Raw genomic sequence first — 461,373 nt, 5'->3', positions numbered from 1 at the left:
CAGAAGACGGCCAGTGCCAGCGTCGCCACCATCAGGGGAAGGCCGCGTACCCGCAGCGCCGGCAGGCCGACGATGACGCCGATGACCATCGCCGCACACGCGGCGAGCAGGGGTGCGATCGGGAACGGCACGTTCAGGTCCTCGGTCAGCCTGCTGAGCGCATATGCCCCGACACCGGCGAGTGTGAGCTGCGCGAGCGAAACCTGCCCGGCGTAGCCGGTGACGACGACCTGGGACAGCGCGACGATCGCGTAGATCATCGTGGCGATCACCGCCAGTTGCATGCTGCCCGAGGTGGTCAGGAGTGCGAGGACGGCGACGACGACGCCGACGATTCCGGGGACCAGTAGTCGGGTGGGTCGTGGTGAACGTCCGAGGTCGTTGCGGATCACCGCGCCGCGGCCGGGAAGCGGACGACCCCGGATGAGGAGGAAACCCACGATGAGGATGAGCGGAACAGCCTCGGCGACACCGGCGTCGGGCATCCAGTCCCAGGTGGTCTGAAGTTTGGTGGCTTCGGACTGCAGCATGCCGATCACGAGTCCGGCGCCGACGGTGACGGAGATGGCGGTGAAGTTGCCGACCAGCGCGGCGGCCAACGCCGGGACGATGAACATCGTGTAGGCGACCGGGTTGAGCGGCACGATGGGAGCGATTAGCACGCCACCGAGTCCGGCGGTGGCCGAGGACACCGCCCAGTTGGTGACGGCGATGCGGTCCGGGGAGAGGCCGGTGACGAGTGCGCCCTTCTCTGATTCGGCCGCGGCTTCGGTCGCGATACCGAATCGGGTGTAGCGCAACACGAGTCCGGCGCAGATGGCGAGTCCGACGATCACGGCGGCGAGCAGGAGGCGATCGGTCGGGACGGCACTCGAACCGATCCTGAACGTGTCGACCTTGAAGATGGGGCCGACGCTCGGGGTGTCCTGCCCGACCCGCAGTCCGATGAGGGCCTGGATGACGAGCATGAGGCCGATGGCGGCCACCGCTTTGGCCAGGGCCGGCGCGGCGCGCATCGGACGGAACACGAGCAGGTAGAGGATGACACCGAGGATTGCCGCTACGACGACGGAGATGATCAGTGCGGCAACGACTCCGACGTCGCCGCCGAGCGAGATCGTCGTCGGGAAGCCGGGTATCGGGTTGAGGAGTTCCCCGTCACGCAGGAATGCGTAGGTGTAGGCGGCATACAGTGCGACCGCGCCGGTGGCGAAGTTGACGACACCGGAGCTCTTGAAGGTCATCACCAGGGCGAGGCCGAGGGCGGCGAACACGGCTCCGTTGCCGAGGCCGAGAACCAGGAAAGCGAGATGGTCGGTCATGGAACTCCCACTCATGGAAGTGCGGGATCGGGGGCCGCGCGGACGCGGCCCCCGATCGGTCCGGAACTACTTGTTGGTGACGACGGTGTTCTCGAGCTTGGCATCCGAGGTCACATCGCTGACCAGGATCGCCTTGCTGCACAGCGAGGTCAGCGGCGGGAACGCCTGACCGTTGCAGGTGAAGGTGATACCCGGTGCGGCAGGCAGCGGGACGTCCTTGGCCTGCGACAGTGCCGTGGTGAACGTCTGGGCGTCGACGGGACCTTCGAGACCGTTCAGCTCACCGAGCGCGGCGATGACCTGGTAGCCGATGTAGGCCAGTCCGGCCGGATCGGTGTCGGGTGCGTACTGAGCCATCACGCTGCGGTACTGGGTGACGCTCGGGTCGTCGGAGCTGAGGTTGACCGTGGTGAAAGCCTTGGCGCCGGAGACGCCTTCGTTGCCGACGGCATCGAGGACGGGCTTGTCGAGGCAGCTGGCGATCAGGTACTTCGTGGCGTCGGGTGCCACGGTCTGCAGGGTCTTGAGGACCGAGATGCACTGACGGGTGTCGCCGAGGATGCTGACGGCATCCGGGTTGTCGGCCAGGCCCGCGGTGATCTGCGGGGTCAGGTCGGCGGCGCCCACCGGGATGGTGACGACGTTGAGTGCCACGCCCGCACGCTGGAACATCGGTTCGCCGAGGGCCTTCACCGATGCGGCTGCGTCGCCGGAGTCGCCGATGATGAGCGAGACCTTCTTGAGTCCGTCCTTGGCGGCGGTCGCGGCCTGCCCGGCGAGAACGGCGACGATGCCGCCGGACAGCATGAACGATCCGGGAGTGGCCATCTCGGCCTGTGACACCGGCGCCTGCGCGACGAACGGGATCTTGGCGCCGGCGATGATCGGCAGCATGACCGCCCCTTGTGCGCCCAGCGGCGACACCACGGCCGAAACCTTTTGCTCCACCATCTGATTGGCGCACTTGGTGGCCGAGGCGGGTTCTTCCTGCTGCTTGCAGACGACAAGGTCGATCTTGTGACCGCCGATGCCGCCACCGTTGTTGTTGAGGTATTCGACGGCGGCCTCGCTGCCCTCGCGCACCATCGGCGTCGTCACCGCGCCGCCCTCGGGGACGATCAGACCCAGCTTGATCGGGTCACCGGTCGCCGCATTGCTGGGGAGCGCGCTGGTGGCACCGGCGTCGGAGCTCTCCGAACTGTCATCGGCACAGGCGGTCAGCGCCCCGAGTGCAAGCACTCCGGAACAGCCGATCACCGTTGCGGTCCGAAGCACACGCTTGAGTGCACTTGGTGAATTCATGTGATCCCCTTCGATCATGAAACGGCACAAACGTCTCCCCCAGACAGGGGGCGTTGGACGAAATGCCGGGTTTTGATGACTCGCTGGCGACTGTATCCGTGCGACGGCCGCCGCTGGTCGGAATTCGAAATAAACTGTCCCGCAGTTGCTTTTGGTGTTGCGGCCAGACAAGAGATTGGCGCAGAGCGGGTGTGCTGCGCGCAGCGGTCAACCTCACACCCCGCCAACCCCCTACCTCCTCACAGAGATACCTGTCCCCTACCCCACAGCGCGGTACTCACGGCGCCATGTCGACCCACCCCACGAATCCCGACGGGTCGTAACGCCCGAGTGCGGCGTGCTCGAACAGTCCCCACCCCTCCTGCCCGTTGCACGTCGCCCGCGCGACGTGATCGAGGGTGCCGTACGGCAGCATCGTCAGGTAGTCCTGCGACTGCAGGTCGTACTCCTCCGACGACGACCAGTTGCGCCCCTTCCACATTCCGTGACCCCAATCCGGGTCTCCCACATAGCCACATCCACGGTTGAGGTTGATGTGCGTCTTGGGTTCGACGTCGATGACGAGTGGCTCGCCCTTCGGCGTCGTGAGGTGAACGCGGCAATGGACGGGCATGCGCGTCCCGGACTTGTAGTCGATCTCGAAACGCGGCCAGCCCAGCTGCTCGACGCGCCCGTCCGGGAAGACGCGCGACGCGGTGTTCAGCGTGCGATAACCGTCCGGATCCTCCTGCGCGATGATGATGACCATGAAGTCGTCGAAGCGGAGGGGGACGTAGGTCCACCAATGTCCCTCGCGGGGTTCGTCGGCCGTGCGGCCGGCCGGATCGGCGTCGCCGCTGGGCCGGATGCCCCACGACCGGTCTCGTGAGCCGAGCCAGATCGACGGGTCGACGGTCATGTCCTCACCGAACACCGACAGGGTGCCCGCCCAGGTCCCCACCTGGGCGAACCGGGTGGCCTCGAGGATGGGTCGTGGCCCGCCCATGTTGATGTGGAGTTCTTCGAGCACCGCGTCGAAGCTGCCGTCCCACGTGATGTCGAACGACATGTCATCGTGCTCGCAGATCACCCGGACCTTGGAGAGCGGTTCGATGACCTCGATGCGGTACCCGCCGACGACGCTGTCGGTGCTGCGCTCGTCCAGGGCGTCGGAGAATCGTACGGCCAGTTGGCGATCGTTCTTGCGCACGGTGGCGAAGGCGTCGACCACGCCGAGATTGGGGTATACCCCGAAGCCGGTGACCAGGAAGGTGCCGCCGTCGCGGTTCTGTGCGTTGAAGTAGTTGCGGTCGTAGAAGTTCCGGTCGGTGGTCATCGTCCGCCCCATCGAGAGGGGACCCTGATGGACCGGATACTCGTCGAGTCTGTGGGGTTTTCTCATGCGGTCTCCCATTCGTAGGTGCCGTCGACGAGTCGCTTGAGCATCGCTGAGTGCATGACGTAGTCATCTGGGTCGTCGTGCGCCTCGACTTCGCCGAAATGGATGCGGCGACGTTCGATCTGCGACATCACGATTCCGTGTCGCAGGGCGGCGTAGGTGAGGTAGAAGTCGAGGTCGCGGACCTTGACACCGGTGATGCGCTCATAGGTCTCGACGACGTCGGAGCGGCGGAACAGGTGTGGCAGCCCGGGCATGTCGAAGAACTCCGCGATGTCCTGGAACTGCTTGTGGAAGAAGATGAACCAGCCGAGATCGAGTTCGCGTGGTGCGGCGACGGCTGATTCCCAGTCGAGGATGGCAGTCGGCGTCGTGTCGCGGAACATGATGTTGCCGAGGCGGGCATCGCCCCAGCACAGGACATCTGCGGAGGGCTCCGCCGGCCAGTGGTCCTCGAGCCAGGTGAAGGTGTTCTCCAGCACGGGGATTCGCATGCCATCGTGTCGCCGGGTCCATTCGTAGTAGGACCGTTCGTTCTCGAAGTGGCGTCGCAGGCTGTGCTCGCCGGCACCGGCGAGGGCGCTGACGGTGCGCACCGGATCCGTCACCGCGTGAACCTGCGCGAGAACGCCGACGGCGGCGTCTTGGACCTCCCGCTGACGCTCGGCGTCCAGGTCGTAAAACCATCCGCCGAAAACATACGGCGGATTGTCGACCGGGACCACGCCGTCGACGCGGTCCATGACCAGGAATGGTGTGCCCAGGACGTCGGGAGAGTTCTCCACCCAGCGGACGCGGGGCGTGGGCAGATCGGTCTGGGCACCCACCAGGTCCATGACCGCGCGCTGGAGGTCGAGGTCGTAGCCGGGGAACACCGGGAACGCCGATGCCTCGGGAGCCAGCCGTGCGACCAGTCCCGCTGTCTTGTCCTCCCCGCCTTCGGACCAGACGACGTCGAAGAGTACCGAGATACTCGACATGCCCGAGTGCTCTGGCTTGCGGACATTGCTGACGACCGGACGCTGCGAGGTGTGCAGTCGCTGGGCGAGCCAATCGGCGAGCTTGGCGCCCACCTCGTCGAGGTCGGTCTCGGTGGTTCGGATGGAGGCTTCGACGCCCACGGGCATCTCCACATCGGCACTCATGTCACTCCTGACTGCGAGTCACCACTCGGGCTACGCACCGGTGATGTGAGTCACACTGGACTCGCAGTCAAAAGTTAGATGAGCATCCAAACTTTGGAGGCCGAATGCAAGAATCGGTGCCTGAGGGATCTCTCGCCCCGACGGAAGGCATCACATCCCATGACCGAAGCTGCCCCCGTCGGCCGGCGGGAACGCAACAAGCAGCAGACCCGAGACCGGTTGCTGACCGCTGCGCGGGAACTGCTGGCCATCGATCCCGCCGCCGCGACCGTAGAGTCGATCGCCGAGCGCGCCGAGGTGTCACGGGCGACCTTCTTCAACTACTTCCCCAGCAAGGACGATCTGCTCACTGCGCTGTACGCGGATCTGATGGGGTCGTTCTCGCATGTCGTCGACGCGTTGCTCGCCAAGCCGTTGAGCACCTATGAGCGGGTGCTCGGCATGTTCGTCGATTTCGGACAGTCGTCGGCGGCCGACCCGGAGTACATGCGCGTGGTGACCGGTGAGATCGAGCGGATCTCGTCGATGTCCGGGACGTTGGGCGAACGCAGTCACCTCTTCACCTCGCAGGTGCTGCGGCTGATCGAGCGCGGCCTGCAGCAGAACGATGTGCGGACCGATCATCCGCCGGCCTTCCTGGCGCAGATGGTCGCGGCGATCTACGTGTCGAGCATGCGGTACTGGCAGATCGACCCCGACTTCGAGGTCGGTGAGAGTTTCGAGCGCGCCGGTCGATACGCGGCGGAGTCATTGCTTCCGCGGTAGCCGGGTACCTAGTCTCCTTCGCGGGATCATTGCTTCCGGCGCAGCTCGAGAAATCGCCGGTGACCTCGGTCGACGTTCACTTCCAACGTGAGGTCGGTCATCCCGAGGGCTCCTTCTCAGGGTCTGTTCAGGTCTCGGGCGGTAACCTCGTCGTGTCCTTGCTGATACCGAACCGTTACCCAATCTGAGATGGACAAAGCTGTGCCTCGACACCGACTGAACACCCACAACTCGACGCTGCACTCCTCCCGCGTAGTGCTCGACGCGACACCGCGTACCCGACGGCCCGGCCGTCATCGCGCGACGCCGTGCACCAACACCCGGACGGCCGTGCGAGCGGGTGCGCTCGTAGCCTTCGTCGGCGCCGTCGGCCTGACCGGCGGCAACGCGGCGCAAGCATCGGCGCAGCCTGCGCCCCAGCTGCCGATCCCCTCGAACGTTGCGCTGCCGGAGAACCTGAAGCTGCCCGCAGACCTGGTCCTGCCGCCGGAGATCGACGGCCTTGTTCGCGACGTGCTGCCGCCGGAGATCGACGGCCTCGTGCGCGACGTGCTGCCGCCGTCGGTGTTCACTCCCGGCAACCCGGGCATCCGGAAGGCGGTCAAACCCGTCAGCGGCACCGTGACCTCGGGCTACGGCCCACGCTGGGGCACCAATCACAACGGCGTCGACATCGCCAATGAGATCGGTACCCCCATCTACGCCGTGACCGACGGAGTGGTCCTCGAGTCCGGCCCGGCCTCCGGCTTCGGACAGTGGGTCCGAGTCCAGCAGGACGACGGCACCATCGGCGTCTTCGGGCATGTCGACCAGAGCTTCGTTCGTGCCGGCCAGAAGGTGCGCGCCGGGGAGCAGATCGCGACCGTCGGCAACCGCGGCCAGTCCACCGGACCCCACCTGCACTACGAGGTCTGGGATGCGAACGGCAACAAGATCAACCCGCAGGTGTGGCTGAACAAGCGCGGCGTCCACCCCTGACGATCGCCTGCCTGTCCTGAGCAACGATCCCACCGACTCGTCGGTGGGATCGTTTGTCTCTCATGGCGTTTTGTTTCCTAATCGCGGCGATGCGGCCCGGCCCTGATTTGGCGACCGACCCGATCGCGGTCGGGTCGGAGGGGTCTCGGGTCGCGTCTGTTTGCCCAATGGCGTGTGGGCTCGGTCAGGAGTCGAAGGTTCCGGTCCGGACGGTGGCGTCGTCGCCGAGCGGTCGACGTAGCGACCAGCGTTCGGTGAGTCGGCTCGCCGCGATCTTCCACTCCACGTCTTCGACTACATACTCGTCGTCGTACTCCCCTGCCATGAGAGTTTCGGTGCGGTCGATGAGGTTGACCTGGCGGAATTTGAGGGTCCACCGTCCGATTGCCGTGGTCGTCGACGTGAGGGTGATGTCGGGATGGAACCCGTGGTGCATGTCGAGAATGGCGTAGTTCCCGTCGACCCGATGCAGTGCCACCTGCTCGAAGATCTTCGCCATCGGTTCGGCATCGTCGAACGTGCCGAGGGGTCCGTAGTCGAGACGGGCGCCGGACGCGACGAAGCAACTTCGAAACTGGCTCGGGTTCTTCCCGTCACACGCACGCCAGTACCGATACTTCAGCTGTTTGATCGACTCGATGCGGGCGAGGTCGTCGAGGCGAGTGTCCGGGTCGGTTGTGGGCATTGGTTCACGGTAGGTGGTGCGTGCTGCGCGTCAGCCTGGTTCGTGGTTCTCCGGTCGTATGGCGAGCTGGACCCAGGACCGGGGACTCGCAACGATTTGCTGGTGACACGTCAGTGACACACAACCAGGGTGGCCACTCACAGGGCGCAGGAAGCGCTGGCGAATCTCACCAGTCGCGCTAGGCTGTTCGGCGGGAGAGGCGCCGGACCGAGCGTCGGGAGTCAGGGGGACCAGTGACAACACCATTCTCGGACGACTCGTTGCTACCGAAGGCTGCTCCCCCGATGCCGGTCAGCCCGCACGGCGAGGCGACGGTGCTCCGTTCGGAACATGCGCTGTGGCAGCGACGGGCGGGCGTTGCGGCGGAAGTCGCGGCGGAACTGGCACGCGCTACCAGGCTGCTTGAAGGTAGTGCGCGAAACAACAGGTTCGGTGATTGCATCGAAGGGCAACAGTTCACCAGTTCGCTTCGAGGGGCCCTGAGTTCTCTGTCCGAACAGTGGAGGACACTCGCGATCAACACCGACGTCCTTAGCGACCAGTGTCTCGTAGCGTCGTCTGAGATCGAACATGCTGATTCTCAAGGTGCCGCCGACATTGAAGCGTAATAACGCTATCCGCAGCACAGCTGCCATGGCGCTTGCTTCAGTAGTTGGCATCGCGGTGTCGGGGTGTTCCGTCTCTGGTACACCGGCGTCGGAGTCGTCGCGAGCGCACCATTCCTCTTCGACTCCTCTCATACGGCAAACCGACGACGCAGGCCGACAGCTGCCATTCAGAACTACTTTTCCGAATCGTTGGAGCATTAATAACGACGGAACCTCCTACGAGCCGTGTACCCAAGTATCTGAGTCAGTTGTTCGCCAGTTCGGCCTCGATGTCGAGTCCGTAAGTGACGTAGCAGGTTCTGACTTCCAAACAGCGCGAGGGTGCCAGTGGACTTTTGCCAACAACCGACTATCCTTTCTTTCCCAGTCAGTTGGAAACATGCTTAGCCCCGATGGTGGACTCTCTGCACACAAAGAGGAGTATTCGCCGGGGGTCACGTGGTTGCCAGACATCGAGATTGTGGGTCGGCATGTCTTGCTCGGGTCCATGGCAGCGTCCGACTGTGGAGCGTACGTTACCTCAGGCACTGCAGTCGTCGTCACTTCGATTGTCAGGATTGAGTCGAATCCGCCACGGACTGAAGACATCTGCGCGACTGCGGCAGATTTTCTGCGCGCGACGATGAAAGAGATTCCCAAATAGGTGAACGCGCTCCGCTCGGTTCCGCCAGTAGTCGCTCGTGCCAGTAGTCGCTCGTGGCGCGGTGGGGCACCGCCGTACCGGCGCACCTAAGCCGGCCGGTTGTGGTCTGTCCGCAACTCACCCACCTCGCCAGCGCTTTGGTCCGGTCGGCGAGAGAATCCACGTTCTCTGGGAGAAGGCTGCCAGAGTGCTGCGACCATTGAGGCGTAACCATCTACGCACCTTGGCCATCTCGATCGTTGCGAGCTCGGGCCTTGGCTCACTTGTCGGCGGTTGTGCGAACGAGGGATCACCAGTCGCAGTTGACGGCTTCGTAACGTCTTCGATTACGACCCCTCATCAGATAGGAATTAGGAAGACGGACGATGAGGGCAGGGCTCTTCCATTCACGACGAAGTTTCCCAATCGCTGGAGTATTAACAACGACGGAACATCATACGAACCCTGTACGCAGGTTCCTAACGATGTCCTCTTTAGTTTCCGCCTCCGTCTTGACTCGGTCAAGGACGCCGCTGCTTCGGACTTTCAGACCGCCCGAGGATGCGAGTGGATCTCGGCGGATGACAGGCGATCTTCCATATCGCAGGTTGTTGGGAACATCATCAACCCAGGTGATGGACTGTCCGGACATCAGGAGCTCAACCGTGCAGGAAGTCAGTGGTATCCAGATATCGAAATCGCTGGTCGGCGCGTACTCGTCGGAGCTTCACCAGCGCTGACTGTGCAGTCTACGTTCAGTCGGGAGACGCTGTCGTGGTGACGTCATCCTTACAATTGGGACCTGAGCGCCCGCCGACTGGTGAGTTGTGTAAGACGGCGGAGGATTTCCTTCGGGCAACTATCGCCAACATTCCATCGTGAGTACATCCCGATCGGCTCACTGATCCTCGTCGGTTAAATCTGTATGAGCCAGTCGAGAATAGGGCGTGTCATTGACGGAATCGAGACCGAAGTCCATTCTTTGCCACACCAATCCCAGTGCGCCTCTCGCGGAACGAATACCCTAAACTTCTGTCACTCTTCGACGTCCACCCCGTGCCGAACAGCAAACTCCGCGAGACCGTCGTCATAGCCCTGACCGAGAGCACGTAACCGCCAGTTGCCGTCTCTCCGGTAGAGCTCGACGATGATCATGGAACGTTCGGTGGTTGCGGCATCGAGCACGGCGGTGGCGAGGGTGAAATCCGCGGTGTCGACCGTCACAGACAACGCGCCGACATCGCCGAAGGTCTCACCGTCGATGGCGGCACCGATCGTGATCTTCTGAATCTCGTCATCGACTGCCGATAGGTTGACACTGATGCCCTGCTCGCGGTCGCCGTTGGAGAGCCGAACCGCACCATCGGGACTCGCGGGCTGGTTGTAGAACACGAATTCGTCGTCCGACGGAACCTTCTCGTCGAGACCTAGCTCGAACCCAACGACGTCGACTTCGTGAATACTGCCTGAGCCGCCGGCGCTCCACGCGACGTTGACAGTGAACGTGGTTACGTCGGACGGGACGTCCATGACCGCGCCAGGCGACAACATGGTCGCTGCGCCGGGCAACTCAGCGGCGTTTCGCCCGTGCCCCGCCTCAACCTCAGCTGGGTCGGGGGTGTCAGATTTGGACACCCCGTCGACGTGGCGAGCTTCTAGGATCGGCAGCCCACGCCGACCTGCTTTCGCGAGACGCGGATCCTTCTCTCCCCCATCGAGTAACAGCACGTGCGTCACCCCAGCAGTGAGATTGATGGCCGGTGCCGTTCCCAGTTGCACGAACCGAGAGCGCATAGTGGTGGATTCGGCGTGAGTTCCACCAAGGACAAGGATTCGGCGTCCACTCCAGGGCAGCGTTTGTGGACTTGTGGAGTGCCTGTTCGTCCCAGGCGCAGAGATGATCTCCACAACGGAAACCGCCTTCAGAGCTCCCGGCACCACACGGGAGGCGAGCGATAAGACGGTCGCCTCGTCTATTGCCGGAATACCCAGTTCCCGCGCCCGTTGCAGTTTGCGGCTGGTCGGCGCCCCACTGTTCGCGATTAGTAGTCCCGTTCTGCCGCTCAGCCCGTTCATGACGTCGAGCCCCGCGTCAGAGAGACGTCGCGCCAACTCGAGTCGCGGCGTCGAAGTCGGGCCGGTGATCACGACCTTCGTTCCCTGTACGAGTCCGCTCACCGCGTTGTAGCGCCCAGGATCAGTCCACGGACACGGAACTCTCGTGACTTTGTCCGGGTACGCACGCGCCGTCGAGCCGCAGGCCACCACTGGAAGTTGCAGCCCCAGAGCATCGGCGAGATCGACGCTGCGCCGGAACACTTCCAAGAGCGTTCGAACGTCGTCAGCGGCGTCATGGGCTGCGTACTTGGGCACATTCCAGTGACGGGCCAGGGTCCCGAGCTTGACGTTGGCGACGTTGAGCTGCAGCCGTCGTGCGAGTGTCACGGTGCACAGGCGGTGCGTGATGGGCAGATCGACGTCGGCCCGTCGCGCCTCTTCGACGAGGAACCCGTGGTCGAAACCTGCGTTGTGCGCCACGAGGGTTCGCCCTTGAAGCAGCTCATGGAGGCGGGGGACGGCTTTATCGAACGTGGGCGCGCCGTGCAGTCGCTCGGGGGTCAGCCGGTGGATGTGCACTGGTCCTGGGTCGCACCCAGGGTTGAACAAGGAGGAGTACTTCCCTTCGATACCACCGTTTGCATCCACGGCGATCGCAGACAAACTCAGGATGCGGTGCTGTCGCGAACTCAGCCCCGAAGTCTCCACGTCGACCAGCATCCAACCTCGATCTGACGGCAACACAGGATGTCCTCGCATTCTAGAACCCGCGAGACCGGTGCTGCGAACTACGCGGCCACGAAACTGGTCATACGGCAATTCGGCAACTCTAGGCGGCAACCCCATTGCAGCAACGCCGAGATGGTTCGGGCGTCCCACATTTGCGCGTGAAGTCGGCGCAGGACGCTTTTTCGGTTCTGCGCCACACTCGGTGCTAACGACTGACTGGTTCTCGTCCTGTCACCCGTTCGGATGAACTGTCAGGGATGTCATTGTCGTCAGCTACATTCGGTTGATTCGCAACGTAACTGGAGGCCGTATGTCCGACGAGCTCGTCGAGGTTCCCGTGTGGACGGTCGTCACCGACGCCGCCGACCTTCCTGCTGTCTTCGGGGACAAAGCGCTGACGGCCAACCGACTGGCCGGTCTGCGGAATGCGCTGGCTGAGCTGAGTGAAACCCCGCTCACGACGCTGGAGGCCCACCCGCTGACGGAGTCTGTCGACCGGTCGAAAGGCATTCATCTACACGGTGTCAGTCCTCTCGCGCAGCAGTTGTCGCAGCTTGTCGCCAAGACACCAAAGGTCGTTGCCGACGGCGGCGAGACGCTGTATCGAATGGTGGTGCCGGCGAAGGTCGCCGCGCAGGTGACGGGCGGCCTGGTCAAGCCGATGGCGTCGTCAAGCGTTACGGGCGGAATACACAGCGCACTAACGGGTGGTTCCAAGATCGCTGCCCAAGCGTCATTCGTTCCTGTAAGTGCCGGGAAGGTCGCGGCAACGGGTGCCGCTACAGGCTCGGCGACGACGGCCGGTGTAGCCGCCGCGGGCGCTGGGGCGCTCACCATCGCTGCGCCGCTGGTGTTGATGGCGGTGGCTGTCGGTGTGAGTGCCCACGCCGACCGGCAGCGACAGAAGACGCTCGAGCGCATCACCGAACTACTCGAGAAGCTCGTCGCCGAGAATCTCGAGACAGAGAAGCACAGCCTCGAAGCATGCCGGGGCGCGATAGCCAAGGCGACGTCCATCGTCCTCGACGAGGGTCGAATCGGCATCACGCTCGGATTGGACTCCGCTGTCTATGCAATCGAGACAGCCATGTCCAGAGCAACTTCCAGAATCGCGAAGTGGGAGAAGGAACTACAAGCTTTCGACCACGACAAGGTGGAGCTGAACCACCTCGCGAAGGCCATCCCGGGGATAGAGACGCCGGGCAGTGAGTTCTACGTCCACGTCGAGCTTGCGCAGTTGGCGATCGCGATGAAGAGACGAGTTCTCGTGCTCCAGGCCGTCGAGCACGCCCAGCTCTCCGAGGGCAACCCGTTCGAACGGTTCGCTGCGATCCTGCACGCCGAGCAGCGCGACGTTGAGGCCACAGCACGGCGACTTGACGCGGTCTTGCTGCGTCTCTCCGCGCTGGAGCTCGACCGTTCTCACGGCATTCGTGACGTGATGTTCTCCTCCGGTGACGTGGACAAGCTCTTGAACACTACGAGACGTCTGCGCGAGCTCGGTCGAACAGCTCAGCTTCCGGCCCGCCAACCGGACGTGACGATCGACATCGTCCAAGAGAAGGACGGTTCGGTGATCGTCTTCCCGGCAATAGCGTCCTAGGGTTGCGGTCAGTCGGGAGGAAGCATGAGCAACGGTCGAAATGCGGATTCGAACTTTCTCGCAGCCAAGCTCGCCCGGATTCGTGAACCGCACGTGGCGCCGCTGAACGCGCTGGCTGATCGGGTCGCCGATGCTGAAGGACTCCCCCACGGTGAGGTTCCCTACGTTGACCCAGACGCCGGAGGCGTCGCCGCCCGCATGCTGGTATTGCTGGACAACCCATCCACAAAAGCCGAGTCCAACACCGGTTCAGGACTTTTGAGCCTGGACAACAACGACCGAACGGCTCGCAATTGTCGAGAGGCGTACATGCGCCACGGCGTCGACTGGGCCGACGTTGTGCACTGGAACGTCGTACCATTCCCGGTTTCCGGAGAGAAGAACGGCGGCTCCACGCCTGCCGAGCGTGCTCGTGGTGTTCGTTGGACACGCGAAATGGTGAACCTCCTGCCCGATCTTGAGATCGTCCTACTTCTCGGAGCAGCCGCCCGCGATGGTTGGCGTCGCGCGGCGATTGCCCGCCCGGACATCTACGTGCCTGCCGGCAAGATTCCCCACTGTTCGATGCGCGGCTTGAACACCGACGGAGGACGAGAGCGTTTCGAATCCGCGATTGCGGATGTGTCGCAACGACTTAGAAGATCCTGAGCGGCAATCCAGACAAAAGTGTCCTCGTCGTCGCCAGACGGAACGATCGCACAACGACCCTACTGCCGGTACGCGTTCTGACGTACCGATGACTATCCCCTGTGGACAACCATCTCGATCTCCCCTCCAGGCTGGGTAACGTCCCGCCTCGTCGAAGGGGGACTCAAATGGAGCTGGAAGCCGATCTGGAACGACTACGGGCCGTAGCGCAGGACGTCGCGGAAACCCATGGCGACATCACCGACCACTGGTCCCGAATTACCAAACGAGCCGAGAGTCTCTTCGGCGGCACCTGGTCTGGGACCGCCGCAGACTCCTACTCCGAGCCGTGGGGTCACTGTTGTGAAGGCGTCGCAAGCGTCGTGGCCGGCTTGGAGACCATGGGAGGTCTACTCGCCTCGGCCGCACAGACATATGCCCACAGCGACACCTCGAGCGCGCGGCACATCGAGGATTCAGCACCGTACACCGCGCTGAGGCTCCCGTGATCTCCGAAGGTGCCTACCGCATCGAATTCGATGAGGTGGCGGGCTTCGTCGACGATCTCACTCGGTTCGCGAGGAACGTCGACGACCTCACGCGAGCCCTCGAGCTACGAATCACTGATCTGCACGTCGCATGGACCGGCGAGGGAGCAACCGCACACCGGAGTGCCCACGGCCAGTGGCGCGAGGGTGCCACCGAGATCCGCGACGCGATCATCGACATTCGACGAGCGGCTGACCACTCCCACAACGCCTTCCGGGACCTGCAGGAACACCAACGAACAATGTGGCCGTGACGCCGGGTGCCGTTGCGGTCCGTCCTGCGTCATTCACCCAGGCGGCCGACGCGTTTGTCGACGTTCATGCCGATATCAGCAGGACGCTGGACACACTGTTTGTCGCGTTGAGCTCGTCCGGTCAGATGGCAGGCAGCGACAGCTCTGGGAGGACCTTCGCGCAGAGCTACGACAAGACCGTGAACGGTCCGCAAAGCCTCCTGGCGGGTATTGCCCTCTTGGGCAACGCATGCGGCAAGATGGCCGAGCTACTCGACGCATCCGCTGTCAATCATGCGAACGTCAACGATTCGATCGGCCTGTGCACCCCGGCGAACCCGAGCGGCAATCTGAAGAAGCTCGACACGATACCCACGTTGTCGGTGGGCAGTTCGTTCGGTGGTCCGGGTGAACCCAGCAACTGGGAGAAGCTGAAGGAGTTCATCGAGGGAGAAGTCTTCCCTGACGGAGACCCAGACAAACTCACGAAGGCAGGTGACGCGTGGACCCGCGCCGCGACGTCACTTCGTCAACACCAGAGTCCGGTGCGTTCGGCAATCGAACCGATCGCCTCGGAACGGTCTGTAGAGGTCGAACCAGCGCAGGACCAGGCAGCGCTGATCGACCGGCACCTGGGTGGCGTCGCCGACTCTTGCGACGCTGTCGCCAAGTTGTGCAACGGGTTTGCCACCCAGGTACGTGAGACGCGCGAGCAGATCGGTGAGTTGGTCGAGGACCTGGCGTGTGAACTGCTGGTTGCAGCGGCCATCGGTATTGCACTGGTCCTTGTCACCTCCGGTCTCAGTAGCGTGCTGGCTACCGCGGCGGGCTTCGCCAAGGCAACACACACCGGCGCCCGGATTGCCGGTGTCATCCGAGTTCTCGCGACCGCGGCCGGGCAGGTAGCACGCCCAGTCGCATATGTCCTGGACCCCGTGGCTGCCGCTGCCGGTGATCTTGGGGCTCTGATGGGCGCCCGCGCGGCAATGTTCTCCATGCGGATGTCGACGGGGTCGGTGCGCGCAGCCGAACTCGCGGCCGCACTTGAGAAGATCCCGTCATGGGCGCATGACGAGCTAAAACGTGCCGCCGACCCGGACCTCCTCCGTAGGTCCCTCGAAGCCGGAGGCGTGCCCAAGAACATGATCGACGACGCGATCGCCAACAATCCCTACCGCAACCTGACACCACAGCAGATCCTCAATCGGTACTGGGACGACGGTCGGGGCAGTTGGGCGTACCCACCGAACCACGGGTTCGCAGGTGATTATCACGTATCCGACCACATCCCGGCAGGTACGCGCCTAGACCGAATAGGCGACGGCGGCGGTGGCTTCATGGGCCGCGAGGGGGATTCGTATGGCGCGAGGGCATTGCAGCCAGGGAAGGCTGGACCTTACGCCGAGTATGTTGGGACGGGACAACCACTACCGAAGGACTGGGAATTGCGCCACGGCGAAGTCGCGGAAGCGTTCGGTCAGCCAGGCGGCGGAAAGCAGTGGGTGGTTGTGGACAGATTGACGGAAAAGGAAGTTTCAGTGGATAGACTCGTCGACGCTGAAGTTGTTAAGCCGGTATCTTAGTTCAGAATATTAGAAGGGACTCTCATGGACCGGTGGCATGGACTTGCTAATCTATACTGTTCTTTGAAGTACTGGTCTGAGATACAGATATCACTGGCAGGACAGGGCAACTTCCGGGTGGCCGCACCACTTTATGGAATGCCATTCTTGAGTGGCAGTCGCTTGGTCATCCCTCGTGGTCCGGGCACCGCCGAAGACTCCGACGGATACACAGACTACTCGATCGTTGATGAGGAACATTACTTCAGTATTCAGACTTCCGGACGGACTAGAGGGGACACTTTCAGCGAAACAGCAGAGGGGTGGTTCGGGACATTCAACGACGCCGCGAAGTTCTTTCTAGGACGCCAGGTTGCGTCCACCACTCGCTTACGGGTTCGTAGCGGTGGCCTGGAAGTGGTCAACTGGCGGTGGTCAGGACGAGGGCTTGCGCCTCTGTGGTCCGAAGTTTCTGCACCTAATCCGAATGGGTTCATTGATTCGAAAAGATACTTCCGGAGCGACGACCCAGGAAGATTCTACGTCACGCTCAACCCAGACACCGCCACGTCGTTCCTACTCGAACTCAGTTGGCGCGAGCTCAACGCGACGTTCACCGAAGGCATTCCGGGTATCGAGCACGTACGCATGCCAGAGTTTTCCGACGACTAAAGACGACTCAGAAAAGAGGCAGGGAGTGCCCTCGCAGCGACTACTTCACTGCCAGACAGGCTGCGTCACCGACACGTCGGCGATTGCGAACCGAGGGTCTTGAGATTGTCAACCGTCGGTGGTTGGATCGCGGGCTGGCCCGGAAACTGGGCGGAGGCGCTGGAACCCGACCCATCAAGGTTAATGGGGTCCAAACGATACTCCGAGATACACAACCCGGATCGTTTCTACATCGCGATCAATCCCGACACCGCGACGTCGTTTCTTCTCACTTTGACTTGGCGTGAACAGATCCTGACGTTCCGGGACGGTATTCCAGGCGTCGAGACTATCGAGGTGCCGAGGTTTTCGGACGAGGGGGATTAAATGGACCGTTGGTATGGACTTGCGAACCTTTATTCATCGATGGAGTATTGGTCCGCCCTACAGGAGCACCTCGTACAGGACGGAACAATCAGAGGATCGGCACCCCTATACGAAGCGCCCTACTTCGATGGCGATCGTCTTCTTATACCGCGGGGACCTGGGAACCCTGAAGACTCGGATGGCTATACCGACTATTCAATATTTGATGAGGGCGAGTATTTCAGCATTCGAACAACCAGTAAGAGCATTGCGGGCCAGTTCGATGATTTGCAGAAGTCGTGGTTTGGCAGGTTCGACGATGCTGCAAAGTACTTCCTCGCGGGAGAAATGGCATTTCCCACTCGCCTTAGAATGAGAAACGCGAAATTGGAAGTCCCCTATAGTCGGTGGTTCGATTGTGATCTTGCCCCTTTGTGGTCCGATGTTGAACAACCTGACCCGAGGGGGTGGGTGAAGTCAAGAAAGTACTTTAGGAGCGACAATCCGTCCCGGTTCTATATAACGCTCAATCCCGATATCCCAACTTCGTACCTGCTCGATCTGACTTGGCGCCAGCTCAACTCGACCTTCACCGAGGGCATCCCCGGCATTGACCAGGTCCGGGTGCCGAGGTTCTCGGACGACTCGTAGTCGTTCTATTCACGCGCGAGCGATTTTCGTAACCAACGCCGCGAGCCACGGATCCGCGGCTCAGCACCTTCGACCGACGCGTTTCACCTGTCCTGAGTGGCCCCTCCGCACCAAATCGCCGCGGGGTCACGCACTAGACCGCAGAATCACGCCCGTCGCGGCCCGGCGACAAGGCATCACCCTCGACCAACCGATCCACGCACACGAGCTTGACCAACTCCGCCCGGTTCCGCACCCGAGTAGCAGTGAACACGCGGCTGACGTACTTCTTCACCGTGTCGAGTCCCAGGTTCAGGATCGCGGCGATCTCCTCGTTGGTATGGCCGTCGGCAACCAACTCGACCAGTTCCATCTGTCGCGGTGACAGCCTGTCCCTCCACGACGGCACCGGTTGTCCCGGTAGCAGTTTCGCGTAGTTCGACAACTGGCGCGACAGCAGTCCCATCGCATGTAGCCGATTGCGGTCCGGTCCCCTGCCCTCCGAGTCGAACAACCCGACGAGACCATGGCAGTCGTAGGCGAGGTCGAGGTGCATCACCGATGCGCTGTGCAGTCGGTTGCGATGCAACTCCTCAAGGTAGGTCACCGAGGCATCCGGTAAGCCCCGAAGGTGCTCCGCCGAGATCGCCGGATACCTCGACAGTGCGACCCGAGCCTGTACCGAAGCGAAGACATCCTTCGGATACCACCGCGCCTGATAGTCGCCGATCATCGGCGCGATCCGACCGGTGACCACCGGATCGGGATCCGAGAACGCCGTGACGAACGTCGGACCAGCGAAGAACGTCGTGTTCAGACAGTCGTAGTACTCGTGGAGTGCGTCCATCAGCACGGTCTTGAACGAGGAAAGGGTTTTCGCCTGCGTACAGGCGTCGAGCACCGCGAACACGCGCTCGTACTCGGCAGCGGGTAACGCGACCGTCTGACCGGCCAAGGGCCTACCCCTTCCCAACGAGCCCGACCCACGCAGCCTACGACACCAAATGTGGCGTAGGCCACACTACTGCGGTTCATGTCTTGAGTTGCCCGTGCGCCAGCAAACGAAACTGTCCACTTTGGTGCACTGTGGCACCGGTCACACAGTGCCTACGGTTGGGGCTATGGCCGACAGACCGCCGGCCGGCAGATCGACAGGAGACATCCCGTGAGCAGGCTTCGTTTCGGTTACTTCATGGCGCCCTTCCACGCACCCGGCCGCAACCCCACCGCAGCGCTGGAACGGGACCTCGACCTGGTCGAACACCTCGATCACCTCGGCTACGACGAAGCCTGGTTCGGCGAGCACCACTCCGCGGGCAGCGAGATCATCGCCTCGCCGGAGATCATGATCGCCGCCGCCTCCCAGCGGGCCAAGCGCATCCGATTCGGCACCGGCGTCACCTCGCTCTCCTACCACAACCCCCTGTGGGCGGCCGACCGCATCATGCAGCTCGACCACATGACGCGCGGGCGCACCATCTTCGGCGTCGGGCCGGGTTCGCTGCCCACCGACTCCGCGATGATCGGCCTCAACCCCACCGAGACCCGCGAACTCCTGCAAGAAAACCTCGACATCGTCGTGCGCCTGCTGCGCGGTGAGACCGTCTCCGCGAAGACCGGCACGCACGAGCTGTTCGACGCCAAGCTCCAGCTGGCGCCCTACTCGGCCGACGGCATCGACGTCGTGGTCGCCGCCGTCGCCTCACCGACCGGACCGCGGCTCGCCGGTACGCACGGACTCGGCTTGCTGTCGATCGGTGCGACGCTGTCCGCCGACGGCTTCGACGCCCTCGGCCACCACTGGAACGTCATGGAAGAACGCGCCGCGGCCAACAACGTCACCGTCGACCGCAGCAAGTGGACCCTCGCCGGCCCGTTCCACATCGCCGAGACCGAAGCCGAGGCATACCGGCAGGTCGAGTACGGCATCGAGCAGTGGTTCGACTACTTCCAGCACGTCGCGGCGTTCCCGCAGATGGCGGTGTCCGGGAGCAAGCTGACCGAGATGATCGACTTCATCAACCAGGCCGGCATCGGTGTCATCGGCACCCCCGAACAGGCCCGGGCCCAAGTCCAGCGACTGTGGGATCAGTCCCAAGGTTTCGGGTGCCTCCTGCAGATGGGCCACGACTGGGCCAACCCGCAGGACACTATGCGTTCCGCGGAGCTCTTCGCGCAGGAGGTGTTCCCGCACTTCCAAGGTCAGGCGCAGGCGACGCTCGACGCCGCCGAGCACGCGCGCGCCGTGCGGGAGGCTCACGCCGCCAAACAGCTCGAGGCCGTCGACCACATGACCCGCAAGTACGAGCAGGAACTGGCATCGAAGGCCTGAAACCCGATGTCCGCCACCACATCAGCCGCCGACTCGCTACAGGCGTCATTCCGCGACGCGATGGCTCACGTGTGCTCCCCGGTCGCCGTCGTCACGGCCTTCGACGGCGACCGGCCGCACGGCACCCTCCCGTCAGCGCGTTCATGTCATTGTCGATGGAACCGCCGATGGTGACCATCGCGCTCGACCAGAACTCGGAACTCCTCGGCGTGATCCGCGAGCAGGGTAACTTCGCGATCAGCGTGCTCGGCTCACACCAGTCCGACGTCGCACTCGCCTTCGCGAGGAAGGGCCACGAGAAGTTCGACGGCGTCGGCTGGGCGACCAGCGAGACACTCCCCGCCCTCGACGGCGCAGCAGTCTGGATGAGTTGCGTTGCTGAGAATTTCGTTCCCGGCGGAGATCACAGAATCATCGTCGGCGCCGTGCGGCACGTCGTTCGTGAGGAGGCGCCACCGCTGACCTATCACGGTCGCATCTTCGGCACCCACTCCCCGATTCTCGACGCCACCTGACACACCTGGAGGTCCTTCGTCGTGTACATATCCGTCCAGCCCGGCCGGGTCGAGGTGCTCGAGGCCACGGACGACCGCCGGTTTCAGGTCGAGGCCGACGCATGCCTCACCACCGCCGACGTCGGGAAGCAACTCGCAGACTCCGGCCTCGGTGACATCGAGGGCGACCATGCGTGGATCGACATCGGCACCCTCACCGAACGGTTGGCTGCGACCGAGGGATTCGACGGCCGGCAGTTCGAGGCGATGGTCGCGTATGCGCGTGAACGTGGATGGGTGTCGAACGACGGAGGATCGTTGCGGGCACATCTCGTGCGTGAGGGTGCCGCATAGCGCCTCACCGGCCGGGCAGGCTCCCGCCCGTAATCCACCCACATTCCTCGGCGAATGCGGCTGCGGCACTGACACAGTCACGCACTTCCGGTGAATCCGAGTGCGCGTCCATCCAATTGAGGAACCACGATGCGGTCACGGTGGGCGCCAGCGGGAGCCACCTGAAGTTGTCGCTGACGTCTGCGGCCACCGACTCCAGGCACACGAACAGACTCTCACCGTCGGTGACCATGTCGCTGCTGGCGACGATGCCGAACACCGCCGACGTCGTCCATCTGGGGGGTCGGCCCTGACTCGTTGCCCACTGCGCGATCCATCGGTTCCACTGGCTGAGCTGATCGTCGATGGACACCACCGGATAACGCTCCAGATCGTCGCCGGTCACCGAGACCTGCGGCGCCAACGGATGTCTCACGTCCATCAGCGCGCCGACGCGTTCGGCACGCAGCGGCGTGCTTCGCGCACCCGCCACCTGGATCGGTGCCCCGATGGTCAACGACAGTTGCGCTCCCCTGGCGTCGTCGCCGGTCAGCGACCGGGGCAGCGTCGTCAGGTGCATGGACAACGCGGGGTCGGCGGAGCGTAGCGCAGCCATCAGTCTGCGTGGCGTTTCGAGCGCGGGCTCGCTGATGTGCACGGTGACGGCACGACGCGGTGTGGCCGTTGTTCGCACGATGGCCGCACCGACGCGGTCGATAATGTCGAGAGCGTCGACCGCGAGGTTGTGTCCGGCCACCGTCGGTTCGACCCGGCGACTCGTCCTGTCGAACAGACGCACTCCGAGGCGTCGTTCCAGCCGGAGGATGGCCTGACTCAGCGCCGGCTGCGCCATGTGCAGCTGCTGTGCCGCGCGCGTGAAGTTGCGTTCGCGATGCACGGCGACGACGTACTCGAGCTCACGCAGCGACACATCTAGCATCCTGTGATGCTAGATCGATAAGCAATGGGTGTTGGTCGTTTTCGCGCGCGGCGTCGACGATGAGTTCATGCCTCAACACGTCGTCGACGCCCATCTCCACCTGTGGGACCTGAACCATCCCTGGTATCCGGGTCTGCAAGCCTTCGCCGAGGATGTCGGCAAGCCCGAGCTCTACTCCGACTTCGGTCTCGACGACTACGCGGCGGCGGCCGGCGGGTTCCGCGTCGAGCAGTACGTGCACGTCTCGGCGGTAACCGCGCCGCGCGCGTACCTCGACGAGTTGCGGTGGGTGTCGAAGGTGGCCGCCGACCACGGAGTGGACATGCGGTTCGTCGGGTCAGTCGACCCGACGCTGAGCGCGCACGACATCTGCGCCGACCTCGACGCCCAGGCCGCGATCACACCGCATTTCCGAGGAGCACGAGTGCTCTACCGCTTCGAACCGGACTCGCGGGCGGCGCGCACTGTGCTGCGCTGGCTCGACGACCACGACCTGGTCTTCGACCTCACCGCCCACCCGGAGACCATGGACGGCTGGTTGCGGACGCTCGCGGACTTCCCCGATCTCACCGTCGTCCTCGAGCACACCGGGTGGCCCACCGCGACCGACGTCGACGCCCGGGCCGCGTGGCGTCGCGCCCTCACCGCATGCGCCGACACGACCTCCGCCTCGTGCAAGATCTCCGGGCTCGGCATGTCCACCGGCGACCTGTCCGCGAAGACTCTGCGCCCGTGGGTGGAACCGGCGATCGACACCTTCGGCTGGGACCGGGTGATCTTCGGCAGCAATATCCCGATCGAGCACATCGGCGGCCGCTATGCCGATCTCGTCGAGTCCCTCGACACGATCATCGGTGACGAGCCCGCGGACGAGCAGGACCGGTTCTATCGCCGCAACGCACTCGGCGTGTACGGCTTCGAGGAGGAACGATGACCGACCTGACCGGGCAGGTCGCCTGGATCACCGGCGCCGCACGCGGTCAGGGACGAGCCCACGCTCGCGCGCTGGCCGCAGCGGGAGCCCACGTCATCGTCAGCGACATCGCCCGGCAGGTGCCGACGATCCCCTACCCGCTGGCCACCGAAGAAGAACTGGCTGCGACGGTCGCCGAGATCGCCGCCGACGGCGGCCGGGCCACCGCGGCGCAGTTGGACGTGCGCGACGCGGCAGCAGTCACCGAACTCGTCGACGCGATCATGGCCGAGCACGGACGGCTCGACATCCTCGTCGCCAACGCCGGCGTCTGCGCATTCACACCGGTCGAGGAAATCGGCGACGACCAGTGGGCCGACATCGTCGACACCAACCTGACCGGGACGTTCCACTGTGTGCGCGCGGCGGTCGGAGCGATGAAGGCGAATGGTCGCGGGCGGATCGTCGGAGTGTCGTCGGGGGCGGGTCGCGGTGGCATGCGGGATCTTTCGCACTACGCCGCCACCAAGTGGGGCATCATCGGCTTCATCAAATCGGTCGCCCTGGAGGTCGGTGCGTACGGCATCACCGCCAACGTCGTGTGCCCGACGTCGGTGAATACCCCGATGGTCATGAATCCGACCACCTTGCGGCGGTTCCGACCCGACCTCGACGACCCAACCCCCGACGATGCGCGGTCGGTGTTCGCCGGTCTCGGCCCGCTGGGTGTCCCCTGGCTCGAACCCGAGGATGTGACCCGCGCGGTCATGTACTTCGTCGACGATCCGGGCCTGACCACAGGGACCGTGCTGGAGGTCAATCTGGGGACGACGGCTACGCGCGCGTGACCGGCCGGAGCGGCGCACGTACGTGGGTGCGCCGCGGCCTCTGGGACAATGGGCGGCATGGTCGAACAGAGCATCTGGATGCAACAGGTCGCAGCGAATCCCGATCACTCCACCTGGTACGTCGAGCGCTTTCGTGCCATGGCGGCGAAGGGCGACGACCTGGTCGGTGAGGCTCGACTGATCGACGCCATGGCAGCGCGCGGATCCCGCATCCTCGACGCAGGGTGCGGCCCGGGACGTGTCGGTGGATATCTCGCCGAGGTCGGTCACGACGTGGTCGGCGTCGACGTCGACCCGGTGCTCATCCAGGCTGCCGAGGAGGATCATCCCGGTCCGCGCTGGCTGGTCAGTGATCTCGCGGAACTGGATCTGCCGACACGCGGCATCGAGGAGCCGTTCGACATCATCGTCTCGGCGGGCAACGTGATGGCGTTTCTCGCGCCGAGTACGCGGGTGACGGTGCTCGAGCGGTTGCGTGCTCATCTTCGGGAGGATGGTCGTGCGGTTCTCGGGTTTGGTGCCGGTCGGGACTATGCGTTCGATGAGTTCCTCGAGGATGCAGCGTCGGCTGGGTTTGCACCTGACCTGCTGTTGTCGTCGTGGGATGTGCGGCCGTTCACGGCTGACTCTGAATTCTTGGTGGGCATACTGCGACATGCCTGATGTGGTTCGCTCGGCTATTTCGGAAAGTTAATTAGCCGATCAGTTCGGACTCCGCCACACCTCACCCACTGTCTTGACAGTGAGGTGACGGCTGACCAGGCACGAGGTGCGTGGACTGGGATCACGCCGCAGCGACAACTCCTTCGTTCGGACGACGCATGACCTTCACCTTCTGCCAGCCGCGCTCGGATAATCACTGGGTGCCCACAGTCCGCTCTGAGCGACGAAATCCTTCCGCTGGGGCCAAAGTCGCCGAGACCACCGCCGAGTTCACCCGTGGAGGTGAGGAGGGACTGCTGCACAGACAGGTGACAGTTTGGGGTGTTATGCCGCGGCAGCGGCGGTGTTGATCATTGCTTCGAACTCGAACGGGCGTCAACCAGCCCAGGCGGGCTTGTACGCCGCGGTCAGCTCGGCAATGGTGACCCGGGGCCATCCATCCGTAGTACGGCTGACGGGAGAGCTTGAGGACCCGGCACGACACCGCCATGGGAACCCGTCGGCGGCGGGCTCCTTCACGAGCGGGTAGAGCCTTTTCCGGCAAACTCGCGCGACAGATAGGGAGAACGTCAATCTGACAGTCGCCTCCCTAGCCCTGCGGAGGCAATGGGCCTAAGCCGACGTGGCGACCGCAAGACCCTCGGTTTCGTCCATCCCCTCTATGAGCAAGCGTCCAATCGCTTCGCCGAGTGGAATCGGAACTGCATTGCCAATTTGACGCGCGATTTCCTCACGCTTACCCACCCATCGATAGTCCTTACGGAAACCTTGGATGAGCGCTGCCTCGTAGTGCGTGATGACTCGATCCTCGTCCGGGTGGATATAGCGGCCCTTCTCCGGCTTGAAGAACTCTGTGCGGATCGTCACAGACGGCTTTTCCCAGGTCAGCCGACCCATGACATCGCCAGTTCCCTTGCTGTGCTTTAGCCAGCAAGGAGCTTTAAGGTGGTCTGGTAGCTCCGATCGGCTGCCGCCATTAAGTGAGATCGCCTTGAACCGGTCGAGCGAGAGCTGTGTATAGGAACGTCCGAAGTGGAGGTCGCGGGTGGAGAAGACCCCAGGGAACTCGTCCTCCCGGAACCGAACCGTGCCAGCCGGGATGCCGATCCGGTCGACCGCGCGAGGTACATCAAGTAGCGCTTCGGCGAGGTGACGGTGGCCAGCGGCATGGGTTGGCTCGGGTAGGCCGAGCGCTGGTAGGTCCCTATGGTGGCCGACAACGATCACTCGCTTTCGCGCCTGGACCGCTCCATAATCGGCGGCGTTCAGGACTCCGAAGTTGATCTCGTAGTCCCTGAGGATTCCTCTCCTGAGCGCCTCCAGGAACACAAGCCACTGCTCGGACTTCAGGAAAGCGGGAACGTTCTCCAGCACAAAATAGCTCGGCTTGGCTTTCTCTACGGTCTGCGCGTAAAGGTTCCAGAGCTCGTTCCGGTCAGCTCCAACGCCGTTTCGGTTTAGGGTCGAAAACCCTTGACACGGAGGCCCGCCGACCACGACGTCAACCTGCGGAACGTCATCCTCCGCGAGCCAGTCTTCGATAGCTCCCGCGTACACGGGTCCACCTTCGACGGCGCCGTCGCGCAGGCGTCCACCGTGGTTGAGGGTATACGTGGCTGCAGCAGCGAGTTCCCACTCCACGGCCCGGACGGCCTTGAACCTCTTGCCGGGAGCTGTGTTCAACCCCTCCGACAACCCGCCAGCGCCAGCGAAAAGATCCAACGTCGTGATCTTCGCATTACGCCGCGGCGGGGTCGCCAGCATCGGCTCGGAGTCAGATAATCGCTTGAAGGTCGACACGGTACGTCAGGTTAGCCGGCATAGGGAGGTCAAACCATGACCGACTCCGCGAGTCCAGCGAGGTCTGTCGACATCACGACCTCTCGGCGCATGTCCCGACAAAGAACTCGTGACACGGAACCCGAGATGCTCCTTCGGCGCGAGCTCCATCGACGAGGTCTGAGGTACCGAGTCGACGCTCCGCTCCCAGGGCTGCCCCGTCGGCGTGCGGATATTCTGTTCACTCGCGCGAAGCTCGCTGTGTTCGTCGATGGGTGCTTTTGGCACGGGTGTCCCGAGCACAAGACTGCGCCCACGAACAACGGTGCGTGGTGGGCGGCCAAACTTGCCCGCAACATCGAGCGGGATCGTGTGACGGACACTCATCTACGCTCCCACGGTTGGACTGTGCTCCGAGTCTGGGAGCATGAGGACATGAAACAGGAAGCCACCGACATAGAGGAGATTGTCCGCCACGGGAAGTCCGCCCGACGGATACCGACGCCGTAAGTTCGCAATAACGCCGCTAATCTCACTGCACTGGGCGCGACTACTGGAGGTGGCAGTCATCGACGCCTCGGCCAGGGTGCGTCCCCGACTTCCACTATCTGCTCCCGAGCGGCTGCCTCCTTCGGCCGCTAGCATCGGAGCAGCCGAGCCACCTGGAGTTCTCACGCATGACGACGACGCCTGACGCCCCGATTCGGAAGAAGCTGATCGAGGTATCGATCCCGTTGGACGACATCAACGCCGCGTCAGTGCGCGAGAAGTCTATCCGTCACGGCCACCCATCAACGCTCCACCTCTGGTGGTCGCGGAAACCACTGGCTGCAGCTCGTGCCGTACTCTTCGCACAGCTCGTTGACGACCCCTCCTCAGATCCGGACTTGTCCGATGAACAGCAGAAGGCCGAGCGTGAGCGGCTTCACGGGATCATCAGACGTCTCGTCAAGTGGGAGAACTTCAACAACGAGGCGCTCCTTCGCGAGGCGCACGAGGAGATCCTCAAGTCCACCGGCGGCAACCCGCCCGCGATCCTCGACCCGTTTGCCGGTGGTGGCACAATCCCCCTCGAAGCGCAGCGCCTCGGTCTAAATGCGCATGCCTCGGACCTCAACCCCGTGGCCGTGCTAATCAACAAGGCACTCATCGAGTTCCCGCCGAGATTCGCCGGCAGGCCGCCAGTCTTCCCGGGCGCCGCCGACGCAGAGCTCGGCGACTGGCCGCGTGCCACCGGCCTCGCGGTGGACGTACGCCGCTACGGCGCCTGGATGCGCGAGCAGGCTAAGGAGCATATCGGACACCTCTACCCTGACGCCATCATCGTCGACGACAAGACAAAGGCGATAGCCAAGATTATGACGATCGCGTGGATCTGGGCCCGCACCGTGACCTGTTCTAACCCGGCCTGCGCAATCGAGATGCCGCTTGTCAACTCGTGGTGGCTGGGGAAGAAAAAGGGCAAAGAGTCGTATGTAGTCCCTATTGTCGTCAACGACACCGATACCCCCAGCGGCCGACGCGTAAAGTTCCTTATCGGTCACGACTCGGCGAAGGCCCCAACCCCCGCAGATGACGGGACATCAGCAGGCGGGAACGGACGATGCATCGCTTGCGGAAGTGTCTCACCTGGCTCATATATCCGATCGGAGGGCAAGGCCGGTCGCATTGGCGATCAGCTGATGGCGATAGTCGCGCAGGGAGGACGAAGCCGCGTCTACCTCGCTCCGACATCCGAGCACGTGCGTGCAGCGAATGCCGCATCGCCAGCTTCGAGGCCAACTGGATCATTGCCCAAGGCTGCCCTCGGTTTCCGAGTCCAGGGCTATGGGTACACCGAGTGGTCTCAGCTCTTCACGAACCGCCAACTGACCGCGCTCACGGTCCTCAGCGATTTGGTCAGCGCTACCCGCGAGCGCGTTCTTGCGGACGCGGTCGCGGGGGGGCTTCAAGTAGGCCTTCCTCTTGCACAAGGAGGGACCGGAGCCGCAGCCTACGCGGATGCCGTCGCAACCTACCTCGGGCTTGGCATCTCCCGCTTTGTCGACCGGCATTCTCGAATGACCACTTGGGATAGCGGACCGAAGAAGGAGTATGAGCGCAGCGCCTTTGCAGGACCTAAGCTCCAAATGTCCCCGGGCTATGTTGAGTCCAACCCTTTCGGCAACGCCGGCGCCGATATATCGGCGAGCTTCGCGTGGGTTGAGCGAGCACTCGGCGCCGTGCCGGACAGCACGGCCGGGCACGTCTCGCAGGCGGACGCGGCTGACCGCTCATACGCTCATTTCGCTATTTCGACCGATCCCCCCTACTACAATAATGTTGGATACGCCGCCTTGAGCGATTTGTTCTACATCTGGCTCCGACGGTCACTGCGACACATTCATCCCACACTGTTCCCAACGATGCTCGTACCGAAAGAAGAGGAGCTGGTTGCCGAGCCCGCGCGACATGGTGGCGCAAGTGGCGCTGAGCAGTTCTTCGAGAATGGGTTTCGAAAGGTCTTCGAAAACGCGCGTCAGTCGGTTTCGGGAAGTTATCCTATGACCGTCTATTACGCATTTAAGCAACAAGAGCTCAGCAAAGAAGGGACCACCTCGACTGGGTGGGCAACGGTGCTCGACGGGATGATCCGTTCTGGCTGGGTAATCACAGCGACTTGGCCGATCCGGTCCGAGATGCCGAATCGGCTTCGAAGCATTGGCTCTAACGCTTTAGCGTCGTCGATTGTCCTTGTCTTGCGCCCGCGCGTCGAGACCGCCGGGCACACTACTCGCAGAGGGTTTGTCGCCGCTCTAAAGCGCACGTTGCCAGATGCACTGGAGAGAATGCGGGAAGGTGCAATAGCACCAGTAGACCTCGCGCAGGCGACACTCGGCCCCGGTATGGCTGTGTTCTCGAACTATCGTAGAGTTTTTGAGAATGACGGCACCGAGATGTCGGTGAAAACGGCCCTATCTCTAATCAACCAGTCGCTTGACGAGGTATTAACCGCCCAAGAAGGCGACCTCGATGCGGACACGCGTTTCTGCGTGAAGTGGTACGAACAATATGGTTGGGAAAAGGGACCTTTCGGTGACGCAGACCTACTGGCCCGCTCCTACAACACGTCTGTTAGTGGTGTTGCGAATATGGGCGTGCTGACACAGGGAGATGGGGTCGTCCAACTATCCGCTCCAGACGAGCTCTCGGCAAACTGGAACCCGATCACGGACGATCGAATCTCAGTCTGGTCGTTGATGTGTCACCTCTGCCGGGTAATGACCGCCGAAGACGGGGGACTGGACGCTGCGGGCGGACTCCTGACCGCCGCGGCAACGCGGTCCGAGGTAGACATCGAGGCCGTACAGAGACTGGCATACCGACTGTACGAAATGACCAAGACGTCACGCACCGATGATGCACGGCTGTTCAACCTGGTCGGCGGCTCGTGGACGGACCTTGCCGAAGCAGCAGGCCGAGTACGAAACCCTGACGCAATGCAGACAGAGTTCGACTTCGAGGATGAGGACTGATGGCCAAGAGCAACATTGATGTGGTGCGTGTGGCGCTCCAGTCCCTGTCCGACGTTCTCGATCCGTACATCGAGCAGGTCACCATCAAGTACGTGCCCTCAGGCAACGACTGGACCGTGCTTCTCGCGGCAAAGGACGCCGAGAGAGGCATCCACGGCAAAGAGTACTCCCGTACGGACCCTCAGGATCAGTTCCGAGTCATCACCGAACCGATGTCTTCGCTTGGGTACATCTTCAACGACCACCTGTCACGGGGAGAGCAGGGATTTGTAAGTGAGCTGCGGAGCGTGCGCAATAACGTCGCCCACTTCAAGCCCTTCTCCCCCGATGACGCAATCCGAGCGCTAGACACGATCGAGCGGGTAATGCGCGCCATCGGTGCGGTCCGGGAAGCCGATGCGGTGCGCACGTCACGGTTGGACATCCTGCGCGGCAGTTTCGAACAGCAGACGCGTAAGGCAGTTCGCGAGGCAATGGCGCTACCGGGCACGCCGGATGCCGAGCTGCCGCCCTGGCGCGCGGTACTAAAGCCGCACCCGGACGTGGCTTCGGGTCGATACAACAACGCCGAGTTCGCCGCTGACCTGTACTCGGTGGCGGTACAGCAGAATGCGGCCAAAGAATACCAGGATCCGGTCGAGTTCTTCCGCCGCACATACCTGACCGACGGCCTCAAGGAGCTGCTCCGTCGAGCGATAGACCGCATCTCCGGATCGCCGTCGGCCAACCCCGTGATCAATCTGCAGACCACGTTCGGCGGAGGCAAGACCCACTCGATGTTGGCCGTGTGGCACATGTTCTCGGGTCGGGCTCTGCACGAGTTCCCGCAGACCGTTCAGGATCTATTGTGCGGGCACGACACGGACGTCCTCAGCAGGGCAGTGCACAAGGCTGCTCTGGTGGGCAACGAAATTCCGCCCTCGACCCCGTCTCGCAAATCCGATGGCACTGTGGTGCACACCCTTTGGGGTGAACTTGCGTGGCAACTTGGCGGCGCGGAAGGCTACGCTATCGTCGCCGATGCCGACAGAACCGGTACAAACCCAGGTAACCTGCTGCGCGAGTTGTTCCACGAGTTCGGACCAGCGGTCATCCTGATTGACGAATGGGTCGCCTACGCCCGACAGCTCCCGGACAGCTATGACAAGACTGACCCACACGTTCAAAGAGTGGCGGCCGGCCTGTTCGAGACACAGTTCACCTTCGCCCAGGCGTTGACGCTCGCGGCAGAGAACGTGCCCGGCACCCTTCTACTCGTGTCGGTACCGGCAAGTGAGGGCCGACCAGCCAAGTCCGGCGAGAGTAGCCCGGACCGACACGAGGCCAAGGCGAACAATCTCGAGGTTGGTGGACAGCGCGGACGCGACGCTCTGCACCGACTGGACTATGTCATTCGCCGTGTGGCCTACCAATGGAGCCCGGCCACCAGGGACGAATCCTACGAAATCGTTCGAAGGCGGCTGTTCGTCGAAGCGGATGCGAAGGCGATTGCGACCATCGCCACTGCGGCACGCCGGTTCACAGACTACTACCGCAACCACCCCAAGGAATTTCCGACCGGTGTCGGTGACTCATCATACGAAGCGCGAATTAGAGCCGCGTACCCTATTCACCCTGAACTTCTCGACCGCCTCTACTCTGACTGGTCGACATTGGAGAAGTTCCAGCGCACGCGTGGGGTGCTGCGCCTCATGAGCCACGTAGTTCACCAACTCTACGAACTCAAGGACCCATCACCACTCGTCATGACCGGATCGGTCCCACTCGACGCGCAGCCCGTCCGGTCGGAGATCACCCAGTACGTTGATAATGCGTGGGACGCGATCATCCAATCCGAGATCGACGGACAGAATGCCGTCGCCCGAATCGTCGACGCCGAGCGTCCCGTGTTGAAAGATCGCTCCCTCGCACTGCGCACGGCGCGAACGATCTTTCTGGAAGCCACGCCTACCCTCGATTCCGCGCTCAAGGGCAAGGATCGCAAGAGCATCACGCTCGGTATCGCGATGCCTGGCGACGTGCTCGGCAACATCGGGTCAGCGCTGGACGGGCTCCAGGAAAAGTCATCGCACTACTACTCCGAGGGTGGCCGATACTGGTATGACAGTCAGCCGTCGCTCAACCGCCTAGCTGCTGAACGCGCCGCTCAACTGTCGATAGACGCTGTCCACGCCGAGGTTGCAGCGCGGCTCAAGGTAATGTTCAAGGGCTCCAACGACATTATCGCCGAGGTCGTGCATCCTGAGTCGTCTTCCGACGTCGAGGAGGCCGATTACCTCCGCCTGGTCGTCGTTCCACCCCAGTACAATCACAACGGCAAGGACAAGGCATCCAGTGCCTCAAAGTGGGTGCACGACTTATTGCGCCAGCGAGGCAACGCTCCTCGCTCGAACGTCAACACCCTTGTTGCGGTCGCGGCTGACGAAAAGCAGTGGGGCACGCTAGAGTCGGCAGTACGCTCGTACCAGGCGTGGAACTCGATCTTCAACGAGACGACCCGGCTCGACCTGACGCAGTCGGCGGCCGCGCAGGCGCAGTCAATGTTGGAGACTGCCAACCGTACGGTCGACGACCGCCTAGCCCACACGTGGATCTGGGGAATGCATGCTGTGCAAGACGACCCCCAGGCGCCATTCGCTGTGGGGCAAGTGCGCGCAGACGGGCAGGAGAAGAATCTCACCAAACGTATTGGCGTCAAGCTCGCATCGGTCGACGCAGCCCACTCCTACGTCGCCAACAGAGTTATTCGGATCGATATTGAGGAGTTTCTGCGCGCGCGGTGGACCCGCGGGTTCCTCAACTTCACAGAGCTGTGGGCCTACTATTGTCGCTACCCCTATCTCCATAGGCTGCGGGACAAGTCAGTGCTCGTCAGGGCCTTAGAGGAGTCTCTCCTCGACGCCGCGTTCATTGACACTGGGTTCGCGCTTGCGACCGGGTTCGACTCGACGACAGGCGACTTCCTCGGACTGGCGGTTCCGCTGGCGGACACCGAGTTCGGGCCGTTCGACGCAACCACATTGGTGGTGCGACCGGATCTCGCGGTCGAGCAAAGAAGACGCGAACAAGAGAATGAGCGTGAGCCTGCGCCAGAGCCGACACCGACGACGGACACGAGAACCACAACACCTCGCCGGCCTAATCCGCCGGCCCCCGAGCCCCGGACGACAGTTTCCAACGCAACATTCTCGCTCCGTCACGTCGTCGACCCCAATGCCAATATGCCCGGCGAGCTGCAGTTGATCGCCCAGGAGATCCTCGAGGTGTTGCGTAACGCTGGCCCTGACGTCCTCGACGTCACGTTGACGGTGGACGCACAGAAAGCCGACGGATTCGACGCCAACACAGTTCGTGCGGTGAAGCAGAACGCCAAGGATGTTGGTGTGGTGGACAGCGCTTTCCGGGACCTGTAGTGGGGACGACTTCCGCACCGCAGCCGATCGGTTCGAGGGTCGTCCCTCCCGATCCGTCCATCACGTCGGCCATCGGGCGCCACCACACACTGGCCTCGGCCGTTGCCGACCTCGTGGATAACAGCATCGACTTCGGTGCCACGCATGTCCTGGTCAGATTGTTGATGCGCGGAGCACGACCAGTCGGCCTGCAGGTGATCGATAACGCGTCGGGTATGGACTCGGCCGCCATCGACGACGCGATGACGTATGCCAAGAAGCGCGAGTATCAGGGTCACGATCTGGGGCACTTCGGAATTGGGCTCAAGGCCGCGTCGCTTAGTCAAGCGAACACATTGATTGTCTGGTCGAAGCGCTACGGGTCGCCGCCGGTAGGCCGGCGTCTGCGTAGGGAGACGATAGACACTGGCCCGGTGGTCGAAGAATTTTCTGCCACTGATGCCGCCGAGCGCATGGCCAGCCCGAAGGTTGACTTCGTGATGGACACCGGCACCATTGTCGAATGGCAGGACGTTCAGACTTTTCTCACTTCATCCAGCGAAGACGAGCAGCGGGCATGGACTAATCGAACCACACAGGAATTGACAAACCACCTCGGTTTAGTGCTGCACCGAATCCTCGAACGCGGGGATCTGGAGCTCACGATCGACACCTTCGATGTAAACCTGGCTTCCCCCGGACCTCCACGAGTGGTGAGAGCCATCGATCCGTTCCACTATCGAGGTGTGGGGCAGACAGGCTACCCGAAGCAGCTCCCAGTGGTCGTCGGAAACGCCACTGGGACAGCGCAACTACACATCTGGCCACACCACGACAAAGGCCCAGGGTTCGTACTGGGAGGGCGCTCAGAGACCGAATCTCAGGGCCTCTACATTTATCGCAACGACAGGCTTCTCCAGGCAGGCGGCTGGAACGGTCTGGCGACCCCAAGGCCCGATCTGGCCTTTGCCCGCGTAGCGCTCGACCTCTCAGATGAGATGGAAAACCATGTCGCTATCAACCCCGAGAAGATCGGCACTACGTTCGACGACGAATTGCGCGGCGCGTTGATGCGGGCACGCGCGGCGGACGGAACGACGCTCGCGTCATTTCGGGAGGACTCGACGCATGCGGCGAAGCTGGCCAAGCAGCGGACGGCCTCGCCCATCGAAGCACCGATGCCTGGCAGCGGCCTCCCGGTCCCGGTCAAGGACGCGTTTGCCATCCATACTGAACCCAATGATGCGTTTCCGATCGACATCCGATGGAGCCTTCTCCCCGAGGACCAGGTTTACGATGTAGACCTTCGAAGCCACCGCCTTGTCCTCAATGCGAGGTACAGGTCGGCAGTTGTCGGGCACAAGAGCCTCGACATGGACGACGCGCCTCTCATCAAGAGCCTGCTGCTCCTCTTATTGGAGGATCACTTCGTCGGCACGGGTAGTGGTGCCAAAAAGAAGAGGGAGGAATCGGCTTGGCAGGCCATCCTCCTCTCTGCAATCGGAGCACAAATCGCGGAAGGTAAGTGACCGTCCAAATGAGCGAACAGTCGTCAGAGCTAGATCCGGACACATTGGAAAAGTACTTCCGCAGCGGGACGGTAACTTCCCATTCCTTCTCCTGCGCTCCTGAGATTATCCTCAGAATTGACGGCCCCGGACAGAAAATCTCGCTACTGACACCCCACAGTGGGATGGTGCAGGACGTGGCTTCACTGAAGCGGGTCAGCACAGGTGTCGAGGTACGAGCCGACCGCGAGTGGGCGTGCTTTACAGTCGATGCACGCAACATGTACACAGAGGCTTACGGGCTGATGCTGTCCATCGTCCAGGCAATGCGCGGCGGAGCGACCTTTGCGGCTGCGACGGCGGCCGCGATAACGAACATGAAGACGATGCTCGCAGCCAAACCTCGGATCTCCGAAGAAAAACAGATCGGGCTGATTGGCGAGCTACTGTTGTTCCGAGCTCTAATCGACGGCTTCGATGAGTGCTCAGCGATTGAATGGTGGTTGGGCCCGCTCGCTGAGGAGCGCGACTACGCCTTCCCAACCTTTGATGCTGAGGTCAAGACCACACTAGGCGAGTCAAGGACTCATGTGATCCATGGGGCGGGTCAGCTCGAGCCGAACCCCAGCCGGCCACTCTGGCTCGTGTCCGTTCAAATCACCCGGGCCGGTGGCGATCCGAACGGCATCACTCTCCCAGGGCTGGTCCAGGAGATCCGCAAACAGCTGACTTCGACTCGGGACAGGTTCGTGACATACCTTGCATCAGAAGCCTGGGAGGACGACGACGCCGCAATGTATCCGACGGCGTACATCCTCCGCACGACACCAACGGCATATTTGGTGGATGATGACTTCCCAGCGGTCACACGTAGTCGTCTGGAGGCGGTCGTTCCTCACAGCAATCTTGTCAGTGCCGTGTCCTATCGTGTCGACGTCTCCTCGCGCACTGCAGGAGACCCGGGCGAGCCGCTCACCGGCTTCATCAGTCCAGTATTCACGCAGGAGGGATGAACGTTGACCGACCGATATACTGATGCGATCGTAAGTGTCGTGCGCAGCATGAGCAAGAGTGATCCCAAGCCCATGCTTAAGCGCGTGTGCTTTGAGCTCGACGACGCAGGGATCAACGCGGTCTTCTCGGAGAATGACTTGGTTGACGCGATCGCCGCCTCCGACGTGAACGCACCCGCTCGTTACGAGTTCCACATTCAGCTCTCCAAGTGGGACGCTCTACCGGACCCGCGGTGGGCGTCGAGCATGCCGCCCTATTCGCAGGGACGGAGGGACGCAATCCTTGTAGCTCTTGGCTTCTCCGACGAGGCGCAGACCAGGATCAACGATGCCTTCCACTTGAACTTGTCTGGCGCTGTCGTGATCTCAGGAAAGCCCGCCGACTGGGATCCCTGGTACGAAGCCGACGCGAAACGGTCCTTCTATTGGGACGGATACCGTGGCGTCCTCGAATCCAAGGACATGGATGCAGACGCAATCGGGGAATTGAACCGCGCTACCGACGAGGTGGTCAGACGCTTGGCTAATCCCGCGCAGGAACACCCCTACCAATCGAAAGGCCTGGTGGTCGGCCACGTACAGTCCGGGAAGACCGCCAACTTCACAGGTGTGATCGCTAAAGCGATCGATGCAGGATACAAGCTCGTTATCGTCCTTACTGGCACCATTGAACTACTGCGCGGACAGACTCAGCGCCGGCTTGATATGGAACTCGTCGGAGAGGAGAACATTCTCGGCGGGGTACCTCGCGACGATAAGGAACTCACGTCCTCGGTCGACTACATCGGCGACGGCGACCTCGACTGGTACGAGGGCAAATTTGTTTCCTATGGTAAGGACCCAAAGGAACTCGGGGTCCCCGGAATCCGTCGGCTGACGGGTGCGCGCGACGACTACAAGCTCCTCAAGGCCGGACTTGGATACCTAGATTTCCGCCAGACTGATCACCTCGTCGACCCTGCGCGCCCGCTCTACGACCCTCAGAACCTCCATCGTCCGGACATCCGTATTGCCGTGGTCAAGAAGAACTCCAAGGTACTTGAGCATTTCGTACATGACCTGCAATCCACCAAGACTGACCTTGGCGAGATACCCACACTGATTATCGACGACGAGGCGGACCAAGCGTCAATCAACACGACGAGGCCGAAAAAGAAGAAGGACAAGGAATCCCAGGAAGCCAAAGAACGCACGGCGATTAACCGCCGAATCGCACAGCTTCTAGGCGAACTGAAGCGTGCCCAGTACGTCGGCTATACCGCCACGCCGTTCGCGAACGTATTTGTCGATCCTGAGGACTCCGAAGACATCTTCCCTAAGGATTTCATCATCAGTCTGAAGCCGCCAGCAGATTACATGGGTGGCAATGCCTTCCACGATCTCGGGCGGGACGACCCGGACGACGGCGCTGAAGCAGACGTTCCGCGCACCGTCGCTAACTCGAACGAGAAGGCCTACGTCCGGCCACTCCTCGCCGCGCCGGACGACCTGAAGGCCCGTGACAACGAAATGCTTGGTGCCCTGGACGCATACGTACTCGCCGGGGCCATCAAGCTTCAGCGTGCCTCCAAACTCGGCAAGCCCAGGCTATTTCGCCACCACACAATGCTGGTCCACGAGTCGGTTAGCACCGCTGAGCACGCCGCCCTCGCCAACGACATTCGTCGGGTCTGGACTTCGGCGGGCTACGACTTGCCGATGGGACTTAAACGACTTCAGGACCTGTGGACTAACGACTTCCGGAGAGTAACCGCTGCTCGTGCACCGACAGAGCCGGGAATCGCGGGATTCGCCGAACTGATCCCCCACATTGGGCACGCAGTCGGTAAAATCCAGATGGGCGTCAACCCTGTCGTTATCGTAAACGGCGTCGCAGAGAAAGACTATCTTCAGGATGACATAGACTTTCAGTCTGGCGACGTCTGGAAGGTCCTCGTCGGCGGCACCAAGCTATCTCGTGGGTTCACAGTGGAGGGCCTGACGGTCTCGTACTACACACGGAGGACAACTGCCGCCGATACGCTCATGCAGATGGGTCGATGGTTTGGCTACCGCCGCCACTACCGAGATCTAGTTCGGTTGTATATCGGCCGAAACGTCCCCGGACCGAGAAAGACTGTCGTCGATCTGTATAGGACGTTTGAAGCAGTAGTCCGCGACGAAGAAGACTTCCGGGAGGAACTTCGTCGGTTCCAGGGATTTGATGACGACGGTCGGCCGCGCGTCCGACCTATGGACGTGCCGCCGTTGGTGTATCAAACGTTGCCGTACCTCAAACCAACCAACAGTGCCAAAATGTATAACGCCGAGCTCACCGAACAGGGCGAGGGTGGCAAGGTGGTCGACTTCAACCAGCTGGGTGAACACAATGACAGGGTGAACGAAAGTCACTTCGAGGCGGTGCAGTCGCTGCTCGACGCGGCGAGCACCGAAGGCGAGTTCTTCTATATCAGCGAAGCCGGGGCACCCCGGCCCTGGAAAGCTCACTACGGAATCTTCGACGCGGAGGCTCTTATCGACGTTGCGAGCAGGTTCCAATGGGCAAAGAACTTCAAGTTCGAGCCTTACCTCGCCTTTATGCGTAAGGCGGTCGACGGGGGCACGCTCGAAGACTGGGCGATCATCGTGCCCGAGATCAATTCTCTGCCGACAAAGACTGTCGGCGAACGTCGTCTGAAGATCATGCGCCGGTACCGCCGCTCAGACAGACCCTGGCAGTTCTCAGGATCGTCGACCCGTCAGCGCGATGCGCTATTGGCCGTTTCTAGCGGGATGGATGCGGACACGGTCGACGTGAGTGGCCATATTTCGGCGGCGCTCGATTTGCCCGAGTACTCGCATGTGAAGGAACTCAAAGTTCCGACTCGTGGCGCATTCCTGCTGACCTTCGCCGGAGACAGCACCTCGGCACGATTCCACGACACCAAGGGCATAACGGATCCCAAGAAGTTGCCCGATCCGGTCGACCCGAAACACATTGCGACGATGTTCTCGTACGCGTTGCCGCTCGCATCCGCTCCCGCGGGTCGAATCGCCTTCACAGTGCGCCGAAAAGACCGCCCCGACGACGCGATAGTTGACGCGTAGAGTCATTCAGACAGGAGGACCCCTGGTATCAGCACCCGTTCGTATTTGTCGCCCTGATTCTGGTCGACAGTCGAGATCACCGACCCCCTAAGTATAGAAATGTTATGGCAGGACACAAATTAACGATGCGATACGCCACTCCAGAAATTTCGGCGTGGGGAGTTCGGCCTTGAAACGGAGTGAACGGTGAGCACCACAGAACTAGGTTGCAGATCGTTATTCAGGATTGAAAATGATCCTGAGTTAGCCACTAAGATTCATCAGCAGATCTATGCGTGGTGTACCGACGACCGCAAGAAATGGGACATCGACAAGCTAACTCGTCCGGGCGTCGCCGACATTGCGCCGGGTGTCACTGCGTCCCTTGTCCGCGAGGAGCGCCGGGATGGAAGTAGTGTTGAACGTTGGCGTTTCCATCAGGACGAAGGCCGTGGTCTGTGGATTACACAACTGACCACGTTCGTCGACCGAGCCAGCAACGGCTGGGTGCTGACAGACGTATTGAAGCCACCGCAATCCGAGGCTAGTGTCCCCAGGCTCGTAAGCAATATCTTGGAAGTCGCGGCTGGCCTTGACGGACGTCACAGCCTCACCGCGGAACCCTTTCGGGCGCGTGTAGATGACGTTGATTACATCTATGAAGCGCTTATCGATTCTGACCGACGCGGATTCCTCTTTCTCGCCGCTGCTGACGACAGCGTTGCCATTCCGCTTCCGGACTGGGCTGGATTCGTGTCGGAGCTACTCTCCCGCACGAGAGGCATTGCGAGCGCGTATGTCCTTGACACAGAGTCGACGCTCGCGCTGAACGCGCGCCTGCCAGAATCCCATCGTGTCGCGCCCTGGTCTTTGCGAACCTATCTGCCCAGGCCTGACTTCGATGACCCAGGCGACTCGCTCCGCCACCGGATCTTGACCACTGGTCGAATAGTCGGAGACTCGCAATATCGGATCCGCGACTTTCTGGGACGTTCTGCTTGTCGCCACTCGACGACTTTCGCCTTGCCCTCAGATCTGATTCGTATTGATCGCCGCCTGCGAGAACTATTGGACGAGACCATAGTGGGCAGCGCGCACTCCTTCCCGAGCACCATTGCAGAGTCGACCACCGACTTACTGGCACGACCTACCCCTGCTACGCCGGATAGTGTTAGCGAATCCACGAATTCGGCCATTTCTCGACCAAGCGATGGGCAGCAGACAGAGGTGATGCGGACCTTGCGGGCGGTGGTTCGGTCCGTGATAGGGACATTGGAGGTAACCGCAGACTCGGTGCGTCGTCTCGGGTCTCTAGCCTCTGAAGCGTTAAAGCAAGAGGAGAACCTGAAGAGAGTTCGTAGTCGAATACACACGATTCAATCTGAGCGGAACGCTCTCGAGGACGAGAACGTGGAACTCACGGTGATGGTCGAAGATCAATTTCTGGATTTGGCGCAGACTGCGTTGGAGCTCGACGAGGCGCAGCGTGAGCTTAGGCATCTAAGAGGAGAACTCGCGCGGAGTGACTTCGGCGATGTTATTTGGGAGAGACACGAGTCTCCGCTCGATACTCCCCCCGGGACTTTTCAAGAGCTTCTTGATCGCTTCGACGAATTGCCGAATCTAGTGTTCACGGGTCAGGAAAAGGCCGCGCTCGAGCTCGATGAGAAGAACCCTCTTGATTCGTGGGCTCGAAAGACCTGGACCGCGCTTCGCGCATTGGACGACTACTGTCGATTGCGGTCATCCGGTGATTTCAGTGGTAGCGTCGACGACTTCCTAAGGGACCCGCCTCCAGGCTGTGTGTCATTTTCGCAGACTAACCATGCGCGCGATGAGACAACCGCGACGGAACAGCACCCGCAGTACGGACGGGCGCGTATCTTCGCTGTTCCGAAAACAGTTGATGGTGCAGGCAAAGTGTTTATGGGTGCGCACATAAAGATTGCAAAGGCCGGTAGCATCAGTCCGCGTCTGCACTACTATAACGACGCGGTAGGCACAGGTCGAATCTACATCGGCTATATTGGCCCGCACCTGCCAAACTTCCGCACGAACTAACCGTCTCGGCGAACTCGGAGTCGTCGGACGTACGCAAAACACACGGGCACTCAGTGGAGAATGACCCTTCGCAGACAGAGAGCCCCGCGTTGCTGAGATCGCAGAAGAGGTCCGGGACCCAGTGTTTCCAGCAGCACGAGCTCTCCCAAGGCGCTGCTAGATTACTTCGGACGGCGACAGGCATACCCACCCTCACGGGGACTACGTGCCGGACCTCGATCTGCTGGCACGGTGCGCCGACGATCAGCTTCGGGACAACCACCTGAACAGCAGGGGCTTCGTCAAAATATCAAGCGCCACAGCGACGAGAATTATCGAAAGTGCTCAGTTTTGGCCGAGTTTCGCGCGACGTGTCTCGCTAGACGGGAAGCTGACTCCCCGATCGCCGCAACTCCGAAAACGCCTTGATCCCCGTCGAGGTAGCCGTCGCAACCGGGCGCAACTCAGGCCCGACCTCAGTCTTCGACACCATCACGACGTTGTCCACGTACGGCTGAATCGTGCTGGTGTTCTGGACCGTCGCCACGATGATCAGCTGGAACCCGAACTTGCGGAACGCCGACAGCGCCTGCTGCGCGAACTGCGGGTCGGACTTGGAGAACGCCTCGTCGAGCATCAGCTGGGCGAAAATCGGCCGGTTGTCGTTGCCGTGCGGGCTGGCCAGGTTGAAGCTCAGTGCGCCCGCGAGGCAGAAGGCCATCAGCTTTTCCTGCTCGCCACCGGAGTTGTCGCCGGCGTTGGAGTAGGTGCGGATGGTCTCGCCGGACTCGGCGTCGTGTTCCTCGCAGTAGAAGTCGAAGCGGTTACGCACATCGAGGGCGTCGCGCGTCCACTGCCGGTCCTCCGGGGTGTTGCCGGCGAGGCGTTCGCGCAGCAGCAGGATGTCGGAGTACTGCTCGAGGATGGCCTGCTCATCGCCGAAGCTGACCGCGGTGGCGCGGTTGGAGATCTGCCGGGCCTTCTCGGTCAGCTCCTCCACCGCCGCGAGCTTCTTGCGTCCGGGGCGCAGGCGCAGGCGGGTACCTCGGTTGAACGCCACCGCCCCGAGGCCGGTGTTGACGCGCTCGATCTGCTCGACGATGCGTCGTTCCTCGGCATCGGCGGCCATGTGCAGGCCCAGGATTGCTCCCGGTGCCTGCTCGGTGATGAGGCGGCGCATCCGCTCGTAGGCGGCGGGTAGTTCGCGCTCGTCGATGCGGCGGCAGACGGCGACGTAGTCGTGGAGACGTTCGTCGAAGTCGTCGCTGTCATTCGGGATGGCGTCGGGGAATTCCTCGTCGTAGGTGTCGAGGATGCGGGCCAGCTCGTCGCGGGAGCGTCGTGCGTCGGAACGCATGCGGTCGCGCTCGCGGCCGGCGGCCTTGACGATCTCCTGGCGGTACGGCTCCGGGTTCAGCACGTCGAGGGTCGCCGAGAGGTCCTCGCGGAAGCCGTCGAGGGTCTTCTCCGCCCGTGCGGGAACATCTTCGGGTTTGAGCCGGTCGATGAGGTCGAGCAGCTGCGTGCGACGGTCGTCGTGGCGGGCGATCTTGTCCTTCACCAGGGCGGCCTGCGAAATCGCGTTGCGCACCTGCTCCCACAGGTCCTCGGCCTTGCGCTGCAGGGCTTCGACGTCGGGATTCTCCTCGATCAGCAGGTCGTACTGGTCGGTGAGCTGGTCGACGCGGTCATCGACGGAGTCGACGTCGATCTCGTTCCACTGCGTGAACTGCTCGCACACACGGCGATACGCATCGCGGCGTCGTTCCTTGGCGCTGCGCTCACGGTCGAGCTCGGCACAGTCCTGGCGCGCATCCTCGAAGGCCCGCTCCTCATACTCGAGTTCGTCGCGCAGCGCGGTGATCTTGGACGCGACATCGCCGACGAAGATGTACTGCGACCGGCGCAGCTGCTGACGGTCGTCCTTGACCGCGAGCTTCGCCGAATCCTTGCGCAGGCCCTGGTCGGTGACGGCCTTGGCGTACTGCGAGAACTCCCCTGGGTTGTCGACGCACATGTGGTTGCCCAGGCGCGCAAGGATGGTCATCGCCTCGGCGGCACACGGGTGACCCGAATCGACGGGCCGCAGCTTGGATGCCAAGGTGCCTGGTTCCACCACCGGCATCGGCCGGTTCTCGGCCTGGTGCAGCTGGATTCGGCCGCGCATGTCGTGGGAGTTCACGAAGCGCAACGCGGAACGGAAGTGCTCGTCCGGCACCAACAACCGCAGTCCCGCGTTGCGCAGGACCTTCTCGACGGCCAGGCGCCAGCGTTCCTCGTCGGGGTCGAGTTCGACGAGCTCGGCGACGTACTTCAGCTCGGACTCGTCGATCTGCAGCGCGTGGGCGATGACGCGGCGCATCTCGTGTTCGGTGCGAGGTAGCGCGGAACCGGCATTCTCGACGCGGCCGAGTTCCTCCTGGGCGGCGTCGCGGCGGGTGCGCGCGGCGACCTCGCTGGCCAGCGCCTCGGCGTAATGCGCGCGACCGGCGTCGAGCTGTCCGTCGATCTTGGTGGCCTCCTCGAGGAGTTCCTCGCGGAGCAGCCAGAAGCCCTCGGCCCGGGTGGGCGGGGTGAAACCGAGCGCGGAGACCTTGTCCTCGTAGGAGTTCCGCCGCGCGGTGACCTCGGTGCTGAGTTTCTGTGCGCCACCGAGCTGTTCCCGCAGTGGGGCGAGGTCGCCGGTGGAGGTGGCGATGCGGGACAGCAGCAGGCTGTGGTCCTGGCGGAGCTGGTCGTGCTGGGTGGTCAGCGCGGCGAGATCGCCGTCGAGGCGGGTGATCTGGTCGTCGAGGTCGGCGACCTCTGGTTCCGCGTTGCGGATCCGCAGGTTGTTGACGTAGCTGCGGATGGTGGTGCTGTCGATGGTGTCGAGGACGGAGAAGGTGGCCGCCTCCCCCGCGTACCGCTCGTGCACCTCCTCGATGTTGCCGAGGATGGTGCGCTTGCGGCGTGCGACGTCGAGCAGCTCACGGGCTTCGACGAGCGGATCGATCTGATCGAGGGCGTCGGAGATGCCGACGATGCTGGTCGGGGCGTCGAGCATGAACTCCCGCACGAACTGCGCGAGACCGCCGACGCTCTTGAGCGACTTGGCTTTTCCGAGGAGCTGCTGGGCGGCGTCGGAGCCGCGGATCCCGATGAGCGAGTACAGCGTAGAGAGATACTTGCCCTCGCCGGGTCCGCCGCGCCAGCCGCGGTCGCGGAACTTGGCCGAGTTGTAGTTGGCCGCGGCCCACTCGTTGCAGGCCTCGACGATGTCGGCGTCGCCGTCGTAGATGAAGTACGAGCTGTGCGCGTCGGTCATCTTGCCCGCGGCCAGCCACTTGAGGACCAGACCGGTGATGGCCTCGCCGGAGGTGGAGGTGTAGGTGACCGAGATGGCCGCCCACGCCGGGCCGGTGCCGCGCAGGTACATGATCTCGCGGTGCGCGTTGGTGCCATCGCGCCGCTCACCCCAGGCGCCGCGCACGTACTTGCCGACCGTGCGCTTACCGCTCGACGAGCCGGCCGCCGTCGCATCGCCCGAGGCGTTGAAGTTGCGTCGATGATCCGGGAGGAAGGCCAGCGAGATGGCGTCGAGCAACGACGACTTACCGCTACCCGACGACCCGGTGATCAGAGAACCGTTGGGGCTGAACGGGATCGAGTGATACCCGTCGAACACACCCCAGTTGATCAGCTGCAACCGGGACAGGTGGTACTGGTCGACCTGCCCGCTCACCAGTCGTCTCCTTCATCGTCGCCGTAACCGTCTTCGGCCTCGTCATCGGGTTCGGCGGGTTCGTCGACCGCAGCGCCGGGCGGCACCTCCCCGGTGTCGCCGGCGCCGATGAACTGCTCGAACTGTCGCTGCAGGTCGGTGATCACCGATGCCGTCATCACCGCGGAGATGACCGGGCTGACGGTGAAGGTGTCGGCGTCGTCGCGCTGCTTACGCAGGAACTCGAGTTCTTCCATCTTGTCGATGGCCCGCTCGATGCGCTTGTCGAAGAGCGCGAGGTCGCGGTCGATGGTGTTGGTGACCCCGGCGAACAGTTCGTGGATCTCCTCACGGGTGATGAGCACCGGCTCGTCGCGGGCGGCGCGCACGTACTTGGCCAGGTGCAGCGACAGGATGGCGTCGTAGGTGTGGATGGTCTCGCGCTTGAGAATCCTTCGGCCCCAGCGGGAGTCGTAACCGGCCTGCTCGACGAAGGCGACCTGCAACTCGTCGACGATGCGCAGGCGGAGGTCGAGCTCGGACAGCCGGCCGCGGAGCACGTCGGAGTACTCGGCCACCCACGACCACAGCTGCGGCTGGCGGTCGCCGCTGATGTAGCGGCGGGTCAGCAGATTCTGCAGGGCCCAACAGGCACGGTCGGGCAGCTCACTGACGTCGCCGTCGAAGCGAGGTGCGCTCGGCGCGTGCGAGGCCGCACCCTTCGCGACGGTGGGCAGGTCGTCGAAGCCGGCGAACTCGTCGGTGGTGTTACCAGTCGGGTTGGCAGTCTCGTCGGTGGTGGTCATTCGGCGTCGACCTCCGCAGTCGGAATCGGTTCGGTGAAGGTCAGGTCGGGAACTTCGATGGCGTGGTCCTCACCGACCAGGGAGCGGAACCGCACGGTGGTCATCGGCACCTTCTCCCCTGCAGCCTGCTGTTTGGACGCCCAGGACCACAACACGATGACGTGCGCGAGGTACGGCTCGTCGAGCCCCTCGATGACATCGGCCAGGGCGACGGGTCCGGCGGCGACGGCGCTGTTGACGGTGTCGGTGAGTTCGACGGTGTCGACCTGGCCGGTGAGCGAGGCGAACGCCGAGAAATCCGCGTCGACGCCCGCAGGTAGAGCCGGTGCGGGCGGCACGTGTTCGCGGATCTCGAAGGCGAGACGGCCGATCGAGTTGACCGTCGGCGCGGCCAGCGGCAGCTCGTAACCGATGCGACGGTCGGCGAGGGAGGTCTTGAGCAGCTCGTTGGCGGTGGTGAGGGCGTCGTTGAGCTGACGCGCGAGGCCACGGCTCTGCTCGAGGGTGCCCGAGGCCACGAAGCGCCGGATCCGGCGGGCGCAGCGCTGCCGGGTGCGACCGACCTCGGCCATCTGCTGGGTGACCAGGCCGAAGAAGTTGTCCATCACCGACCGCAGGCCGGCGTCCATGCCGGGGAAGTTCTCGATGATCGTCTCGATGTCGACCTTGAGGCGTGCCCGGCGTTCCGGATCCTGGATCATCTGCGAAAACGCCTGATACGACGCCGACTGCGGCGAGTCGAGAAGCGCTTCGTAGTCGTCGAACAGCTGTCGCTGACGGTCGCGGTAGGCGAGGTCGGAGTCGTTGGGGTCGTCGAGCAGTGCGGTGGTGATCCGGTCGAGCATCGTGCCGTACTGGCCGATGTCGGAGATGATCTGCTCCATCTGGTAGCCGATGGTGCGGGCGGCGTCCTCGGCGACGCGGAAATCGACCGGGGGCCGGCGGCCGGCGTCGAGGTCGGCGAGCTCGGTGTCCAGCTCCGACATCTGGGCCTCGATCTCCGAGCGGATCTGCTCGGGATCATTGCTGACCTGCCCGGCGACGCGTCGGAGTTCGGCGGCGATGCCGGTGATGGACCCGCCGGTGGCAATGGAATCCTCGCGTCGCTGACGGCGCATGTAGTCCAGCACCGAGCGGGCCTCGCTGGTCAGGTGACACAGGTTGGGGGCGTTGAGGTCGCTGGTGTCGGTGACACGGTGCAGCCAGCCCTGCCGCGCCCACAGCTTCACCAGCTCCAGGCCGGTGGCCTGGTCGGTGAGGTCGAGGTCGGTGAGGTCGCGGTCCAGGCGCACCGACAGCTCGATCTCCGACAGTTTGGTGCCGTAATCGAGGTGGCGCTCCATCAACGTGACGTAGAGAGCCGAGTTGGTGGCCGCGAACAGGCGTCCCGCCGCCGACTTCTGGATCGACCGGTTGGCCGCCCACGCGTCGGCGAGGCTGAGCTGGGCAGACTCGGTCCGGGTGGACGTGTCGTTCGCCTCGACGGGAGCCGGGAAGGCAGTAATCTCCATCGCCGCCTCACGGGGATCTCGGGGACAAGAGGACCCGAGGTAGTCTGCCACGCCGGTCCGACGGCACCCCAGCCGGTGGGTCGGGTGTCCAGCCGCGGACGCCGGTCGTCGCTACCCTGAACAGCATGGTGATGGCTGATCGTCCCGAGGTCCAGACCGCGTCAGGGCCGGTGGCCACGCTGGCCGTGGTCGGACTCGCGCAGAACCTGCTCACCGGACTGGCGCGGGTACCGTTCCGCAAGCCGTTCTCCGGGCCGGCGGGACTGCTCGACAACCTCGGGCAGTCGGTCACCCGGCAGGTGATCCGCTCGTTCATGGGCTACTCGATGGGGCTGCCGATCGAGGAGTTCCGGTCGATGGAGAAGATCCTCGACGACATCTGCCGCGTCGTGATGCCGCCCTTCGTCGAACTGACCGACGGCGTCGAACTGACCAACGACACGATCGGCGGCGTCCCCGGCCTGTGGTGCCGCGCGAAGGCCAGCACCGACGCCTACGTCGACGACGCCGACGACAAGGAGGAGATCGCGGCGACGATCCTCTACCTGCACGGCGGCGGGTACATCGGCACCTCGCCGATCATGTACTCGGCCTTCGCGTCATCGGTGGTGGCGATCACCGGCTTCGAGGTGTTCATCGCCGACTACCGCATGGCCCCCGAATTCCCCTTCCCCGCGGGCGTCGTCGACGCCGCCGACGTCTATCAGGCCCTCCTGGGGCGGGGCGTCGACCCCGAACACATCATCGTCGCCGGCGACTCGGGCGGTGGTGGCCTGGCCACATCGCTGGTGGCCCATCTCCATGCGCAGGGGTTGCCGAAACCCGGTGCGCTGGCGTTGTTCTCACCAGAGATCGACCTGGACCTCGACCATCCGTCGATCACCGAGAACGCCCAGTACGACGTGCTGCCGTGGAACATCCCGGTCACCCCGTACCTCCACGGCGTGCAACCCAACGACGCGCGGGTCTCGATCGTCAACGCCGAACCCGAGCCGGAGTGGTTTCCCCCGACGTTCGTCTGCTGGGGCAGCGACGAGATGTTCCGCGACGGCATCCGGGACTTCGTGTCACGGCTCGAGGCCGCCGAGGTGCCGACCTACGCGATGGAGGAGCAGGGCATGTTCCACGTCTTCCCCATCCTGATGCCCTGGGCCGAATCGTCCCGACGCGTCTACCGGGCACTACGAGAGCTCGCGGCGACACACGTGGCCGCCGATCCGGACGCCACACAGACGCACTGATCGGCCGGGCCGTCGTCCCCCACAAGGCAGTGGCATCAGAGAACACCTGATGTCGGATTCCGTGGTCAACAAGTCTCAGAATTGCGGATAACTCGCTCGACCACGCCCTGCACGGGCGATATGCTTGGTCTCGTCCGACGAACCGGTCAGACCCCCGACCCGACCGGTTCGTCGGATTTTTGCGTGAAGGACATCCGTTCGGCCGCTCCCGGGCGCTGGACTCGTCCAAGGCACGACTCCGCCACCGAGACTTCGTGTTACGCCGACCGGCCGTTCATTTATTCCGCCGGTAACCAATCGGTAATCACCGCCGGGTGAACTGTGTGTCGTAGCAAGCAGTTGCGCTACTCGATGAGGCCGGCCATCCGGTCACACCACTCGGATTCACCCTCCAGGGCAATGATGCCCGACCCTTCTCTTCCACGCCGCGCCGACAGGCGCCGTCGTCTCGCCCTCTCCAGGAGTACTCGTGCCCTCTTTCGACGAAACCATCACCGAGAACATCGCCGCGTCGCTGGCGGAGATTCCCCACCCCTCCCTGCCCAAGGGCTCCAACATCTACGGCGGCACCAAGATCTTCCCGGACTACCAGGCAGAGGACGGCGAGTCCTACTTCACCCTGGTACACGGCATCGCACACGAGTCGTCGGTGTCCTTCGTCGCCGTGCTGCAGGCAACTCGCGCGCTGCGCAAGGGTTTTGACTCGGCCATGTACTTCTACGGCCCCGGCGCCATCAATTGCCTTGCCACGCGCGGCTTTCCGACGACAGGTGACTCGGGATTCCCGGGTGAGCAGAACATCAACAACGCACTCGAGACGTTCATCGGCGAGGGCGGCACCGTGTTCTGCTGCCGCTTCGGGCTCGCCCTGCACGGCGGACGTGAGGAAGACCTGATCGAAGGCGTCATCCCCGCGCATCCGCTCGACGTCCAGGACGCCCTCATCCACTACGCCCGCAAGGGCGCCATCATCAACTCGACCTACATGGTCTGAGTTACCGAACCTGCTGGGCGCGAGTGGTTTCGACACGCTCGTCGCTAGCGCTCCTCACCGGCTCAACCAGCGGGGAGGCCCGGCACAGCCGGCGGAGCCCTTGACCAGCAGGTATCCATCTTCCGACATCACCGACCCTGGGAAAGATCATGACGACCATCGGAACCGTCGCGGCGAACTTCACCCGCGATCTCGAGCAGAACTACGCGACGATCGAACAGTATGTCGCCGAAGCGCGGTCGCGCGGCGTCGACTTCCTGGTCTTCCCCGAGGCCGCGATCGGCGGATACCTGTCATCGCTGGGCAACCACGGCGACACACGCAAGAACAGTTCCGGGTCGCTGCCACCGGCGATCTCCCTCGACGGCCCCGAGATCGCGCGGGTGCAGTCCATCGTCGGAGATCTGGTGGTGGCGATCGGGTTCTGCGAACTCGGCGAGGACGGACAGACGCGGTACAACGCCGCGGCCGTCCTCGACCGTGACCGCATCTACGGCAGCTACCGCAAGGTGCATCAGCCCCTCGGCGAGAACATGTCGTACTCGTCGGGAACCGGATACGACGTCTTCGACACCCCGGTCGGCCGGGTGGGCCTCCAGATCTGTTACGACAAGGCCTTTCCCGAAGCCGGACGCATCATGGCACTCAAAGGCGCAGAGATCATCGCCAGCCTCTCCGCCTGGCCTGCGGCCCGCACGGCGACCGCCGAGAACCTGCAGGAAGACCGCTGGACCTACCGGTTCAACCTCTTCGACACGGCCCGCGCACTGGAGAACCAGGTGTTCTGGGTGGCGTCGAACCAGAGCGGGACCTTCGGGTCGCTGCGCTATGTGGGTAACGCGAAGATCGTCGACCCCGGTGGAAACATCCTCGACACAACACTTCTCGACGGTGGGATGGCGGTCGCGGAGGTCGACATCGCGGAGAGTTTCACCGCCATGCGCGCCGGGATGTTCCACCTGCGGGACCGTCGACCCGAGGTCTACGGCCTCCTCGTCGACGCCGACTCGGCCGACGAACTCGCCTGGCGGGACCTCGCCCATGCCTGAGATGACCATCGAGGTGCGCTGGCCCGACGGCGTCGCCCGCCAGTACTACTCCCCCAGTCTGGTCCTGCACGACCACCTCTCGCCGGGTGTGTACCGCGTCGACGACTTCCGGACACGGGCCACCACCGCCCTCGACGAGGCCAGCGCCCGCGTCCGCGCCAAGTTCGGGTTCGCGTGCACATCGGCTGCCGCGTCCGCCGAGGCCATCGCCGACGACGCCGCGCGACATGCGGGAACCGCTGAGGTCGAGGTGGTGTCGATGTACCCGCCGTTGCCGGGTGCGGAGGTGGTTTCGACACGGGTCGTCGCTTCGCTCCTCCCCTGCTCAACCAGCGGAGGGGGCCCCGGCTCAACCAGCGGTGGGGACCCCGGCTCAACCAGCGGTGGGGAGGGCGTCGCTTCGCGTCGTCCCGGCTCAACCAGCGGTGGTAGTGCAACCAGCGGTGGCGATCTGAACTCCCAGGAGGAGTCATGAACACACATGTTCCGGTCGTCGTCATCGGCGGCGGCCAGGCCGGGCTGTCGGTCAGCTGGTACCTCGGCCGCGCCGGCGTCGAACACCTCGTCGTGGAGGCCGACACCGCGGTACACGCCTGGGCCGACAAGCGTTGGGACAACTTCACACTCGTCACGCCCAACTGGCATTGCCGCCTGCCCGGTTACTCCTACGACGGTCCCGACCCCGACGGGTTCATGACCCGCGACGAGGTGGTCGAGTGGCTGCACGGCTGGCTGGACACCTTCGAGCCTCCCCTCGTCGAACACACCACGGTGACCAAGCTGCAGCGTCTCGACGGCGATCGGTTCGAGCTGACACTCGACGGTCCGGACGGCACCACCACTATCACCTGCGACCAGACGGTGATCGCGACCGGCGGTTATCCGCTGCCGGTCGTCCCGCCGTTCGCCGCGTCGCTGGATCCGGCTGTGCATCAGGTCCACTCGGAGGAGTACTTCACTCCCGAGCAGCTTCCCGACGGTGCGGTGCTCGTCGTCGGATCCGGACAGTCGGGCACCCAGATCGCCGAGGACCTGCATCTCGCCGGACGTCGAGTCCACCTGGCGATCGGCAACGCACCTCGTGTCGCACGCTTCTATCGCGGCCGCGACTGCATGACCTGGTTGTCGGACATGGGCCTCTACGACACGCCGACCCAGGAATACCCGGGCGGCCGCGCGGCTCAGGAGAAGACCAACCACTACGTCACCGGCCGCGACGGCGGCCGCGACATCGATCTGCGTCGCTTCGCCACCGAAGGGATGTCGCTGTACGGAACGCTGACCGACGGCAAGGATTCGACACTGCGGTTCGCGCCGACGCTCACCGCTGCCCTCGACCGGGCCGACGCCGTCTACAACTCGATCTGCGGCGACATCGACCGGCACATCGAGGCCCACGGCATCGACGCACCGGAACCCACACGCTACGAACCGGTCTGGCGACCGGACGGTGAGCCCACCGAACTCGACCTCACGGCCGCCGGGGTCACCTCGATCATCTGGGCCATCGGTTACCGCCCCGACTACCGGTGGATCGAGGCCAGCGCCTTCGACGGCGGTGGCCGGCCGATGCAGACCCGCGGGATCACCGAGGTCCCGGGGCTGAGCTTCGTCGGACTGCCGTGGATGCACACGTGGGGATCGGGACGGTTCCTCGGCATCGACCGCGACGCGCGGTACGTCGCCGAGCACATCGTCGAGGATGTGCGAGCCGCAGTGCCGCGGCTCGCCGCAGCGCAGTAGACCCAACACGTGAATGCCGGGCTCCTCAGGGAGCAGAAAGAGGAGTACCCATGACGGTATCCACACGAGTTGACCTGGCACTGCTCGGGATTCGCGGCGAACCTCCCCTGCAGCGCACGGGCGGAGCAGGACCCAGCGACGACGGTCACCTGATGGTCGACGGCCTGCACGCGGCGATCCCACGGAACCCGCAGAGCCCGTTCGTCTTCGACGGTGAGCGCGTCCTCTACGACGGCGTCGACGTGGGCGTGGAGGTGTCGGCGATCGGGCGTCCGCGCTTCTACGACCTGCAGACCGCCGACGGCATCAGCTACGAGAAGATCGCGCGCCTCCACGGCCGAAACGTCCTCGCGACGACCGTCGTGCAGACCTGCATCCGCTACGGCGAGGACCAGCGGTGCCGGTTCTGCTCGATCGAGGAGTCCATCCGCAACGGATCGACGATCACCGTGAAGAAGCCGGAACAACTCGCCGAAGTGGCCCGCGCCGCAGTCGAACTCGACGGCGTGACCCAGATGGTGATGACCACCGGCACGACGGCCGGACGCGACCGCGGCGCCCGTCACCTCGCGCGATGCGTGCGGGCCATCAAGGCTGCGGTACCGGGGCTCCCCATCCAGGTGCAGTGCGAACCCCCGGCCGACCTGTCGGTCCTGACCGAACTCCGGGAGGCCGGTGCCGATGCGATCGGCATCCACGTCGAATCCCTCGACGACGACGTGCGACGCCGGTGGATGCCAGGCAAGTCGTCGGTACCGATGTCGGAGTACCGCGCCGCATGGCTCGAGGCCGTACGCGTGTTCGGGCGCAACCAGGTCTCGACCTACCTCCTCGTCGGGCTCGGTGAGGACACCGACGAGATGATCGCCGGCGCCAAAGAACTCGCCGACCTCGGGGTCTACCCGTTCATCGTCCCGTTCCGGCGTCACGCCGGAACCCTGGCCGTCGACGTCGACGACGCACCCGCACCCGACCCGGCGATCGTGGAGAAGATCAGCCGCGAGGTCGCCGCACATCTCACCCTGATCGGGATGTCCGGTGCCGATCAGCGCGCCGGCTGTGCCGCATGTGGTGCGTGCAGCATCCTGCCAACGGTGGGTGGCTGAGGTGGAGAGATCCTTTCGATACGCCCCTCCGCAAGCTCCGGGGCTACTCAAGGAACAGAGGTCGGGTGAGTTGTCGATCCTCTCCGGGCGACGGCGCGTGGTCACTCGCTCGGAGTTCCTGATCACCGTCGCCGAGAGCCCCGCCGAACACGCCGCGTACCGGGCACTGCGTCACCGCGAGTTCGTCGACCGGCAAGAACTGTTCCCGCGCACCGACCTCGACGACACCGACGACGACCCGCACACCGCCGTGCTCATCGCGACGACCTCCGACGGCACGATCGTGGGCGGGGTCCGCGTCGCACCGCGGCGATGGGAAGGCTCGACCTACGACGACATCGGCTGGTGGTTCGGCAGCCGGCTCGTGGTCGCCGATTCCGGTTCCGCGGCGGGGATCGGGCCCGCACTGGTCCGGGCGGCCTGCGCGCACGTCGAACAGCTGGGTGCGGTGCGCTTCGACGCCAGCGTGCAGGACCGGTACGCGCCGATGTTCGCGCGCCTCGGCTGGGACGACTGCGGGGCCGGGGAGACACTTGCCGGGCGTGCTCACCGCGAGATGCGGTGGCCGGTCCATCGCATCCAACGCACGGTCGACGGCACCAAAGCGGTGCTCGCCGAGGCGCTCGCACCGTTCGCCGACCAGCCGGGCGGGCTCGGCGCGGCCGGGTTCCGCGGCGATGACGGAGTTCCCCTGCCCGGTACCGATGTGATCGCCGCCTGCGATGCGATCATCCCGTCGATGATCGAACGCGACCCGGAATGGGCGGGCTGGTGCTCGGTGCTGGTCAACATCAACGACCTGTCCGCGATGGGCGCCGCGCCGATCGGGCTTCTCGACGCGGTCGGCGCACCCACGACGTCACATCTGACCCGCATCATCCGCGGGATCTCGGCGGCCGCACAGGTCTGGCGCACACCGGTTCTCGGCGGTCACACCCAGGTGGGCGTGCCGTCGGCGCTGTCGGTGACCGCACTCGGCACCACCGCGCATCCGCTGCGGGCCGGCGGTGGCACCGCCGGGGACACCGTCTCCCTGCACGTCGACCTGGGCGGTTCGTGGCGACCCGGTTATGCCGACCGGCAATGGGATTCGACGAGCACACGACGCAGCGACGAACTGTGCGCGATGGCGGGCCACCTGGCCGCGGTCTCCCCCGCCGCCGCCAAAGACGTCAGCATGGCCGGCATCGCCGGCACCCTGGGAATGCTCGCCGAGGCGTCGGGTACCGGCGCCGAACTCGACGTCACCGCGGTACCCCGGCCGCGCGGGGCGTCCATGGGCGCCTGGCTGACCTGCTTCCCCGGCTACGCGATGATCACCGCCGACCGGCCAGGCGAGTCACGATCCGCCGTGCCCGCGCCGGGTCCGGTGTCCATCGCCGACTGCGGCCGGCTCACCGAGCAGCCCGGTGTGCGGCTGCGCTGGCCCGACGGCGTGGTGACCGTCGCGGTGTCGTCGACGGTCACCGGCCTGGGGGCCGCGTGACCCGCGTCCATCCGACCGATCACGGCGTCGTGGTCGGTACAGTTCCCGCATGACGACCGTCACACTGGGCGCTCTCGCCGCGCACTTCGGGCGCGACGTCGAACGCGGGGTCACCAAGGCGGTCGGCATCGTCGAATCCGCCGCTCGTGACGGCGTCGACCTGCTGGTGTTTCCCGACGCCACCCTCGGCGGATACCTCGGCGACCTCCGCCATCCCGACCCCGAACAGCTGCCGCCCGCGCTCGACCCCGACGGTCCCGAGCTCGCCGCGATCATCTCCGCAGCCGGCCCCACGACGGTGTGCATCGGCTACACCGAGGCCGTCGCCGATCGCCGCTACAACACCGCGGTCTGCGTGTCCGGAGACGGCATCCTCGGCACGCATCGCAAGGTCCACCAGCCCGCGGGCGAATCGCTCGCCTACCAGGCGGGCGCCGAGTTCCGGGCCTTCGACACCCCGATCGGACGCATGGGCATGCTCATCGACTACGACAAGACGTTCCCCGAATCGGCGCGGACCCTCGCCCTCGACGGCGCCCGCATCGTGGCCGCGTTGTCGGCGTGGCCGGCCAGCGTCACCGACCGGGCCGCCCGGCTCCCCGCCGACCGGCAGTCCCGGTTGTTCGATCTCTACGACTGCGCTCGCGCCGCGGAGAACCAGGTGTTCGTCGTGTCGTCGAATCAGACCGGGGTGATGGGGTCGCTGCGATTCCTCGGGCAGGCCAAGGTCGTCGGCCCCGGCGGCGACATCCTCTCCACCACCCGGTCCAAGGGCGGTCTGGCCACCGCAACCGTCGACGTCGACGCCGAGGTCGACCGCGCCCGCCGGGTGCTGAGTCACCTCGCCGAACTCCGGCCGGACACCTACCGCTCGACCACCGGAATCGAGCTGTCATGAGTGACAACGGTTTCCCTGCGATGCGCGTCGCGCTGCTCACCTATTCGACGAAACCGCGTGGCGGTGTGGTGCATACGCTCAACCTCGCCGAGGCCATGGCGCGCCTCGGCGTCGACGTGACGGTCTGGTCATTGGCCCGGGGCGGCGACGACGGCTTCTTCCGCACCGTGGATCCCGCGGTGCGCGTGAGTCTGGTGCCGTTCGCGGACACGCCGGGTGAGACGATCACCGAACGCATCGTCCGGTCCATCGACGCGCTGCGGACGGCGTTCGATCCGACCGACTACGACATCGTCCACGCTCAGGACTGCATCAGCGCCAACGCTGTCGGCCGGTGTATCCGTACGATCCACCATCTCGACCAGTTCACCACCCCGATCCTCGTCGACTGTCACGAGAAGGCGGTGGTGACGCCGTATGCGCGGATCTGTGTGTCGCGGGCGGTGGCCGGCGAGGTCGAGCAGGGCTGGGGACTGACGCCCACGGTGATACCCAATGGTGTTGCCTACCATCGGTTTGCCGACGCCGCGTCGGACGCCCCGGGCGCCGTCGAGGCTCGACGACGCTGGTCGGACCGGCTCGGTGGCTACGTGCTCGCGGTCGGCGGGATCGAACCCCGCAAGGGCAGCATCGACCTGCTGAACGCGTATGCGCGGCTGCGCGAACGTCACCCGGAGCTGAAGCTCGTCTTCGCCGGCGGCGAGACGCTGTTCGACTACCGGGACTATCGCGCCGACTTCGAGAGGCGGCGTGCCGAACTCGACGTGGAACCGATCGTGCTGGGCGCGGTCGCCGACGACGACCTCCCGGCCCTCGTCGCGGCGTGCCGGGTCTTCGCGTTCCCGTCGGTCAAGGAGGGATTCGGTCTGGCCGCCATGGAGGCGCTCGCCGCGGGCCGGCCGGTGGTCACGCGCGATCTGCCGATCCTGCGGGAAGTGTTCGGCGACACCGTCACCTATGCGTCGACCGTGCCCGAACTCGCCGGCGCTCTCGACGCGGCGCTGACACCCGACGCCGAGCGAGTCGCCAGAGGCAAAGCGCTGGCGTCCTCGCTCACCTGGGAGGACGCCGCCCGCAGGCATCTCGAGTTCTACGCCCGCAACCCGCAGCCCGCACGACGCGCAGCCGCGCACAGGTGACCGACCGTCCACGTGCCGCCGAACTCGCCGGGGTGATCGCCGAACCGATCACCGGAACCGGCTGGGCGGGATCGGACTGCTGGGCGCGGCGTTGCTCGTACTCCTGGCCCCCGTCGCACGGCATCGATTAGCGTCGAGCGGGAAACCATCGACAGGGAGGTCGACGCATGAAGCAGTTCCGAGAGGCCGTCGAGGCACGCGACGAACAGGCGATGAGAGACCTGCTCGCCGACGACGTGGTCTTCATCAGCCCGGTCGCGTTCAAGCCGTACCCGGGCAAAGCGATCACGTCGGCCATCCTCCGCGGTGTGCTGCGGGTGTTCGAGGACTTCCTGTACACCCGGGAGATCAACGACGCCGACGGGCGTGACTCGGCACTCGTCTTCGAGGCCACGGTGCGCGGCAAACGCGTCACCGGCTGCGACTTCATCCACGTCGATTCGCACGGCAAGATCGACAACCTCATGGTGATGGTCCGGCCGCTGTCGGGTGCGCAGGCCGTCGCCGAGGCCATGGGCGAGCAGTTCGACCAGATCGCCGCCGAGGCGGCCGCCGAAACCGAAGGCGGGGTCGCCCGGTGAAACTCGGTCTGCAACTCGGATACTGGGGTGCGCAGCCGCCCACCCATCACGCCGAGCTCGTCGCCGCGGCCGAAGCCGCCGGTTTCGACAGCATCTTCACCGCCGAGGCCTGGGGCTCGGACGCCTACACCCCGCTGGCGTGGCTGGGGTCGTCCACCGAACGGGTCCGCCTCGGGACGTCGGTGCTGCAGCTGTCGGCGCGCACACCGACGGCGTGCGCCATGGCGGCCCTGACCCTCGACCACCTGTCCGGCGGACGGCACATCGTCGGTCTCGGTGTCTCGGGGCCGCAGGTCGTCGAGGGCTGGTACGGGCAGAAGTTCGCCAAACCGCTTGCGCGCACCCGCGAGTACATCGACATCATGCGTCAGGTCTGGGCGCGCGAAGCGCCGGTCACCAGCGCCGGACCGCACTATCCCCTGCCGTTCTCGGGAGAAGGCGCGTCGGGGCTCGGTAAGCCGCTGAAGCCGATCACCCATCCCCTCCGCGCCGACGTCCCGATCATGCTCGGCGCCGAAGGACCCAAGAACGTCGCGCTGGCCGCGGAGATCGCCGACGGATGGCTGCCGCTGTTCTACACCCCGCGCATGGCCGAGACCTACAACTCCTGGCTCGACGAGGGGTTCGCGCGGGCGGGCGCCCGGCGGAGCCGCGAGGACTTCGAGATCTGCGCCACCGCCCAGATCGTCATCACCGACGACCGCGAAGCCACCTTCGCCGCGATCAAACCGTTCCTCGCGCTGTACATGGGCGGAATGGGCAGCGAGGACACCAACTTCCACGCCGAGGTGTACCGACGGATGGGGTACGCCGACGTCGTCGACGAGGTGACCGAGCTGTTCCGCAGTGACCGCAAAGACGAAGCGGCACAGATCATCCCGAATGCCGTCGTCGAGGACTCGGCGATCGTCGGCGACGCCGACCACGTGCGCGAGCAGATCAAGATCTGGGAGTCGTGCGGCGTCACGACGATGCTGGTCTCACCCGGCAGCGTCGCCGAGGTCGAGCAGCTCGCCGCACTCATCGGCTGATGTTCTCCCCCGCCCGTGTCCCCGTACTCGACACCGTCGTCGGGTTCACCACCCCGATCGAGGTCACGTTCGACTACCTCGCCGACCCGACGAACCGGCCGCAGTGGCAGTCGAGTCTGCGCAGGATCGACGACCTGCGCGGCGTCGGGGAACGGGCGGGTGACGTCGGCACCAGCTGGACCGACGTCACCGTGGTCCCCGGGGTGACACCGCGGATGGAGGTCACCGAGTGCCGGCCGCACCGGGTGTGGCAGGAGATCGGACGGTGGCGGTCGGTGGACGCCGTGTTGACACTGACCTTCGAGGAACGATCCGACGGTGGCACCGACGTGCACGCCGAGGCGGTCCTGACCGTCCCGGCTGCCGGCGGCCTGGTCCTGAACGCGGCCAGGTGGCCGGCGGCTCGCGCGGTGCGCGCCGACATCACGCGTGCGGCGGCGATTCTTGCCGAGCAACGGAGCTCGCGCTAGTGGATTCGATCAGGGCGGAACCTGTCGACGAGTCCAGTTCAGCACTCGCCGAACCAGTCTGACGCCCGGTGCGCAGGTTCCCGTGTACGATTCGTCGACTCGACAAGTACGCACGCTTGGGACCATGAAAACTCGGCGGCCGGGTGTATTGCCATCGCAGTAGCCAGATTGCGTGGTTGCGGGTCAACAGACGGCGAGCCCACTGGCTCGGTGTGCGACAGCCTCGTACAGCCCTAACCATCACCGGGAGAGACCATGACACGCAAGCACGCAGCCGGCCTCACCGCTGTCGCCATACTCGCCTTGGTGACCGTCACCGGGTGCTCGTCGGACACAGTGGGAATCCCCGGGAATGGTGACCCCCAGAACCCCGCTCATTGCGTACCCAGCAAAGCGCCGGAGCGGAACTACCACGGAGGCGGAAACACTGACCGATTGATCGACATCTTCTGTGATGGCGAGCAAGGCACCGACATCACCGACGAGGACTTTTCCGACATCGGTCACGGACTTCCGATAGGGAAAGCGATAGACGGGGACCCATTACTCCTCCACGCGGGGTCCAACAACGGGGTGTACCGCACCCATCAGTACCCCGAGGAGCCTCCTTCAGGCTTGCCGGAAAGCGCTTCGTTCAAGGATGGACAGGCCGCGCTCGTCACCTACGGTGGCGGCACCGGACTGGTCGAAGTGAACATGATCGACAATGGGATCGAAGTCCGCATCGTCGGCAAGGACGGCAAGTTCTATTACAGTTCCCACAATATCCGCGCCTATCGGAACGGTAAGCGTCTATCGCCGCGCCCCGACTCGTCGCGAGACGGGAATGCCCGCTCGGATGCCGGCAGCCTGGTGGCCGGTCAGCAAGCCAAGTGGACGTTGGAGCACCGCGATGACGACGGGTACCAGACTGACGTCGAACAGGTCACCTACAGACCCGATCTCGTTGTGCTGACCGACTACTCCGACAACCTGCTTGCGCAGTGGTCGTCGGACGAAGTGAACGCTCCGGTCAGCGGCGCCGCCGATCGCTGCCCGACAGCCTCCGCCAAGGATGACGCCACGCCGCAGTGGACCGAGCGGGGCGCGACCGGCGGACTGCAGATGGTGGCCGCCACCGCCACCACGGCCCCGAAGATCACCATCGACACCCCGTTCAGCGTCACCGAGACCCAGGTCAAGACGCTCGTCGAGGGCGACGGGGAGATCGTGCCCGAGACCGCGTCGGTGTCGGTCTGCTACGTCGGCGTCAACGGACGCACCGGCGAGGAATTCGACAACGCCTACGCGAGCGGCACCCCAGTCGACTTCCCGCTCAACGGCGTCATCCCCGGCTTCAGCAAGGCGATCGCCGGACAGAAGGTCGGCTCCAAGGTGGGCGTCGCGATGACGTCGGCCGACGGTTACGCCAGCGGCAACCCGAGCGCGGGCATCGAGGTCGGCGACACGCTCGTCTTCGAGATCAGTATCCTCGCGGCGTCGTAGCTGCGTGGGGTGCTGGCTTCGACACGGCTCGTCGCCGGCGCTCCTCACCGGCTCAACCAGCAGACGGGGTCGTCAGTGCGGGGGCACTGGCTTCGACACGGTTCGTCGCTGGCGCTCCTCACCAGCTCAACCAGCAGAGCGTTCCGCCCGGCGACCCAAGAGTCGCCGGGCGGAACTGTCGGTCGGGGTGACTAGATCTTGCGATGTCGCAGGTTGATCGGCAGACCGTCGGCGGGGGTGGGTCCGGTGCCGTAGGTCAGGGTGGGCTTGTAGCCGGCCGGGACGTCCCATTCGAAGCGCTGCAGCATCTGGTGGAGGATCGACTTGACCTCCATCCCACCGAAATACAGGCCGATGCACTTGTGTGCGCCACCGCCGAACGGGGCCCACGCGAAACGGTGCACCTTGTCCTCGCGACGTTCGGGCGAGAAGCGTTCCGGATCGAAACGGGTGGGGTTGGGCCACCATTCCTTGCGCAGCATCGTCGCCCACGGGTGGATGGCGAGGAGCGTGCCCTTGGGGATGTAATGCCCGCAGATCTCGGTGTCCTCGATCGCCATCCGGAACAGCATGCCGACCGGCGCGTTCAGGCGCAGCGTCTCCTTGAACGCCAGTTCCATGCTCGGGAGCTTGTCCACGTCGTCGTAGTCGATGGTGGGTTTGTTCAGTGCGAGCGACTCCTCGCGCAGACGCTCCTGCCACTCGGGGTGCCGGCCGAGGAAGTAGGTGAGCATCGACAGCGCGATGGTGCTCGTGTCGTGAGCGGCCATCATCACGAAGATCATGTGGTTGACGATGTCCTCGTCGGTGAACGACTCACCCTCGTCGCTCTCGGAGTTGCAGAGCACGGTGAACAGGTCGTCGCCGTCGGTGCCGCGACGTAGCGGGATCTCGGAGCGGAAGTACTCCTGCAGCACCTCACGTCCGCGCAGACCCTGCGCCCACGTCCAGTTGCCGACGTCCTTGCGGATCATGGCCTGGCCACCGCGGACCGCTGCCTCGAAGGCGAGCTCGAGACGGTGGGCCTCGGACTCGCTCACATGGGCACCCATGAAGACCTCGGTGGCCAGCGACAGGGTGAGGTCCTTGGTCCGCGAGTACATGTGGAAGCCGTTGCCGACCTGCCAGTTGGCCAGCGTCTTCTCGATGTGCGGGGTCATGATGTCGAGGTAGCCGTTGAGGCGGGGACGACTGAACGCCTGCTGCATGATGCGCCGGTGCTGCATGTGCTCGTCGAAGTCCATCAGCATCACGCCTCGACGGAAGAACGGACCGATCATGGGCTCCCAGCCCAGTTCGCTGGAGAACGCCTTCTGGCGGTTCATCCACACGGCCTCGATGGCGTCGGGGCCGACGAGCGTGACCATGTTCATGCCCAGGGCACCCGACCAGGACACCTGGCCGTACTTCTCGAAGCGGTCCATCGCCGACTTCAGCGGATCCACCAGCGCCTCGAGGGTGTTGCCCAGGTACGGCATTCCCGGGTCGCCCATGACCGGCTTGAGGTCCGACCCGGGCGGCGGCACGGCCAGCGGACGCTCCGAACTCGGGTAGAGACTGCTTGCCTTTGCCAGGACGCCCTGGATTTGCTTCTTCCGACTAGCCATCACTTACCACTCCCGGTTGTTCCGATGTGCCTTACGTCACTATGCACCATTGGAACGGATTCTAGCGGTTGTTTCAAGGGGTGTGTTTCGGGAGGGCTCTCAGCGCGGGTGTACGACGGTGCCGGTCGGGCGTCGCGTCGGTGTGAGACGAGGGGCGAGCAGGCCGAACGCAATGAGGACGGCCAGGCCCCAGAGCAGGTACGACGACCCGACGAGGTGGTGCCACCACGTCCACGCCAGCTCCGCGTCGTAGCGCTGCGGGATGTGTTGATGGGGGGCCACCGCGAAGATGACCGCCCCGGTTCCGGCGAGCCACCACCAGAGTGTCGACGCCCCATCCCGGGTGGCCAGATGGACCAGTGTGATCAGCAGCGGCACGACCCACACCCAGCTGTGATCCCACGAGACCGGGGAACAGAACAATGCCGCGAACGCGACCGTGGTCAGGGCCGGAACCACCGCGTCGACGGCGAGCAACCGCCATGCCACCCACGCGATGAAGAGCCCGATGGCCAGCGACACGAGGAACCAGGCGACGTCGGAGTCGATGCCGAGGCGGCCGAGCTCGCCCTTGATCGACTGGTTGTTGGCAAAGTGCGGACTCCCGATGCGGTCGGTGTCGAACAGTGTGTCGGTCCAGTACCTGACCGACGCAGTGGGCGCGATCAGGTAACCGAGGCCTGCGTAACCCACCGCCGAGACCGCCGCGACGCCGAGGGTTCGCCAGTCCCGTCGGAGGAAGAAGAACAGCAGGAACACCGCGGGGGTCAGTTTGATCGAGATGGCCAGGCCGACAAGCGGACCGGCCCACCACCGGCCCCGCCCCACCAGGACGTCGACGACGACGAGTGTCATCAGCACGATGTTGATCTGGCCGAAATTGAGGCTGTCGCGGACGGGTTCGAGCCACAGGCCGACAGTCGTCGCGGCGGTGGCGAGCCACCACAACTCGGCCGCCGGCCGAGCGGTGAGGTGAGACAGCACGATCCGGCACACCAGCAGCAGACAGGCGATGGACGCCGCGGTGAACAGCATCTGCCCGAGCCACAGCGGGATCGGGGTGAACACGGAGAACAACGCCGCAGCCAGCGGCGGATAGGTGAACGGTAGATACGCGCCCTGGGCGAGCTGCGGCAGGATGCCGTAGAGGTCACCGCCGTCGACGAGGACCTGCCCGCCCATGCGATAGACGTCGAAATCGATCCGGTACGGCGTCGGCGGCTGATTCGGGAGGATGAACACGGCCACCGCCGCGCTGATCCCGAAAGCGACGAGCACGGCCCACCGGGCCCGGGCGGAACGCAGGTAGCGATCCACCCCGCCGCGGACATTCACTGCAGTTGTCACGAGCCCTCTCTTCCGAGCGGGATCGTATCGCGCGGGAGGAGGGGTGATCGCGGGGGCGGCGTCGACCCCGCGGTCCGGTGGGACTCAGACCGGCGCGGACTCAGGCGGCGCCGGTCTCCCGTTCCTCGGTCTCCCGGTCCTCGGTGGCCCGGTCCTCGGTGGCCCGGTCGTCGGTGGGGACGACATCGGCCGCGAGCCCGTCGGTGGCGATCTCATCCGGATAGCCGTCGAGCATGATGGTGGCCACCGCGCCCAGAGCCTCTCCCCACGCGTCGGTCATCGACGGTGTCCACGAGTCGCCGCCGATCTCACTCATCGCGGCGATCATGCACTCGGCGACGGCGGTGTACATCGGCCGGGTCACACCCAGGTCGGCATGACGACGACCCAGTGCGTGGAGGTTGGTGGTGAGCCACTCGGCGTCGTCGAGGTGATCGAGCACCGAGACCACCGCGGTACGCAGCATCTCGGCCTGCACTCGGGTGTCGCGCTGGAACATCGGCTGGACCGCCGGATAGCGGTCGAACAGGATCTCGTAGAAGCGGACGGTGAGGCCGGAATCAGGGAGATCGACGAGTACGAGGCTTTCTTCCAGAAGTTGTTTGTTCATGACGGAACTCTGTCGGAATACCGTTGCGGCGAGGCTGTCGTGTCGCAAGGCCGACGTAACAGTGAACTCACACCGGGTCGTCGGGTGTGTGAGGTGTTGTGCGGGGTTCACAACCCGGCGTATCCCGCAGTACCCTCTGCTCGGGTGCATCGGAACCCGTTGCCTTCGCGCTACGGATCGTCGAACTTCCGATGACTACGATGAATCATGTTTCTCGCGCAGATCTGTTGCGCGTTCCCATTGGCATTGACGCATTCGAATTCGGCTGTTGCCGAAGGCCTCCCCGCGTGGGCGAGACGTTGACCGGGCGATTGTCGGCGTATCCCGCACCGGACGGGCAGGACGTAGTCACCCGGTGGGATCGCGACCGTGACGTCGTAGTCGCGGGTGGCATCTCCGCTCGATGGGACCCGGCGCACGGCGATCCACTCGGCCAACCGATCGCGCTCACGCTGTCGTGGCACGACGACTCCCCGGCAGGTGTCGAGGCGACCGGGGAGGTCTCCTCGGTACATCAGCTCTTCTATGAGCCCGTTCCCGACCCAGAGCGACCACGCCACGTCAAGCTCCGGCAGCCCGTGACTGCGGTCGAGAAGTTCCCCGCTGATCTGGTTCAGGACGACGGGACCGTGCTGGTTCCCGGCGGAGTAGAGGTGGTTCTCGACGAGCTGGTGCTGGCCGAGCCGACCGCAGAGGACGCGGCCCGAGCCCGAGCCGCTGCGGATCAAGGACGCCGGACGCTCACGATCATGGGTCCCGCAACGTTCCTGGGAAAGGCTGTCCCGTACGAGGGGGAACGAATCCGGATCGATCTCGGCGATGACCGCCTCACCGTTTCGGGGTCGACTTGCGCACCGACCGGGACGGTCACCGGAATCGTGAGACAGCTCGGCCGGCTCGAGCCGGCCGGACCTTTCCCGATGGTCGTGCCGGGGGCGGTTCCAGCGGGCACCCCGACCGAGGGCGTGGTCGGCGATCTCTATGTGGTCTTTGTCGTCGATCCGGCGGACGACGGCCAGGCCACCGGTTGACCGTGATGTCAAAAGAAGTCGGGGACCCACCACTTATCTTCCGATTTCTGTGACACCTGTGACTTCTGTTCACTGGAGGCGCGAAAGTTCTTAGTAAAGGTGAAAAATGTTGACTCACGACAGTTTTCATGATTGAGCGGGCTGTGGAATAACCTGGTGCTCGAACAAATGTTCGCGTACATGGGAGTCATGGCAGAGCTCGATTCCCTTATCGACACGCTGATCGAGATCGTCCCTCCGGCTGACGATGCCTCCGGGGCAAAGACTTTCGCAGAACTCAACACGCTACGACTGATGCGTAACGTCATCGACCACAAGATCGTCAGGCACTCGGCGCAACTCGACCATGCGCGTGTAGCGGAGAGATCCGGGTCCACCACCAAGAGGCTGCTGATCGAGATGGGATTCCCACCATCTACTGCTTCTCGGGTGATGCGTGCGCTGACGGGGTTGGACGCACTCGGCAAGGTGAACGCTCACGCCGCGGAGGGCCGATTGGCGGCCGAGGTCGTCGACGCCACTATCAGGGGAATCGCGCACATCGAGAAGCGTTCTCCTGCCGGCATATCCGACGACGACCGCGTGACCTACGAATCGCACCTCGTCACTCGAGTACTGTCGGGAGCGACGCCGGCCGAGGTCCAGGAGTGCGCTCGGCGCATCGGCAACACCCTGGCCGACTCGGAGGACGCCGGCATTCCCGCGGCCGACGATCGGTCGTTGAACACGCTTCATCACAGCGTCACGGATGACTCGAAGACAGAGATTCGCGCCAACGTCACGCAGGTGATCGGAGAGGGGCCGACGACGGAAACACCGACCTCGACAACGGCTGCCTTCTGTGTCAGAGGTGCCACACGCAGGTCCATCACCACGGATGGGATGTCGTCATGGGGTTCGATCGACACCCATGGCTCATCCCGCCCGTCGAGATCGACCCACAGCGTCGACCCCACCCCGCCTACAACCGCCGCACCATGCGACTCGACGACGCCGCATGACATCAGCTTTCGCGTAGCACCTTCTCGCACCCGACGTACAAGCACCGAGCCGGGACCGCATTCGATCTTTGACAAGTCCACAGTGTGAACACAGCCGGCCGAGGGTTCCGTCCTGCTCAGCAGAGGTGCTGAGCAGGACGGAACACCGGGCACGATCAGGCGCCGACGTACTCGGCCAGATGCTGTCCGGTCAGGGTCGACCGGTCGGCGACGATGTCCGCCGGGGTGCCCTCGAAGACGATCTGGCCGCCGTCGTGACCGGCGCCCGGCCCGAGGTCGATGATCCAGTCGGCGTGGGCCATGACCGCCTGATGATGTTCGATGACGATCACGGATTTGCCCGCGTCGACGAGCCGGTCCAACAGTCCGAGGAGTTGCTCGACGTCGGCCAGGTGGAGTCCGGTGGTCGGCTCGTCGAGCACGAAGACATCGCCCTTCTCCCCCATGTGGCTCGCGAGCTTCAGCCGCTGGCGCTCGCCGCCGGAGAGTGTCGTCAGAGGCTGTCCGACCTTGATGTAACCGAGCCCAACATCGACCATCCGGTTCAGGATCTTGTGCGCCGCCGGGAGTTTCGCGTCGCCGTCGGCGAAGAACGCCTCGGCCTGCGCCACCGACATCTCCAAGACCTCGCTGATGTTGCGACCACCCAGGGTGAACTCGAGGACCTCGGCCTGGAAGCGTTTGCCCTCGCACACCTCGCACGGCGCGGCGACGCCCGCCATCATCGCGAGATCGGAGTACACCACGCCCGCCCCGTTGCAGTTGGGGCACGCACCTTCCGAATTCGCGCTGAACAGAGCAGGTTTGACGCCGTTGGCCTTCGCGAACGCCTTGCGGATCGGTTCGAGCAGACCGGTGTAGGTCGCCGGGTTGGATCGACGGGATCCCTTGATGGCGCTCTGGTCGATGGACACCACCCCCTCGGTCTTGGCGACAGAGGAGTCGATCAACGAGCTCTTACCCGAACCCGCGACACCGGTCAGGACCACCAGGACCCCGAGCGGGATGTCGACGTCGACGTCGCGCAGGTTGTGGGTGTCGGCGCCGCGCACCTCGAGGTGTCCACTGGGCGTGCGTACGTCGGGCTTCACCCTCGCGCGGTCGTGGAGGTGGCGTCCGGTGAGGGTGTCGGCAGAGCCCAGTTCGTCCAGGGTGCCCTCGAAGACGATCTCGCCGCCGTCGGTGCCGGCGCCGGGCCCGAGGTCGACGATCCGGTCGGCGATGGCGATCACCTCGGGCTTGTGCTCGACGACGAGCACCGTGTTGCCCTTGTCCCGCAGCGCCCGCAGCAGGTCGTTCATCCGGGCGATGTCGTGGGGGTGGAGTCCGATGGACGGTTCGTCGAAGACGTAGGTGACGTCGGTCAGCGAGGAACCCAGATGCCGGATCAGCTTGGTGCGCTGGGCTTCTCCGCCGGACAGTGTGCCGGCCGGGCGGTCGAGGGACAGATAGCCCAGACCGATGTCGACGAATGCGTCGAGGTGCTCGCGCAGCGCCTCGATCAGCGGGGCGGCCGACGGGTCGTCGAGCTGTGCGACCCACCCGGCGAGGTCGCTGATCTGCATCGCACAGGCGTCGGCGATGCTGATGCCGTTGATCTTCGACGAGCGGGCCTCCGCGGTGAGACGGGTGCCCTCGCAGTCGGGGCAGGTCGCGAAGGTGATGGCGCGGTCGACGAATGCGCGGATGTGCGGCTGCATCGCCTCGCGATCCTTGGTGAGCATCGACTTCTGGATCTTCGGGATCAGTCCCTCGAAGGTGATGTTGATGCCCTCGACCTTGATCTTCGTAGGTTCCTTGTACAGCAGGTCGTTGAGCTGTTTCTTGGTGTACTTCGCGATGGGTTTGTCGGGGTCGAAGAACCCGCACTCGCGGTAGATCCGGCCGTACCAGCCGTCCATCGAGTAACCGGGAATGGTGAGTGCGCCCTCGTTGAGCGACTTCGACGCGTCGTAGAGCGCGGTGAGATCGAAATCGGAGACGTTGCCGCGTCCCTCGCAGCGGGCACACATGCCGCCGGTGACGGAGAAACTCCGCCGCTCCTTGACCTTCTGACCGGCTTTCTCGATCGTCACCGCCCCCGCCCCGCTGATCGAGGCGACATTGAACGAGAACGCCTGCGGCGAACCGATGTGCGGAGTTCCCAACCGGCTGAACAGGATTCGCAACATGGCGTTGGCGTCGGTGGCCGTGCCGACCGTCGACCGGACGTTGGCCCCCATACGCTCCTGGTCGACGATGATCGCCGTGGTGAGGCCTTCGAGAATGTCCACGTCGGGGCGCGCCATCGACGGCATGAACCCCTGGACGAAGGCACTGTAGGTCTCGTTGATGAGGCGTTGGGACTCGGCCGCGATCGTGCTGAAGACCAGTGAACTCTTCCCCGACCCCGACACCCCGGTGAACACGGTCAGGCGCCGCTTGGGCAGCACGACGTCGACGTTCTTCAGGTTGTTCTCCCGGGCCCCGTGTACGCGGATGGTGTCGTGCGCGTCGGCGGGGTGGACATCGGCGGGATGAACGTCTGTCAGATGGACATCGGCGGCCCGGTCGTTCACCGGGCGGGCTGTGGGTGTGGTGCGTGTGGCGGGGCTCATCGGGTCTCCATCGGGGCGGCGGCTCGCCGGGCGTGTGAACGATCGGAATCGAGGTGTGGGCGCGGACTCCCGGTCGATCTAACCAGCACCTGGCGCGATTCCGCCGGAACGTGCGCAAGATTAGAGGCGGCACAGTCGGGTTCGGAACGGTGGAGGTCGACACGGTGGAGGTCGGTGAATGCCGACGACGGCGGGCGTCGACCGGGTCCGCACACGTCTCAGCTCACCTGGTCGATCCGGATGAGGTTGCCCGCGGGGTCGCGCACCGCGGCATCGCGGACGCCGTACGGCTGGTCCATCGGTTCCTGCACGATGTCGACACCGTTCGCCTGCAGCTTGCCGAACAAACCCTCGAGGTCATCGGTGGCGAGGGTGACCGCGCCATAACTGCCCTTGGCGATGAGTTCGAGGATCGTCTGGCGTTCCGCCTCGGTGATTCCGGGGTCGGCGGCCGGCGGATGGAGAACGATCGATGTGCCGGGCTGATCCGGCGGCCCCACGGTGAGCCACCGCATGCCCTCGTAGCCGACGTCCTTGCGGAGCTCGAAGCCGAGCAGGTCGCGGTAGAAGCCGAGTGCGGCGTCGCCGTCGGTGTGCGGGAGGAAGGTGTACTGGATGCTGATGTTCATACCGATCAGGCTAGGCAGGCTCAGGTCCGCGGCGCTTCTCGATTCCTGATCGGTCTGGTGATGTTCTTGGCCAGGCAGGCGGGAATCCCGTCGGTGGCGTCGGCGGACTGTTCGCGATAGACCGTCGGAGGCACCCCGACGAGTTCGGTGAACCGGGTGCTGAACGTCCCCAACGACGAACACCCGACTTCGAAGCAGACCTCGGTCACGCTGAGATCCCCACGCCGCAGCAGGGTCATCGCGCGTTCGATACGACGGGTCATCAGATACGAGTACGGGGATTCGCCGTAGGTCTGCCGGAACCGCCTGCTGAGGTGGCCGGCCGACATGTTCACCCCGCGGGCGAGCGACTCGACGTCGAGGGGCTCAGCGTACTCACGATCGATGCGGTCCCGGACCTGCCGCAGCAGCCGGAGATCCCGGAGTCGCTGCTCGGGATCGGATCGCGTCACAGTCGACGATCATACGGCGGGAACGGGGCGGATCCGGGCCGAACTCAGACGTGCAGCAACCCGGACAGCTCGGCGGTGATCGCGGCGAGGCGTTCGGCGGCCTTGTCGTGCGGAACCGTGCGTTCGGGGTCGGGAACATCGAGGATCACCTCGAGGTAGCACTTCAGTTTCGGTTCGGTGCCCGACGGCCGGACGATCACCCGGTCATCGGCCGCTGTCCGGATCACGAGGGCATCCGTCGGCGGCAACGCGTCGGATCCGTGCGCGAGATCGGCGACCTCGACGACGGGTGAGCCGCCGAGTGTCTCGATCGTCGTCTCGCGGAGCCGTTGCATGATTTGGCCGATCTCGGCGGTGTCGTCGACGCGGATCGTCAGCGGTGTCGTCGCGTGCAACCCGTACCGGCGGGCCAGGTCGTCGAGCGCGTCGATGAGCGTGCGCCCCTCCCTGGCGAGTTCCTCGACGAGGGTGACCACCCGGACCATGGCGCTGATCCCGTCCTTGTCACGCACCGCCTCCGGATCGGTGCAGTAACCGATCGCCTCCTCGTAGCCGTAGCGGAGTCCGGGTGCGCGTGCGATCCATTTGAAGCCGGTCAGCGTCGCGGCGAACCGCAGCCCGTGGTCGGCGGCGATCTTGCCGAGCAGCCGGCTGGAGACGATCGAACAGGCCAGGGTGTCTCCCGCCCTGCTGTGGTCGCGTGCCGCCTGGTCGCCGAGCAGCCAGCCGATCTCGTCGCCGGTGAGCTGCCGCCAACGCCCGGAGCGGTCCGGGATCGCCACCGAACAGCGGTCGGCGTCCGGATCGACGGCGATGACGACGTGCGCGGCCACCTCGCGCGCGTGGACGAATGCGCGGTCGAGGGCCCCGGGCTCCTCCGGGTTCGGAAAGGCGAGGGTCGGGAAATCCGGATCCGGATCGAATTGTGCTGCGACGGTGTGCACATCGTCGATGCCTGCGGCGCTCAGCACCGACAGTGCGGTGGCGCCGCCGACGCCGTGCATCGGTGTCAGCACGACGCGGACGCGGCTCCGCTCGGTCTCCGATCGCAACGACGCGGTACGGGTGACGTATGCGTCGACGACCTCATGGTCGAGCCGGATCACGCGGCCGGGGTCACGTGGGATCTCGTCGGCCGGAGCCGCTTTCGCGATCCGGGCGGCGATCTCGGCGTCAGCGGGCGGCACGATCTGGACACCGCGCCCGGGTTCATCGGTTGCACGCCCGCCGAGGTACACCTTGTACCCGTTGTCCGCCGGCGGGTTGTGGGAGGCGGTGATCATCACGCCGGCGTCGCAGTCGAGCGCCCGGGTGGCGTAGGCGGTGACCGGTGTGGGCAATCGATCCGGCAGGGTCATCACGGTGAGACCCTGTGCGGCAAGGACTTCGGCGGTTGCTGCGACGAAGCGTGCCGAACCGTGCCGGGCGTCGCCGCCCACCACGATCCGTGCATCCGGGCCGATGGTGTCGAGCAGGTACGCGGCCAGACCCGCGGTGGCCCGGGTGACCACCGCGACGTTCATCCGGGTCTCCCCCGCTCCGACCTCGCCGCGCAGGCCCGCGGTACCGAAGGTGAGGGGGCCGCGGAAGCGGGACCCGAGATCGGCACGGGCCCCGGGGTCGCCGGCCTCCGCGGAGTCTACGAGGGCGGTCAGCGCGGCGCGTGTCGCCGGGTCGGGGTCGTGGTCTCGCCAGGCACGCGCGCGTTCGATCACGCGGGCGACGCTATCAGTCAACGGATCCGGCGGCCGCATTCGACGCGATCGCCGAGCGCGACCTTCGCACCCTTGAGGATCTGGGTGTCGCTGCCGAGGAGGGTGATCTTGTCGGTGGGCACCGGACGGGTCCGCGGATGCCCGCCGATCGTCGCCCGCGCACCCACGCGCACACGTTCGTCGAGGACCGACCACGTCACCGACGCGCCTTCGCCGACGACGGTGTCGGCGAAGATCACCGAATCGACCACCGTGGCACCCTTGTCGACGACCACACCCGGCCCGAGGACGCTGCGCCGTACCGTGCCGAGCACGTGAGCACCGCTGCTGACGAGGCTGTCCTCGACGACGGCACCGGACTCGATCCGGGCGGCGGGGCGCTGCGGTTGCCGGGTGAGGATCGGACGATCCGGGCGGAAGACGTCGAGAGCGCCCGCGATGAGGTCCTGATGGGCCTGCAGGTAGGTTTCCGGCCGCCCGGCGTCGATCCAGTAACCGGGCATCGCGTGCATCACGGTCTTGCCCCGGTCGACGAACCACGGCACCAGATGTTCGCCGAAGTCGCCGAGTCCGGTGTCGTCGGCGGGTGAGTCGGCCGACGTCTCCTGTGCCAGCTGTTCCAGGCCTTCGATGAGGACAGCGGGGTCGTAGATGAAGATCTCGGTGGCGATCGTGCGGGTCGTCGCGCGTTCGGGCTTGTACCGGAACTCCCGGACCGTGCCGTCGCGGCGTGCGGCGACCGTGGCGTGCTGGGTGGCCTCCTCGAGCGGGCAGGTGGTGGTGACGATCGTGCACTCGGCCCCGCGGCTGCGGTGGGTGTCGAGGGCGTCGCGGTAGTCGAATTCGTAGACGTGATCGGCACTCATGACGATCACCTCCGCAGGCGCGTGCCGGGCGATCCGATCCCTGATGCGGTAGAGCAGGTCTGCGTTGCCGGTGGCGAAGCCGTCCTCGGTCTTCGGTGCGTCGGTCTCCTCCGGCATCACGATGCGCAGACCGCCGCTGGTGCGGTCCAGGTCCCACGGACGTCCGGCCGCGACAAGTTCGCTGAGCATCTCCGCCTCGTACTGGACGCACAGCCACACGTCGTCGATGTGGCTGTGATGAAGGTTGGAGAGCGGAAAGTCGATCAGTTGGTAATTGCCGGCGAACGGCAACGCCGGTTTGGCCCGCCGATCGGTCAGTACCTCCATCCGCGAACCCCGTCCACCGGCCTGCACGATCGCGAGAACATCAGAATGGCGCATCAGCCCAGTCTGCCGTACTCGCCCACGGGCCCGGAGGATAGTGGTCTGCAGCTTCCCGAGAACACCGGAAGCGGATGGGATCGACGACCAGCACAACGGAGGGGAGATCCGCCGGTGACGCGCACCGACTGCCTGATCGTGGGCGGTGGCATCGTCGGGCTCGCGGTGGCACGAGCGCTCGCGATGTCCGGCCGAGAGGCCATCATCCTCGAAGCCGCGGATGCCGTTGGTACACAGACGACGTCGCGCAGCTCGGAGGTCATCCATGCCGGCATCTACTATCCGGCGGGTAGCCTCAAGGCGCGGTTGTGCGTGCGGGGGCGCGAGCAGCTGACGCGCTACTGCGACGACAACGGTGTCTCGTGGCGCCGGCCGGGCAAGCTCATCGTGGCCGCCGCCGACCAGGCCGGCCGGCTCGACGATCTCCGACGCCGCGGACTCGCCAACGGCGTCGACGATCTCCGCCACGTCGACGCCGCCGAGTTGCGTGAGCTGGAACCCGAGGTCGAGGGTGTCGCGGCGTTGCTCTCCCCGTCCACCGGCATCGTCGACGTCGACGGTGTGGTCCGCGCTCTGCGTCGCGATCTGGAAGGCCACGGCGGGGCGATCGCTCTGCGCAGCAGGGTGATCGGTGGCCGCATCGAGCGGGGCGGGTTCGGTGTCGAGACAGCCGACGGTGAAACCGCTTCTGCGCGTGTGCTCGTCAACTGCGCCGGCCTGGGTGCGTGGCGGGTTGCGCACGGGCTCAGGGGGTTCGCTGCACCCGTGCCACCCCGACGACTCGCCAAGGGTAACTACTTCGGACTGGCAGGCGCGCGGGCACCGTTCCGCCATCTCATCTATCCCGTTCCGGTCGACGGCGGTCTCGGGGTGCACTTCACGATGGACCTCGCCGGCGCGGCGCGATTCGGTCCCGACGTGGAATGGCTCGACGCAGAACGGCTCGATGATCAGGCCGATGACACGCTCGACTACTCGGTGGACATCGGCCGCACCGACGCGTTCGAGCATGCGATCCGGACCTACTGGCCCGGAATGCCCCGGGGCGCACTGGTTCCCGCGTATGCGGGCGTGCGACCCAAGACGAGCGGGCCCGGCGAACCGGCCGCCGACTTCGTTGTCCAGGGGCCGTCGAGTCATGGCGTCGACGGCCTGGTCAACCTGTTCGGCATCGAGTCACCGGGAATCACGTCGTCGCTGGCGATCGCTGATCACGTTGTCGGGCTGCTGTCGACCCGATCCGGGTGACGGCCGCCCGCGGCCACGCACGGGCTCAGGGCGTCGTCGAGTGATACTGGTAGGCCGCGCTGGCCTGCTCGCGCTTCTTCATGGCCTGGATCGCGTCGTTGTGGCGACGCGCGTGGTACGCGAGCGGGAAGTACGTCAGACGTTCGGGCAGTGTGCGGTAGGCGAACCGCAGACGGCGGTGAATCCGTTCGAGGTGCTGCTGTTCCTGATCGGTCCACGACAGGCCCAGGATCTCCCGCACCCGCGGATCCATGACGCCGACCGTGGTGAGGTAGTTGAAGTCCTGGAACGGCACCGACGCGGTCGCCGCGACTTTCCTGACCGTCGGGCGAAGACGCTTGGGCACCGAGCGCGGTACGACGGGCGCGGCGCGCATCTGCTCGATCAGCTCCAGCGCCACCGGATGCCGGACCAGCTTGTTCTCGATGAAATCGTCGACGTACTCGTCGAACTCCTCGAGGGTCTCCGGGTAGCCCTTCATCGGCACCTGCACGATCTTGGCGATCCGACGGTTGTCGCGCAGCAGTTCCTTGCGCTCGTCGAGCGTGAACTCGCGACCGAGAACCAGCGGGGCGGCCGTCGTCATCGTCGGCAGCGCGGTCGCGATCACCCATGCGTAGGCCTCGGGATTCAACGCGCTGATGTGCTTACCTTGGGCGTTGCGCATCTGCAGCGGCTGATGGAGCCTGCGCAGGCGTTTGCCCTCTTCGATGGCCTCCTGACCGCCGTAGGTCCAGCGCAGCACCGAATCAGCGGAGCGGATCGCGCGTCCGACCGGGTCTGTGCGGAACACCGAGAACTTGTCGACCACATCGCCGATGACCGGATGCATCACCTGCATGACGAAGGCGGCACCGTTGATGGGCAGGAAGGTGTACAGCCCGGTGAGCTGCGCGGTGAGCGAACCCGGCGGGATCAGCTCGATCTCGTCGTCGCGATGGTTGAACAGCGGCTCGTCGTGGGCTGCGCCGCCGGCAATGGATTCGGTGGTCAGCGGGTCGTCGTTCACCGCGGTCATGGTTCCCCCCACATCATTTCGGAAGCCTGGATTTCGACAACATTTGTAGTCAAATTACAGGAGGGGTGCGCCAGAACACATCGTTCTCACGGATTCGCGCTGCCGGCGTGGCGTCGCCGGGGCGGGCTCAGCCGGCGGGAGTGGCGGGCCGGTCGGAGCCGATGACGACGGTTCGGATCCCCAGCGTGCGGTCCCGAACGGTGAAGATGCGAGTCCCCCGCTTGCGTCCGGTCCTGATCTCGCTGAGATCGAGACCTGCAACGGACAGGCGGGCGTGGGTGGCGTCGACGTCGGCCGACCGCCAGGCCAGGCCCCAGAGAGTGATCGGGGACGATGCGCTCGGCGCATCGGGTGGCCGCGGAGCCGACACAACTTCGACGATGACGCTCCCCGCGCGGAAGAACAGTTGCCGTGCCCCGTCCCCGATGGGCTGGTCGAGCCGGAAGTCCAGGCCGAAGGTGCCGCCGAACACCGCGACCGCCAGGTTCCGGTCCTCACACATGAACACGAGGTGGTCCATCCCGGTGAGGTCGCCGGCGGGAAGCGCCGCCGCGAGCGGCGGGGTCGCGACTCCGAGCGGGATCGTCTCGCCCAGCACGCCGAGCGCGGAATCGACGACCGGGTAGCCGCGCCTGGTCAGCAGTCGCCGCGCGTCGGGCAACTCCTCGCCGTAAAAGTGTGCGCCGCGAAAGTGTGCGCCGCGAAAGTGTGCGACGGAAAAGTATGCGGCCGGCTCCGCGGCACCGGTGGTCTCGTCCATCCCCCGCAGACAGAGCACGACATTGCCCAGGCCGGCCGCCCACCGGGTGCTCTCGGATCCGACCGGACCCCCGAGAACGGTCTCGTAGGCCCCGGCGGTGGCCTGCGGGTTCTCACAGGCGAGGTCGACGATCACGTCCGGAGAGCTGGTTGACGGAGTCACCGCTTCTTCTTACCGCGCCGGCGACGCGATGGGGCCGGCGGGACCCGGCGGTAGATCAACTTCGCCGAACTGGTGATGTGCCATGCACCACAAGCACATTCATAGAAGCGCAGTTCCGGCGCGGTCCCGACGACGTGCCGACGGAGACGATCGATGCCGTCGCGCGCGTCGGCCGGTGAGGAGAACGGCAACTTGTCCGGTGTCGGGCAGACCGGCAGCTCCACCCGCCGCGTCGCACGCCGGACATGCTCATTCGATGCAGTGCGTGCCTCGACCTCGCGATAGAACAACTCGAGATCGTCGTCGGAGAAGGGCACAGGTGGATTATCCCCCTTTGCCCGCGATCGGCGGTCAGCGAGCCATCCACAGCCGGCGGCGGATCACCTCACGCATGCGACGGAGTTCGGCCGCGGTGAGCGCGGTGGGCGGATCGGTGGCGACAAGACGACTGACCTCGGAGAAGAAGTCGCGGTCGTCCAGACCGAACTCCTCGACGATCTGACGGGAGGACCCGCCCCCCAGTGAGTACCAGTTCGTCTCGAACTGGACCATCTGCTGCTGTTTGCTATCCATGCCCACCACCGAATCCGCACGCTCGACCACATTCCCGGACGTGCTTCGCGACACCACGGTTCTGGGGTGTGCGCGTGACGCACGTCACCGACGAGGTCCTTTTTACACCTGTCGTCCGACACATAACAGGCGGCGGCTCACGATGACCCAAATGTTTCGTCGACCGTTCACCGCAGCGTCTCGTGGACGTGCCCAAGGACCGGTCTCAGCGACGGATCCGACGGATCCCGGCCGGTGATGCCGACTCGGGCCGGGCTCTGTCGCGCCGGTTGGCGCGGATGCTGCTCGCCAGCGACGCCCCGATGAAGGCGACTCCCACGAGGCCGGTGATGATCTCGTTGATGTGGAACTCGATGCTGAGGAACAGGATGAGCGCCAGCGCCCCGATCGCCCAGTGCGCGCCGTGCTCGAGATAGCGGTACTCCCCCAGTGTTCCCTGTCGCACGAGGTAGATCGTGATCGAACGGACGAACAGCGCGCCGATGAAGCCGAGGCCGAGCGCGATGATGATCGGGTCCGAAGTGATCGCGAAGGCGCCGATCACACCGTCGAAGGAGAACGACGCGTCGAGGACTTCCAGGTAGAGGAACAGGAAGAACCCGGCCTTGCCGGTCGCGACCGTCAACGGCGACGGTCCGCGGGTGCTCGTCGCCGGCGACGCGGACTCAGCGCCGTCGGCAACTGACGCATCGGCATCGGCACCGTCGGCATCCTCGCGCTGCATGAACAGGGAGCTGAGGCCGTCGACGGTCAGATAGGTGATCATGCCGAGGACGCCGGCGATCAGGACCGTCGCGCGGGTCTCGTCGGCGGCCAGGAACTCGGCGGTGAGCACCAACGCGAGCGACGCGAGGACCACCGCGAGCTGGTCGAGTTTCCCCAGCGTCGCCAGTGGACGCTCCAGCCAGGTCAGCCAGGTGTTCCGACGTTCGGAGAGGACGAAGTTCAGGAACAGCAACAGCAGGAACATCCCGCCGAACGCGGCTATCTGCGGATGTGCGTCGGTCAGGATGGTCTCGTAGCTGGGTTGACCGTCGGGGAAATAGGCCTGGCCCTCGGCTGGCGGGTTCATCGCCAGGCGCAGGGCTTCGGCGGGATCCAGACCCCCGGTGATCCACACGATCAGCAGAGGGAACAGCAGCCGCATGCCGAAGACCGCGATGAGCACACCGACGGTCAGGAACATGCGCTGCCAGAACGCGCTCATCCGCTCGAGGACCGTCGCGTTGATGACCGCGTTGTCGAAGGACAGCGAGACCTCCAGGACGCCGAGAATCGCGCACAGCGCCAGTCCCGTCCAGCCGAGGTAGAGATACGCCACGACCAGCGCCGCGGCCGAGACCGCGAAGGAGAGCCCGAAGACCCGGGTGATCACCGGAGCTTCTCCGCACCTCGGGCGAGGTCGAGCAGAGTGTCGGTGAGGTCGGCCAGGACGCTGTGGTCGGCGCGCTCGGCCACGGCGGTCTCGAGGTCCTCCGCGGCGCACCGCAACGCGAACATCCGGTCACCGAAGTCGGCCGCTTCGGCCGCGGACAGGATGACCGCGTCGTCGGGAATGGACGTGCCTTCCAGGAGCGTTCTCTGTTCGTAGGCGCGCTGCCTGCAGGAACGCTTGCAGTATTTGCGGCGTCGCCCGAGCTCGGAGTCGACCATCGACGAACCGCACCACGCACATGAGTACGGTCGGCGGCGGTGATGGGAGACCTGTTCCACACCGAGACCGTACCGCGATCGGGAGATCCGGATGCGTCGCGCCACGGCGCGCTCGAGCTCGGACGCGAGGCCCGCGACACCGGGCCGGGCCGCGATTGCGGACCGTACCTGAGAATGCGCGTAGAATGTTCCTGTTGACGACTCAGTTGGTCGCGGCAGAGCACCAAGACCCGCAGAGCAGCAGACCAGCCGAGCACGCAGACCAACAGACGCAACAGAGATTTCCCGGCAGACCGAGAAATCCGACGCAGCTTTGAGAGGAACCCTTCATGGCAGATCGAGTACTTCGGGGTAGCCGCCTCGGCGCGGTGAGCTACGAAACCGATCGCGACCACGATCTCGCGCCACGACGCATCGTCCAGTACCGCACCGACAACGGCGAGATCTTCGACGTGCCGTTCGCCGACGACGCAGAGGTCCCGTCCAAGTGGCCCTGCAAGAACGGCATGGAGGGCACGATCCTCGAGGGTGCCGAGCCCGACGAGAAGAAGACCAAGCCGCCGCGCACCCACTGGGACATGCTCCTCGAGCGTCGCAGCGAGGAGGAGCTCGAGGTGCTGCTCAACGAGCGCCTCGACCTGCTCAAGCAGCGCCGCAAGGGCATCACCAGCTGATGTCGTGACCGTCGCCGGCAGCCCCGGCGGCGGTGACGGTCCCGAACGCAAGAGAATCGACCCGGCAGGATGTCCTGCCGGGTCGATTCTCTTGCGTCTGCCTCGATCTTTTGCGTCTGCGCGTGGGTCTTTTGCTGCGATGTCACCCGCTCGGCGCGGTGGCACGCCCTAGCCAGGTACACCTAGCGCGTGCCGACGAGCCCCCACCGCTCCAGACGGCTCTGGATGCCCCAGCGGGCGACCATCGTGAAGGCCTCCGACATCACGCCCCCACTCATCTTGGAGACCCCGATCTCACGCTCGGTGAAGGTGATCGGCACCTCCCGTACGTCGAATCCGGCGCGTACCGTGCGCCAGGCCAGGTCGATCTGGAAGCAATAGCCCGCGGACTCCACCGTGTCGAGCGCGATCTTCTCCAGCACGATCCGGCGGTAGGCGCGGAAACCGGCGGTGATGTCGTGGACGCTCGCGCCGAGGGCCAGGCGCGCGTACGTATTGGCCCCTCGGGACAGGATCTCGCGGCGTTTGGGCCAGTTCACGAGCTTGCCGCCCGGAACGTAGCGTGAGCCGATGACGAGGTCGGCACCGTCGTTGAGCTCGTCGAAGAGCCGGTGCAGCTGCTCCGGCGCATGGCTGCCGTCGGCATCCATCTCCACGATGACCGGGTAGTCGCGGCCCAGACCCCACGCGAATCCGGCCAGATAGGCCTTGCCCAGGCCGTCCTTGTCCACGCGGTGCATCACGTGGACGCGGCCGGCCTCGTCGGCGCGTGCCAGTTCGTCGGCGACGTCGCCGGTTCCGTCCGGGCTGGAGTCGTCGACGACGAGTACGTGCGCGCCCGGTAGCGCGGCCTGCAGCCGTTCGACGATCACCGGCAGATTGTCGCGCTCATTGAACGTCGGTACGACGACGAGAGCGCCGGTTCCGTCGGAGCCGACCACACGTTGCGGCGTGTCGTCGGGCCGCCGTTGCCCTGCCGTGGCGTCAATCCCCGATGCCATCGAGCTCCTTCGTCTCACCGGGCGCCCGAGCGGCGACCCTGCGTGGCCTGAGTGTGAACCTAGTACGCGAGCGCAGCGCAAACAAAAGTCCGGCGACCGCGGCGACGATCGCCAGCGCCTGCGGCCAGGCCCCCAGACGCGTTGCGAGGGTGGTCTCGACGTGCAGCGGTAGGCGCCCGGTCAGCACATCCGGGGTGAACACGCCGGATTGCCGGGTGATGGAGCCGTCGGCGTCGATGATCGCGCTCACACCGCTGGTGGCGGCGACGACCACGGCACGTCCGTGCTCGACGGCCCGTACCTGTGACATCGCCAACTGCTGGTAGGTCATCTCGGTCCGGCCGAACGTCGCGTTGTTGGTCGGCACGAACAGCATCTGGGCGCCGTCGCGCACGGATTGCCGCGCGGCGCGGTCGAACGCCACCTCCCAGCAGGTGGCGACACCGACCGTGACCTCACCCGACCGTCCCGGCACCCGCACCACCGTGGGGCCGGTCCCCGGCTTGAAGTCGCCGGCCATGTCGGCGTAGGAGGAGAAGAGGCGGAAGAACGGCCGCCACGGCAGGTACTCGCCGAACGGCTGGACGATGTGCTTGTCGTAGCGGTCGACCGGTCCCCGGGCACCGTCCCAGACCAGGACCGAGTTGGTGGCCCGGCCGTCGGGGTTGCGCAGCAGGGTGCCGACCAGGATCGGCGCGTCCACCGCCTCCGAGGCAGCGGTGATCGCGGCGGCGGCGTCGGCGTTGTCGAGCGGCGAGATGTCGGATGCGTTCTCCGGCCAGAGGACGAAGTCGGGGCGGTCGGCGAGACCGTCGTCGATCGCCTCGGCATAGCCGAGGGTGGTGCGCACATGGTTGTCGAGGACGGCGCGTCGTTGCGCGTTGAAGTCCAGACCGAGACGCGGCACGTTGCCCTGGACGGCGCCGATCCGGGCCGACGACGTCGCGATCGTGCGGTCGACGGTGGCCGGGGTCAGGGCGATGGCGGCGACGGGGGCGAGCAACGCGATGGCGACCGCGAGGGTCGCGACCCGCAGAATGCCCGACGGGCCGTCACCGAGGGCGCGCGGCGGTGCGGAGTACGCGCGGCCGAGGATCACCAGCAACCAGGCGACCGAGGAGCCGAACAAGGCGACCCCGGCCGACAGGCCCGGCGCGCCCAGCACCGACGCCAGCGGCAGGAGCGGTCCGTCGACCTGGCTGAATGCTGTTCTGCCCCAGGGGAACCCACCGAACGGGAACGCCGAGCGCAACGCTTCGACGAGCAACCACGACAGGGTGAACCACACCGGCGGGACCGGCAGGCGCATCGTCACCGTGGCGATCGCGCCGAACAGCGCCAGGTACCCGGCCATCACCGCGGCCAGTGCCAGCCACGGTAGCGGTCCGACGTAGACGCCGATCCACGGCAGCAGCGGGACGAAGAACGCCAGGCCGAACACGAAGCCGGTCCAGGCTCCCGTCCGCACGCGGGGCGAGCCGACGAACAGTGCCGCGAACAGCAGGCCGAGTGCGATGACCGCGAAGAACCACCAGTTGCGGGGCGGGAACGCCGCCCACATCGCGAACCCGGCCACCGCGGCGGTCACCGTGCGCGTCAGCCAGGCCTTTGAGACATTCACCCGGCGACCGTGCACCGGTCCCGGCGCCCCGGGCGGTGCCGGTGCGTCGGGCGGATCGGACCGGGAAGGGGCGTCGGGTGAACTCACCCGGCGTCCCGGTCGTACAGCAGCTGTCCCCGGTGCACCGTGCGCACACAGCGCGGCAGGGCTGCGCCCGGCGAGACGTCCGGGAGGGCGGGTACCCGCGAGCGCGGATCGGTCGACCAGCGTTGCACCTTCTCATGGGAACCCGCGACGACGAGGTCGTCGACCTCCCACACCGCGTAGCTCGCAGGTGCCCCCGGAGTCAGGGTTCCGGTCAGTCCGTCGTTGACCCCACCGGCCCGCCACCCGCCGCGGGTGGCGGCCGCGAAGGCGCCGCGCGCCGAGATCGCGTTGGTCGGCTGGTGGTGGTGGACCGCGGCACGGATCGTCGACCACGGATCGATCGGCGTGACCGGCGCATCCGAGGAGAACGACAGGGCGACACCGGCTTTGGCGAGCATGGCGAAGTCGTTGAGGGTGGCGGCGCGCTCGGGTCCGAGTCGGGCGTCGTAGAGGTCGCCCGTTCCGCCCCACTCTGCGTCGAACAGCGGTTGCATGCTGGCGATGACACCGCAGCGGGCCAGAACCTCCGCGTCGCGGGCCGTGACCATCTCGGCGTGTTCGAGCCGGTGCGCACACCGGGCGATCGCGGGAGTGCCGAGTTCGGCGGCGAGTTCGGTCAACGCGGCGACGACGATCCCGGTCGCGGCATCGCCGATGACGTGGAACCCGGCCTGGATCCCCGCGATCGTGCAGGCGCGCAGGTGATCGCGGACCTGTTCGAACTCCAGGTAGCCGATTCCCGACGTCTCGGGGGCATCGGTGTAGGGCTCGGACAGCCACGCGGTGTGCGAGCCGATCGCGCCGTCGATGAACAGGTCGCCGCCCAGTGCGTCGGCCCGGGTGATGGACAGCAGCTCGGTGGCGTGGTCGGCGTCGGTGACGGTCTGGCCCCAGTAGCGGCGGATCTCGATCGGATGATCGAGATCGGCCAGGGCCAGGAAGTCGTCCATGCCGCTGATGTCGGGGCCACCGTTCTCGTGGACGGCGACGACCCCGTGCGCAGCGGCCTGATCGAGCGCACGACGCTGCGCGCGTTCGCGATGGGCCGCGGTGACGAGCATCCGGGCAGCGCCGCGGACGAGGTGGTGGGCCTCGGCGACGAGGGGCTCTTCCGGGTGGTACCCGACGGCGTCGGCGAGGTCCGGGATAAGTCGGCGCAGTGCGGTGGAGACGACGGCAGAATGTTCGTCGACGCGGGCGAGGTAGACCGGGCGGTTACCGACGACCGCGTCGAGTTCGGTGGTCGTCGGGAAACGTCCGTCCTCCGGGCCTGCGCCCTCCCAGGTGGAGTCGTCCCAGCCGAGACCCCAGAGGAGATCTCCGGACTCCTGGACGGCGTCGCCGGCCACCGCCTTGGCCACGAGTCGCAGGCAGTGCGTGCGGCTCGTCGCCTCGTTGAGGGTGAGTCCGTCGAGTCCGAGGCCCGTGGAGGTCAGATGGACGTGGGAGTCGACGAAGCCGGGGCTGACGAACAGCCCGCCGAGGTCGATGACCTCGGCGTCGGGGTGCAGTGCGCGTCCGATGTCATCGGTACCGACCCACACGACGATTCCGTCGGTGACGGCCATCGCGGTCGCGTCGGGCGCGGCCGGTGAGTACACCGCGCCGCCGAGAAGCAGTTGGGTTGCCACGGTCGTTCAGTGTGCCTTGCCGTCGAGGAGGGTCATCAGGCGGTGGGGTCCGGAGTGTCCGGCGGACACGGGTCACACCTCCGATGAGGTCGAGGTCAGTGGCCGTACGGCAGGCGCGGGGCATCGGCGGGCATGCTGCCGGTGCCCGTTCCCCCGTCTCGGGTGTCCGATTCCACAACTGTGCCGTCGATGATGGTCGCTCCACCCCGGCCGGCGTAGATGCCGGTGGCGCGGACTCCCGCGCGGTCCATGGCGGTGATCATCCGGCGTGCACCCGCGGCGACGACGACCGGACGCACGGCCTTGCGCGTGGGCGGGAACAGCAGCAGGATGCCGGCCACGGTCGACACCACACCGGGGATGACCAGCAGAAGCGTCGCGGCCGCGACGAGGGCGGTGTCGACGAGCGGGTCGCGTGGGTCCACCTCGTTGGCCGCGGCTCGGCGCAGCTCGCCGAAGACCTTACGGCCCTGCCACCGGAGCGTGAGGAAGCCGAGGACGGCAGCGCCGATGGTGATCAGGACGGCCCAGCCGAAGCCGAGGGTCATCACCATCGCCACGAAGGCGGCGATCTCGAGCACGGCGTAGGCCGCGACATAGCGGAGTGCCATGGTGCTCACCTGCCTTTCGGTGCCTTCGCGGCACCCGTTGAACGTCGGGGTCTTCCGGTACAACGCACGACGTGCCGGATTTTCTCCCGCCGGCGTCCTCAGTTCTCGCCGCGGCCCTCGATGTCGCCCTCGGTCTGCAGGTAGACGCTGCGCAGGGCGTCGAGCAGCTCGGCGGGCGGCTCACGCCACATGTCGCGTTCGACTGCCTCGAGGAGACGTTCGGCGATGCCGTGCAGCGCCCACGGATTGGATTGCTGCATGAACTGCTGGTTGGTCTCGTCGAGGACGTAGGACTCGGTGAGCTGCTCGTACATCCAGTCGGCGACGACGTCGGTGGTCGCGTCGTAGCCGAAGAGATAGTCGACGGTGGCGGCCATCTCGAAGGCGCCCTTGTACCCGTGTCGCTGCATCGCGGCGATCCAGCGCGGATTGACGACGCGGGCACGGAACACGCGGCTGGTCTCCTCCGACAGGGTGCGGGTACGCACGGAGTCCGGCCGGGTGCTGTCGCCGATGTAGGCCTCGGGCGACCTGCCGGTCAGCGCGCGGACCGTCGCGACCATGCCGCCGTGGTACTGGAAGTAGTCGTCGGAGTCGGCGATGTCGTGTTCGCGGGTGTCGGTGTTCTTCGCGGCCACCGCGATCCGCTTGTAGGCGGCGCGCATGTCGTCGACCGCGGGGACGCCGTCGAGGTCGCGGCCGTAGGCGTACCCGCCCCACTCGGTGTAGACGCGGGCCAGGTCGTCGTCGCTACGCCAGTCGCGGGAGTCGATGAGCTGGAGGATCCCGGCGCCGTACGTTCCGGGTTTGGACCCGAAGACCCGGGTGACGGCGCGCCGGCGATCACCGTGGTCGGCCATCGAGGCGCGGACGTGGGCCGCGACGAAGTTGTCCTCGTCGGGTTCGTCGGCGGCCGCGGCGAGCGCGACGGCGTCGTCGAGCATGGCGACCACGTGCGGGAAGGCATCGCGGAAGAACCCCGAGATGCGCACGGTGACGTCGATGCGCGGACGGCCGAGCTCGGCGAGGCCGATCAGTTCGAGATCGACGACGCGGCGCGACATCTCATCCCACACCGGCATCACGCCGAGCAGCGCCAGAACCTCGGCGACATCGTCCCCCGAGGTGCGCATCGCGCTGGTCCCCCACACCGACAGCCCGACCGACGCCGGGTGATGCCCGTGGTCGGTGACGTAGCGTTCGAGGAGCGAATCGGCCATCGCCCGCCCCGTCTCCCACGCCAGCCGTGACGGGACGGCCTTCGGATCGACCGAGTAGAAGTTGCGTCCGGTGGGCAGCACGTTGATCAGGCCGCGCAGCGGGGACCCGCTGGGCCCTGCCGGGATGAAGCCGCCGGCGAGGGCGTGCAGCACCCGCGGCACCTCGCCGGTGGTCTGCCGGAGTCGCGGGACCACCTCGGTCGAGGCGAAGCGCAGCACATCGCCGACCGCGTCGGGCAGCCCCTGGGACACCTCGCCGACGGTCGCCGCCGACCAATCCCCCTTGGCGCAGGCCGCGACCAGCTCCCGGGCGCGGGTCTCCACCGCGTCGACCGCGGCGCGTTCGGCCGATCCGTCTTCGACGAGTCCGAGGGCCTCCCGGAGTCCGGGCAGCGCCGAGGTCCCGCCCCAGAGCTGACGGGCACGGAGCATCGCGAGCACGAGATCGACTTCGGCGTCGTCGCGCGGAGGCTCGCCGAGGACGTGCAGGCCGTCGCGGATCTGCACGTCCTTGATCTCACAGAGCCAGCCGTCGACGTGCAACAGCATGTCGTCGAAGACCTCTTCGTCGGGGCGTTCGGTGAGCCCGAGGTCGGAGTCCATCTTCGCCGCGGTCAGCAGCGTCCAGATCTGCTGGCGGATGGCGGGCAGTTTCGCGGGGTCGAGGGCGGTGATGTTGGCGTGCTCGTCGAGCAACTGCTCGAGACGTGCGATGTCGCCGTAGGACTCCGCGCGCGCCATGGGCGGGATGAGGTGGTCGACGAGGACGGCGTGGGCGCGGCGCTTGGCCTGTGTCCCCTCGCCCGGGTCGTTGACGAGGAACGGATAGACGAGCGGGAGATCGCCGAGGGCGGCGTCGGTGCCGCAGTCGGCCGACATCCCGAGGTTCTTGCCGGGCAACCATTCGAGGTTGCCGTGCTTGCCGACGTGGACGATCGCATCGGCCCCGAAGCCGTTGCGCTGGGCGGCGATCCAGCGGTAGGAGGCGAGATAGTGGTGTGAGGGCGGTAGATCGGGATCGTGGTAGACCGCAACGGGGTTCTCACCGAAGCCGCGCGGCGGCTGCACCATGATCGCGATGTTGCCGAAGGTCAGTGCCGCGATGACGATGTCGCCGTCGGGGTTGACGGTGCGGTCGACGAACAGCTCGCCCGGAGCGGGTCCCCAGTGCTCGGTGACCGCGGTCCGCAATCCGTCGGGCAGGGTGTGGAACCAGTCGCGGTAGTCCGCGGCCGACATGCGGATCGGGTTGGCGGCGAGGGTTTCCTCGGTGAGCCAGTCCGGATCCTGGCCCCCGGTGGCGATGATGTGGTGGATCAACGCATCCGAATCGTCTTCGGCGAGTCCGGGAATGGCGTCCGGTCCGGTGCGGGGGCCGATGTCGTAACCGGCCGCGGCCATCGCGTCGAGGAGGCGGAGAAGGCTTCGCGGGGTGTCGAGTCCCACCGCATTGCCGATGCGGGCGTGCTTGGTCGGATAGGCCGAGAGCATCACGGCGATGCGCTTGTCGGCCGCCGGGGTCCGGCGCAGACGGGCATGGGCTGTGGCGATACCGGCGACGCGTGCGCATCGCTCGAGATCGGGTTTGTACCAGGGCAATCCGTCGTCGTCGAACTCCTTGAACGAGAACGGGACGGTGATGATGCGGCCGTCGAACTCGGGCACCGCCACCTGGGTCGCGACGTCCAGGGGTGAGAGGCCGTCGTCGCCGGCCTCCCAGTCCGCGCGGGATCCGGTGAGGCACAGGCCCTGCAGGATCGGGATGTCCAGGGCGGCCAGCCGCTCGATGTTCCAGGCCTCGTCGTCGCCGCCGGCCGACGCCGTGGCGGGGGTGGCCCCGCCGGCCGCGAGCACGGTGACCACCAGGGCGTCGGCGGTGCCGAGGAGATCGAGGAGGTCGTCGGGCGCGGTGCGCAGCGACGCGCAGAACACCGGCAGCGCCCGGGCGCCACGGGCCTCGATCGCCTCGCACAATGCGTCGATGTAGCGGGTGTTGCCCGCCAGATGCTGGGCGCGGTAGTAGAGCACCGCGATGGTCGGGGCGTCGGGCGAACGGCTCCCTGCGCCACTTGTGACGGCGCCAGGCGTGACGGGAACCGAAGAGCGTTCGAGGATCCCCCAGGCCGGTGTCTGTTCGGGCGGTTCGAAACCGTTTCCGGTCAGCAGCACGGTGTCGGAGAGGAAGTGATGCAGGTTGACGAGGTTGGCCACGCCACCGGCGGCGAGATAGTCGTGTGCCTGGGCGGCGACACCGGCGGGCACGGTGGAGTGCGCCATCAGGTCCGGGTCGGGCTGCTGCTCCCCCGAGCACACGACGAGTGGCTTACCGGTCGCCCCGACGGCGGTCAGGCCCTCCTCCCAGGCCCGTGTGCCACCCAGGATCCGCACCACGATGAGGTCGGCGTCGGAAGCCAGCCGCGGAATGTCGTCGAGCAGGATGCGGGAGGGATTGACACCGCGGAACTCGACCGCCGGGTCCGGTGTGTTGGCTGCTGGGATATCGACCGCCGGGGTGGAGTTGGCGGCAGATGCCGTGAGCAGATCGGTGTCCGAGGTCGAGAGCAGCAGGATCATCGTGTCTCCTCGCCGGGTTGTCGCGCCCGGTGCGTCGGTGGGTGCGAGGGACTGGTCTGACTCGGGGCTTCTGGCGTGCGTGACGCCGAAACCCCTCACAGTGGCGCGACCGCGCCGGATTTGCACCGGCTTCAGCCCGCTCGCGGTGGGTCAAGACTACGACTGCGCGCCGCTTCCGCCGCACGGGGCCGGTCGTAGGCTGAGGGAATGAACGAGCGAGCCCGCGACGCCGCCGACCGCTGCCCCGGCGTGTTCAGCACCCATGAGGCGGCCGACGGCGCTCTCGCGCGCATCCGGTTGCCGGGCGGTCGCATCGAACCGGCGCAGCTGGCGCAGCTCGCTCAGGCAGCCGACGCCCATGCCGACGGGTACCTCGAGATCACCGTCCGCGGCAACCTGCAACTGCGCGGCATCACCGACGTGGCGGCCGTCGCCGATGCGGTGGTGGGCGCCGGGCTCGCGCCGAGCGCCACCCACGACAAGGTGCGCAACATCGAGGTCAGCCCGCTGACCGGGCGGATCGGCGGAGTCGCCGACGCACGGCCGCTCGCCTCCGCCCTCGACGACGCGCTGCGCGCCGACCCCGCGACCACCGCGCTCTCGGGCCGGTTCCTGTTCGGCATCGACGACGGGCGCGGCGACATCGTCGTGCGGCGTCCCGACGCGTGCGCGGTGATCCGGTCCGGCGCCCCCGAGTCCCGTGAATCACTGAGCGCCGACATCGCGGTCGGTGGGCAACCGGTGGGGTCGGCAACCGGGACCGACGACATCGTCGCGGCACTGCAGAGGATCGCGTTCGGTCTCGCCGACGTCCGCCCCGGCGCCTGGCGGGTCGCCGACCTGGGAGTCGATGACCGGCGGCGACTCGAAGACCTCGTCGCCGCGGGACTCGGACCCGTCGTCGGACCGGACGATCCCGCCGGCGTGGTCGAGGGCGCCGGGCTCGCGCCGGCGGACCCGATCGTCGGGTGGTTCGACCAGGACGACGGCGCGGTCCTGCTCGGCGCGGTCGTGGAGCTGGGCCGGTTGCCCGCCCGCCTCGCGGAGTTCATCGCGGCGGTCGAGGCGCCGGTCATCTTCACCCCCGACCGGGAGATCCTGATCTGCGATCTGAGCGAGGGGGTGGCCGAGACCGTCGTGCGGGTCCTCGCCCCGATGGGACTCATCTTCGACGCCAACTCGCCGTGGGCACGGCTCAGCTGCTGTGTGGGTGCACCCGGATGCGCGTCCGCGCACGCCCCTGTCCGCGAGGACCTGCTGCGGCGGGTGGCGCAGGGCGAACCGGTCGACGACCGGGAACACTGGGTCGGCTGCGAACGTCGCTGCGGCTCCCCGCCCACCGGCCACCTCTCGGTACAGGCCACGCCCGACGACGGATACGAGCGGCACCGCCGTTAGGCTCGTCGGACCATGACCGAGTACCTGCGCGACGGCGCCGCGATCTACCGCCAGTCCTTTGCGACGATCCGCGCCGAATCCGATCTGTCCGCATTCGCACCCGACCTCGCGACCGTCGTCGTGCGCATGATCCATGCCTGCGGGCAGACCGACCTGACCCGCGACGTGGTCGCCACTCCCGGCGTCGTGGCGGCAGCACGTGGTGCACTCGAGGCCGGCGCGCCGATTCTGTGCGACGCGTCCATGGTCGCGTCGGGGGTCACCCGCAAGCGTCTGCCCGCGGACAACGACGTCGTCTGCTACCTCTCCGAGCCCACGCTGCCGCGCCTGGCCGAGGAGATGGGCACCACCAGAACCGCAGCGGCACTGGAATTCTGGCGTCCCCGCCTCGAGGGTTCGGTGGTGGCGATCGGCAATGCGCCGACCGCCTTGTTCGCGTTGCTCGACATGATCGACGACGGCGCCCCACGCCCCGCCGCCATCGTCGGCGCCCCGGTCGGTTTCGTGGGGGCCGCCGAATCCTGCGAGGCGCTCGCCGCCCGCACCGACCTCGAATTCATCACCGTCACCGGGCGTCGCGGTGGTTCGGCGATCACCGCCGCCGCCCTCAACGCACTCGCGACGCCGCAGGAATGAAGGTGGAAGCCGTGAACACGAGCGCACATGGTGAGGGCAAGCTCTGGGGCGTCGGCCTCGGCCCCGGCGACAGCGAACTGATGACGGTCAAGGCCGCCCGGCTCATCACCACCGCCGACGTGATCGCGTATCACTGTGCGCGACACGGCAACAGCATCGCGCGCTCGGTCGCCGAGCCCTACCTGCGTGAGGGGCAGACCGAGGAACGCCTGATGTACCCGGTCACCACCGAGACCACCGAACACCCCGGCGGATACCAGGGTGCGCTCGACGACTTCTACGCCGAGAGCGTCGATAGGCTGGCCGTCCATCTGCGTGCCGGTCGTGACGTCGTTCTCCTCGCCGAGGGTGATCCGCTGTTCTACAGCTCGTACATGCACATGCACAAACGGTTGTCCCCCCACTTCGACGCGGAGATCGTGCCGGGTGTGACCTCGGTCAGCGCGGCGTCGGCGGCGACCGGCGTCCCACTCGTGGAAGGCGAGGAAACACTCACCGTCGTGCCGGGCACGGCGTCGACGCCGGAGTTGCTGTTCCGGTTCCGCTCGGCGGACGCGATCGTGGTCATGAAACTCGGCCGGACCTTCGAGCGGGTGCGCGAGGCGTTGCGCGCCGCAGGCCGGCTCGACGAGGCGTTCTATGTCGAACGTGCCTCGACCACGGTCGAGCGCGTGCTCCCTGCTGCCGACGTCGATCCCGCAGAGGTTCCGTACTTCTCCATCCTGGTGGTGCCGGGACGCCGCAACAATCCGATGTTCGAGCCCGAGCCGGTACCCGGCGGGGTCGTGGTGGTGGGACTCGGACCCGGCCACGACAGCTGGACCACTCCCGAGGTACGGGCCGAATTGGCCACTGCCACCGACCTTGTGGGTTACACGACCTATCTCAATCGGGTGACGCCGCGGCCCGGCCAGCGTGTGCACGCCAGCGACAACCGGGTGGAAGCCGAGCGCGCGGAGTTCGCACTCGATCTCGCTCGACGCGGCGCGCGGGTGGCCGTCGTCTCGTCGGGGGATCCCGGGGTGTTCGCGATGGCCGCTGCGGTCGCCGAGGTGGCGGCCCAGCCCCGGTGGCACGACGTGCCGGTCCGCGTGGTCCCGGGCGTCACCGCCGCGACCGCCGTGGCCGCGGCAGTGGGTGCTCCTCTCGGACACGATTTCGCGGTCATCTCGCTGTCGGATCGACTCAAGCCGTGGTCGGTGATCGAGCGGCGGATCACCGCGGCGCTCGCCGCGGATCTGGTGATCGCCATCTACAACCCGGGGTCGGCAAGCCGGTCCTGGCAGGTGGGAGCACTCAAACACACACTGATGCAGACGGTCTCGCCGGACCGCGTCGTCGTGCTCGGGCGTGACGTCGGCGGGCCCGAGCAGTCACTGACCACGACCACCGCCGCCGAGTTCGATCCGGCTGTCGTCGACATGCGCACGATGGTGATCATCGGGTCCTCGGCGACCCGTGTGGTGCCGAGGTCGGCGGGGACGCTGGTGTTCACGCCTCGCAGTCACACCCCGACCGAGGAATCCGAGCCGCTCGGTGCCGAGCCGGTTGTGCCGGAATCTATGCCTTCCCAATAGGATTCGGCCCGGCAGGATTCGGGCCGGCAGCGCTCAGGCGAGGTTCACTCGCCGGAGCCACTCGCGGGCCGCACCGACGTCTGAGACCGTCGGCACGTCGGGTTCGGCGGGGCGGTCGACCATGATCACGTCGATCCCCAGCCCGGCGGCCGCCTCCAGCTTGGCGTGTGTCAGCGGTCCTCCGCTGTTCTTGGTGACGAGGAGGTCGATCCTGTTGTCGCGCAACAAGCCGAGCTCGGACTCCAGGTCATAGGGTCCTCGTGAACGCAGGATCTCGTGGTGCGGGGGAAGATCCGCGGTCGGTGGATCGACCACACGGATCAGGAACCAGGCGGAGTCGATCCCGGCGAAGACGCCGACGTCCTGGCGACCGGTGGTGAGCAGGACCCGGGTGCCGCGCCGACGAACCTCGGCTGCCGCCGCGTGCAGATCGGGTACCTGCGTCCACCGGTCCCCCGCCGTCGGAGTCCACGGTTCCCGACGAAGACGCAGCATCGGGATGCCCGTGGTGGCGGAGGCCTCGCTCGCGTTGGCGGTGATGGTCGCGGCGAAGGGGTGCGTCGCGTCGACGATCGCGCCGATCCGGTTGCCCAGCAACCAGTTCCGAAGACCGTCGATCCCACCGAACCCGCCGATCCGCACCGGTCCGACCGGCAGCCGGGGGTTGTTGACCCGGCCCGCCAGTGAGCTGATGAAGAAGATGTCGGTGTCGGCGAGCGCCGCTGCGAGCGCACGTGCCTCGCCGGTGCCGCCGAGAATCAGAACCTGTGGTGTTCCGGTGTCCGGGTCGGTCATGGGTGCGGGCTCGAGTCCGCCCGCAGCTTTGTCATGCGCGCCCGGGAATACAGATAGCTGTCCGTGACCTCGGGATGGGTGTCGTCGAGAACGCGGCCGACGAAGATGATCGCGGTCTTGCGTATGCCGGCGGCCTCGAGTGTCTGCGCAAGCCGGTGTAACGGGCACCGGACGACCTGCTCGTTGTCCCTGCTGGCGAAAGCGACTGTCGCCGTGGGACAGTCGTCCCCGTAATGCGGGGCCAGCGCCTCGACGATCTGCTCGGCGCGGTGCGCCGCCAGATGGAGGGCGAGGGTGACACCCGTGGCAGCGAGGGTGGCGAGGTCCTCACCGGGCGGCATGTCGGTGGACAGCGTGGACACGCGCGTGATGAGGAGGCTCTGTCCGACTCCGGGGACCGTGAGCTCTGTGTCCAGGGCCGCCGCGGCGGCCGCGAACGCAGGCACCCCGGGCACGATCCGGTGATCGACGCCTCGCGCGGTCAGCTCGCGCTGCTGCTCGGTCAGTGCCGAGTAGATGGACAGGTCACCCGAATGGAGACGGGCCACATCGTGCCCGCGCGCGTGTGCGGCCACGATGTGCTCGATGATGTCGGGCAACGGCATTCGCGCGGTGTCGATGAGGTCGGCGTCGGCGGGGCAGAGTTCGAGCAGTTCGGCGGGTACGAGCGAACCGGCGTACAGACAGGTGCGGCACTCCCCCAGGATCTGGGCGCCGCGCACGGTGATCAGGTCGGGCGCTCCGGGCCCGGCGCCGATGAAGTAGACGGTCATCGTTTCTCTCCCGTGCGGATCTCGTCGGCCTCGCCTGTGGTGCTCGCGCCTTTGGTGGCAACCCACTGCACGATCGGCAGGGCGGGTCGCCAGGTGGTCATCGTGCCCAGGGGTGCGACGGTCTCGATCGACAGCCGTCGCAACGTGCCCCCGCACTGTGCGTTCCATCGCGTGAGTACGGCCTGGTTCTCCACGGTGACCGCGTTCGCCACGATCCGGCCCGTCGGGCGCAATGCCCGCCACGCACGGGTGAGGACGTCCTCGTCGAGACCTCCCCCGATGAACACCGCGTCGGGCGCGGGAGCGTCGCCGAGCGCTTCGGGCGCCGGACCGCGAACCGAGATACGATGGGCGACACCGTGTTTCCGAGCGTTTCTGGTCAGCCGTTCAGCGCGCCCGGGATCGCGCTCGAAGGCGACGACCCGGCCGCGGTCGTCGGCCCGCAACCATTCGATCGACACACTGCCCGATCCCGCGCCGATGTCCCAGAGCACCTGGTGACCCGCGGGTTCGAGCGCGCAGACCGTCAGTGCCCGGATCGTCGACTTGGTGATCTGGCCGTCGTGTTCGTAGGAGTCGTCGTCCCGCCCGGGCAGACCGGTGCGGCGTGGGCCCACACAGTCGAGGGCGACGAGGTTGAGCGGATCGCCCGCCGGGCGGGTCCAGGTGTCGGCGGTCGCGTACTCGACGGATTCGTCCGGGCCACCGAGCTGCTCGAGCACCGCCATCGTCGACGCACCGAACCCGTTGCGCACGAGCAGTTCCGCGACGTTTGCGGGGGTGGTCTCGTCACGGCTCAACAGGAGCACGCGGGCACCGTCGGTGACTTCGGTGAGCACCACGGCCGGGTCGGCGCGGACGGCGCTGACGATCCGCGTCGCGGCGAGATCCCACCCGAGGCGGGCGCACGCCAGACTGACGCTGGAGACCGCGGGGTACACCCGCACCCCACCGGCTCCCACGCGGGAGACGATGCTCGCACCGACCCCGTGGAACATCGGATCGCCGCTGGCCAGAATGTGCACCGGGCCCTCGACGGTGGTGTCGATCACCTCGGTGAGGTGATCCGACATCGGTGACCGCCAGGGGCGCAGGTCGGCGGTGAGTTCTCCTCGAGCGGTGTCCAGCAGCGCCAGTTGCCGTGTCGCACCGTAGATCACCCCAGCGGACCGGAGTTCGTCGCGGACGGTGTCGGGGAGTCCGCGCCAACCGTCGGCCCCGATCCCCACCACCACGAAGCGCGGGGTCGAACTCGTCTGGGTCGAACTCATCTGGGTCGAACTCATCTGGGCAGTCTCCGCCAGACCGCTCGCGGCAACATCCGCATCCCGAAGAACACCGGACGCAGCGTCGCGGGAACCCACACCTCGCCCCACCCTTTGCGGTAGGCGCGGGCCACGGCGTCGGCGACCTGCTCGGCGTTCACCGACATCGGGGCAGGTGTGACCCCGGAGTCCATCAGCTCGCGGGTCATCGCGCCGATCACGAAACCCGGTCGCACCAGCAGCAGCCGAACACCGGTGCCGTGCAACGCGTCCGACAGCCCGCTGGCGAATCCGTCGAGGCCGGCCTTGGTGGAGCCGTAGACGTAGTTGGCGCGGCGCACCCGGATGCCGGCGACCGACGAGAAGACCACGATGGTGCCGGAGCCCTGCGTCCGCAGCGCCGTGGCGAGTGGGGTCAGCACGCTGATCTGCGCGTAGTAGTCGGTGTGCGCGATCTGGAGGGCATGTGCGACATCGGTTTCGGCGCGGGACTGATCCCCGAGCATCCCGAACGCGACGATCGCGACGCCGATCGGTCCGTACTGTCGCACCAGCAGGTCGATGAGCGCCGGATGACTGTCGGTGTCATCGGCGTCGAAGGCCACCGTGTGCACGGCGGTGGCGCCGGCCGCGAGGAGACGCGCGGTCTCGGCGGCGAGGTCGTCGGGGCGCCGGGCAGCGAGGACGACCGTCCGGCCCGGCGCGAGGCGGGCCGCGGTGGCGACCCCGATCTCGCTGCGTCCACCGAACAGGACGACGGACCCGTCAGAGTCCGACTGCGGCTGGGATGCTCTCCTCCTGAACGCCATGACTAGCAGTATCGCACCGGCCCCGACGGCGTCGGCGGGCCGCGCCGCGGCTAGCGTGAGGGCCATGTCACGCACCGCAGCCGATCTCGGACCCGCCGCGGTCGAGTTCCTCACCGAGCGTCACCTCGGCACCCTCGCCACCCTGCGCGCAGACGGGACCCCGCACGTCGTCGCCGTGGGCTTCACCTGGGACCCCGAAGCCGGTCTCGCACGTGTGATCACTTTCGAGGGCAGCCAGAAGGTCCGCAACGCCGAGCGCGGGGCCTATGCCGCGGTGACCAACGTCGACGGCCCGAGGTGGCTGACCCTCGAGGGTCCGGCCACCGTTCGGCGCGAACCCGACCGCGTCCGGGAGGCCGAACAGCGCTACGCGCAACGCTATCGCCAGCCCAAGCCCAACCCGCGCCGCGTGGTGATCGAGATCAGCGTGACGCGGGTACTCGGCTCGGCGTCCCTGCTGGGGTGAACCTCAGAGCCGCACGAGCTCGTGCGGACGGTTGTTGAGTGACTCGCACCCGTCGTCGGTGACGACGACGATGTCCTCGATGCGTGCACCCCAGCGACCGGAGAAGTAGACACCGGGTTCGACGCTGAACGCCATTCCCGGGCGGAGGGTGATGTCGTTGCCGTCGACGATGTAGGGCTCCTCGTGAACCGACAGTCCGATGCCGTGTCCGGTGCGGTGGATGAACTGCTCGGCGAGTCCGCGTGAGCGCAGCAGGTCGCGGGCCGTGGCGTCGATCGAGGCCGCGGTGACCCCCGGCCGTACGGCGGCCACGGCTGCGCGCTGCGCGTCGTGCAGTGCGGCGTAGGCATCGGCCACATCGGACGGTGGTTCTCCGAAGCAGTAGGTGCGGGTGGAGTCCGAGTTGTACCCGGGTTCCACCGGCCCGCCGATGTCGATGACGACGATGTCGGAGCGCTCGATGACCCGATCGGAGAACTCGTGATGGGGATCGGCGCCGTTGGGCCCCGAGCCGACGATGATGAAGGCCGCCTCGGTGTGCCCCTCCGCGAGGATCGCCTGCTCGATGTCCGCGGACACCTCACGTTCGGTCCGCCCGGGAATCAGCCAGTCCCCCATGCGCGCATGGACGCGGTCGATCGCGGCGCCGGCACGACGCAGCGCGTCGATCTCGGCGGCGTCCTTGATCATCCGTAGTTCCCGTAACACGGCCGTCGCGAGTTGCGGTGTGGCGCCGGTGTGTTGGGCAAGCGGGATCACGTGCAGCGCAGGCATCGAGTCGGAGACGGCGATCCGCGGCTGCGGCGACAGACCGGCGAGAGCCAGGCCGTGGGCGTCGTCGCCGTCGACCCAGTCCGCGACCTCGATGCCGAGATCGCCCACCGCCGAGGCCGACAGAGACGGGACCTCGAGACGGGCGATGACCAGGCGGGGATCACCCGCGGCCGGTATCACCAGCGCGGTGAGCCGCTCGAAGGTCTCCGCGCGCGAGCCGACGAGATAGCGAAGGTCCGGTCCGGGGGCCACGACCAACGCGTCCAGGCCGGCGTCGCGGGTGAGTTCGGCGGCACGGCGCATGCGGTTCCGGTAGACCTCCGGGTCGAAAAGCGGTCCGGCTGCTGCTGTCCCGGCGCTTGCCGTGCCGGTGTGTCCTGTTCCCGCGCTTGATGCCATGCGTCGAAGACTACCGGCCGGTGCCTCTTACCGGCCTGTGCCTGTTGCCCCCGACCCGGACTCGGTGGTGACGTACCGGGCCCGTCAGTGCAAGAGTGTGGGGGTGACGGATTCGTTGATGCTGCTCGACGGCGCGAGCCTGTGGTTTCGATCCTTCTTCGCACTTCCGGAGAAGATGACCAGCCCGGACGGCCGACCTGTCAACGCGGTGCGTGGGTTCATCGACACGATCGCCAATCTGGTGGTGCGCGAGCACCCGAGCCGTCTGGTGGTCTGCCTCGATCTCGACTGGCGACCCGCGTTCCGGACCGAGCTGATCCCCACGTACAAAGCGCACCGGGTGGCTGCCCCGGCCGACGGCGAGAACCCGGGCGTAAGTGGTTCCGGAGCAAGCGGTTCGGGTATCGACGTCGAGGAGGTCCCGGACACGCTCACCCCGCAGGTGGACATGATCATGGCGGTCCTCGCGGCCGCCGGGATCGCGACCTCGGGCGCCGAGGGTTGCGAGGCCGACGACGTGATCGGCACGCTGGCCTACGACGAGGCGACGGATCCGGTGATCGTGGTCAGCGGTGACCGCGACCTGTTGCAGGTCGTCGCCGACGACCCGGTCCCGGTGCGGGTGTTGTACGTCGGTCGCGGCCTGGCGAAGGCCGAGATGATGGGTCCGGTCGAGGTCGCCGAGAAATACGGGGTCCCGGTCGAGCGGGCGGGTGTCGGCTACGCGGAGATGTCCATCCTGCGTGGCGATCCGTCGGACGGGCTGCCCGGTGTCCCGGGTATCGGGGAGAAGACCGCGGCCAAACTCATCACCGAGTTCGGCAGCCTCGACGCGCTCGAGGCGGCGGCTGCCGATCCGTCGTCGAACGTCCCGACACGGAGCCGGAAGTCGTTGCTGGCCTCGGCCGATTATCTCGAGGCCGCGCGCACGGTGGTCGCGGTCCGTACCGACGCCGAGACCATCGACAGCGGTCCCGATGTCCTGCCCGACGAACCCGCGGATCCCGAGTCGCTTGCCGAGCTCATCGAGGAACTGGGTATCGGCGCCTCGGTCGGCCGACTGGCGAAGGCCTTGGGCTGGTCGATGGCGCGCTGAGCGTCGGTGCGCTGAGAATCGGGGACGATCAGCTGGGGCGAGACACCTCGTACCGGCCGTCGTCGTCGATGAAGGTGACCTTGACCTGCTGGTCCTGCCCGCCGACCGTGACCGAGCAGGTGAACGAGGTGCCTGCCTCGACGCGCTGCCCCGACGGGCACTTCACGTTCGTGACGTCGCTGGCCTGGTAGTCCTCGGTCAGGATCTTCTGGACGCCGTCCTGGGCGGCCTGCTGGTCGAGGTTCTTCGGGGCCCACCCCGGGACCCAGAACGCGGTGATCAGCAGGATCGCGGCGATCAGGACGAGTGCACCGCCACCGGCGAACAGCAGCGTCCGCGCGGTCTTGTTGGATTTGCCCGCCGCCATTCCGCTGAACTGGTCGCCACCCATCGGTGGGCCGTACGGGTTCTGACCGTAGGGACCCGGGGCGCCCTGGCCCTGCGGTGGCTGGCCGTAGTTCTGCTGGCCATAGTTCTGTTGCCCGGGGTTCTGCTGCCCGTACTGGCCGGGCTGGTTGTACTGTCCGGGATCGGGCTGACCGTACGGCTGCTGGCCGGGGTACTGCTGGCCATAATTCTGCTGTCCGGGGTTCTGCTGGCCGTAGTTCTGCTGGCCGGGGCCCGGTACCGCCTGGTATCCCTGCTGCCCGGGCTCATAACCGCCGGGCTGACCGTATTGGCCGGGCGCGGACGGGGGGTAACCGACCTGAGTCGGCTGGGACTGGACCGGCCCCCCGTGCTGTGGTGTCCCGGCTTGGTGCGCACCCGCTTGCTGGTACGGATTCTGCTGGTGGGCGTCCTGTTGCGGCTGCCCGTATCCGGGGTTCGGTGCCATCGTCGTCGGGTCGGCCTGCGGCCGGCCCGGCTGCTGCTGTCCGGACGGCGCGGAACCCGCAGCGCCGCCCGGCAGGTTCACGATCTCGGTCTTGTCGCCCGCAGGCTGCCCTCCGGCAGGCTGGGACGGGCTGGGTTGCGAAGGCGTGGGTTGCGACGGGGCGGGTCGGGACGGATCGGGGTTGTACGGGTCGGTCATGAGTCCCTCCCACTCGGCCTCTCACCCCGGGCGGGGTGAGAGGCGAACAACTGCGTCGCGACAGCGTCGGGGCATGGGGCACACCGACACCGAATGCTGGGTGAACGTTACCCCAGGGCACTCCGACTATCAGTGAACATTCCACGTGTGCCGCGCGGGGGTCGTCCGTTGAGCCGACAGTGAGCCGGCTGCACCCCGCCGGCATCAGCCCAGCTCGGCGGCCACCACTCCTCGTCGGATCGCCTTGACCGCCGCCCGCGCGGTGGCCCCGAGGCGGGTGTCGGTTCCGACGCAGAGGCGGATCTGTTCCAGCAGATCGACGATCTGCCTGTTCCAGCGCACGAAGTCGCCCGGAGACAACAGCTGGCCGCGTTCCCCCGCCAGCAGCAAGGCCTCGCCGAGCGTGCGCCCCGACGCCCACGTCGCGACCGCCACCGAGAAGCCGGTGTCGGGTTCGCGGGTGGGGCTCACGTGGTGGCGCGACTCCACCGCGGTGACGTTCGACCAGATCTCGACGGTCGCTGCCATCGCCGTGCGCAACGAGGTGCTGCCGGGCAGGGCGTCGATCCCGCCGTAACTGTCGCGTCGGCTCTCGTACACGAGCGCCGCGACGACCGCGGCCAGATCGGCGGGCGACAGGTCATCCCACACACCCGACCGGATGCACTCGGTGACCACCAGGTCACTTTCGCTGTAGATCCGGCCGAGCAGCTTGCCCGACTCGGTCACCAGCATCGTGTGCCCGGTCGATTCGGAGGGCTCCGGCGCCCGTTCGAGGTAGCCCAGTTCACTGAGCACGCCGACGATGTGGTCGAAGGTGACGCCGAGGGTCGAGGTCCGCTCCCCGATGGCGCGTTCGGCGCTGACGATGTCGCGGAGGAGTCGATTTCGACGCTCGGCCAGACGGAACAGGTCGTCCCCGCCCGGCAGCTGGTGGGCAGGATGTGCGCGCAAGGTCCGACGAAGGCCGGCCAGTTCGGTGTCGTCGGCAGCATCGGCACGCTTCTTCTGGCGACCGCGAGGCACCTCGATGCCCGTCGAACGCAACGCCGACGCCAGGTCGCGTCGACCGCGACCGGTCCGGCGGTCGGCGTTCTTCGGCAACCGCATGTTGCCCAGCACCTCGGGCGGATTGACGAAGTCGCGGGTGCCGATCCGTCCGCACCAGGCGTCCTCGGTCAGCACGAGCGGTTTGGGATCCTGCGTCTGGGTTGCCGGTTCGATGACCACGGCAAGTCCCCGGTGCCGGCCGACGGCGACACCGATGACATGGCCGCGTTTGAGTGCGGCGAGGTCGGCGGTGATCGAGTCATGTGTGTCGATGCGCTTGCGGTACTTGAGGTCTCGCTCGCGGCGTCGAATGTCCTCGCGCAGGGTGATGTAGCCGAGGAACCCCGCGTACACCGAATCGCCTGCCGTGGCGGTGTCGCCGTGCGCGTCGGTTCCGCCCGGCTCGAGTCCGCGCGCTTGGGCCGCCCGCGCCAGTTCGGCGTCGAGCTTGCGCAGCGCACGCTGGGACTCATGGAGTTTGCGCGCCTGACCGACAACCGAACGATCGGCCTGGAACTGGGCGAATGAGCGGTGCAACAGTTCACGGGCACCGTCGAGCCCGAGGCGGCCGAGCAGGTTGACGGCCATGTTGTATTCCGGCGAGAACGAGCTGCGCAGCGGGAAGGTCCGTGCACCGGCGAGACCGGCGACCTCCTCGGGGTTCACCTCGGGTGTCCACACCACGACGGCATGACCCTCGACGTCGATGCCCCGGCGTCCCGCACGGCCGGTCAGCTGGGTGTACTCACCGGGAGTGAGATTCACGTGTGACTCGCCGTTGTACTTCACGAGCCGTTCGAGGACCACCGACCGGGCGGGCATGTTGATACCGAGAGCCAGTGTCTCGGTGGCGAACACCATCCGGACCAGCCCGCGGACGAAGAGTTCCTCGACCGTGTGGCGGAAGGTGGGCAACATCCCCGCGTGATGCGACGCCAGCCCTCGGCGCAGGCCCTCACGCCATTCCTGCACGCCGAGGATGTCGAGATCGGTCGGCGACAGTTCGGTGAGGTGACGGTCGACGACCGCGTCGACCTCGACGACCTGTTCCGGGGTCAGAAGCGAGATACCCGACCGCAGGCACTGGGCGAGGGCGGCGTCGCAGCCGGCCCGCGAGAAGATGAAACCGATCGCCGGGAGCAGACCCTCCCGGTCGAGGCGGGCGACGAGGTTGGGGCGCGAGAGCAGGGGGCCGCGACCGTCGCGTCGGCGTGGGCCGCCCCCGCGGCCACGGCCACGACCGGAGTCCCGTTCGTCGTCGGCGGCGAGGAGCCGGTGCCGGATCTGGCGTTTCAGTTCGGGATTGACCTGTGGTCGGGCGCCGGCCTTACGGGTGGAGTCGGCCGGGTCGAACAGATCGAACAGCCGCTGCCCGACGAGCATGTGCTGGGACAACGGAACCGGCCGGTGCTCGTCGACGATGACCGACGTGTCGCCGCGGACGGTCTGGATCCAGTCGCCGAACTCCTCGGCGTTGCTGACCGTGGCCGACAGGCTGACCACGCGCACCGACGGTTCGAGATGGAGGATGACCTCTTCCCACACCGCACCGCGGAACCGGTCGGCGAGGAAGTGCACCTCATCCATCACCACATGCGAGAGACCGTTGAGTGCACGCGATTCGGCGTAGATCATGTTGCGGACGACCTCGGTCGTCATCACCACGATCGGTGCGTCGGGGTTGATCGAACTGTCCCCGGTGAGGAGTCCGACCGATTCGGCACCGTGCACCGCGACGAGGTCGGCGTACTTCTGGTTGCTCAGTGCCTTGATCGGCGTGGTGTAGAAGCATTTGGTGCCGCCCGCGAGGGCGAGGTGGACGGCGAACTCGCCGACGATGGTCTTACCCGCGCCGGTCGGAGCGCAGACGAGGACTCCGTGTCCGCCTTCGAGGGCCTCACAGGCGCGCCGTTGGAAGTCGTCGAGGCTGAACTCCAGTCGCGACGTGAAGGCGTCGAGTTGCGTCACAGGACGTCGTCGAACGTCTCGCGTGCGCGGGTGGAGGTGCGGGTGGCACCCGCTGCGCCCGGGGGCGCCGGGATCGTCGACGCCGGTGCGACCGGCCGCGTCGGCGGCAACGGACTGGCCTCGTCGTCGGAGAGTCCTTCCCAGCGGGCCGCGCCCCGGTTCCGACGCTTGTCGGAGATGCGGGCGAACTGGATCGAGAACTCGAGCAGGACCGTCAGGGCCAGCGCCAGCGCCAGCATCGTGAAGGGATCCTGACCCGGGGTCGCGATCGCCGCGAAGACGAACACCGCGAAGATCAGGCCGCGACGCCAGCTCTTGAGCCGGGCGTAGGTGAGCACGCCGACCAGGTTGAGGGCGATGATCAGCAGGGGCAGCTCGAAGCTGACGCCGAAGATCACCAGCACGTTGAGCATGAACCCGAAGTACTGGTCGCCGGCCAGCGCGGTGACCTGCACCTCGTTGCCGACGGTCAACAGGAAGTCGAAGGCCTTCGCGACGACGAGGTAGGCCAGGACCGCGCCGGAGACGAACAGCGTCGTCGCCACCGTGACGAAGGCGATGCCGTAGCGGCGCTCGTTGTCGTGCAGCCCGGGGGTGATGAACTGCCAGATCTGATAGATCCAGACCGGGCAGGCCAGCACGACGCCCGCGGTCAGCCCGACCTTCAGACGCAGCATGAACTGATCGAAGGGCCCGGTCGCCAGCAGGCGGCACGAGTCGTCTGCGGTCAGGGCCGCGCGGGCCGACGACGGCAGATCACAGTATGGCCCGCGGAGCACGTCGCCGAGCGACGGGACGCCGAGGAAACCGTTGCTGTACCAGATGAACCCGAGGATGGTGGTCGCGACGATCGCGAGCATCGAGATGACCATGCGCGTGCGCAACTCGTAGAGATGCTCGACCAACGACATGGTGCCGTCGGGGTTGAGTTTTCGTTTGCGTCGCCGTGGGTCGAGCCGTCGGGGAAGAGGAGGGAGGCGCACTGGCGATTCTCCGACGCGGCCCCTAAGCCGATTTCTTGACGTCGGCGTCGGGCTGCGTGCCCGGTTTGGTGGTGTCGACGGCGGGGAGCTCGCGCTGAGCGGGATCGGTCGGCGCGGGATCGGCAGCGGGCTTGTCGTCCTTCTGCATCTCCTTGACCTCGCTCTTGAAGATGCGCAACGACTGCCCCAGGCCTCGGGCGGCGTCCGGCAGCTTCTTCGAGCCGAACAGGATCAGCAACACAACGGCAACGATCGCCCAGTGCCACCATGACGTGAAGCCCATGAGATCACCCTTCAGATCGGATCAGATCGTGGTCAATGCTACCCGAGTCGACGCGGGCCGGGTGCCGCCGACGGCCTCACCGATATCGGGCCCGGGCAGCGGTCGCGGATTCGGCGACCGCGGCGGAGATGGCCGGGGCGTCGACGACCCGCACCGAACCGCCGAACCCCAGCAGGAATCGGGTCAGCCATTCCGGAGACCCGTAGACCAGGCGCGCCCGCACCGGCAGTTCCGGATCGGTACGGTCCTCGATCGACGAGGTCGGCTCCACCGGGTAGTAGTCGAGGATCCAGAGGTGATCGGCATCGATCTCGAGTTCCACGGAGGGAAGATCGGGATTGCCGGCGACGAGCACCGACTGCGTCGACGCGCCGGCATCGGCGGGCGGCCGGCTCGGCTCGTCGAGGGCCGTGGCGGTGTCCACCCGGTCGAAGCGGAACAACCGCACGCCCTCGGCCATCCGGCACCAGGCCTCGAGGTAGGTGTGCTGATCCATCACCTGCAGGCGAATCGGGTCGACGACGCGCTCGCTGACGCTGTCACGGCTGGCCGAGTAGTACCGCAGCCGCAGGGCCCGACCCTGCTTCGACGCCTCCCGGATGGTCGCATACGTGGGGTTCTCCCCCGTCGTCGTCGACGTCTCGTCCGACGCTCCCGACACCGCGGGTACGGTCGCGCCGACCGCCTCCTCGATCTTCGCGATCGCGCGGCGAGCCGCGGCGACGTCGACCACACCGGGTGTCTCGACGAGGGCACGCAACGCGACGAGCAGGGTGCTGGCCTCGACGGTCGTCAGACGCAGCGGCCGGTCCATGCCCGCGGTGAACCCCACCGACACGAACCCCTCGCTGAACTCGAGTTCGATCAGGTCGTCGGGGTAGTAACCCGGTAGCCCGCACACGAACAACAGTTCCAGGTCCTTGGTCAGCTGACTCTGGCTGACCCCGAGATCGCGGGCGGCCTGCGCGACCGAGATACCACGGTGGGCCTGGAAGTACGGGACCATCGCGAGCAGCCGGTTGAGGCGTGATGGTTGTGCGACGGCCATCAGACCCTCACCCCGCTCATGCGGTCGAGGCCGGCGACGACCAGCTCGCGTAACTCCGGTGGATCGAGGACGACCGCGTCGTGACCCACGCCGAGCACCATGCGCGCGACCGCCGACAACGAGTGGATGTCGAGTGTCACCACATCGCCGGGTTCACCGTCGAGGTCACCCGGTTCGATCGTCGTCGCGGCACGTCGGAGACCGGCGGCACGGTCGGCGGCGACCCAGATGCGCGCGGTGCGGCCGTCGGAGCCCGCCGCCGAGTCGACCGCTGCGGCCACGATCTGCTGCAGGTCGGTGCCCGGCGGCACGGCGACGGCGTCGGCGGCACCCACGGCGACCACCTTCGAGATCCGGGACAGCCGGAAGGTCCGGGTGGCGGCGCGATCGCGGTCGTGTCCGACGACGTACCAGCGCCCGCGGTGCGACACCACGCCCCACGGCTCGACGCGCCGGGTCGTCGGGGTGGCCGTCGCCGACGACCGGTGGGTGAACTCGACCGCACGCTTGGCCTGGATCGCCGCGAGCAGTCCGGCGATGACCTCCTCCGAGCCCATCGACCGCGACGAGCCGCCGGAGGTGATGCCCAGATCATCTTCGGAACGGACGTCGAGCCCGGCTGCGCGGAGCTTGAGAATCGCCGTCTGCGACAGCGTGGAGACCTCGGGGGTGTCCCACAGCGCCGCCGCCATCGCGATCGCGGCTGCCTCGTCGGACTCCAGCGAGATCTCGGGGAGTTCGTAGGTGTCGCGATCGATGCGATACCCCTCGGCGCCGGCCGCCATCGGGGACCGGCCCGTGACCAGGGGTATCCCGAGGTCGCGGAGCTCGTTCTTGTCCCGCTCGAACATCCGGTTGAACGCCTCGTCGGACTGGCCGCCGTCGGAATGCCCGCCGTCTGCGTAACCGGCGACGTTACGGCGGATGTAGTCGGCGGTGACGTACTGCCGTGTCCACAGCAGGCAGATCACGAGGTTGAGCAGACGCTCGACTTTGGGAGTGGCCACCGAGTCAGGTTAGAGCGTGGCCCGACGACGCGCGCGGAGGCACGCTGCTCGGGCCCTCACATCGGCGTGCCCTCACATCGAGGCGATCAGCCGGTCCACCCGCTCGTCGACACTGCGGAACGGGTCCTTGCACAGCACCGTGCGCTGCGCCTGATCGTTCAGCTTGAGGTGGACCCAGTCGACGGTGAAGTCGCGCCCGGCTTTCTGGGCGGCGGAGATGAAGTCGCCGCGCAGCTTGGCGCGCGTGGTCTGAGGAGGCTCGTTGACCGCGGTCTTGATCGCCTCGTCGGTGGTGGCGCGAGCGACGAGCCCCTTGCGCATGAGGACGTCGAAGACCCCGCGGCCCCGTTTGATGTCGTGGAAGGCCAGATCGAGCTGGGCGATCTTCGGGTCCGAGAGTTCCATCGAGTACCGGTCCTGATACCGCTGGAACAGCTTGCGCTTGATGACCCAGTCCACCTCGGTGTCGACCTTGGCGAAGTCGTCGCTCTCCACCGCGTCGAGCATGCGACCCCAGAGGTCGACCACCATGTCCATCTCGGGATCCGGGCGACGGTTCGTCAGGTGTTCGACGGCGCGTGCGTGGTATTCGCGCTGGATGTCGAGCGCGCTGGCCTGCCGGCCGCCCGCGAGCCGGACCGGTCGCCTGCCGGTGGGGTCATGGCTGACCTCGCGGATGGCGCGGATGGGATTGTCAAGGGCGAAGTCGCGGAAGGCCACGCCTGCCTCGATCATCTCCAGCACCAGCGCCGCCGAACCGACCTTCAGCATCGTCGTCATCTCGGACATGTTGGAGTCGCCGACGATGACGTGGAGGCGACGGTACTTCTCGGCGTCGGCGTGCGGCTCGTCGCGAGTGTTGATGATGGGCCGAGACCGGGTGGTCGCCGAGGAGACGCCCTCCCAGATGTGTTCGGCGCGCTGGGACAGGCAGAAGGTCGCGGCCTTCGGCGTCTGCAGCACCTTGCCCGCGCCGCAGATCAACTGGCGCGTCACCAGGAACGGCAGGAGGACGTCGGAGATGCGGGAGAACTCCCCCGCCCGCACGACAAGGTAGTTCTCATGGCAGCCGTAGGAGTTGCCCGCGGAGTCGGTGTTGTTCTTGAACAGGTAGATGTCGCCGCCGATGCCCTCGTCGGCGAGGCGCTGTTCGGCGTCGACGAGGAGGTCCTCGAGGACCAGCTCGCCCGCCCGATCGTGGTTGATCAGCTGGATCAGGCTGTCGCACTCGGCCGTCGCGTACTCGGGATGCGACCCGACGTCGAGATACAGGCGCGCGCCGTTCTGCAGGAAGACATTCGACGACCGGCCCCACGACACGACCCGGCGGAAGAGGTAACGCGCCACCTCGTCGGGACTCAGCCTGCGGTGACCGTGAAAGGTGCATGTGACACCGAATTCGGTCTCGATGCCCATGATTCGTCGCTGCACTTGACCAACCCTACTCGCGCGACCCGCGGCGAACCGGGTGGAAAGACCCGGCCGCCACGAGCCGCGGCGTTGTCACTGAGATTTGTCGGACGAGGTGTCACCTGGGGCTTCGTCCGCGGCTGTCTCGTCGACGGGAGCGGAGTCGGCGCTGGCGACTGCCGGGAGCAGGTCTTCGACCGTCGCCGCCGTCAGGCGTTTGAACGCACGCCGGGGACGGTTGCGATCGAGGACGGCGACCTCGAGGTCGCCTGCGGTCAGCACCCGCGGCTCGGGTGGGGGCCCGCTGCCATGGTCACCGGGGGTCACGAGAGCCTTCACCGCGATCGCGACCGCTTCGGCAAGAGGCAGGTCGGGCTGGTAGCTGTCCTTCAGCGCCGCGGCGATCGGCTCGGTCTGACCGCCCATCACCAGGAATCGGGTCTCGTCGGTGATCGACCCGTCGTAGGAGATGCGATACAGCTGCGAGGGCTTGGGCTTGCCGGGCCGGGCGACCTCGGCGACGCAGAGCTCCACCTCGAACGGCTTGGCCTGCTCGGTGAACACGCTGCCCAGGGCATTCGCATAGGTGTTGGCCAGCGACAACCCGGACACATCTGCGCGGTCGTAGCTGTAGCCGCGCATGTCGGCGAGCTGGATACCCGCCTTGCGCAGTGACTCGAACTCGTTGTACTTGCCGACCGCGGCGAAACCGATGCGGTCGTAGATCTCGCTGGTCTTGCGCAGGGTGTTCGACGGGTTCTCCGCGACGAACAGCACACCGTCGGCGTAGGTCAGGATCACGACGCTGCGGCCACGGGCGATGCCCTTGCGCGCGAGCTCCGACCGGTCGCGCATGATCTGCTCGGCACTGGCGTAATACGGGAAGGTCATCGGGCACCTCCCTCGTGCTCGGCGGTCCGGCGTTCGATGACGGCTCGCGCCGCCGCTTCGATGTCGGCCGCGTCCACCTCCCGGGCACCCTCGGCACTGACCATCGCGGCCATCGGGAAGATCTTGCGGACCAGGTCGGGTCCGCCGGTGGCCGAATCGTCGTCGGCGGCGTCGTAGAGCGATTCCACCGCGATGGCGAGAGCCTCGTCGGCGGTCAGATCGGGACGGTAGAGCTTCTTCAGCGACGACTTCGCGAACACCGAGCCCGAGCCGATGGCCGTGTAGCCGCCTAACTCCTCATGCCGGTCGCCCGCGACGTCGAAGCTGAAGATCCGGCCGCGTTCGGTGGGATCGTCATGGTCGATGTCGTATCCGACGAGCAGCGGGATCGCCGCGAGACCCTGCAATGCCGCACCGAGATTGCCGCGCACCATCGAGGCGAGGCGACTGACCTTGCCGTCGAGGGTCAGCGGCACACCCTCGATCTTCTCGTAGTGCTCGAGCTCGACGGTGAACAGGCGCACCATCTCGATGGCGATGCCCGCGGTCCCGGCGATACCCGCCGCCGAGTACTCGTCGGTGATGTAGACCTTCTTGACATCGCGCGTGGCGATGAGGTTGCCCATCGTGGCGCGGCGGTCACCGGCGAGCACGACGCCCCCCGGGTAGGCCACCGCGACGATGGTGGTGCCGTGTGGGATGTCCCCGGCGCCGTCGGCGCCGCCCGCGAACGCACCCACGCGATCAACCTGGGCCTGCGGGAGCTGCTCCGGAGCATGAGTCCGGAGGAACTCGGTGAACGACGAGATGTCCGCGCTCAGAGAGGATCTGGGGCCCAGAACGGAACCCGTACGCGAGTGTGACAGCGGGGGCAGTGAACCGAACCTGTCGCTCACTGGCCGCCCTTCTGCACGTAGGCACGCACGAAGTCCTCGGCGTTCTCCTCGAGCACGTCATCGATCTCGTCGAGCAGGTCGTCGGTGTCCTCGGCCAGCTTCTCGCGACGTTCCTGACCGGCTCCGGAGTCGGGGCCCACGCCCTCGTCGTCGCCGCCGCCACCACGCTTGGTCTGTTCCTGCGCCATCTGCTGCCTCCTTGAAACCGATCGCCCCTTGGCGGGCTACCCGGGCCGAGGAACTCGGACCCGCCGACGCGTCTGCTCCGACGGTGATCCTGATGACTCGGCCTTGCGGAATCGTGTGCTCCCACACTACCTGTGGCGACGCCCACGGGGGCGGAACGAGGCACAAGCAGGCGGTGTGTCAGGTGGTGAGCTGGTCGACCAGTTCGGCGGCCGAGCCCACCGAGTCGAGGAGTGCGCCCACGTGCGCGTGGGTGCCGCGCAGGGGTTCCAGCGTCGGGATGCGCACGAGCGAGTCCCCGCCGAGATCGAAGATCACCGAATCCCAGCTGGCCGCGGCGACGTCGGCACCGAACCGGCGCAGGCACTCGCCGCGGAAGTAGGCACGGGTGTTGCGCGGCGGCTCGGTGATCGCGGCCAGCACGTCGTTCTCGTCGACGAGGCGCTTCATCGAGCCGCGGGCGACCAGTCGGTTGTACAGGCCCTTGTCGAGACGCACATCGGAGTACTGCAGGTCGATGAGCTGCAGGCGCGGCGCCGACCACGACAGGCCCTCACGCTGACGGAAACCCTCGAGGATGCGCAGCTTGGCGGGCCAGTCGAGGATGTCGGCGCATTCCATCGGGTCACGCTCGAGACGGTCGAGCACATCGGCCCAGGTCGCCAGGACGTGCGCGGCGCGTTCGTCGTCGGAGTGCTCGGTGTCGTGGAACTTCTGGCAGCGCTCCAGATACTCGCGCTGCAGCGCCAGGCCGGTCAGTTCACGACCGTCGGTCAGCGCGACGGTGGCGGTCAGCGACGGGTCGTGACTGATGGTGTGCACGGCCTGGACCGGGCGCGCGAGCTCGATGTCGGAGAAGTCGACGCCCGCCTCGATGAGGTCGAGGACCAGCGCGGTGGTCCCCACCTTGAGGTAGGTCGAGGTCTCGGCCAGGTTCGCGTCGCCGATGATCACGTGCAGCCGGCGGTACCGCTCGGGATCGGCGTGCGGCTCGTCGCGGGTGTTGATGATGCCGCGCTTGAGGGTGGTCTCGAGTCCGACCTCGACCTCGATGTAGTCCGAGCGCTGCGAGAGCTGGTAGCCGGCCTCGTCGCCGGACTGTCCGATGCCCACCCGGCCCGACCCGGTGATCACCTGCCGGGAGGCGAAGAACGTCGTGAGTCCGGCGATGATCGCGGTGAACGGCGTCTCGCGCGCCATGAGGTAGTTCTCGTGGGTGCCGTACGAGGCGCCCTTGCCGTCGATGTTGTTCTTGTACAGCTGCAGTTTGGGTGCGCCGGGCACGCTGGCCACATGCCGCGCGGCGGCCTCCATCACGCGCTCGCCCGCCTTGTCCCAGATCACCGCGTCCAACGGGTCGGTGACCTCGGGTGCGGAGTACTCGGGATGGGCGTGGTCGACGTAGAGCCGCGCCCCGTTGGTGAGGATCATGTTGGCCGCGCCGATCTCGTCGGCGTCGATGATCGGGGCCGGTCCGGACCCACGCCCGAGGTCGAAACCGCGGGCGTCGCGGAGCGGGGACTCGACCTCGTAGTCCCAGCGGGTGCGCTTGGCCCGCGGCACACCGGCCGCCGCGGCATAGGCGAGAACCGCCTGGGTGGAGGTCATGATCGGATTCGCGGTCGGGTCGCCGGGAGCGGAGATTCCGTACTCGACCTCGGTACCGATGATTCGCTGCATGCTTCGAGGGTAGATGTTCTCGTCCCGCCGGTCGCAGCCGCCGCGCTGCGTGGGTACCGTCATGCCGGTGAAAGCACACCGCCGGTTCACCGTTCGGGTCCCGTTACCCGCCGAGCTCGCCGCCCTGGGTCCGCTGTCGCAGAACCTGCGCTGGGCGTGGCATGCGCCCACCCAGGACCTGTTCGCGACGATCGACCCGGATCGGTGGTCGGCGACCGGGGATCCGCTGCGCGTTCTCGCCGACACCGACCCGGCGCGACTGACCGAACTCGCCGCCGACGCCGCATTCGTCGCGCGCGTCACCGAGGCGCACGACAGCCTGGAGCAGTATCTCGCCGCACCACAATGGTTCGGCCGGTACGCGGCTGAGCTGACGGACGGCTCCGCCGATAGTGGCGACCGGATTCCGCCCGGCATCGCGTACTTCTCCATGGAGTTCGGGATCTCCGAGGTGCTGCCCATCTACTCCGGTGGCCTCGGTATCCTGGCTGGCGATCACCTCAAGGCCGCCTCCGACCTCGGGCTGCCGCTGATCGGGGTCGGATTGTTCTATCGCTCCGGGTATTTCCGCCAGGGACTCGACCGCGACGGCTGGCAGGTCGAGCGCTACCCGGTGAACGATCCGGGCGAACGCCCCCTGAGCCTGCTCACTGACGGCGACACCCCCGTCATCGTCGAGATCTCGATGCCCGGCGGCGCGACCCTGTCGGCGCAGGTCTGGGTGGCCGAGGTCGGCCGGATCCCACTGCTGCTGCTGGACTCCGACATCGCCCTCAACGATCCCGACCCCTTCGGGCAGCAACCCGGCAGCGCTGACCTGCGCTCGGTCACCGACCGCCTCTACGGCGGCGACCAGGAACATCGCATCGTCCAGGAGATCCTGCTCGGCATCGGCGGGGTGCGCGCCCTCCGCGAATACGTGCGGATCACCGGACGGCCCGCACCGACGGTGTTCCACATGAACGAGGGGCACGCGGGATTCCTCGGCGTCGAACGCATCCGCGAACTGGTCGCCACCGGTCTCGACTTCGACACCGCCGAGGCCGTGGTCCGTGCGTCGAACATCTTCACCACCCACACCCCGGTGCCGGCAGGCATCGACCGCTTCCCCACCGACCTGCTGAACCGCTACCTCGACCCCGACGGGGCCGGCCGTTCCCGTCTGCTGCCCGGTCTCCCGGCGTCCACGGTCGCCGAACTCGGCGACGAGGCCGACCCCGGTGTGTTCAACATGGCGCACATGGGTTTCCGGCTCGGCCAGCGCAGCAACGGGGTGTCGCAGCTGCACGGTGCGGTCAGCAGAGAGATGTTCGCCGACCTGTGGCCCGGATTCGACGCCGCGGATGTGCCGATCGGAGCCGTCACCAACGGGGTCCACGGGCCGACGTGGGTGTCCCGGGAATGGCGCGACTTGGCCTCGGGTGACGAGGATTCGGCGCCCGAGGTGTACGCGGGCCTGGCCGCCGCGACGATCTGGGAGACCCACGAACAGCTGCGGGCCGACCTCGTCGACGAGGTTCGTAGGCGCGCGCACGCCAGCGGGCGTGAGCGCGGCTTCACCGACGCCGAACTCGGCTGGGCCGCAGACATCTTCGACCCCGCCGCGCTCACGATCGGATTCGCGCGGCGCGCAGCCACCTACAAGCGCCTGACCCTGATGCTCCGCGATCCCGACCGCATGCGCGCCATCCTCACCGACCCCGAACGTCCCGTCCAGCTCGTGATCGCGGGCAAGGCACACCCCGCCGACGACGGCGGCAAGGCCCTCATCCAGCAGGTGGTGCGCTTCACCGAGGATCCCGAGCTGCGCGACCGCATCGTGTTCCTTCCCGACTACGACATCTCGATGGCCCGCCACATCTACGCGGGATGCGATGTGTGGCTGAACAACCCGGTTCGACCGATGGAGGCGTGCGGAACCTCGGGGATGAAGTCCGCACTCAACGGCGGTCTCAACCTGTCGATCCTCGACGGCTGGTGGGACGAGATGGCCGACGGCGAGAACGGCTGGGCCATCCCGTCGGCCGAGGGCATCGCCGACGAGAACCGCCGCGACGACCTCGAGGCCGAGGCGCTGTACACGCTTCTCGAGGACACCGTCATCCCGCTGTTCTACCGCCGCGACGAGAACGGGCTGCCGCAGCGCTGGATCGAGATGATGCGGCACACCCTGACCCGGCTCGGGCCGCAGGTCCTGGCCTCGCGGATGGTCCGCGACTACACCACCGAGCTGTACTGTCCGGCCGCGCAGGCCTACGTCGCGGCGAGCGCCGACTCCTACGCCGGGGCACGCGATCTCGCCGCCTACCGCCAGACGGTGGAGACCGGCTGGTCGTCGGTGCTCGTCGCCGGTGTGGACGACGAGCAACTCGAGGACGGGTTGTGCGTCACCGCCCACGTCGCGCTCGGCGACCTCGCCCCCGACGCCGTCTCGGTGCAGGTGATCCTCGGGCGGGTCACCGACGACGGCGATCTCGTCGAACCGACCGTCGTGGAGATGCGCCCGGCGCCCGACCGTGACGCGTCGGGCCGAGCAGTGTTCTCGGCGCACGTCACGCCGCCGGTGTCGGGCCACCTCGGATACACGGTGCGGGTACTCCCCCGGCACCCGTTGCTCTCCCACGAGGCCGAACTCGGTCTCGTGCGATTCCCGGCCCCGGCAGGCGCCGTGGCCGGGTGATCCGGCCCCGGCATCTGCCTCGCGCCGGGATCAGTGCTTCTTCAGGCGCAGCCGTGAGTAGGTGAACGCCAGCAACACGACGCTGATGAGGGCGAGCACCCCGTAGGCCAGCGCGCTGTGGGCGATCGAGGTCTCCCACAGTGAGATGCGTTGGGGTGCAGCCACATTGATGCTGTAGAGGTCGACGCTCCCGGCGGCCGCGACGTACCCCCAGAAGGACGGGAAGATCCACGACAACTGCTCGAGGCCGGCACCGTCGAGTTTGAACAGACCGCCGCAGAACACCAACTGCACCATCACGGCGATGACCAGTGGCGGCATGACCTGCTCGTTGGATCTGACGGCCGAGGAGATGGCCAGCCCGACAAGCGTGCTCACGCACGCGAGCACGGCGACGGCGACGAGCAACGCCAGCGGTGGGGGCAGGACCGGACCGCCGAAGTCGGGCAGACCGCGGCCGGCGAAAGTGATGCCGACCATGATGATCGTCTGCAGGACAGCCGCGATGAAGAACACGACGATCTTCGCGAACAGGTAGGCGCCGGGGCGCAACCCGACAGCGCGTTCTCGTTCGAAGATGTCGCGTTCGCCGACGAGATCGCGCACGGTCAGCGCGGCACCCATGAACGCCGCACCCACCACGAGGACCACCAGGATCTGGATCGCCTCGGCAGCGTCCTTGGGCGGTGGCGCGTTCGGTATCACCTCCAGACGCGCGAACCCGCTCGAACCCGGGATCACCAGGGTCAGCAGGCCGAGCACGACCGGCAGCAGCACGAGGAACACGAGGTAGCCGATGTCGGCGAAGACGAGCCTGACCTGCCGGCGGGCGATGGTGGAGGACTGCCGCACAAAACTGGTGTGCGGCACCGGGATCGGCGGGCCCGGTGGCCGCTGCGGGGGTGGCGGGTTGGGTGTGCGGCGGTGCCGGTCGAGGTAGCGCATGTGGGCGGTGTCCGGCTGATCGGCGACGTAGGCGAAGATCTCGGCCCAGTCGGCGGTGCCCATCTCCCCCTCGACCTGTCCGGGCGGACCGCAGTACGACGTCTTGCCGCCGGGGGCCAGCAACAGCACCTGATCGCACATCGACAAGTACGTCAGCGAGTGGGTGACCACCAGGACCACGCGCCCCGCATCGGCGAGGCGCCGCAGCGTCGCCATCACCTGGCGGTCGAGCGCGGGATCGAGACCGGAGGTCGGTTCGTCGAGGATGAGCAACGACGGACCGGTCAGCAGCTCCATCGCGACCGACGCGCGTTTCTGCTGCCCGCCGGACAGCTTCTCCACGCGGGTGTCGACGTGCTCGGTCAACTGCAACTCGCTGAGCACGCCGTCGATGACGCGGTCCCGGTCGGCCTTGGACAGGTCGGGCGGCAGTCGCAGTTCGGCGGCATAGCGCAGCGCCTGTCGCAGGGTCAGCTTGTGGTGCAGCACGTCCTTCTGCGGCACCATGCCGATACGGGTGCGGAGTGCGTCGTACTCGGCGTGCACATTTCGGCTCTCGAACGTGACCAGGCCACTCGTCGGGGAGTTCAGGCCCGCCGCGATCCTCGACACCGTCGACTTGCCGGCCCCGGACGGACCGATCACCGCGGTCAACGTGCCGGGACTCGCACTGAAGTCGACGTCGGCGAGCAGACGCTTACCGCCGTCGACGATGAGGCTGACCCCGTGGACATGGAGGCCGTCGGCGACGGCCGAGCTCTCCTGGCCGCGCATGAGGGTGCCCCCGGACACCACGAAGTCGCTGTTGCCGATGGTGACCACGTCGCCGTCGGTCAGCGGGGCGCTCGACACCCGCCGCCCGTTGACGAACGTGCCGTTGACACTTCCGAGGTCCTCGATGACGAGCGCGGCACCGCGACTCGACACCTGGGCGTGGTGGCGCGAGGCGAGGACGTCGCTGACGACGATGTCGTTGTCGGGGGTACGGCCGATCCGTTGCACGCCGCGCAGCGAGATCGACTCTCGCTCAGGTGGCGTCGGCGCGCCGGGCAACCGGTACACCCCGGACACGTTCTGCTGCAGCGCCTGCAGATGAGGTGCGTCGAGCACGTCCTGCGGCATGGGATCCATTCCGCCGGGACGCGCGGGACCACCCGGACCCGGCGCGGGCATCTGCCCCGAGATCGGCGCCCCGTGACCGGGAGAGCGGAAACCGGCGGACCTCGGCCCCGGACGACCGGAGGGATACCCGGGTTGCACCCCTCGGGGCGGCCGCGGCGGCTGTCGAGGAATCGGCGGGCGTCCGCCCGGCACGAAGGCGTCGACGACCAGATCGACGACCGGTCCCGTGTTCACGTCACCGAGGCGTACCTGAGCCGACCCCGCGACCACGAGTTCGGCCATCCGCGTGCCGTTGGCGAAGAAGCCGTTGGTGCTGCCGATGTCGACCAGATACCAGGCGGCACCGCGCCACTCGATGGCGAGATGCCGACGCGAGACCATCGGATGATTGATCACGATGTCGTTGTCGGGCTCGCGACCCAGCGTGATGCGCTGCGACTCACCCAGCGGATGAGGCGACCCACCGTCGACGATCACCCGCCCACGCGCCATCGATGTACTGTTCATCGCCGACAACTCTAGTGCTTGGAGCCGGTTTTCATGCCGTTCTGTCATGCAGACGGCCGACCCCTTGCGGAGTCGGCCGTCAGTGCGAGATGACAGGTCGAACGGTCAGAGGTACTGCCCGGTGTTGGTCTCGGTGTCGATGGCGCGGCTGGCGCCGGAACTCTTGCCGGTGACCAGGGTCCGGATGTAGACGATCCGCTCGCCCTTCTTGCCCGAGATCCGGGCCCAGTCGTCGGGGTTGGTGGTGTTGGGCAGATCTTCATTCTCCGCGAACTCGTCGAGGATGGAATCGAAGAGGTGCTGCACCCGCAGTCCCGGTGTCCCGGTGTCCAGCTGCGACTTGATCGCGTACTTCTTCGCCCGGTCGACCACGTTCTGGATCATCGCGCCGGAGTTGAAGTCCTTGAAGTACATGATCTCTTTGTCGCCGTTGGCGTAGGTGACCTCGAGGAACCTGTTGTCCTCGCTCTCGGCGTACATCCGCTCGACGACCTTCTCGATCATCGCATTGATGCATGCCGTGCGGTCGCCGCCGAACTCGCCGAGGTCGTCGGCGTGGATGGGCAGCTCCTCGGTGAGGTACTTGGAGAAGATGTCGATCGCCGACTCCGCGTCGGGGCGTTCGATCTTGATCTTCACGTCGAGGCGGCCGGGACGCAGGATCGCGGGGTCGATCATGTCCTCGCGGTTCGACGCACCGATCACGATGACGTTCTCGAGGCCTTCGACGCCGTCGATCTCACTGAGCAGCTGCGGCACGACGGTGGTCTCGACGTCGGAGGACACCCCCGACCCGCGGGTACGGAAGATCGAGTCCATCTCGTCGAAGAAGACGATGACCGGCGTGCCCTCGGAGGCCTTCTCCCGTGCGCGCTGGAAGATCAGCCGGATGTGACGCTCGGTCTCACCGACGAACTTGTTCAGCAGTTCGGGACCCTTGATGTTGAGGAAGTACGACTTCGCCTCTTTCGCGTCGTCGCCGCGGGCCAGCGCGATCTTCTTCGCCAGCGAGTTGGCCACGGCCTTGGCGATCAGCGTCTTACCGCACCCGGGCGGGCCGTAGAGCAGGACACCCTTTGGCGGTCGGAGCTGATAGTCGCGGAACAAGTCCTTGTGCAGGAACGGCAGCTCCACGGCGTCACGGATCTGCTCGATCTGCCGGCCGAGACCGCCGATGTCCTCGTAGCCGACGTCGGGAACCTCTTCGAGGACCAGATCCTCGACCTCGGCCTTGGGCACGCGCTCGAAGGCGAATCCGGCCTTGGTGTCGATGAGCAGGGAATCGCCGGGGCGCAGCTTGCGGCGCTTGCCGTCCTCGCCGTCGACGTCGCCGAGCAGCGGCTCGGCCAGCCACACGACGCGCTCCTCGTCGGCGTGTCCGACGACCAGGGCGCGCAGCCCGTCGGCGAGGACCTCACGCAGGGTGCTGATCTCGCCGACCGTGTCGAACTCGCAGGCCTCGACGATCGTCAGCGCCTCGTTCAGCCGCAGCGTCTGACCCTTGGTCAGGGTGTCGGTGTCGATGTTCGGGGAGCACGTGAGCCGCATCTTCCGGCCCGAGGTGAACACGTCGACGGTGGCGTCGGGATAGACGTCCAGCAGGACGCCGTAGCCGCTCGGCGGCTGACCGAGACGGTCGACCTCCTCGCGCAGGGCGATGAGTTGTTGCCGCGCCTCTTTGAGCGTGTCGAGCAGCTTCGCGTTCCGCGAGGTGAGGCTGTCGACCCGCTCCTGAAGGTCTCTGGCATCCGCCTGGCGCCCGGCCGCACCCCGCGGTGCCTGTGAATCCGAGACGTTCCTCGCCGACGGTGGATCGTAGGTCGGTATGAACCCCCCGTCGGGTGCACTTCCGCTGCCGGGGACCGTGCGATCCCCGGTCGCGTCATGGCGGTCAGATTCGGTCATTGCTGACTCCTCTCGCCGGCAATCACCCGATCCCTCGATCGGAATGCTCGCGCCGTATCCCTACGCTACCGGGAGCGACGCCGAATCGCCGTCCGCCGCGCATCCGGAGGTGTTGACGGTGTGTTAAATGTGCGGCTTCGCAACGTATTCGCGACGTTTCACCGTCGATCGCGCGCCTGTTCAGCCCTTGCTGGGACGGCGCTGCGGGCGCAGGGTGGTGGTGCCGTCGGCCAGGCGGCGCGCGGTGATGAGAAACGCCGTGTGGCCTTGCATTTTGTGTTCGGGCCGCACCGCGAGACCGACCGCGCTCCATTCGCGCAGCAGGGTCTCCCACGCACGCGGCTCGGTCCAGCAGCCCTGCTCACGCAAGGCCTCCATCACCCGGGACAGCTGCGTCACCGTCGCCACGTAGACGGTCAACACTCCGCCTGGTTTCAATATCGCGCGCACCGCGTCGAGCTGCTCCCACGGCGCGAGCATGTCCAGGATGATCCGGTCGAAGCGCTCGTCGCGATCGATGTTGGCGAGGTCGTCGACGGTGAGGTGCCAGTTGTCCGGGCGGCCGCCGAAGAACGTCTCCACGTTGCGGACCGCATGCTCGGCGTGGTCGTCGCGGATCTCGAAGGAGACCACCTCGCCGTCGCCGCCGACCGCGCGCAACAGCGAGCAGGTCAGGGCACCCGAGCCTGCGCCGGCCTCGAGTACGCGGGCACCCGGGAAGATGTCGCCCTCGAGCACGATCTGCGCCGCGTCCTTGGGATAGATGACCTGGGCGCCGCGCGGCATCGACAGCACATAGTCGACGAGCAGCGGTCGCAGGGCGAGGTACTGGGTGCCGCTCGTCGCCGAGACGATGCTGCCTTCGGGAGACCCGATCAGGTCGTCGTGGGCGATCGCGCCGCGGTGCGTGTGGAACAGCTTGCCCTCGTCGAGCAGCACCGTGAACTTGCGCCCCTTCGCATCGGTCAGCTGAACCCGGTCGCCGACGGCGAACGGTCCGGTGGTGGGCACTGGTACTTCCTCTCGTGAACTTCTCCGAACTCCGGCCGGATCCGCTGATCGCGAGACGAGGCCGGGTTCGTGGGCCGTGAGGACGTTACCCGACGTCGCCGGGAGCTCTCGCCGAGTGTCGCTGGAGGCACACTGTCGGGACCACGGCCTACTCTGCGAATGTGAGGACGATGACCGGTACCGGGGACCCTTCGACCAGCGCCGCGACCGACGGCCCGGTCACGCCGCCGGCCGACGCCGCGCGCGGCATCGTCGGCCGGCCGCTCGCGCTGTCGCCGTCGCGCGCCGCCGACTTCAAACAGTGCCCGCTGCTCTACCGGTATCGCGCCATCGACCGTTTCCCGGAGACGCCGACCGCCGCCCAGACCCGCGGCACCGTGGTTCACGCCGCACTGGAGAACCTGTTCGACATGCCGGCCGAACTCCGCACCCAGGATTCGGCGGAGCTGCTCGTCGAGGGCGCCTGGGCCGCTCTGTGCGAGGGCGACCCCGAACTCGCGAAGATCATCGGCGACGACGGGCACGAGGCCTTCATCGCCGACGCCCAGAAGCTCATCGCCACGTATTACACGATGGAGAACCCGACCGCTTTCGATGCCGACGCGGTGGAGGAGCATGTCGAGATCGACGCCGACGACATGCTGATGCGCGGTTTCATCGACCGCATCGACGTCGCCCCGACCGGCGAGATCCGCGTCGTCGACTACAAGACCGGTCGATCCCCCGGCCAGGCCTACGAGGCCAAGGCCCTGTTCCAGATGAAGTTCTACGCACTCGCCATCCTGCGCACCCGCGGCGTCGTACCGGCACGGCTGCAGCTCATGTACCTCTCCGACGGGCAGCAGCTGATCTACCACCCCGACCACGACGAACTCCTCCGCTTCGAGCGCACCCTGCGCGCGATCTGGCAGGCGATCCGCGCCGGCGTGGCCTCCGGGGACTTCCGTCCCCGCCGCTCGTGGCTCTGCAAGTTCTGCGAACACCACGCCCGCTGCCCCGAGTTCGGCGGCGAGATCCCGCCGTACCCCGGACCCCCGCCGGGTTTCGCTGTCTGACCGGAAACACCCGACACACCCCGCCGCCGGCCATTATGTCGATGGTCATAGAGTTGGCTGCGTGGAGAGCTGGTACTACGAACCGATCGACGCGCCGTCCTCGTCGGCGCCGAAGAACGCGACGAGCACTACGAGTACTTCCGACCGACCGACGCCACGTTGAGCGTGTGGTCGCCGACGATGCAGCACGGCGGTCCGCCCGCCGGACTCATGATGCGCTCGCTGCTGCGATGCGCACCGGATCCGCTACTGCACCTGACGCGCGTGACCACCGAGATCCTCGGCCCGGTGGGCTTGGGCGTCAACAGGATTCGCGCCCGCGTCGTCCGTCCCGGTCGCCAGATCAGCCTGGTCGAGACCGAACTCGAGGTGCAGCAGCCCGACGGCTCCTACCGTGCCGCGGCTCGGTCGGTGGGCTGGCGGTTGCGTGGTGCCGACACCGCCGAGATCGCGAACGGTCCCGCTCCCCTGACACCACTGCCGGACGAGCTCGAGCCCGTCATCGGGTTCCCCGACGACAGCGGTGAGGCGGTCGACTGGGGCACCCTCGGTTTCATCGGCACGATCGAGTCCGCCCGCGTGGAGGGCCGCAACGGCGAGACGCCCGCGGTGTGGCTGCGCCCTGCCATCCCACTCGTCGCCGGCGAGAAGACCACCGACCTCGAGTCGATGTTCACGGTCATCGACGTCGCCAACGGGCTGGGCACACGTCTCCGGCCGAACCGCTGGACCTGGATGAACACCGACACGACCGTCCACCTGACCCGGGTGCCCAGCGGACCATGGGTGGGCATCGACGCACACATGATCGCCGGGCCGGACGGTTTCGGCAGCACCTTCGCCGACCTCTACGACGCGTCGGGGCACATGGGCCGGTCGGCGCAGACCCTGATGCTCAGCGCAGTGGGCGGGTAGCGGTAGCGGAGGCTCCGTTCCCGACCCGGTCTAGAACCGGCAGGACCGGATGTCGGTGGCCAGGATGGCCTTGGCGCCGAGTTCGGAGAGCTCGTCCATGAGGTTCTGGTGATCCCGGCGCGGGACCATCGCGCGTACCGCGACCCAGTCGGGATCGGCCATCGGGGCGACGGTCGGCGACTCGAGGCCCGGGGTGAGCTTCGACGCCTGTTCGAGCAGGCTCTTGGGGCAGTCGTAGTCGATCATCACGTACTGCTGGCCGAACACCACACCCTGGACGCGGGCGACGAACTGCTTCTCGGCCTTGGTCAGGGCGGCGTCGCGCCGGGAGATCAGGACGGCTTCGGAGTCGCACAGTGACTCCCCGAACGCGGCCAGACCGTGCTGGCGGAGCGTGCGCCCCGAGCCCACCACATCGGCGATCGCGTCGGCCACGCCGAGCTGGATGGAGATCTCCACCGCGCCGTCGAGGCGGATGATGTCGGCGGTGATGCCGTGCGAGCCGAGGTCGGCGCGCACGAGGTTCGGGTACGACGTCGCGACCCGCTTGCCTGCGAGATCGGTGACGCTCCACTGCTGATCGGCGGGTGCGGCGTAACGGAAGGTCGACGACCCGAAGCCCATGGCGAGCTGTTCACCGACCTCGGCACCCGAATCCAGGGCGAGGTCGCGACCGGTGATACCGAGGTCGAGGCGACCGGACCCGACGTAGATCGCGATGTCCTTGGGGCGGAGGAAGAAGAACTCGACGTCATTGTTGTTGTCGAGGACCGTGAGGTCCTTGGAGTCGGTCCGTCTGCGGTAGCCGGCCTCGGAGAGGATGGCCGACGCGGATTCGGAGAGCGCACCCTTGTTGGGTACGGCCACTCTCAGCATCTCGATGTCCTTTTCGTGGGGGTGGCGCTCAACTGAGCGGTGGAGGTCGTGCGGCGATCTGTGGAACGGGTCCGGACCGGGTCGTCCGGTCACAGATGTCGGTACACGTCCTCCAGCGAGAGACCCCGCTTGATCATCATCACCTGCAGCCAGTACATGAGTTGGGAGATCTCCTCGCCCAGCGACTCGTCGGACTCGTGCTCGGCGGCCAGCCACACCTCGCCGGCTTCCTCGATGATCTTCTTGCCCAGGGTGTGCACACCGGAGTCGAGAGCGGCAACCGTACCCGAGCCCTCGGGTCGGCTCTGCGCCTTGTCGCTGAGTTCGGCGAACAGCTCCTCGAAAGTCTTCACGATTCCTCATTTTGGCATGTCGTGATGTGCGCGAGACCGCCGGTCCATGCCTCGGCGATGTCGTCGAGCCCCAGCCCGACCAGAGAGGGCCGGAACACACGCAACGGACCGGGCTCGACGGGCGCGGCCGATTCGACGACGAGCGTCGGGCATCCGGCCGCCGTGGCCGCCTGCGTCCCGGTCGGCGAGTCCTCGACGGCCAGACACTCCGCAGGCGGCACACCCAGCAGTTCGGCGGCACGCAGGTAGGGATCGGGGGCCGGTTTCCCCACCGCCACCTCGTCGCCGCACACGGTGGCGGCGAAGCGTCCGCGCCCGATGGTCTCCAGGGCGACCTCGGTGAGCTCACGCACCGTGTTGGTCACCAGGACCATCGGGATACCGGCGCCGGCCACCAGGTCCAGTGCCTCACGCGCACCGGGACGCCACGGGAGGTCCTGTGCGAACAGCTCGTTCACGCGGTCGAGCATCCAGCGCCCGTCGGCGTCGGGGCCCCGGTCGGCGGCCGGCACACCTGCCGCGTCGTGGACCTTCGCCAGCGCATCCGGCAACGAGTTGCCGAGCGTCGACGCCCGCAGGCGCGGGGTCAGAACGATGCCGTGCCGGGCGGCCAGCTCCGCCATCGCGATGTCCCAGATCGGCTCGGAGTCCAGCAGGGTCCCGTCCATGTCCCAGAGGACGGCGGCCGGTCGTGGTGCTGTCGGGTCGGAGGAATCGGCGTCGGTCACCCCTGCATCTTCTCAACCCAACGTTCGGTGGGTTCGTCGGCCGGGTAGAACAGCTCGATGGTGAGCTCGTCGAGGGTGACGTCGCGGGGCGACCCGAACGTGGTCAGGGTGCTGAAGAACGACAGCAGCTGATCCCCCAGTTCGATCTCCAGAGGCACCAGCAGTTCTGTGCGGTCGCGCACGAGGCCGGCGTCGATCGCGGAGACGGTCGGGTACGCCGAGACCTCTCGTTCCAGCGCCGCCAGACGCTCGTCTCCGGTGATGCGGGTCATCCGGCGGAGCAGATCGAGCAGGTAACCCGCCCACTCGTCGAAGTTGTGCGTCATCCGGGCGAATCCGTCGGGATGCAACGAGACCCGGAACAGGTTGACCGGGCGGGTCTGCAGCTCGTCCGGGAGCAGGCTGAGCAGCGCCAGGGCGGTGTCGTTGGCCAGCACCACGTTCCAGGTGCGGTCGAGCGCCATGCCCATGTTCGGGTTGTGCGCGTCGAGCAGCCGTTTGACCGACGCCCGGACGTGCGACATCGTCTCCGCGTCGAGGGGTTGCTCGCTGTAGCGCGGAGCGTGACCTGCTGCGAGGAGCAGCGAATTCCGTTCGCGCAGAGGGATGTCGAGGCGTTCGGCGAGTGCGTCGAGCAGTGTCGGGCTCGGGCGGGACTTGCCGGTCTCCACGAAACTGAGGTGCTTGGGCGAGACCCCTACCTCGTAGGCCAGGTCGAGCTGGCTGATGGACCGGCGAGACCGCCACTGCGCGAGCATGGTTCCCACCTCGACGGCCATGAGGTCATCCTAGGGCCGCGCGCGCCGCCGGACGACCACCTCGAAGGTAACGGCCCCGGCCGACCGCTCACACCTCCAGGCACGTCCCGATGAGTTCCAGCGCGTGGCCGATGGTCTGGGCGAGCACCTCCTCGGGCTCCCCGTCGAACTCCTTGCGACTCGTGCTGACCCGTCCGCGGTTGTCCAGTCCGAACCACACCGTGCCAGCCGCGGCCTCGTCGGGTTCCGGCCCGGCCTCACCCGTGACCGCCACGACGATCTCGGCGTCGAAGAGTTTGGCGGTGGTCGCCGCCATCGCGTGGGCGGCCGGTTCGCTGACGACCGGACCCTCCGGTACCTCGAGGAGCCCGAACTTGACGTCTTCGTGGTAGGCGATGACGCCCCCGCGGAACCAGGTGCCGGCCTCCGGCGCCTTGCTCAGCTCGCTGGCGAGATTGCCCCCGGTCAACGATTCGGCCACCGCGATGTGGACCCCGCGGTCCACGGCGGCCTCGGCCAGACGGGCGCAGGTCTCGGAGTAATCAGTGACGTCGGACATGTACCGCTCCCTTGCGATCGATCATCCTCCGACGTTATCCAGATCGGCCCGAAGCGAAACCACTACCTGATGGGTAGTGGTGCTCGTCCCCGGGGGCAGTCACGCTGGAGACCATGACCGACACCGCCGACACCGGGCACACCACCGTCCTCATCTCCCCCGCGATGGGCGTCCCGGCACGGGTGTACCGCCGCCTGATCGACGCTCTGGGTGCGCAGGGGTTCGACGCCGTAGTCGTCGCCCGTCGCGGCATCGAGGAGGGTTCGGTGCCGCCGTCGCGGACCACGGACTGGGGCTACGCCGACGAGGCCGCAGACCTCGCCGATGCCGTCGCCAGGTCGCGCGCCGACGCCGCGCACACCGAGACCACGCACACCGAGACCACGCACACCGAGACCACGCGCACCTGGGTCCTCGTGATCGGCCACAGCCTGGGCGCCCAACTCGCCGCACAGGTCGCCCAGACCGCCGACCGAACGCCCGCCGACCACACACCCGACGGCATCGTCGCCGTCGGTGCGTCGGTCCCCTGGTTCGGCCACTACGGGCTGCGCGGTGTGCCGCTGGGCGCCGTCGCGGCCGCCGTTCCACCGGTGTCGGGGATCGTCGGGCATTGGCCGCGCCAGGGTTTCGGCGGTCCCACGCCCCGCACGCTGATGCGGGAATGGGCGCACATGGTCCTCACCGGGCGGGCGCCCTTCGCACTCGACGGCAGCATCGAGACGCCGACCCTGTCGATCCGCCTCGACGACGACGAGATCGTGACCGACGCCGCCGCACGGGCCTTCGATGCCGCGTTCGCGCCGGATGCGTTGACGCACTGGCGGTATGACAACACGCAGTGTCCACCAGGCGGCAACACGAGCCACGTCGGCTGGGTCAGGACACCCGAGACGATCGCGCAGCGGATCGCCGAGTGGTGGAACGCTGAGTTGTGGAACGCAACGGGTCGCCCGGCGGCCGGACCGGAGCGGACCTCGGCGTCGGAGATCTCCGGACAGGGCTGAACGCGGTCGCACCTGCGTTCACACCAGCCAGGTGCCGGAGGTGGATTCGATCCGGGCCCTGGTCCTGGCCGCGGTGCGCTGCGCCCAGGTGCCGGTCGAGACGACGGCCAGTACGACGACGATCAGCCCGCACAGCGCCATGATCAGCCAGACCGGCTGAGCAGCGGTCGCGAGCCCGTCGGCGACCGAACCACTCAGTCCGGCGAAGGCCACCGCACCGAACCCCGCGACGCCGAGCGCGGTGCCGACCTGCCGGCCGGTCGACGCCATCGCCGACGCCAAGCCGGCCTGCGTGCGAGGCATTCCCGACACCGCCGCGTTGGTGATCGGCGCGTTGAGCAGACCGAAACCGAGGCCGAAGACCAGATACGACGCCCCGAGATACCAGAGGCTGGTGTCGTCGGCCGTGACCGCCAGCATGAGGCCGCTGAGGCCCATGGACGCACCGCCGAGCGCCATCGGCAGCCGCGCCCCGCGGTCGGCCACCAGCCTGCCCGCGATCGGCGCGCAGACCGCGGATGCGACCGCCATCGGCAAGGTCATCAGCCCGGCGCTCAGCGGCGACATACCGCGAACCTCTTGGAGATAGAGCGTGTTGAGGAACAGGAAACCGCCGGTTGCGGCGAAGGCGATGACGGCACAAGCCACCGCGCTGGTGAACGGCACGCTCCCGAAGAACCGCGGGTCGAGGAGGGGTTCGTCGCGGCGGCCCTCGAACCAGACGAGCAGGACCAGTGCGCACGCGGACACCACGAAACATGCGATGACGGGCGCCGATCCCCAGCCCAGCGGTCGACCTTCGATGATGGCGAAGGTGAGGGTGGCCAGGAACGTGAGGATCAGCACCTGCCCGACCGGGTCGGCGCGGCGTGCCCGCTCGGCCTTCGACTCCGGCACAAAACGGGCGCTCAGGACGATGGCGAGCAGACAGACCGGAACGTTGAGCCAGAAGATCGCCTCCCAACCGATCCCCGACACCAGCGCGCCTCCGACAACCGGACCGAACGCCATGCTCACCCCGATCGCGGTGCCCCACAGTCCGATTGCCCGCGCACGTTCGCGTGGATCGGTGAAGACGTTCGTGACGATGGACAGCGCAACGGGATTGAGCATCGACCCGCCGACGGCCTGCAACATCCGGGCGCCGATGAGGGTCTCCGGGGTCGGGGCCAGCGAACAGAGGATCGACGCAACGCCGAAGACGAGCAGGCCGAGCTGGAAGATCCGCTTGCGCCCCAGGCGATCACCCAGCGAACCACCGAAGATCAGCAGGCCGGCGATGACCAGCGTGTAGGAGTCGATGACCCACTGCAGCTGCGACGGCGTGGCGCCGAGATCGGAACCGATCGACGGCAAGGCCACATTGACCGCGGAGAGGTCGAGGCCGACGATGAACAGGCTCAGACAGCAGGTCGCCAGGATGACGGACCGGTCCCTACGGGTGAGCTCGGCGTTCGCCGACCGGACGGACAGCGCCGCCTTCATGATCGGGCTGCCTTCATGACAGGGTCGCCTTCATGACAGGGTCGCCTTCATGACAGGGTCGCCTTCATGACAGGGTCGCCTTCATGACCGGGCTGCCTTCATGACAGGGCTGCCTTCACGACTCGGCCGCCTGGCGCAGCAGATCGAGCAGCCGGTCGAGCTGCCGGAGTTGCGTGTCGTCGAGTGCGGCGAACATCTCGGGCGCGGTGTCCGGGTTGCCGGTGACCTCCTCGACCACCCGACGGCCGGCGTCGGTGATGGTCACGCGCTTGCACCGGCCGTCGGACGCGTCCGTCTCGCGCGTCACCAGGCCTCGTTTGACGAGGTCGTTGACGATCCCGCTCATCGCCGGGGCGTCGACTCCCATACGTTCGGCGAGGTCGCGCTGCGTCATCGGCCGTACGGCCACCCTGCGGAGGGCACGAAACCTGCTGAACGGGATGTCGATGATCTCGCTGATGCGGCCCTGCGACTGTTTCGCGTGGTCTCGCACGAGGCTGTTCATCGTGAACCAGACCTCGGTCGGCGTGGGTGTCACCGATTCCGTTGCAGACATACAACGATTGTAGGAATACAACTATCGGTCGGCAATGGCTTTTCGGCCTTGATCCCACGCGCGGTCTGGCCACACTCCGCCGAGGCGCTCGCCTCCGGCCCGACCACGATGCCGACCGTGTCCTCCTGCTCGTCGAGCAGCTGACGAGATGACGTCACCCGCCGTAGGCTGAGTCGGAGCAAAAAGCGCCGAGCGGAAGCAGACCACCATGTCGAAGATCCTCGTGTTCGGACACCGCAATCCCGACTCCGACGCCATCGGCGCGGCGATCGGGCTCGCTCGCCTCGAAGCGGCACTGGGCGCCGACACCGAGGCGGTGGCGCTCGGCCATCCCAGTCGCGAGACCGCCTTTGCGCTGGACCATTTCGGGCTCGACGCGCCGCGGGTCATCGAGCGGGCCGCGCCGTCGGAGGTGATGCTCGTCGACCACAACGAACGGCAACAGAGCGTCGCCGACCTCGACGAGGTCACCATTCTGAAGGTCATCGACCATCACCGCGTCGCGAACTTCGAGACCACCGCCCCGCTGTACATGCGCGTCGAGCCGGTGGGGTGCACGTGTTCGATCCTCACCCGCATGTACGCCGAGAACGGCGTGGACATCCCACCGGACACCGCGGGAATCATGTTGTCGGCGATCATCTCCGACACCCTGCTGCTCAACTCCCCCACCACCACGGACGCCGACCGCATCGCCGCGGAGGAACTCGCGACCATCGCCGGCGTCGATCTCGCCGACTACGGAAACCGATTACTGCGTGCCGGAACAGCATTGGGTGACGACGCGGCGTCGACGATCATCACCCGCGACGCCAAGAGTTTCACCATGGGCTCGTCGACCGTGCGTGTCGCGCAGCTCACCACCGTCGACTCCGGCGAGGTCCTCGACCGTCGCGACGAATTCCTCACGGCCATGCGCGCGGAGCAACAGTCCGCCGGGTACGACCTGTACCTGTTGCTGATCACCGACGTCATCGCCTGCGACTCGGACCTGATGGTCGTCGGCGAACCGGTCGATGCCGTCGAACGCGCACTCGGGGTCACCGTCGTCGACGGTCACGCGTTCGGCAAGGGCATCGTCTCGCGCAAGAAGCAGATCGTTCCGCAGCTGACGGAGATACTGGCCGGCCAGGAGTGATGGCCGCGGCGCTGTGAACGGTGCGGCTCCGATGATGGTGAGGATCGGGCCTCTACCACACGGCACCGACACCGAACCAGACCTCAGTGACCTCTGATAATCATTGCGGCACAATGGATTCGCTGGTATCCTCGAACCTACATTCGAACCAACGGCTCCGGGGGGTGACCGTCATGTCCGACACAGCGCAATTGCCCAGCGACACTGACACGCCACTGTCCCGAGCGTCGGAGTTGGTGGCCGAACTACACCGGATCACCACGGAGTTGCAGACCACCGACCTATCCCGGTGTTCCGACGCCGAGCTCGTCGAGGTGGCCGCCGCGACCGAGCGCGCCATCGCACGAGTGACATACGCCGGGGACCGGCAGATGGTCGAGATCATCAACCGTGACCTTTCCGGCACCACCGGACACCGCAGTATCACCTCGTTCATGACCCACCGGCTGCGCGTGTCTGATCCGTTGCGGCGCAACAAACAACGGAACGCCCTCGCCACGTTTTCCGATCATCTCGGCGAACCACTCGAACCCGACCACCCCACACTGGCCAAGGCGTTCGCCGACGGCGCCGTCGGCACCGCACACGTGCGAGCCGTCGTCGATGTGCTGGATGACATCCCCTTGGCCGTCGAACATGACGTGAAGGTCGCCGCCGAACGACAGATGACCGAGATCGCCGTCGCCCACACCCCCGCCGACATCACCGACCTCGGGGCACGTCTCATCGCCCATCTCGACCCCGACGGCACCCTGGCCGACGACACCGACCGCCAACGACGCCGCAACCTCTGGGTGAATCGGCAGCGTGCCGATGGGACCGCAAAGATGTCGGCCACCCTCACCCCCGAGCTGGTCGCGCGGGTCACGATGCTGCTCGCCGTGTGGGCCAAACCCGGTATGAACAATCCCGAGGACCCGGACAGTCCGCACGGCTCGTTCGAAGACGCCGACCCCGCGGTGGTCAAGGTTGCCGCCGCGCGCGACCTGCGCACACCCGCCCAGATCAACCACGACGCCTTCAACGCGCTGCTGAAAGCCGTGCTCGAAGACGGCCTCCTCGGCCGGACTCACCGCGGCCTACCGGTCCAGCTCATCGTCAAAGCCGACCTCAACGACCTCATCCGCGAAGCCGGCCTCGCCACGACCGTCACCGGAACAGTCATGCCGATCGCCGACGTCATCGAGCTCGCTGCCGACGCCCAGCCCTACCTCGCGGTCTTCAAGGACACCACCGCCGTCCCGCTGTACTTCGGACACGGCAAACGCCTCGCCACCCGCGATCAGCGCCTCGTCTCCTTCGCCCGCCCCGATGGCGAGGTCTGCTCCACACCCGGCTGTGGGCAACCCGCCTCCCAGGTCGAGATGCATCACGCCCAACTCGACTGGAGCCTGGGCGGACTCACCGACATCACCGACCTGACTCCCGCCTGCCCGCGACACAACCGGATGGTCGGCGACAAACCCGGCCAGTACACCACCTGGATGCTCCGCGACGGATCCGACGAAGGCCGCTGCGTCTGGCGACTCAACGCCGAGCCGGGAGCACCGCCCAACCCCGAACGCATCAACCGGCGACCGGATATCCCGGATCGGCTGGCCTCACATCTGAAAGATGTGCGCGACGAGATCCACGGACCCCAGACGTCCGGCGATACCCCACGCCCGTACACACCCCGCCTGCACGCCCGCCGCATCATCGACCAACGATTCGTCATGGCCGACCCGGCCGACCAGCCGACTCCTACGACTCGTACGACGCCTACGACTCCCGCATCGTCGGTCATCGAGAAACGCCTCGAAGAACTCTTCAGCGGTCTCTGACCACAGCGGCGAGAGCCGCCATCGGCGTCAGGTGTTGAAGTACTTGGCTTCCGGGTGATGCAGCACGAACGCATCGGTGGACTGTTCCGGGTGTAGCTGCAGCTCTTCCGACAGCTGCACGCCGATCCGTTCCGGCTCGAGCAACTCGATCATCTTCGCGCGGTCCTCGAGATCGGGGCAGGCGCCGTAACCGAACGAGAAACGCGCGCCGCGGTATTCGAGATCGAAGAAACCCTGTGCGTCTTCCGGATCCTCGCTGTCCATGGCGCGGTCGCCGAACTTGAGCTCACTGCGCACCCGCTGATGCCAGTACTCGGCGAGCGCCTCGGTGAGCTGCACACCGATGCCGTGCACTTCGAGGTAGTCGCGGTAGGCGTCCTCGGCGAAGAGCTTGTTGGCGAAGTCGGCGATGGGCTGACCCATGGTGACCAGCTGGAACGGCATGACGTCGACCTTGCCCGCGGCCTTGGCGTCGTCGCGGGACCGGATGAAGTCGGCGATGCACAGGAAACGGGACCGCTGCTGGCGGGGGAACCGGAAGCTGAACCGCACCGGGGCATCGGGGTCGGGCTCGGTGAGCACGTGGACCGTGTCGCCTTCGCTGACGGCCGGGAAGTAGCCGTAGACCACCGCGGCGTGCTGCAGGATGTTCTCGGTCGAGAGGCGGTCGATCCAGTAACGCAGCCGGGGCCGGCCCTCGGACTCGACGAGGTCCTCATACGACGGACCCTCACCGCCGCGGGCGCCGCGAAGCCCCCACTGGCCGAGGAACAGAGCGCGCTCGTCGAGCAGCTGCATGTATTCGGCGATCGGGACGCCCTTGACGATCCGTGAGCCCCAGAACGGCGGCGTGGGGATGTCGTTGTCGGCGACCACATCCGACCGGGCGGGAACCTCGACAGGTTCCTCGGCAGCCTTCCGCTTGGCCGCGATGCGCTTGGATCGATCGTGGCGGGCCTTGCGCTCGGCAGCCTTCGCGGCCGCGGCCTTGGCCTCCTCGCTGTCCGGGTCGGGTCCGCCGCCGCGCTTGAGCGCCATGATGTCGTCCATCAGGCGCAGACCCTCGAAAGCGTCACGCGCATAATGCACATCGCCCTCGTAGGTCTCCGAGAGGTCGTTCTCGACATAGGAACGCGTCAGCGCCGCCCCACCGAGGAGGACCGGGTACTCGTCGGCAAGGCCGCGCGAGTTGATCTCCTCGAGGTTCTCCTTCATCACGACCGTCGACTTCACCAGCAGGCCCGACATCCCGATCACGTCGGCGCGTTTGTCGGCCGCGACGTCGAGGATGGTCGCGATCGGCTGCTTGATGCCGATGTTGACGACCTCATACCCGTTGTTGGACAGGATGATGTCGACGAGGTTCTTGCCGATGTCGTGGACATCGCCCTTGACGGTGGCCAGCACGATGCGGCCCTTGCCGTCCTCGCCGGTGGCTTCCATGTGCGGTTCGAGATGGGCGACAGCGGTTTTCATGACCTCGGCGGATTGCAGCACGAACGGCAGCTGCATCTGGCCGGAACCGAACAGTTCACCGACGGTCTTCATGCCCGACAGCAGGGTGTCGTTGATGATCGACAGCGGCGGGACCTGCGTCATCGCCTCGTCGAGATCGTCTGTCAGTCCGTTGCGCTCGCCGTCGACGATGCGCCGTTCGAGGCGCTCGAACAACGGCAGCTTCGCCAGCTCCTGGGCCCGCGACTCACGCGCAGACGCCGCCGAGACACCCTCGAACAGCTCCATCAGCTTCTGGAGCGGGTCGTAACCCTCGCGTCTGCGGTCATAGATCAGATCCAGGGCCACCTGACGGTGGTCCTCGGGGATCCGCGCCATCGGCAGGATCTTCGAGGCATGCACGATCGCGGTGTCCAGGCCGGCCTGGACACACTCGTGCAGGAAGACCGAGTTCAGCACCTGACGCGCGGCCGGGTTGAGACCGAAGGAGATGTTGGAGATGCCCAGCGTGAAGTGCACGTCCGGATGCGACTCGTGCAGGCGGCGGATGGCCTCGATCGTCTCGATGCCGTCGCCGCGCACCTCTTCCTGCCCGGTGGAGATCGGGAAGGTCAGCGCATCGATGATGATGTCTTCTTCGGCCAGACCCCAGTTGCCGGTGATGTCGGCGATGAGCCGCTCGGCGACACTCACCTTCCAGTCGGCGGTCCGGGCCTGGCCCTCCTCGTCGATGGTCAGTGCGACGACCGCCGCGCCGTGCTCGACGACGAGCTGCATGATCTTGGTGAAGCGCGAGTCCGGGCCGTCGCCGTCCTCGTAGTTGACCGAGTTCACCGCACAACGCCCGCCCAGCGCCTCCAGTCCGGCCCGGATCACCTCTGGCTCGGTGGAATCGAGCATGATCGGCAGCGTCGATGACGTCGCGAAACGTCCGGCGAGTTCGGTCATGTCCGCGGCGCCGTCGCGGCCGACGTAGTCGACGTTGAGGTCGAGCATGTGGGCGCCGTCGCGGGTCTGGTCCTTGGCGATGTCGAGGCAGCGCTGATAGTCCCCGGCGATCATCGCCTCACGAAACGCCTTGGAGCCGTTGGTGTTCGTGCGCTCGCCGATGACCAGGAAGCTGGCGTCCTGGTCGAAGGGCACCGCCGAGTACAGCGACGACGTCTCCGCCTCGTGTTCAGGGTTGCGCACCGCAGGCTCGACCTGCGCGACGGCCTCGGCGACCTGCCGGATGTGCTCGGGTGTCGTGCCGCAGCAGCCACCGACGAACTGCAGGCCGAACTCGCCGACGAACTGCGCCATCGCCTGCGCCAGCTCTTCGGGTGTCAGCGGGTACTCGGCACCGTTGGCTCCGAGAACAGGCAGGCCCGCGTTCGGCATCACCGACACCGGGATCCGGGCGTGCTTGGACAGGTACCGGAGGTGTTCGCTCATCTCGGCCGGTCCGGTCGCACAGTTCAGCCCGATGAGGTCGATCCCGAGCGGTTCGAGTGCCGCGAGCGCCGCGCCGATCTCCGAACCGAGGAGCATCGTGCCGGTCGTCTCGACCGTGACGTGGGTGATGATCGGGATCCGACGACCCACCTGGTCCATTGCGCGACGCGCGGCCACCACCGCCGACTTCACCTGCAGCAGGTCCTGCGAGGTCTCGATCAGCACCGCGTCGGCCCCGCCCTCGAGCATGCCGATGACACATTCGAGGTAGGCATCGCGGATCGCGGCGAAGGTGGTGTGCCCGAGGCTGGGCAGCTTGGTCCCCGGACCGATCGAACCGAGCACGAAGCGGTCGGTGCCGTCGGCGGACGGCCCCATCTCGTCGGCGACGCCGCGGGCGATGGCGACGCCCTTGTAGGCCAGCTCCCGGATGCGGTCGGCGATGTCGTAGTCGCCGAGGTTCGAGAGGTTGCAACCGAAGGTGTTGGTCTCCACGGCGTCGGCGCCCGCCTCGAAGTAGGCACGGTGGATGCCCTCGAGGACGTCGGGACGGGTGTCGTTGAGGATCTCGTTGCAACCCTCGAGGCCACGGAAGTCCTCGAGAGTCAGATCGGCGGCCTGCAGCATCGTGCCCATCGCCCCGTCACCGATCAGCACCCGGCGCGACATCGCCGACATGAACGTCGTGTCGAAGTTGCGCGGATCGGTTCTGGAGTTATCGGGGGACATGGTTGACAGCGTAGTTCGCCCTCTCTGCGTGTTCGGTCGTAGGCTGGTTCGGTGAACGCCGAGCAGATGTCGAACCTTCCCCAGCTGCGCAGACCCATCCTGCTCGCGGCCTTCGAGGGATGGAACGACGCCGCGGACGCCGCCAGCAGCGCCGTCGAGCATCTGGCCCTGGAATGGGATGCCCGCCCCCTCGTCGACATCGACTCCGATGAATACTACGACTTCCAGGTCAATCGCCCCACAGTGAATCAGATCGACGGCGTGACGCGGCGTATCGACTGGCCGACGACCTCCATCTCCTACTGCAGTCCGCGCGGTGCGGATCGCGACATCGTGCTGGTGCGCGGCATCGAGCCCAACATGAGGTGGCGCGCGTTCTGCGCAGAGATCGTCGAACTCGCCGAGGCCTTGGAGGTCGAGACCACGGTGATGCTGGGAGCGCTGCTCGCCGACACCCCCCACACCCGGCCGGTGCCGGTCACCGGCGCGGCATACAGCAGTGAGTCCGCGGCGCAGTACAACCTCGCCGAGAGCCGTTACGAGGGCCCGACCGGCATCACCGGGGTACTCCAGGACCTGTTCGTGCAGGCGGGCATGCCCGCGGTGTCCTTCTGGGCCGCGGTCCCCCACTATGTGTCGACGCCACCCAACCCGAAGGCGACGGTCGCACTGCTCACCCGGGTCGAGGAGGTCCTCGACATCGAGGTGCCGCTGGGCACCCTGCCCGAACAGGCCGAGGAGTGGGAGCGTGCGGTCACCGAGATGACCGAGGACGACGAGGAGATCGCCGACTACGTGCGCGGCCTCGAGGAACGCGGCGACGCCGAGGTCGATCCCGACGAGGTGATGGCCAAGATCGACGGCGACGCGCTGGCCGCGGAGTTCGAGCGATATCTGAAGCGACGAGGCCAGGGACCCTTCGGCGCGTGAACATCCATGTGCCGGCGGCGCGTCACGCGGTTGCCGTCGGCGGCGCATGTCTGGGTGTCGCGGCGGCCGCGGTCGGCGCCTACGCGGCCCGCAACCTCACCTATGACCGCAAGGACCGAGCACGCATCGCGGCGAGCGGTGTCACCGAGAAGTCCGTGACCACCCCGGCCGGGGCCGTCATCACCTACGCCGAAGGCCCACCCAACGGACCCCCGCTCCTCCTGATCCACGGTCAGCAGGTCTCCTGGACCGACTACGCCCCCGTCCTCGGTCCGCTGTCGGCGGACTGGCACGTGTTCGCCGTCGACTGCTTCGGTCACGGCGGTTCCGCGAAGGACCCGGCGTGCTACCCCGCCCGCCACCAGGGTGCCGCCCTGCGCTGGTTCATCGAGACCGTCATCGGCGGTCCGGCCGTGGTGTCGGGCCACTCCTCGGGTGGTCTGCTCGCGGTCTGGCTCGCGGCTGCCGCCCCGGACCTCGTCCGGGCGATCCTCGTCGAGGACGCGCCGCTGTTCGCCACCGAACCCGACCGGGCGCCGGACACGTTCGCGTGGCGGGACGCCTTCCGTCCGATGCACCAGTACCTCGCACTGTCCGAGACGTCGAGTCCTGCACCGTCGGACTCCGGGTACTCGGTTCCACCGATGCGCTGGACGCGTTACTGGGTTCGCCACAGCCATCTTCGGACGCTGTTCGGTGACGCGGGCTGGGCGAGACTCGTACGGGATCCCGTCGAACGCCGCCTCGACCGTGATCCGGACGGGATCCCGCGGCTGTGGTGGATGCCGCCGACGATGAACCGTGCGTTCGATCTGTCGGCCTGCATCCAGGACGGCACCGGCGACTACGACCTCCGCTTCGGGGAGATGTTCTACGACGGCACCTGGTTCGACGGGTTCGACCAGGCGGAGACTCTCGCGCGCGTGCGTGTCCCGGCGACGCTGCTGCACACCGTCGTGCACTCCGAGGACGGAGTACTGCTGGGCGCGATGACCGACGAGGACGCGCGCCGGGCGGCCGGACTCATGGCCGACTGCGTACTCGTCGACGGCATCCACTCCGGCCACGACATCCACCGCGACCGTCCGGCACAGTTCGTCGACGCGATCACCGATCTACATCATCGAGCGCTGCACGCGGAGGCTGGTCGAGCGGAGGCGGATCGGGCAGTCAGCCGATCTGTTCGATAGACACGACCGGCGTGGTGATGCGCCACGTGCGGACGTCGGGATCATCGGCGGCCCGCACCCAGAACTGGGCGGACTCGCCGAGGCGGCAGGACTTGACCCCGAGCAACGGGATGTCCTCGGAGTCGCGCCGCAGACGGCTGACGGTCCAGTCCTCGTCGTCGGTGCCGCCCACGCCGGGAGCGCGCAACAGCGTCATCTCGCCGAAGTCGAGCAGGTAGGTCGATGTCCGGGTGACGACGGTGTACACCCCGGCGTCGGTCTCGGGTCTGATCTCTTGCACGCGCGCCACGAAAGCACTCTACCCATACCGACAGACGGCGTGAGGCGAGGCCGCCTCAGGCGGGTGCGGTGACCGGGATGCCCAGCAATGCGTCGACCGCGGCGGCCAGCTCGGCCGGTGCGGTCGGCGACGACCCGATACCGGTGCGCACGTCGGCACACCAAGCATCGACTGCGGCAAGCGCTTTCGGCGTGTCGAGGTCGTCGGCCAGATGCTGGCGGACCCGGGCGATCACCGGTGCGGCGTCGGGACCCGTTGTCGAGGTGAGCGCGGTGCGCCATCGGTCGAGGCGCTCGAGCGCGGTGTCGAGCACATCCGAGGTCCACATCCGGTCACCGCGGTAGTGGTCGGCGAGCAGTGCCAGGCGGATGGCCGCCGGATCGACGCCGTCGCGCCTCAGCGCCGAGACGAACACGAGGTTGCCCCGACTCTTCGACATCTTCTCGCCGTCGAGTCCGACCATCCCGGTGTGCACGTAGTGCCGGGCGAATCGCCGTGAGCCGGTGAGCGCCTCGCCGTGGGCGGCCGAGTACTCGTGGTGCGGGTAGATCAGGTCGTTGCCGCCGCCCTGGATGTCGAACTCGATACCGAGGCGATTGAGCGCGATCGCCGAACACTCGATGTGCCAGCCGGGACGACCCGGACCGAACGGCGACTCCCACGAGGGTTCACCCGGGCGCTCCGCGCGCCACAGCAGCGCGTCGAGAGGGTCGCGCTTGCCCGGCCGGTCGGGATCGCCGCCGCGCTCGGCGAAGAACGCCGCCATGGTGTCGCGGTCGTAACCCGACTCGTAACCGAACTGTTCGGTCGCGTCGGTACGGAAGTACACATCCGGGTACTCGGCGTCGTCGACGGTGTAGGCCGCACCCGAGGCCAGCAGCTTGCCGACGACCTCGATGACCTCCCCGATCGATTCGATGGCCCCGATGTAGTCCCGCGGCGGGAGCACGCGCAGCGCGGTCATGTCGTCGCGGAACAGCTGCGTCTCGCGGGCCCCGAGGTCGCGCCAGTCGATGCCGTCGCGATCGGCGCGCTCGAACAGTGGGTCGTCGACGTCGGTCACGTTCTGCACGTAGTGAACATCGTGACCCTGGTCCCGCAGCACACGATTGACCTGATCGAAGGTCACGTAGGTCGCGGCGTGCCCCAGGTGGGTCGCGTCGTACGGGGTGATCCCGCAGACGTACATGGTCGCGGTCTCACCGGGCGCGACCGGCCGGACCGCGCGATCGGCGGTGTCGAAGAGACGGAGGGCGGGTCCACCACCGGGGACGACCGGGAGTTCGACATCGGGCCAGGACTGCATGCGTCCACTGTATTGCCCACCCGCCGCGCGCCGTTCGCGGCCTCGGTCCGAGCGCGTTTCCCCGCCGGCTGATCAGAACGGCGGCTGATCAGAACGGCGGCTGATCAGAACGGCGGCTGATCAGAACGGCGGCCAGGGAACGGGCCGGTGCCCGGGCGGTCGCGGCATCGTGGCGCTCTCGGCGACTACGATCGCCCGGATCGTGAGGGCATCGATCTCGTCGGGGGTGAGGTGGCGGGTCAGCTCCGCGCGCAGGGCCGAGCCGTCGGTCTCCAGACGTTCGGCGAGCTCGGCGACATCGGCGACGAGGTGTCCCGGTATGGGCTCGCCCGACCAGCCCCACAGCACGGTCCGCAGTTTGTCCTCCGAATGCAGGCAGATCCCGTGGTCGATGCCGTACACGCCGCCGTCGAGCCCCTCGAGAACATGACCGCCCTTGCGGTCGGCGTTGTTGAGCACGACGTCGAGCACGGCCATCCGCTGGAGACGGGGGTCGTCGGCGTGGACGAGCACGACGGGCTCACCGTAGGGGTCGAACGCCCGGAGGACTGCGAAGTAGCCGACCGGAACGGCGTCGGCGGGACACAGGTCCACCAGGTCGACCCTGGTCTCCGGTTCCGGCGCCGGGTGATCGGTGTTGTCGGGCGTCTCCACCCACCGTTGCACCATGCCCGGCCCGAGCGGCCCGTCGCGGTGCACCGTGGTGGGGATCGTCTCCCAGCCCAGCGCTTCGGAGATCAGGAACGACGCGACCTCCCGCCCGGAGAGGGTGCCGTCGGGAAAATCCCACAGGGGGACCTCCCCGCGGACGGGTTTGTAGACGCACCGCACCGACTCGTCGCCGAGCACGGCGTCGCACACCAGCGTGGCGTTGCTCGCCGACGGGATCCGCCCGAGGATGGTGAGCTCGCCCTCGCGCAGGGTCTCACCCGGGGCGATCTCGCTCGGGGGTGAACCCGCCGAGGGCTCGGCGGGTGTACGTGCGGACTCCGGGGTCACCTACTCGAGTCCCCGGTCAGCTTCGTGAAGACGGTCCGGCGTCGCCCGGCTCGTCGGGGTCATCGCCTGCCGGATCGTCGGCCGCGGAGTCCTCCGGCTCGCCGGCCGGATCCTCGTCCTCACCGAAGGGCACCGGACCTCCTTGCGAGGCAAGGCTGTTGAACACGTCCGGATCGATGAAGTCGAGGGATTTGCTCAGCTGCGCGTCTCGTTTGTAACCGTTGGTGCGGATGCACAGGTGACCGTCGGGGTCGAGCGGTTCGCTGCACAGCGGGCACGGCTGACGCCCGGCCGAGATGACCTTCTCCGACCGGGCCGCGAACTCCCGCGCGGCGAGGGTCGTCAGGAACACCCGCACGGCGTCGGGTCCCTCGTCGGTGTCGTCGAGAACCACACTCTCGTCGAACTCGCCCTCGGTGACGGCCAGCAGTTCCACCACGACCGCCTCGGACTCGGCGTCCCAACCCAATCCCATGGTGCCGACGCGGAACTCGGCGTCGACGGGCATGACGAGGGGGCTCAGGTCGCCGACGCGGTCGGTGGCCGGCGGGATCGGGGTGCCGAAGCGCCGGTGGATCTCGTCGAGCAGCGCCCCGATCCGGTCCGCGAGGATCTGGACCTGCTGCTTCTCCAGCATCACGCTGACGATTCGGGCCTCGTGCACGGCCTGGAGGTAGAACGTGCGGTCGCCGGGTTGCCCGATCGTGCCCGCCACAAATCGGTCCGGGCTTCGGAACACATGGATGGCTCGAGACATCACACCTCCTTCATGGTCGTGTTCATTATCCCGATGTCGCCGGGATCGTCCCAGCGCCGCCTGTCCGGGCGCCGTTCGCCCCGGCACCACCGGCGACCGGCTGGGCATCGGCGCCGGTCTCACCGCCGACCATCGCGTCGTCGGATGCCTTGTCCCCGTGGGCGTTCGGCGGAGGCGGCTTCGGTACCGACAGTGTGTCGGTGGCGTTCACGGTATGTACGTAGGGTCGGGCGGAGCTATAACGGATCACGCTGATCGAGGCGGGGTCGACGACGATCCGCTGGAACGAGTCGAGGTGGGTACCCATGGCATCGGCGATGACCGACTTGATGACGTCGCCGTGGCTGCACGCGATCCACACCCCCGAGCCGTCCGGCCCGCCGTGGATGCGGTCGAGTTCGCGAATGGCACGCACCGCCCGGGCCTGTACGTCGGCGAGACCCTCACCGTCGGGAAAGACCGCGGCCGAGGGCTGCTGCTGCACCACCTTCCACAACGGCTCCGTCAACAGCTCGCGGATCGAACGTCCGGTCCAGCCGCCGTAGTCGACCTCGGCCAGATCGTCGACGACGATTTCCGGCGGCGCCTCACCGTCGGCACCGAGTGCGGCGAGCAACGGCGCGACGGTCTCGGCGCACCGGTCGAGTGGCGAGCGCGCCACGGCCCTGATGTCGCCGAGGCAGTCACCGAGGCGGCGGACGAGGTCGTCGGCCTGGGCACGGCCACGGTCGTCGAGGTGGACCCCGGGGCCGCGACCGGCGAGCACACCCGAGGTGTTCGCCGTCGAACGGCCGTGCCGGAGAAGGATCACGGTCATGCCACAACCATAGGCATGCGACCGGGAGTGCCGCACAGGGCGAGTGCGGCCGGTGCCGCGACCAGCGCCCCCGTCACCTGTCAGGTCGCCGAGATCACCCCGGTGGACAGCAGGACGATGAGCGTGACGCCGAGGACCACGCGGTAGGCGCCGAACCAGTTCATCGAGTGCGCGCTGACGAACTTCAGCAACCAGGCGATGGCCGCGTAGCCGACGATGAAGGCGACCACCGTCGCCATCAGGAGCTGCGGGCCGGTGGCCTCCATCCCCTCCCCGCTCGGGTTGAACGCGTCCGGGAGGCTGAACAGCCCCGATGCGGTGACCGCGGGGATGGCCAGCAGGAAGGAGAACCGGAACGCGGCTTCTCGTTCGAGGCCGAGGAACAGGCCGGCACTGGCGGTGGCGCCGGACCGCGACACCCCGGGGATCAGTGCCAGGCACTGGGCGCCGCCCATGATCAGGCCGTCGCGCAGGGTCAGCTGGTCGAGCGAACGCTGCTTCTGGCCGTACTTCTCGGCCAGCCAGAACACTCCGGCGAAGCCGATCAGCATGATCGCGACCAGCCAGAGATTGCGTCCGGTGGTGCGGATCTCGTCCTTGAAGAGGAACCCGAGGATGCCGATCGGGATGGTCGCGAAGATCACATACCAGCCGACCCGGTAGTCGAGATTGCGCTCGTCGGCGTGGAAGAGCCCACGGAACCACGCGGTGATGATGCGGACGATGTCGCGGGCGAAGAACACCAGGACCGCGGCTTCGGTGCCCAGCTGGGTGACCGCGGTGAAGGACGCGCCGGCGTCCTCGCCGAACATGAGTTCCGAGGTGATCCGCAAATGCCCCGACGACGAGATCGGCAGGAACTCGGTGAGTCCCTGCACCGCGCCGAGGACGATCGACTGGGTCCAGCTCATGGTGTCGGTCACGGCGAGCGATGCTACGCGGGAGACCGTCCGCGGACGCGACGAGGCGACACGCCCCGACCCGGCTTCGCGCCGACCTCCGGCGGTCACGCAAGATGGGGACATGCATGTGCCGCGACGACTGCGCCCCCGCCACCAGCCACCCAGTGGCCGATTGAGGTTGCGGGGTCCGGTCGCCGCCGCGGCGACCCTCGTGCTCGGTGTGGGCATGATCACCGCGTGCTCCGACGGCGACGGCTCACCGGATGTCCCGACGGTGAACCCGGCGACCGCCGTCGAGGCGCCCGCTGCGGCTGTGGATCCCGCCGGGATGACGGTCCCGGCTCCCGCGGGCGCACGGGCACTCGCCTCGTCGGGACGCAGCGTCGGCGTGCTGTCCCCCGACGGCAACCAGATCCTGCGGTACGACACCCTCGCGGTCGCCGCACCGCCGAAGCCGGTCGACGTCCCCGTGCTCACCGCGCTGGCCGCCGACGGTGACGCCGGCTACCTCGGGGCCGGGCCGGGTGTGCTCGTCGTCGTCGACACCGACGGTGGTGTCGAGACCGCCGACCTCGACACCGACCAGCCGACCGCGGTGGTGCGCACCGCCTCCGGCCTCATCGTCGTCGGTACGGCCGACGGGCGGGTGCTGGTGTACGACAAGACTTTCGAGCGCAAGCATGACATCCACCGCTTTGTGCGTGTCGACTCGCTGACGGCCGCGCCGGCCAGCGCCGAGGGCCTCGACGGCCAGGTGGTGGTCCTCGATCGCGCGCAGTCGTCGGTGACCCCGGTCGACCCGGAGTCCGGCGAACTCGGACCGGCCCTGCGCGCGGGCAACGGCGCGACCAACTCCACCGTCGACCATTACGGCCGCATCCTCGTCGCCAACACCCGCGACGGCGAGATCCTCGGTTTCTACGGATCTCCGCTGGTCATGCGTTTTCGGTACCCGGTGGCCGGGGGCCCCTACGCCGTAGACTACGACGACACCCGCAACCTGCTCTGGGTGTCGACGACCGGCAACAACGAGGTGGTGGCGTATGACCTGGCCGACGGCGAGCCGACCGAGAAGCAACGCTTCGCCTCTGTCGTCCAGCCGGATCGGATCACGGTGGACTCCGCAGGAACCGTATACGTGCTCTCCGCGCGAAACGGCGGACTGCAGGTGGTCCCGCCACCCGGCACCCCCCTCGGTGTCACACCCGTCGAGCCGGGCCGATGACCGCTGACCACCGGCTCGACGCCCGCCACGCCCGCACAGCCGCCCGCCTGGGCGCCCGGTACCCCGCCGGTTGGGAGGTCACCTCCGAGGACTTCGAGTGCATCATGTTGCGTCTGCCGCCCGACGTCACCCGTGTCACCGCGTCGATGCGACTGGCACTCGAAGCCGAGTTCGGTGGATGGGAGCTCTCGCGGGTCCGGCTGTACTCCGACGGCACCCGCAAGGTCCTGCTCAAACGCCGCCGACCGCCACGCGGCGCCGGCCGGACCGGCGAACATCACGCGAACGGCCACCGACCTCTCGATCACACTTCCGTCGATCACCAGCCGAGTGGCCACACCGGCCACGACCCCCGGAGCGCCCGAGCATGCTGACCGCACACACCGCCACCCGAGCTCTCGTCGCACTCAACCGGTGGTGCTATCCCCTGCTGCTCAAGGCCATGTTCCTGATCCCGCCGGAACGCATCCACCACATCGTCTTCGTCCTGTTGCGCGCGGTGGGACGCTTCTCGCCGCTGTCATTCCTGGTGGCCAAGCTCCTCGCACACCACGATCCGGTCCTGCGGACACGCGTGTTCGGCGTCGACTTCCCGGCTCCGATCGGGCTGGCCGCCGGATTCGACAAGACCGCAGGCGCGGTCAACGCCTGGGGTCAGATCGGGTTCGGCTACGCCGAGATCGGCACCATCACCGGACAACCCCAGCCCGGCAACCCGCAGCCCCGACTGTTCCGGCTGCCCGCCGACCGCGCGCTGATCAACCGGATGGGTTTCAACAACCCCGGCGCGCAGGTGGCCGCCGAACATCTCCAGGACGTTCGCCGCGGGCCGGTCTCTGCCCCGATCGGTGCCAACATCGGCAAGACCAAGGTGGTCCCGGTCGAGGACGCGGTCGAGGACTACCGACGTTCTGCCGCGCTGCTCGGGCCGCTGGCCGACTTCGTGGTGGTCAACGTCAGCTCGCCCAACACACCCGGCCTGCGCGATCTGCAGGCCGTCGACTCGTTGCGTCCCATCCTCGCCGCGGTGCTCGCCGAGGTGCACGTCCCGGTGCTGGTCAAGATCGCGCCCGACCTGGTCGACGACGACATCGACGCCGTCGCCGACCTGGCGGTGGAACTGGGACTCGCCGGCATCGTCGCGACCAACACCACGATCGGCCGCGAAGGCCTGCACACGCCCGCCGCCGAGGTCCGCGAGATCGGTGCGGGCGGCCTGTCCGGCGCGCCGGTTGCCGACCGTTCGCTCGCGGTCCTCAAACGCCTCTACGCCCGTGTGGGTGGACGGATCGCCCTGGTGAGCGTCGGCGGCATCGAGACCGTCGATCAGGCATGGGAACGGATCTGCGCCGGCGCCGACCTGCTCCAGGTCTACACCGGCTTCGTCTACGGCGGCCCGGTGTGGCTCCACGAACTCCACGACGGCCTGGCCCAGCGTGTGCGCGCCGGCGGCTTCGCGTCGATATCCGAAGCCGTGGGCTGCGCTGCGCCCAACCAGCCCTGACCATCGAGCCCTGATCATTCCGGGCCCTGATCATTCCGGGCCGGCGTCTCAGACGTTCTCGGACGGCTGTTCGTAGGTCCCCACCAGCGTTGCGCGGGCGATCGCGTGCGAGAACAGGTTGAAGCCGAGATAGGCAGGCGTCGCACCGTCCGGGAGACCGAGCGACTCGGTGTCGACGGCATGCACGACGACGAAGTAGCGGTGCGGGCCGTGCCCGGGGGGCGGTGCCGCGCCGATGTATCGGCGCAGTGAGGCGTCGTTGGTGAGGGTGACCGCACCGGTGGGCAGTCCTGAGCCGTCCTCGTCACCGGCACCCTCGGGCAGGCTGGTCGTCGACACCGGGATGTCGGCCACCGCCCAGTGCCAGAAGCCGGATGCGGTCGGGGCGTCGGGGTCGTACACGGTGACGGCGAAACTCTTGGTCTCGGAAGGGAATCCCGACCAGCTCAACTGCGGCGACAGGTCTTCGCCACCAGCGCCCATGATGCCGCTGACCTGGCCGCGGGACAGCGGGGCTCCGTCGGTGAAACTCTCGGAGGTCAGGGTGAAACCGGGCAGGCTCGGTAGTGGGGAGTACGGGTCGAACGACGACATGTGTTCACCTTTCGGACGTTTCGCGCGTTTCGCGCAACGGATCCATCTTCGGCGCCCTCCTCGGCGGCGTCGCATCGACGACGGGAAGGCCCTGCAGCCACTCTATGTGAGGGCTCAGCTGTGCCGCAGAAAGTGCTCGAACACCTTGGTACCGAACAGAACCGACTCGACCGGCACTCGTTCGTCGACGCCGTGGAACAGGGCCGCGAAGTCGAGTTCGGGCGGGAGCCGCAACGGGGCGAAGCCGAAGCACCGGATCCCCAGTTTGGCGAAAGCCTTGGCGTCGGTGCCCCCGGACAGCATGTAGGGCACCGTCTTTCCCTGCGGGTCGTGCTCGACGATGGCCGCGTTCATCGCGTCGACGAGGTGGCCGTCGAAGGTCGTCTCGTAGGAGTCGAGGTGGGTGATCCACTCGCGGGTCACGTTGGGCCCGATGAGTTCGTCGATCTCCTTCTCGAAGGCGGCCTGCCGGCCGGGGAGCACCCGGCAATCGATGACCGCCTCGGCCTTCTGGGGGATGACATTTGCCTTGTAGCCGGCCTTGAGCATGGTCGGATTGGCCGTGTCGCGCAGCGTCGCACCGATGATCCGCGCGAGGTTGCCGAGTTTGAACAACGCCGTCTCGAGATCGGGGGCGTCCGGGCTGAGATCCAGACCGGTCTCTGCACTGACCTCCGCCAGGAACTGGCTCACCGATTCGGTCATCACGAGCGGGAAGGTGTGCCGCCCGATACGGGCGACGGCCTCGGCGACTTCGGTCACCGCGTTCTCGTCGTGCAGGAACGAGCCGTGTCCGGCACGGGCCTCGGCGGTCAGCCGCATCCATGCCAGGCCCTTTTCTGCCGTCTCGACGAGATAGAGCCGCTTCTGCGTGCCGTCGGGACGGTCGACGGTGAGCGAGAAGCCACCGACCTCCCCGACCGCCTCGGTCACGCCCTCGAACAGATCCGGACGGTTCGCGACGAGCCAGTGTGACCCCCACGTGCCGCCGGCCTCCTCGTCGGCGAGGAATGCGAAGACGATCTCCCGCGGCGGGACGGTGCCGTCGCGCTTGAACTGACGGGCGAGCGCGAGCGCCATACCTGCCATGTCCTTCATGTCGACCGCGCCCCGACCCCAGATGTGGCCGTCCTTCACCGCACCGGAGAACGGATGGACGCTCCAGTCAGCCGGTTCGGCCGGCACGACGTCGAGATGGGCGTGGACGAGGAGTGCACCCCGCTCGGAATCGGGCGGTCCCGCCAGCCGCGCGAACACGTTGCCTCGCCCCGGGCGACCGGACTCCACGTACTGGGTGGTGTAACCCACCTCTTCGAGTTGCTGCGCCACCCATTTGGCGCACGCCTCCTCGCCTTTCGTGGTTTCGGGTTCCCCCGTGTTGGAGGTGTCGAACCTGATCAGCTGGCTGACCAGATCGACCACTTCATCGACCGCAGACTGGAAAGACACCCCTCACTCCTACGGGATTTGGGATACGCGGGCAACCTCGGTTAGGGTTATCCCGCTGCACAGAGACGACGGCGAGATCGCCGAAAATCTCACCGCAGCGAGCAGGTCCGAGTGGCGGAATGGCAGACGCGCTAGCTTGAGGTGCTAGTGTCCTATTAACGGACGTGGGGGTTCAAGTCCCCCCTCGGACACCACAGATGTACAGAGAAAACCCCGGCCCCCGGCCGGGGTTTTCTCGTCGGGGCGTCGGGCTCCGGGCCGGTCAGTTGGCGGCGGTGTCGACGAGCGCCGACCATGCGCGCGCGTACGGCAGATCGATCGAGTTCTCGACGAACGCACGCAGGATCACACGACGCAGGCGGCGCTGGACGGCCCACTGTCCGTTCGGCTTCGTCGTGACCGTCATGCGCAGGACGATCTGGTCCGACGACACCTCTTGGACGCCGAGCATCTCGAGCGGCCCGAGGATGTCGGTGTCGTCGTCCTCGACGGCCTGACGCGCCGCCTCGTGCGCAACGCGCTGCGCCTTGTCGATGTCCGCACCGGGCGCGACCGGGACGTCGACGCGGGCCACGGCGAACTCCTGGCTCATGTTGCCGACGCGGGCGATCTCGCCGTTGCGGACGTACCAGAGGGTGCCGTCGATGTCGCGCAGCGTGGTCACCCGCAGGCCCACCGACTCGACCTCGCCGACGGCCTCCCCGAGGTCCACGATGTCGCCGACCCCGTACTGGTCCTCGAGGAGCATGAACACCCCGCTGACGAAGTCGCGCACCAGGTTCTGGGCGCCGAAGCCGACCGCGAGACCCACGATGCCCGCCGAGGCGATGAACGGCGCGATGTTCACCCCGAGGACGCTCAGCACCGACAGCACCACCCACACGAGCAGCACGATCGAGACCGTCGACTTCAGCACCGAGCCGATGGTCGCGGCGCGCTGGGCGCGGCGGGCGGCGATCTGCGCGCTGCGTTCGGGTGAGGGCGATTTGGACCGCAGACCGCGCATGAGGGCCATTCCCCGGCCCGGCTCACCACCGGCGGTCCGGGGCCGGGTGGCGCGGTCGATCGCCCGGTGGATCGCGAACCGGACGAGCAACGCGACGACCACATAGGCGACGATGCGAGTCGGGTTCTCGATCAGCCATTCTCGATTCGTTTCCGTCCATTCGAAGGCAGAGTCCTGAATCGTCATGCGCCCGACCGTACGGATGCTGACATCGTTGTCCAGTCGTGACGGACCCCGTGTCCGCGGTCGGGTGAGTTGGGATGCGGACGAAAACCGTTGCCAGCCTGCGATGGACGTGACGATGTTCTGATCGAGGACCATCTGGTCCTCATGTGTGCTCTCGGTCACGCCGGGGGCGAGTTCCAGCGGCACGCGGGTCCCCTCCGACACGTCGAAGGCGGCGGTGTCGGCCAGCCGGCCGGTGATCGTGAACTTCTCACTCACGCTGGGCACGCCCGCCGAGGCGAGGAACGACGGACCGTTCATCACGTGGACGTGCAGATGCGGGGCCACCGAGTTGCCGGGGCACGATGACGGCCGTCGCCGCACACGGGGCACAATTGTGTGGTGACCCAGCGCCTCTTCTTCGACTGCGACACCGGCATCGACGATTCGCTCGCGCTGCTCTACCTGCTCGCGCGCACCGACGTCGACCTCGTCGGCATCGCCTCCACGGCAGGCAATGTGCCCGTCGACGTGGTCACCGCCAACAATCTCGCCTGGCTCGAACTGTGCGGCCGCAGCGAGGTGCCCGTCCATGTGGGCTCGGCCACTCCCCTGGTGGCCGAACTGATGACCACCGAGGACACCCACGGCCCCCTGGGCGTCGGGCACGCCGAGCTGCCCACCCCGACCGTGACGCCGAGTCATCTCGACGCCGCGGACGCCTGGATCGAGGCCTCGCGTGCGCACGACGGTGAGCTGGTCGGCCTGGTGACCGGCCCGCTCACCTCACTGGCCACGGCGATCCGCCGGGATACGACGTTGCCGTCGCGGCTGCGCCGACTCGTGGTGATGGGCGGCGCTTTTCACACCCACGGCAACACGACGCCGACCGCGGAGTGGAATGTCGCGGTCGATCCGGAGGCGGCCGCCGAGGTGTTCGCGGCGTTCGGCACACAGGGCGCGCCGGAACCGATCGTGTGCGCACTCGATCTCACCGAGTCGGTCGTCCTGACCCCCGATCACGTCGTGCGACTGGCGGCGGCCGCGGGGAGTTCGCCGCTCGAGTGCCCGGACCCGACCGACGATCGTGGCCTCCGGTCGGTCGCCGACAACGAGATCATCCGGCACGTCGTCGACGCCCTGCGCTTCTACTTCGAGTTCCACCACGACCACGACGAGGGCTACATCGCCCATCTGCACGACCCGTTCGCGGCCCTGGTCGCACTCGCCCCGGACACCGTCACCACCCGGCCCGCCCGTGTCGACGTCGAACTCGTGGGCACCCTGACCCGTGGGATGACCGTCGCCGACGAACGCTGGATGTCGCCCCTGGGACCCAACGCCCGGATCGCCACGTCCGCCGACCTCGACGCCGTGTTCGACGAGCTCATCGAGACGATCGGGGCATACGCCCGCGCGCATGTAGCCGTCCGCTGAGCGCCGGCGCGTCGAGGTACCGGGTAAGGAGCGCACCGACGACGTGGCGGGACTACGGTTGTCGGGTGACCCGACTCGGCTATCAGATCCCGAACTTCACCTACCCCGGCGTCGCCGCCGACCAGCTGTTCCCCACCGTGGTCGCGCAGGCGAAAGAGGCCGAGAACTCCGGTTTCGACACCGTCTTCGTGATGGACCACTTCTATCAGCTGCCGATGCTCGGCGAGCCCGACCAGCCGATGATCGAGTGCTACACGCTGCTGGCGGCGCTCGCGCAGCACACCTCGAAGGTGCGGCTGTCCTCGCTGGTCACCGGTAACACCTACCGCAACCCGACGCTGCTCGCCAAGACCGTCACCGCGCTCGACGTCGTGTCCGGCGGTCGCGGGCAACTCGGCATCGGCGCGGGATGGTATGAGCTCGAACACGATTCGCTGGGATTCGAGTTCGGTACCTTCACCGACCGATTCGAGCGCCTCGAGGAGGCGTTGCAGATCATCCTCGGCATGCTCGACGGAAGGTCACCGAGCCTCGACGGCAAGCGGTACCGGGTCGTCGACGCCCTCAATGTGCCTGCGCCGCTGTCGAAGATCCCGGTGATGATCGGTGGCGGCGGCGAACGCAAGACGTTGCGGATGGTCGCGCAATACGCCGACGAGTCGAACCTGCTGTGCGCCCCGGCCGACATCCCCCGCAAACTCGACGCGCTGGCCGAACACTGCGAACGACTCGGCCGGGACCGGTCCGAGATCACCGTGACCGTTCAGACGTCGGCCTGCGTGGCTCCCACCCACGACGAGGCGGTCGCCGAGCTGGAGGCGTACCTGCAACGCACACCCGCGGCCGAGGTGCGGCGCGGATCGACGATCGTCGGCGACCCCGACGAGGTGGCCGCCCGGTACGCCGAGTTGCTCGCGACCGGTGTCGACGGCGTCACGGTGAACGCACCCGCCAACGGGCATGTGCCGGGGCGGGTCTCACTGCTCGGCGAGACACTGGCGCCGCTCATCGGCTGAGTTCGGCGCCTTCCGGAGAACTGCGCTCAGCGCTCGTCGAATGCGTCGACGATGCGCTGAGCGGCAAGCGCGGGTGTCAGCGACCCGTCGCGCAGCTGTTGCTCCACCTCGGCACGGATGCCGCGCACGCCGGGTGAGTCGCCGAGCCGGGACAGCACGATGTCGTTGACCATCGCCCAGGTCCAGTCGATCTGCTGCTGGTTGCGCCGGGCGGTGAATTCGCCCGCCTCGGTGAGCGTCTCGTTGTGCCGCACGACGGTCTTCCAGAACTCGTCGACACCGGTGTTCTCGATCGCGCTCATGGTGAGCACCGGCGGCATCCACAGGGCGTCGTGCGGGTAGAGCAGCTTCAGCGCGTTCGACAGCTCGCGTGCCGCACCCTTCGCCTCGTTGAGGTGTTTGCCGTCGGCCTTGTTCACCACGATGACGTCGGCGAGCTCGAGGACACCTTTCTTGATGCCCTGCAACGAATCCCCCGTGCGTGCGAGGGTCAGGAAGGTGAACGTGTCGACCATGTTGGCGACGGTGACCTCCGACTGACCGACGCCCACCGTCTCGACGAGCACGACGTCGAAGCCTGCCGCCTCCACGAGCACGATGCTCTCGCGGGTGGCCTTGGCGACACCGCCGAGCGTGCCCGACGTCGGCGACGGTCGGATGTAGGCGTTCTCCGCCGTCGACAACCGGCCCATCCGGGTCTTGTCGCCGAGGATCGAACCGCCGGTGCGCGTCGAACTGGGGTCCACGGCCAGCACCGCGACCTTGTGGCCCAGCTCGAGCAGGTGCATGCCGAGTGCCTCGATTGTCGTCGACTTGCCCACCCCCGGAACACCGGTGATCCCGACGCGGAACGACTTGCCCGCGTGCGGGGTCAGCTTCAGCAGCAATTCCTGCGCGGCGGCCCGATGGTCGGCGCGCTTGGACTCGACCAGCGTGATCGCGCGGGCCAGATCGGCCCGGCGATCCGCCAGCACGCCGTCGGCCAGCGCGTCGACGTCGACCCGACGCCGAGATTGGACCGCCATCAGTTCGCGGTCGCCCCGGGCAGCTCCAGGCCGAGGGTGTCGGCGAGCTTGCCGATGAGCTCCACCGCCGAATCGGCGATGACCGATCCGGGCGGGAAGATCGCGGCCGCACCGGCTTCGTACAGTTCGGCGAAGTCACCGGGCGGGATCACACCGCCGACGACGACCATGATGTCCTCGCGGCCGACCTCCTTGAGCGCTTCCCGCAGCGCCGGCACCAGCGTGAGGTGTCCGGCGGCGAGCGATGACACACCGACCACGTGCACGTCGTTGTCGGCGGCCTGGGCGGCCACCTCCTCCGGCGTGGCGAACAGCGGGCCCACGTCGACGTCGAAGCCGAGGTCGGCGAACGCGGTGGCGATCACCTTCTGGCCGCGGTCGTGACCGTCCTGGCCCATCTTCGCGACCAGCACACGCGGCTGACGGCCCTCGGCCTCGGCGAACCGGCGCACGGCGTCGATCGCCGCGTCGATGTTGCTCACCTCGCCCGCCTCATGTCGATACACCCCGCTGATCGTCTTGATCTCTGCCTGATGGCGACCATAGACCTTCTCCAGTGCCTCGGAGATCTCACCGACCGTCGCCTGATGGCGGGCGGCTTCGATGGCCAGGGCCATCAGGTTGTTCTCGATGCCACCCTCGGCCGACGCCGCGGCACGGGTCAGGTCGGCCAGCGCCGCCTCCACCGCAGCCGAATCACGCTGCGCGCGAAGCCGGTCCAGCTTCTCGAGCTGCTCGGTGCGGACCTTGGAGTTCTCGACCTTGAGGACCTCGATCTCCTCGTCGTCGGCCACCTGGTACTTGTTCACACCGATCAGCGGCTGCTGACCGGAGTCGATGCGGGCCTGCGTACGTGCGGCGGCCTCTTCGATGCGCAGCTTCGGCAGGCCCTCGTTGATGGCCTGCGTCATGCCGCCGGCCTCTTCGACCTCGCGAATGTGCTTGCGCGCCTTCTGTGCCAGCTGATGCGTCAGCCACTCGACGTAGTTCGAACCGGCCCACGGGTCGATCGGACGCGTGGTGCCCGACTCCTGCTGCAACAGCAGCTGGGTGTTACGCGCGATGCGCGCGGAGAAGTCGGTGGGCAACGCGATCGCCTCGTCGAGGGCGTTGGTGTGCAACGACTGGGTGTGACCCTGCGTTGCGGCCATCGCCTCGACGCAGGTGCGCGCGACGTTGTTGAACACGTCCTGCGCGGTCAGCGACCAGCCCGAGGTCTGCGAATGTGTGCGCAGCGACAGCGATTTGGAGTTCTTCGGCTCGAAGTCGGCGACGAGCTCACTCCACAGCAGACGCGCCGCACGCAGCTTGGCGACCTCCATGAAGAAGTTCATGCCGATGCCCCAGAAGAACGACAGGCGCGGCGCGAACTTGTCGATGTCGAGCCCGGCTTCGAGGCCTGCGCGGATGTACTCCACACCGTCGGCGAGGGTGTAGGCCAGCTCCAGGTCGGCGGTCGCACCGGCTTCCTGGATGTGGTAGCCCGAGATCGAGATCGAGTTGAACTTGGGCATCTTCTGGCTGGTGTACTCGAAGATGTTCGAGATGATCCGCATCGATGGCTTCGGCGGATAGATGTAGGTGTTGCGGACCATGAACTCTTTGAGGATGTCGTTCTGGATGGTCCCGGCCAGCTTCTCCGGCGGCACACCCTGTTCCTCGGCCGCCACGACATACAGCGCCAGGATCGGCAGCACCGCGCCGTTCATCGTCATCGACACCGAGACGCTGCCCAGGTCGATTCCGTCGAAGAGCTGACGCATGTCCAGGATCGAGTCGATGGCCACACCGGCCATGCCGACGTCGCCGGCAACCCGCGGATGGTCGGAGTCGTAGCCGCGGTGGGTGGCGAGGTCGAAGGCCACCGACAGGCCCTTCTGGCCTGCGGCGAGGTTGCGGCGGTAGAAGGCGTTGGACTCGGCGGCGGTGGAGAAGCCCGCGTACTGACGGATCGTCCACGGCTGGTTGACGTACATCGTGGGGTACGGGCCCCGGATGAACGGCGCCGCACCGGGAACCGAGTCGAGCGGATACGGGTGCTCGGCGTCGGCGAGGAGGGCGTCGCGTTCGGCACGGGTGTAGACCGGTGTGACGTCGATCTGCTCGGGGGTGTTCCAGGTCACCTGGTCCACCGAGTAACCGTGCGCCGAGGCGAGCTCTTCGGTGACGGCCGCTGCCGAACCGGAACCGGCCGGGGCCGCGTCGTCGGTCAGCTCGACCCCGGCGAAGCTCGGGATCGATCGTGCCGAATCTGATTGTGCCGAATCTGATTGCGACAGATTGGGTTCGGTCTGGGTCATGTCGTCGCTCCCGCCGTTGAGATCAGCTGATCGAGGAGGTCGCCGAGGGTGCTCACCGCATCGATGCCGACACGCAGCGAGCCGTCGGGGCGATCCTCGGAGGAGGGCCATTCCTTGTCCGGGCCGGCGAGCAGGACCTTCGACAGGCCTGCTGCGCGAGCCGCCGCGAGCGCGGCGGGCCCTTCCTCGGCGTAGCGCGCCTTGGTGCCGCAGATGACCGCGATCGGGGTGTTGGCACCCTTGACCGTGGAGCCGATCGTGTCGGCGGTCAGCGGACCGGGATTGACCACCGCGATGCCGCCGGCACCGAGGAAGTTGGCCACGAAGGTGGTGCGTCCGTTGTGTTCGGCGACGCTGCCGAGCGGGATGAGCAGGATCGACGGTCGCGCGCCGCGTTCGGCGAACACGACGTCGGACCGATCTCGCAGCTCCTCGAAGGCGCGCCCGATCCGGGCGAGTTTCGGAGTTCCGGTGACGACGTCGGTGACGGCCGACGCCGGTGCACCCGGCGAGTCCGACAGGGCCCGCTCGTCGATGTTCGGGAACTCGTTGACGCCGGTGACCGCGATGCGACGATGTGCCACCTCCGCGTCGCGGCGGGCGAGCGAGGCCTCGACCTTCTCGGCGATCCAACCGGTGTCGAGAGCCGCGCGGTAACCGCCGGCCGCCTCCACCTCGGTGAACACCGACCATGCGTTGGCAGCGAGGTCGTCGGTGAGGGATTCGACGAACCACGAGCCACCTGCCGGGTCGAGGACGCGCCCGATGTTGGACTCCTCGAGCAGCAGCAGCTGGGTGTTGCGGGCGATCCGCCGTGAGAACGTTGCACTCGAGGTGCGCTTGTTCGCCGGGATCGTCGCGTCGTAGCCGAGGACGGTGAGCTGGTCGGCCCCGCCCACTCCGGCGCCGAAGGCGGCGATGGTGCTACGCAGCATGTTCACCCACGGGTCGCGCTGGGAGTACATCGACAGATCGGTGACACCGTGGGTGATCGCGCCACCGGCGTCCGGCGCGCCGACGACCTGCGCCACGCGGGCCCAGATCTTCCGCAGCGCACGGAATTTCGCGATGGTCGCGAACTGGTCGTCGTCGGCGGAGACCCCGAAGGTGATCTGGCGCAGCGCGGCCTCGGCGGTCAGGCCGGCCGCGGTCAGGGCGCGAAGATGGGCGACCGCGGCCGCCACGACCAGAGCGAGTTCGAGGCCGTTGTCGGCGCCCGCGGTGGCGAAGTCGCTGCCGTCGACGCGGAACGTACGCACACCGTCGGGCAGCCCGGACGCGGCGAGCGCGGTCGCCTCATCGGAATCGACGGTCGGACGACCGGAGAACGCCGCGGTCAGCGGTGAGAGCCCGAATGAATGGGCGGTGGCGGCCGTCGGCGCGGCCGCGACCGGTGCGGACTGCGCCTTCTCCCTGAGTGTCAGCAGTTCGCGAGCCGCCGTGATGCCGTCGGTGCCGGCGTCGAGCGTCACCGGCACGAGATCGAGGTAGACCCCGCGCAGCGCGGTCGCGAGGTCGGCGACACCGAGTCCGCTGCCGGGCCTGCCGACCGACAGCCACAGGCCGCTCGCCCCGTTGGCCATCGCCTCGAGGATCAGTTCGTTGAGCTCGGCCGCCGGGGTCGCGTCGTCACCGAAGCGTTCCGTGACGCGCCATCCGGTGGTGACGTCACGCGCGGGATCGGCACCGCGGACGAACGGGAAACGGCCCGGAAGGCCAGGTTCTGCCGTCTCGTCGCGACGTGTGTACAGCGGACGAATGGTCAGCCCGTCGGCGGTGTCGGTCGAGAGCAGCGCCTCGGGCGTGTCAGGCAGCTCGTCGACGTCGACACGTCGCGATTTGGCCAGAACGGCCGCGGCGGCCTTCGACCACGCCTGGTAGGCGTCATCGAGTTCTGACTCGGGTTTGGGCTGGTCAGTTTGCTGTGGCATGTGGGGAAGCGCACCTCCGTGAGTGCTCTGTGCGAGCGCGTACACGACACTAGCCGATCGCTCGCTCGGCCCCTCACCGAGGGCGAGGTGATGTGCCGCACTCGTCGACCGGGACACCACCGGTGTCCAGAGTAGAGTGTCCGGGTGCCCGAGCCAGCCCCTGTCAGCGCAGCGACGTCAGAGTTTCTCGCAGCCGACGAGGACGATGTCGACGGACCCGGCCGGGCCGATCGCCGTGTCCTCGGGTTCGACCGCCGTGTCGTGCGCCGCGCGCTGCTGGCCGCGGGACTCGTCGCTGCCGTCCTCGCCGCATCGTACTTCGTCCCGCTGCCGTCGATCGCGAGCGTCCGGGAGTGGGGCGAGCACCTCGGCCCCGCCTTTGTGTGGCTGTTCTTCCTCGCCTACGCGGTCATCACGATCGCGCCGATCCCCCGCTCGACTTTCACCGTCATGTCCGGGATCTTCTTCGGTCCGCTCGTCGGCTTCGCCGGTGCGATGATCGCCTCGTCGGTCGCGGCGGTCGCGGCGTTCACGCTCGTACGTGCCGCCGGTCGGGATCGGGTGCGGCCGTTCCTGAAGAAGCCGGTCGTCATGGCCGTCGACCGGCGCCTCGAACGTCGTGGCTGGTTGGCCGTCGGGTCGCTCCGGATGATCGCCGCATGCCCCTTCTCGGTCGCGAACTACTGCTCGGCACTCTCGTCTGTGCGGCCCGTGCCCTTCGCCGTTGCCAGCATCATCGGCATGGCGCCGGGTACCGCGGCGGTGGTGATGCTCGGCGATTCCCTCACCGGTGACACCCACCCGCTGCAGCTGGTCGTCAGCGGCGCCCTGTTCGCCGTCGGCATCGCCGGCCTGGTTCTGGACTCACGACTGCCCGTCGGCCGACCCGACACAAGTTCATCGACCTGATTTCCCGGGATCAAGTCTCAGCGCTTCATTTGTCTAGCCACCAGCCTTGATTCTCAGAGATCAAGTACCTAGACTTGAACGATGTTCGTCATGACCGTCGACCAGCGCGGGAGCCGTCGCGATGTCGACCGCGTCGACGCCGTGCTGGCCCGCCTCCGCGACGTCGAGACCGTTCGACCGTTCGAACGTACCGCCGGAGACGAGATCCAGGGCATCCTCGACGACCCGGCGACCACCGCACGGCTCGCGATCGAGCTGACCGCCGACGGCCACTGGAGCGTCGGCATCGGCACCGGACCCGTCGACGAACCACTCCCCGCATCCACCCGTGCCGGCCGGGGGCCGGCGTTCATCAACGCCCGGGACGCGGTCGAGGCCGCCAAACGCCACCGCATCCCCTTCTGCGTCCGAGGCCCGGAGACACGGTGGTGCCGCCACGCACAAACGGCAGGACGGTTGATCGCCGACATCGTGGCGGCGCGCAGCCCCGCGGGGATCGAGGCGGTGGCGGCGATGCGACGCGGACTCACCCAGGTGGAGGCAGCGAGCGAACTCGGCATCACGCCACAGGCGATGAGCCAGCGTCTGCGAGCGGCCGGGTGGGACCTCGAGGCCGATTCGATGGACCTCGTCACCGACGCACTCGCCCTGACCGACCAGAACACGGCGGGCCCGAACACGGCGGGCCAGAACACGACAGGCCAGAACACGACGGCCGGGGAGATGCGATGACCGGCGCTGCGATCGTCCTGCTGGTCCTGACCGCGCTGCTGCCACCGATGTGGGTGCCGGTGGACCGGGCGGTTCGCGACCGCTCCCCGGCGACGGTCGTTCGACGGGTCCGGGCGGCCGGCGCCGTCGGACTCCTCGCACTCGCGTCGGCGACCGCGCTCACCGCCGCCGCGGCCGGGCCGGCGACCGGTTTCCTCGGATCGGCGGCACCGGTCATCGCCGCGGTCGCCGCCGTCACCGGCGGCGGACCCGTCGTGCGAGCCGTGCTCGCGGCCGGCGGCGTCGGCACCGGGCCCAATCCCGCCCCGAACCCCGATCCTGCACCGAACCCGGATTCCGCACCCACAGACCCCGACCCCGCACCGACCGGCACGCCCGCCGATGTGGGACCGCTGCGCGGCGGCCGGGTCATCGGCTACCTCGAACGGCTCGCGGTCGTGACGACGCTGATGGCGGGCTGGCCGGAGGGGCTCGCGATCATCCTGGCGGTCAAGAGCCTGGCCCGCTACCCCGAGCTACGCGCGCCCCACGCGTCGGAGCAGTTCATCATGGGCACCTTCGCGTCAGTGCTCTGGGCGGTCGGGCTGGCCGGTGTCGACCACCTGGTCACCCACTGATCCGCTCTCCGACCGCAAGCCCGGATCGAGGATCGCATCCAACGACGACTGACGCGATGCGCGCGCCGCCCGGGCGGTGATCTCGGGGGCGACCGGTGTCCGGGCGACCGCCTCGGCCTCCGCCACCGCCTGTGCCACCTTGGGATCCGAGGCGAGCGAGAACCAGTCCTCGGTCTCGGACTCGTCGATCGGCGAGGGCGGGGAGTCGGTCGGCTCATAGCGGAACACGCCGTCATCACCCTGCACGCCGAACGACTTGGCGAATCCCTGGAGCGCCGAACCGAAGTCGGACGGCACCACCCAGACCTTGCTGCCCTCGCCCTTCGCCATCTCGGGCAGTTGCTGCAGGTACTGGTAGGCCAAGAGCTCGGGGGTCGGTTTGGCCGCCTTGATCGCCGCGAAGGTCTTCTCGATGGCCTTCGCCTCGCCCTGCGCGTTGAGGTACGCCGCCGCGCGGTCGCCCTGCGCACGCAGGATGCGTGACTGGCGCTCGGCCTCGGCGCCGAGAATCGCCGCCTGCTTGGAGCCCTCGGCGGCCAGGATCAGCGACTGCTTGTTGCCCTCGGCCGTCTTGATCGCCGACTCACGCTGACCTTCGGCGGCCAGGATCGTGGCCCGCTTCTCGCGGTCGGCCTTCATCTGCTTCTCCATCGATTCCTGGATCGACGGCGGCGGCATGATCGACTTGAGTTCGACCCGGGCGACGCGCAGTCCCCAACGGCCCGTCGCCTCGTCGAGGACTCCGCGCAGTTGCCCATTGATGGAGTCGCGCGAGGTCAGGGTCTCCTCGAGGGTCATCCCGCCGACCACGTTGCGCAGAGTCGTGATCGTGAGCTGTTCGACGCCGGCGATGTAGTTGTCGATCTCGTACACCGCGGACCGCGGATTGGTGACCTGGAAGTACACGACCGTGTCGATGGACAGGGTGAGGTTGTCCTCGGTGATCACCGGCTGCGGCGGGAACGACACCACCCGCTCACGGATGTCGACCCGCGCCCGAATGCGGTCGACGAACGGCAACAGCAGCGTGAGCTGGCCGGAAACGGTACGGGTGTACCGGCCGAGTCGCTCGATGACAGCCGCCTCCGCCTGTGGGATCAGCGCGACGGACTTGACCAGCACCACCACCACGAGCAGCACCAGCAGGACAGCCACCACGAGCCCGAAGATCTCGTACTCCTTCATCGATCAACCTTTCTGCGGAAGGTCCGGCGCCTCTAGGAGTGCCAGACCACCGCCGTCGCACCGTCGATTTCCACGACGGTGACCCGGGTTCCCGGTGCGATCACCTGCTCGGGGTCCATCGTGCGGGCCGACCACACATCGCCGTCGATCTTGACGCGGCCGTCGCGTGAGTCGACCTGTTCGGTCACCAACGCCGACCGGCCCTCGAGCGCCTCGGTGTTCATGAGCACAGCAGGACGGGTGAGCATGTGGCGGCGGGCGATGGGACGCACCGCAACCAGCAGCAACACCGACACCAACGCGAACACGAGGCCGTCGACCCAGAGCGGCGCGTCGAACGCGAAGTCGACACCGGCCGCGGCGAACGCACCCCCGGCGAGCATGAGCAGGACCAATTCGCCACCGAACATCTCTGCGACCACCAAGACGATCGCGGCTGCCAACCACAGCAGGGCGCTCATGGGTCCAGTCTGCCAGACATGTCCGACCGGACCGCCTGAGTCGACCCCGCCCCCACGCGGGGGTGGAACCGGTCGCGGCGCCGGGAGTCGTCGATCGGCGAGATCAGCTGGGCTCTTCGGCGGCGGTCACGAAGTCGATGAGTTCCTCGACCGACCGCAGCAGTGGCACCTCGAGATCACGAAAACTGCTGACACCGGCGAGGACCCGGCGCCACCCGTCACGCGGGGAACCCCAGCCCAGCTCGGCGCACACGCCGGTCTTCCAGTCGGTGCCACGGGGGATCTTCGGCCACGCGTCGATCTTCACCGACGCGGGTTTCACCGCTTCCCACACATCGATGTATGGATGGCCGCAGACGAGGACGTGCTCGCCGACCTCGGCGGTGAGTTTGGCCTCCTTGGACCCGGCCACGAGGTGGTCGACGAGAACCCCGGCCCGACGATGCGGTGCCGGCTCGAACTCGGCGAGCGCATCGTCGAGGTTGTCGAGACCGTCGAGGCTGACCACGACGACACCTTCGCCGCGCAGGTCGTCGCCCCACACGCGCTCGAGCAGTGTCGCGTCGTGCACACCTTCGACGAAGATGCGGCTCGCCCGTGCGGTGCGCGCCCGGGTTCTCGGTGCCGCCCGCGATCCCGAGGCGGTCATGGCGGGTTGCTGTTGGGGTCCCCGGGTGCGCGGACGGACGAGTGTCACCGTCCGTCCGTCGATGAGGAACGCGCCGGGATGCATCAGGAACACCCTGGTCTGGCCGCGGCGGTCCTCGAGCCGGACCAGGTCGCCGGCGTAGCTCTTCTCGAGGCCGACCACGGCACCGCAGAATCCGGTGGCGGCATCCTCCACGACGAGGTCCCGGTCGGCGGCGACCTCGACCGGTCGAGGCTTGGCCCGACGGGGCTGGGACAGCACGTCGCGCCCGTACCGGTCATTCATCGCGCACCACCTTCTCTCCTCGCGCAAGTCATCGCGCGGGCAGACACACCGCGCGCGCCCAACACCGTATGCACACGCACCGCCCGGACCCGGTTGCCACGCCCGACCGTGATGAAGCCCGACCGGTATCCTGGCCTCTTGATGAATCGCAGCGAGATCCTCTCCACCACCGTCGCGTGGCCGACGTGCGCACTGGGCGCATGGTCGGCGGCGTGGATCGCCGGGCGCTGCTCCCCCGACGACGTGATCTCCGCGCTCGCCGAGTCCGCCGACCGTCACGAGGTGCACCGACGGAACGAGGTGCACGAGCGCAACGATGGTCGCGCCGCCGCCCAAGAGCTGTCGCCGCCAACCGGATCCGCGAACGGTGCCCTGGATCTCCTCGGCCTGCTGCGTTCGGCGGACGCTCTCGTCGTGCGCCTGCCGTCGACGGGTGATCCACAGGGGCTACCGCCCCACCCCGCGACGTCGGCGGCACTCGTCGCGGGTGAGGTGTTGCTGGTCGAGCGCAGGGAGGCCGACGCCGGCGGGACTCTGGCGCTGATCCCCGAACTCGTGACCCAGGCCGCCGATCCCCCGCACGTCACCTGCCGATGGTCGGTGTTCCGGTACGACACCACCCTCGATCTCGGCCACCTGGTGTCGGCGGGGCCGACGGCGGGCGATCTGGAATATCAACTGCAACAAGCGGTTCGCGATGCGGCACGGATCATCGGTGGTCTCGGGGGTCGCCGGTCGACCGACGCCACCGATCTCCGGGTGCAGTTGGCGGGCCTGACCGCCCGGCATCGGGTGTCGCTACCGTCGCACGCTCGGGACGCGAGATCCACCAGACTGATCGACACCGCCGCACAGGTGGAGGCCATCGTCGATCTCGCGGGCGCACGCCGCGTCGAGATCGGTGACAGTGCGGGCCAATGGGATTCCGGCGATTCGACCCTTCGCGGACTACAGATCCTGACCCGGTCCGCGCGGGCGGCGGCGGTCAACCACACGATCCTCGAACTGTTGCGTCGCTGAGGACCACCCGGTCAGGAGGGCTGCGCGACCGCCGGCCGGGTCGGGCGCGCGGCAGGGACGCAACACCTCTCGCGACATGTCCGGCCGTTGTCGCCGCACCCCATCGCCGACAGGTCACCCGCCCCGGTGGCGTAGGTCTCGACGAAGTCGCCGATCATCTCGATGAACCGCGGATCGGTTCCGACCGTGTCGGCGCGGACGTAATCCATGCCCAGCCGCTCGGCGACGTCGGCCGCCTCGTTGTCGAGGTCCCACACCACCTCGAGGTGATCGGAGATGAAGCCGACCGGGTACACCACGACGCGTCGGACTCCCTGTGCGTGCAGATCTTCCAGATGGTCGCAGATGTCGGGCTCGAGCCACGGGATCTGCGGGGGCCCCGACCGCGACTGCCAGACCTGGTCGAAGTCGGCGACTCCCAGCGCGTCGGCGACCGCCTGCGACGCCGCCATGACCTGTCGTGAGTACAGACCACCGCCGTCGGCCGCCGGGCCCGACGCGGCGTCGGCCGAGTTCGGCACCGAGTGCGCGGTGAACACCAGTCGCGGTGCGACCTCGCCCGGACCGAGCTGGTCCACCGCCCGGCGGACGGCGTCCGCACCTGCGGCGACGAAGGCCGGATGCGACCAGTACTGCGGGAGTTTGCGCAGCAGTACCGATCCCGCGGGCGTCGCGCTGGCGGGTTCGCGTTCGGCGAGCGCGGCCACGGCGCGGGCGATGTCCTCGTGGTACTGCCGGCAACCGGAGTAACCGCCCCAGGCCGAGGTGGGGAACACCAGGATCCGACGATGCCCTGACCGGTACATCTCCGCGAGGGTGTCCTCGACCATCGGATTCCAGTTGCGGTTGCCGAAATACACCGGGAGATCGATGCCCCGCCTGCCCAGGTCGGCACGCAGGGCGTCGATCATGTCCAGGTTGAGCCGGTTGATCGGCGACACACCACCGAAGTGCAGGTAGTGTTCGGCCACCGACTCCAGCCGCTCGCGGGGTATGCCCCGTCCCCTGGTGACGTTCTCCAGGAACGGCATCACGTCCTGAGGACCGTCCGGCCCGCCGAAGGACAGGAACAGGACGGCATCGAAGGGCACGGGACCACCCGGCGCGAGTGAGGAGGTCATGAGCCGCTGGTCATGCCCTCCGGGAACCACGTGTTGTGGCTGGCGCCGCCGTCGACGTAGACGATGGAGCCTGTCGTGCCGGGAAGCCAGTCGCTGAGCAACGCGCACACCGACTTCGCGACGACGGTCGGGTCGTCGACGTCCCAACCGATCGGCGAGGCGCCGTCCCAGTACTCGTTGAGCATGTTGAGCTGCTTGGCGTCATCGGTCGCGGTGCCCGCGATGGCCTTGGCGGCCAGGGTCTTGATCGGCCCGGCGGCGACGAGGTTGGACCGGATGTTCTTGGCGTCGCCCACTTCTCGCGCCACATAGCGGTTCACCGACTCGAGTGCGGCCTTGGCCACGCCCATCCAGTTGTAGTAGGGCATCGCGGTGCGCGGATCGAAGTCCATGCCGACGATGGAACCGCCCTCGTTCATCGCGGGCAGCACGGCGCGGGCCAGCGAGGCGTAGCTCCAGGCCGAGATCTCGAAGGCCTTGGCGGCGTCGGGGCCCGGAGCCTCCAGGAACGGCTTGGCCTCGGGACCCATCAGGGTGCGGGGCGCGAAGGCGATCGAGTGCATGACGCCGTCGATGCCCTGCGGGGCGAGCTCGGAGATCTTTCCGGCCAGCGCGTCGAGGTCCTCCTCGTTGGTGACGTCGAGCCCGATGGCCGGCGGCACCTCCTTCGGCAGGCGCCTGGCGATACGGTCGATCAACCGCAGCCGTTCCGGGATGCCGGTGATGATCACCGTCGCACCCTGTTCCTGCGCCATGGCGGCCGCATGGAAGGCGATCGATGCATCGGTGATGATGCCGGTGATGAGGACGGTCTTCCCGTCCAGGATTCCGCTCACGAAGATGTGCTCCTGGGATCGACGTTGATTGAGTTGCTGATGGTCTTCTCCGGCGTTCGGCTCAGTGGCCCATGCCCATGCCGCCGTCGACGGGGATGACCGCACCGGAGATGTAGCCGCCCTGATCCGAGGCGAGGAAGCTGATCGCCGCGGCGACGTCCTCGGGCTTACCGGTACGGCCGAGCGGGATGGCCTGCTTGGCCATCTCGATGTAGCGGTCCTCCATCGACGCGGTCATGTCGGTCTCGATGAAACCCGGCGCGACGACGTTGGAGGTGATGTTGCGCGAGCCGATCTCGCGGGCGATCGAGCGGGCCATACCGATCAGACCGGCCTTCGACGCGGCGTAGTTCACCTGGCCGGGGATGCCCGACATCGCGACCACCGAGCCGAGGAAGATCATGCGGCCCCACTTGGCGCGCTGCATCCCCTTCGTCGCACGCTTGGCGCACCGGAACGCGCCGGTCAGGTTGGCGTCGATGACCTTCTCGAAGGACTCCTCCGACAAGCGCATGAGGAGCATGTTCTCGGTGATGCCCGCGTTGGCCACGAGGATCTCGACCGGGCCCTGGTGCTGCTCGACCTCGGTGAACGCGCGGTCGACCGACTCGGAGTCGGTGACGTCGCACTTCACTCCGAACAGGCCTTCGGGGGCACCGGAACCGCGATGGGTGACCGCGACCTTGTGACCGTCGGCGGCCAGGCGCTGGGCCACGGCGAGACCGATACCACGGTTGCCGCCGGTGACCAGGACCGACCGGGAAGGATTCTGAGCTTCGTTGCTAGCTGCCGTCATGGGTGTTCAACCTATCCGTTCTCGTTGCGTGGTTGGCGCGCCGCCTCGCCCGGGGAGCCCTCTGGGCACGCCGGCAGCGCCCCGATCAGGGCAGCCGACGGTTGATCGCCAGCGCTGCGAACGCCGACACCAGCGCAAACAACGTACCCGCGATCAGCCAGGGCTTCGAATTGTCCCCCCGACGGGTCTCGTAGCCGATCTCGTTCTGCAGTTTCTCGTAGACCTTGTTCAGTTCGTCGAGGCTCGAGGCGGTGAAGAAGTCGCCGCCGGAGAGGTTCGCGATCTTGCGGAGCGAATCGTCGTCGACGGGGACCGGCACCCGATCACCCTCGAGTTCGACGGTGCCCGTCCTGGTCCCGAAGGAGATCGTGGAGACCGGGATCTTCTCCTCCTTGGCCTTGCGGGCCGCGGTGAAGGCGCCACGCGGGTCGTCCGGGTCGTCGGGAACGGTCTCCTTGCCGTCGGAGAGCAGCACGATGCGTGCCGGGGGCGCACCCTCGGTACCGCCGAGCACCGCGTTCAGCGTGCTGATCTGCTGCAGCGCGGCGAAGATGCCCTCGCCCGTCGCGGTCTTGTCGTCGAGGCGCAGTTTGTCCACGGCGACCTTGGTCGCGTTGTGGTCCGGTGTCGGCGACACCAGACTCGCGGCGGTCCCGGCGAACGAGATCAGCCCGAGGTTGATGCCCTCGGTCAGCTCGTCGGCGAACTTCTTGGCGGCCTCCTGCGCGGCCTTGATCCGCGACGGGGACACATCGGTGGCGTTCATCGAGCGGGACACGTCCATCACCAGGACCACGGTCGCCTTGTTGCGGGGAACCTTGCGATCGGCCTGCGGCCCCGACAGCGCGACCGTGAGCAGGATGAGCGCAACGATCAGGAGGGCGATCGGCAGGTGCCGCAGCCGGTTCCGGTCGGCAGGTGCGACCGACTTCAGGAGATCGAGATTGGCGAAGGTCAGTGCTCGCTGCCGGCGGCGACGCAGCATGTACACGTAGGCGACGCCGAGGAGCACTACCACGAGAAGCAGCAACAACCACCAGGGACTGGACAACATGGGGCTACCCCACCCCCGCAGCCAGGCCGCGACGGCGCCGGGCGATGAACTTGACGATGTCGGTGATCCACTCGCGATCGGTGCGCAGCGTCAGCGTCGACCCGCCGCAGCTGCGCAGGGTGCGATGCACCCGCTGCTGATGGGCGCGGGCCGCGGCCTCGAAGTCGCGGCGGAGTTCCTCGGTGATCGTGACGTCGTGGATCTCGCCGGACTCGGCATCGGCCAGGGTGACCTCCCCGATCGGCGGGAGTTCGAGGTCACGGGGATCGAGCACCTCGACCGCGAGCAGTTCGTGGTGGGCGCCGATCGCCCGCAGGGACCGCTCCCAGTCGATCGGCCCCAGGAAGTCGCTGATGACGACGGCGAGTCCTCGACGACGCTGCGGGCGGCGGAGCGCCTCGATACCCGCCTTGAGGTCACCGCGGACACCGGGTGCGCTGCGTCGCGTCGTCGCGATCGTCTTCAGGAGGTTCTGCGCGTGCGCTCGGCCGGCACGAGCCGGCACCCGGACCACGTCGTCGCCGGTGACCACCAGGGCTCCGTGACGGTTGCCGCCGCCGGTCGTCAGGTGGACCAGTGCCGCCGCCGCGGCGACGGCCAGGTCACGCTTGGTGCATCCGACGGTGCCGAAGTCCAGACTCGCCGACGCGTCGACGACGAGCCACGTCTCGAGCTCGCGGTCGGCGATCATCTGACGCACGTGGGGCTGCGTGGTGCGCGCGGTGACCGACCATTCCATGCGGCGCACGTCGTCGCCCGGCTGGTAGGCGCGGGACTCCCCCGGTTCGGAGCCCGGACCGGGAATGAGTCCGAGGTGCTCACCCTGCAGGACGCCGTCGAGCTTGCGGCGCACGGTGAGCTCCAACATCTTCAGAGCCGCGGTGAGCTGAGGCTCCTCGAGCAGTCCGGCACCGAGGCTCGGTAGATCCCGGTTAGCCGCCATACTGCGATGAATTCCGGTTCACCGGGGACGAGTTCGGGTTCACCGGGCCGGCCGACTGCGGAACCTGCTGCGCGGCATAACCATTCGTGCCCTGCGGGCCGCCGGGCGCCTGAGTCTGCGGACCCGGTCCCGACGGGTAGGACCCCTGCGCGACCGGCTGCGCGCCGACCTGCGGCAACCCGACGGTCTGCAGTACCCGGGTGATCACCTGGTCGGCGTCGATTTCGTCGGCGAGGGCGTCATAGGACAGCACGAGGCGGTGACGCAGCACGTCGGGCATGATCTCGACGACGTCCTGCGGGATAACGTAGTCGCGCCCGCGGACGAGTGCCAGTGCACGCGCGGCGGCGACGATGCCGAGAGTCGCACGCGGCGACGCACCGTAGGACAGCCAGGACGCGACGTCGTTGAGTCCCAGTTCGGCCGGGCGGCGGGTGGCATTGATGACGCGGACGACGTAGTCGACGAGGGCGTGGTGCACGAAGACGTTGGAGGCGGTCTTCTGCAGCCGGAGCATCGCGGCCGGGTCGAGAACCTGCGAGGCGGTCGGCGGGACATTGCCCATCCGGTAGACGATCTCGCGCTCCTCCTCGACGGAGGGATAGTCGACGAGCACCTTGAACAGGAAACGGTCGCGCTGGGCCTCCGGCAGCGGGTAGACACCCTCGTTCTCGATCGGGTTCTGGGTCGCCATCACCAGGAACGGATCGGGCATCGCGTAGGTCTTTCCGCCGATCGACACCTGCCGCTCGGCCATGACCTCCAGCAACGCCGACTGCACCTTGGCCGGGGCGCGGTTGATCTCGTCGGCGAGCAGGAAGTTCGCGACGACGGGTCCGAGTTCGGTGTCGAACTCCTCGCGGCCCTGACGGTAGATGCGGGTACCGATGAGGTCGGTGGGCACCAGGTCCGGGGTGAACTGCACTCGGGAGAACGAGCCGCCGACCACTCGCGCGAACGTCTCGACCGCGAGCGTCTTGGCGACGCCGGGCACACCTTCGAGGAGGATGTGCCCACGTGCGAGGAGACCGACGAGGATCCGCTCGACGAGCTTGTCCTGGCCGACGATGACGCGCTTGACCTCATAGATGGCCCGCTCGAGCAGGGCCGTGTCGGCATCGCTCAGCACCGCGGAGTCGGGCCCCGGCGCCCCGGGATCCCCCGTTGACGCCTTGTCGAGGGAGTGCGATTCGGTCAACCCGTGCTCCTGTTCCTCTGTGCTGTGACCGCATCGCTGTTCGGGCGATGATGCGTCACCGGTGGTCGCGCGACTCGCGGGGTTGCTCAGGGCTGCGCTTCGCGCTGTCGCTGCGGACTGCGCTTCGCGCAGGGCGAGTCCCCGCGTGCTTGTGCCAGCCTAGCCGTGACAACTGAAAAGGTGCCAAGAAGCTCGCGCGGGTGTCGTCGATCGTGGGGCCGACGACTCCTCTCCTCAGAGCAGACGAACCACGTTCGGCATCGCGCCGGAGGTGCGCAGCGTCGACACCTTGACCACGTCACCGGACTGCGGCGCCTCGACCATCTTGTTGTCGCCGAGGTACAGGGCGACGTGCGCGCTGGCGTTGGGGCCGTAGAAGATCATGTCGCCGCGACGGATCTGCGACAACGGGAACTGCGGACCCGACGTGTACTGGTAACCCGTGTAGTGCGGCAGTTCGATGCCGACACCGGCGAAGGCGTAGATCATCAGACCCGAGCAGTCGAAGCCGACCTTGTTGTAGTCCCCGTAGCTGTCGGCCACGCCACCGTCGCGGATGCCCTGCGTCGGACCGTTGGCATCACCGCCGCCCCACGCGTACTGCACGTTGAGCTGAGACAGCGCGCGGTTCACGACGATCTCGATCGCCTGCGGTCCACGTAGGCCGGGCCGCACCATGCCGCCGCCACCGCCGGACGAACTACCGAACAAGGTGCCGAGGCTTCCCGATCCGAGGCGTGCACTCAGGGTGTCGGCCCCGCTGCTGCCGGTGATGTCGGCGCCGCCGATACCGAGTTCGTTCAACAGTTCCGACTGCGGGAGTTGTTGCTTGCCGACCAGTGCCGCGAGGACGGACTGTCCGACGTCGACGGCCAGCCGTGCGGCCGCCTCCGCCGCGACCGCGATCGCCTGGTTGTCGGTGGCCGGTGTGGTCGGCAACAGACCGGCCACGCCCGGTGACCCCGGCGAGGACGGCGAGGACGGGAACAGATTCGAGAGCAGATCCCTGGCCGACGGGCCTTCGACGGTCTTTTTCGGAACGTAACCGCGGATCGTGTTGAGCCGCTTCTGCACCCGGTCGCGTTCGGTCACCAGGGTGACCTTGCGCTTCTGCTGCGAGGCGATGGCGTTCTTCGCCTCGGTGACCGCGGACATCGCGTCGCGCTTGCGCTGTTCTGCGCTCTTCGCGGCGAAGGAGGCCTGACGACGTGTCGCCTCGACCGCGGCGACGCGATTGGCCTTCTGGTTGCGGGCGACCTGGAGGCGCCGGATCATCTCCTGCTGCTTCTTGCCCACCTGGTCGAGCAGTTTCATGCGATCGAGTACGGCCTGCGGGTCCGGCGAGGAGACGTAGTTCGACATCGACCCCTGCTCGGCGCCCTGCTGGTAGGCCAGTCGCGCGAATCGGTCGAACGACTTCTGTGCATCGACGACGGCCCGGCCCGCGCGATCGAGTTCGGAGCGGGCACCGCGGGCCGCGACCGTGGCGAGTCGTTTCTGGGCGAGAGAGTTCTGGAAATCGACGATCGAACGGTTGACGGTCTCCTGTCGGGCGGCCAGCGCCTGGTCGAGATCGGCGATGTCCTGGTTGACCGTCGCGATCCGGTTGATCAGGTCGGAGACAGGCGACGGCGGTGCCTTCTTCGGCGCGGCTGTCGCATGCCCCGCACCGACAGCGCAGATGAGAACGACGGCCAGGGCCGCCGAGACGCGCGCCGTCCACGACGCACCTGTTCTTTCTCGTCTCACCCGGTACTCCTCGCGATTGTGCGGGGATTCGCCGATCCCCGGTCAGGTGACCTCCCGGGCCCGGTGGACCACGATGATCACGCACTTCACTTCAGTCACACATGACCCTGCAGGGAACACAGGCAACATGCGTGACATCAGAACCGTACGACACATCAACCACACGCGAAAACCGCCTTCGCGAATTACAAAGGCGTGATTACCTGGGAAAATGCCGTGAACTGGCAAAAGATCCGACCACGGACGAGGTCTCAAATTGGCAACGCGCCGCGAGACATCCCGGAGAACCCCGAGCCCGCCGCATTCCACCGCGCCCGGCGCTGACGGATCGGTGTGGACAACCGATCAGAAACGGTCGCTCAGAGTGATTTCGAGCCGGTCGACGGCGCGTCACCGCGACCGGCCGGAGAGGCCCCGGAACCGACGGCGTCGGCCTTCGGTTCATCGGTGTGAGACTGACCGGGGTGAGACTCACCGGTCCGGACCACGGGCCCCAGCGGACCGGCCGCAGCAGCGGTGCGCGCACGGACCGCGCGCAACCGTGCCAGCACGGCGCCCACGACGACGACGAGGATCAGCCCGAGGCCCACGAGGGTCCAATCGACGTTCGGTCCGGTCATCGTGTCGATCATCTGACGCGCCGCACCGGGCGGATCGGTGAGGACCAGCCCGTCGGTGGCCTGTTCCTGGACGACCCGGCTGAACTCCGGCGAGGAGGTGCCCACCGAGTTCGGCCCCAGGACGATGACCGTCCCGCCGACCTGCTCCTGCAGCTGATTGGCGATGTCACGGTAGAGCGTGAAGCGCGGCTGCATCTGATCGATGACGACGAAGCTGACGTCGTGGCCCTTGTCCTTGGCGTACTCGACGACCTCGAGCATGGCGGGCAGCTGCTCGGGCGTCGCGCCGGCGACCGCGTCGTCGGCGATGTCACGCGAGAGTTGGGTCATGTCGACGCCGACCAGACCCGTGAGCTCGGTGTTCCCGGCCGTGTCGGGCGCAGCCCACACCGAGGTCGTCGTCTCCGGACCCATCAACGCCACCCTGCCTCTCGGAATCGCGACGAGACGTCGCGAGAAGAACTCCCACCAACCAGGTTTGCCGACCATTGAACGAACGGACACCCCACGCTCGCCAAACCCCGACCTGCACCGTACGACACAATGGAGAAGTCTGGGTATTCGAGTACGAGCGGCGTGGGCACGGCGCGTCGTCGAGCCCGGCTTTGTAACAGTACGCCCGTACTGTTAGACTGAACGGCGTTGCCGCGGGTAGCCCCCGTGGACATCGCCAGGCACCGGCGCAGCCCGCCGGTGCGGGCGCCAGGTCGACGACCGTGGCCACACGGTCGAGGCGCGAGCCGACCCGGTCCCACTGATCGCAACCGGATCATCGAGCATCGCCGGCGCAGCCCGCCGGCACATGAGGAGAGTGGATTTAGACGTGAGTATCAATTCCTTCGGCGCCCGCGGCACTTTGGACGTCGGCGACAACAGCTACGAGATCTACCGTCTGAACGCCGTCGAGGGCGCCGGCAAACTCCCCTACGCTCTGAAGGTCCTGACCGAGAACCTCCTGCGCACCGAAGACGGCAAGAACATCACCAAAGAGCACATCGAGGCTCTCGCGAGCTGGGACCCGAACGCCGAGCCGAGCATCGAGATCCAGTTCACCCCCGCCCGGGTGATCATGCAGGACTTCACCGGCGTGCCCTGCATCGTCGACCTCACCACCATGCGTGACGCGGTCAAGGAACTCGGCGGCGATCCGGACAAGGTCAACCCCCTCGCGCCTGCCGAGATGGTCATCGACCACTCCGTCATCATCGAGGCCTTCGGCAACGCCCAGGCCTTCGAGCGCAACGTCGAGATCGAGTACCAGCGCAACGAAGAGCGCTACAAGTTCCTGCGCTGGGGCCAGGGCGCCTTCGACGACTTCCGCGTCGTGCCGCCGGGCACCGGCATCGTCCACCAGGTCAACATCGAGCACCTGGCCCGTTCGATCATGGTCCGCGACGGTGTGGCCTACCCCGACACCTGCATCGGCACCGACTCGCACACCACGATGGAGAACGGCCTCGGCGTCCTGGGCTGGGGCGTCGGCGGCATCGAGGCCGAGGCCGCAATGCTCGGACAGCCGGTCTCGATGCTGATCCCGCGCGTCGTCGGCTTCAAGCTCACCGGCTCGGCCAAGCCGGGCGTCACCGCCACCGACGTGGTCCTCACCATCACCGAGATGCTGCGCAAGCACGGTGTGGTCGGCAAGTTCGTCGAGTTCTACGGCAACGGTGTCGGCGAGGTCCCGCTCGCCAACCGCGCCACCATCGGCAACATGAGCCCCGAGTTCGGCTCCACCTGTGCGATGTTCCCCATCGACGAGGAGACCGTGAAGTACCTGCGGCTCACCGGCCGTAGCGAAGAGACGCTCGCCCTCGTCGAGGCCTATGCCAAGGAACAGGGCATGTGGCTCGAGAGGGATGCCGAGGAGGCCGTGTACTCGGAATACCTCGAACTCGACCTCGCCGACGTCGTGCCGTCGATCGCCGGCCCGAAGCGTCCGCAGGACCGGATCGAGCTGTGGGACGCCAAGAACGCCTTCCGCAAGGACATCCACAACTACGTCGAGAACGGCAACTCCGCGCCCCACAACGGGGTCGACGAATCCAACGAGGAGAGCTTCCCGGCCTCGGATGCACCGTCGGTCAGCCCGGACGCCGCGAAGCTGTCCTTCGCCGAGGACGACGCCGAACCGCTGCATTCGGCCGCCATCAACGCCGAGGGCCGTCCGACCAAGCCGGTCCGGGTGGAGTCCGAGGAGCGCGGCTCGATGATCCTCGACCACGGCATCGTGACCATCGCCTCGATCACCAGCTGCACCAACACCTCCAACCCGTCGGTCATGCTGGGCGCGGCCCTGCTCGCCAAGAAGGCCGTCGAAAAGGGCCTGACCTCCAAGCCATGGGTCAAGACCTCGATGGCACCGGGTTCGCAGGTCGTCACCGGCTACTACGAGAAGTCCGGCCTCTGGCCGTACCTGGAGAAGCTCGGCTTCTACCTCGTCGGCTACGGCTGCACCACGTGCATCGGCAACTCGGGTCCGCTGCCCGAGGAGATCTCGAAGGCGATCAACGAGCACGACCTGACCGCCACCGCGGTGCTCTCGGGCAACCGCAACTTCGAGGGTCGCATCAACCCCGACGTGAAGATGAACTACCTCGCGTCGCCGCCGCTGGTCATCGCCTATGCACTGGCCGGCACGATGGACTTCGACTTCGAGACCGACCCGCTGGGCCAGGACACCGACGGCAACGACGTGTTCCTCAGGGACATCTGGCCGACCAACGAGGAGATCGAGGCGACCATCGCCTCGTCGATCTCGCCGGAGCAGTACGCCTCGGATTACGCCGACGTCTTCAAGGGTGACGAGCGCTGGCAGAACCTGCCCACGCCGTCGGGCAAGACCTTCGAGTGGGACGAGAAGTCCACCTACGTGCGCAAGCCCCCGTACTTCGAGGGCATGCAGCGTGAGCCGTCGCCCGTCTCCGACATCAAGGGCGCACGCGTTCTCGCCAAACTCGGCGACTCGGTCACCACCGACCACATCTCCCCCGCGTCGACGATCAAGCCCGGCACCCCGGCCGCGCAGTACCTCGACGCCAACGGTGTGGCCCGCAAGGACTACAACTCGCTGGGTGCCCGTCGCGGCAACCACGAGGTGATGATCCGCTCGACCTTCGGCAACATCCGCCTGCAGAACCAGCTGCTCGACGGTGTCACCGGCGGTTACACCCGCGACTTCACGCAGGAGGGCGCACCGCAGTCGTTCATCTACGACGCCGCGCAGAACTACGCCGAGCAGAACATCCCGCTCGTCGTGCTCGGCGGCAAGGAGTACGGCACCGGATCCTCGCGTGACTGGGCCGCCAAGGGCACCAGCCTGCTGGGCGTCAAGGCGGTCATCACCGAGAGCTTCGAGCGCATCCACCGCTCGAACCTGATCGGTATGGGCGTCATCCCGCTGCAGTTCCCCGAGGGCGAGTCGCACAAGTCGCTGGGCCTCGACGGCACGGAGACCTTCGACATCACCGGTATCGAGGAGCTCAACAACGGCACCACGCCGTCGACCGTGCACGTCACCGCCACCAAGGAAGACGGCTCGAAGGTGGAGTTCGATGCCAAGGTTCGCATCGACACCCCCGGTGAGGCCGATTACTACCGCAACGGAGGCATCCTGCAGTACGTGCTGCGCAACATGATCAAGAGCTGACAGGAGGCACGCGACGTGCCCAAGGTCAGCGATGACCGGCTTGCCGCGCGTCGTCGGGAGATTCTCGACGGCGCGCGGCATTGCTTCGCGGAGTACGGATACGACGGCGCGACCGTCAAACGGATCGAGGAGTCCACGGGCCTGTCCCGCGGCGCGATCTTCCATCACTACCGGGACAAAGAGGCGTTGTTCCTCGCCCTCGCGCGGGAGGACGCCGAGCGCATGGCCGACGTGGCGGCCGAACAGGGGCTGGTCCAGGTCATGCGTGACATGCTCACGCGGCCACAGGATTTCAACTGGCTCGGAACCCGCCTCGAGATCGCGCGAAAGTTGCGCACCGACAACAGGTTTCGCGCCGAGTGGCTGGCCCGGTCGGCGGAGGTCGAGCAAGCGACACTGAGCAGGCTCGAGCGCGGACGGCAGGCCGGCAGGCTCCGCGACGACGTCCCCACAGATGTTCTGCTCAACTATCTCGACCTGGTTCTCGACGGTCTCATCACGCGTCTGGCCACCGGGCAGCCCACCGACGATCTCCATGCGGTGCTCGATCTGGTCGAGGAATCGGTGCGAGCGCACGACTGAGCCTTCACATCCGCGGCGGATTAGGTCTTCCTAATTTTGGTTAGCATTAGCTAAGCTTCTCGCGTGAACCTCGACACATCGGGTCCTGTGGTCCCTCGCCGGACCGTGATCCGCTCCGCGGCCGGCGCCGTCGCCCTCGCCGCGCTGGCGGCCACCGCGACGCCCGGACGTGCTGCGCCCGGACGCACCGCCATCGTCATCGGCACCGGCTTCGGCGGGTCGGTGGCCGCGCTGCGGCTGGGCGAGGCCGGTTACACCACCACCGTGTTCGAACGCGGACGGCGCTGGCCCATCCGTCCGGACGGCAACACCTTCGCGACGTTCTCGAACCCGGACAAGCGCGCGGCATGGTTCGGCAGCCGGGCCGGCGCCAACAATGCGACCGCCATCCCGGTCGAACCGTATCCGGGCGTGCTCGACCACGTGGTCGGCAACGGCATCGAAGCGGTCTACGGCGCCGGGGTCGGCGGCGGGTCGCTGGTGTTCGGCTCGTTCACGCCCGTCCCGCGTCGACGGGACTTCGAGCACGTCTTCCCCGCCGCGGCAGACTATTCCGAACTCATGGCGACCTACTACCCGCGCGCCAAGCGCACCCTCGGCGTCTCACCACTTCCCAACGACATCCTGTCCCACCCGAACTATGTGGGAGCCCGGAGCTGGCTGAAGGTCATCGCCCGCTACGGTGCGAACCCCCACTTCTTCGACTTCGCGATCGACTGGGACATCGTGCGCGCCGAGATCGCCGGCCGCAGGAGCCCGTCGGTCATCGTCGGTGAACTGAGCTACGGGGTGAACAGCGGCGCCAAGAAGTCGACCGACCGCACGTATCTGGCTGCTGCCGAGCGGACCGGCAACGTCACGATCGCACCCATGCACGAGGTCTTCGACATCCGTCCACGCGCGCGACGTGCGGGCTTCGTCGTGACGGCACGTGTTCGGGACGAGCAGGGACGGACCATCCGGACGGTGACCGCCGAGGCCGACCATCTCTTCATGGCGGCCGGCTCGTTCCACACGACCCGAATGCTCGTCGAAGCACGGGCCAAGGGGTCTCTGCCCCGGTTGTCGCCGCGTATCGGCGACGGTTTCGGGACCAACGGCGACTTCCTCACGATCCGGACCAATCCGTCCGACGACTTCGGGTCGGTGCAGGGCGGTCCGGGTTACGCACGGATCTACGACGATCATCTGTCCGACACCCCGATGTCGATGGTCTACCAGGCGACGCCGCTACCGGCGCCTCTCGGCAAGGCCGGGACCACACACCTCGTCCAGACCCACACCGACGAGCGCGGGACGGTCGACTTCGACCACACCACCCGCACCGCGCGGCTCACCTATCCGTACCCGGAGGGAAGCAACGACGTCGATCGGCAGGCGGCATCGTTCATCAGCCGTTTCCATCAGCGCACCGAGGTACGGTACGGCCGCCCGGCCAACGGAGTCCCGGTCTACCCGCGGGCCGTCGGATTCGGTTCGGCGAGTACCTATCACGGGCTCGGCGGGGTCGTCATGGGACAGGCCGCCACCATGAACGGGGCGGTCCGCGGATACGACAACCTCTACGTCGTCGACGGCTCGTTCGTCCCCGGGGCGGTCGGACTGGTGAACCCCGCTCTGACGATCACCGCGCTCGCCGAACGCACCATGGATCGTTTCCTCGCGACCCACTGAGCAGCGCCCCGAACCGCGGCCCGGACAGCGCCCCGGCCCGACGCCCACGCGACGATGAAACCGGACACGGACGCTAGGGTACTGTGACACACGACACCCGAACGATCGCTAGATAGCGGACGGGCGGGTGAACGATCCCTTCGTCTCGAGGAGTACCCCCTTGTTCCCTGGAGTCTTCGCGAAGTCCACTCCGGACAAGCCCGCCGTCATCCGCGCCGCCACCGGCGAGCAGCTGACCTACCGAGAACTCGACGAGAACTCGACACGGCTCGCCAACTATCTCGAATCCCTTGGCCTGCAACGTGGTGACAACATCGCGGTGGTCTCCGCCAACGACTTCCACGTCTTCGAGGTGTACTGGGCCGCGCTGCGCAGCGGCCTCTACGTGACCGCGGTCAATCATCACCTCACCGCCGCCGAGACCAACTACATCCTCACCGACTGCAACGCGCAGGTCCTCTTCGCCGGCGCCTCGGTGGTCGACGCGGTGTCCGCCACCGGCGAGATCGAGGCCCTCACCGGCCCCGGTCGCCGGATCGTCTGGGGCGGCGACCTCGACGGCTTCGAGACCTACGACAAGGTCCTCGCGAACGCGTCCGCCGAACCGCGCATCGACCAGCCCCGCGGTACCGACATGCTGTACTCGTCCGGCACCACCGGGCGGCCCAAGGGGATCAAGACACCGATGCCCGAGGGACAGGTCGACCAGGTCCCCGACATGTACACGGCGATCTTCGCCCCGATGTACGGCTTCGACGACACCTCGGTCTACCTCTCCCCCGCACCGCTGTATCACGCTGCGCCCCTGCGGTATTGCGGGATGACCAACTCGGTCGGCGGCACGGTGGTCATGATGGACCGGTTCGAGCCCGAGGCGGCGCTCGCGGCCATCGAGAAGTACAAGGTCACCCACAGCCAGTGGGTGCCGACCATGTTCATCCGCATGCTCAAGCTGCCCGCCGACGTGCGCGCCAAGTATGACGTCAGCAGCCTGAAGATCGCCGTCCACGCCGCCGCGCCGTGTCCGATCGAGGTCAAGCGGGCGATGATCGAGTGGTGGGGCCCGGTCGTCTACGAGTACTACGCGTCCACCGAGGCGGCCGGCGCCACCTTCATCGGGCCGCAGGAGGCACTCGACCACCCCGGCTCGGTCGGCAAGCCGCTGCTGGGCGTCGTCCACATCTGCGACGAGGACGGCAAGGAACTACCGACCGGCGAGGTCGGGCAGGTGTTCTTCGAACGCGAGGACGTCACCTTCCAGTACCACAACGACCCAGAGAAGACCCGCAAGGCGCAGCACCCCGAGCATCCGAACTGGTCCACCACAGGCGATGTCGGCTATGTCGACGCCGAGGGCTACCTGTACCTGACCGACCGCAAGGCGTTCATGATCATCTCCGGCGGGGTGAACATCTACCCGCAGGAGGCCGAGAACGTCCTGATCAACCATCCCGCGATCTTCGACGTCGCGGTGATCGGCGTCCCCGACCCGGACCTCGGCGAGGTCGCCAAGGCGTGCGTCCAGCTCGCCGAGGGCTACGCACCGTCGGATGAGCTCGCCGACGAGCTGATCGCCTTCACCAAGGAGAACATCGCGGCGTACAAGGCACCGCGGTCGGTCGACTTCGTCGACGAGCTGCCGCGGACACCCACCGGAAAGCTGGTCAAGGGCGACCTGCGCAAGAAGTACTGGCCGGCCGGCTGATCCACGAGGGGTCAGGCGAGCTCGATGAGCTCCTGATACTCCTCGCTCCAGTGGTCCTCGGTGCCATCGGGCAACAGGATCACACGCTGGGGATCGAGAGCGGCAGCTGCGCCGGGGTCGTGCGTCACCAGGACGACGGCCCCGGTGTAGCTGCGCAGTGCGTCGAGGACCTGCTCACGCGAGATCGGGTCGAGGTTGTTGGTCGGCTCGTCGAGCAGCAGGACGTTGGCCGCTGAGGAGACGAGTCCGGCCAGGGTCAGTCGGGTCTTCTCACCACCGGACAGGGTGCCGGCCGGCTGATCGAGCTGCGGGCCGGTGAACATGAACGCGCCCAACAGGCTTCGGAGTTCCTGCTCGCCGGCGTCGGGGGCCGCGTGGCGGATGTTCTCCCACACACTCGCCTGGTCGTCGAGGGTGTCGTGCTCCTGCGCGAAGTAGCCGATCTTGAGCCCATACCCGGGTTCGAGTCGGCCGGTGTCGGGCTTCTCCACGCCCGCAAGCATTTTCAGCAGCGTGGTCTTACCGGCACCGTTGAGGCCCAGCACGACGACGCGGCTGCCCTTGTCGATGGCGAGGTCGACACCGGTGAAGATCTCCAGCGAGCCATAGCTCTTCGAAAGACCGGACGTCATCAGCGGGGTCTTGCCGCAGGTGGCGGGCTCCGGGAAACGGATCCGCGCGGTGCGATCGGCCACCCGCTCGTCGTCGAGCTCGTCGATCATCCGCTCGGCGCGTTTGAGCATGTTCTGCGCCGCGGTGGCCTTGGTCGCCTTGGCGCCCAGCTTCGCGGCCTGCGTCCGCAGTGCCGACGCCTTCTTCTCGGCATTGGCACGTTCACGGCGTCGACGCTGTTCGTCGGTCGCGCGCGCGTCGAGGTACCGCTTCCAGGTCATGTTGTAGATATCGGCCTCGCCGCGGACGGCGTCGAGGAACCAGACACGGTTGACGACGTCGCTGAGCAGCTCGACGTCGTGGCTGATCACGACCAGCCCGCCCTCGTGGTTCATCAGGAAGCTGCGCAGCCAGGCGATCGAGTCGGCGTCGAGGTGGTTGGTCGGCTCGTCGAGCAGCAGGGTGGTGTCGGACTTGCCGGAGCCGTCTGAGGCCGCGAACAGGATGCGCGCGAGTTCGATGCGTCGACGCTGACCACCCGAGAGCGTGCGCAGGGGCTGGTTGAGGACACGGTCCGGAAGGCCCAGGCTGCTGCAGATGCGGGCGGCCTCGGATTCCGCCACGTAACCGCCGAGGGACGAAAAACGTTCCTCGAGGCGGCCATAGCGGGCGACGGCCTTGTCCCGGAGTTTGTCGTCGACGGCCTCGGCCATCGCCGCCTGCGCCTTCTCCATGTCGCGCAGGATCTCGTCGAGTCCACGCGCGGAGAGAACCCGGTCCTTGGCCAGGACGTCGAGGTCGCCCTCTTTGGGGTCCTGCGGGAGGTAGCCGAGCTCACCGGAACGACGGATGGAGCCGGCGTAGGGCTCGGTCTCCCCCGCCAGGATGCGCAGCGTGGTGGTCTTTCCGGCACCGTTGCGGCCGACGAGGCCGATCCGGTCGCCGGGCTGGATGCGTAGGGCGTCGCCGGGCGCCGACAACAGGGTCCGAGCGCCCGCTCGTACCTCAAGGTCGGTGGCGGTGATCACGACGTACCAGTCTACCGGTGCGACGACCGTGCTTTGTCCACCCGAGAGCCCGATGGCGCCGCCACCGAGTGGGCACACGGTGACACGGTGGACCGATACGGTGGGCAGCGTGACGCAATCCACAACGATCTCGCAGAATTTCCCCCAGACATCCGACCTCACGGGCCGTTCCGCGCTCGTCACCGGAGCCAGCCGCGGTATCGGCGAGGCCATCGCCACCGAACTCGCCCGACGCGGCGCCTCGGTGGTCATCACGAGCCGCAAGGCCGGACCCCTGGAGGAGGCCGCCGAGCGAATCCGCGCGGCGGTCCCCGGTGCCACGGTGTCGGCGTGCGCCGCCAACACCGGCGAGGCCGATGACCGCGCCGCGGCCGTCGCGGCGACCGTCGCCCAGGGCGGCGGCATCCACATCCTCGTCAACAACACCGGCATCGCGCCCCTCGCCGGACCGCTCATGGACGCCGATCTCGGGGCCTACCGCAAGACCTTCGACACCAACGTCGTCGCCGCGCTCGGTTTCGTCCAGGAGGCGTACAAGGCGGGCATGAAGGACACCGGCGGGTCCGTGGTCAACATCGCCTCCGTCGCCGGGCTGCGCTCGACAGGGGTCATCGCCGCGTACGGCACCTCCAAGGCCGCACTGATCCGTCTCACCGCCGAACTCGCGTGGGAGCTCGGACCGAACATCCGCGTCAACGCGATCGCGCCGTCGATCGTGCGCACCAAGTTCGCTTCTGGCCTCATCGAGGGCGAGAACGAGGCCCGGGCGGCCAACTCGTACCCGATGAAACGCATCGGCGAGCCCGAGGACGTCGCCCGTGCCGTCGCGTTCCTCGCGAGCGACGAGTCCGCGTGGATCACCGGCGAGACACTCGCCGTCGACGGTGGCATGCTGGCCACCGGCGGTTCGTGACACGTCTGGTCCGGACAGACAGGGTCAGGACAGGCAGGGTCGGGACGGGTCCCCGTCCGGATCGACACTCGTAACGAAGGACGGTGTGTGAGCTCTGGAGTCATCGTCGCGGGGGCCGGTCCGGCCGGTCGCGCACTCGTGCACCGACTGGTGCGCGCAGGAGTACCGGTCACGCTGGTCGATCCGAACCCCGAGCGGGTCTGGCGGTCGACCTTCGCCTGCTGGTCCGACGAACTCCCCGACTGGATCGATTCCGCGGCCTTCGCGGCACGGATGGATCGCATCGGCGTCGCCGGTCGCGGTCTGGAGGAGGTGGCCCGCGGGTACACCGTGTTCGACACCCCCGGTCTGCAGCGCTCGCTGAGCGTCGACGGGGCGCACGTCGTTGCGTCTCGCGTCTCCGAGATCGACGGCGCGAGAGTGCATCTCGACGACGGCACGGTCCTGACCGCCGATGCCGTCGTCGACTGCCGGGGCGCGCTCCCCCACGACGCTCCCAGACAGACCGCGTATGGGGTCGTCGTCGACGAGGCCGCCGCCGCACCGGTTCTCGAGGGGCACCAAGCGCTGCTGATGGATTGGCGCGGTGGGGCCGAGGATCGCCGGGCGTTGCCGTCGTTCCTGTACGTGGTGCCGCTCGGCGGTGGCGAGTACCTGCTGGAGGAGACCTGCCTGGCCGGGTATCCCGCGCTGGGACTCGACGAGCTGCAGCGACGACTCGAGAACCGGCTCGGAGGCATGCCGACCGATATCCGCCGCGTCGAACACGTCGCGTTCCCGCTCACCGGGTCGTCGCCGCAACCGTGGCGCGATCGCCCGTTCTGCTTCGGTGCCGCAGGCGGTTTCAAGAATCCGACGACCGGCTACAGCGTCGCGACGTCGCTGATGTGCACCGACGCGGTGGTCGCCGCCCTCGCGGCGGGACAGGACCCGACTCGGGCGCTGTGGCCGACCGCCACACGCGCCGTACACAACCTGCGGTTGCGCGGGCTCAGTGCACTGCTGCGGCTGAGCCCGTCGCAGACCGTCGCGTTCTTCGAAGCCTTCTTCGCTATGCCGATCCCCGCCCAGCGCGCCTACCTGAGCGACCGCGGCGACCTGACCGGCACGATGGGCGCGATGACCCGGGTGATCAAGGCCGTCGACATGCGTACCCGCACAGTCGTCGCGCGGGGCGCCATGGCCAAGCCGTCGTGGGCCGGCGATACCGCCGGGACCCCGCTCTAGACGTCTAGACGGTGAAACCGAGTGCGCGCAACTGCTCGCGGCCGTCGTCGGTGATCTTGTCCGGCCCCCACGGCGGCAGCCAGACCCAGTTGATCTCGAGCTCGGTGCACAGGCCGCTGCCGACGAGGGCTCCGCGCGACTGGTCCTCGATCACGTCGGTCAGGGGGCAGGCCGCCGAGGTGAGCGTCATGTCGATCTTCGCGACGGCGTCGTCGGTCACCTCGATGCCGTACACCAGGCCGAGGTCGACGACGTTGATGCCGAGTTCGGGGTCGACCACGTCGCGCATGGCCTCTTCGACGTCCTCGATGGCCGGCAGCGAGGTCGCCGGGGCAGGCGGCGTTCCGGTGACGCCCGTGTCGGTGGCGGTGACCGCAGAGTCTGCGGCCGCGGGAACGTCGGTGGCTGTGATGGTCTCGTCACTCATGCTGTTTCTGCTTTCGTGGTGTCGTGGCTGTCGACGGTCTGGGCGAGCGCGTCCTTGAACGCCATCCAGCCCAGGAGGGCGCATTTGACGCGCGCCGGATACTTGCTGACCCCGGCGAAGGCGATGCCGTCGCCGATGACATCCTCGTCGCCGGCGTCCTTGCCTCGGGACGTCATCATCGCGCTGAACGAGTCGACGGTGGCCAGCGCCTCGGTCACCGCCTGCCCGACGATCAGGTCGTGCAGCACCGACGTCGACGCCTGGGAGATCGAACAACCCTGTCCGTCGTAGGAGACGTCGGCGATGGTGGCGCCGTCGTCGGTCACCGCCACGCGCAGGGTCACCTCGTCTCCGCACGTCGGGTTGACGTGATGGACCTCCGCACCGAACGGGTCGCGAAGACCCCGACCGTGCGGGTGTTTGTAGTGGTCGAGGATGACTTCCTGGTACATCTGCTCCATCCGCATGGGTCAGACCGTCCCGAAGAAGTTCTGCGCCTTGACGATCGCGGCAGCGAGCGCGTCCACCTCGGCCAAGGTGTTGTATGCGGCGAACGATGCCCGTGCCGTCGCCGCGACCCCGAAGCGACGGTGCAGCGGCCACGCGCAATGGTGGCCGACGCGGATCGCGACCCCCTCGTCGTCGAGGATCTGGCCCAGATCGTGGGCATGGATCCCGTCGACGAGGAAGGACACCGCTCCGCCGCGGTTCTCGACGGTCGACGGACCGATGATCCGCAGACCGTCGATGGCACCGAGCTGTTCGAGGGCGCACGCGACGAGCGCATGCTCGTGTGCGGCAACCGTTTCCATCCCGATGTCGTTCAGGTACCGCACGGCGGCACCGAGTCCGACGACCTGCGAGGTCATCGGTACGCCTGCCTCGAAGCGCTGCGGTGGCGGCGCGTACGTCGACACCTCCATCGTCACGGTCTCGATCATGGAACCGCCGGTGATGAACGGCGGTAGCGCGTCGAGCAGTTCGGACTTGCCGTACAGCGCGCCGACACCGCTCGGGCCGAACATCTTGTGTCCGGAGAAGGCGGCGAAATCGACGTCGAGCGCGGTGAGGTCGACCGGCATGTGCGGCACCGACTGGCAGGCGTCGAGCACCACCAGTGCGCCGACGGCACGCGCCCGTGACACCAGCTCGGCGACGTCGGCCACAGCCCCGGTCACGTTCGACTGATGGGTGAACGCGATGACCTTCACGGACTCGTCGAGAGTCAGCGAATCGAGATCGATACGGCCGTCGTCGGTCACGCCGTACCAGCGCAACGACGCCCCCGTGCGCCGGCAGAGTTCCTGCCACGGCACGAGATTGGCGTGATGCTCGAGCTCGGTGATGACGACGGTGTCGCCCGGCCCGAGCGCCTTGCCGCCCAGCACCGACGCCGAACGCTCGTCACCCAGCGTGTAGGTGACGAGGTTCAGTGCCTCGGTGGCGTTCTTGGTGAACACGAGCTGCTCGGCGGTGGCCCCGACGAACTGCGCGATGACCTCCCGGGCGTCCTCGTAGGCGTCGGTCGCCTCCTCGGCGAGCTGATGCGCGCCGCGGTGGACCGCCGCGTTGTGATGCGTGAGGAAGTAACGCTCGGCGTCGAGCACCTGCACAGGGCGCTGCGAGGTGGCACCGGAATCCAGGTAGACCAGGGGCTTGTCGTCGCGCACCGTGCGCGACAGGATCGGGAAATCAGCCCGAAGCGCATCGACGTCGAGCGCGTCCGCGCCCGCCCTGATTGCGCCGGCCGCGGATTCTTGGGTCGAGAGTGTCACCTACGCACACCTCCTCCGGTATGGACTCAGACAGGCTGTGGGACAGACAGACTGAAACTCAGACAGCCTTGGCAGCCGAGGTGAAGCGCTCGTAACCGTTCTCCTCGAGCACGTCGGCGAGCTCGGAGCCGCCCGACTCGACGATGCGGCCGTTGACGAACACGTGCACGAAGTCGGGCTTGATGTAGCGGAGGATTCGCGTGTAGTGCGTGATCAGCAGAACCCCGCCGTTGTCGCGCTCCTTGTAGCGATTGACGCCTTCGCTCACCACGCGCAGGGCGTCGACGTCGAGGCCGGAGTCGGTCTCGTCGAGGATCGCGATGCGCGGTTTGAGCAGGTCGAGTTGGAGGATCTCGTGGCGCTTCTTCTCGCCGCCGGAGAAGCCCTCGTTGACGCTTCGCTCGGAGAACGACGGATCGATCTCGAGGGCGACCATGGCTTCCTTGGTCTCCTTGACCCAATGGCGCAACTTGGGTGCCTCACCGCGAACTGCGGTCGCGGCGGTGCGCAGGAAGTTCGACATCGAGACACCGGGCACCTCGACGGGGTACTGCATGGCGAGGAACAGGCCGGCACGAGCACGCTCGTCGACGCTCATCTCCAGGACGTTCTCGCCGTCGAGGGTGATCGAACCCGAGGTCACCTCGTACTTGGGGTGTCCGGCGATGGCATAGGACAGCGTCGACTTGCCCGAGCCGTTGGGGCCCATGATCGCGTGCGTCTCACCCGACTTCACGGTCAGGTCGACACCCTTGAGGATGTGGATGGGCTCGGCGTCGGTGTCGGTCTGCGCGACGTCGACATGCAGGTCACGGATTTCCAGTGTGGTCATATCGGTTCTTTCTCAGGCTGTGGGGTGTGTTCGTGGTCAGGCGCGACGGGTGCTCGGGCCCGGCCGAGGGTCAGGCACCGGCGATCTCGAGCTCGCGCTCGACCGCGGCGGAGAGACGCTCACGGAGTTCCGGGACGCCGATCTTGGCGATCACCTCGCCGAAGAATCCGCGGATGACCAGGCGTCGGGCCTGATCCTCGGGGATGCCGCGGGCCTGCAGGTAGAACAACTGCTCGTCGTCGAAGCGGCCCGTGGCGCTCGCGTGCCCGGCACCGATGATCTCGCCGGTCTCGATCTCGAGGTTCGGTACCGAGTCGGCACGCGCGTTGTCGGTGAGCAGCAGGTTGCGGTTGAGTTCGAACGTGTCGGTGCCCTCGGCCTCGGCCCGGATCAGCACGTCGCCGATCCAGACGGTGTGGGCCTCACGGGAGCGGTCACCCGATGCATCGCCTTGCAGCGCACCCTTGTACACCACGTTCGAGCGGCAGTTGGGCTGGCTGTGGTCGACGAGCAGGCGCTGTTCGAGGTGCTGGCCGGCGTCGGCGAAGTACAGGCCCCACAGTTCGACGTCGCCACCGGGCGCGTCGTAGTGGACGATCGGCGACAGCCGGACCAGGTTGCCGCCGAAGCTGATCGCGAAGTGGCGGACCATCGCATCACGGCCGGTGCGCACGTGATGTGTCGCGACGTGGACCGCGTCGTCGTCCCAGTCGTGGACGTTGACGACGGTCAACGCGGCGCTGTCGCCGACGACGAACTCGACGTTCTCGGCGAAGGTCCCGCCGCCTCTCTGGTCGAGCACGATGACCGCCCGGGCAAACGCCTCGAGCCGGACCTGCGTGTGACCGAAGGCGGTCTCGCCCTCGCCGGGGCCGGTGACGGTGATCGTGACCGGGTCGGCGAGCTCGACTTCGCGGCCGACGGTCAGAATCGTCGCCTGGGTGAACGACGAATACGCCTGGGCGGCGACACGGTCGAACGGGACACCGCCCTGACCGAGACGCTCGTCCTCACGCCCGACGGTCTCGACGGTCACACCGTCGGCGCTCCCGACGGTGGTGACCTCGACAGTCGCCTCAGCGGTCCGCTGGGCAGAACCGTCGTGGAGGCCGCGCAGGCGTCGGAACGGGGTGAAGCGCCAGGCCTCTTCGCGAGGACTGGGGACTTCGAAGGCGTTGACGTCGAACGAGGTGAACAGCTCACCCTTGTTGACGACAGGCGATTGCGAGCCCGGTGTGGTGGCCGGGAGTGTCGGATCGGCCATCAGCCGACGGCTCCTTCCATCTGAAGCTCGATGAGGCGGTTGAGTTCGAGTGCGTATTCCATCGGGAGTTCCTTGGCGATCGGCTCGACGAAGCCGCGGACCACCATGGCCATCGCCTCGTCCTCGGTCAGACCACGGCTCATCAGGTAGAAGAGCTGTTCGTCGCTGACCTTGGAGACGGTCGCCTCGTGCCCCATCGTCACGTCGTCCTCACGGATGTCGACGTAGGGGTAGGTGTCGCTGCGCGAGATCGTGTCGACGAGCAGCGCGTCGCATTTCACCGTCGACCGACTGCCGTGCGCACCGTGATTGATCTTGATGAGTCCGCGGTACGACGCACGGCCGCCACCGCGGGCCACCGACTTCGACACGATGTTGCTCGAGGTGTTCGGCGCGAGGTGAACCATCTTCGAGCCGGTGTCCTGGTGCTGGCCGGGGCCGGCGAAGGCGACCGAGAGGACCTCGCCCTTGGCGTGCTCACCGGTCAGCCAGACCGCCGGGTACTTCATGGTGACCTTCGAGCCGATGTTGCCGTCGACCCACTCCATGGTGGCGCCGGCCTCGGCCTTGGCGCGCTTGGTCACCAGGTTGTAGACGTTGTTCGACCAGTTCTGGATCGTCGTGTAGCGGCAGCGGCCGCCCTTCTTCACGATGATCTCCACGACCGCGGAGTGCAGCGAGTCGGTCTTGTAGATCGGCGCGGTACAGCCCTCGACGTAATGCACGTAGGCACCCTCGTCGACGATGATCAGCGTGCGCTCGAACTGGCCCATGTTCTCGGTGTTGATCCGGAAATAGGCCTGCAGCGGGATGTCGACATGGACTCCCGGCGGGACGTAGATGAACGAGCCGCCCGACCACACCGCGGTGTTGAGTGCGGAGAACTTGTTGTCACCGGCGGGGATGACCGAACCGAAGTACTCCTGGAAGATCTCCGGGTGCTCCTTGAGCGCGGTGTCGGTGTCGAGGAAGATCACACCCTGCTGCTCGAGGTCCTCGCGGATCGAGTGGTAGACGACCTCGGACTCGTACTGAGCCGCGACACCGGAGACCAGGCGCTGCTTCTCCGCCTCGGGGATGCCGAGCTTGTCGTAGGTGTTCTTGATGTCCTCGGGCAGGTCGTCCCACGTGGCGGCCTGCTTCTCGCTGGATCGCACGAAGTACTTGATGTTGTCGAAGTCGATGCCCTCGAGCCCGGCGCCCCAGCCCGGCATCGGCTTCTTGTCGAAGATCTTCAGTGCCTTCAGGCGCGCCTCGAGCATCCACTCGGGCTCACTCTTCTTCGACGAGATGTCGGCGACGACCGCCGGGGACAGCCCGCGCTTGGCGCTCGCGCCGGCGACGTCGGAGTCGGCCCAGCCGTAGCCGTACGTACCGAGGGCGTTGATCGTCTCCTCTTGCGTGAGGGGCGTCGGCGCGGACGCGGTTGTCGGGGCGGCCGGATCGGTGACAGTCATCGCGTGGCCTTTCGGGTTGTCGGGGTGGTCGGATTCGGGAGTGGGACGGTCCGGTCGGATACGGGCTGGGTATCGCTGACCGGCACCTCCCGGGGTTCGTCGGGCCTGCCGGGGAGGTTCCCGCCCGGCGGCGGGTGGATCGGCACGTGGGTGGTGCATGCACAGTCGCCGTTGGCGATGGTCGCCAGACGCTGGACGTGTGTACCGAGGAGCTCGGTGAAGACCGCGGTCTCCGCCTCACACAGCTCGGGGAACTCGGTGGCGACGTGTGCCACCGGGCAGTGGTGCTGGCAGATCTGCAGGCCGGTGCCGACCTGACGTGTGTTGGTCGCATACCCGGCGGTGGTCAGCGCGTCGGCGATCTCGTCGACGGTGTCGGCGACGGTCATCAGGTCGGTGCTGGGACGGACGTCGGCGACGATGCGCTCCACCCGCTCGCGGGCGAAGTCGGCGACCGCGTCGTGCCCGCCGAGATCGCGGAGCTTGCGCATGGCCGCGCCTGCGAGGTCGTCGTAGGCGTGCCGCATCTTGCCGCGTCCCGACGCCGTCAGCTGGAACCACTTGGCGGGTCGACCGCGCCCGCGCTGACCGAAGCCGGGCGAGGCGACCTCGATGTCACCGGCGCTGGTGAGCGCGTCCAGGTGACGACGCACACCAGCCGCAGAGATACCGAGGCGCTCGCCGATCTCGCCCGCGGTGAGCGGGCCGTCGTCGACGAGGAGGTTCACCACGGCATCACGTGTCTGGCCGTCGTGGTGTACATCGACACCAGAGGCAGTCACCTGGGGATTCATCGGGGCGGCCGTACCAGCGGTGGGCACGGCGCTGCCGCTGTCCGAAGACAGCACAACATCGTTCCGCATGGTTTTCACAACAAGAGTGTGACGTAATTGATTCCTGGCTGCCAGCAAGGGTGCCCTTAGCGGCCGTCCCCGGGGTCGCCGCACCACGGTCATCGACCGGATAAAGGGTGGTGACGAGGTATCGGTCGCCGGCCACTACAGTCGTCGTGTGCCCGAATCCACAGCTGGCCGCCGTGTGCCGGACTTCTTCGGACTGGTGTGGAATCACCTGCTCGCCGTACTGAAGTATCTCGGACTGCGAAAACAGCGGCCCGCCGAGACCGACGCGGCAGGCCGTGACATCACCGAACAACGCGGCGACTACGGCAAGACCGTCGCCCGGCTCCATGACGAGGAACCCGAGGTCGGTCCACTCAACGCGGAGGAGACCCGTCGCCTCCGCCGTATCAAGCTCTTCGGGGCGACCGGTTCGGTGCTCATCCTCATCGGTGCGCTGGGCACCGGCGCGGTACCGGTGTTGCAGAACCCGGTCGCCGGGATGCGCGTGCTGTCGCTGCCCTCCCGCATGTTCGGCACGGCGCTGGCCCTGTCCATCGGCGGCGCGATCACCCTGGTCGTCGCCTGGCTGCTGATCGGGCGCTTCGCGGTCGGCAGGCTCAGCGTCGAGGTGCGGCACGGCCGTAGTCCCGAACGCCGGATGAGTCGCCGTCAGGCCGACCGCACGCTGATGCTGTGGATCGCACCGATCATCGTGGCCCCGCCGCTGCTCAGCAAGGACATCTACTCCTACCTGGCCCAGAGCGCGATCGCCTTCCGCGGCATGGACCCGTACTCGGTCAGTCCGGTGCGCGGCCTCGGCGTCGACCACATCCTGACGAGGTCGGTCCCCAACCTGTGGCGCGACACCCCGGCGCCGTACGGCCCGCTGTTCCTGTGGATCGGCGAGGGCATCACCAACATCACCGGCGCGAACATCACCGCCGCGATCTTCCTGCACCGCATCGTCGCCCTGGTCGGCGTCGCACTCATCGTGTGGGCGTTGCCCCATCTCGCCCGGCGCTGCGGGGTGTCCTCGGTGGCGGCACTGTGGCTGGGTGCGATGAACCCGCTGGTCATCCTGCATCTCGTGGGAGGCATCCACAACGAGGCGCTGATGCTCGGGCTGATGCTCGTCGGCCTCGAGCTCAGCTTCCGGGCGATTTACGGCGTCGAGCGGTTACGCAGACCCGGCACGCTGATACCCACCCGGGCCGGCTGGATACTCGTCGCCGGCGGTGCGGTGCTCGCGGCGTCGGCGATGATCAAGGTGACCTCGATGCTCGCCCTCGGCTTCGTGGGGATCGCCCTCGCGATGCGCTGGGGCGCCACCCTCCCGGCCCTGAGGCACGCCCCCATACGCGAGTGGTGGGCGCGGTCGAGATGGTCGGTGTATGCCCTCGGCGTCTCCGCCGGGTTCTACGTCGTGGTTCTCGGCGTGGTGATGGTCGCGATCTCGGTCGCGACCGGACTCGGATTCGGATGGACGGGCACGCTCTCCACCGGCGAGATCGTGCGCTCGTGGATGTCGATGCCCACGCTGCTGTCGGTGACCACCGGCCGCATCGGCGTCGGTCTCGGGCTCGGCGAACACACACAGGCGATCCTGGAGGTCGCCCGACCGATAGCGCAGCTCGTGGCCGGGCTCTTCATCGTCCGATGGATGCTCGCGACGCTGGGTGGACGACTGCATCCGCTGGGCGCCCTCGGTGTGTCAATGGCCACAGTCGTGCTCTTCTTCCCGTTCGTCCAAGCCTGGTATCTGCTGTGGGCGGTCATCCCGCTCGCGGCCTGGGCAACCGGTGCGTGGTTCCGGATCTCGACAATCGCGGCGTCGGCGATCATCGCCATCGTCGTGATGCCGACGAGTTCCAACACCAGCGGAGTTGTGCTGGCACAGGGGCTTCTGGCGGGCGTCATCATGGTCGCGCTGCTGACCGCCCTCTTCTTCGAGGACCGTTCCCCGGGCCGCCGGCGACGCCGCAGGTCCGCGCCTGCCGCCGCCGAACCCGCCGACTCATCGACCTCGGCACCCTCATGACGGCCGCGTCGGTGGGCCCGCTCACCGTTTTTCGTCCACGGCGACCGAGCGCCTAGTCTGACCCATGTGCCCAGCACGACCTCCCGGCAGATCAATGACGACGATCGGATGAACGATCGTCGCCCGAACGACTCCGCACGAGCCTGCGCGAACCCGCCCGCGGAGTCCCACGTCACCGGCCCGGCCCTCGAGGTGCGCGGCCTGGTCAAGACCTTCGGTGACCGCACCGCCGTCGACCGGCTCGACCTGACGCTGCGGCGAGGCGAGATCCTGGCGCTGCTCGGACCCAACGGGGCAGGCAAGACGACCACGGTCGAGATCTGTGAGGGTTTCACCGCCCCCGACGCCGGGACCGTGCGCGTCCTCGGCCTCGACCCGATCGCCGACAACGACGCGCTCCGGCGCCGCATCGGCGTGATGCTGCAGGGCGGCGGCGCTTATCCCGGCGCGCGCGCCGAAGAGATGCTCCGCCTGGTCGCGGCGTACTCCGAGGACCCGATCGACCCGGAGTTCCTCCTCGACGCACTGGGTCTCACCGAGGTGCGTCGCACCTCCTACCGCCGCCTGTCCGGCGGTCAGCAGCAGCGACTCGCACTGGCCTGCGCCGTCGTCGGACGTCCCGAGCTGGTGTTCCTCGACGAACCGACCGCCGGGCTCGACGCCCACGCCCGCCTCGTCGTGTGGGAGCTCGTCGACCGCCTTCGCGCCGACGGCGTGTCGGTCCTGCTGACCACCCACCTGATGGACGAGGCCGAAGAGCTCGCCGACCGGGTGGTGATCATCGATCACGGCCGCGCGGTCGCCGACGGCTCCCCCGCCGATCTCACGAGCACGGGCGCGGAGAACGAACTGCGGTTCACCGCCCCGCGCGGACTCGACGTGTCCCTGCTCCTGCTCGCGCTGCCCGAGGGGTATCACTGCGCCGAGGCGACGCCCGGCACCTACCTCGTCATCGGCCCCATGACCCCGCAGGTCCTCGCGACGGTGACGGCGTGGTGCGCGAAGATCAACGTGCTGGCCACCGACCTGCGCGTGGAGACCCGCAGCCTCGAAGACGTGTTCCTCGATCTGACCGGACGGGCCCTACGACCGTGACCTCTCCCGCTCCCACCGGACTCCCCCGCCCCGCACCGAACGGCGACGCGACCGGGGTCTTCCCCGCAGGCATGTTCGCTCCGGCACCGCGTGCGGCGTCGTTGCCGGCGATGATCGCCGCGCAGTCGACACTCGAACTCAAGCTCCTCCTGCGCAACGGCGAGCAACTGCTGCTCACCATGTTCATCCCGATCACCCTGCTCGTCGGACTCTGCCTGCTGCCGATCGACACCGCCTTCGGCGACGGCCCGGCCCAGCGCGCCGCACTGTTCGTCCCGGCCATCCTGACCGTGGCGGTCATGTCGACGGCCTTCACCGGCCAGGCGATCGCGGTCGGTTTCGACCGTCGCTACGGAGCGCTGAAAAGGCTTGGCGCCACACCGATCCCGCGGTGGGGCATCATCGTCGGCAAATCCGTCGCGGTGTTGATCGTGGTGGCGCTGCAGTCGGTGATCCTCGGTGGGATCGGCGCCGCGTTCGGCTGGCGCCCCAGTCCGGTCGGCCTGCTGATCGGTGCGCTGGTGCTGATCGTCGGCACCGCATGTTTCGCCGCCCTCGGGCTGCTGCTGGGCGGCACGCTCAAGGCCGAGGTGGTGCTGGCCCTGGCGAACCTGCTGTGGTTCGCGTTCATCGGACTCGGCAGCCTCGTGGTGGTCGACTCCAACATCCCCGACGCCGTGCACTGGATCGCACGGTGCATCCCGTCGGGTGCTCTCAGCGAGGCCCTCGAGATGGCCGCTGAAGGTTCGTTCGACGCCTTCGGGGTGGGCGTCCTGCTGGTGTGGGCCGCCGTGGCCGGCACCTTGGCCGTGAGGTGGTTCCGATTCCGATGACGTCCGATACTTCGAAGACGACCTCCGAGACCGCGCCCGCCCGGTCCGGCACCGCTCCCGCCGGTGCCGACGCGCGGCGAGCGCTGACCGGTCCCTGGCGTTTCATCCCCGGCTTCGGCCGACCCACCGCCCGGTTCGTCCACCGCTGGGCGATCGCGCTGCTGGTCTCCAACGTCGGAATCGTCGCCACCGGCGGTGCCGTTCGCGTCACCGGCTCCGGGCTCGGTTGTCCGACGTGGCCGCGCTGCACCGACGAGTCGTTCGTGCCGCACGGTGAACTCGGAATCCACGGGGCGATCGAGTTCGGCAACCGCATGCTCACCTGGGTGCTGATCCTCATCGCGATCGGCGCCTGGATCGCGGTTCTGCGGTTCGCGGGCTCGGCCCGCCGCGACAAGTGGCTGGTCACCCTCATCGCCCTCGGCATCCCGTTCCAGGGCGTGATCGGCGGCATCACCGTGCTGACCGACCTCAATCCGTGGATCGTCGCGCTGCACTTCCTGCTGTCGATGGCACTCGTGTCGGCGGCGACGGTGCTCGTCTATCGCATCCGCCCCTACGTGACTCCGTCGGAGCCCCCGCTACTCGACGCGGAGGCACCGGCGACCGCGATGCGCAGACTCGGCATCTACCTGGCGTGGCTGGTCTACCTGGTCACGTGGGTCACCATCTACCTGGGGACCGTCGTCACCGGTTCCGGACCGCACGCCGGGGACACCGAGGCACCTCGCAACGGATTGGCGCCCGACAACGCCACCCAGCTCCACGCCGACGCCGTCTTCGCGCTGGTCGGTCTGGCCATCGCGGCGCTGGTCTACGCGCGGGTGTTCGCCCGGCCGCAGCAGCGATCGGCACTGGTCTTCATGGTGTTGCTCGCCCTGCAGGGCGTCATCGGATTCGTGCAGTACGCCACGGATCTGCCCGTCGCACTGGTGATCCTGCACATGTTCGGCAGTGCGGTGTTGCTGATCGGGGCCACCTGGCAGGTGCTGGTGGCCAAGGACTCAGAACCCCGGGACTCAGAACCCCGGGACTCAGAGCCCAAGGACTCAGAACGGCTGCAGGCCGAGGTCGAGACAGCCTGATCCGAGAAGGCTCGACCCCCGGGATCCGTCGGATCCCGGGGGTCGACTCTTCTCCGGGTCAGCTCAGAGGATGGCGCGGTTGCGCGCCTTCGGGAAGCGCTTCTGGCGCGCCACCCAGCCCGCCATCTTGCGGTAGTGCGACGGCGACACGGTCGCCTCCGAGGTCAGATCCCGATCCCATTCGGCGAGCTCGAGTCCGTCGACCGCGTCGACGACGGCCTGCGCCGTCGCCAGATCGGGGACGACCCGATCACCGAGGATGCCGTTGGCGTCGCCCACGACCGTGATGCGTACGCCTGCGGCACCGATCGCCTGCAGGACGACCTTCGCACTGCCACCCTCGCGGGCGACGAACCTACGCACGGAAGCCACGACCTCGCCGGGCGCCTCGACACGGGGTGTGTTCCCGGCCTCGTCGGCGGTGTTCTCGGCAGTCGTGTCGTCGGCGGTGGTGTCAGTCATGGGGGTCAGCATACCGGTGTGTACTGCGCGTTCCGGCAGACGGGCACGCCGTCGTCGTGGGGTGCCGTCCGCGTGTAGAACGGTGAGATGCGAGCGATTCAGGTGACCCGACACGGCGGACCGGACGTCCTGGCGTTCGGCAACGTCGACGACCCCATCCCCGCAGCCGACGAGGTCATCGTGGCGACCACCGCGGTGGGCGTGAACTTCATCGACACCTACCTGCGTCGTGGCCTGTATCCCTCGACACCGCCCTACATCCCGGGCACCGAGGGCACGGGCGTCGTCGTCTCGCGCGGCCCGGACGTGACCACCCTGCAGGAGGGCCAGCGGGTCGCGTGGTGTGCCGCACCGGGGTCCTACGCCGAGAAGGTCGCGGTGCCTGCGGCAAAGGCGGTCCCGGTTCCCGACGGCGTCGACGACGAGGTGGCCGGGTCGTCGCTGCTGCGGGGCCTGACCGCGCACTACCTTCTCGACGGCAGCGCCCACCCGACGGCCGGGGACACGGTCCTCGTCCACGCCGGGGGCGGCGGCGTCGGACTGATCCTGACCCAACTCGCGAAGATGCGCGGCGTCACGGTCATCACGACGGTCTCGTCGGACGAGAAAGAAGCCCTGTCACGGGAGGCGGGCGCGGACCACGTTCTCCGCTACGGCGACGATCTCGCGGCCCGGGTGCGGGATCTCACCGGCGGTCATGGCGTGCCGGTCGTCTACGACGGCGTCGGCGCGGACACGTTCGAGCAGTCGCTCGCCGCCACCGCGGTGCGCGGGATCGTCGTGCTGTTCGGCGCGGCGAGCGGTCCGGTGCCGCCGTTCGATCTCCAGCGGCTCAACCCCGCGGGATCACTGTCGGTGACGCGACCGACGCTGGCCCACTTCACCGCCACAACCGAGGAACTCAGGTGGCGCGCAGGCGAGTACTTCGAGGCGATTCTGGACGGGTCCGTCGACGTGCGCGTCGGGCAGCGCTACCGGCTCGCCGATGCCGCCGCCGCTCACACCGACCTCGAGGCCCGCGCCACCACGGGCACGACCGTGTTGCTGCCGACCGACTGATCAGAGAAGTACGACGAGATGGTCAGAAGTACGACGAGATGGTCTGCAGCCCGACGACCGCGTCGATGGCGAGACCGCAGAAGACGATGGCCAGGTACTCGTTGGACTGGAGGAACACCTTGAGCGGCGCCACCTCGGCACCACGCTTGGTGTCGCGGTACAGCTTGTGCACGCGCTCGACGAACCAGGCGCCGGCGGCGACCGCGATGACCGTGTAGATCCAGCTCGTGGCCGGGATCAGCAGCAGCGAACTCACGACCGTCAGCCAGGTGTAGATGAGCATCTGACGGGTGACGCGTTCCTCGGTCGCGATGACCGGGAGCATCGGCACGCCCGCAGCCTTGTAGTCCTCCTTGTAGCGCATCGCCAGCGCCCAGGTGTGCGGCGGCGTCCAGAAGAAGATGACCGCGAACAGGACGATCGGCTGCCAGCTCAGCGAACCGGTGACGGCGGCCCAGCCCACCAGGGTGGGCATGCATCCGGCCGCGCCGCCCCACACCACGTTCTGCCAGGTGCGGCGCTTGAGGATCAGCGTGTACACGCCGACGTAGAACAGGATCGTGGCGGACACCAGCAGTGCGGAGAGCAGGTTGGCCGCGACATACAACACGGCGAACGACGCCACCCACAGCAGGAGGCCGAAGATCAGGGCGCTGCGTGTCGAGACCGCACGTCTGGCCAACGGACGACGCGCGGTCCGCTTCATCTTCTTGTCGATGTCGGCATCGGCGACCATGTTGAGGGTGTTGGCGCTGCCGGCACCGAGCCATCCACCGATCAGGGTGAACGCGATGACGGCGAGGTCGACGTGACCTCGGTCGGCCTGCAGCATCACCGGGATCGTCGCCACCAGGAGCAGCTCGATGACGCGCGGCTTGGTCAGTGCGATGTAGGCGAGCACTGACGCACGCACTCGTCCGGCCCACGAGAGATCGGCCGGCGCGACGGAATCCGTCGAATCCTGCGGATGCGATGCGGTGTCGGTCGAGTGAGATGCGGCGGAACTGTCCCCGCTCACACGCTCCCCTATCCTCACGAACACTCCTCGTCCGCCCGCACAGACGCCGCGGGCTACTACAGAGCATGGTAGACGTTTGCCTTTGCGAACCGTGAATCGAGGCGTGGCGGTGCTTAGAGCCCCCGTCGACCGGCACCCTGTGACCGGCACCGATGCGTGAACTCGCCGGTAACCTTCGGTCGGCGCACAGCACGGCGTCCATGCCGATTACTCTGGACTGGTACGCGCTGACACTCGTGGAGTTTCCCGGTACCCGTCGACGCGTCGGAAACCCCGCACACTCGACGGGCCGCCGGCGTCCACACTCTTCACGAAGTTCATCCATCGCACCGAACAGGCACAGGAGACCATCACCATCGTGGCCGACACAGACGAGATCCGCGCTTTGACCACCCCCCGCCATCCTGACGACTGGACCGACACCGACACCCGGGCGGTCGACACGGCCCGGATCCTCGCCGCCGACGCCGTGCAGAAGTGCGGTAGCGGACATCCCGGTACCGCGATGAGCCTCGCGCCTCTCGCCTACACGCTTTTCCAGCGGGTCATGCGCCACGACCCCACCGACACCGACTGGGCCGGTCGCGATCGTTTCGTGCTGTCGTGCGGACACTCGAGCCTGACGCTCTACATCCAGCTGTACCTCGGCGGGTTCGGCCTCGAGCTCTCCGACATCGAGGCGCTGCGCAGCTGGGACTCGCTGACCCCCGGCCACCCCGAGTTCCGCCACACCCGGGGCGTGGAGATCACCACCGGCCCGCTCGGCCAGGGTCTCGCGTCCTCGGTCGGCATGGCGATGGCCGCCCGCCGCGAGCGCGGGCTGTTCGACGCCGACGCCGCACCCGGCAAGAGCCCGTTCGATCACTACATCTACGTGATCGCCTCCGACGGTGACATCGAAGAGGGAGTCACCTCCGAGGCCAGTTCACTGGCCGGCACCCAGCAGCTGGGCAACCTGATCGTGTTCTACGACCAGAACCAGATCTCGATCGAGGACGACACCGACATCGCCCTGTCCGAGGATGTCGCCAAGCGCTACGAGGCGTACGGCTGGCATGTCCAGACCGTCGAGGGCGGCGAGGACATCGTCGCGATCGAGGCCGCGGTCTCCGCCGCTCAGCAGGTCATCGACAAGCCGTCCATCATCTGCCTGCGCACGATCATCGGCTACCCGGCACCGAACATGATGAACACCGGCATGGCCCACGGCGCCGCACTCGGCGAAGACGAGGTCGCCGCCACGAAGAAGGTCCTCGGGTTCGACCCGGAGAAGAACTTCGAGGTCACCGACGAGGTCATCGGCCACACCCGCAAACTCATCGACCGTGGCGCGCAGCTCCGCAAGGACTGGACCGCTTCTTTCGACGCGTGGGCCGAGAAGAACCCCGACGCCAAGGCGCTGTTCGACCGGCTCAACGCCCACGAGCTGCCCGAGGGGTGGACCGACGCGCTGCCGAGCTGGAACGTCGGCGACAAGGACGTCGCGACCCGCGCCGCGTCGGGCAAGGTGCTCTCCGCGCTCGCCCCGGTCCTGCCCGAGCTGTGGGGCGGTTCGGCCGACCTCGCCGGCTCCAACAACACCACGATGGACGGTGAGCCGTCGTTCGGTCCGGAGTCGATCAGCACCAAGAAGTGGTCGGCCAACCCGTACGGCCGCACGCTGCACTTCGGTGTCCGCGAACACGCGATGGGCTCGATCCTGTCGGGTATCGCCCTACACGGTCCCACCCGCGCCTACGGTGGCACGTTCCTGCAGTTCGCCGACTACATGCGTCCCGCGGTGCGACTCGCCGCGCTGATGGAGATCGACCCGATCTACGTCTGGACCCACGACTCGATCGGACTGGGCGAGGACGGACCCACGCACCAGCCGATCGAGCACCTCGCCGCGCTGCGCGCCATCCCGAACCTCGACGTCATCCGGCCCGCCGATGCCAACGAGACCGCGTTCGCCTGGCAGCACCTGCTGACCCGCCGCAACCATCCGGCCGGTCTCGCGCTCACCCGGCAGAACGTCCCGATCCTCGAGGGCACCTCGGCGCAGGGCGTCGCCAACGGCGGTTACATCCTCAACGATTCCGAGGGCGACCCGCAGGTCGTGCTGATCGGCACCGGCTCCGAGGTGTACCTCGCCGTCGATGCCCAGAAGGCGTTGGCGGACAAGGGCATCAAGGCCCGCGTCGTGTCCATGCCATGTGTCGAGTGGTTCGACGAGCAGCCGAAGGGCTACCGCGATCACGTGCTCCCGCCGTCGGTGCCGCGCGTGGCCGTCGAAGCCGGGATCGCCATGCCGTGGTACCGCATCGTCGGCGCCGGCGGCGAGATCGTCTCCATCGAGCACTTCGGTGCGTCGGCGGATTACAAGGTGCTCTACACGAAGTTCGGGATCACCGCCGAAGCCGTCACCGCCGCGGCCGAGCGCGTCGTCGCCGGCTGAACAAGCCGCCGACAACACGGCCTGACAAGCCGCAGACAACACGGCCTGACAAGCCATCACCAAGAGGAGAGAATCGTGACCCAGAACGAGAAGCTCGCCGAACTGTCCGCCGCCGGTGTCTCGGTGTGGCTGGACGACCTGTCCCGGGACCTGATCAGTTCGGGTGAGCTGGCAGATCTCATCGCCACCAAGTCGGTCGTCGGGGTGACCACCAACCCGTCGATCTTCCAGGCCGCGCTGTCCAAGGGCACCGCATACGACGGCCAGGTCACCGAGCTGGCGGCGCGCGGCGCCGACGTGGACACCACCATCCGGACAGTGACCACCGACGACGTCCGCAATGCCTGTGACGTCCTGGCGCCGACCTTCGAGGCGACCGGCGGCGTCGACGGCCGGGTGTCGATCGAGGTCGACCCCCGCGTGGCCCACGATGCCGACGCCACCCTGGCCCAGGCGGTCGAGCTGTGGAAGATCGTCGACCGGCCGAACGTGCTCATCAAGATCCCGGCCACCGAGGCGGGTCTGCCGGCGATCACGAAGGTGATCGCCGAGGGCATCAGCGTGAACGTGACGCTGATCTTCTCGGTGGAGCGCTACGAGAAGGTCATCGAGGCCTACCTCGACGGCCTTGACGCCGCCGCCGAAGCCGGACACGACCTGTCCCGCATCCACTCGGTCGCCTCGTTCTTCGTCTCACGCGTGGACACCGAGATCGACAAGCGGCTCGACGCCATCGGCACCCCCGAGGCCACCGAGCTCAAGGGCAAGGCCGCGCTGGCCAACGCACGTCTCGCCTACTCGGCGTACCAGCAGGTCTTCGAGGTGGAGTCGCGCTTCCCCGAGCTGCTCGCCAAGGGCGCGCGTCCCCAGCGCGCGCTGTGGGCCTCGACCGGCGTGAAGAACCCCGATTACCCGGACACGCTGTATGTCAGCGAGCTCGTCGCCCCGAACACGGTCAACACCATGCCGGGCAAGACGATGGACGCCTTCGCCGACCACGGCTGGGTCAACACCGAGTCGATCGTCGGACTGGCCGCGGAGTCCCAGGAGATCTTCGACAAGATCTCCGCCGTGGGCGTCGACACCGTCGACGTCTTCAAGGTGCTCGAGGACGAGGGTGTCAGCAAGTTCGAGGACGCGTGGAACGACCTGATCAACGCGACCGCCGAGCAGCTGTCCGCGGCGATCAAGGGCTGACACACGTGGCCGTAGGCGAGGATTCGACCGGTCCGGGTTCGTGGACCAATGCGCTTCGTGATCCCCAGGACAAACGGCTGCCCCGCATCGCCGGCCCGTGCAGCCTGGTCATCTTCGGGGTCACCGGGGACCTGGCACGCAAGAAGTTGATGCCTGCGGTCTACGACCTCGCCAACCGCGGCCTCCTGCCACCCTCCTTCGCGCTCGTCGGGTTCGCGCGCCGCGACTGGACCGACGAGGACTTCGCTGCGATCGTGCACGACGCCGTGCGCGAGCACGCTCGCACCGGATTCCGCGAGGAGGTGTGGGAGCGTCTCGCCGAGGGCTTCCGCTTCGTCCAGGGCAACTTCGACGACGACGCCGCGTTCGACACGCTGCGCGACACCCTGGGCGCGCTCGACGTCCAACGCGGCACGGACGGCAATCATGCGTTCTACCTGTCGATTCCGCCCAAGGCGTTCCCCACGGTGTGTGAGCAGCTCGAACGCAGCGGGCTCGCGGCACCGACCGGTGACAGCTGGCGCCGGGTCGTCATCGAGAAGCCTTTCGGCCACGATCTGGCCTCGGCCCGCGAGCTGAACTCGATCGTCAACAGCGTGTTCCCGGAGTCGTCGGTGTTCCGCATCGACCACTACCTTGGCAAGGAGACGGTCCAGAACATCCTGGCGCTGCGGTTCGCCAATCAGCTGTTCGATCCGCTGTGGAGTTCGCACTACGTCGACCACGTCCAGATCACCATGGCCGAGGACATCGGCCTCGGTGGACGGGCCGGTTACTACGACGGCATCGGTGCGGCCCGTGACGTCATCCAGAACCACCTCCTCCAGCTGATGGCGCTGGTGGCGATGGAGGAGCCGATCTCGTTCGAGCCCAAGCAGTTGCAGGCCGAGAAGATCAAGGTCCTGGCCGCGACCCGGAACGTGCTGCCGATCGAGGAGAACACCGCGCGCGGGCAGTACGGTCCGGGCTGGCAGGGAAGCGAGAAGGTTCCCGGCCTCAAGGACGAGGAGGGGTTCGCCAAGGACTCCAAGACCGAGACCTTCGCCGCGATCGCCCTCGAGGTCGACTCCCGCCGCTGGGCGGGTGTCCCGTTCTACCTGCGCACCGGCAAGCGTCTGGGCAGGCGCGTGACCGAGATCGCGCTCGTGTTCAAACGCGCCCCGCACCTGCCGTTCGACCAGACGATGACGGAGGAACTCAGCCAGAACGCCCTGGTCATCCGCGTGCAGCCGGATGAGGGCATCACGCTGCGTTTCGGCTCCAAGGTCCCCGGGTCGAGCATGGAGGTCCGCGACGTCAACATGGACTTCAGCTACGGCACCGCCTTCACCGAGGCGTCGCCGGAGGCCTACGAGCGGCTGATCCTCGACGTCCTGTTGGGGGTGCCCTCGCTGTTCCCGGTGAACGAGGAGGTCGAGTTGTCGTGGCGGATCCTCGATCCGGTCCTCGACCACTGGGCTGCCGAGGGTTCCCCGGACACCTACGAATCGGGTACGTGGGGTCCGCGCTCCGCCGAGGAGATGATGGCGCGCGCGGGCCGGACCTGGCGCCGACCGTGACCTCCCCCTTTCTCGATTCCACCGACCCGCCCGTCCAGGAGGCCCCGCGATGATCGTCGAACTTCCCGACTCCTCGACCGGACGCGTCGCCAAGAAGATCATCGAGGTCCGGGCAGCCGGTGGCGCACTCAGTCTCGGTCGTGTGCTCACGCTGGTGGTCTGCGTGGAGCAAGGCGAACCGATGGAGGGCGCGATCGAGGCCGCGATCGGCGCGAGCCGTGAGCATCCCAGTCGCGTCATCGTCGTCTACCGCGGTGTGCGCGAGGCTGATTCGCGCCTCGACGCACAGATCCGCGTCGGCGGCGACGCGGGCGCGTCGGAGGTGGTGGTGTTGTCATTGCAGGGCGAGATGGCCGACCGGCCCGCCAGCGTGGTCACCCCGTTCCTGCTCCCCGACACCCCGGTGGTCACCTGGTGGCCCGGCGAGGGACCCGAGCGTCCGGCCGACGACCCGCTCGGCAAGCTGGGGCACCGGCGAATCCTCGACGCCACCAAGGCCGCCGATCCCGGCACGGTGCTGGCGCGCCGGCTGACCTCCTACTCCCCCGGTGACACCGACATCGCGTGGACGCGGGTCACGCACTGGCGAGCGATCCTCGCCTCCGCGGTCGACCGTCCGCCGCACAGCCGCATCATCGAGGTGGAGGTGACCGGCGCACAGGACTCGCCGGCGGTGGATCTTCTCGCCGGGTGGCTGCGTTCGGCGCTCGGTGTGCCGACCCGGCGCCGGCGCGGGAGTTTCGAGATCCGGCTGCATCGGGAGGAAGGTCCCACGATCCTCGCGGTGGACGAGGAGAACAACGCGATCCTGTCCATGCCGGGCAAACCCGACGGCCGGATCGCCATGGGGCACCGGGATCTGCCGATGTGCATCGCCGAGGAACTCCGCCGCCTCGACACCGACGAGATCTACGCGCACGCCCTCCGAGGCGTCCCCGACGTCGAGTTCGCAGACGACAGTGAAGGAGCAGGCATCCGATGACCACCGAGACACTGGTCTTCGACTCCAAGCAGGAGCTCGTCGACACCGCCGCCGCCCGTTTCGTCGACCTCGTCACCCGCGCCCAGGCCGAACGCGGTGTCGCCAGCGTGGTGCTGACCGGGGGCAGCAACGGCATCGGGCTTCTGTCGGCACTCGCCGCCGACAGCGGCACCATCGACTGGTCGAAGGTCGACATCTATTGGGGCGATGACCGTTTCGTCCCCGCCGACGACCCCGAACGCAACTCCGGACAGGCACGGGAGGCGCTGCTCGACAAGGTGCCCGTCGACCCGTCCCGGGTGTTCCCGATGGCCCCGTCCGACGGGCCTCTCGGGGACGACATCGAGGCGGCCGCAGCCGATTACGCCGCCGTGCTCACCGGACGGTCCACCGACGGCATCGCCCCCGAGTTCGACCTCCACCTGCTCGGCATGGGCGGCGAGGGACACATCAACTCGCTGTTCCCCCACACCGACGCCACCGCCGAGACTGTCAAATCCGTTGTTGCCGTCGAGAACTCACCCAAGCCGCCGCCGCGCCGGATCACGCTGACCCTGCCGGTGATCAACCGCTCCCGCGAGGTGTGGTTCCTGGTGGCCGGAGCCGACAAGGCCGAGGCCGTCGCCGCCGCCCACGCCGGAGCCGACCCGGCCGACTGGCCGTGCGCCGGCGCCCACGGCACCGAGGAGACCATCTGGTTCCTCGACGAGGACGCCGCCGCACAGATCAGTTGAACCACCTCGCCTAACCGCTGTTGCGCAGCGCCGTCGCGAGACCGTTCATCGTGAGCTGGATGCCGCGACGGATCAGCGGGGTGTCCTCCCCCGACCGGAACCGACGTAGCAGCTCCACCTGCAGCAGGTTCAGCGGCTCGAGGTACGGGAACCGGTTGTACACAGAGCGTTTCAGTGCGGCGTTGTCGTGGAGCAGATCCTCGGTGCCGGTGATCTTCGCGCACATCTCGATGGTGCGTTCGTGCTCGTCGACGATCATCCCGAACACCGTGTCGCGCAGTTGTTCGTCGGGCACGAGCTGTGCGTAGCGGTGCGCCAGGCCCATGTCCGACTTCGCCAGCACCTGGGCCATGTTGGACATGACGGTCCGGAAGAACGGCCACTCGGCGTAGTACCGCTGCAGGGTCTCGAGGCGTTCCTGATCGTCGCCGATCCACTCCTCGAAGGCCGACCCCGTGCCGTACCAGCCGGGCAGCATGACGCGGGACTGCGTCCACGACAGGACCCACGGGATGGCCCGGAGATCGGAGATCTTCTCGGTCTGCTTGCGCGACGCCGGCCGGCTGCCGATGTTGAGCGCACCGATCTCCGACAGCGGCGTCGACGTGGTGAAGTACTCGACGAATCCTGGTGTCTCGTGGACGAGTCGGCTGTATGCGGCGCGCGCCCTGGCCGCGATGTCGTCCATGATCTCGTAGGCGGGCTCCGAATCGTTGCCGAGCCCTTCGACGTCGAGCAGCGACGACTCGATGGTGGCGGCGAGCAACGTCTCGAGGTTCCGCCGTGCGGCAACCGGTTCGGCGTACTTGGCCGCGATGATCTCGCCCTGCTCGGTGATGCGCAGGGACCCCTGCACCGCACCCGGCGGCTGCGCCAGGATCGCTTCGTAGCTCGGCCCGCCGCCGCGTCCGACGGTGCCGCCCCGACCGTGGAACAGGCGCAGGCGGATCCCCGAACGCGCGGCGGCCTCGACGAGGTCGAGTTCGGCCCGGTACAGCGCCCAGTTGGCGGCCATGTAGCCGCCGTCCTTGTTGGAGTCGGAGTAGCCGAGCATGATCTCCTGCATCCCGTTCTGGAACTCCACGAGTGCGCGGTAGAACGGCACCCCGAGAACGGCGAGCATGGTCTCCGCGCCCTGTTGCAGGTCCTCGATCGTCTCGAACAACGGGACCACCCGAACCGTGCAGCGGGGCTGGTTCTCGCCGACGACGCCCGGGTCGTAGAGACCCGCCTCCTTGAGCAGGATGAGGGCCTCGAGCATGTCACTGACCGAGGTGCACATGCTGATGATGTAGTTCGGCACCGCTTCGGGGCCGAAGGTGGCGACCGCCCGCGCCCCGGCCCGCACGATGCCGAGTTCCTTGGCCGCCAGTTCGCTCAGGTCGGCGTCGAGGCTGGTCAGCGGACGACGGGCCTGCAGTTCCGCGGACAGGATCTCCACCCGCTCCGCCTCATCGAGGGAGGCGTAGTCGGGGTGGACCCCGGCCCACGCGAGCAGCTCGCCGACGACCTCCTCATGGGTGTCGGAGTTCTGTCGCATGTCCAGACCGGACAGATGGAAGCCGAAGGTGCGGACCGCTTCTCGAAGCGCGAGCAGCCGGTCGTCGGCGATGGTGTCGTCGTTGTTGGCGCGCAGGGCGGCATCGATGACGTCGAGGTCGGCGAGGAGCTCGTCGGCGCCCGAGTACGCCTCCTTGCCGTCGAGCAGGAAGAGATCACCCGACGAGAGGAAGTCCTTGCCGAACATGCCGGTGGCGGTCGCCACGAGGCGCGATCGGATGTGCCGCAGGGCCAACCGGAACGGTTCGTCGGCGGCGGGGTCGTCGGCGGCGGCACCGGCGAGCTCGAACAGTCCCTCGGTCGCGCTGATCAGCCGCGCCGACATACTGAGCTCCCGGCCGAGCTTCTCGAGTTCGCCGAGGTGGTAGTCGACCGCGGTCTGCGCGGCCAGTGTGGTCGCCAGGGTGACGATCTCGGAGTTCACGAACGGATTCCCGTCCCGGTCGCCGCCGATCCAGGAACCCATCCGGATCATCGGCTCGTCGGCCAGGCCCGCCTTGGGATAGGTGGACCGCAGCGCGGCGCGCACCGAGGTGTTGATGGCCGGGACGACCTCGAAGAACGACGCGTCGTAATACCGCAACCCGGAACGGATCTCGTCGGAGATGGTGAGACGCTCGAGGCGGATCAGCGCGGTCTGCCAGAGGGTGAGGACCTGTCGGCGGATCGACTCGGTGACCTCGGCATCCTCGTCCGGGGTCAGTTCGGTGCGACCGCGGAAGCGCATGAGTTCGGTGATGCGGTGCTGCGCCTCGAAGACGGTTCGGCGTCGCGTCTCGGTGGGGTGGGCGGTGATGACCGGAACCACGGCGGCGTCGGCGAGTGCCTTGCCCACCTCGTCGTCGCCGAGTCCGGCCGCCTCGAGCTTGGCGTAGGTCGCCGCAAGGCTGCTGTTCTGGGGCGGGTCGCCGGCGCGCACGTGGATGGCACGGCGGCGTTCGCGGTGGATGTCCTCGGCCAGATTGGCCAGGAGCGCGAAGTGACTGAAGGCGCGGATCACCGGCAACGCGGTGGTCACGTCGAGGTCGACGAACTTCTCGGCGAGCTCGTCGCGGTCGACCTCGTTGCGGCGCACGCCGAATGCGGCCACGCGTGCCGACTCGATCAGGTCGAAGACGTCTTTGCCGGAGTGTTCCCGGACCACCTCGCCGAGGATGCCGCCGAGCAGACGGATGTCCTCGCGTAACGGCTCGGTGAGTGCTCGGCCCTCGTCGTCGACGACGATGTGATCGACGATCGAGATGGACGGACGCCATGCGGGGGCTCCCCGTGAGGGGACGGATTCACTCATTCCCCGAGTATCCCGGCATTCCCGGGGTGGGGCATCTCGGAACGCGATCAGCCCGGCAGGGTCACAACCGCATGGCGGTCAGGAGAGTTTGATGTCGACGCCCACGCCGACGATGAAGATGACCCAGATGAGGCCGACGAAGACGGTGAGCCGGTCGAGGTTGCGCTCGACCACGCTCGAGCCCGACAGGCTGGACTGGACACCGCCGCCGAACAGCGACGACAGACCGCCACCCTTGCCGCGGTGCAGCAGGACGAGCACGATCAGCAGCACGCTGGTCACGATCAATCCGATGTCGAGTGCACCTTGCACAGTCACGAGTCCGAACGCCCTTCCGTAAAACACTGGAAAAACAGCTGTGGCAGGTCGGCTCCGTCACTCGAGGTAACGGTCCGGATCGAACCGGACGAAAGCCAACCTGCCACAGTGTACGCGTGGGGTGCGGCCCGTCAGGGCAAGGGGCCACCCGCGGCGATCGCCGACAGCGTCGCGAACTCGTCGGACTTCAGCGACGCACCGCCGACCAGGGCGCCGTCGACGTCGGGACGTCCCACGATCTCGCCGACGTTCTTGGCGTTCACCGATCCGCCGTAGAGGATCCGGACCGACGCCGCGGTCTCCGCGTCGGCGATCTCGGCGAGCGTCTCACGGATCGCCTTGCACACCTCCTGGGCGTCATCGGCGCTGGCCACGCGGCCGGTTCCGATGGCCCAGACGGGCTCGTAGGCGATGACGGTCTTGGCGATGTCGGCCGCCGACAGACCCGCGAGCGAACCCTTGAGCTGCGCGACGTTGTACGACACGTGTTCGCCCGCCTCACGGACGTCGAGACCTTCACCGATGCAGACGATCGGGGTGAGCTCGTACTTGAGCGCGGCCTTGGTCTTGGCCAGCACGAGCTCGTCGGTCTCGGCGTGCATGGTGCGCCGCTCGGAGTGCCCGACCACCACGAAGGTGCAGCCGAGCTTCGCCAGGAACGCACCGCTGATCTCGCCGGTGTAGGCACCCGAGTCGTGCGCCGACAGGTCCTGCGCACCGTAGGTGAGCAGGAGCTTGTCGCCGTCGATGACGGTCTGCACGCTCCGGATGTCGGTGAACGGCGGGATCACCGTCACGTCGACCTTCTCGAAATACTTCGCGGGCAGCGCGAACGCGATCTTCTGAACCAGCGCGATGGCCTCGAGGTGGTTCAGGTTCATCTTCCAGTTGCCCGCGATGAGGGGCTTGCGACTCGCCATCAGCTCAGTTCTCCAAGACTGTCAGTCCGGGCAGTTCTTTGCCCTCGAGGTACTCCAGGGACGCTCCGCCACCGGTGGAGATGTGCGAGAAATCGCTGTCGGGCAAACCCAGGGTCCGCACCGCGGCCGCCGAGTCACCGCCGCCGACGACACTGAACGCGCCGTTGGCGGTGGCACCGGCGATGGCCTCGGCCACGCCGCGGGTACCCGCCGAGAACTTCTCGAACTCGAACACACCCGACGGGCCGTTCCAGAAGATGGTCTTGGCGCCGGCCAGGACCGCGGCGAAGCGCTTCACCGACTCCGGTCCGATGTCGAGGCCCATCCACCCGTCCGGAATCGCGTCCGCTGCCACCGTGTCCGCCTGCGCGTCGGCGGCGAACTTGTCGGCCACCACCACGTCGACGGGCAGGTGGATGACGTCGCCGAAACGCTCCAGCAGACTCTTGCAGACGTCGATCTGGTCCTCTTGCAACAGCGAGGTACCGACCGGATGTCCCTGTGCGGCAAGGAAGGTGAATGCCATGCCGCCGCCGATGACCAGCGTGTCGACCTTGGGAGCCAACGCCTCGATGACCCCGAGCTTGTCGGAGACCTTCGAGCCGCCGAGGACGACGGCGTAGGGACGCTCGACCTCATCGGTGAGCTTCGACAGGACCTCGACCTCGGCCGCCACCAGCTCGCCCGCGTAGTGCGGGAGCAGCTTGGCGACGTCGTAGACCGACGCCTGCTTGCGGTGCACCACTCCGAACCCGTCCGACACGAAGGCGCCGTCGTCGCCGACGAGCTCGACGAGTGCCTTGGCCAGGGCCTCACGCTCGGAGGACTCCTTGGAGGTCTCCCGCGGATCGAAGCGGATGTTCTCCAGGAGCAGAACGTCGCCGTCGGTGAGACCTTCGGCGCGGGCGAGCGCGTCGGTCCCGACCACGTCGCCGGCGAGCTGCACGTTGCGACCGAGTTCCTCACCGAGCCGCGCCGCGACGGGCGCGAGCGAGAACTTCGGATCCGGCTCGCCCTTCGGACGACCGAGATGCGCGGTGATGATCACCTTGGCACCGGCGTCGATCAGTGCGTTGAGCGTGGGCAGTGAGGCGAGAATCCGACCCGGATCGGTGATCGTCGACCCGTCGAGCGGGACGTTGAAATCCGACCGGACCAGCACTCCCCTGCCCGAAACGCCTTCTTCGAGAAGGTCTTTCAGAGTGGGAACACCCATGTGGCGTTGACTCCCTTTCAGGTGGAACGACGTGGGTGGACTAGAGCGACTTGGAGACGAGACCGATGAGGTCGACGAGGCGGTTGGAGTAGCCCCACTCGTTGTCGTACCAGGACACGACCTTGGCCTGATCGTCGATGACCTTGGTCAGGCCGGAGTCGAACAGCGAGCTGTGCGGGTCGGTGACGATGTCGGAGGAGACGATCGGGGCGTCGTAGTACTTCAGGATGCCCTTGAGCGGTCCGTCGGCAGCAGCCTTCAGCGCGGCGTTGATCTCGTCGGCGGTGGCCGACTTCGACAGCTGCGCGGTGAGGTCGGTGACCGAACCGGTGGGGATGGGCACGCGCAGCGCGTAGCCGTCGAGCTTGCCCTTCAGCTCCGGGAGGACCAGGCCGATGGCCTTGGCGGCACCGGTCGAGGTCGGCACGATGTTGATCGCGGCACCGCGGGCGCGGCGCAGGTCCTTGTGCGGGCCGTCCTGCAGGTTCTGGTCCTGCGTGTAGGCGTGGATCGTGGTCATGAGGCCCTTGACGATGCCGAACTCGTCGTTGAGGACCTTGGCCAGCGGGCCGAGGCAGTTGGTGGTGCACGATGCGTTGGAGATGATGTTCTGACTGCCGTCGTACTGGTCGTCGTTGACGCCCATGACGATGGTGATGTCCTCATCCGACGCCGGAGCGGAGATGATGACCTTCTTGGCGCCGGCGTCCAGGTGACCCTGAGCCTTGGCGCGTGCGGTGAAGATGCCGGTCGACTCGACGACGACGTCGACGCCCAGGTCGCCCCACGGGATCGCGGACGGACCTTCCTTGACCTCGAGCGCCTTGATCTTCTTGTCGCCGACGACGATGGTGTCGTCACCCTCGAGGCTGACGTCGTCGGAGAGGCGACCCAGGATCGAGTCGAACTTCAGCAGGTGCGCGAGAGTCGCGTTGTCGGTGAGATCGTTTACCGCGACGATCTCGATGTCAGTGGTGCCCAAAGCTTTTTGCGCTTCGACGGCACGGAAGAAGTTGCGGCCGATCCGGCCGAATCCGTTGACGCCTACCCGAACAGTCACAGTTGTGCTCCTTAGCGGTATTCATGGTCAGGCCTGTGGGTCAAGCCCTGGTGGCCGCGCCGTGAGCGGTCCGTCACACACACTCGTGATCGTGGTCCGCCCACGCCGTCACCAGCCTAGTGGGCGAGCGCGCGCAAGGCACACCCGCAGGTCCGGGTCAGGACCGACGATGACGGCTCAGGCGTCGTCGAGAAGCTCGGAGGTCACCGCGGACTCGGTGTCCGGAATGCCGTCCTGGCGGGCCTTCTTGTCGGCCATCGACAGCAGGCGCCGGATGCGGCCGGCGACCGCGTCCTTGGTCATCGGCGGGTCGGCGAGCTGGCCGAGTTCCTCCAGCGAGGCCTGCCGATGCGTGATCCGCAGCTGTCCGGCGGCGATCAGATGGTCGGGCACCTCGTCGCCGAGGATGTCCAGGGCCCGTTCGACGCGGGCCGCCGCGGCCACCGCGGCTCGGGCGGAACGCCGGAGGTTCGCGTCGTCGAAGTTGGCCAGGCGGTTGGCGGTCGCACGCACCTCGCGGCGCATGCGGCGTTCCTCCCACACGAGCCTGGTCTCCTGAGCTCCCATGCGCGTCAGCAGCGCACCGATCGCCTCGCCGTCGCGGATGACCACGCGGTCGGCGCCGCGCACCTCGCGGGCCTTGGCCGTGACGCCGAGCCTGCGGGCCGCCCCGACGAGTGCGAGAGCCGCCTCCGGTCCGGGGCAGCTGACCTCGAGCGCCGAGGAACGGCCGGGTTCGGTGAGCGAGCCGTGCGCGAGAAACGCACCGCGCCAAGCGGCCTCGGCGTCGGCGACGCTGCCGCCGACGACCTGGGCGGGCAGACCCCGCACCGGGCGACCGCGGAGATCGAGCAGTCCTGTCTGGCGGGCCAGACCCTCGCCGTCCTTGGTGATGCGGACGATGTAGCGCGCGGACTTGCGCAGACCGCCGCCGCGCAGCACGTGGACGTCGGAGGCGTATCCGTAGAGGTCGTGGATCTCGCGGCGCAGACGCCGCGCCACATTTCCCATGTCGACCTCGGCCTCGACCACCACGCGGCCGGCCACGATGTGCAGACCGCCGGCGAACCGCAGTAACGCCGAGACCTCGGCTCTCCGGCAACTCACCTGGGTCACCGACAGGCGACTGAGCTCGTCCTTCACCGCCGCCGTCATCGCCACCGGTCCCTGTCCTCCTGTCAACAGACCACACGTCCCTTGTATCCACGGCCGGCACGCGTGTCATCGCACCGCGAGAGCGCCGACATGCCTCAGGCGTCCGCTCGGCCAGAGTAACGGGTCAATTCACCCTCGCACAGTTCGTTCACGACGGCGGCGACTTTTGCCGGGTCATGGACCTGCCGCCCGGGCACCGCGACATCACCGACATCGAGCTGCGCGCCGAACAACCCGGCCGCGCGGACGAGGTGATCACGTTCGCGACCGGCGGGCACCGACGACGCATCCACGAGGACGTGGTCGACGCGGAATGTGTCGGCGTGCGCATGCAGGACGTGCAGGTGGCGCTCGACGGAGAATCCCGGCGTCTCCCCCGGTTCCGGTGCGAGGTTGACCACGAGGATCTTTCGGGCGGCACTGCGCTGCAACGCCTTCAGCTGCTCGGGCACGAGCACGTGCGGAATCACGCTGGAGAACCAGGAGCCCGGCCCCAACATCACCAGGTCGGCGGATTCGATTGCCTCCAGGGCGGTTTCGCAGGCGGGCGGATCGTGGGGCGACAGCCGTACACGACGCACCTTGCCGGGGGTGGTCGCCACCGCGACCTGTCCGCGGATCTCGCGACTGATGCGCGGGTCGGCCTCGAGACCGGAGACATCGGCCTCGATGTCGAGCGGGACCGTCGACATGGGCAGGACCTGCCCCTCGATGCCGAACATCTCGCGCAGCTCACCCAGCGCACCGACGGTGTCGCCGAGGACCTCGGTGAGCCCGGCCAGCAGCAGGTTGCCGATGGGATGACCGGCCAGCGCGCCGCGCCCGCCGAAGCGGTGCTGGAGGACCTCGGCCCACAGTTCGTGGCGACGTCGGGTTGCGGGGTCACCGGCGACCTGGAAATCCTCGAGTGCCTTGGGCGCACACATCAGTGCCGCGAGGGCCATCCTCAGGTCGCCGGGCGGGATGAGGCCCAGTTCGGCGCGGAGGCGGCCCGAGGAGCCACCGTCGTCGGCGACGGTGACCACCGCGGTGATGTCCGCGCTGAGATAGCGCATCGCCGTCAGCGTCGCGTAGAGCCCGTGACCGCCGCCGAGAGCGACGATCTTCGGGTCACGTGGCGTCCCGGCCGAGCCGGCCGTCGCGGGTGCCACGGGAGTCATTCGCGACCCAGGTCGCGATGCATGACGCGAACGTCGTACGACGCCAGGCCCGCATCGTCGACGGCCTTGCTCAGCCGCGCCGACAGTTCTTCTGCGATGGCCACGCTGCGGTGTTTGCCACCGGTGCACCCGACGCTGATCGTCATGTAGCGCTTACCCTCTCGCAGATACCCCCGGCCGACGATGGACACCACGCCGGTGTACAGGTCGAGGAAGTCACCGGCTTCGGGCTCACCCAGGACGTAATCGCGCACCGGCGCCTCCTGGCCGGTGTGGTCGCGCAGTTCGTCGATCCAGTGCGGGTTGGGGAGGAAGCGAACGTCGGCGACGAGGTCGGAATCGATCGGCAGCCCGTATTTGAACCCGAACGACTGCACGACGATGCTCAGCCGCGGCTCGGTGTCTCCCGGCGCCACCCCCTCGACCACCGCGCGCAGTTTGGCCGCGGTCAACTCCGACGTCTCCACGACGAGGTCCGCGACGTTCTTGATCGGCGCGAGAATCGCACGTTCGCGCGCGATCCCCTCGATGAGGGTTTCCTTGCCCTGCAGGGGGTGTCGGCGACGGACCTGCTCGAAACGGCGCACCAGCACCTGATCGCTGGCATCGAGATACAGCAGCCGCGTGCGGATCCCCGAACGTTCGAGGCTGTTCCGCAATTGCTCGAGTTCATGTGCGAGGTTCGCGTTCGAGGCGCGCAGCACCATCGCGAGCCGGGTGATGGACGGGTCGCTCTCCCGGATCATCCCGACCATCGTCGAGATCAGCGACGGCGGCACGTTGTCCGCGACGTACCAGCCGTCGTCCTCGAGCACGTTGGCCGCGGTGGACCGTCCGGCGCCGGACATCCCGGTCACGAACAGCACGGTGAGTTCGGCACCCGGCCGGTCGGCGATCTCCATGTGCTCGGTCCCCGTCTGGTCAGTCATCGACACCTCGTCCGCTGTCACCGGTCATCACCGTCATCTCCGTCTCGTCCGTCATCGCCGTCTCGTCCGTCATCGCCGTCTCGCCAGTCACCGCCGTCACGTCTTCGGTCGCCGTCACGTCATCGATGGCCGGGACCTCGTCGATGGCCGGCGCCGTGTCACTGCCGAGTGCGGTACGGACGGCGCGGGCGGTGGTCAGCCCGATACCCGGCACCGCCGAGATCTCCTCCAAGGATGCCTCACGGAGCCGGGCGACCGAACCGAAGTGGGTGACCAGGGAGGTGCGTCGGGTCTTGCCGAGGCCCGGGACGCCGTCGAGCACCGACTCGGTCATCCGTTTGCTGCGCTTGCTGCGGTGGAAGGTGATCGCGAAGCGGTGCGCCTCGTCGCGCACGCGTTGCAGCAGGAACAGGGCCTGGCTGTTGCGCGGGAGGATCATCGGGTCGTCGTCACCGGGCACCCAGACCTCCTCGAGGCGTTTGGCGAGGCCGATCACCGAGACGTCGGTGACCCCGAGTTCGTCGAGGACCGCGGCTGCCGCATGAACCTGCGGCGCCCCGCCGTCGACGACGAAGAGGTTGGGCGGATAGGCGAATTTCCGGGGCTGAGCCGGGGTGTCGGCGTCGGCGCCGATCTGCCCGGACACCGGTGGTGGGGCCTCGCGGTCGGAACGGTGGCGCAGGAAGCGACGCCGGGTGACCTCGGCGATCGAGGCCACGTCGTCGGAGTGCCCGTCGCCGGCCGCGTGGCGGATCGAATAGTGACGGTAATCGGACTTGCGGGGCAACCCGTCCTCGAACACGACCAGCGAGGCCACCACGTCGGTGCCCTGAACGTGCGAGATGTCGACACACTCGATGCGCAGGGGTGCCTGGTCGAGCATCAGCGATTCCTGCAGTTCGGTGAGCGCTGCCGACCGGGTCGTGAGATCACCTGCGCGACGCAGTTTGTGCTGGGCGAGCGCTTCGCCTGCGTTGCGGGCGACGGTGTCGAACAACGCCTTCTTGTCGCCGCGCTGCGGCACCCGCAGCGTGACCCGGCTCCCCCGCAGCCCGGTCAGCCATTCCTCGAGTTCCTCGGCTTCGGAGGGCAATTCCGGCACCAGGACCTCACGCGGGATCGACTCGCCGTGGGCACGGCCGGAACCGACGTCGACCGCGGCGTCGAAATCGACCTGCGCACCGTAGAACTGGGTGATGAACTCGCCCACGACGTCGCCGTCGGTGCCGTTGTCGCTGCGTTCGACCACCCAGCCCCGCTGACCGCGGACCCGGCCGTCCCGCACGTGGAAGACCTGGACGGACACCTCGAGCTGGTCGCCGGCGAGCGCGACGACGTCGGCGGTGGTGCCGTCGCCGAGGACCACGGCCTGCTTCTCCATGGCCCGGCGCATCGCGCCGATGTCGTCGCGTAGGCGGGCGGCCCGTTCGAAGTCGAGATCCTCCGCGGCCGCGGCCATGTCGCGTTCCATCCGGCGGATCATGAGGTCGGTGCGGCCGGCCAGGAAGTCGCAGAAGTCCTCGACGATCTCGCGGTGCTCCTCGGCGTCGACCCGGCCCACGCAGGGGGCGGCGCATTTGTCGATGTAGCCGAGCAGGCAGGGCCGGTCGATCTGCCGGTGTCGTTTGAAGACGCCCGCCGAACAGGTTCGCGCCGGGAACACCCGGGTGAGCAGGTCGACGGTCTCCCGGATGGCCCAGGCGTGCGCGTAGGGACCGAAGTAGCGCACGCCGCGTCGGCGAGGACCTCGGTAGACGAACAACCGGGGATACTCCTCGTTGAGCGTGACCGCGAGCATCGGGTAGGTCTTGTCGTCGCGATACCGCACGTTGAAGCGCGGGTCGAACTCCTTGATCCAGTTGTATTCGAGCTGTAGCGCCTCGACCTCGGTACCGACGACGGTCCACTCGACCGATGCTGCCGTCGTCACCATCTGCCGGGTGCGCGGGTGCAGCGAGGTGATGTCGGCGAAGTACGACGTCAGACGCGACCGAAGGTTCTTGGCCTTGCCGACGTAGATGACGCGACCGTGCTCGTCGCGGAACTTGTACACCCCGGGATCGGTCGGGATGGTTCCGGGCGCAGGACGGTACGTTGTCGGGTCGGGCACGTGTTCCAGGCTAGTGGCCGGGCCGGACAGTCCCGCGGTAGCGTTCCTCGATCTCGCGGAACCTGCTCATCGCGTCGATCGCGCGCTGACCGTCACCGGCCTGAATGGCCAGGACGGTGATGTGTTCGTCGGCGGGAAACAGCAGCCAGGCGCCGAAACCCTTCTCCGGATAGGTGAGACCGAGAACACGGTCCCACTCGAAGAGCCGCGTCGTCGCGAGGTTCCGCACCTCCACGCCCTGTGCGCCGACGCGAAGCCGGGGACGGGTCAGCAGCAGGATGGCGCCGGACACGAGCACACCGATGAGGATGATCGCGACCTGGTCGGAGCCGCCGAGGTTGCGCACCCCGACGTCGTCGATGGTGAGCAACAGCCCGAAGACGATGTGGATCGCCAGCACGACGACGGCCGCCGCGATGGCCCACCGCGGCAGGTTGCGCGGACGGTGGACCAGATCCCATTCGTCGCGTGACGGCTTGGCGGCAGAACTCACGCCGGCGCTCCCCCGACCGCCGCAGGCAGCGCTTCACCGCGCTGGAGGGCACGCAACGTCAGGGCCGACGCCAATGCGGCGACGGTGGCCTGGGCGCCCTTGTCCTCCGACGAACCCGGCAGACCGGCACGCGCGATCGCCTGTTCCTCGGTGATCACGGTGAGGACGCCGTTGCCGACCGGGGTCGACTCGTCGAGCGACACCCGCGTGAGGCCTGCGGTCACCGCGTCGCAGACGTACTCGAAATGCGGTGTCTCGCCCTTGATCACGACGCCGAGCGCAACCACTGCGTCGTGGGTGCGCGCCAGCGCCTGGACGATGACGGGCAGTTCGATCGCACCGGCCACCTGCACGATGGTCGGCTCGGTGACACCGTTCTCCCGCGCCGCCCGAAGCGCGCCGTCGAGCAGTGCGCCGCAGATGGTCTCGTGCCATTGCGATGACACGATCGCCAGCCGCAGCTTGCCTGCGTCGGCGAGTTCGAGGGTCGGCTCTCCGTGGCCGCTCATGCAGGTGCTCCTTCGGATGCGCCGTCGCCGGTGGTGAGGTGATCGTCGAGGCCGACCAGGTCGTGGCCCATGCGGTCCCGCTTGGTGCGGAGGTAGCGCAGATTCTCGGAGTTGGCGCGCACCGGCATCGGGACGCGGTCGACGATGTGCAGGCCGTACCCGTCGAGCCCGACGCGTTTGGCCGGGTTGTTGGTCAGCAGACGCATCGAGGACACACCGAGGTCGACGAGGATCTGGGCGCCGAGCCCGTAGTCGCGCGAATCGGCGGGCAGACCCAGCTCGAGGTTGGCGTCGACGGTGTCGGAGCCGGCGTCCTGAAGCTGGTAGGCCTGCAGCTTGTGCAGCAGGCCGATGCCACGACCCTCGTGACCGCGCATGTACAGGACGATGCCCCGGCCTTCGTCGGCGACCATCTCCATCGCCGCGTCGAGCTGCGGGCCGCAGTCACATCGCAGCGAGCCGAAGACGTCACCGGTGAGGCATTCCGAGTGCACCCGCACGAGGACGTCGTGGCCTTCGCCGTCGGCGCCGGTGATGTCGCCCTTGACCAGCGCCACGTGCTCGACCTCGTCGTAGACGCTGGAGTACCCGACGGCACGGAAATCGCCGTGGCGCGTGGGGATCCGGGCGTCGGCGACACGCACGACGTGCTTCTCGTGACGACGCCGCCAGGCGATGAGGTCGGCGATCGAGATCATGGCGAGGTCGTGTTCGTCGGCGAACACGCGCAGCTCGTCGGTCTGCGCCATCGAGCCGACGTCCTTCTGGCTCACGATCTCGCAGATCACGCCCGCGGGCGACAGGTTGGCCAGGCGGGCCAGGTCGACGGCGGCCTCGGTGTGGCCGGGACGACGCAGCACGCCGCCCTCCTTGGCCCGCAACGGAACCACGTGACCGGGCCGGGTGAAGTCGGCGGCGGTGGCGTCCGGGTCGGCCAGCAGCCGCATGGTGGTGGCGCGGTCGGAGGCGCTGATGCCGGTGCCGATGCCGTCGCGGGCGTCGACGGTCACGGTGTAGGCCGTGCCGTGCTTGTCCTGGTTCATCGAGTACATCGGGGGCAGCCCGAGGCGGTCGCAGGAGTCGCCGTCGAGCGGGACACACAGGTAGCCCGAGGTGTAGCGGACCATGAAGGCCACGAGCTCGGGAGTGGCCATCTCGGCCGCGAAGATGAGGTCGCCCTCGTTCTCACGATCCTCGTCGTCGACCACGACGACGGCCTTGCCCGCCGCGATGTCGGCGATGGCGCGCTCGATCGTGTCGAGTTTGACTCCTCCGGCGTCAGCAGCAGTTCCGTCTTCACCGTTGCGCGGCGACTCACTCATCAGGACCTCACTCGTTGTGCTCATTTCGCCCCCACCCCATCAGGCGTACCACTGTCGCCCGATCCGAGGTGAAGGCGCTCCACGTACTTCGCGATGACGTCGACCTCGAGATTGACCACCGTGCCCGGTTGTGCGGCACCGAGGTTGGTCTCGTTGAGGGTGGTCGGGATCAGGGAGATCTCGAACCAGGAGTCATCGCCGGACCCGCCGACCGCGGAGACCGTCAGGGACACACCGTCGACGGTGATCGAACCCTTCTCCACGAGGTAACGGGTGAGTGTGCCGGGCACCGCGACCCGTACGATCGTCCAGTTCTCCGACGGGGAGACGGCGGCGATCGTGCCGGTGCCGTCGACGTGGCCCTGCACGATGTGCCCGCCGAAGCGGCCGCTCGCGGGCATCGCGCGTTCGAGGTTGACGGTGCTGCCCGCGGCGAGGTCGGACAGTGAGCTGCGGCGCAGCGTCTCGCCCATGACGTCGACGGTGAACTCGCCGGGACGGAGATCGACCACGGTCAGACACACGCCGTTGACGGCGATGGAGTCGCCGTGGCCGGCGTCAGCGGTGACAACGGGTCCGCGCACGGTGAACCGGGCGGCGTCGGTGAGATCCTCGCGGTCGGCGATGACGCCGAGTTCTTCCACGATTCCGGTGAACACGCACTCCTCCTGCTCGCTCGGAGCAGACAGGGCGGCATTGTGTCGCCTGTTCTCTCGCATCCGGACTATGACCGTCGGCTTCGGATTCGCACCGAATCTGCTGTCCCTGCCTGGTGGCAGGCGCTCGCGGGCTGGACGATGCGGATCCACCGCACCCTCATCACCGCCGGTGGGGAGTCTCACCCCGCCCCGAGAACTGGTGACATCGACGCTAGCACGGCACGTGAGGTGCGTCGCGTTGCGATTCCGCTGAACGAAAAGGCTCGTGTCCATGGCGCCTGCTCACCGTTCCCGAGTCGGTGTCAGCGGACGCGTCATTGTGATCAGGACGTCATCCCCCAGCGGCATCAGCGAGGTGGTGTGGAACCGGTGGGCGTCGTCGAGGGTGGTGACGCCCGGGATCTCGACGGAGCTGCGACCCGCACCGAGGACCATCGGGGCGACATAGGCGTGGACCTCGTCGACCAGTCCGGCGTCGAAGAAGGCGCCGAGGATGTGCGGACCGCCCTCGACGAGAATCCACAGCGCGTCGGGTAACGCGGCCAGGACGGCGGCGGGGTCGTGGGATTCGATCCGAACCAGCCGGCCGCCGGTGTCATCCCGGAGGTTGGCGTCGACGGGGAGATCGCGATGACCGAGGATCACGCGGGCCGGCTGGTGGGCATAGAGCAAGCCGTCCGGGGCGCGGGCGGTGAGTGTCGGATTGTCGGCGAGGGCGGTGCCGGTACCGATGACGATCGCGTCGATGCGTGCGCGCTGCCGGTGGGCGTGGTCGCGGGCGGCGGGACCGGTGATCCATTGGCTGGTGCCGTCCGGCGCGGCGATGCGCCCGTCGATGCCCGCGGCGATCTTCGCGGTGACCATGGGGCGGCCGAGACGCTGCCGGGTGAGCCAGGGACGCAGTGGACCGTTCTCGACGTCGGCTGCGCCGACTCCCCCGGTCACCCTCACGCCCGCGGCACGCAGAGTGTCGGCACCGCCGGCGGCAACGGGATTCGGGTCACCGACGGCGTAGTGGACGTCGGCGATCCCGGCCTCGATCAGTGCCTGCGAGCACGGGCCCGTCCGGCCGGTGTGGTTGCAGGGTTCGAGAGTCACGACCGCGGTACCGCCGCGGGCAGCATCCCCGGCATCGCGCAGCGCCATCACCTCGGCGTGCGGACCGCCCGGGGGTTGGGTGGCACCGACACCGGCGAGGGTGCCGTCGGCCGCCAGGATCACCGCGCCGACGGGCGGGTTGGGTGAACTGACCCCCATGGCCGCATACGACGCCTCGACGGCGCGATCCATGGCGGCGGCGATGTCCATGGTGTTGATCAGTGGTTGCTGTGCGCCCGGGCGGCTGCGGCGGATTCGCGAAGTGCCGCGATCGCCTGGCCGGGGTCGTCGGCACCGTAGACGGCCGAGCCGGCGACGAAGCAGTCGATCCCGGCTTCGGCGGCCTCCTCGATGGTGTCGGCGTTGATGCCGCCGTCGATCTCGACGAGGAGTTTCAGTTCCTCGGCGTCGATGAACTTGCGGATGGCGCGGGCCTTCTCGAGCACGTCGGGGATGAACTTCTGGCCGCCGAAGCCGGGTTCGACGCTCATGACGAGCAAGGTGTCGAAGTCGCGGAGGATCTCGAGGTAGGGCTCGAGGGGCGTACCCGGCTTGATCGACAGTCCCGCTTTGGCACCTGCGGCGCGGATGTCGCGGGCGACGCCGATGGGGTTGTCGGTCGCCTCGGCGTGGAAGGTCACGTTGTGTGCGCCGGCCTCGGCGTACGGCGGCGCCCAGCGCTCGGGGTTCTCGATCATCAGATGGCAGTCGAGCGGGATGTCGGTGGCCTTCAGCAGGCTCTCGACGATCGGCAGACCCAGGGTCAGATTCGGCACGAAGTGCGCGTCCATGACGTCGACGTGGAGCCAGTCCGCGCGCGTGGGTCCCGGCGTCGCGACGGCGGCGGCCTCGGCGGCGAGATTCGCGAAGTCCGCGGACAAGATGGACGGGGCGATCATGGGCGCGGTACCGGCGGTGCACATGGTGGACAAGTGTAGGGCTCGCTACCGCGGTCGGACGAAGCCGCTCGGGTGTCTCAGAGTCCGCCGGCCGACCGACGTACGTGGCCCGATCGTGTCATGCCGCGGCAAGCAGCTGCAGCAACCGCGTTTCGATCACGCTGTTCGTCGGTTCTCGGTGCCCGATGGCCGGTGGTGCGGCACTCCGATGCCGGGCGCCCGTCGGGGTGATCACCTCGATGACCCGGTTGTCGCCGACTATCCGGACCTCGTACTTCCACCCGCCGGCTTCCTTGGCCCGGTTGTGGGCGACGCATGCACCATCGGCGTTGGCCTCGCTGGTCGGTCCGTCGTGGCGATGAGGTCGGGCGTGGTCTATCTCGGCGATGGGCGCACCGCAGTACGGCGTTCGGCATCGCTGATCGCGGAGTCGGATGAAGTGCGCGAGCGAGGGCGGGAACGTCCGGGATCTCGATTCCATCGCCACAAGTGCCCCGTCGGCCGGTCGGGCGTAGAGACGACGCAGCGTCGAGCCGGTCTCGCCGGCCGACGTGACCGAAGAGGCGACCAGTTCACGAGCCACCGCTGCCGGGATGGGTCCGTAACCCATGACGTCCGCGGCTGACTGGTCGATGTCGAGCAGAGCCCGTTCGGACAGAACGACATTCACCGCGACCGGGGTCGGTTCCGCAGCGGAACGGCCCGTGACGCGTTCGGTGAGAGTGTCGGCCATGATCTGTGCGTGGGTTCTGTCGTCGGATCCGAGGACCGAGTCGGCGTACTTCTTGAGGGACGCATAGACCGAGATCCCCTGGGCCAGCGGCAAGGTCGCCGACAGTTGGGTCATCAGATCCGGCGCAGGCCGAATGCCGACCCGACGATCTTTCTCCGCCTTCGATTTTCGTTGCACGACGGCAGCCGGTTCGAGTTCGTACGCGTGGCGTTTGGCCAGCGCTTCGATCTCCCGATCGGAGGCACCGAGCAGCACCTGGCGGTCGGAGCAGATCCGGCGGTCGATCTCCTCACGGGATTCGCGTGTCAGGTAGGCGGTTTCGCGGACGAGAATCGTGGCCCGCCACTCGGTCAGAACGCCATCCGTGAGCGCCGACATCGTATGCGGCATCTCGTGCGCCAGTGCCCGCGAGAAACCCAGGTACTGACTGCCCTTCTGAGGAGACACCTTTCGCGCCAGACCCACCTCGGCCGCCAGACCACGCCCACGTCGTCCCTTTGGGATGTTGCGCCCGGCCTCGTCTGCCGCACGCAGCTCGTCGAGCTTTGCCGTCTCGCGCACCTGAGCCGCAGTGCACGCCGCCTTGATCTCCTCGAGCAAGGTCAGCCGCTCCACCGACGCGGCTTCAACCGACCCGGTCGGCACCTCGGCAAGGACAGACACCAGTGAACGCAGAACGGGCATCCGGGGCGAAGATGAATCTATATCCGCGGTCTCGTACATACATTCGATAGTACGGCAATATGCGCACTTCTGCCTGATTTTCTCACGCCTGTGGATAACAGTTTTCACTGATCCATTGAGCAAAGTGATCGCGCATGCAACACTTAGCTACATGGCACAGCAATCGGTGATCCTCGACGACATATTCGGCGCCCTGTCGGACCCGACCCGACGCGCAGTCGTCGAACGCCTGGGGCGCGGGCCCGCGAGTGTGGGCGAACTCGCCGACCCCTTCCCCATCACTCTCCCGACGTTCATGAAACACCTGCGCGTACTGGAGAACAGCGGCCTGGTCATGACGAAGAAGACCGGCCGAACACGAATGTGCACGCTCGACAGGCGCCGCCTCAGACGTCTGTCGACATGGCTCGAGCACCAGCGAACCACATGGACCGAACGCACCGACCGACTCGACGATTTCGTCACCCGACCCGAGGAGTCATGATGATCGACCCCGAACTCGACCTGACCCTGCACCGCGTGATCCGCGCACCGCGAGAACGGATCTGGGAAGCATGGACCCGCCCCGAGCAGTTCGCGCGATGGTGGACACCCGCGCCCACCATCACCCAGGTGGACCGCCTCGAACCGAAACCCGGCGGAGCACTGGTGACCCGGATGAGCGACGACGGAACGACGTTCGTCCCGCACATGGATGCGGTGTTCCTGGTCGTCGAGACCAACGAACGGTTGGTCTTCACCAACGCGATCGACAGTTCGTGGCGCCCCGCGGCGCCCGCGCCGGTTGCCATGACCGCGGAGATCACCCTCACCGAGCACAGCGACGGAACCGAGTACAACGTCGTTGTGCGGCACGGGAATCCCGCCGACCGAGAGCAGCACGACCAACTCGGGTTCTACGACGGATGGGGTTCGGTGACCGCAGCACTCGCCGATCTGGTGGAGAAGGCGGTGCTGGGATGAGGATCACGATCACCGAGTTCATCACGCTCGACGGCGTGACCCAGGGGCCGGGTTCCGCCGACGAGGACACCACCGACGGATTCACGGACGGAGGCTGGCTGGTTCCGCACATGGACGAGACCTTCGTCCGACAGGCATCGGAGTGGCTCGACCTCGCCGACGGACTGCTCCTCGGCCGCCGTACCTACGAGGCGTTCGCACGCGACTGGCCGCAGATCACCGACCCGGACGATCCGTTCACGGAACGGATGAACGGACTGCCCAAGTACGTCGTGAGCAGCACACTCACCGAACTCCCCTGGGGACCGGCAACGCTTCTCGGCGGGGACGCGGTCGCTGCCGTGGCGGCGCTGCGCTCGAAACCCGGCCGGGAAGTCCAGGTGCATGGCAGTAGCACTCTCGCCGCGTCACTGTTGGAGGCGGGAATTGTCGACGCACTGAGGCTGGTCGTCGCACCGACCGCGCTCGGCAATGGGCGACAGTTGCTCGGCCGTAACACAAGCGGTCTCGGGTTTCGACTCGCACGCCACGCCTCGACACCTTGCGGGCTACTGCTTCTGGAGTACGAGCCCACAGGTGGTGCGGTCGTGGCCGACTACGAAGGTGTCTCCGCGGTCATGGGCTGACCGGTGGATCGTCGGCCACCGCGGCCGCTGGGGATCACTCTTTCGTCAACGCCGCCAGGAACATCGCGTCGGTGCCGTGGATATGGGGCCAGAGCTGCACATGCGGCCCCTCCCCGAGCAGTTCCGGGCCGAGTTTGCCGACGGTCACATACGGTCGGGCGTCGAGCTGGCGCACGCCGTCGACCGACGCCACCACATCGGCCACGACCGCGGTGGTCTCCGCCGGGTGCGGCGAACACGTCGAATAGACCACGACGCCACAGGGTTTGACCAGGCGCAGCGCCTCGGTGAGCAGTTCCTTCTGCAGCACCACGAGCTCGTCGACATCGGCCGGCGTTCGGCGCCACCGGGATTCGGGCCTGCGCCGCAGCGAGCCCAGACCCGAGCAGGGAGCGTCGAGCAGGACGCGGTCGTAGCCCGGTTCGAGGTCACTCGCCCGGGCATCGGCGACGTGGATCGTGACCGGCAGGTCGGAGACCACCTTGCGGATCAGCTCAGCACGGTGCTTAGACACCTCGATGGCATCGAGCCGGGCGCCGTCGATCTCGGCGAGCGCACCGATGAGGGCGGCCTTGCCGCCGGGTCCGGCGCACATGTCGAGCCAGCGGCCGGCGTCGTCGGCTATCTCGGCGACCGTCACTGCCCGCGCGACCAGCTGGCTGCCCTCGTCCTGGACGCCGGCGTATCCCTCGCGGATCGCCGCGACGTCAGCGGGATCGCCTCCGGGCAGATAGACGCAGTAGGGCGAGAACTCGCCGACCTCTCCCCCGCTCGTCAGCGCGAGCTCCTCGGCGGTGATGAACCCCGGGCGGGCGACGAGGTGCACAGGTGGCCGTTCGTCGTCGGCGGCCAGGGCGGCCTGGAGCTGACCCCCGGCATTCCCGAGCGCCTCGGCGAACACCTCGGCGATCCAGCGCGGGTGCGCGTACTGGAACGCGAGATAACCGACCAGGTCCTCGGCGGGCGACGGCGCGAGCTCGTCGACCCAGATGTCCTCGGTCTTCTGCGACACCTTGCGCAGCACCGCGTTCGCGAAACCCGATGGGCCCATACCGTTCTCGGAACGCACCAGATCCACCGACGTCGACACCGCGGCGTGCGCACCGACCCGGGTGCGCAGCAGCTGGTAGGTGCCCAGCCGCAGCACATCGAGGACGGTGCCGTCGATGTCGGCGACGGGCCGGTTGGCTGCGGCCTCGATCACCGCGTCGAGCAACCCCTGCGCACGAGCGGTCCCATAGGTGAGCTCCGTGGCGAAGGCCGCATCGCGACCCTCGATTTTCCTGTCACGCAGCATCTTCGGCAGAACGAGGTTGGCATACGCGTCACGTTCACGCACGGCGCGCAGCGTGTCGCGGGCGGCCACCCGCGCCGGATCGAGGTCCTTCTGCCGGAACTTGGCGGTCTCGTCCCGCTTGTTGCCGTCCCGTTTGTTGCCGTCCCGCTTGGTGCGGTCACGGCTGTGACCGCTGTCTCGATTGCTGTTGTCTCGTCTGCTGTTGTCTCGTCGATCGGCGCTCATCGGAGGACCGTCCCATCGGTCAGGCGCGCACCGCGAGCCCAGTCGGCCGCGGGCATAGGTTTCTTGCCCGGAGGTTGTACCGTCCCGAGTTTCACCGGTGTCGAACCGGTTCCGACGAAGACGGTCTTCTTCGTGACCGCGAGGGTGCCCGGGGCGAGCGATCCGTCGCGCACCGCATCGGGCAGTGCGGGGTCCTCGGTCGACCGCAGCTGCGTGACCGGCCCCACCTTGATGCGGGCGCCGTCCAGACTCGTCCAGGGACCGGGAGCCGGCGTGTAGGCGCGGATGAGGCGGTCGATGATGTGCGCGGGCAGGTCCCACCGGACGCGTGCGTCGTCGACCTCGACCTTGGGGGCGTGGCTGATCCCGGTTCCGGGCTGCGGCTCGGGGACGAGGCTGCCCTCCTCCAGCGCGTCGAGGGTGGACAGCAGCAACCCCGCCCCGGCGTCGGCAAGACGCCCGAGCAGGTCACCGCTGGTGTCCGTCGGCCGGATGGTCTCGGTGAGGACCCCGTACACCGGCCCGGTGTCGAGCCCTTTCTCCAGACGGAACGTGCTGGCCCCGGTCACCTCGTCGCCGGCCGCGATGGCCGCCTGGACCGGTGCCGCGCCGCGCCATGCCGGCAACACCGAGAAGTGGAGGTTGACCCATCCGTGCGTCGGCAACTCCAGGAGGCCCGGCGGCACGAGACCGCCGTAGGCGACCACCGCACCGCAGTCGGGCGCCCAGCGCCGGAGAACCTCGTCCACCTCCGGATCGGACAACCGGCGCGGGGTGATCACCTCGAGTCCGTGTTCATCGGCCAGCACACCGACCGGTGACCGCATCACCTTGCGTCCGCGTCCCGACACCGCGTCGGGCCGGGTGATGACACCGACCACCTCATGCGACGGCGAGTCGAGTAGAGCCTGTAGCGACGGCACGGCGACCTCTGGGGTCCCGGCGAAAACGATGCGCATTCATCCGATCGTAGGCGGGTCTATCTGCACCCTGATCGGCCCGGTCTCGCGATGGGTGTTGCGGCGGGCCTGTCCGGCGACGAGCGCCCGGGCGAGAAGCCGTCCGTGCTTGCGCGGCAGCCGCACCAGGATTCGGTCCATCTCGTCCCGGTCCACCTCGTCTGGGGCCGCGGCCTCCCACTCGGCGCTGCCCGCGGGCGGACGCACCCCCTGCGGCAGCGGCACCGGTCCCAGAACGTCAGTGCCCTCGGGCAGTTCGAGATTCTCGACGAACTCGGTGATGACCCGCGTCGGGCCGTCGACCGAGGCCATCGTCACCGCAGGCGGGAACCCGAGTTCCACCCGCTGGGCCAACTGCAGGGATGCGAAACCGACCGGGTCCCAACGGATCAGTGCCTGTACGGGGGCCAGCGACGAGTCGGCGACGATCACCACACGGCCACCGTCCCCGTGCGGAGCGACCATGCCGGCCAGAGCCATCCACCGCCGCACGGCGTGCTCCTCGGCCCGAAGATCGGCACGGTCGAGCTGGGCCCAGGTGTCGACGACGATCGCGGCGCCGTACCCACCCGGTGCCAACGGTTCGGCGCCGGGCGTCGACACCACAAGGCGTGCGCCCGGCTCGATCTCGTCGAGAACGGTGTCACCGCCGCTGGTCACCACCGGCACCCCGGCGAACGCCCGGCCGAGCTCCTCCGCGGTCCGCCGGGCACCCGTCACGGTCGCCCGGAACGAGGTGTTGCCGCATTCGGGACAACGGAAGGACCGCTCGGCTCTCCCACACCAGCGACAGCTGATCCGGCCGTCGCCGTCGAGCTGCAACGGACCGTGACATGCCCGGCAGCGCGCATGTTCGCGGCACCGCGTGCACGCCATCGACGGGACATAGCCGCGCCGGGGAACGCTGAACACGACCGGCCGGTCGGCCTTGAGAGCGGTGCGCGCCGCGTCGAACGCGACTTCGGGGATGCGGGCCGACCGGGCCATCGGATCGCGGGAGATCTGGCGGTCGTCATCGGAGATCGCCTGCACGCGTGGGCTGTGCTGCCGCACGGTCGTGCGGTCGGCCACGAGGTCATGCGCCCAGCCCGACGCCACCAGCGCCTGAGCCTCCGCGGTGCGGGCGAAGCCGCCGAGGATGAGCCCGCAACGCTCCTGATGCGACCGCAACACCGCCACCTCACGCGGGTGGGGATACGGCGCGCGCGGATCGGACATGCTGTCGTCGCCGTCGTCCCAGACAACGACGAGTCCGAGGTCCGCGACGGGCGCGAACACCGCACTGCGCGTACCGATCACGAGTTGGGCGGCACCGCGACGCACCGCCAGCCACCGGCGGTAGCGGGCGGTGGGGCCGAGCCCGGCCGACAGCGCCACACCACGGTCCCCGATGAGTGGTTCACATGCGGCTTGCACCCGGTCGAGGTCTCGTTGGTCGGGGACGACGATGATGCACCCGCGCCCCGCCGCCAGCGTCGTGGCCGCCAGCTCGGCGAGCCGGTGCGGCCAGTCCTCGCCCGGAAGTGCCTGCCACGCCGCCCTCGGATGCCCGTCGGTCAGGCTCTCGAGGAACGCCGCCGCGAGCGGATACCGCTGCCACCCGGCCGGATCGGGACGTTCGACGACGGCGGTCGGCTCCGGCGTCGTCTCCTTCTCCGTGCGTGCGTGGCGAGGCGGGATGGCAAGGCGCACAACGTCACCCATGGTGCCGGCATAGCGATCCGCCACTGCCCGGCACAATGCGGCCAGTTCCGGGGTGAGGACCGGTTCGGCGGACACCACCCGCTCGAGCCAGCCGAGTTTGCCCGGGTGATCACTCTTCTCGATGCGCTCGAGGAGATAACCGTCGACGAGCCGCCCGGCGAAACGCACCCGGACCCGCACACCGGGAATCGCCGCCGCGTCCTGATCGACGTCGATGAGGTAGTCGAACGGGCGGTCGAGATGGGTGAGACCCAGAATCGGCAGAACACGGGCCACCGACAGCTCGGCTGCCGGGACCCGTGCCCCCTTCGGGGTCAGAGACCCGCGGCCGCCCGCAGCTTGTCTGCGCGGTCGGTCCGCTCCCACGGCAGATCGACGTCGGTACGGCCGAAGTGGCCGTACGCGGCGGTCGGGGCGTAGATCGGGCGGAGCAGGTCCAGGTCGCGGATGATCGCGAGCGGACGCAGATCGAAGTTCTCCTTGATCACGCGCTCGATGACCGCGGGATCGACCTTCTCGGTACCGAAGGTCTCCACGAACAGACCGACCGGCGCCGCCTTGCCGATGGCGTAGGCCACCTGCACCTCGATACGGCTGGCCAGACCAGCGGCAACCGCGTTCTTCGCGACCCACCGCATCGCGTAGGCGGCGCTGCGGTCGACCTTCGAGGGATCCTTGCCCGAGAAGGCACCGCCACCATGACGCGCCATGCCGCCGTAGGTGTCGACGATGATCTTGCGACCGGTCAGACCGGCGTCACCCATCGGACCGCCCAGCACGAACTTGCCCGTCGGGTTGACCAGCAGGCGGTAATCGCTGGTGTCCAGCGACGGCAGATCGATCTCGGCGAGCACCGCCTCGACCACCTGCTTCTTGATGTCGGGTGCGAGGAGGTTGTCGAGATCGATGTCGGCGGCATGCTGGGTGGAGAGCACGACGGTGTCGAGCCGGACCGGGGTGTCACCGTCGTACTCGATGGTGACCTGGGTCTTGCCGTCGGGACGCAGGTACGGCAGCGTGCCGTTCTTGCGGACCTCGGTGAGCTTGCGGGACAAGCGATGCGCGAGGGCGATCGGCACCGGCATGAGCTCGGGGGTCTCGTCGGTGGCGTAGCCGAACATCAGGCCCTGGTCGCCGGCACCCTGGCTGTCGATCTCGTCCTCGGAGATTCCGCTGCGGCTCTCGTGCGAGTTGAAGACGCCACCGGCGATGTCCGGGGACTGCGCCCCGATGGCGACATTGACACCGCACGACGCGCCGTCGAAGCCCTTGGTCGACGAGTCGTAGCCGATCTCGAGGACCTTCTTGCGGACGATGTCGGGGATGTCGGCGTAGGCGGTGGTGGTGACCTCACCCGCGACATGCACCTGGCCGGTGGTCACCAGGGTCTCCACTGCCACGCGCGCCTTGGGGTCCTGGGTCAGGATGGCGTCGAGGATCGAGTCGCTGATCGCGTCACAGATCTTGTCGGGGTGTCCCTCGGTGACGGATTCGCTCGTGAACAGGCGTGACGAGGTGGTCATCAGATCCTCTCGAGATCTTCACGCGCGGTGGTTCGCCGCGCCGCTGGCAGGTGGGGCCAGGTCTGATCTGGCCGCGGGAGTGCATTCAACCTAATGGTTCGGTCAGGCTCCCCGACCATCAGGCACCAGTTGTCTCACTTCGTCAAGTATCCGACTCGACATGAGTGTTTTCGACCCGAACGGCAGTGCGGTCTCGTCGCCTGTCGCAGAGAGCAGCCATCCGGTGTTGTCCTCGGTCCCGAACGCCTTGCCCTCGCCGACCGCGTTGACCACGAGCAGATCACAGCCCTTACGGGCCAGCTTGGCGCGGCCGTGGTCGAGCACGCCCCCGGTCTCGTCGCCGGTCTCGGCGGCGAACCCGACGATCACGGTCTCGGCGGGGATGCGGCCGTCCGCGCGTGCGGTCACCAGCCCGCGGAGAATGTCGGGATTGGTGGTGAGCTCGATGGGTGCGGGCCCCTCGTCGCCCTTCTTGATCTTCGCCTCCGCGACGGAGACGGGGCGGAAGTCGGCGACCGCGGCGGCCATGATCACCACATCGGCGTCGGCAGCGCGTTTGGTCATCTCCTCGGCCAGCTGCTCGGCCGTCGAGATCCGCACGATCTGCACGCCGGCGGGATCACCGGGGTCGGCGGTCGAACCCGCGACGACGGTGACACTCGCCCCGCGTTGCGCCGCAGCGCGGGCCAGTGCGAAGCCTTGTTTACCGGAGCTGTGGTTGCCGAGGTAGCGAACCGGGTCGAGCGGCTCGCGGGTACCGCCGGCGCTGATCAGCACACGGACGCCCGCGAGGTCGTAGGGCAGCGCGTCGGACCGGGCGAGGAGCAGCTCACCGACGAGTGCGATCTCCTGCGGGTCGGGCAGCCGCCCGCGACCGGAGTCGGTGCCGGTGAGACGACCCGACGCCGGGGTCATCACCACCGAGCCGTGCGATCGCAGGGTCGCGACATTGGCCTGCGTCGCCGGGTGCTCCCACATCTCGGTGTGCATCGCGGGCACGAACAACACCGGACAGCGCACGGTGAGCAACGACGCGGTGAGCAGGTCGTCGGCACGCCCCTGCGCCGCGCGGGCCATGAGGTCGGCGGTGGCGGGTGCGATCACCACGAGGTCCGCACCCTGCCCGAGGCGCACGTGGGCGACCTCGTCGACGTCGTCGAAGACCGTGGTGGACACCGGGTTACCGCTCAACGCCTCGAAGGTCGCCTTGCCGACGAACTCCAGGGCCGCGGGGGTGGGCACGACGCGGACGTCGTGGCCCGACTCGGTGAAGTGACGGATCACCGAGCACACCTTGTAAGCAGCGATTCCGCCGCCCACGCCGATGAGGACGCGACGGCGTGTTCCGGTCGGTGTGGTCATCAACGGTTCACAGACTGCCGATGCCCGAGACTATTCGCCCTCGGTGTGCTCGAGCAGATCGGAGTGGATCTCGCGCATCGCGATCGACAGCGGCTTCTCCTGCAGACCCGGCTCCACCAGCGGGCCGACGTACTCGAGGATGCCGTCACCGAGCTGGTTGTAGTAGTCGTTGATCTGGCGTGCGCGCTTGGCGGCGTAGATGACCAGTGCGTACTTCGACGAAGCGCGATCGAGCAGGTCGTCGATCGGCGGATTGGTGATACCCAGCGGCGTGTCGTAGGCCGGTGCGTCGGCGATGTCGGTGATGTCGAAATTGGTCGGGGTGCTCACACAAACTCCTGCGTCGAGGTCTCGGGTGCCGACCGTGTGGAGCGTTGTCCAGGGACGATAGGCGGATGGTGCGGTGGTGTCAGGGCCGGTCAGTTCGCGGGCGCGGTGGGCTGTTCGGGTCCGACCAGCAAGGATACCAACTCATCGGCGGCCTGGTCGACTTCGCTGTTCACGATGACGTGGTCGAACTCTCCGCGGGCGGCCATCTCGGTGCGGGCGGTCGCCAGGCGACGCTCGATCACCTCGGGTGTCTCGGTGCCGCGGCCGGTCAGTCGGGAGACGAGTTCGTCCCAGCTCGGCGGCGCGAGGAAGACGGTGATCGCCTCCGGCAGCCGCGCCACGACATTGCGTGCGCCCACCAGGTCGACCTCCACCAGGACCGGCTTCCCGGCCTCCAGCGCGGCGAGGACAGGCTGCAGCGGTGTGCCCGAACGTTGCAGGCCGCCGTGGATCTCCGCCCACTCCAGGAGCTCGTCGCCGGCGATCATCTTGTCGAAGTCGTCGGCGGAGACGAAGTGGTAGTCGCGGCCGTCGACCTCGCCGGGTCGCGGGGCGCGGGTGGTCGCCGAGACGCTGAAATACACCTCCGGCAACGCGGCGCACACCTTGGCGACCACGGTGGACTTACCGACGGCCGAGGGGCCGACCAAGACGATCAGTCGACCCCTCGTGCGTGCGGCGTCCGCATGGTCCGGCTGGTTGTTCACCGCCGGGCCCGTGAGCGCGTCACGCTGCCGTATTCGGTTGGGTTGCCCACGCTCAGGAGCTGAACTTCTCGAGCAGGGCCTTGCGCTGACGGTCGCCGAGACCGCGCAGGCGGCGCGTCGGGGCGATCTCCAGCTCGGTCATGATCTCCTGAGCCTTGACCTTGCCGACCTTGGGAAGGGCCTCGAGCAGCGCCGAGACCTTCATCTTGCCCAGGATCTCGTCGTTCTCGGCATCCTTGAGCACCTGCTGGAGATCGGTGCCACCACGCTTCAGGCGCTCCTTGAGCTCCGCGCGGACACGACGAGCGGCAGCTGCCTTCTCCAACGCAGCGGCGCGCTGCTCGTCAGTCAACTGGGGAAGGGCCACGGGTTCCTCCGTCTTTCGTTCTTGATTGGGACTGCATCGTCCGCCCGAGGGCGTCCGAGGCGCTGGTGCCGTGCGACCGCTGCTGGGTCGCCATCGTCGGCGGATCGTTCGGGTGGGTACCCGTCCGACGCCATCAAATGTTGGCGGCGAATGCGACCGTACCCACGTGAGCAGGCATTTGCGAGCGCGACCCCCCGTTTTCGCCGGGTTTTCTCATGTTGTAGGGCTCCTGAGCGGTTCGAGAGAGCGCATCGGAAATTTCCCATTCTGCTCACCGTCCTGACTACGCGTTTTCGACGATACCCGCAGGTCATGGCGCCAAACACGGTCGGCGAGTTCGATAGCAATGCGAACTACCAGTGATCCGTGAGTTCACTCGCTGATACGGGTGTGACGAGAGTGATACCCGGCGAATCTCTTTCGGATTCGGCGCCGTCTCGCGCGTGTCGCGACCGTATCCGGTGCCTCGACGACAGCGCTCAGCCCAGGGCGGACTCGACCTCGTCCCGGGCACGCGTGAACGCGTCCCGAAGGGCGATCGGGTCGGGACCGGCGCGCAGCACACCACGTGAACTGGCGGGAAGCACCCACGCGGGATCGGCACCGTCGAAGACGATCGGCAGGTCCGCGGCGGTCGCACCCTGGGCACCCAGGCCGGGTGCCAGGATCGGTCCTCGCAGGCCCGTGAGATCCAGGCCGTGCTCGCGCGTCGCGCCGACGACGAGCCCGACACCGCCCCGGCCGTCGGAATTCGACGCCGACGCGGCGTCGACGATCCCCTGCGCCACCGTGCGCTCCGGCGACGCCGGGCCGGCCAGCCGCGCGAGCTGCACGTCCCCGCCCTCCGGGTTCGACGTCCGGGCGAGAACGAACACCGACCGGCCGGTCTCCCCCGCCAGGTCCAGCGCGGGCCGCAACGACTCGTATCCGAGGTACGGAGACGCGGTGACGGCGTCCGCGCACAGGGGTGACGAATCCGACAACCACGCCCGGGCGTAGGCCGACATGGTCGAGCCGATGTCGCCGCGTTTGGCGTCGGCGATCACCAGCGCGCCGGCCTCCCGGCACCCCGCGATGACCCGTTCGAGCACCGCGAAGCCCGCGGCGCCGAACGGCTCGAAGAAGGCGACCTGCGGCTTGATCACCGCCGCCACCGGGCCCAGCGCCTCCACGCAGATGTCGCCGAACCGCGCCAGCCCGTCGGCGGTGACCGGCAGGCCCCAGTCCTCGAGCAGACCCACGTGTGGGTCGATCCCGGCACAGAGGCGTCCGCGCTCGGCCACCACCGGTCGGTACCGGGCGGCGAAACCGGGCGCCTCCGTCACGAGTGACCGGCCATGTCCGCGTGCCGGTTCTGCAGGGAACGCACACTGATGTCGCCGGCCATCGCCGCCTCGATGCCCTGCACGGCAGCACTGGCACCCTGCACCGTGGTGATGCACGGGATGTTCACCGACACCGCCGCGCTGCGGATCTCGTAACCGTCCACTCGCGGACCCGAGTTGCCGAAGGGGGTGTTGATGACCATCGCGACCTCGCCGGCGCGGATCATGTCCACGATCGTGCGTTGCCCCGGCGCCGCCTCGAAGTGCTTGCGCACGGTCTCGCAGTTGATCCCGTTGCGGCGCAGCACATCCGCGGTGCCCTCGGTGGCCAGGATGTCGAAGCCGAGATCCGCGAGGTGTTTCACCGGGAAGATCAGTGCCCGCTTGTCCTTGTTGGCCACCGACACGAAGATCGCACCCGTCGTCGGCAGCGAGCCGTAGGCGGCGGTCTGCGACTTGGCGAAGGCGCGGCCGAAGTCGGCGTCGATGCCCATGACCTCACCGGTGGACTTCATCTCCGGGCTGAGCAACGAGTCGACGCCGCTGCCGTCATGGCGCCGGAACCGGTTGAACGGCAGGACCGCTTCCTTCACCGAGATGGGCGCAGTCGCCGGCGCTTCGCCACCGTCACCGACGGCGGGCAGGATGCCTTGGGCCCGCAGCTCGGCGATCGACGTGCCGAGCATGACGCGCGCACACGCCTTGGCCAGCGGCACCGCGGTCGCCTTGGACACGAACGGCACCGTACGACTCGCGCGCGGATTGGCCTCGAGCACATAGAGGACGTCGTCCTTCAGCGCGTACTGGACGTTCAGCAGCCCCTTGACGCCGATGCCCTTGGCCAGCGCCTCCGTCGAGGCCCGCACCATCGCGAGATCCGCGCGTCCCAGGGTGACCGGCGGAAGCGCGCACGCCGAGTCGCCGGAGTGGATGCCGGCCTCCTCGATGTGCTCCATGACGCCGCCGATGTACACCTCGTCGCCGTCACACAGGGCGTCGACATCGATCTCCACCGCGTCCTCGAGGAACCGGTCGACGAGCACCGGATGGTCCGGGGTCAACTCCGTCGCACGGGAGATGTAGTCCTGCAACGACTTCTCGTCGTAGACGATCTCCATGCCACGCCCACCCAGGACGTACGACGGCCGCACCAGAACCGGGTAACCGATGCGTGCGGCGGTGTCGCGGGCCTCGTCGAAGCTGGTCGCGGTGCCGAAGGCAGGAGCAGGCAGGCCGGCCTCGGTGAGCACCTTGCCGAACTCGCCACGGTCCTCGGCGAGGTCGATGGCGGCCGGACTGGTACCGACGATCGGCACACCCGCCTCCTCGAGCCTGCGCGCGAGACCGAGCGGGGTCTGACCGCCGAGCTGAACGATGACACCGGCGACGGTGCCCGACTGCGATTCCGCGTGGTAGACCTCGAGCACGTCTTCGAAGGTCAGCGGCTCGAAGTACAGGCGATCGGCGGTGTCGTAGTCGGTCGACACGGTCTCCGGGTTGCAGTTGACCATCACGGTCTCGTATCCGGCCTCGGACAACGTGAGTGCCGCGTGCACACACGAGTAGTCGAATTCGATGCCCTGGCCGATGCGGTTGGGTCCAGACCCCAGGATCAGCACCTTGGGACGGTCGGTCTGCGGCGCGATCTCGCTGGTCGCGGCGGGATCGAGCTCATAGCTCGAGTAGTGGTACGGCGTCTTCGCCTCGAACTCGGCCGCACAGGTGTCGACCGTCTTGTAGACCGGACGCACACCGAGCTGCAGACGATGCGCACGCGCGGCCGCCTCGTCGGCGAGATCGGAACGCAGCGCGGCGATCTGCCGGTCGGAGAAACCGGTCGACTTGGCCTCTCGCAGCAGTGCCTCGTCGAGGGTGTCGGCGTCTCGGATCTCCGCACCGAGCGCGGCGATCCCGCCGATCTCGGCCAGGAACCACGGGTCGATGGCGGTGGCCTCGTAGAGATCCTCGATCGTGGCGCCGGCCTCGAAGGCCAGCATCAGCTTGTACAGACGCCCGTCGCGCGGGGTCTTGACGTCCTCGAGCAGGGCGGGCAGATCGACGGTCGAGGGGTCGGGCCGATTCGGCTCGGCCCAGAAACCGCCGGCCTTGGTCTCCAGCGACCGCATGACCTTGCCGAGCGCCTCGGCGAAGCTGCGCCCGAGACTCATCGCCTCACCCACCGACTTCATGGTGGTGGTGAGTGTGTCGTCGGCGCCCGGGAACTTCTCGAACGCGAACCGCGGGGCCTTGACCACCACGTAGTCGAGCGTGGGCTCGAAGCAGGCGGGGGTCTCCTTGGTGATGTCGTTGACGATCTCGTCGAGGCTGTAACCGATGGCCAGCTTCGCCGCGATCTTGGCGATCGGGAAGCCGGTCGCCTTCGACGCCAGTGCCGAGGACCGCGAGACACGGGGGTTCATCTCGATGACCACGAGGCGGCCGTCGCGGGGATCCTGGGCGAACTGGATGTTGCAGCCGCCGGTGTCGACGCCCACCTCGCGCAGGATGTCGATGGAGAGGTCGCGCATGATCTGGTACTCGCGGTCGGTGAGGGTCATCGCCGGGGCGACGGTCACCGAGTCGCCGGTGTGCACGCCGACCGGGTCGAGGTTCTCGATGGAACAGACGACCACCACGTTGTCGCGGTTGTCGCGCATCAGCTCGAGCTCGTACTCCTTCCAGCCGAGGATCGACTCCTCGATGAGGACGTTGGCCGTCGGCGACGCGGCGAGACCTCCGCCGGCGATACGGTCGAGGTCCTCATCGTTGTAGGCCATCCCGGAACCGAGCCCGCCCATGGTGAACGACGGCCGCACGACGACGGGGAAACCGAGTTCGGTGACGGTGTCGCGGACCTCGTCCATGGTGTGACACACGCGCGACCGGGCGCTCTCGCCGCCCACCTTGGCGACGATGTCCTTGAACATCTGGCGGTCCTCGCCGCGCTGGATGGCGTCGAAGTCGGCACCGATCAGCTCGATGTCGTACTTCTCCAGCGAGCCGCGATCATGCAGTGCGACAGCGGTGTTCAACGCGGTCTGGCCGCCTAGGGTCGCCAGCACCGCGTCGATCGGGTGACCGGCGTCGCGTTCGGCCTCGATGACCTTCTCCACGTACTCGGCCGTGATCGGCTCGATGTAGGTGGCGTCGGCGAACTCCGGGTCGGTCATGATCGTGGCCGGGTTGGAGTTCACCAGGCTGACGCGCAGGCCCTCGTCCTTGAGGACCCGGCACGCCTGGGTACCCGAGTAGTCGAATTCACAGGCCTGGCCGATCACGATCGGCCCCGAGCCGATGACCAGGACGTGGTTGATGTCTTCGCGGCGCGGCATCAGGCCTTCGCTCCTTGATGAGTGGTCTTGCGGGACGCACGGTCACCCTCGAGCAGGGTGACGAATTTGTCGAACAGATACGCGGCGTCGTGGGGTCCCGCGGCCGCCTCCGGGTGGTACTGCACGGAGAAGGCGCGGCCGGAGAGCAGCTCGACGCCCTCCACACTGCCGTCGTTGGCGCAGACGTGGCTGACGCGGGCGCGGCCGAAGTCGGAGCCGAACTCCTCCCCCTGCTCTCCCTCGAGCGCGAAGCCGTGATTCTGCGAGGTGATCGAGACCTTGCCGGTGGCATGGTCGACGACCGGGATGTTGATCCCCCGGTGCCCGAACTTCATCTTGTAGGTCGAACGTCCCAGCGCGCGGCCGAGGATCTGGTTGCCGAAGCAGATGCCGAACAGCGGGAGGTCCTGGCCGAGTACCCCGCGGGTCAGCTCGACGATGTCGTCGGCGGTTGCCGGATCGCCGGGACCGTTGGACAGGAACACCCCGTCGGGCTTGAGGTCGGCGATCGCCTCGAGGGCGACCGTCGCGGGCAGCACGTGGGTCCGCACCCCGCGTTCGGCGAACATGCGGGGGGTGTTCGTCTTGATCCCGAGATCGATGGCCGCCACCGTGAACCGGTGCTGGTCGAGAGGTTCGACGACGTAGCCGTCGGTGGTGGTGACCTCGTCCGCGAGGCGGGCACCCTTCATGTCCGGCTGATTGCGCACGCGGGCGAGCAGTTCCTCGGTGTCGGCGAGTGCCGCACCGGAGAAGATCCCCGCCTTCATCGACCCGTGGTCACGGAGGATGCGCACGACGGTGCGGGTGTCGATCCCGCCGATGCCGACGATCTCCTGCTTCGCGAGTTCGTCCTCGAGGGTGGTCGTCGCGCGCCAGTTGGAGACCCGGCGGGTGGGATTGCGGACCGCATAGCCGGCAACCCAGATCTTGCCCGAGTCGCCGTCGACACCCGTACTCCCCGCGCTGCCGGTGCTCTCGCCGTCCTCGGTGTTCCAGCCGGTGTTGCCGATCTGCGGCGCGGTGGCCACGACGATCTGCCGGTGGTAACTCGGGTCGGTGAGGGTTTCCTGATAGCCGGTCATCGCGGTGCAGAACACCGCTTCACCGAGGGTCTCGCCGACTGCGCCGAAGCTCCGGCCGGTGAACACCTGGCCGTTCTCCAGCACCAAGACCGCTGTGTTCATTCTTGTGCCCCTTGTTCCTGTGGCCCATGTCCACTGTCATGCTTCCCGGCGAAGGCGTTCACCCAGCCGGGATAGATCGATTTGTCGTCGGCGCGCATCCCGGTGTCGATTTCGGTACCGCTGGGCAGCACCCATCGGATCACGAGGACGCCGTCGGCCGACATCACCTTGCCCGCGATTCCGCGTTCGGTGCGGACCGCGGTGATCGAATCCCGCGGGATCCAGATGTCGCCGGCACCTTGGCGGGCGATGAGCACGCCGGTCTCGAACTCGGTCAGCACCGACGACGCGCGGTCGCCGATGTCGCCGACGGTCACCCGGGTCTGCCAACTCGGCGCGATGGTACTGCCGAGGTAGAGCCCGGTGTCCGGACCGCGCACGGCCGCACCCGGATTCGCAGGTGTGGCCGGCAGTTGCCCGATGAGCTCGGACTGCGCCGCTGTCTTCTTCTTGTTTCCGGTCACCAGCAGGTAGAACACGGTGATCAGGCCGATCGCGAGGAGCGCGAAGACACCGATGAACCACGCGTTGAAGACGAACTTCCCGTACCCGAGCAGCGTCGCGATCACCGAGGCGACCACCAGCACCACCAGGACGATCGGGAGAACGCCGCGCCGCGACCGGATGTTCATCGGGTCACCTGCCCGTCGTGCGCGGTCACGATTCCCCGCAACACGGTGGTCGTGACGGTGGCCGGCATGGTCATCGCCTCGAACGGGGTGTTGTCCGACAGGCTCGCCAGTTCCGCGCCGCGCACCACCCAGGACGCGTCGGGGTCGACGACGGTGAGGTTGGCGGGTTCGCCCACCTCGATCGGCCGGCCCTGATCGGTCAGCTCGACGATCTCGGCGGGACGTTCACTCATCACGCGTGCGACGCCGCGCCAGTCGAGTAGCCCGGGCTTGACCAGTGTCTCGACCACGATGGGCAACGCCGTCTGCAGCCCGAGCATTCCCGGCTTCGCCTGTGCGAACTCGCAGCACTTCTCCTGCGCGGCGTGCGGCGCGTGGTCGGTGGCCACGCAATCGATGATCCCGTCGGCCAGCGCGCGACGCAGCGCCTCGTTGTCGCGGACCTCGCGCAGCGGCGGATTGACCTTGTTGATCGGGTCGTAGGTCTGCAGAAGCGAGTCGTCGAGCAGCAGATGATGCGGGGTCACCTCGGCGGTGATCGCGATCCCCTGCTCCTTGGCCCAGCGCAGCAATTCCACGGTGCCCTCGGTGGAGGCGTGGCAGATGTGGACACGGGCGCCGGCGTCCCGGGCGAGGAGTGCGTCGCGGATGACGATCGACTCCTCGGCGGCGCGCGGCCACCCGGCGAGGCCCAGCCGCGAGGCCCAGGGCCCTTCGTTGGCGACCGCGCCGACGGTCAGACGCGGCTCCTCGGCGTGCTGCGCGATGAGGACGCCGAGGCCGGTCGCGTACTCCAGCGCACGTCGCATGAGGAGCGGGTCGTCGACGCATTTGCCGTCGTCGCTGAACATGCGGACCCCGGCCGCGCCGCCGGCCATCATGCCCATCTCGGCGAGCTGCTTGCCGCCGAGACCCACGGTGACCGCGCCGACCGGGTACACATCGACGAGCCCGACCTCACGGCCGGAACGCCACACGTTGTCGGTGACGGTCGAGTTGTCGGCGACGGGCCTGGTGTTGGCCATCGCGAACACCGCGGTGTACCCGCCGAGCGCCGCGGCCGTCGAACCGGACCGGATGGTCTCGGTGTCCTCTCGTCCGGGTTCGCGCAGGTGGGTGTGCAGGTCGACGAAGCCGGGCAGCAGGACCCCGCCGTTGCCGTCGATCCTCTCGGCGCCCCGGGGCGCGGTGAGTCCGGTACCGATCTCGGTGATGACGCCGTCGACGACGAGGACGTCGACGGGCTCGCCCTCGCCGTACGGGCGAACGGCGCCGAGCAGAACCGAACCGGTGGGCGGGACGGTCACTTCACATCTCCTGAGGTGCTGATGGTCGGCCCGAGGGCGGGCGCGACGGTGGTGGTTCTCACAGGTGGGCTCCCGCCGAATCGGAGCCGACGAGCAGCCGGAACAGAACCGCCATGCGGACATGGACGCCGTTCCGGACCTGTTCGAGCACGGCGGCCTTGGGCGAGTCGGCGACGGAGTAGCCGATCTCCATGCCCCGCAGCATCGGTCCCGGGTGCAGGATCACGGCGTCGTCGGAGAGCATCGACATGCGACGGTCGTTCAGCCCGAACCGCACCGAGTACTCGCGGGCGCTCGGGAAGAAGCCGCCGGTCATCCGCTCGGCCTGCACGCGCAGCATCATGACGGCGTCGACCGCGGGGAGTTCGGCGTCGAGGCTGCCCGACACGGTCACCGGCCACTCCTGCACCCCGGCGGGGAGCAGGGTCGGTGGGGCGACGAGGACCACCTCGGCACCGAGCGTCGCGAGCAGGTGGGCGTTGGACCGGGCCACCCGCGAGTGGACGATGTCGCCGACGATCGCGATGCGCCTCCCGTCGAGGGACCCCAGCCGCTGACGGAGCGTGAGGGCGTCGAGCAGCGCCTGGGTGGGGTGTTCGTGGGTGCCGTCGCCGGCATTGACGACCGCGGGACCGTCTCCCTCCGGAGTCGCTGTCCAGTCGGCGATCTGGGCCGGAGCGCCGGACGCCGGATGCCGCACGATCAGCGCATCGGCACCCGCGGCGTGCAGGGTCTTGACGGTGTCACGAAGTGATTCACCCTTGCCCACAGAGGAACTCGAGGCGCTGACGTTGATGACGTCGGCGCTCATCCACTTGCCTGCCACCTCGAACGAGACCCGGGTGCGGGTGGAGTTCTCGTAGAACACCGTCATCACGGTGCGCCCGCGCAGCGTCGGGAGCTTGCGCACCTCGCGACCGGTCAGTGCCTGCTCGAAACGTTCGGCGTCGTCGAGGAGAGCGGTGGCCTCCTCGCGACTGAGATCTTGTGTCGACAGCAAGTGCCGCATCATGAATCACCCTCGGCCGCAGGCGGAATCGGGGCACCGCTGAGGACAACCTCGTCGATGCCGTCGTCTTCGGTGAGATGCACCGACACCTGCTCGTCGCGAGCGGTGGGGATGTTCTTGCCGACATAGTCTGCGCGCAACGGGAGTTCGCGGTGCCCGCGGTCGACCAGGACCGCGAGCTGTACCGCCGACGGCCGGCCGAGGTCGCGCAGCGCGTCGAGTGCGGCACGCACGGTGCGACCGGAGTAGAGGACGTCGTCGACGAGGATCACGATGGCGTTGTCGACTCCCCCGTGCGGAACCATCGTCCGTTCCAGCGGGCGGTGTGGCTTTCCGCGCAGATCGTCGCGGTAGAGAGTGATGTCCAGATATCCCACCGGCACCTCGACGCCGGTGAACTCGCCGATCTTGGCGCCCAGACGCATCGCGAGAGATGTTCCGCGAGTGGGGATTCCGATGAGGACGACGCGCGGGGCGTCGGGTGAATCCAGAGCTGTCTTCTCGATGACCTGGTGTGCGACACGGGCAACCGTGCGCGACACGTCAGCGGCATCGAGCAGCACCCTGGGAGCGGGGCTGGCCAAAGCCGACCTCCTTCTCCGCCTCGCAGGACGGATCGTTAAAGGATGTCTGTCTGGCGTCACTGTACACCGGGCACCGAGACAGACGAATTTCCGCACCGCGGGCCGACCCCCGCGCCGAGGATCAGTCCGGGCGCCGAGGATCAGTCCGGGCGCGAGGTGTCCGACTGTGACCCGCCGGACTCGGCCGACGCGGCGGCACGAACCTGCGGGGCCAGCTCGGCGATCTTGGCGAGCACCCCGTTGACGAAGGCGGGCGAGTCGTCGGTGGACAGCTCCTTGGCCAGTTCCACCGCCTCGTCGACCACCACGATCGTGTCGACGTCGAGCGAGTTGAACAGCTCCCAGGTCGCCAGGCGCATGATGGCGCGGTCGACCGCGGGCAGCCGCTCGAGAGTCCAGTCGCGCAGGTACGACGAGATGACCGCGTCGATCTGGCTCTGATCGTCGGCCAGGCCCTGGATCACCGTGGCGGTGTAATCGTGGATCGAGCCGACACTCTCGTCCGAGCGGACGTACTCGCGGCGTTCGGCGACGAGCTGGGCGGGACTGACCTTCTTGGCCTCGGCCTCGAAGAGCAGGTCCACCGCACGCCTGCGTGCCTTGTGTCTGGTTCCGGATTGTTTCACGGTCAGGAGTTGACGCGGCCGAGGTAGCTGCCGTCGCGCGAATCGACCTTGAGCTTGTCACCGGTGTTGATGAACAGCGGCACCTGGATCTCGGCCCCGGTCTCGAGGGTGGCGGGTTTGGTGCCACCGGTGGAGCGGTCACCCTGCAGACCCGGATCGGTCTGGGCGACGATCAGCTCGACGGTGACGGGCAGTTCGACGAACAACGGATTGCCCTCGTTCAGCGAGACCTGCACGGTCATGTTCTCCAGCAGGAAACGTGCGCCGTCGCCGACCGTGGCCGGCGGGATGGCGAACTGCTCGTAATCCTGGGCGTCCATGAACACGTAGTCGGTGCCGTCGTTGTACAGGAAGGTCATGTCACGACGGTCGACGGTCGCGGTCTCGACCTTGACGCCGGCGTTGAAGGTCTTGTCGACGGTCTTGCCGCTCATCACGTTCTTCAGCTTGGTGCGCACGAACGCGGGGCCCTTGCCCGGCTTGACGTGCTGGAACTCCTGGATCTGCCAGAGCTGGTCGTCCATGCGCAGCACGAGGCCGTTCTTGAAATCGGCGGTGGTCGCCATGTGGTGTGTCTTCCCTTGCAGTCAGATGACGGTGAATGTCTTGTCGGTGGCGGTCAGCAGGTCGGGGTCGCCGGTGGTGACGACCAGGGTGTCCTCGATGCGGACCCCACCCCATCCGGGTAGGTAGACACCGGGCTCCACGGTGACCGCAGCACCGCATGGCAGTGTACCTGTCGCGAGTTTGCCGATCCCGGGCGCTTCGTGGATCTGCAACCCCACCCCGTGACCGAGACCGTGCACGTAGTGCTCGCCGTGCCCCGCGTCGGCGATCACCTCGCGCGCCGCCGCGTCGACCGCGCGCAGCTCCGCCCCCGGGGTCAGGGCCGCGCACCCGGCGGCCTGCGCGGTGGCGACGAGTTCGTAGAGGTCGCGCTGCCACGGCGCGGCACGTCGCAGCACGTAGGTGCGCGTCATGTCCGAGTGGTACCCGTCGACGATCGCGCCGAAGTCGATCTTGACGAGATCACCGTCGGCGAGCGCGGAGTGCGTCGGCCGGTGGTGCGGGATCGCGGAGTGTGCGCCGGCGGCCACGATCGTCTCGAAGGCGATCCCGTCGGCGCCGAGGCGGTACATCTCCCACTCGAGGGCCCGCGCGGCCTCCCGTTCGGTGGTGCCGGCGCGCAGCACACCGTCGGCGATGATCGCCGCGAGCGCCGCATCGCCGATGGCGCACGCCGCGCGGAGCAGCTCGATCTCCCCCGGCTCCTTGACCGCGCGCAGACCCTGCACGACGCCGGTCAGCGGGACGAGTTCGACGCCGCTGCCCTCCAGGGACGAGCTCAACGCCCGATGAGTCGCCACGGTCTGCTCATCGGCCTCGAACCCGATGCGGGATGCACCCGCGGTCCGGGCGTGGTCGACGAGCGCGGGCACGCATGCCCGTTCGATCACCGGCTCGACGTCGGGCACCTGCGCGGCGACCTGGGTGAGGTAGCGGCCGTCGGTCGCGATGCGGTCGGCGGCGGGGTCCGCGACGTCGATGAGAACGGCCGCGTTGGAACCGGTGAACCCGGTGAGATAGCGGACGTTGACGAGGTCGGAGACGACGAAGGCGTCGACGGGTGTGCCGTCGGTGCGGGCCGCCAGGGTGTCCCGCAACCGGTTTCGTCTGCCCGCTGTGTCATGAGTGTGCGCCACCGGTGCCACGCTACGGCGGGCACGCACGGCAAGCGAACCCAGCCGTATCGTGCGGGTGTGTCCGCAATCACCACAACCGTGCGTAGTATGACGCGCATGTCTTCGTGGTTGTTGCGCGGTCTCTCGATGACCGCAGTTCACGTACTCGCCCGCGTCCTGCTCGGTGTCGCGGTGGTCGAGGCCCCGCTGAACTCCACGACGTGGCGCACCATTGCGATCGCCGCTGTCGTGCTTGTGGCCCTCCTCTGGGGCGGCTTCGACGGTATCCGCGATGCCCGCGCCAACCCCGATCCCGACGACTACGAGGACCTGACCATCCTCTGGCTGAAGGCCGGCGTCCTCGCGGGAGTCCTCGCCGGCCTGATCTCGTGGATTCTCGGTACCACCGTCCTGGCGGGTATCGGACAGTCGAGCCTGTTCATCGAACTGTTCGCCGGGGCGTCGTTCACCGCGCTGCTCGTGTTCGTGCCGGCCTTCGTCGGCGCGGCCGTCGGCCGCTTCCTGATCCGCCGGCAGCAGAACAAGGACGCCGCCGAGGACGACTGGTCGGTCCACGAGGATCGCCACGCCGACGCGCAGTGAATCCGTAAACCCACCAGCAATCGACGAACCCACCACGAAGTTTCGTGGTGGGTTCGTCGTTTGCTGGTGGGTGTGCGTTCAGAGCAAGACCGACGTGCCCTTCGAGGAGCCACCCGCGACCGCCGAGTAGGCGGCGGCGAGCAGACCGGGATCCGGTCCTTCGAGCCTCCCGGGTTTGGCCAGCCCGTCGAGCACGACGAAGCGCAAGACGCCCGCGCGGTTCTTCTTGTCGCCGGCCATGCCCTGCAGGAGATCGCCGAACGCGTCCGGGTCGTAGGTCGTCGGCAGGCCGACGAGTTCCAGGACCGACTTGTGACGGTCGGCGGTCGCGTCGTCGAGACGCCCGGCGAGGCGAGACAGTTCGGCGGCGAAGACCAGGCCCACCGAGACCGCCGCCCCGTGGCGCCAGCGGTAGCGCTCGCGGCGCTCGATCGCGTGACCGAGGGTGTGTCCGTAGTTGAGGATCTCGCGCAGCGACGACTCCTTCAGATCCGCCGACACCACGTCGGCCTTGACCTGAACCGAGCGGCGGATGAGATCCGGGAGCACCGGGCCGGTGGGGTCCAGGGCCGCATCCGCGTCGGCCTCGATGATGTCGAGGATGGTGGGATCGGCGATGAACCCGGTCTTGATGACCTCCGCGAGACCGGCGACGATCTCGTTGCGCGGCACGGTTTCCAGGGTGCCGATGTCGATGAGGACCGCGTCGGGTTCGTGGAACGAGCCGACCAGGTTCTTGCCGGCCTCGGTGTTGATGCCGGTCTTGCCGCCGACGGCGGCGTCGACCATCGCCAGCAGCGTCGTCGGGACATGGATGACGCCGATGCCGCGCATCCAGGTGGCCGCGACGAAGCCGGCGAGATCGGTGGCCGCGCCACCGCCGAGGCTGATGACCTTGTCGTTGCGCTTGAGCCCGATCCGGCCGAACACCTCCCAGCAGAACGAGGCGACCGCCAGGTCCTTGCCGTCCTCGGCGTCCGGGATCTCGATGCGATGGGCATCGAAACCCTTGTCGGCCAAGAATTCCCGGATCTGCTCAGCGGTCTGGGCCAACGGCGGCTGGTACAGGATCGCGATGCGGTCGGCACCCTGTGCGGCGGCGGCGACCTCGCCGAGGAGTCCACGGCCGATCGTCACGTCGTAGGGCGCACCGGCGTTGACCCGGATCGCGACGGGTTCGGTATCGGTCATCTCGGCTTCCTCACATCAGTTCGCGGGCGAGTTGGGCGACGATGGCATCGGCCACCGTCTCGGGATCGGCGTCGGCGTCCACCTCGAAGGAGCACACGGATGCGTAGGTGCCGGTGCGTTCGGCGAGGAGCTCGGCGTAGCGGGCGGCCGGATCCTCGGTGGCCAGCAGCGGCCGGTCGGTGCCGGACACCCGCGCGTAGCCCCGTTCGGGTGAGACGTTCAGATACGCCACGCGCTGATCGGTCAGTGCCTCCCGCACACCGGCCGTCGTCACCGCTCCGCCGCCGAGGGAGACCACCCCGCCGTGGTTGTCGAGCACATCGGTGACGACGTTCTCCTCGATGACACGAAAACCCTCGACACCATCGGATTCGAAGATCTCGGGGATGCTGCGCCCGGTCCGCCGGACGAGCTCGACGTCGGTGTCGACGAAGTCCACGCCGAGCCGGTCGGCGAGGATGCGGCCGACCGTCGACTTGCCCGCCCCCATGAAGCCGACGAGAACGGCCGCCGGTCGTCTCCCCGACGTCGGCCGGGTCGGGGTCGGCGGTGCCGGATCGGGGGTCTGGGTCATGGGCGCGGCGGACGCGCGTCGACACCGGCCTGGTAGGAGCGGAGGTTGGTCGCGGTCTCGGCGACCGAGTCGCCGCCGAACTTGTCCAGTGCGGCCTGCGCGACGACGAGCGCGACCATGGCCTCGGCGACCACACCTGCGGCCGGCACGGCACACACATCCGAACGCTGGTGGATGGCGCTGGCGGTCTCCCCCGTGGCCATGTCGATGGTCGACAGCGCGCGCGGCACCGTCGAGATCGGCTTCATCGCGATGCGCACCCGGAGGTCCTCACCGTTGGTCATGCCACCTTCGAGGCCACCGGCACGGTTGGTGGAGCGCAGCACGCCGTCGGGACCGGGCACCATCTCGTCGTGCGCCTCGCTGCCGCGGCGCCGCGCGGTGGTGAAACCGTCGCCCACCTCCACGCCCTTGATCGCCTGGATACCCATGAGTGCGGCCGCCAGACGCGCGTCGAGGCGGGTCTCGCCGCTGACGTGCGATCCGAGTCCGACGGGTACACCGGTGGCGACGATCTCCACGACGCCGCCGAGGGTGTCGCCGTCCTTCTTGGCGGCCTCGATCTCGTCGATCATCGACTTCTCGGCGTCGGCGTCGAACGCGCGGACGGGGCTGGCATCGATGGCGTCGAGGTCGGCGAACCGCGGCGGCGGACCCCCATACGGTTCGCTCGCGCCGATCGAGATCACATGGGAGATCACGTCGATGCCGAGGACCTGGCGCAGGAAGTTGCGGGCGACGGTGCCGGCGGCGACCCGGGCCGCGGTCTCCCGGGCGCTGGCGCGCTCGAGCACGGGACGGGCGTCGTCGAAGCCGTACTTGAGCATCCCGGAGTAGTCGGCGTGCCCGGGGCGAGGCCGGGTGAGGGGTGCGTTGCGGGCGCTGCCCTCGAGTTCGGCGGCATCGACCGGGTCGGCCGCCATCACCGTCTCCCACTTGGGCCACTCGGTGTTGCCGATCTCGATCGCGACCGGACCGCCCATGGTGAGGCCGTGGCGGACGCCGCCGAGCACGGTGACCTTGTCGGCCTCGAACTTCATCCGCGCACCGCGTCCGTAGCCGAGTCGGCGGCGAGCGAGCTGCTCGGCGATGTCGGTCGAGGTCACCTCGACACCGGCAACCATGCCCTCGACGATGGCGACCAGGGCAGGTCCGTGGGATTCTCCGGCAGTTATCCAGCGCAACACAGTGATCGATTGTTCCATGCTGCTCCTCGCACCCCGACGGCGGAGGCATCTGTCCCGTCGTCAGAGGAGTCCGGCGACGACGACGGTGGCCCCGGCGAGTGCCGGCCCGTGCGGGTGGCCGCCGTGTTCCCTCCCGCCCTGATCCCTCCCGCGCAGCGAGCCGAGCCCGACCATCGCCAGGGCGATCAACGAGGCCAGGGCCACCAGGATCAGGGCCTCGTCCCACCGGTGGACGAGGCCACCGCACACGGCGGCAAGTTTGACGTCCCCGCCGCCGCACCAGCGCAGCAGGTAGGTCAGCGTGTACGGCGTCGCCGCGACGAGTGCGGACACTCCCACCGCGGGGTGCGCCACACTCAGCGCCGCCACCGCCCAGAGAGCAGGCCAGACGAGCCGATTCGGGATGCGCAGCGTTCGGGCGTCGGTGTCGGCGATGACCATCAGCCACACCAGGATCACGCATTCGGCCATCGGTCGAGCATGGCTGCCGACGGCGCGTACACCGCCTGGGATTCCACAGGGGCCGGCCCCGGCGAAGCCGGTCAGTCGTTCGCGGAGAAGCCGATCAGTCGTTCGCGGCGAGCGCCTCGATCATGACCTCGCGCGGGGCGGGCAGGCCGGTGAAGAGTTCGACCTGCCGAAAAGCCTGATTCACGAGCATGACCAGTCCCCCGACGACGGTGCCGCCCGCGGCGTCGACCGCCTCGGCCAACGGCGTCGGCCACGGGTCATAGATCACATCGACGACCTTGTCCGCCCGCGCCACCGCCGGGGCCAGGTCCGCCGCGGCGGGCGCAGGCACCGTCGACACCACGACGGCCGCGTTCCGGCAACGACGATCCAGCTCGGGGTCGAGCGCGAAGGGAACGACGCGTCCGGCTACTCCCAGCCGTTCGCACAGCTCGAGCACCGGGCCCGCGCGTCGGGCGTCGCGCGCCACGACGGTGAGTTCGGTGATGCCGATCCCGACGAGCGCCATCACCGTCGGCAACGCCGTTCCACCCGCACCGACGACGACGGCGACCGGGTCTGCGCCCGCGGCGATGTCGGCGTCGACGGCGAGTCCGGTCAGCGCGCCGGCCATACCGTCGATGTCGGTGCAGTCCGCGGTCCACCCCGACTCGGAGCGCACCAGTGTGTTGGCCGAGCCGACGAGTTCGGCGCGTTCGGTCCGCTCCGAGGCGAACTCGAGAGCGGCGAGCTTGTTGGGCATGGTGACCGAGAACCCGACGAAGTCCGGATCGGCACCGGACACGACCGCCGGGAGGCGGTCGGCGGTGCATTCGATGCGGTCATAGGTCCAGTCGGTCAGCCCGAGCGCCCGGTACGCGGCGAGATGCACTCGCGGCGAGCGCGAGTGGCGGATCGGTGATCCCAGGACCGCGGCGCGACGGTGCGCGCCGTAGGGAGACCCCGTACTCACTGACAGCCCGCGTTCACTGACAGCCCGTGGCCACGAGCTTGTTGTGGCACGCCACGTTGCGGTTGCGCTTGTGTTCCTCGAAGGTGTTCGCGAACAAGGTGGTTCCGGCGGTGTCCACGGTCACGAAGTACAACCAGGAACCCGGGGCCGGATCGAGCATCGCCTCGAGCGCCGGCACTCCGACCGCGGCGATCGGGGTGGGCGGAAGACCGTTGTAGCGGTAGGTGTTCCACTCGTTGTCGGCTTTGTAGGCCTCGCCGTGCACATCGATGTTGGTCACCGCCGCGGTGTAGTTCTGCGTCGAGTCCATCTCCAGACGCTGATCCTTGTCGAGCCGGTTGCGGATGACCCGCGCGACCTTGGGAGCGTCTTCGACGTGCCGGACCTCACGTTCGACGATCGACGCCGCGATCAGCGTCTGATACGGGTCCAGCCCGGAGTTGTTGCGGCTCACCAGCCCCCACTGGTCGAACATGATCCCGCTCTTGGAGATCATCTCGTGCAGGATCTGCACGGCGGTGTGGTCGGGTTCGACACGTTCCCACGTGGTCGGCGCGATGAGACCTTCGATTCGCCGGTGGTCGCCGGTCATGCCGGCGACGTTCTCGCGCGCCCACTCCGGCACACCCAGTTCCTCCGGGGTCGCCTCGGCGGCGGCCTTCTCCAGTTCGGCGGCGGTGACCCCTTCGGGCCGGCCGTTGAACGAGATCGACGTCGCCTTCTCGATGAGGGCGAAGATGCCGGGCGTCACCTTGCCGTCGATGCCGGTCTTGGAATCGAGTTGCAGGCCGGGCGGCACCACCACCCGGCCGACACGGTGCTCGGCACCGTCGTCGGTGAGCATCTCGACCGCGGTGGTCGCCGGGATCTGCGTCCGCATCTTGTACAGGCCGCCGGACATCGGTTGTCCGCCTGCGGCATCGACGAAAGCGCGCACGCTGCCGACCACGTCGGCGTCGGTGAGGATGCGACCGAAGTCGGCCAGCGTCGAATTGTCGGGGATGTCGACGATCACGTCACCGGCACCCGCCGCGTTGGTGTAGTCCTTGCGGGATTCGAGCATCCCGGTCGCCCTCAGGCCGTAGTACCCGACGCCGGTGATGAGCGCGAGCATGAAGACAATGACCAGCGCCAGCACCGCGCGGCGATTCTTGCGTGTGCGACGCGGTGCGCGGCGTGTCGGCTCGGCCGCCTCGACGTCGTCGGCGCCGGGCCACCAGTCCTCGTCCGTCCCGGGCTCATCGCGGCGGGGCTCATCGCGGCGGGGCTCATCGCGGCGGGACCGGACATGGCGCGATTCGGGGTGGCCGGGTGGCTGCGCGGATCGCGACGGGGTGGGTGCGGCGGCCGGAGTGGGTGCGGGGGCTGGAGTGGGTGCGGGGGCCGGAGTGGGTGCGGGGGCCGGTGCCGCCTGTCGGGGCGGCGCGGCGGGGGGCTGCGGCGCGGCGGGTCTCGGCTGTGCCTGCTGCGGTGCTTGTGGTGCCTGCTGCGCCGGCGGAGGGATACGCACCGGCGTCGCGCGGGCCCGGAACTCGCCGGCCTCCCGGCGTACCGGGGCCTGCGGGGGCTCCGGCTCGCGTCCCGGTGTGTCGCCCTGCTGGCCCGTGCGCCGACGACGATGCCGCGTGTGCGGCGAACCGTCGGCGGGCTGGGTGAAATACCGCAGGCGCTCGGGATCCATGCCGTCGGCGGCCCGGCGTCCCTGGCCATCCCGGTGTCGCGTGCGACGCCGATCTTCGGTCACCGAAGGATCCCCTCCCGAGTCTGTTGTGGGGTCTACTGATTCACCGTCGCGCATCGAGCCACCCCTGGAGAATAGCGACCGCCGCGGCCTGATCGATGACGCTCCGCGACGACTTCACCGAACGACCGCTCGCGTGCAGCGCCTGCTGAGCGGTCACCGTCGTGAAACGTTCGTCCTGCCAAGCCACCTCGACCGGCGCGATGCGCGCGGCGAGGCGATCGCCGAATTCGCGTGCGGTCTCGGCCGCCGCGCCTGCGGTGTTCTTCAACGTCTTCGGCAGTCCGATGACCACGCCGATCGCGTCGTATTCGGTGACGAGGTCCGCGATCCGGTCGAGATCGGCTGTCGCCGAAGGTGTCCGGCGAACGGTCTCGACCGGCGTGGCGAGAATGCCGTCGGGATCGCACACCGCGACACCGATCCGTACGCTCCCCACGTCGATGCCGAGCAGCCGGCCACGAGCGCGCCGGGGACCGTTCGGCTGAGGTTCGGGATCCGGCATCAGCCGACGAGCTCGCGGATGCGTGACAAGGCCGCGTCGATCCCGCCCGGATCGGTGCCGGAGCCCTGGGCCAGATCCGGCTTGCCGCCACCGCGACCGCCGACCAGCGGTGCGACCTCCTTGACCAGATCGCCTGCCTTGATCCCGGCGTCGCGTGCGGCACCGGTGGTGGCGATCACGAACGGCACCTTGGCCTCCGGGCCGTCGGTGCTCGGCGAGAAGAGCGCGAACACGGCCTGACGGTCGGCGACGCGGCCACGGAGATCGGTGACCACTGAGCGCAGGCCGTTGGCGTCGAGGCCGGGCACACGCCCCTCGACGACGAGCGTCGAGCCGACGGTGGTGGCGGTGTCGAGGAGACCGGAGACCGCGGCCTGCGCCTGCTCGGCGCGCACCCTGGCCAGTTCTTTCTCGGCGTCGCGGAGCTTGGTGACGAGCTGCTCCACGCGGCCCGGCACCTCCTCGGACGGCACCTTCAGTGACGACGCCAGACCGGCGAGCAGCGCACGTTCCTTGGACAGGAAGCGGAACGAGTCCATGCCGACGTAGGCCTCGACGCGGCGCACGCCCGAGCCGACCGACGACTCTCCGATCAGCGTGATCGGACCGATCCGCGACGACGACGCGACGTGGGTGCCGCCACAGAGCTCCATCGAGAACGGCCCGCCGATCTCGACGACACGGACCACGTCGCCGTAGTTCTCGCCGAACAGCGCCATGGCACCCATCGCCTTGGCCTCGGTCAGCCCGGTCTCGAAGGTGTTGACCTGGTAGTCGGCCTCGACGGCGGCGTTGCTGATCTCCTCGATCTCACGACGCTGCGCCTCGGTCACCGGACCGCCGGCGTTGAAGTCGAAGCGCAGATAGCCCGGCCGGTTCAGCGAACCGGCCTGGGTGGCGCCCGGGCCGAGGACCTCGCGCAACGCGGCGTGGACCATGTGGGTGCCCGAGTGTCCCTGCGTCGCGCCGTGACGCCATGCGGTGTCCACGGCCGCGAGGACCTCGTCGCCCTCTTCGATCTCGCCCTCGTCGACGCGCACCTTGTGCAGCCACACCGACTTGCCGACCTTCTGCACGTCGGTGACCGACATGCGGACACCCGAACCGGTGGTGATGGTGCCGATGTCGGCCATCTGGCCGCCGGACTCGGCGTAGAGCGGGGTGCGGTCGAGGACGACCGTGAGTTCCTGACCGGCCGACGCCGCGGGCATTCGAGCGCCGTCGGCGACCAGACCCAGGATGCGGGCCTCCGACACCAACTCGTCGAAGCCGGTGAACTCCGTCGGTCCGCGGTCGAGGAAGTCGCGATACACGCTGAGGTCGGCGTGTCCGGTCTTCCGGGCGGTGGCGTCGGCCTTGGCGCGCTGCTTCTGCTCGGCCATGAGGGCGGTGAAACCCTCCTGGTCGACGGCGAGTCCGGCCTCGGCGGCCATCTCGAGCGTCAGGTCGATCGGGAAGCCGTAGGTGTCGTGCAGGGTGAAGGCGTCGGCCCCGGCGATGGTGGTGCGCGAGGCCTTCTTGGTGGCGGTGGCGGCGTCGGCGAACAGCTTGGAACCGGCGGCGAGGGTCTTGGCGAACGAGGTCTCCTCACCGACGGCGACGTCGACGATGTGGCGGCGCTGGGTCTCGAGCTCGGGGTACGACGGCGCCATCAGGTCGATGACCTTGCCGATGATCGTGCCCATGGTGGCCTTGTCGTCGCCGGTCCCGAGCAGCCGCATGGACCGGACCACTCGCCGCAGCAGCCGGCGCAGGACGTATCCGCGGCCGTCGTTGCCGGGCAGGACGCCGTCGCCGATCAGCATCGCCGAGGTGCGCGCGTGGTCGGCGATCACGCGGAAACGGACGTCGTCGTCGTGTGAGCCCGCGCCGTAGGCACGCCCGGACAGTTCCGCGGCGAGATCGATGATCGGCTTGAGCAGATCGGTCTCGTAGACGTTGTCGACACCCTGGAGCAGGCAGGCGACGCGTTCGACGCCCATGCCGGTGTCGATGTTCTGCTTGGGTAGCGGGCCGAGGATCTCGTAGTTGTCCTTGCCGCCGCCGGGTCCGCGCACGTTCTGCATGAACACGAGATTCCAGATCTCGATGTAGCGGTCCTCGTCGGCCTCCGGGCCGCCCTCGACGCCGTACTCGGGTCCGCGGTCGAAGAAGATCTCCGAACACGGACCGCACGGGCCGGGTACGCCCATCGACCAGTAGTTGTCCTTCATCCCGCGGCGCTGGATGCGTTCGGCGGGCACACCGATCTCGTCGCGCCAGATGGCCTCGGCCTCGTCGTCGTCGAGGTAGACGGTGGGCCACAGCTTCTGGGGGTCGATGCCGTAACCGCCGTCGTCGACGCTGTTGGTCAGCAGCGTCCAGGCGAAGGTGATCGCCTCGCGCTTGAAGTAGTCGCCGAACGAGAAGTTGCCGGCCATCTGGAAGAAGGTGTTGTGCCGGGTGGTGATCCCGACCTCGTCGATGTCGAGGGTGCGCACACACTTCTGGACGCTGGTCGCGCGCGAGTACGGCGGCGTCCGCTCACCCAGGAAGAACGGCTTGAACGGCACCATGCCCGCGTTGACGAACAACAGGTTGGGGTCGTCGAGCAGCAACGAGGCACTCGGCACCTCGGTGTGGCCGGCCTTGATGAAGTGGTCCAGAAAGCGCTTCCGGATGTCATGCGTCTGCACTGTGGGTGTCGTCCTCGCGGTTGGTAGTCGCGACCATTGACTGTCGCGACATCCCAGCCTACCGTCGGCGCGTCGTGGAATGGCGCAGGGACTCTCATCTGCGACGACGTCGCCGAAGGCCGTCAGCGCGAGCGGCGCCGGGACACCGCACCGCGCACGATCGACCGCAACTTCGCGACCCGCGGACCGATCTCGCGCTCGAGACCGTGATCGGTGGGCACGTAGTAATCGACGCCGACCAGATCATCGGGTGGATACTGTTGCGCCAGAACACCATCGGGATCGTCGTGCGGAAAGCGGTAGGCGACGCCGTTGCCGAGCTTCTTGGCGCCGGGGTAATGGCCGTCCCGCAGGTGGGCCGGGACCGCCCCCGCCTTCCCCGATTCCACATCGGCGAGCGCGGCACCGATCGCGGCGACCACACCCGCGGACTTGGGCGCGGTCGCGAGGTGGATCGTCGCCTGGGTCAGCGCCAGCTTCGCCTCGGGCATGCCCACGAGGTTGACCACCTGGGCGGCCGCCACGGCCGCCTGCAGGGCCGTCGGATCGGCCATCCCGATGTCCTCGCTCGCGTGGATCATCAGTCGCCGTGCGATGAACCGCGGGTCCTCCCCCGCCGCGATCATCCGCGCGAGGTAGTGGACGGCGGCGTCGACGTCGGAGCCGCGGATCGATTTGATGAATGCACTGGTCACGTCGTAGTGCTGGTCGCCGTCGCGGTCGTAGCGCACCGCGGCGCGGTCGATCGCGGTCTCGACGTCGGCGAGATCTATCCGGTCGGTCGAGTCGGCGCTTGCCTCGAGTGCGGTCAGCGCACGACGCGCATCCCCGCCCGACACCGCGATGAGATGGCCGTAGGCGGCGTCGGTGACCTCCACCTCACCGTTCAGTCCGCGGGGGTCGGCGACCGCGCGGGTCAGCACCTCGCGGATGTCGGCGTCGGTGAGCGACCGCAGTTGCAGGACGAGCGAACGCGACAGCAGCGGCGCAACGACCGAGAACGACGGGTTCTCCGTGGTCGCCGCCACGAGTAGCACGATCCGGTTCTCGACGGCATCGAGCAGGGCGTCCTGCTGGGTCTTGGAGAACCGGTGGACCTCGTCGATGAACAGGACGGTCTGCTGGCCGCCGGTCTTGCTGTCGCCGATGAGTCGGCGGCGGGCGACGTCGATGACCGCGCGAACCTCTTTGACGCCGGCCGACAACGCCGACAGTGCTTCGAACCGGCCGCCGGTGGCGCGTGCGATCAACGACGCCATGGTGGTCTTGCCGGTGCCGGGCGGCCCGTAGAGCAGCACCGACGCCGCGCCCGCGCCGCTGATCAGGCGGCGCAGCGGCGAGCCGGTGCCGAGCAGGTGTTGCTGACCGACGATCTCGTCGAGACTCTGCGGTCGCATCCGGACCGCGAGCGGCGCCGTCGGTGACGGCGGAGCGGTCAGCCCTCCGGGCCCCGGGCCGTGTCCAGCGGGGGCCCGAGGGTCCTCGGGCGGGTCGAACAGTCCGTCCACGAGCGTGTCAGGCCAGCCAGTTGCGTTGCAGAGCGAGCCCCATCGAGGACGCGAAGGCGGCGATCTCGTCGTCCCCGGCGCGCCCGGCGGCAGCCGCGAGATCGGTCCAGCGGCTCACGATCACACGCGGGTCGTTGGTGTGCAGAGCCCAGTCGTGGGTGAAGCCCGCGTTCTCGAAACCCGCGTTGTCGAAACCCGAGTTGTCGAAACCTGCGGTGTCGAAACCTGCGGTGTCGAAACCTGCGGTGTCGAGGGCGGCGCTGTCGAGGGGGGACGAGTCCGACTCGCCGGGCAGCATCCATGCCGTCGACAGCCACACCCACAGGAACCGCGCCATCAGCACCTTGCGCTGCATCTCCCGCTCGTGCGCGAGTGCGGGCCAGATCGAGAGCACCTCCGACCGCCACGCGTCGACCATCGACACCTCGAGGTCGGTCACGCGGTCCGACGACCGGGCCGGGAGCTGCGCGGTGATCGTGACCAGCGCGTATGCGATGTCGAGGGTGGCGTCGCGGAAACTGCCCCACTCATAGTCCATGAACTGGACGCCGTCGTCGTTGAGGAGGATGTTCTCCGGTCCGACGTCGGAGGGACTGAACGCGCGGTGTTCGCCCTCGTCGAACAGGGTGGCGGCGCCGCGCAGGGCATCGATCACATGAGCGGGTACCTCGACGCCGAGCGACTCACCGTGACCGGCGACCGAATCGATCGAGCGAAGGGCCTCGTCGCGCAGGATGTCGCGTCCCTGGGTGCCCGAGGGCCCCCGGCGCACCAGGGCGAGGAAATCACCTTCGCCGCCGACGGTGGCCGCATGCATCCGGCCCAGCGCCTGACCCCACGCACTCACCGCGCGTGCGGTCTCGACGGGGTCGGTGCCGGCGAGGTATTCGAGCATCGAACGACCGTGTCCGAGGTCGGAGAGCACCATGATGCGCAGTTCCGGGGCCGAGGCGATCAGCTGCGGGCCCGGACGCGACTCGTTGGGCAGCGCGGTGGCGTACTTGTACGACGCGATCTCGCGGTGGAATGCCTGGGGGTCCTCGTGTTCGGGCAGTGCCTTGATGACCAGTGAGCGATCGAGGCTGAGCGGGTTCTGGGCGACCCGTACCCGCACCACCGTCGTGCGTCCGCTCCCACCGAGGTTCTCTGGATCATCGAGGACGACTGGGGACCCGGCGCGTTGTGACAGCAGCGCCTCTGCCGCCCGCACCACGCTGATGATGCGGCTTTCTGTTATGACCGTCATGTCGTCCCCCAAGGTACCTGTTGCAACCTGGTGGCAACAGCAGTGTTCATCCATCTGTAGGACCTTGCGGTTGGCAAATTATCATAAGCGTCACCGAACACGCTGCGCCGCAACACTTTTGTTTCGCGAACGACAAATGGGGACGGGTTCAGGCCTCGCCGGGCGCGTCGACGGGGCTGACGTCGACCGAGACGTCGATGTGACTCTTCTTGGAGTCGGTGTAGATGACGCCGCGCAGAGGTGGGACGTCGTCGTAGTCGCGTCCCCAGGCGAGCGTGACGTGGCGCTCGTCGACCAGCTTGTCGTTTGTCGGGTCGAAGGCGAGCCACCGGCCGTCGGGCATCCACACCGCGGCCCAGGCATGGCTCGCGTCGGCGCCGAAGATCTTCTCCTTGCCCGGTGGCGGGTCGGTCGCGAGGTACCCCGACTCGTAGCGCGCGGCGAGTCCGACCGAGCGTAGGCAGGCGATCGCCACGCGCGCGAAGTCCTGGCACACGCCTTCGCGCCGGTCCATCACGGCGTCGACCCGCGTGGAGATGGCCGTGGAACCCGACCGGTAGGTGAAGTCGCCGAAGATGCGCGTGGTGAGGTCGGTGACGGCCTCGATCAGTGGCCGCCCCGGGGTGAACACCTCGTCGGCGTAGGCCCGGACCGCGGGGGTGATCTCCGGCGGGTCCAGATCCAGGACGAACTCGGCGGCCAAGGCGGCGTCGCCGGTGCCCACCACCGCCGGGCGCGCCGATTCCCAGGGGGCGCGGGCCGCGGATCCGAGGAGCACGCCCTGGTCGATGGGGTCCACCTCGACCACCGAGCGTGCCGTCACGGTGAGTTCGCGGTGGGGGGTGCGCACGTGGAAGTAGCTGTCGTTGTTGCCGTACACGTCGATGCCGGTCGAACGGTCGTCGGGCTCGGGTTCGATGTGCACCGACGTCGAGCGGACCCGCTGCCCCGGCAGGTCGCGAGGCGTCAGGTGGCAACGACCGTACGAGGAGGACACGTCGTCGTCGTAGGTGTAGCTGGTCCGGTGCATCACCCGGTAGATGCGCGAGCTCACGATTCACCACCGCCCCAGATCGGCTGCGCCTGCCGGGGCACGGCGAAGCGGGTCCTGGTCAGCAGTTCCGACAGCTCGCGCGCGCCGGCCCGCAGCGTGATCATCAGCTCGGCCAGATCGGCACGACGACCCGATGCGTCGATTCCGACCAGGTCAGCCGGGTCGCTGCGACGCAGGTCGGCGATCATGTCCTGGACCGCGCGCTCGGCGCCGGCCGACCGCAGGGTCTCGGGCACCGAGACCAGGTCGGTGTGGATCTGTTCGAGCGAGAAGATCATCGACCGCGGGTTGGTCGGGTCGAACAGCAACAACTCGACGACGCTGGCGAGCCGGTACAGACCCCGATTGCGGCGGCGGTAGATCACCGACGACTCGTTGGCGGCGAGGAACGACTCGAGCAGTGCCTGTTCGACGTCGATGTCCCGCGCATCGGCGAACATCACCTGGGTGAGGTCGGCCAGGGTGATGGCGCGTTCGATCCGGCGACCGAGGTCCATGAACATCCAGCCCGCGTCGTGGACCATCGACTCCGCCTGCAGGCCGGTGAGGGCCAGGACCCCGTGCAGGACCTCCTCGTGCGCACGGGCCAGGTCGGGACCGAGGTCGAGTGCGGCGTCCCCGAGGCCCTCGGGCCCCGACTCGGCGCGCGACCGGGCGACGAGTCGTGCGGTGTTCGCGACGACGCGCTCCACCGGCGCCAGCACCATCCACGTACTCGTCGACATCTGGTCACGGACCGCACGGGCAGCCGCGACGAGACGGTCGACCGAGTAGGCGATCGTGCCCGGCACCGTACGCGCAACGGTGAGTTCGGCGATCTTCTCGATGGCGCCGTTGACCTCATCGGGTGAGGGTGGCCGGTCGGTTCCCGACACCAGCAGACCGGCGGTGTCGAGGTAGCCCGCGGTGCCGGTCACCGAGGCGACCGCGTGCAGCAGCAGCGGGATGGCGGAGATCCCCGACATCCACGGCCGGTACTGGAAGTCCTGGTAGCGCTCCCGGGAGACCTTCGCGAGCCGGGTCACCAGCTCGGTGCGCTCGCCGTAGCGGCCCAGCCAGTACAGGTCGGCCAGCACACGCGGGCTCGCCGCGGCCGCGACCTCGGAGTACTCGCGCGGCGCCGGGCGTCCGGCCGCGATCGCAACGAGCGGCTCGGGCTCGTTACGCGTCTCCGACCGGCGGGACACATGCCCGCCGACCTCGGTGCTGGTCACCCACACGTCCTTGGCCGCGATCACGTGGTGGGCGGCTCCCTCGACCCCGTCGGCCAGGACGGCGCCGAGCCCGCCGGGCATGACCGAGTAGGTCGGTCCCTGCGCGACGCTGAACGCGCGCACCGACACCGGCGCGGCACGCAGCACGCGTCCGTTCCGGCCGGGCGCGGCGCCCGGGGTGATGGTCGGGGCCACCGAAAAGGCCTCGAGCTCGCGGCCCACCCACTGCCACGTCTGCGCCTCCACCCGGGCGGCGAGATCGGCACGCGTGGCCGCGTCGAGCAGCGGGCCGACGAACTCCTCGTCGGTGCGGGTGTTGGTGAGCACAAGGGACCCGAGGTTGGCGCGGATCTTGCTGCGCTGCAACGTGTCTCCGGCCCAGTAGGTGGTGACCGAGCCGAGTAGCAGGTCCTCGCCGAGCAGGACCGGCGCGAGCCGCTCCAGCACTGTGTGCAAGGCCGGGTTCTCCAGCACGCCCGAACCGAGAGTGTTGAGGACCGTGACGTTGCCGCGCGAGATCGACTCGACCAGGCCCGCAACCCCGAGCTGGGAGTCGGTACGCAGATCGAGCGGATCGGTGTAGGCGGCGTCGACGCGGCGCAGCAGGACGTCGACACGTTTGTAGCGTCCGAGCGAGCGCATGTAGACCGCGCCGTCACGGACGGTCAGGTCGGCGCCCTCGACCAGCGGATAACCGAGAACCGACGCCAGGTAGGCCTGGTCGAACGCGGTCTCGGACATGCTGCCCGGGCTGAGGACGGCCACGGTCGGGTCGTCGACGCCGGGCGGCGCGTACTCGGTGAGCGCCAGCCGCATGGTGGCCGCGAAGTTGGCCATCGGACGGGGCGCGCACGCCTGGAACAGTTGCGGGAAGGTCTTCGACATCAGCCGGCGGCCGACGATCGCATAGCCGACGCCCGACGGCGCCTGGGTGCGGTCGCCGTAGGCGACGAAACCACCGCCGGCGAGGCGCGAGACGTCCACCGCGTGCAGGAACAGCGCGTGCGGACCGGCCACCTCCAACCGCGCGGCCTTGCGGATGTAACCGGGGTGCCCGAAGACCATTTCGGGGGCGACCAGCCCGGAGGTGATGGTCTTCTGGTCGCGGTACAGGTCGCGCAGCAGAAGATCGAGAAGCATCGACCGCTGGGTGATGGCCTTCTCCAGCGCAGCCCATTCGACGCCGTCGACGACGAGCGGCACCGCATCGACATCCCAGTCGCGGGTGACGGTCGAGCTGCCGTCGAACTCGTTGTAGACCACTCCGTCGTCGCTGACCGACGCGGCCAGACGCGCGGCGGACTCACGGAGACGATCGCTGCCGCGCAGCGCGTAGATCCTGGCCAGGTCCTCCCACGCGGGACGAACCGCTCCCGTGGAGTCCAGCAACTCGTCGTAGTGGACGGGCGGCGCGTCGGCGCCGAGGCCGGTCTCGCCGAGCCGGTCCATGTCGAAGAGCGTGTACCCCTCGGCACGGTAGCGATCGAACACCGCGGAAGCGTTGCCCGGCGAAGAGGTCACCGCAGAACTGTACGTGCCCGCCGCAGATCGAGGATGCCGGGGACCCCGAAATCGACGGCCTGTCTGGCCTGCCGTTCGCGGAGTAGGCCGATGTCGACGGCGCCGGTGGTGTGGCCGGTCGCCTCGAACCGTCCGTTGCGACGAGACTCGGCCTCCACGGCGTTCACCGGCGGCCGATCATAGGCGCGGCCACCCGGGTGGACGACGTGATAGGTCGCACCGCCGACGGACCGGCCGTTGACGGTGTCGACGAGGTCGAAGGTCAGCGGGGTGTCGATGGTGATCGTCGGGTGCAGCGAGCTCGGCGGTTGCCAGGCCCGGAAGCGTATCCCCGCGACCCGCTCCCCGGTGCGTCCGGTCGAGCGCAGCGGAATCGGGAAACCGTTGCAGGTCAACAGGTATCGATCGTCCTCGCCACCGAGCACCCGCACCTGCACGCGCTCGACCGAGGAGTCGACGTAGCGGGCGGTGCCGGTGCCCGTCGACTCCTCCCCCAGCGTGTTCCACGGCTCGATGGCGCTGCGGAGCTCGATCTCCTGGTCGCGGATCTGCACGGTGCCCAGTCGCGGGAAACGGAACTCGGTGAACGGGTCGAGCCATGCGGTCTCGAACGGATAGCCGGCCTCGCGGAGGTCCTCGGCGACGAGGGCGATGTCGGAGATCACGTAGTGCGGCAACAGATGCTTGCCGTGCAGGTCCGCGCCGTGGCGGATCAGCCGCGCCCGATAGGGCTCCTCCCAGAACCAGGAGACCAGGCTCCGGACCAGCAGCGACTGCACCATCGCCATCCGGTGGTGCGGCGGCATCTCGAAGGCACGCAACTCCAGCAGCCCGAGCCGCCCGCGGACCGAGTCCGGACTGTAGAGCTTGTCGATGCAGAACTCGGCCCGGTGGGTGTTGCCGGTGATGTCGGTGAGCAGGTGCCGCAGGGCGCGGTCGGTGACCCACGGATTGGGCGGCGCCGTGTCACCGCTGTCGCTCGTCACCGCGAGCCGGTCGATCTCGGCGAAGGCGATCTCGAGTTCGTAGAGGGCCGACTCACGCCCCTCGTCGGCGCGCGGCGCCTGCGAGGTGGTTCCGATGAAGCGACCGGAGAACAGGTACGACAACGCGGGGTGCCGCTGCCAGTAGGTCAGCATCGACACGAGTAGGTCGGGCCGGCGCAGCATCGGCGAGTCGGCCGGGGTGGTGCCGCCCAGCGTGATGTGGTTGCCGCCGCCGGTGCCGCCGTGACTGCCGTCGAGGTCGAAGCTCTCGGTGCCCAGCCGGACCGCCCGGGCGTGGTCGTAGAGGGATTCGAGCAGTTCGGACTGCTCGGCGAAGCCTGCGGTCGGCTGGATGTTGACCTCGATGACACCCGGGTCGGGGGTCACCGACAGCGAGGTCAGTCGCGGGTCGGCCGGTGGCCCGTAACCCTCGATGACCACGGGCGTCGAGGTCGCCGCCGCCGCCCCCTCGACGAGCTCGATGACGGCGAGGAACTCCTCGAGCGTCGACGTCGGCGGCATGAACACGTACAGCACGCCGCCACGAACCTCGGCGACGAGTGCGGTGCGGGGCAGGAACTCGGTCGGGTCGACCTCGCGCACGGTGTAGCCCAGTGCCGCGGCCGGATCGGCGGGCAGCGCGCCGGGACGGGCGGACGGGTCGGCCTCGAACAGCGTCGGCGCAGGTCCCCACGACAACGAGTTCAGCGGCAGGCGCAGTCCGGCCGGCGACGTTCCGGGGGTGAGGACGACACGCCCGCGCCGGGTGGTCCACACGGCGCTCTGCCAGTCGGCGCGATCCTCCGAACGGCTCAGCGGGAGCACGTAGGCGGTCGGCTCGGTGACCGCGGCGTCGAGCTTGGCCACCAGCGCGCGGCGTTTGGTCACCGAGTCGCTCGCCGGGGCGAGGCTGTCCGCGTCGTCGCTCTCCTCGGCGTCGACCTCGACACCGTCGATCTCCACCGAGACCTCCGCCTGCGCGAACGCACGCGCGGTGGGCAGCGTCGGATCGGTGCCGGGGTCCCCGGGCGGCATCGCGGCCAGTTCGCGCATCCGCACGAGCGGATCCTCGTAGGCGGGCATCACCTGCCGGTCAGGTAGGCCGAGCGTCTCGGCGAACGCGGTGAGCAGCTCCCGGGCCGGACTGTGGTCCCCGGCGGCCGGATCGGCGCCGTGGGTCTCGGTCTCGATCGCGGCCGCGCACTGCTCCGGTGTCGACCACGGATCGGCGAGCAGTGCCGGATCGCGCCAGATCGGCTCGCCGTCGTCGCGCCACATCACTTGCATCTGCCAGCGCGGCAACGGCTCACCGGGATACCACTTTCCCTGACTGCGCTGGACCAGCCCGTACGGCGCATGGGCCTGCTTCAGGCGTTCGGCCAGCCGGGAGGCCAGCAGCCGCTTGTGGGGTCCGTCGGCGGCGGTCAGCCATTCCGGATCGGTCTGGTTGTCGACGGAGACGAAGGTCGGCTCGCCGCCCATCGTCAGGCGCACGTCGTTGTCGGCCATCCGCTTGTCCACCAGGGCACCGAGATCGTTGACCCGGTCCCACTGCTCCGCGGTGTAGGGAAGGGTGACGCGCGGGTCCTCGTGGAACCGGGTGACCGTGTTGGAGAAATCCAGGGTCGCGTGACAGGGTCCGGTCGCCCCGGTGATCGGCGCGGCGCCGACGGGATGCGGGGTGGCGGCCAGCGGGATGTGCCCCTCCCCCGCGAAGAGACCGGAGGTGGGATCCATGCCGACCCAACCGGCGCCGGGCAGGTAGACCTCGGTCCACGCGTGCAGATCGGTGAAGTCGGCATCGGGACCCGACGGACCGTCCAGGGATTTGATGTCGGAGGTGAGCTGCACAAGGTACCCGGACACGAATCGGGCGGCGAGCCCGAGTTCACGCAACAGGGCGACGAGCAGCCAGGCGGAGTCGCGGCACGAGCCGATGGCACTGGAGAGCGTGTACTCCGGGGACTGCACGCCCGCCTCGAGCCGCACGGTGTAGCCGACGGCGTCGCGCACCGCCGCGTTCAGCGCGACCAGGAAGTCGATCACCCGCGTGCGGCCCACCGGCTTGTGCTCGGCGGCGAACTTCGCGATCGCGGGATGCACAGGCGCACCCGCGAACTCACCTTCGGCGACACCGGCCGGACGTAGGAAGATCTCGAGGTCGCGGCGCAGTTGCTCCGGATAGGTGAACCCGTAGTCCTCGGCCCAGTCCTCGATGAAGAAGTCGAAGGGGTTGATCGCGGTGAGGTCGGCAACCAGGCTGACGGTGATGCTCAGAGTGCTCGACGGCTCCGGAAACACCAGGCGCGCCTGGTAATTGCTGAAGGCGTCCTGCTGCCAGTTGAGAAAGTGATCACCCGGCTCGACGGTCAGCGAGTACGCCTCGATCGGGGTACGCGAGTGCGGTGCCGGACGCAGCCGGACCACATGCGGATAGATCTTGGTCGGCCGGTCGAAGGAGTAGCTCGTCCGATGTTCGAGGGCAACCTTGATCGTCATCGTCCGGCCTCCCGGTCACCCGGCAACGCAAGGGTTCCCACCGTGCTCGTGCCCACGTTCTGCGCCATGGAGGCGATCTCATCACAGATGGGTGACCGGCGCCCGCCGGCGATCACGCGAGCGGTGGCCGAACTCACGCTCGGCCACCGCTTTTCGATGTGATCGGGTGTCAGGCCCCGGCGCCGGCCGGGCCGGCTTCGGTTCCGTCCTTCGCCTCGGCGCCGCCGCGGGGTGCGGGCCTGGCGTCGATGCCGGATTCCTTGCGCTGCTGCGGGGTGATCGCGGCCGGCGCGTCGGTCAGTGGGTCGACCCCGCCACCGGACTTGGGGAAGGCGATCACCTCGCGGATCGAGTTCTCACCGGCGAGCAGGGCGGTGATGCGGTCCCAGCCGAACGCGATCCCGCCGTGCGGCGGTGCGCCGTAGGCGAATGCGTCGAGCAGGAAGCCGAACTTCTCCTGGGCCTCGTCGTGGCTGATGCCCATGATCTCGAAGACGCGTTCCTGGATGTCGCGGCGATGGATACGGATCGATCCGCCGCCGATCTCGTTGCCGTTGCACACGATGTCGTAGGCGTAGGCCAGCGCCGAGCCCGGATCGGACTCGAGGGAGTCGATCGACTCCGGCTTGGGCGAGGTGAACGCATGGTGCACCGCGGTCCAGGCCGAATGTCCCAGCGCGACATCGCCGGAGGCGGTGGCCTCGGCCGCGGGCTCGAACATCGGCGCGTCGACGACCCACGTGAACGCCCAGTCCCCGTCTTTGATCAAGCCGAGCTTCGAGGCGATCTCACCGCGTGCGGCGCCGAGCAGCGCACGCGACGGCTTGACCTCGCCGGCCGCGAAGAAGACACAGTCGCCGGGTGCGGCACCGACGTGGGCGGCCAGTCCGGCTCGCTCGTCGTCGGACAGGTTCTTGGCGACCGGCCCGCCGAGCGTGCCGTCCTCCCCGATGAGCACATAGGCCAGCCCCTTGGCGCCGCGCTGTTTGGCCCATTCCTGCCAGGCGTCGAGCTGCCGGCGCGGCTGCGACGCCCCACCGGGCATGACCACGGCACCGACGTACGGGGACTGGAACACGCGGAACGGCGTGTTCGCGAAGTACTCGGCGCATTCGACGAGTTCGATGTCGAACCGGAGGTCGGGCTTGTCCGAGCCGTACCGGCGCATCGCGTCGGCGTAGGTCATCCGCGGGATCGGGGTCGAGATCTCGACGCCGATCAGCTTCCACAGCGCGACGAGGACCTCTTCGGCGACAGCGATGACGTCGTCCTGGTCGACGAAGCTCATCTCGATGTCGAGCTGGGTGAACTCGGGCTGGCGGTCGGCGCGGAAATCCTCGTCGCGGTAGCAGCGCGCGATCTGGTAGTAGCGCTCCATACCCGCCACCATGAGCAGCTGCTTGAACAGCTGCGGGCTCTGCGGCAATGCGTAGAAGGTGCCCGGCTGCAGGCGTGCGGGCACCAGGAAGTCACGCGCGCCCTCGGGCGTCGAGCGGGTCAGCGTCGGCGTCTCGATCTCGACGAAGTCGTGTGCGGCGAGCACACCGCGCGCGGCGGCGTTGGCCTTGGACCGCAGGCGCAGCGCGGCGCTGGGGCCCTCGCGACGGAGGTCGAGGTAGCGGTGGCGCAGACGCGCCTCCTCACCGGGTGACTCGTCGAGCTGGAACGGCAGGGGCGCCGACTCGTTGAGGACCTCGAGCTCGACGGCGTTGATCTCGATCTCGCCGGAGCTCAGGTTGGGGTTCTCGCTCCCCTCGGGGCGGACCTCGACCACGCCGGTCACCGCGACGCAGTACTCGGCGCGCAGGCGGTGGGCGGCGGCGGCGACCGCCTCGTCGCGGAAGACCACCTGGACCAGCCCGCTGGAGTCGCGCAGGTCGATGAACACCACGCCTCCATGGTCGCGTCGGCGTGCGACCCAACCGGCGACGGTGACGGTCTGCGACGCGTCGGAGCGACGCAGCGAACCTGCGGAATGCGTGCGGAGCACTGAGAGTCCTTCCCAACGTTGGTTGCGCCCGAGAGGAAACCCGAGGCCAGATGTCCATGGTGCCGCATCAAGGTGTCCGAGCGGCAATCGCATACCTTTGCGTGCGCCTGCCGGCGGTGTCGGTCGTGCCAGAATGACCGCGTGACCTTCCAAGGCAGTGGATCCATCGACACCGGCAACGTCTCCGGTGGTGGCGGGGGCGGTGCCGGCCGGATCGCGCTCGGCGGCGGCGCCGGACTGATCCTCACGATCGTCGCGCTGCTGTTCGGGGTGAACCCCGGTGAGCTCCTCGGTACCGAGGGCGGCGGGCAGCAGAGCACGTCCTCGGGGGCGGCGCAGATCCAGCAGCAGCTCGACGCGTGCACCTACGAGATGGCCAACGAGAACACGATCTGCCGCATCAAGGCGACCACGGTCAGCCTCGACGACGTGTGGTCCGACATCTGGCCGGAATACACCCCGCCGAAGACCGTGATCTTCGCCGACGCGGTGAACACCGGCTGCGGTGCGGCCAGCTCGGCGACGGGACCGTTCTACTGCCCCGCCGATTCGACCGCCTATTTCGACCCGACGTTCTTCACGCAACTTCGGCGCATGGGCGGCAGCGACGGACCCCTTGCCCAGGAATACGTGGTGGCCCACGAGTACGGGCATCACATCCAGAACCTGACCGGCGCGCTGGCCCAGGGTCAGCGGATGGGATCGCAGGGACCCCGGTCGGGGTCGGTGCGGGTCGAACTACAGGCCGACTGCCTGGCCGGGGTGTGGGCCCATCACGCCGACAACGGTCCCGACGCGCTCCTCGCCCCGATCTCGCAGCAGCAGATCGCCTCGGTCATCCAGACCGCCAAGGCCATCGGCGACGACACGATCCAGGGCCCGGGCTCCAACCCCGAGGGGTGGACGCACGGGTCGGCCACCCAGCGCGCGCGGTGGTTCACCGTCGGCTATCAGTCGGGCGATCCCGACCGGTGCGACACCTTCGCCACCGACGACCTGTGACGCCCTCGAATCCGGCGGGCCCCGGCACCGGCCGCACCCCGACGGCGATCGATGCGATCGCCGAGGCGCACCTCGACCGGCTGTGCGCGCTCGATCCGCTGTTCGCCACCGAGATCGGCCACGGCGCACACGATGACCGGCTCACCGACTTCTCGGCCCAGGGGTGCGCCGAACGTGCCGAGGTCGCCGCAGGCACCCTCGCCGCCCTCGCCGACGCCCCGGTCGCCGACCCGGTCGACCGCGTCACGGTCGCGACGATGAGTGCGTCGCTGCGTCGCGAACTCGCACTCGCCGAGGCGGGCGAGCGCATCGGCGAGTGCAACGTGATCGCCTCCCCGCTGCAGGCCATCCGCGACGTCTTCGATCTCATGCCCACCGACACCCGTGAACGGCGTGAGGTGTTCGTGGCCCGCCTCACCGCGATCCCCGGCGCCCTGGCCGACGTCGTCGACGGACTCGCCCACCGCCTGCGTCACGGCCCTGCGCCGGCCAGACGTCAGGTGGAAGCTGTTGCGCGACAATCGGAGTCGGCCGCCGCCGCGATCGCGGGCAACACCGCGGCGATCGCCGCCGACCCGGCTCTGGCCGGCACCCTGGGCACCGCCCTGGACGCCGCCCGCACCGCGTTCGGGACATTGGCGAATTATCTGCGCGGCGAGGTCCTCGCCGGTGCGGTCGACGACGACGCGATCGGGCGCGACCGTTACCTGCTGCATCTGCCCGCCTACCTCGGTGCCGACGCCGATCCCGACGAGGCCTACGCGTGGGCGATGACCCGGCTCGAACAGATCGTGGCCGAGCAGCACGAGATCGCCGAGGGGCTGCTGCCCGGGCACGGCGTCGGCGAGACACTCGCCTGGCTCGACCGGGCCCCGCAGTACCAGATCCGCGACCGCCACGAGTTCGTCGACTGGATGCAGGCGACCTCCGATGCCGCGGTCGCCGGGCTCGGCGGCACCCATTTCGACATCCCCGAGCGCCTGTCCCGGCTGGAGTGCCGGCTGGCGCCGTCGTCGACCGGGATCATCTACTACACCCAGCCCACCGCCGATCTGTCCCGGCCGGGCCGGATGTGGTGGTCGGTGCCCGACGATCAGACCGTCTTCCACACCTGGCAGGAGAAGACGACCGTCTACCACGAGGGCGTACCGGGCCACCATCTCCAACTCGGCTCGGCCATCGTCGATCCCGATCTCAACTCGTGGCGCAAACTCGCCTCGTTCACCTCCGGTCACGGTGAGGGCTGGGCGCTCTACGCCGAGCGGCTGATGGACGAACTCGGTTGGCTCCAGGACCCGGGTGACCGCATGGGCATGCTCGACTCGCAGCGCCTGCGGGCCGCGCGGGTGGTCGTCGACATCGGCGTCCACTGCGGGCTCCCCGCGCCGGGGTCCCTCGGCGGCGGGACGTGGGATGCCGACAAGGCCTGGGAGTTCCTGACCTCGTCGGTGGCCATGGACCACTCGGTGCTGCGGTTCGAACTCGACCGCTACCTCGGCTGGCCCGGCCAGGCACCCTCCTACGCGCTCGGTCAGCGGGTGTGGGAGCAGACGCGGCACGCCGCCCTGAGCGCCCACCCCGAGTGGACGCTCAAGGACTTCCACACGCGCGCACTGGCGCTCGGCGGCGTGTCGCTCGACGTGCTGGCGGCCGAGGTCGCCGTCACCGGCGGGCCCTGACCCAGGACGTCCGGCTCCGGTCGAGGTAGGACCGTCGTGCTCGGGATCGAAGGCGCCGTAGTCGGCAGCCCCGGACGAACCGCTTGAGTCGCCACATGATCGCCGACGGGATCAGCTCCTCGAGAACCCCGACCGGGGCGAGACAGCGGGGCACGGTGACCTCTCCCCTGCGAGTTCGGCGCACGAGACGCCGCTCACGACTCGCTTAAGTGACCTCACCGCGCTTCGGAAGGTGCAGGACCTCAGCCCAGCAGCCGTGACACCTCGGCCACCAAGCCGTCGAGGGAGACCTTGTGCTGCTCGCCGTTGCTCAGGTCCTTGACCTCGACCTGACGCTCGGCGAGTTCGTTCTCACCGAGCACCAGGGCCAGTCGCGCACCGGAACGGTCGGCGGCCTTCATCGCGCCCTTGAGTCCGCGGTCACCGTAGGCGAGGTCGACGCTGAACCCGGCCGCACGCAGTTCGCCTGCGACGCCGACGAGTTCGGCCTTGGCCGCCGCGCCGAGCGGAACCCCGAAGACCTGACAGCGAGCTGCCTGCGTCCCGGCGACCCCCTCGGCCTCCAGCGCGAGCATGGTGCGGTCGACGCCGATGCCGAACCCGATGCCCGAGAGGTCCTGCTTGGCGCCGAGCTGCCGCATGAGGCCGTCGTAGCGTCCGCCGCCACCGATCCCCGACTGCGCGCCGAGACCGTCGTGGACGAACTCGAAGGTGGTCTTGGTGTAGTAGTCCAGTCCGCGCACCAGTCGCGGGTTGATCTCGTACTGCACACCGAGCCGGTCGAGGTTGGCCAGGACGAGGTCGAAGTGTGCCTTCGCGTCGTCGGACAGGTAGTCGATGAGCAGCGGTGCGCCCGCGGTCGCGGCCTTCACCTCGGGGCGCTTGTCGTCGAGCACCCGCAGCGGGTTGATCTCGGCGCGCTGGCGGGTGGCCTCGTCCAGGTCCAGCCCGAACAGGAACTCCTGCAGCGCCTCCCGGTACCGCGGACGGCTCTCGTCGTCGCCGAGTGAGGTGATCTCGAGGCGGAATCCCGACAGCCCGAGTCGTCGGTAGCCCTCGTCGGCGACCGCGATGACCTCGGCGTCCAGGGCCGGGTCGTCGACGCCGATGGCCTCGACACCCACCTGCTGCAACTGCCGGTACCGACCGGTCTGCGGCTTCTCGTACCGGAAGAACGGTCCCGCGTAGCAGACCTTGATCGGCAGCTGGCCGCGGTCGAGCCCGTGCTGGATGACCGCGCGCACCACGCCCGCCGTGCCCTCGGGGCGGAGCGTCACCGACCGGTCACCGCGGTCGGCGAAGGTGTACATCTCCTTGCTGACCACGTCGGTCGATTCGCCGACCCCGCGCGCGAAGAGCGCGGTGTCCTCGAAGACGGGCAATTCGATGTGACCGTAGCCTGCACGACGCGCGGCGTCGGTGAGCGTGTCCCGGACCCGGCGGAAATCCGCCGAGTTCGGCGGGAAGTAGTCAGGGATGCCCCGGGGGGCCTGAAATGCTCCGCTCACAGTCCGTGTCGTCCCTTCGGTCGTGCGCTCTGGTCGGTCCCGCGGTCCCCCGGAGGAGCGAGGTCGACCAGGAACGGATTGGTCGCGATCTCCTGGCCGATCGTGGTCTGCTGCCCGTGCCCGGGCAGCACGACGGTGTCGGCGGGCATCGGCAGCATCCTCGTCGCGATGGAGTCGAGCAACTGCTGGTGGTTGCCGCCCGGCAGGTCCGTGCGGCCGATGGACCCGGCAAACAGTACGTCACCGGAGAAGCAGACCGGCACCGTGTCCACCTCGACGCCGAGGAGCACCGAACCCTGGGTGTGACCGGGCGCCAGGTCGACCGAGAAGTGGATGCCGGCCAACTCGACCGCCTCGCCGTCGACGAACTCGATGACCTTCTCCGGCTCGGCGAACTCCACATCGCCGATCATCGCGCCCAGTGCCCGTCCGATCCCCTGGCCCGGGTCTGCCAGCATCGGCCGGTCGGCGGCGTGGATGTAGGCCGGGATGGAGTACTCGTCGCACAGCTGCGCCGCGTTCCACGTGTGGTCCAGATGCCCGTGCGTCAGCAGCACCGCGACCGGGGTCAGGTCGTGTTCGGCGAGGAGCTCGCGGACGCGCGGCGCCGCATCCTGTCCCGGGTCGATGACGACCGCCTCCGCCCCGGCCTCCGTGGCGAGGATGTAGCAGTTCGTCTGGAACATGCCGGCAGGGAATCCGGTGATCAGCATCGTGCTCCTTGCAGGGTCGGTGGAACAGGTCCGCGTGGACACCGGCTACCGAACGCCGGTGACGGGGATGGATTCCCTCTATTGTGGCGCAGACACCGTTGTCCACCGCCATCCGCCTCATCGCCGGGTCCGGCGGAGCACCCACGCCCCCGAACCCCACGCCCGGCGACACCCCGGCCCCACCACCCACTGCAACTCGTTCTCAGGTACAACTGGCACACTTGCGTCTCGAGTCAGTGACGTCCGCGCAGATTGTCGGCACGAGCCTGCCGAGATTCAGGAGGATCCACCCGCGTGTCCACGAATGAGGAGCGCCGCGAGGCGGCGAAGCGCAAGCTCGAAGAACGCCTCGAGAGCGAGCGCCTCGCCCGGCGCAAGCGGAAGATCATGATCGCCTCGATCTCGACCGCCGTCGTGGTCGCCGTGGTCGCCGGTGTCACCGCGGTCGTGGTGAAGAAGATCATGGACGACCGCGAGGCAGCACGGTGGACCACCTGCGCCTACGAGGACTCGCCGAGCCGGTTCTCCCAGCTCCCCGACGAGGTACCCGACACGGTGCCCGCCGAGCAGCGACCGCAGTACCAGGCCGAACTCGACGAACTCAAGGCCGCCGCCAAGAACGAGCGCCAGTCCCCGAAGCCGGACGAGCGCGTCCTGAAGTCGGGGACCGAACAGGCCACCTTCACCACCACGCAGGGCGTCCTGCCGATCACCCTGGAACGCGACGGCGCCCCCTGCAACACCGCCGCGGTGGCCTCGCTGATCGAGAACAAGTTCTACGACGACACGACGTGCCACCGGATGACCACCAGCGACAAGCTGAAGATCCTGCAGTGCGGTGATCCCACCGGTACCGGCATGAGCGGTCCGGGCTGGACCAGTCCCGACGAGCCGCCCACCGATCTGGCGAAGGCCGGGCAGCCCGATCCGACGACCGGGTCGCAGCCGGTGGTCTACCCCCGCGGCACCGTCGCCATCGCCAACAGCAGCCAGGGCGGACAGAACCCGAACACCGGCTCGAGCCAGCTGTTCATCGTCATCTCCGACAGCGAACTCGGACCCGACTACTCGATCGTCGGCAAGGTCGACGAACCGGGTCTCGCGGTGCTCGACAAGATCTACGAAGGCGGCATCACGCCCGGGCCGGCCGGCAGCCAGCCCGGCGACGGCAAGCCCAAATTGCCCGTGACGATCGAGACGGCCACCATCGACTGACACGGCGCCGATTCAGACAGCGCCGATTCACACAGCGCCGACTCGCATAGCGACCGAGAAGGGCGCGTCCGGATTTCCATCCGGGCGCGCCCTTTTTCGTGATTGTGGACCGGGCCCCGCTCAGGACGCCGAGGTCACCCGGTAGACGTCGTAGACACCCTCGACGTTGCGAACGACGTTCAGGACGTGTCCGAGGTGTTTGGGGTCGCCCATCTCGAAGGTGAACTTGCTGATCGCCACCCGGTCACGACTGGTGGCCACCGACGCGGACAGGATGTTGACGCGCTCGTCGGCGAGCACCTTGGTGACGTCGGACAGCAGGCGGTGGCGGTCGAGTGCCTCCACCTGGATCGCGACCAGGAACACCGACTCCGGCGACGGCGCCCACTTGACGTCGAGAATCCGTTCTTCTTGCTGGCGAAGGGATTCCGCGTTGGTGCAGTCGGTCCGGTGGACGCTGATCCCGCCGCCGCGGGTCACGAAACCCATGATGTCGTCGCCGGGCACCGGGGTGCAGCACTTGGCGAGTTTGATCACCACGTTGTCGACCCCGTCGACCACCACCCCGGCGTCGCCGCTCTGGCGCGTCCGCGTCGGCATCGTCGACGGTGTGGACCGTTCGGCGATGGCCTCCTCGGCGTCCTCGATGCCACCGAGCGACGCCACGAGCCGGTTGACCACATGCCGGGCGGAGACGTGGTTCTCACCGACCGCGGTGTAGAGCGCGGTGACGTCGGTGTACCGCAACTCCTTGGCGATCGCCGACATCGACTCGGCGCTGAGTAGCCGTTGCAGCGGAAGCCCGCCGCGCCGAACCTCTTTGGCGATCGCGTCCTTGCCGGCCTCGAGGGCCTCCTCGCGACGTTCTTTGGCGAACCACTGACGGATCTTCGCCTTCGCGCGGGGCGACACCGCGAACTGCTGCCAGTCCTTCGACGGCCCGGCGGTGGGCGCCTTGGAGGTGAACACCTCCACCACCTCACCGTTCTCGAGCTTGCGTTCGAGTGCGACGAGCCGACCGTTGACACGCGCGCCGATGCAGCGGTGACCGACCTCGGTGTGCACGGCGTAGGCGAAGTCGACCGGTGTCGACCCGGCGGGCAGCGTCACCACGTCGCCCTTGGGGGTGAAGACGAAGATCTCGCGGACGGCGAGGTCATAGCGCAGCGACTCCAGGAACTCTCCCGGGTCGGCGGCCTCACGCTGCCAGTCGAGCAGCTGACGCATCCACGCCATGTCGTCGATCTCCGCGGTGTCCGACCGCTTTCCGGACCTGCGATAGCCGCCCTCCTTGTAGCGCCAGTGCGCCGCGATGCCGAACTCGGCGGTGCGGTGCATCTCGTGCGTGCGGATCTGCACCTCGAGCGGCTTGCCCTCGGGGCCGATGACGGTGGTGTGCAACGACATGTACACCCCGAACCGCGGCTGGGCGATGTAGTCCTTGAACCGTCCGGCCATCGGCTGCCACAGCGAGTGCACGACGCCGATCGCGGCATAACAGTCGCGGTCCTCCTCGCACAGGATGCGCATGCCGACCAGGTCGTGGATGTCGTCGAAGTCGCGTCCCTTGACGATCATCTTCTGATAGATCGACCAGTAGTGCTTGGGGCGTCCCTCGACGGTCGCGTTGATGCGGGCACCGGCCAGCGCGTTGTTGATGTCGGCCCGCACCCGGGCGAGGTAGGTGTCGCGCGACGGTGCCCGATCGGCGACGAGCCGCACGATCTCCTCGTAGCGCTTGGGGTGCAGGATCGCGAACGAGAGGTCCTCGAGCTCCCACTTCACCGTCGCCATACCGAGACGATGAGCAAGGGGCGCAATGACTTCCAACGTCTCGCGCGCCTTGCGCGCCTGCTTCTCCGGCGGCAGGAACCGCATGGTACGCATGTTGTGCAACCGGTCGGCGACCTTGATGACGAGCACTCGCGGGTCACGCGCCATCGCGATGATCATCTTGCGGATGGTCTCGGCCTCGGCCGCGCTGCCCAGCGCCACCTTGTCGAGCTTGGTCACCCCGTCGACCAGATGGGCCACCTCTTGCCCGAAATCGTTCTCCAGCTCCGCCAGCGAGTATCCGGTGTCCTCGACAGTGTCGTGGAGCAGCGCCGCGATGAGCGTGGTGGTGTCCATGCCGAGATCGGCGAGGATGGTCGCCACCGCGAGCGGATGGGTGATGTAGGGGTCACCGGACTTGCGTTTCTGCCCGCTGTGCCGCTCGTCGGCGACGTCGTAGGCACGTTGCAGCAGGGCGACGTCGGCCTTGGGGTAGATCTCGCGGTGCAGGGTCACCAACGGCTCGAGGACCGGGCGCACCTGGCTGCGGGTCGCGGTCATCCGGCGAGCCAGCCGCGCGCGCACGCGACGCGAGGCCGACGACGACGCAGGCGTCTGGCGGACGAGATCGGTCCCCGCCCCCGGTTGCGTCGGGTCCGCCGGAACGGTGTTGCGACTGTCGCCGGACTCCGGGGAGCCCGCGGGAGTCACTGCTCGTTGGGCCGTGTCGGATTCATCGGGCATGACCGGTCCTCCTCACGCCTTGTCTGCTCGGCACCCAGGAGACCCCTGGGTCCATCTCCCGAGTCTAGTTCGTGGCGCGGAACCACCTGCAGTGCGCGCCGCCGGAGGGCGTGCAGCGTCGGTCGGCCTGCCCCGTCAGTCCAGTGCCACCGAGTGGACGGGTACGCCCGCACCGAGACCGCGCGCGATGGTGTCGCGACCCCCCAGCCCGACGATTTCCATGATCACCGCGACCCCCACGACGCTCGCACCCGCGCGCTGCAGCAGTTCCGCCGCGGCGACCGCGGTGCCGCCGGTGGCGAGGACGTCGTCGACGAGCAGCACCCGCCTGCCGGTCAGCACGAGACCGTCGGCCGGGATCTCCAGCCGCGCGCTGCCGTACTCGAGGCTGTAGTCCACCGCATGGACCGGGGGCGGGAGTTTGCCGCCCTTGCGCACCGCGAGCACTCCCACCTCGAGTTCGCGCGCGACGGCTCCGCCCAGCAGGAAGCCGCGGGCGTCGATTCCTGCGACCAGGTCGACGTCGTTGCACCCGTGGGTGAGCGCGGTGACGATCGCCGAGAGCCCTTCGGCGTCGGCCAGGACGGGCGTCAGATCCTTGAACGCGATCCCCGGGCTGGGAAAGTCGTCGACGAGTCGCGCATGCCGGACGATTGCCTCCCGCGCCCGCGACAACGCCTGCTCGGTACGTTCGGGCACCACGCCAGCCATCACTTCACTCCTGCTGTGCTCATTCGCGGATCGTCCATCGATCCATGTTCCATCCGGTGCCGTTGCGGCCCAGTCCGGCCGCCACGTTGCCGACCCGATCCTTCCACTGCCGGGTGCGTGGTGCCGCGAACAGGGGGACCGACGGCATCGTCGACCAGGCGGCGTTCTCGATCGACCGGGCCAGTCGCAGCCGGTCCGGAGCCGACACCGTGACGGCGTACTGATCGACGCCGCGACTGACCTGGGGCTCCCGCGTCCCGGAGAGGTTGAGAGGGTCACCGCCGCGCAGGGCGTACGCGTCCCGGCTGGGATCGGCGGCCCCGGCGGAGGCGAACGATGCTCCCCCGGCCACGATCAACGCGTCCACGTCCTTGCCGAGCGCGCCCGGCGACATGTCCGGCTTCGAGAGGTCCTCGACGATGAACCCGGCCCCCCGACACGACGCCGCGATCGCCCCGACCATCCGCTCCCATCGCAGTGTGGGCGCGAGATATCCGATCCGGACCGTGCGGGGTTGCAGCGCGGCCGAGGTGGCCGAGGTCTCCCCGGTGTCCGCGCCCTGCCCGGTGGCCGCACGGACCAGTGACCGCGCCCGCTCGATGTCGGGACGCTGGTAGTCCTGCCCGAACTCGGTGTTCATCTGACCGGCCAGGTTGTCGGCCGGCGACTGCACGCGCAGGTTCCACACCTGGGCCCCGCCACCGAAGTCGCGGGCGAGGTCGCTGCGCGGCAGGCACGAGGCGAAGGCGCGTCGCATCCGGAGGTCCCCGAAGACGCCGCGCCCCGACAGCACGATCTCCTCGACGCCCAGCGCCCGGGCCGGTGAGGGCGGACCCGACGACCCGGCCGTGCCGGCGATGTCGCCGTCGATCATTCCCGTGGTGACGTCCACGACGTCGAAACGCCCGTCGGGCAGTCTGCGGGTGGCGTCGGTCCCGCGCCCCCAGACGACGATGCGGGAGGTCTCCGGCCGATCGCCCCACCACGACTCGTTGGCCACGAGCACCAGCCCGCCCGAGCGTGAATAGCGGTCGATCCGGTACGGACCCGACGACGGGAACCGAGCATGGTCCACCGGACCGAAGATGAGGTCGAAACCGGTGTTCCAGGACTCCGCGATCCGTGCGATCGCCGCGCGGTCCATCGCCCGGATGGGGTCGACGACGTCGGCGACGCCGGCGTCACCGGCCACGATGTGTGCGGGCATCAACGTGCCCGCGCCGAACAGCGACAACCAGTCGCGGTACTCGCGGCCGGGCGCGAACGTCACGGTCGCGGCCTTCTCGCCGGCCGCGCAGTCGACCGACTCGATGTCGCGGTACCCGGCCGTGGTGGCCGGGGCGAATCCGGGGAGGCGTCCGCTCATGGCGGCCCAGGCCAGCAGCAGGTCGTCGCAGTCGAGCGCGACACCGTCGCTGAAGGCCGCTTCCGGCGTGAACTCGTAGCGCAGCGTCGTGGGGCGACCCGCCTCGCGGGTGACGGTCCCGACGTCGCGATCCGGGATGACCTGGCCCGCGGGCCCGATCAGGCTGAACCCGGGCAGCAGCCTGCCGGTCGCCATGAGCACGCCGTCGGCGTTGCCGTCCACCGTGTTCGCGTTGTACGACGTGATCCGCGCGTCGACCACGTAGTCGATGGTGGGCGGCCCGTCGTCGCCGCAGGCCGTCAGCAGGCCTGCGGCCACCACCAGGCCGACCACGAGGCTCAGAATCCTGTCGAACTCCCGGCGCCTGACGATCACGTCCCAGAGACTAGCGGTTGCGCCGGCGTTTGCCGGTCGGGACCGCGCGGTCGGCGTCGTCCGTGGCGGCGACGGCAGCCCGGCGACGGCCCCGCACCGGGCGCGGGTCGTCGACCGGAACCGTGCCGGTCTCGATCGCCAGCCGACGCGTGCGCACCTTCTCGGTGTGGCGGGCGATGTCGGGACGGCGTTCCTTCAGGGTCACCAGCAGCGGCGCCGCCAGGAAGATCGACGAGTAGGCGCCGACGATGACACCGACCAGCTGGATCAGGCCGAGGTCCTTCAGCGTGCCGACCCCGAGCAGCCACACCGCGATGATCATCAGCGCGATGATCGGCAACACCGAGATGACGGTGGTGTTGATCGAGCGCATCAGGGTCTGGTTGATGCCCAGGTTGGCCTGCTCGGCGTAGGTACGCCGGCTGGTCTGCAGCACCGAGCGGGTGTTCTCGGCGATCTTGTCGAACACGACGACCGTGTCGTACAGGGAGAACCCGAGGATGGTGAGCAGACCGATGATCGTCGCCGGGGTGACCTCCCAGCCCACCAGCGAGTAGACACCCGCGGTGCACACGATGTCGAAGAACAACGACGCCATGGCTGCGAGCGACATCTCACGGTCGAAACGCACCGCGATGTAGACGAAGACGATCACCAGGAACACGGCGAGGGCGAGGATCATCTTCTCGGTGATCTCACGTCCCCACGTCGAACTGACGTCGGAGATGCTGATCTCGGCGGGCGCCAGCGCGGGACCGAACCGGTCTGACAGCGCGCGGGACACCGACTCGGCCTGGACCAGATCGAGCGTCTCGGTGCGGACCTGCACGGTCTGACTGCCGCCGGAGCCTGCGGTCTGGACCGATTCCGGCCCCTCGCCGAGCGTGGCGGCCACGACCTCTTCGACGGCATCGGCGGTGACCTCGGAGGACACCACGGGTACCGACATCTGGGTGCCGCCCTCGAAGTCGATGCCGAAGGTGAAACCGCGGATCGCGATCGATGCGATGCACACCAGCAGGATCGCGGCGGTGATGGCGTACCACATGCGCCGGCGGCCGACGATCTCGAAGGCACCCGTACCGGTGTAGAGCCGTGAGAAGAACGAGCGCTCGGAATCGCCGACGAAATCGGCGTCGCTACCGTGCGGACCTGCGTCGGCGTCGAGCACCGCGGTGGCCGAACCCTTGCTGTCGGGAGCCTTGTCGGCGGGGGCCTTGTTGTCCGGTTCGGTCATCACACCGTGCCCTTCTCGCGGGTGGAGCCGTTCGCACCGACGGCCTCCTTGTCGAGCGAAACGCCGTCGCCGGCAGCCGCGCCCTGTTGACGGGCCGCGACGCGACGCCGGCGCGCCACCTCGCTGATGGCGCCGAGGCCGTTGACGCTCGGCTTCGACAGGAACGACGACCGGCTGGCCAGCACCACCAGCGGATGCGTCACGAGGAACACCACCATGACGTCGAGGATGGTCGTCAGTCCCAGGGTGAACGCGAAGCCGCGGACCTCACCGATGGCGAGGATGTAGATCACCGCGGCGGCGATGAAGCTGACCGCGTTACCCGACCAGATGGTGCGCCGGGCCGAGACCCAGCCGCGTGGCACGGCCGACCGGAAACTTCGTCCCTCACGCATCTCGTCCTTGATGCGTTCGAAGTAGACGACGAAGGAGTCGGCGGTCATGCCGATACCGATGATGAGGCCCGCGATGCCCGCGAGGTCGAGGGTGAACCCGATCCAGCGTCCGAGCAGCACGATGATGCCGTAGACCATCGCACCGGCCAGGACAAGGGAGAGCATCGTGAGGATGCCCAACATCCGGTAGTAGGCCAGCGCGTAGATGAAGACGGCGATCAGACCGACCAGGCCGGCGATCAGTCCTGCCTTGAGTGACGCGAGACCCAGTGTCGCAGACACTGTTTCGGCATCCGAGGCGGTGAAGGACAGCGGCAGCGAACCGTATTTCAGCACGTTCGCGAGCTCATTGGACGACGACTCGGTGAACGGGCTGGCGCTACCGCCGCTGATCCGCGTCTGCCCACCGGGGATCGGCTCGTTGATCGCCGGGGCGGAGACGACCCGCGAGTCGAGCGTGAACGCTGTCTGGGTCCGGTTGGCGGCCTGCTCGGCGGTGTACTTGGGCCAGAACGACGCGGCCTTGCCCTCGAACTCCAGCGTCACGATCCACTCGCCGGTCTGCGGATCGGTGCCGGCCGAGGCGGTCTTGATGTCGCGGCCGTCGATGATCTGTGGGCCGAGGAGATAGACCTCGGAACCGTCGGTGGAACACGCCACCAGATATTGGTCGGGGAGATCGTTGCCCAGCAACGGGTCGTTGGACGTGGGTGAACAGTCCATCTTGGCCATCTGCTGCTGCAGGGCGCTCAGCTGCTGCTCGGTCGCGTCGGCAGGCGCCTGACGCAGCTTGCGCTGCTCGGCGATGGCCGCGGCGGCCGCCTCGGTGGGCATGGCGTTGGTCTGCTCGTCGGTGCCGTCGGCGCCCTCGGGTTTCGGCGGCTGCGGCGTCGCCATCACCGGCTGACCCACCACCGGCCGCACGTAGAGGCGAGCGGTCTGGCCCAGCGACTTGGCCTGGGCGCCGTCCTGGCCGGGCACGGTGATCACCAGGTTGTTGCCGTTGGTGACTACTTCGGAGCCAGAGACGCCGAGGCCGTTCACTCGCTGCTCGATGATCTGTTTGGCCTGGTCGAGCTGCTCGCGGGTCGGCTCCTTGCCGTCCTCGGTGCGGGCGGTCAGCGTCACTCGCGTACCGCCCTGCAGGTCGATGCCCAGTTTGGGTTCGAGCGTCTGCGGGCCGGTGAAGTAGATGAGTCCGTAGACCAGGGCGAGGAGACCGAGGAAGGCCACGAGCGGCCGCCACGGCGGGATCTCGCGACTCGGCCGTGATCGTTTGGCCGCGCGGGCCTTCCCTGCAGTCCGGCCCTTTCCCGACGGGCCCTTCCCTGCAGTCGAACGAGGAGTTGTCACAGCTGTTCAGGTCTCCTTTGGGCGCATCAACCGGCCGAGAACGACTCGGCGGCCTGACCCGCCGACCCCCCGATGGCCCGCGCACCATTCGGCGCGCTCGACCACGCCGGGACATCGCGGGTCCGGCGGGGGTCGACGGTGCACCGCGACGCGAAGGGCGTCACAGTGCGGGTCCGTCTACGTGTCGTTCTCTTACTTGTCGTTCTCGCGCGAGTCGTCGGCCGGCTTGTCCAGGCTCACCGAATCGCTGCTGTCGGAGTAACCCGAGTAGTCGGTGTCGGAGTAGTCGGAATCGAGGTCGGCCTCCGGTGCGACGTGACCCGGGTAGGTGGCGGCCGCCTCCTCGGTGGTCACGATGCGCATGACGGCCAGCCGGTTCCAGCGGGTGACCACGCCGGTGGCGATCTCGACGTCGACCACGTCGGGCGAGGTGGCGTCGATGATGGTGCCGAACAGGCCCGAGGTCAGCTGCACGCGCGTACCCGTGGACACGGAGTTCTGCATGTCCTGCGTCTCGGCCATGCGCTTCTTCTGCTTCCGCATCGAGAGGAACATGAATCCGGCCAACAGAGCCAGAAGGAGGGGGAAGAGCAGAGCATCCATGAGTGAGAGTCAGTCCTTTGTTGTTTCGGGGTGTACAGCGTGAGGAACGTCCCCCAGCGCATGGCGCAAGGAGCTGATCAGCTCAGCTGTGCTGTACACAGTGTGCCACGTCCGCGGCCGGAAGCATTCCCGCAGGTGGTGCTGAATTGGTTCGGCGCGGTCACCGGGGCCGTCAGAGATCGTCGAACATCGACCCGGTCTCGACCTCACGCGGCCGCACGCCGAAGGTCGCGTTCAACGCACCGGCGGGTGGTGTGAGTCCGAGGTGGTGCCAGGCGGCCGCGGTGGCGACCCGGCCCCGGGGGGTGCGCGCGATCATCCCCGCGCGCACGAGGAACGGTTCGCAGACCTCCTCGACGGTGGCCGGTTCCTCGCCGACGGCCACCGCCAGCGTGGACACCCCGACCGGTCCCCCGCCGAATGCCCTGATCAGGGCGCCGAGGACGGCGCGGTCGAGACGGTCGAAGCCGAGTTCGTCGACGTCGTAGACCGCGAGCGCCGCGCGCGCGATGTCGACGTCGATGGAACCGTCGCCGCGGACCTCGGCGTAGTCGCGGACGCGGCGCAGCAGCCGGTTGGCGATTCGTGGCGTGCCCCGGGACCGGCGCGCGATCTCCTGGGAGGCGTCACCGCGCAACTCCATGCCGAGGATGCCGGCCGAGCGGTGCAACACCCGGACGAGGTCGGCGGGTTCGTAGAACTCCATGTGCGCGGTGAAACCGAACCGGTCACGCAACGGTCCGGTCAGGGACCCCGATCGTGTGGTCGCACCGACGAGGGTGAACGGCGCGACGTCGAGCGGGATCGACGTCGCCCCGGGACCCTTGCCGACCACCACGTCGACGCGGAAATCTTCCATCGCCAGGTAGAGCATCTCCTCGGCCGGCCGGGCGATGCGGTGGATCTCGTCGATGAACAGCACGTCACCCTCGACGAGGTTCGACAGCATCGCGGCGAGGTCGCCCGCCCGTTCGAGCGCCGGACCCGACGTGACGCGGATCGCCGCACCCATCTCGGAGGCGATGATCATCGCGAGGGAGGTCTTGCCGAGCCCGGGCGGCCCCGACAACAGGATGTGGTCCGGCGTGCCGCCGCGCCCCTTGGCCCCGTGCAGGACGAGCTCGAGCTGTTCGCAGACGCGCGGCTGCCCGATGAAGTCGGCGAGCGACTTGGGCCGCAGCCCGGCGTCGAGGTCGCCGTCGGAGCGGACGGGCGTCGCGCTGACGTCCCGGTCGTCGGAATCGTCCGGCCCGCCGAAGTCCCCGAGATGACCGGACATCTACGACGCCTTGCCGAGCAGCGACAACGAGTGCCGCAACGCAGTGGAGGCGTCGGCGTCGGGGTTCTCGGCGAGCACCGCGGTGACCGCCTTCTCGGCCGGGCCCGCGGTGAAGCCGAGGCCGACGAGGGCCTCGGCGACCTGTTCGCGAATCCCGCCGACCGCGACGATGCCGCTCGACGGTTCGCCCGCCGGACGGTCCACCTTGTCGCGCAGTTCGACGCAGAGTCGCTCGGCGACGCGTTTGCCGATCCCCGGGACCGAGGTGAGCGACTTGGTGTCGGATTCGGCGAGGGCACGGCGCAGGGCGTCGGGTTCGAGGACGGCGAGGGTGGCCATCGCCAGGCGCGGACCCACGCCGGTGACGGTCTGCAACAACGCGAACAGGGCCCGGGCGTCGGGTTCGGTGAACCCGTACAGCGTCATCGAGTCCTCGCGGACGATCATCGACGTCAGCAGGGTGGCCTCGTCCCCGCGACGCAGCCGGGACAGCGTGGCCGGTGTCGCGAGAACTCGGTAACCGACTCCGGCGCAATCGATCACGGCGTGGTCGAGGGCGACCTCGAGTACCGGACCGCGGACTGATGCGATCATGCGCGACTCCCCTCTCGTACCTGGGCCACCCGCGCGCGATGTTTCGCGGCGGCCACGTCGGCCTGTTTCTGTGCAGCGGCCATCCGCTCCATCATCGGGCCACGCCAGCAATGACAGATCGCGAGCGCCAGGGCGTCGGCGGCGTCGGCGGGCTTCGGCTTGGTCTGCATCCCGAGGATGCGCGTGACCATCGCGGTGACCTGGGCCTTGTCGGCACGCCCGCTGCCGGTCACCGCCGCCTTCACCTCCGACGGGGTGTGGAAACGCACCGGGACCCCACGCTGACTCGCCGCCAGCGCGATCACGCCGCCGGCCTGGGCGGTGCCCATCGCCGTCGACACCTGGTTCTGCGCGAACACGCGCTCGATCGCCACCACATCGGGCTGGTGGACGTCGAGCCAGTGACACGCCGAGGTGTAGATCGCGAGCAATCGCTCGGCGAGGTCCATGTCGCTCGGCGTGCGCACCACGTCCACGTCGAGTGCGGTCACCGATCTGCCGCGACCGGATTCGACCAGCGCGATTCCGCACCGGGTCAGACCCGGATCGACGCCCATGACGCGCACTCGTACCCTCCCAGGCATCTGCGAACACTTTACGAACAGTTGTTCGAGATCCTATCGGGGCGGGCGGACAACCCCGGTGATCAACACACCGGGACCTGTTCTCCGGCGCGTCAGTCGTCCTCGAGCTCGGCGAGCACCTCGTCGCTGATGTCGACGTTGCTGTAGACGTTCTGGACGTCGTCGGAGTCCTCGAGGGCGTCGATCAGCTTGAACACCTTGCGCGCAGCGTCGGCGTCGACGGCGACCTCGACCGAGGCGCGGAAGCTGGCCTCGGCGGAGTCGTAGTCGATACCGGCTTCCTGCAGTGCACTGCGCACCGCGATGAGGTCGCCGGGCTCGCTGACGATCTCGAAGCTGTCACCGAGGTCGGTGACCTCCTCGGCGCCCGCGTCGAGCACAGCCATGAGGACGTCGTCCTCGGACTGCCCGTTCTTCTCGAGCGTGACGACGCCCTTGCGGGTGAACAGGTACGACACCGAGCCCGGGTCGGCCATGTTCCCGCCGTTGCGGGTCATCGCCGTGCGGACCTCGCCCGCGGCGCGGTTGCGGTTGTCGGTGAGGCACTCGATGAGGACCGCGACGCCGTTGGGGCCGTAACCCTCGTACATGATGGTCTGCCAGTCGGCGCCACCGGCTTCTTCACCGCCGCCGCGCTTTCGCGCGCGCTCGATGTTGTCGTTGGGGACCGAGGACTTCTTGGCCTTCTGGATCGCGTCGTACAGCGTCGGGTTTCCCGACGGATCGCCACCACCGGTGCGCGCCGCCACCTCGATGTTCTTGATCAGCTTGGCGAACATCTTGCCGCGCTTGGCGTCGATGGCCGCCTTCTTGTGCTTGGTCGTGGCCCATTTGGAGTGGCCGCTCATGTCCGTCGATTCCTTTCCCGGCGCCGGGACGTGCGACGGGGCCCGCGGCCCGCATCCGGCGCTCCTGATACCTCTTGAGGTCGGTTACCCCCGACTCGTGTCGGGAGCGCGTTTCTACGTCTGTGTCGGCACGATCCTACCGACGCACCATCTCCACGAAGTATTCATGTACGCGTCTGTCCCCGGTCACTTCCGGGTGAAACGACGTGGCGAGTACGTCACCCTGTCGTACCGCGACGATGCGTCCCCGCGCCGGACCTTCGGGAACACGCGCGAGAACCTCGACCCCTGGCGCGACCGATTCCACCCACGGCGCGCGGATGAAGACCGCACGCATCGGGTCGGCGTCGTCGGCGTCGGTGATTCCGGCGAACTCCAGATCCGTCTCGAAGCTCTCGACCTGACGTCCGAAAGCGTTGCGGCGCACCGTGATGTCGAGCGCGTCGAGGTGCCGGGCATCGGGCCGCGTGTCCAGGATGGTCGATGCCAGCATGATCATCCCGGCGCACGACCCGTACGCGGGCAGGCCGTCGGACAACTTCTCCGCGAGCGGGTCGTACAGCTCGAAGATGCCCAGCAGCTTGCTCATCGTCGTCGACTCGCCACCGGGGATGACGATGCCGTCGATCTCGTCGAGTTCGGCCGGCCGGCGGATGGGGCGAGCGTCGGCTCCGCTGGCCTCGAGGGCGTGCACATGCTCGCGGACGTCGCCCTGGAGTGCCAGAACGCCGATCCGTGGTCGTCGCGCGCCGCTCACCGATCGGTCCGGGCGTGCTGATCGGCAGGCAGGGCACGCCCGGTCCGGGCCAGGCCCTCCTGCGTCACGGCGGCGACCAGGCGCCCCTGGAGATCGAAGATGCGGCCCTGCGTCAGTGCCCGCCCCGCGCCGGCCGAGGGGGACGTCTGGTCGTAGAGCAGCCATTCGTCGACGCGGAACGGCCGCATGAACCACATGGCGTGGTCGAGGGAGGCGGTCTGGGCCTCGGCGTCGGGATGCGGCACCCGCGACGACCCGAGCAGGGTCATGTCGCTCATGTAGGCCAGCGTGCCGACGTGGAAGACGGTGTCCTCGGGCAAGCTGTGGCGGTACCGGAACCAGACACGCTGCTGGGCGGCGAAATACGGTGAGGTGACCAGCATCTCGGGCGGCACGATGCGCAGATCGAAGTTGCGCCATTCCTTGAAGACCACCTGTTCCTCCTCGGCGAGGTTGTCGAGGCGGTCGTTGAGTTCGCCGGGTTGCGGCACCGGGGGCATGCGGTCCTGGTGTTCGAGACCCTCATCGGTGCGGACGTGGAACGACGCCGACATCGTGAAGATGGCCTCGCCGTTCTGGATTCCGGTCACCCGCCGGGTGACGAACGACCGTCCGTCCCGGATGCGGTCGACGAGGAACACCGCGGGCCGGTCCGGGTTGCCCGGTCGCAGGAAGTATCCGTGCAGGGAGTGGACGTCGAACTCCTCCGACACCGTGCGGGTCGCCGACATCAGCGACTGACCGGCGACCTGCCCCCCGAAGGTGCGTTGCAGGAGACTGGGAAACGCGCCGCCACGGTAGATGTCGGTTTCGATCTGCTCGACCTGGAGAATGTCCTCGATGGCTGCCACGCCGACCAGTATCGCTCACGGCGCGGCACGGCGATCATCCCAGGTGAGGATATGCCCCGCGTGTCCGTGGCGGCCGGCTCACAACTCCTCGAGCGTCATGATCCCGTCCTGGATCGCCCGTGCGACCAGCGAGGCCTTGGTGGGTGCGGGACGGCCGATCTCGGCGTACTTGGCACGGATGCGGGTGAGATGGGTGTTCACCGTACCCAGCGAGATGTAGAGCTGTTCTGCCACAGCGGGTTTGGAGTCGACGAGCATCCAGGTCCGCAGGACCTCGACCTCGCGGGTGGTGAGGTTGGGCTTGTCGCGGTCGGTCGTCGTGCCGGACGGTGCGGAGGTTGCCGGGGCGACCGGGGTGCTCGCCACACGACGCAGGTGGGAATGTCCGGGCCGGGAACCGAGCCCGACGGGCGCAACCGGGTGGCCCGGCAGCGGCATCCGGCGGGCGGCGAGCCGCGCAAGCGCCTCCTGACGGCGGGCGGCGGCCTCCGCGCTCCGACGAGCGCTGACCGAACGCCGGTGCTGGGGAGCCTGGGGGGCGATCGCAGTCATGTGTGCTTCCTCTTCACTCATTCGAGCCGGTGGTTGCTCCCGGGTCGTCCCGGGTGATGAGGAGAAGATTATGGGCGTTTCGCCGGTCGGTCGATGGGGAGAACTCCCCTGCCCATGGGGAGAACTACCCATGGGAACACCGCAGGTCACAGCCCTGCGTTGACGGCCGCTTCAGCCGGCGGCGTTCCGTTGTGCCTCGGCGTCGATGAGCGGGAGATCCGCCCGGGTCACGATGCGGGACGACACCGCGTACTCGACGAGCTTGGTCCGGCGATTGCTGGCGAGTTTGCCGCCACCGGCACGCATCCCGCTGACGCCGAGCTGGTCGAGCTTGTCGCAGACGTTGTCGAGCTTGCGGTTGAACTTGGTCAGCGGCCACCCGAGACGCCGGGCGGCCTGAGCCGACGACGGAATCGCACTCGCCCCGGTGCCCTCACGACGCAGGATCTCCTCCGCCAGCACGATGATGAGCAGCTTCTGGCTCTCGGTCAGGGTCGGCACACCCTGGGTGGTGCGACCACCGCTGTACTCCGGACGCGTCACGGACTTCACCTGGGGCGCCCGGGCGAAGACGCTCAGCTCGTAGGTGGTGGGGCCCGCGGTGAACACGATCGTGGTCTCCCCGAAGACCAACGGCATGCGGGCCCCGGGGCCAAGCGTGGCCGAGAACCCGACGTCGCCCGCCGAGACGCTCGCGGACAGGTGCGTGCCCAGGTTGGTCAGCCACCACAGGCCGTTCTCGTTGTGTATCACCAGGAATCGCCGGTGGAGATAGGGATTGTCGTCGATCGACAGGTCGGCCTCGCGACCGATGAAGAAGCGCCGGTCGGCGTCGAGCGCGATGCGCTCACCGCAGTAGTCGACGTAGGTCGCGCCTGCGTCCAGACCGGAATCCGCCGGACCCTGATCGCCCGGGTCTGCCGACGCCGCGGGCGATCGATCGTGACCTGCGGTCATCGGAACTCCCCGGTCAGCTCGGATCGGCGGCCGGGGCGTGCCCGGCGGCCTCGTCCTCGGCCACCCCGTTGAGCGCGGGCATCGTCAGGGTGGGCACCGACTCGTGGACGGTCACGACGATGACGGTGACGTTGTCGTGCGCGCCGAGGGCGAGAGCGGCGTCGACGAGTCGCTCGGCCGCCTCCTGCGAATTCGACGCGTCGCGCAGGATGTCGGCGATCTCCTCGTCGGGCAGTTCCCCGGTGAGGCCGTCGGTGCACAGCAGCAACACGTCACCCGGGAAGACGGGGGTGCTGCGATAGTCGGCGATCGGGTCGACCATCCCGGCACCGAGGGCGCGCGTGATCACGTTGCGCCGCGGGTCGGTTCGTGCCTGTTCCGGCGTCAGGAAGCCGGCGTCGATGAATTCCTGGACCTGCGAGTGGTCGGTCGTGAGCTGTTGCAGCGAATCGTTCTGATAGCGGTAGGTGCGTGAGTCCCCGATGTTGAGCACCAGCCAATGGGGGCTCTGGTCCTGGGTGACGAGCACGATCCCGGTCGCGGTGGTGCCCGCACGCCGCTCGGTCTCGGTGTCGATCTCCCCGATGCGGCGCTGCGCGGCGAGTAGCAGGTCGTCGAGCTGCAGCTGGGTGGCCTTCAGCTCGCCCGCGCTGGTCGCCTCGGACAAGGTGAGCAGCGCCGCCTCGCTCGCGAGTTCCCCGCTGTCGTGTCCACCCATGCCGTCGGCGATCAGGTACAGACCCGGCAATGCCAGGGCCGCATCCTCATTGGTCTCGCGGACCCGGCCCACGTTGCACGCGGCAGTCCACTCGAGCCGCAATTCACCCACGATGTGTGTGCCTGTGACCGAGGCATCTCGAACGATGGTCGCCGCATCCATGATCAGCAGATACTACCGCCGCGGAGCCCCTGACCCGCCACGCATGTCGACTGTTCGGTGTCGGGCGTGTTGGGCCGAGGGCGCCGCGGCGGCGGTGCGGGTGGTGTGACCACCGGCGATGGGATTACCAGCCGCGCTCGGCGAGGCGGTGCGGCTGCGGGATCTCGTCGACGTTGATACCGACCATCGCCTCACCGAGGCCGCGGGAGACCTTGGCGAGCACATCGGGATCGTCGTGGAAGGTGGTGGCCGCCACGATGGCGGCCGCACGCTGTGCGGGGTTGCCGGACTTGAAGATTCCCGAGCCCACGAACACACCCTCGGCGCCGAGCTGCATCATCATCGCGGCGTCGGCCGGCGTCGCGATGCCACCGGCGGTGAACAGCGTGACCGGGAGCTTGCCCGCCTCGGCGACCTCGGCGACGAGATCGTACGGAGCCTGCAATTCCTTTGCCGCGACGTACAATTCGTCCTTCGGCAGGGAGGTCAGGCGGCGGATCTCGTCGCGGATCCTGCGCATGTGCGTGGTCGCGTTGGACACGTCACCGGTGCCGGCCTCACCCTTGGAACGGATCATCGCCGCGCCCTCGGTGATACGACGCAGCGCCTCGCCGAGGTTGGTGGCACCGCACACGAACGGCACGGTGAACGCCCACTTGTCGATGTGGTTGGCGTAGTCGGCCGGGGTCAGGACCTCCGACTCGTCGACGTAGTCCACACCGAGGCTCTGCAGGACCTGCGCCTCCACGAAGTGGCCGATACGCGCCTTGGCCATCACCGGGATCGAGACCGCGGCGATGATCCCGTCGATCATGTCCGGGTCGCTCATCCGGGACACGCCGCCCTGGGCGCGGATGTCGGCCGGCACGCGTTCGAGAGCCATCACGGCGACGGCACCGGCGTCCTCGGCGATCTTGGCCTGATCAGGGGTGACCACATCCATGATCACGCCGCCCTTGAGCATCTCCGCCATGCCGCGCTTGACCCGGGCGGTGCCCTGGCCGACCTCGGGAACGGTCGCGCCGTTGGAACTCACAGAAATCTCCTCGCGTAGCAGTCTCGACCTGCCGCGTTCTCCCCGCGCCGGTCCTGCGCTCAGTCTAGGTGAGAGCAGGATCGCACCCCACGAGGGATCAGTCCGTCTGGCCTGGGGTGACGCGCTCGATGATCTCGAAGTACTCCGGCGGGGCCGCGTGCCCGCCGAGCCGCAACCAGCGCACGGGCCGACGCTGCGCCAGGGCCCGGGTGTCGCGCACGGCGTCGTTGTAGAAACGGCGCGCCATCAGAACCCGCGTCTCGGCGTCGGCGAGTTCGACGACCAGCGCGGGAGAGCGCCGTCGCGGATCGGTGCGGGCCAGCGCGACGGAGACCGCGTTCTCGGCGTCCTCGCGATCCTCCGGCGCGGCGCGTTCGGCGCGATCGGCCAGCGCGGCCAGCTGCCGAGCTGCCGCGGCGACATCGTCACCGGTGGTACCGGGCGAACTCTCGGCGGCGGCGCTCATCTCGGCGGCGACGGCCCGCACGACCACCGCACGGCGATCCAGACCGGCCTCGAGGGCCTGGCGTGCGAGGTCGACACGCACGTTGAGCCGGTCGAGTCTGTTGGCCGTGTGGTAGGCCCAGCCCGCAGCCAGGAGCACGACGACGACGCCGATGACGATCCAGGTGGCCATCAGTCGGACACCACGACCGGCCCGGCTCCGACGGTGACGGTGTCGTAGACACGCAGGATCTGATCGGCCACCCGCGACCAGTCGTACTTGTCGGCGCGCACCCGGCCCGCCGCGACGAGCCGCTCGCGGGCCTCGGGGTCGGAGAGCAGGTCGATGATCCCGCCGGCGAGCTGCTCGGGCGATCCGGTCTCCACGAGACGACCTGCCCGGCCGTCGTCGAGAACGCGGCGGAATGCGTTCAGTGAACTGGCGATGACCGCGGCACCGGCCGCCATCGCCTCCACGAGCACGATGCCGAAGCTCTCGCCGCCGAGGTTGGGTGCGCAGTAGACGTCGGCCGAGGCCAGGGCGCGCGCCTTGGTGGCGTCGTCGACCTGACCGAGGAAGACCAGGTGATCGGCCAGCCCGCCGGCACGACGGCGCAGCGCCGCCTGGTTGCCACCGCCGACGACGAGCACCCGCACGTCGGGGAACTGCGCGACCACCGACGGCAGCGCCCGCATCAGGATGTCGATGCCCTTGCGCGGTTCGTCGAAGCGGCCGAGGAACAGGATCGTGCGACCCGGATGGGGGTATCCCTCCAGAGGTGTGGCGTCGGCGAAACCGCCGACGTTGATCCCGTTGGGGATCTCCACCGCATCAGAACCCAGCGATTCCATCTGCCAGCGCCGCGCGAGTTCCGACACCGCGATCTTGCCGGCGATGCGCTCGTGATACGGCCGGAGGATGCCCTGGAAGACGCTGAGCCACAGGGACTTCGACGTCGCGGTGTGGAAGGTAGTGACGATCGGTCCCGATGCCACCATCAAGGACAGCATCGAGATGCTCGGCGAGTTCGGCTCATGGACGTGCAAGACGTCGAATCCGTTCTCGGCGATCCAACGCCGAAGCCGCAGATAGCCTTTCGGGCTGAAGTTCACCCGCGAGACCGAACCGTTGTACGGAATGGCCAGCGCCGGACCGGCGCGGACGACGTACTCGGGCAGCGCGGTACCGCGAGCGGCCGGGGCCAGCACGCTGACCTCGTGCCCGCGGTCGATGAAAACATCGGCGAGCTCGGTGACATGCGCCTGCACACCACCCGGGACGTCGAAGGAATAGGGACAGATCATTCCGATTCTCATGGTGGCTTCCCGGTCATCGAGTGGTCCCGGCCTGGTTCACGCGTGCGCGCTGCCGGTCGGTCCAGTCGTTCTCCCACAACGGTTGCAGCATGTGCCAGTCCGCGGGATGTGCGGCGATGTTGGCGGCGAAGGCGTCGGCGAGGGCCTGGGTGGCGGCCTCGACACCACCGGTGACGTCGATCTCCTCCCCCACCGACATCATCGAGCGCGGGGCCTCGCAGAACCAATGGTGGCACGGGAGGAGGGCGGCGCCGGTCTCGATCGCCAGCCGGGCCGATCCCGCGGGCATCCGGGTGCGCTCACCGAAGAAGGTGACCGGCACCCCGTGACGGGCGATGTCGCGCTCACCCAGAAGACATACGATCCCGCCCGCGCGCAAACGCTCGGCGAGCAGTCCGAAGGGCGGCTGCTCACCGCCGCTCAGCGGGAAGATCTCGAAGCCCAGCGATTCGCGGTAGGCGACGAACTGGTTGAACAGCGACTCGGGCTGGAGGCGTTCGGCGACCGTGGCGAACGAGCCGTAGTTCTGCACGAGCCATACTCCGGCCATGTCCCAGTTGCCGGTGTGCGGCAGCGCCAGGACCACTCCCTTGCCGCGGCCGACCGCGGCGTCGAGCCGGGCGCGGTCCTCGGCGGGCAGGGTCGCGGTCGAGGCCGACGTCGCCCGATCCTGAGCAGGCAGTCGGAAGGCCTCACACCAATACCGTGCGTACGATCGCATCGCGTCGGCGAGCAACTCGTCGGGTACCCGGGCCGGTTCGACGCCGACCACGCGCGCGAGATTGCGGCGCAACTGTTCGGGGCCGCCGTTGCGGCGGCCGGCGAACGCCCCGGCCCGGTCGAATAGGGCCCGCACGGGTCGTTCCGGCGCGCGGCGCACCGCGGCCCAGCCCGCCCGGTATCCGAGATCGGCGGCCAGCGCCCCGATGTCGGTCATCGCTGCCCGGCCGGGGGTACCGGCCCGTCTGAGCCCGCGTCGGTGTCCCCTCCCGCACCGGACTCTTCGGCTTCGGCGTTCTTGATGGGGATCAGATCGCGTGCGCCGGGCGACCGGGAGATCGACCACATCCGCTGCCCGACGGTGATCACGCTGCCGACCGCGAGCAGCCACATCGCCACATGCACCGCCCACCAGAGACCGAGCCCGGTGAGGCCGGTTCCGGCGAGGACGATGACGAGCCGGTCCGGGCGTTCGATGAGTCCGCCGTCCCCGTAGAGACCACTCGCCTCGGCGCGCGCCTTGGCATAGGAGATGACCTGGGAGGTGACCAGACAGATCAGGGTCGCCACGAGCAACAGGTCGTGCGGCTCGGTGACGGCGCACCACCACGCGAGACCGGCGAAGATCGCGCCGTCGGCGATCCGGTCGCAGGTCGCGTCGAGCACCGCGCCGAAACGCGTCCCGCCCCCGCGCGCCCGCGCCATGGCGCCGTCGAGCATGTCGAACATGACGAACAGCCAGATGATCAGCGTGCCGATGAACAGATGGCCCATCGGGAACAAGGTGAGTGCCGCCGCGACACCGGCCACGGTGCCGACGACGGTGATGATGTCCGGGGTCAAACCGGTCCGCAGCAGTGCCCGGCCGATCGGGAGCGTCACCTTGGAGACCGACGCCCGGCCCAGAATGCTCAGCATCTACCGATCCCCTTCCCCATCACTTCTCTCGCACCTGATCGTTCGTCGTGCACTCAGTCGTCCAGACGTTGCCAGGCCTCGGCGAGCAATCCGCGCGTGTCGCGCAGCAACTGTGGCATGACCTTGGTCTCGCCGACAATCGTGATGAAATTGGCGTCGCCCATCCAGCGCGGCACGATGTGCTGGTGCAGATGCTCCGAGAGCGAGCCACCCGCTGCGTAACCCAGGTTGAGGCCCACGTTGAAGGCGTTCGGGTTGGAAACGGTCTTGATCGTGCGGATCATGCGCTGGGTGAACGCCATCAGCTCCGCCGACTCCGTCGGTGTCAGGTCCTCGAGGTCGGCGACCTGGCGATACGGCACCACCATCGTGTGGCCCGGGTTGTACGGGTAGAGGTTGAGCACCGCGTACACGGCCTCGCCGCGCGCGACGATCAGACCGTCCTCGTCGGACATGGTGGGGATGTCGAGGAACGGGTGACCGGACTTCGCCGCAGGCTGCGGGTCGGCGATGTAGGTCATCCGGTGCGGACTCCAGAGCCGCTGGAGACGGTCGCCGACCCCGACGCCCGCGTCGCGGATCTCGCCGGGTGTCCCGTGGAACGCCCGCCCGGATGCCTCAGTCATCGACAGCCCCCGCCACGACGACCGTCTCCGTCTCGTCGAGCACCGACTCGAGGAGCTCCTTCGTCGGGGATTCGTTGCGCCGGCTCGAGACCCACTGGGTGATCGCGGCGACGGCGTCGGCCACAGGCACTCCGTTGACCTGGGTGCCGTCGCGGAACCGGAAGCTGACGGCCCCGGCCTCGACGTCGCGTTCGCCCGCGAGCAGCATGAACGGCACCTTGCCGGTGGTGTGGTTGCGGATCTTCTTCTGCATCCGGTCGTCGGAATAATCGACCTCGGCGCGGATCCCCGCGCCGCGGAGCTCCTCGACGACGCCCCGGAGGTGATCGGCGAAGGTCTCGGCCACCGGGATGCCGACGACCTGCACCGGTGACAGCCACGCCGGGAAGGCGCCCGCATAGTGTTCGGTGAGCACGCCGAAGAAACGCTCGATCGACCCGAACAGCGCACGGTGGATCATCACCGGGCGATGCTTGGCACCGTCGGAGGCGGTGTACTCGAGCTCGAACCGCTCGGGCAGGTTGAAGTCGAGCTGGATCGTCGACATCTGCCACGTCCGGCCGAGCGCGTCACGCGCCTGCACCGAGATCTTGGGTCCGTAGAAAGCCGCGCCCCCGGGATCGGGAACCAGTTCGAGTCCGGATGCCCGGCCCACCTCGGCGAGCGTCTCGGTCGCCTCGTCCCACGCCTCGTCGGACCCGACGAACTTCTTCGGGTCCTTCGTGGAGAGCTCGAGGTAGAAGTCGTCGAGGCCGTAGTCCTTGAGGAGGTCGAGGACGAAACGCAGTGTCGAGGTCAGCTCGTCGCGCATCTGCTCGCGGGTGCAGTAGATGTGGGCGTCGTCCTGGGTCATGCCGCGCACGCGCGTCAATCCGTGGATGACCCCCGACTTCTCGTATCGGTACACCGCGCCGAACTCGAACATCCGCAGCGGCAGTTCACGATACGAGCGCCCGCGGCCACGGAAGATCAGGTTGTGCATCGGGCAGTTCATCGGCTTGAGGTAGTAGTCCTGGCCGGGCTTGCGAACAGTGCCGTCCTCGTCGTATTCGGCGTCGACGTGCATGGGCGGGAACATGCCGTCCCGGTACCAGTCGAGGTGGCCGGACACCTCGTAGAGGTGTGATTTCGTGATGTGCGGGGTGTTGACGAAGTCGTATCCGGCCGCGATGTGGCGGGCACGCGAGTAATCCTCGAGTTCCTTGCGGATGATCCCGCCCTTGGGGTGGAACACCGGCAGGCCGGAGCCGAGTTCGTCGGGGAAGCTGAACAGGTCGAGTTCGGCACCCAGCTTGCGGTGGTCGCGCTTCTCCGCCTCGGCGAGCAGTTCGAGGTAGGTCTCCTGCGCCTCGGCGGATTCCCAGGCGGTGCCGTAGACACGCTGAAGGTCGGCGTTGTCCTGATCTCCGCGCCAGTACGCCGCCGAGCTACGGGTCAGCTTGAACGCGGCGATGTACTTGGTGGTCGGCACGTGCGGGCCGCGACACAGGTCGCACCAGATGCGTTCGCCGGTACGCGGGTTGAGGTTGTCGTAGACCGACAGCTCGCCGCCCCCGACCTCCATGACCTCGGCGTCGTCGGCGGCGCCCTTGTCGTCGATGAGTTCGAGCTTGAACGGCTCGGACGCCAGCTCGGCGCGGGCGGCGTCCTTGGACTCGTAGACGCGTCGCGAGAATCGCTGACCCGACTTGATGATCTGCTTCATCTTCTTCTCGAGGGCAGTGATGTCCTCGGGTGTGAAGGGTTCGGCGACGTCGAAGTCGTAGTAGAAGCCGTCCTTGATGGGCGGTCCGATGCCGAGTTTCGCGTCGGGGAAGAGGTCCTGGACCGCCTGCGCGAGGACGTGCGCACACGAGTGGCGGATGACGCTGCGGCCGGCCTCGGTGTTGGCGGCCACGGGCTCGACGTCGGTGTCCTCGGCCGGTGCCCACGACAGGTCCCGCAGGTCGCCGGCCGCATCGCGGACGACGACGATGGCCTCCGGGCCCTTGTTGGGCAGGTCGGCCTCGCGCAATGCGGTGCCCGCGGTCGTCCCGGCCGGCACACGGATCGTGGCGGGGCTGGTCACCTGGACGTCGTCGGGCACGTGAGCGCTCCTCGGGTCGGGCGGACGCGCCTGGGCGCGTCCTCTGGTACGGACACGCGTCGACGTGTCCGGCGTGAGGCGGACACGCGACACCGCGCGTCCGGATCTGGACGTGTGCGACTCCGATGGTATCCGCGTGCCGTCGCCGCGAGGCGCACCCCTACCGTCGACCCGGCCGGTGGGTCGTGGTCGGGTGGGTGCCGGTCACCCGAAGATGGGGCTCGCGAGCCAGCTGTAGTCGAGATTCACCCAGCCGGCGACGCTGTAGAGCGCGCCGATCAACCAGAGTGTGGCGAGAACGATCGCGCAGGTGCCGAGCCAGAACACACCCTGAACCGTCCAGTGCTGTCTGCCGATCCACTCCATCCAGGCGTCGTATTTACCTCGGACGAACTTGAGGAGGCGATGTGCCCACTCGAACTCGGAGGCCAGGATGCCGAGTCCGAGGAACACGATGAGCCAGCCGGGACCCGGATACGGGATGGTGACGATGCCGCAGAGCAGGACCACCGCGCCGACGACCCCGACCATGATGCGATACGTGCCGTACCACCGCGGGTTGGTGCGGACCACATAGCGACGGTGACGGGCCCAGATGTGGATACGTCTGGCACGTGACCGTTCCGGTCGGTGCGCCGCGCTCTCTGTGTGGTCGACGGCCGGCTCGCTCGCCCCCGATGTCGTCATGGTCCCCTGCTTCGTAGGCCTGTCCGCGAAAAGTGACGTCCAGGCTACGCGACCGGGGCGACCTCCCCGGGTGAGCACGATCCGGTCGCCGGTCGGTCCCGCCGTCGCGGGCGGGCGAAGGCGACCAGGGTCACCACGATCGTGACGCCCAGGAGCAGCGGGTAACAGCCTGCGTAGAGAACGGCCAGTGCGTGGTCCCACGGGCCCGGATCCGGATCGCGCGGCATCATGAACAGTCCCAACGAGATCGCGTGGTCGGAGGTCAGGTAGGGGCCGCCGTCCCACCAGTGCCGCCACCAGGTGAACGTGACCGTGACGACACCACCCGGGACGAGCCAGTACCACCAGGTTCGACGCGACCGCCCTCGACGCAGTGCCACATCCAGGGTGATGAGGAGAAGTGGCACACACCAGACCCAGTGATGCCCCCAGGCGAACGGCGAGACGGCGCACATCGTCATGCCGACGATCGTGGCGGCGAGCAGATCCCTCGACGACCGGTGTGCGACGACGGCGGCCCACAGACCGAGACCGGCGACGACCAGCGCCGCCGGCACCCACAACCACGACGGTGCGTCGAAGACCCACCCGGCCGGGCCGCGCTCGGCGAATCGGCGGATGTCGAGGTGGGCCAGCATCTGGGAGCCGAAGCCCCGCACCGTCTGGTTGGCCGGCGAGTCCGCACGTCCGATCCGGCCGGTGTCGAACAGGTGGCGGGTCCAGTAGGCCCAGGCGTCGGACGGGATGACCAGCAGTCCCACGACGACCGTGGCGCCGAAGGCCGCCAACGCGGTACCCGCGGCCCGCCACTGACGGGTGACGAGCAGGTACACGACCACGAACAGCGGGGTGAGTTTGAGCCCCGCCGCCACGCCCACGCCGATCCCCCGCCATCGCGAACCCGGCTTGAGGAACACGAGGTCGGTGAGGATCAGCGCCATCACCAGGATGTTGATCTGACCGAGCCACAGCGTCGTACGGACGGGTTCGAGTGCTGTCGCCGCGATCGCGAGCAGCACCGCGAAGACCCCGAGCCGACGATCGAGTCGGTAGTTCAGACTGCGCAGTCCCAGCACGACGACGGCCACGAGCGTCGCGAAACATGCTGCCCACCAGATGATGTTGGCGACCGTCTGGGTGACCAGGGCCAGCGGCACGAGTGCCACGGCCGCGAACGGCGGGTAGGTGAAGTGCAGACGCCACAGGACCGGGTCGTCGTAGAGCGAACGCGCGTCGAGCACGGTGTCGGCGCCGGCACGGTAGACGCGGATGTCGGTGGCGTTCTGGAAGAGACCGTAGAACGGGTTGGTGATCGGGAAGGCGGTGATGTGCCAGACGATGGCCGCAACGGCGGCGATCGCCGCGAGCCCGATCACCCGGCGTGAGATCACCGCGGGGGCGGCACGGGTCGATGCCGGCGGGTCGACGGCAGGGTGCGCAGCCACCAGGCGAGACTACGCCCGGGCTGTGACCCCGATCACGTGAAACGCCGAGGGTCCGGCGACCAGCGTCGAAACGGGGTGGACCACGCGATCCGGAAACGAGAAAACCCCGTCGAGGACGTCGACGGGGTTTTCGGCTGTGGTCCCGGCTGGGATCGAACCAGCGACCTTCCCGGTGTGAACGGGACGCTCTTCCACTGAGCCACGGGACCGTGTCGGACGCCTGATGTCTGTGACAGGGGCGCCTGTGCACGAGGCAGAAGATTACACGGGTTGCGCAGAGTTCCCAAATCACGCGGGTGTGCCAGGTCACAACCACGACTTCGGGGGCCGACGATGAATCACACGCTGGGAATTCACTGTCCGGCACGCTCCTGACCAGGCGATTTGTAAAGTCCGGAATCCATCGCGTAAGTTTCTCAACGCACCGCGAGCAACAAGATCCACAAGATCGCTCGTGGGCATGCGGATGTAGCGCAGCTGGTAGCGCATCACCTTGCCAAGGTGAGGGTCGCGGGTTCGAATCCCGTCATCCGCTCGGCGCGAGTCGACTCGCATCTGGTGGTGTGGCCGAGTGGTGAGGCAACGGCCTGCAAAGCCGTGTACACGGGTTCGATTCCCGTCGCCACCTCCACACATGTGTGAAAATTACATACCCGCGCGATTAGCTCAGTGGGAGAGCGCTTCCCTGACACGGAAGAGGTCACAAGTTCAATCCTTGTATCGCGCACCACGAAGTTCACGTCAGCCCCGGTCTCCCGACCGGGGCTGACGTCGTTTCCGGGACAGCACGAACAAGTCGTCTGATAAATTATCGTCCATGCGAGTAATTCTGACGAAGGCGCTGATCCCTGCGCTGGTCCCCGGGCCCGGCATGACTCACGGGGTCAGGTCATGACCACGATCGGGTTGGCACTCCCCCAGCTGGGACCCGTGGTCTCCACCGGCCTACTCCGGGACTTCGTCCAGCAAGCCGATGACATGGGGTTCGATTCCCTCTGGGTGCAGGACCATTTCATGTACTCGCTGCAGCAGTCCGGGAGTTACGGGGGCAGCGCTCCCGTGCAGCCCGAGGCCTACCGCTCGGTCTGGGCTCCGACCGAACTACTCGCCGCCGTCTCCACCTGGACCTCCCGCATGGAACTCGGCACAAGCATCCTGGTGGGCGGCAATCACTGGCCCGCCCAGCTGGCCAATCGCCTGGCAACGATCGACCAACTCAGCAACGGCCGGCTGACGGTCGTCGGGCTGAGTGTGGGTTGGTCGGTCGAGGAACACCTGGCGATGGGAGTGGACCCCACGACCCGCGGTCGTCGCATGGACGACTTCGTCCCCGCCCTGCGCGCCTGCTGGGGCGACGATCCGGTCGAGCATCGCGGCGAGTTCTTCGAGATCGGGCCCGCTGTCATGCGTCCGAAACCGATCTCGACGCCCAGACTCATGTCGGGCATGTACTCGAAGCCGGGACTCGATAGAACTGCAAGGGATTTCGACCTCTGGAATCCGGGATCCGCCCCGATCGACACGGTCGTGAACTCGCTGGCCTCGATGAACGCGCGCCGTCCGGCCGGAATGGCTCCACTCGATGTCATCTACCGGGTCGCACAACAATCCACCGCGGGCAAACGGCTCAGCATTCCCGAAATGTCCACGCGCGTCGAGGAATGCGCCACCGCCGGCTTCGAAGGCGTCATCGTGGAGACCAACTTCTGTTCCGAGATCGACACCCCCCGAGCGTGGTTGAAGATCCTCGCCGACCTCGGTCCGCTCATCGACGCCGCCCGCGGCTGACACGGCGCGACACCTTCGCGCGCCGGGCCACCTCGGCGTCGACGCTGGTCGATCCTCAGCTCGCCAGTCCACTGTCGGCCACCGAACGTTCCAGCGCCTCGAGGAACATCGCGACGTCACCGTCGGTCATCGGTGAGGTCACTGTGCCCAACGCGGACTTGAACATCAGGATCCCCTGGTTGTACAGACTGGTCGTGAGCAGATTCGTGATCGTCTTGTCCGAGGTGAGCGCGGTCTCCAGATCCACGACAGGCGTAGGGGTCCAGTGGATTCCGAAGACATGCGCGAAACCGGTGACCTGCAGTGGCGCGCCCGTGCGCCGACCGATGTCTCGCACACCTTCGCGGAGCTGTTCACCGAGCCGGTTGAGATGGTCGTGCACGGCGGGAGTCAGTGCGCGCACCTGCGCCAGGCCAGCGGCCAGCGTAGCCGGAATACCGCCCAGGGTCGTCGCATGGCGCATCTGCGTCATCGGATCGACGACCGGATCGACCAGGGCCATGATGTCGGCCCGTCCCCCGTAGGCCGCGAGCGGCAGCCCGCCGCCGATGGACTTGCCCAGCGTGGTCAGATCCGGCTCGACCCCGAAATACCCCTGCGCGCCGTGCTCGCCCATGGGGAACGAGACCACCTCGTCGAGGATCAGCAGAATCCCGAACCGGCTCGTCACCTCACGAAGTCGAGAGAGGAACTCCGACGTCGCGGGGATCATTCCCGTGCCGCCGAGGATCGGCTCGACGATGACAGCCGCGAGTTCCCCGGCGTGTCCGACGATGATCTGTTCGGCTTCGTCGGCGTGGTTGTACGGCAGGAGGACGACCGCATCCTCCGAACCCGGGATGAGGCCGGGCGGAACAGCTCCCGGATCCGCGAAGCGTCCGTTGGCGATCAGCGAGAGGTCATGGGTGCCGTGGTAACCGCCACGCATCTTCGCGATCTTGGGCCGGCCGGTGAACGCCCGGGCCAGACGGAGTGCGGTCATCGTGGCCTCGGTACCGGAGGCGGTGAACCGGACCTGCTCCATCGACGGCAACCGACGGTTGAGCTCGGCGGCCAGATCGGCACCCAGCGAGACGTGCGGCGAGCAGTAAGTGGTGCCGCGTCGCAGCTGACCTATGGTCGCCTCCAACACGTCCGGGTGGCAGTGCCCGAGAGGGAGCAGCCAATCACCGGACATGACGTCCAGATACTTGTTGCCGTCGGCGTCCCAGGCGTAAGCCCCCTCGGCGCGTTCGAAGTACACCGGGTGCGGGCTCATGAAACCGAGGCCGCCGGGTACCCCGCCGGGGATGTGCCGCCGGGCCCGCGCGAACGCTTCGCGCGATCTCACCGTGCGGGATTCGAAGACGCGCTCGACATCTGCGCGCCACCGCTGGTGACGTTCGGTGTCCACGTCTGCTCCCGCCACCCGGTCGATCTTCTCGGTCATCCTGGGCCTCCTGGACTGAACAGTCTCTTGATCGATAGTTGATTGGTAGAGTACTGAGCTATACGCTTCGGCACAACGACCGCGTCCGCACCCGAACGAAAGGTCCGTGAGATGAGCAATGCCTCAGCCGATCTGCCTCGTCCGCTCACCGAGTTCTTCGACGCCGTCAACGCCTGCGACTTCGATGCGCTCGCGAACTGCCTCAGTGAGGACGTCTCCTACCAGTTCCTCGTACCTCACCCACCGGTGGTGGGCCGAGAGGCCGTGATCGAGGCGTTGCGTGCCTCGCTGACCGATGCCGATCGGGTCAGCTGGGAGTTACTCGGTCACCTCGCCGCCGGACCACTCGCATTCGTGGAACGGGTCGACCGATTCTGGTTCGCCGGCCACGAGGCAGCCATCGACGTGGTCGGTGTGTTCGAGCTGGCCGACGACACCGTCACGGCCGTCCGCGACTACGCCGACCTGGACACCTGGCGGCAGCGAAAAGCGGCCGCCCGCAACGCTGGTCGCCCGGCAGGCCCGTAGCCGGTCGACGCGTCGACTCGCTGTCACCGCTCACCCGTCCCCGATACCCGAGATGTTCACGAAGGAGCGCCTGATGACCACCACGACCACGACCACCGCCGCCATTCCGCCGGAAGCCGGCTTCGACGAGCTGGTGGCGCTCGATCCCGAAGCCCGCAAGTGTCCGTTCCCCACCTACCAGACCCTTCAGGAGGAACATCCCATCGCCTGGAGCGACGCGCTCAACGCCTGGGTCGTCACCCGGTACGACGACGTCCTCACCATCCTGCGGCAGCCGGAGATCTTCTCCAGCCGACAGCAGAGTGGGCCGGCCTCGGTGACCTCGCTGGCCGGGCGCGTGGTGGCCGACGACAGCTACCCCCAGGCGACCCGGGACCAGGCAGCGCGTCGGCTGCGGCTGAGTCAATCCCCTGTTCTGGTCAACTCCGATCCTCCGGAGCATCGCCGCCAGCGCCGACTGGTCACCGCCGCGTTCTCGCCGCGCAGCATCGAGACGATGGCGCCGGCGATCACCGAGATCGCCGAGAGCATCGCGGATTCGGCAGTCGCAAAGGGGCGGGTCGACCTCGTGCAGGACTTCACGTTCCCGTTCCCGATGACGGTCATCGCAAGAATCCTCGGTGTGCCGGAATCGAAGATGGAGGTCTTCAAGCAGTGGACCATCGCGTTCACCCAGGGGGTCGGGGCGCACGATCTCGACCGCACGGAGATCATCGACCTCTTCGAGGCCGTCGACGACTTCTACGACTACTTCACCGAGCAGATCGGGGACCGTGAACGCGAGCCGAAGGACGACCTGCTCACCTCCGTGGTGCAATCCCGCGTCGACGGTGAGCGCCCTCTCACCGAGGACGAGCTCCTGCAGATGCTGGTGCAGTTCCTGGTCGCCGGCAACGAGACGACGACCAACCTCATCGGCAGCTGCCTTCTCAAGCTCACCGGCACTCCTGAGCTGTTGGCCGAACTCAAGGCGGACAGTTCGCGAATTCCCGACTTCGTCGAGGAGATCCTTCGACTCGAGGCCCCGACCCAGGGGATGTACCGCACACTGACCGAGGACCACAACCTCGCCGGTACCGACCTGCCTGTCGGGTCCATGGTCTACATGATCTACGCGGCCGCCAACCGCGACCCGGGGGTCTTCGCCTGCCCGCACGAGATCTCGGAGCGCAACGACCGCAACCGGCACCTGTCCTTCGGTCGCGGCGAGCATCTCTGCCTCGGAATGCACCTCGCTCGGCGCGAGGCGATCATCGCTCTCGAGACGCTTCTCTCGCGCGTCGAGAGGATCGCCCCGGTTGGCGAGCTCACCGAGGTCGGATACAACCGGAGCTTCATCCTGCGCGGGATCGCGTCACTGCCGGTCGAACTCGTGCCCGCGCACTGAATTCCGACCAGGTCTCGTCCATCCACGACCCGAGGCGAGTCGGTCCAATGAGATACTGACTCGATGACCGCACGCCCGACCGGCAACCTGCCGGTGGAGATGACGAGCTTCGTCGGCAGGCGTGAGGATCTCATCCGCTCGAGAAATCTCCTGGGAACCACTCGCCTGCTGACGCTGACCGGAGTCGGCGGGGTCGGGAAGACCCGCCTGGCAGCCGCGGTGGCCGGTGGCGTCCGTCGCGACTTCCCCGATGGAGTGTGGCTCGTCGAGCTCGCCGACCTTCGTCAGGGAGCTCTGCTGACCCAGACCATCTGCGGACTCTTCGGGCTACCCACTGATTCCCCGGACGCGTTCGGTCTCCTCGCGGAGCATCTGCGGACGAAGCGGCTGCTCCTGGTCCTCGACAACTGCGAGCACCTCATCGACGCCTGCTCGGATCTGGTCAGCCGCCTGCTTTCCGCCGCGGGGACCATCAAGGTGATGACAACCAGTAGGCAGGCGCTCGGCGTCGAGGGCGAACAGCTGCTGCCGGTCAGTCCGTTGACAGTCCGGTCGCCCGGCGGACTGGGTGAAGCGATGCTCCTGTTCGAGGAGCGCGCGTCGGCGGCCGAACCGGACTTCCAGATCACCGACGACAATCGCGGCGCCGTCGAGGAGATCTGCCGGAAGCTCGAAGGACTGCCCCTGGCGATCGAGCTCGCGGCTGCGAACATCAGGATCTTCGGACCCACCGAGATCGCCAAGAGACTCGACGACAGCACCCTGCTGACCGCTGTCGAGCGAACCCGCACCGCCCGGCACCGGACCCTGGAGTCCGTCGTGGACTGGAGTTATCGCCTGTGCTCGGCCCGCGAACGGCAGGTGTGGGAACAACTCTCGGTGTTCGCCGGCGGTTTCACCGCGGAGACCGCGGAGGGCGTCTGCATCCCGCTCGCGTCCGGCGCCGGTGTCCTGCGCGAACTGATCGGCCTGCTGGACAAGTCGATGATCGTCAGGGTCGACGACGTTCAGGATCAGCAGCGCCGCTACCGGCTGCTCGAGCCGATGCGGCAGTATGCGCTCGAGAAGTTGGAAACTTCCGCCGAGGTCTCGACCGTCAAGATCCGCCACCGCGACTACTTCCTACGTCTTGCACAGCGTTCGGACACCGATTACTGCAGTCCCGACGACATCGAGTGGTTCCGGCACACCATGGCTGAACACGCAAACATCCGGGAAGCGCTGGCGTTCAGTCTGTCTCAGTACGGGGAGGAGGCTGCAGCCGTCGAGATCGTGCGCGCCCTGCGCCCGTATTGGTCACAGACGGGGACCATGCTGGAAGCATTCCAGTGGTCCAGCCGCGCTCTCAAGTGTTTGGTCGACCCGACGCCGGTCCGGGCAAAAGCACTCGTCACCGGAAGCATCCTGGGCCTCCTCATCGGCGAGGTAGACCGCGCCGCCGCATTCCTCCGGGAGCACGACGATCTGAGGCGACAACTCGGAACCGACGAGTTCCGGTTCGACGCACGCTTTGCCGCGGCCCTCGAGGCGTCGTTGCGCCACGATGATCTCCGCGCACTCGATCTCGCCGAGCAGGCAATCGAACTGGCAGCGCCTGATGTGAGTCCAGGTCTCGTCGCGGACTGCATGGCCTTGTCCGCACTCTATGCGTTCATCACCGACCCCGAGACTGCGGACAAGTTCACCAACCGCCATCTCGAGTACACTGATCGGCACGGAGCGCACCTGGCCAAGGCAATCGCACTGGGACCAACGGGGATTCTTCGTTGGCATCAGGGTGACTCGGCCGCCGCCGAAGCTCTCATGATCGAGGCGATCGACTTGTACGGCGCCTTCGATTACCCGGGCATGGTCGTGGTCTGCCTGGAGGTGATCGGGTGGTGTGCGGCCGTGGATGATCCCGTCCGTGCGGCGACGCTGCTCGGCGCCGCGCAGACCGTGTGGCGTCAGCACAGTCAGATGACACTCGCGCAGGCCGCGCTTCGCCCGGTCACCGTGACCGTCGAAGGGCGTCTACGGCGCGACCTGGGTGACGAGGCCTTCGAGGCCGTCCGCACGAAGGGACGCAAGATGACGCTCGACGACGCGGTGCGCCTCGCCCGTGGGGTCGACGCGGGCCCAGGGCCCCGGCGCGCGTCGTCGACCGGGCAGTCGACACTCACCCGTCGCGAGCGTCAGGTTGCCGCGGTGGTGGCCGACGGCCTCACCAACAAAGAGATCGCCACCAGACTCGGCATCTCGCCCCGCACCGTCGACGCTCATGTCGACCACATCCTCACCAAGTTGGGATTCCGTTCCCGGACCCAGATCGCTCGATGGATGAGCGCCACCGAGGGCGACGCCTGACCTGCCCCCGGGCGTCGTGATCAGACCGCATCGGAGGCGAGATAGGCCAGTGCCTCGACGCCCGCCGGCGTGATCCGGACCCCGTATCCGCTCGCGGAATCCACCGAGGGTGTGACGAGCCCGAGTTCCACGAGACCGCTCAGAGCAGGCGTGATGCTGTCCGAGGCCTCGTGAATCGCAGATCGGTACATCGGGCCGCCCACGGCGCCGAACCGCGCGGCCAACTCGTCGACCGCTACCTTCTCCAGGACGTTGCACTGCGTTGCGTTCATCTTGTGGCCTCCTTAGTGGCACTCATCAGTGTGATGAGCGCGCACGCGTACTTCCATTCGCAAAAGTACCTACGCGACTACCTATGACACACATCACATCGATAGCGGTCGGTGCGATCTGCCACGCCGGCGCGCGCCCTTGATGGGGAAGGCCACCTTCCCCAATAGCCTTGACACCCAATAGTCTGGGTTGCGACTATTTAGCACAGGACTATTTTCCGAACCCCCTGGGTCACCAGGTTTTCTGTTTCCGGGCACCAGTACCGATAGGACGGCGCATGTTCACCACAGTCGCTCTTCTCAAACTCGAGGTCACCGACGTTCGGGAAGTCGCCGACCGGATCATCCAGATCAGCCTGAGCGACGCGACAGGACGAGACCTCCCGTCCTGGGAGCCCGGAGCCCACGTCGAACTCCGCCTGCCCTCAGGGCTCTTGCGTCAGTACTCGCTCTGTGGCGACACCGCCGATCTGCAGACATACCGGATCGCGGTTCTCGAAGAACAGGAAGGGCGTGGTGGGTCACGCGAAATTCATGAGTTGGCTTCTGTGGGAGCAGTTTTCGAGGTACGCCCGCCCAAGAACAACTTCGCGCTCGTCGATGCCGAATCCTACCTGTTCATCGGTGGCGGCATCGGCATCACGCCGATGATCCCCATGGTCGAGGAGGCCAACCGCCGCGGAGTCGCGTGGCGGTTGGTGTACGGCGGCCGCACCGAGTCGTCGATGGCCTACCGAGAATCCCTCGCTGCGCACGGTGAGTCCGTCGACCTGTGGATCGATGCCCAGCGGGGCCATCCCGACCTCGCGCTCATTCTCGCCCAGGCCCCCGCCGGCACCGAGATCTACACCTGCGGCCCGGGCCCGATGATCGATGCCGTTGCCGCGGAGTTCACCAAGCACGATCACCTCGGGGGCCTGCACTTCGAACGGTTCGCCGCGAGCGGCACGATCGATCACAGCGGTGGTTCCTTCGAGGTCGAGCTGTACCAGACCGGTGTCACCATCACCGTTCCCGAAGGCGGCACGATCCTCGGCGAAGTCCAGAAGATCCTTCCCGAACAGCCGTTCTCCTGCGAGGAAGGGTACTGCGGCGAATGCGAGACCCGGGTGATCGACGGCGAACCGGATCACCGTGACGACTACCTCACCGAGGACGAGCAGGCAGCCAACGACGTCATGATGATCTGCACCAGCCGCTGCAAGGGCGAGCGGCTCGTGCTCGATCTCTGAGGCCGACCCGTCAACAACAGTTCGCCCCGGCAGGAAACTCTCCTGCCGGGGCGAATCGTCGGGTCCGCGAGGTCAGCTCACCGGTTGTGCGGTGCGAACCCGCGGCAGGACCTTGTCCGCCAGCAAATCCAAACTGCGCCAGGACATCTCGGGGGGTAGACCGCCGAGGAGTGGATGCAACCGTAACTCGTAGGAGTCATCGAGCTCGGACAGCCTCTGGACCGCCTCCTCCGGGCTCAGAATCCACATCGAGGGGTCGTTCCGGATCGAGTCGAGATCGCTCTTCTCCCGCCAGTATCCGTTCTTGGTGGCGTTGGTTCGCTCACCCGCCCACGACGCATACATGTTGCTGGCGTGGATCACGTGCGGAGCCACCTCCACCAACGCGGCCTCCGGATCCTCGGCCACGTAGACGAACGCCGGGCCGTGCCGGGGAAAGGGCTCGGGTTCAGGATGACCGTGCTCGACGCATTCCTCGGCGTAGAAGCGGTAAAGCTCTTCGGTGGCAGGCCGATATCCCAGGCCCATACGAGCCGCGCGGCGCGCCGACGGTTTCGCGTTCCCACCGATGTAGATGGTCGGCCCGCCGGGGGTTCCCGGCTGGGGCGTCACCCGGACGCGAGTACCGCGATGATCGAATTCCTCGCCACGCCAGGCGGTCCGCAGCACCTCCAGCTTCTCTTCGAAGACCTTGCCCCGGTTGGCGAAATCGACCCCGAACATCTCGAACTCCTGTGGCCGGTAACCGATGCCCGCGGTGATCAGGACCCGGCCGGGTCCCGCGATGAGGTCCAGGACGGCGAGGTCCTCGGCCAGCCGCAGTGGGTCGTGCATCGTGATGCACAGCGCCGAGAAATGCAGTTCGATCTGCTCGGTGGCACCCGCGATCGCAGCTGCCAGGATCATCGGCGACGGACAGTAGTTGTCCTCGGCCCCGTGGTGTTCGGCCAGATAGACGGTGTCGAAACCCTTCTCGTCCGCCCAGACGCACTGCTCTACGGCTGCCTTGTACAAATCGCCGGGACTCGGCGATCCCGGTCCGAGATCCGGCGCACGCATGTCGTAGCGCAGTCCGATCTTCATCAGTTCTCCTTGATCCTCGGGTCGAGCATGATCTTGATGTCGGTCGTGTCACTCGCCGCCAGGTCCTCCAGGCCGATCGACAGCGAGCCCAGGCCGACCGTGCGGGTGTGCAGCTTTTCCGGTTGGATGCGGCCGGCTGCGATCAGGTCGAGGGTCTCGACGATCTCCGCTCGCGTATAGCCTGCGGCAGCGATCATGGACGCCTCCTTCGCCAGCCACATCCGGGGGGCGATGGTCGCCGAACCCGCATCGCTGACCAGCACCACCCGGCCGCCCTGACACAGGACACCGAGTGACTGATCGATCGTGTCCGGATCTCCGGTGCAGTCGACGACGACGTCGTACTCATCGACAAGGTCGGTGGTGGACTCCGAGACATGTTGAGCGCCGGATAATTTCGCCGCCTTCCTGCGCGCCTCGGACAGCTCGACGACCGGGACGTCGACCGCTCCGATCGCCCGTGCGCACTGGAGCACGAGCAGCCCGATGGGGCCGGCACCCACTACCAGCACCCGTTCTCCCGCGGTGATCGCGCCGCGACGGACTGCATGCCACGCCACCGCGGCGGGCTCCACCAGCGCTGCTGCCACCTCGGAAACACCATCGGGGACGGGCACGACCCGATAGGCGGGCACTGTCAGGAGGCGGGCGAATCCGCCGTGCGGCTGCTCAGGTCGTCGGTCGCGGCCCCGGGCCACGGACATGACGAAGGAACAGAAGTCGGGCCGCCCGGCCCGGCACGCCGCGCACTCGCCGCACGGGTCGGGCACGCCCACCACCACCCGCTGTCCGACCGTCAGGCCCGCACCGGCCCCGCCGACCGCGACCAGGCGACCGGTCCACTCGTGACCGCACAGCATCGGCCCGTGCCCGCCTCCGGAGAGGTAGGCCCGCACCTCGGTGGCACAGACCCCGCAGAGGTCTATCGCCACGGTGACCTCCCCCGGCGCCGCATCGGGTTCGACGATGTCGACGAGATCGACAACACCGGGACGAGGGATCAATGCGACAGTTTGCCGAGTACCGGCAGGTTCTGCCGTGGTGTCGGTGCTGTCCGTGATCGTGGAAATGTCGACTCCGATCCTCAACCGCCACGTGGGCGGGCGCCACTCGGGGACCTCGCTGAGATTCCGAGGCCGTGCGTGCAACAATTTCAGATTGTCTTGTACTAGAGTATTTGTCAATAGACTAACTTGCCCGGGAGGCATCGACTCGCCGGTATTCGCAACCCCGACCGCCACCATGCAATCGGCTCCGCCTCCGGAAGGAAGCGGAGCCGATTGCATTGCGGTGCAACATGATCAGTGCACAGTCACCGTTCCGGTCGTACCGTCGACGGTCAGGAGCATTCCCGATTTGATCCGCTTTGTCGCCTGCTCGACCGCCAGAACGGCCGGTATACCCAGCTCGCGGCTGACGATCGCCGCGTGACTCAGCGGCGAGCCGACATTGACGACGACGCCCGCACAGGTGGCGAACAACGGGGTCCAGCCCGGATCGGTGTGCAGTGCCTTGATGAAGTTGGTCTTGCTCAGCTCGCGGGCCGGCACGCTGGCCCGTGACCCGGAGCTGGAGAACCGCCTGCGGCAGAAGAACTGGGTCAAGAACGATCTCGATGAGTTGTTGCGCCACCAGTCACCGGTGCTCGCTCTCCGGCGCATCGTCACCCGCGACGCGGTGCTCGGCGACCAGGCGCTGAGCAAGGGCGACATCCTCATGCTCATGTACGCCTCGGCCAATCGGGACTCGCAGCACTTCCCCGGTGCGGACATTCTCGACTTCGACCGGAAAGGCAAGAGCCACCTCGCCTTCGGGCACGGGACCCACCGGTGCCTCGGTGCCACCTTCGCTCGAATGCAGATCGACATCGCCTTCGACGAACTGCTGAGTCGCGTGACCAATGTCCGACCCGCCGGCCCCGACGCCGGACCGATCTACCAGGCCGGAGCGGTGCAGGCCCCCAACCGTCTGCGCCTTGCTTTCGACCGCGTCGAGAACGCCTGAGGCGCACGGCCACCGCATCCGAACCACCACTTTCTCGCTCACCCCACGCAACGAGAACTGAAGAACATGGCATCACGCGCAGCCCAGATCGTCCGCGGCACCCTCGGACTCGCGACGACGGCATCAAAGGTGATCTCACCGACAGGAGCGTCGAGGGACAGTCGGACCCGTTCCACCCCGACATCGTTGTCCGGGAGGCAGACGAGCTGCCTTACGGCGGGGAGTGGAAGGGCAAGGAAGGGCTACGGGCCCTCATGACCAAGATCAGTTCGCTCGCGCACCTGACGGTCAGCGACATCGACATCTTCGACGTCGACGAGAACAACGTGATCACCCGTCAGGTCGCCACTTTCAAGCGTGAGGGCGCCGACGCGACCCTGACGCTTCCGATGGTCGAGGTCTACCGGTTCGAGAACGAACAGATCATCGAGATCGATGTCTTCTACAAGGACACCAAGGCGATGATCGACTACCTGGCCTGAGACGACCCCACACCCACGTCGCAACACCAGTACGTGCCCCGCCACGACCTCAGCGGCGGTGCACCGAACAGACCGGACATGATCGCCGTCTGTGATCACGCATCGAGCATCGGGGCCCGTCGCTCCGGTGCTCGATGCGCGTTCCACTCACCAACCGGCCGGGCGGCGGCTCCCACGCGGTTCACCGCCGCACTCTGCTGAACTTCTGTCAAACTCTAGTACTAGACTTTATGTATCAATCGGCGGCGGAGGCGGTTCGGCCGTCGACCAGGGGGCAATGCCACAGGAGGCACGTAAGTGACGAGCACGCAGAACACACCGGACACCATCACCGACCCGGTGGACTGGGCGCGCCACTACTGGGAGCATCAGACACTCGACGGCGATGAGCAACGCTTCTTGGCGCTGACATCCCTGCTGCGTTATCAGCGCATCGTGGCCGACGCCGTGGACTCCGAGCTGAAGAAGCACGGTCTCAACATGACCGACTACCTACTGCTCATGACGCTTCAGCTGTCCGAGCACGGCACCAGGCTCATCTCGAGCCTGGCACGCAATCTGATGGTGCACGCCACGACCGCGACACTGGCGACGGACCGGCTCGAGGCACGAAAGCTCCTCGGGCGCAGCCCTCACCCGACCGACCGGCGGGCCACATGCGTGACGATCACGGCCAAGGGACGTGACACCGTCGACTCCGCCACACGCGCGCTCACCGCCATCGACTTCGGGATGCGTGGCAGTTCGTCCACCGACGTGACGCGTCTGCGCAAGGCGCTGACCGCGATGAGACAGAGTGTGGGCGACGCCTGATCCGGATATGAGATGACCCGCTCCCCCGGTGATCTGGTCACCTGGGAAGCGGGTCATCTTCTCGTAGCGGGGACAGGATTTGAACCTGCGACCTCTGGGTTATGAGCCCAGCGAGCTACCGAGCTGCTCCACCCCGCGTCGTAGTCAGCAACGCTACCCGGGGCTTCGCAACCGACCAAATCGCCAGGTCATCACCCTCTACTTGCGGAAATCCAGGGTCACCGACCAGTCGTCGAGGACCTGTGTGAGTTCGGCCGTCGTCGACGGTCTCGGCGTCCCCAAGGCGCTTCGAGAGAAGCGCGGTGCGGGTGCCGGCTGGATCGCGCCGTCGACGCGGACATGGCTTCGGCGTTGCACCGCAACCGGATCGGCGGCGGCTTCGTCGAAATCGAGTACCGGTGTGACGCAGGCGTCGACACCGGCGAACACCTCCTGCCACTCCTCACGGGTGCGCGTCGCGAACCGCGCGCCGAGCGCCGCGGTGATGATCGGCCAGTTGGCGCGGTCCCACCGATCCGGCAGGTCACCCAGATCGAGTGTGTCGATCAGGTTCTGCCAGAACTTCTCTTCCAGCGCTCCGACGGCGATGAACTTCTCGTCGGCGCATCGATAGGTCGCATAGAACGGTGCGGAACCGTCGAGCAGATTGCCCTCGGACCGGGAAACCCAGCGTCCGGCCGCTTTCCACGACCACTGCAGCTGAGCCAGCAGCCCGGCCCCGTCGACCATCGCGGCGTCGATGACCTGGCCGACCCCGGAGCGGGAGCGATCGTGCAGTGCGGCAAGAACACCGACGACCAGGAGCATCGATCCCCCGCCGAAGTCACCGACCAGGGACAGCGGCGGCACCGGTGGCGCACCGGCCGGACCCATCGCCTCCAGCACGCCGGTCACGGCGAGGTAGTTGATGTCATGGCCGGCGCTCATGGCGCGATCGCCGTCCTGGCCCCAGCCCGTCATCCGTGCGTAGATGAGTTGCGGTGCGGCGTCGCAGATCTCCGGGCCGAGACCGAGACGTTCCATCACGCCCGGACGGAATCCCTCGAGGAGAATGTCTGCCCGCGTGATCATCTCGCGGATGCGAACGAGGTCGCCGGGATTCTTGACGTCGGCGTCGACGCTGCGTCGGGACCGGTACAGACCCGCATCGGCATCGGTGATCCCGTCAGGACCCGGCAGATCGGGTCCCGGTCGACGTATCCGGATGACGTCGGCGCCGAGATCGGCGAGCATCATCGCTGCGTGCGGCGTCGGTCCCAGGCCCGGCATCTCCACCACCCGCACGCCCGCGAGCGGACCGCTCACGACACCGGCCGATGGTGGAGGACGCCGCCGATCGTGAAGTCGACGTAGTCACTGACCAGCTGGTCGACGTCGTGAGAGTCGTTGAGCCACCAACTGATCCCGTTCATCAGGTCCAGCACGGCGATCGCCGACCGGTGCGGATCGCGCACCTCGAACAGCCCCAGGCGGGCACCCGCATCGATCACGTCGCGGATGCGTCGCTGGTAGTACTTCCGGTAGTCGGTCACCGCGCGGCGGTGTTCCGGCGTCAGCGCCGACAGCTCCCGCAGCGCCACCAGGTGCTCCACCCGGTACCGCGCGAGCCGGCGCACATGCGCCTCGACCAGACTCGTCAACCGTTCGACCGGTCCACCTTCCCCGTCCAGGAGCAGCAGATCCTGTTGCGGGTCCTCGGTCATCCGCAACGCGATCGCGAAAAGGATCTCCTCTTTCGACTGAAAGTGGTTGTAGAGACTCGCGCCCCGCATCCCGACGGCCTGCGCGATGTCGCGCATACCGGCATTGGAGTACCCGTGGTCGGCGAAGTACCGGGCGGCCGCCTCGACGATCTCGTCGCGCCGCGTACGCCGACGGTCGGTTCGAACCGTCGACGATTCGGAGCCCTGCGCCGCAGCGGCGCCGCCGGTGCCGTTCTCAGCCCTGACCGGTTCCATACGCCTTCCTCAACTCGCGCTTGAGCAGTTTGCCCTGGGCATCGGTCGGCAACGCCTCGACCAGGTAGACCGCCTTGGGCACCTTGTACGACGCCAGATCGGTACGGCAGTACTCACGCATCTCCTCGTCGGTGACCGAAGCACCCTCGCGTAACACGACGAAGGCCGTGACCGCCTCCGACCAGTACGGGTCGGGCAGGCCCACCACTGCCGCACGTTCGACGTCGGGGTGTGCCTGCAGTACGCGCTCGACCTCCTGCGAGGCCACGTTGAACCCGCCGGTCTTGATCATGTCCTTGCGTCGATCGCGGAAGAACATGTTGCCCTCGGCGTCGATCCGGACGATGTCGCCGGTGTGGACCCAACCGCCGTCGAGCACCTGCGCGGTACGTTCCGGGTCTTTGTGGTAGCCGATCATGACCGACGGTGTGCGACACAACAGTTCGCCCTCCTCCGCCTCGTTGCCGTCGGCGTCGACGACCCGGACCTCGAGGTGACCCACCGGCTTGCCGATCCACGTCGGGTCCTGGCCGGGTACGTCCTCGAGACGCCGGAACCAGCCGACCGAGCCCAGCTGGGTGAGCTCCGACTGACCCCAATAGGTACCCCACACCGATTCCGGTGTGGCCGCGGCCCACGCGTCGACCGCATGCGGCGAGACCTGACCGCCGTAGGTCAGGCAACGACGCACCGAACCGACCGATTCGGCCCCGAAGTCGGGGTGATTGGCCAGCGCGATGAAGAACGTCGGTGTCTGCGCCAGGACCGAGATCTTCTCGTCGCGGATCATCCGCAGCGACGTCGCCGGGTCGACCGCGGCGGGCAGCACCAGCGTGGCACCCAGCAGCGTCAGCGAGGTCAGCGAGCCGATCCCGGCGATGGTGTGGAACGGCATGACGTAGAGCCACACGTCGTCGTTGCGGCAGCGCAGACCCCAGGTGTAGGCGGGCGCGGTGGAGATCAGATAGTTGCGGTGCGCGATCTCGACGCCCTTGGGCGTCGACTCGGTCCCACTGGTGTAGACGATCATCGCGAGGTCGTGTTCGTCGACGTCGCACTCGGGTTCGGTGTCGTCGGCGGCGGTGACCGACTCCTCGAAGGAGTTCCACGTATTCGACTCCGGCTCGCCGACGACCAGCACCGAGATGCCGAGGCTGTCGGCGATCGGACCGGCCAGGGTCGCCAGCTGCCGTTCGACGACCAGCACCGTCGGCTCGAGATGTCCCAGCTGCTGGGCGATCTCGCCCTCGCGGAACATGGGGCTCACCCCGGAGTACGCCGCACCGATCTTGAGTGCGCCGTAGTAGGTGGCGACACTCTCGACGCGGTTCCGGCTCATCACCGCGACACGATCCCCGCGGCCGACGCCGAGCTCGAGCAGCACGTGCGCGACACGATTCGCCATCCGGTCGAGATCGGCGTAGGACGTCGAGGTGCGGCCGCCGTCGGCGTCGTAGGCGATGATCGCGGGCGTCGAACCCTGCGATCGGGCCAGCCGGCGCAGCTGGTCGCCGATCGTGGCGCGTCCGAGCATCGAGGTCTGGGCCTCGGTGAGCTTGCGGTCGCTGGGCGACACGGTGGGCGCGCTCACGTGAACATCGGGCTGTCGAAGCGGTCGAGGAATGCGATCTCCTCGACCGGGCTACGGGTCAGTTTGCGAGGGAAGCCGTCGCGCGGGTAACCGACCGCGATGTGCGCGGCGGTCAGGTACTCGTCGGGGATACCGAGAAGTTCCTTGACCTCGTTCTCCGCGGCACACAGCAGGGTGGTGAGCGCGGTGGCCACACCCTGCTGCCGCAGTGCGAGGGTCAGGTTCTGCACGCTCGGGTAGATCGACGCACCGCCGACGACGCTGAGCCGGCCGAGTTCGTGGTCGGTCGGGTGCAGTCCGTCCATCTCCGCACACACGACGACGAGCGCCGGGACCTCGGCGAGGTGATGGGCGAAGTAGTTGGCACTCTCGATGGTCTTGGGAACTGCGCCGACCTTCTTGCTGCCCTCGAGGATCGAGTCGTAGTACGGCTCCCAGAACGGCAGGTACGTGTCTGCAAGACGCTGCTTCGTCGCGTCGTCGCGCACCACAACCCAGCGAACGGGCTGGCGGTTGCCGCCCTGCGGACCGAACCGCGCGTCGTCGAACGCCCGGTAGAACACCTCGTCCTCGACCGGCTTGTCGCTGAAGTAGCGGCACGTGCCGGTCGTGCGCATTGCTTCGCTGAGTTCCATGTCAACCTCCGTGATCACTAACCGTTGTTAGTATGACTGAGCACACAGTCGCATACGAGCTTTCCGACGTCAAGAGACGAACATGCGTGAAGATCCCGGTGTTGACGTGCGGGCACTAACAGTGGTTAGTTTCAGGTCATGACTTCAGTTTCCCTTCGTTCGGCGACCCGACCCAGCACCGCGGAGATCCGCCGGGCCGTCGACGCGGGCAACATCCCGACACTGCTGGCCGTGCTGGTGGAGATGACCGGCGACCGCCGCTGGATGGCCGACCGCTACCGCCCGACACGCAGCCGCGGGATGGACGACAACTCCACCGGCGGGCTGCCCGAGGAGGTCCGCGGCGAGATCCGTGACGCCGTCGTCGACGCCCTCGAGAGCTGGTACGACCGGGGCGCACCCGCCCGGCAGCCTGCCGACGAGACACTCGTCGCGGCGCTGATGTCCTTCACCGCCGGCGAGGAGGTGCCCGCGGAGTTCGGCCCGATGATGACCGAGATCATCCGCGGCGACCTGCGCGGTGTGCACCTGCCGACGGTGCCCCACGATCTCGCCACCTCCATGACCGCGTTGGTCATCGGGGCGGGCGTCGCGGGGATGCTGATCTCGACGCAACTCGCCGAGGCCGGGATCGAACACACCATCCTGGAGAAGAACGACGAGGTCGGCGGCTCCTGGTACGAGAACCACTACCCCGGCGCAGGTGTGGACACCCCGAGCTACCTGTACTCGATCTCCTCTTTCGACCACCCCTGGTCGACGCACTTCGGCAAGCGCGACGAGGTCCAGGGCTACCTGCAGGCGTTCGCCGACCGCCACGCCATCCGCGACCGCGTCCGGTTCGGCACCGAGGTCCGCACCGCCACCTACGATTCCGACGCCCAGCAGTGGACGGTCCGCATCCGAAACTCCGACGGCAGCGAAGAATCCCTCACCGCCCGCATCCTGATCAGCGCCGTCGGCATCCTCAACCGCCCGAAGGTCCCTGACCTACCGGGCGTCGACGGCTTCGCCGGCCCGATCTTCCACTCGGCGCAGTGGCCGGACGAACTCGACGAACCCGGCGCCCTGACCGGCAAGCGAGTCGCCATCATCGGATCGGGCGCCAGCGCGATGCAGATCGGGCCCGCCATCGCCGACCGCGTCGGCTCGATGACGATCTTCCAGCGCTCACCGCAGTGGATCGCACCCAACGACGACTACTTCGCCCCCGTCGGCGACGACGTGCACTGGCTCATGGACAACCTCCCCGGATACCGGGAGTGGTACCGCGCGCGACTGTCCTGGATCTTCAACGACAAGGTCCACTCGACCCTGCACGTCGATCCGCAGTGGCCCGAACCCACCGCGTCGATCAATGCCGTCAACCACGGCCACCGCGAGTTCTACCTGCGCTACATGCGCAACGAACTCGGCGACCGCGACGACCTCATCGAACAGTCGACGCCGGACTACCCGCCCTTCGGCAAGCGAATGCTGTTGGACAACGGGTGGTTCCGCATGCTGCGCCGCCCGAACGTGGAGCTGGTCGGCCAGGGCGTCGACGCCATCACCCCCACCGGGTTGGTCGACGCCTCCGGGACCGCGCACGACTTCGACATCATCGTCTTCGCCACCGGGTTCCACAGCGACCGCTACCTCTACCCCATGGACGTCGTCGGGCGCAGCGGCCAGACGACGGTGCAGGCATGGGGAGATCACGACGCCTACGCCTACCTCGGCATCACCGCCCCGGACTTCCCCAACCTGTTCATCCTGACCGGGCCCAACACCGCGCTCGGGCACGGCGGCAGCTTCATCAGCATCCTCGAGTATCAGGTCCGCTATGTCTGCGACGCGATCCGCACGATGATCGAGCACCGGCTCGGCGCACTCGAGGTGCGTCGCGAGGTGACCGAGGAGTACAACGACGCCGTCGACCGCGCCCATGCCGCCATGGTGTGGACGCATCCGGCCATGACCAACTGGTACCGCAACCCCGCAGGCCGGGTGGTCGCGGTGCTGCCCTGGCGGATCGTCGACTACTGGGACAAGACGCGGCGCGTGGATCTCGACGACTTCCGAACCGAACCCCTCCGGGGCTCCTGACCGCGAGGGGCGCCGACTACCGTGTGCAGCATGACCTCCACACCGCTGATCACCGCTGCCGAGCTCCGCGAACGCCTGGGCGAGGAGAATCTGCGCATCATCGATGCGACGGTCCATCTCACCTTCGACGCCGACGGCGCGCATGTCGCCTCGGGACGAGAGTCCTACCTGCAGGGCCACCTTCCCGGTGCGGTGTTCGTCGACCAGATCGCCGACCTGTCCGACCCCGACGGCGAAGCACCGTTCGCCGCGGCGCCGTCGGAGAAGTTCGCGTCCGTGATCGGCGCAGCCGGCATCGGCGACGAGTCGACCGCCGTGGTGTACGACACCGTCAACGGCATCTGGGCCACCCGGCTGTGGTGGCAGTTCGGGCTCGAGGGCTTCGACAACGTCCTCGTGCTCGACGGCGGGTACGCCGCCTGGACCGAGGCCGCACTGCCCACCGAGACCGGTGAATCGTCCTATCCGGCAAGCACGTTCAGCGCCGCACGACGTCCCGAGCGCATCGTCTCGACCGACGAGGTGGCGGCGAGCACCGAGGACTCCTCGGTGCTGCTGGTCAACGCCCTGGACCGGGAGTCGTTCGCGGGCGGCCACATTCCGGGCAGCGTCAACGTGCCCTTCGGGGAGCTCGTCGACGAGGCCGGGAAGCTCAAGCCGCTCGACGACCTGCGCGCACTGTTCTCCGACGCCGGTGCGCTCGACCCCGCGGTGCGTCCGGTCACCTACTGCGGGGGCGGGATCGCCGCCACCGCGGCCGCGCTCGCGCTGCGGACGCTCGGCCGCGACGACGTCGCCGTCTACGACGGCTCGATGAACGCCTGGACCGCCGATCCGGCCCGGCCGCTGGCCTGACGGGAGAATCGCCCCATGGACCGGCCGGACCACGACGGCACCCGCATCGACCTCAGCGACATCACCGTCGAGGTGGTCACCGACCCCGCCGCCGCGGCAGCGGTGGCACAGGTGGCGGCCGCGACCTTCGCACTGGCCTGCCCGCCCCACTCGACGCCGGAGGACATCGCCGGCTTCATCTCGACCAGTCTGCAGGAGAGCAACTTCCGCGACCACATCGCCGATCCGCTGGCCGACGTCGTGGTGGCGCGGGACGGTGTCGGCGGACCGGTCATCGGCTACACGCTGGTGCTGCACACCGAACCGAGCCATCCCGATGTGTGCGCGGTTGTCACCGAACGTCCGGTGAGCGAGGTGTCGAAGATGTACGTCCTGCCCGACCACCACTCACGGCAGGGGGTCACTCCGTCGCACCAGCTGATGTCCGTCGCGCTCGACCGCGCCCGAGCGCACGGCAGCACGATGGCATGGCTGGGCGTCAATCAACTCAACGTCCGCGCCCAGCGGTTCTACACCAAGATGGGTTTCACCCGCGTCGGCGTGAAGACGTTCAGCCTCAACGGGAGCATCGAACACGACTACGTGTTCACCCGGTCGCTCTGACGCGCCCCGTCGCACGCTCGCGGGCGCGGCTCAGGCCCGTGACCTCGCTTCGTGGGCGCGGCTCAGGCCGCCGTCTCGGCGAACCGCGAGAGGGCGAGGAGCCGCGACGTGGCGCGCAGGTACTTCTTGCGGTAGCCGCCGGCCAGCATCTCGTCGGTGAAGATCTCGTGGAGTTTGGCCCCCGAGACGGTGACCGGGATGTTCGCGTCGTAGAGACGGTCGGCGAGCACCACGAGCCGCAGTGCCACGGACTGGTCCGTGGCCGGATGGACGCCCGAGATGCAGACCATCGCGACGCCGTCGACGAGGTCCTTGTACTTCGACGGGTGGAGCGTGCCGAGGTGCTCGCACAGCGCATCGAAGTCGTCGAGCGTTGCCCCACCGGTGGATTCGGCGATCTCCACCAGCTCGGACTCGCTTCGCGGTTCCGGGGCGGGCGGCAGATCGCGGTGACGGTAGTCGGGGCCGTCGACCCGGATCGTCTCGAACACCGAGGACAGCTTGCGGATCTCGCGCAGGAAGTCCTGCGCCGCGAAGCGGCCCTCGCCGAGCTGCCCGGGCAGGGTGTTGGACGTGGCCACGATGGACACCCCCTTGGCGGTCAGCTCCGTCAGCAGCCGCGACACGAGCATGGTGTCGCCGGGATCGTCGAGTTCGAACTCGTCGATGCACAGCACGGTGTGCTTCGACAGGCGCTCGACGGCGTTCACGAAGCCGAGCGCCCCGACCACATGCGTGACCTCGACGAAGGTCGCGAACGACTTCGGCTCGGGCATCGAGTGGTAGATCGAGGCGAGGAGGTGGGTCTTGCCGACGCCGAATCCGCCGTCGAGGTAGAGACCGATGCCCTGGGCGGGCGCCTTGCGGGAGAAGAGGCCCTTCTTGCCCGACCGCACCTTCGACGCCCGCGCCACGAAATCACGCGCCTTGGCGACCGCCTCGGCCTGGGACGGCTCGTTCGGGTCGGGAATGTAGGAGTCGAAGCTCACCTCGTCGAACGTCGAGGGGGGCACCATCTCATCGATGAGTGCGTCGGGCGAGGTCGCGGGGTTGCGATCGCAGAGTCGGGCCACCATGTGTGGAGAGTAACGATCCAGGAGATGATCACTGCATGTTCCACCTGCAGAAAGCGACCCACGTCACATCCGGCGACGTCGACGACAGCGGCGACGCGGCTCTGTTGTGGCTGGCCGAGCAGTACCTCTATCCGCCGCGACCGGCGGCGGGGCCCGGCGCCGCGGCCCCGTTCGTGCGCGCCAACATGGTGGCCTCCATCGACGGCTCGGTGGCCCACGAGGGAAAGTCCGGTGGACTCGGCGGTCCCGGCGACAGGTTGCTGTTCCGGGTGCTGCGCGGCCTGGCCGACGTGATCCTGGTGGGTGCCGGTACCGCCACCGCCGAGGGTTACGGGCAGCCCCGGCCCGACGGCCTGTTCGCCGACCTCCGCGCGAGCAACGGGCAGGCCGACGCCCCGACACTCGCACTCGTGTCTCGGTGCCTGTCGGTGCTCCCCGACTTCGCGCCGGTGAGTGACCCGAACACCGTTGTGCTGACGTGCGCGGCCGCCCCCGCCGACCGGCGGGCCGCCCTCGTCGATGCCGGCGCCACCCTCGTCGACTGCGGCGAGGACACCGTCGACCCCTCGACGCTGCTCGAGCGTTGCGGCGAACGCGGCTGGGCGCGCGTGCTCTGCGAGGGAGGACCGACCCTGCTCGGCTCCCTCGTCGCCGCCGACCTGCTCGACGAGCTGTGCCTGACCACGAGCCCGAACCTCGTCGGCGGTGCCGCCGGCCGGATCGTGTCCGGCGTCGGGGATCCCTTGACCACGGTGGCCGCCGGAATGCTCCACCCGATGCAGCCGACGTCGATCATCACCGACGACGACGGGTTCGTGTTCACCCGCTGGCTCCGCCGCGGCCGCTCCTCCATCCACTGAGTCGGATCCACTGAGTCGGATCCACTGGGCCGATCCACTGGATCTGTCCGCTCGGGAGCGCCGTCGGGCCGGTCGTCGATGACGTTGACTACTCTCGCGGACATGCCAAGCGCGCACGCCCCGGTCGCCGGTGGACGCCCGATCGCGATCCCGAGGATTCTCTCCGGCGTCGTCCTGGCCGTGATCGCCACCCTCGTGCTGTCCTCGTGCGCGGTGGGTCCCGACCGGGGCCCGGAGCTGATCCCGGGCGGTCCCGGGCAGAAGGCGCCGGTGACGTCGCAGTCCACCGAGCCGCCGGCGCCCGCTCTCACCGTCCCGAAGTCCGATCTGGATTGGACCGAGTGCGCCGCGGAGACGGTCGGGCGCTACGGGGTCGCACGACCGCAGGGCGTGACGATCGAGTGCGCCGAGTACGACTCCCCGATCGATCGCAACAATCCCGAGGGCGAGGTCGTGTCGATCGCGCTGACCCGCGCGCGCACCGCCGCCACCCCGGCCGGTGCGGCACCGCTCGTGCTGACGTCGGGATCGGACCTGCCGTCGTCGCGGACCCTGCTGGTGATGACGTCGGGACCGGGCCGCGCACTACTCGACTCCCATGCGGTGGTGGCCGTCGATCATCGCGGTATCCCGCTGAGCAGCGACCTCGACTGCATGACCCGCCTGGAACGGTCGACCATCGCCGACAACGGGCTCGTCGCCCGCGGGACCACCACGTCGTCGCGGATCACCCGGCTCGCGTCCGCGGCGTCGTCGGCGTCGGACGGTTGCACCGAGACGTTGACCCCGTACCAACTGAGTTTCGGCGCCGAGTACGCCGCCTCCGACCTCGAGACCCTACGGCAGCGGTGGGGCGTCGAACATCTCGGCCTGATCGGTGTCGGTGAGGGTTCGGACGTGGTTCTGACCTATGCGTCGTTGTACGGCGGCCGCGCGGGCCGGGTCATCCTCGACACGCCCACCCCGTTCGGGGCCAATGCGCGTGATCGCGCGCTGTCGCAGGCTCAGGGCGTCCAGGCCGCCCTCCAGGGGTTCGCGCAACGGTGTTCGGCCCTCCCGGGTTGCGCCCTGGGATCCAACGGCGTCGCCAGAATGACCGGCCTACTCGCCAAGGCGCGTGCCGGCAATCTCGACGGCCTGTCCGACACCGCCGCGCTCGATGCGATCACCACGACACTGGCACTGGCCTCCGACCGGCCCCAGGCCCTGCTGGACCTCGCCTCGGAGATCGATGCCGCCGACCGCGGGCAGACCGCCGGCCTCGTCCGCCTCGCCGACCGCGCTGCGACGCTGCGCCTGCCCGACGGCGCGCTGGTGGCACGGTGCAACGACGTCACCGGTCCCGTCGGTCAGAACGAGGTGCCCGGCCTCGTCGACGCGTGGTCGAAGCAGAATCCGCTGACCGGCGCCAACAGCGCGTTGTCGCTGGTGCGGTGCAACGGGTGGGCGTCCGGCGACCCGGTCCGGCCACCGTCCTCGCTGCCCGCGGACCCGCTGATCCTCAACGGGACACGTGATCCGATCAACGGCGGCAACGGCGCGAACGCTCTGGTGCCGCTGTTCATGAACGCCTCGGCCGAGCCGATCACGGTCACATGGGACGGTCTGGGCTTCTCGGCGCTCTCCCGCAGCGCCTGCGCCGCCGACGTCGCCGCCCAGTATGTCGCCAAGGCCCCGCTGACCGGGCCGACGCAGCGCGGTTGCCCCACCTGACACGTCGTCCCCAGAGTTCTCCCCGCCTGCCCGGACCAGCACCCCAGTTCGCTCGCGTGACGTAGTACGGTTCGCGGGTGGCCATTCTCGACAGGTATCTCTATCCCCAGATGAGTGCTCAGCGGATCATCCCGATGGTCCTGTGGCCGATCAGTCTGTTCATGGTCGTGCACCGCTCGGTATTCCTGGCCGTCAACGGTGACCGGACCGACGACTTCAAGCCGGTCTACGCGGCCGCCTTCAACTTCCTCAACGGCCTGCCGGTCTACGGCGAGAACTACGCCACCGTCGACCCGCACTATCTGTACCCGCCGTCGGGCACGTTGCTGATGTCGCCGGTCGCGGTGATCGACTACGAGCGCGCCCGCTGGGCCTTCATCGTCGTCAGCGTGATCGTGCTGCTCATCAGCGCGTACCTGCTGACGCGCATGTTCGGGTTCGCGCTGAACTCCTGGGTCATGCCCACGGTCCTGTTCTTCTTCTTCAGCACCGAAACCGTCTCGCACACGCTGATCTTCACCAATTTCAACTCGTTCGTGCTGCTCGGACTGGTCAGCTTCCTGATGTTGATGCGGTCGCGCCACGACTGGTGGGCCGGGGTCCCGATGGGACTCACCCTCGCGGTGAAACCCGTGTTGGCCCCGCTGATGCTCCTGCCGCTGCTCAGCCGCCAGTGGCGGGTGTTCGCGCTGTCCATCGCGATCCCGCTCGTGCTGACCGCCGTCGCGTGGCCGATGTCGGTCGACGCGAACGACTTCATCAGCCGCACCGTGCCCTACCTCGGCGAGGCACGCGACTACTACAACAGCTCGATCGCCGGGAACGGCGCGTACTTCGGGGTCGCCGACTGGCTGGTCTTCCTCCTGCGGGTGGCGTTCGTCGCGATGGCCGCGTTCTCCCTGTGGTTCCTGTACCGGTACTACCGCAAGGCCAACGAGCTGCTCTGGTTGACGGCGTCGTCGGGGGTGCTCCTGTGCACGACCTTCCTCGTCGGGTCCCTCGGCCAGGGCTACTACTCGATGCTGCTGTTCCCGTTGCTCATGACGGTGTTGCTGCCGGGATCGCCGATGCGTAACTGGCCCGCCTGGCTTGGCGTCTACGGCTGCATGACCTTCGACGGCTTCTACTCCGAACGGTGGACGGCGTTCGGTTGGATGGTCGAGTACAACAAGGTCACCTGGGGCTGGTCGTTGCTGATGATCGCGGTGTTCTGCTCGCTGCTGTTCCGCTACCTGGACATGCGGGCCGACGGGGTGGCGGGCATGGAACTGCCCGTCCGGTCCGAGACCGACGCACCCCCGGCCCCGGCAACCGCAAGCGCCGAACCGGTCCCCACGCCGAAGCTCCCCACCCCGGCGTCGGGTTAGCGTCCACCGCCGCCGTTCCCGCCCCGGTCGTTCCCGCACAGGCCGTTCTCGCGCGGCGCGCTACCGTGGACCCATGACCGACAGCACCCCCGAGACCACCACCGAGAACCTCGCCGAACTGACCGACGAAGAGTGGCAGCAGCGCCTCACCCCCGCCGAGTACCGAGTGCTGCGCCAGGCCGGCACCGAGGCGCCGTTCACCGGCGAGTACACCGACAGCAAGACCGTCGGCATCTACCGGTGCCGCGCCTGTTCGGCCGAACTGTTCCGCAGCGAGCAGAAGTTCGAATCCCATTGCGGCTGGCCGTCGTTCTTCTCCCCGCTGGCCGGGGACAAGATCATCGAGGTCGAGGACGACTCTCTCGGGATGCGCCGCGTCGAGGTGCTGTGCGCGAACTGCAAAAGCCATCTGGGCCATGTGTTCTCCGGTGAGGGCTACGACACCCCCACCGACCTCCGCTACTGCATCAACAGCATCAGCCTGACGCTGGAACCGACCGAATAGACGAAATCGGTAGCGACAATGCGCGTGATATCCGCATTGTCGCTACCGATTGCCGGGTTCAGGGCAGGGCGTCGATCAGCGCCGAGACCTCGACGCGGGGCCCGGTGAAGAACGGGGTCTCCTCCCGCACATGCATGCGCGCCTCGGTGGCACGCAGGTCGCGCATGAGGTCGACGATGCGGTGCAGTTCCGGTGCCTCGAAGGCCAGCAGCCACTCGTAGTCACCGAGGGCGAACGAGGACACCGTGTTGGCGCGGACGTCCTTGTACTCGCGGGCGGCCTTGCCGTGGTCGGCGAGCATCTTGCGACGCTCCTCGTCGGGCAGCAGGTACCACTCGTAGGAACGGACGAACGGGTACACGCAGATGTAGTTGCCGGGCTCCTCGCCGGCGAGGAACGCCGGGATGTGGCTCTTGTTGAACTCGGCGGGCCGGTGCAGGGCGACGTTGCTCCACACCGCGTTGCACGCACGGCCGAGTGTCGTCTCCCGGCGGAACTTCGCATACGCGGCCTGGATGGACTCGAGCTCTTCGGCGTGCCACCAGATCATGAAGTCGGCGTCGGCGCGCAGACCGGACACGTCGTACACCCCGCGGACCACCACACCGGTGTCCTCGAGGGACTTGAAGAAGTCGGCGGCGTCGGACTTGGCCTGGTCCCGGTCGGTGCCGAGCTCCCCGGGCCGGACGGCGAACACCGAGAACATCAGGTAACGGATCGTCGAGTTCAGTTCTGCGTAATCCAAGCGGCTCATGCCTGTCATCGTGCCACCGCGCCCGGCGCCCCGACCAGCCAGGTGATGCCGACCAGCCAGGTGAGCCTGGCGGACCGACCGGTCAGGCCAGCTCGGCGAGCAGCGCCGACACCGCACGCCCGGCCTGGCCGATACACGCGGGCACCCCGACCCCGGCGTAGGCGGAGCCGGCGAACGCCAGCCGCGCGGGCCGGGCGGCGAGCACCCGGGACATCGCGGCCAGATGGCCGGGCGCGTACAGCGGAAGCCCGTTGGTCCAGCGCTGCACGTAGGTGTCGACGACCTTCGACGACACCGGCGCGATCCCGGCCGCCCGGCACACCTCGTCGAGGTCGTCGAGCGCTTCGGTCCGCAGGCGGTCGTCGACGCCGGGTTCGACGCAGTCGTCGGGCACGGGCGCACCGAATCGTCCGAACGACGCCCGCACCGACACCGGCCGGTCCGCTGCCGACAGATGCGACCACTTCTGCGAGCTGAACGTGAAAGCCTTGGCCCGCAAGCTCTCCCCGGTCGCCACCAGCACACCCGAATGCTCGGGCAGCCGTGTTCGGGGTGCCAGCGCGATCGACACGACGACCGACGACGCCCGCGGAACCGCCTGCAGCGGTGCGGCGAGGGCGGGCAGCGACCGGCGCAGGAGGTGGCCGCTCTGCCACGCGGGCAACGCGAGGACCACACCGTCGTATGACCGGGCGCCCTCACCGGTCTCGACGGTCCAGCCGTGCGGCTCGGGTGCCAGGCCGCTCACATACCGGTGCAGCCCGGGCTCGACGCTCGCGGCCTCCCGCAACGCGTCGAGCAGGACGGCGTAGCCGCCGACGAGCGTGCCGAACACCGGTCCGGTCGCGGCCGCACCCGCGGCGATCAGGTCGTTGACCGCGGTGCTCAGCGACGGCGCTCCCCGGTCGAGCCGGGCCGCGAGTGCGGGCAACGCCTCGCGGAGACCGATGTCGCCGGCGAGGCTGGAGTAGACGCCGCCCAGCATCGGGTCCACGCCGCGGGCGACCACCGACGGCCCGAACCGCTCGGCGACGAACTCACCCACAGAAGGATCGGCATCGCCGGACCAGGTCAGCGGACGGGTGGGCTCCGCCGCCATGCGGGCGAGGTCGGCCGGGTCGGCGAGTCCGTCCATCACCGCCGGTGTGGCCGGGATGCCCATCAGGGCCGGGCTCGGCAACGGATGCAACCGGCCCCCCGCCCAGATCGCCGGGCGGCGCGGCGTCGGCGACACGACCCGGTCGGCCAGCCCGAGCTCGGTGACGAGTTCGAGGGCCTCTGGCCGTCGCACGATGAACGCCTCGGCCCCCACGTCGACGGCCTGTCCGCCCACGATCGCGGTGTGCAGGACCCCGCCGATGCGGCCGCCGGCCTCGAACAGGTCGATCCGGGCGTCAGGACCGAGAGCACGCCGCAGGCGGTACGCGGCCGTCAGGCCGGAGATCCCCCCGCCGACGACCGCGACCCGGGCCCGCGTGGACATCAGAGACTGTGGACCAGTTCGACGACCCGGGTGAGGACGTCGGGGTCGGTACCCGGGAGCACTCCGTGGCCGAGGTTGAAGATGTGGCCGAGCGCCCCGGCGGCCACGGCGCGATCACCGTCGGCGACAACCCGCCGCACCTCGGTCTCGACCACCTCCGGACCGGCGAACAGCAGGGTCGGGTCCAGGTTGCCCTGCACCGCCTTGCCCGGGCCCACCCGGCGGACGGCCTCCTCGAGCGGTACCCGCCAGTCGACGCCGATCACGTCGGCCCCGACGTGGGCCATCGGCGCGAGCAGCTCACCCGTACCGACGCCGAAGTGGATGCGCGGGACACCGTATCCGGCGACCTCGGCGAGGACACGGGTGCTGTGGGGAGCCACGTGACGCTGGTAGTCGGCCGCCGACAGCATGCCCGCCCACGAGTCGAACAGCTGGATCGCGTCGACGCCTGCCTCGAGCTGGACACGCAGGAAGGCGATCGTGATGTCGGCCAGGCGTGCCATCAGCTCCGACCAGGTCTCGGGGTCGCCGTGCATCATCGACTTCGTGCGTTCGTAGTTGCGGCTCGGGCCGCCTTCGATCAGGTACGACGCCAGGGTGAACGGCGCGCCGGCGAAGCCGATGAGGGCCGTGTTGTCGCCGAGCTGACCGAGCAGCAGTTCGATGGCGTGCGAGATCGACCCGACCGCCGCCGGGTCGAGACGCGGAATCCGCGAGACGGCCTCGGCCGAGCGCACCGGCTCGGCGATGACGGGACCGGTCCCGGCGACGATGTCGAGGTCGATGCCGGCGGCCTTGAGCGGCACGACGATGTCGGAGAAGAGGATGGCGGCGTCGACGTCGTGGCGTCGCACCGGCTGCATGGTGATCTCGCAGACCAGTTCGGCGTCGAAGCAGGACTCGAGCATCCCGTGGTCGGCTCGGATCGCGCGATATTCCGGCAACGACCGGCCCGCCTGACGCATGAACCACACCGGACGGCGTGACGGCGTCGCGCCGGTGGCCGCGGCGACGAGCGGCAGGTGCGACCTATGGACCCGGGTACCAGTTGCGTTCGACACCATCGCTACTCTGCCATGCCCCCGGACCGCCGGGAAAAGGCCTGCACGATGCGCCCGGGCGAATCCCCGGCACGGCCGGTCTCGGCGCGCCTCCGCCGCACCCGCGCACCCCACCCCTACGGTCGAACGGTGACCTCTTCAGGAGCTCAGGATGAGCCTGCTGATTTCCGCGCAGCGGTGGAGTCACTGCATGCTGCCCGGGTTCGCCGCGACATCGAGGTCGGGCCCATCCGTCCGCCTCAACGCCTCGCGCCCTACAGCTATGCGGTGGGCGCCGAAGTGCGTCCACCCGAGGAACTCGACGTGGTGCCCACGGACTCGCAGGGCAGCGCCTTCGGTCGGCTGATCCTGCTGTACGACCCCGCCGGGCAGGACGCCTGGAACGGCACGATGCGCCTGGTCGCCTTCCTCCAGGCCGAGGTCGAGGCCGCACTGGCGATGGATCCGCTGCTGCCCGAGGTCGCCTGGAGCTGGCTCAGCGATGCCCTCGGTGTGCCGGTGGGTTCCAGCGCCACCCCGGAGGGCTCGGACCACCGCGTCGAGGTGACCGCCCTGGGCGGCACCGTCACCTCCACAACCTCGGTTCGCTACGGCGACATCGCCGGACCACCGCGCGCACATCAGCTCGAGGTGCGGGCCTCGTGGACCGCGCTGACCGCCGACGGGCTCAACGGACATCTGGAGGCGTTCTGCGAGGTGCTCGCCTCGGCGGCCGGCCTACCGCCGGTCGGCGTGACCGAACTCGGCACGACGTGACCGAACCCACCGGCACGCCGGAACCCGAGGCGCCGGACGCGCCCGAGGTCACTCCCCTGCTCGAACCCGCCGGCGGGGTGCCGCCGGTGCTGTCGACCGCGGCGGAGTTCGCCGACGCCGCGCGCGCCCTGGCCGACGGGTCCGGACCCATCGCCGTCGACACCGAACGGGCGTCGGGGTACCGGTACTCCCAGCGCGCGTACCTGATCCAGATCAAACGCAACGGTTCGGGCAGTTTCCTGCTCGACCCGATCGGCTCCCCCGGGGCACTCGCGCCCGTCATCGACGTCCTGCGCGGGCCGGAGTGGGTGCTGCATGCGGCCGACCAGGACCTGCCGTGTCTGCGCGAACTCGGTTTCGAGTGCGTCGAGCTGTACGACACCGAACTCGCCGGACGGCTGCTGGGCCTGGCGAAGGTGAATCTGGCCGCGATGGTCGCGGAATTCCTGGGACTCGGGCTCATCAAGGGCCACGGCGCCGCCGACTGGTCGCGCCGGCCCCTCCCCGACGACTGGCTGAACTACGCCGCCCTCGACGTCGAGGTGCTCGTGGAGTTACGCGACGCCATGGACGCCGCCCTCGTCGAGCAGGGCAAGGACGGCTGGGCGCGTGAGGAATTCGCCTACATCCTGTCGCGGCCGCCGGCCCCGCCGCGGACCGACCGATGGCGCAAGACGTCGAACATCCACACCGTGAAGTCCACCCGCACACTCGCCGCGGTACGCGAGTTGTGGTCCACCCGAGAAGAACTGGCCGAACGACGCGACGTCGCTCCCGGCCGCATCCTGCCCGACACCGCCATCGTCAACGCCGCGACCGTCGATCCCAAGTCGGCGAGCGAACTCACCAGGCTGCCCGTCTTCGGAGGTCCGCGCCAGCGGCGTCAGGCCGGGATCTGGCTCGGCGCACTGCAACGGGCCCGTGAGCTCCCCGACAGCAAACTGCCCGCCCGCAAGACCAATGGGCCCGGGTTGCCGCCGGTGAGTCGCTGGGAGCAGCGCAACCCCGAGGCCTCGGCCCGCCTGCAGCACGTGCGCCCGGCACTCAAGGCCATCGCCGAGGCCAACACCCTGCCGGTGGAGAACCTCCTCGCCCCCGATGTCGTCCGGCAGCTGTGCTGGGACGGCTTGAAGGGCCCGGTCACCGTCGAGGCCGTCGACACCCACCTCGCCGCCGCCGGTGCGCGCGCGTGGCAGCGCGGACTGTGCGTCCAGGCACTGACCGACGCCCTGCTCGCGGCTGCCGAAGGCGGCCCCGGACCAGCGGAGACCCCCGCGGCGGAGTGAGCGCCCGGCGCTCGCGCGCCCCGCTCATCGCACCTGTCCGCCACTCTCCGCGTACATTCGGTTGGCACGTACAGTCGGTGTCTCCACGACCCGACGTGCGATCCCCCAGCGAACGACACCGTCAGGGTAAGTCAACCCCCTGCACCAACCCCTCACGGATGGGAGCAGTTCAGTGGCCACAGTTTCCGTCGGCATCGACTCCGACCTCGACCCCGCCGCCGCGTGGGCCCTCGCCAGCAACCTCTCACGGTTCGACGAGTGGATGACCATCTTCGGCGGATGGCGTTCCCCGGTCCCCGACGCCATCGAGGAGGGCACGACGATCTCGTCCCTGATCAAGGTCAAGGGGTTTCGCAACATCATCCACTGGACGGTGACCGACTACGAGGAACCCCGCCTCATCGCGCTGTCCGGTCAGGGCCGGGGCGGGGTCAAGATCGACCTGGCGATGAAGGTCGACGAGATCGCCGACGGCTCGCATTTCGATCTCTCCGCCGAACTGTCCGGCGGCCTGCTCAACGGCGCGGTCGGGCGACTCGTCGCCAAGGTGCTGGAATCCGATGTGCACAAGTCGATCTCGAATCTGGCCACCCTGCACTGATCACCGCTGAGCCCACTCAGTCCTCGGCGCGACTCCGGGCAGGATCGGCGCCGTTCTCGATCGGACGATCCAGTCCGGGGCCGGCCTGCATGCCCGACACCGTGGCGGTGATCGACCGCGCGAGATCCTGTGCGGTCAAACCGAGTTCGCCGAGGATCTCGCCGCGCGAGGCGTGCGCGACGAACGACTGCGGGATGCCCTTGATCTGCACCGGAACCATCACCTCGGCCGACGAGAGTGCCACGGCGACAGCCGCACCCACGCCGCCGCTGATGCAACCGTCCTCGAGGGTCACGACCAGCCGGTGACGACGTGCGACCTCCACGACCGAGGTCGGCACCGGGAGCACCCAGCGCGGGTCGATGACGGTGGCGTCGATCCCCTGGCGCGCAAGCCGTTCGGCGGTGTCGACGGCCAGTGCGCAGAACGCGCCGACCGCCACGATGAGCACATCCCCACTCGCCGGTCCGAGGCCGCGACCTGCACGATGCAGCACGTCGACGCCGTCGTCGAGCCGCTCGATCGCCCGGATGTCCTCGGGGACAGCGCCCTTGGAGAACCGCAGGGCGGTGGGACCGTCGTCGACGCCGAGCGCCTCGTCGAACTCCTCGCGGAGCCGGACCGCATCGCGAGGTGCGGCGACGCGCAGGCCGGGAACCATCGCCATCAGCGACAGATCCCACATGCCGTGGTGACTGGGTCCGTCGGGTCCGGTGATGCCCGATCGGTCGAGCACGAGTGTGACCGACTGCCGCAACAGCGAGACATCCATCAGGAGCTGGTCGAAGGCGCGGTTGAGGAAGGTCGAGTACAGCGCGACCACCGGGTGCAAGCCGCCCAGCGCGAGACCCGCGGCCGAGGTCATCGCATGCTGTTCGGCGATCCCGACGTCGAACATCCGGTCCGGATACCGTTCGCCGAACGGGGCGACGCCCGTCGGTCCCGGCATGGCCGCGGTGATCGCGACGACGTCGGGCCGGTTGGCTCCGGCGTCGAGCAGGGCGCTGGAGAACACCGACGTCCAGTCCTGCGGCGACACACTGGTCGGGCGGCCGGTGACGGGGTCGATGATGCCGGTGGCATGCATCTGGTCGGCGACGTGGTTTTCCGCGTGGGCGTAACCCATGCCCTTGCGCGTCACGGTGTGCACGATCACCGGACCGCCGAAGTCGCGGGCCTGACGCAACGCCGACTCGACGGCGTCGATGTCGTGGCCGTCGACCGGGCCGACGTACTTGAGTCCGAGGTCGGTGAACATCGCCTGCGGTGCCAGCAGATCCTTCAGCCCGCTCTTCACGCCGTGCAGCACCGCATAGGTGGGTTCGCCGACGACGGGTACCTGCCTGACGACGCGGCGCCCCTCGCCGAGGAACTTCTCGTAGGCCGGCTGCAGACGCAGCCCCGACAGATGGCTCGCGAGGCCGCCGATGGTGGGTGCATAGGAGCGACCGTTGTCGTTGACGACGATCACCACCGGACGCTCGCAGGCGGCGATGTTGTTGATCGCCTCCCAGCACATACCGCCGGTGAGGGCCCCGTCGCCGACCACCGCGACGACGGTGCGGTCCGGCTGGCCGGTCAGCTCGAACGACTTCGCGAGTCCGTCGGCGTAGGACAGGGCCGCCGAGGCGTGCGAGGACTCCACCCAGTCGTGTTCGGATTCGGCGCGTTCCTGATAGCCGGTGAGGCCGCCGCGCTGACGAAGCCGACCGAAGCCGTCCTTGCGGCCGGTGACGATCTTGTGGACGTAGCACTGGTGCCCGGTGTCGAAGATGATCGGGTCGTGTGGTGAGTCGAAGACGCGATGGAGACCGAGGGTCAGTTCCACGACCCCCAGGTTCGGACCGAGGTGGCCACCCGTGGCGGCGACCTTTTCGATCAGGAACGCTCGGATCTCGGCCGCGAGAGCTTCCATCTCCATGTCCGACAGTGGCCGAAGATCGGCCGGCGAGCTGATCCGGTCGAGCACACCCATCGTTTTCCTCCATCACCGAAGCCGTCGTCCCGGAACAGGTCCGGCACATCTCTGGCGTCGGATTCGTCCGGCGCATCTGTTGCGTCCGGACACAGTCCGGTTTGTCTGGCGTCCGGACTGTGTCCGGCTCTGTTCTGGCGTCCGGACTGTGTCCGGCTCTGTTCTGGCGTCCGGACTGTGTCCGGCTCTGTTCTGGCGTCCGGACTGTGTCCGGACTTTGTTCTGGTCAGTCTACGGAAGCATTCGTCGCGGACCGGACCTGCGGATGGTCCGGCACGGCCCGCCACCGGGCCGGGTCGTCGGCGTATGCCCTACCCGGGCGTCCCGGGGACCAGACAGGCGATGGCCTCCACGTGATGTGTCAGCGGAAACGCGTCGAAGGCGCGGATCTGCACCACCTGATAGCCGCTCTCGGCAAAGAGTCCGAGATCACGTGCGAAACGTGCGGCATCACAGCCGATGTGCACCACAACGGCCGGTTGAGCCGCCGCGACGGCGCCGATGACCCGGGCGCCCGCACCGGTCCGCGGCGGATCCAGGACGACGATGTCGGGCCCGGCGACACCGGGGCCGGTCAGGTCGGCGAGCCGGTCCGCCACTTCGCCCCGATGGGTGCGCACTCGCTCACCGTCGGCCTCGAAGGTGCGTGCCGCCGCGTCGAGCGCCGCGGCGTCGGAGTCGACGATGTGCACCGTGTCCAGGCCTCCGGGGAGACCGTCGAGCAGGGCGGCGGCGAACACTCCGGCACCCCCGTACAGGTCCCACGCGACCCGCGGCGACCCTCCGGGGCCGGACGCGGGGAGATGGGTCCGGGCGAACTCGACGACAGTGTCGCCGTAGGTCTGCGGTGCGGCGCGGTGGGCCTGCCAGAATCCTGTGACGGGGATCTCCCACGTGCGTGCACCGACGCGGTGGATCGCGGTCGCCTCGCCGTCGACGACGACCTGCACGCGCGGTCGTGCGCGGCGCCCCCTGTTCTCCTGGGCCCGACGGCGCGCGTTGCCCCGGGCGGACTTCTCCACCGGCGCGAGTTCGGTGATGGAACGCACACCCCGGGAGTCGAGGACCACGGCCAGCTCCGACCTGGGCGTGAACCTACGTTCGGCGACACCGTCGAGCATCCCGGACACGGGCTGGACACACTCCTCGTCGATCACCCGCGCGCCACGGAACGCGAGCTGTCCCGCGCGCCCGTCGTCGTCCACGGCCAGGCGGGTGCGGATGCGCCAGCCGGTGTCGGCGCCGGCCAGCCGGTCCACCCCGCGGGTGGCGAGGTCGGTCGTGGCGATCCGATCAGCCGGGAGGTGCCCCACCCGCTGTAGGACGTCGAGCAGTACGGACTGTTTGAGGACGCGCGCGTACGCCGGGTCGATGTAGCCGAGGTCGCAGCATCCCGCGCCGCGCGCGGCGGCCGGGCACGGCGTCGACGTCCGGTGCGGTGAGGCGTCGAGGATCTCCACGGCCTCGGCCCGCCAGTACGCGTCGTGCCGGTCGTCGGTGATCTCGGCCACGACCCGCTCCCCGGGGATGGCCCCGCGGACGAAGAGCACCCGGCCGTCGGCGCGGCCGACCGCCTCACCCCCGTTGGCGGGTCGATCGACGGTGACCTCGACACGTCGGACATCCGTCGTGTTCGTCCCCGGCGTTCTCTTTGTCACAGCACCTTCTTCGTCTCTGGGTCGCATGTCTCTGGGTCGCAGGTTCGCTGTGTCCCGGACCCATTCTCCGTCACTGGCGGCTGTCCGGTTCGCCGAGGGCGCGGCGGGTCTCGCCGGGAGCCCGGTAGGCCCGGTCCTCCTTGCGACGGTCCGACGACGTGAGCTGCCACGGCACCGAGGTCACCATCACGCCGGGTTCGAACAACAGTCGTCCCTTGAGGCGCAGGGCGGACTGGTTGTGCAGGATCTGCTCCCACCAGTGGCCGACGACGTATTCCGGGATGAACACGGTGACGACGTCGCGCGGGGACTCACGGCGCACCCGCCGCACGTAATCGATGACCGGGCGGGTGATCTCGCGATAGGGCGAGGCGATCACCTTCAGCGGGACGGTGATGTCGCTGGCCTCCCACTCGGACACGAGTTTTCGGGTGTCCCGGTCGTCGACGTTGACCGTGATCGCCTCCAGGACGTCCGGGCGCGTCGCGCGGGCGTAGCGCAGCGCGCGTTTGGACGCCATGTGCAGGCTGGACACGAGAACGATGGAGTGGGTGCGGCTCGGCAGGACCGCCTCGTCGTCGTCCTCCGCCCGATCCAGTTCACGCTGCACCGAGGCGTAGTGGTGATGGATCAGTTTCATCATCACGAACAGGGCGACCATCGCGAGCACCGCGATCCAGGCGCCCGCGGTGAACTTCGTGATGAGCACCACCACCAGCACCGTCGCGGTCATCACCAGACCGACGGAGTTCACGACGCGCGACTGCATCATCCTGCGCCGGGCGCTCGGGTCGGTCTCGGTGCGCAGCAGACGGGTCCAGTGCCGCACCATGCCGGTCTGGCTGAGCGTGAACGACACGAAGACCCCGACGATGTAGAGCTGGATCAGCGCGGTCACCTGCGCACCGAACGCCACCACGAAGATGATCGCGGCGAGCGCGAGGAACAGGATGCCGTTGCTGAACGCCAGCCGGTCACCCCGGGTGTGCAGCTGGCGGGGCAGGTACCTGTCCTGCGCGAGGACCGAACCGAGGACCGGGAAACCGTTGAAGGCGGTGTTCGCGGCCAGCAACAGGATCAGCGCCGTGACGACCGCGACGAAGAAGAAGCCCACCGGGAACGAGTCGAACACCGCATGGGCGAGCTGGGCGATCATCGCCTTCTGCTGATAGCCCTCGGGCGCGCCGATGAGATCCTGTTCGGGGTTCATCACGTACTTCGCGCCGATCTTCTCGGCGAGCATCACGATGCCCAGCAGCAGCGTGATCGAGAAGGTGCCGAGGAGAAGCAGGGTTGTCGCGGCATTGCGCGACTTGGGTTTCCGGAAGGCGGGCACCCCGTTGCTGATGGCCTCCACACCGGTCAGCGCGGCACACCCCGACGAGAACGATCGCGCCACCAGGAACACCAGAGCCAGTCCGGTGAGGTTGTCCTGCTCGGCCCTGATCCCGAAATCGGCCGTCTCCGAACGGATGTCGTCCCCGAGCAGATAGATCTCGGTGAACCCCCAGATCAGCATGCCCAGCACGCCGATGATGAATGCGTAGGTGGGGATCGCGAGAACCGAGCCGGACTCCTTGATCCCGCGCATGTTGACCGCGGCGAGCAGCACGATGGCGCCGACGCAGAACCACACCTTGTGTTCGTTGACGAACGGGACCGCCGAACCGATGTTCTCCGCTGCCGAGGTCACCGACACCGCCACCGTGAGGACGTAGTCGACGAGCAGCGCACTGCCGACGGTGAGACCGGCGTTCGGACCGAGGTTGACCGTGGCGACCTCGTAGTCGCCGCCACCGGAGGGATAGGCGTGCACATTCTGCCGGTAGCTCGCCACCACCACGGCGAGGACCACCGCCACGGCGAGTGCCACCCATGGTGTGAACGCGAGCGCACTGATGCCGGCGACCGACAGCACCAGGAAGATCTCCTGTGGCGCATAGGCCACCGAGCTCATGGCGTCGGAGGCGAAGACCGGCAGCGCGATGCGCTTGGGCAACAGGGTGTGACCCAGCGTGTCGCTGCGAAATGGCCTGCCCAGCAGGAGGCGTTTCGTCGCAACGGACACCTTGGAGACGGTGGACACCAGGCAACCCTAGAGCGTTCGCGGCGAGGCGGGTAGGTTCGACTCGCGGCAGACGGGCCGACGCAGGAGAGGATTGTCGTGCAGGTAGTCATCATGGGTTGCGGGCGTGTCGGATCGTCGCTCGCGATGGCGATGCAGAAGCGCGGACACGACGTCGCGATCATCGACCGTGACCCCACCGCATTCGTGCGGCTCAGCCCCGATTTCGCCGGCCGCACGATCACCGGCGTCGGGTTCGACCGGGACATCCTCGTCAAGGCAGGCATCGAGCATGCCGACGCCTTCGCCGCGGTGTCCTCCGGTGACAACTCCAACATCATCTCGGCGCGGGTCGCGCGCGAGACCTTCGACGTCGAGCGGGTCGTCGCCCGCATCTACGACGCCAAACGCGCCGAGGTCTACGAACGGCTCGGTATCCCCACCGTGGCCACGGTGCCCTGGACGACCGAACGATTCGTCTCGGCACTCGGCGAGACCACGACGATGGAATGGCGCGACCCGTCGGGATCGCTGGCCATCGCCCAGATCGACGTCGACGACTCCTGGATCGGGATCTCGGTCGCGAGGTTCCAGGAACAGACCGGCGCCCGCGTCGCATTCCTCTACCGCGTCGGACGCCCCATCCTCCCCGAGGCCAAAACCGTTCTGCAACAGGACGACGTGGTGTACGGGGCGGTGCTGCTGGACAATCTGGCCAACGCCCGTGGCGTCGCCGCGAACACGTTCACCCAGTCCGATTCGTAGAACTACAGGCCCAAGGAGTCCCCAGTGAAGGTCGCCATCGCCGGAGCCGGCGCGGTCGGACGTTCCATCGCCCGCGAGCTGCTGGTGAACTCGCATGAGGTCACCCTGTTCGAACGCGACGAGAGGCACATCGACGCCGACGCAGTCGTCGGTGCGGGCTGGGTCCTCGCCGACGCCTGCGAACTCGCCAATCTCGAAGACGCACAACTGCAGACCTACGACGTGATGATCGCCGCGACCGGCGACGACAAGGCCAATCTGGTGGTGAGCCTGCTCGCCAAGACCGAGTTCGCGGTCAACCGCGTCGTCGCGCGCGTGAACGACCCGCGCAACGAGTGGCTCTTCGACGAGGACTGGGGCGTCGACGTCGCGGTGTCCACACCGCGTCTCCTCGCCTCACTCGTGGAGGAGGCGGTCTCGGTGGGTGACCTCGTCCGCCTCATGACATTCCGTCAGGGCCAGGCCAACCTCGTCGAGCTCACCCTGCCGTCGAACACTCCCCTGGCGGGCAAACCGGTACGCAAACTGGAACTGCCCCGCAACGCCGCGCTCGTCACCATCCTGCGCGGCGGACGCGTCATCGTCCCCGAACGCGACGATGCTATCGAAGGCGGCGACGAACTGATCTTCATCGCCCCCGCCGAGGTCGAACCCGCACTCTACGAGGCGATGCAACTCAAGCGCTGAGGCAACTCAAGCGCTGAGGCAGCTCGAGCTCTGAGGCAGCCAGGGCTCTGAGGCGCTCAGGCGCCGAGTTCGTCGGCCGCGGCCGCGCTCCGCTCCTGCGCACTGGCACGACGGACGAGCAGGATCGTGCCCAGCACCGCCAGCGCGGTCAGCGGCCAGCCCATCGCGATCCGGGTGAACGCCAGCCATCCCGTCGCCCCGGCGTCGTAGAGCTCGGACTGTGTCAGGTAGCGCGCCCCGAACACCAGGGCCCACAGCGCGGTGGCGATGTCGTAGGCGCGCAACGTCAGCCGATTCCGACGCCACGAGGAGTCCTCACCGTTCACCAGGTGCCAGGCGACGCCGACGAGGGGCCGGCGCACCAGAATGGACGCGGCGAAGACGATCGCGTACGCGAGGGTCGTCCAGATCCCGAAGAGGAAGTACCCCTTGGCATCTCCGACCTCGTGGGCGATGAACACACAGATCGCGACGCCGAGCAGGCCGGAGACCGCGGGGGTCACCGGTTCACGACGGACCACCCGGACGACGAAGAGCAGCGCCGCCACGCCCAGCGCCGCGTAGATCGCGGTGCGGAGGCCGAACAGGGAGTTGACCGGGACGAAGACGACCACCGGGATCGTCGAGTAGATCAGACCCGAGACGCCACCGATCTGTTCGAGGACTGTCGGCGCCCGATCGACCACGGGCTCGCGCGCACCGACCGATTCGTCACCGCTGCGCTCGTCACCCTCGCGAACGTCGTCGGTCATTCGTCGTCGGTCATTCGTCGTCGTCGAGGCCGTGAAGTTCGTAGTACGGGTTGTAGATCACCTTGTGCCCGTCCTGCTCGGCGAGGCGGCCCCGCACGGTGACCTTCCGGCCGGGTTCGATGCCGCTGATGCGGTTGCGGCCCAGCCACTTGAGGATGACGACGTCGGAACCGTCGAAGAACTCGGCCTTGACGCCGGGCTTGGCGGCCCGCGAACACATCTCCACGGCACGTAGTTCACCGTGCATGGTGACCTCCTCGCCGCGGGTGCAGTCCGAGGCGCGCTGGGCGCCGGTCGCCTTCGATTCCTCGGCGATCTTCTCGGCGTCGGCATCCCCGAGATCCTCGGTCAGCCGACGGGTCAGTCGCTTGAGATAGCCGGCTGTGGGCATCTCGACCTCCCAATGGATTTCGGCCTGCACCGTGGCTTCGCGGGCGGTCTCTGCGAGTCACCGAACAAATGATCGGTGACGTGTCCGCCAGCGTAGCCCCGGCATCGACCGGTGACAACGTGGACGACCACGGCGCTCGCCGCGGCCTCGGCACACACTAGGGGATGATCTTCTGATGCCCCGCATCGACCGCCCCGCCCCGCCACCGACCGCCCTCGTGGCGATCCCGGGGACCGGGTCCGACGCCGACCACGTCACCCGCGCCTTCGGTGCGGCGGCGACGTCGCTCGGCGTCGATCTGATCGCTCTGGATCCCGCGTCACCGCTGGTCGAACGCCATGTGGAGAGCCTCGAGCAGGCCGCGGCCGGTCATCGCTCGATCCTGGTCGGCGGTGTGTCGATCGGCGCGGCCATCGCCCTCGAGTGGGCATTGTGCCGCGGCGGAACCGGATGCGCAGGGGTGTTCGCGGCGCTCCCGGCATGGAGCGGCGACGCCGCCACCGCGGTGGCGGCCGGCAGCGCACGTGCGACCGCCGAGGCACTGGATCGCGACGGACTCGAGGCGACCGTCGCCGCCATGGCTGCGAGCAGTCCGGACTGGCTGGCCGAAGAACTGGCCCGGTCGTGGCGGCGTCTGCATCCCGACCTCGTCGATCAACTGCGCGACGCCGCTCGCCACCGCTCGCCCACCCCATCCGAGATCGCCGGCCTCGCCGTACCACTGGCGATCGTCGCGGCCATCGACGACCCGATCCATCCGATCGACGTGGCCCGCGAGTGGCACGCGGCCGCACCGCGTTCCACCCTGATCGAACTCACCCTCGATGAGTGGGGCCGCGACCCGGCACTACTCGGCAACAGTTGTGCCGCCGGTTACGCCGGGCTCGTCGCGGAGCACACCCCGCGCTGAGGCAAAGGCACGATCGGCGGCGACGGTGCTATCGGCGGCGACGGTGCTATCGGCGGCGGAGGAACCTCTGCATCGCCGAACCCGACGACGGCGGCTGCCGGTCCTCGGGGTTTGACGGGTCTGGGCTTGACGGGTCTGGGCTTGACGGGTCTGGGCTTGACGGAGCCTGATCGGACTGTCCCTGGTCCGCGTGTTCTGGAGCCGTGGTGCCGGTCTCGGACTCGTCGGTGTACGCGTTCTCCCCGTACACCGTGGCGTGGGCGACCTGATCCAACGCACCCCCGGCAACCGGTCCGGGGGCCTCATCGGTGCCCGGCTCATCACCGGCAGCGGGCGCGTCCGGTGTCGCAGTCGCCTGCTCGGCGGGGTCGGCGAAGATCTGCTGCTGCGCGGCGGCTACCTGCTCGGCGAGCACCGGCGGCAGCACGATGGGCAACGGATCCCGCGGCGGGAACGGCTCGGAACCGCGCCGCACGACCGTCTCGGCGAGCACGGCACGGCTGAGGCGGGCCAGATCCTCTGCATGCTCCGACGGACCGCTCCCCACGCAACGAACCAGCCAGCGCGGACCGTCGACGCCGATGAAGCGATGCGTGGCGCCCTCGACCTCGGCGACGACCTCACGGCCCCAGTGCCCGTCCTCGACGCTGGTGACGGCACCGTCGTCGCGGAGCGAGCCGGCGAGTTCGCGAACGACCTCACGCCACATCCCCGGCGACTTGGGTGCCGCGAAGGCACTGACGGAGATCCGGCCGATCGGGGTCACCAGGTACACGTTCTGCGGTTGGTGCGCCTCGGACATCTCGACGGTGACCTGGCCACCCTCGACCACCGGGACCAGTACCGAGCCGAGATCGAGGTGTGAGTTCTCGAGCTCATGCGCCTCGGTGGCGAGCGCATCGATGTCATAGGGGCCCAACGCCGTACCGACCCGCAACTCGTCCGACTCGTCCTGTGCCATCGCATGCTCCTCGCCTGCCGCTCCGGGACTGCCCGCGGCACTTCAGTGACTGCCCGCGGAGCCCACCGGTCAAACGACCGGCGAGTCACCGCTACGCCGACGGACCCGTGCCGCCGACCACATCTTGAACAGTAATCGACCGGGGACGGACCCCACTCAACCCAGGATCGCGTGGCCGCCGCTCGAACCGTGGCCGCCGTCACCACGGCTGGTCGAATCGTCGAACACCTCGACCTCGACGAAGTCGGGCAGCTCGACCCGCTGCACGACGAGCTGTGCGATCCGGTCGCCGCGAGAGATCGAGATCGATTGTTCGGGGTCGAGGTTGATCAGGCAGACCTTGATCTCCCCGCGGTAACCGGCGTCGACGGTGCCCGGCGCGTTGACGATCGACAGGCCTGCACGTGCGGCGAGTCCCGACCTCGGATGGATGAGCCCGACGGTGCCGAAGGGCAGCGCGATCGCGATCCCGGTGCCGACCAGCTGGCGGCGACCGGTCGGCAGTTCGAGGTCGATCGTCGAGCAGAGATCGACCCCCGCATCACCGGGATGAGCCCGCGTCGGCAGTGGCAGATCGGGGTCGAGGCGCCGGACCGCGATGGGCGGCAGAGGGGGAAGATCTGGGGTCACGCACGCAGACTACGCTGGTCACGTGACCGCACCTCAATCGCCTGACAACCCCGGCGGCACGTCGGACGGCCGTGACGCCGGAGTCGCCTCATCTACCGGCAACCTCTTCGACGAGCAGCTTTTCGTCCCATGGTGGTGGTGGCTTGCAGGCGCCGTGGTGACCGGCGTGGTCGGCTACGAGATCCAGCTGTCCGCGCGCAACAGTCCGTGGAGTATCGCCGGGTACATCGCCACCGGTGTCCTGTGCGCCCTGATGCTCTGGTCGATGGGCCGGACGCGAATCCGGGTGACCGCCGATCGCGAACTCCACGCCCATCGCGCGGTGCTGCCGCGTTCTGTGATGGCGCGCGGGGCCTCGGTCCCGGCCACCGCCAAGAGCGCGGCTCTGGGCCGCCAGCTCGATCCCGCCGCCTACCTCGTCCACCGCGCCTGGGTGAAGACCATGGTCCTCATCGTGCTCGACGATCCGGACGACCCGACGCCCTACTGGTTGGTGTCCACCCGGCGTCCCGCCGAACTCCTGGCCGCCCTCGACCTCACCGACGCCGCCGCCGACCGGCCGGAGAAGTCCGCCTGACCCGACCGCGTCCGGACATGACGAAGGGGCCGCGCCGTCATGGCGTCGGCCCCTTTTCGTCAGCGGTGCGTCGCTGTCTTCTCGTCGATCCGTCACCCGCGACCCGACCCGGCCGCGGCGTGCCTCACGCGCAGTCGACGCAGATCAGCGAGTTGCCGTTCTCCTCCGCCAGCCGACTACGGTGGTAGACGAGAAAGCAGCTGGTACAGGTGAATTCGTCGGCCTGCTTGGGGATGACCCGCACCGACAGTTCCTCACCCGACAGGTCCGCGCCGGGCAACTCGAAGGACTCCGCGGTGTCGGCCTCGTCGACGTCGACCGCCGAGGACTGCGCCTCGCTGCGTCGTGCCTTGAGCTCTTCGAGCGAGTCTTCGTTGAGATCCTCGGTCTCCGTGCGTCGTGGCGCGTCGTAATCAGTAGCCATTGTGTGCCTTACTTGTTGAGAGTGTGAGGGGCGCTCGCGGTCAGGGGCTTGTGGCCGTCAGCCGTTCGTATGCGCACGACTCCGCCGGGATCGTTTTACCGTTGGGGTCACTGCAACGTCGTATCGGGGTGGATTCGTACCCGGATATCGCGCGTATTGCATGATCTCGATCACGATTTGGTATCGGGCGCATCCCGGGTCTGGAAGCGCGGGCGCCCGAAGAATAGTCGACAGATGTCGGATCGTCAATACACGAACCCGAACTCGTCCGAATTGCGTCACGCCGCAGGTGTGGGTGCGTGTCGGACCGCCGTCCCGGCGCGACCGGCGAGGCGCGCGAACGCCCGCGACGGCACCCTCTAGAGTGATCCGAGACCGCGACGGGCCAGCGCTCACCATGAGCGAGTTCCCTTCCGACGGGTTGCACGCGGCGCAACGCCCAGTGAGGAGTCAGTTCACCGTGGTGTCGAAGATCACGACCGGCTACCCGACCGACGAGCAGGGCCGACCCTACCGCCGACGGCGCTACGCGCCGGCGATCATCGTGGTCGTCACCCTGATGATTCTCGGCGTGGTGGTGTGGGCCATGGCCCTCGGTGGCGACGACAGCGAGTCGGTGCCGACGGCGTGCAATCAACCGTCCCCGCCGACAGCGGTCGAGGCCGGTGCTGCGCCTCCTCCGCCGGCCCCGCGCCTCGACGTCGTCGACCGTGGCGAGATGCTCGACGTCGCCCCCGCGCCCCTCGCGACATTCGGCGTCCGGGTCCTCAATGCCTCCGACGAGCGCGGAGCGGCACGCTCGGTCTCCGAGGACCTCACCGCCCAGGGCTTCACGCCGGTGCCCGACACCCCCTTCGCCGACGACCCGCTCTACCCGAACCAGGACCTCGACTGCGTCGCCCAGATCCGCTTCGGGCCGGCAGGCCGTGCCGCGGCCGCCGCGACCTGGCTGGCGTTCCCCTGCGCTCAACTCGTCGAAGACGGCCGGCGGGGCACCGCGGTCGACGTGGCGCTGGGCGCGTATCACTCCGGCCACGAGCTGTCCCAGGACGCACAGGCCGCACTCGAGGCGCTGCGCTCGGCAGACCCGACGAACCCGAACACCGGGGTCGACCCGGTTCTGGTGAAGGCGGTCCACTCCGGGCCCTGCTGAGCCCTGCGGCTCATCGGACCGGCGGACCGATCAACCCAACGGGTCGCGCGCGCCCAATTCGTCGAGGAGCGAGAGGAATTCGTCGGCGATACCCGGAGCCACGGCGACGGTGACGTGACCTTCGTCGGCTCGTGAATCCGGCGGCGGCGTCTGGACGACGGCACCGGCCTCGGCGGCGATGAGTCCGCCGGCGGCCCAGTCCCAGGGACTCAGGCCGTGTTCGTAGTGGGCGTCCACAGCACCGGAGGCGACCATGCAGAGATCGAGCGCCGCCGCACCGATCCGGCGGACGTCGCGCACACGCGGCAGCAGTTCGGCGACGATCTTGCCCTGCGCGCGACGCCGTTCTGCGTCGTACCCGAAACCCGTTGCCACCAAGGCCAGTTCGGTACGATCCACCGGGTTGGCGCGCAGCGGCTGCCGCGTGCCGTCGCCGTCGGACACCCAGGCACCGCCACCGAGAGTGGCACCGTAGGTCACCTTGCGGGCGACATCGACCACCACACCCGCCACCGACCGCCCGTCGATCTGCGCCGCAATGGACACCGCGTAGGCGGGGACGCCGTACATGAAGTTCACGGTGCCGTCGATCGGGTCGACGACCCACCGCACGCCCGACGGAACCGTTCGGCTGCCACCGTCCTCCTCCCCCAGCACCTCGTCGCCGGGCCGGGCCCGGTGGAGGAGTTCGCGGATGAGGCGTTCGGTCTCGGTGTCGGCGACGGTGACCGGATCTGTTTCCGTGGACTTCGTCGAGACCGGATCGGCGACGCTCGAATCGTGCGCCCCGATTTCCGAGGACTGTCCGTGACCTGGTGTGGCCCCGAACAATTCGGGCCGGCGGCGTCGCACGTGAGCCGCCGCCTCCTGTGCCACGGCGTCAGCGACCGCGGCGAGTTCGTCCACCGGAATTGTCTGATCCACGCCTCCCATGTCAGCACACCGTGTGATGGGGCGGGCGCACCGGTGACCGATCTCTCGGCCGCGGGCGGCCACTGCGTCGGCCGCGGGGCATGATCGGCGGCGCGCGCATGTGCCGTGATGTCGCGCGGGCGGGCTCCGGCGTGGATAGCCTGGTCTGGGATTGCCGCCGACCCGAAAAGGGGAGCTCCACCATGACCGACAAGTCCGCCACCGACACGCCGACGACGCCGACCCAACTCGGCTTCGGGGTCGATGTGGGTGGCTCCGGGATCAAGGGCGGGATCGTCGATCTCGACACGGGAGAGTTGGTGGGTGAACGGTTCAAGGTCCTGACCCCTCAGCCGGCAACCCCCGACGCCGTCGCGCGTGGCGTCGCCGAGGTCGTCGCGCATTTCGACTGGGCGGGCCCGGTGGGCATCACGTTGCCCGGGGTGGTGACCGAGGGGGTCATGCGCACCGCCGCCAACATCGACAAGGCCTGGATCGGCACCGACGTCTACGAACTCTTCGGCAAGCAGCTCGACAATCGCGCGGTGTCGGTCCTCAACGACGCGGACGCCGCCGGTATGGCCGAGGACCGTTACGGCGCAGGCAAGGGCGTCGACGGTGTGGTGATGCTGTTGACGTTCGGGACGGGTATCGGGTCGGCGATCATGATCAACGGCAACCTGGTGCCCAACACCGAACTCGGCCACCTCCAGGTCGGCAAGAAGGAGGCCGAGCATCAGGCCTCGTCCCGTGTCCGCGACGAGAAGGGCTGGTCCTATGAGAAGTGGACCGAGAAGGTCTCCGAGGTCCTCAAGACCTATGAGGCCCTGTTCTGGCCGAAGCTGTTCATCGCCGGTGGTGGCATCAGTCGCAAGTCCGACAAGTGGATTCCCCTGCTGACCAACGCGACGCCCGTGGTGCCGGCCGCGCTGCTGAACACAGCGGGGATCGTCGGTGCGGCGATGGCGGTGTCGCAGGGCCTCAAAACCTAGCGCCATGCGACGGTGACCAGGGCTTTGCCACATCAGCCACGGCAATGTCGTTACAATGGTCGTCACCGGTCATCTGAACCGAGAAACCAAGACCTTGTCCACGGCGGCTCATGCTGCCGTGTCATGTCTCGCGAGACATGACAGACACATAGAAGACAGTTCGAAAGGTTGTACGTGGCAGCCATCACGACCCACCAGGGTGATGCCGAGGCCGACGAGTCGACGGAGTCGACCACCGCCGCGACCGACACCCCTGCCAAGCGGCCCGCCAAGAAGGTTGCGAAGAAGACCGCGGCCCGCAAGGCTCCCGCGAAGAAGGCAGCAGCGAAGAAGGCCACCAAGAAGGCAGCGCCGAAGAAGGCCGCCAAGAAGGCCGGTGCCGCTGCGGGTGACGATCCGGACGTCGGGGCCGACGATCCGGATTCGATCGACGACATCGACGTTCCCGTCACCGAACTCGAAGACGTCGAGATCGACGATGATCTCGAGGTCGACGAGGAGGAGTCCGACGAGGAGTCCGGGGATGCGGCGACCCCAGCGGTCGCGGGCAAGACCCCGGCGGCCGGCAAGGCCGCCGCGAAAGACGAAGCGGCCGCCGCCAAGTCCGGCGACTTCGTCTGGGACGAAGAGGAGTCCGAGGCCCTGCGCCAGGCGCGCAAGGATGCCGAGCTCACCGCCTCGGCCGACAGCGTCCGTGCCTACCTCAAGCAGATCGGCAAGGTCGCGCTGCTCAACGCGGAGGAGGAGGTCGAACTCGCCAAGCGGATCGAGGCCGGCCTGTTCGCGACCGAACGCCTGCGTCGGATCATGGATGCCGGCGAGAAGCTCACCACCGCGCAGAAACGCGATCTGAACTGGATCTCGCGCGACGGAAACCGCGCCAAGAACCACCTGCTCGAGGCCAACCTCCGTCTCGTGGTGTCGCTGGCCAAGCGCTACACGGGCCGCGGCATGGCGTTCCTGGACCTGATCCAGGAGGGAAACCTCGGCCTGATCCGCGCGGTCGAGAAGTTCGACTACACCAAGGGTTACAAGTTCTCGACGTACGCCACCTGGTGGATTCGTCAGGCGATCACCCGCGCGATGGCCGACCAGGCCCGCACCATCCGTATCCCGGTGCACATGGTCGAGGTCATCAACAAGCTCGGACGCATCCAGCGTGAGCTGCTCCAGGATCTCGGCCGCGAGCCGACACCGGAGGAGCTCGCCAAGGAGATGGACATCACCCCGGAGAAGGTGCTGGAGATCCAGCAGTACGCCCGGGAGCCCATCTCACTGGATCAGACCATCGGCGACGAGGGCGACAGCCAGCTCGGCGACTTCATCGAGGACTCCGAAGCAGTCGTCGCCGTCGACGCGGTGAGCTTCACGCTGCTGCAGGACCAGCTGCAGTCGGTTCTGGAGACGCTGTCCGAGCGCGAGGCCGGCGTCGTACGTCTGCGCTTCGGTCTCACCGACGGTCAGCCGCGCACGCTCGACGAGATCGGTCAGGTCTACGGCGTGACCCGTGAGCGTATCCGTCAGATCGAGTCGAAGACGATGTCCAAGCTGCGGCACCCGTCGCGTTCACAGGTTCTCCGGGACTACCTGGACTAGCAGGAACCCACCGTCCCACCACCATTCGCCCCCGCGCCCTCACCCGGCGACGGGGGCGAATGTGTTTGTCGGCACCGGGAGGCACTCCGCTCGATACGCCCGTCCGTCAGGCACGACGCGCCTTACGCATGACGCATCCATATTGTCAAGAGTTGTGCGCGCGACGATTTCGACACGGTCGGATAATCGGCTCCGAAGCAGCCCACTACATAGGATGACGCGGTGCCTTATGCAGCGATGTCTTCCGGGAACCGGCGTGGTGCCATGCTGGTGACCCGCCCGGCCATCGACCTGCTACGCGTGGCCTCGATGCTCTGTCTGTGACACGACAGAACCCGCCAGAGACCGACAGGTCCCACCCCTTCTGCGTGTGCACGTCGTGCCCGCATCAGCCACGTCGCGCACATGACCGCGCGTCAGCCCGGAGAGAACCACTATGAGAACGATTGTCCTGATCGGCCTTGTCGGCCTCGCTGCCCAGCTGGTCGACGGCAGTCTCGGCATGGCGTACGGCGTCACCACGACCACGCTCCTCCTCGCCATCGGCACCAACCCGGCCGCCGCCTCGGCCACCGTCCATCTCGCCGAGATCGGCACCACCCTCGTCTCGGGTGTCTCCCACTGGAAGTTCGGCAACGTGGACTGGCGCGTCGTGCGCCGCATCGCGATACCCGGCGCCATCGGCGCCTTCCTCGGCGCGACGGTGCTGTCGAGCCTCTCCACCGAGACCGCGGCGCCGGTGATGGCCGCCATCCTGCTGCTGCTCGGTCTCTACATCCTGGTGCGGTTCACCTTCCAGGGCATCCCCCGCCACAACCTGGGCAAGCCGCTGCGCAAGCGTTTCCTCAGCCCCCTGGGCTTCGTCGCCGGCTTCGTCGACGCCACCGGCGGCGGCGGCTGGGGTCCGGTGGGCACGCCCGCGATCCTGGCCAGCGGACGCCTCGAGCCCCGAAAGGTGATCGGCTCGATCGACACCAGCGAGTTCATCATCGCGGTCGCCGCCAGCCTCGGATTCCTGTTCAGCATCGGCTCGCAGGGCATCAACTTCGCCTGGGTCGGGGCCATCCTCGTCGGCGGCATCATCGCGGCACCGATCGCCGCCTGGCTCGTCCGGCACATCCCGCCGCGCCTCCTCGGCGCGTCGGTCGGCGGCCTGATCGTCCTGACCAACACCCGCAGCCTGCTGAAGAGCGACTTCATCGACGCCCCGGGAAGCGTGCGCAACGTCCTCTACATCGTCATCGCCATCGCATGGGCCGCCGCCTTCGCCTACTCTCTGCGCGAGTACCTGCGTGACCGCGAGAACGAGTCCTCGGATGCGGTCACCCACTTCCGCGAGGAGCAGGAAGGGGCCCTCGTCGGCGCCGGCGGCGAGTTCGCCGCCACCGATGCGACGGGCGACATCCCCACCGCAGATGCCGCCACCGAACCCGATGGAACCGACGGCACCCATTCGCCGGCCCGCACCAGCTGAACCGGCCGAGCCGAACCCATCCACCACGTGCGGCCCGGACTGTGAACCGGGTCGCACCGCGTTCGGCGCGACGTTGTGAGGTTGTTGCCCGAGGTAAACGGTGAGTGACGACACACCGGGTGCACCTGCCGGAACAATACGACGCCCCCGAACGTCTGACAGAGTAAGGCTGACGCATCGCCCGGATGTGTCGGCTCGAAGGGAAGGCGCCCGATACAGGCGCCGGACCGGGACGGAGGACCCATGACTGACATTGCCACCACAGCCCCGATCTACCCATCGCTCACCGCCGCCGATCGTTGCGATCGCTGCGGCGCAGCAGCCAAGGTACGTGCCGTCCTGCCCAAGGGCGGCGAACTTCTCTTCTGCCGTCATCACTTCAACGCACACGAGACTCGTCTGGTGGAGCTCAGCGCCACCGTCGTCGAGTCCGCGGGTGAACTGGTCTGAGGGCGTAATGGTCTGACGGGCGACAGCCACCAGGACGCACCGAGAGAGCCCGGCCGGAATCTTCCGGCCGGGCTCTCTCGTGTTCGGTTGCGGTGCGCGCAGGCCCGAGCGGCCTCAGCGCCACTCGCGCAGGGCGGCGATGCGTTCCTTGAGCTGCTCGGCACTGGCGAGCGCGGTAGGCGGTCCTCCGAGCCGGGTACGCAACTCGTTGTGCACCATGCCGTGCGGTTTTCCCGTCCGATGATGGTGCATCGCCACCAGGGTGTTGAGTTCTTTACGCAGCGCCGCGAGGTTGTCACCGGTGCCGCCGGGAACCCGGCCCGGGGTGGCCTCCGGTGCGGCGGCGGGCGCCGGCGCAGCGGTCGTGCGTGCCGTCACCTGGTCCGCCTGCCTCTTGCGCAGGAGTGCGCGCACCTGGTCGGCGTCGAGCAGGCCCGGCAGTCCGAGATAATCCGATTCCTCGTCGCTGCCGGCGAAGGTCGCGGTGCCGAACGACGCGCCGTCGAAGATCACCTGGTCGAGTTCGGCGTCGGCGTGCAGCGACTGGAACGAGGGCTCGTCCTCCCCCGGCTCGTCCTTCTGCTTGTTCGCGTCGTTGAGCAACTGGTCGTCGAGGCCCTCGCTGACGCGATGAGGCTTGCCGAGGACGTGATCGCGCTCGACCTCCATCTGGCTGGCGAGGTCGAGCAGCACCGGGACCGAGGGCAGGAAGACGCTGGCGGTCTCCCCGGGTCGTCGCGACCGCACATAGCGGCCGATCGCCTGCGCGAAGAACAGCGGCGTCGACGAGCTCGTGGCGTAGACGCCGACCGCCAGACGCGGCACGTCGACACCCTCGGACACCATGCGCACCGCGATCATCCACTCATCGGTGGAGTTGGCGAACTCGGCGATCCGCGACGACGACTTGGGGTCGTCGGACAGCACCAGCGTCGGCGGTTTACCCGTGATCGAGGTGAGTAGTTCGGCGTAGTCGCGCGCCGCGGCCTGGTCGGTCGCGATGACCAGACCGCCCGCGTCCGGCATCCCGCTGGCCCGCAGCTGTCCGAGCCGGGTGTGCGCCGCAGTCAGCACCGAGGGGATCCAGTCGCCGTGTGCGTCGAGTGCCGTGCGCCAGGCCCGTGTGGTGTGTTCGGCCGACAGCGGCTCGCCGAGGCGGGCGGTGTACTCCTCGCCCGCGCTGTCACGCCAGCTCGCCTCACCCGAATAGGCCAGGAACACCACGGGACGGACGACGCCGTCCTTGAGGGCGTCGGCGTAGCCGTAGGTGTGGTCGGCCTTGGAACGCTGGTGGCCGCCCGGTTCGGTCTCGTAGGTGACGAACGGTATCGGCGAATCGTCGGACCGGAAGGGCGTTCCGGTGAGAAGGAGGCGGCGTTCGGCGTCGTCGAAGGCCTCGCGGATCGCCTCGCCCCACGACTTCGCGTCACCACCGTGGTGGATCTCGTCGAGGATGACCAGGGTGCGGTAGTTCTCGGTGCGGACGCGATGGCGCGCGGGGTGAGCCGCGATCTGCGCGTAGGTGACCACGACGCCGTGGAAATCCGAGCTCGTCTGTCCGGCCGAGTTGGTGAACCGTGAGTCCAGCGCGATGCCGACACGTGCGGCGGCCTCGGCCCACTGATGCTTCAGGTGCTCCGTCGGCGCCACGACGGTGATCTTGTCGACCGTGCGGTCGTCGAGCAGTTCACGGGCGATCCGCAGGCCGAACGTCGTCTTACCGGCACCGGGGGTCGCGACGGCGAGAAAGTCTTTCGGCTTCTGCGTCAGGTACTTGGTGAGCGCGCGCCGCTGCCAGGCGCGCAGCTGGAGTTTGGGGGCAGGGACCTGCGTGCCAGAAGTACTGGCGGAGGGTTCGGCTGACGTCACCTTCTGTGCTGCTCCTGACGGCGTACGGATTCCCTGCCGGGCATGAAATGACCCCTCGCGTACGGGACCCGCGCCCGAGGGGACCCGCCAATGGTAGCGCCGGATGGCGCGCCGCCCCGCATCGCGACACCCGGGCCCGGGGACCGTGCGGGCCCCCGAACGGAGGTGATCCGAACGACTCGCCTGGTGACCCGGGTACCCATATGGACGTTCGATCAGGGATATTGAACTCATCACAACGCGAAAGAGGAACCCGGTCCCCCTGGCCGACGACACGTCGTCGGCGACTGCGGCACGTCCGGGTACCACGTCGACGACACGGCCCGCCGGCGCGCGCGTCGCCCGGCCGCCGCAATCGGTGCATCCGGTGTCCGGCGCGGTCACCGCCCCCATCGGCGACACGTCCACCGAACCGCTGCGCGCGCCGCGCCGCGCCGCGCCGTCCGCAGGGCCCACTCCCCCGGACCCCACCCCGCTCTCGGGTGACGTCGACGTCATCGGCGGTGCCGACGCCGACCGGCAGACCGCGGGCAACGACGTCCCCGTGCCCTCGGACACCCCCGGACCGCCTGTCCTGCCGAACATCCACCGCGTCATCTGGCGCACCATCGTCAAGTCGTGGGACGACGGGATCATCGGATGGGCGGCGCAGGCCGCATTCTGGCAGGCGTTGTCGTTGCCGCCGCTGCTCCTCGGATTACTCGGCTCGGTCGGCTATGTGGCGGGCTGGTTCGGCCCCGACACCGTGGACGTGGTCTATGCCCGCATCGTCGACTTCGCGCAGCGCACCTTCACCCCGACCGTCGTCGACGATCTCATCACCCCGACCGTGGACAGCGTGCTGGGCCGGGGTCGGGTCGGCCTGATGTCGGTCGGCTTCGTCCTGTCGCTGTGGGCGGGATCGTCGGCGGTGTCATGTTTCATCGCCTCGATCGCACACGCCCACGACCAGCACGAGGTCCGGCATCCGGTGTGGCAGCGCTTCTTCGCGCTGTTCCTCTACGTCGGTTTCCTGAGCGTGGCGGTGTTCCTGCTGCCGCTGGTGGCCCTGGGACCCAACTACCTGCGGGCGATCGTGCCGGAGTCCTGGGGATCATTCGTCACGACGCTGATCGACTACGGCTACTTCCCGTTCGTCGCCGTCCTGCTGCTACTGGTGCTGACCACGCTGTATCACCTGGCCTTGCCCAATCCGTTGCCCTGGCACCGACTCATCGGCGGGGCCGTCGTGGCGGGCGTGTTCTTCTGGGTCGCGAGTTACGTACTGCGGATCTACCTGACGAAGATCACCGAGGCAGGTGTCTCCTACGGCGCACTGGCGACGCCGATCGCGTTCCTGCTGTTCACGTTCTCACTGGGCTTCGGCATCGTCATCGGAGCCGAGTTCAACGCCGCCGTGCAGCAGTTCTGGCCGGCCAAGGAGTCGACGACGACACAGGTCCGACACTGGGTGAACTCGCAGACCTCCGATTTCACCGGCCAGCTCAAGACCCTGCCGGACCGGTTCGCCTCGGGTCCGATCCGCCGGCCCACGCGAGATCGTGAGCGCGGCTGACCGGACGTGGCGGACTGGATGTGGCGGCCGGGAGACGGCCGATGAAGTGCCGTGTGAGGCTACTTGCGCATCTTGCTGTAGATCTTCTTGCACTTCGGGCACACCGGCGAGCCGGGCTTGGCCGACCGTGTCACCGGGAACGTCTCGCCGCACAGCGCGACGACGTGACTGCCCATCACAGCGCTCTCGGCGATCTTGTTCTTCTTGACGTAGTGGAAGAACTTCGGCCGGTCGTCGTCATCGCGATCGGTGGCGTCGGCGTCGGGGCGCTCGTCGGTCTTGGTGTCGGACCAATCGTCGAGGTCCGGGCGTTCGATGGTTTCGGTTCCCATTGCTCTATTGTGCGTCACCGGCGGATCGCGCGTCACCGGGGAAGGCGAGAGTGCATTCGAGAAGCGAAAGTGGGACAGTGGAGAGGGTGTTCGAACAAAGGGATTTCATGGGCGAGACCGGCCGCGACCACGACCAGCACAGCGAGTCACCGCACGCGGGCGAGTCCGGGCGCGGCGGGTCACGACGCAGCGCGGTGCCGGTCGAGACGTACCTGATCACCGAGGCGCAGGATTCCCTCGAAGCTCAGCAGCGCGCCCGCGTCCGCAAGTACCTGTTCCTGATGGCGTTTCGTGTACCGGCGCTCCTCGTCGCCGGAATCGCGTACAGCATCACCGGTTCCGGGCTCCTCGCGCTCGGCATCGTCGCCGTCTCGATCCCGCTTCCGTGGATGGCGGTCCTCATCGCCAACGACCGCCCGCCCCGCAAGCGCGGCGAGGTGCCGCAGTACAAGTACGGAACCGATCATTCCGTCATCGGTCCGCCCGCGCTGTCGCACACCGATCATGTCTCCCGGACCGTCGACGGTCAGGTCGTCGACCCAGACCGCTGATCGGGTCCCGACCGATCGACCCCCGGCCGAGCGGTTCCGGCGGTCCCGGGCGGGCGGTTCCCCCGCGCGCGACATCTCAGCAACTTCTCAGCCGATTGTCGAGCGCGCGAAAAGTTTTCGCAGGTCACCAAGCCTCATCGACGTTTGCTCCGAAGCACTCCTGGGAACTATCGCCCATATATGGACGTTGGACCCAGTGAACGCATTCAAGTCAGGAGGCCGCATGTCCCGCTCGACAGTTGCACGTTCGACCCCGATCACCGGATTCGCCGAGCCGACCCCTCCGGGTACTCGCCCGGCGATGACCGAACAAGATCTCGACGCACAGTCTCCGGCGGCAGACCTCGTTCGTGTCTATCTGAACGGGATCGGCCGTACCGCTCTTCTCAACGCAGAGCAGGAGGTCGACCTCGCCAAGCAGATCGAGGCCGGCCTCTACGCCAAGCATGTCCTGGCCACCAAGAAGCGGCTGTCCGCCGCCAAGAAACGCGATCTGGGAATCATCGTCCGCGAAGGTGAGGCCGCACGTGCTCACCTGCTCGAGGCGAACCTCCGTCTGGTGGTGTCGCTCGCCAAGCGCTACACCGGCCGCGGAATGCCGCTCCTCGATCTCATCCAGGAGGGCAACCTGGGTCTGATCCGCGCGATGGAGAAGTTCGACTACGCCAAGGGTTTCAAGTTCTCGACCTACGCCACGTGGTGGATTCGACAGGCGATCACCCGCGGGATGGCCGATCAGAGCCGCACCATCCGTCTGCCGGTCCACCTCGTGGAGCAGGTCAACAAGCTCGCCCGCATCAAACGTGAACTGCATCAGCAGCTCGGTCGCGAGGCCACCGACGACGAGCTGGCCAACGAGTCGGGCATCCCGGCCGAGAAGATCGCCGATCTGCTCGATCACAGCCGTGACCCGGTCAGCCTCGACATGCCGGTCGGCAGCGACGAAGAGGCCCCGCTCGGCGACTTCATCGAAGACGCCGAGGCCACCTCGGCCGAGAACGCCGTCATCGCGGGTCTGCTGCACTCCGACATCCGTGCGGTGCTCGCCACCCTCGACGAGCGTGAGCAGCAGGTCATCCGGATGCGCTACGGCCTCGACGACGGCCAGCCGCGCACCCTGGATCAGATCGGCCGCATGTTCGGGCTCTCGCGCGAGCGTGTGCGTCAGATCGAGCGTGAGGTCATGGGCAAGCTGCGCCACGGCGATCGCGCCGAGCGGCTGCGTGCCTACGCGAGCTGACCCCGCCCAATCCGCTAGTTCAATCGTCTCGGTCCGGTGTCCCGTCTGTCGGGCACCGGGCCGACTCGTATCTGGGCGGTCAGCACTGCGACGCCGTCACCCGAGGCGAGAATCGGGTCGCACACCACCTCGCGGACCTCGGGGATGTCGTCGACGAGGGTCGAGATCCGCAGCAACAGATCGACCAGCGCTTCTCTGTCTGCCGGTTCCTCTCCGCGATAGCCCGACAGGAGCGGCGCCGACCGCGGCTCGTCGATCAGCTCGCGTGCGTCGAGTTCCGAGAGCGGGACGGCCCGATACCCGTGGTCGCCGAGCAGCTCGAAGGTCCGGCCGGACAGCCCGAACGACATGACAGACCCGAATGACGGATCGTCGCGGACGCGGATCACGGTGCCGACCCCCTTGGGCGCCATCTTCTGGACGTGCAGCACGTTGTCGCCGGTGAGCTCGGTGAGTTCGGCGAAGGCCGTCACCACGGATGTCGCATCGGGCAGGTCCAGGCGTGCGCCCTCGCGGTCGAGGCGGCCGCGCCATTTCGGCGACGTCGCCTTCACGGCCACCGGGAACCCGAGCGCGCGTGCCGCCGCCGAGGCCTCGTGCATGGTGGTCACCTCGCGGAACGGGATCACCGGGATGCCGTACCACCCCAACAGGCGTGCCGAGTCGACGTGGCCGAGCAGCCGTTCACCCTGCTGGTCGTCCATCGCCTCGCGCACGAACATCCGGGCGGCCTCGGGGTCGGCGCCCTCGGCCCGATGCACCACCGATTCCGGCCGCATCCGCCATCGGGCGTACTGCCATGCGCGGGCGAGCGAGGCCGCGGCCCTCTCCGGACTGGCGTAGGACGGGATCGACCCCCGCTCGGGCATGCCGTTGGGGCCCGGTCTGGTCAGGCCCGGCGGAATGCCGTCGACGGCCAGGAACGTCGTGACGATCGGTTTGGCGCCGTCGGCGTCGGGCGTGTTCGCCGCAGCCATGAGCGCGCGGGCATGCCAGTCGGCATCGACGGCCACCGGTGGCACGAAGACCACGATGATCGCGTCGACCCCGGTGTCGGCCATCGCCGCCGACACCGTGTCCTCGAACTGCTCCTCCGACGCGCCTGCACCGAGGTCGACGGTGTCGACCACGTCGAGTCCACCGCTGCGTGCGGTGTCGGCGGCGAGGCTGCCAAGGACCGAGGAATTGCCGATGATGCGCACACGCGGGCCGCGCGGAAGCGGCTGATAGGCGAACAGCGCGGCGCAGTCGAACAATTCGGGGATGGTGTCGACCTGGATGACACCGGCCTGTTCGAGCATCATGCGGGCGATCTGGTCGTCGAGCGTGCCTGCCGAGCGGGCCGCGCGGACCGGGCTCATCGCCCCCTTGCCCGACTTGACCGCGATGATCGGCTTCGAGCGGGAGACCCGCCGCGAGATCCGGGAGAACTTCCGGGGGTTACCGAAGCTCTCGAGGTAGAGCAGGATCACATCGGTCGCGGTGTCGGTGTCCCAGTACTGAAGGAGGTCGTTGCCGGAGAGATCGGCGCGATTGCCCGCCGAGGCGAACGTCGACAGGCCGATCTGCCTGCGCGCCGCGGTGTCGAGGATGGCGATGCCCAGAGCGCCGGACTGGCAGAAGAACCCCACCCGCCCGGCGGCCGGGATACGCGGCGCCAGGGTGGCGTTGAGCGCGATCTCGGGGTCGTTGTTCGCCACTCCCAGGGCGTTCGGGCCGACGAGCCGCATCCCGTGCTCCCGCACCTGTGCGACGAGACGACGCTCGTTCTCCAGGCCCGCCTCCTCACCGGAATCGCCGAATCCCGAGGACACCACCACGAGTGTGCGGACACCCTTGACGAGGCAGTCGTCGAGGACGTCGTCGACGCGCGCCGCGGGGACCGCGACGACGGCCAGGTCGACCGGATCGGGGATGTCGCGCACGGTCTCGTAGGCGCGGATCCCGCGTACCGACGGTGGCCGCTCACGCGTCCGGCGGCGACTCGCCGATCGGCCCCGTCCGGCCACCAGCCCACGCGCGGACGTCTCCTCCGGTTCGTCCTCGACGCGCGCCGGCCCGTTGACCGGGAACACCGGCCCGGTGAATCCGCCGGCGATGATGTTGGCCAGCAGGGCGTTTCCGACCTTGTTCGGATCGGTCGACGCGCCGATCACCGCCACCGATGTCGGCCGCAGCAGGTTCGCGACGCTCCGCGCCTCCGACGCACGCTCGCGGGCGTTGCGCACCGACAGCATTGCCTCGGTCGGGTCGATGAGGAACTCCACGTGCACGGTGGATCCGTCGAAGCTGCGTGCGAGCTGGTAACCGGCGTCGCGGAAGACCGCGACCATGTTGGGGTTCTCGCTGAGCACCTCGGCCTCGAACCGGGTGAACCCGTTCTCCGCGGCCGCGCCGGCGAGGTGTTCGAGCAGGATCGGTCCCAGTCCCCTGCCCTGGTGTTCGTCGGCGACCACGAAGGCGACCTCGGCGGATTCGGGTTTGCCGTCGAAGCCGAGTCCCTCGTAGATGCCGACGGCGATGATCTCGCCGCCGAGTTCGGCGACGATCGCGACGCGCTGCTGATGGTCGACGGTGGTCATGCGCGCCACCTCGCGCGGCGGCAGGGTCGGTGTTGGACCGAAATACCGCATGTAGCGGGTGCGTTCGGACAACTTGGAGTGGAATTCGACGATGCGATCGGCGTCGTCGGGCACGATCGGGCGCAGATGCACCACACCCCCGTCCGACGCGAGGACGTCGGCTATCCAGTGGCGTGGATAGTCCCATGCGCTTCGCGGTGCGGGCTGGTCGGCGACCGGCGTGCTCCGGGCCGGCGCTGGTGCGCCAGGCGATGCCGGCGCGGTGTGGTCAGTCACGGGGATCCTCCGGGTCGAGACCGTGCAGAGGGTACACCGCGCGACGGGTCGCGAGGATGGCTCGATCGGTCTGTCGCTGAGCGTTCGCGCCGACCCCCTCCGGCGGTTCCTGACCGGCGTCGCCGTCCCACGGCTGGTAGTCGACCACACCGCCGTCGCCCATCACCCCGACCGGCGGCCGGGCGTAGTCCGAATGCACCTGCTGGGAGATCTGTTCGGCGGTGGCACACCACGATTCGTCGATGACGGTGGTCACGTCGACCTCCCGGTCGAGCGCCACTCCGAGCAGATGGGTCCAGCTGCGCGGCACCACGTTGACCACGCCGTATCCCCCGCCGCCCACCGCGATCCACCGTCCCTCGCAGTACTTGTCGGCCAGGTCGCGCATGGCGATCATCGCCGCGCGCTGACCGTCGACGGTCAGTGACAGGTCGGTGAGCGGGTCGGCACGATGGCTGTCGGCACCGCACTGGCTGACGATGATCTGCGGTTTGAACTCGGCGATCAGCGACGGCACCACGGCATGAAAGGCGCGCAGCCACAACCGGTCCTCGGTGTTGGGCATCAGCGCGAGGTTGACCGCGCTGCCCTGCGCGTCGCCGTCGCCGACCTCGGTCGGCCAGCCGGTGCCCGGCCACAGCGTCGCGGGATGCTGATGCAGCGAGACGGTCATCACCCGCGGGTCCGCCGCGAACTCCACCTGGACGCCGTCGCCGTGGTGGGCGTCGACGTCGATGTAGGCGATCCGGTCGAACCCCTTGTCGAGCAGGTACCTGATCGCGATCGAGCAGTCGTTGTAGATGCAGAATCCCGCGGCGCGCGAACGCATCGCATGGTGCATGCCGCCACCGATGTTGACCGCGCGGGTGGCCGCACCGGAGGCAACCGTCTGCGCAGCGGCGAGGGTGCCGCCGACGAGGAGCCGGGCGGCCTCGTGCATACCGTCGAAGACGGGATTGTCGGCGTCGCCGAGACCGAACAGCCGCTCGAGCAGCGGCCCCGACAGCGACGCCGTCCCCGACCCGACGGCGCGCACGGCGTCGACGTAGTCGCGGGAGTGCACGACGGTCAGCGCATCGTCGTCGACGTCCTGCGGCGGCACGGTCTCCACGCCGTCGAGGATCCCGAGGCTCTGGGCCAAGGTCATCGTCAGCGCGAGTCGGACGGGATTCATCGGGTGGGTGTGGGCCCAGCGGTAGGACAGGAAGTCCTCGCTCCAGATGACAGCTGTCGTCATCGGGCACTCGTAGCGTTGTTCACGGATTCAGGCTAGTGGTACACCTCGCGACGGGCCACGGTTGTCGGTTCGGACACTCCGCGACGGCCGTCTGACACCGGTCTGCGACCAGCGGCCACACGAGTCGGGGGTCACAGGGCCCGAAGAGGGTAATCTTGGCGGGGACGAAAGGGATTGCGCATAGTGAACGACCTGGTTGACACCACCGAGATGTACTTGCGGACGATCTACGACCTCGAAGAAGAGGGCATCGTGCCGCTGCGGGCGCGCATCGCCGAGCGTCTGGACCAAAGCGGTCCCACCGTCTCCCAGACCGTTGCCCGGATGGAACGGGACGGACTCCTCCGCGTGGCGGGCGACCGTCACCTCGAACTCACCGAGCGGGGCCGTTCGCTGGCCGTCGCGGTGATGCGCAAGCATCGCCTGGCCGAGCGCCTGCTCGTCGACGTCATCGGGATGCCCTGGGATCAGGTCCACGAGGAGGCCTGCCGCTGGGAGCACGTGATGAGCGAGAATGTCGAACGACGTCTCCTCGCGGTGCTGGAGTATCCGACGACGTCGCCGTACGGCAATCCGATCCCCGGGCTGGAGTTGCTCGGCGTCGAGGCGCCCTCGGCCGATGACGGATCGATCCGCCTGGCCGACCTGCCGCCCGGCGAGACCGTGCCGGTGATAGTCCGGCGGCTCTCCGAGCACGCCCAGTCCGACACCGGACTGATCGGCCAGTTGCGCGAGGCCGGCGTCGTGCCGAATGCACGCGTGACCGTGACCAATTCCGCCGGCACCATCACCATCGACACGCCCGGCCACGACGGGCTCGAGCTGTCGCCGGACATGGCGCATTCGGTGTTCGTGGAAAAAGTGGTCGAGAAGGTCTGACACAACGACAGTTCTGACACAACGACAGTTCTGAACCGCCCGTCTCACCCGGCGGCCCGTCTGGTGGCATCGGGGAGATGGGCACCCAGTTCGGCGGCGACGGCGTAGGAGTCGTCGATCATCTCCCACAGCATCGTCGGACGGACACCCGCACGCAGTGCGGTGTCGAGCAGCGAGGCGAGCTTCCAGTGCGGGTCGCACTCCAACGCCACGTCGAGCGCCGCGCCCGCGTAGGCGCCCTCCCCACCGATGTAGTGCAGGTGGGCCAGCAGGGTGGCGGCGCTGGCGCGTCCTCGTCCGGTGAGGCGTCGGGTCAGTTCCCGCCAGAGCAGTTCGGCCCGATCGCGCAGGTCGGTGACGGCGAGCGCGAGTGCGGCGTCGCGCACGTCGAGCCGAAGGATCGCGTGTTCGAGAAGTGCCACCCGACCGCAGTCCAGCTGCTTCCCGGCCCCGATCACGGACTCCATCACCGCGCCCATGGCGACCACCGACTCGGAATGCTCAGAGGTCCCTGCGCGGTCCAGATCGGTGCGGTCCAGATCGAGAAACTCGGGCGTCGGGTTCCGGACCGTCCTCACCCAGGCGATGGGGCAGTCGGTGCACTGCGGACCCGGCCGCGCCGCGCTGCATTCTCCGTCGAGTGGTTCGAGCATGGTCCGCATCTCCGCACGGCGCGGAAGAATCCGCCTGCCCGATCGCACCGCCTCCGAGATCGCGGTCGGGCAGCTCTGCGGGTCGTCGAGGTGGCCGGCCCGCTCGCCGGGCACGTGTACCGCCCAGGCCTGCCCGTCGGGACACCAGGTGACCGACCACGGTGCACCGCAGTCGAATTCGGCGAGACCGAATCCTACGGCGATCCCTCCGACGGCGGCGAAATGCCGGTCGGCGATGGCCTGGACGCGACGGTAGCGGGCGTCGTCGGTCGGAAACCGGTCGTCGACGACGACGGCCACCGCTTCTTCGGCCCCGTAGGAGCGGGTGATGTCGCCGAGGCCGGCGAGCACCGCGAGAAACTCCGGCGTCGGAGCGCCTCCGGTGTCGAGGGCGAGGTCATGGCGCATCGTTGCGGACACGCTGCGATCGGCGGCGAAGGCGATGACGATGATCGAGCGTTCCGGCACGAAGCCGAGCAGGGCGGGAATCGCGGTGAGCAGTACGCCGGGGTCGAGAGGTCCCCGCGTCGAGAGTGTGGGCATGGGCTCAGCATCGGCCCGCCCACGCCGCCGGCACGGCGGGCGGCGCCGGCTGTGGACAACTCCGGGAGGTTCATCCACAGATGCCCGGCTGCCTCAGCCGAAGGCCGCGGACACCGCCTTGGTGAACAGCTCGTCGAGTGCGGCGGCGTCGTCGGCCGGCACCGGACCCGCTGCCGGCCACCGGTACTCGGTGTAGACGCGCACCCCGCCGCGTTCACCGAGGAGCGCGAGCGAGCTGGTCGTCAGCGGCGCCGGCCCACCGGTGACGATGGTGCGCCGGATGGTCGCCGTCGCGACGCCGTCGGGCGCCTGCGGTGCGGGCAACACCTCGGTGGTGACCGTCGATGTCGCACCGAACGTGCTCGTCGTGATCTGCGGGCACCGCTGCGCCAGACCGACCACGTCGTCGAGTGAGGTGTCGACGTTGGCGACGACGGTGGTCAGCGTCGACCGCTCCCCGGCACCCGGCCCGAGGAAGGCGACCGCACCGTCGGCGGGGACCGGAGCCGGAGCGCACTCCGCCGGCGCCACCTCGGTGCCCTGTGTCCTCCCCGGAACCCCGCTCCCGGTGATGTCGGCGAGGGCGTTGGCGATCGCCTGCGGCGGGATCGAACTCGCCTGGCCCGCCGGGAAATCCGAGGCCGCCACCGAGCGGGACGACAGATCCGGGCTCGACGGCGACGGATCGCCCCCGACCGCGCAGGCCGTCATCACGCAACCCGCCAGCGCGACGCACGCGGCGGTGGTGAGCAGGACGGGCAGACGTCGGCGCAGAGCGGTCGGATGGGTCACAACGGTCTACTGTGCCACCGCCGACCCGCCCCGCGGGAGGGTGACACACCCCTCTCGGGAATCACCGGCGTGATGGCGGCGTTGGACCGCGGTGACGATTCGTGCCCCGGCACGGCCGAGGCGAGTGGCCGTCCGCCTGTGCGGTACGAGACAATGGATGTCCAGCTGTTCTCGAGAACGGCTGCTATGTGAAGGAGGGACGACGTGGACGAGCAATCCGCGCGCGACGACGCGCTGTATGAACTCGCCTTTCCCGCTCCGCAGGTGACCCGGCCCGATGGCACGGGACCGGTACTGATCCATGCGCTCGAGGGGTTCGCCGACGCCGGCCACGCGGTGGCGCTGGCAGCCACCCATCTGCGCGACAGCCTGGAGTCCGAGCTGGTCGCGACGTTCTCGTCGGATGAGCTGATGGACTACCGCTCACGCCGGCCGACGATCTCGTTCAGCGGTGAGACCTTCACCGACGTCGAGATGCCTGCGCTGACGCTCCACGCGATCCGGGACAACGCGGGCAAGGGATTCCTGTTGCTCGCCGGTTCCGAACCGGATCTGCGCTGGGAGCAGTTCGTCGACGCGGTACGCCGCTTGAGCGATCGGCTCGGCGTCACCGATGTGATCGGCCTCAACGCGATCCCGATGGCCGTGCCGCACACCCGGCCGCCGTCGATCACCGCGCACGGCAGCGACACCGACGCTCTGGGCGACCTCCCCCGCTGGGGTTCGGCGATGAAACTGCCCGCCAGCGCTTCGATGCTGCTCGAGCTGCGCATGGGCCAGCACGACTACCGGGCCTCGGGGCTGTCGGTCCATGTGCCGCACTACCTCGCCCAGACCAACTACCCCGCCGCCTCGGCACGTCTGCTGGCGGCGGTCTCCGAACTCACCGGACTCGACCTACCCCTCGCCGCACTCGACAGCGCGGCGGAGAAGGTCCGGGCCCAGGTCGACACCGAGGTCGAGGGCAATGCGGAGATCGAGTCGGTGGTGGCCGCACTCGAGACCCAGTACGACACGTTCACCCAGGCCGCCCAGGAGCGGGCATCGTTGCTGGCCGCCGAGGAATCACTGCCCAGCGGTGAGGAACTCGGTGCCGAGCTCGAGAGGTTCCTGGCCGAACAGGCCAACAACGGGGACGCGGGATCTGGGGACGAGGGTCCACAATCACCGATCTGAGCACCCCGGGACTCGTCGTCACCGACGACGAGGACGCCGCACTCGAGCAGTACACCCAGTGGTGGGCCCGGCGTGGGCTCGACCTCTACCCGCATCAAGAGGAGTCTCTGCTCGAGCTGCTGGCCGGGAGCCACGTCATCCTCGCGACGCCGACCGGCTCGGGTAAGTCCCTCGTCGCCGCGGGCGCGCTCTACTTCGCACGATGCCGGGGTGAGCGCGCCTTCTACACCGCGCCCATCAAGGCGCTGGTGAGCGAGAAGTTCTTCGAGTTGTGTGACATGTTCGGGGCCGACCAGGTGGGTCTGCTCACCGGTGACGCCGCGGTCAACCCCGACGCCCCGATCGTCTGCGCGACCGCGGAGATCGTGGCCAATCTGGCCCTGGCCGCCGGCAAGGACAGCGACATCGGGACCCTCGTCGCCGACGAGTTCCACTACTACGGCGAACCCGACCGCGGCTGGGCCTGGCAGGTCCCGCTCATCGAACTGCCCTCGACGCAGTTCCTGTTGATGTCGGCGACGCTCGGCGACGTCTCGTTCTTCGTCGACGACCTCACCCGCCGCACCGGTCGCGACACCGTCGAGGTCACCGGCGTCCAGCGACCGGTCCCACTCGAACACACCTACGCGATGACACCGATCCACGAGACCATCGAGCAACTCGTCGATCGCGGTCGTGCGCCGGTCTATGTGGTGCACTTCACCCAGGCCGCCGCCGTCGAACGGGCGCAGGCACTGCTCAGCGTCAAGATCTGCGACAAGGCCGAGAAGGCCGCCATCGCCGAGGCGATCGGCGACTTCCGCTTCTCCACCGGATTCGGCAACACATTGTCGAAGCTGCTCCGCTCGGGAATCGGCGTGCACCACGCGGGAATGCTCCCCCGGTATCGCCGTCTCGTGGAACGCCTCGCCCAACAGGGCTTGTTGAAGGTGATCGCCGGGACCGACACGCTCGGGGTGGGCATCAACGTGCCGATCCGCACGGTGTTGTTCGCCGGACTGAGCAAGTACGACGGCCGTCGGGTCCGCCGCCTCCGGGCCCGCGAGTTCCACCAGATCGCCGGCCGCGCCGGCCGCGCCGGGTTCGACACCATCGGTTACGTCGTCGCCCAGGCCCCCGACCACGACGTCGACAACGCCCGGGCCGTCGCCAAGGCGGGTGACGACCCGAAGAAGCTGCGGAAGCTGGTGCGCAAGAAGCCTCCCGAGGGTTTCGTCTCGTGGGGTGAGAAGACCTTCACCCAGCTGATCGACGCGCCGGACGAGCCGTTGCGCAGCCACTTCCAGATGACGACCGCGATGCTGCTCGAAGTGCTCGCACGTCCGGGTGACTGCTTTGCCGCGATGCGCCACCTGCTCGAGGACAACCACGAACCCCGCGACCGCCAGATCCGCCACATCAAGCACACGATCGAGTTGTATCGCGGCCTGCGCGACGCCGGGATCGTCGTGCAGCTCGACTCCCCCGACGCCACCGGCCGACACATCGCGCTCAGTGTCGACATGCCCGCGAACTTCGCGCTCACCAGCCCGCTGTCGGCGTTCGCCCTCGCGACCTTCGAGCTACTCGACACCGAATCCTCCACGTACGCACTCGACGTGGTCTCGGTGTTGGAGTCGACTCTCGAGAACCCGAGGCCGATGCTGATCGCCCAGCGCAAGGTTGCGCGCGATGCCGCGATCGCCGAGATGAAGGCGGACGGCATCGAGTACGAGGAGCGCATGACGCGGCTCGAGGAGATCACCTGGCCGCAGCCACTCGCCGAGGAGATCTTCGCGGCCTTCGAGATCTACCGCCGCGGCCATCCGTGGGTGTCGTCGTTCCCGCCGGCGCCGAAATCGGTGCTCCGCGAGATGCTGGAGAAGGCGATGACCTTCACCGAGCTGATCTCCGCCTACGGCCTCGCCCGCAGCGAGGGCGTGCTGCTCCGTTACCTGTCGGACTGTTACCGCGTTCTGCGGCAAGGTGTTCCGACGAGCGCGGTCACCCCGGAGATCGAACAGATCGTGGAGAACCTCGGGACCATGATCCGCGAGGTCGACTCCAGTCTGGTCGACGAGTGGGAGGCCCTCGCGGCGCAGGCCGCCGGCGCCTGAGCCCCCGTGCGTGGCCTCAGAGCCGCCTCACCGCTCCGTTCGCGGCGACGAGATCGCCGACGACCGTGGCGAGTTCGCGGTAGGCCTCCTCGTGACGCGCCGAGCGCCGGAACACCAGACCGATGCGACGGCCTGGTCGCGGTGTGGCGAAGGTCGCCGTCGCGAGGTCTCCCGATGCGGTCTCCGAGGCGACCGCCGTCTCCGGGATGAGGGTCACGCCGAGGCCGCCGGCGACGCAGTGCACGGCGGTGGTCAACGACGCCGCCCGAGTCTGCCCGAGATCGGGCCGTACGCCCGCCAGCCGGCACACCTCCAACGCCTGGTCGCGCAGGCAATGCCCTTCATCGAGGAGGAGGAGCGGCAGATCGGCCAGAGCGGTCGGGTCGACCCGGCGTCGACCCGCCAGCGCATGGCCCGAGGGCAGCGCCAGCACGAAATCCTCACGGTAGATGGGGATCTCGGCAATCCCGGCAACCTCGACGGGTAGCGCGAGCAGTGCGACGTCGAGCGTGCCGAGACGTAACTGCTCGACCAGACGCGCGGTCTGCTCCTCGACGACCCGGGGCCGCAACTCCGGGAGCCGGTCGCCGAAACCGCGCAGAAGCGTCGGCAGCACATACGGCGCGACGGTGGGGATGACGCCCACTCGCAGGGTTCCGTGCAACGGCTGCCCGGCACCCGCTGCGGCCGAGGTGAACTCGTCGACGGCCTCCACCGCCGCGATCGCCCGCGGCAGCAGTTCGGCCCCGTCCGCGGTCACCAGGACGCGGCGGGTCGTACGCTCCACCAGGGTCACCCCGAGTCCGGCCTCCAGCGCCGACAGCGCCTGGGACAGCGAAGGTTGACTCACTCCCAGATCCGTTGCTGCCGTGCCGAAGTGGCGTCGATTCGCGAGGGCGACGAAGGCGCGGAGACCGGCGATCGTCGGCTGATAAGTCTTATCGGGCATGGCTATCAGTGTAGTGCTACTCATCACGTTTCGCTTTTGCCGATTTTCCGGCACGATGGTACCCGTACGTCGCGAAATTCTTTCGCGCGCAATACCAGTACATTTCTCAGCTGAAGGAGCGATACATGGCCCTGCTCACCATCGGTGACCAGTTCCCCGCCTACAACCTCACCGCTGTCATCGGCGGCGACCTCAGCAAGGTCAATGCTCAGCAGCCCGACGACTACTTCACCACCGTCACCTCCGACGACCATCCCGGACAGTGGCGCATCGTCTTCTTCTGGCCCAAGGACTTCACCTTCGTGTGCCCGACCGAGATCGCCGCATTCGGCAAGCTCAACGACGAGTTCGCCGATCGTGACACCCAGGTCCTCGGCGCGTCGGTCGACAACGAGTTCGTGCACTTCCAGTGGCGCGCGCAGCACGAGGACCTCAAGACCCTCCCGTTCCCGATGATGAGCGACCTCAAGCGTGAACTGGCTGCCGCCTGTGGCGTTCTCAACGCCGACGGAGTCGCCGACCGTGCGACCTTCATCGTCGACCCGAACAACGAGATCCAGTTCGTGTCGGTCACCGCGGGTTCGGTCGGCCGCAACGTCGACGAGGTCCTGCGCGTCCTCGACGCCCTGCAGTCCGACGAGCTGTGTGCCTGCAACTGGAAGAAGGGCGACCCGACGATCAACGCCGGTGAGCTCATGTCCGCCGGCGCGTAAAGGAGAACCGATGAGCATCGACAATCTGAAGGAAGCCCTTCCCGAGTACGCGAAGGACCTCAAGCTCAACCTCGGCACGATCAGCCGCACCACCGCGCTGACCGAGGAGCAGCTGTGGGGCACGCTGCTGTCGACCGCCGCTGCCACCCAGAATGCCAAGGTGCTCAGCGAGATCGCCGACGAGGCAGCTGACACCCTGTCCGCCGAGGCCTACAACGCAGCCCTCGGCGCGGCGTCGATCATGGGTATGAACAACGTGTTCTACCGCGGTCGCGGCTTCCTCGACGGCAAGTACGACGACCTGCGCGCCGGCCTGCGGATGAACATCATCGGCAACCCGGGCGTCGACAAGGCCGCCTTCGAGCTGTGGTCGTTCGCGGTGTCCTCGATCAACGGTTGCGGCCACTGCGTCGCCGCCCACGAGAACACCCTGCGCGAGGCCGGCGTCGAGCGCGAGGCCATCCTCGAGGCGCTCAAGGTCGCCGCGATCGTGACCGGTGTCGCCCAGGCGATCGCCACCACCGAGGTGCTCGCCAAGGCGTGATCCGCTGACGCGCACCATCAACGGGTCAGGGCCCGGCTGCCAGAACGGCGGCCGGGCCCTGATTCGTCTGTGATACTTCAGGAGAGGGCGGCGCGCATCCGGTCCGCGAGCTCGCCGACCTCGTCGGTGGTCATGACGAACGCCGGTGAGACCTGGAGTGCGCCCTGCCCCGCGGCCCGCGTGCTCACGCCGTGTTCGCGCAGTCGGAGGACCGTGGCCGGGGCGGTGGCGGGATCGGCGAGTTGCACCGCGGTGACCGCGCCGAGTCCGGTGCGCACCTCTGCCACCGAATCCAGGTCGGCCAGCGGTGCGAGCGCGGCCGCGAGGTCGCCCTCGAGACGTGTCGCCTCGGCGAGCAGGTTCTCGCGACGGATGATCTCGAGATTGGCCAGGGCGGCCGCGGCCGCTGCGGCGTGGCCGCCGTAGGTGTAGCCGTGACGCCACCACACCCCACCGGCGAAGAACGGCTCGGCGATCCGGGGTGCGATGAACACCGCACCCATCGGCACGTAGCCCGAGGTGAGGCCCTTCGCGGTGGTGATCATGTCGGGTTCGAGACCGAAACGGGCGGAGGCGAACCAGGAGTCGCCGCCGATGCGGCCGAACCCGGTGACGACCTCGTCGACGACGAACAGGATGTCGTGGTCGCGGCAGATCGACCGCACCTCGGCGAGGTAGCCCTCCGGCGGCAGGTAGATGCCGCCGGCGCCGATGATCGGCTCGCAGAAGAACGCGGCGATGTTCTCCGCCCCGACCCGCTCCACGAGGCCCAGAAGACTCTTCGCATCGTCCCACTCGACGTTCTGGACGTCGTGCATGAGCTCGCCGTAACCGTCGTGGTTCAGCGGGATACCGGCCAGCGAGGTACCCGCGGCATGCATGCCGTGGTAGGCCTTGGTGCGGCTGACGACCATCCTCTTGGACGGCTGCCCCTGCTCCACCCAGTAGCGTCGGGCGAGCTTGACGGCGGTGTCGATCGAATCGCTGCCGCCGGAGGTGAAGAAGATCTTCGAGCCCGGCACCGGCGCGATCCGGGCGAGTTCGTCGGCGAGCTGCAGGGTGACGTCGCTCGCGATGTCGCCGAAGTTGGAGTAGTGCGCGAGGTTGCCGAGCTGCGCCGCGACCGCGTCGGCGATCTCGGTCCGGCCGTGTCCGACATTGGTGAACCACAGGCCGGCCGTCGCGTCGAGGTAGGAGTTGCCGTCGCGATCGAAGATCCGGGCGCCCTCACCCCTGGTGACGACGAAGGGGCCGGAGGCACTGACCGCGCCCATGTCGGCGAAGCCGTGCCAGAGCGCGCCCCCGGGAATCGTGGGCTCGGTGCTTGTTGCTGATGAATCAGACATGCCCACCATGATGCCGGGCGGGACGCGGGGCGCGGCCACCAGGGTGAGCGCGGATTCCGCCGACCCATATCCTGGGAGGATCATGCCGTTCCCGTCCCCCGATTCGTCTCCCGGCGATACCGCACCCGAGCCCGCACCCGAGCCTTCACCCAGCATCTCGCGCGCCGAGCTGAGGCGCGCGCTCGACAACGTGGGGATCGTCGACGCCGACCGTCTGCGGCGTCGCTTCGACGCACTCGCGCAGCCCGGCCGCCGTGGTGCCAAGGCCGGCGGAACCGAGGCCGGCCGTGGAACCAAGGCCGGCGGCACCACGCCCACCGAGGCCGACAAATGGCAGCGCCTCACCGACGACATCGAGAAGGCGCAGCGTCGCCTCGAACGGCGCCGCGCGGGCGTACCCGTGCTCCGGTTCCCCGACGAACTTCCGGTGTCCGCGGCACGCGAGGAGATCGCCGAGGCCATCCGCGACCATCAGGTCGTCGTCATCGCGGGCGAGACCGGGTCGGGCAAGACCACCCAGCTGCCGAAGATCTGCCTCGAGCTCGGGCGCGGCATCCGTGGGTCGATCGGACACACCCAGCCCCGTCGCATCGCGGCGAGTTCGGTGGCCAAGCGCATCGCCGACGAGACCGACACCCAACTCGGCGAGGCCGTCGGCTATTCGGTCCGCTTCACCGATCGGTCCGGCGCCGACACGTTGATCCGCGTGATGACCGACGGCATCCTGCTGCGCGAGATCGCGACGGACCCGATGCTGCGGCGCTACGACACCCTCATCATCGACGAGGCCCACGAACGCAGCCTCAACATCGACTTCATCCTCGGCTATCTGCGTCGACTCCTCCCGCGCCGGCCCGACCTCAAGGTCATCATCACCTCGGCCACCATCGAACCGGCCCGGTTCGCACGGCATTTCAGCACGCCGGAGCGTTCGGTACCGGTGATCGAGGTGTCGGGCCGCACCTATCCGGTGGAGGTCCGCTACCGGCCGCTGAGCCTGCAGGAACAGCCCGACGACGGGAACGACGCCGGCGGCGGCGAGCACGCCGACCTCGACCAGATCCAGGGCATCGACGCCGCGATCGACGAACTGTGGGCGGGCGGCCGCGGCGACATCCTGGTCTTCCTACCCACCGAACGCGACATCCGCGAGACCGCGGATGCGCTGCGGCGCAGGGCCGCCGCCGGAGCGGAGATAGTGCCGCTGTACGCACGGCTGTCGATCGCGGACCAGCAGAAGGTCTTCTCCTCGTCGAACGGCCGCCGGATCGTGCTGGCGACGAACGTCGCCGAGACGTCGGTCACCGTCCCCGGCATCCGGTACGTCATCGACACCGGCACCGCCCGCATCAGCCGCTATTCGACGCGGACCAAGGTCAACCGCCTGCCCATCGAACCGGTGTCGCAGGCCAGCGCCCGACAGCGCGCCGGTCGCTGCGGCCGCGTCGCCCCGGGCGTGTGCATCCGGCTCTACAGCGAGACCGACTTCGACGCCAGGCCCGCGTTCACCGATCCGGAGATCCTGCGCACCAACCTCGCCGCGGTCATCCTGCAGATGACCTCGCTGAAACTCGGCGAGATCGCGGACTTCCCGTTCGTGCAGCCGCCGGACGACCGCGCGATCCGCGACGGCATGGGTGTACTCACCGAGCTCGGCGCCATCACCGTGCCCCGCGAGGGCGGTCCCCCACGACTCACCCCGGTCGGCCGATCGATGTCGCGCATCCCGGTGGACCCGCGCATTGCGCGCATGCTGATCGCCGCCAAGGAACTCGGTTGCCTGGACCACCTGCTGGTCATCGCCGCCGCGATGTCACTGCCCGATCCGCGCGAACGGCCCACCGAACACCGGGAGGCGGCCGACGCACAGCACCGCAGGTTCGTCGTGCCGCAGTCGGACTTCCTGTCCTACGTCGAACTGTGGCGCTACCTCGAGGAACAGCGAAAGGAACTGTCGAGCAGCCGTTTCCGACGTATGTGCGAACGCGAGTTCCTGCACTTCCTGCGCATCAGGGAGTGGCGCGACCTGCACCGCCAGCTGACCGAGATCGTCAAGGACCTCGACTGGTCGGTGTCGCCCACCGAACTCGACGCCGACGCCGTTCACCGCGCCATCCTGTCGGGCCTCCTCGGCAACATCGCCGCCCGCAACACCGAGGGGCGTGAGTTCACGGGTGCGCGCAACACGACACTGCTGATCTTCCCGGCCTCCCCACTCGCCAAGAAGCCGCCGCCGTTCATCATGGCCGCCGAGATCCTCGAGACCTCACGTCTGTACGCGCACACCGTCGCGGGTATCGATCCGCTGTGGGTCGAGAAACTCGCCGGCGACCTGGTGAAACGCACCTACAGCGAGCCGCACTGGTCGTCCAAGCGCGGCGCCGCGATGGCCTATGAACGGGTGACGCTCTACGGGGTCACGCTGGTGGCGCAGCGCCGCGTGGACTACGGCGGGATCGATCCGGTCCTGTCCCGCGAGCTGTTCATCCGGCACGCTCTCGTCGAGGGCGACTGGCGCACGCAGCACGCCTTTTTCGATCGCAACCGGCAACTCCTCGACGCCGCGTCGGACGTCGAGAACCGCACGCGCACAAGAGGTCTGGTCATCACCGAAGACCAGCTGTTCGAGTTCTACGATCAGCGGGTCGGCCCCGAGGTCACCTCGGCACGCCACTTCGACACCTGGTGGCGCAAGGCCCGCCGCGACCGCCCGGACCTGCTCGACCTCACACCCGAGGACGTCGCGACGGGCACCGAGACGGCCCCCACGGACTATCCCGGCGTGTGGCAGCAGGGTGACACCCGGTTCGAACTGCGATATCGCTTCGAACCCGGAACACCCGATGACGGTGTCACGGTGCTGATCCCGCGTGAGCTGCTCCCCCACGTCCGTTCGTCGGGTTTCGACTGGTCGGTCCCCGGCATGCGTTCAGAACTCGCCACCGCCCTGGTGAAGTCACTCCCCAAACAGCTGCGCAAGAGCATGTCCCCCGCGCAGCGATTCGCCGACCTCGCCCTCGGCAGACTCACGCCACGCAAGGAGCCACTCACCGTCGGACTCGCCCGCGAGCTGTCGTCCATCACCGGCATGACCGTCGCCGCAACCGATTTCGACACCAGCCGGATTCCTGCACATCTGCGCATGCATTTCGCGGTCGTCGACGACGCCGGCCGCATCGTGGCACGCGCCGACTCGCTCGCACAGCTGCAACGACCCACCGGGGCGGCCGCGCCGAAGACGGTGACGCGGACCCTGTACAAGACCTGGACACCCGAGGGCATCGGCACCCTGCCCGACCAGGTCACCGTGGACGTCGCGGGCCAGCGCCTGACCAGGTATCCGACGCTCGACGCGATCAACGACGAGGCGGGCCGCACACGCGGAGTGGTCGTACTCCAGGCGGCGACCTCCGAGTCGCGCGATCGACTGCTCCGGCGAGGCATCGTCGCGTTGCTCGACCTCGCGATCCCGCCACTGCACAAGCGGATCGCGAGCTCGCTGGGCTCCACCGCCCGACTCGCGTTGAGCCAGAGCCCCTACCGCGATGTCGAGACGCTGCTGGCCGACTGCACGCGCCGGGCGATCCGCGACGCGGTGTCCGGCCTCGACGATGCCGTGCTGACCGCCGTCCGCACTCCCGAGGCGTTCGCCGCACTCACCGATCGGATCCGCCCCGGGATCGGCGAGGCCGCACCGGCGTACTTCGCTCTCGCCGTCGACGCGTTCGAGTGGGTGGCGCCGGTGCGGGCGGCGATCGATCGTCACGCCGGCTCACTGGCGGCCGACGACGTCGCCGAACAGCTCGATCACCTCGTGTTCGACGGGTTCGTCGCCGCCACTCCACGCCGACACCTCGAGAACCTGCCCCGCTACCTCGAGGCGGCGCAAGCGCGCCTGGAGGCCCTGCCGGCGGCGGCGGCACGTGATCAGGCAGGCGTTGCGGTCATCGACCGCGTCGTCGAACGCTGGGCGCAGCGCCTCGAGCAGGTGCCCGAGCACCGTCGCGGGGTCGTCAACGACGAGGCGCACTGGCTGGTCGAAGAACTTCGGGTGGGACTGTTCGCGCAGCGACTGAAGACCGCGTTCCCGGTCTCGGAGAAACGGATCCTACGAAGTCTGGACCGACTCGGCTGACACGGCGCGTTCGCCGGCCTGGGGACCTGAATCCGACGGAGGCTTCGAGGCGGCCCGCAGGTCGTCGATCTCGCGCTGGAAGTCCTCGACCGAATCGAACGAGCGGTAGACCGAGGCGAACCGCAGGTAGGCCACCTCGTCGAGGTCGCGCAGCGGACCGAGAATGGCCAGACCGACCTCGTTGCTGGGGATCTCGGCCGAGCCGCTGGCCCGGACGGTGTCCTCGACCTGTTGTGCCAGCTGGGCGAGTGCATCCTCGGCGACATGCCGGCCCTGACATGCGCGACGAACCCCGCGCATCACCTTCTCGCGACTGAAGGGTTCGGTGACTCCGTTGCGTTTGACCACCGCGAGCACGGCGCTCTCGACCGTGGAGAAGCGTCGGCCACACTCCACACAGGAGCGGCGCCGCCGGATGGCCTGCCCCTCATCAGCGACACGCGAGTCGATGACCTTGGTGTCGTCGTTCTTGCAGAAGGGGCAGCGCATCGTATCCTCACGCAGGTCGCGGGACGCTCTGACGCAGCACAACCGCGCGCCCGGCCGATTGTCGGCTGGTCCCTGTGACATCGAGGATACCGCCCGGCCTCAGCGGTACAGAGGGGTGAGCAGCGGCTGTCCGACGCGCAACGCGCTCGATCCGAGATCGTTCAGCGCGACGATGTCGTCGACGACGACCTCGCGCGGCATATCCGGGGCGACGCGCGAGGCGATGGTGCTCAAGGACTCGCCCGACCGCACATGTACGACCTCGGTACTGACCGCGGTCGGGGTCATCGACGCGGCGTAATTCTGACCGACGACACCGATGACCCACACGGCCAGCGCCAGCCCGACACCGGCGAGGATCGCCACCGCGGTGCGACGGCGCCTGCGGATCACGGCACGCTCGGCGATCACGGCACGTTCGGCGATCACGGGACCGCGACCGCGCGTCCCCACCGGCGTCGAGCACGCGGTGCCGCCCACGCGCGGGGCCTGCAGCGCCGAACGCGGTACCGGGCGGTTGTCCGCCGGACGGCGGCCATCGGTACGCAGCGCCGGGGTGCGCGTCCGGTCGGTGCGCAGGCGGCCGGCCGGACCGGTGTAGGAGCCGTCGCCGGGTGCACCGTCGGTGTATGGGCGCTCGGTACGGGTGGGATCGATGAGAGTGGCGGTACGCATGGTGCCCTCCGTTGTGTCCAGTCGGGACGTCGGTTGCGGATGTACGGTCGACCATCGAACATCGATCAGGTGTTCGATGCACTGATGTTCGAATTTGTAGCATGAGATCCCGACAAAGTCTCGCGACACATCGAACAAATGTTTGAGGTGCGGGTTCTTCTCCGCTAGGCTCGGCTCCAGGCCAAGGCGTCTACCAGCACGTTCCGACCACCAGGTCTGACCACGAGAGGAACCGAACATGAGCGAGACCGGCGATAAGCGCACAGGGGCGCGGGGCGCCGACGAGCACGCGGCCCCGGTCGATGTGGTGGCCGCAGAGGCCTCTCTGACCCCGCGGCAGCGTGGCGTGCTCGAGGTGATCCGCAAGTCGGTGCGCGAGCGCGGGTACCCGCCGAGCATCCGGGAGATCGGCGACGAGGTCGGCCTGAACTCGACGTCGTCGGTGGCCCATCAGCTCCGCACGCTCGAACGCAAGGGTCTTCTCAAACGCGACGCCAACCGTCCGCGTGCGGTCAACATCGCGCCGAGCGAGCCGCCGTCACCGGCCACCCCGACCGCGGGTGACCTGCCCGTGCCCACATTCGTCCCCGTCCTGGGACGGATCGCCGCCGGCGGTCCCATCCTGGCCGAGGAAGCAGTGGAGGACGTCTTCCCGCTCCCCCGCGAACTCGTCGGCGAGGGGTCACTGTTCCTGCTGCGCGTCGTCGGTGAGTCGATGATCGACGCCGCCATCTGCGACGGCGACTGGGTGGTCGTCCGTCAGCAGAACGTGGCCGACAACGGCGACATCGTCGCCGCGATGATCGACGGGGAGGCGACGGTCAAGACGTTCAAGCGCCAGAAGGGCAACGTCTGGCTGATGCCCCACAACGAACTGTTCGATCCGATCCCGGGCAACGACGCCGTCATTCTCGGCAAGGTCGTCACCGTGATGCGGCGGATCTGACCTACGGCTCATCCGTTCGGTCGCTCGCACCGTCGAGCACTGCGGTTGCCGCCATCCGGGCCGCAGCCGGGTCGGCGGTGGCCAAGGCGGCGTCGGCCGCCGCCCGGCACTCCGTGGAGGTGACCCGGCCGAGCCGCGCCCCGACCGCCGCGGCCGCCGCCGGCGCACTCGACAGCGACGTGACACCCAGCCCCACCAGCACACACGCGAGGTTCGGGTCGGCGGCCGCCTCGCCACACACTCCCACCGGTTTGCCCTGATCGCGCCCTGCCCGCGCGACCATCGCGATCAGGTGTAGGACGGCCGGTTGCCACGGGTCGGTCAACGACGCGAGATCGGCGGACATCCGGTCGGCCGCCATCGTGTACTGCGTCAGGTCGTTGGTGCCGATGGACACGAAGTCGACCTCGGCCAGGATCGCCGGTGCGAGGATGGCCGCAGCCGGCACCTCGACCATGACCCCGGCCACCAGGCCGCGCCCGCGGACCTCCGCGGCGAACGCCGCGGCCTCGGCGGGCGAGGCGATCATCGGCGCCATCACCCATGGTTTCGTGGTCGTGTGCTCGGCCGCCAGCGCGATCGCATCGAGCTGATGTGCGCGGATCTCGGGATGCGCCAGCGCGATCCGGTCTCCGCGCACCCCGAGGGCCGGATTGGCCTCCTCCGGCTGGGTCACGAACCGCAACGGCTTGTCCGAGCCCGCGTCGAGCGTCCGCACCACCACCTTCCGGCCGTCGAAGGCTCCGAGAACCTCCCCGTAGATACGGGCCTGCTCGTCCACGGACGGCTCGTCGGCTCGCTCGAGGAAGGCCAACTCGGTACGGAAGAGCCCGACGCCCTCGACGGGATGATCGGCGGCGGCCCGAGCCGATGCGCCGTCGGCGACATTCGCCAGCACCGAGACCGCGACCCCGTCGGCGGTGCGACCGGGGCCCGTCCAGCGTGCGACGGTCGCGGCGTGATCCCGATGTCCGGTGACCCGTGCCCGCGCCCGGACGACATCCGGGGCGATCTCGATCTCCCCGGTGTTGCCGTCGACGAGGATGTCGGTGCCTGCGGCCACCGCGGCGAGTCCGGCCACCGCCACGACGCACGGGATACCCAGCTGGCGCGCGATGATCGCGGTGTGGCTGGTCGGCCCCCCGAGACGGGTGACCAGTGCGATCGTCGTCGACGGATCGAGCCCCGCGGTGTCAGCGGGAGCGAGGTCGTCGGCGAGCAGGACCGACGGCACCTCGGGCGTGGGTACCCCCGGCTCGGGCAGTCCCAGCAGTTCGGCGAGTACCCGGTCACGGACGTCGTTGAGGTCGGTGACCCGCTCGGCCATCAGCCCGCCGAGCTTGGTGAACACCTCGGCGAATTGTTTGGTCGCCGCGACGGCGGCCGATTCCGCCGTCGCACCCTTGGCGATGAGACCCGAGGCCGCTCCGATCCACCCGCGGTCCTCGGCGAGCCCGGCGGTCGCCGTGAGCACCTCGCCGGCGGCCCCGGTGTTCTGCGACGCACGCTCGCGAAGCCTGCCCGCGACCACACTCGCGGCGTTCACGAACCGGGCGACCTCGTCGGCTCGTCGATCCTCGGCGATCTCGACGCCGGTGCCGAGGGTCTGAGCGGAATGGTCGGGTCGCGCACCCGGCCAGACCGCGGGCCCGTACGCCAGCCCGCCGACGACCGGCGTCCCGGTCAGCGTCTGGACCATCTCGGTGTTCGCCATCTCGATACCTCTCGATCGTTGCCGCGCAGGTCCGGATCTGTGAGATCCGACTCCATCTTCGCGCCGATGTGACCACCGTTACAAAAAGAGCTTGACTTGTCAACACAAACAGGCGTAAACACAGTTACTACAACATGCGAACCCACACGGATCAACAAGGGGACGCACGGAGACGCAGATCGGAGCCGGTGTGTACGCCGAGGAGAGACAGCAGGCAATCGTGGACGAGGTGCGCGTCGCCGGACGCGCGTCCGTCGCCGCGCTCGCCGAGAAGTTCGACGTCACCAGTGAGACGGTTCGTCGCGATCTCGCCGTGCTCGAGCGCACCGGCCATCTCCAGCGAGTGCACGGCGGCGCGGTGCGCGCCGAGGTCATGCGCGTGGTCGGCGAGCTGGGCATCGACGAGCGCGAGTCCAGCCAGGTCGAACAGAAGGCGGCGATCGGCCGTGCCGCGGTCCGGTTCCTCCCGCCCGAAGGCGGATCGGTGCTGTTCGATGCCGGCACCACCACCTACCGCGCCGCCGAGGCGACGATCACCTATCGGGCCGCCGAGCCGACGGGTCGCGACCATGACCTGACGATCATCACCAACAGCCTGCCGATCGCCGGACTCCTCGCGGGTCGCCCCCGCACCGGTCTCCACGCGCTCGGCGGCCGGGTACGGGGTCTGACCCAGGCCACGGTCGGCGCCGACACCGTTGCCGCGGTGACCCGGCTGCGGGTGAGCACCGCGTTCATCGGCACCAACGGGCTCAGCGAGGCCCACGGATTGTCCACGCCGGATCCGGCGGAGGCGGCCGTCAAGACGGCCATGGTCGCCGCCGCGCGGCAGGTCGTCGTGCTGGCCGACAGTTCCAAGATGCAGCGCGAGGATCTCTTGTCCTTCGCCGGCATCGACGACGTCGACGTCCTCATCACCGACGACCGGATCGACCCGGCGTTCTCGGCCGCGCTGTCGGCGCGGGGCATCGAGGTGGTGATCGCATGATCCTCACCGTCACCGCCAACCCCAGCCTGGACCGCACCCTCGAACTCGCCACCCCTCTCCGACGCGGCGAGGTGCAACGTGCCGGAGTCGTGCGCGCCGAGCCGGGAGGCAAGGGGGTCAACGTGTCCCGCGTCGCCGCCGCCGCCGGACTGGCCACCCGGGCGCTGTTGCCTGCTCGCGCGGGAGACCCGCTGCTGGCGGCGCTCGACGACCTCGGACTGCCCTACGACGCCGTGCCCGTGGACGACGAGGTCCGCTCCAACATCACCATTGCCGAGGCCGACGGCACCACCACCAAGATCAACGCTCCGGGCGTCGCCCTCACCCCCGCGCACCTCGAGTCGCTCGCCGCACTCATCGGCGCCCGGGCCGGGACCGCGCAGTGGGTCACGCTGTGCGGTTCGCTGCCGCCGGGGGTACCTGACGACTGGTACCGAACGATGGCCGACGACCTCGCACTCGCCGGCTGCCGGGTCGCGGTGGACACCTCCGGCGAGCCGCTCCGCGCAGCCGCCGACGGACGCGTCGACCTGATCAAACCCAACGAGGACGAACTCGCCGAACTGACCGGTACCGACCCGGAGAAACTGCGGGAAGCGCTCGCCCGCAACGACTTCGGCCCCATCGTCGAAGCCGCGGCCAGGCTGGTCGACCGGATCGGTGGCCACGTCCTCGCGACCCTGGGCGCCGCCGGCGCCGTGCTGGTCACCGCGTCGGGCACGTGGAGCGCCACCCCGCCGCCCATCGTCCCCCGCAGCACGGTGGGTGCCGGTGATTCCTCACTCGCCGGTTTCCTGATCGCCCAGACCGGCGGCGCCTCACTACCGGAGTGCCTGCGGCATGCGGTGGCCTACGGCGCTGCCGCGGCCGCCCTCGCCGGCACCCAGGCACCCACCCCCGACCATCTCGACCTGTCCGGCGTCACGGTCACCGAGTTGTCCGGGGCCGCCCGTATGTCCTGACCCCCACACCGAACCCCGGCGCCGCATCACCAGCGCCGTAGCCCCAGCCCAGCTCCACCACAGAAGGACATCCCATGACCGAGCCGATCATCACCGCTCAGACGGTGAGTCTCGACGTCGATGCCGGCGCCGACCCCGCCGCCGTCATCACCGCCCTCGCCGAGCGCCTCGCGGCCGCCGGACGGACCACCGACCCGGACGATCTCGCCTCTGCCGCACTCGAGCGGGAGGCCAAATCCGCGACCGGACTTCCCGGCGGGATCGCGATTCCCCACGCCCGCGCCGCATCGGTCACCACGGCGAGCCTGGCGATGGCGCGGCTTTCCCGCAAGGTCGACTTCGGCGCCCCCGACGGTCCTGCCGACCTGGTCTTCCTCATCGCCGCCCCCGAGGGTGGCGCCGCCGCGCACATGAAGGTCCTCAGTTCACTGGCCCGTGCACTGGTCCGGCCCGACTTCGTCGCGGCGCTGCGTGACGCCGAGAACGACGAGCGCGTCATCGAACTGGTCACCGAGGCCATCGATCCGGCACCCGCCGCACCGAATACGACGAAAGAGAACCCCGTCGAGAAGGAACCGGCGTCGGCGACCGCGGAGTCGCCTCCGCGGATCATCGCGGTCACCGCGTGCCCCACCGGGATCGCCCACACCTACATGGCCGCCGACGCGCTGAAGTATGCGGCCGAGCGCGCCGGTGTCGACTTCGCGGTGGAGACGCAGGGTTCCTCGGCGACGACCCCGTTCCCGCCCGATGTCATCGCCGACGCCGACGCGGTCATCTTCGCCACCGACGTCGGCGTCAAGGACAAAGGACGGTTCGGCGGCAAACCCGTGATCGCCTCGGGTGTCAAGCGCGCCATCAACGAACCCGACGCCATGATCGCCGAGGCGGTTGCCGCCAGCAGGAACCCGGATGCCGCCCGCGTCACCGGCGACGGCGCCGGCGCCGGTGATGCGAGCACGTCGAAGTCGGGCGTCGGGATCGGCGGGCGGGTCCGTCAGGCACTCATGACCGGTGTCAGCTACATGATCCCGTTCGTCGCCGCGGGCGGTCTGCTCATCGCACTGGGCTTCCTGCTCGCCGGATACGAGGTCGCCAACAAGGTCCTCGACGACGCGGGCACGCTCACCGACGGCGCCTACATCGCCTTGAACAACAGCCTGTGGGACCTGCCGTCCGGGGGGCTCCTGGAGTACCTGGGCGCGGTCAGCTATGCCACGGGTACAGGGGTGATGGCGCTGGCGGTCCCGGTCCTGGCCGGTTACATCGCGTTCGCCATCGCCGACCGGCCGGGTATCGCACCCGGTTTCGTCGCCGGAATCGTCTCCCTCGCCGTGGGCGCCAGCTTCATCGGTGCGCTCATCGGCGGTCTGATCGCGGGCGCGGTGTGCCTGTGGATCGCGCGACTCCCCTTGCCGCAGTGGGCACGCGGACTGATGCCGGTGGTGATCATTCCGTTCTTCGGCAGCATGATCGTCGGCGGGCTGCTCTACATGGTCCTCGGCAAACCCCTCGCCTGGCTGACCGAACAGATGAACAGCGGCCTCGAGAGCATGTCCGGCGGCTCGGCCATCGTCCTCGGCGTGGTGCTGGGCCTGATGATGTGCTTCGACCTCGGTGGACCCGTCAACAAGACCGCCTACCTGTTCGCGACCGCGGGTATCGCCGACGCCGCGACCGCAGGCACCGCGCAGTACCAGATCATGGCCGCGGTCATGTGCGCCGGCATGGTGCCCCCGCTGGCGCTGGCGCTGGCCACCGTGCTGCGTCCCGCACTGTTCACCGAACCCGAGCGGGAGAACGGCAAGGCCGCGTGGCTACTCGGCGCGTCGTTCATCTCCGAGGGCGCCATCCCGTTCGCCGCGGTCGACCCCTTCCGGGTCATCCCGTCGATGATGGCAGGCGGCGCACTGTCCGGCGCGCTGATCATGGCCTTCGGCGTCGAGCTCCGCGCCCCGCACGGTGGCATCTTCGTCTTCTTCGCGATGAACAACTGGGTGCTGTTCCTGGTGGCACTCGTCGCGGGCATGATCCTGTCCGCCGTCCTGGTGGTCACGGCCAAACAGATCCATCGCAGCCGTGACGCCGCCGCATTCGACGAAATCGACGCCGTCGCGGTCTGATCCGCGCCACCGTCACAACCCAGCAACACAGTCACAACCCACCAACACAGTCACAACCCACGAACACAGTCACAACCCACGAACACAGAGGAGCAATCGATGCCCAGCACCATCGCCACCGTCGGATCGGCCGTCGGCCTGCACGCCCGCCCCGCCACGATCATCGCCGAGGCCGTCGCCGAGGCGGGCAATCCCGTCACCATCGGCCTCGAGGGCGGCGACCCGGTCGATGCGGGATCGGCACTGATGATCATGACGCTGGGGGCGGAGAAGGGCACCAAGGTCGTCGTGACCGCCGAGGATCAGGACACTCTCGACGCAATCGTCACGCTGGTCGAGACCGACCTCGACGCAGACTGAGGATCGTCCTCGTCAGGCCCGGAGGTCCGCGATCTCGCCCGCGAAGGCGGCCGGGACGCGGACCTTCAGCGTCGTGCCCGACTCGGAGTGCTCCGAGGAGATCACCTCACCCTCGGTGTGCACCCGCGAGATGATGTCGCCGCGTGAGAACGGCACATCGATGGTCATCTCCACGTCCTCACGGCCCACGAAGTCGCGAACCCGCTCGAACAGTTCGGGCAGACCCTCCCCGGTACGCGCCGACACGAACACCGCGTCGGTGCCGAGCGCGCCACGCAACTCGGTGAGCCGGTTGCCGTCGATCGCATCGATCTTGTTGATGACCAGCAGTTCCGGCGGCGCGGTGCCGCCCTCCTCGGTGACGATCTCGTTGATCACCTGACGGACCGCCGAGATCTGCTCCATCGGGAACGCATCCGCACCGTCGACGACGTGGAGGAGCAGGTCGGCGTCGACGACCTCCTCGAGCGTCGACCGGAACGCCTCCACCAGCTGGGTGGGCAGATGCCGGACGAAGCCGACGGTGTCGGTGAAGACCACCGCGCGCCCGTCGTCGAGCGTGGCCCGGCGGGTCGTCGGATCGAGGGTTGCGAACAACGCGTCCTGGACGAGGACGCCCGCACCGGTCATGGCGTTCACGAGGCTGGACTTGCCGGCGTTGGTGTAGCCGGCCACGGTGATCGCCGGGATCGCACTGCGGTTACGCGCGGCGCGTTTGGTGGTCCGGGCCTTCTTCATGTCGCGGATCTCACGGCGAAGCTTGGCCATCCGCTCGCGGATGCGGCGACGGTCGGTTTCGATCTTCGTCTCGCCGGGACCACGCAGGCCCACGCCGCCGTTGCTGCCCGCCCGTCCGCCGGCCTGACGCGACATCGACTCGCCCCAGCCACGCAGGCGCGGGAGCATGTACTCCATCTGGGCGAGCGAGACCTGGGCCTTACCCTCCCGTGACGTCGCATGCTGGGCGAAGATGTCGAGGATCAGCGCGGTGCGGTCGATGACCTTGACCTTGACGACCTTTTCCAGTGCGGTGAGCTGGGCGGGGGTGAGCTCGCCGTCGCAGACGACGGTGTCGGCGCCGGTGGCGACGACGATCTCGTGGAGCTCCTCGGCCTTGCCGCTACCGATGTAGGTGGCCGGGTCGGGTTTGGATCGACGCTGGATCACCGCGTCGAGGACCTGCGAACCCGCCGTCTCGGCCAGGGCCGCCAGCTCGGTCATGTTGGCCTGGGCCGCGGCGGCACTGCCCTCGGTCCAGACACCGACCAGGACCACCTTCTCGAGGCGCAGCTGCCGGTACTCGACCTCGGTGACGTCGGTGAGCTCGGTGGAGAGCCCGGCGACGCGCTGCAGGGAGGCGCGTTCGGAGAGTTGGAGTTCACCGGTGGTCGGATCGTCCGCGTTCCAGACGTCCGGTTCCGGCGTGATGATGTGTGCTGTTGATTCGGTCATACGGTTTCCATGGTCTCACGCCATGGCGCTGCCGAGCACGCGAATATCGCGCTCAGCGGTCCCAACCGGGTCGGAGTACGCCGTCGGCGACCAGCATCGACGGTCCGCGCAGCGTCGAGCCGTCCGGCGCGATGGTCACGGTGACCTCGCCGCCCGGAATGCCGATGCGCAGTGTGCCGGAGTCCGCCCCGCGGCCGTGCAAGGCGGCACGTGCGGCCGCGACCAGCCCCGTTCCGCAACTCCGGGTCTCCCCGACGCCCCGCTCGAACACCCGCATCCGGGCGGTCAGACCGCCGTCGGCGTCCTCCTTCGGCGGGGTGAGCAGTTCGACGTTGGCGCCGTGAGGGAAGGCGGCGGAGTCGATGGTGACCCCGGCTGTGAAATCGACCGCGGCGAGATCGTCGGCGGTCATCTCCGCCACCACACAGGCCAGATGCGGGTTGCCGACATCGACCCTGGCCCCGGGATAGATGTCGTCGCCGATCCGGACGGTGTAGGAGCCGTCCAGACGCGCGACACCCATCTCGACCGTCACCTCGGCGTGGACGTCGTCGAAGCTGTGGATGGTGACCGGCCGGGCGCCCGCCCGGGAGCCGACGGGAAAGGTGTCGGTGTCGACGAGGCCCGTCGCACGGACGAAATGGGCGAAGACGCGTACGCCGTTGCCGCACATCTCGGCAACGGAACCGTCGCCGTTGCGGTAGTCCATGAACCAGTCGTCCGGCGACACCCCGTCGGGCAGGGCGTCGAGCACTCCGCGGGAGACCAGCGCACCCGAGCGCGCCACTCGCAGCAGCCCGTCGGCACCGATCCCGCGTTGCCGATCGCACAGCGCGGCGACCAACTCGGTCCCGAGGGCGAGGTCGGCGTCGGGGTCGGCGATGACCACGAAATCGTTCTGGGTGCCATGGCCTTTGACGAAACGCAGCGCGCCCTCCGGTCCGGGGCTCATCGGTCCGGGGCTCATCGGGGCGGAAGTCACGGTCAACAGCCTACGGGGCCGTGCCGCCCACGGCGTGAAGCGCACGGTCGAGGAGTCCGGGGGCGCCGGCGTCGAGCCAGATGGCGCGGTGATCCCGACGGAACCACGACCGCTGCCGCCGGACATAACGGCGGGTGCCGATGAACGTCAGTTCCTCGGCCTGGGCCATGTCGTACTCGCCGTCGAGGGCTGCGAGAACCTGCTTGTAACCGATGGCCTGCGACGCCGTCCGCCCGTCCCGCAGACCGCGCTCGCAGAGCGCTTCCACCTCATCGGCGAAACCCGACCCGAACATCACCCGGGTCCGACGACGAATGCGCTCGTCCAGCTCGTCCACCTCCCGGTCGAGCGCGAGAATGACCGTCCCCCAACGTGGTTCCCCGATCGTGGGCGCAGAGGCGGCGAACGGTGCGCCGGTCAGCTCGACCACCTCGAGCGCGCGGACGATGCGTCGTGCGTCGGTGTCGAGGATCGTCGCAGCGGCAGCCGGATCGACCCCGCCGAGCAGCCGGTGCATCTCGCCCACCCCGCGTTCGGCGAGCATGGCCTCGTACTTCCCGCGGACCGTCGGATCGGTGGCCGGGAACTGCCAGTCGTCGAGCAGTCCCTGGATGTACATCATCGAGCCGCCGACGATGACCGGAACACGGCCGGCGGCCAGCAGTCGCTCGACATCGGCGCGCGCCGCCACCTGGTAACGGGCGACGGTGGCCACCTCGGTCACCTCGAGGACGTCGAGTTGATGATGCGCGATTCCGCGGCGCTCCTCGACGGGCACCTTCGCGGTACCGATGTCCATGCCCCGATACTGCTGCATCGCATCGATGTTGATGATCTCCCCGCCCAGGCGCTCGGCGAGATCGAGGGCGAGGTCGGATTTGCCGCCGGCGGTGGGACCGACGACGGCGATCGGACGCGGCGACCGGGTCATCGATCCCCCTCGCCACTGACCGCGACCCGCGACGGGGCCGGAATCCAGGTCGCGACAACATATCCGACGCCGAACGGGGCCGCGGAGTAGATCGTCGACGCGGTCACCGCGCGGTGACCGGCGACGGCTGCCGCGACCTGCCACGCAACCCGTCCGCCGACCCCCTCGGCGTCACAGGCACACGGGTCCAGGGCGGCGAGTGCGTCGGTGTCGGCGGCGCCGATCGCCGCCACGATCGTGTCGTTGAGCGCGACCGCGGAGTCCCGGCGTCCACCGCCAGGGGCCTTGTCGGTCAACGCCGTCGCCCCGTCCCCCACCACCAGCACGCCGATCCGTTCTCCGGCGGCATCCAGCTCCGCACCCAGTGCGGAACCCAGAACCGCACATTCCGCCGGCGGCGTCGCCGGGCCCACGCTGAATGCACTCATCGGGCCCATCGACAGCCGCTCGTCCAGCCACGCCGCGATCAACATCGACAGACTCATCCGGCCGGCCGCACCACGAGGTCGCTCGCCGGCCAGCGACACACCGACGTCGACGCCGAACCTCGCGAAACTGCCCGCAGCCGGTTCACACACGCGCCCGCCCGCCACACGATCGGCGGCGGCATCCGCCGTCCCGACGGCGACCCAACGATCGATCCCGTCCGAAGCCGCCCGCCCCACGGTGTCGAGGGTCGCGGCGCGCACCGCGTCGGTGTCCGACGCGGCCGGACCGGCCAACTCGGGTACCAGCAGAGGAGCACTCGGTACGAAGACGACGGCCACCAGCACACCACGACGCTAGTCGAACGTTCTCGGCGCGAGCACGCCCGAACCCGCCTTGTTCCGCGGTAACTCGGTGCGGACGCCACATCGACGGGCCTGAACTGCTTGAATGGATCCGTACAGCGACCGGCAGCCGTGACGCGCGGCACCAATCAGCGGCAGGACACGTGGACATGACCAACCCGATCGAACCGTCACCGGCCGGCGAGCAGGCTCCCGCGAGCAAGCCGGGCCCCAAACCCGGACCGCGGCCAAAGCCCGGACCGCGCCCCGGCGCCACCCATGAGCCCGTCGTGACCCACCTCGTCGTGGGCGACCCGCACCAGTACGGGCGGATCGACGAGTCCGGCGTCGTCTGGCTCAAGACCGCCGAGGGAGAACGCGAGATCGGGTCGTGGCAGGCGGGCACCATCGAGGAGGGCCTGGCCCACTTCGGACGCCGTTTCGACGACCTCGCCACCGAGGTCGAGATCCTCGAGGAACGGCTGACCGCACGCTCCGGCGATCCGCGCAAGGCACAGAGCGCGGCCAAGCATCTGCTCGACGGACTGCCCGACGCCAACGTGATCGGCGACGTCGCCGCCCTGCAACGCCGCCTCGAGGCCATCGTCGGCAGCGCCGATGAGGTCGCCGAGACCATCCGCGCCGAACGGGAGAAGTCGCGGGCCGAGGCCATCGCCCGCAAGGAGACCCTCGCCGCCGAGGCCGAACAGATCGGCAACGAGGCGACCAACTGGAAGAGCGCCGGCGACCGGCTGCGCGAGATCCTCGACGAGTGGAAGACCATCAAGGGCGTCGACCGGAAGACCGACGACACCCTGTGGAAGCGCTACGCGAAGGCCCGCGACGCCTTCAACCGTCGGCGCGGCGCCCATTTCGCCGAACTCGATCGCGAACGGGCCGGGGCCAAAGACCGCAAAGAGGCCCTCATCGCACGGGCCGAGGAGTTGTCTGCGTCCACCGAATGGGGACCCACCTCGGCGAAGTTCCGGGAGCTTCTCGGCGAGTGGAAAGCCGCCGGCCGCGCGCCGCGAGACACCGACGAGGCCCTGTGGCAGCGGTTCAAAGCCGCGCAGGACGTGTTCTTCAGCGCCCGCAACGCCGCCACCTCCGAGCGCGACGCGGAGTTCTCCGCGAACGCCGAGGCCAAGATCGCGCTGCTCGATTCGGCGGAGAAGTCGATCGACCCGGCCGCCGACCTGGATGTGGCGCGGCGCGAGTTCCGGTCGTTCCGCGACCAGTGGGACGCCCTGGGCAAGGTTCCCCGCGATCAGATGCACAGCCTCGAGGCCCGCGCACGAGCAATCGAGAAGCGGATCCGCGACGCCGAGGACGCCCAGTGGCAACGCACCGATCCCGAGGCGATGGCGCGTGCGGCCCAGTTCGCCGATCGCGCCGCACAACTCGAGGAGCAGGCACGTAAGGCAGCCGAACGCGGCAAGGACCGGGACGCGGCCAAGCTGCGTGACCAGGCGACCCAGTGGCGCGAGTGGGCCGAGGCGGCGCAGAGCGCGGTCAGCGATCGCTGACCGCGCACCGCTTCGGCGTCAGGGCTGGTCGGGGTTCTTGCGGTAGAGCGCCGAGGTGTACGCATCCTGCTCGGCGGCCTGCCGGCGCCGTTCGGCCTCGATCGCGAGATGGTAGGTGCTGCGCGACCAGACGACGCGCGACCAGTGGAAGGTGAGCACGAACACCGAGATCCAGGCCAGGATCAGCCCGATACCGACGCCCGACGGCGGTTCCACACCGCCGACCCCGGGGGTGTTGCGCGACCACCAGGCCAGCATCCCGGCCACGCAGGCGATGGCGCAGCCGCACAGGGCGATCCACGCCAGCAACCAGCGCCTGGTGAGAAGCGCCAGCATCGACACCACGATCCCGAAGATCGTCAGCAGATAGACGAAGATCTTCGACACGATGGTGACGCGTTCGGCCGCGGCGTCGGGGGCGAAGGTCAGGACCTCCAGGCCCGTGGCGGAACCGGTGTGCGGCAACACCATCGACACCATGGCGAGCAACACGGCCACGGCCACGACGACGGCGCGGGCGCCCGGGTCGATCTCGCCTGCCACTCGCCGTTCGGCTTTGCGCAGGTCGCGTTCGTACTCGCCGAACGCGTCCCGGTCTGTTGTGGGAGCACCGCGCTGCGGGTTCGGTGTCTCGGACATGGTCATTGCCTCACTTCGTGATCTGTCTCGGGTTGGCGGGCCGGCGGAAGAGTTCTCAGCCGCCGCATGCGCTACCGCAGCCGGCGTCGGCGGCCGGTAGGACCGCGGGGGCGCCGACACCGGGCAGGCCGAGACCGACGCCGACCGGGCCGGTCGTCGGGGTACGGCTCTGTTCGTGTGCGTCACCGGCGCGGGTACGACGATGCGCGAGGACCCCGGCGTCGGCGATCAGGTGGTGCGGTGCCGCGGCGGTGACGACGGTGTTCACCACATCGCCCGGCCGGATGCCGGCGACGGCGGCGCCGGGGGCGAAATGCACGAGGCGGCCATCGCGTGCCCGGCCGGTCATCCGTCGGGTCTTCGCCGACTTGCGGCCCTCGTCGGCGACGACGAGCAGTTCCACCTCGGTGCCGGTCAGCGCTTGGTTCTCCGACAGGCAGATCCGTTCCTGCAGGGCGATGAGCCGCTGGTAGCGCTCACTGACCACGTCGGCGGGCACCTGCTCGGCCATGGTCGCCGCGGGCGTACCGGGGCGAGGCGAGTACTGGAAGGTGAAGGCGCTGGAGAAGCGGACACGTTCGACGACGTCGAGAGTCGCCTGGAAGTCCTCTTCGGTCTCGCCCGGGAATCCGACGATGATGTCGGTGGTGATCGCCGCGTGGGGCATCGCGGCGCGGACCTTGTCCAGGATTCCCAGGAACTTGGTCTGCCGATAGCTGCGTCGCATCGCGCGCAGGATGCGGTCCGATCCCGACTGCAGCGGCATGTGCAGTTGCGGACACACATTGGGTGTCTGCGCCATCGCGTCGATGACGTCGTCGGTGAACTCGGCCGGGTGCGGAGAGGTGAAACGCACGCGTTCGAGGCCGTCGATCTCACCGCAGGCGCGCAACAGCTCGGCGAAGGCACCGCGGTTGCGGGGCTGGTCGGGGTCGGCGAAGGACATCCCGTAGGCGTTGACGTTCTGGCCCAGCAGCGTCACCTCGAGGACCCCCTGGTCGACGAGCGCCTGCACCTCGGCGAGCACCTCGCCCGGACGCCGGTCGACCTCTTTGCCGCGCAGCGACGGCACGATGCAGAACGTGCAGGTGTTGTTGCACCCCACCGACACCGACACCCAGCCCGAGTAGGCCGAGTCACGCTTGGCCGGCAGCGACGACGGGAATCGTTCGAGCGCGTCGAGGATCTCGACCTGGGCGGCGTCGTTGTGGCGGGCGCGGTCCAGCAACGCGGGCAGCGACCCGATGTTGTGTGTGCCGAACACCACATCCACCCACGGCGCACGCGCGAGCACGGTGTCCTTGTCCTTCTGGGCCAGGCAGCCGCCGACGGCGATCTGCATGCCTGGGCGGCTCGTCTTGACCGGGGCGAGGTGGGAGAGATTGCCGTAGAGCTTGTTGTCGGCGTTCTCGCGGATCGCGCAGGTGTTGAACACCACGAGATCGGCGTCGTCGTCCTCGGCGGCACGCACATAACCAGCGTCTTCGAGGAGACCGGCGATCCGCTCGGAATCGTGGACGTTCATCTGGCAGCCGTAGGTGCGAACCTGGTAGCGCCGCGGCACGTCCCCCGCCGCTCCGACGGCCTGGGTTGATCCGGCCTGATCAGGCCGGTCCGACAACTCGATACTCACTCCTACCAGGGTACGGGCCGAGGCAAATCGGCTTGCCGGCCCCGGTCGGTCGCCCCGTCGGGATCCTCCTCCTGCGGCCTCACCGGCCCATAGATGGCAGAGGTGGGGGCCGCCGGTGCCGACGGAGTTGGTTAGGGTTCGCCAATGACCGTTTCGCCGAGCAAGTCCGCGGACCCCGCGTCCGAGCCGATGATCGCGATGCGCGGGGTGCAGAAGCACTTCGGCTCGCTGCACGTCCTCAAGGACATCGACCTGGAGGTACCCGCAGGCCAGGTCGTGGTCGTCCTCGGTCCCTCCGGGTCCGGCAAGTCCACCCTGTGTCGCACCATCAACCGGCTCGAGCCCATCGACGCCGGTGAGATCCGCGTCGAGGGCAAGGTGCTGCCCGCCGAAGGCAAAGACCTCGCGCGTCTGCGCGCCGATGTCGGAATGGTCTTCCAGTCCTTCAACCTGTTCTCGCACAAGACAATTCTGCAGAACGTCGCGCTGGCGCCGACCAAGGTCCGCAAGAAGTCCAAGGACGACGCGGCCAAGCGGGCCCTCGAGCTCCTCGACCGCGTCGGCATCGCCAGCCAGAAGGACAAGTACCCCGCGCAGCTCTCCGGTGGGCAGCAGCAACGCGTCGCGATCGCCCGCTCACTCGCGATGGACCCGAAGGTCATGCTGTTCGACGAGCCGACCTCGGCGCTCGACCCGGAGATGGTCAACGAGGTGCTCGACGTGATGGTCGCGCTGGCCAAAGAAGGCATGACCATGCTCGTCGTGACCCACGAGATGGGCTTCGCACGCAAGGCCGCCGACCGGGTCATCTTCATGGCCGACGGCGCGATCATCGAGGACGCCGATCCGGAGACCTTCTTCACCAGCCCGCAGACCGATCGCGCACGCGATTTCCTCGGCAAGATCCTGGGACACTGACATGAGGTCGGTAAAGAACACCCCGACACGACTGCGTGGCGGCCGGTTGCGGACGGCGGGTCTGATGGTCGCCGTGGGCGCCATGCTCGCCGGCGCGCTCTCCGGTTGCGGCAGTACCGAACCCCGCAATCTGCTCGACTCGATCCGTGAGGGCTCGGTGGTGCTGGGCGTGAAGTTCGACCAGCCCGGTCTCGGACTCTACGAGCCGGACGGCAATGTCGAAGGATTCGACGCGTCGGTGTCGACCTACGTGGTCAACCACATCGCCGACGAACTCGGTGTCCCCCATCCCGAGATCACCTGGCGCGAGACGCCCTCGGCACGACGCGAGGCGATGATCGACAACGGTGAGGTGGATCTCATCGCCGCCACCTACTCGATCAATGCGGCCCGATCGAAGAAGGTGACGTTCGGCGGCCCGTACCTCGTCACCTATCAGGGACTGCTGGTGCGCGCCGACGACAACTCGATCACCGAGCTCCCCGATCTCGACAACGGCAAGAAGCTGTGTTCGGTCACCGGTTCGACCTCGGCGCAGAACGTCAAGGCGCAGCTGCCCGCGGTGCAGCTGCAGGAGTACGACTCGTACTCGGCGTGCGTGGAGGCGCTGCGACGCGGCAAGGTCGACGCGCTGACCACCGACGAGGCGATCCTCGCGGGATACGCGAACTTCTGGAAGGGCGAGTTCAAGCGCGTCGAGATGACCTACCTGAAAGATGCCTGCGTCAAGGATGCCCTGAAGAAAGCGGGCAGCCCGTTCTCCACCGAACGCTACGGCGTCGGGCTGGCGCTGAACGACACGGCATCGCAGGAGGCGGTGAACAAGGCGCTCGACGCCATGCTCACGCCCGACGCCGGCGACGCATCCGCGTGGAACGCCGATCTGCGGGAGTCGCTGGGCAACGCCTACGTCGACGACATCATCGCCCGCGGTGACCGGCCCGATTCGAAGTTCCCCTACAAACCCGACCCCGGTGACCTGGACTTCCTCGACTCACCGTCCACCCCGTGCCCGCCCGGGCTCCAGTGAGTGACGGGAGCAACCGATGAATGACGTCTCTCTGTGGGACAGCATGGGCCCCGAACTGTGGCCCGCCTTCTGGGTGACCATCCAGTTGACCTTCTACTCGGCGATCGGCGCACTGATCTGGGGCACGATCCTCGCCGGCATGCGTGTCTCCCCGGTTCCCGTGATGCGCGGGTTCGCCGAGGTGTACGTGAACATCGTCCGCAACACCCCGCTGACGCTTGTCGTGCTGTTCTGCGCGATCGGCCTGTACCAGAACCTCGGACTCACCTTCGCGCCGACGATCGAGTCCAACAACTTCTGGCTCGCGGTACTCGCCTTCGTCCTGTACACCTCGACGTTCGTGTGCGAGACGCTGCGCTCGGGCTTCAACACCGTCCCGCTCGGGCAGGCCGAGGCGGCCCGTTCCCTGGGACTGTCGTTCCCGCAGGTCTTCGGGGTCATCGTGCTCCCGCAGGCCGTCCGGTCGGTCATCGGACCGCTGGGCAGCGTGCTGATCGCGTTGACCAAGAACACCACCGTGGCCTCGGTCATCGGCGTCGCCGAGGCCGCCGCCCTGATGAAGACCGAGATCGAGACCTACTCCGACCAGCTGTTCGTCATCTTCGGCGTGATCGCGGTCGGGTTCATGATCATCACTCTCAGCGAGGGTGCCGTGTTCGGCTACCTCGCCAAGCGACTGGCGGTGAAACGATGAGTGCCGACGCAACCGTCCTGTACGACGCGCCCGGTCCCCGGGCCAGAGCGCGCAACCGTCTCCTCGCGGTCGCCTTCATCGCGGTCCTCGCCGCGATCGCGATCTATGTGATCACCGTGCTCGCCGCCAACGACCAGTTCACCGGCGAGAAGTGGTCACCGTTCGTCACCTGGAGCACCTGGACCGGGTACATCCTTCCGGGCCTGTGGCGGACGCTGTCGGCCGCGGCGGTCTCGATCGTGCTGTCGCTGCTCCTCGGCGCCGTACTCGGCATCGGCCGGCTCTCCGATCACCGGTGGGTCCGCATGGTGGCCGGCCTGTTCGTCGAGGTGTTCCGTGCCATCCCGGTCCTGATCCTGATGGTGTTCACGTGGTTCCTGTTCGCTATCTACGGCATCTTCCCGTCGTCGGCACTCGCGTTCGCCGCCGTCGTCACCGGCCTGACCCTCTACAACGGCTCGGTGATGGCCGAGATCCTGCGATCGGGCATCAACTCGCTGCCCATGGGGCAGACCGAGGCGTCGATGGCGCTGGGTCTGCGTAAGAGCCAGATGATGCGCATAGTGCTGCTCCCCCAGGCGATCACGGCGATGATGCCCGCACTGATCTCGCAGATGGTGGTGGCACTCAAGGACAGCGCCCTGGGCTACATCATCGGCTACTCGGAGGTCGTGCGCAGCGGCCTGTTGTCGGCGTCGCGATACGGCAACTACATCCCCGCGCTGATCGTGGTGGCGATCATCATGATCGTCATCAACTTCGGTCTGTCGACCTTCGCCACCGCCCTGGAACGCCGGCTGCGGCAGGGGCGCCGCGCGACGGCCCCCACCGCCGAAGAGGAAGAACTGGCCGCCTCGGAGAACGTCTCGTACCGCAAGTGAGCCGCGTGAGGTGCTCAGCCGCTGCGTAGCGCGCTGAGCGCCTCACCCACGACGTCGAACGCGAGGGACTGAGAGTATCCCCGCCGCACCAGCATTCCGACGAGGCGACGCTTGGCCTTCTCGTGCTCGGTGCGGTCGGCGGCGATCCGCTCGACGGTGGAGGCGGTCAATTTGCGGTCCACCAGACCCGCGGCGATCTCCCGCTCGGCGTCGGGGTCGATGTCGGCGAGGACATCACCGATGATCGACTCGTCGATCCCCTTGGTACGGAGCTCATGGCGCAGCGCCACACTCCCCCTGCCGGAGTTGCGGGAACGGGACCGCACCCACTCGGAGGCGAAGTCCGCGTCGTCGATCAGCTGGTGCCGGTCGAGACGTTCCATCACGTCGTCGACGGTGTCCGCGTCGAAGCCCTTGCGGGTCAATCGTTCTCGCATCTCCTGGCGTGAACGCGCGCGGACCCCGAGCAGTCGCAGTGCCGAGTCCCATGCGGTGGGGCCCTTGCGGTCGGGATTCTTGTCGTCCCGACGCTCGTGCGTCTGTTCGGGGTCCGTGGATTCGCTCAATGCCTACCTCAGAACTCGACCGGGGCGGGTGCGATCTCGTCGGCGTCGACGGTCGCTCCGATGCCCAGCTTCTCCTTGATCTTCTTCTCGATCTCATCGCGGATGTCGAGGTTCTCGAGCAGGAACTTGCGGGCGTTCTCCTTGCCCTGGCCGAGCTGGTCGCCCTCGTAGGTGAACCACGACCCGGACTTGCGGATGAAGCCCTCCGCGACGCCCATGTCGATCAGCGAGCCCTCCTTGCTGATGCCGTGGCCGTAGAGGATGTCGAACTCGGCCTGCTTGAACGGCGGTGCGACCTTGTTCTTGACGACCTTCACACGGGTGCGGTTACCGACGGCCTCTGTCCCGTCCTTGAGGGTCTCGATGCGCCGGACGTCGAGACGCACCGACGAGTAGAACTTGAGAGCCTTACCGCCCGTGGTTGTCTCGGGCGTACCGAACATGACGCCGATCTTCTCGCGCAGCTGGTTGATGAAGATCGCGGTGGTCTTGGACTGGCTGAGCGCACCGGTCATCTTGCGGAGCGCCTGACTCATCAGGCGGGCCTGCAGGCCGACGTGGCTGTCGCCCATCTCGCCCTCGATCTCGGCCTTGGGCACCAGTGCGGCGACCGAGTCGATGACCAGGATGTCCAGAGCGCCCGAACGGATCAGCATGTCGGCGATCTCGAGAGCCTGCTCACCGGTGTCGGGCTGGGACACCAGGAGCGCGTCGGTGTCGACGCCGAGCTTGGCGGCGTAGTCGGGGTCGAGAGCGTGCTCGGCGTCGATGAAGGCGGCGATGCCGCCCTGGGCCTGGGCATTGGCGACGGCGTGCAGTGCCACCGTGGTCTTACCCGACGACTCCGGACCGTAGATCTCGACGACGCGGCCGCGGGGCAGACCACCGATGCCGAGAGCGACGTCCAGTGCGATCGAACCGGTCGGGATGATCTCGATCGGCTGACGGGTCTCCTCGCCGAGACGCATCACCGAACCCTTGCCGAAGTTCTTGTCGATCTGGGCTAGAGCCAGATCGAGGGCCTTCTCACGGTCTTGAGGCGCAGATGCCATGGGGGTTCTCCTCGGTTGTGAACCGGATTTCCGGCGGGTGGTCGGTGCGGTCCGGGCGTTCATGTCTGAAAGGTAGCCGGTGGGTCCGACAATTCTTCAGACGCACTCGCGGTCCGTGCGGTTCCGCTGTGTGTTCCGTCGGACACCAGGATGAACGAACACCTGTTCGATGGCAAGTGCGACACGCGGGCGTGTCTCACCAACGGTGGCGAGGTACGTCGAAGTCGCGACAGATGGCGATCCAGACATCCCGGGGATCCACCCCGTCGTCGATCGCCTGCGCGCCGGTGCGCCCGCCGACGTCCATCAAGACGTGGTCGGCCAGGATCGAATCTGCCGAGGACACACCGAATTCGGTGGTCATCAGCTCGGTGAACTCGGTCAGGCGCACGGCCCCACCCTACGGAAGCCTCCGGCGGATGCGCCCGCTGCCCCGCCGCGCCCGCCGCCTCACCGGGTGAGTACCCGATGCGCCTGGATCACCGGGTCGACGACATCGGCCACCGAGTCGCCGATCCGCCGCGCGGCCAGGGCATGGCCGGGATCCTCGAGAACAGCCCGAACGGACTCGAGCATGGTGTCGACGGTGACCGGCCGCACGTACCGGCCGGCGCCGGCGCGTTGCACGCGGTTGGCGAGCTCCCACTGGTCGCCGCCGCCGGGCACCGCGACCACCGGCACGCCCGCCGACATCGCCTTGGCGAGAATCCCGTGACCCGATCCGCAGATCAGCAGGTCGGCGTGCTCGAGCACCTCGTCCTGGCGCGCGAGTCCAACCGTGATGCGGTCACCGCCGTGTGAGTCACCGCCGTGTGAGTCACCGCCGTGTGGGTCACCGCCGTGTGGGTCACCGAACAGGGCCAGGTCGCGGTCGTCGGGACGGTGCAGGCCGGAGACCACCACGCGCACCCCGATGCCCGTCTGCGCCTCCACTTCCGCCAGGGCCTGCAGCGCTACGCCGACCATGTCGGGAGCTCCGGTCCGGGCCGTCGACGGTGCCAGGACCACGAGAGGTGAGTCGCCGGGGGGTCGTCGGAAGATCTCGTCGGTCGGTTCCCACAGCAACGGTCCGATCAGATGGGTGTCGGCGGGCCAGTCCGGTCGCGGTACCTCCAGGCCGGGCAGGGTGGCGACGAATCGCGCCACGGGTCGCGCACCGGCGTCGTCGGGATCGGCGACCAGCCCGATCGAGGCGCGCGCCGCGGCCCGCTGTCGCAGGCCTTTCCGGATCGATGCCGACGTGGCCGCGCGCATCAGGGTGTCGCGCAACCGACCGCGCACGCCGTGGCCCGGCGCGAGTCCTGAGCCGATGGGCGGCAGGCCCCGCGACGGCGCATACAGGGGATGCGGCGACAACTCGATCCACGGCAGGCCGCAGCATTGCGCGGCCCATCCCCCGCCGAGGGTGATCACATCGGAGACGACCAGATCGACGTCGGCGGCCACCAGCACCGGCGCGAGCCGCTGTGCCATCCGCGCGGCGCGGATGCTGAGTTTGTCTCCGGCGTCGGAGTCGTCGTCGGCCTCCTCGGCCACCAGACCGGGCAGTTCGGCGAGGTCGATGCCGCGGCGGGCGGCGGCCTCCGACCAGTTCGGTCCGGTGTAGACCGTCGCGCGATCCCCGGCCGCGGCGAACCGCTCGGCGAGTGCGAAAGCCGGAAAGGCATGTCCCGCATCAGATCCCGCGACTATGGCAACGTGCACGCGTCGCGTCGCGAGTCAGCCCTGCTGCGGTGGTTCGGTGGCCGGGGGGGCGGGTTGTGCCGCCGGCTGGCCCTTCTGCAACGGCGGCGCAGTGGCGCCCGCCGAGGGCAGTGCATCGCCGCGCATGCTCGCCCGGATCTGCTCGAGTCGGGAGTGGCCGGCCATCTGGATGCCGGCGTGCTCGACCTCCTGCATCCGGCCCGCGACCGAGTTCTGTGCCAGTTCGGCGGAGCCGAGGGCGTTGGCGTACCGACGCTCGATCTTCTCGCGGACCTGGTCGAGGTTCGGGGTGTTGCCGGGGACGGACAGCTCGCTCATCTGATTGAGCGAGGCACTGACCTGCTCCTGCATCTTGGCCTGCTCGAGCTGGCTGAGCAGCTTGGAGCGCTCGGCGAGCTTCTGCTGGAGCATCAACGCGTTGCGTTCGACCGCCTTCTTGGCCTGGCCGGCGGCCTGGAGGGACTGGTCGTGCAGGGATTTGAGGTCTTCGACGCTCTGTTCGGCGGTCACCAGCTGCGCGGCGAATGCCTCGGCGGCGTTGGTGTACTCCGTCGCCTTCTGCGTGTCGCCTGCGGCCGCGGCCTGGTCGGCGAGCGTCAGCGCCTGGCGGGTGTTGGCCTGGAGACGTTCGATGTCCTCGAGCTGCCGATTCAGCTTCATCTCGAGCTGGCGCTGGTTACCGATCACCGACGCGGCCTGCTGCGACAACGCCTGGTGCTGGCGCTGGGCGTCTTCGATCGCCTGTTGGATCTGCACCTTCGGGTCTGCGTGCTCGTCGATCTTCGCGTTGCCGAGTGCCGACAGGTAGCGCCACAACTTCACGAACGGGTTCGCCATGCTCTACGTACTCCATTCAGGGGTCTGAGAACTCTGGTGACCAATCTAGCGTCTGAGAGCTCCCGGTGAGACCGTGTCGCCTGTCCGGCGGGTCGTTCACACGACGGGTCGACCGGTCGGTGGGTCAGGCGGCGGCGAGCGCCGTGGCCTCGCGCCTGCCCGCGGGTGCGGGGATCACGACCTTGGTGGCGGTCAGGGCCGCCTCGGTGATCTCGGCCGCGCCATGTGCCGACACCGTTTCTCGTCCGGCGCCGACGACGGCGGGCTCGGCTCCGGCGGGCCGCATGGCATGGCCGACTTCGAGGAGCAGGTCGGCGATCTCCACGTCGAGCGCGGCGCAGATCGCCGCGAGCAGTTCGCTCGAGGCCTCTTTCTGGCCGCGTTCGACCTCCGAGAGGTAGCCGAGGCTCACGCGTGCACCGGTGGACACCTCGCGCAGGGTGCGGCCCTGCTGTGTGCGGACCCGACGCAGGCTGTCGCCGAGCGCCTCCCGTAAGAGCATCGCCATCGAGTCTCCTCTCCCTGCCCTATCCAGAATCTGTTGCCGACCGCCAGGGTCGGGCCCTGTGTCGATGGCTTCCAATCCAGAACGCATCGCGCGGCCGGAAGGTTCCCGCGGCGCCCGTGGAAACGACAGTAGTCGAACTCACCGACCGCCGCCGGTTCCTCCGACGGCACGTCTCGCCGGGGCCGGGGCCGCCGGATCACGATCGTGACGCTCGGACCGGACCTTGACGGCCTGCCAGGTGTAGTCCAGGCCGGTGTAGATGGTGACGATCACCGCCAGAGCCATCAGGATGCCGGCGGCGATCTGCCAGCCGCCGCCGAGCGGGGCCAGGTAGAGCCCGATCGCCACCGCTTGGAGCAGCGTCTTGAGCTTGCCGCCACGACTGGCCGGGATGACCTTGTGCCGCAGTACCCAGAAACGGAGTGCGGTGACCCACACCTCCCGCGCGACGATGACGGCGGTGATCCACCAGGGCAGGATTCCGAGTACCGACAGCCCGACGAGTGCGCCGCCGATCAGAGCCTTGTCGGCGATCGGGTCGGCCATCTTGCCGAAGTCGGTGATCAGCCCGCGCCGGCGGGCGATCCGGCCGTCGTAGCGGTCGGTCAGTGCGGCGACCGCGAAGATCACCGTCGCGATCGATCGCCAGAGTGTGGACTCACCGGAGTCGACGAACAGCGCGACCAGGAACACCGGCACCAAGACGATGCGGAACACGGTGAGCGCGTTCGCGATGTTGACCACGGGTACGGGATCGACGGGATCGGTGATGTGGTCCGGTCCGCGACCGACGTTCGCGATGCCCTTCTCGTCGACGGCACGCCGAATCCGGTCGGTCATGAGCACGCCCCTGTGCGCGGCGCGGTGCCGCAGTTCAGGGCGATTCTCAGATGCACGTCCATCAGGGTATCGGCAGCCGCGGCACCGGAGGTGAACAGGTCGGCTCCGCGTCGGCCGACCGAGTGCGGAGGAGACTAAGGTGAAGTCCCATGTCCCCCGTCGAATCGGAGTCCGTCGAACCCGACGATGCACCGGATTCCGTTGCGCCTGAACCGAGTACTGCGCAATCGGCATCCGACGCCGTGGTCGTCCGACGCGCGCGGACCTCCGACGTGCCACGCATCAAGGAACTGATCGACCAGTACGCCGGGAAGATCCTCCTCGAGAAGAACCTCGTCACCCTCTACGAATCGATCCAGGAGTTCTGGGTCGCCGAGATCGACGGACTCGTCGTCGGATGCGGTGCCCTGCACGTGCTGTGGGCCGACCTCGGTGAGGTCCGCACCGTGGCGGTCGACACCGCTCATGCCGGCCGCGGCATCGGCCATCGGCTGGTCGACCGGCTGATGGGCATCGCACGCGACCTGGAACTGTCGCGTGTCTTCGTACTCACCTTCGAGACGAGTTTCTTCGCCCGCCACGGCTTCACCGAGATCCAGGGCACGCCCGTCACCCGAGAGGTCTTCGAGGAGATGTGCCGGTCCTACGACACCGGCGTCGCCGAGTTCCTCGACCTGAGCTACGTCAAACCGAACACACTGGGCAACACCCGCATGTTGGCCACCATCGAGCAGGAGTGAACAGATGCCCTTATTCGCCGTGCAGTACACCTATCGTCCCGCCAAGGCCGCACTCCGCGACGAGCACCGCAAGCTGCACCGGACGTGGCTGGGCGAGGAACACAGCGCGGGCAACGTCCTGATCGCCGGTCCCTACCCCGACGGGTCGGGCGCGCTCATCGTGATCCGTGCGGCCGACCTCGAGGCGGCCGAGGCGTTCCTCGCCAATGACCCGTTCATCGCCCACGAGGCCGTCGACGCGGTGCGCATCGACGAGTGGACGCAGGTCTTCGGGCCCTTCGAGTCCTGACCCGCGCCCACTCGCCGGGAGCACGTCCGTTCAGCCGTTCAGCGACTTCGACGTCTCGGCGTCCTTCGGGGTCGCCGAACCCCTACTCCTGATCAGGCTCGCCACGGTGGTGATCACCAGGACACCGACGATCACCGACAGCGACAGCGGGGTGGAGATCTCCGGGACGCTCACGTGCTCACCGCCGTTGACGAACGGCAGGGTGTTCTCGTGCAGGGCGTGCAGGACGAGCTTCGCGCCGATGAACGCGAGGATGATCGACAGGCCGATCGACAGGTAGACCAGGCGGTCGAGGAGGCCGCCGAGCAGGAAGTACAACTGGCGCAGGCCCATCAGCGCGAACGCGTTGGCGGTGAACACCAGGTACGGCTCGGAGGTGAGCCCGTAGATCGCCGGGATCGAGTCGAGGGCGAACAGCACGTCGGTGAACCCGATGACGATGAGGACCATCAGCATCGGCGTCGCGAGCCGTTTGCCGTTGACGCGGGTGAACAGCTTGTCGCCGTCGTAGGAGTCGTGCGTACGCAGGAAACGCTTCACGAACCGCTCGAGGCGGGTCTCACGCTGTTCCTCGTGCTCCACCGGGTCGTCGCTCTCGCGGACGAGTTTGATCGCGGTGAAGATCAGGAACGCGCCGAACAGGTAGAACACCCAGCTGTAGGTGTTGATCGCGGCCGCGCCGACGGCGATGAAGATGCCGCGCATGCCCAGCGCCATCACGATGCCCAGCAACAGGACTTTCTGCTGGTACTCCACCGGCACGGCGAATTTGGCCATGATGATGACGAATACGAACAGGTTGTCCACCGACAGCGCCTTCTCGGTGACGTACCCGGCGAAGTACTCCCCGCCGAACGTGCCGCCCCATTTCCACCACACGAACGCACCGAAGACGATGGCGATGGTGATGTAGACGGCCGACCAGGTGCCCGACTCTTTGAGCGAGGGGGCGTGCGGGACGCGCACGTGGGAGAAGAAGTCGAACACGAACAATCCGAGGATCACCGCACAGGTGATCAGCCACACGGATACAGAGACATCCACAGCATTCCTCCAGCAGGCAGCATGAGCTGACGAGCCAGAGGTCTCTCCCGCCGGAATGGCGGCCGACGCTCCGGGCCACGGCCGCGACGATGATCGGCATCATCGCGGGTCGTGACCGTATTGACGGAGACGCCGCGTCGGGGATACTCCCCTCATGGGTCTTGGGCTACCCTAGTACACGAGGTCGTACTCCCGCAGAACCCCCCGGTCAGGACGCTTTCAGCCGTCGGAGGGGTCTGCGTCGCCGCCGCCGCCGGTGATCGAGGCGATGACGCCCGCGAGGTCGTCGGGCTTGACCAGCACCTCACGCGCCTTGGAACCCTCGCTCGGACCGACGACGCCACGGGTCTCCATCAGATCCATCAGGCGCCCGGCCTTCGCGAAACCGACGCGCAGCTTGCGCTGCAACATCGACGTCGATCCGAACTGGCTCGACACGACGAGTTCGATGGCCTGCAACAGGTCGTCGAGGTCGTTGCCGATGTCGCCGTCGATGTCCTTCTTGTCGCCGGCCTTGGCCGCCGTGACGCCCTCGGTGTACTCCGGCTCGGCCTGTTCCTTGGCGAAGTCGACGACTGCCGAGATCTCCTCGTCGGTGATGTAGGCGCCCTGCATACGGGTCGGCTTGTTGGCGCCCATGGGCAGGAACAGTCCATCGCCCATGCCGATCAGCTTCTCGGCACCCGGCTGATCGAGGATGACGCGGGAGTCGGTCAGCGACGACGTCGCGAACGCCAGTCGCGACGGCACGTTGGTCTTGATGAGACCGGTGACGACGTCGACCGACGGGCGCTGCGTCGCCAGGACCAGGTGGATGCCCGCGGCACGGGCCTTCTGGGTGATGCGCACGATCGCGTCCTCGACGTCGCGGGGCGCGGTCATCATCAGGTCGGCGAGCTCGTCGACGATGGCGAGGATGTACGGGTACGGCTTGTACACGCGTTCGCTGCCGAGCGGGGTCGTGATCTCACCGGAGGCCACCTTGGCGTTGAAGTCGTCGATGTGACGCACCCGCGAGGCCTTCATGTCCTGGTAGCGCTGCTCCATCTCCTCGACGAGCCATGCAAGCGCCGCGGCGGCCTTCTTCGGCTGGGTGATGATCGGCGTGATCAGGTGCGGGATGCCCTCGTACGGTGTGAGTTCCACCATTTTCGGGTCGATGAGGATCATGCGCACCTGTTCGGGCGTGGCCCGGCTCAGCAGGGACACCAGCATCGAGTTGACGAAACTCGACTTGCCCGAACCGGTCGAGCCGGCCACCAGCAGGTGCGGCATCTTCGCCAGGTTCGCGCTGACGAAGTCGCCCTCGATGTCCTTGCCCAGGCCGATCACCAGCGGGTGCTTGTCCTTGCGCGTCGACGGCGCGTTGAGCACGTCGGCCAGACGCACCATCTCGCGGTCGGCGTTGGGGACCTCGATACCGACCGCGGACTTACCCGGGATGGGGGCGAGGAGCCGGACGTTGTCCGTCGCCGCGGCGTAGGCGATGTTGCGCTGCAGGGCGGTGATCTTCTCGACCTTCACGCCCGGGCCGAGCTCGACCTCGTAGCGCGTGACCGTCGGCCCGCGGGTGTAACCGGTGACCGCGGCGTCGATCTTGAACTGTTCGAGAACCCCGGTCATCCGGTCGATCATGTCGTCGTTGGCGCTGCTGCCCATCTTGGGCGGATCGCCGTCGATCAGCAGGTGCAGGGGCGGCAGGATGTAGTCGCCCTCGGCGGCCGGCGCCGACGGCGCGAACGTCTCCTCGTCGTCCTCGTCGACGACGTCGGGTTCGGGTTCGGGTGCCGGGCGCGGTGCCGGCCGCGACGCCGCTGCAGCCGTACGCGACGGGGTGGAGCGCGGGGTCGTCGAACGCGACGGGGTCGAACGCGTCGCGGCGCGCGGCGCGATCACCTCGGTGACCTGTTCGTCGGGTGCGGCGTCGCCGATCGGCTCGGTCAGCGCATCGCCGAAGTTCTCCGTGACCGCCTCTTCCACCGGCGCCAGGTCGTCGAGCTTGGCCGGCTTGCGCCGGGAGGCCCGTGCAGAGGCGCGCGACGGGGTCACATCCGGCGGGTAGTTGTCGTAAGGGTTCGACGAGTAGGGACTCGACGAGCGGCGCCGGTAGCTGCCATCGGTGTCGTCCTCGGCCGGATCCCCGAACTCAGAATCCCCGAACTCAGAATCTCCGAACTCCGGATCACCGAACTCGGGGTCGTCGTAGTTCTCGGCGTCGTCGTCCCAGTCGTCGGTGGCCCACGGCAGGTCGTCGCGGGTGTCGGGGACACCGAGCCCGAGGTAGCCCGACGCGGCGTCGACGACCTCACGCACGGTCCTCCCGCTGTAGATCAGCACCCCGAAGGCCATGCACAGCAACAGGATCGGCACCGACACCCAGGCGGTGACACCGGCGGTCAGCGGTGTGCCGACCGCGAAGCCGATGAAGCCTGCGGCACCCGAGCGACCGGGCAGATCCAGAGGCGCGCCGGCGATGAGGTGCATCAGACCGAGCAGCGGCAGCACCACCAGGAATGCGCTGCAGAGGTAGCGTCCGCGGCGTTCGGGAGCGGCGGGCCGACGCATCAGCATGATCGCCGCGGCAACCAGCACGACGGGCACCAGGACGGCCGCGGAGCCGATGATCGCGCGGATGAGCGCCTCGATGAAGGCTCCGACGGGTCCCGCGGCCCCGAACCACACACTCGCTCCGACGAGCAGACCGAGCGCGATCAGCCCGAGCGCGATCCCATCGCGACGGTGGGTGTGTCCCTGTCGGCCGGCACCGGCCCGCCCGCCGGGACCGAAGTCGTCGGCGGCCTCGTGGTCACTGTCGTAGTTGTCGTAGTCGTCGTCCCGGTCGTACTCGTCGTCGAAGCCGCCCTCACCCGACTCGGCCCGGGGTCCACGTCCGACGTCGGAACCCACTCGTGCCGCACTGCCCACCCCGCGGGCGAACAGCGACCAGCCCGCGCCGATCCCCTTCCCCACCGCGGATGCCCCGGCGGCGGCGACGGAGCGACGATGCAGGTCGACCGATTCCGCCTGCGCGGAGCTGTTGCGACGACGCGGGGTCGCGGTCGCCGAGCGCGCCGAACTGCGCGTCGAGGACCTGGCACCGGCGCGCGAGGCGCCGGTCGTGCCCGCGGTTGCCCGTCCGGACGTCCGGCTCCCAGAGCCCTTGGCTCCGGACCGGCTGCCTGCTGCCTTGCTGCCTGCTGCCCTGCCGCCGGTTCCCTTGCCGGCCGTCCCCTTGCTGCTCGCGGCCCGTCCGCCGGAACTCTTGGCGCCACGCGACGCGGACGCGCGTGTACCCGTGCTTGCCTTCGAAGCCATACGGACAGACTAGTGGGCGGAGGTCACATCAGTCACATGGGCAACACACGCAACCGGTCGCGTGTCGAAGTTGTGACCGATCTACAGTCCTCGGGGACTGTTCTGGACCGCGGCAACCGCGGTCGCGTCGCCGTCGAAGGTGACATCGACGGGTGCGCGCCCGAACGAGAAGAGCACGAGCTCACCGACCGGACCCGTGATCACGACGTCGTCGCCGGACCCGGCGGTCACGAGGCCCTCACCGTCGGTGGTGCGCAGCGTCACACGCGCCGGCACGTTCTTCAGCGTCATCCTCGCCATCGTCTTCACCGGGGTGCGGAGCTGCGCCTCGAGATCGGGAGACAACGCCCGCGGTGTCCACGAGCCGTCGGGATCGGCACCGCCACGCAACACGTCCTCGTGGTGGACGAACATCTCGGTCAGGTTCGCGAACCGGTCGACGAGTTTGAACGGTGAGTACAGCGGCGGACCCGACGCGAGAAGGCGCAGGAGCGAGTCCCAGTCCTTCGACGCAGCCTGCGCCCGCACCTTCTCGGTGTACCCGGCAAACGCCGGGATGAGGATGCCGGGGCCGGTGTCCAACCGCCGTTCCCGCACAACCAGGTGAGCCAACAGATCGCGGGCCGTCCAACCCTCACAGAGGGTGGGGGCGTCGGGCCCCACCCTCTTCAAGGTGTCGACGAGAGCCGATCTTTCCTCCTGAGCACCAGTCACACGACCAGAGTAGCGAGCCGGGGAGAACTCAGTCCCCCACCGCGATGACGGTCGGCACGATCATCGGCCGGCGACGGTAGGCGGTCGACACCCATCGGCCCACGGCACGCCGGATTCCCTGCGCGATGCGATGGGCGTCGTTGACACCCTCGGAGGCAAGCGAATCCAGGATCTGATTGACGATGTCGGCCGCCTCCTTGAGCGCTTCCGGATCGTCGGAAAAGCCTCGTCCGGACACCTCGGGGGTGCTGACCGCTCGACCCGTCGTCGAATCGATGGCCACGGTGATCGCGATGAACCCGCCCTCGCCGAGCACGAGGCGCTCGGAGAGCGTCGACTCCCCGACGTCACCGACGGACAGGCCGTCGACGTAGACGTGACCGACCGGGACACGCCCGACGATCTGGGCCCGGCCGTCGACGAGGTCGACGACGACGCCGTCCTCGGCGAGCACCACGCGATCCTCGGGGACACCGGTCGCGACCGCGAGCGCGGCGTTGGCGCGCAGGTGCCGCCACTCGCCGTGCACGGGCATCACATTCGATGGCCGCACCGCGTTGTACAGGTACAGCAACTCCCCCGCCGACGCGTGACCCGACACGTGGACCTTGGCACTCTGCTGGGTGATGACCGTCGCACCGCGCTTGGCCAGCCCGTTGACGACGGCGAACACCGAGTTCTCGTTGCCCGGGATCAACGACGACGCCAGGACGACGAGATCGTCGGCACGGATGTTGATCTGGCGATGCTCTCCGCGGGCCATCCGTGACAGCGCCGAGAGCGGCTCACCCTGCGAACCGGTGGAGATCAGCACGACGCGGTGGTCGGGCAGCGTCGCGGCGGTGTCGAGGTCGACCACCACCCCGTCGGGCATCGTGAGGTAGCCGAGATCCTGGGCGATCTGCATGTTGCGCACCATCGACCGGCCGACGAAGGTGACACGACGGTTGTGGGTGTGCGCGACATCGATGATCTGCTGGATGCGATGCACGTGGCTCGCGAACGACGCCACGATGACCCGCTGCTTGGCCTTGCCGATGACCTGGTCGAGCACCCCGCCGATCTGACGTTCGGGGGTGACGAAGCCAGGGACCTCGGCGTTGGTCGAGTCGACCAGGAACAGGTCGACACCCTCGTCGCCGAGACGGCTGAACCCGGCGAGGTCGGTCAGGCGACCGTCGAGCGGGAGCTGATCGAGCTTGATGTCACCGGTGTGCAGCACGACGCCCGCCGGTGTGCGCATCGCGACGGCCAGCGCGTCGGGAATCGAGTGGTTGACCGCGAAGTACTCGCACTCGAACGGTCCGTGCTGGGTCTTCTGCCCCTCGGTGACCTCGACGAGCTTGGGGCGCAACCGATGTTCGCGACACTTGGCGTCGACCAGTGCGAGCGTGAACTTGGAACCGATCACCGGGATGTCGCCGCGCAGGCGCAGCAGGAACGGGATCGCACCGATGTGGTCCTCGTGACCGTGGGTCAGGATCACCGCGTCGACGTCATCCATGCGGTCTTCGATGTAGCGGAAGTCCGGGAGGATGAGGTCGACGCCGGGCTGCTGGTCCTCCGGGAACAGGACACCGCAGTCGACGATGAGCAGGCGGCCGTCGTACTCGAACACCGTCATGTTGCGGCCGATCTCGCCGATGCCGCCGAGTGCGACGATCCGCAGGCCACCCTTCGGCAGGCGTCGCGGGGTGCCGAGCCGGTCGACCGGCGCAGGCGTCGCGGGCTCGTTGCGGCGGTTTCGCGAATCACCCCGATCGGAACGGCCGCGGCGGCTCTTCGGCGCGGCGGGGCGCTTGGCCTCCTGCTGGGGCGAATCCTGCTGGGGCGAATCCTGCTGGCGCGAATCCTGTGGGGGCGCATCAGGTTGCGACACAGCGGGAGCTTCCTGAGCCACCGGAGGCGTCTTCTCGGGCGGGGTCGCGGGCGGCCCGGCGCGGCGGGACGCGGCCCGACGACGGGTTCGCGGACTCGCGGGGTTCGCGGCGGCTTCGTTGCGTTCGCTGTCGGTCATCAGGCGAGAACACCTGCCGCGCGCAGATCCACGATGAGCTCCTCTATCTGGTGGCCGGTTGCCGGCACCTGGGGCAGGCGGGGGTCGCCCACCTCTAATCCGAGTATCCGCAGCGCCGCCTTGACCATCGTGACGCCCCCCAGGCGTCCCATCGCGTTGACGAGCGGCAACATCGAGACGTTGAGCGCCCGGGCGGCCGGCAGATCACCCTTCTCGACGGCGATCTGCATGTCGCGCAAGCGGTCCGGGACCAGGTGCCCGATGACGCTGACGAAGCCGGTGGCGCCGATCGACAGCCACGGCAGGTTCAGTGCGTCCTCGCCGGAGAGATACTCGAGGTCCGTGCTGGCGATCAGCCCGGCCGCCGAGTGCAGGTCGCCCTTGGCGTCCTTGACCCCGCGGATGTTCGGGTGTTCGGCCAGCGCGAGCATCGTCTCGTTCGCGATGGGCACCACCGAGCGCGGGGGGATGTCGTACAGGAGCACCGGCAGCGCGGTGGCGTCGGCGACGGTCCGGAAGTGTGCGAGCAGACCCGCCTGCGGCGGTTTGGAGTAGTACGGCGTCACGACGAGGAGCGCATGGGCACCGATCTTCTCCGATTCGATCGCGAACCGGACACTCTCGGCGGTGTCGTAACTGCCTGCGCCCTGGGTGATCCGTGCCCGGTCACCGACCGCGTCGAGGACCACACGCAACAGTTCGAGTTTCTCGGGGACGGTCGTGGTCGGCGACTCGCCGGTGGTACCGGACACGACCAGACCGTCGCAGCCCTTCGACACGAGGTGGTCGGCGAGTACCGCGGCCTTGTCCAGATCGAGGCTTCCATCTGGGTGGAAGGGAGTAACCATCGCCACCACGTTCGTCCCGAAGGGATGCTCGTGCAGCGGTTCCTGGACTGCGTTCATGGTGCTCAAGGCTACCGCCTCCCTGCCGGTGACGATCCTCACCCTTCCAGCACGAACGGTGACGTGGCGACCTCGGTGCCGTCGGCGAGCGTGCCGATCTCGAAATCGCCGAAAACAGTGGGCGCGACCTGCATCAATTGCCGCAGGCATTCGACGGCGAGCTGCCGGATCTCCACGTCGGCGTGCTCGGTGGCGCGCATACCGACGAAGTGCCGCCACGCCCGGTAGTTGCCGCTCACGACGATCTTGGTCTCGGTCGCATTGGGCAGGACCGAGCGTGCGGCCTGCCGGGCCTGCTTGCGGCGCAGGATCGCGTTCGGCACGTCGGCGAACTTCGCCTCGAGGGCCTCGAGCAATTCGCTGTAGGCCGCGCGGCTCGCGTCGGTCGCGGCGACGAAGAGCTCCTCGAGTTCGGGGTCCCCCACGATCGCCGGCGGCGCCACCACATTGGAGTCGTGTTCGGGGACGAACCGTTGGGACAGCTGCGAGTAGGAGAAGTGCCGGTGCCGGATGAGCTCGTGTGTGCACGACCGCGAGATGCCGCTGATGTAGAAGGTCACCGACGCATGCTCGAGCAGCGAGAGGTGGCCGACCTCGAGGATGTGCCGCAGGTAGCCGGCGTTGGTCGCGGTACGCGGGTTGGGCTTGTCCCAGCTCTGGTAGCAGGCGCGGCCGGCGAACTCGACGAGCGCCTCACCGCCGTCGGCGTCGGTGCTCCACGGCACGTCCTCCGGCGGGGTGAACTGGGTCATGGCCACCATCTGCACCTTCAGCGGCACCAATTCGGACACGCGGTCTCCTCCGATTCATCCGGTCGGCGGCACACGTCCGCGCGCCCTGCCGACAGTCGATTGTCCCCCACCGCCCCGGCCTCGTTGAACCGCCTCGGTTCAAGCCGGCGACCGGCGTTCGGGTTCGCCCTGAACCAGCGTCGTGTAGTGGGTAAAGTCCCTGCATGCACGCGGATCCGGGAATGCCCGATGATCGAGGATTGCCCGATTCCGTAGCGCCGGTTGCGCGCGGTTCGGGCACCACCCGGCGCGCGTTCCTGCGTACCGGAGCCGTCGTCACCGGTACCGCTCTCGCGGCTCCGGCGGTCGTGGCGCGGGCGGCCCCGCGACCGCGCGACGAGGTGTTCGGGCACGGCGTCGCCTCGGGTGATCCGCTGCCGAACGGTGTCATCCTCTGGACCCGCGTCACCCAGACGCCGGCGTCGACTCCCGGCTCCGGGATCGGGCCGGCGTGTTCGGTGCAGTGGGAGATCGCGCGGGACGCCGGTTTCTCCGCGATCGTCGGGTCGGGCCAGGTCCAGACCTCGGCCGACACCGATCACACCGTCAAGGTCGATGCCGGCGGGCTGAGCCCGCGGACCCGGTACCACTACCGGTTCACGGTGCTCTCCGGTCCCGCCGCCGGGGCCACCTCCCCCACCGGACGCACCTGCACCGCCCCGGCGACGAACGCCGATGTCGCGAAGATCCGTTTCGGCGTGGCGTCCTGCGCCAACTGGGAGGCGGGTTACTTCTCGGCCTACCGCCATCTCGCCGCCCAACCGGATCTCGACGCGGTGATCCACCTCGGCGACTATTTCTACGAGTATCAGACCGGTCGCTACACCGGGAAGACCGGCGCGGTCCGCGTCCACGATCCGCGCCACGAGATCCGGACGCTGCGCGACTACCGAACCCGCCACGCGCAGTACAAATCCGACCCCGACCTCGCCGCGCTGCACCGCAAGGTTCCGTTCATCTCCGTCTGGGACGACCACGAGTCGTCGAACGACGCCTGGAAGGCCGGTGCGGAGAATCATCAGCCCGGTGAGGGGTCGTGGCAGGGCCGACGCGGAGCCGCGCTGCGCGCCTATGCCGAGTGGATGCCCATCCGTCCGGGCGTGGACCCGGCCGGCCGGCACCTGTTCCGGCGCCTCCGCTTCGGGCGGCTGCTCGAGCTGTCGATGCTGGACCTGCGCTCCTACCGCGACCTGCAGGTGAGCGCCCGATCGGCGAGCATCGACGATCCCGCCCGCTCGATCATGGGCCGGGCGCAGATGTCGTGGCTCACCAACGGGCTCACCTCGTCGGAGACCCGCTGGAAGATCGTCGGGAACCCGGTGATGATCACCCCCGTCCTCATCCCGCCGCTCGATCCGGCGACCACCGGCGCGGTCACCGGGCTGCTGGGGATCCCCAGGGAGGGCATCCCCTACAACGCCGACCAGTGGGACGGATACGCCGCCGACCGCCGCCGGCTCCTGGACTCCATCCGCCGCAACGGCATCGACAACGTCGTGTTCATCACCGGCGACATCCACTCGTCGTGGGCCTGTGACATCCCGGTGGATGTCGCGAACTATCCCGGTGCGGGCAGCGTCGCCACCGAACTGGTCGGCACCTCGGTCACCGCGACCAACGTCGACGACATGTTCGATGTGCCGCCCGACACCGCGGGAGTGGCCCTGTCCACCGCGTTCCGCGGGGCGAACCACCACGTGCGCTTCTGCGAGCTCGACGCCCACGGCTACTCGGTGCTGACGGTGACTCCCGCTGCCACGCAGATGGATTGGTACTTCGTGCACGACAAGACCAACCCGCGATCGGGCCAGTTCTACGCGAAGTCCTTTTCCGTGGCGAGCGGGACGCAGCGGGTGGCTCCCGTCGGACGACCGGTCGACTGATTCCGCGTCAGGCCCCGTCGAGGATCTTCGTGAGCTCGGCGTGGGTGTCGGGCCAGCCGTGCACGGCGATCGAGGTGATGCCGAGGGCCTTGACCGGGTAGTCGTTGCCACCCTCGTCGAGGCGGTCACCGAAGAACAGGATGTCGGCGGTCGACAGGCCCAGGATGTCCATCAACTTCAGTGCGCCGTAAGCCTTGTCGATGCCCTTCTTGGTGATGTCGACCGACGTCGACCCGCCGCTGCGCACCTCCAGATCGGGCAGACGCTCGGCGGCGTAGGCGCGCAGCGATTCCTTCTTGGCGCCGTCCGGATCCCAGGCGGCCTTGGCGTCGACCGGGGCCTTCTGTCCGAGCGCGCTGAAGGTGATCTGACTGCCACGGTCCTCGAGGATGTCGCCCCAGGTCTCGCTCTCCCACAGCCCGAGTTCCCTGGCGCCGGTCTCGAGGACCTCCAGTGTGCGCTGTTTCTCGTCGTCGCTGAGGAACTCGGCGTAGACCGTCTCCCATTCGGCGCCGGACCAGCGGACGTACTGGGTTCCGCAGGTCGGCATCAGATGGAGGTTGCCGACGCTGTCGAAGTTGCCGAGCCGTGCGAGGACCTGCTTCTCGAACTGGGTGAAGTTGCCGCCGGAGATGATGCAGCCGAGGCTGACGTCGAGCATGCGGCGCAACAGCGTGACCATCTGGTCGTCGAGCGGGCTCTTGGACGGGGCGAGGGTGTCATCGAGGTCGAACATCACCAGTCGGTAGTCGTTGCCTTCATACGACACGGTCATCGTCGCTTGTCTCCTATCGGTTCGTCCCACCCTGCATCTGTTTCGCGATCTCTCCCGGTGCTCAGCATCCCATCACCCGCGCCAGCTCGCCCGCGAGGTCTCCCCGTTCGCCGACGGCGACGGAGCCGAGACCGAGCCAGCCGGCGAATGTGCGCAGGTCGGCGGCGAGTCGCTCGGCGACCGCACCGTGGGAGTGACCGGGTTCGCAGAACGCGCCGAGCACCAGCAGCCTGCCGTTCTTGCGGTCGGCCTTGAGGTCGACCCGGGCGGCGATGTCGGTGCCGAGGAGGTACGGGAGGACGTAGTAACCGTGTACGCGTTTGTGTTCGGGGACGTAGATCTCGATGCGGTAGCGGAAGTCGAAGATCCGCTCGGCGCGCGGGCGGAAGAACACCAGCGGATCAAACGGCGACAGGATTGCCGACCGCTCGACGCGCCGCGGTATCGCTGCCCCGCCGGCGAGGTAGGCGGGGTCGCGCCATCCGTCGATCGACACCTGGTGCAGCTCACCGGAGTCGACGAGATCGGCGACCGCGGCGCGGGCGTCGGCGGTCTTGATGCGGTAGTAGTCGGCGAGGTCGGCGATCGTTGCGACGCCGAGCGACCGGGAGGCCTGCGCGACCAGCTCTCGTTGCGCAGCAGCACGATCGGGCCGTCGGGCGGCTATCTGCTCCCCGACGACCCGCTCGGTCAGATCGTAGTGGCGCAGAAAGTTGCCGTTGCGGACCGCCGAGAGGTCGCCGGCGGCGAACATCGCCTCGCACAGATGCTTGATCTCGCCGCGTTGCCACCAGCTCCCGGCCGTGCCGGGCTCGCGTTCGATGCCGAGTTCCCGCTCGATGTCGCGCGGCGTGCTCGCTCCGAGCGCCTCGATCACGCCGCGCACGTCGGCGGCCAGAGACCGGTTGCGGCGCATGATCTCCCGGCTATGGTGGTATCTCCCGTCCGCGTATTCCTCCATGCGCCAGCGGAAGAGCGGCCAGTGGTCGACCGGGATCAGTGCGGCTTCGTGCGCCCAGTACTCGACGAGCAGGTGGGGACGTCTGCCCGGTTGCCATGCCGCGCGGTGCAGCAGTTCGGGATCGTAGGGGCCGAGCCGGGAGTAGAGCGGCATGAAGTGGGCGCGTGCCGCGATGTTGACCGAGTCCATCTGCAGCAGCCCGGTTCGTCCGACAACCCTTTTCAGGTGCGCCATGGTCGGGTTGCGAGCCGGGGCACGATCGGCGAAACCCTGTGCGGCCAGCGCGATTCGACGCGCCTGCGCCGGGGACAGCCGTTCCGGAACCATCAGTCGCGGGCGGCGCGCACGTAATCGACAAACCGGTAGCGCGTCCCGGTGGTGGAGATCGACCAGTCGCCGGTGCGTACCGGCGTCCACTCCCCGGCGATCTCCGGCGCGAAGGCGTCGGCGCCCTCGACGTCGACGTCGATCTCGGTGACACACAGCTCGGTGGCGAATTTCAGTGCCGCACGGTAGATCTCACCGCCACCAATGACTCCGACGGTCTCGACGTCACCGGCGAGGGCCAGGGCCTCGTCGATCGATCGTGCGACGGTTGCCCCGTCGGCCGACCAGTCGGCGTTGCGTGTCACCACGATGTTCTCGCGCCCGGGCAGCGGCCGGAACCGCGGCGGCAACGAATCCCAGGTCTTGCGGCCCATCACGACCGGGTGGCCGAGAGTCAGCTGTTTGAAGCGCGCCATGTCCTCGGGCACGCGCCACGGGATCGTGTTGCCGCGACCGATCGCGCCGTCCCGAGCCTGGGCCCACACCAGCCGCACCTGCGGCGCGATGACCGCCCCGGAGGGGTCGGAACTCACACCGCCACCGGCGCCTTGATGCCCGGGTGGGATTCGTAGCCGACGATGGTGATGTCGTCGTACTCATAGTCGAAGATCGAATCCCGCCTGCGCAGTTCGAGTTTCGGATAGGGGTACGGGTCGCGCGAGAGTTGCCGATTCACCTGCTCGACGTGGTTGTCGTAGATGTGGCAGTCCCCGCCGGTCCACACGAACTCGCCCACCTCCAGGCCGGCCTGCTGCGCCATCATGTGGGTCAGCAGGGCATACGACGCGATGTTGAACGGCACGCCGAGGAACAGGTCGGCGCTGCGCTGGTAGAGCTGGCAGGAGAGTTTCCCGTCGGCGACGTAGAACTGGAAGAAGGCGTGGCAGGGCGGCAGCGCCATCTGCGGGATCTCGCCGACGTTCCACGCCGAGACGATGTTGCGCCGTGAATCCGGGTTGGTCTTGAGCAGGTCGAGAGCAGCGGAGATCTGGTCGATGTGCTCACCCGACGGCGTCGGCCAACTACGCCATTGCACCCCGTAGATCGGGCCGAGTTCGCCGTTCTCGTCGGCCCACTCGTCCCAGATGGAGACGCCGCGTTCCTGAAGCCAGCGGACGTTCGAGTCCCCGCGCAGGAACCACAGCAATTCGTAGACGATCGACTTGAGGTGCACTTTCTTGGTGGTGATCAGCGGGAAGCCCGCGGCGAGGTCGTAGCGCAGCTGATGACCGAACAGACTGCGGGTGCCGGTACCGGTGCGATCCGCCTTCGGGGTCCCCGTCTCCAGCACGAGCCGGAGGAGGTCCTCGTACGGCGTCGGGATGGTCCCGGTCGATGAGATGTCGCGAATGGCCGTGCTCACGGGTGACAGTCTAGGGCCTGGCCCGTTCGCCGCAGCTCAGCCCCGCCCACCGCCGGTCGGGCTCGGTCCCGGCCGCAAGGCCCGCCCGTCGCCGAAGCGGACCTCGAGGATGGTGGCCGGGGTGCGGGGAGGCTCGCCCGGCGGGTGTATGCCGTGCGCCTCGAGCACCGGGTGCACCGCGGGGTGGACCACCTTCTCGAGCGACTCGAAGCAACTCCGCTCCGATTCCCACACATCGAGGTAGCTCACGGTCGAGTCCGCGTTCTCGATCGCGAGATGCACGAGCAGTCCCGGCATCGGGGTATCCCCGATCCGATCGGCGATCTCCCCGTACATCTCGGCGTCGATCGGGACGTCCTGGGTCCATGCGAAGAATGCCATCGTGCACCTCTGATTTCATCCGACTCTGTATCGGATTAATTGTTGTGCCCCTAGACTAGGTCCGATGTCCGAGGCAGTCAATGGCAATCCCGACACCGTGGCCGGCGGTCGAGTCCCAGGTCAACGCGCCCGCAAGTACGACGCCAGCCGTCGCCGCGCGGCTGCGGCGCAGACCCGTGCGCACATCCTCGACACGGCCCGCGAGTTGTTCGTGACCCGGGGTTATGCGGCGACCACCGTCGCCGAGATCGCCCGCCGTGCAGGCGTCGTGCCCGATACGGTCTACACCGCCGTGGGCCGGAAGCCCGCCCTGTTCCGGGAACTGATCGAGCTCGCCCTGTCCGGCACCGATCGCCCGGTTCCGGGAGCTCGACGCGACTACGTCGCACGTATGCGCGCCGAGATCGATGCGCGTCGGAAGCTGGCCGTCTATGCCGAGGCGGTCACCGCGATCCAGGGTCGTCTCGCGCCGTTGTTTCTCGTTCTGCGCGATGCCGCGGCAGCCGACGCCGACCTTCGAGGGTTGTGGGACGAGATCACCCGCCGGCGAGCCGACAACATGCGGCTGCTCGCCGCGGACCTCGCCTCGACAGGCGCGACGCGCACCGATCTCACGATCGACGAGATCGCCGACATCGTCTGGACGATGAACTCCTCGGAGTACTACTCGATGCTCGTGACCGACCGCGGATGGTCGGAGGAACGCTTCGCGCAGTGGCTGCTCGACGCGTGGTGCCGACTGCTCCTGGTCACTCCCGCTGGCCCCTGACGCCACTGGCAACCGTGTGACTGCTGTGACGCATGTGGTGCGACGGGTATCCTCCTCACGTGGCCACTCGCAGCACCACCCGCGCAAACCGCTACGCGAAGCGACGCCGCAAGCGCGTCGCCTCGCGCGACAACGACCTCACCGACTCGCAGTGGCTCGCACTCCAGGAGGCCTGGGGCGGGTGCGCATACTGCGGCGCCGTGGGCGTCGCAATGCAGCGCGACTGCATGCTGGCGATCTCCCGCGGCGGTCGCTACACCGTTATGAACGTCGTCCCGTGTTGCGGCCCGTGCAACGCGAGCAAGTGCAACACCGAGGTCACCAGCTGGATGCGACGCAAGAAGCTCGACGAGAAGGCTTTCCTGGTGCGTCAGTACGAGGTCAGCCGGTTGCTGGCCGACGTCGAGTAGGCCTGCCCTCCGCGGTCCCATTGGCGAGACGCAGCGCCGTACCGGCAGTAACGTCGGCGCGCGAGGAGCCCGATCACGTAAGGAGAGGCCGATGAGTTTCGAGAGCCCAGCAGGTACACGCGGCGGCCGGGTGCCGAAGGGCCCCTTCGTGCGCTTCGTCAACAAGATCGTCGCCCCGATGGTTCGCCGAAAGGGCCAGTTCGGCGGTATGAACGCGCTCGTGCTCACGACCGTCGGCCGTAAGAGCGGTCAGGAACGGGTGAGCCCGCTCGCCTGGTTCCCCGGGCCCGACGGCAGTTGGCTGATCGTGGCGTCTGCCAATGGCGCTTCGAACAACCCCGGCTGGTACCACAACCTGAAGGCCAATCCGGACAAAGCCCGGATCGAGGTCGACGGCAAGACCGTCGAGGTCCGCGCCCAGCAGCTCCAGGGCGACGAACGCGCGCAGGCCTGGACTCAGATCAGCAAGAACGAGCGCTTCGCCGCCTACCAGGAGAAGACCGATCGGGAACTACCGATCATCAAGCTGACCGCCAGATAACCGGGACGTCAGGCCGCTGCCGGCGCCTGACTCGCGGTGCTTTCCTTCCACTCCCACACCGCATACATCACCTCGGTCGCATACCCGAGGTCGAGCTTTCCACCACCGACCGGCACGGTCGCGTCCGCCGCGATCCCGCCGTCGGGTTGCCAGCGGCCCGGCGCCCGGGTCGGCGGACTCGGCACCATCTCCACTCCGTCGGGATGCCGGAACGTGAATCGTTGCCGCCCATGCGCGGTGATCGAGAACTCACCCCGATGCAGCGCACGGTGACACGTCCCGCACAGCAGGATGAGGTTGTCCGGGTCGGTCCGCCCACCGGCCGACCAGAACTCCACGTGATGGGCGTGCAGGTGCCGGGTACGCCCGCACCCGGGCGTCTGGCAGCACCGGTCCCGCAGGAACAATGCCCTGATCAGGGCCTTGTTCGGCGTCCGCGACTTACGCCCCACCCCCAGCAACGCCAACTTGCCCGGACGTCCAGGAACTTTGCTGGACAACACCTCTCGGGTCGTCGACCCGCATGCGGCCTCCTCGACCTCCGAGTGCGACAGCGCCGGACCGTTGTCGAGATGCGGATCCTCGACGCCGGCGCCGGTGTGGATCAGGATCTCGGCACCCGGAGCGAGGTCGGGCATCGCGATCCCGTCGTGCACCATGTCGGCCATAGCGACCATGGCCGGCGCCAGGTTCGTGGGGAGTTGCCGCCACAGGTCCCGCCGGTTTGCAGGTGTCACCTCGGAGTCGGTCTCGCCGGGCTGGACGTCGTCGATCGAGTCGCCCGGAGTGTTCCGCGGAACACTCGACAGCGCAGGAAGATCCGGATCTTCGCATGTCCGGGTGCGCTCGTACTCCGCTCTCACGGCGCCGGCCAGGAGCCGGGCTCCGTCGAGCGGTGAGAGGGTCAACGACACCGACAGCGTGCCGTCGGCATTCCACTTCCATCGGCCCGACGACTCGACCGGCTTGGCAGCGTCGCCGGTTCCACTCTCGTGGTCGATGTGTCGCATCGCCCGCACCGTGCGCTCGACCTGCTCGGCCGTACACGACACCGCCAGGTTGACCAGTTCCGGTTCGCGTTCCGGTGTGGCGACCCGCGTCAACGCCCGCACCTTCGAATAAGTCACGCGCCCTTCGGAAAACGCCTGCCGGATCACCGGCAGATCACACAGGGCGCGTGCCACGCGAACCTGCTCATGCGCGGTCCGCAGCGAGATCCCGGCCTTCCACGACAGCCACTGCGCCAACGAGTGGATCCCCGGCCCCGCCCACGACCGCCGTTGATCCAGCTCGGCCACCAGGGAGAGGAATCGAGCGGTCAGTGCCGTGATCTGGGCGGCATACCCGATCACCCGACTCTCCAACGCATCGTCCGACAGCGATGCCGGCGACGCGTCGTCGAACACCGTCGACGCGTCGTCCTGAGAATGCAAAGCAGTGACAGTCACCGAGATCCCCCACGGATTGATCGAACTGATCTGCGATCAACGTATCGCGGGGCACCGACAATTCTGCAGGTCACCAAGGCGTCCGAGTGTTCCGCGGAACACTCGGGCGTCAGCCCATCAGCTGCGCAGCCACCGTCGCACCCAGTTCCCAGCACGCCTCGCGGTCGTCCTTGCTCGGCGCACCGGAGACGGCCACGTACTCGGCCGCCTTCGTCCAACCGAGTCCGGTGGTGATGGCGTCGACCGCCTTCACCGCACCCTCGGTCCCCTGGTTCCCGTGGAGGTACACGCCGAACGGACGGCCCTGTGTGGAGTCGAGGATCTGGTAGTAGCTCACGTCGAAGGCGTGTTTGAGTGCGCCGCTGATGTAACCGAGGTTCGCCGGGGTGCCGAGGATGTAGCCGTCGGCTTCCAGGAAGTCGGTCGCGGTGACGGCGAGAGCGGCGCGGCGGACCACCTCGACACCGGTGATCTCCGGGTCGGTCGCCCCGGACACCACGGCCTCGAACATCTCCTGACACGCCGGTGACGGAGTGTGGTGCACGATCAGCAGTCGACTCACGGAGCTCTCCCTTTCACACGACCGCTACTGGTCTCGCCCGTGATACTGCGCGACAGCACGTTTCATCATCGCGCGGGCACGACCACGGTCGCCGGCGTAGTCGTAGGCGCGGGCGATGCGGTAGGTGTTGTGCCAGTCGTGCGGGTCGGCCTCCCACTCAGCCTTGACCTGGGCGAACAGCTCGTCGGCGGCGTCGCGTTCCATACGCCCCGACGCCCGGTGGGGCATCTGGGAGATGTCGAGCTCGCGCCCCTCGTCGGCCATGATCGCGGCCAGCTTCTGGTGTTCGAGTCCCGCGCGCAGCGTGGCGTAGATCAGCCAGGCCCCGATGATGGGCAGCACGATCACGCCGATCCCCAACCCGATGCCGGCGGGCGAGCCCGACGCGACCAGCTGGATACCGCGCCACCCGAGGAGCACGAAGTACACGATGAGGGCGACGACGAGGAAGCCGATCATCCAGATGATCGGCCGCGAATCCTTTTTCTTCGGACCCCGCTGCGGCGCGCCACCCTCGGTGTCGCCGGTGTGGTTGCCCTCGTCGTGCGTGCCGTCATCACCCATGGGGATCAGAGGTCCATCAGTTCTTCGAGGCCGATGGTCAGTCCCGGACGGTCGGCCATGCTTCGCACACCGAGCAGCACGCCCGGAGCGAAGGACGCGCGGTCGAGCGAGTCGTGACGGATGGTGAGGGTCTCGCCCGCGGTACCGAGCAGCACCTCCTGGTGTGCGACGAGTCCGGCGAGACGCACCGAGTGCACACGCACGTCGTCGACCACCGCGCCGCGCGCGCCGTCGAGCTCTTCGGTCGTGGCATCGGGGCTCCGTCCGACGCCGGCCTCGGCCCGTGCGCGGCCGATGAGTTCGGCGGTGCGGTACGCGGTCCCCGACGGCGCGTCGGCCTTGTTCGGGTGGTGGAGTTCGATGATCTCGACGGAGTCGTAGTACTTGGCGGCCTGCGCGGCGAAACGCATCGACAGGACCGCGCCGATCGCGAAGTTCGGGGCGATCAGCACGCCGACGCCGGGATTGTCGGCGAGCCACCCGCGTACGGTGTCGAGCCGCTCCTCGGTGAAGCCGGTGGTGCCGACCACGGCGTGAATGCCGTTGGCGATGAGGTACTTCAGGTTGTCCATCACGACGTCGGGGTGGGTGAAGTCGACGACCACCTGGGTGTCGGTGTCGGTGAAGTACTCCAGCGAATCACCCTTGTCGACGCCGACGGTGTAGGTGAGGTCGTCGGCGTTCTCTATCGCGGTGACGATCGCCTGCCCGACCTTGCCCTGGCTGCCCAGGACGCCCACCTTGATACCGCTCATGTCCATCCTCTTCTTCTCGACCGCTGCTCATCCCGACCGTTGCCGGGCTCAGTCTAGTGGCGCGGCCGAACTCAGAAGATCGGCGCACCTCCGCGGCGGTGCTCGAACACCAGTGACGTCGTCGTCCCCGCGACCTCGCGTCGTCCGTTGAGCCGTTCGACGAAGTGCCGCAGCGCCTCGGTGTCGGCGGTGGCCACGTGCAGGAGGTAGTCGTCGGTACCGGCGAGGAAGAACACGTCGATCACCTCGTCGTGGGTGGCGATCTCACCGACGAACTGCCGGATCTGTCCCCGGGCGTCGGCTTGCAGGCTGACCGCGACCATCGCCCGTAGTGGCCGCCCGACCGCGGCCGGGTCGACGTCGGCGAAGAACCCGCGGATGACCCCGAGGTCGACGAGCCTGCGCATCCGACCGTGGCACGTCGACGCCGCGATGCCGACCCGTTGGGCCAGTTCACTGTTGGGCAGCCGCGCGTCGGATTGCAGCACCCGCAGCAATTCCCGATCGATGGCATCGAGCTCTCCGGTCTGAACATCCTTCGGTGTGGCGGGCATCTGACGCTCCTGACTGGAACCATCTTCACAAGGATGGCCGTGCTGAGAATCTTCTTCATGAATATTGTGCCACTTCTGAAGTTCCTTCACTCTGGAGGAACGTCCATCGAGGAACGTTCGAGGCTTCCAGTTCCAGACGAGCTCACCCCTCATCCAGCACACCAGCAACGACGGAGCACCTCTCATGCGCATCGGCATCCCCACCGAGGTCAAGAACCACGAGTACCGCGTCGCCATCACCCCGGCGGGTGTCGCCGAACTGCACCACCGCGGTCACGACGTGATCATCCAGGCTGGTGCGGGCGAGGGTTCGGCCATCGCCGACAACGACTACAAGGCCGCCGGCGCGCAGATCCTCGGCACCGCCGCCCAGATCTGGGAACAGGCCGACCTGCTCCTCAAGGTCAAGGAACCCATCGCCTCGGAGTACGCACTGATGCGCGCGGGACAGACCCTGTTCACCTACCTGCACCTCGCTGCGGGCCGGGCATGCACCGAGGCGCTACTCGCCTCCGGCACGACGTCGATCGCCTACGAGATGGTCCGCACCGCCGACGGCGCGCTCCCCCTGCTCGCCCCGATGAGTGAGGTCGCGGGGCGTCTGGCACCACAGGTCGGGTCCTATCACCTGATGCGTTCCGAAGGCGGCCGCGGCGTCCTCATGGGCGGCGTCCCCGGCACCGAACCCGCCGACGTCGTCGTCATCGGCGGTGGGGTCAGCGGCGTGAACGCCGCGGCCATCGCCGTGGGCATGGGTGCCCAGGTCACCGTCTTCGACCTCGACATCGCCAAACTACGCGCCGTCGACGCCCGTTTCGGCGGCCGCGTCCACACCCGCTACAGCACCACCCTGGCCCTCGACGAGGCGGTCAGGCAGGCCGACCTGGTCATCGGTGCAGTCCTGGTCCCGGGCGCCAAGGCCCCGGTCCTCGTCTCCAACAGCACAGTCGCACAGATGAAGCCGGGCGCTGTACTCGTCGACATCGCGATCGACCAGGGCGGCTGCTTCGAGGATTCCCGTCCCACCACACACGACGACCCGACCTTCACCGTGCACGACACCACCTTCTACTGCGTGGCGAACATGCCGGGCACCGTCGCCCGCACGTCGACGCAGGCACTGACCGGCGCCACCCTGCCCTATGTGCTGCGCCTCGCCGACCTCGGCTGGGAGCAGGCCTGTGCTGCCGACCCCGCACTGGCCTCTGGACTGAGCACCCACCGCGGCGAACTGTTCACCGCCGAAGTCGGTGAGGCGCTGGACCTCCCGGTCGCCGCGATTCCGTTCACGCACAACTGATCAGAAGGACACACGGGTGGTTCCGCGTCGTCTACCGCGCCATCCGTAGCGGCGTTCGGTGATGTCACCGTGGCCGTCGAACCCGATGCGCAGCACGGTGGACGCGCGGGTTCCGTAACCGGGGATGTTGATGAACTTCGACGACAACGCCGCCTCGGCCTGCGGTCCGACGCCGGTGTCGGGGAGGCGTGCGGGGTCGGGACGGTCCTGGTCGGCCAGCATCGCGAAGTAGGCCTCGGTCGACGCGGTGGAACCGTCGTCGGCGGCGACGAGTCCGCTCATTGCCGAGGAGCCGTCGACGACCTTCGGCCAGTCGTTGTCGAGCGCACCGTTGGATACGCCGTGGACGCCGTCGAGGACCCTTTCGGCGTGGGGCGCAGGCCAATTGGTCACCCACCACAGGTCGTCGGCGTCGCCGACGAGGAGGTTGACCGGGTCGTAGTCGGCGGCCTCGTCGACCACGCGATCGGCGTACAGCTTCGGGGGGTCGTCGCCGGCCAGGAAGTCGACGGGCAGCTGCCCGCGAGAGCGGATACCGGCCCGCTTCGGCGGTCCGACGCGAACGTTGGTCACCATCGCCACCCGGCCCGGCACCTCCGCGGACACCCCTATCCAGGTGCCGCGGGCGACTGCGTCGCGGCCGGCGATGATCGGGAGGTCATCCCACCGCGACAGTGCGAAGGTGCGCCGGCGATGTTGCTCGTCGCGGTTCGCCGCGACGAGCAGGCGGTGGTCGGGATGCGCATTCCACGCAAAGAGGATCAGACACATGGTTTCTCAGGTCACCTGCTGGTCGGCCGGTCGTTCGGTACCGGGAAGGAAGTGGCTCATGTTCGCCATCCGCCGCTGGATGCCCGCGACCTCACGGACCGCCTGCGCGACCAGGCTGCGATCGAGCGGGGAGAGCCGCTTCATCTCCAGCAGATCGGCCGGCGACTCACCGCGATCGAACTGCGCCACCTGATACCGCAGCCGCACGCGCTGCAGCACGTCGAACACCTCGATCAGCGTGGCCGCCTGTTCGGCGGGCAGGATCTCGCTGCCGGCGGCCGCGCGCAGCCGCCCACGGGTGTCGAGCACCGTCGACTCGACACTCAGTGCGGCCCACCGGGCGATGTTGACCACCGGGGTCAGCGCATGCTGCTTGATGTCGAAGACACCGCCGCGGCCGGTCAGCATGTCACGCATCGAACGCAGGCGCGCCTTGGTCGACAACGATTCGGCCAGAAGCAGTCTCATGGTCGCCGGGTCGTCCCGCAGCGCCGCGGTCACCGCTCCCGACGGGGTCGCCGAACCCGGACGCACACCACCGACGGGCCGGCCGTCGAGCATCAGCGAGAGGAAGATCATGCCCTTGTTCTCCAGCGGCCGGTCGACCCAGTCGCGGACGCCGGCCTGCCACTGTGCGTGTGTTCGGGAGAACAGCGGCTTCGACGCCACGGCGCCGTTGGTGTCGACGCCAAGCCCCGCGCCCCGGAGTACATCGTCGAGTTCGCCGAAAGCGGTTCGATACCGGGCGATCTCCTCGACACCGAGCGAATCATCGAACGACACAGCCGAATCGACGTCCGAACTCAGCACCGGTTCGCGTCGTGCGTTGCTGCCCAACGACAACCACGTGTAGGCGCCCGGATCCAGGCCGGCCCGCTCGTCGACGACGAGTGCGAGTCCACGCCGCACGACGGCGTCGACGATCAGTGAGGTGACCCGTGTGACCTCGTGCGCGGGCCGGTCGCGACGCACGAGGTCGGCGACGAGCTGCGGGACCCGACGCGCATGCCCCTGTAGTTCTTCGACGCTTCCCGATCGGGAGATCTGTTCGCGCAACGGCATACTCGCACCGGCCGGGTCGCCGACGAAGTCCCCCGGCCCGACGACCCCGAGCACCCCACCATCGACATCGCAGACCGGAACCACCGTGAGGTCACGATCGACGAGTTCGGTCAGGACATCCATGGGAGCGGCACCGGCGTCGACGACGAAAGCGGGACCGTCCACGATCTCGCCGACCGCGGTGTCGGCACTGCGACCCACGGCGACCACCTTCGCCCTGATGTCTCCGTCGGTGAGGACGGCGTGGCATCGATCCCCCACCGGGAAGACGACGTAGTCCTGGCCGCGGTCGGTCATCAGCGCCGCAGCCTGACGAACCGTCATGTCCGCCCGTCCGAGGACCGGCGCGGTCCGCAGCAGCTCGGCCACCGTCCGCGACGCGGGCGTGAGGAGCGCGTCACGTCGGCGTGCGACGGTGAGCTTCTCGGCCGGGTCGTCCATCCCTGGATCATATGCTCGCGGTTGCAGTCCGCAGGTGAGCAGACACCGGGGCCCGCCGTCCGCGATGGACGACGGGCCCCGGTGGGTCGTGCTCAGTTCAGTTCAGAACAGCTCGGTTCAGATCATGCGTCAGCGGTGGCTGCCTCGGCAGCCGGCGCCTCCGCCTTGTCGGCGTCGTCGTCGACCGGGACGAGGCTGATCTTGCCGCGCTCGTCGATGTCGGCGATCTCCACGCGGAGCTTGGAGCCCACGTTGACGACGTCCTCGACCTTGCTGACCCGCTTGCCCTTGCCGAGCTTCGAGATGTGCACCAGGCCGTCGCGCCCCGGCAGCAGCGACACGAACGCGCCGAACGCGGTGGTCTTGACCACGGTGCCGAGGAAGCGCTCCCCGACCTTCGGCAGCTGCGGGTTGGCGATCGCGTTGATGCGATCGATCGCCGCCTGCGCCTTCACACCATCGGAGGCGCCGACGAACACGGTGCCGTCGTCCTCGATGGAGATGTTGGCGCCGGTCTCCTCGGTGATGCCGTTGATCGTCTTGCCCTTGGGGCCGATCAGCTCGCCGATCTTGTCCATCGGGATCTTGATGGTGGTGATCCGCGGCGCGAACGGGCTCATCTCGTCCGGCTCGTCGATGGCCTCGGCCATGACGTCGAGGATGGTCAGCCGGGCGTCCTTGGCCTGGCTGAGCGCACCCGCGAGCACCGGCGACGGGATGCCGTCGAGCTTGGTGTCGAGCTGCAGCGCGGTCACGAAGTCCTTGGTGCCCGCGACCTTGAAGTCCATGTCGCCGAAGGCATCTTCGGCGCCGAGGATGTCGGTCAGTGCGACATAACGGGTTTCGCCGTCGACGGTGTCGGAGACCAGGCCCATGGCGATGCCGGCGACCGGGGCGCGCAGCGGCACACCGGCATTCAGCAGCGACATGGTCGAGGCACACACCGAACCCATCGAGGTCGAGCCGTTGGAGCTCAACGCCTCGGACACCTGACGGATCGCGTACGGGAAGTCCTCGACGCTCGGGAGCACCGGCATCAGGGCACGCTCGGCGAGCGCGCCGTGGCCGATCTCGCGACGCTTGGGCGAACCGACGCGGCCGGTCTCACCGGTCGAGTACGGCGGGAAGTTGTAGTGATGCATGTAGCGCTTGGACGTCTCGGGTCCGAGCGAGTCGATCTGCTGCGCCATCTTGACCATGTCGAGGGTGGTGACGCCCAGGATCTGGGTCTCGCCACGCTCGAACAGCGCGCTGCCGTGCGCACGCGGGATGATGCCGACCTCGGCCGAGAGCGCACGGATGTCGGAGATGCCACGACCGTCGATGCGGAAGTGATCGGTCAGGATGCGCTGACGGACCAGCTGCTTGGTCAGCGAACGGTATGCGCCGCCGATCTCCTTCTCACGACCCGCGAACTGCTCGCCGAGCTGAGCGAGGATGTCGGCCTTGAGCTCGTCGGTCTTGTCGTCGCGCTCCTGCTTGCCCGCGATACTGAGGATCTCCGACAGACGATCGGTCGCGGCTGCGGCGACGGCGTCGTAGACATCCGACTGGTACGGCGGGTACAGCGGGAACTCCGCGGTCTCCTTGGCAGCCGCGGCGGCCAGGGACCTCTGCGCCTCGCAGAGGCGGGCGATGAACGGCTTGGCGGCCTCGAGGCCCTCGGCGACGATCGCCTCGGTCGGGGCCTGAGCGCCGCCGGCGATGAGGTCGATGACGTTGTCGGTGGCCTCGGCCTCGACCATCATGATGGCGACGTCGGTGTTGTCACCCTCGCCGACGATGCGGCCGGCGACCACCATGTCGAACACGGCGCCCTCGAGCTGCTCGACGGTCGGGAACGCGACCCACTGGCCGGCGCGGTTCTCCTCGGTCGGGACGAGCGCGACGCGCACGCCACCGACCGGGCCGGAGAACGGCAGGCCGGCGAGCTGGGTCGACGCCGACGCCGCGTTGATCGCGAGGACGTCGTACAGGTCGTTCGGGTTGAGCGAGAGCACGGTCACCACGACCTGGATCTCGTTGCGCAGTCCGTCGACGAACGACGGGCGCAGCGGACGGTCGATCAGGCGGCAGGTGAGGATCGCGTCGGTCGACGGGCGACCCTCGCGGCGGAAGAACGATCCGGGGATGCGTCCGGCGGCGTACATCCGCTCCTCGACGTCCACGGTGAGCGGGAAGAAGTCGAAGTGCTCCTTCGGGTGCTTCGACGCCGACGTGGTCGACAGCAGCATGTTCTCGTCGTCGAGGTAGGCGGTCACCGCCCCGCCGGCCTGCAGTGCCAGGCGCCCGGTCTCGAACCGGATAGTGCGGGTGCCGAAGCTCCCGTTGTCGATGATCGCCGTGGCCTCGGTGATGGCCTCGTCGTAGTCGTCGGCGAAATCTTCGGTGTTCACATCGGGGGTGTTCACATCTGTCATGTGGGTTGGAATCCCTTCGTAGCGGCTGCCGTGGGCGGCCGTCTCACGCGGCCACACCAGAGGTGGCCGCTTGTGCGGTTGAGGGTGGTCATCGCGGGTGCGCAGCACGTGTCGACGTGCCAGAACGTGCGCGGTGCGGATCGGACCGACCCAGAACGCGCCGAGAAAGTGCGGCAGCACGGTGAATGGCGCAGCGTGGCGCCGGTGAGTGCTCAGACGGCCTTCGATCGAAGCGGCCGGAATCCTTGCATGCCCGGGGATTGCCCGGGCCGGGGTTCCGGCGGCCACTACCGAGGACCGATCTGGCTCGTCGTTCCGCGCTGCCACGAGTTCACGGCAACGATCCGCCTGCCAGCCTATCACCGCGCCCTGTCAATACCTCAATACGACAAACCGGCCACCTCCCTCGTGGGAGATGGCCGGTGGAAAGTCGTGTGTCAGCGACGCAGGCCGAGACGCTCGATGAGCGAGCGGTAGCGGTTGATGTCGACCTTGGCGACGTACTTGAGCAGACGGCGACGACGGCCGACGAGCAGCAGCAGACCGCGGCGGCTGTGGTGATCGTGCTTGTGCTGCTTGAGGTGTTCGGTGAGGTCGACGATGCGCTTGGTCAGCATTGCGACCTGGGCCTCGGGTGATCCGGTGTCGGTCTCGTGCAGACCGTACTCGGCGAGGATTTCTTTTTTCTGCTCGACAGTCAAAGCCATGGAGATACTCCTGATTCTCAGTACCGCGTCCACATTCTCTGGTGCGCCACCGCGGACTGCAGCAACACCGACTCGTCAGGCTACCTGCCGGGACGTACCGGACCCAAATCCCGTCCCGCGGGGCGCCCGGACTCACGTCTCGGCCGCCGCCAGGATCTCGCGTGTCTTGTCCACGTCGTCGCGCATCGCGACGATCAGGTCGTCGATCCCGTCGAACTGGACCATGCCGCGGATGCGGTGGACGAAGTCGACGGCGACGTGCTGTCCGTAGAGATCGGCGCTCTTGTCGAGCACGAAGGCCTCGACGGTGCGGGTGCGTCCCGAGAACGTCGGGTTGGTGCCCACCGAGACCGCCGCCTGGTAACGCTCGCCCGGCTCGACCTCACCGGCGACCGGCCCGATGCCCAGGATGGTGAACCACGCGGCGTACACCCCGTCGGCGGGGATGGCGGCGTACATCGGTGGCGCGACGTTCGCCGTCGGGAAACCGAGGTTGCGACCGCGACCGTCGCCACGCACGACCACCCCCTCGACGCGGTGCGGACGCCCGAGCGCCTCGGCGGCCCGATCCACGTCGCCCGCGGCGACACAGGCACGGATGTACGTCGACGAGAAGGTCACGGCGTGCTCGCCGAACAGCGACACCGACCGCACGGAGAACCCGAACTTGGTGCCGAGGTCGGCGAGTTTGGACACGTCCCCGGCGGCCTTGCGCCCGAAGGTGAAGTTGTCGCCCACCACCACGACCGCGGCATGGAGGGTCTCCACGAGGATGTCGTGGGCGAAGTCCTTGGGTGAGCGCGCGGCGAGCTCGGGGGTGAACGGCATCACGCAGAAGACGTCGATGCCGAGTTCCTCGGCCAGTTCGGCCCGCCGGGTCAGCGTCGTCAGTTGCGGCGGATGGGATCCCGGACGCACGACCTCCGAGGGATGCGGATCGAACGTCATCAGCACCGACGGGACGCCATGCTCCCTGGCCGCCGTGGTTGCCGCATTGATCAACTCGGCATGTCCGCGGTGGACACCGTCGAAGACACCGATGGTGACCACGCACCGTCCCCAGTCCGCGGGGATGTCGTCAAGACCTCGCCATCGCAACACGCCGACCAGACTACGGGCACCCCGTGTTCCAAACCACCACCGCCACTCGCCAAACCCCGACCGCTAAGCTCACAGTCATGCCTGCGGGATCCGATCGTCCGGTGACGGAGCTGTCACAAGTCACCCAGGACTATCTGAAGGTCATCTGGACCAGCCAGGAGTGGGAAGACGTCAAGGTCACCACCAAGCTGCTCGCCCAGTCCCTCGGCGTGTCCGCGTCCACGGCGTCGGAGGCCATCCGCAAGCTCGCCGACCAGGGCCTGGTGTCGCATGAGCCCTATGGCGCGGTCACTCTCACCGAGGAAGGCCGCGCCGCGGCCATCCTCATGGTTCGCCGCCACCGCCTGCTCGAGACGTTCCTCGTCCGTGAACTCGGCTACCGCTGGGACGAGGTGCACGACGAGGCCGAGGTCCTCGAACACGCCGTCTCCGACCGCCTGATGGCCCGGCTCGACGCCAAACTCGGCTTCCCCGACCGGGATCCGCACGGCGACCCCATCCCCGCACTCGACGGGTCGATCCCCGCACCCGCGGCCGCACTGCTCGCCGATCTCGAGGTCGGGGCATCGGGCTCCATTGCCCGCATCTCCGACACCGACCCGGAGATGCTGCGCTACTTCGACCAGGTCGGCGTCGCGCTCGACTGCGTGGTCACCGTCGCCGAGAAGCGCCCGTTCGCCGGCACCATCTCGGTCTCGCTGGGTGATGCGGACCCGATCGACCTCGGCGACATCGCCGCCCGTGCGATCTTCGTCGTGCCGCGCAGCTGAAGCGACACCTTCGTCAGCGCAGTGTGGCGGGGCGGACGACCATCACCGAACTCGCCCGGCGCCCCTTCTCCTGGATCAGCGCGATGGCCTGCTCGTGCGGGTCGACGACCACGTAGACGTCTTTGCGCCCGACCGGCTCGAGCCACCGTCCCTGACTGATGGATTCCGCCTCCTCGTCGCTGATGTCGCGGCGCGGGAACGAGATCTTGACCGCCTCGTCGATGCCGAGGCTCACGTGCGGGTCCTCCCGGACGGCGTCGAGCGTGCGCGCCTGGTCGAGGGTGAACGGTCCGACGGCGGTGCGTCGCAGTTCGGTGAGGTGCCCGCCCACGCCGAGCGCCGAACCCAGGTCACGGGCCAGCGACCGGATGTAGGTTCCCGACGAACAGTCCACGGCCACATCGAGATCGACGAACTGTCCGTCCCGGCGCGTCGCGAGCACCTCGAAGCGGGACACGGTGACCGGGCGGGCGGCGAGGTCGAACTCGGCGCCCGTACGCACCAGCGCGTGGGCGCGCCTGCCGTCGACCTTGATGGCGCTGACCTTGGCCGGCACCTGCGAGATGTCTCCGGTCAGGTCGGCGACTCCCGCGGCGATGGCCTCGTCGGACACCGCAGAAGCGTCTGCGGTGCTGAGGATCTCGCCCTCGCGGTCGTCGGTGGTCGTCGACACACCCAGCCGCACGGTCGCGGTGTAGGACTTGGTGGTCAGCGACAGTAGACCGAGAAGCTTTGTCGCCCTCTCGATCCCGATGACCAGGACACCGGTCGCCATCGGGTCGAGCGTGCCGGCATGACCCACCCGGCGGGTGTTGAAGATCTTGCGGCACCGCGACACGACGTCGTGGCTGGTCATTCCGGCCTCTTTGTCGACGATGAGCAGGCCGGCGTTCTCGATGGTTGCGTCGGCCACGTCACGCCACCGCGATCGTGGTGGTGATGATGCCGCGGTCGACCAGCCAGCGTCCCGAGAACTCGAGCAGCGGCGGACCGCCGTCGGCCGCGGCCGGATCGATCAGGATGCGCGAGATGAACGTGCCCGTGGCCGGGCCGGTCTGCTCGAAGGTGATGTGGGCGTCCTCGAAGCCCAGCCAGCGCTTGGTGATCGGGAACCACGCCTTGTAGGTGGCCTCCTTGGCGCAGAACAGCAGCCGGTCCCAGTGCAGTTCACCGGAACGCGTCGCGAGGATCTCGCGTTCGGCGGGCAGGCTGGTGTGCTCGAGCACGCCGTCGGGCAGGGCATCGTGCGGCTCGGCGTCCATGCCGAGCGACCGCACGCCCATGGCATAGGCCACGATGGCGGCGCGGTATCCGTCGCAGTGTGTCAGGCTGCCGACGATCCCCGCCGGCCACACGGGTGCGCCCTTGTCGCCCTTGAGGATCGGCACGGGTTCTATGCCGAGCTCCCCCAGTGCCTGCCGCGCACAGTGCCGGACGGTGATGAACTCGCGGCGCCGCTTCTCCACCGCCTTCGCGATGAGGTTCTGCTCGGCGGGCATCGGCTCGAGGCCGGGCGGGTCGGTGAACGCCTCCGCCGAGGCGACCCCGGCGGGGAGGAGCTTCTCGATCATTGCCTGTCCTCTCGGGCTGCGCGCTCGGCCTGCCGTGTTCGTCGTTCCGCCTGCCGCTGCTCGACGCGCTCCCGGAACTCGGCGGCACGTTCGGCGTAGTCCGGGGGCAGGTCGAAACGCACACCGTGTTCGGGGAGATCCGACGCGACGAGGCCGTCACCGGGGATGATGTTGCGCATCAACGGCTTCGGCAGTCCGCGGCGCTTCCACTCGCGCGGGTAGCCGACCGACACCTCCTCGAACCGGATGTCGTCGTACCAGGTGGTGCGCGGGATGTGCAGGTGCCCGTAGACGCAGCAGGCCGCGTTGAAGTCCTTGTGCCAGTCCGCGGTCAGCTCACTGCCGCACCACAGCGCGAACTCGGGATAGAACAGCGCATCGCATGGTTCACGACGCAGCGGCCAGTGGTTGATGAGGACGGTCTTCTCCGCCGGGTCGATCGCCTCGAGCCTGCGGCGCGTGATCTCGATCCGTGCCCGGCCCCACGCGTCGCGCGTCGGGAACGGTTCCGGCGACAACAGGAACTCGTCGGTGGCCACCACGTTGCGTTCGCGTGCCAGTGCCAGAGCGGTGAGCTTGTTGGCGGTGCCCTCCGGACGGAAGGTGTAGTCGTAGAGCAGGAACATCGGCACCACCCGCACCGGCGCGGAGCCGTCGCCCGGATCGAACAGCGGGTAGATGTCCTCGGGGGTCACCACACCGATGTCCCGGCAGGCCTGAACCAGGTAGTCGTAGCGAGCGACGCCGAAGATCTGCAGCGGATCCTTGGCCGTCGTGTACAACTCGTGATTGCCCGGCACCCACACCACGGTGGAGAACCGGGTACGCAGACGGCGCAGGGTGTCGATGATGTCGTCGGTGCGTTCGGCGACGTCACCGGCGACGATGAGCCAGTCCCCCTCCGACGTCGGCCGGATGTCGTCGATGATGTGCTCGTTGCCCCGGTGTGCGACGTGCAGATCGCTGATCGCCCACAAAGTAGCCACGAGGATCCATCGTGCCAGAGACCCGCGGTCAGGTGCGGACCGCACCCGCCCGCCGCCAGCGTCCCGACCTGATCCGCCACCCCACGGTGGCCAGCCGGACGAGCATGAACACGACCAGCCCCGACCACACGCCGGCGAGACCCCAGTCGAAGATCAGCGACAGCCAGATCAGCGGTAGGAACCCGACCAGCGCGCCGGTCAGGGTCGCGGTCCGCAGGAATGCGGCGTCGCCGCTGCCGAGCAGGACACCGTCGAGCGCGAACACCACCCCCGCGATCGGCAGCATGCCGACGAAGAACCACCACGGGACACCGACCGCGTCGAGGACCTCGGCGTCGCTCGTGAAGATCTGCGGGATGAGCGTCGCACCGGCCGCGAAGACCGCCGCCATCACCGACGCCGCGACCACCGACACCCCGGTCACCCGCCGGGCGACGGAATCGGCGTCGGACAGACGCCCGGCACCGAGGGCTGCACCGACCAGTGCTTGCGCGGCGATGGCCAGCGAGTCGAGGAACAGCGCCATGAACTCCCACAACTGGAGCACGAGCTGATGGGCGGCCACCTGGGCGACACCGAAGCGGGCGGCGACCGCAGCCGCCGAGACGAAGCAGATCTGGAACGACAGGCTGCGCACCACCAGATCGCGCGCCATCACCAGCTGCGCGACGATGACCGACCGTCGCGGAGCGAACGCGGACACACCCGACTCCGGGGTCTGCGCACGCGCCTCCCGGATCACCCGCACGGCGAACAGCACCCCGGTCACGCCCTGGCCGATGACGTTGGCGATGGCACTACCGGGCAGGCCCAGCTCGGGGAACGGTCCGATGCCGTGCACGAGACCGACGACGAGGACCGCGCCGAGCGACAACCCGATGACCACGTAGACCACCGGCCTGCGTGTCTCCTGCACCCCGCGCATCCAGCCGTTGCCTGCCATCGACAACAGGATCAGCGGGACCCCGAACATCGCGATCCGCACCCAATCCGCCGCGTCGGCCGCCACCGCCGCCGACTCCGGGGACGACGTCCCCACGAGCAGCCGCATCACGAAAGGTGCGCACGGATACGCGCAGGCGACGATCAGCACGCCGACGGCCACCGCGATCCAGCTGGCCTGCACACCTTCGAGCACGGCGCCTCGTCGGTCCCCGGAGCCGAAACGACGGGCCGAACGGGCGGTCGTCCCGTAGGACAGGAACGTCAGCTGCGTGCTGACGATGGACAGCACGAGTGTGCCCACACCGAGAGCGGCCAGGTACTCCCCACCCAGTCGGCCGACCACGGCGAGATCGAGGAGCAGATAGAGCGGCGGCGCGATGAGAACCGCCAGCGCCGAGACCGTGAGCGTGGCGATGCGCGCGACCCCGGTGTCGGTGTCGGGGTCACGGGCGAGGTTCAGAGCGACTCCAACAGCCTCGCGACGACCTCGTCGGCGGTGCCGGTGTCGCTGTAGCCCGAGGCCTGGCGGTGTCCGCCGCCGCCGTGGGACCGTGCGATGGGTACGAGGTCGACGGTGTCCTTGGATCGCAGGGACACCGTCCAGGTGCCCGGTTCGCCCTCCTTGAACACCGCGGCCACTTCGGCTTCACGGGTGGTGCGGACGGTGTCGATGACGCTCTCGGACTCCTCCCAGCTCATGCCGGCAAGGGCCTCGTGATCGACGACCGCGTAGACCAGACCCTCGCCGTTGCAGGCAGCGGGTTCGAGCTGGGCCGACGCCAGGACACGGGCCATCATCGAGAGCCACGGAAACGGATGCGAGTCGAACAGCACCCGACTCCACTTGCGCGCGTCGACGCCGGCCTCCAACAGCCGCGCGGCCACCCTGAAGGACTCCGCCCGGGCCCACCGGAAAGAACCCGTGTCCGTGCTCAGTCCGGCATAGATGCAGGTCGCGATGTCGGCGTCGAGCGCGACGCCGAGCTCGTCGAGCACGTCGAGAACCAGCACGGCGGTGCAGTCGGCCGCCGGATCGATCAGGTCGAGGTCACCGAAGCCGGGATTGGAGGCGTGGTGATCGATGGTGATCGAGGTCTCCGCCCGGCTGAACGTCTCGCCGAGCGTCTCGAGGCGCCCGAGGGTGGCGGCGTCAACCGCCACCACCAGCGGGTGCCCGACGACCTGCGCCGGCGCGCACAGCAACTTGCTGCCCGGCAGACCCGCGAGCGACGCAGGGAGTTGCTCGGCGCCGGGATAGGAGACCTCGACGTCGACCCCACGACGGTCGAGGGCCAGCCCCAACGCCAGACCGCTGCCGATCGTGTCCGCATCGGGGCGGACATGACAACAGATGGTCACCGCGGTCGCGGAGGCCAGCCTCGCGGCGATCGCCGCGCTCGAGGAACGGCTCACTCTCCCCGACCGGCCTCGCCGGTCGAGTCCCCGCCTGTCGAGTCCCCGCCTGTCGAGTCCCCGCCTGTCGAGTCCCCGTCCTCCGCCGAACGGTAGGGGTCGGCCTCGCCGGCGGGCGAGGCCTCCGCCGCCCGGCGGGCGACGAGTTCGTCGTTCGCGCGGGCGCGGGCGACCAGCTCTTCCATCTGCCGGGCCGCGTCGGGCACCGTGTCGAGGACGAAACGCAGCGTCGGGGTGAAACGCACCCCGGTGCCGGCGCCGACCTTGGACCGCAGCACACCGGTGGCCTTGGCCAGCCCGGCCGCCGCAGCCTCGTAATCGGGTTCGGCGTCGATGGATTCGCCCATCACGGTGTAGTAGATCGTCGCGTCGTGCAGATCGTTGGTCACCCGCGAGTCGGTGACCGTCACATATGCCAGTCGCGGATCCTTGATCTCGGAGGCGATCGCCGATGCGACGATCGACGAGATCCGCTTGGCCATGCGTTGTGCGCGTGCCGGATCAGCCATCGCAGAGTCCTTTCGTAACGGTGCCGCGCGCGCCGTCCCTTCCACAGGAACGGCGCGCACGGCAGCGGGTCGAGATGTCGGACGAGCAGTGTCAGCAGCTCACGCGATCAGTCGCGCGGCTTCTCACGCAGCTCGTAGGTCTCGATCACGTCTCCCACCTTGATGTCCGAGTACGTCAGCGTGAGACCACATTCGTAGCCTTCGCGAACCTCGGTGGCGTCATCCTTCTCGCGCTTGAGCGAGGACACCGTGAGGTTCTCGGCAACCACGACGTTGTCACGCAGCAGGCGGGCCTTGGCGTTGCGACGCATGATGCCCGACTGCACGAGACAACCGGCGATGTTGCCGATCTTCGACGACTTGAAGATGGCGCGGATCTCGGCGCGGCCGAGCTCCACCTCTTCGTAGATCGGCTTGAGCATGCCCTTGAGCGCGCTCTCGATCTCGTCGATGGCCTGGTAGATCACCGAGTAGTACCGGATGTCTACGCCCTCGCGGTTGGCCAGCTCGGTGGCCTTGCCCTCCGCGCGGACGTTGAAGCCGATGATGATCGCCTCCGACGCCGCGGCCAGGTTGACGTTGGTCTCGGTGACACCACCGACACCGCGGTCGATGATCCGCAACGAGACCTCGTCGCCCATCTCGATGTTCAGCAGAGCCTCTTCGAGGGCCTCGACCGTACCCGAGTTGTCACCCTTGAGGATGAGGTTGAGCTGGCTGGTCTCCTTGAGAGCCGAATCCAGGTCTTCCAGGCTGATCCGCTTGCGGCTGCGTGCGGCCAGCGCGTTGCGCTTACGCGCATTGCGCCGGTCGGCGATCTGCCGGGCGATGCGGTCCTCCTCGACCACGAGCAGGTTGTCGCCTGCACCGGGAACCGAGGTGAAACCGATGACCTGGACCGGACGCGACGGCAGTGCCTCGGGCACGTCGACGCCGTGCTCATCGACCATGCGACGGACACGACCGTAGGCGTCACCGGCGACGATCGAGTCGCCGACCTTGAGCGTGCCGCGCTGGACCAGCACGGTCGCCACCGGGCCGCGGCCGCGGTCGAGGTGGGCCTCGATGGCCACACCCTGGGCGTCCATGTCCGGGTTGGCACGCAGGTCGAGCGAGGCGTCCGCGGTGAGCAGGACGGCTTCGAGCAGCGCGTCGATGTTCTCGCCCTGCTTGGCCGAGATGTCGACGAACATGGCGTCGCCGCCGTACTCCTCGGGGATCAGGCCGTACTCGGCCAGCTGTCCGCGGATCTTCTGCGGATCGGCGCCTTCCTTGTCGATCTTGTTCACCGCGACCACGATCGGCACATCTGCTGCCTGGGCGTGGTTGACCGCCTCCACCGTCTGCGGCATGACACCGTCGTCGGCTGCGACCACGAGGATCGCGATGTCGGTGGCCTTGGCACCACGGGCACGCATGGCGGTGAACGCCTCGTGACCCGGGGTGTCGATGAACGTGATCAGGCGATCTTCACCGTTGAGGTGGGTGTTCACCTGGTAGGCACCGATGTGCTGGGTGATGCCGCCGGCCTCGCCCTCACGGACGTTGGCCTTACGGATCGTGTCGAGCAATCGGGTCTTACCGTGATCGACGTGGCCCATGACGGTGACCACCGGCGGACGCTGCGCAAGATCTTCCTCGCCGCCCTCGTCCTCGCCGTAGGTGAGGTCGAAGCTGTCGAGCAGCTCGCGGTCCTCGTCTTCGGGGCTGACGACCTGGACGCGGTAGTTCATCTCCGAGCCGAGCAGCTCGAGCGTCTCGTCGTTGACCGACTCTGTCGCCGTCACCATCTCGCCGAGGTTGAACAGCGCCTGGACCAGCGACGACGGGTTGGCGTCGATCTTGTCCGCGAAGTCCGAGAGCGACGCACCGCGGGCGAGGCGGATGACCTCGCCGTTGCCACGCGGCAACCGGACGCCACCGACGGCCGGAGCCTGCATGTTCTCGTACTCGGCGCGTTTTGCACGCTTGGACTTGCGACCCCTGCGCGGAGCACCGCCGGGACGTCCGAAGGCGCCTGCGGCTCCGCCGCGACCGCGGTTACCGCCGCCACCGCCACCGGGACGTCCGCGGAAACCACCGGCGGGAGCGCCGCCGCCCGGTGCACCACCGGGAGCACCGCCACCGCGGTAACCGCCGCCACCGCCACCGGGGCCGCCACGACCGCCGCCTGCTCCGCCACGACCACCCGGACGGGCGTCAGGGCGTGCGGCACGCGAAGGCATGGCACCCGGGCTGGGGCGCGGGGGCATGTTGCCCGGATTGGGACGGGGACCACCCTGGCCGGCGGGGCCGGGACGGCCACCGGCGGGACGGGGACCACCCTGACCGGCGGGGCCGGGACGACCACCGGCGGGACGGGGACCACCCTGACCCGGAGCGGGCCGGGCTGCCGGACGAGGTGCCGGCGCGGGCGCCGACGAGTACGGGTTGTTACCCACGCGCGGGGCACGCGGACCCGGCTTGGGGCCTGCGGGACGCGGGGCCGGGGGTGTCGTCGGAGCAGCGGGTGCTGCCGACGCGGCCGGGGCCTGCGGTGCGGGTGCCGCTGGGGTGGCCTCGGGAGCCGGACGCTCTGCGGCGGGCGCAGGAGCGGCGGGAGGGGCCTCCACGGGTGCGGCGGGACCGGGCCTCGGTCCGCCGGGCTTGGGGCCAGTCCGGGGTGCACCGGTCTGGGGTGCGGCCGGTGCAGCCGTCTGGGCTGCAGCGGTCTGCGGTGCAGCCGTCTGTGCTGCAGCGGTCTGGGCTGCGGCGGTCTGGGCTGCGGCGGTCTGGGGTGCCTCGGACTCGGGCGCACCCGGTCGGGGTCCCGGACGACCTGCTGCAGGTGCCGCGGGGGCACCCGGCTTGGGCGCGCCTGCGCCGCCGGACGGCTTGGGTCCGGGCTTGGCGGACTGACGCGGGCCGGGAGTGGCCGACGCCTTTGCGTCCTGTGCACTGCTCTTGGGGGCTCCACCGTCTTGACCGGGGAACGATTCACGCAGTCGACGGGCCACTGGGGCCTCTACCGTCGACGATGCCGATTTGACGAACTCGCCCTGTTCCTTCAGACGCTCGAGCACCTGTTTGCTCGTGACGCCGAGTTCTTTGGCCAGTTCGTGCACGCGGGCTTTGCCTGCCACTGCTCTCCTCACTTGGAGGCCAAGCGGCTAACCCGCTACGGCCTCGATTTATGTCCGGTACATGCTCATCGTGACTTCACGGTGTGCTCATGTCTTCTGCTACCTGTTCCGACTCCGGGGAGTCATCCAATGGTGGTGATCGCACCGAGCTGTTCGGTGAGATCGTCCGGGTCCACGGTCAGACCGGGGGCCCGGAGTGCCGAGGCGAAGGCCTTGCGTCGCGTCGCGGTGGAGATGCACTCCGTCCGCGCGTGCAGCCACGCGCCTCGTCCCGGCATGGTCTTCGCGGTGTCGACCACCACAGCCGGGGTGGCCTCGCTCTGCTGCGCGACGACACGTACCAACTCGCTGGTCTCTGCCCGCTGCCGGCAACCGATGCACATCCGTGTCGGAGTGCTGCTGGTTGACGTGCTGGGGGCGGATTGCTGAACCATCGATCAGTCTAGCGCGACCGAGCGGCCAGGGAACAATCGGCTCCTCACCCGCGGTCCTCGTCCGCCTCGTCGACCGCCGGCGCGGCGTCGGAACGGATGTCGATCCGCCAGCCGGTCAAACGCGCGGCGAGTCGCGCGTTCTGACCCTCTTTGCCGATAGCCAGCGACAGCTGATAATCCGGAACGATGACCCGTGCGGCCTTCGCCTCGGCGTCGACCACGGTCACCGACACAACCTTCGCCGGCGACAATGCATTCCCGACGAACACCGCGGGGTCGGTGTCGTAGTCGATGATGTCGATCTTCTCGCCGGCCAGTTCGCTCATCACGTTGCGCACGCGCTGCCCCATCGGCCCGATGCAGGCGCCCTTCGCGTTGAGACCGGCGACACCGGTGTGCACGGCGATCTTCGACCGGTGGCCGGCCTCGCGGGCGACGGCGACGATCTCGACCGAGCCGTCCTCGATCTCGGGGACCTCGAGGGAGAACAGCTTGCGCACCAGGTTGGGGTGCGTCCGCGACAGGGTGATCTGCGGGCCGCGCTGTCCCCGGGTCACACCGACCACGTAGCACTTGATGCGGTCACCGTGGGTGTACACCTCACCGGGCACCTGTTCCGCGGACGGGATGATTCCCTCGGTGCTGTTGGCGTCGCTGCCGATCTGGACCACGACCATGCCGCGGGCATTCGCGCGCGAGTCCTGCTGCACGACGCCGCCGACGATCTCGCCCTCGTGTGCCACGAGGTCGCCGAAGTTCTTCTCGTTCTCGGCATCGCGCAGGCGCTGCAGGATGACCTGGCGCGCCGTGGTCGCGGCGATGCGTCCGAATCCCTCGGGGGTGTCGTCCCATTCGTGGACGACGTCACCGTTGCTGTCGAGTTCCTGTGCCATCACCCGGACGGCACCGGTCTTGCGGTTGACGTCGACGCGGGCGTGTGGCGCGAAGCCGTCGGTGTGACGGTAGGCGGTGATCAGCGCCGTCTCGATCGCGGTGATGACCGTCTCGATCGAGATGCCCTTGTCCGCCTCGATCATCCGCAGGGCGGCGATGTCGATGTTCATGAGGTCGTGACTCCTATTCACTTGTCCTGCTGCCGCACGGAGCGGCGCTGTTCTATCTCGTCGGCGTCGAGGCCGCACAATTCCAGTTCCCGGGTACTCGGCTGAGAGAAATCGACCTGCACGACAGCCTTGGTGACGGCATCGAGGTCGATCGTCTCCACGGCGATCCGACCGCGATGGTTCACGACGACCTCGACCCGGGTGGCGGGATCGTCGAGCAACCGGCCGATGCGTCCGGTCACGGTCCGGCCCGTCGCGTCCGCGCCCGGCTCGTCGTCGGTGACATCTGGTGCGACATCGATGGCGACCCGACGGCCGACGTTGCGGCGCCAGTGCCGAGGGTGGGTCAGCGGGCGGTCGACGCCACGCGAGGTGACCTCGAGCACGTATGCGAGGTCGGCGAGTTCCGGTGCGGCGTCGAGCGCGTCGGAGATCTCGTTGCTGAGTCCGGCGAGGACGTCGAGGTCGCTTCCGCCGTCGCGGTCGACCACGACCGACACCTCATCCTGCCCGTCCCGGTTGCGCACCTCGACCTCTTCGAGATCGAATCCTCTTCCGGCGACAACCTTTTCGACGAGATCGCGCACTTGCGTCGGGCTGATCGGCATGCCACTCCCCTCGTCTTCAGTTGTCGGGCCGTGCGGGATGTCGCACGTCGTTGCTTCGACACATCCTAGTGGATCGTCGGGTGTGCTCCGACCACCCTCGCGGCGGCGCGCGCCGACCACCCGTGCGGGTGCTGGCATCATGTCCCGGGTGACCCAGCCCCCGATCGACCGCCGCACAGTTCTCCGTGGCGGACTCGTCGCCGGAGTAGCCGTGGCCGGCGCCGGAGTCGTCGGACTTGCCGGATGCAGCACGGGCCCGTCCGAGGAGACACTGCTCGCCGAGTCGCTGACACCCCTGGTCCGATCGGCGCTCGCCGACGAGGCCACCGCGCGCGGCCTTGCCGCCGTCGAATCCGGTTACGCGGCCGCCCTCACCGTGGTCGCCGACCAGCGTGCCCGGCACGCACGAGCGGTCCGTGAGGAGATCACGCGACTCGATCAGGAGGTCGCCGCGTCGATCGACAAGACCCCCGCGACGTCGGCCCCACCCGCGCCCGCGCCGACCCTCGAGCGGTTGCGCGCCGACCTCGGCGCCTCGGGTGAACAGGCGCACGACATCGCGATCACCACCGCCGGGTATCCGGCGGGTCTGGCGGGCTCCATCGCCGCCGCCGTCACCTCGATGCGAGAGGTTCAACTGGCATGACCACACCGATGAGTACCCGTGCGCCCGCCGGCGGGGTGTCCGACGATCCGCTGGCGGTGGCGGCCGACGCCGAGAACGCGGCGATCTTCACCTACGGCGTGATCACCGCCTTCGTGGCGGCCGCCCGCAGACGCACCGTCGCCGAGAACGCCGCGGAGCACCGCGCACGACGCGACGAGATCGACCGCGCCATCGTCGCCGCAGGTGACACGCCGCCCTTACCCGCGGCGGGTTACACGCTGCCGGTCGAGGTCACCGGCCCCGAATCGGCGGCGCGCGCGGCACTCGCCGCCGAGGAGGACTGCGCGCGCGCCTACCGCGCGCTGCTGGAGAAGGCCGGGAACGAGACCGGCCGGCGTATCGGGGTCGACGGGCTCACCGAGTCGGCGGTCCGCGCCGCCGGCTGGCGTGCGGCCCTGCGGGAAACCCCGGTCACGGTCGCGTTCCCGGGGTCCCCCGTCGACGGTTGAGCACTCTGCCGCCGCCCAGGCGATCTCAGGCGCGTGCGGCCGCGATCACGGCATCGACGGCACCGTCGACGGCCACCTCGGCGGCCTCGCCGGTGAACCGGTCCCGGATCTCGATGGTGCCGTTGGCGTAGCCGCGGCCCACCACGACGACGGTCGGCATCCCGAGCAGCTCGGCATCCTTGAACTTCACCCCGGGCGAGGCCTTCCGGTCGTCGAGCAGTACCTCGAGTCCGGCCGCGTCGAGCTCGGCGGCGAGCTTCTCCGCACCGGCCACCGCCGCGGTGTCCTTGTTCGCGATGACGACGTGAACGGCGAACGGCGCCACCGACTTCGGCCAGCGCAGGCCCTTGTCGTCGTGGAACTGCTCGGCGATCACGGCCACCAGGCGCGACACGCCGACGCCGTACGAACCCTGGGTGAGGCGTACCGGCTTGCCGTTCTCGCCGAGGACGTCGACCTCGAAGGCGTCGGTGTACTTCTGGCCGAGCTGGAAGATGTGCCCGATCTCGATTCCCTTGGCGCTGACCAGCACTCCGGCGCCGTCGGGAGACGGGTCGCCGTCACGCACCTCGGCGGCCTCGACGGTGCCGTCGGGGGTGAAGTCCCGGCCGGCCACGAGACCGACGTAGTGACGCCCGGGTGCATCGGCACCGGTGATCCACGACGTCCCGTCGACCACCCGCGGATCGACGAGGTAACGGATTCCGTTGGCGGCCAGACCCTTCGGCCCGATGTAACCCTTGACCAGGAACGGGTTGGCGGCGAAGTCGGCGTCGGTGAGCAACTCGACCTCGGCGGGTTCCACGGAGGCCTCGAGGCGCTTGAGGTCCACCTCGCGGTCGCCGGGCACGCCGACACCGGTGATCTCCCAGTCGCCTCCTGGCGCACGGAGTTTCACCATCACGTTCTTGAGCGTGTCGGCGCCGGTGTACTGCTGGTCGAGGGTCGCGTTCGCCCAGTCCACCAGGGTGTCGATGGTGGGCGTGTCCGGGGTGTCGTGGACCTGCGCGGCGGGCAGGTCGTCGTAGGGCTTCGGTTCCGGGGCCCTCGTGACGACCGCCTCAACATTGGCGGCGTAGCCGGACTCGACGCACCGCACGAAGGTGTCCTCACCGACCTCGGATTCGGCCAGGAACTCCTCGGAGGCGCTCCCGCCCATCGCGCCGGACGTGGCGGCCACGATGACGTATCTGATCTGCAGGCGCTCGAAGATCTTCTGGTAGGCCTCGCGATGGGCGTCATAGGCCCTCTTCAGTCCGTCGTCGTCGAGGTCGAAGGAGTAGGCGTCCTTCATCACGAACTCGCGGCCGCGCAGGATGCCGGCACGGGGCCGTTCCTCGTCGCGGTACTTGGTCTGGATCTGGTACAGGATGACCGGCATGTCCTTGTAGGACGAGTACTCGCTCTTGACGAGGGTGGCGAACAGCTCCTCGTGCGTGGGCCCGAGGAGCATGTCGGCGCCCTTGCGGTCCTTGAGTCGGAACAGTGCATCGCCGTACTCGGTCCAGCGGTTGGTGGTGTCGTACGGCTCACGCGGCAGCAACGCGGGCAGCAGGATCTCCTGACCGCCGATGGCGTTCATCTCCTCGCGGACCACGTTCTCGATCGCCTTGAGTACGCGCAGACCCAGCGGGAGCCACGTGTACACGCCGGGCGCGACGCGGCGGACGTAGCCCGCTCTCACCAGCAACTTGTGGCTCGGCACCTCGGCGTCGGCGGGGTCGTCGCGCAGGGTCCGCAGGAACAGGGTCGACATGCGTGTGATCACGACAAACCAGCTTAGTTATGGTGTTGCGGTGCTCGTCATCCTGCCTCCCTCCGAGACCAAATCCGACGGTGGGCGCGGGGCGCCTCTCGATCTCGACACCCTGTCCTTCCCGGAGCTGAACCCGGTGCGCAAGCGTCTCGGCGAGGCGCTCGTCGCCCTGGCCGCCGACCTCGACGCGAGCCGCACCGCGCTCGGCCTGGGCGCCACGCAGCTCGCCGAGGTCGACCGCAACGCCGACCTGTGGCTCTCGCCCACCCGGCCGGCGATCGAGCGCTACACCGGCGTCCTCTACGACGCCCTCGACCATGCCTCGCTGACCAGGGCGGGCAAGACCAAGGCCGCCGAGCGACTCGCGATCGGCTCCGCCCTCTTCGGCGTCGTCCGTGCCGCCGATCCCATTCCCGCATACCGCCTTTCGGGCGGTTCGAAGCTTCCCGGCATGCCGACCCTGGCGTCGATCTGGAAGCCCGAGCTGTCCCCGGCGCTCGACGCGGTGGACGACTTCGTCGTGGATCTGCGGTCGGGTGTCTACCACCAGCTCGGTCCGGTGCGCGGCGCGGTCACCGCCACGGTCATGACCTCCCAACCCGACGGGTCGCGCAAGGTCGTGAGCCATTTCAACAAGCACTACAAGGGTCTGGTGGCGCGCGAACTGGTCCGCACCCGGCGCAACGTGCGCGATGTCGAGGGACTCGCCGCGGTGCTGTCCGACGCCGGTCAGCGGGTCGAGATCTCCTCCCCCGATCAGATCGTCGTGCTCACCGACTAGTGCCGGCGCGTCAGAGCAGTCCGGCGATCAGGTCGGCGGCCCGGGCCGCGCCGTCGGTCTCCACCGGGCGGTAGTGCACCTCGTCTCGCAAGGTCGCGGCGATCGCCCCGGCCAGCAGGTCGGGGTCGCAGGCGTCTTCGTAGGACATGCAGTGCCCGGCGCCGTAACGCTCCAGCCGGTGCCGGACGTGGATGTTCTGCTCGAAATGGTTGCGCAGCGGCACATAGATGAACGGCCGCCGGTTCACCGTGAGCTCCATGCAGGTGGTGAGCCCGCCCTGCACGACGGCGAGGTCGCAGGCGGCGAGGTGGCGGTACAGGTCGGGCAGGAACCCGCGCACCGTCACCCCGCCCGCCTCGACACCGGGATGCCGGGCGAGCGCGGCCGGATCGATCCGGGGGCCACACACGACGAGGAAGTGCAGGTCGCCGACGAGTCGCCGGGCACGGGGCACGGCGTCGAGCACGCGACACAGCAGCGCCGTCCCCACGCCGGAGCCGCCGACGGTGACCAGGCACAGCTTCTCCTCGGCGCGCAGACCCAAACCGGCGCGCAGCCGTGCCGAGTCCTCCTCGTCGGGCCGGGTGAATCCCGAGACGTAACCGGCGAAGTCGAAGTTCTGCGCGGTCCAGTCGCGGATACGGGGCAGCCCGTCGCCGAAGCTCTCGTCGACGACGTCGTCGGGGTTGCCCACGAATACCGAACGGTCGCGCACCCGCCGGTACCGGGCTCGTTGCTCGATCATCTCGGCGTTGTGGTCGGCGGTGAGCGCCGCCTCCGCGTCCCCGCCGTCCGGCATCGGCAACCAGCCGACGAAGTCGGTCAACCAGGCCAGTGCGAAGCGTTTGAGTTCGGGATTCTCGTGCAGCAGGTGGTCGACGTCCCACGCCTCGTCCGCGACGACCAGGTCGTACGGTGTGCGGCCGGTGACCTCGTCGAAGATCATGAAGTTGGCAACCAGTGTCTCGTCCATCCGCCGGATCGCGGCGAACGCGTTGAGGTCGTGGTCGGCGCATTCGTCCTCGACGTGGCGTGACTCGCTGGCCAGATACCGCGAGGCCGGGTGCACCGTTTCGCCGGCGTCGGCGAGCATCCGGGTCACCGGGTCCTGGGCCAGCCAGTCGACCTGCAGATCGGGGTGACGCTCGCGCAGTTCGGCGGCGACCGCCAGGTCCCGGCGGGCGTGACCGAGCCCGATCGGAGACGACAGGTACAGGGCGCGGCGCCGCCGGCTGCGCGATCGCGTCCAGCTGCTGGTGCCCGGCGAAGGTGACTGCGGCGCAACCCGTTCGGCGAACTCGTGGATCAGATGGTTGACCCGTACCGGCTCACGGCCCGGCACACCGTGACCGACACCGTCGAGCACCGTCAGCGCACCACCGGTCAGTTCGGCCAGCCGGCCTGCAATCCCGACCGGGCGCACACGATCCTCGCTCCCGTGGATCACCAGGACCGGGCACCGTAGGCGTTCACAGAGCGGTTCGAGTGGGGTCGCCACGGCACCGTGCAGCCCGAGGCGTCCGGCGGTGGCGTCGGCGAGGGTGCCGGCGGCGATGTCGCCCGCCCAGCCGATGAAGTCCTCCTTCTGCTTGGTGGAGTGCGGTTCGTGATACATCCGCTCGGCGAAGAACTCGACGAAGTCCTCGTATCCGCCGGCGCTGCGCCAGTGGTGCTCGTTGTATTTCGCCCACCCGCGCGCCGAGTCCAGACGCTTGTCGAAGGCGAACGCGTCCCGCTCGGGGCTGGGTACCGACAGTCCGCACGACGGTGCGATCGCGACCAGTCCGGTGACCCGATCGGGGTGGCCGGCCGCCACGTGTACCGACCAGGCCACCCCGCACGAAAAGCCCACCAGCACAGCCTCGTCGGTGCCGGTGGCGTCCAGCACCGCGACCGCGTCGGCCGCGTAGTTTTCGTCGGTGTACGCCGCCGCCCCGACCGGCCGACCGGACCGGCCGCTGCCGCGGCCGTCGAAGGTCACCACCCGGTGGTGGCGGGCGAGGTAGGGCACCTGCAGCTTCCAGATCCGGGAGTCGACGATCGACCACGTCGGCAGCAGCACGATCGTCGGCGCGCCCGCCTCGTGAACGCCCGCCTCACAGACGGCCTCGTAGACATCGAAGGCCAGCGAAACCCCTTCGCGCAGCACCGAACCCGACCGATCCGGAGGACGCGGGCGGTGCCGCGCCACCCCGGACGGCTGCGCCTGCGCACGGATCGGGTGGATGGTCTGAGCTGACATGGGTCCCCGGTCTCCTCCCTGGGGTTCGCCTGCTCCCAGTGTCCTCCGGCGAGAGCGCGACGTCACGGTTTCGCGGCTCAGGATCTGACCTCGAAGACCTGGTGGAAGGGTGTCTGCGCCACCCGGTCGAAGCGCGTGAACCCCGCGGAGGTGGTCACCGCCCGGATCTTCGACGGTCCGGCCTGCGTACCGAGCGCGAGCCCTACATCCTGGGACAGCGACGCGGGTGTGCACAGCAGCGTCGAGAATCCGTAGTAGGCGCGGCCGACGGCGTGCAGGTTGTCCTCCACGTGGTCACCGGCGATCGGTTCGACGACCATCCAGGTTCCGTCGGGATCCAGCGCGCGGCGTACGTGTTCGGCCGCGCCGACCGGATCGCCCATGTCGTGCAGGCAGTCGAACATCGTCACCAGGCCGTGACCGGTGCCGGAGAAGCCGTCCGCCGGGGCCACCTCGAAGCTGACCCGGTCGGCGACCCCGGCCGCCGCGGCACGCTCCCGGGCGATGGCCACCGACTCCGGATGATAATCCGAGCCGACGAAGGTCGACGCCGGAAACGACTGTGCCATCAGGATTGTCGACGCGCCGTGGCCGCATCCGACATCGGCGACGGTGGTGCCCTCGGTGAGCCGGTCGACCACGCCGTCGAGCGCCGGCAGCCACTCGGAGATCAGGTGAGCGTGATAGCTCGGACGGAAGAACCGCTCGCACCCGATGTGGACATCGGAGTCGTGCTCGTGCCAGCCGTAGCCGGCTCCGCTGCGGGCCGCCTCGATCACATGCGCGGTGTCATGGACGGTGCCCAGCGCGATCTGGAAGAAGCCGGGCAGGAACGCCGGGCTGTTCTCGTCGGTGAGCGCGACGGCGTGCTCGGGCGGCAGCGTGTACGTACCGTTCCCGGGGTCGTAGGTCACGAAGCCGCCGGCCGCCTGGGCGTTGAGCCATTCGCGGGCGTAGGGCTCGGCGGTGCCGGTGCGTTCGGCGAGGGCGGCCGGTGTGGTGGCGCCGTGCGCCGCCAGATCGCGGTAGTAGCCGAGCTTGTCGCCCAGCACCACCAGTGCCGCGTTCAGGGTGGCGCCCACCTCGTCCACCGCCCGGAACACGAACTGCATCAGTCTGTCCGGATCGATGGCGGCCGCCTCTGTCGCCTCGTGCGTGGTGGTCATGATCGTCTCCTCTGGTCTTCGCGGACCCCTCGGTCGAGGGGCTCCTCTGGACAGTTCGAACCTAGGATTTCCGTGTCCTCCGCCGCGTCCGGTGACCCCCCTGGTCTCGGGTCCGCGGACCTAGACTCGGTGGGTGGTTCTCGGACGGGCACGCGAACAGCTGGCCATCGACCGGGTCGTGTCCGCGGCCCGGATCGGCACCAGCGGCGTCCTCGCGCTGACCGGTGAGCCGGGTGTCGGGAAGACCGCGCTGCTGCGCTGGACCCTGACCCGACTCGACGGGTTCCGGGTGTTGCGCGCCGTCGGCACCGAACCCGAACGCGAGGTTCCCTTCGCCGGCCTCCTCGGTCTCCTGAGGCCCGCCCTGCACCTGATGGACGGGATCGCCGCACCCCAGGCCCGGGCGCTGGCGATGGCGCTGGCACTCGAGGAGGGTGAGGCCGGGGACCGCTTCGCGATCGGCGCGGCAACCCTGAGCCTGCTGTCCCGCTACGCCGACGACGGGCCCGTCGCGGTGCTCGTCGACGACCTCCAGTGGATCGACGGCCCGTCGGTGGACGCGTTGCTGTTCGCGGCCCGCAGGCTCAGCGCCGATCCGATAGCCGTCGTGCTCGCCGGTCGCGAGGACGAGGTCGGCGAGGTACTGGCCGGAGTCGACGAAGTGCGCCTGTCCGGGATCGACCGGGCCGGGGTGCGCGCGCTCGTGGACTCCCTCACCGGAGCGCCGGTGAACGAGGAGTGGGTGACGCGCGTGTTCGAGCTCACCGGCGGGAACCCGCTGGCGGTGGCCGAACTCGCGGTGAACCCCGATGCGCTCCCGCCGCGGGCCTCGGCGGTGCCTGCGACCCTGTCCGCCTCACTCGTCGATGCGTTCTCCCGGCGGTTGCGGCCGCTCGACGACACCACCCGCGCGGTGCTCCTGGTCGCGGTCATCTGCAACGGCGATCTCCGGCTGACCGGCGTGGTCTGTGCGGCGTCGGACCTGGACCCGGGCCGGCTCGCGCTGGCCGCCGACGCCGGGCTCGTCGAGGTCACCGGTGGTGAGATCACCTTCCGGCACCCGCTGGTGCGATCGGCGATCTACCGCGACGCCGCACCGGACCGGCGTCGTTCGGTACACGCCGCGGTTGCCGCGGCGCTACCTGCCGAGGACGTCGATCGTCGTGCCTGGCACCTCGCCGAGGCGCTGTGGGCTCCGGACGCCGAGGCCGCGGCGCTCCTGCACTCCGCGGGCGAGCGTGCCGCGGATCGTTCCGCGTGGTCCGTGGCCTCGGCGGCCTACGAACGGGCCGCCCGGCTCAGTCCCACCGCCGAGTCGGCGAACGGGCGCCTGCTGGCCGCGGCCTCGGCCGCCTGGTCGGCCGGGCACGGTCCCCGCGCGCTGGCGCTGCTGGACGAGCTGACCGCCGCGCCGCGATCCGGCACCGAGGTGCAGGCGCTCGAGCTGCGCGCCGTGATCGCGGCGCGCAGCGGTTCGTTGCGTGAGGGCATCACCCTGCTGGAGCGGGCCGCACTCGCCGGCGATTCACCCGACACGCGTGCCCGACTGCTGGCCGAGGCGATGCATGCGAACTTCTTCCTCGCCGACGGCACGGTGACCCGCAGGCTCGTCGGACCGTTGAGCGAGGCGCTGGCCGGCGCCACGACCGCCCGTGCCCGCGCGATGGGCACGCTCGCTCTGGGAGTGGCCAAGGTCCTCGCGGGCACCGGCGGCATCGCCGAGCTGCGCGCAGTCGTCCCGCTCCTCGCCGACAACCCGGAGTTGCATGGCGACGAGTACGACACCTCGTGGTTGCTCTATGCGCCGCTGTTCCTCCGCGACACCGGCACCGGGCGCGGATTGCGCGCCCGCATCGAAGATGCGCGCGGGCGGGCGGGCGTGGGCGTCCTGCCCGGGCTGCTCTTCCAGGTGGCGCGCGACGGCGCCACCTCCGATGCGTGGCACCGGGCCGCGGCGGACTACACCGAGGCGATCCGGCTGGCCCGCGACACCGGGCAGACCACGGAACTGGCCATGGGTCTGGCCGGCCTGGCCTGGTTGCAGGCACGCACCGGCCAGGACGACGACTGCCGGACCCATGCACAGCAGGCCCTGGCACTGGGCCACGACCGGGAGATCCGCGCCGCGCAGATGTGGGCACTGCTCGCACTCGGCGACCTCGCCCTGGCCGGGACCGATGTGCAGGAGACGCTCCGGCGGCTCCGGGCCGTCGACGAGCTCCTCACCGAGAGGGGCGTGGACGATCCCGATCTCTCGCCACACCCCGATCTGGTCGACACGCTGCTGCGGCTGGGGCGTCCGGCGGAGGCGACGCGGCTGGCGCACGATCATCTGCTCGCGGCCGACCGGAAGGGCCAGCCGTGGTCGCGGGCGCGGGCGAGGCGAGCTGTCGGGCTGGTCACCCCCGACTTCGACGAACCGTTCGGTCAGGCGCTCGACCTGCACGCCGACACCCCGGACGTGTTCGAGACCGCCCGCACAGAGCTGGCCTTCGGCGAACGGTTGCGCCGCGATGCGCGCCGCGTCGAGGCCCGCCGCCACCTGCGCGAGGCGTTGCGCACCTTCTCCGGACTCGGTGCCGAGCCGTGGGCCGACCGGGCCGCCACCGAACTCGACCTCACCGGGGAACGGGTGGAACACCGCCCGCTCGGCGGTGTCGCCGCACTCACGCCACAGGAATTGCAGGTGGGTTTGCTTCTCGCCGACGGGCGCACCACCCGGGAGGCCGCGGCGGCGCTGTTCCTCAGCCCGAAGACCGTCGAATACCACCTGCGCAAGGTCTATCGGAAACTGGGCATCCGCTCCCGCGCCGAGTTGTCGGAGGCGGTCACGTCCGCATGCTGATCCCGCCGGCGTCGAGTTGCTAGCCGGACTGCTGGGGATCAGACGGGTTGGGACCGACGCCGGCGTCGGCGGCCTCCTGGGCCGCCTGCCCCTCGGCGACCTGCTCGGGCGTGAAGCGCATGAACAGCACGACGATCGCCGCGAGGACGGCGATCCCCGCACACGCGGCGAAGGCGAGTCCGTAACCGTCGGCCTGTGCGGCGAGCTGCGTCGCGTTCATCTCCTCGACGGGCGCGGTGGTGCCCCCCTGCGACAGCGCGCGCGAGGTCACCATCGCGCCGACGACGACAAGGCCGATCGCACCGCCGAGGTTCTGCGCGACCTGGGCCAGTGCTGTCAGCGGCCCGATCTCGTTGGTACCGACCCCTGCCACCACCGACAGCGTCAGCGGGATCACGGCCAGGCCGACGCCGAAGCCGATCACGATCACCGGGATGAAGATGCTCGGGAAGTAGCTCGGCGAGCCGGTGGCGATCGACGATGCGTAGAGACAGCCGACGAGGATCACCGCGCCGCCGACGAGCACCAGCCAGCGCGGCTGGACCATCAGGGCCAGCTTCGAGGCGATGGCCGCGGCGATGCCGAGGCCGAAGGCGAACGGCACCACGGCAAGACCGCTCTGGATCGGCGAGTACTGCAGGATGCCCTGCAGGTACAGCGAGATGAACACGGCCATGCACATCATGATCATGCTGGCGAACAGGATCGCGAGCAGCGCGGCGACGCGCGAGGTGTTGTCGAAGAGCGAGAACGGCAGGATCGGGTTGCGGGCCCGGCGCTCGACCACGACGAAGGCGACGAGTGCGGCCGCACCGAGGACGAAGGCGCCCACGACAACCGGGGAACCCCACCCGTTGGGGCCCTCGTTGACGGCGAGTACCAGCAGCGTGCAGCCCAGCGTGCCGAGGACCGCGCCGGGCACGTCGAGTGGCAACCGCTGCCCCTGGGATTCGCGCAGCGCGACCACCGCGCCCGCGACGACGGCCAGACCGAGCGGCACGTTGATCAGGAACACCAGGCGCCACGACACCTCGGTGAGCACACCGCCGAGGATCAGTCCCGCGACCGATCCGACACCGGTCATCGCCGCGTAGATCGCGAACGCCTGGCTCCGGGGCTTGCCCGGCGCGAAGGTCGTCGCGACCAGGGCCATCGCGGTGGGCGCCGCGATCGCCGCCGATGCACCCTGCAGGGCACGACCGGCGAGCAGACTCGCCTCGTTCCACGCCAGCCCGCACAGCAGCGAGGTAAGGGTGAAGGCCACCACGCCGACGATGAACATGCGTTTGCGACCGAAGGTGTCACCGAGACGACCGCCGAGCAGCATGAGCCCGCCGAAGGCCAGGACGTAACTGCTGATCACCCAGTTGGCGCTCGACTCCGACAGCGTCAGCGCGTCACGGATACGCGGGAGCGCCAGCGCGGCCACGGTGCCGTCGAGCACCATGAGCAGCTGCATACCGGACAGCACCAGGATCGGCAGACCGAACACCGGACGGAACTGCGCTGTGCCACCTTCTCCAGGGTTCACGGTTCCAGTGTTCACGGTTCCCGATCTCGACATAGGTTTCGACGGTACCGGCCCACCACTTCGACATGCCAATCCCCGTTGGCATGCCCGCGGTCAGGACCCTTCGGTGAAGGCCGCCACGTCGCCGATGACGACGATGGCCGGCGGCCGCAGTCCCTCGGCGTCGGCAACCGCGCCGGCGTGCGCGAGGTCGGTCCGCAGCAGTCGCTGGGTGGGCAGCGACCCGTTCTCGATCATGGCGACCGGGGTGTCGGCGGGACGACCGCCTTCGAGTAGCGCGTCGGCGAAGACCTCGACGCGTTCGACTGCCATCATCAGCACCAGCGTGCCGCGCAACCTGCCCATCGCCGACCAGTCGATCAGCGAGTCGGGGTGGCCCGGCGGCACATGCCCGGAGGCGATGACCACCTCATGTGTCACACCGCGGTGGGTCACCGGGATGCCCGCCGCGGCCGGGGCCGCGATCGAGCTGCTGATGCCGGGCACGACGGTCACCGGCACCCCGGCGGCCACGCACGCCTGCAGCTCCTCGAAACCGCGCCCGTAGACATAGGGGTCACCGCCCTTGAGCCGGACGACGAACTTGCCCTCCTTCGCCTTCTCGACGAGGACGTCGTTGATCGCCTCCTGCTTCATCGCGCGGCCGTAGGGCACCTTCGCGGCGTCGATGATTTCGACCTGCGGGCCCAGTTCGGCGAGCAGCGCGGGCGGGGCGAGACGGTCGGCGACGACGACGTCGGCCTCGGCGAGAAGCCGCTGTCCGCGCACGGTGATGAGGTCGGGATCGCCGGGACCGCCGCCGACGAGTGCGACACCGGCGGCATGGGGGGCGGCGTCGTCAACGGCCAGCGAGCCGTCGGCGAGGGCGCGGCTGATCGCGGCGCGCAGGGACGCCGACAGCTTGTGGTCGCCGCCGGCGAGGACGCCGAACTGCACATCGCGGTAGCGCCCGGATGCGGGGGTGACCGCGGTGCCGTATCGGGCGTCGTCGGCACGCACGCAGAACGTGTGGCGGCTTTCTGCCTCGGCGACGACGGCGGCGTTCACCTCGGGGTCGTCGGTGCAGGCCATCACGTACCAGGCGCCCTCGAGATCGCCTGCGGCGTAACGGCGCCGGGCGACGCTGAGGCCCGGGAAGGACTCGACCGCGGGTGTCGGGTCGACCGCGATGACGTGCACGTCGGCACCGGCCGCGACGAGGTTGGGCAGGCGTCGCTGCGCCACGGACCCGCCGCCCACCACGACGACCTTGCGGCCCTCGAGATCGAGGCCGACCAGATAGTGCCCCACCCCGGCGGTACGGGGGTCGGCATCGGGCGTGGACTCAGGCGCGGACATGGGAGCAGAGACTACCGGCAGCGCCCCCGACCTACAGCGCCCCCGACCTAGAGCGGCAGTTCGCCTGTCGCGCGGATGTGTGCCCAGACGTCGGCGGCGGGCACCCCGAGGCGGTGTGCGGCGGCTTCGAGGAGCGCACCGAGCAACTGCGAGCTGCAATAGGCGGCCGCGAGCGCATCGTCGGCGTTGACCCGGATCTCGTTCCACCACGACGGGTTGTGATCGGCCGCGGCCTCGGCCATCGCGATCGCGGTGGAGAAGTCGGCGCGCAGCGCGGTTCGCCCGGCCGGTTCGGTGAGGGCCGGTTCGGTGAGGGTCATGCCAGTCCCTTCGCCTTCTGCCGTTGCAGGGCTCGCTCGCGCGACTCCTCGAACTTGCGCACCTTGATGTCCATCTGACCGAGGAAGTCGGCGAGGAGTTCGCGGTAGTGCTCCCCCAGCGGGCCGAAGTCCTCCCGCTCGAAGATCCGCCACTTGCGCAGCACCGGCATCACCACGTCCGACATGTGTTGCGGCAGATCGTAGATGCCGCCCTTGGCGATGAGTACCGCGTTGCGCCGGAAGTTCGGCATGGTCGCCCCGGGCATCTGGAAGTTGGAGACGATCGCATAGATCGCGGCCATCGCCTGGTCGGGCACGAGGTCGAGCGCCCCGGCGACGATGTTGCGGTAGAAGAGCATGTGCAGGTTCTCGTCGGCGGCGACGCGCTGCAGCATCTTGTCGGCGATCGGGTCGCCGCATGCCTTGCCTGTGTTGCGGTGCGAGACACGGGTGGCGAGTTCCTGGAAGCTGACGTAGGCGACCGCGAAGAGCATGTCGAAGCTGTGGTCACGCTGACCGTCGTCCTCGGGAAGCGGATTGAATCCCGAGGTCATGTGCTGCATGCGCAGTTCCTCGAGTTCCACCGGGTCGACGCCGCGGGTCACCACGAGGTAGTCGCGCATGACCACCGAGTGGCGGTTCTCCTCGGCGGTCCAGCGGCCCACCCACCAGCCCCACGCGTCGTCGAGGCCGAAGTTGTCGGCGATCACCCGGTGGTACGACGGCAGGTTGTCCTCGGTGAGCAGGTTGGTGATCATGGCGGCCTTGGCGACGTCGGACAGCTGCGACTGCGACGGGTCCCAGTCGTCGCCGCCGAGTGCGGCGAAGTTGCGTCCGTCGTCCCACGGCACGTAGTCGTGCGGGTGCCAGTCCCGGGTCATCTTCATGTGCCGCTCGACCTCGGTCTCGCAGACCGGCAGCAGTTCGCGCAGCAGGTCCGCGCCGGTCATCGCGCCGTGGCCCAGTTCGGCGTTCCGCAGTTCGGGTGGTCCGATGAGGGTGGTCACATGATCTCCTGGTCTTGCGTGGAAGTGCGTCGGGAGACAAGTCTCCTCGCCGGCGCCGGCGTGCTCGTGAGGCCAAGGTCCCGCATCCGGTGGGTCCGACGTCGGGTGTTGTCCCGGCCCGACGTCCCCGGCGGGCAGGTGTATTTTCGACCCATGTCCCCCGATCCGGCCCAGCCCGCGAGCACTCCGGTCCGCGCCTATCTCGTCGATGACCACGAACTCGTCCGGCGCGGTCTACGCGACCTGCTGGGCACAGCCGGCGACATCGAGGTCGTCGGCGAGGCGGCGTCGGCGGGTGAGGCGCTCGTCGGAATCCTGGCGTCCAAGCCCGATGTCGCGGTGCTCGACGTGCGGCTCCCCGACGGCAACGGCGTGGAGTTGTGCCGCGACGTGCGGGCCGCCGAACCGACCGTCAAATGTCTGATGCTCACCAGTTACGCCGACGACGACGCCCTGCTAGCCGCGGTCCTCGCCGGGGCGTCGGGCTTCGTGCTCAAGCAGATCCTCGGGCACAACCTGGTCGCCGCCGTCCGCACCGTGGGACGCGGCGGCTCACTGCTCGACGACCGTTCCACCGCCGCCCTGCTCGCCAAGCTGCGCGACGGCAAGCAGACCGCGGATCCGCTCGCCGAGCTGACACATCAGGAGCGCGAGGTGTTCGCGCTCATCGGCGAGGGCTTGACCAATCGCCAGATCGCCGAGCGGATGTTCTTGGCGGAGAAGACGATCAAGAACTATGTGTCGCGCATCCTCGGCAAGCTCGACATGCAGCGCCGCACCCAGGTCGCGGTGATGGCCGCCAAGCTGCACGAGGGCAGGAACCAGTAGGTACGCCGGCTCACCCCGCCCTCATCCGATGAGAGGCACCGACCAGGTCAGGGTGGTGCCGCCGTCGCCGCGGGCACGGCCCTCGCGGTTCTTCCGGGGGCGGGTGTCGACGCTGAAGGTGCCGTCGCACTCCTCTGCGCGCCGCGTGAGGTTCTCCAGCCCGCGGTAGGTCACATCGGTGCCGATGCCGATGCCGTCGTCGGCGATCTCGACGGTCAGCACGTCGTCGGCGCTCACCGAGACGGCGATGCTCTCGGCGCGCGCGTGCCGCAGGGCGTTGCTCAGTCCTTCACGCAGCACCGCGTCGATGTGCGGTCCGAGCGTGTCCGGAACCACGGTGTCGACCGGCCCGTCGAACACCACGCTCGGGGAGACCGACGCATGTCCGGAGAGCTCGGAGACGATGTCGAGCACGCGCCTGCGCAGGGTCGAACCGTCTTCCTCTCCCGAGGCCGTCTGGAGGTCGAAGATCGAGGTGCGGATCTGCGCGATCGTGCGGTCGAGGTCGGTCATGATCTGCTCGAGTCGCGCGGTCGCGGCGACGGGATCGGTCGATCCGGCGAGCAGTGTCTGCACCGACATCCCCACCGCGAACAGCCGCTGGATCACATGATCGTGGAGGTCGCGGGCGATGCGGTGCCGGTCCTCGAGAACTTCGAGGTCCCGCGCGATCTGCTGCTGCTCGGCGTACACGACCGCCAGCGAGGCGACCTCGGCGACGCCGGCGAGCCCGGCGATCTCCTCCACGTCCCAGTGCGGCCGGTTGCGGTGGGTGATCAGCATCCAGCCGAACGCCCCGGACGCGCGCAGCAGCGGCTGCACCGAGGTCCACCGCGCACCACGACGGATCAGCGACGGGGCGATCTGTCCGGAGCGCTGCACCGTCAGGGCGGTCACCTCGGGTGGCGTGAAACTGTCGATGTCGACGCGGTCACCGGTGTGGCCGCGCAACTCCACCTCGCCGTCGAGCTCGGTGATCAGATATACATCTACCGCACCGACCAGATCGGCGACGTCGGCGCACATGCGGGACATGGTGTCGGACAACGCGATCCCGGCGAGAGGCTCCGATCCACGACGTGCGAGCACCTGCATCCAGCGATGCCGGGTGCGTGCCCGCTCGAACAGGCCCGCGTTGTCGATCGCGATCCCGGCGGCGACCGCGAGCACGGCGACGACGGTCTCGTCGACCTCCGAGAAGTCCTCGGCCGAGCGCTTCTCGGTCAGGTAGATGCTGCCGAACACCTCGCCGCGAACGAGGATCGGTGCGCCGAGGAAGGTGTGCATCGGTGGATGATTCGGCGGGAAGCCGACCGAGGTGGGGTGTGCTCCCAGGTCGTGGATGCGGTGCAGTCGCGGGTCGTCGATGAGCAGGCCCAGCACGCCGCGGCCCACCGGGAGATGCCCCATCGTGGCCCGCTGCGTGTCGGTGATGCCGATGTGGACGAACTCGCTGAGCCCGCCGTCGGGGCCGCGCACGCCGAGCGCACCGTACTGCGCATCCACCAGACCCGCCGCGACCTCGACGATGCGCTGAAGGGCGCGGTCGAGCTCGACGCCCTGCCCGACGACGAGCACGGCTTCGAGGAGTTCGCGCAGCAGTGCCGGGTCGTCGGCGCCGTGCGTGGCGAGCGCGTCGAGGGTTTCACGCAGTCTCCGGGTGGGCATCATAACGTCTCCGTCGGGTCGGCGGTGGCTGCCGAGGCCATGGGCATCGCGGCCCGGGCGCCGGCCTCGGCGGACCGGGACACGAAGCGGCACAGTGCTTGCGGTATCGCCACCGGGTGCAGGTGCAGGTAGGACGCATGCACGGCGGGCGTCGTCACACCATGCGTCGAGGGCTTCCCTGATGCGTCTCGCCAGGCCCAAGCCGGCGGCGCGTGCCCCTGACTCACCCCGCTGCGGTGGAACTCGTGGCCGGTCACCCGTTCACCGGCCCGGAACAGCACGGAGTCGCCGACGGCCACCGCATCCCGGTAGCCCAGGGTCAGCCGGGGCCCGAAGTGACCGTCGGAGTCGAGCACCCCGCTCATCCGGTGACCGTCGAGATGGGCACACAGGTACAACAGGCCGGCGCATTCGGCGTGGATCGGCCGACCGGCGGCCGCATGCCCACGCAGGCCGGTCCGCAGGGCGTCGTTGGCGGCGAGCGCCTCGGCGTGCTCCTCGGGGAAACCGCCGCCGATGACCACGCCCGCGGCACCCGGCGGGAGCGGGTCGGCGAGCGGGTCGAAGGACACGACCCGCGCACCGGCGGCCTCCAACATCTCGGTGTGTTCGGCGTAACCGAACGTGAAGGCCGCACCGCCGGCCACCGCGATGACCGGCCGCCCCGAGCCCGACCCGCTTGAATCGACATACGGGGCGACGGCGTCGGCGGCCGACCACGGGACGGCGTCGGGCGTGGTCCGTTGCCGGGCGGCGGCCACGATGGCCGCCAGATCCAGCACACCCGCGAGATGGCTGGTCATCGCCTCCACCGCGGCCACCGCGTCGGCGCTGCGTTCGGCGGCCGGGATCAGCCCGAGGTGACGGGACGGGACGGTCAGCGACGCGTCTCGCCGCACGACACCGAAGACCGGCAGCCCCACGCGTCCGCACGCCTGCCGCAGCACCATCTCGTGCCGGGCCGACCCGACGCGGTTGAGGATCACCCCGGCGATGCGGACCGACGAGTCGTAGGACAGGAAGCCGTGCAACACCGCGGCCATCGACTGGCTGTGGCCCGCGGCGTCGACGACGAGCACCACCGGCGCGCCGATGATCGACGCCACGTGGGCCGTCGAACCGACACCCAGTGCCGCCGCGTCGCCGTCGTCCTGCTCGCGAATCCGTCCGTCGAACAGACCCATCACACCTTCGACGACGGCGATGTCGGCCCCGGCCGCACCGTGCGCGAAGAGCGGACCGATCGCGTCGGCTCCCACCAGGTTCGGATCGAGGTTGCGGCCCGGACGGCGCGCCGCGACGGCGTGATAGCCAGGATCGATGTAATCCGGGCCCACCTTGAAGGGCGCCACCCGATGCCCGGCGGCGCGCAGCGCCCCGATGAGACCGGTCGTCACCGTCGTCTTTCCGCTGCCCGACGACGGTGCGGCGATCACGATCGCCGGGGTGGCAGTCACCACTCGATCCCCTTCTGCCCCTTACGGCCGGCGTCCATCGGGTGTGCGACCTTACCCATCTCGGTGACCAGATCGGCCGCGTCGATCAACTTCTGCGGAGCGCGCCTGCCCGTGATGACGACGTGCTGGCGTCCGGGCCGCCGGGCGAGGATGTCGACGACCTCGGCGGTGTCCACCCAGCCCCAGTCGAGCGGATAGGTGAACTCGTCGAGGACGTAGAAGTCGTGTTCGTCGGCGGCGAGTCGCCGGGCGATCTCGGCCCAGCCGGCCTGCGCGGCGGCGGCATGGTCCTCGGCGTGCTCGGTGTTCGCGCGCAACCACGACCACCCCTGCCCCATCTTGTGCCACTCGACCGGACCACCGGCCCCGGTGTCGGCGTGCAGTTGCCCCAGGGCCAGCATCGCCGACTCTTCCCCGACCTTCCACTTGGCGCTCTTGACGAACTGGAAGACCGCCACCCGCATACCTGCATTCCACGCCCGCATGGCCATGCCGAACGCGGCGGTCGACTTACCCTTGCCGTCGCCGGTGTGCACCGCGAGCACAGGCTGGTTACGGCGCTGCCGTGTGGTCAGGCCGTCGTCGGGAACGGTCGATGGAACTCCTTGCGGCACTGGCCTTCTCCTTATGGGTCACCGGCGCGGACAGATCAGGCGGCGCCGCGAGCCCGCGGTGTGGACTTCAGGGCGGTCGCCGACAGCTCACCCATCGTCATCAGCTGGCCGCCGAGGTGGGCGGCGAGGTCGGCGGCCAGTCCGAGCCGGACCATGCCCTGCTCGCAGTCGACCACCACGGACTCGATGCCGCGGCGACGGATGGCCCCGGCGGCCGCACGCGCCCTGCTCGACGCGTCGGGGCCCGAGGTCGCCCGCCCGTCGGAGAGGACCACGATGAGCGGCCGGCGATCCGGTTCGGCGCGGCGGCGCCGTTCGACGACGTCGGCGGCGAGGAGCAGTCCTTCGGCCAGCGGCGTACGCCCGCCGGTCCGGATCTCCGCGAGACGGCGCACCGCGACGTCCACCGACTTGGTCGGCGGTACAGCAAGTGTCGCCGTGGCACCACGTGCCACCACCACCGCAACCCGGTCACGCCGTGTGTAGGAGTCGCGCAGCATCTCCACGCACAGCTCGGAGACCGCGGCGAGACGGCGGCGCGCGGTCATCGAGCCGCTCAGGTCCACCACGAAGACGACGAGATTGGACTCCTGCCCGATCCGCTGCGCCGAACGCAGGTCGGGTGCGGCGATTCGCAGGGGCGAGCGCCCGTCCACTCCCGCGGCGCGTCCCGCGGCCGCGAGGACCGTGCCGAACAGATGGACCGGACGGTCGGTGGCGAACTCGACGGCGTGGGTCGTGTGCCCGCGGCGGCTACGCGCCTTCGACCGCCGTCCCGGATCACCGTCCCCGACTCCCCCGACCCGCAGTGTCGCGAATCGACGGCCGGTGGGTGCCGACGCCGGACCGAACGCCGGGCCGGGCGCGGTCTGGGGCTGACCGCCGGGCTCACTGCCCGACTCGGGATCGGATGCGTCGGGTTCGCCGTTCCGGTCCTGTCCCCCGCCGGGCGGTCCGGGGTCTGGCGGTCCGGAATCGGGCGGTCCGGGATCGTCATCGGGACCGTCGGGAGTCTCCGGTCCGGCGGCATCGTCGCCGGCCGACATCGCGTCGTCGAGCTGGTCGGAGGTGAGGCCGGACTCGTCAAAGGGGTTGCGGCGCCTGCGATGCGGCAGTGCGAGTTCGACGGCGGCACGCACGTCGTCGTCGGTCACCTCTGCCGCGCCGCGCCACGCTGCGTGGGCGGCCGCGGTCCGTGCGACGACGATGTCACCGCGCAGGCCGTCGACGTCGAGATGGGCGCAGATCCCGGCGATGCGGCGCAGCTCCCGCGTCGGCAGGGTCACCGTCCCGACCGTCCCGCGCGCAATCGAGATCCGTTGTGCCAGAGCATTTTCGGCGTCGGCGTAGGCTGCGGCGAACGACGCCGGGTCGGCGTCGAACGCCATCCGCCGGCGCACCACCTCGACTCGTTCGTCGATGTCCTTGCCCGCGGCCACGTCCACCGCGAGGCCGAACCGGTCGAGCAGCTGCGGGCGCAGCTCCCCCTCTTCCGGATTCATGGTGCCCACGAGTACGAAATCTGCTGCCTGCGTGTGCGATACACCGTCGCGTTCGATGGTGACACGACCGCCGGCGGCTGCGTCGAGCAGCACATCGACGAGATGGTCGGCGAGGAGGTTGACCTCGTCGATGTAGAGGACGCCGCGGTGCGCCTGCGCGAGCAGGCCCGGGGTGAATTCGGCACGCCCGTCCCGCAGGACCGACGTCAGGTCCAGGGACCCGATCACCCGGTCCTCGGTGGCGCCGATCGGGAGTTCGACCACACGACCGACGGTCTCACCCGTCTCCGCGCCGGCCTCGTCCGGACCGAGCAGCGGACCGAGTCCCCGCACGATCGTCGACTTCGCCGTCCCCTTCTCCCCGCGGATCAGCACACCGCCGATACCGGGAGAGATGGCCGACAGGATGAGCGCGAGCTTGAGCTGCTCCTGTCCGACAACGGCGCTGAAGGGGTAGCGGACGTCTGACACAGGTCGGGTCACAGCGGCGACCCCGCGCGAAGCATCGACACGTGAGGAATCCCATCTTCGAGGTATTCGTCGCTGTCGACGACGAAGCCGAACTTTCCGTACATCTCGGTGAGATAGGCCTGCGCCTCGATCCGGCACGGATGCGTGCCGACCTCGGCCAGCGCGGCCGTCATGAGTCTCGTCACCAGCCCGCGGCCGCGATGTGCCCGTTCGGTGCACACCCGCCCGATCCGGAACGCCTGCGCGCCTCCGGCGCCGGCCGGTTCGGCCAGCAGTCGAAGGGTCGCCAGAACGGCCTCGTCCTCGTCCTCACCCGACTCCGCAGCGACGTCGGTCTGTCCGTCGGAGATCCAGAATTGAATCGCCGTGGGCTCGAGGTCGCGCCCGTCGAGCTCGGGGTAGGGACAGGCCTGCTCCACCACGAACACCTCCACCCGCAACCGCAGGATGCGATACAGCGTCGCCGCGCCGATGTCGCGTGCGGTGCCGCGTCGTACCTGCGGGTTGCGGTGTTCCTGCGGTTCGGAGGTCATGTGTCGTGGTTAGCACACATGACGGCAGAACTTCACCCCGCCGAGGCAGGGGCCAGCGCGCCGGACTCGACGGTGCTCGCGTCGCGACCGGTCAGCTGCAGGGACTTGTTGGTCCAGTCCCACACCTGGCGGTAGAGGTCGCGGTTGCCGTTCAGCTTCTGGCCGAACGACGGGATCAGCGTCGACAGCTTCGACGACCAGCCCGCGTACTCGGCCGGGAAGCACTTCTCCAGCACCGACAGCATCGCCGGGACGGCGGTCGAGGCACCCGGGGACGCCCCGAGCAGACCCGAGATGCTGCCGTCGGAGGCGGCGACGACGGCCGTGCCGAACTCCAGCTGCCCGCCGAGCCCGGTCTTGCGGATGACCTGGACACGCTGACCGGCGGTGATGAGCTCCCAGTCGGCGCCCAGCGCGCGTGGCACGAACTCCGACAGGGTCTTCACGCGGTCGGCCGGACCGGCGGCGAGCTCGCTGATCAGGTACTTGAGCAGCCCGAACTCCTTGGGCGCGATGGAGACCATCGGCAGCAGGTTGCCCGGCTTGATCGAGGCGGGCAGGTCGGTGACCTTGCCGCTCTTGAGGAACTTCGGCGACCAGCCGGCATACGGGCCGAACAGCAGGCCCGGCTTGTGGTTGATGACGCGCGTGTCGAGGTGGGGAACCGACATCGGCGGGGCACCCACCGCGGCCTGGCCGTACACCTTGGCCTGGTGTTCGGCGACCAGGTCGGGGTTGGTGCAGCGGAAGAACTCTCCGGAGACCGGGAAGCCGCCGAAGCCCTTGGCCTCGGAGATGCCCGACTTCTGCAGCAGGTGCAGCGCGCCGCCGCCGGCACCGACGAAGACGAACTTCGCGTGGACGGTCAGCTTGTCGCCGGTGCGGCGGTTGCGGACCTTCACCACCCAGCTGCCGTCGGACTGCTTGGTCAGATTGGTCACCGCGTGACCGAAGTAGATGTCGGCGCCCTGCGCGACGTAGTTGAGCAGTTGCTGGGTGAGCGCGCCGAAGTCGACGTCGGTGCCCTGGTCGAACCAGTTGAGGGCGACGGGTTCGGCGAAGTCCCGGCCTTTCGACATCAGCGGCAGGCGCGCACTGAACTCGGCCGGGTCGCTGATGAACTCCATACCCTCGAACAGGGTCTGGGTGGCGAGGGCGTCATAGCGCTTGCGCAGGTACTTGGTCCCCTTGTCGCCGTGGGTGAACGCCACATGCGGGATGGGGTTGATGAACTCCGAGGGGTCACCGAGGATGCCGGTGTCGACAGCGTGGGCCCAGAACTGCCGCGACACCTGGAACTGCTCGTTGATGTTGAGCGCCTTGTCGATGTTGACACCGCCGTCGGCCGTCTCGGGCGTGTAGTTCAGCTCACACAGCGCCGAGTGACCGGTGCCCGCGTTGTTCCACGGGTCACTGCTCTCGGCGGCCGCGGCGTCGAGCCGCTCGAAGAGGCTGATCGACCAATCCGGCTGCAGTTGACGGAGCAGCGCCCCGAGGGTGGCACTCATGATGCCCGCACCCACCAACGCGACGTCGGTCTTGATCACCGTTTTCGACACCTGGACTCCACTTCACCTGGTGGGACACTGTAGGCGTGTGTTCGTGCGGCACGCCGTCGAGGGATGGCCCCTTATGGTTGGTTCTATCTCATCGGTCATTGTCCAGCATGGCACGTCCGCGACGAGAATCGACCTGGTCAACTGTGGGCTTCGCGACACCTCGCGGTGCGCCGCGACCCGCGGCGACTCCCCGCCGGATCACTAAGGTGGCACTCGTGAGCTTCTCCTCCGGTTCCTGGCAGCCCGACCGATTCCTCGACGGCTACTCGCAACGAACCCTGTCGCTGGGACCCGATCCCGACGGCGAGTCCCCGATCACCGCGACCCTCGTGCGCCGGGCCGACACCACGCCGGCCCGTGGCGCGGTGCTCTACCTCCACGGATTCACCGACTACTTCTTCCACGAACCGCTGGCCGACTTCTTCGTCGCCCGCGGCTACTCGTTCTATGCGATCGACCTGCGCAAATGCGGACGGTCGAGACTGCCGCACCACACCGCCCACTTCACCACCGACCTCGCCCAGTACGACGAGGAACTCGGTGCCGCGCTCGACATCATCGTCGAGGAGGTCGGTCCGGACACCCGGGTGATCGTCGCCGGACACTCGACCGGGGGTCTGGTCACGTCGCTGTGGCTGGACCGCCTCCGACGCCGCAACCCACGACTGCACGGCGTCGTCGACGGCCTGCTGCTCAACTCCCCCTGGCTGGATCTGCAAGGCGATGCGATCCTGCGCACGCTGCCGGTGTCGCTGCTCATCAAGGGCATCGGGGCGCTCGCCCCCAAACGGGTGATCCCGCTGGGAATGTCGAGCGCCTACGGCGAGAGCCTCCACGACAGCGCCCACGGCGAATGGAACTACGACCTGTCGGCGAAACCGCTCGGCGGGTTCCCGGTCACCTTCGGCTTCCTCGATGCCGTGCGCACCGGCCAGCGACACCTGCACCACGGCATCGACGTCGGGGTGCCCGCACTCGTGTTGCGTTCGGACAAGTCACATTTCGCGCGAACCTACTCGGAGTCCACGGATCGTGCCGATGCGGTGCTCGACGTCAGCCAGATCGCCCGTTGGAGCGGCTGTCTCGGCGGCAGGGTCACTGCCGTCCCCATCCCGGACGCACGCCACGACGTGTTCCTGTCGGTTCCACACGCGCGTGAGAACGCCTACTCCGAGGTCGACAACTGGTTGACCCACGTCGTCGGACCCGGACGCGACCCCGGCTCCAGATACGACACCGGCTCCAGATACGACACCGGCTCCACCGAGGAAAGCGAGAACACACTATGACCGCCACGCAGGTCGTCGACCTGGCCATCATCGGCTCCGGCAGCGGCAATTCCATCCCCGATGAACGGTTCGCGGACACGACGATCGCGATCTTCGAGGAGGGCGTGTACGGCGGGACCTGCCTCAACGTGGGGTGCATCCCCACCAAGATGTTCGTCTACGCGGCCGAGGTCGCCGAGATCGCGACGCACGGAGCACGTCTCGGCGTGCACGCGAAGGTCGACTCGGTGGACTGGCCCGGCATCGTCAACCGCGTGTTCGGCCGGATCGACCCGATCTCGGAGGGCGGCAAGGAGTACCGCACCGACCGGTGCGACAACATCACGGTCTACTCCTCGCACGTCGAGTTCGACGGGCGGGACGACGACGGCCTGTGCCGGCTCGTCACCGCCGACGGCGCAACCGTCCTGGCCCGCGAGGTGGTGGTGGCCGCCGGTTCCCGGGCGACCATCCCGCCGGTCATCGCCGACAGCGGGGTGCGGTACTACACCAACAACGACGTCATGCGCCTGCCCGAACTGCCCGAACATCTGATCATCCTCGGAAGCGGTTACATCGCAGCCGAATTCGCGCACGTCTTCGGCGCACTCGGCTCTGCGGTGTCGATCGTCGCGCGTGGGCCGGCGTTGCTGCGCAAACAGGACGCCGACATCTCGAACCGGTTCACCGAGGTGGCACAGGCCAAGTGGGACGTCCACCTCGACACCGCGGTCACCGCGGCGCAGGACCTGCCCGACGGAGGCGTACGGCTCACCCTCGGCGACGGCACCCACCTCGAGGCGGACGCGCTGCTCGTCGCGACCGGCCGCGTACCCAACGGCGATCGCCTCAACGCGGGTTCGGTGGGGATCGAACTCGACGACGAGGGCCGCGTGCGGTGCGATGCGCACGGCCGCACCGCCGCCCGCGGGGTGTGGACCCTCGGCGACGTGAGTTCGCCGTACCAGCTCAAGCACGTCGCCAATCACGAGGAACGGGTGGTCCAGGCGAACCTGCTGAAGGGTTGGGACTCACCCGATCTCGAGAGCTTCGATCACCGCCACGTGCCGGCCGCGGTGTTCACCCATCCTCAGATCGCCTCGGTCGGTCTCACCGAGGAGGAGGCCCGCGACCAGCACCTCGACATCGCCGTCAAGGTCCAGGCCTACGGTGACGTCGCCTACGGCTGGGCGATGGAGGACACCACCGGCTTCTGCAAGATCATCGCCGAACGCGGCACCGGCCGGCTGCTGGGCGCGCACATCATCGGGCCGCAGGCGCCGACGGTCATCCAGCCGGTCATCCAGGCGATGCACTTCGGTCAGACCGCGCACGAGCTGGCACGCGGCCAGTACTGGATTCACCCGGCGATGCCCGAGGTGCTCGAGAACGCGCTGCTCGGCCTCGAGATCTGATCCCGCGCACCCCGCGGTCCGCCCCGACAGAAGACGGCGGTATCAGAAGACGGTTGAGCGCAGGGCTATCTCGCTGGCCAGGGCAGGCGCCGCATGCTGCGGGATCCAGTGGTCGACGCCGGCGAGTTCGCAGAAACGCCAGTCGGAGTAGACATATCGACCACTGCCCTGCGCCTGCTCACGTCCGAGTGCCGGGTCGGCGTCGCTCCACACCATCGTCGTGGGGATCTCGACCGGCGGGCAGGCCATCGTCGCCTTGATGTCACCGACGAAGTTGGCCCGATACCAGTTGAGCGCGGCGGTGAGGGCGCCCGGCTCGATCAGCGGGGCCATTTCCTCGGCCGTCACCCCGACCGCCCTGAGGCCGGCACCGTCGTCGGCGAGGATCTTCTCCTCGGCGCCCTCGGCCACGAAATCGAGGATGTAGGACGATCGTTCACGCTGGTCTCCGCTGCTGAGCGCCTCCCGCAGGGCCGAGGGGTGCCCGGTGCTGGCAACCACCAGTCCGGTGAACCGATCGGGATACTTGCCGGCGAGATGCCAGGCGACGATGCCACCCCAGTCGTGCCCGACGAGAATGGCGTAGGACACGCCGAGTGCGTCCAGCACGCCGATGGCGTCGGACACGAGCAGATCGAGGCGGTAATCCTGCACCCCGCTCGGACGAGCGCCCGGGCTGTACCCGCGCTGGTCCAGGACGATGGTGCGCAGTCCCGACTCGTGCAGGCGCGGGAGGACGTCGTCGTAGCAGCTGCCGTTGACGGGGAACCCGTGCAGCAACAGAACCCAGGGGCCGCGATCGGGACCCGCGACCCGGACGTCGAAGGTGAGGTCGTTGACGGTCACCTGAGTCGCTCCCGGCGCGTGACTCTTCTCTTCGGTCATTGAGCAACGATAACGCCTACGCCCCTCCGGCAGCGGTCCGGCGATGCTCGAGATGGTGACGGATGATCGGCGTATCGCGCGGCGGGCCGTTCGCGATCAGACCGCGCACCGCCGCGAGGTCGAGGTGTTCGGTGACGAGATCGGCCATCAGGTCCACCTGGCGTCGGCGGACGCCATCGACGTCGGTGTCGGGGGCCGCGCGGAAGCCGGGAACGCCCGCCTCGGCCGCGACGTCGTCGAGGAGAGCGCGACGGAACTCGTTGCAGGCCAGCAGACCGTGCCAGTGGGTTCCGCGTACCGCACCCCGCACCGCACCCTCGGCGCCGTACCGGTCGTCGACGATCCAGGTGTCCTCCGCCGACCTCGCGACACGCCCGTGATGGATCTCGTAGCCGCAGACGGGGATTCCGACAGGGCCGCGCCGGGCGGTGCCGGTGACCTGACGGAGCGTCTTCTCCGGATGGAAACCGATGTCGAGGTCGAGGATCCCCAGCCCGTCGACCCGCCCGCGGCCGGATTCGACGGGATCGTCGATGGTACGGGCGAGCATCTGGAATCCCCCGCAGATGGCGACGATCGGGCGTCCCCGGGCGGCACGGGCGGTCAGTGCCGCGCCGATCCCGCGGTCGCGCAGCCAGTCCAGGTCGGCGACGGTGGCGCGGGTGCCGGGCAGGACGACGAGGTCGGCGGCCGCCACACTGCCCGGATCGTCAACCCACGTGACATCGACGCCGGGTTCGCAGGCCAGCGCCTCGACGTCGGTCGAGTTGGAGATCCGCGGCAACCTGATCGCCGCCACCCGCAGGCGGTCCCCGGCCGGCAGTTCGCCCGGGCCGGGGCCGCGCGGCCCGACGCGACGCCCGACGGGCGCGGCCAGCGAGTCCTCGGCGTCGAGCCACAGGTCGTCGGCGAAGGGCACGACACCCAGCGTGGGTCGCCCCGTCATCTCCAGGAGCTGCTGCAGACCGGGTTCGAGGATGGAGGGGTCACCCCGGAACTTGTTGACCACATACCCGGCGATCAGTGACTGGTCGGCCGCGTCGAGGACGGCCGTCGTACCGAACAGGTGTGCCAGCGATCCGCCGCGATCGATGTCGGTGACCAGCAGGACAGGCAGTCGCGCCGACTGCGCCAGACCCAGATTGGCGATGTCGGTGCGACGCAGATTGATCTCGGCGACCGAACCGGCCCCCTCGCAGATGACCACGTCGAAATCTCGACGCAGGGCAGCGAGTTCCTCGGCGACCACCGCACGCAGTCGCGACCGCCACGCCATGTAGTCCACGGCACCCACGTCGCCTGCCGGCCGGCCGCGCAGGATGACATGCGAGCGACGGTCGCTGCCGGGTTTGAGCAGCACCGGGTTGAATCGGGTGGAGGGTTCGAGCCCACAGGCGAACGCCTGCAACGCCTGTGCCCGTCCGATCTCGCCGCCGTCGGGGGTGACCACCGAGTTGTTGGACATGTTCTGCGCCTTGAACGGCGCCACCCGGACCCCCGTCCGCGCCAGTGCCCGGCACAGGCCGGCGACGATGAGGCTCTTACCTGCGTCGCTGCTGGTACCCCCCACGAGCAACGCACCACCGAGTTCGGCCACCTGAGACAGGTTACGGGTGGCGTCGTTCACACGACGCACCATCGCCCTCGCCGCTCACCGCGTATGGCTACAGTGACCCCATCGGTGAGTGAGTCGGCCGACCAAAGTCGTCTACCAAGGGGGTCGTCGGGCGTGGATGTCACCGAACCCGGTTCGTTGTTCGCCGGGTATCGCGTCCTCTCGTTGCTCGGACGCGGTGGCATGGGCCAGGTCTGGCTCGTCGAACATCCCACGCTGGGCCGCCGGGAGGCCCTCAAGATCATCTCGCCCGACCCCTCGGACCCGAGCTTCCACGAGCGCTTCCGCAACGAGGCGCGTACCGCCGCGGCGCTCGATCATCCCGGCATCGTGACGGTGTACACCCACGGCGTGGAGAACGGCAGCCCGTGGTTCTCCATGACCTACCTCGACGGCGACGACCTCACCGGCGCCGGACCACTGCCGATCGACGATGTCGTCGCCATCGTCGGCAAGGTCGGCGATGCCCTGGACTACGCGCACGGCCGGCGAGTCATCCACCGCGACATCAAACCGGCGAACATCGTCGTCTCCCGGGATCGCGACGGTCGGATC

402 protein-coding genes, 6 tRNA genes, 4 pseudogenes and 1 riboswitch (2 of these 413 cut by a window edge) are annotated in these 461,373 nt (G+C 68.0%); of the genes and pseudogenes, 152 read left to right on the top strand and 260 right to left on the bottom strand.

Translation table 11 applies throughout. From position 1 onward, the window contains the following. From H1R19_RS12285 to H1R19_RS12270, 4 genes are all read right to left on the bottom strand, one after another. Positions 1–1,322, bottom strand: the 5' portion of a protein-coding gene (locus tag H1R19_RS12285) for a branched-chain amino acid ABC transporter permease/ATP-binding protein (RefSeq protein WP_219849158.1). It extends 1,477 nt beyond the left edge of the window; the window shows 1,322 of its 2,799 coding nt (coding positions 1–1,322); its start codon is at positions 1,320–1,322; its stop codon lies off the left edge, out of view. A gap of 66 nt (positions 1,323–1,388) precedes the next feature. Continuing rightward, positions 1,389–2,624 carry an ABC transporter substrate-binding protein gene (locus H1R19_RS12280; RefSeq protein WP_219849157.1) on the bottom strand — a complete coding sequence of 412 codons (1,236 nt, stop codon included), beginning with the start codon at positions 2,622–2,624 and terminating at the stop codon, positions 1,389–1,391. A 277-nt stretch (positions 2,625–2,901) separates the two neighbouring features. Further along, positions 2,902–4,005 carry an Rv3169 family protein gene (locus tag H1R19_RS12275; protein ID WP_219849156.1) on the bottom strand — a complete coding sequence of 368 codons (1,104 nt, stop codon included), beginning with the start codon at positions 4,003–4,005 and terminating at the stop codon, positions 2,902–2,904. Beyond that, positions 4,002–5,147, bottom strand: coding sequence for a phosphotransferase family protein (locus H1R19_RS12270; protein WP_219849155.1), 1,146 nt, complete (start codon positions 5,145–5,147; stop codon positions 4,002–4,004). Before H1R19_RS12270 ends, H1R19_RS12275 begins: the two co-directional genes overlap by 4 nt. Positions 5,148–5,306: 159 nt before the next feature. Here H1R19_RS12270 and H1R19_RS12265 point away from each other — a divergent pair, with 159 nt between their 5' ends. Beyond that, a complete protein-coding gene (locus H1R19_RS12265; RefSeq protein ID WP_219849154.1) occupies positions 5,307–5,912 on the top strand; it encodes a TetR/AcrR family transcriptional regulator in 606 nt (201 codons plus the stop codon). A 189-nt stretch (positions 5,913–6,101) separates the two neighbouring features. Next, complete coding sequence (locus H1R19_RS12260) at positions 6,102–6,890, top strand: M23 family metallopeptidase (protein WP_188330233.1); 789 nt, start codon at positions 6,102–6,104, stop codon at positions 6,888–6,890. Positions 6,891–7,074: 184 nt separating this feature from the next. Here the strand turns inward: H1R19_RS12260 and H1R19_RS12255 are convergent, their stop codons facing one another. Next, positions 7,075–7,575 carry a nuclear transport factor 2 family protein gene (locus H1R19_RS12255; protein WP_219849153.1) on the bottom strand — a complete coding sequence of 167 codons (501 nt, stop codon included), beginning with the start codon at positions 7,573–7,575 and terminating at the stop codon, positions 7,075–7,077. A 570-nt stretch (positions 7,576–8,145) separates the two neighbouring features. Here H1R19_RS12255 and H1R19_RS12250 point away from each other — a divergent pair. Beyond that, positions 8,146–8,826 (top strand): DUF3558 family protein, encoded by a 681-nt coding sequence (locus H1R19_RS12250; protein ID WP_308258760.1) that lies wholly within the window; start codon positions 8,146–8,148, stop codon positions 8,824–8,826. A 1,014-nt stretch (positions 8,827–9,840) separates the two neighbouring features. Here H1R19_RS12250 and H1R19_RS12245 read toward each other — a convergent pair. Further along, the gene (locus H1R19_RS12245; protein WP_244970685.1) at positions 9,841–11,583 is read right to left on the bottom strand and encodes a TerD family protein; all 1,743 of its coding nucleotides are present in this window, start codon (positions 11,581–11,583) and stop codon (positions 9,841–9,843) included. 319 nt (positions 11,584–11,902) lie between these two features. Between H1R19_RS12245 and H1R19_RS12240 the strand changes: the two genes are divergently transcribed. From H1R19_RS12240 to H1R19_RS12215, 6 genes are all read left to right on the top strand, one after another. Then, complete coding sequence (locus tag H1R19_RS12240; protein WP_188330229.1) at positions 11,903–13,195, top strand: hypothetical protein; 1,293 nt, start codon at positions 11,903–11,905, stop codon at positions 13,193–13,195. 24 nt (positions 13,196–13,219) lie between these two features. Then, positions 13,220–13,843: a uracil-DNA glycosylase gene (locus H1R19_RS12235; RefSeq protein ID WP_219849152.1), complete on the top strand. Its 624-nt coding sequence runs from the start codon at positions 13,220–13,222 to the stop codon at positions 13,841–13,843. Between the two features lie 167 nt (positions 13,844–14,010). Then, on the top strand, positions 14,011–14,331 hold the full coding sequence (locus tag H1R19_RS12230) for a WXG100 family type VII secretion target (RefSeq protein WP_219849151.1): 321 nt from the start codon (positions 14,011–14,013) through the stop codon (positions 14,329–14,331). Beyond that, positions 14,328–14,624, top strand: a complete 297-nt coding sequence (locus H1R19_RS12225; RefSeq protein WP_219849150.1) for a WXG100 family type VII secretion target — start codon at positions 14,328–14,330, stop codon at positions 14,622–14,624. The genes H1R19_RS12230 and H1R19_RS12225 overlap by 4 nt, the downstream gene beginning before the upstream one ends. Then, positions 14,621–16,186 carry a glycohydrolase toxin TNT-related protein gene (locus tag H1R19_RS12220; protein WP_244970684.1) on the top strand — a complete coding sequence of 522 codons (1,566 nt, stop codon included), beginning with the start codon at positions 14,621–14,623 and terminating at the stop codon, positions 16,184–16,186. Before H1R19_RS12225 ends, H1R19_RS12220 begins: the two co-directional genes overlap by 4 nt. A gap of 1,056 nt (positions 16,187–17,242) precedes the next feature. Then, positions 17,243–17,833 carry a hypothetical protein gene (locus tag H1R19_RS12215; protein WP_244970683.1) on the top strand — a complete coding sequence of 197 codons (591 nt, stop codon included), beginning with the start codon at positions 17,243–17,245 and terminating at the stop codon, positions 17,831–17,833. 133 nt (positions 17,834–17,966) lie between these two features. Here H1R19_RS12215 and H1R19_RS12210 read toward each other — a convergent pair whose 3' ends face one another. Next, on the bottom strand, positions 17,967–18,767 hold the full coding sequence (locus H1R19_RS12210) for a helix-turn-helix transcriptional regulator (RefSeq protein ID WP_219849147.1): 801 nt from the start codon (positions 18,765–18,767) through the stop codon (positions 17,967–17,969). Between the two features lie 210 nt (positions 18,768–18,977). On the opposite strand from H1R19_RS12210, the gene H1R19_RS12205 reads away from it, so the two are divergent. The 3 genes and pseudogenes from H1R19_RS12205 to H1R19_RS12195 all read left to right on the top strand — a co-directional run bounded on the left by H1R19_RS12205 (position 18,978) and on the right by H1R19_RS12195 (position 20,992). After that, positions 18,978–20,144 (top strand): LLM class flavin-dependent oxidoreductase, encoded by a 1,167-nt coding sequence (locus H1R19_RS12205; protein WP_219849146.1) that lies wholly within the window; start codon positions 18,978–18,980, stop codon positions 20,142–20,144. A 6-nt stretch (positions 20,145–20,150) separates the two neighbouring features. Further along, positions 20,151–20,659, top strand: a pseudogene (locus H1R19_RS12200) (flavin reductase family protein). A gap of 21 nt (positions 20,660–20,680) precedes the next feature. Next, positions 20,681–20,992 carry a hypothetical protein gene (locus H1R19_RS12195; RefSeq protein ID WP_219849145.1) on the top strand — a complete coding sequence of 104 codons (312 nt, stop codon included), beginning with the start codon at positions 20,681–20,683 and terminating at the stop codon, positions 20,990–20,992. A gap of 4 nt (positions 20,993–20,996) precedes the next feature. On the opposite strand, the gene H1R19_RS23355 is transcribed toward H1R19_RS12195, so the two are convergent. After that, positions 20,997–21,911: a LysR family transcriptional regulator gene (locus tag H1R19_RS23355; protein ID WP_219849144.1), complete on the bottom strand. Its 915-nt coding sequence runs from the start codon at positions 21,909–21,911 to the stop codon at positions 20,997–20,999. A gap of 67 nt (positions 21,912–21,978) precedes the next feature. On the opposite strand from H1R19_RS23355, the gene H1R19_RS12185 reads away from it, so the two are divergent. The 3 genes from H1R19_RS12185 to H1R19_RS12175 are packed head-to-tail and all read left to right on the top strand — an operon-like array spanning position 21,979 to position 24,335. Next, positions 21,979–22,845 carry an amidohydrolase family protein gene (locus H1R19_RS12185; RefSeq protein WP_219849143.1) on the top strand — a complete coding sequence of 289 codons (867 nt, stop codon included), beginning with the start codon at positions 21,979–21,981 and terminating at the stop codon, positions 22,843–22,845. Further along, positions 22,842–23,672 carry a mycofactocin-coupled SDR family oxidoreductase gene (locus tag H1R19_RS12180; RefSeq protein ID WP_219849142.1) on the top strand — a complete coding sequence of 277 codons (831 nt, stop codon included), beginning with the start codon at positions 22,842–22,844 and terminating at the stop codon, positions 23,670–23,672. The genes H1R19_RS12185 and H1R19_RS12180 overlap by 4 nt, the downstream gene beginning before the upstream one ends. Before the next feature lie 57 nt (positions 23,673–23,729). Continuing rightward, positions 23,730–24,335 (top strand): class I SAM-dependent methyltransferase, encoded by a 606-nt coding sequence (locus tag H1R19_RS12175; protein WP_219849141.1) that lies wholly within the window; start codon positions 23,730–23,732, stop codon positions 24,333–24,335. Positions 24,336–24,947: 612 nt separating this feature from the next. Here H1R19_RS12175 and H1R19_RS12170 read toward each other — a convergent pair. Further along, a complete protein-coding gene (locus H1R19_RS12170) occupies positions 24,948–26,135 on the bottom strand; it encodes a DNA cytosine methyltransferase (RefSeq protein ID WP_244970682.1) in 1,188 nt (395 codons plus the stop codon). A gap of 36 nt (positions 26,136–26,171) precedes the next feature. Here H1R19_RS12170 and H1R19_RS12165 point away from each other — a divergent pair, with 36 nt between their 5' ends. From H1R19_RS12165 to H1R19_RS12135, 7 genes are all read left to right on the top strand, one after another. Further along, positions 26,172–26,624 carry a very short patch repair endonuclease gene (locus H1R19_RS12165; RefSeq protein ID WP_219849140.1) on the top strand — a complete coding sequence of 151 codons (453 nt, stop codon included), beginning with the start codon at positions 26,172–26,174 and terminating at the stop codon, positions 26,622–26,624. A 167-nt stretch (positions 26,625–26,791) separates the two neighbouring features. Then, on the top strand, positions 26,792–29,629 hold the full coding sequence (locus tag H1R19_RS12160; RefSeq protein ID WP_219849139.1) for a DUF1156 domain-containing protein: 2,838 nt from the start codon (positions 26,792–26,794) through the stop codon (positions 29,627–29,629). Continuing rightward, on the top strand, positions 29,629–33,042 hold the full coding sequence (locus H1R19_RS12155; protein WP_219849138.1) for a Swt1 family HEPN domain-containing protein: 3,414 nt from the start codon (positions 29,629–29,631) through the stop codon (positions 33,040–33,042). The genes H1R19_RS12160 and H1R19_RS12155 overlap by 1 nt, the downstream gene beginning before the upstream one ends. Next, positions 33,042–34,550: an ATP-binding protein gene (locus tag H1R19_RS12150; protein ID WP_219849137.1), complete on the top strand. Its 1,509-nt coding sequence runs from the start codon at positions 33,042–33,044 to the stop codon at positions 34,548–34,550. The genes H1R19_RS12155 and H1R19_RS12150 overlap by 1 nt, the downstream gene beginning before the upstream one ends. A gap of 8 nt (positions 34,551–34,558) precedes the next feature. Then, positions 34,559–35,542, top strand: a complete 984-nt coding sequence (locus H1R19_RS12145; protein WP_219849136.1) for a PD-(D/E)XK motif protein — start codon at positions 34,559–34,561, stop codon at positions 35,540–35,542. A 48-nt stretch (positions 35,543–35,590) separates the two neighbouring features. Then, on the top strand, positions 35,591–38,629 hold the full coding sequence (locus H1R19_RS12140) for a Z1 domain-containing protein (RefSeq protein ID WP_244970681.1): 3,039 nt from the start codon (positions 35,591–35,593) through the stop codon (positions 38,627–38,629). A gap of 186 nt (positions 38,630–38,815) precedes the next feature. After that, complete coding sequence (locus H1R19_RS12135) at positions 38,816–40,669, top strand: hypothetical protein (RefSeq protein WP_219849134.1); 1,854 nt, start codon at positions 38,816–38,818, stop codon at positions 40,667–40,669. A 358-nt stretch (positions 40,670–41,027) separates the two neighbouring features. On the opposite strand, the gene H1R19_RS12130 is transcribed toward H1R19_RS12135, so the two are convergent. Genes H1R19_RS12130 through H1R19_RS12120 form a run of 3 tightly spaced genes read right to left on the bottom strand, consistent with a single transcriptional unit; the run spans position 41,028 to position 46,668 of the window. Beyond that, positions 41,028–44,372 carry an ATP-binding protein gene (locus H1R19_RS12130; protein ID WP_219849133.1) on the bottom strand — a complete coding sequence of 1,115 codons (3,345 nt, stop codon included), beginning with the start codon at positions 44,370–44,372 and terminating at the stop codon, positions 41,028–41,030. Then, entirely contained in the window at positions 44,369–45,157 is a 789-nt protein-coding gene (locus H1R19_RS12125; protein ID WP_244970680.1) for a DUF4194 domain-containing protein, read from the bottom strand. The genes H1R19_RS12130 and H1R19_RS12125 overlap by 4 nt, the downstream gene beginning before the upstream one ends. Then, positions 45,154–46,668 (bottom strand): DUF3375 domain-containing protein, encoded by a 1,515-nt coding sequence (locus H1R19_RS12120; RefSeq protein WP_219849132.1) that lies wholly within the window; start codon positions 46,666–46,668, stop codon positions 45,154–45,156. Before H1R19_RS12120 ends, H1R19_RS12125 begins: the two co-directional genes overlap by 4 nt. Before the next feature lie 125 nt (positions 46,669–46,793). Here H1R19_RS12120 and H1R19_RS12115 point away from each other — a divergent pair, with 125 nt between their 5' ends. The 14 genes from H1R19_RS12115 (at position 46,794) to H1R19_RS12050 (ending at position 59,891) form a co-directional block, all read left to right on the top strand. Continuing rightward, on the top strand, positions 46,794–47,909 hold the full coding sequence (locus tag H1R19_RS12115; RefSeq protein WP_219849131.1) for an alpha/beta hydrolase: 1,116 nt from the start codon (positions 46,794–46,796) through the stop codon (positions 47,907–47,909). 469 nt (positions 47,910–48,378) lie between these two features. Then, a complete protein-coding gene (locus H1R19_RS12110; protein WP_219849130.1) occupies positions 48,379–48,903 on the top strand; it encodes an MSMEG_0572/Sll0783 family nitrogen starvation response protein in 525 nt (174 codons plus the stop codon). Between the two features lie 149 nt (positions 48,904–49,052). Continuing rightward, a complete protein-coding gene (locus tag H1R19_RS12105; protein ID WP_219849129.1) occupies positions 49,053–49,952 on the top strand; it encodes a carbon-nitrogen hydrolase family protein in 900 nt (299 codons plus the stop codon). Next, on the top strand, positions 49,945–50,427 hold the full coding sequence (locus H1R19_RS12100) for an MSMEG_0570 family nitrogen starvation response protein (protein ID WP_219849128.1): 483 nt from the start codon (positions 49,945–49,947) through the stop codon (positions 50,425–50,427). The genes H1R19_RS12105 and H1R19_RS12100 overlap by 8 nt, the downstream gene beginning before the upstream one ends. Continuing rightward, complete coding sequence (locus H1R19_RS12095; protein ID WP_219849127.1) at positions 50,424–51,695, top strand: MSMEG_0569 family flavin-dependent oxidoreductase; 1,272 nt, start codon at positions 50,424–50,426, stop codon at positions 51,693–51,695. The genes H1R19_RS12100 and H1R19_RS12095 overlap by 4 nt, the downstream gene beginning before the upstream one ends. Before the next feature lie 50 nt (positions 51,696–51,745). Beyond that, a complete protein-coding gene (locus H1R19_RS12090; protein WP_219849126.1) occupies positions 51,746–52,801 on the top strand; it encodes an MSMEG_0568 family radical SAM protein in 1,056 nt (351 codons plus the stop codon). Positions 52,802–52,871: 70 nt separating this feature from the next. Further along, positions 52,872–54,287, top strand: a complete 1,416-nt coding sequence (locus tag H1R19_RS12085) for an MSMEG_0567/sll0787 family protein (protein ID WP_244970679.1) — start codon at positions 52,872–52,874, stop codon at positions 54,285–54,287. Positions 54,288–54,336: 49 nt separating this feature from the next. Then, positions 54,337–55,185, top strand: a complete 849-nt coding sequence (locus H1R19_RS12080; protein ID WP_219849124.1) for a carbon-nitrogen hydrolase family protein — start codon at positions 54,337–54,339, stop codon at positions 55,183–55,185. Positions 55,186–55,205: 20 nt separating this feature from the next. Beyond that, positions 55,206–56,324 (top strand): MSMEG_0565 family glycosyltransferase, encoded by a 1,119-nt coding sequence (locus H1R19_RS12075; protein WP_219851626.1) that lies wholly within the window; start codon positions 55,206–55,208, stop codon positions 56,322–56,324. Further along, a complete protein-coding gene (locus H1R19_RS23350; protein ID WP_257865640.1) occupies positions 56,321–56,455 on the top strand; it encodes a hypothetical protein in 135 nt (44 codons plus the stop codon). The genes H1R19_RS12075 and H1R19_RS23350 overlap by 4 nt, the downstream gene beginning before the upstream one ends. Positions 56,456–56,491: 36 nt before the next feature. Beyond that, positions 56,492–56,905, top strand: a complete 414-nt coding sequence (locus tag H1R19_RS12065) for a nuclear transport factor 2 family protein (RefSeq protein WP_188330194.1) — start codon at positions 56,492–56,494, stop codon at positions 56,903–56,905. Further along, positions 56,902–57,936: an LLM class F420-dependent oxidoreductase gene (locus H1R19_RS12060; protein ID WP_219849123.1), complete on the top strand. Its 1,035-nt coding sequence runs from the start codon at positions 56,902–56,904 to the stop codon at positions 57,934–57,936. The genes H1R19_RS12065 and H1R19_RS12060 overlap by 4 nt, the downstream gene beginning before the upstream one ends. Beyond that, entirely contained in the window at positions 57,936–58,406 is a 471-nt protein-coding gene (locus tag H1R19_RS12055) for an SRPBCC family protein (RefSeq protein WP_219849122.1), read from the top strand. Before H1R19_RS12060 ends, H1R19_RS12055 begins: the two co-directional genes overlap by 1 nt. A gap of 972 nt (positions 58,407–59,378) precedes the next feature. Beyond that, positions 59,379–59,891 carry an FKBP-type peptidyl-prolyl cis-trans isomerase gene (locus H1R19_RS12050; RefSeq protein ID WP_244970987.1) on the top strand — a complete coding sequence of 171 codons (513 nt, stop codon included), beginning with the start codon at positions 59,379–59,381 and terminating at the stop codon, positions 59,889–59,891. A gap of 191 nt (positions 59,892–60,082) precedes the next feature. Here the strand turns inward: H1R19_RS12050 and H1R19_RS12045 are convergent, their stop codons facing one another. From H1R19_RS12045 to H1R19_RS12035, 3 genes and pseudogenes are all read right to left on the bottom strand, one after another. Continuing rightward, positions 60,083–61,498 carry a cytochrome P450 gene (locus H1R19_RS12045; protein ID WP_188330191.1) on the bottom strand — a complete coding sequence of 472 codons (1,416 nt, stop codon included), beginning with the start codon at positions 61,496–61,498 and terminating at the stop codon, positions 60,083–60,085. 99 nt (positions 61,499–61,597) lie between these two features. Then, positions 61,598–62,845, bottom strand: a complete 1,248-nt coding sequence (locus H1R19_RS12040; protein WP_219849121.1) for a glycosyltransferase 87 family protein — start codon at positions 62,843–62,845, stop codon at positions 61,598–61,600. 199 nt (positions 62,846–63,044) lie between these two features. Continuing rightward, a pseudogene (locus tag H1R19_RS12035) lies at positions 63,045–63,455 on the bottom strand (globin domain-containing protein); the annotation flags it as partial. A 287-nt stretch (positions 63,456–63,742) separates the two neighbouring features. Between H1R19_RS12035 and H1R19_RS12030 the strand changes: the two are divergent. Continuing rightward, positions 63,743–64,486: a hypothetical protein gene (locus H1R19_RS12030; protein WP_244970678.1), complete on the top strand. Its 744-nt coding sequence runs from the start codon at positions 63,743–63,745 to the stop codon at positions 64,484–64,486. A 189-nt stretch (positions 64,487–64,675) separates the two neighbouring features. Further along, positions 64,676–65,487 (top strand): annotated as a pseudogene (locus H1R19_RS12025) (hypothetical protein). A gap of 155 nt (positions 65,488–65,642) precedes the next feature. Here H1R19_RS12025 and H1R19_RS12020 read toward each other — a convergent pair. The 5 genes from H1R19_RS12020 to H1R19_RS12000 all read right to left on the bottom strand — a co-directional run bounded on the left by H1R19_RS12020 (position 65,643) and on the right by H1R19_RS12000 (position 72,127). Continuing rightward, positions 65,643–68,084 carry an ATP-binding cassette domain-containing protein gene (locus H1R19_RS12020; protein WP_219849119.1) on the bottom strand — a complete coding sequence of 814 codons (2,442 nt, stop codon included), beginning with the start codon at positions 68,082–68,084 and terminating at the stop codon, positions 65,643–65,645. Positions 68,085–68,302: 218 nt separating this feature from the next. Next, on the bottom strand, positions 68,303–68,713 hold the full coding sequence (locus tag H1R19_RS12015; protein ID WP_219849118.1) for a VOC family protein: 411 nt from the start codon (positions 68,711–68,713) through the stop codon (positions 68,303–68,305). A 20-nt stretch (positions 68,714–68,733) separates the two neighbouring features. Then, positions 68,734–69,165 carry a helix-turn-helix transcriptional regulator gene (locus H1R19_RS12010; protein ID WP_188330186.1) on the bottom strand — a complete coding sequence of 144 codons (432 nt, stop codon included), beginning with the start codon at positions 69,163–69,165 and terminating at the stop codon, positions 68,734–68,736. A gap of 44 nt (positions 69,166–69,209) precedes the next feature. Further along, positions 69,210–70,919 (bottom strand): phospho-sugar mutase, encoded by a 1,710-nt coding sequence (locus tag H1R19_RS12005; RefSeq protein WP_219849117.1) that lies wholly within the window; start codon positions 70,917–70,919, stop codon positions 69,210–69,212. Beyond that, positions 70,898–72,127: a glucose-1-phosphate adenylyltransferase family protein gene (locus H1R19_RS12000; protein WP_219849116.1), complete on the bottom strand. Its 1,230-nt coding sequence runs from the start codon at positions 72,125–72,127 to the stop codon at positions 70,898–70,900. Before H1R19_RS12000 ends, H1R19_RS12005 begins: the two co-directional genes overlap by 22 nt. Positions 72,128–72,241: 114 nt before the next feature. Between H1R19_RS12000 and H1R19_RS11995 the strand changes: the two genes are divergently transcribed. Beyond that, positions 72,242–73,375, top strand: coding sequence for an NAD(P)/FAD-dependent oxidoreductase (locus H1R19_RS11995; protein WP_219849115.1), 1,134 nt, complete (start codon positions 72,242–72,244; stop codon positions 73,373–73,375). 25 nt (positions 73,376–73,400) lie between these two features. Here the strand turns inward: H1R19_RS11995 and H1R19_RS11990 are convergent, their stop codons facing one another. The 6 genes from H1R19_RS11990 to H1R19_RS11965 all read right to left on the bottom strand — a co-directional run bounded on the left by H1R19_RS11990 (position 73,401) and on the right by H1R19_RS11965 (position 77,541). Continuing rightward, positions 73,401–74,393, bottom strand: coding sequence for an oxygenase MpaB family protein (locus tag H1R19_RS11990; protein WP_219849114.1), 993 nt, complete (start codon positions 74,391–74,393; stop codon positions 73,401–73,403). 127 nt (positions 74,394–74,520) lie between these two features. Next, positions 74,521–75,315 (bottom strand): VOC family protein, encoded by a 795-nt coding sequence (locus H1R19_RS11985; protein WP_188330181.1) that lies wholly within the window; start codon positions 75,313–75,315, stop codon positions 74,521–74,523. Then, positions 75,312–75,632: a hypothetical protein gene (locus H1R19_RS11980; protein WP_188330180.1), complete on the bottom strand. Its 321-nt coding sequence runs from the start codon at positions 75,630–75,632 to the stop codon at positions 75,312–75,314. Before H1R19_RS11980 ends, H1R19_RS11985 begins: the two co-directional genes overlap by 4 nt. A 34-nt stretch (positions 75,633–75,666) precedes the next feature. Next, entirely contained in the window at positions 75,667–75,888 is a 222-nt protein-coding gene (locus tag H1R19_RS11975; RefSeq protein WP_188330179.1) for a DUF3263 domain-containing protein, read from the bottom strand. Between the two features lie 205 nt (positions 75,889–76,093). Further along, positions 76,094–77,263 carry a DUF475 domain-containing protein gene (locus H1R19_RS11970; RefSeq protein WP_219849113.1) on the bottom strand — a complete coding sequence of 390 codons (1,170 nt, stop codon included), beginning with the start codon at positions 77,261–77,263 and terminating at the stop codon, positions 76,094–76,096. Then, positions 77,260–77,541: a hypothetical protein gene (locus H1R19_RS11965; RefSeq protein ID WP_223205305.1), complete on the bottom strand. Its 282-nt coding sequence runs from the start codon at positions 77,539–77,541 to the stop codon at positions 77,260–77,262. The genes H1R19_RS11970 and H1R19_RS11965 overlap by 4 nt, the downstream gene beginning before the upstream one ends. 329 nt (positions 77,542–77,870) lie before the next feature. On the opposite strand from H1R19_RS11965, the gene H1R19_RS11960 reads away from it, so the two are divergent. After that, complete coding sequence (locus tag H1R19_RS11960; RefSeq protein ID WP_188330176.1) at positions 77,871–78,215, top strand: RNA polymerase-binding protein RbpA; 345 nt, start codon at positions 77,871–77,873, stop codon at positions 78,213–78,215. A 182-nt stretch (positions 78,216–78,397) separates the two neighbouring features. Here the strand turns inward: H1R19_RS11960 and H1R19_RS11955 are convergent, their stop codons facing one another. The 5 genes from H1R19_RS11955 to cobN form a co-directional block, all read right to left on the bottom strand. Further along, a complete protein-coding gene (locus tag H1R19_RS11955; protein ID WP_188330175.1) occupies positions 78,398–79,216 on the bottom strand; it encodes a polyprenol monophosphomannose synthase in 819 nt (272 codons plus the stop codon). Continuing rightward, complete coding sequence (lnt, locus tag H1R19_RS11950) at positions 79,200–80,777, bottom strand: apolipoprotein N-acyltransferase (protein WP_219851621.1); 1,578 nt, start codon at positions 80,775–80,777, stop codon at positions 79,200–79,202. The genes H1R19_RS11955 and lnt overlap by 17 nt, the downstream gene beginning before the upstream one ends. A 143-nt stretch (positions 80,778–80,920) precedes the next feature. Next, positions 80,921–82,555: an amidohydrolase gene (locus H1R19_RS11945; protein WP_188330174.1), complete on the bottom strand. Its 1,635-nt coding sequence runs from the start codon at positions 82,553–82,555 to the stop codon at positions 80,921–80,923. A gap of 95 nt (positions 82,556–82,650) precedes the next feature. Beyond that, positions 82,651–83,166 carry an FxsA family protein gene (locus H1R19_RS11940; protein WP_219849112.1) on the bottom strand — a complete coding sequence of 172 codons (516 nt, stop codon included), beginning with the start codon at positions 83,164–83,166 and terminating at the stop codon, positions 82,651–82,653. 98 nt (positions 83,167–83,264) lie between these two features. Beyond that, entirely contained in the window at positions 83,265–86,960 is a 3,696-nt protein-coding gene (gene cobN, locus H1R19_RS11935) for a cobaltochelatase subunit CobN (RefSeq protein ID WP_219849111.1), read from the bottom strand. A 207-nt stretch (positions 86,961–87,167) separates the two neighbouring features. Here cobN and cobG point away from each other — a divergent pair, with 207 nt between their 5' ends. Genes cobG through H1R19_RS11920 form a run of 3 tightly spaced genes read left to right on the top strand, consistent with a single transcriptional unit; the run spans position 87,168 to position 90,571 of the window. Beyond that, complete coding sequence (gene cobG, locus H1R19_RS11930) at positions 87,168–88,358, top strand: precorrin-3B synthase (protein ID WP_219849110.1); 1,191 nt, start codon at positions 87,168–87,170, stop codon at positions 88,356–88,358. A gap of 12 nt (positions 88,359–88,370) precedes the next feature. Further along, positions 88,371–88,994, top strand: a complete 624-nt coding sequence (locus H1R19_RS11925; RefSeq protein WP_219849109.1) for a precorrin-8X methylmutase — start codon at positions 88,371–88,373, stop codon at positions 88,992–88,994. After that, positions 88,991–90,571: a precorrin-2 C(20)-methyltransferase gene (locus tag H1R19_RS11920; RefSeq protein ID WP_219849108.1), complete on the top strand. Its 1,581-nt coding sequence runs from the start codon at positions 88,991–88,993 to the stop codon at positions 90,569–90,571. The genes H1R19_RS11925 and H1R19_RS11920 overlap by 4 nt, the downstream gene beginning before the upstream one ends. Positions 90,572–90,604: 33 nt before the next feature. Here the strand turns inward: H1R19_RS11920 and H1R19_RS11915 are convergent, their stop codons facing one another. Genes H1R19_RS11915 through dprE2 form a run of 4 tightly spaced genes read right to left on the bottom strand, consistent with a single transcriptional unit; the run spans position 90,605 to position 94,213 of the window. Then, positions 90,605–91,366, bottom strand: a complete 762-nt coding sequence (locus tag H1R19_RS11915) for a cobalt-precorrin-6A reductase (protein WP_219849107.1) — start codon at positions 91,364–91,366, stop codon at positions 90,605–90,607. After that, positions 91,363–92,139 (bottom strand): precorrin-4 C(11)-methyltransferase, encoded by a 777-nt coding sequence (cobM, locus tag H1R19_RS11910; protein ID WP_219849106.1) that lies wholly within the window; start codon positions 92,137–92,139, stop codon positions 91,363–91,365. The genes H1R19_RS11915 and cobM overlap by 4 nt, the downstream gene beginning before the upstream one ends. Continuing rightward, positions 92,136–93,425 (bottom strand): precorrin-6y C5,15-methyltransferase (decarboxylating) subunit CbiE, encoded by a 1,290-nt coding sequence (cbiE, locus tag H1R19_RS11905; protein WP_244970677.1) that lies wholly within the window; start codon positions 93,423–93,425, stop codon positions 92,136–92,138. The genes cobM and cbiE overlap by 4 nt, the downstream gene beginning before the upstream one ends. After that, positions 93,422–94,213 (bottom strand): decaprenylphospho-beta-D-erythro-pentofuranosid-2-ulose 2-reductase, encoded by a 792-nt coding sequence (dprE2, locus tag H1R19_RS11900; protein ID WP_219851617.1) that lies wholly within the window; start codon positions 94,211–94,213, stop codon positions 93,422–93,424. Before dprE2 ends, cbiE begins: the two co-directional genes overlap by 4 nt. A gap of 64 nt (positions 94,214–94,277) precedes the next feature. Between dprE2 and H1R19_RS11895 the strand changes: the two genes are divergently transcribed. Beyond that, a complete protein-coding gene (locus tag H1R19_RS11895; protein ID WP_219849105.1) occupies positions 94,278–94,679 on the top strand; it encodes a PPOX class F420-dependent oxidoreductase in 402 nt (133 codons plus the stop codon). Between the two features lie 3 nt (positions 94,680–94,682). Here the strand turns inward: H1R19_RS11895 and H1R19_RS11890 are convergent, their stop codons facing one another. Further along, entirely contained in the window at positions 94,683–95,852 is a 1,170-nt protein-coding gene (locus H1R19_RS11890) for a M24 family metallopeptidase (protein ID WP_188330165.1), read from the bottom strand. 118 nt (positions 95,853–95,970) lie between these two features. Here H1R19_RS11890 and H1R19_RS11885 point away from each other — a divergent pair, with 118 nt between their 5' ends. Continuing rightward, positions 95,971–96,948 (top strand): 5'-3' exonuclease, encoded by a 978-nt coding sequence (locus H1R19_RS11885; protein ID WP_219851615.1) that lies wholly within the window; start codon positions 95,971–95,973, stop codon positions 96,946–96,948. A 28-nt stretch (positions 96,949–96,976) separates the two neighbouring features. Here H1R19_RS11885 and H1R19_RS11880 read toward each other — a convergent pair whose 3' ends face one another. The 11 genes from H1R19_RS11880 to dop all read right to left on the bottom strand — a co-directional run bounded on the left by H1R19_RS11880 (position 96,977) and on the right by dop (position 109,383). Beyond that, the gene (locus H1R19_RS11880; RefSeq protein ID WP_219849104.1) at positions 96,977–97,981 is read right to left on the bottom strand and encodes a DUF4333 domain-containing protein; all 1,005 of its coding nucleotides are present in this window, start codon (positions 97,979–97,981) and stop codon (positions 96,977–96,979) included. A 204-nt stretch (positions 97,982–98,185) separates the two neighbouring features. After that, on the bottom strand, positions 98,186–100,999 hold the full coding sequence (locus H1R19_RS11875; RefSeq protein ID WP_219849103.1) for a DEAD/DEAH box helicase: 2,814 nt from the start codon (positions 100,997–100,999) through the stop codon (positions 98,186–98,188). Then, on the bottom strand, positions 100,996–101,910 hold the full coding sequence (tatC, locus tag H1R19_RS11870) for a twin-arginine translocase subunit TatC (protein ID WP_219851613.1): 915 nt from the start codon (positions 101,908–101,910) through the stop codon (positions 100,996–100,998). The genes H1R19_RS11875 and tatC overlap by 4 nt, the downstream gene beginning before the upstream one ends. Before the next feature lie 94 nt (positions 101,911–102,004). Continuing rightward, positions 102,005–102,265 (bottom strand): Sec-independent protein translocase subunit TatA, encoded by a 261-nt coding sequence (gene tatA, locus H1R19_RS11865; protein WP_219849102.1) that lies wholly within the window; start codon positions 102,263–102,265, stop codon positions 102,005–102,007. A 76-nt stretch (positions 102,266–102,341) separates the two neighbouring features. Then, entirely contained in the window at positions 102,342–103,313 is a 972-nt protein-coding gene (locus H1R19_RS11860; RefSeq protein WP_219849101.1) for a helix-turn-helix transcriptional regulator, read from the bottom strand. Next, positions 103,313–104,320, bottom strand: a complete 1,008-nt coding sequence (locus tag H1R19_RS11855; protein WP_219849100.1) for a helix-turn-helix transcriptional regulator — start codon at positions 104,318–104,320, stop codon at positions 103,313–103,315. The genes H1R19_RS11860 and H1R19_RS11855 overlap by 1 nt, the downstream gene beginning before the upstream one ends. Before the next feature lie 72 nt (positions 104,321–104,392). Then, complete coding sequence (pafA, locus tag H1R19_RS11850) at positions 104,393–105,751, bottom strand: Pup--protein ligase (protein WP_188330159.1); 1,359 nt, start codon at positions 105,749–105,751, stop codon at positions 104,393–104,395. A 72-nt stretch (positions 105,752–105,823) separates the two neighbouring features. Beyond that, complete coding sequence (gene prcA, locus H1R19_RS11845; protein WP_219849099.1) at positions 105,824–106,621, bottom strand: proteasome subunit alpha; 798 nt, start codon at positions 106,619–106,621, stop codon at positions 105,824–105,826. Beyond that, positions 106,618–107,517 carry a proteasome subunit beta gene (gene prcB, locus H1R19_RS11840; RefSeq protein WP_219849098.1) on the bottom strand — a complete coding sequence of 300 codons (900 nt, stop codon included), beginning with the start codon at positions 107,515–107,517 and terminating at the stop codon, positions 106,618–106,620. Before prcB ends, prcA begins: the two co-directional genes overlap by 4 nt. Then, on the bottom strand, positions 107,514–107,705 hold the full coding sequence (locus H1R19_RS11835) for a ubiquitin-like protein Pup (RefSeq protein WP_004019064.1): 192 nt from the start codon (positions 107,703–107,705) through the stop codon (positions 107,514–107,516). The genes prcB and H1R19_RS11835 overlap by 4 nt, the downstream gene beginning before the upstream one ends. 178 nt (positions 107,706–107,883) lie before the next feature. After that, complete coding sequence (gene dop, locus H1R19_RS11830; RefSeq protein WP_188330156.1) at positions 107,884–109,383, bottom strand: depupylase/deamidase Dop; 1,500 nt, start codon at positions 109,381–109,383, stop codon at positions 107,884–107,886. A 67-nt stretch (positions 109,384–109,450) separates the two neighbouring features. On the opposite strand from dop, the gene glgP reads away from it, so the two are divergent. Beyond that, a complete protein-coding gene (glgP, locus tag H1R19_RS11825; protein ID WP_219849097.1) occupies positions 109,451–112,063 on the top strand; it encodes an alpha-glucan family phosphorylase in 2,613 nt (870 codons plus the stop codon). A gap of 30 nt (positions 112,064–112,093) precedes the next feature. Here the strand turns inward: glgP and H1R19_RS11820 are convergent, their stop codons facing one another. The 3 genes from H1R19_RS11820 to H1R19_RS11810 form a co-directional block, all read right to left on the bottom strand. Beyond that, positions 112,094–114,622, bottom strand: a complete 2,529-nt coding sequence (locus H1R19_RS11820) for an FHA domain-containing protein (RefSeq protein WP_219851610.1) — start codon at positions 114,620–114,622, stop codon at positions 112,094–112,096. Between the two features lie 120 nt (positions 114,623–114,742). After that, positions 114,743–116,542 (bottom strand): proteasome ATPase, encoded by a 1,800-nt coding sequence (gene arc / locus H1R19_RS11815; RefSeq protein ID WP_188330154.1) that lies wholly within the window; start codon positions 116,540–116,542, stop codon positions 114,743–114,745. Positions 116,543–116,722: 180 nt separating this feature from the next. After that, the gene (locus H1R19_RS11810; protein WP_188330153.1) at positions 116,723–117,553 is read right to left on the bottom strand and encodes a tRNA (adenine-N1)-methyltransferase; all 831 of its coding nucleotides are present in this window, start codon (positions 117,551–117,553) and stop codon (positions 116,723–116,725) included. A 170-nt stretch (positions 117,554–117,723) separates the two neighbouring features. Here H1R19_RS11810 and H1R19_RS11805 point away from each other — a divergent pair, with 170 nt between their 5' ends. Continuing rightward, entirely contained in the window at positions 117,724–118,608 is an 885-nt protein-coding gene (locus H1R19_RS11805) for a RecB family exonuclease (protein ID WP_219849096.1), read from the top strand. Between the two features lie 165 nt (positions 118,609–118,773). After that, positions 118,774–119,523, top strand: a complete 750-nt coding sequence (locus H1R19_RS11800) for a thioesterase family protein (RefSeq protein ID WP_372631334.1) — start codon at positions 118,774–118,776, stop codon at positions 119,521–119,523. Between the two features lie 30 nt (positions 119,524–119,553). On the opposite strand, the gene hisG is transcribed toward H1R19_RS11800, so the two are convergent. The 5 genes from hisG to H1R19_RS11775 all read right to left on the bottom strand — a co-directional run bounded on the left by hisG (position 119,554) and on the right by H1R19_RS11775 (position 122,797). After that, positions 119,554–120,399 carry an ATP phosphoribosyltransferase gene (gene hisG / locus H1R19_RS11795; RefSeq protein WP_188330150.1) on the bottom strand — a complete coding sequence of 282 codons (846 nt, stop codon included), beginning with the start codon at positions 120,397–120,399 and terminating at the stop codon, positions 119,554–119,556. Between the two features lie 89 nt (positions 120,400–120,488). Continuing rightward, the gene (locus H1R19_RS11790) at positions 120,489–120,752 is read right to left on the bottom strand and encodes a phosphoribosyl-ATP diphosphatase (RefSeq protein ID WP_188330149.1); all 264 of its coding nucleotides are present in this window, start codon (positions 120,750–120,752) and stop codon (positions 120,489–120,491) included. Further along, positions 120,749–121,420, bottom strand: a complete 672-nt coding sequence (locus H1R19_RS11785) for an HAD family hydrolase (RefSeq protein ID WP_188330472.1) — start codon at positions 121,418–121,420, stop codon at positions 120,749–120,751. The genes H1R19_RS11790 and H1R19_RS11785 overlap by 4 nt, the downstream gene beginning before the upstream one ends. A gap of 56 nt (positions 121,421–121,476) precedes the next feature. Further along, the gene (locus tag H1R19_RS11780; RefSeq protein WP_219849095.1) at positions 121,477–122,259 is read right to left on the bottom strand and encodes a helix-turn-helix transcriptional regulator; all 783 of its coding nucleotides are present in this window, start codon (positions 122,257–122,259) and stop codon (positions 121,477–121,479) included. A gap of 67 nt (positions 122,260–122,326) precedes the next feature. Further along, positions 122,327–122,797: a CinA family protein gene (locus H1R19_RS11775; RefSeq protein WP_188330147.1), complete on the bottom strand. Its 471-nt coding sequence runs from the start codon at positions 122,795–122,797 to the stop codon at positions 122,327–122,329. Positions 122,798–122,910: 113 nt separating this feature from the next. On the opposite strand from H1R19_RS11775, the gene H1R19_RS11770 reads away from it, so the two are divergent. Continuing rightward, positions 122,911–123,804 (top strand): alpha/beta fold hydrolase, encoded by an 894-nt coding sequence (locus tag H1R19_RS11770; RefSeq protein ID WP_219849094.1) that lies wholly within the window; start codon positions 122,911–122,913, stop codon positions 123,802–123,804. An 18-nt stretch (positions 123,805–123,822) separates the two neighbouring features. Here H1R19_RS11770 and H1R19_RS11765 read toward each other — a convergent pair whose 3' ends face one another. Both H1R19_RS11765 and H1R19_RS11760 read right to left on the bottom strand, forming a co-directional pair. Then, on the bottom strand, positions 123,823–125,289 hold the full coding sequence (locus tag H1R19_RS11765) for an MFS transporter (RefSeq protein WP_219849093.1): 1,467 nt from the start codon (positions 125,287–125,289) through the stop codon (positions 123,823–123,825). A gap of 115 nt (positions 125,290–125,404) precedes the next feature. Further along, a complete protein-coding gene (locus H1R19_RS11760; protein ID WP_188330145.1) occupies positions 125,405–125,845 on the bottom strand; it encodes a MarR family winged helix-turn-helix transcriptional regulator in 441 nt (146 codons plus the stop codon). 208 nt (positions 125,846–126,053) lie between these two features. Between H1R19_RS11760 and H1R19_RS11755 the strand changes: the two genes are divergently transcribed. Beyond that, positions 126,054–126,983: a manganese-dependent inorganic pyrophosphatase gene (locus tag H1R19_RS11755; RefSeq protein WP_219849092.1), complete on the top strand. Its 930-nt coding sequence runs from the start codon at positions 126,054–126,056 to the stop codon at positions 126,981–126,983. 173 nt (positions 126,984–127,156) lie between these two features. After that, positions 127,157–128,806: an HNH endonuclease signature motif containing protein gene (locus H1R19_RS11750; RefSeq protein ID WP_219849091.1), complete on the top strand. Its 1,650-nt coding sequence runs from the start codon at positions 127,157–127,159 to the stop codon at positions 128,804–128,806. A gap of 27 nt (positions 128,807–128,833) precedes the next feature. Here the strand turns inward: H1R19_RS11750 and metH are convergent, their stop codons facing one another. Next, a complete protein-coding gene (gene metH, locus H1R19_RS11745) occupies positions 128,834–132,424 on the bottom strand; it encodes a methionine synthase (protein ID WP_219849090.1) in 3,591 nt (1,196 codons plus the stop codon). 51 nt (positions 132,425–132,475) lie between these two features. Between metH and H1R19_RS11740 the strand changes: the two genes are divergently transcribed. After that, positions 132,476–133,354: a PAC2 family protein gene (locus tag H1R19_RS11740; RefSeq protein WP_188329297.1), complete on the top strand. Its 879-nt coding sequence runs from the start codon at positions 132,476–132,478 to the stop codon at positions 133,352–133,354. Continuing rightward, positions 133,351–134,544, top strand: coding sequence for an alpha/beta fold hydrolase (locus H1R19_RS11735; RefSeq protein WP_219849089.1), 1,194 nt, complete (start codon positions 133,351–133,353; stop codon positions 134,542–134,544). The genes H1R19_RS11740 and H1R19_RS11735 overlap by 4 nt, the downstream gene beginning before the upstream one ends. Here the strand turns inward: H1R19_RS11735 and H1R19_RS11730 are convergent. The 6 genes from H1R19_RS11730 to H1R19_RS11705 form a co-directional block, all read right to left on the bottom strand. Continuing rightward, positions 134,525–134,833 carry a hypothetical protein gene (locus H1R19_RS11730; protein WP_188329295.1) on the bottom strand — a complete coding sequence of 103 codons (309 nt, stop codon included), beginning with the start codon at positions 134,831–134,833 and terminating at the stop codon, positions 134,525–134,527. The two genes, H1R19_RS11735 and H1R19_RS11730, sit on opposite strands and share 20 nt — an antisense overlap. A gap of 46 nt (positions 134,834–134,879) precedes the next feature. Next, complete coding sequence (mshC, locus tag H1R19_RS11725) at positions 134,880–136,130, bottom strand: cysteine--1-D-myo-inosityl 2-amino-2-deoxy-alpha-D-glucopyranoside ligase (RefSeq protein WP_219849088.1); 1,251 nt, start codon at positions 136,128–136,130, stop codon at positions 134,880–134,882. A gap of 120 nt (positions 136,131–136,250) precedes the next feature. Beyond that, complete coding sequence (locus H1R19_RS11720; protein ID WP_244970986.1) at positions 136,251–137,069, bottom strand: SCO1664 family protein; 819 nt, start codon at positions 137,067–137,069, stop codon at positions 136,251–136,253. Between the two features lie 76 nt (positions 137,070–137,145). Further along, positions 137,146–137,886 (bottom strand): DUF3090 domain-containing protein, encoded by a 741-nt coding sequence (locus H1R19_RS11715; RefSeq protein ID WP_188329292.1) that lies wholly within the window; start codon positions 137,884–137,886, stop codon positions 137,146–137,148. Between the two features lie 25 nt (positions 137,887–137,911). Further along, positions 137,912–138,703 (bottom strand): MSMEG_4193 family putative phosphomutase, encoded by a 792-nt coding sequence (locus H1R19_RS11710; protein WP_188329291.1) that lies wholly within the window; start codon positions 138,701–138,703, stop codon positions 137,912–137,914. A gap of 80 nt (positions 138,704–138,783) precedes the next feature. Beyond that, on the bottom strand, positions 138,784–139,626 hold the full coding sequence (locus H1R19_RS11705; RefSeq protein ID WP_188329290.1) for an undecaprenyl-diphosphate phosphatase: 843 nt from the start codon (positions 139,624–139,626) through the stop codon (positions 138,784–138,786). Between the two features lie 157 nt (positions 139,627–139,783). Here H1R19_RS11705 and H1R19_RS11700 point away from each other — a divergent pair, with 157 nt between their 5' ends. The 3 genes from H1R19_RS11700 to H1R19_RS11690 are packed head-to-tail and all read left to right on the top strand — an operon-like array spanning position 139,784 to position 142,334. Beyond that, positions 139,784–140,830, top strand: coding sequence for a YncE family protein (locus H1R19_RS11700; RefSeq protein ID WP_219851608.1), 1,047 nt, complete (start codon positions 139,784–139,786; stop codon positions 140,828–140,830). Beyond that, complete coding sequence (locus tag H1R19_RS11695) at positions 140,827–141,204, top strand: DUF5703 family protein (protein ID WP_219849086.1); 378 nt, start codon at positions 140,827–140,829, stop codon at positions 141,202–141,204. The genes H1R19_RS11700 and H1R19_RS11695 overlap by 4 nt, the downstream gene beginning before the upstream one ends. Continuing rightward, on the top strand, positions 141,198–142,334 hold the full coding sequence (locus H1R19_RS11690; protein ID WP_188329289.1) for a quinone-dependent dihydroorotate dehydrogenase: 1,137 nt from the start codon (positions 141,198–141,200) through the stop codon (positions 142,332–142,334). The genes H1R19_RS11695 and H1R19_RS11690 overlap by 7 nt, the downstream gene beginning before the upstream one ends. Positions 142,335–142,382: 48 nt before the next feature. Here the strand turns inward: H1R19_RS11690 and H1R19_RS11685 are convergent, their stop codons facing one another. Both H1R19_RS11685 and H1R19_RS11680 read right to left on the bottom strand, forming a co-directional pair. Continuing rightward, on the bottom strand, positions 142,383–142,928 hold the full coding sequence (locus H1R19_RS11685) for a YbhB/YbcL family Raf kinase inhibitor-like protein (RefSeq protein WP_219849085.1): 546 nt from the start codon (positions 142,926–142,928) through the stop codon (positions 142,383–142,385). Between the two features lie 114 nt (positions 142,929–143,042). After that, complete coding sequence (locus H1R19_RS11680) at positions 143,043–144,377, bottom strand: M20/M25/M40 family metallo-hydrolase (protein ID WP_188329287.1); 1,335 nt, start codon at positions 144,375–144,377, stop codon at positions 143,043–143,045. Between the two features lie 105 nt (positions 144,378–144,482). Between H1R19_RS11680 and H1R19_RS11675 the strand changes: the two genes are divergently transcribed. Further along, a tRNA-Leu gene (locus H1R19_RS11675) sits at positions 144,483–144,571 on the top strand. Positions 144,572–144,639: 68 nt separating this feature from the next. On the opposite strand, the gene H1R19_RS11670 is transcribed toward H1R19_RS11675, so the two are convergent. Further along, on the bottom strand, positions 144,640–145,569 hold the full coding sequence (locus H1R19_RS11670) for a mechanosensitive ion channel family protein (RefSeq protein WP_188329342.1): 930 nt from the start codon (positions 145,567–145,569) through the stop codon (positions 144,640–144,642). Between the two features lie 381 nt (positions 145,570–145,950). Between H1R19_RS11670 and H1R19_RS11665 the strand changes: the two genes are divergently transcribed. Further along, positions 145,951–146,985: a nucleoside hydrolase gene (locus H1R19_RS11665; RefSeq protein ID WP_219849084.1), complete on the top strand. Its 1,035-nt coding sequence runs from the start codon at positions 145,951–145,953 to the stop codon at positions 146,983–146,985. Positions 146,986–147,050: 65 nt separating this feature from the next. Next, positions 147,051–148,001, top strand: coding sequence for an LLM class F420-dependent oxidoreductase (locus H1R19_RS11660; protein WP_188329285.1), 951 nt, complete (start codon positions 147,051–147,053; stop codon positions 147,999–148,001). A 26-nt stretch (positions 148,002–148,027) separates the two neighbouring features. On the opposite strand, the gene meaB is transcribed toward H1R19_RS11660, so the two are convergent. From meaB to H1R19_RS11645, 3 genes are read right to left on the bottom strand one after another with little or no spacing between them, the layout of a single operon-like run. Next, the gene (gene meaB / locus H1R19_RS11655; RefSeq protein ID WP_219849083.1) at positions 148,028–149,026 is read right to left on the bottom strand and encodes a methylmalonyl Co-A mutase-associated GTPase MeaB; all 999 of its coding nucleotides are present in this window, start codon (positions 149,024–149,026) and stop codon (positions 148,028–148,030) included. After that, entirely contained in the window at positions 149,026–151,326 is a 2,301-nt protein-coding gene (gene scpA / locus H1R19_RS11650; RefSeq protein ID WP_219849082.1) for a methylmalonyl-CoA mutase, read from the bottom strand. Before scpA ends, meaB begins: the two co-directional genes overlap by 1 nt. Then, positions 151,323–153,257, bottom strand: a complete 1,935-nt coding sequence (locus H1R19_RS11645; RefSeq protein WP_219849081.1) for a methylmalonyl-CoA mutase family protein — start codon at positions 153,255–153,257, stop codon at positions 151,323–151,325. The genes scpA and H1R19_RS11645 overlap by 4 nt, the downstream gene beginning before the upstream one ends. A 144-nt stretch (positions 153,258–153,401) precedes the next feature. Between H1R19_RS11645 and H1R19_RS11640 the strand changes: the two genes are divergently transcribed. From H1R19_RS11640 to H1R19_RS11630, 3 genes are all read left to right on the top strand, one after another. Further along, complete coding sequence (locus H1R19_RS11640) at positions 153,402–154,166, top strand: TVP38/TMEM64 family protein (RefSeq protein WP_219849080.1); 765 nt, start codon at positions 153,402–153,404, stop codon at positions 154,164–154,166. Between the two features lie 81 nt (positions 154,167–154,247). Next, positions 154,248–154,898, top strand: a complete 651-nt coding sequence (locus tag H1R19_RS11635; RefSeq protein WP_244970676.1) for a hypothetical protein — start codon at positions 154,248–154,250, stop codon at positions 154,896–154,898. Further along, positions 154,895–155,515, top strand: a complete 621-nt coding sequence (locus H1R19_RS11630) for a hypothetical protein (RefSeq protein WP_219849079.1) — start codon at positions 154,895–154,897, stop codon at positions 155,513–155,515. The genes H1R19_RS11635 and H1R19_RS11630 overlap by 4 nt, the downstream gene beginning before the upstream one ends. Here H1R19_RS11630 and H1R19_RS11625 read toward each other — a convergent pair. The 3 genes from H1R19_RS11625 to H1R19_RS11615 all read right to left on the bottom strand — a co-directional run bounded on the left by H1R19_RS11625 (position 155,462) and on the right by H1R19_RS11615 (position 158,095). Then, positions 155,462–156,700: an SPFH domain-containing protein gene (locus tag H1R19_RS11625; RefSeq protein WP_223205007.1), complete on the bottom strand. Its 1,239-nt coding sequence runs from the start codon at positions 156,698–156,700 to the stop codon at positions 155,462–155,464. The two genes, H1R19_RS11630 and H1R19_RS11625, sit on opposite strands and share 54 nt — an antisense overlap. 32 nt (positions 156,701–156,732) lie before the next feature. Further along, the gene (locus H1R19_RS11620; RefSeq protein ID WP_219849078.1) at positions 156,733–157,161 is read right to left on the bottom strand and encodes an NfeD family protein; all 429 of its coding nucleotides are present in this window, start codon (positions 157,159–157,161) and stop codon (positions 156,733–156,735) included. Between the two features lie 103 nt (positions 157,162–157,264). Beyond that, the gene (locus H1R19_RS11615; RefSeq protein ID WP_188329278.1) at positions 157,265–158,095 is read right to left on the bottom strand and encodes a DUF3097 domain-containing protein; all 831 of its coding nucleotides are present in this window, start codon (positions 158,093–158,095) and stop codon (positions 157,265–157,267) included. Positions 158,096–158,236: 141 nt separating this feature from the next. Between H1R19_RS11615 and H1R19_RS11610 the strand changes: the two genes are divergently transcribed. Further along, complete coding sequence (locus H1R19_RS11610; protein WP_219849077.1) at positions 158,237–159,115, top strand: serine/threonine protein kinase; 879 nt, start codon at positions 158,237–158,239, stop codon at positions 159,113–159,115. An 11-nt stretch (positions 159,116–159,126) separates the two neighbouring features. Here H1R19_RS11610 and H1R19_RS11605 read toward each other — a convergent pair whose 3' ends face one another. The 8 genes from H1R19_RS11605 to H1R19_RS11570 all read right to left on the bottom strand — a co-directional run bounded on the left by H1R19_RS11605 (position 159,127) and on the right by H1R19_RS11570 (position 167,846). Next, complete coding sequence (locus H1R19_RS11605) at positions 159,127–160,236, bottom strand: ferrochelatase (protein ID WP_188329276.1); 1,110 nt, start codon at positions 160,234–160,236, stop codon at positions 159,127–159,129. After that, positions 160,233–161,072, bottom strand: coding sequence for an NADH-dependent enoyl-ACP reductase InhA (inhA, locus tag H1R19_RS11600; RefSeq protein WP_188329275.1), 840 nt, complete (start codon positions 161,070–161,072; stop codon positions 160,233–160,235). The genes H1R19_RS11605 and inhA overlap by 4 nt, the downstream gene beginning before the upstream one ends. A gap of 61 nt (positions 161,073–161,133) precedes the next feature. Beyond that, positions 161,134–161,868, bottom strand: coding sequence for a 3-oxoacyl-ACP reductase FabG1 (fabG1, locus tag H1R19_RS11595; protein WP_188329274.1), 735 nt, complete (start codon positions 161,866–161,868; stop codon positions 161,134–161,136). Positions 161,869–161,953: 85 nt separating this feature from the next. After that, entirely contained in the window at positions 161,954–162,922 is a 969-nt protein-coding gene (locus tag H1R19_RS11590; protein WP_219849076.1) for a VWA domain-containing protein, read from the bottom strand. A gap of 4 nt (positions 162,923–162,926) precedes the next feature. Further along, positions 162,927–163,865, bottom strand: a complete 939-nt coding sequence (locus H1R19_RS11585) for a DUF58 domain-containing protein (RefSeq protein WP_188329272.1) — start codon at positions 163,863–163,865, stop codon at positions 162,927–162,929. Further along, positions 163,855–165,063, bottom strand: a complete 1,209-nt coding sequence (locus H1R19_RS11580) for an AAA family ATPase (protein WP_188329271.1) — start codon at positions 165,061–165,063, stop codon at positions 163,855–163,857. The genes H1R19_RS11585 and H1R19_RS11580 overlap by 11 nt, the downstream gene beginning before the upstream one ends. A 234-nt stretch (positions 165,064–165,297) precedes the next feature. Beyond that, positions 165,298–166,812 (bottom strand): NlpC/P60 family protein, encoded by a 1,515-nt coding sequence (locus tag H1R19_RS11575; RefSeq protein ID WP_188329270.1) that lies wholly within the window; start codon positions 166,810–166,812, stop codon positions 165,298–165,300. Positions 166,813–167,171: 359 nt separating this feature from the next. Further along, positions 167,172–167,846, bottom strand: a complete 675-nt coding sequence (locus tag H1R19_RS11570; RefSeq protein WP_244970675.1) for an Rv1476 family membrane protein — start codon at positions 167,844–167,846, stop codon at positions 167,172–167,174. Between the two features lie 388 nt (positions 167,847–168,234). Between H1R19_RS11570 and H1R19_RS11565 the strand changes: the two genes are divergently transcribed. The 4 genes from H1R19_RS11565 (at position 168,235) to H1R19_RS11550 (ending at position 175,039) form a co-directional block, all read left to right on the top strand. Continuing rightward, a complete protein-coding gene (locus tag H1R19_RS11565; RefSeq protein WP_188329268.1) occupies positions 168,235–171,078 on the top strand; it encodes an aconitate hydratase in 2,844 nt (947 codons plus the stop codon). A 15-nt stretch (positions 171,079–171,093) separates the two neighbouring features. Further along, entirely contained in the window at positions 171,094–171,660 is a 567-nt protein-coding gene (locus tag H1R19_RS11560; protein ID WP_188329267.1) for a TetR/AcrR family transcriptional regulator, read from the top strand. 63 nt (positions 171,661–171,723) lie between these two features. Next, positions 171,724–173,334, top strand: coding sequence for a GMC oxidoreductase (locus H1R19_RS11555; protein ID WP_219849075.1), 1,611 nt, complete (start codon positions 171,724–171,726; stop codon positions 173,332–173,334). 160 nt (positions 173,335–173,494) lie between these two features. After that, positions 173,495–175,039 (top strand): AMP-binding protein, encoded by a 1,545-nt coding sequence (locus tag H1R19_RS11550; protein WP_219851477.1) that lies wholly within the window; start codon positions 173,495–173,497, stop codon positions 175,037–175,039. 11 nt (positions 175,040–175,050) lie between these two features. Here the strand turns inward: H1R19_RS11550 and H1R19_RS11545 are convergent, their stop codons facing one another. Beyond that, positions 175,051–176,679, bottom strand: coding sequence for an ABC-F family ATP-binding cassette domain-containing protein (locus H1R19_RS11545; protein ID WP_188329262.1), 1,629 nt, complete (start codon positions 176,677–176,679; stop codon positions 175,051–175,053). A gap of 100 nt (positions 176,680–176,779) precedes the next feature. On the opposite strand from H1R19_RS11545, the gene H1R19_RS11540 reads away from it, so the two are divergent. Both H1R19_RS11540 and H1R19_RS11535 read left to right on the top strand, forming a co-directional pair. Then, positions 176,780–177,592 (top strand): SDR family oxidoreductase, encoded by an 813-nt coding sequence (locus tag H1R19_RS11540; protein ID WP_188329261.1) that lies wholly within the window; start codon positions 176,780–176,782, stop codon positions 177,590–177,592. An 87-nt stretch (positions 177,593–177,679) separates the two neighbouring features. Next, complete coding sequence (locus H1R19_RS11535) at positions 177,680–178,819, top strand: lycopene cyclase family protein (RefSeq protein ID WP_219851476.1); 1,140 nt, start codon at positions 177,680–177,682, stop codon at positions 178,817–178,819. A gap of 4 nt (positions 178,820–178,823) precedes the next feature. Here the strand turns inward: H1R19_RS11535 and H1R19_RS11530 are convergent, their stop codons facing one another. The 7 genes from H1R19_RS11530 to H1R19_RS11500 form a co-directional block, all read right to left on the bottom strand. Then, a complete protein-coding gene (locus H1R19_RS11530; RefSeq protein ID WP_219851475.1) occupies positions 178,824–179,246 on the bottom strand; it encodes a metal-sulfur cluster assembly factor in 423 nt (140 codons plus the stop codon). Continuing rightward, positions 179,243–179,713, bottom strand: a complete 471-nt coding sequence (sufU, locus tag H1R19_RS11525) for a Fe-S cluster assembly sulfur transfer protein SufU (protein WP_219851474.1) — start codon at positions 179,711–179,713, stop codon at positions 179,243–179,245. The genes H1R19_RS11530 and sufU overlap by 4 nt, the downstream gene beginning before the upstream one ends. Positions 179,714–179,716: 3 nt before the next feature. Continuing rightward, positions 179,717–181,021: a cysteine desulfurase gene (locus tag H1R19_RS11520; RefSeq protein ID WP_219851473.1), complete on the bottom strand. Its 1,305-nt coding sequence runs from the start codon at positions 181,019–181,021 to the stop codon at positions 179,717–179,719. A 58-nt stretch (positions 181,022–181,079) separates the two neighbouring features. Further along, the gene (sufC, locus tag H1R19_RS11515) at positions 181,080–181,853 is read right to left on the bottom strand and encodes a Fe-S cluster assembly ATPase SufC (RefSeq protein WP_188329256.1); all 774 of its coding nucleotides are present in this window, start codon (positions 181,851–181,853) and stop codon (positions 181,080–181,082) included. 70 nt (positions 181,854–181,923) lie between these two features. Next, a complete protein-coding gene (gene sufD, locus H1R19_RS11510) occupies positions 181,924–183,117 on the bottom strand; it encodes a Fe-S cluster assembly protein SufD (protein ID WP_219851472.1) in 1,194 nt (397 codons plus the stop codon). Further along, on the bottom strand, positions 183,117–184,574 hold the full coding sequence (gene sufB / locus H1R19_RS11505) for a Fe-S cluster assembly protein SufB (protein WP_188329254.1): 1,458 nt from the start codon (positions 184,572–184,574) through the stop codon (positions 183,117–183,119). Before sufB ends, sufD begins: the two co-directional genes overlap by 1 nt. Beyond that, positions 184,571–185,437: a helix-turn-helix transcriptional regulator gene (locus tag H1R19_RS11500; protein ID WP_188329341.1), complete on the bottom strand. Its 867-nt coding sequence runs from the start codon at positions 185,435–185,437 to the stop codon at positions 184,571–184,573. The genes sufB and H1R19_RS11500 overlap by 4 nt, the downstream gene beginning before the upstream one ends. A gap of 175 nt (positions 185,438–185,612) precedes the next feature. On the opposite strand from H1R19_RS11500, the gene mptB reads away from it, so the two are divergent. The 4 genes from mptB (at position 185,613) to H1R19_RS11480 (ending at position 190,467) form a co-directional block, all read left to right on the top strand. After that, positions 185,613–187,454 (top strand): polyprenol phosphomannose-dependent alpha 1,6 mannosyltransferase MptB, encoded by a 1,842-nt coding sequence (mptB, locus tag H1R19_RS11495; protein ID WP_219851605.1) that lies wholly within the window; start codon positions 185,613–185,615, stop codon positions 187,452–187,454. A 108-nt stretch (positions 187,455–187,562) separates the two neighbouring features. Next, positions 187,563–188,549: an ABC transporter ATP-binding protein gene (locus H1R19_RS11490; RefSeq protein WP_372631331.1), complete on the top strand. Its 987-nt coding sequence runs from the start codon at positions 187,563–187,565 to the stop codon at positions 188,547–188,549. Beyond that, on the top strand, positions 188,546–189,382 hold the full coding sequence (locus tag H1R19_RS11485) for an ABC transporter permease (protein ID WP_372631209.1): 837 nt from the start codon (positions 188,546–188,548) through the stop codon (positions 189,380–189,382). Before H1R19_RS11490 ends, H1R19_RS11485 begins: the two co-directional genes overlap by 4 nt. Further along, entirely contained in the window at positions 189,379–190,467 is a 1,089-nt protein-coding gene (locus H1R19_RS11480) for a COX15/CtaA family protein (RefSeq protein WP_219851470.1), read from the top strand. The genes H1R19_RS11485 and H1R19_RS11480 overlap by 4 nt, the downstream gene beginning before the upstream one ends. A gap of 63 nt (positions 190,468–190,530) precedes the next feature. Here the strand turns inward: H1R19_RS11480 and H1R19_RS11475 are convergent, their stop codons facing one another. Then, positions 190,531–190,941 (bottom strand): hypothetical protein, encoded by a 411-nt coding sequence (locus H1R19_RS11475; RefSeq protein ID WP_188329251.1) that lies wholly within the window; start codon positions 190,939–190,941, stop codon positions 190,531–190,533. 75 nt (positions 190,942–191,016) lie between these two features. Between H1R19_RS11475 and H1R19_RS11470 the strand changes: the two genes are divergently transcribed. After that, the gene (locus tag H1R19_RS11470; RefSeq protein WP_219851469.1) at positions 191,017–191,988 is read left to right on the top strand and encodes a quinone oxidoreductase family protein; all 972 of its coding nucleotides are present in this window, start codon (positions 191,017–191,019) and stop codon (positions 191,986–191,988) included. Positions 191,989–192,010: 22 nt separating this feature from the next. On the opposite strand, the gene H1R19_RS11465 is transcribed toward H1R19_RS11470, so the two are convergent. Further along, positions 192,011–193,006: a heme o synthase gene (locus H1R19_RS11465; protein ID WP_188329249.1), complete on the bottom strand. Its 996-nt coding sequence runs from the start codon at positions 193,004–193,006 to the stop codon at positions 192,011–192,013. 358 nt (positions 193,007–193,364) lie between these two features. Here H1R19_RS11465 and tkt point away from each other — a divergent pair, with 358 nt between their 5' ends. The 5 genes from tkt (at position 193,365) to pgl (ending at position 199,915) form a co-directional block, all read left to right on the top strand. Beyond that, positions 193,365–195,443: a transketolase gene (tkt, locus tag H1R19_RS11460; protein ID WP_219851468.1), complete on the top strand. Its 2,079-nt coding sequence runs from the start codon at positions 193,365–193,367 to the stop codon at positions 195,441–195,443. 75 nt (positions 195,444–195,518) lie between these two features. Then, the gene (gene tal / locus H1R19_RS11455; RefSeq protein WP_188329247.1) at positions 195,519–196,640 is read left to right on the top strand and encodes a transaldolase; all 1,122 of its coding nucleotides are present in this window, start codon (positions 195,519–195,521) and stop codon (positions 196,638–196,640) included. Positions 196,641–196,645: 5 nt separating this feature from the next. After that, the gene (zwf, locus tag H1R19_RS11450) at positions 196,646–198,199 is read left to right on the top strand and encodes a glucose-6-phosphate dehydrogenase (protein WP_188329246.1); all 1,554 of its coding nucleotides are present in this window, start codon (positions 196,646–196,648) and stop codon (positions 198,197–198,199) included. 49 nt (positions 198,200–198,248) lie between these two features. Beyond that, positions 198,249–199,181 carry a glucose-6-phosphate dehydrogenase assembly protein OpcA gene (locus tag H1R19_RS11445; RefSeq protein WP_219851467.1) on the top strand — a complete coding sequence of 311 codons (933 nt, stop codon included), beginning with the start codon at positions 198,249–198,251 and terminating at the stop codon, positions 199,179–199,181. After that, positions 199,178–199,915, top strand: coding sequence for a 6-phosphogluconolactonase (gene pgl / locus H1R19_RS11440; protein WP_188329244.1), 738 nt, complete (start codon positions 199,178–199,180; stop codon positions 199,913–199,915). Before H1R19_RS11445 ends, pgl begins: the two co-directional genes overlap by 4 nt. A gap of 10 nt (positions 199,916–199,925) precedes the next feature. Here pgl and ppc read toward each other — a convergent pair whose 3' ends face one another. From ppc to H1R19_RS11360, 16 genes are all read right to left on the bottom strand, one after another. After that, complete coding sequence (gene ppc / locus H1R19_RS11435) at positions 199,926–202,766, bottom strand: phosphoenolpyruvate carboxylase (protein WP_219851466.1); 2,841 nt, start codon at positions 202,764–202,766, stop codon at positions 199,926–199,928. A gap of 78 nt (positions 202,767–202,844) precedes the next feature. Further along, on the bottom strand, positions 202,845–203,078 hold the full coding sequence (gene secG, locus H1R19_RS11430; RefSeq protein ID WP_188329338.1) for a preprotein translocase subunit SecG: 234 nt from the start codon (positions 203,076–203,078) through the stop codon (positions 202,845–202,847). Positions 203,079–203,215: 137 nt separating this feature from the next. After that, a complete protein-coding gene (tpiA, locus tag H1R19_RS11425) occupies positions 203,216–204,004 on the bottom strand; it encodes a triose-phosphate isomerase (RefSeq protein WP_188329242.1) in 789 nt (262 codons plus the stop codon). Between the two features lie 4 nt (positions 204,005–204,008). After that, positions 204,009–205,220, bottom strand: a complete 1,212-nt coding sequence (locus tag H1R19_RS11420; RefSeq protein WP_219851465.1) for a phosphoglycerate kinase — start codon at positions 205,218–205,220, stop codon at positions 204,009–204,011. A gap of 40 nt (positions 205,221–205,260) precedes the next feature. Beyond that, positions 205,261–206,280, bottom strand: a complete 1,020-nt coding sequence (gap, locus tag H1R19_RS11415; protein WP_219851464.1) for a type I glyceraldehyde-3-phosphate dehydrogenase — start codon at positions 206,278–206,280, stop codon at positions 205,261–205,263. Positions 206,281–206,457: 177 nt separating this feature from the next. After that, entirely contained in the window at positions 206,458–207,435 is a 978-nt protein-coding gene (gene whiA / locus H1R19_RS11410) for a DNA-binding protein WhiA (RefSeq protein ID WP_188329239.1), read from the bottom strand. 95 nt (positions 207,436–207,530) lie between these two features. Next, the gene (locus H1R19_RS11405) at positions 207,531–208,595 is read right to left on the bottom strand and encodes a gluconeogenesis factor YvcK family protein (protein ID WP_188329238.1); all 1,065 of its coding nucleotides are present in this window, start codon (positions 208,593–208,595) and stop codon (positions 207,531–207,533) included. After that, complete coding sequence (gene rapZ, locus H1R19_RS11400; protein ID WP_219851463.1) at positions 208,592–209,524, bottom strand: RNase adapter RapZ; 933 nt, start codon at positions 209,522–209,524, stop codon at positions 208,592–208,594. Before rapZ ends, H1R19_RS11405 begins: the two co-directional genes overlap by 4 nt. Further along, on the bottom strand, positions 209,517–211,634 hold the full coding sequence (uvrC, locus tag H1R19_RS11395; protein WP_219851462.1) for an excinuclease ABC subunit UvrC: 2,118 nt from the start codon (positions 211,632–211,634) through the stop codon (positions 209,517–209,519). Before uvrC ends, rapZ begins: the two co-directional genes overlap by 8 nt. Positions 211,635–211,644: 10 nt before the next feature. Beyond that, positions 211,645–212,127: a PH domain-containing protein gene (locus H1R19_RS11390; protein ID WP_188329235.1), complete on the bottom strand. Its 483-nt coding sequence runs from the start codon at positions 212,125–212,127 to the stop codon at positions 211,645–211,647. Then, positions 212,124–212,636: a 6,7-dimethyl-8-ribityllumazine synthase gene (gene ribH / locus H1R19_RS11385; RefSeq protein ID WP_188329234.1), complete on the bottom strand. Its 513-nt coding sequence runs from the start codon at positions 212,634–212,636 to the stop codon at positions 212,124–212,126. Before ribH ends, H1R19_RS11390 begins: the two co-directional genes overlap by 4 nt. Beyond that, a complete protein-coding gene (locus H1R19_RS11380; protein WP_223205083.1) occupies positions 212,633–213,958 on the bottom strand; it encodes a bifunctional 3,4-dihydroxy-2-butanone-4-phosphate synthase/GTP cyclohydrolase II in 1,326 nt (441 codons plus the stop codon). The genes ribH and H1R19_RS11380 overlap by 4 nt, the downstream gene beginning before the upstream one ends. Before the next feature lie 20 nt (positions 213,959–213,978). Next, positions 213,979–214,617, bottom strand: a complete 639-nt coding sequence (locus H1R19_RS11375; RefSeq protein ID WP_188329233.1) for a riboflavin synthase — start codon at positions 214,615–214,617, stop codon at positions 213,979–213,981. A 44-nt stretch (positions 214,618–214,661) separates the two neighbouring features. Then, positions 214,662–214,818: riboswitch (FMN riboswitch) on the bottom strand. An 81-nt stretch (positions 214,819–214,899) separates the two neighbouring features. Next, the gene (gene ribD / locus H1R19_RS11370; protein WP_188329232.1) at positions 214,900–215,925 is read right to left on the bottom strand and encodes a bifunctional diaminohydroxyphosphoribosylaminopyrimidine deaminase/5-amino-6-(5-phosphoribosylamino)uracil reductase RibD; all 1,026 of its coding nucleotides are present in this window, start codon (positions 215,923–215,925) and stop codon (positions 214,900–214,902) included. 8 nt (positions 215,926–215,933) lie between these two features. Then, a complete protein-coding gene (gene rpe / locus H1R19_RS11365; RefSeq protein WP_219851461.1) occupies positions 215,934–216,638 on the bottom strand; it encodes a ribulose-phosphate 3-epimerase in 705 nt (234 codons plus the stop codon). A 94-nt stretch (positions 216,639–216,732) separates the two neighbouring features. Beyond that, positions 216,733–218,031: a 13E12 repeat family protein gene (locus tag H1R19_RS11360; protein WP_219851603.1), complete on the bottom strand. Its 1,299-nt coding sequence runs from the start codon at positions 218,029–218,031 to the stop codon at positions 216,733–216,735. Positions 218,032–218,182: 151 nt separating this feature from the next. On the opposite strand from H1R19_RS11360, the gene H1R19_RS11355 reads away from it, so the two are divergent. The 3 genes from H1R19_RS11355 to H1R19_RS11345 are packed head-to-tail and all read left to right on the top strand — an operon-like array spanning position 218,183 to position 219,620. Then, a complete protein-coding gene (locus H1R19_RS11355) occupies positions 218,183–218,515 on the top strand; it encodes an ArsR/SmtB family transcription factor (RefSeq protein WP_188329229.1) in 333 nt (110 codons plus the stop codon). Next, positions 218,515–218,994 (top strand): SRPBCC domain-containing protein, encoded by a 480-nt coding sequence (locus tag H1R19_RS11350; RefSeq protein ID WP_219851460.1) that lies wholly within the window; start codon positions 218,515–218,517, stop codon positions 218,992–218,994. The genes H1R19_RS11355 and H1R19_RS11350 overlap by 1 nt, the downstream gene beginning before the upstream one ends. Next, positions 218,991–219,620 carry a dihydrofolate reductase family protein gene (locus H1R19_RS11345; RefSeq protein ID WP_219851459.1) on the top strand — a complete coding sequence of 210 codons (630 nt, stop codon included), beginning with the start codon at positions 218,991–218,993 and terminating at the stop codon, positions 219,618–219,620. The genes H1R19_RS11350 and H1R19_RS11345 overlap by 4 nt, the downstream gene beginning before the upstream one ends. A 34-nt stretch (positions 219,621–219,654) precedes the next feature. Here H1R19_RS11345 and H1R19_RS11340 read toward each other — a convergent pair whose 3' ends face one another. From H1R19_RS11340 to H1R19_RS11255, 18 genes are all read right to left on the bottom strand, one after another. After that, positions 219,655–221,142: an RsmB/NOP family class I SAM-dependent RNA methyltransferase gene (locus tag H1R19_RS11340; protein ID WP_244970946.1), complete on the bottom strand. Its 1,488-nt coding sequence runs from the start codon at positions 221,140–221,142 to the stop codon at positions 219,655–219,657. Further along, positions 221,139–222,101 carry a methionyl-tRNA formyltransferase gene (gene fmt / locus H1R19_RS11335; protein WP_188329227.1) on the bottom strand — a complete coding sequence of 321 codons (963 nt, stop codon included), beginning with the start codon at positions 222,099–222,101 and terminating at the stop codon, positions 221,139–221,141. Before fmt ends, H1R19_RS11340 begins: the two co-directional genes overlap by 4 nt. Then, entirely contained in the window at positions 222,102–224,171 is a 2,070-nt protein-coding gene (locus tag H1R19_RS11330; RefSeq protein WP_483401429.1) for a primosomal protein N', read from the bottom strand. Continuing rightward, on the bottom strand, positions 224,120–225,328 hold the full coding sequence (metK, locus tag H1R19_RS11325) for a methionine adenosyltransferase (protein ID WP_219851457.1): 1,209 nt from the start codon (positions 225,326–225,328) through the stop codon (positions 224,120–224,122). The genes H1R19_RS11330 and metK overlap by 52 nt, the downstream gene beginning before the upstream one ends. Before the next feature lie 102 nt (positions 225,329–225,430). Further along, entirely contained in the window at positions 225,431–226,690 is a 1,260-nt protein-coding gene (gene coaBC, locus H1R19_RS11320; RefSeq protein ID WP_188329224.1) for a bifunctional phosphopantothenoylcysteine decarboxylase/phosphopantothenate--cysteine ligase CoaBC, read from the bottom strand. Positions 226,691–226,720: 30 nt separating this feature from the next. Continuing rightward, the gene (rpoZ, locus tag H1R19_RS11315) at positions 226,721–227,020 is read right to left on the bottom strand and encodes a DNA-directed RNA polymerase subunit omega (protein WP_086535422.1); all 300 of its coding nucleotides are present in this window, start codon (positions 227,018–227,020) and stop codon (positions 226,721–226,723) included. Between the two features lie 89 nt (positions 227,021–227,109). Further along, on the bottom strand, positions 227,110–227,727 hold the full coding sequence (gene gmk / locus H1R19_RS11310; protein ID WP_188329223.1) for a guanylate kinase: 618 nt from the start codon (positions 227,725–227,727) through the stop codon (positions 227,110–227,112). Positions 227,728–227,779: 52 nt separating this feature from the next. Next, positions 227,780–228,094: an integration host factor, actinobacterial type gene (gene mihF, locus H1R19_RS11305; protein WP_004021989.1), complete on the bottom strand. Its 315-nt coding sequence runs from the start codon at positions 228,092–228,094 to the stop codon at positions 227,780–227,782. A gap of 479 nt (positions 228,095–228,573) precedes the next feature. Continuing rightward, positions 228,574–229,419: an orotidine-5'-phosphate decarboxylase gene (gene pyrF, locus H1R19_RS11300; RefSeq protein ID WP_219851456.1), complete on the bottom strand. Its 846-nt coding sequence runs from the start codon at positions 229,417–229,419 to the stop codon at positions 228,574–228,576. Then, entirely contained in the window at positions 229,416–232,751 is a 3,336-nt protein-coding gene (gene carB, locus H1R19_RS11295; RefSeq protein ID WP_188329221.1) for a carbamoyl-phosphate synthase large subunit, read from the bottom strand. The genes pyrF and carB overlap by 4 nt, the downstream gene beginning before the upstream one ends. Continuing rightward, positions 232,751–233,938 (bottom strand): glutamine-hydrolyzing carbamoyl-phosphate synthase small subunit, encoded by a 1,188-nt coding sequence (gene carA, locus H1R19_RS11290; RefSeq protein ID WP_219851455.1) that lies wholly within the window; start codon positions 233,936–233,938, stop codon positions 232,751–232,753. Before carA ends, carB begins: the two co-directional genes overlap by 1 nt. Next, on the bottom strand, positions 233,935–234,570 hold the full coding sequence (locus tag H1R19_RS11285; RefSeq protein ID WP_188329219.1) for a PH-like domain-containing protein: 636 nt from the start codon (positions 234,568–234,570) through the stop codon (positions 233,935–233,937). The genes carA and H1R19_RS11285 overlap by 4 nt, the downstream gene beginning before the upstream one ends. Continuing rightward, on the bottom strand, positions 234,567–235,877 hold the full coding sequence (locus H1R19_RS11280) for a dihydroorotase (protein WP_219851454.1): 1,311 nt from the start codon (positions 235,875–235,877) through the stop codon (positions 234,567–234,569). Before H1R19_RS11280 ends, H1R19_RS11285 begins: the two co-directional genes overlap by 4 nt. 58 nt (positions 235,878–235,935) lie before the next feature. Then, on the bottom strand, positions 235,936–236,886 hold the full coding sequence (locus H1R19_RS11275; protein WP_219851453.1) for an aspartate carbamoyltransferase catalytic subunit: 951 nt from the start codon (positions 236,884–236,886) through the stop codon (positions 235,936–235,938). Further along, positions 236,886–237,470, bottom strand: coding sequence for a bifunctional pyr operon transcriptional regulator/uracil phosphoribosyltransferase PyrR (gene pyrR, locus H1R19_RS11270; RefSeq protein ID WP_188329216.1), 585 nt, complete (start codon positions 237,468–237,470; stop codon positions 236,886–236,888). Before pyrR ends, H1R19_RS11275 begins: the two co-directional genes overlap by 1 nt. Before the next feature lie 140 nt (positions 237,471–237,610). Next, entirely contained in the window at positions 237,611–238,096 is a 486-nt protein-coding gene (gene nusB, locus H1R19_RS11265) for a transcription antitermination factor NusB (RefSeq protein ID WP_219851452.1), read from the bottom strand. 2 nt (positions 238,097–238,098) lie between these two features. Then, the gene (gene efp, locus H1R19_RS11260) at positions 238,099–238,662 is read right to left on the bottom strand and encodes an elongation factor P (RefSeq protein WP_188329214.1); all 564 of its coding nucleotides are present in this window, start codon (positions 238,660–238,662) and stop codon (positions 238,099–238,101) included. Positions 238,663–238,683: 21 nt separating this feature from the next. Next, a complete protein-coding gene (locus H1R19_RS11255) occupies positions 238,684–239,799 on the bottom strand; it encodes a M24 family metallopeptidase (RefSeq protein ID WP_219851451.1) in 1,116 nt (371 codons plus the stop codon). Between the two features lie 96 nt (positions 239,800–239,895). Here H1R19_RS11255 and H1R19_RS11250 point away from each other — a divergent pair, with 96 nt between their 5' ends. After that, positions 239,896–240,381 carry a B-4DMT family transporter gene (locus H1R19_RS11250; RefSeq protein ID WP_188329212.1) on the top strand — a complete coding sequence of 162 codons (486 nt, stop codon included), beginning with the start codon at positions 239,896–239,898 and terminating at the stop codon, positions 240,379–240,381. Positions 240,382–240,459: 78 nt separating this feature from the next. Here H1R19_RS11250 and aroB read toward each other — a convergent pair whose 3' ends face one another. The 15 genes from aroB to aspS form a co-directional block, all read right to left on the bottom strand. After that, positions 240,460–241,572 carry a 3-dehydroquinate synthase gene (gene aroB / locus H1R19_RS11245; protein WP_188329211.1) on the bottom strand — a complete coding sequence of 371 codons (1,113 nt, stop codon included), beginning with the start codon at positions 241,570–241,572 and terminating at the stop codon, positions 240,460–240,462. A 10-nt stretch (positions 241,573–241,582) separates the two neighbouring features. After that, positions 241,583–242,146 carry a shikimate kinase gene (locus tag H1R19_RS11240; RefSeq protein ID WP_188329210.1) on the bottom strand — a complete coding sequence of 188 codons (564 nt, stop codon included), beginning with the start codon at positions 242,144–242,146 and terminating at the stop codon, positions 241,583–241,585. After that, complete coding sequence (gene aroC, locus H1R19_RS11235; protein WP_219851450.1) at positions 242,143–243,351, bottom strand: chorismate synthase; 1,209 nt, start codon at positions 243,349–243,351, stop codon at positions 242,143–242,145. Before aroC ends, H1R19_RS11240 begins: the two co-directional genes overlap by 4 nt. Before the next feature lie 42 nt (positions 243,352–243,393). Next, positions 243,394–243,804, bottom strand: coding sequence for a prepilin peptidase (locus H1R19_RS11230; protein WP_219851449.1), 411 nt, complete (start codon positions 243,802–243,804; stop codon positions 243,394–243,396). A gap of 94 nt (positions 243,805–243,898) precedes the next feature. Then, positions 243,899–244,756: a shikimate dehydrogenase gene (locus H1R19_RS11225; protein WP_244970945.1), complete on the bottom strand. Its 858-nt coding sequence runs from the start codon at positions 244,754–244,756 to the stop codon at positions 243,899–243,901. Between the two features lie 13 nt (positions 244,757–244,769). After that, on the bottom strand, positions 244,770–246,554 hold the full coding sequence (gene mltG / locus H1R19_RS11220) for an endolytic transglycosylase MltG (protein WP_219851448.1): 1,785 nt from the start codon (positions 246,552–246,554) through the stop codon (positions 244,770–244,772). Next, positions 246,541–247,002: a Holliday junction resolvase RuvX gene (gene ruvX, locus H1R19_RS11215; protein WP_188329206.1), complete on the bottom strand. Its 462-nt coding sequence runs from the start codon at positions 247,000–247,002 to the stop codon at positions 246,541–246,543. Before ruvX ends, mltG begins: the two co-directional genes overlap by 14 nt. Further along, positions 247,002–249,677 (bottom strand): alanine--tRNA ligase, encoded by a 2,676-nt coding sequence (alaS, locus tag H1R19_RS11210; RefSeq protein ID WP_219851447.1) that lies wholly within the window; start codon positions 249,675–249,677, stop codon positions 247,002–247,004. Before alaS ends, ruvX begins: the two co-directional genes overlap by 1 nt. A 122-nt stretch (positions 249,678–249,799) precedes the next feature. Beyond that, positions 249,800–251,185 (bottom strand): replication-associated recombination protein A, encoded by a 1,386-nt coding sequence (locus H1R19_RS11205; protein ID WP_188329204.1) that lies wholly within the window; start codon positions 251,183–251,185, stop codon positions 249,800–249,802. A 7-nt stretch (positions 251,186–251,192) separates the two neighbouring features. Then, on the bottom strand, positions 251,193–252,431 hold the full coding sequence (locus tag H1R19_RS11200) for a protein kinase family protein (RefSeq protein ID WP_219851446.1): 1,239 nt from the start codon (positions 252,429–252,431) through the stop codon (positions 251,193–251,195). Positions 252,432–252,579: 148 nt separating this feature from the next. After that, on the bottom strand, positions 252,580–253,485 hold the full coding sequence (locus H1R19_RS11195; RefSeq protein ID WP_188329202.1) for a transglutaminase family protein: 906 nt from the start codon (positions 253,483–253,485) through the stop codon (positions 252,580–252,582). Further along, entirely contained in the window at positions 253,482–256,220 is a 2,739-nt protein-coding gene (locus H1R19_RS11190; RefSeq protein ID WP_244970944.1) for a circularly permuted type 2 ATP-grasp protein, read from the bottom strand. The genes H1R19_RS11195 and H1R19_RS11190 overlap by 4 nt, the downstream gene beginning before the upstream one ends. Next, positions 256,217–259,705, bottom strand: a complete 3,489-nt coding sequence (locus tag H1R19_RS11185; protein ID WP_219851445.1) for a transglutaminase family protein — start codon at positions 259,703–259,705, stop codon at positions 256,217–256,219. The genes H1R19_RS11190 and H1R19_RS11185 overlap by 4 nt, the downstream gene beginning before the upstream one ends. Then, positions 259,702–259,842: a hypothetical protein gene (locus H1R19_RS11180; RefSeq protein ID WP_219851444.1), complete on the bottom strand. Its 141-nt coding sequence runs from the start codon at positions 259,840–259,842 to the stop codon at positions 259,702–259,704. Before H1R19_RS11180 ends, H1R19_RS11185 begins: the two co-directional genes overlap by 4 nt. Before the next feature lie 32 nt (positions 259,843–259,874). Further along, positions 259,875–261,695: an aspartate--tRNA ligase gene (aspS, locus tag H1R19_RS11175; RefSeq protein WP_219851443.1), complete on the bottom strand. Its 1,821-nt coding sequence runs from the start codon at positions 261,693–261,695 to the stop codon at positions 259,875–259,877. A 141-nt stretch (positions 261,696–261,836) separates the two neighbouring features. On the opposite strand from aspS, the gene ypfJ reads away from it, so the two are divergent. Both ypfJ and H1R19_RS11165 read left to right on the top strand, forming a co-directional pair. After that, positions 261,837–262,697: a KPN_02809 family neutral zinc metallopeptidase gene (ypfJ, locus tag H1R19_RS11170; protein ID WP_219851442.1), complete on the top strand. Its 861-nt coding sequence runs from the start codon at positions 261,837–261,839 to the stop codon at positions 262,695–262,697. Continuing rightward, the gene (locus H1R19_RS11165; RefSeq protein ID WP_188329198.1) at positions 262,694–264,376 is read left to right on the top strand and encodes a DUF885 domain-containing protein; all 1,683 of its coding nucleotides are present in this window, start codon (positions 262,694–262,696) and stop codon (positions 264,374–264,376) included. The genes ypfJ and H1R19_RS11165 overlap by 4 nt, the downstream gene beginning before the upstream one ends. A gap of 242 nt (positions 264,377–264,618) precedes the next feature. Here the strand turns inward: H1R19_RS11165 and hisS are convergent, their stop codons facing one another. Both hisS and H1R19_RS11155 read right to left on the bottom strand, forming a co-directional pair. Further along, positions 264,619–265,884 carry a histidine--tRNA ligase gene (gene hisS / locus H1R19_RS11160; protein ID WP_219851441.1) on the bottom strand — a complete coding sequence of 422 codons (1,266 nt, stop codon included), beginning with the start codon at positions 265,882–265,884 and terminating at the stop codon, positions 264,619–264,621. Further along, complete coding sequence (locus H1R19_RS11155; RefSeq protein ID WP_188329196.1) at positions 265,881–266,597, bottom strand: MBL fold metallo-hydrolase; 717 nt, start codon at positions 266,595–266,597, stop codon at positions 265,881–265,883. Before H1R19_RS11155 ends, hisS begins: the two co-directional genes overlap by 4 nt. A 294-nt stretch (positions 266,598–266,891) precedes the next feature. Here H1R19_RS11155 and H1R19_RS11150 point away from each other — a divergent pair, with 294 nt between their 5' ends. Further along, the gene (locus tag H1R19_RS11150) at positions 266,892–267,812 is read left to right on the top strand and encodes a peptidylprolyl isomerase (protein WP_188329195.1); all 921 of its coding nucleotides are present in this window, start codon (positions 266,892–266,894) and stop codon (positions 267,810–267,812) included. Between the two features lie 120 nt (positions 267,813–267,932). On the opposite strand, the gene H1R19_RS11145 is transcribed toward H1R19_RS11150, so the two are convergent. From H1R19_RS11145 to H1R19_RS11025, 25 genes are all read right to left on the bottom strand, one after another. After that, positions 267,933–270,329 carry a RelA/SpoT family protein gene (locus H1R19_RS11145; RefSeq protein ID WP_188329194.1) on the bottom strand — a complete coding sequence of 799 codons (2,397 nt, stop codon included), beginning with the start codon at positions 270,327–270,329 and terminating at the stop codon, positions 267,933–267,935. Positions 270,330–270,464: 135 nt separating this feature from the next. Beyond that, a complete protein-coding gene (locus H1R19_RS11140) occupies positions 270,465–271,040 on the bottom strand; it encodes an adenine phosphoribosyltransferase (RefSeq protein WP_219851440.1) in 576 nt (191 codons plus the stop codon). 19 nt (positions 271,041–271,059) lie between these two features. Then, entirely contained in the window at positions 271,060–272,781 is a 1,722-nt protein-coding gene (locus H1R19_RS11135) for an ABC transporter substrate-binding protein (RefSeq protein WP_219851439.1), read from the bottom strand. Between the two features lie 10 nt (positions 272,782–272,791). Next, positions 272,792–274,018: a protein translocase subunit SecF gene (gene secF, locus H1R19_RS11130; RefSeq protein ID WP_219851438.1), complete on the bottom strand. Its 1,227-nt coding sequence runs from the start codon at positions 274,016–274,018 to the stop codon at positions 272,792–272,794. After that, positions 274,018–275,766, bottom strand: a complete 1,749-nt coding sequence (secD, locus tag H1R19_RS11125) for a protein translocase subunit SecD (RefSeq protein WP_188329191.1) — start codon at positions 275,764–275,766, stop codon at positions 274,018–274,020. Before secD ends, secF begins: the two co-directional genes overlap by 1 nt. Before the next feature lie 192 nt (positions 275,767–275,958). After that, entirely contained in the window at positions 275,959–276,369 is a 411-nt protein-coding gene (gene yajC / locus H1R19_RS11120; protein WP_219851437.1) for a preprotein translocase subunit YajC, read from the bottom strand. A gap of 172 nt (positions 276,370–276,541) precedes the next feature. Then, the gene (gene ruvB, locus H1R19_RS11115; RefSeq protein WP_188329189.1) at positions 276,542–277,648 is read right to left on the bottom strand and encodes a Holliday junction branch migration DNA helicase RuvB; all 1,107 of its coding nucleotides are present in this window, start codon (positions 277,646–277,648) and stop codon (positions 276,542–276,544) included. Next, positions 277,649–278,242, bottom strand: coding sequence for a Holliday junction branch migration protein RuvA (ruvA, locus tag H1R19_RS11110; protein ID WP_219851436.1), 594 nt, complete (start codon positions 278,240–278,242; stop codon positions 277,649–277,651). Then, on the bottom strand, positions 278,239–278,808 hold the full coding sequence (ruvC, locus tag H1R19_RS11105) for a crossover junction endodeoxyribonuclease RuvC (protein WP_219851595.1): 570 nt from the start codon (positions 278,806–278,808) through the stop codon (positions 278,239–278,241). Before ruvC ends, ruvA begins: the two co-directional genes overlap by 4 nt. 110 nt (positions 278,809–278,918) lie before the next feature. Continuing rightward, positions 278,919–279,674: a YebC/PmpR family DNA-binding transcriptional regulator gene (locus tag H1R19_RS11100; protein WP_188329186.1), complete on the bottom strand. Its 756-nt coding sequence runs from the start codon at positions 279,672–279,674 to the stop codon at positions 278,919–278,921. A 136-nt stretch (positions 279,675–279,810) separates the two neighbouring features. Continuing rightward, positions 279,811–280,431 carry a pyridoxal 5'-phosphate synthase glutaminase subunit PdxT gene (gene pdxT / locus H1R19_RS11095; protein WP_219851435.1) on the bottom strand — a complete coding sequence of 207 codons (621 nt, stop codon included), beginning with the start codon at positions 280,429–280,431 and terminating at the stop codon, positions 279,811–279,813. Further along, positions 280,428–281,282, bottom strand: a complete 855-nt coding sequence (locus H1R19_RS11090) for an acyl-CoA thioesterase (RefSeq protein ID WP_188329184.1) — start codon at positions 281,280–281,282, stop codon at positions 280,428–280,430. Before H1R19_RS11090 ends, pdxT begins: the two co-directional genes overlap by 4 nt. Positions 281,283–281,360: 78 nt before the next feature. Beyond that, a complete protein-coding gene (locus H1R19_RS11085) occupies positions 281,361–281,834 on the bottom strand; it encodes a helix-turn-helix transcriptional regulator (RefSeq protein WP_219851434.1) in 474 nt (157 codons plus the stop codon). Positions 281,835–282,005: 171 nt separating this feature from the next. After that, a complete protein-coding gene (locus H1R19_RS11080) occupies positions 282,006–282,791 on the bottom strand; it encodes a hypothetical protein (RefSeq protein ID WP_219851433.1) in 786 nt (261 codons plus the stop codon). Between the two features lie 13 nt (positions 282,792–282,804). Continuing rightward, positions 282,805–283,671 carry a PP2C family protein-serine/threonine phosphatase gene (locus tag H1R19_RS11075; RefSeq protein WP_188329181.1) on the bottom strand — a complete coding sequence of 289 codons (867 nt, stop codon included), beginning with the start codon at positions 283,669–283,671 and terminating at the stop codon, positions 282,805–282,807. A 124-nt stretch (positions 283,672–283,795) separates the two neighbouring features. Then, positions 283,796–284,707 carry a pyridoxal 5'-phosphate synthase lyase subunit PdxS gene (gene pdxS, locus H1R19_RS11070; RefSeq protein WP_188329180.1) on the bottom strand — a complete coding sequence of 304 codons (912 nt, stop codon included), beginning with the start codon at positions 284,705–284,707 and terminating at the stop codon, positions 283,796–283,798. A gap of 97 nt (positions 284,708–284,804) precedes the next feature. Beyond that, complete coding sequence (locus H1R19_RS11065) at positions 284,805–285,344, bottom strand: LemA family protein (protein WP_188329179.1); 540 nt, start codon at positions 285,342–285,344, stop codon at positions 284,805–284,807. Next, positions 285,344–286,468 (bottom strand): glycosyltransferase family 4 protein, encoded by a 1,125-nt coding sequence (locus H1R19_RS11060; RefSeq protein WP_188329178.1) that lies wholly within the window; start codon positions 286,466–286,468, stop codon positions 285,344–285,346. Before H1R19_RS11060 ends, H1R19_RS11065 begins: the two co-directional genes overlap by 1 nt. A 13-nt stretch (positions 286,469–286,481) precedes the next feature. Next, a complete protein-coding gene (locus H1R19_RS11055; protein ID WP_219851432.1) occupies positions 286,482–287,405 on the bottom strand; it encodes a phosphatidylinositol mannoside acyltransferase in 924 nt (307 codons plus the stop codon). After that, positions 287,402–288,106, bottom strand: a complete 705-nt coding sequence (pgsA, locus tag H1R19_RS11050; protein ID WP_188329176.1) for a phosphatidylinositol phosphate synthase — start codon at positions 288,104–288,106, stop codon at positions 287,402–287,404. Before pgsA (H1R19_RS11050) ends, H1R19_RS11055 begins: the two co-directional genes overlap by 4 nt. A gap of 53 nt (positions 288,107–288,159) precedes the next feature. Beyond that, a complete protein-coding gene (locus H1R19_RS11045; protein WP_188329175.1) occupies positions 288,160–288,732 on the bottom strand; it encodes an ATP adenylyltransferase in 573 nt (190 codons plus the stop codon). Continuing rightward, a complete protein-coding gene (thrS, locus tag H1R19_RS11040; protein ID WP_219851431.1) occupies positions 288,725–290,818 on the bottom strand; it encodes a threonine--tRNA ligase in 2,094 nt (697 codons plus the stop codon). Before thrS ends, H1R19_RS11045 begins: the two co-directional genes overlap by 8 nt. Positions 290,819–291,022: 204 nt before the next feature. After that, a complete protein-coding gene (locus H1R19_RS11035) occupies positions 291,023–291,505 on the bottom strand; it encodes a TIGR02611 family protein (RefSeq protein WP_219851430.1) in 483 nt (160 codons plus the stop codon). A 44-nt stretch (positions 291,506–291,549) separates the two neighbouring features. Then, positions 291,550–292,950: a glycosyltransferase 87 family protein gene (locus tag H1R19_RS11030; RefSeq protein WP_244970943.1), complete on the bottom strand. Its 1,401-nt coding sequence runs from the start codon at positions 292,948–292,950 to the stop codon at positions 291,550–291,552. A 137-nt stretch (positions 292,951–293,087) separates the two neighbouring features. Beyond that, a tRNA-Val gene (locus tag H1R19_RS11025) sits at positions 293,088–293,159 on the bottom strand. Between the two features lie 253 nt (positions 293,160–293,412). On the opposite strand from H1R19_RS11025, the gene H1R19_RS11020 reads away from it, so the two are divergent. The 4 genes from H1R19_RS11020 (at position 293,413) to H1R19_RS11005 (ending at position 294,738) form a co-directional block, all read left to right on the top strand. Next, positions 293,413–293,485, top strand: a tRNA-Gly gene (locus H1R19_RS11020). A gap of 22 nt (positions 293,486–293,507) precedes the next feature. Beyond that, a tRNA-Cys gene (locus H1R19_RS11015) sits at positions 293,508–293,581 on the top strand. Between the two features lie 24 nt (positions 293,582–293,605). Further along, positions 293,606–293,680: transfer RNA gene (locus H1R19_RS11010), tRNA-Val, on the top strand. Positions 293,681–293,841: 161 nt separating this feature from the next. Beyond that, a complete protein-coding gene (locus tag H1R19_RS11005) occupies positions 293,842–294,738 on the top strand; it encodes a TIGR03619 family F420-dependent LLM class oxidoreductase (RefSeq protein WP_219851429.1) in 897 nt (298 codons plus the stop codon). A gap of 55 nt (positions 294,739–294,793) precedes the next feature. Here H1R19_RS11005 and H1R19_RS11000 read toward each other — a convergent pair whose 3' ends face one another. Then, the gene (locus H1R19_RS11000; RefSeq protein ID WP_219851428.1) at positions 294,794–296,167 is read right to left on the bottom strand and encodes an aspartate aminotransferase family protein; all 1,374 of its coding nucleotides are present in this window, start codon (positions 296,165–296,167) and stop codon (positions 294,794–294,796) included. Positions 296,168–296,278: 111 nt separating this feature from the next. Here H1R19_RS11000 and H1R19_RS10995 point away from each other — a divergent pair, with 111 nt between their 5' ends. The 3 genes from H1R19_RS10995 (at position 296,279) to H1R19_RS10985 (ending at position 300,428) form a co-directional block, all read left to right on the top strand. After that, a complete protein-coding gene (locus H1R19_RS10995) occupies positions 296,279–296,695 on the top strand; it encodes a nuclear transport factor 2 family protein (protein ID WP_219851427.1) in 417 nt (138 codons plus the stop codon). A gap of 73 nt (positions 296,696–296,768) precedes the next feature. Next, the gene (locus H1R19_RS10990; protein ID WP_219851426.1) at positions 296,769–298,082 is read left to right on the top strand and encodes a cytochrome P450; all 1,314 of its coding nucleotides are present in this window, start codon (positions 296,769–296,771) and stop codon (positions 298,080–298,082) included. Positions 298,083–298,145: 63 nt separating this feature from the next. Then, a complete protein-coding gene (locus tag H1R19_RS10985) occupies positions 298,146–300,428 on the top strand; it encodes an ATP-binding protein (RefSeq protein ID WP_219851424.1) in 2,283 nt (760 codons plus the stop codon). 20 nt (positions 300,429–300,448) lie between these two features. Here the strand turns inward: H1R19_RS10985 and H1R19_RS10980 are convergent, their stop codons facing one another. Continuing rightward, positions 300,449–300,700 carry a hypothetical protein gene (locus H1R19_RS10980; RefSeq protein ID WP_219851422.1) on the bottom strand — a complete coding sequence of 84 codons (252 nt, stop codon included), beginning with the start codon at positions 300,698–300,700 and terminating at the stop codon, positions 300,449–300,451. A 278-nt stretch (positions 300,701–300,978) separates the two neighbouring features. Between H1R19_RS10980 and H1R19_RS10975 the strand changes: the two genes are divergently transcribed. Next, positions 300,979–301,932, top strand: a complete 954-nt coding sequence (locus H1R19_RS10975) for a PDR/VanB family oxidoreductase (RefSeq protein ID WP_219851420.1) — start codon at positions 300,979–300,981, stop codon at positions 301,930–301,932. Between the two features lie 72 nt (positions 301,933–302,004). On the opposite strand, the gene H1R19_RS10970 is transcribed toward H1R19_RS10975, so the two are convergent. From H1R19_RS10970 to H1R19_RS23210, 3 genes and pseudogenes are all read right to left on the bottom strand, one after another. Then, a complete protein-coding gene (locus tag H1R19_RS10970) occupies positions 302,005–303,015 on the bottom strand; it encodes an LLM class flavin-dependent oxidoreductase (RefSeq protein WP_219851418.1) in 1,011 nt (336 codons plus the stop codon). Further along, positions 303,015–304,019 (bottom strand): zinc-dependent alcohol dehydrogenase, encoded by a 1,005-nt coding sequence (locus H1R19_RS10965; RefSeq protein ID WP_219851417.1) that lies wholly within the window; start codon positions 304,017–304,019, stop codon positions 303,015–303,017. The genes H1R19_RS10970 and H1R19_RS10965 overlap by 1 nt, the downstream gene beginning before the upstream one ends. 297 nt (positions 304,020–304,316) lie before the next feature. Further along, a pseudogene (locus H1R19_RS23210) lies at positions 304,317–304,517 on the bottom strand (PEP-utilizing enzyme); the annotation flags it as partial. Between the two features lie 13 nt (positions 304,518–304,530). On the opposite strand from H1R19_RS23210, the gene H1R19_RS10955 reads away from it, so the two are divergent. From H1R19_RS10955 to H1R19_RS10945, 3 genes are all read left to right on the top strand, one after another. Then, positions 304,531–305,019 (top strand): cytochrome P450, encoded by a 489-nt coding sequence (locus H1R19_RS10955; RefSeq protein ID WP_244970942.1) that lies wholly within the window; start codon positions 304,531–304,533, stop codon positions 305,017–305,019. Then, the gene (locus H1R19_RS23205; protein WP_244970981.1) at positions 305,016–305,501 is read left to right on the top strand and encodes a nuclear transport factor 2 family protein; all 486 of its coding nucleotides are present in this window, start codon (positions 305,016–305,018) and stop codon (positions 305,499–305,501) included. The genes H1R19_RS10955 and H1R19_RS23205 overlap by 4 nt, the downstream gene beginning before the upstream one ends. A 297-nt stretch (positions 305,502–305,798) precedes the next feature. After that, the gene (locus tag H1R19_RS10945) at positions 305,799–306,314 is read left to right on the top strand and encodes a MarR family winged helix-turn-helix transcriptional regulator (RefSeq protein ID WP_219851413.1); all 516 of its coding nucleotides are present in this window, start codon (positions 305,799–305,801) and stop codon (positions 306,312–306,314) included. A 64-nt stretch (positions 306,315–306,378) separates the two neighbouring features. Here H1R19_RS10945 and H1R19_RS10940 read toward each other — a convergent pair. From H1R19_RS10940 to H1R19_RS10920, 5 genes are all read right to left on the bottom strand, one after another. Further along, positions 306,379–306,452 (bottom strand) — tRNA-Met (locus tag H1R19_RS10940). A 60-nt stretch (positions 306,453–306,512) separates the two neighbouring features. Further along, the gene (locus tag H1R19_RS10935; RefSeq protein ID WP_219851412.1) at positions 306,513–307,619 is read right to left on the bottom strand and encodes a CaiB/BaiF CoA transferase family protein; all 1,107 of its coding nucleotides are present in this window, start codon (positions 307,617–307,619) and stop codon (positions 306,513–306,515) included. After that, positions 307,616–308,272 carry a TetR/AcrR family transcriptional regulator gene (locus H1R19_RS10930; RefSeq protein ID WP_188329171.1) on the bottom strand — a complete coding sequence of 219 codons (657 nt, stop codon included), beginning with the start codon at positions 308,270–308,272 and terminating at the stop codon, positions 307,616–307,618. Before H1R19_RS10930 ends, H1R19_RS10935 begins: the two co-directional genes overlap by 4 nt. Beyond that, the gene (locus H1R19_RS10925) at positions 308,253–309,863 is read right to left on the bottom strand and encodes a class I adenylate-forming enzyme family protein (RefSeq protein WP_219851410.1); all 1,611 of its coding nucleotides are present in this window, start codon (positions 309,861–309,863) and stop codon (positions 308,253–308,255) included. The genes H1R19_RS10930 and H1R19_RS10925 overlap by 20 nt, the downstream gene beginning before the upstream one ends. Then, positions 309,860–310,498, bottom strand: a complete 639-nt coding sequence (locus tag H1R19_RS10920; RefSeq protein ID WP_219851408.1) for a nitroreductase family protein — start codon at positions 310,496–310,498, stop codon at positions 309,860–309,862. Before H1R19_RS10920 ends, H1R19_RS10925 begins: the two co-directional genes overlap by 4 nt. Positions 310,499–310,636: 138 nt before the next feature. On the opposite strand from H1R19_RS10920, the gene H1R19_RS10915 reads away from it, so the two are divergent. Genes H1R19_RS10915 through H1R19_RS10905 form a run of 3 tightly spaced genes read left to right on the top strand, consistent with a single transcriptional unit; the run spans position 310,637 to position 314,044 of the window. Continuing rightward, entirely contained in the window at positions 310,637–312,586 is a 1,950-nt protein-coding gene (locus H1R19_RS10915) for a flavin-containing monooxygenase (protein ID WP_219851406.1), read from the top strand. Positions 312,587–312,616: 30 nt separating this feature from the next. Beyond that, complete coding sequence (locus tag H1R19_RS10910; protein ID WP_219851404.1) at positions 312,617–313,441, top strand: sulfurtransferase; 825 nt, start codon at positions 312,617–312,619, stop codon at positions 313,439–313,441. Between the two features lie 15 nt (positions 313,442–313,456). Further along, positions 313,457–314,044 carry a GNAT family N-acetyltransferase gene (locus H1R19_RS10905; protein ID WP_188329166.1) on the top strand — a complete coding sequence of 196 codons (588 nt, stop codon included), beginning with the start codon at positions 313,457–313,459 and terminating at the stop codon, positions 314,042–314,044. 62 nt (positions 314,045–314,106) lie between these two features. Here H1R19_RS10905 and zapE read toward each other — a convergent pair whose 3' ends face one another. Further along, on the bottom strand, positions 314,107–315,120 hold the full coding sequence (zapE, locus tag H1R19_RS10900; RefSeq protein ID WP_219851402.1) for a cell division protein ZapE: 1,014 nt from the start codon (positions 315,118–315,120) through the stop codon (positions 314,107–314,109). Between the two features lie 35 nt (positions 315,121–315,155). Here zapE and H1R19_RS10895 point away from each other — a divergent pair, with 35 nt between their 5' ends. From H1R19_RS10895 to msrB, 4 genes are all read left to right on the top strand, one after another. Next, complete coding sequence (locus H1R19_RS10895) at positions 315,156–315,980, top strand: dihydrofolate reductase family protein (RefSeq protein ID WP_219851400.1); 825 nt, start codon at positions 315,156–315,158, stop codon at positions 315,978–315,980. A 102-nt stretch (positions 315,981–316,082) separates the two neighbouring features. Beyond that, on the top strand, positions 316,083–317,693 hold the full coding sequence (locus H1R19_RS10890; protein ID WP_188329163.1) for an alpha/beta hydrolase: 1,611 nt from the start codon (positions 316,083–316,085) through the stop codon (positions 317,691–317,693). A gap of 77 nt (positions 317,694–317,770) precedes the next feature. Next, positions 317,771–319,060 (top strand): glycosyltransferase family 87 protein, encoded by a 1,290-nt coding sequence (locus H1R19_RS10885; RefSeq protein WP_188329162.1) that lies wholly within the window; start codon positions 317,771–317,773, stop codon positions 319,058–319,060. A gap of 73 nt (positions 319,061–319,133) precedes the next feature. Beyond that, a complete protein-coding gene (gene msrB, locus H1R19_RS10880) occupies positions 319,134–319,565 on the top strand; it encodes a peptide-methionine (R)-S-oxide reductase MsrB (RefSeq protein WP_188329161.1) in 432 nt (143 codons plus the stop codon). Positions 319,566–319,623: 58 nt separating this feature from the next. Here msrB and hemQ read toward each other — a convergent pair whose 3' ends face one another. From hemQ to hemE, 3 genes are all read right to left on the bottom strand, one after another. Next, entirely contained in the window at positions 319,624–320,319 is a 696-nt protein-coding gene (hemQ, locus tag H1R19_RS10875) for a hydrogen peroxide-dependent heme synthase (RefSeq protein ID WP_188329160.1), read from the bottom strand. Positions 320,320–320,401: 82 nt separating this feature from the next. Then, positions 320,402–321,802: a protoporphyrinogen oxidase gene (gene hemG / locus H1R19_RS10870; protein ID WP_219851398.1), complete on the bottom strand. Its 1,401-nt coding sequence runs from the start codon at positions 321,800–321,802 to the stop codon at positions 320,402–320,404. Then, positions 321,802–322,869 (bottom strand): uroporphyrinogen decarboxylase, encoded by a 1,068-nt coding sequence (gene hemE, locus H1R19_RS10865; RefSeq protein WP_188329158.1) that lies wholly within the window; start codon positions 322,867–322,869, stop codon positions 321,802–321,804. The genes hemG and hemE overlap by 1 nt, the downstream gene beginning before the upstream one ends. Positions 322,870–322,995: 126 nt before the next feature. Between hemE and H1R19_RS10860 the strand changes: the two genes are divergently transcribed. The 3 genes from H1R19_RS10860 to H1R19_RS10850 all read left to right on the top strand — a co-directional run bounded on the left by H1R19_RS10860 (position 322,996) and on the right by H1R19_RS10850 (position 325,509). Next, positions 322,996–323,622 carry a DUF3000 domain-containing protein gene (locus H1R19_RS10860; RefSeq protein ID WP_188329157.1) on the top strand — a complete coding sequence of 209 codons (627 nt, stop codon included), beginning with the start codon at positions 322,996–322,998 and terminating at the stop codon, positions 323,620–323,622. Further along, positions 323,619–324,908: an HRDC domain-containing protein gene (locus H1R19_RS10855; protein ID WP_219851396.1), complete on the top strand. Its 1,290-nt coding sequence runs from the start codon at positions 323,619–323,621 to the stop codon at positions 324,906–324,908. Before H1R19_RS10860 ends, H1R19_RS10855 begins: the two co-directional genes overlap by 4 nt. 172 nt (positions 324,909–325,080) lie before the next feature. After that, positions 325,081–325,509: a type II toxin-antitoxin system Rv0910 family toxin gene (locus H1R19_RS10850; protein ID WP_219851395.1), complete on the top strand. Its 429-nt coding sequence runs from the start codon at positions 325,081–325,083 to the stop codon at positions 325,507–325,509. 16 nt (positions 325,510–325,525) lie between these two features. On the opposite strand, the gene dxs is transcribed toward H1R19_RS10850, so the two are convergent. The 3 genes from dxs to H1R19_RS10835 form a co-directional block, all read right to left on the bottom strand. After that, positions 325,526–327,484 carry a 1-deoxy-D-xylulose-5-phosphate synthase gene (dxs, locus tag H1R19_RS10845; RefSeq protein ID WP_219851393.1) on the bottom strand — a complete coding sequence of 653 codons (1,959 nt, stop codon included), beginning with the start codon at positions 327,482–327,484 and terminating at the stop codon, positions 325,526–325,528. 311 nt (positions 327,485–327,795) lie between these two features. Continuing rightward, on the bottom strand, positions 327,796–329,142 hold the full coding sequence (locus H1R19_RS10840) for a class I SAM-dependent RNA methyltransferase (RefSeq protein ID WP_219851391.1): 1,347 nt from the start codon (positions 329,140–329,142) through the stop codon (positions 327,796–327,798). Between the two features lie 70 nt (positions 329,143–329,212). Further along, the gene (locus H1R19_RS10835) at positions 329,213–331,228 is read right to left on the bottom strand and encodes an APC family permease (RefSeq protein WP_188329152.1); all 2,016 of its coding nucleotides are present in this window, start codon (positions 331,226–331,228) and stop codon (positions 329,213–329,215) included. A 78-nt stretch (positions 331,229–331,306) separates the two neighbouring features. On the opposite strand from H1R19_RS10835, the gene H1R19_RS10830 reads away from it, so the two are divergent. Both H1R19_RS10830 and H1R19_RS10825 read left to right on the top strand, forming a co-directional pair. Continuing rightward, positions 331,307–331,972 (top strand): potassium channel family protein, encoded by a 666-nt coding sequence (locus H1R19_RS10830; RefSeq protein WP_188329151.1) that lies wholly within the window; start codon positions 331,307–331,309, stop codon positions 331,970–331,972. Between the two features lie 24 nt (positions 331,973–331,996). After that, positions 331,997–332,659, top strand: coding sequence for a potassium channel family protein (locus H1R19_RS10825; RefSeq protein ID WP_188329150.1), 663 nt, complete (start codon positions 331,997–331,999; stop codon positions 332,657–332,659). Between the two features lie 56 nt (positions 332,660–332,715). Here the strand turns inward: H1R19_RS10825 and H1R19_RS10820 are convergent, their stop codons facing one another. Both H1R19_RS10820 and H1R19_RS10815 read right to left on the bottom strand, forming a co-directional pair. Continuing rightward, the gene (locus H1R19_RS10820) at positions 332,716–333,411 is read right to left on the bottom strand and encodes a DUF3159 domain-containing protein (protein ID WP_188329149.1); all 696 of its coding nucleotides are present in this window, start codon (positions 333,409–333,411) and stop codon (positions 332,716–332,718) included. Positions 333,412–333,421: 10 nt separating this feature from the next. Continuing rightward, positions 333,422–333,802: an OB-fold nucleic acid binding domain-containing protein gene (locus tag H1R19_RS10815; protein ID WP_188329148.1), complete on the bottom strand. Its 381-nt coding sequence runs from the start codon at positions 333,800–333,802 to the stop codon at positions 333,422–333,424. Positions 333,803–333,977: 175 nt separating this feature from the next. On the opposite strand from H1R19_RS10815, the gene H1R19_RS10810 reads away from it, so the two are divergent. After that, on the top strand, positions 333,978–334,712 hold the full coding sequence (locus tag H1R19_RS10810; protein ID WP_219851389.1) for an alpha/beta hydrolase: 735 nt from the start codon (positions 333,978–333,980) through the stop codon (positions 334,710–334,712). Between the two features lie 46 nt (positions 334,713–334,758). Here the strand turns inward: H1R19_RS10810 and H1R19_RS10805 are convergent, their stop codons facing one another. Together H1R19_RS10805 and dut are read right to left on the bottom strand one after the other, a co-directional pair. Next, positions 334,759–335,673 carry a DUF3710 domain-containing protein gene (locus H1R19_RS10805; protein ID WP_219851387.1) on the bottom strand — a complete coding sequence of 305 codons (915 nt, stop codon included), beginning with the start codon at positions 335,671–335,673 and terminating at the stop codon, positions 334,759–334,761. A gap of 156 nt (positions 335,674–335,829) precedes the next feature. After that, entirely contained in the window at positions 335,830–336,303 is a 474-nt protein-coding gene (gene dut, locus H1R19_RS10800; protein ID WP_219851385.1) for a dUTP diphosphatase, read from the bottom strand. A gap of 22 nt (positions 336,304–336,325) precedes the next feature. Between dut and H1R19_RS10795 the strand changes: the two genes are divergently transcribed. Beyond that, positions 336,326–336,880 carry a DUF3093 domain-containing protein gene (locus tag H1R19_RS10795; protein ID WP_188329144.1) on the top strand — a complete coding sequence of 185 codons (555 nt, stop codon included), beginning with the start codon at positions 336,326–336,328 and terminating at the stop codon, positions 336,878–336,880. 124 nt (positions 336,881–337,004) lie between these two features. Here H1R19_RS10795 and H1R19_RS10790 read toward each other — a convergent pair whose 3' ends face one another. Beyond that, on the bottom strand, positions 337,005–337,304 hold the full coding sequence (locus H1R19_RS10790; protein WP_188329143.1) for a DUF4193 domain-containing protein: 300 nt from the start codon (positions 337,302–337,304) through the stop codon (positions 337,005–337,007). 460 nt (positions 337,305–337,764) lie between these two features. Here H1R19_RS10790 and cei point away from each other — a divergent pair, with 460 nt between their 5' ends. Further along, positions 337,765–338,457, top strand: coding sequence for an envelope integrity protein Cei (cei, locus tag H1R19_RS10785; protein ID WP_188329142.1), 693 nt, complete (start codon positions 337,765–337,767; stop codon positions 338,455–338,457). A gap of 30 nt (positions 338,458–338,487) precedes the next feature. Here cei and H1R19_RS10780 read toward each other — a convergent pair whose 3' ends face one another. Further along, positions 338,488–339,390, bottom strand: a complete 903-nt coding sequence (locus H1R19_RS10780) for an inositol monophosphatase family protein (RefSeq protein ID WP_188329141.1) — start codon at positions 339,388–339,390, stop codon at positions 338,488–338,490. A 182-nt stretch (positions 339,391–339,572) separates the two neighbouring features. On the opposite strand from H1R19_RS10780, the gene ppgK reads away from it, so the two are divergent. The 5 genes from ppgK (at position 339,573) to H1R19_RS10760 (ending at position 343,881) form a co-directional block, all read left to right on the top strand. Next, a complete protein-coding gene (gene ppgK / locus H1R19_RS10775; protein WP_188329140.1) occupies positions 339,573–340,361 on the top strand; it encodes a polyphosphate--glucose phosphotransferase in 789 nt (262 codons plus the stop codon). Between the two features lie 174 nt (positions 340,362–340,535). Further along, on the top strand, positions 340,536–341,957 hold the full coding sequence (locus H1R19_RS10770; RefSeq protein ID WP_188329139.1) for an RNA polymerase sigma factor: 1,422 nt from the start codon (positions 340,536–340,538) through the stop codon (positions 341,955–341,957). Positions 341,958–342,179: 222 nt separating this feature from the next. Continuing rightward, positions 342,180–342,281: a putative leader peptide gene (locus H1R19_RS23410; protein WP_317451357.1), complete on the top strand. Its 102-nt coding sequence runs from the start codon at positions 342,180–342,182 to the stop codon at positions 342,279–342,281. Between the two features lie 112 nt (positions 342,282–342,393). Next, positions 342,394–343,431, top strand: coding sequence for a sulfite exporter TauE/SafE family protein (locus H1R19_RS10765; RefSeq protein ID WP_219851383.1), 1,038 nt, complete (start codon positions 342,394–342,396; stop codon positions 343,429–343,431). Positions 343,432–343,674: 243 nt separating this feature from the next. Then, positions 343,675–343,881 carry a DUF7455 domain-containing protein gene (locus H1R19_RS10760; RefSeq protein WP_188329137.1) on the top strand — a complete coding sequence of 69 codons (207 nt, stop codon included), beginning with the start codon at positions 343,675–343,677 and terminating at the stop codon, positions 343,879–343,881. A 114-nt stretch (positions 343,882–343,995) separates the two neighbouring features. On the opposite strand, the gene H1R19_RS10755 is transcribed toward H1R19_RS10760, so the two are convergent. After that, positions 343,996–345,750 (bottom strand): DEAD/DEAH box helicase, encoded by a 1,755-nt coding sequence (locus tag H1R19_RS10755; protein WP_188329136.1) that lies wholly within the window; start codon positions 345,748–345,750, stop codon positions 343,996–343,998. A 358-nt stretch (positions 345,751–346,108) separates the two neighbouring features. Here H1R19_RS10755 and H1R19_RS10750 point away from each other — a divergent pair, with 358 nt between their 5' ends. Then, positions 346,109–347,305, top strand: coding sequence for a YihY/virulence factor BrkB family protein (locus H1R19_RS10750; protein WP_219851381.1), 1,197 nt, complete (start codon positions 346,109–346,111; stop codon positions 347,303–347,305). A gap of 59 nt (positions 347,306–347,364) precedes the next feature. Here H1R19_RS10750 and H1R19_RS10745 read toward each other — a convergent pair whose 3' ends face one another. Then, positions 347,365–347,637, bottom strand: a complete 273-nt coding sequence (locus tag H1R19_RS10745) for a DUF3039 domain-containing protein (protein ID WP_219851380.1) — start codon at positions 347,635–347,637, stop codon at positions 347,365–347,367. Positions 347,638–347,744: 107 nt separating this feature from the next. Here H1R19_RS10745 and H1R19_RS10740 point away from each other — a divergent pair, with 107 nt between their 5' ends. Continuing rightward, the gene (locus H1R19_RS10740) at positions 347,745–348,188 is read left to right on the top strand and encodes a DUF3099 domain-containing protein (protein WP_188329133.1); all 444 of its coding nucleotides are present in this window, start codon (positions 347,745–347,747) and stop codon (positions 348,186–348,188) included. Between the two features lie 301 nt (positions 348,189–348,489). Next, positions 348,490–349,428, top strand: coding sequence for a sigma-70 family RNA polymerase sigma factor (locus H1R19_RS10735; protein ID WP_188329132.1), 939 nt, complete (start codon positions 348,490–348,492; stop codon positions 349,426–349,428). 14 nt (positions 349,429–349,442) lie between these two features. Here H1R19_RS10735 and H1R19_RS10730 read toward each other — a convergent pair whose 3' ends face one another. Together H1R19_RS10730 and H1R19_RS10725 are read right to left on the bottom strand one after the other, a co-directional pair. Further along, on the bottom strand, positions 349,443–352,286 hold the full coding sequence (locus tag H1R19_RS10730; RefSeq protein WP_219851378.1) for a bifunctional acetate--CoA ligase family protein/GNAT family N-acetyltransferase: 2,844 nt from the start codon (positions 352,284–352,286) through the stop codon (positions 349,443–349,445). After that, on the bottom strand, positions 352,279–353,523 hold the full coding sequence (locus H1R19_RS10725) for an acetoin utilization protein AcuC (RefSeq protein WP_188329130.1): 1,245 nt from the start codon (positions 353,521–353,523) through the stop codon (positions 352,279–352,281). The genes H1R19_RS10730 and H1R19_RS10725 overlap by 8 nt, the downstream gene beginning before the upstream one ends. A gap of 183 nt (positions 353,524–353,706) precedes the next feature. Here H1R19_RS10725 and H1R19_RS10720 point away from each other — a divergent pair, with 183 nt between their 5' ends. Beyond that, the gene (locus H1R19_RS10720) at positions 353,707–354,402 is read left to right on the top strand and encodes an iron-dependent transcriptional repressor DtxR (RefSeq protein WP_219851376.1); all 696 of its coding nucleotides are present in this window, start codon (positions 353,707–353,709) and stop codon (positions 354,400–354,402) included. 44 nt (positions 354,403–354,446) lie between these two features. On the opposite strand, the gene H1R19_RS10715 is transcribed toward H1R19_RS10720, so the two are convergent. After that, the gene (locus H1R19_RS10715) at positions 354,447–355,598 is read right to left on the bottom strand and encodes a DUF4192 domain-containing protein (RefSeq protein WP_188329128.1); all 1,152 of its coding nucleotides are present in this window, start codon (positions 355,596–355,598) and stop codon (positions 354,447–354,449) included. A gap of 93 nt (positions 355,599–355,691) precedes the next feature. Further along, positions 355,692–356,390 carry a hypothetical protein gene (locus H1R19_RS10710; RefSeq protein WP_372631169.1) on the bottom strand — a complete coding sequence of 233 codons (699 nt, stop codon included), beginning with the start codon at positions 356,388–356,390 and terminating at the stop codon, positions 355,692–355,694. 204 nt (positions 356,391–356,594) lie between these two features. Here H1R19_RS10710 and H1R19_RS10705 point away from each other — a divergent pair, with 204 nt between their 5' ends. Beyond that, positions 356,595–357,566, top strand: coding sequence for a PAC2 family protein (locus tag H1R19_RS10705; protein WP_188329127.1), 972 nt, complete (start codon positions 356,595–356,597; stop codon positions 357,564–357,566). Continuing rightward, positions 357,563–359,662: a DEAD/DEAH box helicase gene (locus H1R19_RS10700; protein ID WP_188329330.1), complete on the top strand. Its 2,100-nt coding sequence runs from the start codon at positions 357,563–357,565 to the stop codon at positions 359,660–359,662. Before H1R19_RS10705 ends, H1R19_RS10700 begins: the two co-directional genes overlap by 4 nt. A gap of 16 nt (positions 359,663–359,678) precedes the next feature. Here the strand turns inward: H1R19_RS10700 and H1R19_RS10695 are convergent, their stop codons facing one another. Next, on the bottom strand, positions 359,679–360,611 hold the full coding sequence (locus tag H1R19_RS10695; protein WP_188329126.1) for a hydrogen peroxide-inducible genes activator: 933 nt from the start codon (positions 360,609–360,611) through the stop codon (positions 359,679–359,681). 125 nt (positions 360,612–360,736) lie between these two features. Here H1R19_RS10695 and H1R19_RS10690 point away from each other — a divergent pair, with 125 nt between their 5' ends. Continuing rightward, on the top strand, positions 360,737–361,324 hold the full coding sequence (locus H1R19_RS10690; RefSeq protein WP_188329125.1) for a peroxiredoxin: 588 nt from the start codon (positions 360,737–360,739) through the stop codon (positions 361,322–361,324). A 10-nt stretch (positions 361,325–361,334) separates the two neighbouring features. Then, a complete protein-coding gene (locus tag H1R19_RS10685; protein ID WP_188329124.1) occupies positions 361,335–361,868 on the top strand; it encodes an alkyl hydroperoxide reductase in 534 nt (177 codons plus the stop codon). A 77-nt stretch (positions 361,869–361,945) separates the two neighbouring features. Here H1R19_RS10685 and H1R19_RS10680 read toward each other — a convergent pair whose 3' ends face one another. Next, positions 361,946–363,214, bottom strand: coding sequence for an aminotransferase family protein (locus H1R19_RS10680; protein WP_188329123.1), 1,269 nt, complete (start codon positions 363,212–363,214; stop codon positions 361,946–361,948). 82 nt (positions 363,215–363,296) lie between these two features. Here H1R19_RS10680 and hrpA point away from each other — a divergent pair, with 82 nt between their 5' ends. Then, on the top strand, positions 363,297–367,349 hold the full coding sequence (gene hrpA, locus H1R19_RS10675; RefSeq protein WP_244970941.1) for an ATP-dependent RNA helicase HrpA: 4,053 nt from the start codon (positions 363,297–363,299) through the stop codon (positions 367,347–367,349). Here hrpA and nrdR read toward each other — a convergent pair. Both nrdR and H1R19_RS10665 read right to left on the bottom strand, forming a co-directional pair. Beyond that, a complete protein-coding gene (gene nrdR, locus H1R19_RS10670; RefSeq protein WP_188329121.1) occupies positions 367,323–367,838 on the bottom strand; it encodes a transcriptional regulator NrdR in 516 nt (171 codons plus the stop codon). The two genes, hrpA and nrdR, sit on opposite strands and share 27 nt — an antisense overlap. A gap of 99 nt (positions 367,839–367,937) precedes the next feature. Then, positions 367,938–368,513, bottom strand: coding sequence for a LysM peptidoglycan-binding domain-containing protein (locus H1R19_RS10665; protein WP_219851373.1), 576 nt, complete (start codon positions 368,511–368,513; stop codon positions 367,938–367,940). 238 nt (positions 368,514–368,751) lie between these two features. Here H1R19_RS10665 and lexA point away from each other — a divergent pair, with 238 nt between their 5' ends. Then, positions 368,752–369,459: a transcriptional repressor LexA gene (gene lexA / locus H1R19_RS10660; RefSeq protein ID WP_188329119.1), complete on the top strand. Its 708-nt coding sequence runs from the start codon at positions 368,752–368,754 to the stop codon at positions 369,457–369,459. Between the two features lies 1 nt (position 369,460). On the opposite strand, the gene H1R19_RS10655 is transcribed toward lexA, so the two are convergent. After that, positions 369,461–371,158 carry a putative PEP-binding protein gene (locus H1R19_RS10655; RefSeq protein ID WP_219851592.1) on the bottom strand — a complete coding sequence of 566 codons (1,698 nt, stop codon included), beginning with the start codon at positions 371,156–371,158 and terminating at the stop codon, positions 369,461–369,463. Positions 371,159–371,363: 205 nt separating this feature from the next. On the opposite strand from H1R19_RS10655, the gene H1R19_RS10650 reads away from it, so the two are divergent. The 4 genes from H1R19_RS10650 to H1R19_RS10635 all read left to right on the top strand — a co-directional run bounded on the left by H1R19_RS10650 (position 371,364) and on the right by H1R19_RS10635 (position 375,606). Next, positions 371,364–372,161 (top strand): DeoR/GlpR family DNA-binding transcription regulator, encoded by a 798-nt coding sequence (locus H1R19_RS10650; protein WP_188329118.1) that lies wholly within the window; start codon positions 371,364–371,366, stop codon positions 372,159–372,161. Beyond that, positions 372,158–373,123 carry a 1-phosphofructokinase gene (pfkB, locus tag H1R19_RS10645; RefSeq protein WP_188329117.1) on the top strand — a complete coding sequence of 322 codons (966 nt, stop codon included), beginning with the start codon at positions 372,158–372,160 and terminating at the stop codon, positions 373,121–373,123. Before H1R19_RS10650 ends, pfkB begins: the two co-directional genes overlap by 4 nt. 74 nt (positions 373,124–373,197) lie before the next feature. Then, positions 373,198–375,246, top strand: coding sequence for a PTS fructose transporter subunit IIABC (locus H1R19_RS10640; RefSeq protein WP_219851372.1), 2,049 nt, complete (start codon positions 373,198–373,200; stop codon positions 375,244–375,246). Positions 375,247–375,345: 99 nt separating this feature from the next. Next, positions 375,346–375,606: an HPr family phosphocarrier protein gene (locus tag H1R19_RS10635; RefSeq protein WP_219851370.1), complete on the top strand. Its 261-nt coding sequence runs from the start codon at positions 375,346–375,348 to the stop codon at positions 375,604–375,606. Between the two features lie 12 nt (positions 375,607–375,618). Here H1R19_RS10635 and hflX read toward each other — a convergent pair whose 3' ends face one another. Genes hflX through H1R19_RS10615 form a run of 4 tightly spaced genes read right to left on the bottom strand, consistent with a single transcriptional unit; the run spans position 375,619 to position 379,744 of the window. After that, entirely contained in the window at positions 375,619–377,058 is a 1,440-nt protein-coding gene (gene hflX / locus H1R19_RS10630) for a GTPase HflX (RefSeq protein WP_219851369.1), read from the bottom strand. Between the two features lie 52 nt (positions 377,059–377,110). Beyond that, complete coding sequence (dapF, locus tag H1R19_RS10625) at positions 377,111–378,010, bottom strand: diaminopimelate epimerase (RefSeq protein WP_219851591.1); 900 nt, start codon at positions 378,008–378,010, stop codon at positions 377,111–377,113. A gap of 40 nt (positions 378,011–378,050) precedes the next feature. Continuing rightward, the gene (miaA, locus tag H1R19_RS10620) at positions 378,051–378,971 is read right to left on the bottom strand and encodes a tRNA (adenosine(37)-N6)-dimethylallyltransferase MiaA (protein WP_219851367.1); all 921 of its coding nucleotides are present in this window, start codon (positions 378,969–378,971) and stop codon (positions 378,051–378,053) included. Then, a complete protein-coding gene (locus tag H1R19_RS10615; protein ID WP_219851366.1) occupies positions 378,968–379,744 on the bottom strand; it encodes a class III extradiol ring-cleavage dioxygenase family protein in 777 nt (258 codons plus the stop codon). The genes miaA and H1R19_RS10615 overlap by 4 nt, the downstream gene beginning before the upstream one ends. Positions 379,745–379,911: 167 nt before the next feature. On the opposite strand from H1R19_RS10615, the gene H1R19_RS10610 reads away from it, so the two are divergent. Next, the gene (locus H1R19_RS10610) at positions 379,912–381,267 is read left to right on the top strand and encodes a DUF349 domain-containing protein (protein ID WP_219851365.1); all 1,356 of its coding nucleotides are present in this window, start codon (positions 379,912–379,914) and stop codon (positions 381,265–381,267) included. A gap of 18 nt (positions 381,268–381,285) precedes the next feature. Here H1R19_RS10610 and H1R19_RS10605 read toward each other — a convergent pair whose 3' ends face one another. Beyond that, the gene (locus H1R19_RS10605; RefSeq protein ID WP_188329110.1) at positions 381,286–381,906 is read right to left on the bottom strand and encodes an Rv2732c family membrane protein; all 621 of its coding nucleotides are present in this window, start codon (positions 381,904–381,906) and stop codon (positions 381,286–381,288) included. 55 nt (positions 381,907–381,961) lie between these two features. After that, positions 381,962–383,527, bottom strand: a complete 1,566-nt coding sequence (miaB, locus tag H1R19_RS10600) for a tRNA (N6-isopentenyl adenosine(37)-C2)-methylthiotransferase MiaB (protein WP_219851590.1) — start codon at positions 383,525–383,527, stop codon at positions 381,962–381,964. 201 nt (positions 383,528–383,728) lie between these two features. On the opposite strand from miaB, the gene H1R19_RS10595 reads away from it, so the two are divergent. From H1R19_RS10595 to H1R19_RS10580, 4 genes are read left to right on the top strand one after another with little or no spacing between them, the layout of a single operon-like run. Further along, positions 383,729–384,457 (top strand): amino acid ABC transporter ATP-binding protein, encoded by a 729-nt coding sequence (locus H1R19_RS10595; RefSeq protein WP_219851589.1) that lies wholly within the window; start codon positions 383,729–383,731, stop codon positions 384,455–384,457. Position 384,458: 1 nt separating this feature from the next. Then, positions 384,459–385,487, top strand: a complete 1,029-nt coding sequence (locus H1R19_RS10590; RefSeq protein WP_280527235.1) for a glutamate ABC transporter substrate-binding protein — start codon at positions 384,459–384,461, stop codon at positions 385,485–385,487. A gap of 16 nt (positions 385,488–385,503) precedes the next feature. Further along, positions 385,504–386,181: an amino acid ABC transporter permease gene (locus H1R19_RS10585; protein WP_188329108.1), complete on the top strand. Its 678-nt coding sequence runs from the start codon at positions 385,504–385,506 to the stop codon at positions 386,179–386,181. Further along, complete coding sequence (locus H1R19_RS10580) at positions 386,178–387,062, top strand: amino acid ABC transporter permease (protein WP_188329107.1); 885 nt, start codon at positions 386,178–386,180, stop codon at positions 387,060–387,062. The genes H1R19_RS10585 and H1R19_RS10580 overlap by 4 nt, the downstream gene beginning before the upstream one ends. A 14-nt stretch (positions 387,063–387,076) precedes the next feature. On the opposite strand, the gene H1R19_RS10575 is transcribed toward H1R19_RS10580, so the two are convergent. The 7 genes from H1R19_RS10575 to pgsA (H1R19_RS10545) form a co-directional block, all read right to left on the bottom strand. Continuing rightward, a complete protein-coding gene (locus tag H1R19_RS10575; RefSeq protein ID WP_219851364.1) occupies positions 387,077–387,628 on the bottom strand; it encodes a regulatory protein RecX in 552 nt (183 codons plus the stop codon). A gap of 8 nt (positions 387,629–387,636) precedes the next feature. Next, the gene (gene recA / locus H1R19_RS10570; protein WP_188329105.1) at positions 387,637–388,680 is read right to left on the bottom strand and encodes a recombinase RecA; all 1,044 of its coding nucleotides are present in this window, start codon (positions 388,678–388,680) and stop codon (positions 387,637–387,639) included. A gap of 196 nt (positions 388,681–388,876) precedes the next feature. Further along, the gene (locus H1R19_RS10565; RefSeq protein WP_188329104.1) at positions 388,877–389,071 is read right to left on the bottom strand and encodes a DUF3046 domain-containing protein; all 195 of its coding nucleotides are present in this window, start codon (positions 389,069–389,071) and stop codon (positions 388,877–388,879) included. 59 nt (positions 389,072–389,130) lie between these two features. Then, positions 389,131–390,384, bottom strand: a complete 1,254-nt coding sequence (locus H1R19_RS10560) for a glycosyltransferase (RefSeq protein ID WP_219851363.1) — start codon at positions 390,382–390,384, stop codon at positions 389,131–389,133. Between the two features lie 15 nt (positions 390,385–390,399). Further along, positions 390,400–391,221 (bottom strand): phage shock protein PspA, encoded by an 822-nt coding sequence (pspA, locus tag H1R19_RS10555; RefSeq protein ID WP_188329102.1) that lies wholly within the window; start codon positions 391,219–391,221, stop codon positions 390,400–390,402. Between the two features lie 124 nt (positions 391,222–391,345). Then, the gene (locus H1R19_RS10550) at positions 391,346–391,729 is read right to left on the bottom strand and encodes a helix-turn-helix domain-containing protein (RefSeq protein WP_188329101.1); all 384 of its coding nucleotides are present in this window, start codon (positions 391,727–391,729) and stop codon (positions 391,346–391,348) included. Positions 391,730–391,867: 138 nt separating this feature from the next. Further along, positions 391,868–392,569: a CDP-diacylglycerol--glycerol-3-phosphate 3-phosphatidyltransferase gene (gene pgsA / locus H1R19_RS10545; RefSeq protein ID WP_219851362.1), complete on the bottom strand. Its 702-nt coding sequence runs from the start codon at positions 392,567–392,569 to the stop codon at positions 391,868–391,870. A 149-nt stretch (positions 392,570–392,718) separates the two neighbouring features. On the opposite strand from pgsA (H1R19_RS10545), the gene H1R19_RS10540 reads away from it, so the two are divergent. Then, a complete protein-coding gene (locus H1R19_RS10540; protein ID WP_188329099.1) occupies positions 392,719–393,309 on the top strand; it encodes an amino-acid N-acetyltransferase in 591 nt (196 codons plus the stop codon). Positions 393,310–393,313: 4 nt separating this feature from the next. Further along, on the top strand, positions 393,314–393,598 hold the full coding sequence (locus H1R19_RS10535; RefSeq protein WP_219851361.1) for a YciI family protein: 285 nt from the start codon (positions 393,314–393,316) through the stop codon (positions 393,596–393,598). Between the two features lie 30 nt (positions 393,599–393,628). On the opposite strand, the gene H1R19_RS10530 is transcribed toward H1R19_RS10535, so the two are convergent. From H1R19_RS10530 to thyX, 6 genes are all read right to left on the bottom strand, one after another. Then, positions 393,629–394,642, bottom strand: a complete 1,014-nt coding sequence (locus H1R19_RS10530) for a TerC family protein (protein WP_219851360.1) — start codon at positions 394,640–394,642, stop codon at positions 393,629–393,631. Positions 394,643–394,861: 219 nt separating this feature from the next. Then, positions 394,862–397,957, bottom strand: a complete 3,096-nt coding sequence (locus H1R19_RS10525) for a DNA translocase FtsK (protein WP_219851359.1) — start codon at positions 397,955–397,957, stop codon at positions 394,862–394,864. 81 nt (positions 397,958–398,038) lie between these two features. After that, the gene (locus H1R19_RS10520) at positions 398,039–398,671 is read right to left on the bottom strand and encodes a TIGR03085 family metal-binding protein (RefSeq protein WP_219851358.1); all 633 of its coding nucleotides are present in this window, start codon (positions 398,669–398,671) and stop codon (positions 398,039–398,041) included. A 28-nt stretch (positions 398,672–398,699) separates the two neighbouring features. Beyond that, positions 398,700–400,688, bottom strand: a complete 1,989-nt coding sequence (locus H1R19_RS10515) for a ribonuclease J (RefSeq protein ID WP_244970940.1) — start codon at positions 400,686–400,688, stop codon at positions 398,700–398,702. Then, positions 400,688–401,593, bottom strand: a complete 906-nt coding sequence (gene dapA / locus H1R19_RS10510) for a 4-hydroxy-tetrahydrodipicolinate synthase (RefSeq protein ID WP_188329095.1) — start codon at positions 401,591–401,593, stop codon at positions 400,688–400,690. The genes H1R19_RS10515 and dapA overlap by 1 nt, the downstream gene beginning before the upstream one ends. Before the next feature lie 38 nt (positions 401,594–401,631). Then, positions 401,632–402,384: an FAD-dependent thymidylate synthase gene (gene thyX, locus H1R19_RS10505; protein WP_188329094.1), complete on the bottom strand. Its 753-nt coding sequence runs from the start codon at positions 402,382–402,384 to the stop codon at positions 401,632–401,634. 182 nt (positions 402,385–402,566) lie between these two features. On the opposite strand from thyX, the gene H1R19_RS10500 reads away from it, so the two are divergent. Then, positions 402,567–404,267 carry an alkaline phosphatase D family protein gene (locus H1R19_RS10500; RefSeq protein WP_219851587.1) on the top strand — a complete coding sequence of 567 codons (1,701 nt, stop codon included), beginning with the start codon at positions 402,567–402,569 and terminating at the stop codon, positions 404,265–404,267. A 7-nt stretch (positions 404,268–404,274) separates the two neighbouring features. Here the strand turns inward: H1R19_RS10500 and H1R19_RS10495 are convergent, their stop codons facing one another. The 5 genes from H1R19_RS10495 to H1R19_RS10475 form a co-directional block, all read right to left on the bottom strand. Beyond that, the gene (locus H1R19_RS10495; RefSeq protein ID WP_188329093.1) at positions 404,275–405,042 is read right to left on the bottom strand and encodes an HAD-IIB family hydrolase; all 768 of its coding nucleotides are present in this window, start codon (positions 405,040–405,042) and stop codon (positions 404,275–404,277) included. Between the two features lie 61 nt (positions 405,043–405,103). Beyond that, on the bottom strand, positions 405,104–406,330 hold the full coding sequence (locus tag H1R19_RS10490) for a winged helix-turn-helix domain-containing protein (protein WP_219851357.1): 1,227 nt from the start codon (positions 406,328–406,330) through the stop codon (positions 405,104–405,106). Then, positions 406,330–406,836 carry a dihydrofolate reductase gene (locus H1R19_RS10485; RefSeq protein WP_219851586.1) on the bottom strand — a complete coding sequence of 169 codons (507 nt, stop codon included), beginning with the start codon at positions 406,834–406,836 and terminating at the stop codon, positions 406,330–406,332. The genes H1R19_RS10490 and H1R19_RS10485 overlap by 1 nt, the downstream gene beginning before the upstream one ends. Positions 406,837–406,859: 23 nt before the next feature. Next, complete coding sequence (locus H1R19_RS10480; RefSeq protein ID WP_188329091.1) at positions 406,860–407,693, bottom strand: thymidylate synthase; 834 nt, start codon at positions 407,691–407,693, stop codon at positions 406,860–406,862. Between the two features lie 36 nt (positions 407,694–407,729). Then, positions 407,730–408,074, bottom strand: coding sequence for a hypothetical protein (locus H1R19_RS10475; protein ID WP_219851356.1), 345 nt, complete (start codon positions 408,072–408,074; stop codon positions 407,730–407,732). Positions 408,075–408,138: 64 nt separating this feature from the next. Between H1R19_RS10475 and H1R19_RS10470 the strand changes: the two genes are divergently transcribed. The 3 genes from H1R19_RS10470 to H1R19_RS10460 all read left to right on the top strand — a co-directional run bounded on the left by H1R19_RS10470 (position 408,139) and on the right by H1R19_RS10460 (position 409,794). Further along, a complete protein-coding gene (locus tag H1R19_RS10470; RefSeq protein ID WP_219851355.1) occupies positions 408,139–408,843 on the top strand; it encodes a TetR/AcrR family transcriptional regulator in 705 nt (234 codons plus the stop codon). A gap of 32 nt (positions 408,844–408,875) precedes the next feature. Beyond that, positions 408,876–409,253: an HNH endonuclease gene (locus H1R19_RS10465; protein WP_219851354.1), complete on the top strand. Its 378-nt coding sequence runs from the start codon at positions 408,876–408,878 to the stop codon at positions 409,251–409,253. 91 nt (positions 409,254–409,344) lie between these two features. Then, positions 409,345–409,794, top strand: a complete 450-nt coding sequence (locus H1R19_RS10460) for a nitroreductase/quinone reductase family protein (protein ID WP_219851353.1) — start codon at positions 409,345–409,347, stop codon at positions 409,792–409,794. Between the two features lie 8 nt (positions 409,795–409,802). On the opposite strand, the gene H1R19_RS10455 is transcribed toward H1R19_RS10460, so the two are convergent. The 5 genes from H1R19_RS10455 to H1R19_RS10435 form a co-directional block, all read right to left on the bottom strand. Further along, positions 409,803–411,200 (bottom strand): HNH endonuclease signature motif containing protein, encoded by a 1,398-nt coding sequence (locus H1R19_RS10455; RefSeq protein WP_219851585.1) that lies wholly within the window; start codon positions 411,198–411,200, stop codon positions 409,803–409,805. Between the two features lie 151 nt (positions 411,201–411,351). Further along, entirely contained in the window at positions 411,352–411,804 is a 453-nt protein-coding gene (locus H1R19_RS10450) for a flavodoxin family protein (RefSeq protein WP_219851352.1), read from the bottom strand. A gap of 24 nt (positions 411,805–411,828) precedes the next feature. Continuing rightward, positions 411,829–412,368 carry a hypothetical protein gene (locus tag H1R19_RS10445; protein ID WP_219851351.1) on the bottom strand — a complete coding sequence of 180 codons (540 nt, stop codon included), beginning with the start codon at positions 412,366–412,368 and terminating at the stop codon, positions 411,829–411,831. Positions 412,369–412,373: 5 nt separating this feature from the next. Beyond that, on the bottom strand, positions 412,374–413,123 hold the full coding sequence (dapB, locus tag H1R19_RS10440) for a 4-hydroxy-tetrahydrodipicolinate reductase (RefSeq protein ID WP_188329075.1): 750 nt from the start codon (positions 413,121–413,123) through the stop codon (positions 412,374–412,376). A gap of 71 nt (positions 413,124–413,194) precedes the next feature. Next, positions 413,195–413,677, bottom strand: coding sequence for an Lrp/AsnC family transcriptional regulator (locus H1R19_RS10435; RefSeq protein WP_219851350.1), 483 nt, complete (start codon positions 413,675–413,677; stop codon positions 413,195–413,197). A gap of 184 nt (positions 413,678–413,861) precedes the next feature. On the opposite strand from H1R19_RS10435, the gene ald reads away from it, so the two are divergent. Beyond that, on the top strand, positions 413,862–414,977 hold the full coding sequence (gene ald, locus H1R19_RS10430) for an alanine dehydrogenase (RefSeq protein WP_219851349.1): 1,116 nt from the start codon (positions 413,862–413,864) through the stop codon (positions 414,975–414,977). On the opposite strand, the gene H1R19_RS10425 is transcribed toward ald, so the two are convergent. The 5 genes from H1R19_RS10425 to H1R19_RS10405 all read right to left on the bottom strand — a co-directional run bounded on the left by H1R19_RS10425 (position 414,978) and on the right by H1R19_RS10405 (position 421,479). Continuing rightward, a complete protein-coding gene (locus H1R19_RS10425) occupies positions 414,978–415,748 on the bottom strand; it encodes an NRDE family protein (RefSeq protein WP_219851348.1) in 771 nt (256 codons plus the stop codon). Between the two features lie 6 nt (positions 415,749–415,754). Further along, on the bottom strand, positions 415,755–417,251 hold the full coding sequence (locus H1R19_RS10420; RefSeq protein ID WP_219851347.1) for a putative nucleotidyltransferase substrate binding domain-containing protein: 1,497 nt from the start codon (positions 417,249–417,251) through the stop codon (positions 415,755–415,757). Positions 417,252–417,373: 122 nt separating this feature from the next. Then, a complete protein-coding gene (locus H1R19_RS10415) occupies positions 417,374–419,671 on the bottom strand; it encodes a polyribonucleotide nucleotidyltransferase (protein WP_188329070.1) in 2,298 nt (765 codons plus the stop codon). A 437-nt stretch (positions 419,672–420,108) separates the two neighbouring features. Then, positions 420,109–420,378, bottom strand: coding sequence for a 30S ribosomal protein S15 (rpsO, locus tag H1R19_RS10410; protein WP_188329069.1), 270 nt, complete (start codon positions 420,376–420,378; stop codon positions 420,109–420,111). Between the two features lie 132 nt (positions 420,379–420,510). After that, complete coding sequence (locus tag H1R19_RS10405) at positions 420,511–421,479, bottom strand: bifunctional riboflavin kinase/FAD synthetase (RefSeq protein WP_188329068.1); 969 nt, start codon at positions 421,477–421,479, stop codon at positions 420,511–420,513. Positions 421,480–421,556: 77 nt separating this feature from the next. On the opposite strand from H1R19_RS10405, the gene H1R19_RS10400 reads away from it, so the two are divergent. After that, entirely contained in the window at positions 421,557–422,249 is a 693-nt protein-coding gene (locus H1R19_RS10400; RefSeq protein WP_188329067.1) for a metal-dependent transcriptional regulator, read from the top strand. 13 nt (positions 422,250–422,262) lie between these two features. On the opposite strand, the gene truB is transcribed toward H1R19_RS10400, so the two are convergent. The 10 genes from truB to rimP form a co-directional block, all read right to left on the bottom strand. Next, positions 422,263–423,162: a tRNA pseudouridine(55) synthase TruB gene (gene truB, locus H1R19_RS10395; RefSeq protein ID WP_188329066.1), complete on the bottom strand. Its 900-nt coding sequence runs from the start codon at positions 423,160–423,162 to the stop codon at positions 422,263–422,265. Position 423,163: 1 nt separating this feature from the next. Continuing rightward, entirely contained in the window at positions 423,164–423,820 is a 657-nt protein-coding gene (locus tag H1R19_RS10390) for a 4'-phosphopantetheinyl transferase family protein (RefSeq protein ID WP_188329065.1), read from the bottom strand. After that, positions 423,817–424,806, bottom strand: coding sequence for a metallophosphoesterase family protein (locus H1R19_RS10385; protein ID WP_188329064.1), 990 nt, complete (start codon positions 424,804–424,806; stop codon positions 423,817–423,819). Before H1R19_RS10385 ends, H1R19_RS10390 begins: the two co-directional genes overlap by 4 nt. A 28-nt stretch (positions 424,807–424,834) precedes the next feature. Then, positions 424,835–426,166, bottom strand: coding sequence for an MATE family efflux transporter (locus H1R19_RS10380; RefSeq protein ID WP_219851584.1), 1,332 nt, complete (start codon positions 426,164–426,166; stop codon positions 424,835–424,837). Positions 426,167–426,207: 41 nt separating this feature from the next. Beyond that, positions 426,208–427,164 (bottom strand): DHH family phosphoesterase, encoded by a 957-nt coding sequence (locus H1R19_RS10375; RefSeq protein ID WP_188329063.1) that lies wholly within the window; start codon positions 427,162–427,164, stop codon positions 426,208–426,210. Beyond that, on the bottom strand, positions 427,161–427,673 hold the full coding sequence (rbfA, locus tag H1R19_RS10370) for a 30S ribosome-binding factor RbfA (RefSeq protein WP_219851346.1): 513 nt from the start codon (positions 427,671–427,673) through the stop codon (positions 427,161–427,163). Before rbfA ends, H1R19_RS10375 begins: the two co-directional genes overlap by 4 nt. Positions 427,674–427,780: 107 nt before the next feature. After that, a complete protein-coding gene (gene infB / locus H1R19_RS10365) occupies positions 427,781–430,795 on the bottom strand; it encodes a translation initiation factor IF-2 (protein ID WP_188329061.1) in 3,015 nt (1,004 codons plus the stop codon). A 122-nt stretch (positions 430,796–430,917) separates the two neighbouring features. Next, a complete protein-coding gene (locus tag H1R19_RS10360) occupies positions 430,918–431,229 on the bottom strand; it encodes a YlxR family protein (protein ID WP_223204996.1) in 312 nt (103 codons plus the stop codon). Between the two features lie 44 nt (positions 431,230–431,273). Then, positions 431,274–432,293, bottom strand: coding sequence for a transcription termination factor NusA (gene nusA, locus H1R19_RS10355; protein ID WP_188329060.1), 1,020 nt, complete (start codon positions 432,291–432,293; stop codon positions 431,274–431,276). Positions 432,294–432,310: 17 nt separating this feature from the next. Then, positions 432,311–432,901: a ribosome maturation factor RimP gene (gene rimP / locus H1R19_RS10350; RefSeq protein ID WP_188329059.1), complete on the bottom strand. Its 591-nt coding sequence runs from the start codon at positions 432,899–432,901 to the stop codon at positions 432,311–432,313. Between the two features lie 139 nt (positions 432,902–433,040). Here rimP and H1R19_RS10345 point away from each other — a divergent pair, with 139 nt between their 5' ends. After that, complete coding sequence (locus H1R19_RS10345; protein ID WP_219851345.1) at positions 433,041–433,547, top strand: hypothetical protein; 507 nt, start codon at positions 433,041–433,043, stop codon at positions 433,545–433,547. After that, positions 433,544–434,017: a ferritin-like domain-containing protein gene (locus tag H1R19_RS10340; RefSeq protein ID WP_188329057.1), complete on the top strand. Its 474-nt coding sequence runs from the start codon at positions 433,544–433,546 to the stop codon at positions 434,015–434,017. The genes H1R19_RS10345 and H1R19_RS10340 overlap by 4 nt, the downstream gene beginning before the upstream one ends. 25 nt (positions 434,018–434,042) lie before the next feature. Here H1R19_RS10340 and H1R19_RS10335 read toward each other — a convergent pair whose 3' ends face one another. Then, on the bottom strand, positions 434,043–435,773 hold the full coding sequence (locus H1R19_RS10335) for a proline--tRNA ligase (RefSeq protein WP_188329318.1): 1,731 nt from the start codon (positions 435,771–435,773) through the stop codon (positions 434,043–434,045). Here H1R19_RS10335 and yaaA point away from each other — a divergent pair. After that, positions 435,772–436,554 (top strand): peroxide stress protein YaaA, encoded by a 783-nt coding sequence (gene yaaA, locus H1R19_RS10330; protein WP_188329056.1) that lies wholly within the window; start codon positions 435,772–435,774, stop codon positions 436,552–436,554. The two genes, H1R19_RS10335 and yaaA, sit on opposite strands and share 2 nt — an antisense overlap. Before the next feature lie 10 nt (positions 436,555–436,564). On the opposite strand, the gene H1R19_RS10325 is transcribed toward yaaA, so the two are convergent. Both H1R19_RS10325 and H1R19_RS10320 read right to left on the bottom strand, forming a co-directional pair. Then, on the bottom strand, positions 436,565–438,796 hold the full coding sequence (locus H1R19_RS10325; protein WP_219851344.1) for an alpha/beta hydrolase: 2,232 nt from the start codon (positions 438,794–438,796) through the stop codon (positions 436,565–436,567). Positions 438,797–438,873: 77 nt separating this feature from the next. Continuing rightward, a complete protein-coding gene (locus H1R19_RS10320; protein ID WP_188329054.1) occupies positions 438,874–439,962 on the bottom strand; it encodes a class I SAM-dependent methyltransferase in 1,089 nt (362 codons plus the stop codon). Positions 439,963–440,095: 133 nt separating this feature from the next. Between H1R19_RS10320 and H1R19_RS10315 the strand changes: the two genes are divergently transcribed. After that, a complete protein-coding gene (locus H1R19_RS10315; RefSeq protein ID WP_219851343.1) occupies positions 440,096–442,807 on the top strand; it encodes an ATP-binding protein in 2,712 nt (903 codons plus the stop codon). 19 nt (positions 442,808–442,826) lie between these two features. Here H1R19_RS10315 and H1R19_RS10310 read toward each other — a convergent pair whose 3' ends face one another. Genes H1R19_RS10310 through H1R19_RS10295 form a run of 4 tightly spaced genes read right to left on the bottom strand, consistent with a single transcriptional unit; the run spans position 442,827 to position 447,003 of the window. Then, positions 442,827–444,371 carry an MFS transporter gene (locus tag H1R19_RS10310; RefSeq protein ID WP_188329052.1) on the bottom strand — a complete coding sequence of 515 codons (1,545 nt, stop codon included), beginning with the start codon at positions 444,369–444,371 and terminating at the stop codon, positions 442,827–442,829. Positions 444,372–444,431: 60 nt separating this feature from the next. After that, positions 444,432–445,676, bottom strand: coding sequence for a uroporphyrinogen-III C-methyltransferase (cobA, locus tag H1R19_RS10305; protein WP_219851342.1), 1,245 nt, complete (start codon positions 445,674–445,676; stop codon positions 444,432–444,434). 47 nt (positions 445,677–445,723) lie between these two features. After that, positions 445,724–445,996: a hypothetical protein gene (locus tag H1R19_RS10300; protein ID WP_219851341.1), complete on the bottom strand. Its 273-nt coding sequence runs from the start codon at positions 445,994–445,996 to the stop codon at positions 445,724–445,726. Continuing rightward, complete coding sequence (locus H1R19_RS10295; protein WP_188329049.1) at positions 445,993–447,003, bottom strand: acyl-ACP desaturase; 1,011 nt, start codon at positions 447,001–447,003, stop codon at positions 445,993–445,995. Before H1R19_RS10295 ends, H1R19_RS10300 begins: the two co-directional genes overlap by 4 nt. Before the next feature lie 153 nt (positions 447,004–447,156). Between H1R19_RS10295 and H1R19_RS10290 the strand changes: the two genes are divergently transcribed. Next, the gene (locus tag H1R19_RS10290; RefSeq protein WP_188329048.1) at positions 447,157–447,831 is read left to right on the top strand and encodes a response regulator; all 675 of its coding nucleotides are present in this window, start codon (positions 447,157–447,159) and stop codon (positions 447,829–447,831) included. Between the two features lie 21 nt (positions 447,832–447,852). On the opposite strand, the gene H1R19_RS10285 is transcribed toward H1R19_RS10290, so the two are convergent. From H1R19_RS10285 to mqo, 6 genes are read right to left on the bottom strand one after another with little or no spacing between them, the layout of a single operon-like run. Next, on the bottom strand, positions 447,853–449,499 hold the full coding sequence (locus H1R19_RS10285) for a GAF domain-containing sensor histidine kinase (RefSeq protein WP_219851340.1): 1,647 nt from the start codon (positions 449,497–449,499) through the stop codon (positions 447,853–447,855). Further along, complete coding sequence (locus H1R19_RS10280; protein WP_188329046.1) at positions 449,499–450,956, bottom strand: cobyrinic acid a,c-diamide synthase CobB; 1,458 nt, start codon at positions 450,954–450,956, stop codon at positions 449,499–449,501. Before H1R19_RS10280 ends, H1R19_RS10285 begins: the two co-directional genes overlap by 1 nt. Continuing rightward, complete coding sequence (cobO, locus tag H1R19_RS10275) at positions 450,953–451,570, bottom strand: cob(I)yrinic acid a,c-diamide adenosyltransferase (protein ID WP_188329045.1); 618 nt, start codon at positions 451,568–451,570, stop codon at positions 450,953–450,955. The genes H1R19_RS10280 and cobO overlap by 4 nt, the downstream gene beginning before the upstream one ends. Positions 451,571–451,605: 35 nt before the next feature. After that, positions 451,606–453,555, bottom strand: a complete 1,950-nt coding sequence (locus H1R19_RS10270; RefSeq protein ID WP_244970938.1) for a VWA domain-containing protein — start codon at positions 453,553–453,555, stop codon at positions 451,606–451,608. Next, complete coding sequence (locus tag H1R19_RS10265) at positions 453,552–454,076, bottom strand: GNAT family N-acetyltransferase (RefSeq protein WP_188329044.1); 525 nt, start codon at positions 454,074–454,076, stop codon at positions 453,552–453,554. Before H1R19_RS10265 ends, H1R19_RS10270 begins: the two co-directional genes overlap by 4 nt. Positions 454,077–454,108: 32 nt before the next feature. Next, positions 454,109–455,635, bottom strand: coding sequence for a malate dehydrogenase (quinone) (mqo, locus tag H1R19_RS10260; RefSeq protein WP_219851339.1), 1,527 nt, complete (start codon positions 455,633–455,635; stop codon positions 454,109–454,111). A 215-nt stretch (positions 455,636–455,850) separates the two neighbouring features. Between mqo and H1R19_RS10255 the strand changes: the two genes are divergently transcribed. Beyond that, positions 455,851–456,924, top strand: coding sequence for an alpha/beta hydrolase (locus tag H1R19_RS10255; RefSeq protein WP_244970937.1), 1,074 nt, complete (start codon positions 455,851–455,853; stop codon positions 456,922–456,924). After that, positions 456,921–458,318 carry a mycothione reductase gene (locus H1R19_RS10250; protein ID WP_219851337.1) on the top strand — a complete coding sequence of 466 codons (1,398 nt, stop codon included), beginning with the start codon at positions 456,921–456,923 and terminating at the stop codon, positions 458,316–458,318. Before H1R19_RS10255 ends, H1R19_RS10250 begins: the two co-directional genes overlap by 4 nt. A gap of 42 nt (positions 458,319–458,360) precedes the next feature. Here the strand turns inward: H1R19_RS10250 and H1R19_RS10245 are convergent, their stop codons facing one another. Beyond that, positions 458,361–459,164: an alpha/beta fold hydrolase gene (locus tag H1R19_RS10245; RefSeq protein ID WP_188329316.1), complete on the bottom strand. Its 804-nt coding sequence runs from the start codon at positions 459,162–459,164 to the stop codon at positions 458,361–458,363. Positions 459,165–459,219: 55 nt separating this feature from the next. Then, positions 459,220–460,800 (bottom strand): cobyric acid synthase, encoded by a 1,581-nt coding sequence (locus H1R19_RS10240; protein ID WP_244970976.1) that lies wholly within the window; start codon positions 460,798–460,800, stop codon positions 459,220–459,222. Between the two features lie 132 nt (positions 460,801–460,932). Here H1R19_RS10240 and H1R19_RS10235 point away from each other — a divergent pair, with 132 nt between their 5' ends. Further along, positions 460,933–461,373, top strand: partial view of a protein kinase domain-containing protein gene (locus tag H1R19_RS10235; RefSeq protein ID WP_219851335.1) — the beginning only. The gene runs 1,785 nt beyond the window's last position; only the first 441 of its 2,226 coding nucleotides appear in the window; it begins with the start codon at positions 460,933–460,935; its stop codon lies beyond the right edge, outside the window.

The sequence above is a fragment of the Gordonia jinghuaiqii genome (genome assembly GCF_014041935.1).
In the GTDB taxonomy this organism is placed as follows: Bacteria; Actinomycetota; Actinomycetes; order Mycobacteriales; family Mycobacteriaceae; genus Gordonia; species Gordonia jinghuaiqii.
The sequence above is the reverse complement of the archived record's forward strand: the minus strand, read 5'-3'. Positions and strand labels throughout refer to the sequence as shown.

What these genes read in the sequence shown, in the direction of transcription:
- aroC (WP_219851450.1), bottom strand. Translation starts at nt 243,351, where the DNA reads ATGGAACAATCGATCACTGTGTTGCGCTGGATAACTGCCGGAGAATCC.
- H1R19_RS10610 (WP_219851365.1), top strand. Translation starts at nt 379,912, where the DNA reads ATGACCAACCCGATCGAACCGTCACCGGCCGGCGAGCAGGCTCCCGCG.
- H1R19_RS11715 (WP_188329292.1), bottom strand. Translation starts at nt 137,886, where the DNA reads ATGTCTCGAGCCATCCATGTGTTCCGAAGCCCGGACCGATTTGTGGCG.
- H1R19_RS11620 (WP_219849078.1), bottom strand. Translation starts at nt 157,161, where the DNA reads ATGAGCGCCCTGCTGTGGTTGGCAGCCGCGATCGTCTTGGTGGTCGCA.
- ruvA (WP_219851436.1), bottom strand. Translation starts at nt 278,242, where the DNA reads ATGATCGCATCAGTCCGCGGTCCGGTACTCGAGGTCGCCCTCGACCAC.
- H1R19_RS11145 (WP_188329194.1), bottom strand. Translation starts at nt 270,329, where the DNA reads ATGCCCGATGAATCCGACACGGCCCAACGAGCAGTGACTCCCGCGGGC.
- dprE2 (WP_219851617.1), bottom strand. Translation starts at nt 94,213, where the DNA reads ATGGCGTTCAGGAGGAGAGCATCCCAGCCGCAGTCGGACTCTGACGGG.
- nrdR (WP_188329121.1), bottom strand. Translation starts at nt 367,838, where the DNA reads ATGCGCTGCCCCTTCTGCAAGAACGACGACACCAAGGTCATCGACTCG.
- zapE (WP_219851402.1), bottom strand. Translation starts at nt 315,120, where the DNA reads ATGGTGGCCCGACTCTGCGATCGCAACCCCGCGACCTCGCCCGACGCA.
- H1R19_RS10715 (WP_188329128.1), bottom strand. Translation starts at nt 355,598, where the DNA reads ATGCCCACACTCTCGACGCGGGGACCTCTCGACCCCGGCGTACTGCTC.
- H1R19_RS11140 (WP_219851440.1), bottom strand. Translation starts at nt 271,040, where the DNA reads ATGGCTGGCGTGGTGCCCGAACGTACCGAGCAGGCGTTGTCGCGGGCG.
- H1R19_RS11585 (WP_188329272.1), bottom strand. Translation starts at nt 163,865, where the DNA reads ATGGCGGCTAACCGGGATCTACCGAGCCTCGGTGCCGGACTGCTCGAG.
- H1R19_RS11055 (WP_219851432.1), bottom strand. Translation starts at nt 287,405, where the DNA reads ATGACCGACATCGGGGCGCTGGCCGCCGATCTCGGATACCGGGCGGGC.
- H1R19_RS12095 (WP_219849127.1), top strand. Translation starts at nt 50,424, where the DNA reads ATGAACACACATGTTCCGGTCGTCGTCATCGGCGGCGGCCAGGCCGGG.
- H1R19_RS10955 (WP_244970942.1), top strand. Translation starts at nt 304,531, where the DNA reads ATGAAGTTGGTCTTGCTCAGCTCGCGGGCCGGCACGCTGGCCCGTGAC.
- H1R19_RS11480 (WP_219851470.1), top strand. Translation starts at nt 189,379, where the DNA reads ATGACGTCCGATACTTCGAAGACGACCTCCGAGACCGCGCCCGCCCGG.
- H1R19_RS11590 (WP_219849076.1), bottom strand. Translation starts at nt 162,922, where the DNA reads ATGTTGTCCAGTCCCTGGTGGTTGTTGCTGCTTCTCGTGGTAGTGCTC.
- cbiE (WP_244970677.1), bottom strand. Translation starts at nt 93,425, where the DNA reads ATGAGTTCGACCCAGATGAGTTCGACCCAGACGAGTTCGACCCCGCGC.
- H1R19_RS12255 (WP_219849153.1), bottom strand. Translation starts at nt 7,575, where the DNA reads ATGCCCACAACCGACCCGGACACTCGCCTCGACGACCTCGCCCGCATC.
- H1R19_RS11345 (WP_219851459.1), top strand. Translation starts at nt 218,991, where the DNA reads ATGAGGATCACGATCACCGAGTTCATCACGCTCGACGGCGTGACCCAG.
- fabG1 (WP_188329274.1), bottom strand. Translation starts at nt 161,868, where the DNA reads ATGACGGCAGCTAGCAACGAAGCTCAGAATCCTTCCCGGTCGGTCCTG.
- H1R19_RS11005 (WP_219851429.1), top strand. Translation starts at nt 293,842, where the DNA reads ATGACCACGATCGGGTTGGCACTCCCCCAGCTGGGACCCGTGGTCTCC.
- H1R19_RS10820 (WP_188329149.1), bottom strand. Translation starts at nt 333,411, where the DNA reads ATGACCGACGACGTTCGCGAGGGTGACGAGCGCAGCGGTGACGAATCG.
- H1R19_RS10745 (WP_219851380.1), bottom strand. Translation starts at nt 347,637, where the DNA reads ATGGGAACCGAAACCATCGAACGCCCGGACCTCGACGATTGGTCCGAC.
- H1R19_RS11405 (WP_188329238.1), bottom strand. Translation starts at nt 208,595, where the DNA reads ATGACTCCCGTGGCACCCGCGACGGCCGGCTCGGCCGGGACGCCACGT.
- prcA (WP_219849099.1), bottom strand. Translation starts at nt 106,621, where the DNA reads ATGACCTTCCCGTATTACGCCAGTGCCGAGCAGATCATGCGCGACCGG.
- H1R19_RS11340 (WP_244970946.1), bottom strand. Translation starts at nt 221,142, where the DNA reads ATGAGCGCCGATCGACGAGACAACAGCAGACGAGACAACAGCAATCGA.
- H1R19_RS12235 (WP_219849152.1), top strand. Translation starts at nt 13,220, where the DNA reads ATGAGCAACGGTCGAAATGCGGATTCGAACTTTCTCGCAGCCAAGCTC.
- H1R19_RS10310 (WP_188329052.1), bottom strand. Translation starts at nt 444,371, where the DNA reads ATGTCGAGATCGGGAACCGTGAACACTGGAACCGTGAACCCTGGAGAA.
- H1R19_RS12125 (WP_244970680.1), bottom strand. Translation starts at nt 45,157, where the DNA reads ATGACCACCACCGACGAGACTGCCAACCCGACTGGTAACACCACCGAC.
- H1R19_RS12075 (WP_219851626.1), top strand. Translation starts at nt 55,206, where the DNA reads ATGCGCGTCGCGCTGCTCACCTATTCGACGAAACCGCGTGGCGGTGTG.
- miaA (WP_219851367.1), bottom strand. Translation starts at nt 378,971, where the DNA reads ATGACCCGGTCGCCGCGTCCGATCGCCGTCGTCGGTCCCACCGCCGGC.
- H1R19_RS11880 (WP_219849104.1), bottom strand. Translation starts at nt 97,981, where the DNA reads ATGACCGACCCGTACAACCCCGATCCGTCCCGACCCGCCCCGTCGCAA.
- H1R19_RS10905 (WP_188329166.1), top strand. Translation starts at nt 313,457, where the DNA reads ATGGACCGGCCGGACCACGACGGCACCCGCATCGACCTCAGCGACATC.
- H1R19_RS11775 (WP_188330147.1), bottom strand. Translation starts at nt 122,797, where the DNA reads ATGTCCGACGTCACTGATTACTCCGAGACCTGCGCCCGTCTGGCCGAG.
- fmt (WP_188329227.1), bottom strand. Translation starts at nt 222,101, where the DNA reads ATGCGCATCGTTTTCGCCGGGACCCCAGAGGTCGCCGTGCCGTCGCTA.
- H1R19_RS12105 (WP_219849129.1), top strand. Translation starts at nt 49,053, where the DNA reads ATGACGACCATCGGAACCGTCGCGGCGAACTTCACCCGCGATCTCGAG.
- H1R19_RS10345 (WP_219851345.1), top strand. Translation starts at nt 433,041, where the DNA reads ATGTCCCGGGTGACCCAGCCCCCGATCGACCGCCGCACAGTTCTCCGT.
- H1R19_RS12140 (WP_244970681.1), top strand. Translation starts at nt 35,591, where the DNA reads ATGAGCAAGAGTGATCCCAAGCCCATGCTTAAGCGCGTGTGCTTTGAG.
- H1R19_RS11275 (WP_219851453.1), bottom strand. Translation starts at nt 236,886, where the DNA reads ATGCGGCACTTGCTGTCGACACAAGATCTCAGTCGCGAGGAGGCCACC.
- hrpA (WP_244970941.1), top strand. Translation starts at nt 363,297, where the DNA reads ATGCCGTTCCCGTCCCCCGATTCGTCTCCCGGCGATACCGCACCCGAG.
- H1R19_RS23355 (WP_219849144.1), bottom strand. Translation starts at nt 21,911, where the DNA reads ATGCTAGATGTGTCGCTGCGTGAGCTCGAGTACGTCGTCGCCGTGCAT.
- H1R19_RS11490 (WP_372631331.1), top strand. Translation starts at nt 187,563, where the DNA reads ATGAACGATCGTCGCCCGAACGACTCCGCACGAGCCTGCGCGAACCCG.
- H1R19_RS11965 (WP_223205305.1), bottom strand. Translation starts at nt 77,541, where the DNA reads ATGGTCGACTCCGAGCTCGGGCGACGCCGCAAATACTGCAAGCGTTCC.
- H1R19_RS11890 (WP_188330165.1), bottom strand. Translation starts at nt 95,852, where the DNA reads ATGGCATCAAGCGCGGGAACAGGACACACCGGCACGGCAAGCGCCGGG.
- H1R19_RS11940 (WP_219849112.1), bottom strand. Translation starts at nt 83,166, where the DNA reads ATGGCACTCCGCTATGTCGCGGCCTACGCCGTGCTCGAGATCGCCGCC.
- H1R19_RS12045 (WP_188330191.1), bottom strand. Translation starts at nt 61,498, where the DNA reads ATGGCTAGTCGGAAGAAGCAAATCCAGGGCGTCCTGGCAAAGGCAAGC.
- H1R19_RS11920 (WP_219849108.1), top strand. Translation starts at nt 88,991, where the DNA reads ATGAAGGTGGAAGCCGTGAACACGAGCGCACATGGTGAGGGCAAGCTC.
- hemQ (WP_188329160.1), bottom strand. Translation starts at nt 320,319, where the DNA reads ATGAGCCGCTTGGATTACGCAGAACTGAACTCGACGATCCGTTACCTG.
- secF (WP_219851438.1), bottom strand. Translation starts at nt 274,018, where the DNA reads ATGACCGAACCGGACAACAAGGCCCCCGCCGACAAGGCTCCCGACAGC.
- H1R19_RS11200 (WP_219851446.1), bottom strand. Translation starts at nt 252,431, where the DNA reads ATGACGGTCATAACAGAAAGCCGCATCATCAGCGTGGTGCGGGCGGCA.
- dop (WP_188330156.1), bottom strand. Translation starts at nt 109,383, where the DNA reads ATGCAGCGAATCATCGGTACCGAGGTCGAGTACGGAATCTCCGCTCCC.
- H1R19_RS10585 (WP_188329108.1), top strand. Translation starts at nt 385,504, where the DNA reads ATGAATGACGTCTCTCTGTGGGACAGCATGGGCCCCGAACTGTGGCCC.
- H1R19_RS11805 (WP_219849096.1), top strand. Translation starts at nt 117,724, where the DNA reads ATGACCGGTACCGGGGACCCTTCGACCAGCGCCGCGACCGACGGCCCG.
- aroB (WP_188329211.1), bottom strand. Translation starts at nt 241,572, where the DNA reads ATGACCGATACCGAACCCGTCGCGATCCGGGTCAACGCCGGTGCGCCC.
- H1R19_RS10890 (WP_188329163.1), top strand. Translation starts at nt 316,083, where the DNA reads ATGCCAAGCGCGCACGCCCCGGTCGCCGGTGGACGCCCGATCGCGATC.
- lexA (WP_188329119.1), top strand. Translation starts at nt 368,752, where the DNA reads ATGAGCGAGACCGGCGATAAGCGCACAGGGGCGCGGGGCGCCGACGAG.
- H1R19_RS12100 (WP_219849128.1), top strand. Translation starts at nt 49,945, where the DNA reads ATGCCTGAGATGACCATCGAGGTGCGCTGGCCCGACGGCGTCGCCCGC.
- tatA (WP_219849102.1), bottom strand. Translation starts at nt 102,265, where the DNA reads ATGGGCTTCACGTCATGGTGGCACTGGGCGATCGTTGCCGTTGTGTTG.
- cobM (WP_219849106.1), bottom strand. Translation starts at nt 92,139, where the DNA reads ATGACCGTCTACTTCATCGGCGCCGGGCCCGGAGCGCCCGACCTGATC.
- H1R19_RS10590 (WP_280527235.1), top strand. Translation starts at nt 384,459, where the DNA reads ATGAGGTCGGTAAAGAACACCCCGACACGACTGCGTGGCGGCCGGTTG.
- ald (WP_219851349.1), top strand. Translation starts at nt 413,862, where the DNA reads ATGCGCATCGGCATCCCCACCGAGGTCAAGAACCACGAGTACCGCGTC.
- H1R19_RS10250 (WP_219851337.1), top strand. Translation starts at nt 456,921, where the DNA reads ATGACCGCCACGCAGGTCGTCGACCTGGCCATCATCGGCTCCGGCAGC.
- mshC (WP_219849088.1), bottom strand. Translation starts at nt 136,130, where the DNA reads ATGCAGTCCTGGCCCGATGTCGAACTCCCGGTCGTCCCCGGTGGTGGA.
- H1R19_RS10980 (WP_219851422.1), bottom strand. Translation starts at nt 300,700, where the DNA reads ATGAACGCAACGCAGTGCAACGTCCTGGAGAAGGTAGCGGTCGACGAG.
- H1R19_RS11860 (WP_219849101.1), bottom strand. Translation starts at nt 103,313, where the DNA reads ATGGCCGTCGCACAACCATCACGCCTCAACCGGCTGCTCGCGATGGTC.
- H1R19_RS11895 (WP_219849105.1), top strand. Translation starts at nt 94,278, where the DNA reads ATGTCACGCACCGCAGCCGATCTCGGACCCGCCGCGGTCGAGTTCCTC.
- recA (WP_188329105.1), bottom strand. Translation starts at nt 388,680, where the DNA reads ATGGCATCTGCGCCTCAAGACCGTGAGAAGGCCCTCGATCTGGCTCTA.
- ruvX (WP_188329206.1), bottom strand. Translation starts at nt 247,002, where the DNA reads ATGCCGGATCCCGAACCTCAGCCGAACGGTCCCCGGCGCGCTCGTGGC.
- hisG (WP_188330150.1), bottom strand. Translation starts at nt 120,399, where the DNA reads ATGCTGAGAGTGGCCGTACCCAACAAGGGTGCGCTCTCCGAATCCGCG.
- H1R19_RS11605 (WP_188329276.1), bottom strand. Translation starts at nt 160,236, where the DNA reads ATGACCTCCTCACTCGCGCCGGGTGGTCCCGTGCCCTTCGATGCCGTC.
- H1R19_RS11750 (WP_219849091.1), top strand. Translation starts at nt 127,157, where the DNA reads ATGTCCGACACAGCGCAATTGCCCAGCGACACTGACACGCCACTGTCC.
- H1R19_RS10540 (WP_188329099.1), top strand. Translation starts at nt 392,719, where the DNA reads ATGTCCCCCGTCGAATCGGAGTCCGTCGAACCCGACGATGCACCGGAT.
- H1R19_RS11035 (WP_219851430.1), bottom strand. Translation starts at nt 291,505, where the DNA reads ATGACGACATCGGGGGCGAGCGAGCCGGCCGTCGACCACACAGAGAGC.
- H1R19_RS12260 (WP_188330233.1), top strand. Translation starts at nt 6,102, where the DNA reads ATGGACAAAGCTGTGCCTCGACACCGACTGAACACCCACAACTCGACG.
- H1R19_RS11885 (WP_219851615.1), top strand. Translation starts at nt 95,971, where the DNA reads ATGCTGCTCGACGGCGCGAGCCTGTGGTTTCGATCCTTCTTCGCACTT.
- lnt (WP_219851621.1), bottom strand. Translation starts at nt 80,777, where the DNA reads ATGTGGGCGGCGTTCCCGCCCCGCAACTGGTGGTTCTTCGCGGTCATC.
- H1R19_RS10780 (WP_188329141.1), bottom strand. Translation starts at nt 339,390, where the DNA reads ATGGGAGGCGTGGATCAGACAATTCCGGTGGACGAACTCGCCGCGGTC.
- H1R19_RS11820 (WP_219851610.1), bottom strand. Translation starts at nt 114,622, where the DNA reads ATGGCGCGTGGGCGGGTGATCGTCGACGGTGGGTCGCCTCATCCGCTG.
- msrB (WP_188329161.1), top strand. Translation starts at nt 319,134, where the DNA reads ATGACCGACAGCACCCCCGAGACCACCACCGAGAACCTCGCCGAACTG.
- scpA (WP_219849082.1), bottom strand. Translation starts at nt 151,326, where the DNA reads ATGACCCAGACCGAACCCAATCTGTCGCAATCAGATTCGGCACAATCA.
- H1R19_RS12165 (WP_219849140.1), top strand. Translation starts at nt 26,172, where the DNA reads ATGACCGACTCCGCGAGTCCAGCGAGGTCTGTCGACATCACGACCTCT.
- H1R19_RS10290 (WP_188329048.1), top strand. Translation starts at nt 447,157, where the DNA reads ATGTCCCCCGATCCGGCCCAGCCCGCGAGCACTCCGGTCCGCGCCTAT.
- H1R19_RS10790 (WP_188329143.1), bottom strand. Translation starts at nt 337,304, where the DNA reads ATGGCTACTGATTACGACGCGCCACGACGCACGGAGACCGAGGATCTC.
- H1R19_RS11925 (WP_219849109.1), top strand. Translation starts at nt 88,371, where the DNA reads ATGACCGAGTACCTGCGCGACGGCGCCGCGATCTACCGCCAGTCCTTT.
- pgsA (WP_188329176.1), bottom strand. Translation starts at nt 288,106, where the DNA reads ATGCTGAGCATTCTGGGCCGGGCGTCGGTCTCCAAGGTGACGCTCCCG.
- H1R19_RS10340 (WP_188329057.1), top strand. Translation starts at nt 433,544, where the DNA reads ATGACCACACCGATGAGTACCCGTGCGCCCGCCGGCGGGGTGTCCGAC.
- H1R19_RS11690 (WP_188329289.1), top strand. Translation starts at nt 141,198, where the DNA reads ATGCTGACCGCACACACCGCCACCCGAGCTCTCGTCGCACTCAACCGG.
- H1R19_RS11185 (WP_219851445.1), bottom strand. Translation starts at nt 259,705, where the DNA reads ATGACGATCAAGGTTGCCCTCGAACATCGGACGAGCTACTCCTTCGAC.
- H1R19_RS12270 (WP_219849155.1), bottom strand. Translation starts at nt 5,147, where the DNA reads ATGAGTGCCGATGTGGAGATGCCCGTGGGCGTCGAAGCCTCCATCCGA.
- H1R19_RS11080 (WP_219851433.1), bottom strand. Translation starts at nt 282,791, where the DNA reads ATGACCGCAGGTCACGATCGATCGCCCGCGGCGTCGGCAGACCCGGGC.
- H1R19_RS10470 (WP_219851355.1), top strand. Translation starts at nt 408,139, where the DNA reads ATGTCCGAGGCAGTCAATGGCAATCCCGACACCGTGGCCGGCGGTCGA.
- H1R19_RS11695 (WP_219849086.1), top strand. Translation starts at nt 140,827, where the DNA reads ATGACCGCTGACCACCGGCTCGACGCCCGCCACGCCCGCACAGCCGCC.
- H1R19_RS11685 (WP_219849085.1), bottom strand. Translation starts at nt 142,928, where the DNA reads ATGTCGTCGTTCGACCCGTACTCCCCACTACCGAGCCTGCCCGGTTTC.
- H1R19_RS11075 (WP_188329181.1), bottom strand. Translation starts at nt 283,671, where the DNA reads ATGGATGCGGCGACCATCGTTCGAGATGCCTCGGTCACAGGCACACAC.
- H1R19_RS10490 (WP_219851357.1), bottom strand. Translation starts at nt 406,330, where the DNA reads ATGGTTCCGGAACGGCTGTCCCCGGCGCAGGCGCGTCGAATCGCGCTG.
- hemG (WP_219851398.1), bottom strand. Translation starts at nt 321,802, where the DNA reads ATGTCCACGCGGGCCCGGGTCGCGGTCGTCGGCGGGGGGATCTCCGGC.
- H1R19_RS10265 (WP_188329044.1), bottom strand. Translation starts at nt 454,076, where the DNA reads ATGACCTCCGAACCGCAGGAACACCGCAACCCGCAGGTACGACGCGGC.
- H1R19_RS11240 (WP_188329210.1), bottom strand. Translation starts at nt 242,146, where the DNA reads ATGACCCAGACCCCCGATCCGGCACCGCCGACCCCGACCCGGCCGACG.
- H1R19_RS12180 (WP_219849142.1), top strand. Translation starts at nt 22,842, where the DNA reads ATGACCGACCTGACCGGGCAGGTCGCCTGGATCACCGGCGCCGCACGC.
- H1R19_RS12120 (WP_219849132.1), bottom strand. Translation starts at nt 46,668, where the DNA reads ATGGAGATTACTGCCTTCCCGGCTCCCGTCGAGGCGAACGACACGTCC.
- H1R19_RS10635 (WP_219851370.1), top strand. Translation starts at nt 375,346, where the DNA reads ATGCCCAGCACCATCGCCACCGTCGGATCGGCCGTCGGCCTGCACGCC.
- H1R19_RS10475 (WP_219851356.1), bottom strand. Translation starts at nt 408,074, where the DNA reads ATGGCATTCTTCGCATGGACCCAGGACGTCCCGATCGACGCCGAGATG.
- H1R19_RS11645 (WP_219849081.1), bottom strand. Translation starts at nt 153,257, where the DNA reads ATGCCACAGCAAACTGACCAGCCCAAACCCGAGTCAGAACTCGATGAC.
- H1R19_RS11045 (WP_188329175.1), bottom strand. Translation starts at nt 288,732, where the DNA reads ATGACTGAGGCATCCGGGCGGGCGTTCCACGGGACACCCGGCGAGATC.
- H1R19_RS10985 (WP_219851424.1), top strand. Translation starts at nt 298,146, where the DNA reads ATGACCGCACGCCCGACCGGCAACCTGCCGGTGGAGATGACGAGCTTC.
- H1R19_RS10640 (WP_219851372.1), top strand. Translation starts at nt 373,198, where the DNA reads ATGACCGAGCCGATCATCACCGCTCAGACGGTGAGTCTCGACGTCGAT.
- mltG (WP_219851448.1), bottom strand. Translation starts at nt 246,554, where the DNA reads ATGCGCGACGGTGAATCAGTAGACCCCACAACAGACTCGGGAGGGGAT.
- H1R19_RS12280 (WP_219849157.1), bottom strand. Translation starts at nt 2,624, where the DNA reads ATGAATTCACCAAGTGCACTCAAGCGTGTGCTTCGGACCGCAACGGTG.
- H1R19_RS11975 (WP_188330179.1), bottom strand. Translation starts at nt 75,888, where the DNA reads ATGGATAGCAAACAGCAGCAGATGGTCCAGTTCGAGACGAACTGGTAC.
- H1R19_RS11770 (WP_219849094.1), top strand. Translation starts at nt 122,911, where the DNA reads ATGACCGACACCGCCGACACCGGGCACACCACCGTCCTCATCTCCCCC.
- H1R19_RS11835 (WP_004019064.1), bottom strand. Translation starts at nt 107,705, where the DNA reads ATGGCGCAGGAACAGACCAAGCGTGGTGGCGGCGGCGACGACGAGGGC.
- pgsA (WP_219851362.1), bottom strand. Translation starts at nt 392,569, where the DNA reads ATGACCGACCGGATTCGGCGTGCCGTCGACGAGAAGGGCATCGCGAAC.
- H1R19_RS11360 (WP_219851603.1), bottom strand. Translation starts at nt 218,031, where the DNA reads ATGCCCGTTCTGCGTTCACTGGTGTCTGTCCTTGCCGAGGTGCCGACC.
- H1R19_RS10465 (WP_219851354.1), top strand. Translation starts at nt 408,876, where the DNA reads ATGTGGTGCGACGGGTATCCTCCTCACGTGGCCACTCGCAGCACCACC.
- H1R19_RS10535 (WP_219851361.1), top strand. Translation starts at nt 393,314, where the DNA reads ATGCCCTTATTCGCCGTGCAGTACACCTATCGTCCCGCCAAGGCCGCA.
- H1R19_RS10495 (WP_188329093.1), bottom strand. Translation starts at nt 405,042, where the DNA reads ATGACCGTGTCGTATGAAGGCAACGACTACCGACTGGTGATGTTCGAC.
- H1R19_RS12115 (WP_219849131.1), top strand. Translation starts at nt 46,794, where the DNA reads ATGGTGATGGCTGATCGTCCCGAGGTCCAGACCGCGTCAGGGCCGGTG.
- tpiA (WP_188329242.1), bottom strand. Translation starts at nt 204,004, where the DNA reads ATGGCGAGTCGCAAGCCCCTCATCGCGGGCAACTGGAAGATGAACCTG.
- dapF (WP_219851591.1), bottom strand. Translation starts at nt 378,010, where the DNA reads ATGAGCCCCGGACCGGAGGGCGCGCTGCGTTTCGTCAAAGGCCATGGC.
- H1R19_RS11785 (WP_188330472.1), bottom strand. Translation starts at nt 121,420, where the DNA reads ATGGACGGGACCCTGCTGGACTCCGAGCCGATCTGGGACATCGCGATG.
- sufD (WP_219851472.1), bottom strand. Translation starts at nt 183,117, where the DNA reads ATGGCCGATCCGACACTCCCGGCCACCACACCGGGCTCGCAATCGCCT.
- dapB (WP_188329075.1), bottom strand. Translation starts at nt 413,123, where the DNA reads ATGAGCGGTATCAAGGTGGGCGTCCTGGGCAGCCAGGGCAAGGTCGGG.
- ribD (WP_188329232.1), bottom strand. Translation starts at nt 215,925, where the DNA reads ATGGACATCGCCGCCGCCATGGATCGCGCCGTCGAGGCGTCGTATGCG.
- H1R19_RS11355 (WP_188329229.1), top strand. Translation starts at nt 218,183, where the DNA reads ATGGCACAGCAATCGGTGATCCTCGACGACATATTCGGCGCCCTGTCG.
- sufC (WP_188329256.1), bottom strand. Translation starts at nt 181,853, where the DNA reads ATGACCACACTGGAAATCCGTGACCTGCATGTCGACGTCGCGCAGACC.
- dapA (WP_188329095.1), bottom strand. Translation starts at nt 401,593, where the DNA reads ATGAACGCAGTCCAGGAACCGCTGCACGAGCATCCCTTCGGGACGAAC.
- H1R19_RS11380 (WP_223205083.1), bottom strand. Translation starts at nt 213,958, where the DNA reads ATGAGTGAGTCGCCGCGCAACGGTGAAGACGGAACTGCTGCTGACGCC.
- H1R19_RS11760 (WP_188330145.1), bottom strand. Translation starts at nt 125,845, where the DNA reads ATGTCTGCAACGGAATCGGTGACACCCACGCCGACCGAGGTCTGGTTC.
- sufU (WP_219851474.1), bottom strand. Translation starts at nt 179,713, where the DNA reads ATGCGGATGGAGCAGATGTACCAGGAAGTCATCCTCGACCACTACAAA.
- H1R19_RS10915 (WP_219851406.1), top strand. Translation starts at nt 310,637, where the DNA reads ATGACTTCAGTTTCCCTTCGTTCGGCGACCCGACCCAGCACCGCGGAG.
- H1R19_RS11100 (WP_188329186.1), bottom strand. Translation starts at nt 279,674, where the DNA reads ATGAGCGGCCACTCCAAATGGGCCACGACCAAGCACAAGAAGGCGGCC.
- H1R19_RS10970 (WP_219851418.1), bottom strand. Translation starts at nt 303,015, where the DNA reads ATGAAGATCGGACTGCGCTACGACATGCGTGCGCCGGATCTCGGACCG.
- H1R19_RS12155 (WP_219849138.1), top strand. Translation starts at nt 29,629, where the DNA reads ATGGCCAAGAGCAACATTGATGTGGTGCGTGTGGCGCTCCAGTCCCTG.
- H1R19_RS10595 (WP_219851589.1), top strand. Translation starts at nt 383,729, where the DNA reads ATGATCGCGATGCGCGGGGTGCAGAAGCACTTCGGCTCGCTGCACGTC.
- H1R19_RS10415 (WP_188329070.1), bottom strand. Translation starts at nt 419,671, where the DNA reads ATGACAGATGTGAACACCCCCGATGTGAACACCGAAGATTTCGCCGAC.
- H1R19_RS11630 (WP_219849079.1), top strand. Translation starts at nt 154,895, where the DNA reads ATGACCGGCGCTGCGATCGTCCTGCTGGTCCTGACCGCGCTGCTGCCA.
- H1R19_RS10420 (WP_219851347.1), bottom strand. Translation starts at nt 417,251, where the DNA reads ATGGACGACCCGGCCGAGAAGCTCACCGTCGCACGCCGACGTGACGCG.
- H1R19_RS11565 (WP_188329268.1), top strand. Translation starts at nt 168,235, where the DNA reads ATGAGGAGAGTGGATTTAGACGTGAGTATCAATTCCTTCGGCGCCCGC.
- H1R19_RS11250 (WP_188329212.1), top strand. Translation starts at nt 239,896, where the DNA reads ATGTCTTCGTGGTTGTTGCGCGGTCTCTCGATGACCGCAGTTCACGTA.
- rpe (WP_219851461.1), bottom strand. Translation starts at nt 216,638, where the DNA reads ATGTGCACCGCCGGTACCGCGCCCATGATCGCCCCGTCCATCTTGTCC.
- H1R19_RS12275 (WP_219849156.1), bottom strand. Translation starts at nt 4,005, where the DNA reads ATGAGAAAACCCCACAGACTCGACGAGTATCCGGTCCATCAGGGTCCC.
- H1R19_RS12240 (WP_188330229.1), top strand. Translation starts at nt 11,903, where the DNA reads ATGTCCGACGAGCTCGTCGAGGTTCCCGTGTGGACGGTCGTCACCGAC.
- H1R19_RS10725 (WP_188329130.1), bottom strand. Translation starts at nt 353,523, where the DNA reads ATGACGACAGCTGTCATCTGGAGCGAGGACTTCCTGTCCTACCGCTGG.
- H1R19_RS10445 (WP_219851351.1), bottom strand. Translation starts at nt 412,368, where the DNA reads ATGGGTGATGACGGCACGCACGACGAGGGCAACCACACCGGCGACACC.
- H1R19_RS10320 (WP_188329054.1), bottom strand. Translation starts at nt 439,962, where the DNA reads ATGACCACCACGCACGAGGCGACAGAGGCGGCCGCCATCGATCCGGAC.
- H1R19_RS12265 (WP_219849154.1), top strand. Translation starts at nt 5,307, where the DNA reads ATGACCGAAGCTGCCCCCGTCGGCCGGCGGGAACGCAACAAGCAGCAG.
- H1R19_RS10335 (WP_188329318.1), bottom strand. Translation starts at nt 435,773, where the DNA reads ATGTCGACCCTGTTCCTGCGGACCCTGCGCGACGACCCCGCCGACGCC.
- H1R19_RS10975 (WP_219851420.1), top strand. Translation starts at nt 300,979, where the DNA reads ATGTTCACCACAGTCGCTCTTCTCAAACTCGAGGTCACCGACGTTCGG.
- H1R19_RS11570 (WP_244970675.1), bottom strand. Translation starts at nt 167,846, where the DNA reads ATGGGTCCGGAGACGACGACCTCGGTGTGGGCTGCGCCCGACACGGCC.
- H1R19_RS11610 (WP_219849077.1), top strand. Translation starts at nt 158,237, where the DNA reads ATGAATCGCAGCGAGATCCTCTCCACCACCGTCGCGTGGCCGACGTGC.
- H1R19_RS10605 (WP_188329110.1), bottom strand. Translation starts at nt 381,906, where the DNA reads ATGTCCGAGACACCGAACCCGCAGCGCGGTGCTCCCACAACAGACCGG.
- ribH (WP_188329234.1), bottom strand. Translation starts at nt 212,636, where the DNA reads ATGAGCGGCCACGGAGAGCCGACCCTCGAACTCGCCGACGCAGGCAAG.
- H1R19_RS11670 (WP_188329342.1), bottom strand. Translation starts at nt 145,569, where the DNA reads ATGACGATTCAGGACTCTGCCTTCGAATGGACGGAAACGAATCGAGAA.
- H1R19_RS11710 (WP_188329291.1), bottom strand. Translation starts at nt 138,703, where the DNA reads ATGACCGTGATCCTTCTCCGGCACGGCCGTTCGACGGCGAACACCTCG.
- H1R19_RS11065 (WP_188329179.1), bottom strand. Translation starts at nt 285,344, where the DNA reads ATGGCCACCTGGATCGTCATCGGCGTCGTCGTCGTGCTCCTGGCTGCG.
- H1R19_RS10655 (WP_219851592.1), bottom strand. Translation starts at nt 371,158, where the DNA reads ATGGTCCAGACGCTGACCGGGACGCCGGTCGTCGGCGGGCTGGCGTAC.
- H1R19_RS10680 (WP_188329123.1), bottom strand. Translation starts at nt 363,214, where the DNA reads ATGTCTGATTCATCAGCAACAAGCACCGAGCCCACGATTCCCGGGGGC.
- pspA (WP_188329102.1), bottom strand. Translation starts at nt 391,221, where the DNA reads ATGGCGAACCCGTTCGTGAAGTTGTGGCGCTACCTGTCGGCACTCGGC.
- H1R19_RS10500 (WP_219851587.1), top strand. Translation starts at nt 402,567, where the DNA reads ATGCCCGATGATCGAGGATTGCCCGATTCCGTAGCGCCGGTTGCGCGC.
- H1R19_RS12020 (WP_219849119.1), bottom strand. Translation starts at nt 68,084, where the DNA reads ATGAGCCCCGCCACACGCACCACACCCACAGCCCGCCCGGTGAACGAC.
- H1R19_RS11085 (WP_219851434.1), bottom strand. Translation starts at nt 281,834, where the DNA reads ATGACTGCGATCGCCCCCCAGGCTCCCCAGCACCGGCGTTCGGTCAGC.
- H1R19_RS10895 (WP_219851400.1), top strand. Translation starts at nt 315,156, where the DNA reads ATGTTCCACCTGCAGAAAGCGACCCACGTCACATCCGGCGACGTCGAC.
- cobA (WP_219851342.1), bottom strand. Translation starts at nt 445,676, where the DNA reads ATGTCCGCGCCTGAGTCCACGCCCGATGCCGACCCCCGTACCGCCGGG.
- H1R19_RS10300 (WP_219851341.1), bottom strand. Translation starts at nt 445,996, where the DNA reads ATGACCCTCACCGAACCGGCCCTCACCGAACCGGCCGGGCGAACCGCG.
- rimP (WP_188329059.1), bottom strand. Translation starts at nt 432,901, where the DNA reads ATGCCGATCAGCCCGACGCAAGTGCGCGATCTCGTCGAAAAGGTTGTC.
- H1R19_RS11990 (WP_219849114.1), bottom strand. Translation starts at nt 74,393, where the DNA reads ATGACCGCGGTGAACGACGACCCGCTGACCACCGAATCCATTGCCGGC.
- metH (WP_219849090.1), bottom strand. Translation starts at nt 132,424, where the DNA reads ATGTCCCCCGATAACTCCAGAACCGATCCGCGCAACTTCGACACGACG.
- H1R19_RS10435 (WP_219851350.1), bottom strand. Translation starts at nt 413,677, where the DNA reads ATGCCCGCCACACCGAAGGATGTTCAGACCGGAGAGCTCGATGCCATC.
- H1R19_RS11350 (WP_219851460.1), top strand. Translation starts at nt 218,515, where the DNA reads ATGATCGACCCCGAACTCGACCTGACCCTGCACCGCGTGATCCGCGCA.
- H1R19_RS10685 (WP_188329124.1), top strand. Translation starts at nt 361,335, where the DNA reads ATGAGCATCGACAATCTGAAGGAAGCCCTTCCCGAGTACGCGAAGGAC.
- H1R19_RS10920 (WP_219851408.1), bottom strand. Translation starts at nt 310,498, where the DNA reads ATGGAACTCAGCGAAGCAATGCGCACGACCGGCACGTGCCGCTACTTC.
- H1R19_RS11915 (WP_219849107.1), bottom strand. Translation starts at nt 91,366, where the DNA reads ATGACCGACCCGGACACCGGAACACCACAGGTTCTGATTCTCGGCGGC.
- H1R19_RS11960 (WP_188330176.1), top strand. Translation starts at nt 77,871, where the DNA reads ATGGCAGATCGAGTACTTCGGGGTAGCCGCCTCGGCGCGGTGAGCTAC.
- H1R19_RS10690 (WP_188329125.1), top strand. Translation starts at nt 360,737, where the DNA reads ATGGCCCTGCTCACCATCGGTGACCAGTTCCCCGCCTACAACCTCACC.
- carA (WP_219851455.1), bottom strand. Translation starts at nt 233,938, where the DNA reads ATGAACACAGCGGTCTTGGTGCTGGAGAACGGCCAGGTGTTCACCGGC.
- H1R19_RS12250 (WP_308258760.1), top strand. Translation starts at nt 8,146, where the DNA reads ATGCTGATTCTCAAGGTGCCGCCGACATTGAAGCGTAATAACGCTATC.
- sufB (WP_188329254.1), bottom strand. Translation starts at nt 184,574, where the DNA reads ATGACTGTCACCGATCCGGCCGCCCCGACAACCGCGTCCGCGCCGACG.
- H1R19_RS11530 (WP_219851475.1), bottom strand. Translation starts at nt 179,246, where the DNA reads ATGAGTGACGAGACCATCACAGCCACCGACGTTCCCGCGGCCGCAGAC.
- pgl (WP_188329244.1), top strand. Translation starts at nt 199,178, where the DNA reads ATGACCACCGAGACACTGGTCTTCGACTCCAAGCAGGAGCTCGTCGAC.
- metK (WP_219851457.1), bottom strand. Translation starts at nt 225,328, where the DNA reads ATGACCACCTCGTCACGCCTGTTCACGAGCGAATCCGTCACCGAGGGA.
- H1R19_RS10815 (WP_188329148.1), bottom strand. Translation starts at nt 333,802, where the DNA reads ATGCCCACAGCCGGCTATCTCAAGCGACTGACCCGTCGGCTGACCGAG.
- yajC (WP_219851437.1), bottom strand. Translation starts at nt 276,369, where the DNA reads ATGGATGCTCTGCTCTTCCCCCTCCTTCTGGCTCTGTTGGCCGGATTC.
- H1R19_RS12055 (WP_219849122.1), top strand. Translation starts at nt 57,936, where the DNA reads ATGTTCTCCCCCGCCCGTGTCCCCGTACTCGACACCGTCGTCGGGTTC.
- H1R19_RS12245 (WP_244970685.1), bottom strand. Translation starts at nt 11,583, where the DNA reads ATGCTGGTCGACGTGGAGACTTCGGGGCTGAGTTCGCGACAGCACCGC.
- H1R19_RS11230 (WP_219851449.1), bottom strand. Translation starts at nt 243,804, where the DNA reads ATGGCCGAATGCGTGATCCTGGTGTGGCTGATGGTCATCGCCGACACC.
- H1R19_RS12065 (WP_188330194.1), top strand. Translation starts at nt 56,492, where the DNA reads ATGAAGCAGTTCCGAGAGGCCGTCGAGGCACGCGACGAACAGGCGATG.
- nusA (WP_188329060.1), bottom strand. Translation starts at nt 432,293, where the DNA reads ATGAACATCGACATCGCCGCCCTGCGGATGATCGAGGCGGACAAGGGC.
- H1R19_RS10400 (WP_188329067.1), top strand. Translation starts at nt 421,557, where the DNA reads ATGCCTGCGGGATCCGATCGTCCGGTGACGGAGCTGTCACAAGTCACC.
- tatC (WP_219851613.1), bottom strand. Translation starts at nt 101,910, where the DNA reads ATGTCGTTGGTCGAGCATCTCTACGAGTTGCGCACGCGCATGGTCATC.
- dxs (WP_219851393.1), bottom strand. Translation starts at nt 327,484, where the DNA reads ATGGGTGTGCTCGACCGGATCAGCTCGCCGGCCGATCTTCGGCCACTG.
- H1R19_RS10460 (WP_219851353.1), top strand. Translation starts at nt 409,345, where the DNA reads ATGAGTTTCGAGAGCCCAGCAGGTACACGCGGCGGCCGGGTGCCGAAG.
- H1R19_RS11765 (WP_219849093.1), bottom strand. Translation starts at nt 125,289, where the DNA reads ATGAAGGCGGCGCTGTCCGTCCGGTCGGCGAACGCCGAGCTCACCCGT.
- H1R19_RS10765 (WP_219851383.1), top strand. Translation starts at nt 342,394, where the DNA reads ATGAGAACGATTGTCCTGATCGGCCTTGTCGGCCTCGCTGCCCAGCTG.
- cobG (WP_219849110.1), top strand. Translation starts at nt 87,168, where the DNA reads ATGAACGAGCGAGCCCGCGACGCCGCCGACCGCTGCCCCGGCGTGTTC.
- whiA (WP_188329239.1), bottom strand. Translation starts at nt 207,435, where the DNA reads ATGACGGCGGCGGTGAAGGACGAGCTCAGTCGCCTGTCGGTGACCCAG.
- H1R19_RS11285 (WP_188329219.1), bottom strand. Translation starts at nt 234,570, where the DNA reads ATGAACATCCGGTCGCGGCGCGGCGTTCTCCCGATCGTCCTGGTGGTG.
- H1R19_RS12015 (WP_219849118.1), bottom strand. Translation starts at nt 68,713, where the DNA reads ATGAACATCAGCATCCAGTACACCTTCCTCCCGCACACCGACGGCGAC.
- H1R19_RS10360 (WP_223204996.1), bottom strand. Translation starts at nt 431,229, where the DNA reads ATGGTTCAGCAATCCGCCCCCAGCACGTCAACCAGCAGCACTCCGACA.
- ppc (WP_219851466.1), bottom strand. Translation starts at nt 202,766, where the DNA reads ATGAGTGAATCCGTCCCCTCACGGGGAGCCCCCGCATGGCGTCCGTCC.
- H1R19_RS11635 (WP_244970676.1), top strand. Translation starts at nt 154,248, where the DNA reads ATGTTCGTCATGACCGTCGACCAGCGCGGGAGCCGTCGCGATGTCGAC.
- rbfA (WP_219851346.1), bottom strand. Translation starts at nt 427,673, where the DNA reads ATGGCTGATCCGGCACGCGCACAACGCATGGCCAAGCGGATCTCGTCG.
- H1R19_RS11000 (WP_219851428.1), bottom strand. Translation starts at nt 296,167, where the DNA reads ATGACCGAGAAGATCGACCGGGTGGCGGGAGCAGACGTGGACACCGAA.
- H1R19_RS11420 (WP_219851465.1), bottom strand. Translation starts at nt 205,220, where the DNA reads ATGGGTGTTCCCACTCTGAAAGACCTTCTCGAAGAAGGCGTTTCGGGC.
- H1R19_RS12160 (WP_219849139.1), top strand. Translation starts at nt 26,792, where the DNA reads ATGACGACGACGCCTGACGCCCCGATTCGGAAGAAGCTGATCGAGGTA.
- ruvB (WP_188329189.1), bottom strand. Translation starts at nt 277,648, where the DNA reads ATGTCCGGTCATCTCGGGGACTTCGGCGGGCCGGACGATTCCGACGAC.
- H1R19_RS10325 (WP_219851344.1), bottom strand. Translation starts at nt 438,796, where the DNA reads ATGTCAGCTCAGACCATCCACCCGATCCGTGCGCAGGCGCAGCCGTCC.
- H1R19_RS11060 (WP_188329178.1), bottom strand. Translation starts at nt 286,468, where the DNA reads ATGAGAATCGGAATGATCTGTCCCTATTCCTTCGACGTCCCGGGTGGT.
- pfkB (WP_188329117.1), top strand. Translation starts at nt 372,158, where the DNA reads ATGATCCTCACCGTCACCGCCAACCCCAGCCTGGACCGCACCCTCGAA.
- hflX (WP_219851369.1), bottom strand. Translation starts at nt 377,058, where the DNA reads ATGACCGAATCAACAGCACACATCATCACGCCGGAACCGGACGTCTGG.
- efp (WP_188329214.1), bottom strand. Translation starts at nt 238,662, where the DNA reads ATGGCGACCACCGCCGATTTCAAGAACGGCCTCGTGCTGCGCATGGAC.
- H1R19_RS11615 (WP_188329278.1), bottom strand. Translation starts at nt 158,095, where the DNA reads ATGAATGACCGGTACGGGCGCGACGTGCTGTCCCAGCCCCGTCGGGCC.
- H1R19_RS12000 (WP_219849116.1), bottom strand. Translation starts at nt 72,127, where the DNA reads ATGCGCCATTCTGATGTTCTCGCGATCGTGCAGGCCGGTGGACGGGGT.
- H1R19_RS11470 (WP_219851469.1), top strand. Translation starts at nt 191,017, where the DNA reads ATGCGAGCGATTCAGGTGACCCGACACGGCGGACCGGACGTCCTGGCG.
- arc (WP_188330154.1), bottom strand. Translation starts at nt 116,542, where the DNA reads ATGACCGAATCTGACCGCCATGACGCGACCGGGGATCGCACGGTCCCC.
- H1R19_RS10805 (WP_219851387.1), bottom strand. Translation starts at nt 335,673, where the DNA reads ATGGCACAGGACGAGTCGGACGAGTTGCGGGTCGGTACGGCGTTGGGC.
- H1R19_RS12005 (WP_219849117.1), bottom strand. Translation starts at nt 70,919, where the DNA reads ATGCGGCCGCCGGATCCGTTGACTGATAGCGTCGCCCGCGTGATCGAA.
- H1R19_RS11625 (WP_223205007.1), bottom strand. Translation starts at nt 156,700, where the DNA reads ATGAAGGAGTACGAGATCTTCGGGCTCGTGGTGGCTGTCCTGCTGGTG.
- yaaA (WP_188329056.1), top strand. Translation starts at nt 435,772, where the DNA reads ATGCGTGTGATCACGACAAACCAGCTTAGTTATGGTGTTGCGGTGCTC.
- H1R19_RS10735 (WP_188329132.1), top strand. Translation starts at nt 348,490, where the DNA reads ATGACCGAACAAGATCTCGACGCACAGTCTCCGGCGGCAGACCTCGTT.
- H1R19_RS10930 (WP_188329171.1), bottom strand. Translation starts at nt 308,272, where the DNA reads ATGGAACCGGTCAGGGCTGAGAACGGCACCGGCGGCGCCGCTGCGGCG.
- H1R19_RS10390 (WP_188329065.1), bottom strand. Translation starts at nt 423,820, where the DNA reads ATGATCGAGAAGCTCCTCCCCGCCGGGGTCGCCTCGGCGGAGGCGTTC.
- cobN (WP_219849111.1), bottom strand. Translation starts at nt 86,960, where the DNA reads ATGATCCTGCTGCTCTCGACCTCGGACACCGATCTGCTCACGGCATCT.
- H1R19_RS12145 (WP_219849136.1), top strand. Translation starts at nt 34,559, where the DNA reads ATGAGCGAACAGTCGTCAGAGCTAGATCCGGACACATTGGAAAAGTAC.
- rapZ (WP_219851463.1), bottom strand. Translation starts at nt 209,524, where the DNA reads ATGACTGACCAGACGGGGACCGAGCACATGGAGATCGCCGACCGGCCG.
- H1R19_RS11155 (WP_188329196.1), bottom strand. Translation starts at nt 266,597, where the DNA reads ATGCTGATCACCGGATTCCCTGCCGGCATGTTCCAGACGAACTGCTAC.
- H1R19_RS12215 (WP_244970683.1), top strand. Translation starts at nt 17,243, where the DNA reads ATGGAGTATTGGTCCGCCCTACAGGAGCACCTCGTACAGGACGGAACA.
- H1R19_RS11780 (WP_219849095.1), bottom strand. Translation starts at nt 122,259, where the DNA reads ATGGCCGTCGAGGTGGGAACCATGCTCGCGCAGTGGCGGTCTCGCCGG.
- H1R19_RS10995 (WP_219851427.1), top strand. Translation starts at nt 296,279, where the DNA reads ATGAGCAATGCCTCAGCCGATCTGCCTCGTCCGCTCACCGAGTTCTTC.
- H1R19_RS11955 (WP_188330175.1), bottom strand. Translation starts at nt 79,216, where the DNA reads ATGGCATCGGGGATTGACGCCACGGCAGGGCAACGGCGGCCCGACGAC.
- H1R19_RS11475 (WP_188329251.1), bottom strand. Translation starts at nt 190,941, where the DNA reads ATGCTGACCCCCATGACTGACACCACCGCCGACGACACGACTGCCGAG.
- H1R19_RS10550 (WP_188329101.1), bottom strand. Translation starts at nt 391,729, where the DNA reads ATGGCGATGCTCTTACGGGAGGCGCTCGGCGACAGCCTGCGTCGGGTC.
- H1R19_RS12080 (WP_219849124.1), top strand. Translation starts at nt 54,337, where the DNA reads ATGACGACCGTCACACTGGGCGCTCTCGCCGCGCACTTCGGGCGCGAC.
- rpsO (WP_188329069.1), bottom strand. Translation starts at nt 420,378, where the DNA reads ATGGCTTTGACTGTCGAGCAGAAAAAAGAAATCCTCGCCGAGTACGGT.
- H1R19_RS10760 (WP_188329137.1), top strand. Translation starts at nt 343,675, where the DNA reads ATGACTGACATTGCCACCACAGCCCCGATCTACCCATCGCTCACCGCC.
- ppgK (WP_188329140.1), top strand. Translation starts at nt 339,573, where the DNA reads ATGACCGACAAGTCCGCCACCGACACGCCGACGACGCCGACCCAACTC.
- H1R19_RS12230 (WP_219849151.1), top strand. Translation starts at nt 14,011, where the DNA reads ATGGAGCTGGAAGCCGATCTGGAACGACTACGGGCCGTAGCGCAGGAC.
- H1R19_RS10990 (WP_219851426.1), top strand. Translation starts at nt 296,769, where the DNA reads ATGACCACCACGACCACGACCACCGCCGCCATTCCGCCGGAAGCCGGC.
- H1R19_RS10810 (WP_219851389.1), top strand. Translation starts at nt 333,978, where the DNA reads ATGCCCCGCATCGACCGCCCCGCCCCGCCACCGACCGCCCTCGTGGCG.
- H1R19_RS10425 (WP_219851348.1), bottom strand. Translation starts at nt 415,748, where the DNA reads ATGTGTCTGATCCTCTTTGCGTGGAATGCGCATCCCGACCACCGCCTG.
- H1R19_RS12175 (WP_219849141.1), top strand. Translation starts at nt 23,730, where the DNA reads ATGGTCGAACAGAGCATCTGGATGCAACAGGTCGCAGCGAATCCCGAT.
- meaB (WP_219849083.1), bottom strand. Translation starts at nt 149,026, where the DNA reads ATGGCGGTCCAATCTCGGCGTCGGGTCGACGTCGACGCGCTGGCCGAC.
- H1R19_RS10515 (WP_244970940.1), bottom strand. Translation starts at nt 400,688, where the DNA reads ATGACCGACAGCGAACGCAACGAAGCCGCCGCGAACCCCGCGAGTCCG.
- H1R19_RS12090 (WP_219849126.1), top strand. Translation starts at nt 51,746, where the DNA reads ATGACGGTATCCACACGAGTTGACCTGGCACTGCTCGGGATTCGCGGC.
- H1R19_RS10285 (WP_219851340.1), bottom strand. Translation starts at nt 449,499, where the DNA reads ATGCCCACCCGGAGACTGCGTGAAACCCTCGACGCGCTCGCCACGCAC.
- H1R19_RS11755 (WP_219849092.1), top strand. Translation starts at nt 126,054, where the DNA reads ATGTCGAAGATCCTCGTGTTCGGACACCGCAATCCCGACTCCGACGCC.
- H1R19_RS10525 (WP_219851359.1), bottom strand. Translation starts at nt 397,957, where the DNA reads ATGGCTTCGAAGGCAAGCACGGGTACACGCGCGTCCGCGTCGCGTGGC.
- H1R19_RS10665 (WP_219851373.1), bottom strand. Translation starts at nt 368,513, where the DNA reads ATGCGTACCGCCACTCTCATCGATCCCACCCGTACCGAGCGCCCATAC.
- H1R19_RS10580 (WP_188329107.1), top strand. Translation starts at nt 386,178, where the DNA reads ATGAGTGCCGACGCAACCGTCCTGTACGACGCGCCCGGTCCCCGGGCC.
- hemE (WP_188329158.1), bottom strand. Translation starts at nt 322,869, where the DNA reads ATGGTGTCGAACGCAACTGGTACCCGGGTCCATAGGTCGCACCTGCCG.
- H1R19_RS12185 (WP_219849143.1), top strand. Translation starts at nt 21,979, where the DNA reads ATGCCTCAACACGTCGTCGACGCCCATCTCCACCTGTGGGACCTGAAC.
- coaBC (WP_188329224.1), bottom strand. Translation starts at nt 226,690, where the DNA reads ATGACCACACCGACCGGAACACGCCGTCGCGTCCTCATCGGCGTGGGC.
- H1R19_RS10695 (WP_188329126.1), bottom strand. Translation starts at nt 360,611, where the DNA reads ATGCCCGATAAGACTTATCAGCCGACGATCGCCGGTCTCCGCGCCTTC.
- H1R19_RS11500 (WP_188329341.1), bottom strand. Translation starts at nt 185,437, where the DNA reads ATGCGGAACGATGTTGTGCTGTCTTCGGACAGCGGCAGCGCCGTGCCC.
- H1R19_RS10740 (WP_188329133.1), top strand. Translation starts at nt 347,745, where the DNA reads ATGGGCGAGACCGGCCGCGACCACGACCAGCACAGCGAGTCACCGCAC.
- H1R19_RS11445 (WP_219851467.1), top strand. Translation starts at nt 198,249, where the DNA reads ATGATCGTCGAACTTCCCGACTCCTCGACCGGACGCGTCGCCAAGAAG.
- H1R19_RS10910 (WP_219851404.1), top strand. Translation starts at nt 312,617, where the DNA reads ATGACCTCCACACCGCTGATCACCGCTGCCGAGCTCCGCGAACGCCTG.
- carB (WP_188329221.1), bottom strand. Translation starts at nt 232,751, where the DNA reads ATGCCGCGCCGCGAAGACATCAACCACGTCCTGGTCATCGGCTCGGGG.